The organism is Mangrovitalea sediminis (assembly GCF_002514725.1).
GTDB lineage: Bacteria > Pseudomonadota > Gammaproteobacteria > Pseudomonadales > Oleiphilaceae > Mangrovitalea > Mangrovitalea sediminis.
Map to the genome: position 1 here is coordinate 283,256 of NZ_NTLB01000003.1, position 369,903 is coordinate 653,158.

Genomic DNA, 369,903 nt, shown 5'->3' on the forward strand with positions numbered 1-369,903 from the left:
TCGTCGTTGCTCCCCATTTAGTCGAATTGGTGAATGCTCTCGCGCCCGTATGCGATGTAGAGGTGCTAGATCTGATCGATCGCCGATTGCCAGCACTTTTTGATCTCAAAAAGCGTGGTTTGTTTGCAGGTGCGCGCAGCGCTCTGTCGCTCCGGCGATCCTTGGCCAAAGCTGCCCCACAGGCTACCTTCGTTATGCCAAGTGCTCGATTACGTGAACACTTTATAGTTGGCCGGCGCTCGTCTCTGATCCTTCCCAAGGCATCGAATGTTTATGTTGCTCATGAGCAGTTTATCAATCAGCAATTTGGTGCTATTGGATGTTTACCTAAACACCACAAAACCATACAGTCATCGCGTATTGCATTGTGCCCCTTCAGTCGGGTCTCGGCGAAAAATATTCCTTGGGATCTCGTCGTAGAACTGGCTGATGCGTGCAGCAGGAAAGGTTTTGAAGTCGAACTTTTATTGCTTGAAGGGGAGGACGTTGCCAACCCTGAAGGCCTTCGGGCGCGGGTCATTCCTCGCCGTTTTGACGCTTTGGCGGCGGCACTATCAACATATTCAGGGGTGGTTTCTGCCGATAGTCTACCTGCCCACTTGGGTGAGTATTGCAATATACCTTCATTCGTAGTGTCGCCTGTGCCGAATTGCTATTGGCTCCCTGCACATGCTTTCAAAAGTGAGCACTGGGGGGTGTTCAATCGGCGAGTAGAACTACATGAGCGCCTTATAGAGTTCCTTTGTGCCGCCAAACGATGAGCTCTTTAAGGCTCTTCTTTTTTTTCTTTTTAGATCAGAGAATGAGTGAAGTCGTTCCTGGTCATTTATTTTTTGCACTAGTTAAATCTAATTGACCAGATGTGACTCCAATAGAAGGAATAGGGGGCGAAAAATATTCAGTTGATTTTAATTTTTCGATTTTGACGATAATCATGAGACTGGGATTTACGAAGAAAAATGTCGTTTTCTGGATCTTATTATAGATAATAAGCAAGTGCTACAGTTTTTGCTTGAAAACAACGAAGTTAGCCCGCATTAGTCTATAGTTATATTGGTGTCGTTTGGAAGTCTAGGAATATAAAATGCCTTCTTGTTGTTGAGCTTAAGAATTAAGAATAGACCTTAAAATTCGGGCTTTTTCTGAGTCTCAATTTATGCGATTGTGGTAAAGATATGAGTTTAAATAAAACTGTAGCTATATTATTTGTTTATTTTAGCTTTTTCCCGTGGGTTGGATTTGGTATTTTGAATATGGATATTCAGCCGTACTATATTATTTTCGGAATAATGTTTCTTTTTCTGAATATTAATTTTGGTATTCCGAAGTGGTTATATGTTTTGGCTATTCCTGGGGTGCTATCAATTATTGTTGCTGTAGCCTACGGAAAGTTCGATTTTATTACCGCAAGAGCAGTTGCTAGTTACCTTTCTGTTTTTGTGGCGGCAGCATCTTTCTTTATATGTAAAAAGAAGTATTTTGGCGAGAGCTTAAAGACTCATCTTTACTTGATAAATTGCGTTTGGATTTTCGCGGGCGTATTGCAAATGGCGTTGGGTCCATATGTTCTTGATTTTCTGGTTCACGTAAGAACCACTCAAGGGCGCGGAGTTACGGGCTTGGCGCCAGAGCCAACTTATTATGGGTTGTTTTTAATATTTATATCTATTTTGATAGCAAAAGAATATGGTTATAGAGTTTTGAGATTGAAGCCGTTATTCTTCATCGTGATTAATATATTTTTTGTGGTTTTGGTTGCCAAGTCTTCGATGTCAATAATGTTGATTGTAGCAATGGCTATCCTTTATGCTGTGTCAAATTTTTTCAAAATCAAAAAAAATGTCAGCATGCTCGTGATTTCTGTTCTGGTTTTAGGTGTTTTGTCACCATTCCTTCAAAATTTGAGAGATTCCCGCGTTGGAAAGATCGAAAAGCTGTTTTTGAAAGGACCGATTACTTTAATTCATGCTGATGCTAGTGCTAATCAACGGTTAAGAAATGTAGTTTATCCGTTTTACGGAGCTGCAGAAGATGGATTTATTCCGCATGGATATCACCGGTTTTCTGATACTACGAAAAAACTAGATCAAAAGTTTGATAATTTTTTCTGGTGGGGAGAGGCAGAGAATAAGATAATGTCAGGTTTAGGTGCAGCAATCTATGAGCTAGGTTTTATCGGATTTTTCTACTTCTTGGCAATATTCAGTTCGACGAGAAAAATCAAGCCTTTTCGGCTGGCTTTTTTTGAAGCTTCAACTCTCATAATGCTAATGACAACGGCGATACCGCTGTCGTTTCCTTTGTTCCCATTTATACTGGCAGCAAACGAATAATGCTTAAGGAAGCTCCTGCTAAATCCACCATTAGACTTGGCTAGGTAAATTGTGCAACGGCTCATTACGCTCAGGAGGGGTAGAATGAAGCAGTGGTGCTTTCCCCTCGCTAAATCAGTCGGCAATATGTAGAGCTTGGTTATGCTGGTATTAGCGATGGGTAATTTCATTGCTGAAAAAGAGTTGTTTGAGCAATCTGTTAAAGATGCTGAGGTTCTGGCTCAGCAAGACAGGCTAGGTACTTTTTTGCATTGCGCCTACTTGTGACGAAACGGATTACGGCTATATCCAGAGGGGTATGAAGTTGCCGTGCAACGGTTATGCTTTGGTGCTTTTTGTGGAGAAACCCAACTTTGAAACCGCAGAGGAATATTTTTAATCTGGTGATTATTACTGAAACTGCGGAATGTTTATGCCCAAGGTCAGCGTGTAACTGGGCGCCTTGTGTGAACACGGTGCCAATATGCTGAATACCTGCCTGATGCCTTCGAAACTGATACAAGGCTTCGGCGTTATTTAAGTGGAGGCATTGGCTTTAGGTGACTGCCCGAAAGGTTTCATTTACTATGCCGCGTTGGAAGAAACTGCGATTCCGGAAGATGCCAGCGAGAATGATTCGCAGGGTGATGACTGTAGCGAGGATGTGCAGGTAATGAACTCTCATTACAGTTTGATTTGCGCTGAACATGGGTTTATGACTACGTTGCGTGCGGATGATCTAGTGGTGGTGGAAACCAAGGATGCGGTGTTGATCGCACGCAGTAATAGGTTGCCGTATGTTAAAAGAGTGGTGGAAGCCATCTGGAGCAGTGGCCGTCATGAGCTTTAAATCATAGTGAAGCGTATAGAGCTTGGGCGAGAATATGACACCTCCAAGAACGAACCTGCAAAATGCATGACTGTCAAACTGGGTGACAAGCTTTCGTTACAGATACACTACGACCGAGTTGAGTACGGGGTGGTGATCATCCTACGGTTAGGATCACCAATGGTGTCAAGGCCTTCCTGGTGACCTAAAGCGAACCGACCTTCATACCCACTGGTGAAGCCCATTCCCTAGAAAGATTCCTCTGGAATTGATTGAAGTTCAGCCCGGCAGTTATCAGGGCAAAGATGACGTTTTGCGCTTTGGCAATCAGTGTGGCCGAGCCCGAGGATAGAACTTGAAGATCTCATTGATTACTGTGTCCTACAATAGTGAAGCGACGATCAGAACAACTTTGGATTCCGTGGTTGCCCAGCATTACCCGGACCTGGAATATATCATTATTGATGGCGGCTCGAACGACGGAACGCTGCGAGTCATTCGGGACTATCCTGAGCTGGTAACGGAATGCATTTCTGAGCCGGACCAGGGGATTTACGATGCCATGAACAAGGGCGTGGAAAGTGCAACGGGTGAGGTTATCGGCATTCTGAACTCGGATGATTTTTACTTGAATGGGGATGTGCTCAGAGAGGTGGCGTCCATCTTTGCGGCGAACCCCGCAACGGAGGTAGTGCTGGGTGATGTCGATTTTGTTCGCGAGGATAACCTGAACCGGCCGATACGTGCCTACAGGGCAGGAAAGTTTAAACCCTGGATGTTTCGCTTTGGCTTGATGCCGCCTCACCCAGCTGTTTTTGTGCGTAAATCGGCGTATGCGCGTGTCGGACTTTACAAGCTTGGCTATAAAATTGCGGCTGACTTTGATTTTCTCGTCCGCTTGTTGTTGGTGGATGGCGCCCAATATCATCTAGCCCATAAGACCTGGGTCAGAATGCGTACCGGAGGTGCGAGTACTGCGGGCTGGAGAAGTAACCAGGTAATCACGGCTGAGATGAAACGCTCATTAAGCGAGAATGGAGTTCATGCCAGCTCTATTTTGCTGATGTGCCGTCTGCCTTATAAGCTCGTTACTCAGGTGCTGGCTATCAAAAGAGGCGGCTGATTTCTATTGAATATATAAGCTGGTTGATTATTCACCTCTATTTATCGCTCACCTCCGATTGGCAGTCTTTATCATGCGTGTTTTGCTGACAGGTGCTTCTGGTTTTTTGGGTCGAAGACTGTCTCTGTATCTGTGCGAGCAGAAAAGGTTTGAATTAACCAGTGCTGTAAGGTTTGAGGCAGTCAAAGCACATGGTCGTAAGGTGGCGGTTGCAGGGATTGACGCTGCGACTGATTGGTTCGATGCTTTGGCTGGGCAGCACGTTGTGATTCACGCCGCAGCCCGCGCTCACGTCATGAAAGATAAAGTCGCCGACCCTCTGGTTGAATACCGAAAGGTCAATGTTGATGGCACTCTCAACCTTGCTCGTCAGGCCGCCGAAGCCGGTGTCAAGCGCTTTATCTTCATCAGTTCCATTAAGGTCAACGGTGAGCAGACGCCTTTGGGTAAGCCGTTCACGGCAGCCGATACGCCAGCCCCTGAAGACTCCTACGGCATTTCCAAGTGGGAAGCCGAGCAAGGGCTTCAGGAACTGGCGGCTGAAAGCGGAATGGAGGTGGTAATTATTCGCCCCCCGCTCGTGTATGGGCCGGAGGTGAAGGGTAACTTTGCCAGCATGATCCGGCTGCTTGAATACGGCCTGCCCCTGCCACTTGGCGCCATCCACAACCGGCGTTCCCTGGTGGCGCTGGATAATCTGGTTGATCTGATTATGACTTGTATTGATCATCCGGCGGCCGCCAATCAGGTGTTTCTGGCCGGAGATGGGCAGGATCTTTCCACCACGGAGCTGCTGCGCGCGGTGGCTAAAGCCAGGGGAAAGGCGCTCTGTCTCGTGCCTGTGCCCGCCGTGCTGTTGATGCTGGGTGCAACGGTGCTTGGTAAAAGGGCGGTTGCACAGCGGCTGCTCGGCTCTTTACAGGTGGATATCACCAAGGCCTGTAACGTGTTGGGCTGGCAGCCGCCTGTATCGGTGGAAGAGGGGTTGAGGCGATGTTTTCCAAAGTAATCGCACTAGCCCGCAAGCAGGGCGTCAATAGGAGTATCTGAGTTGATCCGCGTGTTTGATATTGTTTTTTCACTCCTGGGATTGGTGTTCGGCTTTCCGGTATTGTTGCTGCTGATGATTATCGGTTTCTTTGATACCGGTTCGCCTCTCTTCTGGCAGGAGCGGGTAGGGCGTCACAAAAAACCGTTCACGCTGGTGAAGTTCCGCACCATGAGAAGGGATACCGCCTCAGTAGCCAGCCATCTGGCCAGCGCCGACGCCATTACGCCGTTTGGCAGTTTCCTGCGTCGCACGAAACTGGATGAGCTGCCCCAGTTGTGGAATGTGCTGAAGGGTGAGATGAGCCTGGTCGGCCCTCGTCCCAGCCTGTTCAATCAGAAGGAGTTGATTGACGAGCGCGATCAGCGCGGCGTGCTCGCCGCCCGTCCAGGCATTACCGGGCTAGCGCAGGTGAATGATATTGATATGTCTGAGCCAAAACGGCTGGCCGAAACCGACCAGCAGATGTTGCAAGGTCTGACAGTGGGGGCGTACTTCAGGTACATCTTAATGACTGTCGCCGGTAAGGGGGCTGGCGATCGAGTGGCTCGCCCCAAATGATCGGCTTTTCGGGGGTTGTCTCTGCGATAACTGGTTGCTCAAGCGACTATGCCAAAAAGTTGATTGAACGCAAAATGAGCAGCCTGAAGATCAAGTCAGTTATTGTGGCGTTTCCTCGCTGAAGTGGGTGGTTTGAAAAATAACCACTGCGACTAGAACTCCCTTCCTGGCGGGAAGGCAATATCCATTGTCCATTATGCTTACCAGCAACTAAAATAAGGCACACATTTTTTACCAAGGATTTGGTCCACCATGGGTTCGGTATTCAGTCGATTCTTGGATCTGCCAAGATTCCATAAGCGCGTCATTTCGGTGTTTGCTGACACTTTTCTGCTCTCCTTGGCACTCTGGTTGGCATTTTCTTTGCGATTGGATCAGTTATATGTCCCCCAGGGATGGCAGTCGTATTTTGTGTTTGGTACAACGGTTGCGATTACGATTTTTGCCTTTATCAGGTTGGGGCTTTACAGGGCCATCATTCGATATCTGAGTAATCAGGCGGTTATGAGTGTGATAGCCGCTGTCGGTTTTTCGACCCTGTCTTTGATGGCCCTTGGGTTCTTGCTGCACGTCTTTGTCCCCCGATCTGTACCTATTATCTATTTTGCCATCGCGCTGATCTTTACCGGGGGCTCCAGGATTCTTGTAAGATCGTGGGTATTTCTGATTAATCAGAAACCTAAGGGTAAAATTCTTATTTACGGCGCTGGAGAAACCGGCAGGCAATTGGCCTCCGCCCTTGCAAATGGCGGGGAGTTTCAGGCTGTAGGCTTCGTTGATGATGATGACGCCAAGCACGGCAGTATTATCAATGGTTTGAAAGTCTACGCACCTTCCCAAATAGCCAGATTGATTGAGAAGAAAGGTATCCACCGGGTGTTGCTCGCGCTGGGCAATGCTCCACATGCCCAGCGCAGTCAGATACTGCACTTTCTTGAACCTTTGGGTATTGCGGTGCAGACAGTGCCCGACTTCGCAGAGATCTTGGCTGGGAAGGCCCGCATCAGCGAAGTGCGGGACCTGGACGTTGAGGATCTGCTTGGGCGCGATCCGGTGGTGCCGGATACTGATCTATTACAATCCTCTATCGCTGGCAAAACGGTAATGGTGACCGGTGCAGGAGGCTCTATTGGTTCTGAACTTTGTCGCCAGATCGTGCGCCAGCGGCCCAAGGTTCTGGTTCTTCTGGAACTGTCCGAGTATGGGCTCTATGCGCTAGAGAGAGAGATGCTGGCGCTTTTGGCTGCAGAGTCATTGGATGTGGAAATCCGCCCTATCCTGGGTTCTGTGCAGAAGGAACACCGTCTTGAAGTGATTATGCGAACTTTTAAGATCGATACCGTCTATCATGCGGCAGCCTACAAGCATGTGCCCATGGTAGAGCACAACGTCGTTGAAGGAGTTCGTAACAATGTGTTCGGTACCTGGTATGCGGCCGAGGCGGCGATTCGGGCCGGCGTTAAGACTTTTGTATTGATCTCGACAGATAAAGCCGTACGTCCGACCAATGTGATGGGTGCCAGCAAAAGGATGGCGGAACTGGTCCTTCAGGGGCTTGCGTTACGTCAGGATAAAACCCGTTTCTGTATGGTGCGTTTTGGCAATGTGCTGGGTTCCTCAGGATCGGTTGTTCCTCTTTTTCGTGAGCAGATTCGGCAGGGTGGACCGGTTACGGTGACCCATCCCGATATCTACCGGTTCTTTATGACCATTCCGGAAGCGGCGCAACTGGTGATTCAGGCCAGTAGTATTGCTAAAGGGGGCGAAGTCTTTGTGTTGGATATGGGGCAGCATGTGCGTATTTCCGAATTGGCCCAGAAAATGATTCGCTTAATGGGTTATGAAGTAAAGGACTCGGAACATCCTGATGGCGATATTGAGATCGTCTATACCGGATTGCGCCCCGGAGAAAAGCTTTATGAAGAGCTGCTGATTGGCAATGATCCCCAGGGGACGGAGCATCCTCGCATTATGAAGGCCAGGGAGCGCTATATGGAATGGGATGATATTGCCGGGTTGCTCAAAGAGCTGGATGGGGCCTGTCATGTTTTCGATTGCGAACAGGTTAGAGCGTTACTCCTTGCGGCCCCTACTGACTTTTCACCTTCCTCGGAAATGGAAGATCTGGTCTGGAAGCAGACGACGGCTTCGGCCGGTTTCGTCGAAGGGCAGTTCAGTGAGACTGCCAGTAAAGTGACGCCCATCCCGGGGCTATCGCGCCACCACTAACACTCTTGTTTACCTGGAGCGGTTTTTGCTCCAGGGGTATTGAGGATCTTCATGCACGCTATCATCCTTTCTGGTGGTTCAGGGACTCGCCTGTGGCCGCTTTCACGAGAAGCTTATCCCAAACAATTCCTGTCTTTGGTTTCAGCGGAGTCTCTTTTGGCAGAGACTATTGAGCGGGCTAAGGCGATTGATGCTTGTGATCATGTTATCGGCGTCACTAATGAGGAGCATCGCTTTATCGTTGCTGCGCATTTGCAGAAACAATGTGCAGAAATCAACCACGAGATTATTTTGGAACCCGTGGGTCGGAATACTGCGCCGGCCATTGCTCTCGCTGCTTTGATGGCGATGGAATCGAATCCAGACGCGACGTTGCTGGTTATGCCATCCGATCATGTCATCGCCAATACCGAGGCCTTTCACCTAGCGGTGTCTGTTGCTGAGAAGGCTGCCCAGTCAGGCCATCTGGTGACTTTTGGCATCGTTCCTCAAAGTGCTCATACGGGATATGGATACATTCAATCTGAACGGCGCAGTGGTAACTGGTCGCCCGTATCCCAGTTTGTAGAAAAGCCCGATTTGGAAACCGCAGAAAGTTACTTGAACGCGGGTAACTATTACTGGAACAGCGGCATATTCCTCTTTCGGGCAGACCGTTATCTGGAAGAACTCGGGAAATTTCGCCCCGATATCCTGGAATCCTGCCGCCAGGCTTACGCGAATCGTCAGAAGGACCTCGACTTTACTCGGGTCGATGCGGATGCTTTTGCCAGTTGCCCTGAAGAATCCATCGACTATGCCGTCATGGAAAAGACCAGTGACGCTGTTGTCGTACCGCTAGATGCGGGTTGGAGCGATATTGGTTCCTGGACGGCGCTTTGGGAAATTCAAGCGCAAGATGAGCAGGGTAATGTGTTTAAAGGGGATGTGATCGTAGAAGATGTTTATAACTCCTACATTCATTCCGAAGGTCGGCTTATTGCTGCGATTGGACTTCAGGACCATGTGATCGTTGAAACGGACGATGTTGTTCTTGTTGCCGATAAGAACCGGGTGCAGGATGTCAAAAAGCTTGTCGCGCAGGTTAAGGCTCAGGATCGTCTGGAGCACCGGTTTCACAAGCGAGTCCACCGTCCGTGGGGGACCTATGAAGGGATCTCCATGAGTGACCGGTTTCAGGTTAAGCGAATAACGGTGAATCCGGGAGCGAAGCTTTCGTTACAGAAGCATCATCATCGGTCCGAGCACTGGGTTGTCGTTCGTGGTACGGCGCTTGTGACCCGCGGCGATGAGGAAACCTTGCTTACCGAGGATCAGTCCACTTATATTCCGGTCGGTGTTGTTCATCGTCTCTCGAATCCGGGAGTCATTCCTTTGGAGTTGATTGAAGTCCAAACCGGCAGTTATCTTGGTGAAGACGACATCGTGCGCTTCGAGGATACGTATAACCGCTGTTAAATTACGTCCCTTCGGACCGTTTCATTCAAGGAAGAGATCAAGGAGTTGATCATGGAAGACTGGCAAGGATGCCTGGACCCCGTTTGTCAGAATGCCCTTATTCAGGCCAAAACTGAAGTCGATCGCCGAGGTGGTGCCGCAATCTCGGTGGAAGACTTCCTGCTGGAATTGTTGCAGGTCGATAAGGCCCTGGTGCCCTTCCTTTCGCGGTGTGCGGTGGATCAGGACGAATTGGTGCGCACGATCCAGTGCGAGCAGCCACTGACCACTCCGCCCAGCGAGAGCGGCGGGCTGTGCTCTCAACTGGTCTACTGGCTATCCCTCGCGCGAGACCTGTGTGACAGTCCCTGGCTGTCCGTGGCCGATCTACTGAAAGTGATGGTTTACGACGCCGATAGACTGTCGCACAAAGCCTACGTGGCGGTGTTAGAAAAGGTCGGAGAGGTTAACTTTCGTCGCTATCGGGATGGGATGGCTGAGGTAAAGTCTTCCCGTGAGGTAATGACTCGCCCTCTATGCCTGCGTCCCCTTTCGCTTGAGCGCCCTTTCCTGGTGGCCGTGCAAACCGACTGGATCGAGTCTGCGAGGGATTTGTTGGTCAGTATAGGACGACAGAGTTCTGGTTCTATACACTGCCTGTGGGGCGAAGCCGGCAGTGGCTGCTCAAGTCTTATCCGTTATGCGGCAACCTTGGCTGACGCCGTCCCCGATGGCCGTTTAGGACGGGTGGCGTTTCTGGCCCTGGATGTTGAGGTGCTGTCCCGCAGCAATGATCTGGAAGGGCTTTTGGAGGCTGCGGCGGATTATCTCGGTCATGGGGGAATTTCCACCTGCCTGGTGATGGATCCGGGGTGTTCGGCTCTTTGAGCGAAGCAGCCTGGATTGCCGTGGGCCCGACTGTTGAAGGCAGCAGCGCATGGCGCCTTGATCACTGCGACACGGCCACTTCTTGAAGACGTCACTGAACACCGCTGGATTGCTGCTCTCGGTCTGAGGGTGACTCAGCAAGCCGTGCCGGTTACCACCGTCGCTCAGGTGCTGGCTGTGTTGCGCTTACATCAGCCGCGACTGGAAAGGGAGCTGGGTGTTGTCATTCGAGATGCGGCGTTAAGGGCGGCGGCCTGCCTGTCGGTCTCTTTGGATGAGAATATGACTGAAGAGACCGAAAATGCGAACTTGCCGGCACATCCTGGGCGAGCACTGGCGCTGATTGAAGGCGCCGCCACCCGTCTTCAGCTTTGGCGAGGGGCCGGGTGCGCCCAGTTATTGGCGTTGCGCGATCAACTGGAAGACCGGCGCCGTTTTTGCCTGGTGCAGGGCGCTCGGGAACAGGTGCGGGAAGCCGATCAGCATCTGAGACAGTTGGGTGTGGAGTTCGCCGCCTACGAAGCGGATTGGATGGAGCGCCGGGCGAGTGCCGATGAGATGGTCATCGACCGGTCTGCGGTGATTGAGGAGCGTCTTCGTCAGGAGGGCTTGCCTCTTTCTAGTTCGGTTCGACGAGGTAAGATCCGCCTTGTTGAGTACTGACCGGGATGCGGGCGGAAAAGCTTTGCGAAAGCGTGGTTCGATGCGGGGATTGGGGTGAAATGTGCTCGCATTTTCCGTATCTTGAGGAGCTTGATGACTCTATAAATAAGGCCACCATGCACTCGTCTGATATCGAAATCTATATTCGTGACGTCGACATCGAAACCGTTTCCCGCTGGCTGTCAGCACGCTTTGATCGCGTGGATCTGAACATCCGATCGCCCAAGTCTGTGGCAAAGGGGGGGGTCTACCTCGATGATCTCCGCATTCCGGTGACGCTTTTCCCTGAAGCGCACGGGAAGCACTATCTCTGCGTTCTTTTTGAATCGCCTGATGCCCCCTGGGAGGATGATCTTTCCTGCGCGCGGGAGTTGTTCCAGATGCTCGGTAAAGAAGTGCGTTGCAGTACTGGGGGGTGGCAGGAAGGTGAAGACCCGGAAGACGAGTTCTGGTGGCGGATCGATGAGAGCGGCGAAGAGCAGGTTCGCTGGCGTTGAAGAGCCGGCGGACGGGTGAGGTCTGCCGGCATCCGTAGTAAGGTACCGGCTGATGCCGGTACCTTTACTCATTCGCCAATTATGGACACGTTACTGGCTTGCAGGCCCTTGTCCGCTTCAACGACGTCGAAGCGAACCTGTTGGCCCTGTCGCAGAACCCGGCGTCCGTGACCTTGAATGGCGCGGAAGTGGACGAAAATTTCCTCGCCGTTATCCCGCAGAATAAATCCAAACCCTTTTTTAACATTAAACCACTTCACCGTGCCTTCTTCGGTGCCGTCGCCGCTGTTGTCACTGCTTGGCGTGTTGTACGACGTCGCTGCACGACTACGATGGGTACGCGTGCGGTTGGAAGATGCCTTTCGGATCAGCACACTGTTGATCAGCCCTACCAGGAAGAACAGGATGAAGCTCCAAAAGTAGGCAAGGAAACCGGGACCGGATCCCAGTAGGGTGGCGGTATCGGTCCAAATGGAATCAACGTTACCGGCCGTACGGAAGTTGAATAACTCGGGACTGAAACACAACAACAGCGCCGCCAGGATGAAGGGGGCAGGAATGGCGATCAACAGGGCCGCTAAACCGGCTCTAACCATGTTTTGCATGAACAGCTCTCGCTCCGTCTTTTTTATGTCGATGATGAACACAGCTCTAACAAATAGCATCGGCCAATGTCCGTAATCCCCGGGCCTTCGATGGGTATCGAAAGTCTAGGGTTCCAGCCCGCCGTCGACGGATGAAACGTCGAATAAGGGGTCATCGGCTCGATGTAAAGTTACAATAATAACAGAACAGTTCAATGACTGACGAAGGGCTTGAGCAATGAGTGAGAAAGATATCGAAAATAGGCTGATTGAACTGGAGAGTCGGATGGCTTTTCAGGACGATATCATTGCTGTTTTGAATGACCAGGTGGCAGACCAGCAGTTGGAAATCCAAAAACTCTGGGAAGCGAACCGTCTGATGCGTGATCATGTGGAGTCACTGAAATCTTCAGACATCCGCAGTCTGGATGAGGAGGTTCCGCCACCGCACTATTGACGATGAAATAAAACGGCGGCGGGACCGGGAGATTGTTTGCCGGTTAAAGCAGGTTTTCCAGAATGCGCTCGTAAATGGATGACAGTCTATCCAGATCCTCAACCCGGACACATTCGTCGATTTTATGAATAGTGGCGTTGACCGGGCCAAGCTCGACGACTTGGGCGCCGGTCGGTGCAATAAAGCGACCATCGGATGTGCCGCCTGACGTCGACAGTTGGGTTTCCTGGCCTGTGATTTCCCGAATACTGGACACGGCGGCTTCCACCAGTGCTCCTCTGGCGGTCAGGAAGGGCTCGCCGCTCAATTGCCATTGGAGTTCGTAGCGCAATTCGAAACGGTCGAGTATGGCGCTCACCCGTTGTTCCAATTGCTCCGCGGTCACTTCCGTACAGTAACGGAAGTTAAAGTTCACCGACAGCTCGCCGGGAATGACATTGCTGGCGCCGGTGCCCGCGTGGATTTGCGTTACCTGAAACGTCGTTGCCGGAAAGAATTCGTTGCCCTCGTCCCAGACCTCGTCTGTCAGCGCCGCCAGGGCTGGTGCCGCACGATGAATGGGGTTGTCGGCAAGGTGCGGGTAGGCCACATGACCCTGGATACCCTTAATCCGCAGGTGGCCGTGTAGGGAACCCCGCCGGCCGTTTTTAATAACGTCTCCCACCTGATCGCTACTGGAGGGTTCGCCGATCAGGCACCAGTCGATCTTTTCGTTGCGGGCTTCAAGGGTTTCTACCACTTTGACGGTGCCATTGTGGGCCGGGCCCTCTTCATCGCTGGTAAGCAGTAATGCAATGCTGCCGTTAGGTCGTCGGTGAGCGAGAAAACGTTCGCAAGCTGTCACGAAGGCTGCAAGGCTGCCTTTCATATCCGCCGCGCCGCGACCATAGAGGTGACCATCTGCCACTGTAGGCTCGAAAGGTGGGAACGACCACTGGCCCTCAGGTCCCGAGGGTACGACATCGGTATGTCCGGCAAAGGCCAGGACCGGACCGCTATCACCCAAGCGGGCCCATAGATTGTCGACTTCTGCAAAACGCAGGCGCTCAATACGGAAGCCAAGCTTTTCCAGGCGCTGTGCAAGCAGGTCCTGACAGGTGGCATCATCCGGAGTGATGGAAGGGCGGCGAATCAGTTCGCAGGTCAGATCGAAGGTATCCGAGGCGCTGCTCATGGTTTGGGCTTCCTGAAATCGTGGGCAGAGTGCCAAATAGGCATTCCGCCCTTGAAACGGTGCCGCCGGCTATTGCCGATCGGCGCCGTGTTTTAATGGAGGTTCTGCGAATCAGTTGTGACTGTGCAGGATGTCGTTCAGCTCGATGGCCGTCTTGTTGGTTTTGCATTCCACCGCGCCGTTCTGTGAATTACGGCGGAACAGCAGGTCAGGCTTGCCGGCCAGGTCTCGCGCCTTGACGACCTCGACCAGTGCGTTCTTGTCGTCCAACAATGCCACTTTGGTGCCGGCAGTGATATACAGGCCTGCCTCGACAGTACAGCGATCCCCGATAGGAATTCCTATGCCGGCGTTGGCGCCAATAAGGCAGTTCTCGCCGACGGAGATGACAATGTTACCGCCGCCGGACAATGTACCCATGGTCGAACAGCCGCCACCCAGATCGGAGCCGAGACCGATCATCACGCCGGCGGAGACCCGGCCTTCAATCATCGATTTGCCTTCGGTTCCGGCATTAAAGTTGACGAAACCTTCGTGCATGATGGTCGTGCCTTCGCCGATATAGGCGCCGAGGCGTACGCGGGCGGTATCAGCGATACGAACGCCTCCCGGAACCACGTAATCTGTCATCTGGGGGAATTTATCGACGGACTTCACCTCAAGAATACGGTCATTCAGGCGAGCTTGTAGCTGGCGTTGAGGAAGTTCAGCCAGATCGATAGCACCTTCGTTGGTCCAGGCTACATTCGGCAACTGGGCAAAAATGCCATCCAACGCCACACCGTGGGGCTTGACCAGGCGGTGCGAGAGCAGATGTAGCTTCAAATAGACTTCCGGTGTATTGGCGGCCTTTTCGTCGTGTTCAAGCAGTGTAATGACGACAGGGCGCTGGCTTTCCGAAGCCATATCGGCGAGTTTCGCCTGGTCGTCGATCCCGGCATTGCGAAGGCCATCTGCCAGTGCCTTTAACTGCTCGGACGAGACTTCAATGGCTTCGTTGCCGCCACGATAGGGCAGCAGGTTACGAACCACTTCCATCAGGGTGGGATCGGGCAGGTACAGCGGTTTCTGGTAATAAACCTCCAGCCATTCCCGTTTCTGGTTCTGGGTACCGATACCGATGCCGAATGCAAAGCTCATGATGGGTTCTGACTCCCTGTATTGCGTTGGGCGGCCTTGGCGGCCGGTGGTTCGTAATGTGTGTTGCGATGACTTGCCTGCAGGTTCGCTCTTCAGCTCGCCAGCTTTTTACTCCATAGCTCCGCGTCGAAGCCGAGTAGGCGCTGCGCGCCCGCGTCGACGAGAGGTCGCTTAATGATGGCTGGAGTCTCCAGCATCACCTCGATGGCTTGGTGGGCGTCCATATTATCACGAACCGTTTCCGGAAGTTTTCGCCAGGTAGTGCCCCGGCGGTTGAGCAGGTTTTCCCAGCCCAGCTCTTCGGTCCAGGCTTCCAGTTGCTCTCGGTTCAGGCCATCTTTGCGAAAGTCGTGAAAACGGTAGATGACGGCATGCTCATCCAGCCAACGGCGGGCCTTTTTTACGGTGTCGCAGTTACTGATGCCGTAAACGGTCAGCATGATATCTCCAGTTTCGGGCGTTAAAGTTGTTGAATAAAGCGACTGATGCGCTCGGCGGCTTCCACGCACTCTTCAAGAGGGGCAACGAGGGCCATGCGGATGCGGTTGGCTCCGGGGTTGATGCCGTCGATCTCGCGTGAAAGATAGCTTCCGGGCAGAACAGTGACGTTCTGTTGGGCAAACAACTCCCGCGCGAACAGGGTGTCGTCGATGGGGGTCTCCGGCCAGAGGTAGAAACCAGCGTCGGACTGACGGACATTCATCAGCGGCATCAGGCGTGTCAGCATAGCGTCGAACTTGGCGCGATAGGCGTCGCGGTTAACCTTGACGTGCTCCTCGTCCTGCCAGGCCGCGATACTGGCCCACTGGTGTTGAATCGGCATCGCGCTGCCATGGTAGGTGCGATAACTCAGATAATCTTTCAGCAACGCGGCATCACCAGCAACAAAGCCGGAGCGCATGCCTGGGAGGTTACTGCGCTTCGACAGGCTGTGGAAGACCACGCAGCGACGGTAGTCGTCCCGGCCCATTGCTGCGCAAGCTTCGAGAAGACCTGGAGGCGGTGCCAGTTCGTCCGGATAGATCTCCGAATAGCATTCGTCAGAGGCGATGATGAAGTCATGCCGGTCGGCCAGGGCAATAAGCGTTTTGAGTGTTTCCAGCGGAATCACGGCGCCAGTCGGGTTGCCCGGAGAGCAGAGGAACAGGATCTGGCATTGCTTCCAGATCGTCTCTGGTACCGCACCGAAGTCGGGGATGAGCCCGTTGCTTTCCTCGCATGGCAGAAAGTGGGGCTGGGCACCGGCGAGAAAGGCAGCTCCCTCATAAATCTGATAGAACGGATTGGGGCTGAGCACCAATGCGGGCTTGGCGGGATCGATCACCGCCTGGGTCAGCGAAAAAATCGCTTCCCGTGTGCCGTTCACAGGTAAGACGTGGTGTGCGCCGGTCAGCGAGCCGGGCTTAAGCTTGAAGCGGTTGCTGGCCCATTGGGCGATAGCCTCCCGCAGCTCGTCCAGCCCTTTGGTGCTGGGATAGACGGCCAACTGATCGAGGCGGTCGATCAGCACCTGTTTGACGAAGGCTGGGGCCGGATGCTTTGGCTCACCGATCGAAAGTGCTATCGGCCGAAGGTCTGCAGGCGGCGTGATGCCGGCCTTTAAGTTAGCCAGTTTTTCGAACGGATAGGGTTGCAGTCGCTTCAGGTTCGGGTTCATCGGTTGACCGGGCGTCCTTGTGTCTGTGGATCAGCTTTTCAGGCGATCGCGTGTCGGGAGCGGCTTGTTTTTCTCCACGCCGGCGACTTCATCAAGCTGTTGGCAGAGACTGTTTTGTAGTCGCAGGCACACATCTGCATCGCTGAGGGGTTCTCCATCCTCGTCAGTAACGAAGAACACGTCTTCTACGCGTTCGCCGAGGGTGGCGATCTTGGCGCTGACGAGTCGAACCCGGTGCTCCAGGAGGATTTGGCCGATCCGGGCCAGCAGGCCGGGGCGATCCGGGGTGATCACTTCCATCAGTGTGCGCTGGTTGACCGTATCGTTGGAAAAGGTCACTTCCGTGGGGAAGGCGAAATGTTTGAGCTGTCGGGACGTGCGGCGCTGGATGATGTCCGGGTAGTCTTCCGGATCGTCCAGTTCTTCCACGAGCTTTTTCTGCGCCCGTTCGCGGCGGGCGGGGTCCTTGCCCAGGGGTTGTCCCTGTTCATCGAGCACGACATAGCTGCTGAGACTGAATGGCCCGAGACTGCTGCTGATACGGGCCGCCACGATATTCAGGTTTAGCTGCTCCAGCACGGCCGTTGTGGCAGCAAAAAGGTCGATGCGTTCGGGCACCCATATTACGATCTGGGTAAAACCGTCGCTGGGACCGCCTTTTGTATCGCGGATCAGTACGAGCGGCGCCGTATTGTCGCCGTGGCGGATAATCGCAGAGGTTTGCCAGGCGATATCCACCGTCGAATCCTGCAGGAAATAATCCTCGTCCAGCATGTTCCAGATTCGGTCGATCTGATCGTCGGTAAAGTGCTGGGCATACAGCAGTTCCCGGACCTCTGTCTGGGTGGCTTTGATCCACTCGTTGCGGTCCACCGGTTTTTCCACGCCGCGGCGCAGGGCTCGCTTGGTTTCGATGAACAGCTGGCGCAGCAGGGAGGCGCGCCAGGTATTCCAGAGTTTCGGATTCGTCGCACTGATATCGCAGACCGTCAGTACGTACAGGTAGTCGAGGTGCACCTGGCTCGGCACTTCGCGGGCAAAGGCGTGAATGATATCCGGGTCGGAGATATCCTTGCGCTGTGCCGTCATCGACATGAGCAGGTGATTCTCGACCAGCCAGGCAACCAGCTTGGTATCGCGCGCGCTCAAATGGTGTCGCGCACAGAATGCCTCGGCATCGGTCGCGCCCAGCTCCGAATGGTCGCCGCCCCGTCCTTTGGCAATGTCATGGTAAAGGCCGGCAATATACAGCAGCTCCATTTTTGGAAGTCGATGGATAAGGCGGGAGGCCAGCGGATAGTTGGTACGACCTTCAGGCTCGCGCAGTTTTACCATGTTGCGGATAACGCGGAGAGTGTGCGCGTCGACCGTATAAATGTGGAAAAGGTCGTGCTGCATCTGGCCGACAATCTGGCCGAATTCCGGCAGGTAGCGCCCGAGCACGTTATAGCGCTTCATGTAGGACAGGGTGCGGTGCAACGGGTGAGGCGTGCGCAGCAGTTCCATGAACAATGTCGTGACCGCGAGGTCATGACGGAAGGCGTCGTCGATCAGGTGACGGTGCGCACGAATAGAGCGAATGGTTGTGGCTCGAATGCCGCGCACTTCGGGGTGCTGCGCCATGAGCACGAAAATTTCCATCAGTGCGTAAGGCGCATAGGCGAAGACCTGGTTGTTGATCGCCTCGATATAATGGTTGCGGATCTGGAAACGTTTGTTGAGGGGGATAAGGGCTTCATTGGAGGGATCGTTGAGGATCGCTTCGTCGAAGTGCTGGAGGATAACGTCTGTCAGCTCCGCCAGTGCGAGAACGGTGCGGTAATATTCCTGCATCATCCGTTCTACACCGAGTTTTTCCTCATCGTCCAGATAGCCCAGCATGTCCGCCAGGGCCCGCTGGTAGTCGAACAGCATCCTGTTCTCGTTGCGGTCGGCAATCATCTGCAGACCGAAGCGCAAACGCCAGAGGAAGGTCTCGCCATCCTGCAGGACCTGATATTCCTCGTCCGTCAGAATGCTGAAGCGGGTCAGGTCTGCGGTGCTTTGCAAGCCAAAGTGCCGCTTGGTAATCCAGCCTATGGTCTGGATGTCGCGAAGGGCGCCTGGCGATGACTTCAGGTTGGGTTCGAGGTTGTATTCGGTGTCGCCATATTTCTCGTGACGCTGACGCTGCTCTTCGCGTTTGGCCAGGAAATAGGCTCGATCCGATGTGACCTCATCGGAATACACGCGCAGGCTGAGGCTTTCACGTAAGGCATCCACACCGGCAATCGTGCGGGTTTCCAGCAGGTTGGTCAGAATGGTGACGTCTTCGCGTGCGGCGCCGATGCATTCCTCGATACTGCGAACGCTGTGCCCGATATCCAGCTTCATATCCCATAGCAGGGTAATGAAAGCCGAGAGCTCTTCCTGCCAGGAATCTTCCACGCCGAGGCGGGTCAGGATCAGCAGGTCGATATCGGAATGGGGATGCAGTTCGCCGCGGCCATATCCGCCGACGGCAATCAGGGCGATATCGTGGCTGGCCGAGAAATGGTATTGGGACCAGAGCACCCGCAGGATCGCGTCGATGACTGCCGCCCGGGCGGCCACCAACTGGCGGACGTCGTCACCGGCGAGAAAGGCTTCTCCCTGGGCTGCCTGAAATGCTTTGAGTGTTTCCCGGATCGGTGTGACCGGCGAAGGCGCGGCATCAATTCGCGCCTGTAAGGCTGCCTCGTCGACGAAATGCGCAAGCGCATGGCCGGTCTGCGACGTGGCCTCCATCGACTGATCAATCGACTGGCCTTCGCCAGTGACGCGAGTCCCCATAGTCATGCTCGTGGCCCGTGCCGTTTACGGCTCAGAAGGTTTCTTCACTGCGACGCGTCAACACTTCATACCCGTCGGCGGTCACCAGTACCGTATGTTCCCATTGCGCCGACAGTTTATGGTCCTTGGTGACAACGGTCCATCCGTCAGGTAGCAGTTTGCACTGGAATTTGCCCTGGTTGATCATGGGCTCGATGGTAATGGTCATGCCTTCCTTCAACTCGAACCCTGTGCCGGGCTTGCCGTAGTGCATGACCTGCGGCTCTTCGTGGAATACGCGACCGATCCCGTGGCCGCAATAATCCCTTACGACCGAGTAGTGATGCGCTTCCGCGTGGGTCTGGATAGCGTGTCCGATATCGCCCAGTCTCACGCCGGGGCGTACCAGCTCGATACCTTTATACATGCACTCTTGGGTTACCCGAACCAGGCGCTCGGCGGCAATTTTACGTTCGCCGACGAAAAACATCTTACTGGTGTCGCCGTGATACTCGTCCTTTATGACGGTGATATCGATGTTCAGGATGTCGCCGTTCTTCAGTAGCTTGCTGTCAGAAGGGATGCCGTGGCAAATGACGTGGTTAACCGAGGTACAGATGGATTTCGGAAAGCCGCGATAATTCAGGGGTGCCGGAATAGCCTTCTGTTCATTGACGATGTAATCGTGGCAGATGCGATCCAGTTCTCCCGTGGTGACGCCGGGCTTGATGTAGGGCTCGATCATCTCCAGGACTTCGGCGGCAAGTCTGCCTGCCACTCGCATCTTCTCGATTTCCTCGGGGGTCTTAATCGTAGCAGTCATAGTGTTCCCACCGAAATTGATAACCAAAACCGCTATTCTAGCGACTGGAGGGGCGGAAAGAAACGCGCAGGCGCTTGAGTTGGCTGCTACCGCAGGGCGAAATGCGCAGGCTTTAAGTGTAAAATTCTGGCCTTGATGGGGGTGTTTGTGCTATAAACGCGCCCGCCGGAGCTGCATGCTCTGAGAATGTGTTCTCAGGGACGGTTTCGGTCAATGACACACATGTGTCGACACGTTGCCCGGGTGCCGGCTTGCCGGTTGGGTAATGGGACACATGGAGGACAAACCCAATCATTACAGGTGAAATCATGGCACAAGTCAGTATGCGCGATCTGCTGAAGGCAGGCGCTCACTTCGGTCACCAGACCCGTTACTGGAATCCGAAAATGTCCAAGTACATTTTCGGCGCACGTAACAAGATTCATATCATCAACCTTGAACACACCGTTCCGGCAATGAACAACGCGCTGAAGTTCGTTCAGCAGTTGGCCGAGAACAAGAACAAGGTCCTGTTTGTCGGCACCAAGCGTGCGGCCAGCAAGATCATCAAAGAAGAAGCCGAACGCTCCAACATGCCTTTCGTCAACCATCGTTGGTTGGGTGGCATGCTGACCAACTATAAGACGATTCGTCAGTCGATTCGTCGTTATCGTGAGCTGGAAGCCCAGAGCAAAGACGGCACCTTCGACAAGCTGACCAAGAAAGAAGCGCTGATGCGCACGCGTGAGATGGAAAAACTCGAGCGCAGCATCGGTGGTATCAAGGATATGGGCGGCCTGCCTGACGCGTTGTTCGTTGTCGATGTCGACCACGAGCGCATCGCGATCAAGGAAGCCAACAAGCTGGGTATCCCGGTAATCGGTGTCGTGGATACCAACAGTGACCCCGATGGCGTGGATTACGTCATTCCGGGTAACGATGACGCTATCCGTGCCGTGCAGATCTATGTTCAGGCTATCGCAGATGCCTGCATGGAAGGTGCTCAGGCTGGTGGTGCAAGCCCTGACGAGTTCGTCGAAGTCAGCGAAGAGCTGCCGGCAGCCGAGTAAGGGCGTCCACAGGTCTCGACAGATAGAAAAAAGGGGGCTTTGTTCCCCCTTTTTTTAAAGGTTCCGGGTATTGGCCCAGCCTGTCGCGATCGCGTGATGGATGTCATGCAATTCTGGTTTAACGGGGAGGCCGCGAAGGCCCCGGGTATCGGAACAGTGCTCCGGTGATCCTGGTGGGGAGTGTCTGTTTGCCCCGGATTCGCGTGTTTGACAGGCGCCTGGCGTGGCGCCGACCGTCCGGTTAACCGTCTGGGCCCAGAGGCCCGGCGCATTGAATTAAAGAGGAACGATCATGGCTGCAATTTCTGCCGCACAAGTTAAAGAACTCCGTGAGCGCACCGGCCTGGGCATGATGGAATGCAAAAAGGCGCTGGTAGAGGCTGAGGGTGATATCGAAAAAGCGATTGACGATCTGCGTAAGTCTTCCGGCCTGAAAGCCGCCAAGAAAGCAGGCCGTACTGCCGCTGAAGGTGTTGTGCTGGTTAAGGTTTCTGACGACAACACGCGGGCACTGGTCCTGGAAGTCAACTCCGAAACTGACTTCGTCGCTCGTGACGATAACTTCATGGCGTTTGCCAGCGAGGTTCTGGCCAATGCCTTCGAGCGTCGCGAAACCGACATCGCCAAATTGATGGAAGGTGAGCTGGAAGAGAAGCGTCAGGCGCTGGTCCAGAAAATCGGCGAAAACATTTCCGTGCGTCGTGCCCTTGAAGTGGAAGGCGCGGTTGTCGGCGGCTATGTTCACTCCAACAGCAAAATCGCAGCGGTCGTTGCCCTGAGCGCGGGCGATACCGAGTTGGCTCGTGACGTAGCCATGCATGTGACGGCTGTTAATCCCCGTGTCGTGAAGTCTGACGACATGCCGGCGGAGCTGATCGAAAAAGAGCGCGAAATCATCAAGGCGCAGCCGGATATGGCGGGCAAGCCGGAAGAGATCGTCGAGAAAATGGTTTCCGGCCGTATCAGCAAATTCCTCAAGGAAAACAGCCTGGTCGACCAGCCGTTCGTTAAGAACCCCGATCAGAAAGTGGGTGCCTTGGTGAAGGCTGCCGGCGGTGAAGTGCTGGCCTTCGTGCGAATGGAAGTCGGTGAAGGTATCGAAAAGGAAGAAGTGGACTTTGCTGCCGAAGTGGCTGCTGCTGCGGGTATCAATAAGTCCTGATCCTCCTGGGGTTGGGGTGCTGTCGCCGGCAGCCGGTCGTCGTGAGCTGTACCGACGCCACCCCGCCCACCGCAGGATGAAGTAAAAGGTGCGCCGCACGTCTGATCTGGAGTGATTCGGGTCGGTGCGGCCCACTTGTATATATCTCCACCGTTTCGGCGCGCGAGCTGTTGCGGTGGTCCCGGTGTTGCGATCAGGCTGATTCTTCAGTCGGAACCGCTCAGTTTTGCCGTCGAGCCGGATCTTTCACTTGAATCGTCAAAGACAGGAGCCCTCTATGCCAGCGCCCACCCAATCCCAGCCCCGATACAAGCGTGTGCTGCTCAAACTCAGCGGCGAAGCCTTGATGGGTGAGATCGATTTTGGTATCGACCCTCGGGTCCTGGATCGCATGGCCCTGGAAATTGGCGCGCTAATCGGCATCGGTGTTCAGGTCGGGCTGGTTATCGGCGGGGGCAACCTTTTCCGCGGTGCAGCGTTGCATGCCGCGGGGATGGATCGGGTGACCGGCGACCACATGGGTATGCTGGCAACGGTCATGAACGGTTTGGCGATGCGCGACGCGCTCGAGCGCTCCAATATCCGGACGCGTGTGATGTCCGCCATTCCCATGAGCGGCATCGTGGAGCATTATGATCGTCGCCGTGCAATTCGTGACCTGAAGGACGGTGATGTCGTGATATTCTGTGCGGGTACCGGAAATCCGTTTTTTACGACAGACTCTGCGGCCTGTCTACGCGGCATTGAGATCGAAGCGGATATTGTCTTAAAGGCGACAAAGGTGGATGGTGTCTACTCGGCAGATCCAATGAAAGACCCGACCGCGGAAAAATTCGATCGCCTGACTTATGATGCTGTGCTTGATCGTAAGCTTGGTGTGATGGATCTCACAGCGATCTGCCTCTGTCGGGATCACGATATGCCTGTTCGTGTTTTTAACATGAATAAGGCCGGCGCCTTGACCCGTATTATGGTCGGCGAGAATGAAGGCACGTTGATCGAAAAGGATTGACGGCTGTTGAGCTATGCAGAAGGTCGGTTTCGAGCCGGCCGGTTTCATCGAGTAAGTAAGGGGATGAAGGCAAGTGATTACGGAAATCCGAAAAGACACTGAAAACCGGATGAAGAAGTCCATCGAATCGCTGCACGTGGCGTTCAACAAGATCCGCACCGGCCGCGCGCATCCCAGTATCCTGGACAGCGTCATGGTGAATTACTATGGACAGGAAACGCCCCTGAAGCAGATTGCCAGTGTGACGGCGGAAGATTCCCGCACCTTGGCGGTGTCGCCTTGGGAGAAAAACCTGGTTCCCGTCATCGAGAAGGCGATCATGTCCTCGGATTTGGGGCTCAACCCGTCTTCGACGGGCGACCTTATCCGGGTGCCGATGCCAGCGCTGACCGAAGAAACCCGTAAAGAGATGGTCAAGCATGCGCGTAACGAAGCTGAGCATGCCCGGGTGGCTGTTCGCAACGTGCGTCGCGATGCGAATAACGATATCAAGGAACTCCTCAAAGAGAAGGAAATCTCTGAAGATGAGGAGCGTAAGGCGATGGACGATATTCAGAAACTGACCGATCGTTACGTGGCTGAGGTGGATCGCTTCCTGAAAGAAAAAGAAGCGGATTTGATGGAAATTTGATGCCCTCCTTTCGGGTGCCGGAGCGGCGGTGCCCGGAGTCTGTACCAGCATAACAATGCCGGTGTTTGTGCCCCATGAGGGGCGAGGGATGTAACTGATAGGGGAGATCATGACGGAGCGGATATCGGCGGCAATCCCGACCGAAGCTGCAAAATGTCCCCGCCACGTAGCCATCATCATGGATGGCAACAACCGTTGGGCCAAAGTTCGTGGCCTGCTCGGGGTGGCGGGACACAAGGCCGGAGTAGAGGCCGTTCGCGCCGTAGTGGAAACCTGCGCCAGAGAAGGGGTCGAGGTGCTGACGCTGTTTGCGTTCAGTAGCGAGAACTGGCGTCGTCCGGCCGATGAGGTTGGTGCCCTCATGCGTCTGTTCCTGTTCGCTTTGCGCCGGGAAGTACGCAAGCTGCAGCGGAATAACATCCGTCTGCGTATCATCGGCGACCGCAGCAAATTCTCGCCGATACTGCAGGAGCACATGGCAAAGGCCGAAGAAATGACGGCCGGCAACACCGGATTGACCCTGGCGATTGCGGCCAACTACGGTGGTCATTGGGATATCCTGCAGGCCACTCGGCAGCTGGCGCAAGAGGTAGCTGCCGGCCGGTTGTCTCCTGATGAAATCACCGAGGACGTGTTCCAGGCCCGACTGATGCTGGGCGACCTCCCTATGCCGGATCTGTTGATTCGTACGGCTGGTGAGGAGCGAGTCAGCAATTTCATGTTGTGGCACCTGGCCTATACAGAATTCTACTTTTCCAGTGTCTATTGGCCGGATTTCAAGCAGGCCGAAATGTTGAAGGCATTGGAGGCCTACTCGCACCGTAAACGGCGCTTTGGGCAGACAGACGACCAACTCTCCGTAGCCGAAGAATCGGCCGAGCTGCCGACCGCTGCAGTACGCGGCTCTTCCTGAAGCCTGCCAGAAGGGCGATTTCCTGTCGTGTTGATGCAACGAGTACTGACTGCGCTGATCATGGCGCCGATTGCGGTCGGCGGCCTGTTTTTTCTTCCGCCCCATGGTTTTGCCCTGTTTACAGGCGCCATCATCACGATCGGTGCCTGGGAGTGGGCGCGGATGTCCGGTTGGCAGGGCCAGGCTGCACGTATCGGTTATGCGCTGGCCATGGCGCTGCTGATGTTCTTGTTACGTCATGCGCCTGCACTGCCGATTTTATGGCTGGCTGCGGCATGGTGGATTATCGCTCTGGTCATGATTGCCCGTTACCCGGCTGCCGTTGACGCTTGGCGGGCGGTTCCCGTCCGCAGTCTGATGGGCGTGGTGGTGCTGATCCCAGCCTGGATTGGCTTGAATCATCTGCGCAATGGCGACTTCGCTCTTGGTAGCGTGCACAATAATCTGGTGTTGATTCTCTATACCCTGTGCATCGTCTGGGCCGCGGATATTGGCGCCTTCTTTGCTGGCAGACGCTGGGGCCATCGCAAGCTGGCTCCACGGGTCAGTCCAGGTAAGTCGTGGGCGGGCGTCTACGGTGGCCTGGCATCTGTCGGCTTGCTGGCCATTGTGGTATCCCTGCTGACAGGCTGCAGTGGCGTACAGGCAACCGGATTGTTGCTGGTTAGCCTTTTTGTCGCGCTGGTGTCGGTGGTCGGTGACCTTTTTGAGAGTATGCTGAAGCGTTATTGTGGCCTGAAGGATAGCAGCCAGTTGCTGCCCGGTCATGGCGGCTTCATGGACCGAATCGATAGTCTGACGGCTGCCATCCCGGTCTTTTCGTTGTGTATGACGCTGCTAATGCGAGTGACGGGGTGAGTTCCCGAATGCAAACAGTTTCTGCCGAAGCCGGAACGGCCGACTCCTCCCTGCGCCAGGTTACGATCCTGGGTGCGACCGGTTCGATTGGTTTGAGCACCCTGGATGTGATCGAACGTCATCCCGAACGTTTTCGTGTTTTTGCGTTGACTGCGGCCTGCCGTGTAGAGGAGATGGCAGCGTTGTGTCGCCGATTCCGGCCCAGGATGGCTGTGATGGCCAGTACGGAGGCCGCGGATCGGCTTCGGGATCTGCTGTCGAATACGTCAACGGAAGTGCTCAGTGGCGAGGAGGGGCTCTGTCTCGCCGCCTCCCATGCCGAAGTACACACCGTGATGGCGGCCATCGTCGGTGCGGCGGGCCTGGTGCCGACGTTGGCGGCGGTGCGCGCCGGAAAGCGGGTGTTGCTGGCCAATAAAGAGGCCCTGGTGATGTCCGGGGCGCTCTTCATGCAGGCCGTGGTCGATGCGGGTGCCGAGCTGCTTCCTATCGATAGTGAGCACAATGCCATCTTCCAGTGCCTGCCCGCCGAACATCTCCGTGATCCGGCTAAGGCTGGGGTCCGGCGCATACTGTTGACCGCCTCCGGAGGTCCTTTTCGCCAAACGTCTGCGGCGGATCTGCATAGCGTGACGCCGGAGCAGGCCTGTGCGCATCCGAATTGGACGATGGGGCGCAAGATTTCGGTCGACTCGGCCACATTGATGAATAAGGGGCTCGAACTCATCGAAGCCTGCTGGCTGTTCAATACGTCGCCGGATAAGGTGGAAGTCCATGTTCATCCGGAGAGTATCATCCACTCGATGGTGGAATATGTGGACGGCTCGGTCCTGGCTCAATTGGGGAGCCCGGATATGCGCACGCCCATTGCGAACGGTTTGGCCTGGCCGGAACGGATCGATGCGGGTGTTGGTTCGCTGGATCTCTTTGCCTTACAGAAATTTCACTTCGAAAGACCGGATTTTGACCGCTTCCCCTGTCTAAACTTGGCCGCAGAGGCGTTTAAAATGGGAGGCTCGGCACCAGCGGTGCTCAATGCCGCCAACGAAGTCGCGGTGGCAGCCTTCCTGGAAGGGCGCCTGCGGTTCACCGATATCCCTGTCGTTATAGAAGGGACGCTGGCGGCTTTGGCTGGGGTCGATGCTGACAGTTTTGAGGTGATCTTCGAACAGGACCGTCTGGCCCGGCATCATGCCGAAGGTCTAGTGCGGAACCGATGCTAAATCCCGGTGGATCAGCGTCAGATATCAGTTGCCGGTAATCGTTAACCGAGAGTGCGTGACGATCTCGGGCGGCGGGTAGGAGTTGCATGCACATTATTGAAACTATTCTCTCGTTACTGGTGACCCTTGGCATTCTGGTCACTATTCACGAGTACGGTCATTTTTGGGTTGCGCGTCGTTGCGGCGTTCGGGTGCTACGTTTTTCTGTTGGCTTCGGTAAGCCCCTGTGGTCCCGTTTCGATCGCCACGGAACCGAGTTTGCGGTGGCGGCTATTCCGCTGGGCGGCTATGTGAAGATGCTGGACGAGCGCGAAGGGCCTGTGCCGGCGGACCAGCTTCATCTTGCGTTCAATCGCCAGACGCCGATCAAGCGCATTGCGATTGCCTCCGCAGGGCCGATAGCGAATTTCCTGTTCGCCATTTTTGCGTATTGGATATTGAGCGTTGTGGGCTTTACCACCGTTGCACCTGTCGTGGGGACCGTAAAACCTCAATCGCTGGCTGCACAGGCAGGGCTGCAGAACGGTGATGAAATTACGTATATCGATGGGCAGACGACGCCTTCTTGGCGTCAGGTCAGCATAGCTTTGCTCGAACGGGCAGGCGAGCATGGCACTCTGACCCTGGAAACCTCCCGTGACGGCCAGACGGCGCATCATAAGGTAGCGCTAAATGGGTGGTCACTGACCGGTGGAGAGCCGGATCCGATTGCGTTGTTTGGTATTCAGCCCTGGCAGCCGGACATCGCGCCGGTCATTGGCGAAGTGCTCAAGGGGCAGGCTGCTGCGTCGGCTGGCTTGATGGCTGGGGATCGGGTGCTTAGCGTCGATGGACACAAGATCGATAACTGGGCGGGTTTTGTCGGTTGGATAAAAAAGTCGGCGGGGCAAACGCTGGATGTTGTCGTGTCGAGAAGTGGTCGTGATGTGACGTTACGGATGACGCCGCGCGAATTCACTGCGACCGACGGCAAGAAAATTGGCCATATCGGCGCGGCACCGAAAACGGTGAAATGGCCAGAGAAGTACCTGCGAAAAACCCGTTATAACCCGCTGACTGCGATTCCCAACGCGGTTGCGCAGACATGGGATGATACCCATGTCACGCTGGTTGCGATCGGCAAGATGTTGACCGGCATGCTGTCTATTCACAATATCAGTGGACCGATCACCATCGCCCGGGTGGCAGAAGCCAGTGTCAGTTCCGGGTTCGAGGATTTTATTGGGTTCCTGGCTTACGTCAGTATCAGTCTGGGAGTCTTGAACCTGCTCCCGGTGCCCGTCTTGGATGGTGGGCATATTCTCTATTACGGCATTGAGGCCATCCGCGGTAAGCCCCTTTCAGAGAGCGCCCAGGAAGTGGGGATGCGTATCGGGATTGCGCTTATCTTCACTTTAATGGTTATTGCCCTTTACAACGACCTGATGCGGTTGTGAAAATTGCGCCTTTCCATTTCACATGGATGGACCCGTTATGGGGTTTTCTATGTGTAAAGGCGACCGTAACAGGTCCGCGTCTACCAATAATTAACGCATTGCTGACAATAAGGTGACAACGCATGCGGGGCGAGGGCCGTACCCAACAGGCGTATGACTGCATGAGACATTTTTGGCTCAGAGCTTTACTGATTTTGGTCTGTGCGATGACTTTGGCACAACAGGCCCAGGCTTATGAATTCAAGGTTTCGGATATCGAAGTGGAGGGGCTTCAACGGGTTTCCGCCGGAACTGTATTCAGTGCGTTTCCGATCGACGTAGGTGACAAGGTTGACGAAGTCAGCTTGGCGCAGGCGATTCGTACACTCTTTAAAACCGGTCTTTTCACGGATATCAGTGTGGATCGGGATAAGGATGTGTTGATTCTGCATGTTTCTGAACGTCCCTCGATTGCGAAAATCAACATCAAGGGCAACAAATCCATCAAAACGGACAAGCTGAAGGAAGGCCTTAAAAACGCCGGGCTGGAAGAAGGGCAGGTGTTCCGACGGGCGACATTGGATCGTATCCAGTTGGAAATCCTGCGCTCCTACGTCTCCCAAGGGCGCTATAACGCCAGGGTCAAGGCGACAGCCAAGGAGCTGCCCCGCAACCGTGTCGACATCAACCTCAAGATCAGTGAAGGCGATACCGCTTCCATCCAGCACATCAACATCATCGGGAACAAGGCGTTTCCCGACAGTCGGCTGAAAGAACTGTTCGAGCTGAAAACCTCGGATTGGTGGACGTCTTTGTTCAATGACGACAAGTATTCCCGGGAAAAGCTCAGTGGCGACCTCGAGAAGCTGCGCTCCTTCTACCTGGACCGCGGCTATATCAAGTTCAGCATCGAGTCTGCCCAGGTCTCCATTTCTCCGGACAAGAAGCAGGTATTCATTACCATTGCGGTGAACGAGGGGCCCCGCTATACCATTCGGGATATCTCTTTGAAGGGCAAACTGATTCTGCCCGAAAAAGAGCTGCGTAAATTTATCCTGGCCAAGCCGGGAGAAGTCTTTTCGCGGGAGAAATTGACGGCCAGCTCCGATCTCATCTCGAAGCGCCTGGGTACCGAAGGCTATACCTTTGCCAACGTCAATGCGGTTCCGGTGACCCATGACGATAATACGGCATCGATTACCTTCTACGTCGATCCTGGCCACAGGGTCTATGTGCGTCGAATCAACTTCCGCGGCAATACGGCGACGCGCGATGATGTCTTGCGTCAGGAAATGTTGCAGATGGAAGGTGCTGTTGCATCGACGGACCTGATTGACAAATCCAAGGATCGCCTGAATCGTCTGGGCTTTTTCAAGGACGTGAATGTTGAAACACCAGGCGTGCCCGGCAAGGATGACCAGATCGACGTCAATTACAGTGTCGAGGAGCAGCCGACTGGTAGCTTGTCGGCGTCCTTGGGTTTCTCTCAGACCAATGGTTTCCTGGTCGGCGCCAACGTTGCTGAAAATAACTTCTTTGGTACCGGTCGTCGGGTGTCCTTTGGTGTCAATGTCAGTAAATCCGTCAAGAGCGCGAATTTCTCCTTCCTGGATCCCTATTACACGGTGGATGGGGTCAGCCGGGGCTTCACGCTGTTTGCGACAAAAACGGACTATGCCCAGGAGAATATTTCTTCCTATGTCCTGAACAACTACGGCGGTACCCTGACGTTCGGTTATCCGATAGACAACGTCACGCGCATGAGCTTTGGGGTCGGCGTCCAGCACCCCAGTCTGAGTGTGGGGACCCTGCCTGCCCAGGAAATTACCAACTTTATTAGCGCGCAGGGTGATGCCTTCAATATCTTCACGTTGAACGGCGGCTGGTCACGCGACACACTGAATCGAGGTATCCTGCCCACGGCCGGTTATAAGCACTCGATTTCGCTGGAGCTTGCGGTACCCTTCAGTGACCTGGAGTACTATAAGGCGACGGATAACTTTAATTATTACTGGCCGATCAATAGGGATCAGACATGGGTCACGCGCTTGAGAACGGCGTTGGGCTACGGTGGCGGCTACGGTAAGACTGGTTCGCTGCCCTTCTTCCAGAACTACTACTCCGGGGGTATTGGATCGGTGCGCGGCTATGCAACCAATTCGTTGGGTGCTCTGTCGACGCCTGCCGTGGGTGATTACTCTTCACCCCAGCCATTTGGTGGCAACGTTCTCACTGAGGCCAGTGCCGAGTTGATTTTCCCGACGCCGTTCGCTAAAGGTTCCCAGTCGATGCGTACCTCGTTGTTCCTGGATGCGGGTAACGTCTTTGATACCCATCGGGGGTTCAATCCGAGTCTTGGCCAGATCAGGGCGTCCGTGGGGGTCAGTTTTCAGTGGATAACGGCAGTTGGGCCTTTGGGCTTCAGTCTGGCGAAACCGTTGAATAGCCGTAATGGTGACCAAACGCAGATCTTCCAGTTCACGCTGGGACAGCAGTTCTAAGCGGGGAGGGGCCCCTCCCCGTGGATCGGAAATGAAAAGGGTGCCCTTGTGGCAGCCCTTTGACATAAACAACGTTAAGGAGCAATCAGCATGAAGTGGCTAAAGGTCCTCGCGGCCGTCATGATCATGAGTGTGGCGGTGCCGGCGGCAGCCCAGTTGAAGATTGGGGTGGTCGACCTGCGTCAGGCCCTGTTTACCTCGAATGCCGCCAAGAGCTTCAGCGAGAAGCTTAAGAGCGAGTTCCAAGGCCAGGAAGCCAAGGTTCGCAAGGTTCATGATGAGGCGCAGAAGCTCAAGGACCGTCTGGATAAGGACGGCGCCATGATGAGCGATGCTGAGCGCAATAAGGTTGCCAGCGATTTCCAGGATAAGGTAAAGGAATTCCAATACCTGAAGAACAAGTTGGACACTGCTGTCGACAATCGCAAACAGTCGTTCCTGGACGGTGCAAAGCCTCTGGTTGATCAGTCGCTGCAGGAAATCGTCAAGGAACGGCACCTGGATATGATCCTGCCCCGCGAGGCGGTTGTTTATGCGCTGCCGAGTATGGATGTGACCGCAGAGTTAATCGACAAGCTGAACCATAAACAAAAAGGCAAATAATCTTCCCCGACCCGTCCCGGCGGCCTCGCCGTTAGGGCGGGCCGGGCGGGTAGCGGAGGGTTGGTGACGATGACACAGACGCCTCGAACGCTCGGCGCGATCGCCGAAGCACTGGGTGCACAACTAAAAGGTGATGCCGATGTCGTCATCACCGGGATAGGAACGCTTCAGTCTTCCGATGCTGGCCAGATCTCGTTCCTGGCCAATGCCACATACGCGCGCTATCTGCCTGAGACCAGGGCGTCTGCGGTTATTCTTAGCGAGGCCTTTGCGGATCAGTGTCCGACCAATGTCCTGGTTATGGAGAATCCGTATCTCGGCTATGCTCGCCTGAGCCACTGGTTCGACCCCGCGGGCCGGCCTGCGACGGGTATTCACCCCTCTGCAACGGTTGATCCGTCTGCTTCCGTCGCCGCCTCCGCATCCGTTGGGGCGGGAGCCGTGATTGAGGCAGGTGCGGTGGTCGGTGAAGGTGTGATTGTGGGGGCTGGCTCAGTGGTTGGTGCCCGCTGCCATATCGGTGAAGATTCGCGGCTGTGGCCGAATGTCACGTTGTATCACGATGTTTACATCGGGAAGCGTTGCATCCTGCATAGCGGCGCGATTCTCGGCGCAGATGGTTTCGGTTTTGCCAACGAGCGCGGTGTCTGGCACAAGATTGCCCAGATCGGCGGTGTGCGTGTAGGCGACGATGTAGAAATCGGTGCCAACACCACGATCGATCGTGGTGCCTTGGAGGACACGGTCATTGGTGACGGCGTGAAGCTGGATAACCAGATCCAGATCGCCCATAACGTGCAGATCGGCGCGCATACGGCGATTGCGGCCTGCGTTGGCATCGCTGGCAGCACCACGATTGGCGAATACTGTATTTTCGGGGGCGGCTCGGGTGTGGGCGGTCATCTGGAGATTACCGATCGCGTCCATTTGACCGGCATGACGATGGTCACCCGTAGCCTCAATGAACCAGGGGTATACTCTTCCGGCACAGGTGTCGAGTCCAATAAACAGTGGCGCAAAAGCGTGGTTCGCTTTCGCCAGCTGGATGATATGGCTCGCCGCCTGAAAGCGCTGGAGAAGAAATTGAGTGATTGATGAGGTCGAGGCGTTTTCCTGATGATGCGTATTGAAGAGATTATGGAGTATCTGCCCCACCGGTACCCCTTCCTGCTGGTGGATCGGGTGACCGAGGTCGAGAAAGGGAAGTCGATTGCCGGATACAAGAATATCTCCATCAACGAGGCCTTTTTCAACGGCCATTTTCCGGGTAAGCCGGTTATGCCGGGGGTCCTGATTCTTGAGGCCATGGCGCAGCTATCGGGTATTTTGGGTTTTGTGACCAACGACAGTAAACCGGAGAACGGTTTGATTCATTATTTCGCCGGTGCTGATCGCGTGCGTTTCAAGCGGCCAGTGGTGCCAGGGGATCAACTGCGTCTGGAGTCGGTATTGTTGGCGGACAAGCATAGTATCTGGAAGTTTGAGTGCCGTGCGCTGGTGGATGGCCAGGTGGCTTGTGTGGCGGAGATCATGACGGCGGAGAGAGAAGTTTGATGGCAGGGTCTCCATTTTCTGGAGTGCACCCCCAGGCGATCGTCGATCCGGCCGCGCGTATCGCGGACGACGTGACGATTGGTCCCTGGTCTTACATCGGGCCCGATGTCGAGATCGGAGAGGGGACTGAGATTATGTCTCACGTCGTGGTCAAGGGCCCCACCACGATTGGTCGGCACAACCGGATTTTTCAGTTTTCCAGTGTTGGCGAGGAATGCCAGGACAAGAAATACCAGGGTGAGCCAACGCGTCTGGTTATCGGCGACCATAACGTCATTCGTGAAAGTTGCACGATTCATCGGGGCACCATTCAGGATAAGGGCGAGACGCGAATCGGCAGTCACAACTTGTTGATGGCCTATGTTCACGTTGCCCATGATTGTGTTGTCGGTGACAATACGATCCTTGCGAACTGTTCCACGCTTGCCGGTCACGTGCATGTCGGCGACTGGGCAATTCTCGGCGGCGGCACCATGGTGCACCAGTTCTGCCATATCGGCGCCCACAGTATGTGTGCCGGTGGCAGTATCGTGCTGAAGGATGTGCCGGCGTACGTCATGGCCAGTGGACAGTCGGCATCTGCGCACGGCATTAATGTCGAAGGTCTTAAACGAAGGGGCTTCGCAAGGGAAGATATCGATGCGCTGCGGCGGGCCTACAAAGTGATCTATCGCCAGGGATTGACGCTTAAGCAGGCTATCGAGATGCTGGAGCAGGATAGCGTTGAGATTGCCGTGGTCAAGTTGCTGGTGGATTCGCTGAAAATCGCCACACGCGGCATCGTTCGCTAGGATAATCGGGTATCCCGAAACCCGGTGTCGACCGAATGCTATTCGGCAGGCTCCGGGTTTCTTGGTTTTTGGAGCTTCATCTCATGAATCGGGACGTGACTGCGTCCACCAGCGAACGGCGCGTCACGATTGGTATCGTCGTCGGTGAGGACTCCGGCGACATTCTGGGGGCCGGTCTGATCCGCGCTCTCCGTCAGCATTACCCTCAGGCCCGGTTTGTCGGTCTGGGCGGTCCTCTCATGCTGGCAGAAGGATTCCACTCCATCATTCCTCTGGAACGTATGTCGGTCATGGGTCTGGTTGAGATCCTAGCCCGGTTACCGGAATTCTTTTCGATTCGCCGTCGCTTGATTGAGTACTTCACGCATGTCTGTGCGCCTGATGTCGTTGTCGGTATCGATGCGCCGGACTTCAACCTCGGACTTGAGGAAAAGCTGCGTCAGGCGGGTGTGCGGACAGCGCATTATGTCAGTCCCTCGGTCTGGGCATGGCGCCAGAAGCGGGTGCACAAGGTTGCGCGGGCGGTGGACATGATGCTGACGCTGTTTCCCTTCGAGGCGCGCTTCTACGAAGAGCACCAAGTGCCGGTGACCTATGTAGGGCACCCGCTGGCGGACCAGATCCCATTGAGCATCGACCAGGCTGCTGCGCGCGCAGCGCTGGATATCGACGGTGATGCCCCGGTCGTTGCGATGCTACCTGGAAGTCGGGGCGGAGAGGTTCAGCAGTTGGGGCCCTTGTTTCTGGATGCTGCCCGCTGGCTCCATGAACGGCGGCCGGATCTCCGGTTTGTGGTGCCCTGCATTAATGGCGCCCGGCTGGCCCAGATGAAGCTCCTTTTGGAAGCGAAAGGCGCCGATCTGCCGGTTAGTCTGGTGCTGGGGCAGTCGCGGGAGGTGATGGCTGCCGCTGATGTGGTCCTGCTGGCATCGGGTACGGCAACCCTCGAGGCGACGCTGCTCAAGCGTCCCATGGTGGTGGCTTATCGCATGGCGCCGCTGACGTTCAGCATCGTTTCCCGGTTGGTGAAAATTCGCAATGTCGCGTTGCCGAACCTGCTGGCGGAAGAGCCGCTAGTGCCGGAACTGCTTCAGGACGAGGCGACGCCGGAGCGCCTGGGCGCTGAAATTATGGAGCGTCTGGAGAACAGCAGCGAAATCGCGCATGAGCAGCAGGCCTTCCTTCGTATTCACGAAATGTTGCGCTGCGGGGCCGATGGGCGTGCGGCAGAGGCCATTGCGGCGCTCATAGAGCAAAAAGCTCCCCTTAAAGGAGCTGCATTGGCATGACCCCCTTTGAGTGTTGTTATGACGGCGTCTTGCTGGCCGGTGTCGATGAGGTGGGGCGGGGGCCGCTCGCCGGTCCCGTGGTGACCGCTGCCGTGATTCTCGATCCGGAACGCCCCATTGAAGGGCTGATGGATTCCAAGCAGCTCTCGGAGCGAAAGCGCGATCGGCTGTTCGACCTTATCAGGGAGCGTTCGCTTGCCTGGAGTCTTGGCCGCTGCGAAGTTGCTGAAATAGATCGGCTCAACATCTTCCATGCAACCCTGTTGGCGATGGAGCGCGCTGTGGCAGGGCTGTCGATTGCCCCAGAATATGTCCTGGTGGACGGCAATCGTTGTCCGAAATGGCACTGGCGCAGTGAAGCGGTGGTCAAGGGCGATGGCCGGGTTCCCTGCATCAGTGCGGCATCTATACTGGCCAAGGTCGCCCGGGACCGGGAAATGGTTGAACTGGACAGCCGTTTCCCAGGCTACGGCTTGGCCCGTCACAAGGGATACCCCACGCCTGACCACCTACAGGCTCTGAGGGAGCAGGGGGCGACCTCTATCCATCGGCGCTCGTTCCGCCCCGTTCAGGAAGCGCTGAGTTCAACAAAATCCGGTAGTCAGAGCGATCTATTTGGCGCCGAATAGGGGCCGTTTCTTCACCTGTGTCATGTCGTTCTCATAGTCTTCTGAAAGATTATGGTCTATCTTATTAAATTACATCGGAATATACTTGCGCTATCAGTCAGGTCGTCTATTTTTTAGGCAGAGCCTCGTTGTAGAAATGCAGGATTTGAATCATGGGCCCTTTTGATCACGACGAAGTCAGGAGACGCTTTCTCAAGCGCCTATTCGAAGCTTCCGGCGCGGTCACCGTTGCCAGTCTCTTTCCCAGTCGCGTGCTGGCTGCGGAGGCGACGGCGGTCGTTCACGGTATGCATGTCTCTAAGGTCGGGGATGATGCCACGCTGACGCTGGATCTCAGCGGCGTTGCGGATCACCACATCTTTGCGCTGCCGAATCCTAATCGTCTGGTTATCGACCTTTCCCGTACGGGCATCCGTCAGGGCGTGACGCCGTCCATGGTGCAGGGCGGGGTGGTTAAGGATGTGCGCTATGCGCGCCGGCACGGCAATGATTTGCGTGTTGTCCTCGATCTGGATCGCTCGGTTCATGCGAGCGCGGTCATGTTGCAGCCGGGTGGGGGTTTTCCCTACTACCGCCTCGTGGTGGACCTCAACGCTTCCGGCAGGGCCGTTCCCGTTGCTCCCACGCAGCCTGCGCAACCGGTGATGACGGCGCAGGACCATAGCGGTCACCTGCGCGATGTGGTTGTCGTTATCGATCCGGGACACGGCGGCAAGGACCCGGGGGCTATCGGTAAGCACGGGACCTTCGAGAAAGACGTCGTTTTGGCCATGGGACATCGGCTGCATAAGCTGTTGAATGCGGAAAAAGGCGTCCGTGCCGTAATGACCCGGGACAGCGACTTCTTCATTCCGTTGTATCACCGCGTGCAGATTGCCCATCATCATAAGGCAGACCTGTTCGTTTCCATTCACGCTGATGCTTCGACGGATCGGCGTGTGACCGGTTCCTCGGTATACATCCTGTCCGAGCATGGGGCGTCCAGTGTCATGGCGCGCCGTCTGGCGGAGCGGGAGAACCGTTCCGACCTGATCGGTGGGGTGAAGCTCAATGGTAAGAGCGATACCCTGGCTTCGGTGCTGTTGGATCTCTCCCAGACAGGCACCCTGGAGGCCAGTGCGAACCTGGCGAGCGATATGCTGAAGAGGCTGGATCCGGTGGCGGGTGTTTTGTCCGACCGGGTGGAGCGTGCTGCCTTTGCTGTCCTCAAGTCGCCGGATATCCCTTCGGCGCTGGTGGAGACTGCATTTATCTCCAACCCCCAGGAAGAGCGTCGGCTGCGTTCGCCTGCCTTCCAGCATGAAATTGCTACGGCCCTGCACAAAGGCATCCGGGCCTACTTCGACGAATACGCGCCACCCGGCACCTTGCTGGCGGAAATGAATCAGAAGCGTAGCGTCATTGGTTAAGATGGGGTTTTTCGCCCTTTCACGAACAGGTTTCAGCGAGTCTGAAAGGGCGCAATAACCGGTCCGAGTTGTCCCGAACGACAGTGATTCGGGGAAGGGAAGCTTGGTCGAACCGTGCGTCAGAAACGAAGAAAGCCGGCTAATAGCCGGCTTTCTTGTGTTGGTAGCGGGGGCTGGATTTGAACCAACGACCTTCGGGTTATGAGCCCGACGAGCTACCAGACTGCTCCACCCCGCATCATCGTAAAACGAAGAAGGCCGACTAAACGCCGGCCTTCCAAAATTTGGTAGCGGGGGCTGGATTTGAACCAACGACCTTCGGGTTATGAGCCCGACGAGCTACCAGACTGCTCCACCCCGCATCAACGTGGGGCGTATACTACTGCCCGTTTGGCAGGTCGTCAAGTGAATCGGCATAAAAAATTCAATACCTTGCGAATTAGAAGGCAACAGGCTAGAAAGAGAAGATTGTCAGAGAACGGTTTTCCGATGTCGAACCCATCTTACCCCCGCCTTGAAGAATTAATCGAGCATGCGCGGCGCAACGAGGCGATTGCGCGCAAGTTGTTCGATATCGAAATTGAGGTAATGAATCTTCAGGAAACGGGCGCTTATCTAGAGCGTTTGACGGATATGGTTCGTCAGCGTTTCACTTTGGACGAAGTCTGGCTTGTTCTGACCGATATCGAGTCCAATCAGCGATTGAGCGAAGTTGTGCGAGAGCAGGGGGCTCTGGTCACGATCGTATCCATGCCGACCGTCGATTACATGCGGCAAACGCAAAACGCGCGTACCCCGATTCTCCTGGACCAGCCCAGTGTGCTGAAACGTCTGGTTCCGGAGCACCTGCGTAAGAAACTCGGTTCCATGGCGGTGTTGCCCTTGTTGATGGAAAACCGGGTCATCGGTGCAATGGTGCTGGGGACCCGCGACAAGGCGCGCTATCAGCCGGGTATGGACAGCTTCTTTCTCCATCAGTTGGCCATCAAGGCGTCGGTGGGGCTCGACGGCGTCTGGGCCAGGGAGCAGCTTCGCCGACTTGCGACCCGTGATCCCCTGACCGGCCTGCGTAATCGCCGCGAGATGGAAGAGTTGCTGAAGCAGGAAATGAGCCGCGCCCGCCGCTATGGCCAGCCCTTATCGCTCGTGTTCATCGACTGCGACGATTTCAAGGCGGTCAACGATCGCTGGGGCCATGATTGCGGGGATGCCTATCTCTGTCACTTGGCGCGGCATTTGGGAGATCTGCTGCGAAAGGATGACACCATCTTCCGCTTCGCCGGTGACGAGTTCATCGTATTGCTCCCCAACCAGCCGCAGTCGCGCGCCCTGTCCATCGCCGAGCGTATGTTGGATTATTTCGAGGAGACGCCGTTTCAGTATGGCGATAATCCGGTTTTTGTCCGTTTCAGTTACGGGGTGGCTTCTTTGGAGGACAACACCTTGCTGGAACCGGAGCGTCTCCTACGCCAGGCCGACCAGCGGCTTTACGAAATGAAGCGTGAACGCAAACTGATGGGTGCCGCACCACTACCATCTGAATAAGCCCCTAGCGCTCGCCTTCCCGGTAAGCGCCTGGTGTAACGCCGGTCCATTTCTTGAATGCCCGGTGAAAGGTGGAGGGTTCAGTAAAACCGACCAGGTGGGCAATCTCGTTGATTGCATAGTCGTGTCGGCTGAGATGATAGATGGCCTGGTCTCTCCGCAAGTTGTCCTTGATCTCCTGGAAGGACGTATTCTCCTCACGCAAGCGACGCCGCAGGGTTTGCGGACTCATACTCAGTTGCGCGGCAATGGTTTCAAAGTCCGGAAGGCTCTCCGAAAAGTCTTTCCCGATAATCGCCCTGATACGGGCGGTAAAGCTGTTGCTGCCGTCCGGTCGCGCCAGCAGGTCTGCCGGGGACTTCTCCAGAAAGTGTTTCATTTCGCGTTCGTCACGAATCACCGGTGCGCTCAGGTAGCGGGAAAAAAATCGAAAGCCGGTGCGGGGTTGCTCGAAGCGGAGCGGGCAGTGGAAAAGGTGACGGTATTCATCCACATGCGAGGGGCTGGGATAGGCGAAAAAGGCTTCCTCGAGATCGATGCGTTGTCCGATGAGCCAGCAGGACAGGCGATGCCAGATAACCAGTAGGCTTTCCTGCAGAAAATGGTCGGGGTCGTGCAGGCCTTCTTCCGACTCGATCTCCAGCCTGGCCAGGTTTCCTTCCTGGTACAGCACCACGTTGACGGGGTTTTCGAACAGGCCATAGAAGCTCTGCGCGCGCTTGTAGACACTCTCCAGTGTGTGACTGTGAATGGCAAGATGGCACATCGTCGCGAAGGTGCCGGGCTTGCTGCGCAAGGGGGCGAATCCCATGAATTCGTCCTGCATGGTGGCCCACAGGACCTGCATCAGGCGCGTAAACTGTGTTCCAGTGACACGTATACGTTTGCCTTGTAACAGGTCTGGCGGGATGCCGGCGGAGCGTAGCATCTGCACGGTGTTGAAGCCCTTTTTCTCGGCGCCTCTGAGCGCGGCGCGGACAAAGTGCTCGGAAACCGTCAGTTCATCCATAGAGTGCCTATCGGGGTATCGGGGAAAAGCGAATTCATCATAAGCACGTGATCGTTGATTGCAACTCCTGGCAGTGTGGTTCTGGTGGCCGAAAATGCCAATCGGTTTGATGCCTGTGGTCGTTGGTTCTATCGGCATTATGCGGTGTAGTAGCAGCTATCGTCATAAATGACGGAATAGATATAGCAACCGCAGATGCACCACAATGCCTGTCTACAGTAACTTTCCAGATGCGAGTGAGTTTATGCCTGGGCCATTATCGACACTGAAAATCCTCGATTTCACCACCCTCCTGCCAGGACCCTATGCCACCATGATGCTGGCCGATATGGGGGCGGATGTCTTGCGGGTGGAATCGCCGACGCGCGTGGACCTGACCCGGGTTATGCCGCCCCATGACCAGGGCGTCGCTACGGCTCACAGTTATTTGAACCGCGGTAAACGATCCCTGGCCTTGGATCTCAAGCAGCCGGATAACGTTGAGGCGGTGAAAGCGCTGGTGCCGAAATTCGATATTGTCATCGAACAGTTCCGGCCGGGTGTGATGGATCGGTTGGGGCTTGGCTATGAAACCCTCAGGGCGATCAATCCCCGGCTCATCTATTGTTCGATCACCGGCTACGGCCAGACGGGCCCCTATCGGAACCGGGCCGGCCATGACATCAACTATCTTTCTCTGGCAGGGGTGTCCGGTCATGGCGGTCGCCAGGATAGCGGCCCTCCACCGCTGGGGATTCAGGTGGCGGATGTTGCAGGAGGCTCACATCATGCCGTTATGGGTATCCTGGCCGCCGTCATTCACCGACAGCAGACAGGAGAAGGGCAGTTTATCGACATCAGCATGACCGATGCCGCATTTGCCCTGAATGCGATGGCCGGAGCTGCCTGCCTGGCGGGTCACCGCGATCCCGCTGCTGAAACCGAGATGCTCAATGGCGGCAGCTTTTACGACTATTACCGGACGGCAGACGATCGCTGGCTTTCCATCGGTAGTCTCGAGCCTCCCTTCATGAAACAGTTGTGTGAGATTATCGGCCAGCCTGAGCTCGTCAGTTACGGTTTGAGTCAGAATCCTGAACATCAACGTAAGCTCAAACAGGCGTTGCGTGACCGGATCGGTCAACGGACCCTGTCGGAGTGGCAATCGATCTTTGCGGAAGTCGATGCCTGCGTCGAACCGGTTTTGAGCATTCGTGAAGCGTCGGAGCATCCTCAATTGCAGGCCCGTCACATGGTTATCGAGGTGCCCCGGGAACGCGGAGAACCGCAGCGCCAGATCGGTTTTCCGATCAAGTTCGAAAAGACGGCCTGTCAGGCTGCTTATGCCGGTAAGGCAGTGGGGGCCGATAATGAAGCGGTGCTGGGGAGTTTGCCGGCGAAGTAGCTTTGCTACGGTCGCGCCCTGTCAACGCCCCCGGAACTCCCCGGGAGTCAGGCCACTCCAGCCCTTGAAGCTGCGGTGAAAGGAGCGAACTTCGCTGAATCCCAGGCGCAGGGCGATGTCGGGAATCGGCAGGGAGCTTTCGCGCAGGTAGTACTCGGCCAGTTCCCGTCGCTCCTCATCCAGCAGGCGTTGGTAGGACAACCCCTCCTGACTCAGCCGCCGCTGCAATGTCCGCGCGTTCATCCGTAAGTGTTCTGCGACCATATCCTGCCGGGTGATTCCTTGCTGGAGCTGGTGCCGGATGGCTTGTCGGACACGGTTGATTAGCGTGCTGTCGTCGTCCAGCGCCGCAATCTGGGTCATGGCGTGGGCTTCCAGGGTCTTACGAAGCAGGGGGTCTGGCTGGCGTAGAGGAATATCCAGCAAGCTACGGGGAAGGACGATACTGCTACTGGGGGCGCCGAAGGTGACGGGACAGCGCCAGCGCCGCTGATACTCCTGCTCCAGCTCAGGGCCTGGCGACGGCCTCTCCAGTGCGATTGCTGTGGCTGCCGCCTCGGGATAATCCCCCAGCCAGCGGGCGTAGTTGATCCAGGAGGCAAAAACGTTGTCGATCATCTGGGGACGCACCATGGGGTCTGGGTAGGCGCAATGCCAGCTCAGCTTTAGCTGATCCCCTTCCTGGTGCATGCGAGTCACGCCCATATCTCCCACCAGTTTCTCGTAAGGCCCTATACGTGCGACGGCCTCGCCCAATGTCGAGCAACTCATGGTGATGTAGCCAAGCACGTTGTAGGAGCCGGGCTGCACATAATCCCCGCTGCGCAACCCCAGTAAAGGGTCTCCACTCATCAGCGTCAGTTCACGGATAAGTCGTTGAAACTGGCTGCCGTCAATGCGCTCACTGCCTTCATCCAATACGTCGGCCGACAGGCCGGCGGCGGCGAGCGCACCAAGCCAATCCAGCCCTTCGGCCTGCGCCAGACGCAAATACTGTCGCACGGCAGCGATGGAAGCGGTACCCAATGAGTCTGTCGTCATGGCGTGTCGGACTGTGTGACGGAATTTGCCACCCGCAGTGTCGTGATCCGACAGTGCGAATAGATATCAGTTCTTTAGTATAACCGGCAATGATGGCTGCGTTTTGAGACGAATTCAGGAGAAATACCCACATGCGACGCTGGAATGGTTGGGGCGACGATCAGTTTCATATGGATTTGCCGGAAAATGGCCAGTCTTTTCTTGCTGAACGTATCGGTGACGGCCGTGCGTTGCCTGACGTCACGTTGTCGGAAGTTTGCCAGCAGGTGCCCGCGTCCCGTTTGCCCGCACATCCACTGGTCGTGACCAAGGCTGAAGATCGAGTCCGGCACGCGAGGGGGCAGAGTCTGCCCGATTGGCTGGCCGTGCGCAGCGGCGATATCGGTGTTTTCCCGGACGGGGTCGCTTATCCCGAAGACAGTGATCAGGTGTCTGAGTTACTGCGTTACGCGGCCGAACAGGATGTGACGCTCATTCCCTATGGTGGCGGTACCAGTGTCGCGGGGCACATCAATCCGAGCCCGTCGCTGCGACCGGTGTTGACGGTTGACCTGGGGCGGATGAACCGGTTGCTGGACTTTGACAGCGATAGCCAGATCGCCACCTTTGGGGCCGGTACGCCTGGACCGCTGGTCGAATCCCAGTTACGCGCTCGCGGATACACCCTTGGGCATTTCCCGCAGTCCTTCGAGTTATCGACGGTTGGCGGCTGGGTGGCCAGCCGTTCCAGCGGTCAACAATCCCTGCGCTATGGTCGGATCGAACAGCTGTTCGCGGGCGGGCGCATGGAAACGCTCAGTGGCACGTTGACCCTGCCAGCCATTCCTGCCTCATCGGCAGGGCCCGACGTGCGGGAGATGGTGCTGGGCTCCGAGGGTCGGCTCGGTATTCTGACCGAGGTGAAAGTCCGGGTAACGCCGCTGGCCGAGCGTGAGCGCTTCCATGTCGTCTTTTTCCCCGACTGGGATCGAGCCCGTACGGCCTCCCGTCGCCTGGTCCAGGCGCGTATCCCGCTCTCGATGATCCGTGTCAGTAATGCCATCGAAACCGAAACCCAACTGGCGCTGGCGGGCCATCCGGGGCAGGTCGGTCTGCTTGAGCGTTACCTGCGCTGGCGGGGGGCGGGGCAAGGCAAGTGCATGATGATGATCGGAACCACCGGTACACGGCGCCAGTGCCAAGCCGCGCTCAAGGATGCCCTGGCTGTTTCGCGCTCCTGTCGCGGGATTCATACCGGGACCTATCTGGGACGCAAGTGGGCCGAGAAGCGTTTCAATATGCCTTATCTGCGCGAAGCTCTGTGGAGACTGGGGTATGCGGTCGACACGCTGGAAACCGCCACCAACTGGGAGAACGTCGATAACCTGCTCCACCGCATCGAACACAACCTGCAACATGGGTTGGAAGAGGCGGGCGAAAAAGTTCACGTCTTTACGCACCTTTCCCACTTCTATCCCCAGGGGTGCAGCATCTACACCACCTATGTCTACCGTGTGGCTGAAAGCTATGGGCAGACACTGGAACACTGGGACCGCCTCAAACGCACGACCTCGGATCTTATCGTTCGGCACAAGGGCACCATCAGCCATCAACATGGGGTGGGTAAGGACCATGCGCCCTATCTGCCGATTGAAAAGGGGGCTCTCGCTATCACGGCGATCCGTTCGCTCTGTGACACCTTCGATCCCGACAAGCGCCTGAATCCGGGTACCTTGTTGCTGGACCCCTGAGCCGGGCGAGGACATGACGATGAACGGATTAACGATACCTGAAATCGGTTGGCAGGCGGGTTCGCGAAAAGCGGCGCTCGAAGCGTTGCATCAGATTCCGGATTGGGACCTGATTGTTATCGGGGGTGGTATCACCGGTGCGGGTATCCTCCGCGAAGCCAGTCGGCGCCGGCTACGGGTGTTACTCGTCGAACAGCGGGATTTTGCCTGGGGGACATCCAGCCGTTCATCGAAGATGGTTCACGGTGGACTGCGGTATCTGGGGAGTGGTCAGTATCGATTGACCCGGGACTCGGTACATGAGCGCGAACGTCTGCTGCGTGAGGCGCCGGGTCTGGTCGATCCGCTGCCGTTCGTGATGCCTCATTATCGGGGACAGTTCCCGGGGCCGCGGGTCTTCGGCGGAGTTCTTGGCGTCTACGACTGGATTGCCGGGCGTAAAGATCATGACTTCCTGTCGAAGAGCGAAACTGCCTATTGGTTCTATGGGCTGCTTCAGGAAGGTCTCCTGGGGGCGACCCGTTTTTCGGATGCCGTCACCGACGATGCGCGCCTGGTACTGCGGGTGCTGCAGACGGCGGTCGATGAAGGTGCCGTGGCCCTCAATAATCTGGAGGCGACCCGCGTGCTGCGGGATGATCAGGGCGTTTGTGGCTTGCAGGTACGCGATGCCGAAACCGCCGAGGAAATAACGCTGCGCAGCCGTGCTGTCATCAATGCGACGGGGGCCTGGACCGATAACCTTCGCGCTCAGTTGGGTGCCGGACGCAGCATTCGCCCACTGCGAGGCAGTCACCTGGTGTTCCCGTTCTGGCGGCTGCCGATTGCCAATACCCTGTCGTTTTTCCATCCGGATGATAAACGGCCGGTATTCCTCTTCCCGTGGGAAGGGGTCACGGTTGTCGGGACCACCGACCTGGACCATGCCGAGCCGCTGAAGGCCGAAGCGGCCATCACAACAGGGGAGATCGATTATTTGCTGAAGGCTGCGAATCGCCTGCTGCCTTCAGCTCGCCTCGGTGTCTCCGATATCCAGTGTACCTGGGCCGGCGTTCGCCCGGTGATTGGCGGCAGCGCCAAAGACCCCTCCAAGGAAAAGCGCGAGCATGCCGTTTGGGATGATCAGGGCCTGATCAGCGTGGCGGGTGGCAAGCTGACCACCTTCCGCTTGATCGCATTGGATGTGTTGTCCCGCGTTGCCCCGTATTTGCCGAAGACGGCTTCGGTTGATGTCCAGTTGTCCGATGAAACGGTTTTTGCGCCGCCGGATGCGACGATGGCGCGCCCCGAAAATCTGTCGCTCCAGCGCTGGCGTCGGATCGTGGGCCACTATGGACCGCGTGTGATGGAGGTGCTGACGGCAGGTCCGGTCGAACCGGTCGCGGGGACTGAGACCCTGTGGTGTGAGCTGATATGGGCCTCTGGGCGTGAGGCGGTCCGGCACCTGGATGATCTGTTGCTGCGCCGCACTCGCCTGGGGCTGCTGTTGCCTCAGGGGGGGGAGGCGATACTGGCGCGTTTGCGGGAGTGTTGCCAGCCGGTGCTGCGCTGGGACGATGCCCGATGGACGCAGGAGGTTTCCCGCTATCGCGATCTTTGGTCACGCTGCTATAGCGTGCCGGGAGGTGAGGCATGACAACCCCCCTGATTTTTGCGATCGATAATGGCACCCAGAGTGTACGGGCCCTGCTGTTCGATCTGGAGGGCAACCTGATCGGCAAGGGGAAGACGGAAATCGACCCCTATTTTTCCGAGCAGCCGGGCTGGGCCGAGCAGCACCCCGATTACTATTGGGAGAGTCTCGGAAAGGCCTGCGAGAGCCTTTGGCAAAGCGTCGATGTATCGCCCGCCCAGGTGAAAGGCATCGCGGTGACGACCCAGCGGGGTACCGTGGTCAACCTGGATACGGAGGGGCGTGTCCTGCGCCCCGCCATTACCTGGTTGGATCAGCGTCATGCGGCGGTCGACGGACCCGTCTCAGGCCGCTGGGGATGGGCATTCAAGGCCCTGGGGTTGGAAGACACCATTACCCGGTTCCGAGAGAAGGCCCAGGCTAACTGGATCAGTCAGCAGCAGCCTGCCATCTGGGAAAATACCGGGAAGTTCCTGTTATTGTCCGGATATCTGAATTGGCGTCTGACCGGGCGCTATGTCGACTCCACCGGCAGCCAGGTGGGCTATATCCCCTTCGATTACAAGCGCCAGCGCTGGGCTGCGCCCCGGGACTTCAAATGGCAGGTGCTTCCCGTGACCCGCGCGCAATTGCCTGAGCTGGTACCGCCTGGTGCCACAATCGGCGACCTTCAACCGGAAGCGGCTGAGCATCTTGGATTACCTGCAGGCCTGCCCGTGATTGCAGCGGCATCGGACAAGGCATGCGAAGTCTTGGGATCGGGCGGCATCAGTCCGGATACGGGCTGCATGAGTTACGGCACGACGGCCACGATCAATACCACCAGTGCCCGCTACATCGAACCGATCCGCTTCATGCCGCCCTATCCTGCGGCGGTTCCCAGGCATTACTGCACAGAAGTCATGATTTACCGCGGTTTCTGGATGGTCAGCTGGTTCAAGCACGAATTCGGTCTGCGGGAACGGCATCTGGCCGAAGAGCGCGGGATACAACCGGAGCAACTCTTCGACGAGCTGGTACAAGCAGTGCCTCCCGGGTCCATGGGCCTGATGCTGCAGCCCTATTGGTCGCCGGGTGTCCGGGAGCCGGGGCCGGAAGCCAAGGGGGCGATTATCGGATTTGGCGATGTTCACACCCGCGCGCATATCTATCGGGCCATTCTGGAAGGTCTGGCGTACGCCCTCCGCGAAGGGCGGGAGCGTATCGAGAAACGCAGCGGGGTGAAGATGCGCCGCTTGCGCGTTGCGGGTGGGGGCTCCCAAAGCGACGTGGCCATGCAGCTGACGGCCGATATTTTCAATTTGCCCGCCGAGAGGCCGCATACCTACGAGACTTCAGGGCTCGGCGCGGCCATGGATGCTGCCGTGGGTTTGGGGTTGATCGCGGATTTTCCGACGGCGGTGCGGCAGATGACGCGGGTGGGGCGGCGTTTCGAACCGAATCCAGAGCACGTCAGGCTATATGACCGTCTGTATCGCGAGGTGTATACCCAGATGTATCGCCGCCTGAAGCCGCTCTATCACAGTATTCGCGACATAACAGGATATCCCCGGTAACGACAGGTAGGTCGTAAGCCTGTCACTTGAAAATGGAAACTGTCGTGTGTCCACCGGCCGGGCGGTGGGCACAGGGCCGGTGCATTGGCGCTGTCTGAAATAACAATAATCTTCATATGCAAGGAGAGATCCCATGTCGCTAACACGTCGTCGTTTTCTGAAGACCGTTGTGGTGTCTGCAGGTGCAGTGGCTTTAACCCAGGTGACCGGTTGTCTGCCCATAAGCAACAAGCAAGCCGAGGAATTACGCGCCAAGCTGTTTCCCCAGTCGTTGGCCTCCGGCGATCCGCGGCCGTCCAGTGTCGTGCTTTGGACCCGGCTCGAGCTTGACCGCCCGGACCTCCCTCCGCAGGAACTGGTTTTACAGGTGGCCACGGATAAACACTTCAAGCGGGTTATCGTCGACCAGAAGGTGACGGTCGCCTCCGAACATGATTTCTGTGCAAAGGTGCGGGTCACGCAGCTGTCCCCGGATACCCGTTACTATTACCGTTTCATCTACCTGGGGCTTGCCTCCAACGTCGGGCGCACGCGCACCGCTCCGGCCCTCGACAGCCAGCGAAAGGTCAAGTTCGCCTATGTCAGTTGCCAGGATTACAACGGGCGTTACTACAACCTGTACCTGCGCCTGCTGGAGCAGGACATGGATGACCTGGATTTCGTCGTGCATCTGGGGGATTACATCTACGAGACGGACCGTAACCCCTCATTCCAGACGACCAGCGCCGATCGCCAGGTACTTTTCACCGATACCGCCGGTGCTATCGCCATGTCGTCCAATGGGCAGACCTACTATGCAGCCCGCAGCCTGGACAACTACCGTCAGCTCTACAAGACCTACCGTGGCGACAGCGTGCTGCAGCAGATTCACGAAAAATTCCCCATGATTGCCATCTGGGACGACCATGAATTCTCCGATGACTGCTGGCAGTGCAATGGCACCTACTACGATGGCGTGAAGGGTGAAGGCGATATCGAGCGTCGCCGGAACTGCGAGCAGGCCTACTTCGAATACATGCCGATCGACCAGGAGAGTGTGGCCGGTGCTGTGGCGAATACCACTGCGGCGATCGACACCCTTGCAGGGGAGCTGTCCCAGGGGAGTGTCGACAGTGCAACCGGCGTGGGCACCATCTCCAATCCCGCCACGATTTACCGCAGTATGCGCTTCGGTCAGCATGTGGAGTTGTTCCTGACCGACTATCGAACCATCCGGCCGGATCACGTGATTCCCGAAGATGCATTCCCGGGCTCTGTGATTTTCAATGCGGGCGTGAACGACCCGTCGGGCGCCTTGGATTATGTGGAACTCGGCACATTAACTCCCACGACACAGGGCACATTGCAGGCTGTTTTCCTCCAGATGTATCAGTGCGAGTATGCCGGCGCCGGGTTTACCGCGGCAGAGGCCGGTGCCAAAGCGACCGCTAAGGTGGCAGAGGTTCTGACCGGCAAGCTGTCTGCTGCCTATCTGTTGACGGTGATTTCTGCGGTGGTGGCTCAAGGCGGCCTGACTTCGACGCAGGGTTCTGCATTGCAAGCCGACATTGGCGGCAACATCGCCGGCCATGACGGTATTTCCTATTATTCGCTGGGCAAGGGTGGCTTGTTCTCCCACCTCGGCTCGCGGTATCTGACCGTCAAGCCAACCTTCGACGCGCTGGCGGCATATGTCTACCAGACGAATAAATCGGCCTTGAATGCTTATGGGGATACCCAGTTCCAGTGGCTGACCCAGGGCTTCAGCGAATCGAATGCCACCTGGCGGGTCCTGGCATCGTCGGTTTCGATGACCAAGATGGTGATGGGCTTGAAGAGCACGCTGCCGGCTTCGCAACTGAGTCAGTTGCCGGTTCAGCTGCAAAACGATTTCTACCTGGATCTGGACCAGTGGGATGGCTTTGCCCCGTTCCGCGATAACGATCTGTTCCCCGCGATGATGGCGACCGACAACAGCCCCAACGGTGTTGTGACTATCGCCGGCGACATTCACTCGTCCTGGGTATCCGATCACGGCGAAGGACGGGTGGTGTTTACCGGTTCCTCGATCACGTCTGAGACCCTTCACGGGCTACTGTCGCATCAGGTGAGTGGGCTTGCGGATATGTTGGCGGGCGGTGACGCCACGAAAAAGGCAGAACTGATTCAACTGGTTGGCGCGCTGTTGAGCAATGGTGATCAGATCCTGACCCAGTCGAACAGCGATGTGAAGTTGGCTCGCATCGATCAGCACGGCCTGAATGTGGTCGAGGCCGATGCAGACGGTTTCAACGTGACGTTCTATCAGTTGGAGTCGACGGTAGGGGGGCTGGATATGATTGGCGTGTCGTATTACGACAGCCCGAGCACCGTGCTCGATAACATCTTCACGTATCGGTTCCAGGTTGCGAATAACTATCTTTCGCAGCTTTGACAGAGTGTTCCAGGGAGAGGGGTAAGAGGCGCGTAGCGGGAAGGATGGGTATAAAAAAAGGCGGACAACTCAGCTCGCCTCAAAGCTCAGAGAAACCTGAAATCTCGTAACCCCCGTGGAAATCCCAAAAAAGGTGGTGGAGGTACTACGCGGCTCCTCCACCCGTTGGGATACTACTCAATTCCACATTGTCAGATTAGCGCTGCAGCATCCGGAAATCTGTGGTTAAACGGTGAGCAAATGTCATTTTGCGTAACCCTGTACGGCAAAAATGTTGCGTGTAGGTCTTGCGCGAGGCTTCTGCTGAGGTCTTGGTTGTGACGCGGTAAAGCGATAGCCAAAAAAAAAGCGGATCCATTGGATCCGCTGTAATAAGGGAAGATTGAAGAAGATGAAAAGCCTGATAAATCTGTTACCCCCGGTGGGATTGAGATCCCCAAAAAAGGGTGGAGTTACAACTCAGCTCCTCCACCCATGGGGGATACTACTCAAATCCACGATTACAACTATAGGTAGGCGCGGGAAGAATGTCTGTCGTGATCAGGTGAGTATCTGTTGGTGACTGATGTCGCTTTGTAATTTTTAGGTTGCCCTTTGTAATGATGTGTTTCAGTGGCAGGCTTTATGGCGCCTGATAAGCCAGAGCGGCGTGTCTCCAGGCAGCCGGGCAGGGAAGTGGGTGCAGAGGTTGACGCTCGTCTCCGGGTGCGGCCTGGTCGAGGTCAGGCGCAAGGCGCCGTCCCGCATCGCCAACTCGGCATCCCCACTGTAATAACCGTCGATGATGCCGTAACCCGGCAATTGTTGACGTAACAAGTCCGGAGCGTGATGGGATACCAGTTGTGCAGGGGGGGAAGAATGGTGTCCGAGCCAGCGAATGGCCTGCTGAATGGGTGGCAGGGTAGACCCTTTCAGGCTGACTGACGCGTAGTGGATACCTTGTATCGTGACGAGGAGGGTGAGGATTGCACGCCGTTCTCGTTGTCGTATCGATTGAAAGCCGGCCGAGATGAATAGTCCCCAACCTAGTGCAATCACCGGTATCAGGTGCCGGAGGTGCCTGGGGTTTTGTGCCAACGCGCACCAGAGCACCGCCACGACTGTCAGCAGCAACCAGGGGCGCATCGCCGGCCGGCGTCGATACAGGCTGGGCGTGGCAATAAGGCCGCTGATCAGCATCAAGCCCCAAAGCGGGCCCGAAACGCCCGCCCTGGAAAATGCACTGAACCAGGATACCCCTTGGCCCCGCTCTCCTACGGCATCGCCCCAGATGGTGAAATGTCCGATAAAGAAACGCCAACCTTCCAGGAAGTAGGCGACGCCATTGGCTGACCACACGAAGAGCAAGGCGACTAGGCCGACCAATGCTGCCGGGATAACAAAACGTCTGGCGCTGGCTCGGTGGAGAATCGCTCCTGCCAATACCAGCGCCAGAACCCCGTAAGAAGGGCGCACGCATAACGCCAGCCCCCACAGGGCGCCAGCCAGCGCCGGACGTCGATACAGTGCAGCCAGCCAGGCCGCGAGCAGGAGGCAAAGCCCCGGGCCGTCGCTGAGGCCAGACAGGGCCACCTCAGACCATAATGGGTCCAGTAAGAGGAGCAACGAAAGGAAAAAAGCGCCCTCTTCATCTCCCGTCAGTCGCCGATAGATGGCTCCGGCCAGTATTGCCGACGTCAACGTTAACACCAGGGAGACAGCCATTAGCGCCTGAAAGGGCGTTTGCGACCAGGGTGCGAAAAAGCGAGCCAGCCAGATCAGGCCAGGATAGCCAGGGAAGTTCGGCGCAAAGCTCAGCACATCGAAGTGTGTGACGCCTCTGGCCAAATAGAGCGCGTCATCCGAGCCAGGCAGGGCCGGATAGCGCCAGAGCAGCCAGCAGCCCACCATGACGGCGACGGCAACGACGGTGGCCCGGAATGGGTATCGTGTTGTCACGGATCAGGGTTGCGGCAAGCTCTGGAGAAGGGTTTTCATGGCGCGGTCATAGGCCTTGGGGTCAGCTGGCTGGCGACCGACGCCGAACACGCCGGGGTTGCCGATGGCTTTTACGCAGGCTCGAATGGCGGTTTCTGCCTGTTGCCGATTGGCGGCTGAGAGCCGGGGCTCGATCAGCTCCAGAAAGCGGTTGGCCTTGAAAACCAGCACCTTGGCAACCTGATAGTCGTCGAAATGCTGCGTGGCACCGACCAGGCGGCGGTGGATTTCTGCCGCAAAGGCCCGGTCCAGTAGTGCTTGCGCCTGATCAGCATCGCCCTTGTCCACAGCCAGTTGCAGTAGCTTGGCGTAATCGACATGGTAATCGTGCTGCAAGTATCCCAGCTCCTTCTGCATGCCATCCAGGGCCTGTTGGGCCTTCGCCTTTGCACCGGCCTGCAGGGCCGTCAGCAGTGCCTGCCGCCCCTCGATAAGGGGCTCCTTACCGGCTGCCGCGTAGGAATAGGCCCAAGCCTGTGTGGTGCCCAGCAATCCCCCCAGGAAGCTGAGACACAGGAGCAGGTTGCGCCATCCCATCACTTGGCGGTTAGGCGACGCTTTGTACCTCGATGACGGTTTTCTCGTTGCGGTGATTGTAGATGTCATGCCGGTAGTCCTTGTCTTCGAGTAAGGAGCGGGCGGCGAGCAGGCCCATCTCCATGGCTGTATCGGTAAAGATATAGCGAAAGGTGCCCTGGCGTCCGCACATCTGCAAATTGCGAAACTGCCCGAGAAAATCGAGGTTCGCCTGCCGTTCCCGGTGATAGCCCAGCGCCATCAGCGGGTAGGCATGGGCGGCGTAGGATGAAAAGTATTCGCCCGTGGCCCGTCCAGCGGCGACGCCCAAGCGCTCGAGATCGGCGTGAACCCTGGGTTGCAGCTCCGTTTCGGACATCCTCCAAAGGTTGTCCTTCTCCTGGCAGGGAATTTCCAGCATGGCGGAGGTATGGCCCTCGGGTGTCATAAACGGCGAGCGACGCCTCGGCTCCTGCAGGCGGGTGGCCAGGATGTCCGGGTCGGACAGGTATTGCCAGGTGTGCGGCGAAATATCCGGTCCGGCCAGCGGCATATTGAAGAAGCGTAAGGCCCTGAAGCCCAGGCTGGATTGGCCGCCCAGCATTTTTACCATGTCCGGCAGCGGCAGGCTGCTGATAACGGCATCCACCGCCATGTCCCGCGCCTGTCCATCCTGATCGAAACGGACGGCGCGGACCTGCCCGTCTTCCGCTCGGAGGCCGGTCACCGATGCCCGGGTCAGCACCTCGCCCCCGAGTTCGCCGATCAGCGCGGCCAGCCGGTCGAAAATCATACCGAAGCCGTGCTTTGGATAACGGTAGTGACGGGCATAGGTCCGGGGCGTGTTATCGGCGCGACGCAATAGGCGCTGGGCGACGTCGCGCAGATCGATCAGGCTGATGCGCTGGGCTGCCCAGTCACCGGAGAGCTGGCGGGGATCGATGCCCCACAGTTTGCCGGTATAGCCTTCGAAAAAGTGGCGGTAGAGCGTGGTGCCGAAACGCGCCTCTATCCAGTCCGCAAAACTGATGTCGTCGTCGCTCTCACGCAGGCGGGGCGGGTTGATCAGCTTGCCCAGAAGATCGATGCCGGCTCCCAGCAGCAGGCCTGGCGGGGCGTTGCGCAGGAGGTTGCCGAGCGCCAGGGGGTAGTCGTAGGTGCGGCCGCGATAGCGGATCACGCTGGAGCGCTCGGCGTGCATCAGGTCGTCGCCCATCAGGCTTTCGACGAACGTGAGCAGTTCCGGGTTCTTGGTAAGGAAGCGGTGCCCGCCGAAGTCGAAGCGGTAGGTTCCGGCCTTGCCCTCGAAACTGTGGGTGGCTGCCAGGCCTCCCAGATAGTCGTTGGCTTCCAGAACGGTGACGCGATAGCCGTTGTCGGCCAGTTTCCAGGCGGCGGACAGTCCGGCAGGACCGCCACCAAGGATAGCAATATGACGAAGATCAGGCATGACGATAGCTACGCTTCCAGATCGAGAGAAAGACCGCAAGGTAGAGCAGCCAGATACCGAACTGCGCCACCGAAGGTTCGGCGTTATAGCCGAACAGGCCGCGGAGGAACATGCCGAACGAACCCTGATCGTTCAGGATGCCGGACAGGTTGAACGCCGTAGCGGTCAGGAAAGGCAGCAGGTCCGCTGACTGGAGGATGTTGACGGAGGATGCCAGCAAGCCGGCGGCGATCAGGATCAGCAACAGGCTGGAATAGCGGAACAGGGGCCTGATCGGGAGTTTGCGGGTTGACCGGAACAATACCCAGACAGCCGCAACGGCAACCACCAGCCCCAATATGGCGCCGATGGCGTTGTCCTCGATGCCGCCGGTGCTCGTGGTTGAATAGGCCAGCGCCGAGAAAAAGAGGACCGTTTCCAAGCCTTCCCGGGCAATGGAAATAAAGGTGAGCATGACCAATCCGATCAAGTTGCCGGTAGAGACCAGTTGCGACAGGTCCTCGTGCACATTGGCGACCTTCTTGCCGGATTTCTTCTGCATCCACAATACCATATAGGTCAGGACGGCCGCGGCGAACAGCATGATGGATGCCATGAAGATCTGACGATAGAGCGCCTGGTTGAACTCGTCGACGACGACCTGGAACAGTACGGCTGCGGCGAAGGACAACAGCAGGCCCAGCACGACACCCAGGTAGATATAGCGGAAGTAGCGCCGGGCGCCGAGTTTGGAGAGGTGGGTCAGGATGATCCCGACCAGCAGGAAGGCTTCCAACCCTTCACGGAAGGTAATCAGGAAACTAGTCAGCATGAGGGGCTCCAAACGTCTGTTCAATGGTATTGAGCGTCTTGATGCCGGGCGTCGGCAACGTCGGGTTCTGCTGTTGCACCAACCGGGTGACCCAGGCCGGGAAAATGCGGAAGTCCAGTTTCGCCGTCACATGGATCGGCCAACGGACCTGGTCCGGAAGCGGGTAATGTTCGTCACGGTAACTGTCGGCGGGGATGCGGGTGTCTTCCAGCATCCTGGCGTACCGCCAGAATTCGAGGCCGACCGGTTTGCCGTCCTTGTCACCGAATACCTTGCGGAACTGACGGGCATCGTCGGGTACCTTGCCGTCGGCGTCCGGTTGCCCATTCGCTAGAATGACCTTGCCCTCGGCATCGGTTACGGTCACTTCGAGCCAGAACTGCCGGAAGTCGGCGACCCCCGTGGGGAACTTGTGGCCGGCGCCAACGTTGGTCACACGTACCACGACACCATTCCTGTCCAGGCTGAGACCCAGCTTCGCGGCGGTTCGCAGCAGAGCCAGGCTCATTTCTGCCTGATGGGGATTGCGGAGTCCGGGCAGGAAGTAATTGGCGCCGGTGAATTGGTGCGTGACCACATTCTTTTTCAGCTTGCCGCCATCGGTCGCGTAGCCGGGGACAGGTTGGCCGATACGCGAAATGTCCGCATGCATATGACAGTCGATACAGGTCCGATTGCGTGCAGGATCGGTGGGCGCGTTAAAGGACGACTTGGCCCACTCCTCGTAGGTGCCGACAATGCGGGCACCGGGACCGGGTGAAAACTCGGTGTGGCAGGAGCCGCAGAACTGCGAGCTGCTGTAGAACGGCTGACTGTACGAGTCGATGTGCGCCTGAGGCTTGGCCTGGATCAGTCGTTTTCCGAACCAACGGAACAGTGCATTGTTGCTGTCCTCGCCAGGATAGGTAGCGCGGTCCTTGAGGTTGACGGTGAAGTTGGCGTTGCCGCCAGCGTCATCCAGGCGGGTGATGCGATGACAGAACAGGCAGGACGCGCCTTCGTCGTTCAGGGTCGTCGGATGCAATCCGGCACGCTGAAGGAACTGGCCGCCCTTGTCGAACATATGGTTGGCCTGTCCATGCTGTTTTTCGCCGACGCTCAGGCGCTCGGGGTCGTGGCAGCCCAGGCACCAGGCCCTGAAACCTTCGCCTTCCGTTTTACCGGCCAAGTCTTCCAGCAGGCGGTAGTAGGGGTCTGATCCCGCCATATAGTGGTGATTGGAGTCGACCCACTGTTTGAAAATGTCGCTGTGGCAACTGGCACAGGTCGCGGAGTTGAGCCAGGACTGCGGGTGCAGGAACTGACCTTGACCATCGACGCCATCGACTCGCAGCCAGGTTGAGACAAACGGCAGGTTGAAGGGGCGTGTGACATAGGCATGCAGGGCTTCCATGTCGCGGCGGACATTGTCCGGCGGCTGATCCGGATCGACCGGCTTTGCCTGGTCGCGGGTATCATGTCCCAGTCCGCCCTGAGTATTCTGGATCATGCGGATATAGTCGCCGACAAAGTCGCCGCCCACCATGTGTTTGAGACTGGCATGGCCAGTAATGGCGTTTTCGTGGATATTGCGTGGCGCTGCGGCCATCAGGTAACGGTTGGTAAAGTTGAAGCCGTCCGTATGGCAACTGTCGCAGCTCATCCAGGAATCGCCCGCCATGGGGTAGGAGGGATGCTTGCTGGTGTCGGCGTCATTGAATATGCGTTCGCCTTCACGGATTTTCGCCGGCAAGGGATCCTTATCCACCAGTTTGACCCACTGGGCGACGGTGACCCTCGCCCGGGCAAACGGCGAGTTGCCGCCACGGGTCAGTTTGGTCAGGTCGAGGCTCATGGCGTTCTGCACGTAGATGTCATCCCCCTGGATGACCAGCCCTCGAGGGTTGGAGCCCGGCAGCGTTCGTACCAACTGCACTGCCTTGGCACCGGGATCGTCACTGTTCGGGCCGACCTTGCCGGGGTCATGGATGCTGCGTGAGCGGTCGAACACCAGGACGTCTTCACTGCCGGCCATCGTCACATAGACCTTTTTGCCATCCGGCGAGAAGGCGGCTTCGGCCGGGTTGGAGACGATCAACGTACGGTTGCGGGTGTTGGTCAGGTTGATCTGTTTGAACAGCTGCTTGCGCCAGGAGGGGATTTCCCGTTCCTCACCCGCTTTCAGGGACAGCACGGAGATGGCCGGGAAAACGGTCGACTGGAATTGAAAAGGGTGGTCGAAATTCCACAGGACGTGGGGTAACCAGGCCACTCGTTCGTCGGGCGATACGGCGATATTGTCGAGTCGGCGTGGGAGTCCCTGGGATACCGTCTGATCCGGATTCTGGGTGGTTTTCAGGGTAATACGCTTTTCCAGCGTCGGGGGCAGGCTGCGCGTGTTGTAGATCGAGACCTGGCCGGTCATGGAATGGGTCATCAGCAAGCGGCCGTCACTGAGCAGTGCCAGTCCCCGGGGCGTATCGGCCGTGTGCTGGCTGTAGAGCACTTTTCCGGATTCGCTGATGCCGACCAGCTTGGCCGACTGAAACAGGGTCACCCAGAACAACCGGTTACGGGCATCATAGACCACACCGAAAGGCCGTTTGGGCAGGTGCAGGCGGTGTTTCACCTTAAGGTTCCTGGCGTCGAGAAGGAGGACGTCTTCAGCCCGATAGTCGGTGGCGGCCAGCAATTGGTGCGTACTGTCCAGCGCCAGGCGACGGATATCCTTGCCGACCTGTCTTTCGAGCCGCGATTTGGGATTGGCCGTCTCGATACGGGAGACATAGCCGCTGTCGAAATCCGCGGAATAGAGGAATTTCCCGTCAGGGGAGGCGATAAGCGAGTGGCTGCTGACAGCAGCGCTGGCGAGATGAGCGACGGCGAGCAATGCCAGCCCAAGCAGTAAACGCGACATGCTTAGCGGGCTCCCAATCCGAGACGTTTCCAGAGCGGCTGAAGCACCGACCAGCGCCAGGCGTGTCGCATGACAACCAGCGTCAGGCCCAACGATGCAATCAAGTGGGCTTGGTGAACGAGATTACCCAAGGGGCCGCCACGATTTCCCCAAAGGATCAGGTAGTAACCGGAGGCACCGGTCACCAGCAACAGGACTTCGGTGATGCGCCCCGTCATGCGGAGAAAGCTTTTCCGGGACCTCAGCAGCAGGCGGCGGTGAGAAGACCAGAAAGGCAAGATCAGCGTGATAAAACCAAAGGTTCCCAGCAGCGCATGACCGACCAGATCCCAGCGTTGCCATTGCCAGTCGGCGGAAAAGGCGGCGATCAATGGCAGGCCGCTGAACGCCAATGCGTAGAGGGTCCATTCCGCTGTACGGTTGCGATAGGCAAGCGCCTGCCAACGGGCTTTGCAGCGTTGCGCCAAATCGAGGGATTCATGGCCGACGGACATCGCAGTCATGGAGACACCGCTGGTTGTTCGAAAATGAGAGGGGGATGACGAGCTGAACCGCAGGAACGTCACCGACCCGAACATAATGAGAATAAGATAACCTGACGTTTTATCATTAATCTCATTTGTAACTGGTTCTCATTTTAATGGAAGTGATGGTGGCTGCCAAGCCGGGCCATCCTTATGGGTGACCCGGCTCACGGAAGTGACTTATTTTTCAGAAACCTCAGCGCTACCGGCCATGACCATGGCAGTGCCATGAGGCCCGCCAGCGGCGGTGATCTGGGGTACGTGGTCGTGATCGGTATCCCCACCTTCGCCGGAAATCATATTTTCACCGGTATCTTCCAGCCACTCCGCCTGCTGCATGCCTTCGCCCAGACGAGGGCCGTTGATCACGGTGCGGAACCAACTGACATAGCGCTGCGCCAGCTGAGCCAACTCCAGTTCGGGGCTGCTTTCCGGGCCTTCATTGCGCAACTGCTGCATCGCGGTGCGAAGACCGCCACTGATGGCTGCTTCGGTCCAGGCTGTGTGCAGCGTGGGCTGGCCGGGCTTATCAGCCCAGGTACCGATGCTGGGATCAAACATCCGTTTTTCGATGGTCAGGTAGAGCTGGCGTCCCGCTTGTCGGTAGCGGCTGTCTCCGGTAGCGGCAAAGGCCGCGCCCAGGCCGCGAAGCAGGGCGAACTGGGTGCCGAGGGACTGCTTTTTGTCGGCAGGGCTTGCGGCTGTCGCCTTGCCCTGGGGGTCCAGCGTCAGGCCATCGTGGGCCAGGCCGTTTGCGCCCAGTGCCTGCTTGAGCAGGAAATCTGCCTGCCGGCGAATCATGGCCTTGGCCGCTTCGCCTTCTGGGGTTTTGAGGACGGTGCTGGCAACCGCCGCGCTGGCATAGCCGACCGGCTCGGCATTTTGTGCGCGCTGGTAGATGTCCAGGGCGACCAGGGCGTAGGCCGCGTCGTAGATAGTGATGTGGTTGCCGGGCTTGCCGTTCCAGCGATCCACCAGGGTGCCGGCTGCCTTATTGAAATGCAGTGCCTGCAGATTGCGGAATACCAAGTGGGAGAGATTGCTGGCGAGCGAGAAGGCATCCTCTCCGGCAATGTCGTTGTGGGGATTCCTGTCGATATTGACCTTCGGTGCCGCTGCAAAGGGGCTGCCGTCGAAAACCGCCTGGAAGGCGGCCTTCTTGTGCGTGTTGGCTGCCCGCTGATCGCTGAAGCCGTAATATTCGGCGAGCGGCCACAGCAACATCCATTCGTCCCGCAGGGTAGAGCTGCGGTCGTCGACGGTCAGTTTGCCCAGGGCGTTCAAACCGTGCTTCTGCACCAGCTCCACGCGGGTGCTGTGGGGGAACCAGATGGGACCCTTGGCCGGGTCGTAGTCAGGGCTGATCTTGGCGCCCAGCGTTTTGCCGTTGAAAGCCAGGCGGTTCTGCATCAGCGTCATCTTGTCCAGGGAAAGTTCGGTCAGTACGACGCCGTTGAAGCCGTCCACGGCGGAGTCGCCCAGAGCGTACTGGTCGCCCTGATCCATGGTGGCGCTGGTCGCTTCGACTTCCTGGTCGTCCTTGCGCGAATGCATGGTGCCGAGGAAATCCTGGGACCACATGACTTCTTTCAACAGCATGCCGCCGATGGCCGCAGGCTCGAGACTCATGGTCATACCCTTGGGGTCCCACGCCAGGGTCTTGAAGTCGCGGTAGTAGGCCGGGATATCTGTCGTCAGGGTTTTCTTCTGGCCATTGGCTTCCTCAACAGTGACTTCCCCGTGATTCACGATGCGGGTATCGACCGGCTGTCCGAACTGGGGAATACCGGCGCTCAGTGGCAATGAAATCGGGTACATATTGAGCGGGATTTCATCGGGCGAGAAGCCCACCGCCTGGCTCAGGTCGATAAAGCGCTTGCCGAGGTCGGCCAAGGTACCGCCCCGATGGGCATTGCGCGGGCCGTTGGCCAGGTGAGGGCCGAGGTGGGACTGGTAATCCAGTGCGTACATGGCCTCTTCGGAATACTCATAGCTCTCGATGCCGGCGGCGTAATCGAAGGGGTAGGGTTTATCGATGGCCGACGGCGATAGTACGTCCAGATCCAGGCCCAGTGATTCTGCCAGGGGTTCACCGGACAGCTCGAATTCGGTGTAGGCGAGCATGCCGGGAGCGACGTGGAAGGTATTGTCCTTGACCCGGACGTGAACGTCCGCCTGTACGTTGGCCGTGCCAGCGAGAATGCATGGGGCTATCAGCCAGGGCCCAAAGAGGCGAATGGAGTGGCGCATAATGATCCTCGTACTTGAGTGGGTTGCCGCAAACAGTCACCGGTGGCGGCCGCCGCGATGGCAGAATCGAGAGGATCATAACAGGATTTATTGTTAATGATAATACTTCTCATTTTAGTTGAAGGGTTTCGCGTGAGAAGTGCATCACCGGCTTTGGTAAACGCGGTCTGTTATCGCGGCAAAGGGGAAAAAGGTCTGCAGTTGTACGGCGGGGAGAGGAATATGCTCGAACGTGACCAGGGAAGTTGCGCCCCCAGAGCATTCCGTTGCGGGGCGCTCTGGGGAGGAGGGGGGCTTCAGGCTTCCCGCGTTGTCACCCGGGCGGGGCGGGTTTCCGTCAGCACGCGGGTTTCGTAAGAACGCATGAGCGCCGTAATGGCTCCTTTTTCGACGTCCTGAACCGTTGGCGTTCCATCTTCGGAACTGGCCGCGCAAAGGGCGGTTCCGGCTTCCACGGAGATATAGCCGGCGGTCGTCTTGAACGCCTTGTGGTTAATGCCGTCGTGGATACGTTTGAACACGCTGGGCGAGCAGTGATCGGCGCTGGCAAAATGGGCAACGATGGCATATTGATTGTCGCCGACACGACACAGGGCGTCCAGGGGCCGGATCAGGTGGCTGAGACGGTGACCGATCCCGGAGGCGAGTTCGCTGATGATGCTTGGCGAATACTGCTTACGCAGCCCCTGCCAGTTGCGGATACCGATCAGGACATAGGCAGTTGCGCCACCCCGGGATTCCGTATGCCGCAGGTTCTTCTGGAGGCGTTCGCGGGCATAGGTTGCGTTGGCCAGACCGGTTTCCAGGTCAATGATATTGCGCGCTTCCAGCTCCCTGTTGTTTTCCACCAGCAGGCGATTGGCAACCAGCAACGTATTGTGGCGGTCGGCCAGGCGGTCTGCGGCAAAGACCCGGGGCAGGAGCTGTTTGCTCATATCCGACTTGTAGATGAAGTCGTCGACGCCCCGGTCGAAGGCTTCCGCCAGGGCGTCGACGCTCTCCTTGGCGGTGAGCAGGATGATATAGGTGTAATGGTTGTGCTGTTCATCCAACTGGCGGACGCGATCGGTGAGTTCCAGTCCGTCCATGTCAGGCATCAGCCAGTCGGCAATCAGGACGCTGACGAGTCGCTCTTCGATCAGTTGGAGGCCCGCCGGTGCGTTGTTGGCGATGCGTACGTCGCGGTAGCCTGCGTTTCGAAGCGCCCGGCTAACGACAGTACTGCTGAATTTGGCGTCGTCGACGACAAGAATCGGGAGATCCAGGTTCGGCATGGGTGTGCTCTGAGCTATGTGTATTTATGGGGGCTGCGTATATTTTTAAGTGTTATAGCGACCCTCCAGAAGCGTGGGCATGGCGTAATGCTCACGCATCTGTAAAAATTCGGGCCGACGCAGCCGCAGTATAGCGCATGCGCTTGTCTGTTCAGCGGCAATTTGCAAAAGTTTGAACTGGGTTATGCTTGGTGCCCTGTTCTGCAATTCCGGAGTTTCTCAATGCCTTCTTTCGATATTGTTTCTGAAATCAATATGCACGAAGTCCAGAACGCGGTGGATCAGGCTCAACGCGAGTTAGGGAACCGGTGGGATTTCAAGAATGTCGAAGCGTCCTTTGAGCTGGCTGACAAGCAGGTCACGGTCGGTGCCGAGCAGGAATTTCAGGTCGAGCAGATGATCGATATGCTCCGTATGGCGTTTGCCAAGCGTCAACTGGACTTGCGGGCGTTGAAAGAAGAAAAGGAAAGCCGGTCCGGCAAGTTGGTACGGCGTCATTTTTCGTTGCGCGAAGGAATCGATCAGCCGACAGCCAAGGACCTGGTCAAGCGCATCAAGGAATCGAAAATCAAGGTGCAGGCAAGTATCCAGGGCGACAAGTTGCGGGTCACCGGTAAGAAACGGGACGAGCTGCAGGAAACCATCGCGTTGTTGCGGGCGGCAGAACTGGATATTCCCCTGCAGTTCGACAACTTCCGGGACTGAGTGTGGCGTCCTCTCCCGAGACTGCCACGAACTGGCGGGAAGCGCTGCAGGTCTATCTGCATTGGCCGGTTCTGGCGCTGCTTTTTCTGGGATTTTCGTCAGGCCTGCCGTATCTGCTGGTCTTCTCGACCCTGACGGCCCGGTTGGCCGATGTTGGTATCAACACGACAACCATTGGTTTCTTTAGCTGGTTGGGAATCACCTATTCGATCAAGGTGCTATGGGCGCCGGTCGTCGACCAGTTACGGTTGCCGATACTCTACCGCCTTTTCGGTCAGCGGCGGAGCTGGCTGCTGTTGGCGCAGGCCGGAATTGCCACAGGGCTTTGGGCTATGGCCCATGTCAGTGCCCATACCGACACCAGTATGCTGGCGCTTTGGGGCTTGTTGGTGGCCTTTTCCTCCGCCACTCAGGATGTGGTGATCGATGCGCTGCGCATTGAAAGCGCCGAAGCCAGGTTGCAGGCGGCCATGTCTGCGGCCTATGTGTTTGGCTATCGGGTAGCCTTGCTGGTCGCTGGTGCAGGGGCGCTCTATCTGGCGCAGTTCTGGTCCTGGACTTTTGCCTATCAGTGTATGGCGGCGCTGGTCGGTGTCGGTGTGATCACAGCCTTGCTGATTCCAGAACCGGCGATCAATCACCGGCGCCTGACAGAGGACCTGGAAAAAGCGCTTGAAGTACGCATGGCCGGGCGGGGCCGAGTGCCGAAGCGTTGGGTCAGGATACAGGCCTGGGTCTCCACCGTGGTCATGGGGCCCTTTATCGATTTCGTGACCCGCTATCGCCGGTTTGCGGTGACGCTCCTGGCCCTGGTGGCCCTCTATCGGGTGTGCGATATCAGCATGGGCGTCATGGCCAATCCCTTCTACTTGAAATTCCTTGGTTTCTCCAAGGCCGAGGTGGCCAGTGTCACCAAGATATTCGGCTTCTTCATGACCATTCTCGGCTCGCTGGTGGGCGGCAGTCTGGTGATGAAATTTGGGGTCCGTAAGATTCTCCTGCTGGGGGCGATATTGGCGGCGGCGAACCACCTGCTATTTGTGGTGGTGGCGATGCTACCGCCTAATCTGGTGACCCTGGCATTTGCCGTCAGCGTGGAGAACCTGAGCTCTGGTATCGCCATTGTGGCCTTCATTGCGTGGCTGTCGAGCATGACCAATGCCGCTTTCACCGCGACGCAATATGCGCTGTTCAGTTCATTGATGACATTGCCGGGCAAGTTCATCGGCGGCTTTTCGGGGTGGCTGGTTGCGGAGTACGGCTATGCGGGCTTTTTCTTTATTTCGTCCCTGTTAGGGATTCCTGCCATTTTGCTGGCCTGGCGTGTGCTTTATATCGGACCTTCGCTGGACCGTCTTGTCGCCTCTCATGGCGAAATGTCGCCGGCCGAGCAACTGCCTAGGGCTCCCAGCCGAAACGGCGCAGGCTGATTTTCCCGTCGCGCACTTCAACACCTTCCATTCGCAGGCGCTGGGCCTGCTCCATGGCTTCTGGCGTTCCCTGGGGAAAAGAGATTCGTCCCTGGCTGTTGATCACACGATACCAGGGGATTTCATGTCCTGCGGGCAGTTGTCCAAGCGCATAACCGACATAGCGGGCCTGGCCGAAGAGTCCGGCCAACTGGGCGACCTGGCCGTAGGTGGCGACCTGTCCGGGCGGGATCGTACTGACCACCTGCCAGACAAGTTGCTTGCGTGACACCTGTGTCATAATTGAGCGTCCTCAGGCTGTTCTGTCGGCACGGTTAGCGGTTGGCGGTACAGTACAAAGATCCATAACAATACCAACGATGATTCTGGGAAGGGAGAGTTTCCGCATGCGAATGGACGAATATCTGGTGCTCGATGGAGTCGGTATGGCGGAAGCGGTGCGTCGAGGCGACGTGACGGCCGAAGCCTTGCTGGAATTGGCCATCGGTCGGGCGGAAGCCGTCAACCCCCGGATCAATGCGATTATCACACCCCTCTACGAACGTGCGCGATCACAGCTTCGGCAGGGCCTACCGGATGGCGATTTCACCGGTGTGCCCTTCATGCTCAAGGATCTTCTCGGCGCCCTTGCCGGTGAGACCTTGACGGACGGTTCGGCGGCCTACGCTGATAGACGCGTCGATTACAGCAGCCATCTGGTGAACGCCTTTCAGGAGACGGGCGTCAATATCATGGCCAAGACCAATACGCCGGAGTTCGGCCTGCTGGCGACTACGGAACCGAAGGCTTTTGGCAAAACCTCAAACCCCTGGGCCAGTGATCGCTCTGCAGGCGGCTCCAGTGGCGGGTCTGCTGCGGCGGTTGCGGCAGGTATCGTTCCGATGGCGTCGGCCAGCGACGGTGGTGGCTCGATTCGTATTCCGGCCGCCTGCTGTGGCCTCTTCGGTCTCAAGCCGTCGCGGGGCCTGGTGCCCACCGGCCCCGTCTATCCGGAGGTTTGGGATGGTGCGTCTGCGGAGCATATCCTCAGCCGTTCAGTGAGAGACTCTGCTGTCATGCTGGATTGCGTGGTTCGTCAGGACCCGACGGCGCAGGTCCCCTTTTCGCCGCCTCCGGGCCACTATCGCGAGCGTATCAAGGTGCCGCCCGAGAAATTGCGCATTGGGTATTTTTGCGATTCGCCCCTGGGGAATATCGTCGATCCGGCATGCCGGACTGCCGTGGAGGCGACTGCGGAGCAGTTGGCTTCGCTGGGGCACGCTGTTGAACCTACTGCGATACCCTATGAGGGGCTCGAAGTCGCCCGCTGTTATATGGCGCTCTACTTGGCCCATGTGACGGCCGAAGTGCTGGCCATCGAGGAAAATTTTGGTGTGGCCTATGCCCGTTCGCATATCGAGCCTGCAACCCGGATGCTGGCGGCCGTCGGTCGGCACTATCCCGCCGGGGCCTACGTGCGTTCACGGATGGGCTGGGGCCGTCTCCGCCGGCAGATGCTGTCGGCGTTCGAGCGTTTCGATATGATCCTCTGCCCCGTGCTCAGCGAGCCTGCGCCTAAGCTGGGGCAACTGCGCCCCAAGGCGGCGGAAGAGTTGGGGATGACGATTGTCGACCGACTGCACCTGGGCGGATGGATACCGGCACCGTCGCTGGAAAAGCTGTTTCTGGATACGCTCAAGGCAACACCCTTCACGGCGATTGCCAATCTGGCGGGCCTGCCGGCCATGTCCGTGCCGACCTATTGGACGGATGAAGGGCTGCCCGTGGGGGTGCAGGTTATCGGTCCCTATGGCGCCGATGGAGACCTGCTGGCGCTGGCGGCGGAGCTTGAGAGGGTGGCAGGGGGTTTCAATCGGGTCGCAATGACCGATCGTTGAATCTGACGTAAAGACAAGGGATAGTCTGGCGGGATGCCTGTTTGCCGGCACCCCGCTTGCCGCGGTCAGAGTCGCAGTGCGCCGTCGACTTCGATTACCCGACCGGAGAGGTAGTCGTTCTCCAGAATGAAGGCAACCGTCGATGCGATTTCTTCCGGTTTGCCCATGCGTTTTGCGGGGATACCGGCGGTCATCTTCTCCAGCGCTTCCGGCTTCATGGAGGCCGTCATTTCCGTTTCGATGAATCCCGGTGCGATGGCCATGGCGCGGATCTTGTAGCGGGCCAGCTCACGGGCCCAGGCACTGGCCATGGCAACGACTCCGGCTTTGGCGGCCGAGTAATTGGTCTGTCCCACATTGCCCGCTCGGGAAATGCTGGAGATATTGACGATGCAGCCCGCATTTTCACCCTGAATCATATGGGTGGCTGCTGCCCGCCCGCAGAGAAAGACGCCGGTGAGGTTGACGTCGATGACGGCCTGCCACTGCTCCAGCGTCATGCGCTTCTCAATCGCGCCGTCTTTAACCTTGACCAGCATGGCGTCGCGCAGAATGCCTGCGTTGTTGACCAGGGCATCCAGGCGCCCGAAATCACTGACGATCTGTGCAAAGGTGTTGTCGACATCCGCTTCCCTGGACACATTGCACAGGTAGGCGCGAGCTTCCGTCCCGGCGGCCTGGCAGGCGGCAACCGCCTCATCGAGACGTTGCTGGTTGAGGTCGATCAAGGCCAGTTTGGCGCCGCGAGCCGCCAGGAATTCGGCCATGGCGCGGCCCAGACCCTGGCCGCCGCCGGTGATTGCAACGACTGCGTCTTGAAGTTTCATTGCGAGCCCTAATATCTGTGGATGGATGAGTGTCGGCGATTATAGCCCAAGTGACATCTGGGCGGCGGACCGGCTCATTCCGGACTGCCGGTCGTTTTCCATGATCCCGGCAGCGGTTCACTGAACGACGGAATTCGTCATGCGTTTGCTTTTCCTCGCCTTTGTGGTCCTGCCGATCGTCGAAATGACGATTCTTATCAAGGTGGGATCGATTATCGGAGCCCTCAACACCATCGGTTTGGTGCTGCTGACGGCCGTGGTCGGTGCCGCCATGCTGAGACAGCAGGGGTTGGCGACCTTGATGCGTGCCAATGAGCGCCTGAATAGCGGCGAGCTGCCGGCACGCGAAGTGGCCGAAGGCATTTTGCTCGCTGTTGGCGGCGCCTTGCTGATTACGCCCGGCTTCGTCACGGACTTCGCTGGCTTGCTGTGCCTGATGCCGTTCACCCGCCGCTGGCTGGCGACCCGGGTGTTGCGTCGGATTGTGGTCATCAACACCCGGCAGGGGTTTGGTGCTTCGTCGGGACACAGCCCGTTTAGCGAGGTTCATGAGGAAATCATCATCGAAGGCGAATTTCGACGTGATGAGGATACCGATGCGAGCCGGCATGAACGGCTTGATGGAAAACGCTAGAAATCCGACCCTAAGGGCAAAAAAAATTGCTTGAGGGTGTTGAAAAAGACTTAGTCGGCCCCACATACAGGGTCACAAGATTGCCGGTGCAGCCGAAGCGCTTGCAAAACAGGTGGTTACGGTGCCCGGTGCTTACCCACAACGTCATTGCTAACAGACAACCTGACATTGGAGAACGCGTGCAATGAAAATCCGTCCGTTACACGATCGTGTTGTCGTGCGCCGCAAGGAAGAAGAGGAAAAAACCGCAGGCGGTATAGTACTGCCCGGTAACGCCAAGGAAAAGCCGTCTCAAGGTGAAGTGGTGGCCGTCGGCAACGGTCGCGTTCTGGAGAACGGCGAAGTCCGTCCCATGGCTGTAAAAGCCGGCGACATCGTTGTGTTCGGTCAGTACGCCGGTAACACCGTTAAAGTTGACGGTGAAGAGCTCCTGATCATGAACGAGAACGAAATCTACGGTGTGCTGGACAAGTAAGTTCCTTCCAGCCGTCACGAAAACGTTTGGTTGATCGAATACGCAAACAGGATACGAAACTATGGCAGCTAAAGACGTTAAATTCGGTGATGCCGCCCGCAAACGCATGGTCGCGGGTGTAAACATTCTGGCTGACGCCGTCAAGGTAACCTTGGGCCCGAAAGGCCGTAATGTGGTTCTCGACAAATCCTTCGGCGCGCCGACCGTCACTAAAGACGGTGTTTCCGTGGCCAAGGAAATCGAACTGAAAGACAAGTTCGAGAACATGGGCGCTCAAATGGTCAAGGAAGTCGCTTCCCAGACCAACGATGCGGCCGGTGACGGTACCACTACTGCAACCGTTCTGGCGCAGTCCATCCTGAACGAGGGTATGAAGGCCGTTGCTGCCGGCATGAACCCGATGGACCTGAAGCGCGGTATCGACAAGGCTGTTCAAGTCGCGGTTAAGCATGTGCGTGACCTGTCCCGTCCCTGCGATGACTCCAAGAACATCGCCCAGGTAGGTACCATCTCTGCCAACAGTGACGAAAATATCGGCCAGATCATCGCCAAGGCGATGGAGCGCGTCGGTAAAGAAGGCGTTATCACCGTTGAGGAAGGCCGTGGCCTGGAAGACGAGCTGGACGTGGTCGAAGGTATGCAGTTCGACCGTGGCTACCTGTCTCCTTACTTCATCAACAACCAGGACAACATGGCGGCTGAGCTGGATAGCCCCTACATCCTGCTGGTTGACAAGAAGATCTCCAACATCCGCGAACTGTTGCCGGTTCTGGAAGCTGTCGCTAAAGCCGGCAAGCCGCTGCTGATCATCTCCGAAGACGTTGAAGGCGAAGCCCTGGCAACGTTGGTGGTGAACAACATGCGCGGTATCGTCAAAGTCGCTGCCGTCAAGGCGCCGGGCTTTGGTGATCGTCGCAAGGAAATGCTGCAGGATATCGCTATCCTGACTGGCGGCACCGTGATTTCCGAAGAAGTTGGCCTGTCCCTGGAAAACGCTACCCTGGACGACCTGGGTACCGCCAAGCGCGTCAACATCACCAAGGAAAACACCACTGTCATCGACGGCGCTGGTGCGCAAGCCGACATCCAGGCTCGCGTTGAGCAGATCCGCAAGCAGATCGAAGACAGCACCTCTGACTACGACAAAGAGAAGCTGCAAGAGCGCGTTGCCAAGCTGGCAGGCGGTGTTGCTGTGATCAAGGTCGGTGCTGGCTCCGAAGTGGAAATGAAAGAGAAGAAAGCCCGCGTCGAAGACGCGCTGCACTCCACCCGTGCTGCGGTGGAAGAAGGCGTGGTACCTGGCGGCGGTGTTGCGCTGATCCGCGCTCTGCAAGCCATTGCAGACCTGAAAGGCGACAACGAAGATCAGAACGTAGGTATCAACATCCTGCGTCGTGCGATGGAATCTCCGCTGCGTCAGATCGTCACCAACTCCGGCGGTGAAGCCTCCGTGGTTGTTGACAAGGTCAAGCAGGGTGAAGGTAGCTTCGGTTACAATGCTTCCAACGGCGAATACGGTGACATGATCGAGCTGGGCATCCTGGATCCAGCGAAAGTTACCCGTTCCGCGCTGCAGGCAGCATCTTCTGTCGCTGGTCTGATGATCACTACCGAGTGTATGGTGACCGAGCATCCGGAAGACGATAAAGCCGGTGGCGGTATGCCTGACATGGGCGGTATGGGCGGTATGGGTGGTATGGGCGGCATGATGTAAGCCTGCCTGACCCCTTGCTCTCGAAAAACCCCGCGCTTTGCGCGGGGTTTTTTTGTGGGTTTTCATAAACAGGGTAGGCGCTGGTGGGCATGCCGCTGTTGTTATGTACCTGTCACAAACCGCCGTTATCTTCCTTCTGCTATCGCTATTTTCCCTCAGTGAGTTGTGATGGGAGCCCAAAATCAGAAATCCCTTCATGTATTTGCTGCATCGCTTTGCTAGACTTGCCGTTTTCCGATTTTATCCTGTGCCATACTATGGGCAGGATGTGCGGCGGTCGTCCGGGGCCGCGAGGAGTCCTCGAGACACGCTATGAGAACAAAAGCCCCCCAATTTCGCCTGGGGCCTGGAAAGTGGATCGGTCTGCTATTACTGGCGCTGTGTGCCTATCTGGTTGCGTTGCTGGTTCAGCTCCCGGCGGGATGGGCTTGGCGATGGCTTGCGCCGCAAGTTGGTCTTCCGCCAGGCATGTCCGTTACGCAGGTGGGCGGTACGATCTGGCAGGGCGCGGCCCGGATTCGCTTGGACAATATCCCTACGCGCTTGACCTGGTCGTTCCAGATGAGATCGCTGCTGCATGGTCAGCTGCCGGTGAACTGGACACTGGAGTCGGCACAATCCCGATTGCAGGGTGACGTGCTGGTGCTCGGACAAAAGCATGTCGTGGTCAATGTGCGTGGCAAGCTCTACATGCCGGAGTTCAGTCGCTTGGTTCAGGCTCAGGGTGGTGCCAATCTGGCCGGCAGCGTCACGATCCGTAACCTCTCCCTGGGTTGGGAGGGGCAAGGGTGGTCGGTCGCCAACGGGGAGGCAAATTGGCCGGGCGGGCTGGTGACCTGGCCTATGGGACAGACGATGCAACAGGCCACGATGCCGCCAATGCAAGCGCTTTTGCGGCGCCAGGGTCAGGTCCTGACGGTTTCCGTGAGTAGAACCGGTGATCATCAGGCTGCGGCACAGCTCAACCTTTCGCCGGACGGCGTGGTCGAGCTGCTGATTTATCGCCACCTCCTGGATCTGGCGGGTCAGAGCTGGCCGGCCTCGGTCGGGCCGGGTGCGATTGTGTTCAGAATGCGGCAGAAAGTCCTGCCGGCTTTCGGCTAGCAGGCGGTGAGAGGCATTGGCGTGGCGACGGCAGTCCAACAGTCAGGTCGGGTGAACGGGGCGGGCGGTTTTCCGGCCAGGTTGGCGATTATTTTAGCCAATCTGTTCCTGATCCTGATGTTTGTGGAAGGTGGCTGGCTGTTGGGCAAGTTCACATGGACGCTGGCCTGGTCTGCTGGGCCTGTTGCGTCGCCCTATGTGGGTGGCGTGTCAAACGGAACGGTATCGGCATTGCCCGAGGTGCGACTGGATGAGCTGAACCTGTTTGGTTTGGGGCAGTCGTCGCAAGGCGTACCACAGGTAATCAGTGCGACAGCCCCGCAGACACAGCTGCAACTGGTGCTTGAAGGTGTGCTGGTTGGACAGCGGGGTGAAGAGTCCGGTGCTATAGTTGCACAGAACGGCGGAGACACCGAGTACTACAAGGTCGGCGACATGCTGCCCGGTAACGCCAAGTTGATCGAGGTGCAGTCGGACAAGATTTTGCTGCGTCGCGCCGGCCGGGTGGAAGCCCTTTCCTTTGCCGATGCGGAGAAAGAGCGTCAGGCCATTGAGGCGGCTAGAACGGCGTCGCCGGGTTCGGTGCTGGCGGAAGCGTCGTCCCAGTTGGCGAACAACCCGCAGGCGGCCTTGGCATCCGCCGGTTTGCAGGCGGTTAAGCCGGGGCTGCCGGCAGGTTATGTCTTTAACGGGAATAACCCGATGTTGTCCGCGTTGGACCTGAAAAAGGGTGATGTCATCCGGTCTGTGAATGGTCACAACCTGGGTGACATCCAGCAGGATCGACAGATGCTGCAGCAATGGTATGAACAGGGACAGCTACAAATCGAGGTCCAGCGGGGCGATACCCAATTTACTCTGACGTATCCGCTGCACCCCTGAAAATAATATTCGGCAATTGGACGGGATTCGAACGTCGCATGATGCAAGCTACAGTGTCTTCTCCGCGTATAAGTTCGTCGCAGGCTCGATGGCTCTCTACCGCGACCGTCGGTCCGGCTCTCGCTCTGCTGCTGATGGTTTTTCTGTTGCCGCTTCATGCGATTGCGGCGACCTCGATGTCTGGCCCGGCAACAGTTTCGTCGAGGCAGGAGCAGACCTGGAAGGTTAACCTGAAGGATGCCGATATCCGCGCGTTCATAACGCAGGTTGCCGATATCACCGGCTACAGCTTCGTGGTGGACCCGCGTGTCAAAGGCAAGGTGACGGTGCTTTCCAGTGCGCCAATGAACAAAAGTGAGATCTACGACCTTTTCCTGTCGGTCCTTCAGGTGCATGGGTTCGCTGCGATTCCCGGCGAAGAGGCGATCAAGGTCGTGCCGGAAATCGATGCCAAGCAGTCGGCAGAAAACCTCAAGCGTTTCAAGAGAATACCGGGTGAACAGCTGATCACCAAGGTCATCCAGGTCAACAATGCCAATGCGCTTGAATTGGTGCCGATTTTGCGGCCAATGGTGGCAAAATATGGACATCTTGCCGGGGTTGCGGCGGCCAACGCGCTCATCATCAGTGACCATGCATCCAACATCGCTCGCATAGAACGTATCGTCAAAGAGTTGGATAGCCCCTCCAAATACGATGTCGACGTGATCCAGCTGAAACAGGCCTGGGTGGATGACATGGTCAAGCTGCTCAAGCAATTGGCTCCGGAAGAGTTGGGGGCAAGCAAAAACAGCGGTGTTGCCGGCAAGTACAGTGTGGTTGCGGATGAGCGAAGCAATCGCCTGATCATTCGCGGCGACGAGAATTTCCGGGAAAAGATGCGCCAATTGGTCGAGAAACTGGATCAGCCGGCTGTCGGTGGGGGAACGACCAAGGTATTTCGCCTCCAGCACGCAGACGCCAAGGACATGGCGAAAATCCTGAAAGGTGTCATGGGGGAAGTGGCCAAGGAAATGAAGGGCAGCTCCAATCCAGGGGGTGGAGGCTCCGCCGGCCAGGGTTTTGCCATCCTGCCGGATGAAGGCCTGAATGCTTTGGTGGTCAGGGCCGATCCTTCGATCATGCGCGAAGTCGACAAGGTCGTTGCCCAATTGGATGTGCGGCGGGCTCAGGTGTTGATCGAAGCGGCCATCGTGGAAATCAGTGACGATACCAATCGCGATCTGGGTGTTCAGTTCGGTATCGGGGACCAGTCCGGTGGCACCGTACCGGTGATGGGGACCAATTTCAGCAACGTGGGTAACAGCCTGAGCGATATCATTTCGGCGATTGCGTCCAGCCAGGTGATCGGTCCGGCAGCGGGCGGTTTGACCTTGGGGGCAGGCCAGCGAGACAAGAGTGGAGTCACCTGGGGCGCCCTGATTCAGGCCTTGCAGACATCGAATGAGGCGAACCTGTTGTCGACGCCGAGTATCATCACGCTGGACAATCAGGAGTCTGAGATTCAGGTTGGCCAGAACGTTCCGTTCAAGACCGGTGAAACCACCACCACCAGCGGCGGTACGACCAATCCGTTTACCACGATTGAACGCAAGGACATCGGTTTGACCCTTAAGGTGACGCCGAGTATCAGCTCGGGCAATCTGGTGCGGCTGAAGGTGGAACAAACGACCGAAGACGTCACCAACAGTGTCCAGAACGCCGCTGATATCGTGACCAACAAGCGCTCAATCAAGACCACGGTTTTGGCGGACAATGGGCAGACCATCGTCTTGGGCGGCTTGATTCAGGAGAATTACAAGACAGTGGAGAGCAAGGTGCCTCTGCTGGGCGATATTCCCTATCTGGGTAGACTGTTCTCTTCCCAATCGCGGGAGAAGGTGAAGGAGAACCTGCTGGTCTTCCTGCGCCCGACGATTATCCGCACCAAGGATCAAGGTGCTGTCGCCACCCAGCGTAAGTTCGACACCCTCTGGCGTGTGAATCTGGATCTTCACAGAAAGCACGATAAGGGTGTCGATACGTCGATGGCGAAGCCGGATGTGGACTCAGTGTTTGAGGCGAACGATTTCGTCCAGCACAGCAAGTAATCGATCAGGCCGGGTTTGCGGGTAGTGGCGGCATGGGGCAGTCGAGTTGATCGGCAACCAGTCGCAGCAACTCGTACTCCCGGCTGCGTACTTTCCCGTCGGCCAGCACGCAATCTCCGCAGGCATCGAGCACTGCCGGTTTAAGCATCGGTGACAGTGCCGCCAGTCGTTGCAGTGCCCGCTGCAATGCTTCAGCCCCCACACCTTTATCGTCAGGAATTTCAGGGTCATTCACAAAGGTCACTGCTGTGCGCTTGAAAAGGGTCTCGGCGGCCGTTGCGTCGTCGCTCGCGGCCCGGGACATGAGCCAGAGCAGGGTCAGGATATCCCCCTTTACCGCGCTGTAGCTGCGAAAGCGGATACGACGGGCTCGGCCTGCGCTGGGGCTCAGGTGCTTGCTGACGAAGTTGAGTACGGCGAATTCGAAAAGGTTTATTCGTCCGTCGCAAACGACGATTTCCCGCAATAAGCCGGTCAGTTCTACCCGCTCCGGTGCAGGTAGGCGCTTCAGTGCAGGCAGGGCCAGCTCCAGAGACGGCAGGCGATAGTTGCTGCCCAGCTGTTTCAGTGTCTGCAACTGATAATCCAGTATCCCGTCATCTCTGGCCAAGGAGCCTTCCTGCGGAAGCCCCTCGCGGATTCCGGGTCGGAGGTTCGATGGGACTTCCGCCAGTGTCAGCGCGTAGCACAGTTGAACGGCACCGCTCGGCGTGTGGAGGTGTCCGTGGAAGCGGGGAGGGAGTTGGCTCAGCAGATAGCGCGCATAGTCCTCCGCTTCACGGGTGACAGTACCCACGCGTGCGGACAGCTTTGCTGAGGGAGGCTGCTCCGCAAATGAAGCTCCATTTCCGGCAAAGCCAAGGCTGTCCTCCGGCAGTGTGTCCCCGTGCCCCGTCCTGGGCGCGCCGGCCTTGCCGTACCTCACGCGCATTCGGGTCAGAAGGCTGGGGTCGATGGCCTTGATTCGGTCTTCGATGGGCGGGTGCGACGCGAGGAGGGAACTCCACATCATGGTGATCGTCTCGCCAAAGCACAGATGGTTCATCTCTTCGGCATGGGAGGTGTGCTGCAGGAGCGAGGTATTGCCGTGGATGCCGATCTTATAGAGGGCCCCGGTAAGGCCTTCCGGATTACGGGTGAACTGCACCGAGGATGCGTCCGCCAAGCGCTCGCGCTGACGCGATATCGCCGCCTTGATGAGGCGGCCGAAGAAAACACCGATAAAGCCGATCAGCGTTAACGCCAGGCCAACTACGGCTATCGCTGCCGCATTGTTGCGATCTCCCCGGGAGCGACCGCTGCGTAGACCTCCCGAGCGCACCAGGAAGAGTCCTACCTGCCCGATCAGGAGAATGCCGGCCAGAATCGCGATCAAGCGTACGTTAATGCGCATATCGCCGTTCAGGATGTGACTGAACTCATGCCCGATGACGCCCTGAAGTTCATCGCGGGTCAACTCACTGAGGGCGCCGTGGGTAACGACCAGTACAGCCTGGTTAGGCTCGTAACCTGCGACAAAGGCATTAATGCTGGTTTCCTGGTCCATGATGTACAGACGAGGCATGGGCACACCGCTGGCGATGGCCATTTCCTCGACGATGTTGCGCAATCGCTGTTCCGAGGGTTCTCGTGTTGACGGATCCACCGGCCGGGCACCCACCATATTTGCCACACTTTCGCCGCCATCAGCGAGGGCGGCAAAGCGTGCAATGGAGCCGATTGCGATGAGGCCGATGCTGGCAGCAGAAGTCGCCAGGCCCTGTTTGGTGGCAAGCCAGTGAGGGAAGTCGATCCCCGCCTGTTCCGTGCGCACCACCAGGTAGCCTACAAAGTCCACCGCTAACGTGATCAGTGCGACGGCACTGAGAAACAGCAGAAACAGGACAAGCGTATTACGGCGCGCCTTGTCCTGATTGTCGAAGAAGCTCATGGTTCAGTTCCCGATCAGAAACTCACCTTGGGTGCCTGACGGGCTTCGGGGTTTTCAAGCTCCAGCGGTTGTGACGGCTTGAAGGCGAACATGCCGGCGAGGATGTTGCTGGGAAACTGTTCGCGATAGGTGTTGTACGTCATCACCGAGTCGTTGTAGGCCTGACGGGCAAAGGCTACCTTGTTTTCGGTGCTGGACAACTCCTCCATCAACTGTTGTATGGTCTGGTTGGCCTTGAGGTCCGGGTAATTCTCGGAAACCGCATAGAAGCCCGCCAGTGCCCGTGTCAGCATATTCTCCGCACTGGACAGCTTGCCGATGCGTTGGCCGTCAGCAGGGTTCTCCGCTGCACTTTTCTTGGCGACCACCGCCTGATTGCGGGCTTCAATCACCCGGGTCAGTGTTTCCTGCTCGTGTGTCAGATAGGCTTTGGCGGCTTCGACCAGATTGGGGATCAGGTCATGGCGTCGCTGCAACTGCACGTCGATCTGGGCAAAACCGTTCTTGAAACGATTCCGTAACGTCACCAAGCGGTTGTACATGGTTGCGGTATAGATGATTGCGACCAGAATGACGGCCAGACCGATCAGGGTGGTTGTAGACATGCGGGATCCTCAGTTGTCTTTACATCGACACGATACTTCCCCGGCCCTGCAATAGCATCATGCAGGGCCGGGCGCGTGGCGTTCGTAAAAGCATAGCATTCGCGGGCTGAATTGTTGGGGCGATAAGCGTCTTGTTGGGGAGGAAAGGCCGGAGCAGCTATGGCTTAGCCCGGTAATTCGGTTTTGTCGAAGCTTCTGTGAAATTCGCTGACGAAGGTTTCGAAGACGTCCGGAGTCAGGGGTTTGCTGAACAGGTAACCCTGCGCAAGCATACAACCGCGGGTTCGCAGGTAGACTTCCTGCTCTTCTGTCTCCACCCCTTCAGCAACAACATCGAGATTAAGGCTCTTGCCGAGGTCGATAATGGTGTTGGCGATGCGGGTGTCATCGTCGTTAACCAGGAGGTCGTGGATAAACTGTTTGTCGATTTTCAGGTGCTGGACCGGCAGGCGCTTAAGGTAGGTAAGTGACGAGTAGCCGGTGCCGAAATCGTCCACAGCGATCTGTATACCTTCATTGCGCAGTTTGGTCAGCTTATCTACGGCTTCGTCCAGGCTTTCCATGAAGCTGGTTTCGGTGACTTCCAGTTCGAGGCGGTTGGGTGGCAGCGAGTGACGCTTGAGGACTTCAAGCACCCGCTCGACAATATCATCCTGACGTAATTGAACGGCAGACAGGTTGACGGCGATACGGATGGGCATCCCTTTCTCGCACCAGGCTGCAGCTTGCTGGCAGGCCTGATCCAGTACCCAATTGCCAATCTCGATAATCGAATGGTTAAGTTCTGCCAGAGGAATAAACTGGTCGGGGGGTATCAGGCCTCGTTCGGGGTGCTGCCAGCGGATCAAGGCCTCGGCGCCAATCACGCGGCGCATTTCCAGATTGATCTGCGGCTGATAGACCAGATGGAACTGGTTGCCGCTGAGGGCTTTGGAAAGGTCCCGTTCAAGCTGTTTACGTTCGCGGATTTCCCGGTCGATACTGGCGACGTAAAACTGGAACCGGTTGCGCCCGCCGGCCTTGGCCAGCGTCATGGTCTGTTCGGCCTGCTGAAGTAGCTTGTCTGCCTGATGGGCGTCGCCGGGGAATAGTGAAATACCGATGGTTGCCGTCGTTGAAACTTCCCGATCGCCGATCAGGGTGGCGCGGCTGATCTCGCGCAGCAACCACTCCGCGGTTGCTGCCGCCTGATAGCCGTCCTTCAGTCGCTGCTCAACGATAACGAATTGATCGCCACTCAAGCGGGCCGCCACCAGGGCAACATCGTTATGTTCGATCGCAAGCCTGTCGGCAATGGATTGCAGCAGGCGGTCTCCCGCCCGGTAACCGTATTGGTCATTGATGCCTTTGAAGTCGTCCAGCCCGCAACAGTAGATCGCCACGACATGCTCGCGGCGCCTTGAGTCGTCCAGCGCAGAGGTAAGCAGTGATAAGAGCATGGCCCGATTGGGCAGGCCGGTGAGATGATCGTAGCGGGACAGGCGGGTGATCCGGGCCTCGGCGGCCCACTGTTTTTTCTGGCTGTCGGCAATGGAGCGCAAGAGGTTGTTGGTCCCCTTGACCCAGATGTCCAACTCGTCCCCCTGATGACCTTCGGGGGTTTTTAGCAGGTGTTCGCCTGGATTTTCCGGGTCCACTGCGGCGACGGACTCGATGATGCGCATCAGTGGGCGGTTGAGCAGCCAGTGATAAACGAGGTAGAGCGCAAGTCCCAGGATCAGGGCCCGGGCAATGCCGGATAATAGGGTCAGGGTTGCCCGTTCCAGCCAGAGGCGGGCGGTATGCACCGTATCCAGTCGAATTTCCAGGGTGCCGTAGGTCACCGGCTGGGGGTCATTTTTGATCAGTGGTACGGAGTAGGTGCGTTCTGGTTTGAAGATGACATCGGTAATGCTGCGGTAGGAGGCTGTCTCAAGGGGGCGTGTGCGCTCGGCGAGAATGGTGCCGTCCGGATGTCGGATGCTGGCAAAACGCACTGCCGCCTGCTTGAACAGGCCATCGACCACCTGCCGCGCAAGATCCTCGTCGATACTGTATACCGCCTGTGTGGCTGCATCACGAACGAGGGCCAGGGTCTGTCTCGCATTCTGGTTCAGCTCTTCGGACACGCGTTGGGCGTCGAAGATAACCTGCATGGCGCTCAGCATGATGCCCGCCACCAGCGCTGTCAGTAGTACCCAGCGCAGGATACGGTAACCAAGACGATTTTCGACAAGGAATGATTCTGTCATGGATGTCGTATTGAGCCCAGAGACAATTCGGCTGGCTAATGCGGTAACCCGCTCGCCAGCCGGAAGACGTCACAGATCGTTGAGCTTCTTGCCTGCGAAGTCTCAACCTTGCATAAGAGCATATATCTTTTAATAGACCCTTAATAACTCGCAGTCCAGAATAAAAACAATCTTTTGCTGTGGTCCGGGGGTGACATTTGCCTGTCCGATTATTGCAATTGCCGGTGCAAAATGCACCGGGGCTTTGTCATTTCGCCTGATGTTCGATGCCTTAATAAACAAAAAACCCCGGCCAAGCCGGGGTTTTTTGTCATGAAGTCTGCCCGCTTCAGGCGGACCACTTCGGGGCAGGTCGTCAAGACTCGAGGGCGTTAGCCCGCCAGATTCTCGTTGACGAAATCCCAGTTCACCAGTTTCCAGAATGCTTCGATGTAGTTCGGGCGGGCATTCCGGTAGTCGATATAGTAAGCGTGTTCCCAGACATCGATGGTCAGGATCGGCTTGTCTTGTGTCGTCAGCGGGGTTTCTGCATTGCTGGTGCTGACGATGGCAACGGAGCCATCAGGCTTCTTGACCAGCCAGGTCCAGCCGGAACCGAAGTTACCTGCAGCCTTCTCGCTGAATTCCTTCTTGAATGCATCGAAGGAACCGAAGGCCTGCTTGATCGCTTCAGCCGCCGCGCCGGTCGGCTCGCCGCCGCCGTTAGGGCTCATGCAGTGCCAGTAGAAAGTATGGTTCCAAACTTGTGCCGCCTGGTTGAAGAGGCCGCCGCTAGAGCTGCGAATGATTTCTTCGAGCGACTTGCTGGCGTCGTCGGTGCCTTCGGTCAGCGCGTTCAGCTTCACCACGTAGGCGTTATGGTGCTTGCCATGATGGTATTCGAGGGTCTCGGCGGAGATGTGCGGTTCCAGTGCATTTTTCTCGTAGGGCAACGGAGGAAGTTCAAATGCCATGAGATTACTCTCCCTTTGTTCTGCTGTCGGAATGGAAGCGCCGTTCGATGACCGTTCCATGATGAGCTGCCGGTAAAGGCTGGCTTGCAGGAAGTTGCTCCGGTCGTCGTGAGGATTGATTGTCCCTGGCGCCTGTTTGAAGCGATTGTCTGGGCCGAAATCTCGACCCATCAATAAGGTGCGTCGATAATAGCATTCCCCTGCAGGGTAGGCTATGGCGCTGCTTTACCGCCGGAATGGCCTCGCCGGGCGACTCTGCAGGGCTATTCATCGTTGGTAAGAAGGACAGTTTGGGGCGACCAGGCGGATTTCAAGGGCGTTACCGGGCCTGCAGTTCAGGCCCGGTAACGCTCCGATAAGTGCTCGGTGTTATAGCTGGTCTGACGATGCCAGCAGAGAGCAGGACAGTTCCGGAGTGCCGGGTAGGTAACTGGCAACATTCATCGCGCGCCAGACGAGTTCCCGGTAGCTGTCGGCCTGGACGTTGACGTGGCCCAGCTTGCGTCCTGCCCGTTCCGATTTGTCGTAGAGGTGCAGGTGGGTATAGGGCAGTCGCAGCAGATCCTTCGCTTCGCCATGCCGGCCGATAATGTTCACCATGCAGGTGAGCCCGCGGGCGCTGACATCGCCGAGGGGCATGCCGGTGATCGCGCGAATATGGTTCTCGAACTGGCTGGTATTGGCGCCGTCCTGAGTCCAATGGCCGGAATTGTGTACCCTTGGTGCCATCTCGTTGGCCAGCAGGCCGTCGTCTGTTTCGAACAGTTCCAGCGCCAGGACGCCGACGTGATCCATTTCTTTCAGCAGGGCGCGAATATAGGTTTCAGCTTCGACCTGAATCGTTGATGACAGGCTCGGGGCGGGTGCTATTGAGTAGCGCAGAATCCCGTCGACATGGACGTTTTCGGCCATGGGATAGACAGCGATTTCGTCATCCTGTCCGCGGACGGCGATGACGGAGAGTTCGCGGGCAAACTGGACGAAGGATTCGACAATCAGGCGATGGTGCCCAATGCGTTCCCAGGCGTCTGCGGCGTCTTCCGGTGCTCGCAGCAATGCCTGTCCCTTGCCGTCATAGCCTTCCGTAATCGACTTGGCCACTACGGGGCAGCCCAATTCGCGGGCGGCCGCCTCCAGGCTCTCGACACTGTCGGCAACGCGCCAGCGGGCAGTGGGGATGCCCAGTTGTCCGAAAAGCCGTTTCTCGGACTCACGGTTCTGGCAGACCTGCAGCGACGTTACGCCTGGGTAAAGGGGCCTGCGCTCGGCAATGGCGGCAACCATATCCGCCGGCAGGTTCTCGAATTCATAGGTCACAACATCGACCTGACTCAAAAATTCGTCTAGTTTTTCCTGGGCGGGATCGGCCATCAGGTCGCCGATAACGGCGCCGGGGCTGCCGGAAATGTCATAGCTGACGAATTGGTTGCCGAGCGGGTAGCCGGACAGCGCCAGCATACGGCCGAGTTGCCCAGCACCGAGAATGCCTATTCGCATGGTCACCTCGAGAGGACGTTGGCTTAGGGAGCGGCCGGGTCAGGGTTATCCAGCACGCTCTGGGTTTGTTCTGCCCGGAACGCCTGTACCGCGGTGCGTACAGCCGGATTCGACAGGGCGACGATCTCTGCGGCCAAAAGGCCTGCATTGGTTGCACCAGCGCGGCCGATTGCCAGGGTACCGACGGGTACGCCGCCCGGCATCTGGACAATAGAAAGCAGGGAGTCGAGACCGTTCAACGTTTTGGACTGGACGGGAACCCCGAGCACCGGCAATGAGGTTTGTGACGCCACCATGCCAGGCAGGTGCGCCGCGCCGCCAGCGCCTGCGATGATCACTTGCAAGCCCCGGGCTTCGGCTGACTTGGCATAATCGAACAGCAGATCGGGTGTTCGGTGTGCCGATACCACACGGGTTTCGTAGGGAACGTTAAGCCGCTCCAGCATCGTTGCTGCATGCTCCATGGTCGGCCAGTCCGACTTGGAACCCATGATAAGGCCAACAAGTGCCTGCATTGATTTGGTCTCGTACGATGGCTGGTGAAAAGATGAACAATTTGAAAGCCGCACATTGTATTGGCAGTCGCCAGGGCATGCAAATGCCTGTGCAGGTTCTGTAGCCAGCAGGTATTATGCCGCGACAGCTTATAGATGTTGCGACTATGCCGCTCCGGGCGTCGAACCCCAAGGGGGGAAGGCTGTCAGAGGGTGGTAATTGGGTCCGCAGGTGTAAAACAGGTTTCTCTGAGGGTGTACATGGAAACGATTCGACCGGATAAAGACGATCTGCATGCTCATCGTCCCCGTAGCGCGGCTCCCTTGCGCACGGAGGCTGCCAAACCCGCGGCGCCGGCCAGCGTGCGTTCCGGGTCTTCGCATGGCGGATTGATCCCCTGGTTGCTGGTGTTGGCGTTGCTACTGTTGGGGGGCGGCTTTTACTGGTGGGGCCAGGACGAGCTTAAAACCCTGAACAGCCAACTGGCGGAAACTCAGGATACGCTGCGCCAAAGCAAACTGGCGTTGGCCCGCTTTGAAGGGAAGTTGACAGAAACCGGTCAGGAACTGCAGCAAAGCGGCAGTAGTGTATCCAAAACCCTGCAAAGCCACGGTACTGCCATACAAAAACTGGATAAGACCGCCGACCGCCAACACAAGGATATTACGCTGAATGCGGAGTCTATCCGTCGCATCAGCCGCCAGTTGGATGCACTGGACCAACAGTTGCAGGATCTGTCGAACCACATCGGCGACCTGAACACGTCGGTCGCAGACCTGAAAAAGTCGGGTATTTCGGCGGCAGCGGCACTGCAGCAGGTGCAACAGAAGCTGGATAGTACCAGTCAGCAATTCTCCCAGACGCAGGCGGATCTCAAGAAACAGATCGACCAGCGTCAGCAGGAGCGGGTTCTGGCTGATCAGGAGGTACAGGCACGGCTGAACAAACTGGACCAGGAAGTGGCGGGCGCTTCGTCCGACAAGGCACTGCAGGCAATGACGAAAAAACTGAAGAACCTGCAGGATACGGTTTCAGCCATTGATGCCTCCCGGGCTCAGCTGAACGCGCGATTGATCCAGTTGAACAAACGGGTGGATGCACTTGCGAGCCAGTCGGGCAAGAAGTGACCTGAGGTGCCGGGACGGCCTTTCTGTAGGAATGCCGGTTTGATGCGGCTTCCAACAGGCGTGTAACATTTTGTATCCGGGGCTTGCGGTATCTCTCAAATCCCGAAAACCAAAGCTGTTAATATGCGCCCACCGATAACCGGATAGAGAAAGGCGGCGATGATTGGAAGACTCCTGCACCGGCTGGTGTTTGTGTTGGCACTTCTCTCCCTGGGTGGCTGTACGCTTTATCAGTCCATGGGGCAAAGTACCGGCGCCTATCTGGACCCGGTCGCTGGCGAAAACTTCGTACATATCCCCAATACATCCTGGGACAGTTCCGCCGACGCGCTGTTCTACTTTTACCGCCCCCATTCCGAATGGGCGGCGGACGAACTGGAATCCCCCAGCGTCTATATCGACGGCAAGCATTACTTCAATCTGCGCGATGACAGCTATACCTGGATCGAGGTGTATCCCGGCGAGCGCCATGTTGTCATGCGCCGCCCGCTTATGGGCTTCGAGGGCCTGGGGAGTTTCAATCTGGACAAGATCGTTGACGCCAAAGTCAATGTGAAGGCCGGCCACATCTACTACTTCCGTTATTCCGAGGTCAGTCCTCCAAAGCAAACCAATCCGGATTTGGATCAGAGCTCGCCGCTGGCGACCGGTTCGCTACAGCTCGTCACGCGGGATTATGCGATGACCGAAATCGTCAAGACTCATTTCCTCACCAGCGACAGCCTGGCTTCCAATGATGCAGCGCGCTCCATCGTGGCGCACAATCGTGATTACGATTACGAGCATGAGAAGGCGCGACTGAAAAAGGAACTCAAGAAGGAGCTTGAACAGATGAAGGAGCAGGGTTTCTGGCATCCGGCTCCATGGTACTGGCCTTTTGGCGGCGGCCCTACCCGGGAGCCTGCGGCGCAGCAAAAGCTTGATGCCCTGGAAAAAGCGCATGACGCCTGGATTGAATCGCAGAAGAAGCCGTCATCGGGTTTCTTTGGTTGGTGGCCGTTTTAAGGCGTTGTATCCGGAGGCCTGAATTTTGCGTCCTGGTGCAGGAGCGCCAGTGCATCAGGCAGATTCCTTTTTCGGATGTGCCTGCGTCCCAATAATAGAGATAACTATCGCAAGTAATCGGCAGGTTCTGGACGCCTTTCGAATCGATAAAAGGGAGTGGAGGACTACGTTCATGTCTTTGAAAGAGACCGTCAGCGGCCAGGTCGACAGGGCCAAGGTGTTCGTTGATCGGCTTCGTGCGCGCTATATCGATGCCTACGCGCGAGCGTTGGAGCTAAGCGGTGATCGTTTGGATGATCTGGCTCGATTGAGTGAAACGCTGGGCCCAAGTGTACGGGACGCTGTGGATGCCCGTATCGAGGGCTTGCGGCAGCATCTGGACGAACTGAATCGTTCGCTGGCCGACAAGGCCGTCCCGTTGGACCGCAAGGCTAAAGTGGACCGGATGGCATTGAACGAAAAGGCGCGAAAGGCCGGGCAGGGGCTGCGTTTGGTGAAAGGTGCTGTGGGGGCTGAGGCGTCGAAACCTGACGTACCTGCGAAAGCGGTTGTCGCCGCCGAAGCGAAGCCGTCGACAAAGACTGCTCGTGCTAAGCCGGCAGCCACCCGGGCGAGTTCTGCCAAAACGGCAAAAGGCGCAGCCTCTAAGCCGAAGAAAGCCGCCGCAAAGACGTCTGCTGCGGCGAAAGGCCCTGAAGGCGCGGCCAAGGCCCCATCCCGGCCCCGTAGCGGGCGTCAGGCAGGCAGCAAGGGTTCCGGGTCCGCAGCGAAGGGGACGGCAGTGCCCCCTCGCAAAAAAGCGCCCAAGGCACCTCGTAAGCCTGCAGACAACACATAGGGAGATTGGGTGAAGTCGGCTTGACGGCGGGAGGCTCAAAGCGTCAGAGTATCGAACCGGTAGCGTGGCGTGCGCGTTGTCATACTGCCGGAAAAAACATTTGACAGTGCAGATCAAATGCTTAAAATGCGCAACTCACTTGGACAGCATGGGTGGTTAGCTCAGCTGGGAGAGCATCGCCCTTACAAGGCGAGGGTCGCAGGTTCGAACCCTGCACCACCCACCATCAACACCAAGTGCGATTGGCAATTTTCGCCGATCAACTCGGAGCGGTAGTTCAGCTGGTTAGAATACCGGCCTGTCACGCCGGGGGTCGCGGGTTCGAGTCCCGTCCGCTCCGCCATCTTCGGGTGGTTAGCTCAGCTGGGAGAGCATCGCCCTTACAAGGCGAGGGTCGCAGGTTCGAACCCTGCACCACCCACCATTTTGATTTCCCTTTATGACGTGCTGGTGACAATGGGTGAAACATCTGCCCAGGCACCGTCATGCCTGTCATTTCCCTATGGCAGGATAAGCGTACTGACCGGTCTTGGGATGGGGGTGCCTGTCGGGGCATGCACCCCGTGCGATACCACTATCGGTGTCGCACCGGGATGCCGGTTGCTCCTGAGTACAATGCGCCAGCGACTTACTTACCGATCAGGCTCTGGCCGCAGACGCGGATGATGTTGCCGTTGACGCCACCGGACAACGGGTTGCAGTAGTAGGCGATGGTTTCCGCCACATCCACCGGTAATCCTCCCTGTGACAGGCTATTCATGCGACGACCGGCTTCCCGGATCGTGATCGGCATGGCCGCAGTCATCTGGGTTTCAATAAAGCCCGGTGCCACAGCGTTGATCGTGATCCCGTCCTTGAGCTGCTTGGCCATGGCTTCGACATAGCCGATAACGCCGCACTTGGAGGTCGCGTAGTTGGTCTGGCCAAAATTACCGGCAATACCGCTGATGGAGGATACGCAGACGATGCGGCCGTTCGAGCGCAGCAGTTTGCGTTTCATCAGCTCGTCGTTGATCAGTTCCTCGGCGGTAAGGTTGACCGCAATGGTCAGGTCCCAGAAATGATCGGGCATGCGGCCGAGGGTTTTGTCGCGGGTAATGCCCGCATTGTGAACGACCAGGTCGACGCCCTTGAAATGTTCTTCGAGGTAGTCGGCGATGGCCTTCGGACCGTTCGGTTCAGTGATATCCGCCGCCAGCGCCTTGCCGTTGATGCTGTTGGCGACGCCTTCGAGTGCCGCCATGGCCGCCGGGACATCCAGGCAGACGACCGTTGCGCCGTCCCGGGCCAGTACACGCGCCACGGACTCTCCAATGCCCCTTGAGGCGCCTGTGACCAGCGCCACCTTGCCGGTTAACGGTGCGATGTTGTTGGTCGCCGTTCTGCCTTTGCCGTCCCTCTTGCTGATCCGCACGACCTGACCCGAGACGAAGGCGGCTTTGGGCGACAGGAAAAAGCGTACGGTTGACTCCAGTTGGGTTTCTGCACCCGGCGCCATCCAGATCAGTTGCGCTGTGGCGCCTTTCTTGCCGATTTCCTTGCCGACGCTGCGGACAAAACCCTCCAGGGCCTTCTGCGTAGCCGCTTGCGCTGCCGTGGTGCAATCGGCCGGGTCGGTGCCGATCACCACGATGCGGCCGCAGCGGCCGATGTTGCGGATCGTCGGATGGAAGAAGTCGTAGACGCAGCGCAGTTGGGTCGTATCGGTCAGGCCGCTGGCGTCGAAGACCAGCGCCTTGAAACGACGTTGCTCGCCGATGTTATCCATTTCCAGGCTGTTCGCCTTGTGGCTTTGCGCAAGATCGGCGGAGGCTCTCAGGGATTCGACATGGTCCGGATAGTACAGCGTGGCAGCGCTATTGCTGATCAGGTCCGCCAGTACCTTCATGGCCTTGGGTTCAGGGCCTGCGCCCAACAGTACGTGTCCTTCGACAAAGGGCTGATCGGCCCGTTGCCAGCGTTCCAGGTTAACCGGAGACGGCAGGCTCAGCGATTGCACCACCGATTTCCCGATAGGCGTGTTGACGAACTTGAGGTAAAGATCGGACATGTTAGCTTCCTTTAACGTACAAGGCTGTTATCGTCGTGGCGATGTCATGCGAACAACGCTTCCGGATGTGGATGCGCTTCATATTAGGGATTCGCTTGCGATTTGGATTGACTAAATGCGAGGGGCCTCTCGTCAACGGAGCCAATGAGGCTACGGGCCTGCGCGTTAGACTGCCAGGTATCGCGACCTCGATGTCGCAATCCACAGTAATCGCTGCAATAGCAACAGGATACGCTTATGGCTCAGGGTGGCAATCAACGTCGGGCGAAAAACGCCGACCAGGTCAACTCCACAGGAATTCGTCGCGTCGCCGTGATCGGCGGCAACCGGATTCCCTTTGCGCGTTCCAATACCGCATACAGCAAACTCAGTAACCAGGACATGCTCACCGTCGCCGTCCGCGGCCTGATCGACCGCTACCATCTTCAGGGCGAGCGGTTGGGAGAGGTCGTTGCCGGAGCGGTCATCAAGCACTCGCGGGATTTCAACCTGACCCGTGAGACGGTGCTAAGCAGCGGCCTTGCCCCGGAAACGCCGGCGTACGACGTGCAGCAAGCCTGCGGCACCGGGCTCGAAGCGGCTATCCTGGTGGCGAACAAGATTGCTCTCGGCCAGATCGACTGCGGCATTGCCGGCGGGACCGATACCACTTCCGATGCACCTATCGGGATCGGGGAAGGGCTGCGCGAAATCCTGCTGGACCTTAATCGTGCCAAGACAGTGGGCGAGCGCCTGAAGATCATCGGACGTTTTCGTCCGAACCACCTGATGCCGCTGATTCCGGAGAACCGGGAGCCGCGTACCGGGTTGTCCATGGGCGAGCATTGCCAACTGACGGCGCACGAGTGGAAGATACCCCGCGAGGCGCAGGATCAACTGGCACTGGAAAGCCACCAGAAGCTTGCAGCCGCTTATGACGAAGGCTTCTTCGACGATCTCATTACGCCGCTTGCCGGGCTGAATAAGGACAATATCCTGCGGCCGGATTCCAGTCTGGAAAAACTGGCCAGCCTGAAGCCCGTTTTTGACCGGGAGAAGGGCACCATGACGGCGGCCAACAGCACCGCGTTGACCGATGGGGCTTCCGCCGTGTTATTGGCGAGCGAGGCCTGGGCCCAGGAGCGCGGTCTGCCGGTTCGTGCCTACCTGACCTTTTGCGAAACCGCGGCCGTGGACTTCGTCGACAAGGGCGAAGGGCTGCTGATGGCGCCGGCTTACGCTGTGCCTCGTATGCTGGAGCGGGCAGGCCTCACGCTGCAGGACTTCGATTTCTATGAAATCCACGAAGCCTTTGCCGCGCAGGTCCTGTCGACCCTGAAGGCGTGGGAGGACGAGACTTACTGCCGCGAACGGTTGGGGTTGTCGAAACCGCTGGGGAGCATCGATCGCAGCAAACTCAATGTTAAAGGCAGCAGTCTCGCTACCGGGCACCCGTTCGCCGCCACGGGCGGTCGAATCCTGGCAACGCTGGCCAAATTGCTGGAGCAGAAAGGCAGTGGGCGCGGCCTGATTTCCATCTGTGCGGCCGGTGGGCAGGGGGTGACGGCGATCCTGGAGCGGTGATGTTGGCGGCGAAGGCTGTATTGGTGGGCTGTGACTGTCTTCGGGCTTTGTTCGGGGAGTTTTCCCCCTCTCCCCCGGCCCCTCTCCCGCCAGGGAGAGGGGAGCAAAAAAACAGGTGACGGGGTCAGACGCCCGACTCGGAGTAGCGCGCCACCCCGGGAAGCCCCTCGCCCCTGGCGGGAGAGGGGTTGGGGAGAGGGGGGGCCTCTAAACTCTCAAAACCCCTCCGGCCGCTCAAACCCGCTAAGCCCCGCCTCTTCCAGCAACTGCGCCACCCGGATCGTCGTCAGATCCATACCGGGTGCGCCTATAATCTGCACGCCGAACGGCAGACCGTTCTCATCCTTGCCCACCGGGGCCGTGGTGGCAGGCAGGCCGAGCAGGGTGGCGAGGCCGATCCAGCAGAACTGGTCCATATAGGAGCGCTTTTCGCCGTTGACGCTGATCTTGCGATTGAAGATGGGCATGCTGTGATCGTGGTGGATGGCGACGGTCGGTGTGATGGGGGTCAGCAGCACGTCCACTTCGGCAAACAGCGTTTCGATTTGGGCGCGCATCTGCTCCCGCGTTTCATGATGTACGACCCACTCGTGGAAGCGCTGATTGACGCCGCGCCCGTACTGGCCGATGCCGAGCGTCATCTGAATAAACAGTCGCAGCCATTTTTCGAGGCGTGCAATCCAGGCCATCTGGCGGCGCTGGGCGGGGGTGAGCCCGGTACCCATCAGGCTGCCCAGCAGGTTGAAGTAGGTTGGCAGGATCTGCTCGAGTCGCAACAGCTCATGCCGGGCTTCCTGCACCCGTGCGCCTTCCCGCGCCAGCGCATCGCTCAGGGCCTGATAGCCCTGTTGCAGGGGGTTGTCGATGGGGCAGGCCGGGTCCTCGAACCAGACGGCGACCTTGAGGTCTTTCAGTGAATCGAGGCGGGCCGGTGTCAGGTCCAGCTTCCAGGCGCGGGCGTCGGCGGTCCTGGGGCCGGCGATAATCCCCAGAATAAAGGACAGGTCGTCTGCGGTGCGGGCGATTGGACCGGCTTCGACCAGATCCGGCTGGAGGACGAGACCGGGGGGGCCGGGAATATGGCCGCGCATGGAAACGAGGTCCCGCGTGGGCTTGTGGCCAAAGACACCGTTGAAGTGCGTCGGGGTTCGGATAGAGCCACCGACGTCGCTGCCGACTTCGAAACTGGTCAGGCCAGCGGCCACGGCCGCCGCCGCTCCGCCAGAGGAACCGCCTGGCGTTCGCTCCAGGTCACGCGGATTCCGTGTGACACCGTATACCTTGTTATAGGACTGCAGATCGGATGCGTATAGCGGCACGTTGGTCTTGCCGATAATAATGGCGCCGGCGTCCACCAGCTTTTGGGCGATATCCGCATGTTTCTCCGGCCGGTGCTGGGCGAGTGCGGGCGCGCCGGCGGTGGTCGGCATGCCGACGACTTCCCAGGTGTCCTTGAGGGTCAACGGTACGCCGTGGAGCGGGCCGCAGGGTTCCCCGTTCGCCCGTTTTTCATCTGCCACCCGCGCCCGTTCCCGTGCAGCGGTTTCGTCGAGGGCAACGACAGCATTGATCGGGCCATTCAGCCGTTGAATCCTTTCAAGATAGGCATTGACGGCGTCGGTGCTGGATATCTCGCCAGCGCGGATCTTCTCCGCCAGTGCTCGGGTGGGCATGAAGGCCAGATCGGTCATGCGGAATCCTCATCAGAGTGAATTTGGCATTAAATCCCAACCGCGGCATCCTGTAAATCACTTGCTTTAATTGCTGTGAGGCAATCTACAGGGACGATTGGCTTCCCTTTCATTGCTACAGCGACGCCCTCCAGCGCTTGATGCGCATCTGCGCCTTGACCAGATCGAGTATCTCATTGACTACCCGGATCAACTGGTGATTGGCATCTTCTTCCTCAGCTTCGCTTTCGTAGATCAGGCCAGCGACCAGATCCTCGACGAAGGGATGATTCTGAGGGGTGGCCAGGTCGTCGAGAATCTGGTGGATCACGTGGGACACGATATCGCCGACGGCCGCATCCAGTGCGCTGGAAACCGTCTGTCCGAGCATCGGAATCTGGCGGATGCGGCGAATCTCCTGGTTCTGTTGGAGAGCCTCGTCGACACAGCCTTCCAGATAGCGGCGCAAGGTGGCGCGATGGGGGATGTAACCGTTCTGCACGGTTTCCGCAAGACGTCGCGACAGCCAGTCCTGGATCTGGTCTCGCCGAGGGAGCAGGACATCGTTGCGGATACGGGTGATCAAAGTGGAGCCGTGGCGGATTTCCTCCTGGGCGCCGGACAGGATCTTGATCACGATGCGGTCGGACAGTTCCTCCATAAAGGCTTCGTAATAGAAATTCAGGAAACGATAGAGGCGAGTCCGTTTGAAATCGATGATCTCATATTGGTCCAGCCGGTAGATGATGGAGGCAATCCGCAGGATACGCAGAAACCGGTAGGTGCCGGAGGGAATACAGCCGACCAGGTCGTACCAGTGGATAAACGGGTAAAAGTACCAGCGGTAGTACGTCTTGTTCACCATGGCACGGATCCAGCGGACGCCGAATTCGATCAAAAAGACCGTCACGAACATGATGTCGTAGAGGATGAAATGCTTGTGGATCGGTGCGTAGAAGGCGGCGAAGGCGGGAATTTCCCGCTGGGCGAGTTCCTGCACCAGCGCCAGGCCGTAAATCGTATCGAAGATAATCCAGGCCATGTTGACCAGAAGCAGGGCCAACATCAGGAAGTCGATCAGAAACCAGAAGGCCTCGTGGCTCGAGAAGAGTTTTTCCCGGTTGATGGTCAGCACGAATCGCTCCCTACGTTGCCGTGATGGAATGGCTTCATAACCATAGCGTATAGAAAGACCTCACCCTAATGCGAATATGACACCGTGGCTGGGTGGACAGATATGGGGGGAATCTGGAAACTTGCAGAACGCCCGCTACCGCATGGTGACGACCGGGGACACGACGGAGCGTTGCCGCTATTGGGTACAAGCCTGTCCTCACGGGACGCGCTGACTGAACAAGGGATGCGGTGGAAGGAGGTCGACCATGGAAACGCAAATGCCGGACCTCGATAATCCGGCAGCTATCCACCGCATGGTGCAGATTTTCTATGCCCGCTTGCTGGATGATCCGGTGATGCGCCCTGTCTTTATGGAGGTGGCCGGTGTTCATCTTGCCGAGCATTTGCCTCGCATTGAAGCCTACTGGTGCAAGATGTTGCTCGGGCATGCTACCTATGGCCGCAATATGATTCGCCAACATGAGGCCGTCGACGACCAGTTGGCGCTCAGCGACGAACACTTCCACCTTTGGCAGCGCCACTTCGAGCAGACTCTGGATGTGCACTTCGAGGGCCCCTACACGGACAAGGCCCGCAAGATCGCATGCGCAGTGTTGCGCAACCTCTCGTACTGGCTGGCGGAACGTAACCGGGACTGGGGGTAAGTCCGGCAGCCATAAAAAAGGTTCATCGCACTTTACCGGGAAAAGCGGCTTTGATTTCAAAAAGAAGTCGCTGCCCCGATACCCCTTTGTCATACCTGGAGGTTAGCGCTTGCTCCATCGGCTTTTCACGCTAATCCGCGACGATCCATAAAAAAGCCCAGCACCACAGGCCTGGGCAGAAAAACAAGGATCACGGAAAGGCCTGACGTCCGGAGTTCCCACACGCCAGCGGTTCACCCTTGGGCCGAACCTGTCACCATTTTCCCGCCTACACCATCACACCGCATTGGCATCGCCGCCGTTGGCTGAGGGGCTGTCCAGTCAAGGCGACGAAACACGCCTATTTCAACTGGGCCGACGTCTTGTTGAGCAAGCGTCGGGCGATGATCAGGAGCTGAATCTGCTGCGTCCCCTCGAAGATATCGAGGATTTTGGAATCCCGGGCCCACTTTTCGAGCAATTCGGTTTCGGCATAACCGAGGTTTCCGCACAGTTCGACGCATCGCAGTGTGATTTGGTTGGCGACACGACCCGCCTTGGCCTTGGCCATGGAGGCTTCCTTGGAGTTAGGCAGGCCGTTGTCCGCCATCCAGGCGGCACGGATCGTGAGCAGACGGGCGGCTTCCAGCTCCGCTTCCATCATGTTCAGCTCGCGGGCGGCGGCGGGCTGCAGCCAGGACTGCTGAACATATTCCTGATTCAGTCCGGCCAGCTCCAGTAGGCGGCGGGTCCGCTCCAGGGCGGCCCGCGCGACCCCGACGGCCATGGCGGCAACCACCGGTCGGGTATTGTCGAAGGTCTGCATGGCGCCGGCGAAACCCTTGTCGACGCTGATTTCCGGATCGCCCAGCAGGTTTTCCTTCGGCACGCGGCAGTTGTCGAAGCGGATAGCGGCCGTGTCGGAGGCTCTGATGCCTAACTTCTTTTCCAGGCGCTCCACCGTCATGCCCGGTGTGCCCTTGGTGACCACAAATGACTTGATGGCCGCGCGGCCCTGTTGGCGATCGAGCGTTGCCCAGACCACCACGGCATTCGCCCGCTCACCGGCAGTGACATAGATTTTTTCGCCGTTGATGATGTAGTCGTCGCCATCACGTCTGGCGGTGGTTCGGATGGCCGCAGAATCGGAACCGGCACCGGGCTCGGTAATGGCCATCGCGGCCCAGGTGTCGCCGAAACGCCGGAGCTGTTCGTCGTTCGCCACCGCCGCGATAGCCGAGTTGCCGAGCCCCTGGCGGGGGATGGACAGCGCCAGCCCGACATCGCCCCAGCACAGCTCGGTCAATCCTAGGACGGTTCGCATGTTGACGCCGTTGCGGATGCCATCGCCGCTGTTACCCTTTGCGCGGGCTAATCGTCCGGCGCCAGCACCTTCGTCTCCCACGCCGGCATTCATCCCGTCCATGATGGAGGCCAGCATATCCAGCTCTTTGGGATAGTCGTGTTCGGCCCTGTCGTACTTGCGGGATATGGGACGGAACACCTGTTCGGCGACTTGGTGAGCCTGATTGACCAATGCCTTGAAACGTGCGGGAATTTCCAGTTGCATGGTGGTTGTCTCCTGGACTGGCGACCAAGGCCCTAAGCCTGTAGGCCGCCGTTGAGAACGGCGATGGAGCGCAAATCGCGGTACCAGCGTTCGACCGGGTGTTCCTTGACGAATCCATGCCCCCCAAGGAGCTGGACGCCCTGGCTGCCGATCTCCATCGCCTTTTCATTGCAGAAGAGGCGGGCCAGGGCCGTTTCCCGGCTGAAGGGCAGTCCTTGTTCCGCGCGGCTGGCGGCGCGCCATGTCAGTAAGCGCATGGCGTCGAGTTCGATAGCGATGTTGCTGATCATGAATGCCACCGATTGCCGATGGGAAATCGGTTCACCAAAGGCTTCACGTTCGTTGCAGTAGGGGATGACATAGTCCAGAACGGCTTGCGCGCAGCCGATGGCCAACGCGCAACGCATCAGCGAGGAACGGTCGAGGAATTCGCGATAATCGAAGTCGTCGTTTTCGCCCAGAAGGGCGCCTTCAGGCAGCGCAACGTCGCTGAGGGCCACTTGTTCTGTACTGGCGGCTCTTACGCCCATGGCCGGATCGGGCTTGCAGGCCAGACCGGCAGCCCCCGGCTCGACCAGGAACAGGCGTGGTCCCTCGTTTTCGAGATCGGCGGAGACCAGCAGCAGCCGGGCTTCGCTGGCCCTGACCACGCTGCTTTTGAGGCCGTTGAGAACGAAGCCGTGTTCTGTCCGGTGGGCACGGGTATGCAGGTGATAGGGGTCGAACAGCGGATGCGGTTCGTCCACCGCAATGGTTGCGACCGGCGCTTCAGCGTCCGACTCGCAGAACTCCGGCAGATAGCGGGATTGCTGATGGCCCGAGCCCCAGCGGGTGAGAGCCTGTGCCACACTCAATGTCGACAGGGCTGCGAGTGCGATCCCCATGTCGCCCCAGGCCAGTTGTTCGCCGATCAACACACTGGTAACCGGCGACTGATGTTCGGCCGTGCCGCCGAAAGCCGCCGGCACGGCATAGTGGATCAGGCCTAGCTCGTTGATAGCGGCTTCCAGGTCCGGAGTGAGTTTCCCGGCTTCGTCCGCGATGGCGGCGGCAGGCCGGATGGCCTCCTGTGCCAGTCGCTGCAGGCTATCGACGATCATCTGTTGTTCGTCGCTCAGTGACAGGTCGAAAAGGTCCTGGCGGGATGGCCCGGGTAATCGCTGGGTGGGCAGCAACTGGCGGGCGCGCTTGAAACCCTTGCTGGAGGCCGCCAGGGCATGGAAACCTGCACGGGTACCTTGAAAGGCAAGCCGTTCGGCGCGTTTGCGCAGTCCAAAACGGTCGAGCCAGGGGGCGCCGGCCAGGCGATTGATGGTGGCCAGGGCCAGGCCGATGGGGTCACGGGCCATGGGCTGTTGCTCCTCTCTGATAGGGCCGCGCCGATCGATCTTATGGTGGTAGCGTTATTGCCCGGTGCGGCATTGAATCCATGGTGTGAAAAGGCGCGCGCAATGCCATTGGCAACGGGGACAGCGGTGTCAGGCAACTGGGTCAAATCGCGGGTCCCAGGCGTGAAGAACCACTCGGACGCTTGGAAAGTCGCGCCGGTGTCCCCAACCTATGTACTGAAAGTTAAAAGGAATCTGATGGAGTTGATTCCTGTCATGATCCCCGCGTGCTGTCGGTGTACGATGTTATAAGTTAGGGCGCTGGGAAGCCCTATCTTGCCGGCCCGGAGCGTCGGCGTGAGTTCAACGGTTGTCGGAAGCCGGGTTTTGACATCCGAGGTTGTTGCGTTTCTGTAGGAGATGGTATTTCCGTGACACATCAGGAAGAGGCCCCGCAAGGGGTAGCCCCAAGCTATACGGTTCTTGAGGAATGGTTGAATAGTCTGACACATGGTGTCGGTGCGGGTTTGAGCATCGCGGGCATGGTGGTGTTGATCGTCTTTGCCTCCATGGCGGCAGACGCCTGGAAAATCGTCAGTTTCAGCATTTACGGCGCAAGCCTGATCACGCTGTTCCTGGCCTCCACGCTCTACCATGCGGTGCGGAATCCCAGGCTCAAGCGTGGTTTTAAGATGCTTGATCACTGTGCGATATTTCTTCTGATTGCCGGGACCTACACACCCTTTCTGCTGGTGAACCTGCGAGGGTCGCTGGGCTGGACGTTGTTTGGCGTGGTGTGGGGACTGGCGATTGCCGGTATTGCGTTGAAGCTGGTTTTCGGTCACCGCTTCAAGGCACTACAGGTCATCATCTATCTGCTGATGGGGTGGATGGTTGTCTTTGCGTCATCGGAACTGGCGGCACATCTCAACGGCACCGGCCTGGACCTGGTCGTGGCCGGCGGTATCACCTACACCGTGGGGGTGATTTTCTATCTGGTTCGGCGCATTCCCTATAATCACGCCATCTGGCACCTGTTCGTGATCGGCGGCAGCGTGTGCCATTTCTTTGCCATTTACTATGGCGTGCTGAACGGGCAGGTCAGTTAAAACGATCTTCCGGGGCCGCGAGGGTCCCGGAAGTCGTCCTCTTGCCGATGATCTCCCGGCATAAGGTGGCAGGGGCGCATTAACGCAGTTTGAAGGTCGCTCTCACGTTGACCTTCAGGCTCTGCTCGCCAACCGTGACGGATGGTTGGGCATTGCTGATGGCAGACATCTTCATCATGAGCGGCCTGGGCCCCTGGTTATTGACGTCCAGTGTGTCGACGGAGCCGCATTGACGGCCCAACTGGTGGGCGATGAACTTGCATTGCTCCTGCGCATCCTTGATCGCGGCGGCCAGTGCCCGCTTCTGCAGGCCGGATGCATCGGCCGCGAAGAAATCGGCCGGCGTCAGCTGGTAGCGGAATCCAGCGGTGTTCGCCGCACCCAAGAGCGTATCGAGGAGCTTGAGATCGTGTAGGGTAAAGGTGACCGTTTGTGTTGCCACCACTATGGTCTTGCCCGTGTCGTGTCCCTGGTCGTCGGTCTGGCGACGGGTGTAAACCCCCAACTGTGCCGTTGAATAGTCGCTGAGCTTTTGGCGCTCCGGTTTGATCTGGGCTTCCCAGGTCTGGATTTCCCGGGAGGTTTCAGCCTGCGCTGCCGATACCGTTGCGGCTTCCGCACTGGCGGTGAAGGACAGGTGAACGCTGTCCGGCGCGTATTTCACGGAGCCTTCCCCAGTCAGGCTTACGGTGCCTGCCCAGACAGCGGGAGATAATGCCAAACAACCGATCAGGGCCCAACGCTTTCCGTGTGCATTCATTACTCACTTTCTCCTTTGTCTATACACCTGGCATTGGCGGAACTGCCGATCATCTGCAATCATACCGATGAGGCCACAAGGAATCCTGTGCATCCCGCAAGCTTCTCTGCCAATCGGGAATGACGTCTCAGCAGCAAGTCGCTTTCCCGTCAGGACAGGGAACTCCGCCGGTTCAACCTCACAGGGAGACGAGGATAGATGCTGATCCATGGCGAACAGATTCGGCTGACGCCACGAGAGCGCAAGGTGCTTTTCAGGCTCACCGGCATCGACCCCCGCTTTATTAAAACCCGAGCGGGCCTGCAACGCTTTGTCGATCAACACCTCTCCACGCACAAAACCGACTCGCCGGAAATCCAGCTGATCAAGCTATTGCTGCAGAAGTATCTGCCGCCGGGGGCAATAGAGCGCGGGCCGAAAGTTTGATGCCATGTTAGGTGCTGCGGCGGCTGTTCGAAGCATTAAGCGAACCTTCCTAATGTCACGCGGCAATTTTCGCGCCGGTCATGAAAATACCCCTGTGAAAGCAGACTTTGACCTGACTCACTTTCCAATTTCGTCAGATATGTCTTTAATGATGGCTGGTTGTGTTATTTCAGGCTCCATGTCACCGAAGTGATCTTTTCGCCAACACCACCTGATCCGGCAGAACGGACACCTCAATCGCCTCACAAGGATTCAGTGAGTTCATGAACCGTACCGAACGCTTTTACAAAATCCATCAGCAGCTCAGTTCGGGTCGCCCGATTTCGATGAAACGCCTGCAGGAGACGGTGGGGGTTAGTCGAACCACCGTCATGGACGATTTCGCCTACCTGCGCGATTTCCTGGGAGCACCGATCATCTATAGCCGGGAAAGTGGCGGTTATTTCTATGATCCGGAACAGACTCGCTTTGAGTTGCCTGGGTTTTGGCTTAATGCGGATGAGTTGCAGGCTTTGCTGATCACGGAACAGTGGTTGGATGGCATCCAGCCCGGACTTTTGTCCGATATGATCGGGCCGCTACGACAGCGCGTGCAATCCCTGCTCGATAAGAGCGGCCATGACAGCACCGAAGTCAATCGTCGTATTCGGACAAAAGCTGTCCACACGCGCCAGGTCGACAATCAGGATTTCCAGCGGCTATGCGGAGCGTTGTTGCAACGACTTACTATTGATGCGGAATACCATGGACGTGCATCCGACTCCCTCCAGGAGCGCCGCCTCCACCCACAGAGGCTCCTCCAATATCGCGACAACTGGTACCTCCTCGCCTGGTGCGAACTGAAACAGGCGATGCGGCTGTTCGCTACCGAGCGGCTGAGGTTTCGGGTGTTGGACACGCCCTGTATAGACAGGCCGGACTCTGAACTCGACCACATCATTCAGTCCGGGTTCGGCATCTTCGCCGGCGCCGCCCAAAACGTCGCCCAGCTACGCTTCCTTCAGCCGAACGCCCGCTGGGTTGCCGATGAGCATTGGCATCCGGATCAGCGGGGCGAGTGGGATGGAGACACCTATCTGTTGAATATCCCCTACAACGAGAGCACTGAGCTGGAAATGGAGATTTTGCGGCATTGTCCGTTTGTGGAGGTGATGGGGCCGGTTGAACTGAAACAGAAGATCAAGGAACGACTGCAGTTGGCGCTTGGGAAATTCGAGTAGGGGTGTCCTGATTTGGCGGACAGTGGGTGTGGTAGAACAAGCTAAGTTGTTTGGCTGCGTTATTAGCGGAATGCCTCTTTTACGGATGGAGTTGCCTTGATGTTGAGACGTTCAAACAGGTCAAATGACGTTGATCCGAAGGTCATTCCTTTTGGTACCTGTCCGGCAAAAACCTATCTGAGGCCCAACGGCGATATTGTCCAAGGGCGTTCAGTGCTTAATCACTGTCAAATCGTGGGCGAGGTTGCCAAGGAAATCATTGCTCGCTATCCCTCAGAAATTGGGCGTGAGCTTTTCCCCCCGGGAGCGGCTATGGCTGCGGGGGCGCATGATATCGGCAAGGTCAGTCCCTGTTTCGCTGAAAAGATCCGGCAGGCATGTAAGCCCGGAGCGGCCAGCTTTGAACCCTTGCCTAACGTAAATCCGTCGCTTGAATCAGCGTGGGGCGGTCATGCGGGAGTCAGTCAAGTCACGGCGAAAGCGATTGGCGCGCCGGAGTTTGTGCCGGAGATTCTGGGGCAACACCATGGATTCGCTCCCCCTGTTCAAGGTAGACGAGCCGGAGACGAGGTCTTTGGTGGGCCGGGATGGCAGCGAGAAAGAGCGTCTCTCGTTTCTGAACTGAAATCACGATTGGACGCTGACTGGCCTATCTTGAAATCGATGCCGCAAGCACGCCTCGTGGCAGGATTGACCTCCGTCGCCGACTGGATTGGTTCCGGGGAGTTTTTTGAAGACCCCGAATCACCCTGGCAAGAGAATATAGGCCGCTCAGTCGATGCAGCAGGGCTTATACCACCTACGTACCGCCAGGGCCTGAGCTTTGATCAGGTTTTTCCATTTCCACCCAATGACGTCCAGCAGCAGTTAATCGATCAGGTAACCCTCCCCGGTGTTTATGTGCTGGAGGCCCCGATGGGGCTGGGAAAAACCGAAGCTGCCTTATATGCCGCCTATCGCATGCTGGAACAATGCCGTGCCACGGGAATTTACTTCGCCCTGCCGACGCAACTGACATCGAACAAGATTTTCGACCGCTTCAATGCGTTTCTCTGCGAGGTTTTGGCTGAGGACTGTTCCCATCGTTCGTTGTTGTTGCATGGAAATGCCTGGTTGCTGGATACGGATATGGGGGAAGAGGGGCGCCCTGGCGGCGCATGGTTCAACCATGCCAAGCGAGGTCTCTTGGCGCCTTTTGCCGTGGGCACTATTGATCAGGCGTTGATGGCGGCAATGAATGTAAAGCACGGATTTGTTCGCGCATTTGGACTGGCAGGGAAGGTTGTGATTCTCGACGAAGTTCATTCCTATGATGCCTTCACAGGGACGTTACTGGATGCGTTGGTCGAACTCCTGCGGGCACTGCACTGTACGGTCATCATACTCAGCGCGACGCTCAGCCGAGAGCGCCGCCAGCAGCTTCTGGCTTGTAAACTTTGTTGTGACAGCTACCCGCTGATTACTGCACTGCCAGCGTCAGAGGCGGCCAGTGAACTGCCAGTGCCAGTGGATGCCAGCAGGCAAGTTTCTATCCGTCTATTGGATGACGAACCGCGCGCGCTTCAAGAAGCACTGGAGAGAGCCGAAACCGGTCAACAGGTATTGTGGCTAGAAAATACCGTTACAGAGGCGCAGCAGCGTTACCTTGATTTGGCCGCGAGGGCGGCAGAGATGGGGGTCGCTTGCGGTCTTTTGCACTCGCGATTCATCCCGGATGATCGGCAGTCTATTGAGAATCAGTGGGTGAGCCTGTTTGGTAAAGGCGGTTGGAGCAAGCGACAGAATCAGGGGCGTATTCTGGTCGGCACTCAGGTGTTGGAGCAGTCACTGGATATTGATGCGGACTTTATGGTTAGCCGCTTCGCTCCAACCGATATGCTTTTTCAGCGCTTGGGCCGCTTATGGCGTCACGACAAAACACCCAGGAAGGATTCCGCCGTTTGCGAAGCATGGCTACTGGTCCCTTCGTTGAGACAGGCCATTGTGTCTCCTGAGAAGGCCTTTGGTTCCAGCGCCTTCGTCTACAGCGCCTACGTGTTATGTCGAAGCCTGGAAGTGTGGCAGCCCCTAAGCGCACTGACTCTTCCGAAGGACATTCGTCCACTGATCGAACAAACCTATATCGCTCGTGAAGAACAGGGTCAGATGGCCCGTTGGCTGGCGGATCTGGATAACGGCACGCGTTGGCGTACTGGCCGGAATGCGATGCGGCAGCTCGCCAGGGTCACCCTGGCAGACGTCGGAAATACGCTGCCGGAAAGCAAAGCACAGACTCGCTATAGCGAATCCGAAACTTGCGAGGTGCTGTTGTTAAGACAGATGACTCGGATCCCCAGCGAGAAGCGGACTCTGCTGACGCTCATGAATGGGAAGCAGTGTTCGTTGCCTTGGCAAAGAAACATGCTGGGTCGCAAAGAGTGGCGTGCGTTAAGCGCCACGTTGATGCGCCAGGTTGTTACCGTGCGGGTGCATGATGCACCGCAGAAGTTATCGCTTAGGACCCTGGAGAATTTTGCGTTGCAGCTCTGTTTCTACCTAGGCAACCAGGCGCAAGAGGAATCAATTCTGCGGGTGGCATTGGTTGATGAAGCGGGGGGGCTCAAGGGTGTTGAGGGTGCCCCCTTGCACGAAAAATATGGGTTGGATTATCGCAATGACCTCGGCTATCGGGTCATTAAGAACTAAGGGTCGATGTTTATGGAAAACCATTTCAACTTGGTGGATGAACCCTGGATCCCCGTTGCCGACCATGGTTTGGTCAGCTTGAGGGATATTTTCGTCCATCCTGAATACCGCAGCCTGGGCGGCAATCCGGTGCAGAAGATTGCACTCATGAAGCTGCTGCTGGCGATCGCCCAAGCGGCGGCTACGCCCGAGAACGAGCAGGATTGGAAATCGCTTGGTGCGGCAGGGCTCGCAGAGCGATGCCTTGAATATTTGGAACGCTGGCGCGACCGGTTTTATTTGTATGGGGAACAGCCATTCTTGCAGATGCCAGCCATTGCAGCGGCCAAGGTTCAGGATTTTGGTGCTGTGCTACCGCAAATATCCACCGGTAACACGACCGTACTGAGCCAAATTCAAGTTCAGAGACCACTTGATGAGGCGGAGAAGGCGCTGACGCTCCTTTCTCTGATGGGATTCGCGTTGGCAGGGAAGAAAACGGATAACAGCGTGGTGTTATCGGAAGGCTACCAAGGCAAGTGCAATGAGAAGGGAAGGCCATCCTCAAGCAAGCCCGGTCCTTCTGTCGCTTATATGGGACTGCTGCACAATTTTCTGGTTGGACAAAACCTGTTGGAGAGTTTGTGGCTCAATCTTTTGACCAAAAACCAGGTTGAGCAAATGCAAATGTTTCCCGCGGGTGTGGGTGTGCCGCCGTGGGAAAAAATGCCCGAGGGTGAGGATTGTCCAACCGCTCAGACGCTGAAGCGTTCATTGATGGGAAGGTTGATTCCCTTATGCAGGTTCTGCTTGCTGACGGACATGGGCATTCACTATTCCGAAGGCATTGCCCATGACGGATATAAAGAAGGTATGACAGACCCAACGACCGCGGTGAACTTCGCTGGAAAGCAGCCGAAAGCGCTATGGGTCGATCCGGAAAAACGGCCTTGGCGGGAACTAACCGCTTTGTTGGGGTTCCTGGGGCAAGATGGTTCTCAAGGCTTTCAAAGTTGGCAGATTCGTTTCGGCTTGGACAGGGCTCGCGAAGTTACGCGCGAATTTGCGCTTTGGTTCGGAGGTCTAAGGGTAAGCAGTAATGCAGGTGAACAGTACGTGTCGGGAAGTGATGATTTTGTCGAGTCAGCGGTTTGGTTGGATTCCGGCATGTTGGGGGAAGCGTGGTTCGCTCAGCTCAAACTAGAAATGGACGAGCTGGATCGACTGGCCAAGGGACTGTATGGGCGAGTCATGGGTTTTTTTAAAGAACAAAAGGTCGATGGAAGCACCATTGCGGCACAAGCCAGTCACCAATTTTGGCAGCGCTGTGAACGTAATTTCCAGCAACTCGTCGATAACTGCGATCAGAGCGACCATGGGCGAATTGAACGGCGGAACCTGCGCCGTCAGTTTGCGGGCTACGTCTTACAGATCTACGACCAGTTCTGCCCCAAAGAAACCGCACGGCAGCTCGATGCCTGGGCCAAATGCCGACCCAATAACAGCAAATACCTGAAGCAGGAGGCCTGAAATGATGGCGCAGACACAGGCTAGTTCACAACCTAGGTGGGAAGAGCGTTTCGTCAGCAGCGTTATTCAGCGGTGCCAAGTGGATAACGGGCTCGCAGCGCGGCTCCGGCGGGCGGATAACCCCGCCACCGAATATCAGAGCTGGGAATTGCTCGCTTCGTTGGGCGTTGATTTGGAAAAGGACTACCAGCGCTTGCCGTTTGTGACCATTGCGGCAGCGATCGCTAAATCCAAGAGTGATCGCAACGGTGTACTGACGTTGGGTCGTGCGGTGGCCGCTTGTTATGAAGACGGCCGGGAAAGCAGTCAGGCCAAGGCAAGGCTACGGCGGCTGCTGGCCTGCAACGACCTACCGGAAGCGTGCCGTATATTGCGTTCGCTGTTTTCCCTCATAGACAGCAAAGTGGGACAGCCTCTGGATTTTGTCCGGTTGTTGAAGCAACTGAGACGCTTTTCCTTTGAGGATGCGCGCAACAGGATCAAGGCCCAGTGGGCCCAGGAGTTTTATGGCCAGCCGGCAGAGGCAATGGCAGAAGGAGGTGGCTCATGAACATGATTGCGAGTGTGCTGCGTCTCGATCGCAAGGCGGTTAAGGAACTGCGTATAACCGATGCGTACTCTCTCCACCGGGTTGTTTACAGCCTGTATGACGACATACGGGATGAGGCTAAAAAGGGGGCCAGCCAGGGCAGTGGCATCCTGTTTGCCGATCAGGGGGGAGACTTTCATGGCCGCCGGATTCTGATGCTTTCAGATCGACAACCCGCAGCCTGCATAGAAAGCCAGTACGGCCAAGTTCAAAGCAAGCTTATCCCGGACGATTTTTTGCGTCACCGGCATTATCGTTTCAGGGTCATCGTCAACCCCACCCGCCGCGACAGCGCCAGTCGTAAATTGATTCCGGTGAAGGGGCGTGAGGCGATTGCTGAATGGTTTACTGAGCGGGCATCCAAAAGCTGGGGTTTCAGCGTCTCGCCCGAACATTTGCAGGTGGACAAGGTCGAAGTGCTGCGTTTTAACGATAAGCACCAGCACCCTGTCACCCTTTGTCAGGCCCATATTCAGGGTCAGCTACAGATTTCTGATAGTACCCAATTTGCTCGTAGTTTTAGCCAGGGCATCGGCAGAGCGCGCGCCTTTGGCTGCGGTCTGCTGCAGATTGTTCCCCTCATCGATAACCCTTTCGCCTGAATAAGGATACTTGTGATGACCAATGCATTCACGAATACCCGTGTCGAGTTCCATATCCTGCAATCCTTCCCGGTCACTTGCCTAAACCGTGACGATGTTGGCGCGCCGAAAACTGCCATTGTCGGCGGTGTAACTCGTGCTCGGGTAAGTTCGCAGTGCTGGAAACGCCAAGTCCGTCTGGCTATGCAGGACTTTGGTGTGAAATTGGCCGTGCGTACGAAGCATGCCGAAGCCCTATTCACCAAAGCCTGCCTGGAGGCGGGGGCGGATGAGGCAAGCGCAACGGCTTGTGGCAAGAAAATCGCCGACCAGTTGATTGATGACACATTGTTGTTTATCAGCGATACGGAGGCTAAAGCCTTTGCGGCCTATGCGAAAGATCAGGCTTTTGATGAAACCAAGTTGAAGGATAAGGAACTCGCCAAAGTTGCAAAAAAGGCGATTAACCCCGCTGTGGATGCTCTGGATATCGCCTTGTTTGGACGTATGGTCGCCAAAGCGGCCGACATGAATGTCGAGGCGGCGGCATCGTTTGCTCACGCCATCTCCACCCATAGAGTGAGCAATGAAGTTGAATTCTTTACCGCGCTTGATGACCGCCCAGTGGAAGCCGGCTCTGCCCACATGGGCAGTCTCGAATTCAATTCGGCAACCTACTATCGCTATGTCAGTTTGGATTTGGGGCAGTTGGCGCAGAACATGGCTGCAGATGACCTAAAAAAGGCGATTGCCGCGTTTACTCAGGCCTTGTTTGTGGCGGTGCCCCAAGCTCGACAGGCTACGCAGTCCGGTGCAAGCCCTTGGGAATTCGCCCGAGTCCAGGTGCGCAAAGGGCAACGTTTACAAGTCCCATTTGAAACCGCCGTCAAGGCCAAAGAGGGCGGCTATTTGCAGTCGAGTATCGAATCATTGAAAGGCTATTTGGATAAGAAAGAGAAACTATCCGGCTCCTTGTTTGGCAAGGTCGCCAGCTACGACTGGGGCGAAAATGACGACTTCAGCATCGATGACCTGGTTTCCGCGCTGCAAAGCCATGTGCACTGAGGTGGTCCATGAGTAACCCGTATTTGCTGCTTTGGCTGGAGGCCCCTTTGCAGTCCTGGGGGCACGACTCCAAATTTGGTCGGCGAGATAGCCTGGATTTTCCAACCAAATCGGGTGTGCTGGGGCTATTGTGCAGTGCCCGTGGCGCAGGGGGGGAAGAGTCCGAGTGGCTCAGTGAATGGGCCGACCAGGACATGGAGGTGTTGGCCTATGTTCCCAGAGACAAACAGGGTAAACCGATGGCTCGCCAGCCTCTCATGCGGGATTTCCACATGGTGGGCAGTGGCTATGATGATCAGGACCCTTGGATGTCGCTGATGATTCCAAAAACCAGTGAGGGGAAAAAGGCGGTGGGCGGGGGAGCCAAAATGACTTACCGCTATTACCTTCAGGATATGGCGTTTGCCGTCGCTGTTCAGGCACCGGATTCGTTGATTCAGGATGCGGCCGAAGCGCTGGTCAGTCCCGTATGGGATCTCTACCTGGGGCGGAAGAACTGTGTGCCCACGGAGTTTATCGCCCAAGGGATTTTTCCCTCGCTTGAAAAGACCGAGAGAGCTGCCGAGCAGTTGGCGATAAACAAGAACAGGGCTCTCGCGTTTCGGGTAAGGCAGGGCGAGCATGAAGGCGAAGTGCTTACCCTGAACGACGTCCCTCTGCAGTTCGGTGCGCATAAGAAATACCGGGACAGACGTGTCACTGTACAAAAAATGGAGTAACGCGCAATGGCTACGGGACAGCGATTGTTCGTTAAGGTCACCCGCGACTCTCTTCCTCAGGTCAAAGACAAATATCCGTTCATCTATCTGGAGCGAGGTCGCCTGGAGATTGACGACAGCAGCATCAAATGGATTGATTCGGAATGCAATGTGGTGCCGCTGCCAGTGGCCACGTTGAATACTCTGTTGCTGGGACCGGGCACCACCGTCACGCATGACGCAATTAAAACAGCGGTAGCGGCAAACTGCTCCGTATGTTGGGTGGGCGAGGACACGCTGCTATTTTATGCGGCGGGCTTCTTGCCTACGGCGGATACGCGAAACCTGAAACGTCAGATTGTGCTGTCAGCAAATCCCGACAAGTCAGTCGAGGTGGCATGCCGTATGTTCGCCAGGCGCTTTCCCGATGCTGACTTGGTGGGTAAGACGCTTAAGGAAATGATGGGCATGGAAGGTCATCGGGTGCGCGCTCTTTACCAGACAAAGGCTGAGGAGTATCAGGTTGGTTGGAAAGGGCGCAACTTCACGCCGGGGAAGTTCGCCCTCAGCGACCTGACCAATCAGGTTTTGACCGCGGCGAATGCAGCTCTATATGGCATTCTCTGTTCGGCAGTCCATAGCTTGGGCTATTCGCCACATATCGGATTTATCCACTCAGGAAGTCCTCTGCCGTTCGTCTACGACCTTGCGGATCTTTACAAGGAAAACCTGTGTATTGATCTTGCTTTTTCGCTGACGCGGGATATGGCAGGACGTTATGACAAACATAAGGTGTCTGCCGCATTTCGTCAGCGAGTGATCGACATGGATTTACTGGCTCTGATCGCGGATGACATCGCTGAAATGCTGGGGACAAGCCATGCTCGTCGTCGTCGCAAATGATTTGCCGCCAGCCGTTCGAGGGCGAATGAAACTCTGGTTTGTCGAGCCAAAGCCCAACGTTTTTGTGTCCGGGGTTAAAGATTCAGTTGCCGTCTACGTGGTTGATTACCTTTACAAACATTGCCCGCCGGAGTCGGGCATTGTCATATTCCGTTCCTTGCCAAGCCCACCTGGTTATGAAATCAGAACCATCGGACCAACAAAAAAGACGTTGACGACAATCAGCGGACTGCAGTTGGTTATCGAAACCCTTAACCACCATTAATCCCAATATGTTGCATGTTAGGGGGTGATCTTTAACAATTTGTTGGTGTCTTCCCCACGGGCGTGGGGGTGTTTCTGCCGTTGATTTCTTCCAGATCGATGAAAGAGGGTCTTCCCCACGGGCGTGGGGGTGTTTCCCGAGGTCCCGCGCTTCGCAGCAAGCGCCTGGAGTCTTCCCCACGGGCGTGGGGGTGTTTCTGACCCGCTGGCTACGGATTATTACCGCCCAACGTCTTCCCCACGGGCGTGGGGGTGTTTCTTTGTCCGCAAGTATGTACGGATTACATTTCGAGTCTTCCCCACGGGCGTGGGGGTGTTTCCGCTTTATCTGATCGATATGTTGGTCTGATTGGGTCTTCCCCACGGGCGTGGGGGTGTTTCCCAGGCGTATATTGGCTGAAATCGTTTGAAATTGTCTTCCCCACGGGCGTGGGGGTGTTTCCGTCGGTGTTGTAGTTGTCCACCAGCTGGATCTGTCTTCCCCACGGGCGTGGGGGTGTTTCTCCCACATGCACCTCGCGGGATTTCTCGGCATTGTCTTCCCCACGGGCGTGGGGGTGTTTCTTTCACGAAGGCACTTGAACCAGGCAGTAGATTGTCTTCCCCACGGGCGTGGGGGTGTTTCGTGGGAAAGACGCTGACTATTGATTCTGCGGATGTCTTCCCCACGGGCGTGGGGGTGTTTCTGCCGCTCATGCACTGGCGGTCCATATAACTGCGTCTTCCCCACGGGCGTGGGGGTGTTTCTCTGGCTGCGCAAGGCGTCATACTCGACGGCATGTCTTCCCCACGGGCGTGGGGGTGTTTCTCTTGGATTTAGCGGATCGGCGAACCTGATTGCGTCTTCCCCACGGGCGTGGGGGTGTTTCCGAGTTGAGGATTGAAACGATGTTTAGATTCTGGTCTTCCCCACGGGCGTGGGGGTGTTTCCTCGCGGAGAGATTGCATAGCGTTATACCTTGTGTCTTCCCCACGGGCGTGGGGGTGTTTCTATGTCCCTCCCTTTCTCAGTGGATCATCATCGGTCTTCCCCACGGGCGTGGGGGTGTTTCCGCCTCACAGCGGCCCCCACGGCGCGAGACGCGGTCTTCCCCACGGGCGTGGGGGTGTTTCTGGGGCACGCCTTGATCGCTAACGTAACGATGAGTCTTCCCCACGGGCGTGGGGGTGTTTCCGGATGAAGCGCTATGACTAGCTTCGTCGTCGTGTCTTCCCCACGGGCGTGGGGGTGTTTCCCATCAGACTGGCGCTCGCTCTGCTCTTCTTCGGTCTTCCCCACGGGCGTGGGGGTGTTTCCCTGTTTACGCGGCGCATCGACGAAAAGACCCAGTCTTCCCCACGGGCGTGGGGGTGTTTCTATAGATTATTAGGAATCAAAAAGCCTTCAACTGTCTTCCCCACGGGCGTGGGGGTGTTTCTACACTCCCTGCATTTAGAGTCGATACAGGCCCGTCTTCCCCACGGGCGTGGGGGTGTTTCTACACTCCCTGCATTTAGAGTCGATACAGGCCCGTCTTCCCCACGGGCGTGGGGGTGTTTCTCTCCGACGCCATCGCTAAGGCGCATGCGCAGGGTCTTCCCCACGGGCGTGGGGGTGTTTCTAGTTCGGTGTAAATGGTGTCGGTCATGTTTTTGTCTTCCCCACGGGCGTGGGGGTGTTTCTACCCTGGCTCTGTCCATGTGGAATTTTGCAGCGTCTTCCCCACGGGCGTGGGGGTGTTTCTCCCCTTGGCCTTGGTCAGATCCTGCTGGAGTCGTCTTCCCCACGGGCGTGGGGGTGTTTCCTGCATGGAGTTGTCGACATAGAGGGTCAGCATGTCTTCCCCACGGGCGTGGGGGTGTTTCCCCCCAGCAGCCAGTGAGCGGGAGGAGTGATGAGTCTTCCCCACGGGCGTGGGGGTGTTTCCCGCTCCACCTCTGCCTCAAGCTCGGCTATGTGGTCTTCCCCACGGGCGTGGGGGTGTTTCTCGATGCAGAGCGGACGGCGCCTGCCGTGGCAGGTCTTCCCCACGGGCGTGGGGGTGTTTCTGTATCTAAACAGCGCAGAGGCCTGGATCGATGGTCTTCCCCACGGGCGTGGGGGTGTTTCCGATTGTTCGATGCAGTCAGATGGCGGGTATTGGTCTTCCCCACGGGCGTGGGGGTGTTTCCTCGATATGCGGATTCCGGAAATCAGGCCATCGGTCTTCCCCACGGGCGTGGGGGTGTTTCCGCCTGTACGGCCTACCAGGGCGCCCAGCAAATGTCTTCCCCACGGGCGTGGGGGTGTTTCCTTCGAGTAGATGGAGCCTGGAGTGGATTCAAAGTCTTCCCCACGGGCGTGGGGGTGTTTCCAAAGCAATGGGCGGTAAACGTCCTAATCTCGGGTCTTCCCCACGGGCGTGGGGGTGTTTCTGATGAGCCGTTGGTAATCGCCGCCGAGAACGCGTCTTCCCCACGGGCGTGGGGGTGTTTCCATAGTCCCACAAAAATCCCATATTGAGAGTCCGTCTTCCCCACGGGCGTGGGGGTGTTTCCGCTTTTCTGATCGTCTTCGGTGCAGGCGTCGAGTCTTCCCCACGGGCGTGGGGGTGTTTCTGCAGACTGGCCATTGATAGCGCTGTCCGTCTCGTCTTCCCCACGGGCGTGGGGGTGTTTCCGACCATTGGTGCGCTCACTGTGATTGAAGGAGGTCTTCCCCACGGGCGTGGGGGTGTTTCTGGGGTTGTTAAATCTTGCGAGTTACCTCTTGAGTCTTCCCCACGGGCGTGGGGGTGTTTCTGTACAACCTACTTTCAACTGATCAAAACAAACGTCTTCCCCACGGGCGTGGGGGTGTTTCCGATTACACCGATGGATTGTGCAAGGATGGATAGTCTTCCCCACGGGCGTGGGGGTGTTTCTGTTTTACGTAACAAAGGATCAGGAAGTATTGTGTCTTCCCCACGGGCGTGGGGGTGTTTCTGGTACTACTCCAGCGGGTGCGAAATGGAACCCGTCTTCCCCACGGGCGTGGGGGTGTTTCTCTGCGTCCCATTCAGGGTCGCATAAAGGATCGGTCTTCCCCACGGGCGTGGGGGTGTTTCTAAAGCCCGATATTGTCCGAAGTGATCTAGTGTGTCTTCCCCACGGGCGTGGGGGTGTTTCCATGTTTGAGCAAATACAGAAGCCGTTGATGTTGTCTTCCCCACGGGCGTGGGGGTGTTTCTCTCGGCATGTCAGACGTGCCGGTTTTCCAGTGGTCTTCCCCACGAGTGTGGGGGTGTTTCCCAGTAACCGCAAGGCAAAAATAAGTCCATCGCAGATGAGCTTGAAAGCCATCAATTTACAATAGGCTTACTGGCAAATCGCGCACGGAGAACGTGGGGTGCCTGCCTCTTCCCCCTCTCCCCAACCCCTCTCCCGCCAGGGGCGAGGGGATTTTAACCCCAACGCCGACACTTGGCGCCAAGTGGTCTTTCTCCCCTTGCCTATGGCCGGAGAGGGGGCTCGGAAACGGTGTGCGGTCGACCGGTCTGCAATACATCATTCCAATAAGCACTTCACGGTTAGCTGGAAAAGCGGGCGGCCCCTTGCAGAGACTGAATCCGGCCTTCCCGTTTAAATGGGATAAGCCTCTTTTATTGAGCGTCCCTCAATGCACCGCATACGCCTTAGCCTTCCGAATCACCGACTTGCCATAGGTCGGTGCCGCAATGGTCCTTAGCAGGGCGTGGTTCACCAGGTTGGGGAGCACGGGCAGTGGCCGGTAGATGTCGACGATCAGCACGACGCGGGGCTCGCTGCTGTGGTTGATCACTTCGTGCGGCCAGAAATCGTCGAACAGCACGCCTTCACCTTCCTTCCAGACATAGGGCTGATCGGCCACCACGATACTGGGTGGGTTTTCCCGCGGTACCTTGATGCCAAGGTGGTAACGAAGATAGCCCAGGTAGGGGCCTTCGTGGCGGGGTACCGATTTGCCGGGTTCGAGGATCGAAAAGAAGGCCTGTACCTTGCCGGGTATCCGCTCCAGGACCCTGGCGGTTTCCGGGCAGCGGGCCAGGTTGTCTTCCAGCTTGTAGCCGAGCAGCTCGAGCATAAAGACATTCCAGCGACCAGCTGTCGTGCTGGAAATCTCTTTCGCGGGCGGATTGACGACATGGTACTCGGGCATATCGAGGTGTTCGCTCAGGAGGGTTTCCACTTCGGTGCGGATGGCGGGGTAAGCCGCTTCGAGATGGTGAAGGGCAGGGCAGTACTGATCGATATCGTAGTAGACGGGACGGCTGTCGCCGCCGATGTGGCGCGCCAGGTAACGGTTTACGGCCGATTTGAAACGATGATAGTCCATTATGCTCCTCCCAAATTGACGTCCGTCAGGAATTACTTTTCCACATCTTTGTCGTCGAGGGAACGTCAATCGCGAAATCGTGAACAACGTTATCGGTCAAGTTGTCGCCAAGTTGGCCGGCGTTAGCACTGTTTGGAATCAAGAGCCGAAATGCTAGTCCTCTCGGGTCTTGTGCGGCGATACGTAAAACTAACTAGGTGGCTATTAAAGAGTTGGCAATTAATGCGTCTGTAAATGGGTTGCCTTTTCAAGGAGTTTTCGCGCTGGCGGGCGGTTGCTGGCGTGCTCTTTGTGCAGAGCAATGACCCATGTCATGACGGGTAGGGGGGGCTTGGAACTTCAGTCCCAACTGCTTATCGAACCGGCTCGGTTCACGCCCGAAATCAGGACGAGGAGACCGGACCCAAAATGATTAAAGTGGAACAGCTTAGTCGGTATTACGGGAGCTTTGCGGCCGTCAAGGACGTGTCGTTCTCAATTCAGTCAGGGGAAATTGTGGGCCTGTTGGGTCACAACGGCGCCGGTAAGACCACCATCATGAAGATGCTGATGGGGTATCTGGAGCCTTCTGCTGGCGAAATATTCATTCAGGGGCAGGATCTGCAGGAGCATTCGCTCGACCTGCGGCGGGAGATGGGCTATCTCCCGGAATTGCCGCCCACCTATCCGGAAATGATTCTCTGCGATTACCTCGAATACGCCGCCCAACTGCATGGCGTACCGAAGGACAAGCGCACCGAAGCCGTACGTGTCGCGATGGAAAAGACGGCGTTGCTGGGCAAGGCCCTGCAGCCGATCGATACCCTGTCCCGAGGCTACCGCCAGCGCGTCGGGGTGGCGCAGGCCATTGTGCATAATCCCGCCATGCTCATCCTGGACGAGCCGACCAACGGCCTCGACCCCGCCCAAATCCAGCATATGCGTGAGCTGATTCGCGGTTTGCGGCGGGATGCGACGGTGATCCTGTCGACGCACATCATGCAGGAAGTGAACGCGGTCTGTGATCGGGTGCTGATCATCCGGAATGGCGAACTGGCGCTGGATGCCACCATGGAGGAGTTGAACAGGAGCAAGGTATTGCGCCTGGTCAGCGACGTGCCGGACGCCGAGCTGGGCCTGATCGTGCGGTCGCTGGGCATTGCCCGCGTGCGCCTTGAACAACGTCGGGGTACGCGTCACGAGTACCTGTTGTTCGTCGAGGAAGGGAAGGACGCGGAACAGGTGGCGGCAGAGGTGGCTGATCACCTTGTGGAACGTCGCCAGCGTATCTACGCGCTCACCCCGGAAACCCGCGATCTGGAAACCGTTTTCCGCGAGATCAATGAGCATGCGACGGAGGGTTCTCATGCCGCGTGAACAGAGTATTCGGAGAATCGCCCGCAAGGAGATCGGGCTCTTCTTCTCATCCCCAATAGCCTTTGTCTTCCTGGCCACCTTCCTGGCGGTGGTGCTGTTTGTCTTTTTTTGGGTGGATACCTTCTTTGCCCGCAATATTGCGGACGTTCACCCTCTGTTTCAGTGGATGCCGCTGTTGCTGATTTTCCTCGTTGCGGCGATCACCATGCGGATGTGGAGCGAGGAGCGTCGTAGCGGCACTATCGAGTTCCTGATGACGCTGCCGGTGACGCCGCTGGAATTTGTCCTGGGCAAGTTCCTGGCCTGTTTCAGCCTGCTCGGTATAGCGTTGCTGTTGACGCTGCCCCTGCCGATTACGGTATCCATGATCGGCAATCTCGACTGGGGTCCTGTTATTGGCGCCTACGTCGCCACCCTGTTCCTGGGGGCGGCGTATATTTCGATCGGCCTCTATGTCAGCGCCCGCAACGATAGTCAGATCGTCAGCCTGATTTTGACGGTTCTGATCTGTTTGGCGTTCTACCTGATCGGCTCCTCGACACTCACCGACCTGGTGGGCTATAAGGTCGGCGATTTCCTCAAGCTGCTGGGGACGGGGTCGCGCTTCGATTCGATTACCCGCGGCGTGATCGATATCCGTGACCTGTATTACTACCTGAGCATCATGGGTGTCTTCCTGACGCTGAATATCCTGGCACTGGAGCGTCAGCGTTGGACCACGGATCGCCGTAAGCCGCGCCATCGCCTGTGGTTCGCCGCGTCGACGCTGCTGATCCTCAACTTTATCGCGGCCAATGTCTGGCTCAGTCATGTCAACGGTTTGCGTATCGATATGACGCGGCATCACCTGTACTCGCTCAGCCCGACCACCAAACGTTATCTGAGCGAATTACAGGAGCCCCTGCTGATCCATGCCTATTTCAGTTCCAAAACCCATCCACTGCTGGAGCCGTTGATTCCGGAACTGGAAAACCTGCTCAAGGAGTACCAGGTGGCGGGTAACGGCAAGGTGCGGCTGCAGATTGTCGATCCGCAGAGCAACCCGGATGCCGAGGAGGCAGCGCGCAAGAAGTTCGGTATCCACCCGGTGCCGTTCGAGGTGTCCAACAAGTATCAGTCGTCGGTGGTGAACTCCTATTTCAACATCGTGGTGCAGTATGGCGATCAATATCAGGTGCTGGGTTTCCGCGACCTGATCGATGTGAAAGAGAGCGGTCCTGATCATCTGGATGTCCGTCTGCGCAATCCGGAGTACGACATCACCCGGGCGATCAAGAAGGTGCTCTACGGCTTCCAGAGTTCCGGTGACCTGTTCGCCAGCCTGCATCAGCCGGTCAACTTCACGGGCTATATCTCCTCCGACAAGGTATTGCCGGACAAGCTGGCCACGCTGAAGTCCGATCTTACCGACGTCCTGAACGAGCTGAAGAAGCAGGGCGGGGACAAGTTCTCCTTCGACTTCAAGGATCCGGATGCCGGTGACGGCTCTCTCGCCAAGCAGTTGCAGAAGCAGTATGGCATGCAGCCCATGGCGACCAGCCTGCTGAGCCAGAATACGTTCTATTTCTATATGATGCTGAACAACGGCAAGCAGCATGTGCAGGTGGCGATTCCGGACGCACTCGATAAGGCTGGCCTCAAGCACAATATCGAAGCGGGCCTGAAGCGTTTTGCCTCCGGCTTCACCAAGACGGTGGCTCTCTACACGCCGCCGCCGGTGGGCAATCCGTACATGCAACAGCAGGGGCCCAGTTTCCGGCTGCTCCGCAAGAAGCTGTCTGAGGATATGACTGTCGAGTCGACCACTCTGGAGTCCGGTCAGGTGCCTTCCGATGCGGATTTGCTGATGGTCGTCGATCCGTCCTCGTTGAACAAAAAGCAGCTGTTTGCCATCGACCAGTTCCTGATGCAGGGCGGTACGGTCGTGCTGGGGACTTCGCCTTACTCGGCGCATTTGACGCGCACGGCCCTCGATGCCCAGCCGCAGACGTCCGGTCTTGGCGACTGGCTGAAGCATAACGGCCTGAGCATTGACCACACGTTGGCGCTGGATCCCCATAATGCGCGGTTCCCCATCCCGATTGAACGCAAGGTGGGCAATTTCAGCTTCCGTGAAATCCGTCTGCTGGACTACCCGTACTTCCCGGATATCCGTGGCTCGGGACTCAACCAGCAAAACCCGATTACCTCGGGCTTGCCTCAGGTCACCATGAGTTGGGTATCGCCCATCGAGGTGAACGCCAAGGCCAACGCCAAGCGCAAGGTGACGGACCTGCTGAAAACCTCGCCACAGTCCTGGGTGTCCGGCTCGCTGGATGTCACACCCTCGGTCGATCAGGGTGGCGGCAGCGGATTCCAGCCCCAAGGCAAGCGGGCGTCGCGCCTGGTGGGTGTCATGGTGCAGGGACAGTTCAGTTCCTACTTCAAGGGTAAGGAATCTCCGCTGCTGGCGGCGGCAGAGAAGGCCGACCAGAAGAGCAAAGGCAAAAACGGCAAATCCGACGCGGATCAGAAGGATGTGGTTTCCAGTGTGATCGACAAGTCGCCGGATTCGGCACGGATCATCCTGTTCCCGTCCAACGAGTTCCTCTCGGATCAGACGTTGAACATCCTCAGTTCCGTGAATCGTTCGGTCTACCTGAACTCGCTGCAACTGGTGCAGAACGCTGTGGACTGGTCGCTGGAAGACCGCGGACTGCTGGCCATTCGCAGTCGGGGGCATTTCGCCAATACCTTGCCGCCCATGTCACAGGGGGATCAGGAATTCTGGGAATACCTCAACTACGGCCTGATCGTGCTGGGACTCCTGATCGTCTGGGGTGTCTCGCGGGCGGTGCGTCGACAACGCCTGCATCACTATGCGACGACCATGCAACTGGGGAGGGTGTGAACCGTGACCAAGCGATTGATTACGTGGCTTTCCGTCATTCTGGTCTGTCAGGTTGCCGTGGCCTTCGGTCTCACGCTGGAGCAGTGGGACCACAGCGATAGCGGCGCGACCAATGGCCCCTTGCTGGCTGTGGATTTTCCCGCGGTCGACAAGATCCTGATCAATCAGGATAAGGATCACCAGGTTGTCCTGGCCAGGAAGAATGGCCATTGGGTCATGCCGAACGACGACAACCTGCCGGTTAATGAGGACAAGCTGAAAACGCTGATCGGTAAACTGAAAGGCCTGCGGCATAGTTGGGCGGTGGCGGACACCGCCGGCTCTGCCAAGCGCTTCAAGGTGACCGAGAGCGATCATCAGCGCAAGATCGTGCTCAGCCATAACGGGACCGATCTGGCGACTGTCTATCTGGGCACCTCGCCGGGATTCCGCCGTACCCACGTGCGGATTGGCGGCAAACCGGCAATCTACGAGGAGGCTATCGCCACCTACCAGGCCCCGACAGCCTCCGCTCAATGGTTGGATAAGCAGCTGTTGAAGGTGAGCGGTAAGGACCTGAAGGTGATCAAGGGCAATGATTACACCCTCGACCATGACAAGCAGGGTTGGACGCTGGCTCAACTCGACGCCAAGCACGATACCAACAGTGCCCAGGTGTCCGCGTTACTGGATGACCTGAAGTCGCTCCGTATCGAGTCGGTCTTGGGTAAGGAAGACAAACCCGCTTACCACATGGACAAGCCGACCCTCACACTGGCGTTTACCCAGGATGACGGCAAGACGCTGACGTATCGTTTTGGCATCGAAGAGACGCCGGCGCCGAACCCGGGCAAGGCGACCAAAGATGCCAAGAAGGCTCCGCCGCTAAAGACCTATATCGTGAAGTCTTCTGCGCGTCCGGAGTACTTCAAGTTGGCGCAATGGCAGTACCAGCGTCTGCTGGATATCAACCGGGGGGCGCTGAGTGTGCCGAAGCCGGCGAAAAAGACCGCTGCGACGTCGGATAAATCCACCAAGAGCACATCCACTGCTGCAGCGACACCTGTTGAAAAGGCAGCGGAGAAAAAATCCTCCTGATAGTGGCCTCCGCCCTGCAAAGGGCTTGCACCACCACGGCCGGCATTTGCCGGCCGTGGTGGCGTTTCCTCACCCCGATACCCGCCCAGTCTTTCAAGTCTTCCTCAGACTCAGTAGATCTGCAGCTTGCCGTCGATGCTGATGGCGCTTTCCGTAACGATGCGGCGTGTGGGTGCGGTCAGCAGGGGGTTGTTCAAGCGGATAACGGTTCGCTGCGACAGGTTCAGCTTTTGCAGTGACGGCGCAATGTAGTTTTCGAAGTAAGCCTTGTAGCGGCCGTTGAGCATGGCCCGGCGCAGGCCCAGCTCGATACGGGCAGCCAGGGCTTTGTTCTCCTTGTTAACGAAGAAGAACGACGGCATGGGATAGGTGAACAGGAGTGACGGTTCTATGGAAATCCCTTCTGTGGGATGCGTCTGCAGGTCGTAGTAGATCTCGGTAACGCTGCGGGGAAAGCAGTCGAAGCGCTTGTAAGCCAGCATATGGAAAAGGTTGCCGAAGCGGACCTGAGTCAGGACGTTCAAGCCGTTGGCTTTGAGCACCTCGGTGTCAGGCCAGTCCACGCCCTGGCCGAAAGTCAGGTTGCGTTTTCGGATGTCGGTGAAGCTCTTGATGCCCTTGAAGCGTCCCTCTGTCCCGGTGGCGATCAGGCAGACCCGGTAGCCGAGCAGGCCGTCCGCGGTGGGGACTCGAATGGGGAGCAGGCGCTGTTCGCGCCGGGGATTGGTGGCGACATCGATAGCGTTGATGCGTTTATGGCGACCCTTCTCGATTTCAGCGATCCCGCGTGCCTGACTCATCTGCGGAGAGGACTCGATGCGGTAGTCGCCGTAGAGGTCGCGGGTTTCGTCCAGGGCCAATTTGAGGAGTGCGAGCGTGGCAGGTTGGTCGAAGTTGCGATACCACAAGTGGACAACCTCGGTAGCCTGTGTGGGAGCAGCAACAAACACCGCGCTGAGCAACAGGGCGGGGAGCAGGCGTCGTAGGGTTAGGGCTTGTACCACAGCGAATCATCTCTCAACAGGGCCCGTGATTGGGGCGACAGGTCTGGATTGTTCAGGTGAAACAGGATCCGGCTACCCAGCTTAAGGGAGCCCAGTCGATGACTGAAGCGGGTCCGGAACAGCTTTTCGTAACGACCGTCGTCGATAGCGCGTAACAGACCGAGCTCGATACGCGCGGCGAGTTTGGGATTGTCCGGGCGGACGAAGAAATAGGCCGGTTCGGGATAGAGAAAGAGGATAGAGGGTTCGATAGCGAGGTCGGGATGTGCGGCGGCTTCCGGGCCGACTTCTCCCACGCTGCGCAGGAAGCAATCGCAGTCACCGTTCGAGACAGCACTGAACAGGGCCCCATAAGTCTCGGTCGTTTCCACGGTAAAGCCATTTCTGCGCAGTATACGGGTGTCGGGCCAGCCCTTGGCCTGACAGATTTTCAGGTGCTGGTTCTGCCAGTCGAAGGTGGTTTGGAGGGTGGAGAACTGACCGACTTTGGCTTTGCGCGTCAGGCATACGCGATAACCCAACAGACCTTTCATGACCGGAATGCGGATGGCCAGCAGATGCTCTTCCCGCCAGGGCGTCGTTGCGCCGCTGGCAACGTCGAGGATCCGGGGCTGTCGTTTTCCGGCGAGGTCCTCAAAGGCGGCTTTCTGTTCCAGTGGGGAGCTTTTAACCAGCGTGTAAGGGCCGAAGAGGTCCCTGGTCTCATCCAGGGCCAGGTCAAGGACTTCGTTGACTGGGGCCGTATCGTAGTTTCGGTTCCAAAGCACGACCTGTGTGGCCGGGACCTCCTCGGCAGCTTGGGTGAGCGTCGGTGGGAGCCAGAACAGGGTACAGATTACAAGCATGAGGCGCTGCCAACGCAAGCCGGGCGCCATTTCTCTGCAACGTGTTGTCATTGTGAATTCTTATTGTGGAGTCGCAACTGGAATTCGTGCGCAAAAAATAGGGGGTATCAGGAATGCCCCATCAATTCCATCAGTTGGCCAATAATGTCACGTAATACACCGGACTGGTTATTGACCGAGCGCAATAATGTTTGCAATGCATCGTACTGGTACCAGACCGCTGCACCCAACCCGATAATCAGCAGTAGCATCAAACCGTTCAGCCACCGCATGCGCCGTTGACGTCTGGCGAGTTCGACCTGCTCGTCAGCCCTCGACTGGGCAAGCTCAAGGCGCAATTGATGGAGTTCGTCAGCAACCTCCTCGTAAGCAATTTCCAGCGTGGAGAGGCGCCCTGTCAGCCGCTTCAACATGACGCTATCGCTGGAAATGTTGCTCTCTGCCGGGGCTGGGGTGGGTGTTGACGGCGAGGCTTCGGGCAATGCCGTCGTATCCTGCTGCATCGGTAAGGGTATGGCGGTGGTTTCGGTTGGCTGGATACCGCTGCTGATGGCTTCCAGAGCCTGTTGCAACTGGTCGCGATCGAGCTGTTTGCCGATGACGCCGGCTGCGCCGAGCTGGGCGGCTTCGGTCCGGTATGGCGCTGTATTTTGGGAGGTGTACATGAAGACGGGGATATCCTGCATTTTTGGCGACGTCTTCAGGATTTGAAGTGCCTCGAAGCCGTTCATCCCCGGCAGCAGGTGATCCAGGAAAATGTAATCGACCTGATGATCATCCAGAAAGTCGAACGCGTCTTCTGCGGAAACGACACCTTCGCTGGAAATATCCAGACGATCAAGCATGCGCGCCAACATCAGGCGCGCCGTGGATGAGTCATCCACGATCAGTGCGTGACCACGCGACATTCTGATCTCCCGTCCTGTGGTGAACCCGTCGCCAGTCCCTGTGGCACCCCACCCAAGGCGGGGCGACGGCGCAGGGATAGTACCATCTCTTCAAGAAGGTGCACATGGCGTTGCTCCCTCTCGGCGAAGCGGCTGGCAGGGGTGGCAGAAGCCCCTGTCAGTGCACACCTGTTGAGAGCGTAGCGGTGAAAAACCGGAATCGCCAGTTGCCGGCGTCAGGGAAGCCAGATTTCGAAAATACCGCCGCCGAGCTCACCACCGTTGCGTAATTTGATGAAGCCCGTGCGTTGGCCTTCCTTGTGTAGCCTTGCAACGCAGGAGGCGAAATAGAGGCCGAGGTTGGTGCTGCCGGTGCTGAAGCTGATGCCCTGGTCACTGGCATCCGGTGCTTCCAGCATACGGGCGGGATAACCATCGCCGTCATCCTCCACCGCCAGTACGACGAAGTCGTCTTCCTCTCTGGCGGAAATGCGGATGCGCGAGTGGGTATAACGGACGGCGTTGTTGATGATGTTACTGAGTACGCCGGGAATCAGTTCCAGATCGAAATAGGCATTGATGGGCGGGCATTCGATTTCGCCGCGAATGCCCCGGCCTTCCAGCGACGGTTGGTGGCGGGCCATTTGCTCGCCGAGAACGTCCGGCAGGTAGTGTTCGTCCAGGTGTGCCGACAGCGTTCGTTGCTGTACCCGGTAGAGACCCAGCAACTGAACCAGGTCGCTATGCACGCGTTCGGCTTCGTACTGCAGTGTATTGAAGCGGGGCGCCCGCGCAACATCGTCGGGGAGGTCGCTCCGCAGTTCGTCCAGGGAGTGAAGCAGCATGCCCAGCGAATTTTTCATGTCGTGGACCGCGGAGGCAATCACCATGGAAAAGTCGATGCTCGGATCCTGGTCGCTCACAAGGACCTCCTCCTGAAAATCGTTTTCTGACGTAAGTACGTGGCCAGCAGTCGTCCTTGATCGGCGATGAAGGTGCTCATGATGCACCGCCAGGACGATTCATCTGTTCGATCTTGTTCTTGAGGAACTGCAGCCGTTTGTATTGACGATGCTGGGAAGGAATATGTTCCGCCTGTTCCAGGCAGTTCTTGCAACGGCGCAGGCTGGCGAGATCCTGCCCCGCAGTTTCCATGCGTTTGAGAAGCACCTGAACCAGGTTGAGATTAAGCGCCGGATGGCGGGGAACCAGCGACAGCGCCTCCTCGAAGGCCGTAGCGGCTTCGTCGAGCCGGCCGGCCTCGAAGGCCTTGATCGCATCGCGGTTGAGTCCCCTGGCGCGGATGCGCTTCTGAAAACTCACCGGTTCGTCCATCAGGTTTTCGATACGCTGGATGATGGCTGGCTGGTCCTCGAAGCGCTGGGCCAGGGTGTTCAGCAGCTTTTCGGCCGCCTGGGTATCGCCGAGCACGTAGAGGGATCGGGCCATCTCCAGACCGACATCGGCGTCCAGGGTGTCGGGGTCGACGCTCGCCTGGACCTGTTCCAGTATCCGGCGGCTGTCCTGCGCACGGCCCTGGCCGGCATGGACTCGGGATTCCACCAACATGCCGGTCAGTTTCGCCTTTTCGTCGTCCTTGTACTTCCGGTTCATGCGATGGAGGGTGCTCATCGCCTCTTCGGCGAGATTGCGTCCGGTTTCGCTGGTATCTCCGTCGCTGAGTTCGGCCAGCGTCCGGCCCAGGTTGAGGTAGTTCTCGGCGCTGTCGTGAACCGAATGATTTCCCAGTTTGACGGCACTGCGCCAAGCCTTGGCGGCCGTATCCAGATCCTGGTTGCTGGTGGCCAGTGTGGCCAGTGACTGTTGGCGAACAATGGCGTTGGGTGAAATCCGCAGCGCTTCTTCGAGCGACTGTTGTGCCTGGCGGTCCTTACCCTGGGCCTGTAGTACCTTGGCGAGCAGATCGTAGGCTTCCATCGATTCGGGATGACTTTCGATCAGCGCCTTGAGCAGGTCGCTGGCCGCGTCCAGTTGCTGCTCTGCCAGCAGCACGCGCCCCAGTCCGAGGCGTGCCCAGGGCAGGTCACGGGAATTCAGGACATCCTCATACAGCTTGCGGGCGTGGCTATAGTCGCCGGTCTGATAGTAGAGGTCTGCCAGGGTGCGCAGCAGCCAGGTCCGGTGGCGAGGCAGGCGGGGTATCGCCTCCAGGCACTGGGAAATCGCCTTGGGGTAGTTGTCGACGTCGAGCTCCCGGTTGATATCGTACAGTACGTTGCGCTGTTCGATCAGGGCATCCAGCCGCTTCTGCAGCACGGCGCGGGTGATCGGCTTGGTGATATAGGCATCGGGCTGGTATTCGCGGGCGCCCATGACCATGTCACGCGAGGTTTCCGCAGTCACCAGTATAAAAATGGAGGTATGTTTCAGCAGTTTCTTGTGGCGCAACTCTTCAAGGATCTGTTGGCCGTTCTTGCCATCGCCCAGATTGTAGTCGCACAGGACGATATCGAAGCGTTCGTAAGTGCACTTGGAAACGGCGTCATTACCGTTGGAGGCGACTTCAATGTGATCTGCGCCGAATGCGCGCAGCATCTGTTTCATCGAGAGCCGGAAGTTCTCGAAATCGTCGACCACCAGGAAACGCAGTTTACGGTACAGCTTGGCCAGTTCCGTAGGGTTGTCGGAAGCAGTTGTCATGGGCGCAAGGCGTCTCTATTCGATTCGAAGCCGTTAATGGTTTATGCCGGTACCGTCCCTGAACTCGTTGGCTGTTCTACCTGTTTTTTTAAAGCTAGATCAAAAACCTGCGACCAACAACCCAAAGCTCATCCGGTTTGGCGGATAGGTCGCGTCAGCTGACCTTTCTCTAGCGTCGAAGGCATCATCAGCCGGCTTGGCGTCGACGCAGCATCTTGTTCACCAGCGCCCGTAACGCCGCGGGTTTGACAGGCTTGAACAGGACCTGATAACCCCGCTCCATGGCTTCCGCCCGCACTTCGGCGCTCACCAGGCCTGTGACAAGAATACCCGGAACCTTGACGTGCCAGTTGCTGCGCAGGGCATCCATTGCGTCCAGACCGTTTTCGTCATTGTCCAGTTGATAGTCCGCCAGGATGATATTGGGAACGCGTTCGCCCAGAACCCTGCGTGCGCTCTCCAGACTGTCGGCGGCAAGGACTTCGCACTGCCAGTTGCCCAGCAAGGCGACCATGCCGTCGAGAATGCTCTGGTCGTTGTCGATACAGAGCACTGTCAGCCCGCGCAATGTGCTGACGCTGCGGCTGGCCGCTGACGGCTCGACGGGCGTTTCGGCCACCGCTTCGGCCGGTGCCAGCGGTACTGTGATACAGAATACGCTGCCCCGGCCCTGCCAGGAGCGTACGCCGACGGGATGGTCGAGGACATGACTGATGCGGTCGACGATCGCAAGCCCCAGGCCCAGCCCCTTGTGGTCACGGCCCTGTTGGAGCCGCCGGAATTCCTCGAAGATCTGTTCCAGCTTGTCCTGGGGTATGCCGGGGCCGGTATCCCAGACTTCGATGCGCAGATAGCCCTTGAGGCGACGGCAGCCGACGAGGATTCGGCCGCGGGTGGTATAGCGCATGGCATTGGACAGGAAGTTCTGGACAACGCGACGCAGCAACTGGCTGTCGGAGCGCACCCAGGCAGAGCAGGGCACGGCATCCAGTGTGAGGCCCTGTTCCCGCGCGATGGCGTCGAACTCGGTAGTCAGGTGACGCAGCAAGTCGTTAACGGGGAATATGTTCCATTGCGGCTCAAGGGCGCCCGCATCGAGTTTGGAAATGTCCAGCAGGGTGCTGATGATCTCTTCCGCCGAGCCAAGGGAACTGTCGATATGGGTGACCAGCTCACGGATCTCTCCATCCAGCGGCTTTCCGGCCAGTGCCGAGGTGAACAGCCGCGCGGCATTGAGGGGCTGCAGCAGATCATGGCTGGCGGCGGCAAGGAAGCGGGTTTTACTCTGGTTTGCCTGTTCAGCCGTCGATTTTGCCTTCAGCAACTGATCGTTGAGGACCTGCAGTTCCTGCGTCCGTTCCTTCACCCGTTGTTCCAGGTAAGTATTGGTTTCCTTCAGCGCCTGTTCGGTTCGGCGCATGGTCGTGATGTCCTGGAAGGTGGTGACGTAACCGCCTCCGGGCACCGGGTTGCCCTGCACCAGCAAAATAGTGCCGTCCGAGCGCTGACGTTCGTAACTGTTCGGCAACCCTTCCCGCATGTAGCCAAGGCGGGTGCGGATGATTTCGTCGACACGGCGGGCCGGCAGGTTGGCCGTGATCAGGTTGTAGCGAATCAGGTCGGTAATCGGGCGTCCTGTGCGGACGAAGCCTTTGGGAAACATGAACAGGTCGAGGTAGCGCTGGTTCCAGGAAACGACCCGGTGCTGGGCATCGACCACGACGACTGCCAGTGTGATGTTTTCGATAGCCGACTGCAGCAGCTCGCGGCTGAAGGTCATGGCTTGGGAGGCTTCGTCGACGATACTGACGACGTCCTCGATCTGCATGTCGCGTCCGGTCAGTGTCGATTCCAGTACGACACGGGCCGTCGAGGCGCCAATGACGGCGGCGAGCTGCCGCTCGACGTGCTTCATCAGGTACGGCGTGGCGATACGCTGGGCCGAGAGGCGCAATGCGTGCCGTTGCTCGAACTGTTGAAAGATGGCCTTGGCCCGCTCCGTGCCGAGGAACCGCTCAGCCAGTGCCCGCAGGTCGGCGACCGTGACATCGCCCTCACGTACGATCTCCTCGGGATGGTCGGACCGGGGTTGCGGCTCCTGGAAAAAAGCCGCGATCTGGATACGTTCCCGGATGCGTTGCCGGGTCAGCAGTGACAGGGTCACAAACAGGAACAGGTTGGTGCCCAGGCTGAGGATGGTGCCAAAGGTTACTGGGTCGAGACTGATGCCAAAGAGGTCTCGAGTCTGGAGACTGTCCACGCCGCCCAGGCCAAGACCCTCGATGAGGGCGGGTGTCTTCATCCAACCGACGCTGATCAGCGTCGGTAACAGCAGGGTGAAGACCCAGGCGGTAAAACCGCCCACCAGTCCCCAGAAGGCGCCGGTATGGTTGCTGCGGCGCCAGAGCACGGCGCCGAGCAGCGCCGGTCCGAATTGGGCCGCGGCAACAAACGACAACAGCCCGAACGCGGTCAGGGAATAGTCCGCGGCGGCGATGCGATAAAAGCCATAAGAGGCCAGCAGGAGCAGCAGGATAATGACGCGCCGCACGCCCAGCAGGAAGGGTCTCAGGCTGCTGCGCCGGTTCAGTCGGTTCAGCAGTCGCAACAGGATGGGCATGATGAGTTCGTTGCTGAACATGGTCGCGTTGGCCACCGAGGATACGATGACCATCGCAGCGGCTGCGGAGGCGCCACCGAGGAAAGCCAGAACGGCCAGCCAGTGATAGCCGGTAATCATCGGCAGATTCAGGACCAGGATATCTGCGTTGGTGGACTTGGGGCCGTAGGCGAAGAGGCCGGCCGCCGCAATCGGCAGCACAAAGAGGCTGGCCAGGACCAGGAAAACCGGCATGATCCAGCGTGCCAGGTTGAAGTCCTGATATTCGGTATTCTCCACCACCGTAACGTGGAACTGGCGAGGTAGGCAGATGATCGCCAGCATCGATACCAGGGTTTCGCTGATAAAGGTGGAAGGGCGGATTGAGGCCGGGCTCAGCACGTGCGCCAGCCCGGCATTCTTCAGGTGGGCGAACAATTGCAGCGGGCTGCCGAAAAGGACGAAGGCCGCAAAGAGACCGACCAGGATAAAGGCAAACATCTTGATGAGTGATTCAAAGGCAATGGCCTGGATCATGCCCCTGTGGTGTTCCGTGGCGTCCAGGTGACGGGTACCGAACAGGATGGTGAATGCCGCCAGGATCAGGGTGATGTACCAACCGGTATCCTGTAGCCAGTGGGGGGCCGGCAGGCCGCTGCTGGCGGTTTGATCGGTCAGCACGCTGAAACCCATGGCGATGGCTTTCAACTGCAACGCGATATAGGGAATGCTGCCAATCATCGCGATAAAGGCGATCAATGCGGCCAGCTGCGGAGATTTACCATAGCGGGAAGCGATGAAATCGGCGATCGAGGTCGTGTTGTTACGTTTGCTGATAAAGATGATCCGTTTCAGGATCGGCGCACCGAACAGGTACAGGAGGAGTGGTCCGAGATAGATCGGCAGGAACTCCAGCCCGTCCCGGGTGGCGCGCCCTACGGCACCGAAAAAGGTCCAGGACGAAAAATACACGGCAAGCGAAAAGCCATAGACCATCCGCCTCATCAGCGGGTGCCGGTAATACTGGTTCGCCTTGCGATCGCCATGCCAGGCGACCAGGAACAGCAAGGAAATATAGAGCAGGGATATGCCGATGAGCAGCCAGCCGTTGATCATGATCCGGAACGTTACCACCGCAAGTTGAATGGAATGCCGAGAGTATAGGACAAAGGAGCGTTGCGACAGTCGACCAAGCTACAGTTGGCCAAACGGCAGTTAGTCAAACGACGGTCAGTCAAACCTCAGTCGGCCAAGTCGTCGGAGAAACGAAAGCGAAAGAAACGACAGTCGACGAAATGGTTGACAGCTTTTGTCATAAACCGCTGAGATAGTCGGGCCTGTCGTCGAACTTTCGACGGCATCGCGGCGAAATGACAAAGAAGGAATCTTGCATGAGCGATAACCCATACCAATCACCGGAAGCGGCCATGCCGCCGCCCGAGGCGCCCGGCGCCCCTTGGCACGAGCCTTCGGCATGTCCGGCCGGACGTGGCAGCAACTGGTTCTTCGATGGCTGGAAGCTGTTCCTTAAATCTCCCGGAATGCTGGTGGTGCTGGTACTGTTAACCGCTGTCTGCGCCCTGGTGGTGGTATGGATTCCGTTCCTGGGAGGTCTGCTGATTACGCTGTTTACGCCCCACTTCAGGGCCGGCTTCTACTTGGCTTTGCAGCATGCCGCCAATGACGAAGAGGTTTCGATCAGCGATCTGTTTGCGCCATTGCAGAAACCCGTTCCGCTGCTTGTGGTGGGCGCGCTCTATCTGGCGTCTTTGTTGGTGCTGGGGCTGATTGTCGGTGTTTTCGCCCTGGGTGGGATGGGGCTGGGCGGGATGCATGCGATGATGAGCATGCAGCCGGGTATGGCCGCTGGCGACTTCCATCCGGCAACGGCGGGCCTGACCATGTTGCTGGGAATGTTGATCGCCCTGGCTTTGTGGATTCCGGTCCTGATGGCTTTCCTTTTCGCGCCAATCCTGGTGTTTTTGCACGATGTGGAACCGGTTGCGGCGCTGAAACTGAGTTTCAAGGCCTGTATGCGTAATGTTACGCCCTTCCTGATCTGGGGGCTGGTCTGGCTGGTGGCCCTGATCGTGGTCGGGCTGATCTCGGCCTTTATCCCGATTGTGGGCTGGCTGTTGGGCATCGCCTTCGCGTTGGTGGCGCTGCCGTTCTATGCGGCCACCATCTATCAGGCGTGGCTCGATATCTTTATCCGCTAACCCCGTCGTTTCCCGGCTCGCGGGCTCCGCGGGCCCGTGCTTCCTTCCTGCGATCGCCAGCGCATGAATTGCCGACAGTTTCCGGGAGTGTGTCGGCGATGGTAAAGTCTGAACTTGGCGTCATCTCGGCCTTTCAGCCTGGTCTGCGCCTGTATTAGCGGCAACGGTTGTATTGCCGTGGCGTCACGGTAATAGGCATTGCCTCTGGTCGCCTTCGTAATTTGACAGGGTTCCATCATGACGACCAAACATGAGCGAATGCAGTTTTTGGAGGAAATGCAGGACGTCCGCCCGATTCGCCGGACCAACCGTGCTGACGTCAGCGCTTCCCGCGAACTTACTCCCGGTCATCTCGAGCGACAGCGGGCTGCTGTTTCTGAGGGGGCGAGGGACGATAATCACCTGACGGCAAACGACGTTGACCTGCTCTCCAGCCACGACGTACTCAGCTTCATGCGTCCTGGCGTTCAACATGGTGTCTTTCGTAAGTTGCGTCTGGGGCAGTATGGCATCGAGGCCCGACTGGACCTGCACCGGATGACGGTAGAAGTGGCGCGAAGGGAAGTGTTCGGTTTTGTGCAGGACTGCCTGCGCTATGGCTTGAGGTCCGTATTGATACTGCATGGCAAGGGTGAGCGTAATCCGGATAATATCGCTCTGCTGAAAAGCTATGTGGCGAAGTGGCTGACGGAGCTCGATGCGGTCATGGCATTTCATTCGGCGCAGCGCCATCATGGCGGCACCGGTGCGGTGTACGTCATGTTGCGCAAGAACGAGCAGCAAAAGCAGCATAATCGTGAAATTCACGGATCCCGATGATTAAGGATGGCGCGGAGGCGCTTGCGGGGTCCCTTTTAGAGGAAGAATGATGCGTCAGGCGAGTCTGATTGTGCTTGTGGCACTGGTCCTGACCGGTTGTGCCGGTCGTACTATCTGGAACAGCAATGGGCAAATGGAAAAAGACCGCAAGGTCTGGGACACCAACAACAAGGTCAAGCCGCCTGAGAAGCGTGTTTTCTGGGACACCAACGGTAAGCTGAACCAGAACGATCGTAAGATCTGGGATAACGCCGAAGGTCAGCCCGTCATCAAATAAGGCCTGGATAGCTCTGGTAAACGGGTTCCGGAACGGCTCCGGAACCAATGCCGGCCATCCGGGTCATTGCAATATCCGGCCGGAAACAACAAGAAAAAAGCTAAGGAGTGGGGGAATGTCGATCTCGTTCAAGGTCAACGGGCAGGTGCGCTCGCTCGACGTCGATGCGGATACGCCGCTGTTGTGGGCGCTACGTGATGAGTTGGGTTTGAAAGGCACCAAATTCGGTTGTGGTGCGGGCCTCTGCGGCGCCTGTACCGTGCTCTTCGATGGTTCACCGATTCGTTCGTGCAGCACGTCCCTGAGTCAGGTCGAAGGCCACGATATCACGACCATCGAAGGCATCACGCCTGCGGAGGGGCTGCATCCATTGCAGGCAGCCTGGAGCGAGCACAACGTTCCCCAGTGCGGCTATTGCCAGTCCGGGCAGATCATGTCCGCCCTGGCGTTGCTGCGTGAAAATCCCTCACCGTCCGATGACGATATCGATGCCGCGATGACCGGCAACATCTGCCGATGCGGAACCTATCCCCGAATCCGGGAGGCAATCAAAGCCGCTGCCGAAGCGCGCAAAACGAGCGATGCCTCGGTCTCGGGTGGTGACGGGAGGGCTGTGTCATGAAGCCGATATCCCGCCGTGGTTTTCTTAAAGTCACCATGACGTCTGGCGGTGCGCTTGCGGTCGGTTTCACGTTGCCCGGCTGCAGTACGTTCAAAACCGGTTTTGACGAGAAGGAACAGTCCTGGACACCCAATGCCTGGCTGCAGGTCGATCGTCAGGGGGCGGTGCAGTTTACCCTGGACCGGGTGGAAATGGGGCAGGGTACCTACACCGGTTTGACCACGCTGGCGGCGGAAGAGTTGGATGTCGATCCGGAAACGATCGATGTCGTTTTTGCGCCCGTCGCAGACCCCTATAAAAATCCGCTCTACAAGCTGCAAATTACCGGCGGCAGTACCAGCATGCGTTCGAGCTGGCTGCAGATACGTGAGGCCGGTGCCGGTGCGCGGGCCTTGTTGGTGGCTGCTGCCGCACGTGTCTGGCAGGTAGACCCGTCGAATTGTATGACCCGGGACGGTATTGTTTCGGACAGCAATGGCCAGCGTTCCCTGAGCTATGGACAACTGGTCGAGCTGGCAGCGAAGGAAAAACTGCCCGACCCGCTGCCCCTCAAAGACCCGGCGGATTTCCGCTATATCGGTCATTTCAAGCATCGCCTGGATGCCCATGCCAAAGTGACGGGCACAGCCGTTTACGGCATCGACAGTGAATTGCCGGACCTGACTTATGCCTCGCTGCTGCGGCCGCCGATGGTGGGAGGCAAGATTGGCTCGGTGGATGATTCGGCCGCGCGCGCTATGTCTGGCGTAATCGATATCGTCCAAACACGGCATGGTGTTGCCGTGGTCGCCGAAAAATACTGGCAGGCCTACAAGGCCCGGCAGGCGCTCAAGGTCAGCTGGAACCAGGAAGACGCGGTGCTCAAGTCCACGGCGGATGTCTTTGCGGAATACGCCAAGGCGGCCGATAAGGATGCCGGCAGCACCAAGCGGGACGATGGTGATTACGACGAGGCGCGCCAGGATGCGGATCGTCAGCTGGAAGTGACCTACGAGCAGCCGTTTCTCGCTCACGCGACAATGGAGCCGATGAACTGTACGGCGCGGCTGACCGAAGGCGGCATGGAAATCTGGGCGCCGACCCAGGCGCCGGATCTGGGGCGCATCGCGGCTGCTCGAGATACCGGGCTGTCGCCGGACGATGTGACCGTCCACACAACCTTCATCGGCGGGGGCTTTGGTCGTCGGCTCTCGCAGGATTATATCGGTGAAGCCGCCGCGATCTGTTGGCAGGTCAAACGACCGGTCAAGCTGGTCTGGTCCCGGGAAGACGACATGCAACACGACGTCTATCGTCCTGCCATGCTCCACCGGCTGCGGGCGACCCTCAAAAAAGGCGAATTGACCGGCTGGGATCACCAGATCACGGGCCCCGACCTGATGGATTGGTATGCCCGGGATGCGGCCCCGGCCCAATACCCCTGGACGCCCAAGTTCATGTGGGGGGCATTGGCCCGTATCGGGATACTGGGGGAGGGGCTGATTGCGCCGGTGGATACCTCCGCCTACGAAGGCGCGGTGGAATATCCCTACGCCGTGCCCAACGTGGTCGTGCGTCACACCAAGGCTGACGCCGGCATCCCTGTCAGTTACTGGCGCTCTGTGGGCCACTCGCACAACGCCTTTGCGGTGGAAACCTTTATGGACGAGGTTGCCCATGCGCTGGAGAAGGACCCCTACGAATTCCGGGCGCACCTGTTACGTAAAGATCCACGCCGCCTGGCCGTTTTGCAGAAAGCCGCCGACATGGCCGGCTGGGGAAAACCGTTGCCGAAGGGCCATGCTCAAGGGATCGCCGTTCATCGCAGTTTCGAGACCTATGTCGCCGAGGTGGTGGAAGCCAGCATCGAATTCGGCGAGGTCAAGCTGCACAAGGTGTTCTGTGCGGTGGATTGCGGTCGCGCGGTGAACCCGGACATCGTGCGCATGCAGATGGAAAGCGGCATCATCTTCGGTCTGACTGCAGCACTGTACGGCGAGATCGATTTCAAGGACGGCGTCGTCCAGCAGAGCAATTTCCAGAATTACCGCATGTTGCGGATGGACACCGCGCCGCGTATCGAGGTTGCCATCATCGAAAGCGAGGCCGACCCTACCGGCGTGGGCGAGCCGGGCGTTCCACCGTCACTACCGGCGTTGGGTAATGCGCTATTCCAGCTGACCGGCAAGCGCCAGCGCCGGCTTCCCTTCAAGCTGGAGGTCTGATTTCGCGTGCGATCACTGGATGTTCAGGTACTGGCGCGGGTCGTCGACTGGTTACAGTCGGGGACCCGGGTTTGGTTATGCACGATTGTCGACACCTGGGGCTCGTCGCCCCGGCCCATTGGGTCGATGCTGGCGGTGAATGCTGCCGGCCAGTGGGCCGGGTCGGTCTCGGGCGGCTGTCTGGAAGAAGATCTGATCCGGCGTTTTACGGAAGAGGCGCCTGAAACGGCGGCTCCCTCCTTCGTGGATTATGGCGTGACCGACGCCGATAAATCACACTTTCAGCTGCCCTGCGGCGGTCAGATACGCCTGTTGATCGAGCCTCTGTCCGGTGATGTCGCCACGGCACACATGGTTGAATTGGTTGAACGCCTGGAGCGTCGGGAGCCGGTGACCCGGGTTCTCAGCCTGTCTGGCGCAGCACCGGTGTTACAGGCAGCGACCTTGGCGCCGGGTGTCCTGCAGGAAGGTTCTTCGATTTATCATACGCTGGGGCCGCGCACCCGTATGTTGCTGATCGGCGCTGGCGAGGTGTCCCGCTTTATTGCCCGCTTTGCGGCCGCGGCGGATTTCGATGTGACGGTTTGCGAACCGAGGGAAACCTTCCTGAACGGCTGGGACGAGCCGGGTATCGAAACCCTGCAGGTGCTGCCCGACGACCTGATTCGCAAAAGTTTCCATGACCGCTATTGTGCGATTCTCGCCCTGGCGCATGATCCCCGGGTGGACGATATGGCCCTGCTGGAAGCCTTTCGTTCATCGGCCTTCTATATCGGGGCAATGGGGTCTCAGCGAACGTCCGCCGCCCGGCGTGAGCGTCTGTTTCAACTGGGAGTCGACCGCAACGCCATGACCCGTCTGCACGCGCCGATTGGTTTTAATATCGGCAGCAAGACGCCGGCGGAAATTGCGATTTCGGCGATGGCGCAGGTTGTGGCAGAGCGTTATCGTTTGCTGGTCCGAAACGTGCCCCGCCCGACCTGATCCGGGTATCATTCTCCGTTTGTCGCCCTGTTTCAAAGTCCGCATAATGCGTAGTCGTGTCGTTTATCGTCAGGATGTAATGGCGCCGTAGAATCGTTTGTTTGATGACATCAGTGAGGATGCCGCGTGTTCGATGTGACCCGTTATGCCGCTGCTGCCCAGAGCATTATCGAGGCAGGCCGCTTTCTTTATGCCCGAGGCTGGTCGCCGGCCACCAGCAGCAACTATTCGGCGCGGGTGGATGCGGCCCATATTGCGATTACCGTGTCCGGCAAACACAAGGGCGAGCTGGGCGCGGGTGACGTGATGGTCGTCGACCTGTCTGGTGAACCGGTGCAGAGCGATTGCCGTTCTTCGGCGGAAACGTTGTTGCATACCGTCCTTTACGATCTGTTTCCCCATGTCGACGCGGTGCTGCATACGCACTCCGTCAATGCCACCGTTATCAGCCGCGTCTTGGCCGGGCAGGACCGGTTGGTGTTGCAGGATTACGAGCTGCAGAAGGCGTTCAACGGTGTGACCACCCATGAAGGGGCGCTGGTTATCCCGATTTTCGAGAATACCCAGGATATTGCAGCGCTGGCGGAAGCGACACGCGCCCATTTCCAGGATCACCCGGAGCAGCCCGCTTACCTGATCCGGGGGCATGGTCTTTACACCTGGGGCCGCAGCATGGCGGAATGCCTGCGCCATGTGGAAGCCCTGGAGTTTTTGTTGAATTGCGAGCTTGAAACGATGAGGTTGGGAAGCTAATGACAACGCTGAGTATCTTTGCAGAGAACAGTGCGGAGCCGGTTCTGGTCACCCGCGATGGCGATGAAATTGCCCGTCTGCTGGGTGAAAAACAGATTCGTTTCGAACGCTGGCCGACCCGTGATCTGTCGTCCGGTGCGACCAACGAGCAGATTCTTGAAGCCTATGCAGATGAGGTGGCGCGTCTTAAGTCTGAGCGCGGTTTCCAGACCGCCGATGTCGTCAGCCTTACCGCGTCGCATCCCCAGAAGGAGGAATTCCGCAAGAAATTCCTCGACGAGCATACGCACAGCGAGGACGAAGTCCGTTTCTTCGTGCGCGGTCAGGGCATCTTCTATCTGCACCTGGAGGATAAGGTCTATGCCGTCATGTGTGAGAAAAACGATCTGATCAGCGTTCCCGACGGCACCCGTCACTGGTTCGATATGGGCCCTGAGCCGGAATTTACCTGTATCCGGCTGTTCACCAATCCGGAAGGTTGGGTGGCCCAGTTCACCGGTGACGATATCGCCAGTCAGCTGCCGCGTTATGAAGGTCTGGCGCAGGACGCCGCATGATTCGGGTTATCGTGACCGATATCGAGGGGACGACCAGTTCGATCTCCTTTGTTCATGAAGTGTTGTTTCCCTATGCCGCTGAACACATGGCGGCATTTGTGCGAGAGCATGCCGGGGAAGCGGCAGTGAAGTCTGCGCTGGAAGCGGTATCCGCGGAGGCGGGTCTGGGGCCGGACGATCTCGACGGTCAGATCGATACCCTGCTGGGCTGGATCGCGGAGGACCGCAAGGCGACCCCGCTAAAGGCGTTGCAGGGGATGATCTGGGCGGAAGGCTATCGCAGCGGCGCCTATCAGGGCCATGTCTATGACGATGCGGCGGAGCACTTGCGCCGCTGGCATGATCGAGGCCTTCGCCTTTACGTCTATTCTTCCGGTTCGGAGCAGGCTCAGAGGCTGCTGTTCGGGTATAGCCTCGATGGCGACCTGACCCCCCTGTTTAGCGGTTACTTCGATACACGGATCGGCGGTAAGAAAGAGACGGCATCCTACCAGGCGATCGTCGATGCGTTGGGTATGGCGCCCGGTGAAATCCTGTTTCTCTCCGATATCGAGGCCGAGCTGATCGCGGCCGAATCTGCGGGCCTGCATACCTGCTGGTTGGTGCGGGACGGTGAGCTGCCTGAAACCTCAAGGGCGGTGGCGCGCGATTTTGCCGACGTCGAACGCTATTTGCAGACCGCGTCACGCTGATTTTCCACAAGGCCGGTCATTCGGGTACTCCGGATGACCGGCTGTCTTTCCTGAGCTACCCGCGGTTTTCGTCTTGCGGGTAATTGGAAGGAAACAGCGCGCGTCTCGCCGCTTCGTCCATCTCCTTCTTGAACGTATGCTCCTGACCGAGCGCACGGGCTCGCGCTGCGGCAGGACGACTGTCGATCCGGTTGAACCAGCGCTGAATGTGGGCGTAGGGACCGAGAGGGTCTTCCGAGCCGGGCATGACGCGAGCGGCCCGATCGACCCAGCCCCAGGCGGACATGTCGGCAATACTGTAGTCGTCACCGACGATGTAGTCGCGGTCGGCGAGATGCTGGTTCAGTACGTCGTAATGTCGCTCTGCTTCCCGTCGATACCGGTTGATGGCATACGGCAGCTTTTCCGGCGCAGCCCACTGGAAGTGTACGGCCTGACCGGAAAAGGGACCCAGTCCCGAGCCAATGAAAAAGAGCCACGACAGCAGTTCGCCACGCTGCTCCGGCGTACCGGCAAAACGGCCTGTCTTGTCGGCAAGATAAAGCAGTATGGCGCTGGAATCGAAAACGCGTACGGGTGTTGCGGCGCTGCTGTCGACAATGGCCGGTACCTTGCCGTTGGGATTGATGGTGCGAAATTCCGGGGTGTGTTGCTCGCCTTTGCTGGTGTCGACCGGGACTGCCTCGTAGTCGAGTCCGGACTCTTCCAGAAAGAGCGCAACCTTTGCAGGGTTCGGGGTAGGGTGGAAGTAGAAGTGGATCATCCAGGCTTGCTCCTCTCGGTTGACCGGTGTCATCGATTACGGGAATCGCTGATTTGAGTTTTAGATCGAGCGATCTAAAATAAACATAAATTTCCCGCTGAACAAGTTGCAACCATTGAACGAGGATTTGTGCGCATGGCGCGTCCACGGGGATTTGACGAGACAGCCGTACTCGAGAAAGCGGTCCAATGTTTTTGGTCGCGTGGCTACGAAGCCGTGTCAGTGCGGGATCTGGCGGCGGAAATGGGTATCAAGGGGGCCAGTCTTTATAACGCCTTCGGCGACAAGCGCAGCTTGTACCGGCGGGCACTCGACCACTATGTGGCACAGACCGTGGGAGATCGCCTTCAGCGTCTTGCGGGAGTTCCGCCGCGGGAAGCGCTCGAACGTTTTTATGCTGAAATCATCGAGCGCTCCTTGAATGATGCGGAGCGTAAAGGCTGCCTGTTAGTGAACTCCGCTCTGGAGGTCGCACCCCATGATGACGAGTTTCGCGAGGTGGTAGCCGGTGTCCTGAAGGATATCGAGGCGTTCTTTCTGCGCTGTGTGACTGCAGGGCAGGCGGACGGCTCGATAACCACGCGTCAGCCGGCAGCGGACCTGGCTCGGTTGCTACTGGGTGTCTTGATGGGTATTCGGGTCCTGGCGCGAACGCGTCCGGATAGAGAGTTGTTGGAGGGTATTGTAAAACCGGTGTTTTTCCTGCTGGACAACCTGTAACCGCGGAGGAAGGATTTGTCATGATCGATCTTTATTATTGGCCCACACCAAACGGCCATAAGGTCACGCTGTTCCTGGAAGAGGCGGGGCTCGACTACGATATCCACCCGGTGGATATCAGTGCCGGCGACCAGTTCAAACCCGCGTTCCTGGTGTTCTCGCCCAATAATCGCATGCCCGCGATCATTGATCGCGACCCGGCGGACGGGGGTGAGCCGATTACCGTCTTCGAATCCGGCGCCATACTGCTTTATCTTGCGGAGAAAACCGGGCAATTCCTGCCGTCGGATCTGCGTGGCCGCAAGACCGTGAACGAATGGCTGTTCTGGCAGGTCGGTGGTCTGGGCCCCATGGCTGGGCAGAATCACCATTTCGGTGTCTATGCACCGGAGAAAATCCCTTACGCCATTGAGCGCTACGTGAAGGAAACCAACCGTCTTTACGGTGTGTTGGATCGTCGCCTTGCCGAGGCTGAGTTTATCGCCGGCGATGACTATACGATTGCGGATATGGCGGCCTACCCATGGATCGTGCCCTGGGAGCGTCAGCAGCAGAATCTGGATGAGTTCCCGCACTTGAGACGCTGGTTCGACAGTATTGCCCAGCGGCCCGGCACGGTTAGTGCGTACGCCAAGGCTGAGCCCTACTCGAATCGGCCGACAGTGACGGAAGAGGGCAAGAAGCTCCTGTTCGGACAGACGGCTTCGTCAATCCAGGGGCAGACATGATCGGTGGGGAGCGGTACAGGCGCTCCTGTAGGCGTACCTCTTCCCGGCGTTTCGGTTAGCGCTCGCTTTCAGGCGTGACGCGGAGAACCTCTTCCAGTGTTGTGAGTCCGGCTCCGACTTTTTGAGCGCCGTTCAGGCGTAACGAACGCATCCCGTCCTTGTAGGCATCCCGCCGCAGGGTATCAAGCTCTGTCTGATCGGTGATTTGTGCCCGCAGACGGGGTGTCAGGGTCAGAATCTCATAGATACCGACGCGGCCCAGGTAGCCGGTGTTGCGGCATTCGAGACAACCGACCGGTGCAAAACCCGTTTCCGGCACGTTGGCCTTCCAGGGGCGGGTCAGGTTGTCCCAGGCACCCTTGTCGATCGGGGCCGGAGCCTTACAGTGCGGGCATAATGTGCGGGCCAGGCGCTGTGCCATGACGCCGTTGACGGTTGCCCGGATCAGGTAGGGCGGGACTCCCAGCTCCATGAGGCGGGTAATGGCGCTGGGCGCGTCGTTGGTATGCAGCGTCGATAGCACCAGGTGGCCGGTCAGGGCTGCCTGGATGGCCATTTCGGCGGTTTCCAGGTCGCGGATCTCACCGATCATGATAATGTCCGGATCCTGCCGCAGGAGTGCCCGGATGCCCGATGCGAAGGTCAGGTCGATGCCCGCCTGGACCTGCATCTGATTGAACGAAGGTTCCACCATCTCGATCGGGTCTTCGATCGTGCAGATGTTCACTTCGGGTGTCGCCATCTGTTTCAGGCTGGAATAGAGCGTTGTCGTTTTGCCCGATCCGGTCGGCCCGGTGACCAACACGATGCCGTGCGGCTGTTGGGTCATATCCTGCCAGTGCTTTTGTTCGTCCCTTGAGAAACCCAGTTGCTCGAAAGACTTAACCACAACCTCCGGGTCGAAGATCCGCATGACCAGCTTTTCGCCAAAGGCGGTCGGCAGGGTCGATAACCGCAGTTCGACTTCGCTGTTGTCCGGCTTACGGGTCTTGATCCGGCCATCCTGGGGTTTGCGCTTTTCCGCGATGTTCAAGCGACCGAGAATCTTCAGGCGGCTGGTCACTGCGAGCCCCACCTGACCTGGAAATTCGTAGACATTGTGGAGCACGCCATCGATCCGGAAGCGGACCTGGGTGATATCCCGGCGGGGTTCGATATGGATATCGCTGGCCCGCTGTTCGTAGGCGTATTGCAGCAGCCAATCGACGATGTTGACGACATGCTGGTCGTTGGCATCCGGATTGGCACTGTCGCTGCCGAGGTCCAGCAGTTGTTCGAAGTTCTGCGTCTGGCCACCGCTGCTGCCGCCACCGGCTTTACTGACGGAATTTGCCAGGCGGTAGAACTCCACCGTATAGCGGCGAATGTCCTGAGGGTTGGTGACGACCCGGCGTATGTTGCGCCGCAATACGTGCCGCAGGTTGTCTTCCCAATCGCGCTTGAAGGGCTCCGTGCTGGCAATCCAGGCCTCATCCTCGTGGATTTCCACGGCGAGGATGCCGTGGCGCTGGGCAAAGGCGTAAGACATGGCACGGGCGATGGCTGGCGCGTCGATCTTCAGGGGGTCGATGTGATAGTAGGACTGTCCCGACCAGTCGGCGAGCCAGTGGGTCAGCGTTTCCAGGTCGAGCGTGCGGCCTGTGCGCTGACTGGTGACCTGGGACTGCGCGACCAGTTCAAGGGGATGCCGCTTCTGCGCATCCTGACCGATGTGGGCATGCAGGATCTTTTCGGCGTCGTCCTGACTCAGCTCGCCCTGTTCGACCAGTGCACTGCAGAGGTCACGTAGGCTCAGGATGTAGTGGGCGGGTCTCAGTTCGGTAGCAACAGCCATGACGATTCCGGTGTGGGGGACAGTTGGCGTCGTATTTCCATTATTGGCGGTTGAGGCGAATGTGGCAAAGCGAAAGCACAAACAGAAGCGCACTCATCGCCGCCACCATCGAATCCCGCCAGTGACCATGGTGTACCCAGGCGCTCATGAATCCCGCCAGAAAGTAAAAGAGCAGGACGAAACTCATCCAGATCAGCGTCCGGTTCTGTCCGCGCCAGACACCGGGAAGGAAGATCAACAGGGGAATGAGCTTGACGGCCAGCAGCGATCCGGCGGATGCCCCGGCGACCGGCGCAGGCCAAAAGGTCGTCAATACCAGCCAGGCCAAAAGCAGGGCATAAACCAGCACTGTCAGCACACGGGTCACACGGGCCTTTGCCGTATGCAACATCAGGCGGACTCCCTTTGGCGCAGGGCGATCCCGGCGATTCGCTGACCTAATCGTTGACAGAGTCGGCGTTCGTCGTCGGACAGAGACCGGTCATGGTCGGAGCCGGCCCAGTGGCTGGCGCCGTAAGGCGTTCCACCGGCTTCGGTTCGGCCCAACTCCTCGTACGTATAAGGCAGGCCGAGTATCAGCATGCCGTGGTGCATCAACGGCAGCGTCATGCTCAGGAGGGTCGACTCCTGGCCGCCGTGCAGGCTTCCCGTCGAGGTGAATACGCAGGCCGGTTTGTCCACGAGGGCGCCGGACAGCCAAAGATCGCCGGTGTTATCGAGAAAGTACTTCAACGGCGCGGCCATGTTGCCGAAGCGCGTCGGGCTGCCCAGCGCCAGTCCGGCACAGTGGCGCAGGTCGTCCGCCGTGCAATAAACGGCACCTTCGGCAGGAATCGCGGGTGTGACGGCTTCGCATTCGGCGGAGACGGGCGGCACGGTACGGACCCGTGCCTCGATACCCCCGGCACGTTCCACGCCGCGGGCAATCTGCAGGGCCATCTCCGCGGTATGACCGCCGCGGCTGTAATACAGCACTAGAATATATGGCTGATCTGCCACGGCAATTCCTTAGAGTAAGGTCAGGACGGATTCGGGCGGGCGTCCCAGGACGGCCTTGTCACCGCGAACGACGATCGGCCTCTCGATCAGTTTGGGATGTGCGACCATGGCTTCGATCAGTTGATCTTCGCTCAGCGCAGTGTCGTTCAGGCCAAGTTCGCGGTATTCGTCTTCCTTGGTGCGCATGAGCTCACGGGCTGACAGGCCAAGCTTGGCGAGCAGGTCACGCAGTTGCAAGGCGTCCGGCGGGGTCTCCAGGTAACGGACCACGTCGGGCTCGATACCTTTCTCTTCCAGGAGTGCCAGGGTTTGTCGGGATTTGGAGCAGCGCGGATTATGGAAAATCGTAATCTGATCTGTCATGGTTCTGAGAATTTCCTTCCAGCCACAGAAAGCATGGGTGAGCCGTTGCCCGTGGCAGCGGCATCGAGTTCGTGGGGCATCAGTCTAGCAGGAGGTTATCGCTTGAAGCACCCCGAAAAATGGGTTGGGTTTCTGCTATTGGCTTTTTTCCTGAGCGGTTGCAGCCGCTCGGTCTCGTTGACGGATGCGGATGGCCGAACCATCGACTGGCAAAGCCTGCGGGGACAGTGGGTGGTGGTCAATTATTGGGCCCAGTGGTGTGGGCCCTGCCACCGGGAAGTGCCTGAGTTGAATCGACTTGACGAAGATCCGCAGGTCACTGTGCTCGGTGTGAACTACGATAATAAGCAAGGCGCTGCGTTGAAGAGAGCGATCGAGGATATGGGCATCCACTACCGGGTTTTGGCAGTCAATCCCGGAGAACAGCTGGGATGGAAGATCCCCCTTTCCCTCCCGGCGACCTACCTGATCGATCCGCAGGGCAAACTGGAAGAAGCCCGGTTTGGGGTTCAGACCCGGCAGGGATTGCTGAAGCGTATCCGTCAGCATGCGTCAATCGAATGATAACGATAAAGCTCCTGACCCGAGTTTCAGCGGGTATCCCCGGAGCCTGGTTGGAATGTTTGGAAAACATCTATGAGTCAGAACGGCAGCAAACAGGCGCTAAAAGCGTTGGCACCGCATTGGTTGGAGCAGATGCGGGATGGGCTGATGGTCGTCGATGCACAATGGCAGGTGGTTTTTATCAATGGGGCAATGCGCACGCTCAGTGGTAACCGTCTAAACCGGGGAGACAGGCTGTCAGAGGTGGACGGCTTCGAATACAGTCAGTTGCTATGGGCGAAATGGCGCGACGAGGTCGCGTCTTCGGACCAACCGCTCTGTGTTGCCTGGCGTCAGGCCGGGGAGGTGATTCGACGCCTTTTCTCACCGTCCTCTGCGGTATTTGTCGAGTTTACCCTGTATGCGCTGCCCTATGAGGGTGAGCAGGCGTTGGGCGTTCAGGTGACCGACGTCAGTGAGCGCCTGGGGCAGACGATCCGTGAGCGGGAGGCTCGCCTGGAACTGTTGCAGCACAAGCGGATCGATAGTGAGTCTGCGATGGACAACAGGACCTTCTGGGAGACCCGGTTTGCGACGGAGTTTCGCCGCAGTGTCCGTTACGACGAGCCTCTTAGCCTTCTCCTGATCGACGTCGGCGCAACGCCGATGCCTGAGGAAGCAGAGTCCACGGTGATGCGTGAAGTGGCGACGGTGGTGCGTCAGGCACTGCGTGAATCGGATATCGCCGGTCGCTTTGATCGCAGCCTGCTGGCAGTGGTGCTTCCGCACACGGATTCGGAAGGGGCTGCCGACGTTGCGCAACGACTGTGTGAGCGTGTCGGCCATTTGCTGATAGAATGGCGCGACGGTTCGATTCACGGGCGTACGGCGATCGGTGTCATTCAGCGTCGTGGCAACGCAGGCACTTACACGGAAATGCTGCAACGTGCCGACGACGCGCTGTACGAGGCGCGCAACGGTGCACCTAACAGCTATGTCGTTATTGAATAGTATGTTGTTATTGAATCGTTAACGAGCTGTTGCCGAACAGTCGTCGAGTGATGCCGTGATCGGGCAAGAGTCCCGTTGGCGAACCGCTATCTTCAGGGCCTGTTTCCGGCCGATATCCTGTTTCATTCAAGGCGCTTCGATCGAGGCGCCTCTCGAAAGGTTAGTGATCCGATCCCATGTCACAGACGTTTGTCCATCTCCGTGTTCACTCCGAGTATTCCCTGGTCGACGGGATCGTCCGTATCAAGCCCCTGATTGGCCGTGTGGCCGAGTTTGGTATGCCGGCGGTGGCGCTTACCGAGCAGTCGAACATGTGTTCGCTGGTCAAATTCTATAAGGCGGCGCTGGGCTCCGGCGTCAAACCGGTCATCGGTGCCGATGTCTGGGTGGAAAACCCGGACGAACCGGAAACGCCTTTTCGTCTCACGTTGCTGGCCCGCAACCTGACCGGCTACCGGAACCTGACGGAGCTGATATCACTGGGCTTCACCGAAGGCCAGCATTTGGGCCGCCCGATACTCCAAAAGACCTGGATCGAGGGCCGCAGCGAAGGGTTGATCGCCCTGTGTGGCGCCCGTATGGGTGAGGTGGGCCGAGCATTGCTGAGCGGCAAGCCGGAGCTGGCTGAGCAGCGCGCGTCTTACTGGATGAGTCTGTTTCCGGATGCGTTCTACATCGAGCTGCAACGCACCGGCCGGGTCAACGACGAAGAGTGCCTGCATCTTAGTGTCGAATTGGCGGCGCGCCTTGGCTGCCCGGTGGTGGCGACAAACGATGTCCACTTCATCAACCGGGACGACTTCGACGCCCATGAGGCACGGGTCTGCATCGGTGAAAGCCGGGCCCTGGACGATCCCCGGCGCGAGCGTCGTTTCAGCGAAGAGCAGTACCTCAAGTCGCCGGAGGAAATGATCGAGCTGTTCCGGGACATTCCGGAAGCTATCGAGAATACCGTGGAAATCGCGCGACGCTGCAGCGTCAAGGTGCGTATGGGCGAGTACTTCCTGCCCAATTACCCGGTTCCCGAAGGCATGACCATGGACGACTATTTCCGTCATGTCTCCGAAGAGGGCTTGGAAAAGCGGCTGAAAACCATTCTGGACCCCGAAGACCCGAACTACGCAGAGAAACGGCAGGCCTACTTCGACCGGCTCAAGTTCGAGCTGGACATCATTATCCAGATGGGGTTCCCCGGCTACTTCCTCATCGTGATGGACTTTATCAAGTGGGCCAAGAACAACGGCGTACCGGTCGGCCCGGGCCGGGGTTCCGGTGCCGGCTCGCTGGTGGCCTATTCCCAGGAAATCACTGACCTCGATCCGCTGGGCTACGATCTCCTGTTCGAACGATTCCTCAACCCGGAACGGGTCTCCATGCCCGACTTCGACGTCGACTTCTGTATGGAAGGCCGCGACCGGGTCATTGCCTATGTGGCGGAGAAGTACGGCCGTGAGGCCGTTTCGCAGATCATCACTTTCGGTACCATGGCTGCCAAGGCTGTGGTTCGCGATGTGGCGCGGGTGCAGGGCAAGTCCTACGGCCTGGCTGACAAACTGTCCAAGCTGATCCCGTTCGAAGTGGGCATGACCCTGAAAAAGGCCGTCGAGCAGGAAGAGGCGCTGCGGGAATTCCTGGCGGTGGATGAAGAAGCCCAGGAAATCTGGGAGATGGCCCTCAAGCTCGAAGGTGTGGCGCGGAATGCCGGCAAACACGCCGGGGGCGTCGTAATCGCACCGACCAAGCTGACCGATTTCGCGCCGCTCTATTGTGACGAGGAAGGCGAGGGGTTGGTCACCCAGTTCGATAAGAACGACGTCGAGGACGTCGGGCTGGTTAAGTTCGACTTCCTGGGATTGCGGACCCTGACGATCATCAACTGGGCGCTTGAGATGGTCAACAGTCGCCGCGCGGAAACCGGTGACGCACCGCTCGATATCAGCGCTATTCCCCTGGACGACGCGCCATCGTTCGACATGCTCAAGCGCGCCGAGACCACCGCGGTATTCCAGCTCGAATCCCGTGGTATGAAGGACCTGATCCGTCGTTTGCAGCCGGACTGCCTGGAGGACATGATCGCCCTGGTGGCCCTGTTCCGTCCGGGCCCCCTGCAATCGGGCATGGTGGACGATTTTATCGACCGGAAGCACGGCAAGGCCCCTATTTCCTATCCGCACCCTGACTTCCAGTACCCCGGGCTGAAACCGGTCCTCGAGCCGACCTATGGGGTCATCCTGTACCAGGAACAGGTCATGCAGATCGCCCAGGTTATGGCCGGCTATACGCTCGGCGGTGCAGACTTGTTGCGCCGGGCCATGGGTAAGAAGAAGCCGGAGGAGATGGCCAAGCAGAAGGCTTTCTTTATCGAGGGCTGTGAGAAGAACAACATCGATCGCAAGCTGGCGGAAAACATTTTCGACCTGGTGGAGAAGTTCGCCGGCTACGGCTTCAACAAATCGCACTCCGCGGCTTACGCACTGGTGTCCTATCAGACGCTCTGGCTCAAGGCGCATTATCCGGCGGAGTTCATGGCCGCGGTTCTGACCGCGGATATGCAGAACACCGACAAGGTGGTGACGCTGATCGAGGATTGTCGCCAGCAGAATCTCGATCTGGTGCTGCCCGACGTCAATATGTCCGAATATACCTTTACCGTGAACCGGGAAGGCCAGATTGTCTACGGTCTCGGCGCCATCAAGGGATTGGGGGAGGGGCCGGTGCACAGCCTTGTGGAGGCGCGCAAGGCGGGCGGACCCTTTACCGATCTTTTCGACTTCTGTAATCGCGTGGACCTTCGCAAGGTCAATAAGCGCGCCATCGAGGCGCTGATTCGTGGTGGCGCGCTGGACAAGTTGGGGCCTCGCCGATCCTGGCTGATGGCCAGCATCGAAAAGGCGGTGCATCAGGCTGACCAGAACTCCCGCAACGAAAATGCCGGCATCATCGATATGTTCGGCGATGTTGTCGAAACCACTGAAAACGGCGATCCCTATGCCGACGTGTCCCATCTGCGGGAATGGAGCGAGAGGGAGCGTCTTCAGGGGGAAAAGGATACGCTCGGGCTCTACCTGACGGGGCATCCCTTCGACGAATACGAGAAGGAAGTCCGTAAGTTTGCGTCCAATGCCATCGCCAACCTGAAGCCAGGCAAGGGATCGCAGCGGGTCGTTGGTCTGGTGGTTGCGATTCGGGTGCTGAAGAACAAGCGCGGCCAGACGATGGCGATTGCCACCCTGGATGATCGTAGCGCGCGGATCGAAGTGACGCTGTTCAGTGAAGCTTATATGGAGAGTCGCGAGGTTCTGCGCAAGGATGCCGTTGTAGTGATAGAAGGTGAGGTGAGCCACGACGATTACTCCGGCTCTCTCAAGGTGCGCGCCAATGCCGTGTATGCGGTGGCCGAGGCCCGTCAGCGCTTCAGTCGGGGGTTGCGGGTCTCGGTGGATGCGAGCCAGTTCGGTAACGGATTCCTGGGCGAGCTGGTTGAAGTGCTCAAGCCGTATCGTGCGGAGGCCTGTCCGGTCAGCGTCGAATACCGTTGCGACAAGGCCAGGACCCTGATCCAGTTGGGTAGCGATTGGCGGGTGCAGCCTGAGGATGACCTTTTGACAGGCTTGCGTCACTTGCTGGGCGACGAGCGGGTGACGCTGGTGTATGACTAGCGTGATGGAGCTAGATGAGTGTTTTGGTATTAAATGGCTGAGAATTTGGACTGAAAATCAGCGAAAACTAGGTTAATGTGCTGTTTTGGCGCTTTGTGACGCGCCGATCGGGATCGTACGATGTTACAGTTCGCCTTCTTGCGACTATTGTCCGCTTTTGCCGGATCAGCAAGGCTGATACATTCTCATTCCAAGTGAGATGAAACAGGTTGGTAGCGCCACTGGCGGACCACAGAAGCTGCCAAGCATAACGGAGAGTCATGAATCCTTATTACCTGGATTTCGAGCAGCCCATTGCCGAGCTTGAGGCCAAAATCGAAGAGCTTCGCTTGGTGGGCAACGACACGGATATCAATATCAACGATGAGATCAATCGGCTGAAAAGCAAGAGTGTCAGCCTGACGGAGACGATTTTCTCCGATCTCACGCCCTGGGATATCACGCGCCTTGCCCGGCACCCAAAGCGGCCGTATACCCTGGACTACGTTGATTTGATCTTTGATGATTTTGACGAGTTGCACGGTGATCGGCGTTTTGCTGACGATCACGCTATCGTTGGAGGGATTGCGCGTCTCGAGGGCGAACCGGTCATGATTATCGGTCACCAGAAGGGGCGTGAAGTTAAGGAAAAGGTCAAACGCAACTTCGGTATGCCTCGTCCGGAAGGTTATCGGAAGGCCTGTCGACTGATGGAGATGGCGGAGCGCTTTAACATGCCGATCCTGACCTTCATCGATACGCCGGGTGCTTATCCGGGTATTGGTGCGGAGGAGCGTGGACAGAGTGAGGCTATCGCCTGGAATCTGGCCCTGATGTCGCGTCTCAAGGTGCCGGTCCTGTCGACGGTGATCGGTGAGGGCGGCTCCGGTGGGGCCTTGGCTATCGGCGTCTGCGACCGGCTGTATATGTTGCAGTACTCTATCTACTCCGTCATTTCGCCGGAGGGCTGTGCCTCCATTCTCTGGAAGAGCGCAGAGTATGCCTCGCAAGCCGCGGAAGCTATGGGTGTTGCGGCAGAGCGCCTCAAGGCCCTGGGTGTTGCGGACCGGGTGATCGGTGAGCCGCTGGGCGGCGCGCATCGCAATCCCGAGCTGATGGCAACGCACCTGAAGGCCGCCTTGGTCGAAGGGCTGGCCGAGCTCAAGGGCATTCCTTCCGATGAATTGGTGCAGCGCCGCTACGAGCGTTTGACTGCCTATGACAGCGGGCGCTGACTGGCAACAGCCTGCGTCCTGGCCGGACATCCTGCGGGATGCCATGCAAAGCCTGCCCACCGCTACGCGCTGGTGGGTCGGGCTGAGCGGAGGCCTTGATTCCATTTTTCTGCTGCACGTTGCAAGGGCCTGGATTCGTTATCAGGGGTTGCCTGTTGCCTTGCATGCGGTGCATGTCAATCACCAGCTCAGTGCCCGTTCGCCGGTATGGCAAGCCTTCTGCGAGAAGACTTGTGCGGGGCTGGATGTTCCGCTCGTCAGTGAAGCCGTTCTGATCGCGCCGGAAGGCGTGGGGGTTGAGGCCGAAGCCCGGCGGATGCGTTACCAGGTTTTCCAGCGCCTCTTGGAGGCGGGAGACCTTCTTTTGCTGGCGCATCACGCGGACGATCAGGCGGAAACGCTTCTGTATCGTCTGATGCGGGGTTCCGGTGTGCGCGGCCTGGCGGCGATGCCGGCGCAGCGGCGCTTGGGCGAAGGGCGTCTGATGCGCCCGTTGCTGACATTGTCCCGTGCCTTTATCGAAACCCAGGCGAAGGCCTGGGGATTGGACTGGCATGACGATGAGTCCAACCTGGATGTCGGTTTCGACCGGAACTTTCTGCGTCACCGTGTGCTGCCGGTGCTCGGTGAGCGCTGGCCTCATGTTGTCGATAGCCTGTCGCAAGTCGCCGAGGCTTGTGGCGAGGCGGATGCCCTATTGGGCGAACTGGCTGAAATCGATGCTGACAGCGCTTGTCATGCGGATGGCCAGTTGTTGTGTGCGCCGTTGGCGTCCCTGTCGACGCGTCGCCAAATGAACCTCATGCGCTACTGGCTTCGGAAGCAGGGCGTGCAACCGCCGGGGCGGCAACGCCTTCTGGCGGGTGTGGCGATGTTGTTGCAGGCTGGCGAAGATCGGCAGCCTGCGTTGGAATGGCCGGGCTGGTCGGTGCGCCGTTACCGGGGTGCCTTGTACCTGGTTCGCCGCATCGCCGAGTCGCCTGAGGCCCGCGAATGGGATCTTCGGCAAGCTCTGTCGTGGGCGGGTGGCCGTCTATTCGTTAAGGGTGTTGACGGCGAAGGGTTGCGCTCCGAAGTCGATCGCGTCAGGGTGTCGTTACGTCAGGGTGGCGAGCATCTCGATGTTGACGGACGGGGTTCTCGTCGTCCGTTGAAGAAGTGGTTGCAGGATCAGGGTGTTCCGCCCTGGTTGCGCACACGTCTACCGCTGCTGTGGTGGCGGGATGAGCTGGTGGCGGTCGGCGATCTTTGGGTGCACCCGGGGTATCGCGCCGCAGCCGGTGAGGCTGGTCTCAAGGTGATCTGGCAACCCTAACCAGTTGCGGATAACCGTCATTGAGGCGTTTTTGAATTGAGGGAAGGTGGGGGTTCTGGTATTCTGGCGTCCCATCTTGAGATGAAAATCTCCCACCTCCACTGACCAGTAAAATCGCACGGAAACTGCATGACGCGCTATATATTCGTCACAGGCGGTGTCGTGTCTTCTTTGGGTAAAGGTATTGCCTCCGCTTCATTGGCAGCCATTCTCGAAGCACGCGGCCTTAAGGTGACTATCCTCAAGCTGGACCCGTACATCAACGTGGACCCCGGCACTATGAGCCCGTTTCAGCACGGTGAAGTTTTCGTGACGAAAGACGGCGCGGAAACCGATCTGGATCTGGGCCACTACGAACGCTTTATTCGTACGCCGATGACCCGGCGTAACAATTTCACCAGTGGCCGGGTCTACGAAGAGGTCATCCGCAAGGAGCGTCGCGGAGACTATCTCGGCGGCACCGTGCAGGTGATTCCCCACATTACGGATGAAATCAAGCGCCGTATCGTGGAAGGCGCCGGCGAAGCCGATGTGGCCTTGGTGGAGATCGGTGGCACCGTGGGTGACATCGAGTCCCAGCCCTTCCTGGAGGCCACCCGTCAGTTGAAGGTGGAAGTCGGCTCCCAGCGCGCACTGTTCATGCACCTGACGCTGGTGCCTTACATTGCGACGGCCGGCGAAGTTAAAACCAAGCCAACCCAGCACTCCGTCAAGGAAATGCGTTCCATCGGTCTTCAGCCGGATATCCTTTTGTGCCGTTCCGAGCACGAAATCGATGCCAGCTCCCGCCGCAAGATAGCGCTATTCACCAACGTGGAAGAACGCGCTGTCATTCCGTTGCAGGATGCCAAGACCATCTACCAGATTCCGATGATGCTGCACCAGTTCGGTCTGGACGACATTATTGTCGAACGCTTCCACCTGGAGTGCGGTAAGGCCGATCTGTCCGAGTGGGAAAATGTCGTCGAGGCGCAGCTCAATCCCGAGCGGGAAGTGACTATCGCCATGGTCGGTAAGTACATGGACCTGCTCGATGCCTATAAATCATTGATTGAGGCGCTGACTCACGCCGGCATCCGGAATCGGACCAAGATCAAGACGCTGTACATCGATTCTGAAGATATCGAGCGCGATGGTACCGCAGTGCTGGAGCAGGCGGATGCCATTCTGGTACCCGGCGGTTTCGGCGAGCGTGGTGTGGAAGGCAAGATTCGGACCGTACAGTATGCCCGCGAGAACAAGATCCCGTACCTGGGTATCTGTCTCGGCATGCAGGTTGCCGTGATCGAATATGCCCGTAACGTCGCTGGTCTGACTGGGGCTCACAGCACTGAGTTCCGGGCCGATGCCAGTTATCCGGTGGTGGGGCTGATCACCGAATGGATCGATGCCGACGGTTCGGTGGAAAGGCGTGACGATGCGTCGGACCTGGGTGGCACTATGCGCCTTGGCGAGCAGAAGTGCCGGTTGGTTGAGGGCTCGACCATCGAGCAATGCTACGGCAAGCCGGTTATCGAGGAACGTCACCGTCACCGTTATGAGGTGAACAACCGTTTCGTGCCGCAACTGGAAGAGGCTGGCCTGCGTATTGCCGGGCGTTCCGAGGACGGGGCGCTGGTCGAGGTGATCGAAGTGCCGGGCCACCCCTGGTTTGTCGCGTGTCAGTTCCATCCGGAATTCACGTCGACACCGCGTGACGGTCATCCCCTGTTTGAAGGCTTTATCCGTGCGGCCAACGAGCATCACGGCAACTGATTCCGCAATCGGTATCAGGTAAAATGCGCCTTTGAACAAAGTAGCACCGGGGTTGCCGCTGACGGCGGCCCCGGGCGGAAGGACGATGGTTTATGAGTCAGAAGATTATCCGGGTCGGCGAAAATATTTCGGTTTCCAATGAGCTGCCGTTCGTGCTGTTTGGCGGCATGAATGTCCTGGAGTCCCGGGATTTGGCCATGCAGGTGGCCGAAGCCTATGTCGAGGTTACGAGTAAGCTGCGTATTCCGTATGTGTTCAAGGCCTCCTTCGACAAGGCCAATCGTTCTTCCATGTATTCCTTCCGCGGTCCGGGTCTCGATGCCGGCCTGAAGATCCTCGAAGAGATCAAGCGTACCTTCAATGTGCCGATCCTGACGGACGTGCATGAGCCGGAGCAGGCTGCTCCGGCTGCGGAGGTCTGCGACGTTATTCAGTTGCCGGCGTTCTTGTCCCGGCAGACGGATCTGGTTGTCGCCATGGCGCAGACCAAGGCCGTTATCAACATCAAAAAGGCTCAGTTCCTCGCGCCGCAGGAAATGCAGCACATCATCACCAAGTGTGCGGAGGCGGGTAACGAGCGCGTGATCCTGTGCGAACGCGGCACCAGCTTCGGCTACAACAATCTGGTGGTCGATATGTTGGGATTCGGTATCATGAAGAAGTTCGGGTATCCGGTCTTTTTCGATGTCACCCACGCGTTGCAGATGCCGGGCGGTCGTTCCGACTCTGCGGGCGGGCGTCGTGAGCAGGTGACGGAGTTGGCGCGGGCCGGTATGTCGCAGTCCCTGGCGGGGCTCTTCCTTGAGGCGCATCCTGAGCCGGAGAAAGCAAAATGCGATGGCCCCTGCGCCCTGCGGTTGAGTCAGCTGGAGCCGTTCCTGGCGCAGATCAAGGCGCTCGACGATTTGGTGAAGCAGTTTACGCCTGTCGACACGGCCTGATTTACCATCGAATACCAGGGGCTCGGCGCGATGAACGTCGGGCCTTTATTTTCTGTCCGGGCCGTTCGTTGGGCTGTCGGCACGAATAAGATTGATCAGCATCAAACTGTGGAGAACCTCAAGCATGGCAACGATTGCGGATATCAAGGCGCGCGAGATCCTGGACTCGCGTGGCAACCCCACTGTCGAAGCGGACGTGATTCTGGCGTCTGGTGTGATTGGCCGGGCCTGTGCCCCGTCCGGTGCTTCTACCGGCTCGCGCGAAGCGCTTGAGCTGCGTGACAAGGATCCCGCCCGTTATCTTGGCAAAGGTGTGCTGAAAGCCGTGCAGGCCGTCACGGGCCCCATCCGTGAGGCGCTGTTGGGCAAGGACGCGTCGCAACAACGCGTTATCGATCAGGTCATGCTCGATCTCGACGGCACTGAGAACAAGTCCAATCTCGGTGCCAACGCCATTCTGGCTGTGTCCCTGGCTGCCGCCAAGGCAGCGGCCCTGGATAAAGGTGTTCCTCTTTATGAACACCTGGCTGAAATCAATGGTACGCCGGGGCAGTTCTCCATGCCGGTTCCGATGATGAATATCCTCAATGGCGGTGAGCATGCCGACAACAACGTCGACATTCAGGAATTCATGGTACAGCCGGTAGGGGCGAAGAGCTTTGCGGAAGCCCTGCGAATGGGTGCCGAGATCTTTCACAGCCTGAAGTCGGTCCTGAAAGCGAAAGGCCTGAGCACGTCGGTTGGCGATGAAGGTGGGTTTGCGCCGGATCTGCCGTCCAACGAAGGGGCGCTGCAGGTCATTCGTGAAGCCGTCGAGCGTGCGGGCTATACGCTGGGTCAGGATGTCACTCTGGCACTGGACTGCGCGTCGTCGGAATTCTACAAAGATGGAAAATATGATCTTGCCGGCGAAGGAAAGGTCTATACTGCTGAAGAGTTTGCCGATTACCTGGACGGCCTGACCCAGCGCTTCCCGATTATTTCCATCGAAGATGGCATGGATGAGAGCGACTGGGACGGCTGGGCGGCCCTGACGAAGAAAGTCGGAGACCGTATCCAGTTGGTGGGCGACGACCTGTTTGTGACGAACACGCGAATTCTGAAAGAAGGTATCGAAAAGGGCATTGCTAACTCCATTCTGATTAAGTTCAATCAGATTGGTAGTCTGTCCGAGACGCTGGACGCCATTAAAATGGCTCGGGATGCAGGCTACACGGCCGTGATTTCCCACCGCTCGGGCGAGACCGAGGATACCACCATTGCCGATCTGGCCGTTGCGACATGCGCCGGTCAGATCAAGACGGGGTCTCTCTGCCGTTCGGATCGCGTTGCGAAATATAACCAGTTGCTCCGTATCGAGGAGGCCTTGGGAGCGAAAGCTCCTTATCGTGGTCTCAGCGAAATCAAAGGGCAGCACTAGAAGATCGGGTGGGATGCCGGGGTTGAAGATCCTGGCATCCTGCTGATGGCTTCCGGGCTAGGGTATTGTCCGGTTTGGGGATCGACGATGAAGTGGCTGTGGACGGTGTTGGTACTGTTGATCGTGCTGCTGCAGGTGCGCCTGTGGGTAGGCGAAGGCAGTTTTGCGCAGGTCTGGCAGTTGCATCATCAGATCGCCGAACAGCAGGTTGAGAACAACCAGTTGTCCGAACGCAATGCCCGCCTGCTGGCTGAGGTTGATAACCTGCGCCAGGGCAAGGGCGCCATTGAAGAACGTGCCCGTATGAATCTGGGTATGATTCGTCGGGGAGAGACCTTCTTCTGGGTCGTTAATCCCTGATGCCCCTTTCTGTAACGCGATAACCTTTCTGCATGGCTCGTCTCTGGCTGATCGTTCCCGCCGCTGGCATTGGTTCACGTATGCAGGCGGATCGCCCCAAGCAATATCTGACGATGGGCGGCCGTCTCCTGCTCGATATCACCTTACAACGCTTACTCGGTTTCCCGGCTTTCGACAGCCTATGGCTGGCGCTGCATCCAGAGGATGCGTGGTGGCATGGATCCGAGAGTGCCTCCCGTGCTGAGATCAATGTGTATACCGGCGGCGTTGAGCGGGTCGATTCAGTTTGTCGTGGGTTGGATGCCATCCGTGATAACGCTGCGCCCGATGATTGGGTCATTGTGCATGATGTTGCTCGTCCCTGTATCCGTTATGACGATCTGTCACGTTTGCTGTCTGCGCTGGAGGACGAGCCCGTGGGGGCTTTGTTGGGCGCGCCGGTGAGCGACACCGTCAAGCGTGTGGGTGATTCTGAACGGATCATGGAAACGGTTCCTCGAGAAGGGCTTTGGCGGGCATTCACGCCTCAGGTATTCCGGTTCGCCTTGCTGGATGAGGCATTGCGCGAAGCGCCTCGCAAAGGTGTTCTGGTCACCGACGAGGCGTCGGCGGTTGAGGCATTGGGTCACCGGCCGCGGATGGTCGAGGGGCATACCGACAATATCAAGGTAACGGTTCCTGCGGATCTGGCCATGGCTGCCTGGACGCTGGAGCAGATAACGAAAGGAGAATAGGGATGTGGCGAATCGGCCAAGGGGTCGACGTTCACGCTTTTGGTGACGGGGATCAGGTCACGCTGGGTGGCGTTACAATATCCCACAACCGCGGGCTGGTGGCGCACTCTGACGGCGATGTGCTGCTGCATGCTCTGGCGGATGCGCTGCTGGGTGCAGCTGCTCTCGGTGACATTGGACACTTCTTTCCTGACAGCGACCCTCGTTGGGCTGGCGCCGATAGCCGGGTCCTTTTGCGTGAAGTCGTGCGCCAGGTGCAGGCCCGAGGCTATTGTGTCGGTAACGTCGATGCCACTATCGTGGCTCAGGCGCCCCGCATGGCGCCTCATATCGATCTCATGCGGGCCAATATTGCAGAAGACCTGCACGTTGCGTTGGATGCTGTCGGGGTGAAGGCGACCACGACAGAACATCTGGGGTTTACCGGTCGTAAAGAGGGTATAGCCTGCTTTGCCGTATGCCTGCTGGCCCGCGACGGAGTGCCCTTAGCGTGAGCGCGTGGAGGCTTTCCTGGCCCGCTGCCTGGGGTGAACCTGTCGGCCGGGCAAGTATGCGGGCTCACCCGGAAGACTTCGACGTTGAGGAAGTCCTCGGTTTTCTGCCGGAAGGGCAGGGCGAGCACCTGTACATTTTCCTCGAAAAAGTGGGTGACAACACGGACTACGTGGCTCGCCAATTGGCAGAGCTGTCGGGTTGCCGTCCGATGGATGTCGGGCTGAGCGGCTTGAAAGACCGGCATGCGGTGACCCGGCAATGGTTCAGTCTCTACCGTCCCGGGATGGATGACACGGCGTTTCTGGATGGCGTCTCAGCCCGATGGAAACTGTTGTCCCATGGACGTCATCCGGTAAAGTTGCGACGGGGAACCCATTCGGCAAACCGTTTTCGTCTGGTCCTACGGGATCTGCATGCGGATGCCGTCCAGTTGCAGGCTCGATTGCAACGTATCGCTGCAGAGGGTTGCCCGAATTACTTCGGTCCTCAGCGGTTTGGCCGTGATGCCGGGAATCTGGACGCGGCGGCAAAACTTAATGCGCGGAAGTTGCGTGGAAAGGACCCCCGACGCGGGCTCTACCTTTCCGCAGCCCGCTCCTGGCTTTTCAATGAGGTCCTGGCTCAGCGCATTGCAGAGAACGACTGGCAAACTCTGAGAGCCGGGGATCCGGGAGACGGCTGTCCTACCGGTCCGCTCTTCGGCGATGGGGGTTCTTCTGCCGGCGAACCGCTGTTGTCATGGGAAAATGCGATCCTTGGCCCTCATGCGGTCTTTCGCGCGTTATTCGATGGTGCACGGATACGCCCGGAGCGCCGGCCCTTGGTGCTGCACCCCCAGGATTTCGAGTTTGAGTTGACCGAAGACCGCCTGCAGCTGCAATTTGCCTTGCCCAGCGGCAGCTTCGCCACTGCAGTGGTTGGCGAGCTGCTTGAGGTCGAAGATAAGTCGGTCAGGGTGGCTCAATAGCGCCATTCTGATTTAACACGGATGGCAACCCTGATGTTGTCGTCCCGGTCCGATAAAGGGTTCGGACCCATAATAATGAGCGTCATGCCGGTTGCGCTGCCGGCAAGTATGGCGCGGCTAGCGGAGAACGACCGTGAGATTATTGTTGTCCAACGACGACGGCGTAACGGCGCCGGGACTCCAGATACTCTATGAGACGCTCAAAGATCTGGGTGAGGTTGTCGTGGTTGCACCGGACCGTGACCATAGCGGTGCCAGCAACGCGTTGACGCTCAGTCGTCCGCTGTATCCCCAAACGCTGGCCAATGGTTTCCACAGTGTTGATGGCACCCCAACAGATTGTGTGCACCTTGCAGTAAACGGGCTTTTCGGCGAAGAGTTCGACCGGATTGTTTCCGGTATCAATACACACGCCAACCTGGGTGACGATGTCCTCTATTCCGGCACGGTGGCAGCGGCGGTAGAAGGGCGCTTCCTGGCTGGGACGGCGATTGCCGTCTCTCTCGTCAACGAGGGGCGGGAACATTACGACACTGCCGCGCGGGTCGTTCGTTGGCTGCTGGAGCAGCGTCAGGCAGATACGTTGCCTCCCCGGACGATTCTCAACATCAATGTGCCGGACCGCCCCTGGTCCGATCTCCAGGGGGTACGTGTTACGCGACTGGGGCATCGGAGCCGCAGTGGCTTGCCGCAGAAAGTGATTTGTCCCCGGGGTAAAGAACGTTACTGGATCGGTGCCGCTGGTGCTGGCGACGATGCCGGCCCGGGCACGGATTTTCATGCCGTTGAGGAAGGTTGTGTTTCAATAACGCCGATTCAGGTCGATATGACCCGTTACGATGCGTTCTCGGCCGCGACTGACTGGAGTGAGGGACTGTTGAAATGAACGCCTCTCTCGAAGGTATCGGTATGACGTCGCGTCGAACGCGACAGCGGCTGATACAGCGACTGCAGGAATCGGGGATTCGCGATCAGCGAGTCCTGGACGTGATCATGCAGACCCCGCGACACATTTTCCTTGATGAGGCCTTGTCCCACCGGGCCTACGAAGATACGGCCCTGCCCATCGGCTATAACCAGACGCTATCGCAACCTTACATCGTTGCCCGAATGACAGAATTGATGATGGCACACCAGCCCCGGCGGGTGCTTGAAATCGGGACGGGCTCGGGTTATCAGACTGCCGTGCTGGCTCAGCTCGCAACGCATGTTTACAGCCTTGAGCGGATCAAGCCGTTACAGGACCGGGCACGTGACCGGTTGGCGCAGCTGCGATTGTCGAATGTGTCACTGCGACATGCCGATGGGGGTGTCGGTTGGCCGGAAGCCGCGCCTTTCGAAGGTATCCTGATCACGGCCGCACCGACCGAGTTGCCGCGGGGCTTGATGAGCCAACTGGCTGACGGCGGGGTCATGATATTGCCGTTGGGAGACCAGCAGCAGACACTGACGCGGGTGACACGCCGTGGTGACGATTTCAGTGTCGATGCGGTAGAGCCTGTGCGGTTCGTACCTTTGTTGGGTGGCGTCATTCGGTGACGGCAGGCAAAATCCCGTTGCTTGGTCTATTCTTCTGCTGCACGTCGGTAACCTTCCTGATCTGTCGCTTTTTCGGGTCGTGCAGGGAATGCTCCAGCCGCTGACCTTTGATGGGATGGTTTCCTCGCGGATCGTGAACTTACCCGCGGTCTGGCTTCTTGGGTGTTTGGTGTCGCAGGTTACGCACCAAGTGTTACCACGAGTGTTCCGCTAGGTAACACTGTCCGAAATGACGTAACTTTAATTTGACTAAAAAATGCGCAGAGAATTAGATAGTTAAGCCATAAAGCTGAGAAAGCACCCCATTTTTTATAATATTTAACCATAAAAGAGGATTTTTAATTCCTTGCGATGTGTGAGCGCCGGATGACTCTGTGGTGTAGTAAGACCCGGCTGCAATCATGGCATTTCCTGTCGTGGTGGCCCCGTTTGACGGGCGGTGTTTGTCTATGTGCGCTGATCCTTTTCCTCTCCGGTTGTAATACCTCTGCGATCTATCAGGATAATCTCTACAATCCGCCGGTCTATTGGGGCCGACACGTTGTGCAGCAAGGCGATACGATGTATTCCGTCGCCTGGCGATACGGTCGGAACTACAAGGAATTGGCGGCCGCCAACCATATCCCTCCACCGTATAATATCTATCCAGGGGAGGTTATAAGACTCGATGTCAGAGCCTCTTCGTCACAGATCGCATCCAACGATTCCGATCGTTCGAATCCCGCCGGTTCACGCTCTCAATCTGCCGAAAAAAGCCCTCGGCCCCAGGAAAAAACCTCCAGTCGCAACATAACGTTACAAACAAAACATTACACGGCGGCTCACATTCGGTGGCAGTGGCCGCACGTTGGCCCGATTATTGCCCAATATTCCTTGAGCGGCCATGTTAACAAGGGTATCGACATTGCCGGTCAGCTAGGTGATCCGGTCCATGCAGCCGCCGACGGTGAAGTGGTCTACGCCGGCAGCGGGTTACTAGGCTACGGGGAGCTGGTCATTATCAACCATAATGAGCATTACCTGAGCGCCTATGCCCATAACAGCAAAATCCTGGTCAAGGAAGGTGAAAGGATTCGTGCTGGACAGGTGATTGCCAGGATGGGAGCAACGGGCGCCAAACGGGTCGAACTGCATTTCGAGATCCGTAGGGACGGCCAACCGGTTAACCCGGAACGCTACCTTCCGCCAAGAAAATAAACGACGACAGGCTCCCACCCATAATCAATTACAAGTCAGGTGGGGAAACCGGGGCAGTAGAAAAGGCAGGGCTAGTCATGTCAGCAGAGAGAGCAGAGAGAGAAGATTACATCGACGATGTCACCCTCGATGAGGCCGAAGAGTCCGTGATGACACTGGACGACGACAGCAGCGAAGATGACGCCACTACGTCTATCGACAAAGCGAAGCAGGGCGGTCGCTACTACAGCAACAACAACCGCCAACTGGATGCCACTCAGCTTTATCTCAATGAAATCGGTTTTTCACCGCTCCTGACTCCTGAAGAAGAAGTTTACTATGCGCGCCTGGCCCAGAAGGGTGAGGAAAGCGGTCGTAAACGCATGATCGAAAGCAACCTTCGTCTGGTGGTCAAGATTGCACGGCGTTACGTGAATCGTGGGCTGACGCTGTTGGACCTGATCGAAGAAGGTAACCTGGGCCTGATCCGCGCTGTCGAGAAATTCGACCCTGAGCGTGGGTTCCGCTTCTCTACCTATGCGACCTGGTGGATTCGCCAGACGATTGAACGGGCTATCATGAATCAGACCCGTACGATTCGCCTGCCCATCCATGTGGTCAAGGAACTGAATCTTTACCTGCGTGCTGCGCGTGAACTGACCCAAAAACTGGATCATGAGCCGAGTGCGGAGGAAATTGCCCAACTGGTCGATAAGCCGGTTGAGGATGTTAAGCGGATGTTGGGGCTCAACGAGCGCGTTACCTCGGTCGATACACCGATTGGCGTGAACGGTGACAAGTCCCTGCTGGACACGGTTGCCGACGAAGGTGCTTCCGACCCGGCGGATCTGCTGCAGGAAAATAACATGCGCGGCTGTATCGAGCGTTGGCTCGATCAACTGAGCGACAAGCAACAGGAAGTGCTGGCCCGTCGTTTCGGTCTGCGTGGTTACCAGATCAGTACGCTGGAAGAAGTTGGCCAGGAAATCGGTCTGACTCGCGAGCGGGTGCGTCAGATCCAGGTGGAAGCGCTGCGTCGTCTGCGTGAAATCCTGGAGAAGGAAGGTCTGAACGGCGCGACCTTGTTCGAGTAAATCGCTGTAGTTGTGAACGTCGTCGTCAACGTCGTTGTCAAAAAAGCCGAGCACAGGTTTATGTGCTCGGCTTTTTTTTGTGGGCGTCAGTCGGTCAGTGGCGTGCTACGCTGGACGCTGCCGAATAATTCATGTCAGATGAGAACTACATGGCAAAATCACCCCCAACAGGCTGGTAAACTGCCGTGGCCTGGCTTGTCTGCAAGGGCCTGAGTCTTCGGGTGGGTTAGCGTGAGATGTGCAACCTTTCGGGCTTGGGGGGGCAGATGCCGGTCACCGACGGGTGTGGTGTCGGTGTGTCTACCGGGGTAGTCCGGTGGCTACTCATTCCATTGGTCGGGAGGCCTCCGCGCTGTCGGTTGGACTCTTCGGTCATACCCAATAAAAAAGAGTTTAGGGACGAAGCAAAGATGAAGAAGCTTGTGCTCGCTATCGTAATGTTGTTTTCATTCGTGTCCTATGCGCAGGCGCGCATGGTCGACGATGTCAACGTTCCCGATACGTACCTGGCAGGCAACAGCCAGTTGATCCTCAACGGTGCCGGTGTCCGTTCCAAGTGGTTTATCGATCTGTACGTGGGTGGTCTCTACCTGACCAAGGCCAACCAGGATGCCCAGGCCATCATTGATGCCGATGAGCCGATGGCTATCTCCATGCACATCATCACCAGCCTGATTTCCGACAGCAAGATGCAGTCGGCCACGATGGAAGGTTTCGAGAACTCGACCAACAACAATATCAAGCCGATCAAGGCTGAAGTCGATAAGTTCATCTCGCTGTTCAAGGGCGATATCAACAAGGGCGATATCTTCACTATCGTTTATGAGCCCCAGAAAGGCATTGAACTGTATCGCAACAACAAGTTGCTGGGCACTGTGGGTGGTGGCCTGGCCTTCAAGAAAGCGGTTTTTGGTATCTGGCTGTGCGACAAGCCAGCTCAGAAAGACCTGAAGCAGGAAATGCTGGGTAAGAAAGACAGCTAAGTTTTCCGGTTGTCGAGAAAAGCCCTGGCGATGCCAGGGCTTTTTGCGTTTCAGGCGAGAGCGATGCGGCCGGGGCTGCGTCCTCATGCCGTCGAAAGTGGCAGAGTCATACCCTACAGATACTCCCGTTTATCCTTGAACTCACAAAGGTCTTCTATCAGGCAGGCCCCGCAGCGTGGTTTCCGTGCCGTGCAGGTATAGCGTCCATGCAGGATCAGCCAGTGGTGCGCGTCGTGCAGAAACTCCTTGGGGACCAGTCTGACCAGCCGCTTCTCCACTTCCAGGACGTTTTTGCCCGGTGCGATACCCGTGCGGTTGGACACGCGAAAAATATGCGTATCAACGGCCATGGTTGGCTGGCCGAAAGCGGTATTGAGAACGACGTTGGCCGTTTTGCGGCCTACGCCGGGCAAGGCTTCCAGGGCTTCCCGGTTGTCCGGGACTTCGCCGTCGAAACGTTCCAGCAGCAGACGGCAGGTCTCGATAATGTTTTTCGCCTTGCTGTTGAACAGACCGATGGTCTTCACGTACTCCTTCAATCCGTCTTCACCAAGGTCGAGGATTGCCTGCGGGGTATTGGCCACGGGGAAGAGCTTTTCTGTGGCCTTGTTAACGCCTTTGTCGGTCGCCTGCGCCGAAAGAATCACCGCAACCAGTAATTCGAAAGGCGTGCTGTACTGGAGTTCGGTGGTCGGTTTGGGGTTGGCCGCCTGGAGGCGCCGGAAAATGTCGGTGCGTTTTTCGCGATTCATGGGGCCGCTTAGAGATTTTGGGTGGGAATCAGCGCGTCCTGTCCCTCACGGGCCTGGGTCGATTGGCCTGTGACCCGGATGCGCACGCGTTGTACCGAAGGCTCCACAGCCACCTGCCGGGCACGGGCTTGACGAATACGGTTGTCGATGACGTTCTTGAGTGCCATCAGCAGTCCCATGGCGATGAAGGCGCCTGGGGGCAGAACGGCGAACAATACCTTGGCGTAGTCGTGGAAAACGACGATTTCCCAGTGCTGGGCAGCCGGTCCGAACAACAGCTGCATATTGGCGAAAAGGGTGCCTTGGCCGATCAGTTCACGTATGCCTCCAAGAACAACCAAAACGGCGCTGAAACCGACCCCCATCATTAGCCCGTCGATCAGGGCCGGCAGGACCGGCTGGCGAGAGGCGAAAGCGTCGGCACGCCCGAGGATCATGCAATTGGTGACGATGAGCGGAATGAAAATACCCAGTATCTGGTACAGCGGATAGGCATATGCCTGCATCAGGAGTTCGGCGCAGGTGACAAAGGCGGCGATAATCATGACGAAGGCCGGCAGCCGTACGGCCGCGGGTACGTAGTGCCGCAGGATGGATACCGCCAGATTGGAGCCGGTGAGCACGAGGGTGGTGGCTATTCCGAGCCCGAGCGCGTTGACCACGGTACCGGTCACCGCCAGCGCGGGGCACAGTCCCAACACTTGGACCAGCGCGGGGTTGTTGTGCCAGAGGCCGTCTTTGGCAATCTTCAGGAGCGAGGGCGTTTCCATGGTTGTGTGCTGTCCGGCGTCTGGGTTTTCCAATTCCTGAGAGTGTGTCTGCGTGTTCTCTAACTATTGGGATGGCAACTGCTGCATATTCCCTGTCAGCAAGGCATCCCGGTGTTGTCGAAAATACCGCAAAGCCCCGTAAACCGCACCTACGACCGCTCTGGGGGTGATGGTGGCGCCGGTAAACTGGTCGAAGTCGCCGCCATCCTTCCTGACTTTCCAGTCGCTTGGGCCGGGATTGTCCAGGGATTTGCCGTCGAAGGACAGAACCCAGTTCGATTTCTTTAACTCGATTCGATCCCCAAGGCCCGGCGTTTCGTGGTTTTCGATCACACGAACGCCGAGGATCTTGCCGTCCCTTTCGATGCCGACCAGCAGGCGGATGGCACCGGAATAGCCATCGGGTGCGATGACAGGCAGGATAATGGCCGTGGGATGTCCCTTGAGGCGTGCGATATACGCATCGGCAGGTTTGTCCAGGCCCAGAGCCTCAATGGCCGGAAGTCGCAGGGTGGAGGCCAGGATGTCATTGTCATGCAGGCGTCTTGGTACTATGGCAAGCAGCGCACCTGCCTGAGCCCGGCGTGCCTGCTGCTCGATGCGACTGGCCGTCAGGTGGTGAACCAATGCAATAGCGCCCGCCGTAAAGAGCGCGAACAAGGCCAGACCGATGGCGTTGTGGAGGATGGAACGTTGCAGTGTCGGCATCTTAGTTTCCGGGTCCCATTCCGCGTTTGGGGGCCTTGTGGCCATAGGCACGCGGACGGGTATAGTAGTCGATCAACGGTGCAGCGAAATTCATGAGCAGGACTGCAAACGCAACGGCATCCGGATAGGTGCCATAGGCGCGGATGACGTACAGCAGAATACCGATGCCGGCACCGTAGACCAGCTTGCCGGTATGGCTGGAGGCCGCCGTGACCGGATCCGTCGCGATAAAGAAAGCGCCCAGCATGGTTCCCCCGGCCAGCAGGTGCAGACTCAGGGGGATGGAGCGGTCCGGGTCCCAGCCGATAGCCGCGCCCAGCAGGATCAGTGCCCCCAGCAAGCCTGCCGGAATATGCCAACTGATAATGCGGCGATACAGCAGGAATAAACCTCCCAGCAGGAATCCGCCGTTAACCCATTCCCAGCCATAGGCCACGAAGTGACCGAAAACCGGATTTTCCAGAATGGTCTGGGACAGGTGGCGGCCGATCTGGTGCTTATAGACGTCCAGGGGTGTGGCCATGGTGATAGCATCCACCCCCGCACCGGTGGCGCTCTGCCGGTTGCCGAAGATCTGGTGAAGCGTCTGGGGCAAGGATAGCGGGTGTTGCAGGAAGCTGTCCGGCGTCGGCCAGTTGGTGGTCATGGCGACGGGGAAGGAGACCAACACCAGGGCATAGCCGACCATGGCCGGGTTGAAGGGATTGAAGCCCAGGCCGCCGTAGAGCTGTTTGGCGAGAACTATGGCGGCGATGACGGCCACCAGCGATGTCCACCAGGGCACCAGGGGCGGCAGTGACAGTCCGAGTAGCCAACCGGTGACCACCGCACTCCAGTCGCCCAGATAGAAGGCCAGGGGGCGTTTGCGCAACCATAGGACCGCCGCTTCGGCGACCACTGCCAGGGTGGCACACCAAAAGACATTGATCAGGTTGCCCCAGCCAAAAAAGACCGTCTGCGCGGCGAGGCCAGGCAGTGTGGCAAGGATGAGCCACTGCATGACGCGGTCTGTACGCTGTGGACCATGCATAAAGGGCGAGGAGCGAAGCCGGTCAGTCATGTCTCTCGGCATCCGTGGACGGGGATTCTACGGCAGCTCGCAAGCTGGCAATGCGGGCTTCCTGCCGGGCGATGGAATCGAGCAGGCGGGTGTGGCGTCGCGGATCGCTGTCCGCATCCACTTCAGCCAGCGTGGACTTCAGTTCCTTCAGGCGTTCTTCTGCGTTGGCCAACTGTTTGCGTTTGACGGTTGCCTCGTCGGTTGCCGTGCGTTTTTGTTGGCGCTCGACGGCGGCGCGCACCGCGGCCGCCTTGGCGGCTTTGTCGTCCGTTGCGATTTGGGCTGCCGTCGATCGCTGAGCCAAGGCTTCGGCCCGCGCGCGGCGACGAGCTTCCTGTTCTTCCTGTTCCCGCTGCATTCGTTCCTGGTGAGCCTCAAAGCGTTGACGGGCCTGATCGGCTTTGGTTTTCTCCTGACGTAGAGCCCTGATTTCCCCTTTGGCGTGGCGATAGTGCTGCACCAGGGGTATATGGCTGGGGCAAACATAGGCGCAGGCACCACATTCGATGCAGTCGAACAGATTGAAGGCTTCGGCCTTGTCCCATTCCCCGGCGTTTGCAAACCAGAAAAGCTGTTGAGGAAGCAAGCTGGCTGGGCAGGCATCGGCGCAGTACCCGCAACGGATGCAGGCCCGTGCGGGTGGCGGTGTCGGCAGTTCCGCTTCGGAGGCGGCGATCAGACAGGCGCTGGTCTTGATCACGGGAATGTCTGTCGATGGGAGTGTGAATCCCATCAAGGGCCCGCCGCAGATCAGTCGGTCCGCTTGTCCGGAGAGTCCCGTGTGCTTCAGCAGGTGACTGAACGGGGTGCCCAACAGGACTTCCACATTGCCCGGATTGGCCACCCGATCACCGGTGATGGTAACAATGCGCGAGATCAGGGGTTCGCCATGGCGGATTGCCCGTTCTACGGCCGCGGCGGTTGCCACATTCTGACAGATCACGCCGATATCCGCCGGTCGGCCCCCACTGGGCACCTCGCGGCCAGTCAGTAGTTGGATGAGCTGGCGCTCTCCGCCTGACGGATAGCGGGCCGGCAGCGTCACGACCTGTATGTCGCGTTCGCTGCAGACGGCGTGCATGGCCGCAATGGCCTCAGGTTTGTCATCTTCGATGGCAATAAGCACCCTCTGCGGGCGGGTGATAAAGGCCAGTATGTCTGCGCCGTCGGCAACCGCTTTGGCCCGTTCGCGCATAAGCATGTCATCGGCGCTGATGTAGGGTTCGCACTCGGCGCCGTTGAGGATTAGCGTATGTATCGTCGATTCCACGCCGGTGCGGAGTTTGTTCGCGGTTGGGAAACCGGCTCCGCCCAGACCGGCAATGCCAGCGTCATGAAGGCGCTCCAGCAGTTGGAAGGTCGTCAGGGACCGGTAATCCTCGAAACCCTGGCAATCGGTCCAGCAATCCCTGCCATCGGGAACCAGGCGGATACAGGGTTCGCTGAGTCCGGAGGGATGGGGCACCGGGTGGTCGAACAGGGCATCGATGCGACCGGAGGTTGGTGCATGGATGGGAACCCCTGAACGCCCATTGACGGTGGCGATGCACTGGCCTTTCAGAACATGGTCGCCGACAGCGACGCAGGGGACCGCCAGTGAGCCGATATGCTGGCGCAGGGGCAGGATCAATGCCTCGGGCAGCGGTAGCTGGCGAATAGGTTGTTGGGTGGAGCGCTCTTTATGGGCAGGCGGATGTATGCCGCCGGGAAAACGGCCGGGCAGTTGCATCAGGCAGCTTCTCCCCGATCCTTGTCACTGGCGATCAGGACCTCCGGGGCTGTCCAGTGCCAGCTGTCCAGGGTCGGCTCCAGGGTCACCATATCGATGCAGTCGACGGGGCAGGGTTCGACGCATAGGTCGCAGCCGGTGCATTCACTTTCGATCACGGTATGCATGAATTTCGCCGCGCCGAGAATGGCGTCGACCGGGCAGGCCTGGATACATTTGGTGCAGCCGATGCATTCGTCCTCGCGAATACGCGCAACGCGCACCGATCCGGCGATGCCGGCGGGGTCGTCGAGCGGTTGGGGGGCCTGGCCCAGCAGGTCGGCAAGGGCCTGGACGGTCGCCGCGCCGCCAGGAGGGCATCGATTGAAGGCTTCGCCGGCAGCAATGGCTTCGGCGTAGGGATGGCAGCCGGGATGGCCGCATTGCCCGCATTGGGTCTGTGGCAGCAGGGCATCGATGCGCTCGACCAGCGGATCGCCTTCGACGTGGAACCGAACGGCAGCATAGCCCAACAGCGCGCCGAAGATCAGCGCCAGCAGCAGGACTGTGAGTGTGGCTGTGAGGATGCCCGTCATCGCGATGCCCAGGTCAAAGACTGACCAAGCCGGTAAAGCCAAGGAAAGCCAGCGACATCAGGCCGGCTGTAATCATGCCGATGGCGGAGCCTTTGAAGGGTAAGGGCACGTCAGCGACCTGGATACGCTCACGCATGGCGGCAAACAGCACCAATACCAGAGAGAAACCCATCGCGGCACCGAAACCGTACAACGCCGAATCGAGAAAGTCGTTGCCTTTGTTGAGGTTGAGCAGCGCCACGCCCAGAACGGCACAGTTGGTGGTGATCAACGGCAGGAAAATGCCCAGTACCCGGTAAAGTACCGGGCTGGTCTTATGCACCACCATCTCGGTGAATTGCACCACGACGGCGATGACCAGGATAAAGGTCAGCGTCTTCAGGTAGCCGAGGCCCAGGGGCGCCAGCAGGTCGTGGTAGACCAGATAGCTGCAGACCGACGACAGCGTCAGCACGAAGGTGGTGGCCAGGGACATGCCGATGGCGGTCTCCAGCTTGCCGGAGACCCCCATGAAGGGACAGAGCCCGAGAAACTGCACCAGCACGAAGTTGTTGACCAGTATCGCGCTGACCAGAATCAGCAGATAGTGGCTCATAGGCTCACCTGACCTTCGTTCACAGGTTCTGTCTAGCGGATGCGCATGCCTGGCTGGGCGCCGTCATGCGGCTCCAGCAGCCAGATATCCTTGCCGCCGGGACCGGCTGCCAGCACCATGCCTTCCGACAGTCCAAACTTCATCTTACGGGGCTTCAGGTTGGCGATCATTACCGTCAGTTTGCCCTCGAGGGCCTCCGGCTGATAAGCCGATTTGATGCCGGCAAAGACGTTGCGGGTACCGCTGCCGATATCCAGCGTCAGGCGCAACAGCTTGTCCGCGCCTTCTACATGCTCGGCCTTGAGGATGCGGGCCACCCGCAGGTCGAGACGGGCAAAATCGTCGTACTCGATCTCGTCGGCAACCGGCTCGATATCTGCGGCTGGCTTGGCCGCAGGTTCGCCCATGGCGGCGGACATTTCTTCCCGGGAGGCTTCCGTCATCGCCTCGATCTGTTTCATGTCCACCCGGGCCATCATCGGCTCGAAGCGATTGATGCTGTGGTCGACCAGCATGGTGGCGCGCCCGTTCCAGTCCAGCGGTTGTGCCAGGAACGCTTCGGTTTTCTCGGCCGTTGTCGGCAGGACCGGTGCCAGATAGGTCATCAGCAGTCGGAACATGTTGAGCGCATTGGTGCAGACCAGCTGCACGTTCTCTGACTGCTCCGGCTGTTTAGCCAGGACCCAGGGTTGCTGATCGTTGACATATTGATTGGCCGCATCCGCCAGTTCCATGATCAGGCGCATCGCGCGACCGAACTCACGCTTTTCGTAGCAGTCTGCGATTTCGTCGCCTTGATCGACGAAGCGTTGCAGCAGCGCCTCCTCGGTGCAGCGATTCGCCAGGCGGCCATCGAATTTCTTGCTAATGAAGCCGGCGGTACGGCTGGCGATATTGACCACTTTGCCGACCAGGTCAGAATTCACCCGCAGGGCAAAGTCTTCCAGGTTCAGGTCGAGATCGTCGACGTGGGAAGTCAGCTTGGCTGCAAAGTAGTAACGCAGGTATTCCGGATCCAGGTGATCCAGGTAAGTGCGGGCCATGATGAAGGTGCCCCGCGACTTGGACATTTTCTTGCCGTTGACCGTGACGAAACCATGGGCATAGACGGCGGTCGGCGTGCGGAATCCAGCACTGTGCAGCATGGCCGGCCAGAACAGGGCGTGGAAGTTGATGATGTCCTTACCGATGAAGTGGTAGACCTCGGCCTTGGAATCCGGCTTCCAGAACTGGTCGAAATCCAGGTCTTCGCGCCGTTCGCACAGGTTGCGGAAGCTGGCGAGGTAGCCGATTGGGGCATCCAGCCAGACATAGAAGTATTTGCCCGGAGCATCCGGGATCTCAAAGCCAAAGTAGGGCGCGTCGCGGGAGATATCCCACTCCTGCAGCCCGGCATCCAGCCACTCGGCCAGTTTGTTGGCGACCTGAGGTTGCAGGGTACCGCTGCGCGTCCATTCGCGGAGAAATTCGTCGAACTCGGGCAGCTTGAAGAAATAGTGCTCGGAATCCTTCTCGACCGGTGTCGCGCCGGAGATGGCCGAACGGGGATTGATCAGCTCCATCGGCGTATAGGTGGCGCCGCAGACTTCACAGTTGTCGCCGTACTGATCTTCCGACTTGCACTTCGGGCAGGTGCCTTTGATGAAGCGATCGGCCAGGAACAGGTTCTTTTCCGGATCGTAGGCCTGGGTGATCATCCTTGTCGCAATATGACCGTTCTTCCGCAACTGGCGATAGATGTACTCCGAGTACTTGCGGTTCTCTTCCGAGTGGGTGGAGTAGTAGTTGTCGAAGTTGACCAGGAAGCCGGCGAAGTCCTGGCGATGTTCGGCATTGACGCGGTCGATCAGTTGCTCGGACGTGATGCCTTCGCGTTGGGCGCGCAGCATGATGGCGGTGCCGTGGGCATCGTCGGCGCAGACGTAGACACAGTGCTCGCCGCGCATCTTCTGGTAGCGCACCCAAATGTCCGTCTGGATGTATTCCAGCAAATGGCCCAGGTGAATGGGGCCGTTGGCGTAGGGAAGTGCGCTGGTGACCAGAATGTCGCGGGGTGACTGAAGGGCGTGCTGCGTCATGTTGGGATTCGCTTTATCCTGTCGGGTATCATAGCTGGCCCGTCCACACGGGATCCGCGTCTGCGGTACGTGCGAACGGAGGAGAGTGGCGCAAATGATACCGTCAGGGCCATGATTTTTCATCTTTTCGGCCTGCAAAAGACGTTGACCGGCCACTCGCGTGCCAGCACTATAGTAGACTAAATTACTCAAGTATTCAGTTTGGGAGCCTGCCTCAATGAGCACCGTTGATCGTGCCGCCGTCGAAAATGCCATACGGGAGTATCGTGATCCCTATCTTGAACAGGATCTGTTGAGCCTGGACGCGATCCGGCAGTTGGATATCGAGGGAGGCGTGGTTTCGGTTAAGGTCGAACTGCCCTATGCCGCCAAGGGGATTGCCGGTGCCTTGCGTCAACTGGTGGCTCACGCTATCGAACAGGTCACCGGCGTGGAGCGGGCTGACATCGACGTGCAACAGCGCATCCGGGCACATCAGGCGCAGCGTGGCATGCAGTCAATGGCAAACGTGAAGAACATTATTGCCGTGGCCTCCGGCAAGGGTGGGGTCGGCAAGTCCACCACGGCGGTCAATCTGGCCCTGGCGCTGTCCCAGGAGGGCGCCCGCGTCGGTATTCTCGACGCCGATATATATGGACCCAGTGTCGGCATGATGCTGGGGTTGCCGGAAGGCACCCGGCCGGGCAACAAGGACAACAAGTTTTTCATTCCCGTGGAAGCCCATGGTATCCAGGCCATGTCCATGGCGTTTCTGGTCACCGACAGTACGCCGATGGTCTGGCGTGGGCCCATGGTCAGCGGTGCGCTTCAACAGTTGCTGACGCAGAGCCTGTGGGATGACCTGGACTATCTGGTGATCGACATGCCGCCGGGTACCGGCGATATCCAGTTGACCCTGGCCCAGAAGGTGCCGGTGACCGGGGCGGTGATTGTGACGACGCCCCAGGATATTGCCTTACTGGACTGCAAAAAAGGGATAGAGATGTTCCGTAAGGTGGAGATCCCGGTGCTGGGGGTGGTCGAGAATATGAGCATCCATATCTGCAGCAACTGTGGTCACCAGGAGCCCTTATTCGGCAGTGGCGGTGGCGCCAAGGTGGCGGACCAGTATGAGACGGAATTGCTCGGCCAGTTGCCGTTGCACCTGACCATTCGGGAGCAGACCGACTCGGGTAATCCTAGCGTCATGGCGGAGCCGGACTCCGAGGTCGCCATGATTTATCGCGACATTGCCCGTAAGGTCGGGGCCAAGCTTTCTCAGCGTGCGCGTAACCTGAGCTCGCCGATCCCGAGCTTCTCCGTCAGCGAAGATTGATCCTGCCTCGGGATTGGAGTGCAACGGCCGCCTATTGCTCGCAAGTTGGCTTTGTTTTGAGCGCCTCAACAGGTAAGATTGCGGGTTTCATCGGCGGGCGGCCTGGTGTCGTTCCCGTTTAACCCGTAGCCAGCATGAGTACCCGTTCCATGAGTATCAAATCCGATAAGTGGATCCGCCGGATGGCCGAACAGCACGGTATGATCGAGCCGTTCGAGGCCGGGCAGGTGCGTCAGGGAGAACAGGGGCGCATTATTTCCTACGGCACTTCCAGCTACGGCTATGACGTCCGTTGCAGCAACGAATTCAAGATTTTCACCAACGTCCATTCCGCGACGGTCGATCCGAAGAATTTCGACAACAGCAGCCTCGTGGACTTTACCGGTGAGGTTTGCATTATTCCGCCGAATTCCTTTGCCCTGGCGCGAACGGTGGAATATTTCCGTATCCCGCGCAATGTGCTGACGATCTGCCTGGGCAAGTCGACCTACGCCCGTTGCGGTATCATCGTGAACGTGACGCCGCTGGAGCCGGAATGGGAAGGTCAGGTGACGCTGGAGTTTTCCAACACCACCAATCTGCCGGCAAAGATCTACGCCAATGAAGGTGTGGCCCAGATGCTGTTCTTCGAATCCGATGAGGAATGCGAGACCAGCTATGCGGACCGCGGTGGCAAATATATGGGGCAAACCGGAGTCACCTTGCCCCGTACCTGAGGAACAGGAGTCGTTATGAACTCGGCCCAGTTCCAGAAAGCGCTCGAGCAATTGCGTGGATGGCGTCAATACGCCTTCCTGTTGGCGCTTGCCGAGCGCGCCTTTCCCAACTTTGTCCTCTTCGCCGAATCGCAGGGCCTGAAATCGCCGGCGGTAATGCGGGTCTTGCTCGATCAGGCCTGGCAGATGCTGGTGGAGCGGGACCACGACATCGATCCCTATCGTCTGCTGACTCGCCTGGAAAGCCTGGTACCCAATCCCGAAAAGCATGAAAGCTATGGAGCTTTCCCGGCGGCGGATATGGGCTTCCTTCTTGAAAGCGCCCTGTTGTGCCGGGTCAATACCGACAAGCCGCGAGGTGCGGAAGGTTCGGCGCGGGCTTTGGGCACCGTTATGAGTTTTCTGGAGGTCAGCGAAGGCGAAGGCATGGATGACGATGACCTGGTTCGCCTGTTCGATCGTCATGAATTGATGCGGGTCGAGCGCAGCTTCCAGCGTGAAGTGGTGGTGATGCTGCGCCGCCAGCGGGCGCCGACGGAAGATTTTATACAGGAATTGCGTGAGATGGCGGCGAACGGCGGCGTGAGCAATCTGGGTATTGCCTTGGACGATGATGATCAGGAGGCGGCGCCATGAAGTTGTCGGCGTTCGGTCGCAAGTTCACTCAGGGGGCGGGTATTGCCTCCTTGATGGATGACTTGGGCAAGGCCCTGGCGTCCGACCAGGACTACATCATGATGGGTGGGGGCAACCCAGGCCATGTTCCGGAAATTCAGGCCCTGCTACGTCAGCGACTGCATGACCTGGCGGAGGATGAGGATGCGTTCCGCCATCTCGTCGGTGTGTACGATTCCCCGCAGGGGGAGAAGCAGTTCATTGCCAGCCTGGCAGACCTGTTTAATCGGGAGTATGGCTGGGGGCTGACGCCGGACCATATTGCCCTGACCAATGGCAGTCAGTCGGCATTCTTCATGTTGTTCAACATGTTTGCCGGCGACTACGGCGATGGCTCGCGCAAACAGATCCTGTTTCCGCTGGCGCCGGAATATATCGGATACGCGGATGCCGGGCTGTCGCCGGAACTGTTCCGCGCGGTGCGTCCGTCGATCAGTTACACGGGCGACCACGAATTCAAATATCATATTGATTTCGATGCCTTACAGGTCACGCCGGATACTGGCGCCATCTGTGTGTCACGTCCCACCAATCCGACAGGGAATGTGTTGACCGATGAGGAAATGCAGCGGCTGGAGGCGTTGGCGCGGGAGCACGATGTACCGCTGATCGTCGACGGCGCCTACGGTATGCCTTTCCCGCATCTCCTGTTTACCGAGGCCACTCCCCATTGGAATGAGCACCTTATTCTTTGTCTGAGCTTGTCGAAGTTCGGTTTACCGGCAGCTCGTACCGGCATCGTCATTGCGGAACCGGAAGTGATCAAGGCGCTTGCGGGAATCAATGCCATCATGAATCTGGCGACAGGGAGTTTCGGCGCTATGCTGGTGGAGCCGCTCGTGCGCAGCGGCGACATTATCCGGCTCAGTCGCGATGTGGTGATGCCTTTCTATCGTGATCGTATGAGACGCGCCGTGAATACCTTGCACGAAGCGCTGGGCGATCGCTGCGAATGGTTTATTCACCGCCCCGAGGGCGCTATGTTCCTGTGGGTCTGGTTTCCGGGGCTGCCAATCGACAGTCTCGAGCTGTATAACAGGCTTAAGGCGAGAGGCGTCCTGGTGGTCTCCGGGCATTATTTCTTTCCTGGCCTGCCTGAAGACGATTGGCGGCATCGGCACGAATGCCTGCGGGTCACCTATTCGCAAGACCCTGAGCAGGTGGAAAAGGGCCTGCGAATCATCGCCGAAGAGGTCCTTGCCGCACACCAGGCTGGCGGCTGAGGGTTGCGTCGCTCAAGGACCCTGTAGCCGTCGCTCGTTGGTCGTCTTCGGCGCTGTGTCGATAGGGTTGATCGTCTTATTGGGAAGCTGGGCGCTATCGAGATAGATCTCGTATTTGGTGCCATTCTCGATCTGAATCATGCGGACCAGCAGGTAATCCCATTTCGGTGCGAACCAGAGATGGGTCTCACGCTTGTGATTATGCGGGTCGCGGATCTGGTCGACCTGAATCGTCTCGATGGTGCCATGTTTGGTCTTGAGTGGCCCTTTCTTGACGACCGCAAACTCGAAGTCCTTCAACTTGCCACCATCGGCAATATCGTAGGTCATGTGATCCTTGCCGGCCTTGAGGTCCTGCCTCAGCTGCAGTTGAAAGCCGAGACGGTCAAGTACGCCGGCATGGATCGGCATGTTCCAGGGTTTATTGCGGACGTCGTTGCGGACACGCTGTTTGTCCCAGTCAAAATCCAGCTTGGCGTCACGGTCGGGAACTGCCCAGCCACTCAGGGAGTAACGATAGTGAAGCGGTACGACCTGTCGGCCGTTCCAACGGAAAATCACCGATTCGTGGATGTCCGCGATAAAGGACGTGACATCAAAATGAAACTCCCAGAGTCCATCCTTGCGCTGAGTGATGCGGCGGGTGGCTTGTCCGTTAAACGAAATGCCGTGATCGAGGGTGGCCTTGTAAACCGACGATTGGGGATTCAGCGGAATCGGCGTCTTGTCAGAAGAAGCGGCGCTCTTACCTTGAGCGAGCACTGGCAGCGCCACGGCGGCAAGTACTGCGCAGGTCCAGCATCGAAGGTTTCGGATTCTGTCGTTTCGTTTCTGCATGGCCGGTATCTGTGCGTGGCAGTCCGCGCTGGCGTCTCCCACGCACGTTGCTGTCTCTCCAGGAAAAATAACGGTTCTCATACCTGACAGCATAACATTGCTGTCAGGACCGGGCATGCGCGATTCCCGAAGTGAGCGACGCGGGTACTAATGCTCGCCGACGGCTCGTTGTAACGGTTGAGCGAGTGGTTGCCCATCGAAAACGACGGCGTTTTCGCCGAGCACCAGGCGCCCTTCGCAGAACCAGCGAACTACGTCCGGGTATATGCGGTGTTCCTCTGCCAGGACTCGGGCGGCAAGGCTGGTTTCGGTGTCGTTCGGCAGGATAGGCACGCGTGTCTGGAGAATGCCGGGGCCTCCATCCAGCTCCTCGGTGACAAAATGCACTGTCGCGCCATGTTCGGCGTCACCGGCGGCGAGGGCCTGGCGGTGGGTGTGTAAGCCCGGATAGTGGGGCAGCAGCGAGGGGTGAATGTTCACCAGTCGCCCATGATAATGGCGGACAAAGTCGCTGGTAAGAATACGCATAAAACCGGCGAGCACTACCAGGTCGGGCTGATGAGCGTCGATTCGGGCCTTTAGGGCTTGATCGAAGCTGGTGCGATCCGGGTATTGCCGGTGGTCGAGGGTTTCTGTCGGAATGCCGGCGTGCCGGGCCCGGGCCAAACCTCCGGCCTCGGGCTTGTTGCTGATGACGGCGACGATACTGCCCGGGAATTCGTCATCCCGGGTAGCATCGATAAGCGCCTGGAGATTGGTGCCGCCGCCGGAAATCAGGACCAGTATCCGACGTTTTTCCGAGTGACCGCCCGGCCTCATGCGACCTCGCCGGTTTGGGTGTATCGGACTTGCGGTTCACCTTCTGCTGCTTCCATATGGCCGATGACCCAGGCGTTCAGGCCCAGATCCGCCAATAACTCGACTGCACGCTCGGCGTCTGGACCGGGCACGCAGCAGATCATGCCCACGCCGCAGTTGAAGGTACGGTACATCTCGGGTTCGGCGACGCCGCCATTTTCCTGGAGCCAGCGGAACACGGCCGGCCATTCCCAGGAACTCTTGTCAATAACGGCCGAGGTGCCGTTGGGCAGGACGCGCGGGAGGTTCTCGGTGATACCGCCGCCGGTGATGTGGGCCATGGCCCGGACATCGAGCAGACGGATCAGTTCCAGCAGGGGTTTCACGTAGATCTGTGTCGGGGCCAGCAGGGCGTCGCGCAGCGGGCGGCCGTCCAGGTCGGCATCCAGGTCTGCGTTGCTGACTTCGACGATTTTGCGGATCAGCGAGTAGCCGTTGGAATGTGGGCCTGAAGACGCCAGGCCGATCAGGGCGTCGCCTGGCCGCACGCGACTACCGTCGATGATGCTTTCCCGTTCGACCACGCCGACACAGAAGCCCGCAAGGTCATAGTCATCGCCTTCGTACATGCCAGGCATTTCGGCCGTTTCACCACCGACCAGGGCGCAGCCGGCCTGTTCGCAACCGTCGCCGATACCCGCGATAACGTCGGCGGCGATATCGACATTCAGTTTGCCGGTGGCGTAATAATCCAGAAAGAAGAGCGGTTCGGCACCTGCGACCACAAGGTCATTAACGCACATGGCGACGAGGTCGATACCAATGGTATCGTGCTTTTCCAGCTGCATGGCGAGCTTCAGCTTGGTGCCGACACCGTCGGTACCAGAGATCAGCACTGGCTCACGGTAACCTTTGGGAATCGATACCAGCGCACCGAAGCCCCCCAGTCCACCCATGACTTCCGGGCGACGGGTCCGTGCCGCTGTCGTTTTGATACGTTCTACCAGTGCATTTCCGGCATCGATATCTACGCCGGCGTCACGGTAACTGAGGGAGCGGGTCTGGTCGGTCATGGCAGGGGCCTCATTCTTCGCAAGGCGGCAATTCTAGCAGGTACATGAAGGTGCACCAAGGCAAGTATTCAGCGGACACGAGGGCGGCCTCCCGAGAGGTGTACACGTGGCTGCGTCCCTGTTGTATCCTATGCGCCAATCCTTTAGGACAGGACGGATCATGACGTTGATTAGACGGGCACTGTTGCTTTTATTCTGCCTGGTGCCCACGGCAAATGTCTGGGCGGTTTCGGTAAACGGGCTTTATGACGCGACCGTGCCGGTTCCCAGTACGTCCTCCTCGGATCGTCCGGCTGCATTTTCGGCGGCATTGAGCTTGGTGATGCAGCGTGTGGCCGGCTCTGCCGATATCCTGCAGCAGCCCGGTATTGTCGCCGAGCTCAAGGATGCCGGCCAACTGGTTCAATCCTACCGCTACGAGACCGTCCCGGCACCCCAGGTGACCACCGGCGACGGCTCCACCACGGCCTCGCCGCCGGCTGCCGCTCCGTCTGCGACACCCGCAGCGGCCATGCCGGCAAACGGCACCACATCGGGGGCGCCTGCCCAGACACCCGCGCCCCAGGCTCTGCAAATGGTGGTTTCTTTCGGTCCGGTGGGCGTCAATAAGGCGCTGGCATCCGCCGGCGCGTCCGTTTGGGGGGCCAATCGACCGCAGATCGTCGTTTGGGCGGCCTTGGACAGTGATAGCGGGCGCATGCTGATTACCCCGTCGACGGCCGACTGGGCGAGCGCCTTCCAGCAAGCTGCCGATACCTGGGGATTGCCTCTGGTTCTGCCTCGCTATGACGCCCAGGATCAGCAGGCCGTCAATCTGTCGGAAGTCTGGGGGCAGTTCATGGACTCCATACAGCAGGCGTCGAAACCTTATCATGCCGATGAAGTCGTGGCGGTCCGTCTTTCCGGGTCGCCAGGAAGTTGGCAGGCCAACTGGCGTATGCAGGGAGCTGACCTGTCAAGCCAGGGGAGCGGTACCGCGGATACGCCGGCCGACCTGGTTTCCCAACTGGCGCAGGCGTGGGCTTCGCAGTTGGCGCAACGCTTCGCGGTGGCTCCGTCGGCAGTGGGGAAGGACCAGTCTGTGGAGCTCGCCATTCGTAATGTGAACGATCTGGATGGCTATGCCGCTGTACGCCGTGCGCTTCGTAATATGACACCTATCGAGTCGGTGGAGCCAGTGTCGATTACGCCGGGAGAACTGGTATTACGCGTCCAATTCCTGGGAGAATTGAACGTACTGCAGCAATATGTGGCGTTGGATCACCGGTTTAAGGCTCTCGACGATGCAACGCCGACCGGCCAGCCTGCGTTGTCGGTATCCGAGTCTCCGTCGGCGGAGGCGAACCAGATGTCGCCTCAGGGTTCGCCCCAGCCGGAGGCCGCTCAAGGTTCTGACGCCGGCGCCACCAATGCCGCTCGAACCCTGCCGGGAGCTGGCAATGGGGCCGCTCAGGCCGGTCCAGGCGATGAAGCCAGCCCGGCGACCGACTCGGCGGCCTTCTCCACGCTTTATCCGCGCCTTCATTACATTTGGCAGGGAGCGGCTCCTGCCGCATCACCTGGCAGTGCGACTCCTCCGCCGGCTGCCGGTGCGGCTCAGGCCCCTGGTGCTGTCGCGACGCCCGCTTCTGGTAACGTTGGGACCGGGAGTGGTTCACCCTGACGGTTAATCGGTGTCTGCGCCAGTGAGCTATCTTCGTTCGCTCATATCAGGTCCCTGCCTGATGATACCCCCTCTCTGGGAGTGGGAGGTGCTGGCATGAAGATAGGCTGGCACCTGATTCCCAATGTGTTGACGTTCCTGCGTATCCTGCTGATCATTCCGTTTGCCCTGGCCCTGTTGCACGGGCACGACGTGATCGCGCTGATCCTGTTCTTTATCGCGGGTCTGTCGGACGGCGTGGATGGCTTCCTGGCCCGGCGTTTCAACTGGCGTTCGCGCTTCGGTGCCATCGCCGATCCGTTGGCGGACAAGGCGCTGCTGGTCACCACTTATCTGGTGCTGACCATCATCGGACAATTCCCCTGGTGGCTCTTTGCCGTTGTTGTGGGACGAGACATTGTCATCGTCAGTGGTGCAACAGCGTACCACTTCATGTTGGGACGCTACGAAATGCAGCCGAGCCTGCTGGGGAAGCTGAATACGCTGGTGCAAATCGTCGTAGCGTTGGCCGTCGTGATTTCGTTGGCACAATGGCCGATGCCGGATGCCGTGCACAGGGTTGGAATCTGGCTGGTGGCGGCGATGGCGGTGTTCAGCGGGCTGCATTATGTCTTGTTGTGGGGACTCCGGGCTTGGCGAGCCAAGTGATGAGTCGTAAAGAGGGGTGGTACGGTTTGATGAACAGAGAAATAACAGGATGAAAGAGGCTCCTCAGCAGCAGATGACGCTGGGTGTTCATCTTCGTGACGACGCCACCTTTGCCAACTACCTCGGCGACCACAACCGCGAGATCGCCATGCGTTTGCGCCAAGCCATTGGCGCGCCCCAACTCGGACTGCTTTTTCTCTGTGGCGATGCTGGAACCGGAAAGAGTCACCTTCTTCAAGCGGCCTGTCTTGAACAGGAGCAACGCGGTGGCAGCAGCCTTTGCCTCAGCTTGGAGGAACTGGTGCTTTTGGAGCCGGAAGCCTTGCAGGGCCTGGAGGTGGACGACCTGATCTGTCTCGACGGCCTGGAACATCTGCGAGGAAAGGAGGCTTGGCAGGAGGCGTTCTTCCACCTGTTCAACCGAATTCAGGATGCTGGACGCCAGTTGTTTGTCGGTTCACGTTTTCCTCCGGGTGAGTTGGCGCTCGAGTTGGCGGATATCCAGTCCCGGTTAGCGTCGGGTCTGGTGCTGCAGCTGGCACGGCCCCGAGATGAGGATTTTCTGGAAATCCTGGGTGCTCGAGCCGCCAGACGTGGCTTGTCCATGCCGGATGAAGTGGCGCAATATATCCTGCGCCGGGCGCCACGGGACGCCGGTGCGCTGTTGGAGCTGTTGGATCGCTTGGATAGCTTGTCCCTGCAGCACCAGCGCCGACTGACGGTCCCGTTCGTGAAGCAGGCAATGAGTTGGTAAGCATTACGTTGGTAAATGGTGGAGTGCTGACGTCGGAACAAGAAAACCCCTGAACGCGCCCGGAGAATGGCGCCCAGATGTAGTCAGGGGCTCGCATGGATTGCCATATAACAGCATCAACTTAGGGGGAGAGAAATGCGCAGAGTGGTGTTCAACCAGAAAGGCGGGGTTGGCAAGTCGAGTATTGCCTGTAACCTGGCGGCGGTCAGTGCTGCTGAAGGATTGCGAACGCTGGTGGTCGATCTCGATATCCAGGGCAATTCGACGCATTACCTGCTAGGCAGGGCGGCCGACAGTCTGAAGGATACCGTGGCCGACCTCTACGAGCAGACACTGGCATTCAACATTTTTACGCGTAAGCCGGAAGATTTCGTACATGCCTCGCCGTTTGAGAACCTGTTCGTGTTGCCGTCCAGCCCCGAGCTGGAGTTCCTGGAAAGGAAGCTCGAGGCGAAACACAAGATTTATAAGTTGCGGGAAGCGTTGAAAAAGCTGGGTGAGACATTCGACGCCATCTACATCGACACGGCGCCAGCGCTGAATTTCTACACGAGATCGGCACTGATCGCGGCACAGCGCTGCCTGATCCCTTTCGATTGTGACGATTTTTCGCGGAAAGCCCTGTATAACCTGCTAGGTGAAATTCAGGAGCTGCAAAGCGACCATAACCCAGACCTGGTGGTTGAGGGTATCGTCGCCAATCAGTTTCAGCCACAGGCGTCTCTGCCACGCCAATTGCTGAAGGAACTCGGAGAGGAAGGGCTGCCGGTGTTGCCGGTCAGACTCGCCAGCTCTGTGAAGATGAAGGAGTCCCACCAGGCAGGCAAGCCTTTGATCCATTTCGCGCCCAAGCACAAGCTGACGCAGCAGTATGTCGATCTGCATCGGCTGCTGAGTGGCGAAACCGTTGAAATTGAACCGTTGGAGTAATCGTGCCGGATTTCGAGGACACATACATCCAAGTTGCCGATCTTATGCTGAGGCTTGAGGCGGAGATGCGCCGGCTGTCCCTGTGGGAAGCCGAGCGCCCGTCTCCCGAGGCGCTGGCGAGCACCGAACCCTTTTGTATCGATACGCTGACGTTTCCCCAATGGTTGCAGTTCATCTTCCTTGAGCGCCTAAAAGACATTGTCGAGGCAGGGGCGCCTTTGCCTCAGCGTTCCGAAATTCATCCCCTGGCAGTGGAATACTTCAAGCAGGAGCCTGTAAGTTCCGGCGGCATCGTCAAGCTGGTGTGGGAGTTCGATCAGTTGATCTTGGAGGGATCTTCTCGCTGAGTTGGCATCCGTCAAACCCTGGTCGACGTTACGTCGAACTACCAGCACCACTCCTTCAGCGCCTGGTAATGGGAGCCTGTGGGGGTAAGTGTACTTATCAGCAATTGCAACTGTTGAATGGGAAGCCTGCAATCGATACCGACCTCGTTGACGGGCTCGCCTCGCTCCAGTCCCTTCTGCCGAGCCAGCGACACATGAGGGCGCCAACGCCTCGTGTCCGGTTGGATGCCATGCTGAATCAATAGCTCTCCGAGTTTTTGCTGCCAACAGGAAAGGCTGTCTGGCGATTTTCCCTCTGCGACCCAAAATCGAGGATGTGCCTCGTCGGGAAATGCTCCCAGGCGAGTCAGGCTGATGGATTCGCCAGGTGGTTGGTGACGAATCAGTTCGTCGATGGGCGTATACAGACTTTCCACAAGGGCGCGCGATTGCTGGTCGAGGAAATGCACGGTCAAGTGCCAGTTTACGGTTGGGATTTGTCGATAGTGCCTGGCCAATCCTTTCCAGGATCGTCTTAGCTCAGTCTCTAATTCCTGTTGTACGGTCTGCGGCACAGGGAATGCCAGAAAACAGCGAACCGTATCTTCCGAGGCTGGGTCGCTCTTGGTCATGCCTCTCACTCAGCGATTGTCGACCAGCGGCAGGTTGAATTGATTGCCGTGCAGTAATCGTTTCCCGCCACGAATGCGATGGAAAATGTCGCCCAGTTCATTGCTGGGAATAGCTTCGCAGAAGCGGTGCCCTTGGGCCAGATGGCAACCGGCCGTTCGCAGGAAACGTTCCTGTTCCTGCGACTCAACCCCGGCAGCCGCAACCGTGAGCGACAATTGGCGCCCGAGATTGATCAATGTGTGCACAATCGCTGCGGTGTTGGCGTCCTCCGGCAAGCCCTGCAGTAGCTCGCGGTCGATCTTGACCTGATTGAACGGGAATTCCCGAAGCAGGCGTAGGGAGGAAAGCCCACTGCCGAAACGGTCCAGCACCAGTTGTATGCCAAGTTCGCGTAGCCGCAACAGAATGGCCAGTGATTCCTCGGGACGTTCTGTCAGCAGGTGTTCGTCGATTTCAATACACAGCAAGTGGGGTATGACGTTGGTTTCCTGAATGACCTTTTCCAGTACCTGTGCCAGCTGCGGATGGTTGTATTGGCGCGGTGAGATATTGATGCTGACCTGTATCGGTTGATGGCTCATGGTCTGAATGGCGCGGGCCTGCAGGCAGGCGTTGTAGCAAACCCATTCTCCCAGTTGCAGCAGTAAGCCGGTCTGTTCCGCCGTGTTGAGGAATTGCTCGGGACTGAGCAGTCCCTTTTCCGGGTGCCGCCAGCGCAGTAACGCTTCCATTGCAACGACATCGCCCGTCTGGAGGTCTACAACGGGCTGGTAGTACAGGTCGAGTTCATTGTTCTGAATGGCATGGCGCAGCTCCTGCTCGAGCGTCATCTGGCGTTGCATCTCATCGTTCATTTCGCGACTGAAGAACTGGATGTTGTTGCGGCCAGCCTTCTTGGCGCGGTACATGGCCATGTCGGCGTTCTTGAGCAACTCCTCGTATTCGGTGCCATCCTCGGGTGCCAGGGTAATACCAATGCTTGACGTGATGACCAGCTCGCCGCTGGGGATTCGAACCGGTTGAGTGATTGCGTCCAATATATTTCTGGCGGCTCTTTCGCAGCCCTCGATACCTGTCACCTTATTCAAAAGGACCGCAAATTCGTCGCCACCGAGCCGGGCAATGGTGTCTTCTCGCCGAACGCTGTCTCGCAAACGTTGTGCGATCTCCTTGAGAAGTTCGTCGCCGGCGTCGTGTCCGAGGGTATCGTTGATACGCTTGAAGTGGTCGACGTCGAGACTGATGAGCGCTGTCTGGTGCCCGTAGCGCAAGGCGCCTTCGATAGCCTGGCGACAACGGTCGTCGAAGAGACGCCGGTTCGCGGTGCCCGTTAGGGCATCGTAGTGGGCCAGGTAATGCAGCTTGTCCTGGGTCTCGCGGATTTCGGTAATATCCTGGCCAATCAGGATGATCTGAGGGGACTCGTCCTCTTCCTCGCCGTGCAACCGGTTGATGTTCCAGAGCATGATGTGGCGAGACCCATCAAACCCATAAGCCTCGGTTTCGATGCTTTCTTTAAGGACGCCGCTGGTCAGTACCTTGGTAATTTTCCAGGCCATTTCGTCCTGATGCGGCTTTGGGGTGAAGGCATCGATCAGGTTGAGGCCCCGAGCATCGTCCCTACTGTATCCGAACAGGCTTTCGGCCGCGCCGTTCCATTGGCGAATCACACATTGGTCGTCGACAACAATGATGGGGTTGCTGGCGGTTTCGACCAGGGCCCGGTAATGCCGGGATGAGCGCCGGAAAGATTTTTCGGCCTGCTGGCGGACGAAGATTTCGTCCCGCAACTCGAAGTTCATCAGTTGCAATTCCCGGGTCCGCTCCTCGACGGTGTGTTCCAGGCTGGTTGCGACCTGTCGGCGATCTTCCAAAAGCGAGCGGATATAGCAGGAGGTTCCCACCATGACCAGAACCAGGGTTTCTTCGAGCAGTATGTCGTTGACCGACAACTGGAGTTCGGCCCCATGGATCAGAATCTCCGCGATGGTGACCAGCGCCGCGAGTCCAATGGCCAGCATGCTGCCCGACAGCGAAAAGCGGGTTGCGGCCCAGGCCATCAGGGGTAGCATCAGGTAGATAGCTTCGAACTGGGAATAGCGCGCCAATGTCGCGATGAAAATCAGGCCACCCAGCCAGGCCATCCATTCGAGAGGCCGTCTCATCAGTGAGGACAGTCTGGGACGCGGCCAATGGGCAATGATGAGCGGAGCTATGAGTAGCATGCCGAGAAAACCCGAAAGCCAGAGCATCAGGATGGTCTGAATGGGTCCCAGGTTTCCCCTCAAGTGCAAATAATCAATCAGGAGTGTCAGTGGCAGGGTGCCGATAAAGCAGGATAGGGTCATGGCACCGAGAAACCACAGGAACCCGCTGTAGTCCTTAAGTGGGTGGCGGTCGTGAGCGGTGCGCCGATATATCCAGACGGCCAGAAACGGTTCTATAAGGTCGGTGAAGGAAAGGCCGAATATCAGCTTTAGCTCTCCAACGCCGGGCGGAAGCAGCTTCCAACTAAGAACGATTGCACTCACAAGGATGCCGATGATAATGCCCGGCCAGGCACGCCGACCGGCGACCATCAGGGCAGCCAGTGTCAATCCGTTGGGCAGCCAGGCCGCGGACAATAGGCCGCCCGGGAACAGCAGCCTGCGGCTCCAAAGTGAGAGAAGTAGATAGCTCACCGCTATCAGCAGGGTGGGTATTGCCCCCCTGGCGACGAGTCTGCGCTTGCCTGGCATTGCTTCCATGGTTCCTTCCGTGGCGCGAGTCATGGTGTTTCACATGCCGCGTGCAGAGCTTTCCTGCTTTGCTTCTCCTCTCCCGCCTTCATGGCCGCAAGGCAGGCAGATCATTCCTTAGATCCAGGTTACCCTGGCAGGGTACCTGAAGGAATCCGCGGTCTCTCAGACACTATTGCAGAATCTAATCGGATTCCCGTCAACAATCGGTTGCTTGATGTAACGTTATGTTACATTTTGTAAGTCGTTTCTCTTGTCGGTTGTAAGTCGTTCCCCGTGTCGGGCGAAACTATCGAGAAAGTGTCCTGAGAGCGATTAGAGCAATCGCATGGATAGATCGGTGGCCCTCACGTGTTTGGTCAGGCTCCCGATTGAGATGTAGTCGACGCCGGTTTCCGCAGCGGGTACCAGTGTCTGTTCATTGATATTGCCCGAGGCTTCCAGCGCGGCCCGGCCCCGGCAGCGCGATACGGCGTCGGCCATATCCGCCATCGAAAATTCGTCGAGCATGATAATGTCTGCACCGGCTTCCAGGGCTTGCTCAAACTCTGTCAGGTTTTCGGTCTCGACTTCGACCGGACGACCGGGAGCTATCTGGTGGGCACGTTCGACGGCTGCCGCTATAGAGCCGCAAGCCGCAATATGGTTTTCCTTGATCAGGAAGGCGTCGTAGAGACCGAGGCGGTGGTTGAAGCAGCCACCGACCGTCACTGCATATTTTTGCGCGATCCTCAGTCCCGGCACTGTTTTTCGGGTATCCAGTAATTTGACCCGGGTATGTGAGACGCGCTCGGCATAGCTCCGGCAGCATGTAGCAACGCCGGAGAGGGTCTGCAGCCAGTTGAGCGCGGACCGTTCTCCTGTCAGCAGGGCGCGGGCCGGACCCTGCAAGCGAAACAGGGGGGTGTTGGATCCTGCGTGAGCTCCCTCGGCAACCAACCAGGTGACGGAAACGCGAGAATCGATCTGGCGAAAGACTTCCTCTACCCAGGCCTGGCCGGCAAGTGTCATGGGCTCCCGGGTAATGACCTGGGCTTCGGCGCTGCGGTCTGCGGGGATTAGCTCTGCAGTGATATCTCCGCTGCCCACATCCTCACGTAGACTGTTCGCAACGCCTTCGATGATTGACTGGCGCAGAATGGAAGTAGGAATAACGTTCATCGTCCAGGTCCGGTTGTCGCCAGGGGCGGCGGTGGATTTCGCCAACTGCCGTATCGTGTCACAGGGCGGGGCGTGGAAGTTTACTGCGAATGTGGCATGCTTCCAAGTCAGTGGGAAAGCCGGGGCAGGCTGCCCGATGCCGCGGGTTGATGGTTGCTTGGTTCTCGGCTGTTCATCATCGGTGTGGGAATGTCAAAATGTGTGAGCCCGTTCTCTGAATGACAAATAGTGACAAAACCTGACACAAGATGACAGCCTTGGGGCCTATGATCTGAAATAGGCAACATGGCTTTTAGTGACAGCCATTCCGAACAGGCTTTAAATCAACACAGTCCACACCGCCCGGAGACGCAGTAGTCATGACAAATGATGCCAAGGTCATCAACCTTCGCGACAGCGGGAACGGAACGGCATCACGCCTTCCGGCACCACTGATCCGGTTGCGGGACCTGTCTGCCAACGCATTGCGTCAACTGCTCGGAGAATCCTTCGACGGTGCGGACGACGCTCTGTTTAATATGGCCGATAAGGCTGGCTCGAATGCGGAGCAGTCGGCATATTTCGATGCCATGCGGGAGCTGCGCCTGCGTCGCAAGCAAGTGACCCTCTCCATGCTGCAGTGGGTGGCCCGTGCATTCAACGAAGTGGGCCGCTTTTCACCGCGCCCTCATCGTGGCGGTATGGATCAGGTGGATCGGGATGAGTTGAGCCTGGTGGACAACAGCCAGTTGGAGGAGCAGGTTGCCCTCGACGGCATGATCAACAAAACGCGTGCCCATAACGACGAACTCCTGCGTATGCTGGATGCGCGCCTTGCGCAAATGTTGCCCGGTGTGAGCCTTGGTACTGCACAGAATCCGTTGAGTCCGGAAGTCCTGTGTTCGGGGCTGGGCGAAGCCTGTACGGAGTTGAACATCGATATCCGGGCCAAGCTGATTGTCTTCAAACTGTTTGACAAGCTGCTGATTGCCCGCCTTGAGCAACTTTACCGTGAAGCGAACGACTTCCTGGCCCGAGAAGGTGTGATGCCGGAGATGCGGCGTGCGCCTGTGCCGGGATCGAAGCGATCGGCTTCTGCGGCGAGAATATCCCAGCCTTCGCCGCAATCCTATGAAGCTGGCGACGAAGATAGCAATCACAGTTTCAATGAGCTGACGGCCCTGCTGCGCGATGGGCGGGGCAGCAGAGAAGGGGCTCAGAGTGGCCCCGTCCTGGCAACGGCAGAACTGTTGAGTGCGCTGTCGCAGATGCAGTATCAGGTATTGCCCAGCGCCGAGGCGCTCCCTGGTGTCGCTGGGGGCAACCTCCAAAGCTGCATCGGCAGCATCGCATCCTCTTCCGGCCAGAGCCGGGGGCAACCAGGGCAGGTGGACGCGGATGTCATTAACCTGGTCTCCATGCTGTTCGATTTCATCCTTGAGGATCGCCAACTGCCGGAGGCCATGAAAGCGTTACTTGCCCGCCTGCAGATCCCGGTCCTTAAGGTCGCGCTGCTGGATCGCAGTTTCTTCAATCGGGGAGGGCACCCGGCCCGCAAGCTGCTGAATGAGCTGGCGATGGCGGCGATTGGTTGGAATGAACGGCCAGAGGGACAGCGGGACCCGTTGAGAGAAAAGATTGAATCGGTTGTTGAACGTCTGCTTAACGAGTTTACCGACAACATCGAGCTCTTTGCGGAGCTGCTTGAGGATTTCACGCGGTTCATGGGGCTCGAACAACGCCGGCGTGAGCTGGTGGAGCAGCGCCTGCGGGATGTTGAGGAAGGGCGTGCGCGTCAGGAACAGGCTAAAGAGCGTGTCGAGCAACTGCTCGTTGCGCATACCGAAGGCCGGGACATCCCGGAAAATGTACAGCAACTGCTGAATGACGCCTGGACTCGGTTCCTGCAGTGGACCTATTTGCGCCAGGGTCCGGAAAGCGAAGATTGGTCGAAGGCCGAACGGCTGACCGAGCAGTTGGTCTGGAGCGTGAGTCCTCAGCCGATTGCTGCTGATACCCGTCGCCAGTTGCTTAAGGCTATTCCTGGTATCGTCGATGGGGTTCGTTCCGGCTTGCAGACGATTTCGTGGGATCCTTTTGCCACGGACAGGCTGGTGCGCGACCTGGAGTTGACCCACGTCGACACCTTACAGAATCTGGTGACTTTCCGTGAGGCTCCGGCGGTGAAACCGTTGGAAGAGGTGGCGCCGGATCCGGCGCCACGTCAGCCTGTTGAACCCGAGGTCCCGGTTGAGGCTCGTCAGGCTGAGCCGGCAGTACCCGTTGTCGAATCGTCCGCTCCCGCAGTTGACATGCCGGTTTCGACGCCTGCCGAGGTGGAGGTTGCCGCGTCGTCGACAGTACCTGATGCCGAGGTCGTCGCGCCGGAGTTGTCGGTTTGGGAAGAAAAAGCCCAGCTGCTGCGAGTCGGGTCCTGGTTTGAACTGGTGCCGCCGGGCGAAAACAAATTGCGCTGCAAGCTGGCAGCGGTTATCAAGGCCACCGGCAAGTATATTTTCGTGAACCGCAGTGGCGCCAAGGTGGCGGAGCAGACGCTTAAGGATGTTGCTCAGGCCATGGCCGAGGAGCGGCTGGTGATGCTGGATGACGGCCTGATCTTCGATCGGGCGCTCGAGTCCATTATTGATAACCTGCGTAGCAATCGTCGGGATTGATAAGGCGTGCGCGGTGCCAGCGAAATGTCTTGGTTTTACATTCGCGGGAACTGTGCTTCAATCCTGAGGGCAGGGGTAGCGAGAGGCGTTACCCGAAACGACGGATGTGGCTGCAGAGCTCGTGGTGAACATTCAGGATGAAAAGACAAGCGCCCTGCCAGTCGATGGCTGGATGGGCGCTGCCCGCAAGGTCCCGTCACCCAACTTCAACGATAGGCCGGCAGGGGTCCCTGTTTCCCTGTTGGTGCTGCACAATATCAGCCTGCCACCTGCGCAGTTCGAGGGAAACGCGATTGAACGTTTTTTCCTTAATGAATTGGAGCCAGACGAACATCCGTACTTCCAGCAGATACACTCGCTGAAAGTGTCTGCTCACTTCCTCATTCGTCGTCAAGGCGAGCTGATACAGTTCGTGTCGGTGTTTGATCGAGCCTGGCATGCGGGCCGTTCGTCCTTCGAGGGGCGGTCGGAGTGCAATGACTTTTCCGTGGGTATCGAACTCGAAGGTACGGACGACCTGCCGTATTCAGACGCGCAATACGCATGCCTTGTCAGTGTTACGCAGGAATTGATGGCGGTTTTCCCTGCCATTACACCGGAACGGATCGTCGGGCATGAACATGTCGCGCCCGGTCGCAAGACGGATCCCGGTCCGGCATTCGACTGGAGCCGTTTCCTCAATCAGTTAAGTATTCTCAAGCCGAAAGGCGATCAGGAGGATGTCTCTCCGTGCGTTTCCTGATCATCCTGCTGGCCTGCCTGATACGCCGGCAGCTCGATGCCCGCCGTAAACTGGACTGCCACTCGGCACTACGTAAGCTGTTTGCCCGACTGGGCGCCAATCACCCATCTCCGGGCTGGGGGTGGGGCATTATGGCGATTATTCTCGCGCTGGGCGCCCTGGTTTGGGTAGGCGACTATGTTATCTCCCATAATGCCTTGTTCTTCCTCTGGGCACCGGTTGAACTGTTGGTCCTGGTCGCCCTGATGGGGAATCCCGGCTGGCATGGAACCCTGCGTGCGTATGCCGAATCCTGGCTGCGAGGGGATGCGCAGGCTGCTTGGCATCATGTTCGCCACTTATTGCCGCCGGAGCGGCAGGGGGAGGCGATCTCGCCGGAGAAGTTGCACGTCATTTTGGCCAGCCGCCTATTGGTTACGGCGTTTGAGGGTTATTTTCTGATGATCTTCTGGTATGCCCTGCTGGGGCCTGCCGGAGCCTTGGTGGTCCGCCTCGCTATGGGCGTTCGTGATCATTGGCCGGCAGCGACGGTCAGGGCGACCTTTGCCGGTTTTTGCGAGGTTCTGGCCTGGATCCCCGTGCGGTTGTTATCGACGACCTTTGGATTGGCCGGCGATTTCAGTGGCTGGTTGCACTATCGCCGCTCTCAGGGGGCGATGGCGCGGGAAGCGCCGGAAACGGTACTTTTCGGGGCGGCTAACGGGGCGCTGTCCAGCTTCTCTCTGGAACCGAAGCGCTTCGCCGAACGGCATCCGGAGGAGTGGCCTGAATTCGGGCGGCGTAGCATGCTCGCTGTGAGAGACCTTCTCAATCGCAGTATGATGGTCTGGATCGCTCTGTTTGCGTTGCTTGCCATCGGTGGTTGGCTCTGACCGCTGTCCCGATTGCCAATCCTGCGTCTGCTGTCACCGCCAGAGCCAGGCAGCACCCCTAACGCCACTGCTATCGCCATGTTGGTGGCGGACAATCGCGGTGTTCACCTTGTCAGAGAACAGGTAGCGGGCAAGTAAATTGCCGACGCTGTCTGTAATGCCCGGTAAATTGGATAAGCCTCCGCCCAGTACAATCGCGTGCGGGTCCAGGATGTTCGCCACTGAGGCCAAACCCCTCGCCAATTGATCTGCATAGTGTGCAAGTATGGCGCTGGCCTCGCCGTCACCCTTCGCTGCCCGTGCGGAGAGAGCTTCGCCGGAACGCTGTTTGCCACTGAGGTAACGATCGGTAAGGGTCAGGCCGGGGCCGGAAAGAAAGGTTTCCAGGCAGTCCTGCTTGCCGCAATAGCACTTCCTCACCGGTCCGTCTTCCGTTCGTCTCCAGGGCAGTGGATTGTGGCCCCATTCGCCGGCAATGGCATTGGGACCGGCCAGAAGTGTGCCGTTGACAAGGATGCCGCCACCGCAGCCAGTGCCGATAATCACGCCGAAAACGGTTGGGTAACCGGCGCCTGCGCCATCGGTTCCTTCCGATAAGGCAAAGCAGTCTGCATCGTTGGCAACCCTGACGGGACGATGCAGGCAGGTTTCCAGATCAGTTTTCAGATCCTGTCCGATCAGGTACACCGAATTCGCGTTTTTTACCCGTCCGTGGTCGGGGGATATGGTACCTGGAATACCGATGCCGACCGATGCCTGTTCCCCGCATAAATCGTCGGCCTCAGCCACCAACGCCATGATGCATCGAAGTGTGGCCGCGTAGTCGTTCGAGGGGGTTGCGGTTCGTCGCCGCCAAAGGGTATTGCCTGCATCAAGGAGGATCGCCTCGGTCTTTGTTCCGCCGAGGTCGACGCCTATCCGGAATTTGCGGGGCTCTGACATGCGTTCGGGTTTTCCTCTCTCAGAAGCTGATATACCGCGGAGTCGATTCGCGTCCGGTGCTGGCCGAGTGGCAAAAACGGCAAAGGTTTGGTGATAACTTGAACAATTTTGCCGCATAACTCGTTAAAGATCATGAATAATGCGGAGGTTTGCGAGCGTATATCAAGCTCCCCTGCTAGACTTTCGTATTAGCAGTCACAGTTACTTCCTGACAGATAAGAATAATCCTGTACACCCTGAGGGTGTCTTGTGTGGAGGCATGCGGTGAAGCGTGTTTTGTATCCGGCTATTTTGCTGATGAATCGACTGAAAATGGTTTACAAATTCAGTCTTATCAGTGTCCTTTTCCTATTGCCGATTGCCGGTCTGAGCTATTTACTCGTCAGTCAGCTTAACCATTCCATAGCGTTGACGCAGGGCGAGGTAGACGGACTGTCCGTCATGCGTCAGGTCAGCGAACTGACCCGCGCTTCCATTGACTACCGAGACTACCGATCGGTTCTCAAACAGCGTAGTGAACAGACCGATATCGCCAAGCGGAGTACCGAGGCGAGTGACAAGATCGACGGTCTGTTTAAATCGCTGGGTGCGGTGAATGTAACCTTTGATGAAGGTGGTGACTGGGCCAAGCAGTTAAAACAGCTGGAAGTTGCCTGGCAAAAGCTGAAAAAGGAAGACGCCTATCAATCCTCACTGGATCCGCAGTTCAAGTATTTCGAGGAGTTCGTCCAGAAAGTCAGGGCCTTTATGAATTCCACGGTCCAGATATCCGGTCTCGCCCAGGATTCGTCCAGGGAAGTGCAACTACTGCTCCAGTTGACGACATCGACGCTGGTAAACGATGCCAGTGTGATTGGCCAGGCCCGGGCTTTTGCCGATTTTGGCCTGATCCAGGGGCAATTGGGATCGGATATGGCCGATTCGATGAACGCCATTTACGATCGTCTGACGAATCAGGATACAACGCAGCAGGCGGCCTTGAACGTTGCGGTTAACAGTATTCCTGCGCTGAGTAGTGATAGCGGTGACCTGCTGACGACGGTGAAGAAATCGCTGATCAAAACCCGCACGGCGCTCGACACCAATGTTATTACGCCCTATCACCTGTCCATGCCCTGGGCGCAAATGGATACGTTGACGTCTTCACAGATTGCCGCCGTCTTTCAACTGAATCACAAGATCCTCGATATCATCGGTAAGGATCTCAGTAGCCGGCTGCATGATCAGGTGACCCAGCGTTTCCTCATCTTCGCCGCCCTGATCCTGGTGCTGGCGGTTGTGGTTTACCTCTACATCGGGTTTTTCCTGTCGGTGCGTGGCGCCATCAACCGGTTTGGTCAAGCTGCGCGTAAGGTCGCAGCGGGCGATATGACCGTTCGTATCCAGTTGAAGAACCGGGATGAGCTGGGGCAACTGACCAGTGAATTCAACAACATGACTGAAAAGATGCATCAGCTGATCCAGGTCGTCAGCGGGACGACCAGCGACGTGGATCTCCAGGCCCAGCGTGTGACGGATACCGCCAAAGCCAACAGCGATGCTGTCTATAAGCAGATGGCGGAGACGAAGCAGATCTCTGAAGCCATGCACCAGATGGTGGAAACGGTGCAGGAAGTGGCGGAGAGTTCTCAAAAGGTATCGGATGCCGCTAATTTTGCCGACGCCGAAGCGGAGCAGGGCAGAGATGTAGTGAATGAATCTGTGGCAACCATCAACCGGTTGGCGGAGGAGATTCGTGCGGCGGCGGAGGTCATTAATCGCGTCAGCCAGGATAGCACCAGCATCAGCCAGGTGCTGGTAGAGATCAAGGCCATCGCCGAGCAGACCAACCTGCTGGCGTTGAACGCTGCGATCGAGGCGGCGCGGGCCGGTGAGCAGGGGCGGGGCTTTGCAGTCGTGGCGGATGAGGTCCGCTCGCTGTCACAACGGACGCACAAGTCCACCGAAGAAATCGAGGAAATGATCGTTCGTTTGCAGAGTGGTGTTAAAGATGCGGTCAAGGCGATGACGAACAGTCATGAGGTGACGAATGCGACAGTGGAGCAATCCGGCAAGGTCTCTGATGCATTGGGTCAGATTGTCGCCAGCATCTCCACCATCGTCGATATGAGTCACCATATCGCCCAGGCGGCAGAAGAGCAGGCGGCAGTGGCACGTAATATCAACGTCAATGTTGAGCAGATCGGTGGACTGGGTCAGGAGACGGCAGACAACGCCCAGGAAACCCTGTCTGCCAGTAACGAAATGTCCGGTCTTACCGGTTCCCTGCAAAAACTGATCGCCACCTTCCGCGTTTGAGGTGGTAGCAAGACCGCGGCCGGGCGAGAAGCCCCGCCGCGGTTTTTTTATGTCTGGTGATTACTGATGGGGCTGCCAAAGTACTTCTTCGCTGCCATTTCTCCGGGAGAGCACGCGGGCGGCGACAAAGAGCAGATCGGATAGACGGTTAAGGTAGTGGCGTGCCTCCGAATTGATGGAGTCTTCGTGGCTCAGGGCTACCAGAACCCGCTCGGCACGTCGACAGATTCCCCTGGCCAGATGGCAATGAGCCCCGGCGAGATTGCCGCCTGGCAGTATAAAGTTCTTGAGTGGCGGTAAGTCGCTGTTCCACTCATCGAGCACCTCTTCGAGCCAGGACACCTGCTCCGCGGTAATGGCTTGGCTGCCCGGAATCGCCAGTTCGCCGCCGAGATCGAAAAGCTGGTGCTGTATGCGTTGCAATGGCGCAAGCAACGCATCGTCGGGTTCCAGGTACTGGAGTAATACACCCAACTGGCAGTTGAGTTCGTCGATTGATCCCATGGCTTCGACGCGCTGCGCATTTTTTGCGATACGCTTGCCGTCTGCCAGACCGGTGGAACCGTCGTCACCGGTGCGCGTGTAAATTTTGGAAAGCCGGTATCCCATGCTGTCGGGGTCCTTTTTGTCGGAAGTGCTCTAGGGCCGGCTCAGTAAGCTGAACCTTGTGCCTTCAATACGGCGTCGACCAGTGTCTGGTTCATCGGCGTCTTAAGTCCAAGCCGCTGGCCCTGTCGCACCAGATAGCCGTTTATGTAATCGATTTCTGTCGGCCGTCCGCTTCGTAGATCCTGAAGCATCGACGACACATTGTCCCGCGTTGCCAGTGCGACGTCACGAATACGTGCTTCCAGCACGCCTGCGTCCGTGGGATAGCCACTGGCTGTGGCAATGGCCGCAATTTCTGCACTGAGCTGAGCGATGTTCTGCGCGAAAAAAGGCTGTTCAAGAATGTGGCCGTTCGTACAGCCGAGAATGGCTGTAAAGGCATTGATGCCGGCATTGATCGCAAGCTTCTGCCAGAGGCGTTCTTCGATATTGTTGCTGACGCTTGCCTTGAGGCCTGCGCGGTTCAATAGTCGTGCAAAGGGGGCGCAGGCGGTTTCTCCAGAAGGGGTCAGGCTTCCAATCCAGGTTTCCCCTTGCCCGGCATGGCACAGGGTCGATTGATCCGGACGGTTAGCGCCCTCAGTGGTCGACGCGCAGAGGATTGGGCGCTCCGGGTGGCGGGAGGCAATCGCCTGCTGCGAGCCCATGCCATTCTGAAACAGCAGGATTGCCGTTTCCATCGGCAATGTGGGGATGAGCGTTTCTACGGCGGCTTCGACATCGTTCGCCTTGGTGGTCACCAGAGCCCAGCGTATGCCGGAGTGCTTCGACCCGGCGACGGAAACCGGTAATGTCAGTGTCTTGCGGCTGCCGTCGAAGGCGATCAGGTCGTATGTCAGCGTGGGGACGGTTGCAGGTGTTCGCTGGAGAACTGTCACCGGGACGAACGACGCCAGGTAGCCGCCGAACAGGCGCCCCAGAGAGCCCGCACCCAGAATCAGGGTCCGGTCATTTTGCGTGTCGGTGGGGGACATTTACGGCCGCCTCCACAAACCTGTGAGGTGGCGGCGTGTAGGATCAGGCGCCGAGGCGAACCACGTCGTTGGCCTGGGGTCCTTTCTGGCCCTGAACCACTTCGAATTCGACCTTTTCTCCTTCCTGCAGCGAACGGTGACCATCACCGCGGATGGAGGAATAGTGAACAAACACATCTGCGCCGTTATCAGGCTTGATAAAACCGAAACCCTTGGAGTCATTGAACCACTTAACGACACCTTGAATACGTGCGGACATTGCTTTGTCTCTCCAATGATGCGAAATCCCTATTCGGTCTCCCTGCACCCTGTTGGGTACGCCCAAGGCGCACCGGGTAATCGTACGATCGCAGGAAGACAGGTCGAAAATCACCCCGACCTGTCGCCATCATAGATGAAAAGCCTTATGTCGCAAAGATGAGCTAATTTACATCGCCCGAATTTTTTCAACCTGAATATTCAGGCGTTCGGCGTTATTTTTTGCGTCATTGAGTTTTTCACGTTCTTTGTCGACCACGTCAGCCGGTGCCCGGCTGACGAAGTTCTCATTGGCCAGTTTGGATTCGACGCGCTGGATTTCCTTGGTCAGCTTTTCGATTTCCCGGTTCAGTCGGCCGATCTCTTCGTCCTTGTCGATAAGTCCGGCCATCGGTACCAACACTTCCATGCTGCCAACCAGTTGGGTGGCGGACATGGGCGGCTCGTCTCCGTCGAACCAGGTGGCGGATTCCAGTCGGGCCAGGGATTCGAGGAACTGGCGGTTCGCCTCGAGTCTTGCCCGGTCGCTGTCCGTGCCTTTGTGGAAAAGGACGGGGATGCGCTGGCCGGGGGCGATATTCATTTCGCCGCGGATATTACGAATCGCGAGGATAACGCCTTTCAACCACTCGATATCGGCCGTTGCCTCCGGGTCAATCCGGCTTTCATCGGCAACAGGGTATGCCTGCAGCATAATGGTTTCACCGTGTTGCCCGGCCAGCGGCGCAACACGTTGCCAGATCTCTTCCGAGATGAAGGGGGCAATGGGGTGAATCAGGCGCAATACAGCTTCCAGGACCCTGACCAGTGTGCGCCGAGTGCCGCGTTTGGCTTCTGCACTGGCGTTTTCGTCGTTGAGCACGGGTTTGGATAGCTCCAGATACCAATCGCAATACTCGTTCCAGATGAAGTCGTAAAGTGCATGGGCGGCCAGGTCGAAGCGATACTGCTCGAAGTGGCGGGTGACTTCCTTCTCGCAGAGCTGTAGCTGACTGATGATCCAGCGGTCCGCCAGAGAGAGGCTGACATCGCTGCCATCGGCGCCGCAGTCCTGGTCTTCGGTGTTCATCAAGACATAACGTGCCGCGTTCCACAGCTTGTTGCAGAAGTTGCGGTAGCCTTCCAGGCGTTTCATATCCCAGTTGATATCGCGACCGGTGGACGCCAGGGCCGCCAGGGTAAAGCGCAGGGCGTCGGTACCGTGGGCGGCGATGCCTTCTGGAAATTCCACTTGGGTGCGCTTGCCGATCTTCTCCGCGAGTTGCGGCTGCATCAGGTTGCTGGTGCGCTTTTCCAGCAGGGTGGCGAGGTCGATGCCGTCGATCATATCGAGCGGGTCGAGCACGTTGCCCTTGGACTTGGACATCTTGTGACCATGTTCGTCACGAATCAGGCCGGTGACGTACACGGTGCGGAAAGGCACTTGCGGCTCGCCGTTTTCATCCTTCATGAAATGCATGGTCATCATGATCATGCGGGCAACCCAGAAGAAAATGATATCGAAGCCGGTAACCAGCACGTCCGTCGGATGGAACGTCTGCAGACGTTCGGTGTTTTCGGGCCAGCCGAGTGTGCCGAAGGTCCAGAGGGCGGAGCTGAACCAGGTGTCGAGGACATCGTTGTCCTGGGTCAGCGCCAGGTCGGCGGCCAGGCTGTATTTTTCGCGGACCGACTGTTCGTCGCGGCCCACATAGATATTGCCGTCGGCATCGTACCAGGCCGGGATGCGGTGACCCCACCAGAGCTGGCGGGAAATACACCAATCCTGGATGTCGCGCATCCAGGAGAAGTACATGTTCTCATACTGTTTGGGGACGAACTGGATGCGGCCGTCCTCGACCGCTTCGATGGCTGGTTTGGCCAGCGTCTTGGCGTCAGCGAACCACTGGTCGGTCAGCATGGGCTCGATGATCAGGCCGGAGCGGTCACCGCGCGGCGCCTGCAGGATATGGTCCTTGACCTCATCCAGCAGTCCTTGCGCCTCCATCTCTGCAACGATGGCTTTACGTGCGGCGGTTCTGTCGAGCCCCTGATACGCTGCGGGCAGCTCCGCGCTGTAGGCATCGCTGGGGTTGCCCTGACTGTCGAACACCTCGGCTTCGGCGCGGATAGCCGCATCGATAGTCAGGATGTTGATCATCGGCAACTGGTGGCGCTTGCCAACCTGATAGTCGTTGAAGTCGTGGGCCGGCGTAATCTTCACGCAACCCGTGCCTTTTTCCATGTTGGCGTGTTCGTCAGCCACGATGGGAATGCGGCGGTTGACCAGCGGCAGCAGGATGTAAGCGCCGATCAGGTCGCTATAGCGCTCATCCTGAGGGTTAACCGCGACCGCCGTGTCACCCAGCATGGTTTCCGGGCGAGTGGTGGCAACGACGAGGTAATCTTTGCCGTCTTGGGTTTTCCTGCCATCGGCCAACGGATAGCGGAAGTGCCAGAGATAGCCTTTTTCTTCCCTGTTCTCGACTTCCAGGTCGGAGATTGCCGTGTGCAGTTTCGGATCCCAGTTGACCAGGCGCTTGCCGCGGTAGATCAGGCCTTCGTCATAAAGACGGATAAAGACTTCCTGAACGGCACGGTAGAAACCGTCGTCCATAGTGAAGCGCTCGTGGTCCCAATCGACTGAGTTGCCCAGGCGACGCATTTGGCCGGTGATGGTGCCGCCGGATTCTGCTTTCCACTCCCAGATTTTTTCGATGAAGGCGTCACGCCCCAGATCGTGACGGGTCTTTCCCTCTTCGACTGCCAGTTTGCGCTCGACCACCATCTGCGTGGCGATGCCTGCATGGTCGGTGCCCACCTGCCACAGGGTGTTGCGGCCCTGCATACGACGGTAGCGGGTCAGCGTGTCCATAATGGTGTGTTGGAACGCGTGCCCCATGTGCAGGCTGCCGGTCACATTGGGCGGCGGAATCATGATGCAGTACGGATCGCCTTTGCCGACAGGCTTGAAGTAGCCGTTGCGTTCCCAGGTCTGGTACCACTGACGTTCAAGGTTTTCGGGCTGGTAGGTCTTTTCCATATCGGCGTCTGTCGATCTTCTTTTGCGAAAAGTGAACGGAACCCGGGCGACGCTGGCGTCAGCCCATAAGGGGCGAATTATACATGTAGGCCGTCAGCGCGGCGAACCCGGGCGGCCACGGGAACGGCTCCGGGTATCGTGAACCCGGGGTTCGCAGCCGAGCTCGCGCAACTGGCGGTAGAGATCCCGGGCTCGCGCCAGTGTGGCCTGCTCATTATGTGCGACCAGTGCCAGGCGTTGGAAACGGTCGGCCATCGACGGTAGGCGTGAGCCGAGAATGATCAGGGTATCCCAGTCCTGTGGTGACGGATCGCAACAGAGCACGCCGATCGGGTCTGGGCAGTTCACGCTATTGTCCGCCACGATACGGTGCGGTAGAAACGATTCCGGTGTGAACTGCCAGAGAACCCGGTCGACCGCCTCGGCCTGGGCGGTGCCATCCACCTGAAGACCGACCCGGTGCCCTTCCTGCCACGCCTTTTCCGTCAGGCGCGCCGCGAAACTGTAGCGGGCTCCATCGTCGGTCTGTGGCAGGATGTAGAACCAGCGCCTTGCGACGCTTGCGTCGTCAGCCGGCATGGGACAGAAGGTAGTCCATCAGCAGGGGGACGGGGCGTCCGGTTGCACCTTTTTCCTTGCCGGATAGCCAGGCGACACCGGCAATGTCCAAATGAGCCCAGGTATAGTCCTTGGTGAAACGGGACAGGTAGCAGGCCGCAGTAATGGTGCCGGCAGGGCGCCCGCCGATGTTCTGGATGTCGGCGAAATTGCTGTCCAGCTGACTCTGGTATTCATCCCACAGGGGCAATTGCCAGGCGCGGTCACCTGTACGCTCGCCCGCTTCCAGCAGCGCCTTGGCAAGGTTGTCGTCATTGGACAGCAAGCCTGCGGCGTGGTGGCCGAGCGCGATGATGCAGGCGCCGGTCAGGGTTGCGATATCGACGACGGTGGCGGGCTTGAATCGCTCCACATAGGTCAGTGCGTCGCACAGCACCAGACGGCCTTCTGCGTCGGTGTTGAGGATTTCCACCGTCTGGCCGGACATGGTTTTGATAATGTCGCCCGGACGTGTGGCCGCGCTGCCGGGCATGTTCTCTGCGCTGGCGATGACACCGACGACGTTGATCTTGGGTTTGAGCTCGGCAATCGCGCGCATCGCGCCGAGTACACTGGCGGCGCCACACATGTCGAACTTCATTTCATCCATGGCTTCACCGGGCTTCAGGCTGATGCCGCCGGTGTCGAAGGTGATGCCCTTGCCAACCAGGACATGGGGTTTGTCCTTGGCCTTGCCGCCCTTGTACTGCATGACGATCAGCCGAGCGGGCTCGGCACTGCCGGCGGACACGGACAGCAGGGTGTTCATGCCCAACGCTTTCATCTGTTTCTCGTCGAGGATTTCCGTCTCGACGCAGTCGAACTCTTTGGCCAGGTCCTTGGCGTGTTTCGCCAGCCAGCGAGGGGTGCAAACGTTGCCTGGGGTGTTGCCCAGGTCTCTCGCCAAATTCATGCCGTGTCCAACGGACTGGCCGGTCTGCAAGGCTTGCTCCAGCGAGGCGTCCGCCGCGGAGACATCCAGCGTGATTTGCTTGAGTGCACGAGCCGGCGTTTTTTCACTCTTGAATTCGGTGAAGCGGTAAAGGCTTTCTTCACAGGCGCGGGCGAGAAAGGCAACGCGCCAGGCTTCGTCGCGATCCTTGACGGGCAATTCTGCCAGGGTCAGGAGGGCGTGTTTGCTGCCGGCGTCCTTCAGGCGTCCGAGAGCAGCGATGGCTATCTTGCGGAACTGCTGAACAGTGATGCTGTCCAGCTTGCCGGCACCGACCATCAGGATGCGCGACCAGGGCTTACCGTTCAGTGGCAGCAGCATGGTGCTGCCGAGCTTGCCGGAAAAATCGCCTTGTTTGACAACGCGACGGAGCAGGCCGTCTTCCTGCTTGTCAGCGGTGTCCGCGCTGGCGGGCCAAGTGCCGGACTCGGGAATAGCAACGACGAGACAGTCGGCGGAACAGTCGATCAAACCCTTGGTATTCAGCGCGTATTTCATGATCTCTCCTGATAATGACAATGGCGCACCGGGCCTCGCGCAACAGTGCGTTCGACAGCAGGCTGCTGGCGGTTCCCGGTCTAGCGATATAGTTGAAGGCAAGTGTACGTCAAACCTGGCAGCGTTGCATGACCGGCCGCTGTCATTCGGCAGCAAGGTTCTCTAGAATAGCGGGCTTTCGGATGGTCAGCTTCAGTAGCGTCAACGCCGAGGGGACGTAACCGGTTTGTTCATTATTTTCCGATATCTGACGCGCCAGATCCTGGTCAGCATGCTGGCAGTGACCGGTGTACTGCTTATGGTCTTCATGAGCGGTCGTTTCATCAAGTATCTGGCGCAGGCGGCAGAGGGCAGCATTTCGCCTGATGTGCTGTTTGCGATCATGGGCTATCGCCTGCCGGACTTCCTGGAGTTGATCCTGCCGCTGGGCCTGTTTATCGGCATTCTCCTTGCCTATGGGCGGATGTACCTGGAAAGCGAAATGGTCGTGCTGTACGCCTGCGGGGTGAGTGAGCGGCAGATCATTATGCAGACCATGGGGGCCAGCCTGCTGGTGACCCTCATCGTCGGCGCCTGCACCATCTATCTTTCGCCCTGGGGGCTGCAGCAGGTCGACAATATCCTCAAGGAACAGTCTCAGACCACCGAGTTTGCCATGTTGGTACCCGGTCGCTTCCAGAAGCTTAAGGAAGGTAACCGGGTGGCCTATTCGGAATCGCTGAGTGGCGACAAGCGTGAGATGCACAACGTATTCATTGCTCAGCACGATAAGGCGAACCAGCCTTTGATCCTGATTTCAGCCGAGACCGGCAATCAGTATGTCGACCCCAAAACCGGCAGCCGTTATCTGGTGTTGCACAACGGCGCCCGTTTCGAAGGCAACCCCGGTAAACTGGACTACAAGGTGACCACGTTCGATAGCTACGGTATGCGTCTGGCCAAACCGACAAATTCGTCGTTTTCGGGCTATGCGGATGCTGTCAGCACGGAGAAGTTGTGGGGTAGCTCCGATCCTAAAATGCAGGCGATGCTGCAGTGGCGGTTGGCGCTGCCGTTTATTGTGCCTGTCGTGACGTTGCTGGCCATTCGGCTGAGTCGCGTGAATCCTCGGCAGGGGCGGTTTTTCCACCTGTTGCCGGCCATGCTGATCTATATCACCTATCTTGGCTCGATGATCGCCGGGCAGAGTGCGCTGGCCAAGGGGCGTTTGCCGCTCTGGGCCGGGCTATGGTGGATCCATATCTTGTTTTTGCTGCTGATCGCCGGGCTCTACTGGTTGCCGGCGTGGCGCCGTAAGCGGGGGGCGCGTCATGCGGCAGCTTGATCGTTACATTAACCGTACTGTTTTCATGGCGTCACTGCTGGTCTTGCTGGTGGTGCTGTCGCTGGATTTCATCTTCGGATTCATTAATGAGCTGAAGTCGTTGCAAAACGGCTATCAGGTGTCTCAGGCATTGATGTACATGGTGCTGAGCTTTCCTGACCGGCTATACCAGTACTTACCGCTGGGCGCCTTTATGGGCTGTCTCATCGGCCTGGGAACCCTGGCCAACACCTCGGAACTGACGGTTATCCGTGCTGCCGGGGTATCGATTCGCCGAATAGTCTGGGCGGCCATGAAGCCTGCTCTGGTGATCGTGATCATCGGCTTGCTGTTGGGGCAGTTCGTGGCGCCTTACTTCCAGCGGATTGCGGAGAGCGATCGCCAGGTCGAGCGGGGCGACAGCAATAACCTGGCGTCGTCCGGCGGCCTGTGGCACCGGGAAGGGCAAACCTTCATGCACTTCAATGCGGTGCAGCCGAACGGGGTTCTCCATGGCGTATCCCTGTTCAAGTTTGGTGATAAGCACTGGCTTGAATCGGCCACTTTTGCGGAACGGGCCATCTACCAGAGCGATCACTGGCTGCTCGAAAACGTGGTGACCACGACGTTGACGCCTAACGGCACGCATATGCAACGCTATGCCACCGAAGTGTGGAAGACGTCTTTGTCGCCGCGACTGTTGAATGTGTTGTCCGTCTATCCGGACAACCTGTCGATTTCGGGGCTTTATACCTACGCCCGTTACCTCGGCAAGCAGGACCTGAATGCCAAGACCTACTGGCTGGCGTTCTGGAAGAAAGTCTTGAGGCCGCTCGCCACCGGTGTCCTGGTGTTGGTGGCTATCTCGTTCGTGTTCGGGCCTTTACGTTCGGTCACGATGGGGTTCCGGGTGTTTACCGGGATTATCGTCGGCCTCGTTTTCAAGTATGTCCAGGATCTTCTGGGCCCGACCAGCATGGTGTTCGGCTTCAGTCCAATCCTGGCGACCTTGGTGCCGATTGTTATCTGCGCGGTGATCGGATTGGTGTTGATCCGGCGGGTAGGGTAGTCCACCGCCGTTATTCCGTCGTGGTTTCGCCCTTGGTCTCGGTTTTGTCCTTGTTCCCGTAGGGGCGGGGCAGCCTGACGACAATGCTTTCGGAGAAGCGGTCGGTCCAGGTTTGGTGCTTGCGATCGACCAACTGCCAGAGATAACCCAGCCCCACCGCTCCCCAGCTGACGAATCCCATCATGAAGCGCAGGAGCGCCTGTAACCAGGAAATGCTGGATCCGTCAGGGTTCTGCGTCCGGATCAACCAGACCTGCATACCCAGCGTTTGCCCGGTGCGTGTCCAGAAATAGGCGAAGAACAGGTACAGGCTGATGAACAGGACTGACGTCAGTAGCGGGTCATGCGTCGTCGCACCGCTTTCGAAGAGAACCTTGTAGCGGTCGGCGCCGACACTCAACTGATAGATCGTGTTGTAGATCTCGGTGACGACCATGAGCAGTGCGATACAGATCAGCCCGTCATAGACCATGGCTAAAAAGCGACGGAGCAGGCCCGCGGCGGGGAGTGAATCTGGGGCTTCCGGAAAGCGCCGTGGCATTGTTGGATTCTCCTTGTGCTTGATCCTGGGCCTTGATTGCCAGGCAGTATACTCCGGCTGACGACCGAATGCGGTGAGGATTGGACATCAGGCGGTGGTTCGATAAATGGCGTTTAAAGTTTTTGACGAAGCTGCCGCTAAATGCTCCATCAGGGGGCGGCAAGGCCAAGTCTGCTCCAGCGATGAAGGGGGTTCGTCATGACTATCGCGCTGTCTCCGCTGTTCCAGGGTCTGCTGGGACACTCGTCGGGACTTCATTTGCAGCCGCGTGTCAACGGTCAATCCGCTGACAGTGATTCTGCATTGAGTGCCGGCTCAGCCAAAACCGAGAGTGTTGCCAGCGGTACGGGTGCCAATGAAGACCAGGATACACGGGCGATCAAGCTGCTCCAATCCAGCTTACGCTACCATCTGGGGTCCTTCAGTCGCCAAGCGGGCGCGAGCAGCTCCGGAACCACTTCTGGTGCAACCGCACCACAGTCGTCAGAAGCGCCATCTGCGGATAAAACCGCCAAGAATATTCTCGGATTCATTACCCAGCGTCTGAATCAGGCCGCTGCCAATGGCGCGGACCAATCGCAGCTGGATGGCCTGCTCAATCAGGCTCGTGATGGTGTGCAGAAGGGCTTCCAGGAAGCCCGTGACCAGTTGAAGTCGTTGGGTTTGCTCAGCCCGGAGCTGGACAAGTCCATCGGGAAAAGTCTGTCCAGTGTCACACAGGGGCTCGACAAGCTTCAGCAGCAGGTTGACGGTGCCACGGCGAGCAGCGGGTCAGCCGGCGCCACAGGTTCCGGTTCGGCCGACGTTGTGTCCAGTCAGGCTGCCGCGATCGAGTCGACCAGTCGTGAGAGCCTGTCGCTGAAGATCACAACGAAAGACGGCGACCGGGTTACGATCCAGCTGGATCAGCGTCAATACGACGGAGCATCGATCAGTAGCTCCCAGAATGCCAGCGGACAAACTCTGCAGGCGCAGACCGGCCACCTGTTTTCTGGGCACTATCGGATCAGCGTCAAGGGGCATCTGGATGCCAGTGAGCAGAAGTCGATCACTGACCTGCTGGACAAGGTGCAGTCGCTCTCCAACACCTTTTTTAATGGCAATGTGCAGGACGCCTTCAAGCAGGCTCAGTCGCTGGGTATCGATGGCACTTCGCTGGCCAAGTTCAGTCTCTCACTGAGTTACAGTAAGAGCGTTCGGGCGGCGGCTTACAGCCAAACGGCGCCGGCCGCCCAGTCTTTGGCATCGCTGCAGCCTATCGGGCAGCTGGCGTCGGGTGTTCAGGGCGCATCGCAACAGGCTGCGCAGTCCGGTGTAAGCGCCAATGATTTTGCCTCGTTGTTCCAGCAACTGCTGGGGGCTGGTCACCAACAGGCGACGCAGCTGGGGCAGTCTGTCGCACCCAAAGACTTTCTTTCCCAGTTCCTGCAAACATTACTGTCACCTGCCGACAGCAAGGCTTCATCGTCTGCCGCAGGGCATACCTCCAAAACCGCTGCTTCGCAGCCGGCGACATCCGCCCAATCGGTGGCATAAAAACGTCTTACCGGAGCTCAAGGGGAACCTTGGGCCCGGGTGTCATTCCTATCTGTGCGCCTCATCGACTTTTTCGCTCTGCGGGCGCGTTTTGACGCTGGCCAAGCTGTGTTACAGTAACGCTCTTTCGCGCGTCCACGCCGCCACAGCGCCGGGTTTCGCCCCGTCCGATGGCAAACATATACCGAATCCGCATCTGTACCGGCCCTTAGCAACCCGTACAGCGTGATCGGCTGCCGGCCGGCGCTGGACGTGAGATGAATCTCTTTGGGACAAGGTGATCGGGAATCGGGTATGAAGACCGCAGAAATACGTAAGGCCTTTTTGGAATTCTTCCAGCAGCAGGGACATACCATCGTGCCCAGCAGTTCGCTGGTGCCCGCGAACGATCCCACCCTGCTGTTCACCAATGCCGGGATGAATCAGTTCAAGGATGTCTTCCTGGGGCGTGAGCAGCGTAATTACTCCCGCGCGACCAGTTCCCAGCGCTGCGTGCGTGCCGGCGGCAAACACAACGACCTCGAGAACGTCGGCTATACCGCCCGTCACCATACCTTCTTTGAGATGCTGGGTAACTTCAGCTTCGGTGACTACTTCAAACGCGAAGCCATTAACTTCGCCTGGACCTTCCTGACGTCGCCGGACTGGCTGGGCATCGATCGCGACCGCCTGTGGGTGACCGTCTACGGGTCCGATGACGAAGCTTTCAATATCTGGGCCGATGAGATCGGTGTGCCGCGCGAGCGGATTGTGCGCATCGGTGACAACAAGGGTGCGCCCTATGCCTCCGACAACTTCTGGCAGATGGGCGATACCGGCCCCTGTGGCCCCTGTACCGAAATCTTCTTCGATCACGGTCCTGACGTGGCCGGAGGTCCTCCTGGCAGTCCTGAGGAGGACGGTGACCGCTATATCGAGATCTGGAACGTGGTCTTCATGCAATTCAATCGTACTGCAGACGGTGAAATGCAGCCGTTGCCGCGTCCCTCGGTGGATACCGGTATGGGGCTGGAGCGCATTTCGGCCGTCATGCAGAAGGTCCATAGCAACTATGAGATAGACCTGTTCGAAGACCTTCTCAAGGCCGCGTCCGATGTCCTGGGCGGTATCGATCATCGGGAAGCGTCCCTGCGGGTCATTGCCGATCACATCCGCTCCTGTGCGTTCCTGATCACTGACGGCGTCATGCCATCCAATGAAGGACGCGGCTTTGTGTTGCGCCGGATCATTCGCCGTGCGGTACGTCATGGCAACAAGCTCGGCGCGAAAGAACCCTTTTTCTACAAATTGGTTGGCGCTCTGGCGGCGATCATGGGCGATGCCTACCCCGAGCTGAAACAACAGCGTGAGCAGATCGAGCGCATTCTCCTGCAGGAGGAAGAGCAGTTCGCCCGCACTCTGGACAAGGGGCTGCGCCTGCTTGAGCAGGACATCGAAGCGCTTAGCGGAACCGAGATTCCGGGTACCACCATCTTTACGCTTTACGACACCTATGGTTTTCCTGTCGACCTGACCAACGATATCGCCCGCGAGCGTGGCCTGACGTTGGACTACGAAGGTTATGAGCGGGAGATGGAGGCGCAGCGCGAGCGGGCCAGGGCGGCCAGTAAGTTCGGCGTCGATTATAACGCCGGCGTGCGGCTTGAAGGGCGTACCGAGTTTACCGGTTACGAACTGGTCGATGACCGGGATGTGGTGCGTGCCGTTTATGTCGACGGCAAGGTTGGTACCGCGGCTGCCGGTGACGAGGCGGTGGTGGTTCTGGAGAAAACACCTTTTTATGCGGAGTCCGGCGGTCAGGTCGGTGATACCGGTGTACTGCTGTGGAATGGTGGTCGCTTCGAGGTGACCGATACCCGCAAAGACGGTGATCATCACCTGCACGTTGGCCGTGTGGTCAGCGGCGAGCTGACCAGCGGCCAGCAGGTGGAAGCCCGTGTCGATCAGCAGCGGCGTCAGGCGACAGCCCTGAATCACTCTGCAACGCATTTGCTGCACGCGGCTCTGCGGCAGGTTCTGGGGGACCATGTCACCCAGAAAGGCTCGCTGGTGGATCCCGACCGCCTGCGCTTTGACTTCTCTCACTTTGAAGCCGTCTCTGCCGATCAGTTGAAGACCATCGAGCGGATGGTCAATGCACAGATCCGCGCCAATACCCCGGTTCACACAGAGCTGATGGATATGGACCGCGCGCGTGAAAAGGGCGCAATGGCGCTGTTCGGGGAAAAATACGGCGATACGGTCCGGGTGTTGTCGATGGGAACCGAGGGCTTTTCCGTGGAGCTTTGCGGTGGTATCCATGCCGCCCGTACCGGTGATATCGGCGTGCTGCGGATTACCGGTGAAAGTGGCATTTCGGCAGGTGTTCGGCGGATCGAGGCGGTTACCGGCCAAGGGGCGCTGGACTGGTTCGATGCGACGGAGTCGACGCTCCGGGAAGTGGCGTCATTGGTCAAGGCCAACCGGGATGCCGTTATCGAGAAGGTGCAGGTTGCTGTTGAGCGCAGCCGACAGCTGGAAAAAGAGCTGGCGCAACTGAAAGGCAAGCTGGCCAGCGCTGCCGGATCGGATTTGGCGTCCAGTGCCAAAGAGGTCGGCGGGGTTAAAGTCGTGGCTGCCGAGATGGCGGGCGCCGACCGTAAAGGTCTGATGGAAACGGTCGATCAGCTCAAGAACAAGCTGGGCTCCGGTATCGTCGTATTGGCGAGTGTCGAGGACGGCAAGGTATCCCTTGTTGCAGGCGTCACCAAGGATCTCACTGCCCGGGTGCGCGCTGGCGACCTGGTTCGGGATCTTGCCGCTGAGGTCGGCGGTAAGGGCGGCGGTCGTCCCGATATGGCGCAGGGGGGTGGTACCGATGCCGATAAGCTGCCGGCGGCGCTGGCGTCCGTCGAGGCCCGCGTTGCGGCCCTGCTGGGCTGAGGGCGGCGCGCCAGTGCACAAGAGACTGTTGCGGACGGCGGGGCACTGTTTATAATCGCGGCCCCGGCATTGTCCGCAAATTGATCAACGGCTTTCTTCAGGACCTTAGTGAAAGGACAAAGACGTCACATGGCATTACTGGTTCAGAAATTTGGCGGTACCTCCGTCGGTACCGTGGATCGCATTGAGGCGGTGGCCGATAAGGTCAAGGCGTTCCGGGAAGCCGGTCACGATTTGGTGATTGTAGTGTCGGCGATGAGCGGGGAAACCAACCGACTGATTTCCCTGGCCAAGGAAATCATGGAGGAGCCCACGCCGAGAGAGTTCGACGTACTGCTCTCCACGGGTGAACAGGTCACTATCGCGTTGTTATGCATGGCACTGATCAAACGTGGCGTGGAAGCCCGTTCCTATACCGGAGCCCAGGTGCGTATCGTCACTGACAGTGTCTTCAACAAGGCACGCATCCAGTCAATTGACGACTGCAATATGCGCGCCGACCTGCAGGCCGGTCGAGTCGTTGTGGTTGCGGGTTTCCAGGGGGTCGATGAGCAGGGGAACATCACCACGCTGGGACGGGGTGGCTCCGACACCACCGCTGTGGCCTTGGCGGCCGCGCTCAAGGCGGACGAATGCCAGATCTATACGGATGTGGACGGTGTCTATACCACGGACCCGCGGGTGGTCGATACCGCGCGCCGTCTGGACAAGATCACATTCGAGGAAATGATCGAGATGGCGAGCCTGGGCTCCAAGGTCCTGCAGATCCGCTCGGTCGAATTTGCCGGCAAATACAATGTACCGTTACGGGTGCTTTCCAGTTTCCAGGAAGGGCCCGGCACGCTGATTACCCTTGAGGATGAGAACGTGATGGAGCAACCCGTTGTTTCCGGTATCGCCTTCAACCGTGATGAAGCGAAATTGACGATAGCCGGTGTACCAGATACCCCCGGCGTTGCGCTGCGCATCCTGCAACCGATCAGTGAAGCCAATATCGAGGTCGACATGATCGTGCAGAACGTCAGTGCCGATAATCGCACTGATTTCACGTTCACCGTGCACCGCAACGATTACCGCCGGGCGCTCGACGTCCTGCAAAATGTTGCAAAAGACGTGGCGGCACTTGAGGTCAAGAGTGATAACAAAATTGCAAAAGTGTCTATAGTGGGCGTAGGGATGCGGTCTCACGCGGGAGTTGCCACCAAGATGTTCAAGGCACTTTCCCAGGAAGGGATCAATATCCAGATGATCTCGACGTCTGAGATCAAGATTTCCGTCGTCATCGACGAGAAATATCTGGAGTTGGCGGTTCGTGCGCTGCATAGCGCATTTGAGCTGCACAAGCCCGAGGACAATCACTGAGGTGCGATTTGGTCGCCGCACTTTCAGGGTTGTACCGGCACTGCAGGTGCGAACGGAGATCCTTAAAGGACACTCATTCGTATGATATGGCAGGGCCGGGTTACTATAACGAATATATTCGGAACAGGTCGCTCTGAATAAGGAGTAAGGATATGTTGATTCTAACCCGCCGTGTAGGCGAGACCCTGATGGTCGGTGACGATGTTACCGTTACTGTTCTGGGGGTTAAGGGAAATCAGGTACGTATTGGGGTGAATGCTCCGAAAGACGTGGCGGTTCACCGTGAAGAGATCTACCAGCGCATTCAGCGTGAGAAGAGTGACGGTGAGGATCAGGGGCACGATTAGTTCGCCCCTGAGCTGAGTGACGGGCTTGCGCCGATGTCGTCAACAGCCTTAAGCCTACACCGTATGAAAGGGAGCCGGACTGATTCTGGTTCCAAAGAAGGGAGCCCTGATTGAGGTGTCGAAAGGCACTTGGTTGGCGGCTCCTTTTTTGTGGCATCAGGTTTCGTGGGATGGGGAAGGCGGTTTTCTCCGGGATCGGTTTTTGTCGATATCTCAAGGAGTTTGGTGTCGTTTCGGTGATTTTGGATGTCATTGGAAAAAAGCCGGATCAACCCTATGAATCCGGAAAATTTATGGTATGATACGCCGCGTCTTTGGAGAGGTGGCCGAGTGGCTGAAGGCGCTCCCCTGCTAAGGGAGTATAGGGCTTATACCCCTATCGAGGGTTCGAATCCCTCCCTCTCCGCCATTGACGCTTTGCGCGGCTGTAGCTCAGCTGGATAGAGTACCTGGCTACGAACCAGGCGGTCGGAGGTTCGAATCCTCCCAGCCGCGCCACTTAACGTTGATCGGTGACGTAAACCATCGATATGCGGCTGTAGCTCAGCTGGATAGAGTACCTGGCTACGAACCAGGCGGTCGGAGGTTCGAATCCTCCCAGCCGCGCCATATCAAACAAAAGTGCCCGCTTAATGCGGGCATTTTTGTGTCTGGACTTTGGCATCCTGGGTTTAAATGCTCTGTGCCAGCTCTTCCCGTACGGCCTTTGTGGCCGCCACCATGGCAGAGAGAGACGCTTTCACTTCCTGCCAGCCGCGCGTTTTAAGGCCGCAATCCGGATTGATCCACAGGCGCTCGGCAGGTAAGACGGTCAGAAGCTGCCGGATACGCGCCGCGATCTGGGGTTCGCTGGGAGCCAGCGGGCTGTGGATATCATAGACTCCGGGGCCCAGGTTCTGGCGGTAGCCGGCGTCCCGCAGGCGAGGAACCACGGCCAGGTCCGTGCGCGCTGCCTCGATAGTGGCAACATCGGCATCCAGTGCACCGATAGCTTCGATAATATCCTCGAAGCGTGAGTAACACATGTGGGTGTGGATCTGGGTTTCCGGCGCGACGCCGGCAGTCGCCAGGCGAAACGCATCGGTGGCCCAGTTGAGATATTCCTCCTGGCGCTGCTTCCTCAGCGGCAACTTTTCCCGGAGTGCCGGTTCATCGACCTGGATGATCCTGATGCCCGCCTGCTCGAGACTGGCGAGTTCGTCGCTCAGGGCCAGCGCAATCTGGTCGGCAATCGTCGAGTTGGCAATGTCGTCCCTGGGAAACGACCAGGCGAGCATCGTTACAGGGCCCGTAAGCATGCCTTTGACGGGCTTGGTCGTCGAAGTGGCCGCAAGCTTGATCCACTGGCCAGAGAGCGACGCCTTGCGACTGACGTCCCCGTAGATAATGGGCGGTTTGACGCATCGAGTGCCGTAGCTCTGCACCCAGCCATTTTGGGTGGTGGCAAAGCCAGTCAGGAAGTCGGCGAAATATTCGACCATATCGTTTCTTTCGGGCTCGCCGTGCACCAATACGTCCAGGCCGAGCGATTCCTGGATGGCGATGTTGTCGGTGATTGAGCGTTCGATAGCGGCATCGTAGGCGAGTTTATCGATCTTTCCCTGGCGCAATTCGCGGCGGGCTCGGCGTAGGTCTTCCGTTTGCGGGAAGGAGCCAATGGTTGTCGTTGGCAGGGGCGGCAGCTTCAGGCTGTTTTGCTGCAGAGGATAACGTTCGGCAAACGGGAGGCTGCGGCGTCGATGATCGGGGCCGGTATGGTCCAGTCGATCCTGTACCTCCTTTAGATGCCGCTCGGGCAGCCGGGCCCAGGCATCGCGGGCCTGGTTGCTATGGGTGAACGCGTTAAGCCATTCGGAGGCCGGCGCGTCGGCAAGGCGAGCGGCCAGGACTTTGAGTTCGAACTGCTTCTGCTCGGCAAAGGCAAGGTTTTCCTGCAAGGCGGCTGGCAGCTGTGTTTCCTGCGCGCTGTCGTAAGGTACGTGTAGCAGAGAGCAACTGGTAGACAGCCAGAGGCGTTGACCAAGTCGCTCCCGGGCCGGGATCAGTCGCTGATAGATGGCCTCAAGATCCGCGCGCCAGATATTGCGTCCACTGATAACGCCACAGGACAGGATCTTGTTGGGGCCCAGTCGATCAAGAAGTACGCCGAGTTGCTCCGGTGCGCTGACAAGGTCAACGTGAAGACCGTCGACCGGGAGGCTCAATGCCAGTGAGAGATTGTCTTCCAGTCCACCGAAATAGCTGCTGACGAACACCTTGACAGTGCGTCCGAGCATCAGCTGATGGTAGGAGCGCTCGAACGCGTGGCGCCAGTCGGCAGGCAGGTCCAGGGCCAGCACGGGTTCATCCAGTTGAACCCATTCAACGCCTCGTTCCTGCAAAGCGTTCAGGACGTCCCGGTATACGGGTAGGAGGCGTTCGAGAGCCTCAAACGGATCAATGCTGTCGAAATGGCTTAGCCAGACGAATGTCAGTGGGCCCGTTAGTGCCACCTTTAGGTGGTCAGAGTATTGTGCGGCTTCGTCCACCCAATCGAGCAAGTCGCCACCCAGCCATTGGGGCCGGGTTTCCGGATCCCACTCTGGCGCCAGATAGTGGTAGTTGGTGTCGAACCATTTGCGCATCGGACTGGCCGCACGCTCTTCGCCATGCTCATCGCGATGTCCTCGGGCGACGGCATAGACCTGATCCTGTCGATCCAGCTTAAGGCCCTGGCGAAACCGGGCGGGGACGATGTTGAACGACAGCGCCTGCTCGAGTACCTGGTCGTACCACGCGAAGTCACCAACCGTCAGGTGACCCGCGCCAGCCTCGAGTTGTTGCTGCCAATGCTGGCGGCGTAGTTCGGCGCCAGTTTCGCGAAGGGCCTGCAGGGGCTGTTCACCTCGCCAATAGGCTTCCGTTGCCCACTTAAGTTGTCGTTGGGGCCCTATCCTGGGGAATCCCAGGAAATGCAAATGTGCCATCTTTTTGGCTCTCCTTTGGGTGAGTTGTTGGATGGGGCCATTGTGTCGCGTCGTGTAAATGAGACAAAATCAATGTCCTCAGAATTAAAATGAAAAAAATTCATGATTGATGTGAAGCACCTGAAAACGCTGCAGGCCTTATCGGAAGCCGGCAGCCTGACATTGGCCGCGGATCGCCTGCACGTGACGCAGTCGGCGTTGTCGCACCAGCTCCTGGATCTGGAACGTTATTTCGGGGTATCACTGTTCCTGCGGAAGTCGCGTCCATTGCGCCTGACGCCGGCGGGAGAGCTGTTGTTGTCGCTGGCGGAGCGGGTGGTGCCCGAGATCCGCGAAGCGGAGCAGCGGTTATTCCAGCTGGGCAACGGTAAGCGTGGTCGGCTGCATATGGCCATCGAATGCCATAGTTGTTATCTGTGGCTGATACCGGCCATCAACGCATATCGCGGGGCCTGGCCGGATGTCGAGCTGGATTTTGTGGGACACTGGCACCTGGATGCCTTGCCCGCATTGCGTGAAGAGCAGCTCGATCTGGTGGTGACTTCAGATCCGTTACCCCTGGAAGGCATTCACTACGAGCCTCTGTTTCGCTATGAAATGCTGTTGGGGGTTGCACCGGAGCACCCCCTTGCCAGGGAGGCGGTGATTACGCCGGAGGCGTTGGCGCGGGAAACCCTTATCACCTATCCGGTGGCTCCCGAAAGATTGGATGTGATGCGTCATTTCTTGACGCCGTTAGGGCTGCAGCCGGTTGAGGTGCGAACTGCTGACATGACGCTGATGATCGCTCAGTTGGTCGCCAGCCAGCGTGGTGTTGCAGCGCTCCCCAGTTGGGCCTTGCGAGAGTTCACCGAGTCCCAGCTCCTGTGCGCACGCCCCTTTGCCGGCGGCGGGCTTTGGTCGGATCTGTATGCGGCAGTGCGATTGGATGAACGGAACGCGCCATTTATGCGGGCTTTTCTGCAGACATTGGTCGAGGTGTCGTTCCGAACGCTGCGGAATATTTTCCCTTTGACGGGCGGTAAGGAGAGTTTTGCTGGCAAAGGGCGCAGCGTGCCACAATAGCGACAGCTCCATTCCTTGTTATTTTTTCTCACGAAGGTCCCAACATGGACAATGTGCTCAAGGCGCTGGATGAACTGGCAGAGACTTTAGCGGCAGCGGTCGAGCGGGGTGACTGGGACACGGTGACAGCTCTCGACGAGAACCTGCAGGCTTCGGTGGAAGCGGCAATGGCGGAGGCGCGTGCAGGCGATATTTCCGCCGAAGCATTGCGGGCGCGACTCGATACCTTGCAGGAGCTCTACATGAAGGCCCGTGAAATCGCTGTTAAATCACGTGATAAAGCGGCTCTGGCATTGCGTCAGATGGGGAAGACCCATGAGGCGGCAAATGCCTACTTGGATGTCTCGAAACCCCGTCGCGACTAATTTTTGCGTTACGAATTCGACGCGAATTTGATTTTGTCAAAGGCCTACCATCTCCGGCGTCATAAAATTGACTCTTAGGGCATAACATACTTAAATACCCAACGGGTTAATTCACGTTAATGTGTTGCTGCTGTTTTCAGCGCTGTCGCTGGTCATCCGGTCACAGAAATAACGACAAACCGGGGTGTTTCGTCTGCATGACAAAAGAAAGCAAGGTATTGGTGCTGCTCGATGATGTGGAGCGGCGTCGCGATTTGAGTGTCATTCTGGACTTTGTGGGAGAAGAGTTTCTGGCGCCGGCACTGGACGGTTGGCAACAGGTGCTGGATGGGGAACAGCATTCTCCTCAGGATCTTGCTGTGGCTATTCTCGACAGCCATGCCGGGGATGCTGTGCAGCGGGTCACCGAAGTCGCCGAGTTGGATCAGGCGTTGCCGATTCTACTGATCGGCGACCGTGAGCTTGACGGCCTTGATGACGAGATTGAAACCCGGGTGATTGCTCGTCTCAACTGGGTGCCCAATTACACCAAGTTTGTCGATTCGCTTTACCGTGCCCAGGTCTATCGTCAGCAGTTCGCTCGCAACCGGGAGCGGGGGCAGCAGCGCGATGTCCAGTTATTCCGGAGTCTGGTGGGCACCAGTCGGGCCGTCCAGCATGTTCGGCAGCTGATGACTCAGGTGGCGGATAAGGACGTGAGCGTCCTGATCACCGGCGAGTCCGGTACCGGAAAGGAAGTCGTTGCCCGCAACCTGCATTATCATTCTCCCCGCCGGGATAAGCCTTTTGTTCCCGTCAATTGCGGTGCTATTCCTGCAGAGTTGCTCGAAAGTGAGCTGTTTGGGCACGAGAAAGGGGCCTTTACCGGGGCTATTACCTCCCGCGTCGGCCGTTTTGAGATGGCGGAAGGGGGCACGCTGTTTCTGGACGAGATTGGCGATATGCCGCTCAATATGCAGGTCAAGATCCTGCGGGTGTTGCAGGAGCGTACCTATGAGCGGGTGGGGAGCAACCGGACGATCCAGGCCAATGTGCGGGTCATCGCCGCGACACACAAGAACCTGGAAGACATGATCGAGAACGGCCTGTTCCGGGAAGATCTCTATTATCGCCTTAATGTATTCCCTATCGAGATGCCGGCGCTTCGTGAGCGCGTTGAAGACATTCCGCTGCTGATCAATGAATTGATTGCACGGATGGAAAAGGAAAAACGCGGCTCTATCCGCCTCAATTCGGCCAGCATCATGAGCCTGTGCCGACACGATTGGCCTGGCAACGTGCGCGAGCTCGCCAACCTGATCGAGCGCTTGGCGATTATGCACCCCTACGGCGTTATCGGTGTTCAGGAGCTACCGAAGAAGTTTCGTTATATCGATGACATCGATGAGAATCGCCCCGTCGAGGACACGGGTATGCCGATCAATATCCCCGGTTTGGTCGGACTGGACGCGCCGGCGCTGCTGCCCGTAAACGGGGTCGACCTCAAGGAGTATCTGGGCAACCTCGAGCGTAGCCTGATTCAGCAGGCTTTGGATGAGTCGGGTGGCGTGGTGGCTCGCGCTGCGGAAAAACTGCGTATCCGCCGGACAACCCTGGTGGAAAAGGTTCGCAAGTACGGCCTGCGCGAAGAGGCTGAGGAAGAGTAGTTCCATCAACTGATTTTGCGCTCTACAAGCCCACTTCCTGACGATATCGGTAACGACACTCCCTGACTGCCCGGTCGCCCCTGTAATGGGGGACCGGCGCGTCAATAATCTGTAGATGCTTCGGATTACCCCAATCCAGAACGACGAAAACCCGTCTTTCTCGCCCCCTTCGATGTGAATCTTTTATTCTAGTTGTCTGTATTTAAAAAAGAAAATTCACTTGGCACGGCTCGTGCTATTTGTTGTTGGCAAGTCAATCCGCCACGCTTCGCCACGGTGTGTCGAACGAGGAAAGAGCATGAGCCAACAACAGACAATCCGGTTTGAAGGGCTGTCCGCCGACCAGTATTCGAATGCGGCGGCTGACGTCAACGAAAAGGTAACGGCACTGTTTCCTGCAGGTCGTGACGAACCTGCCGTGGATCAGGCATTGGAACTTTTCAACCGGATGTCCCGGCAGATCACTGACTCTTATCGGACACTGGAATCCCGTGTTAACCAGTTGTCCGGGGAGCTCTCGGCGGAAGCGCAGCAGCGGCGCCAGGAGCTTGAAGAGAAGGAATGTCTTGCCGACCGTTTGTCGACACTGCTTGCAGCACTGCCGGCTGGCGTGGTCGTACTGGATAGCCAGGGTGTTATCACTCAGTGCAACCCGGCGGCGATCGATCTGCTTGGTGAACCTCTGGAAGGTGAGCGTTGGCTGGACATTATCCAGCGCTGCTTTGCGCCGCGTCGGGATGATGGTCACGAGGTATCCCTTAAGGATGGCCGTCGTGTCAGCATCGAAATCCGGACGATGAATAACGAGCCTGGTCAGTTGATCCTTCTGACCGACCTGACGGAAACCCGTCGTCTGCAATCGGATCTTGCCCGTGCCGAGCGGCTATCGTCCATGGGGAGAATGGTGGCGTCCCTGGCGCATCAGGTGCGTACGCCGCTTTCCGCTGCGATGCTCTATGCCGGTCATCTTTGTCAGCCGGATCTGACGGACGACCTGCGTTTACGTTGTGCTGAGAAGTTGATGTCCCGCCTGAGTCATCTTGAACATCAGGTTCGGGACATGCTGATTTTTGCGCGTGGCGAAACCCGTCTGGCAGAACAAATGAGCCTGGCTGACTTTGTGAAAGCGCTCGGTCAGGCGACCGAAGCTCCGGTCACGGCACGCGGGGCCGCGTTGGCGTGGCACAGTGCTGTCGGGGACGGTCGACTGTTGTGTAACCGGGATGCTTTGATCGGCGCCTGTATGAACCTGATCAATAACAGTCTGGAAGCGGGTGCGACAGCGATTCGCATCGAGGCTGTCGAGGAGAAAGCGGTTTTCGTCCTGAAAATCTGCGACAACGGGCCTGGATTCGATAAGGCGCTGCGAGACCGTTTGCTGGAAGCCTTCTATACCACGAAATCCCAAGGTACCGGGCTGGGGCTGGCCGTCGTTCAGGCGGTGGTGCATGCCCACAAGGGTGAGTTTTCGCTTGATGCGGCTGAAGAGGGGGCAGTTGCCACCCTGCGGCTGCCTTTATACATGAAGTCCTGAGGAGTGCGCGGAGGCAATTATGGCCAAGGCAACCCTACTGATCGTTGAAGACGATGCTGACCTGCGCGACGCGCTGGTGACCACGCTCGAAATGGCCCGCTTTGGTGTTGAGCAGGCGGACTGTGCCGAACAGGCGCTGGAGAAAATGGCCCGGCGACCCTTTGATATGGTGGTCAGCGACGTCAATATGCCGGGCATGTCCGGGCATGAGTTGTTGGACGAAGTCCAACGGCGCTATCCGGGTACGCCCATGATGCTGATTACGGCATACGGGCAGATCAATCACGCCGTGTCTGCGATTCAGGCGGGCGCCGTCGATTATCTGGTGAAGCCGTTCGAACCGGAAGTCCTCATCGAGGCCGTCACCAAAGTTGTCGGTGGGCCTGTTGCGAGTGCCGACGAGCCGGTGGCGGAAGATCCTGTCAGTCAGCGGCTGTTCCAGCTGGCGAAGCGGGTTGCCGGGTGCGACTCCACCGTGATGATCTCCGGGGAGAGCGGAACGGGTAAAGAGGTGCTGGCACGCTACATCCACCAGCACTCGTCCCGTGCTGAGGCGCCTTTCGTTGCGATCAACTGCGCGGCGATTCCCGAGAATATGCTGGAGGCGATTCTGTTTGGGCATGAGAAGGGCGCTTTTACCGGTGCCTATGCGTCGTCTCCGGGCAAATTCGAACAGGCCAATGGCGGCACCATCCTGCTGGATGAGGTGTCGGAAATGGACCTTGGTCTGCAGGCCAAGTTACTCAGGGTTTTGCAGGAGCGTGAGGTCGAGCGCGTCGGTGGTCGTCGCACAATTGCCCTGGATGTCCGGGTGCTTGCAACTACCAACCGCGATTTGCGTGACTATGTGCGGGCCGGGCGGTTCCGCGAGGATCTCTATTATCGCTTGAGCGTGTTCCCTTTACAGTGGCAGCCGCTGCGTGAACGTCGACGCGACATTCTGCCTTTGGCGGAATACTTGCTGCGTAAACATTCACGCAAGATGAAACTTAGCGGCATTACTTTCGACGTGGATGCCAGAGAGGCACTTTTGATGCATCCCTGGCCGGGCAATGTCCGCGAACTCGATAATGCGATTCAACGGGCCCTGGTCTTGCATCAGGGGCAACGTATCTCTGCTGATGACCTGTGTCTGGATGTTGCCATGGCATCGGGGCTGGCGGCCCCGGTCACAGAATCCTCGTTATCGGCTGTCGTGGCCGTGCCGGCAGAGAGTGCGCCGCTCGCTACCGAGGTGCCGGACCCGGCTGACCACACGTTGGGGCGCGACCTTCAGCAGCGGGAATTCCAGATTATTCTCGATACGTTACGCATGGAGCGTGGGCGTCGTAAGCAGGCAGCCGAGCGGCTGGGTATCAGCCCGAGGACCTTGCGATATAAGTTGGCTCAAATGCGGGATCAGGGAATAGATCTCGAATCAGAATTGGTCTACGCCTAAACGGTAATCCTCTTTTCATTCTCTCGTTTCTACTAGCCCCTTGGGTGACCTTTGGTCACCCGTTTTTTTTGTGTCGAGATCTACCTTTCCAGTCCCTGTCGAAAACTTGACAACCCGTTAATGTGAGCACGAAAACTTTATAAATAATCCTTTTTAAACAATGGATTGTTGTGTTTGGCGCGAAGCTTGCTAAACCCTCTCAAACTGACGGTATTCGTGAACGGAGTCCCGTCAACGCTTTGGGCAGGGGAGGTAAACGTCATGGTTGAACGCGCCGATATCAATAATGTTCTGTCACAGATTCGTACCATGCGTGCGGAAATGATGCAGAAGCAGCGTATCCAACAGGACATTCAGGCCGATCGCATTGGTGCCGGAACACAGATTGGGCAAATCGGCAAGGCGCAGGACGCGATGCCGAGCTTTGGCCAGACCCTCGAAAATGCCATTAATACCGTCAACGATCTTCAGCAGAATTCGAGTCAGCTATCCACCGCCTATGAAAAGGGTGATCCCAAGGTGGATATCACGCGCGTGATGATTGCCTCCCAAAAGGCATCGCTGTCGTTCCAGGCGTTGACCCAGGTGCGAAACAAGGTGATCGAGGCGTATCAGGACATTATGAAAATGCCTATGTGAGTGTGCGTCTGCGGTTGACTACCGTAACCCCCGTTTTTTAAACGACAAGATCCTGTTATTGATGCGCCGGTTTTGGCGCGCGTTAAGGCGAAGGCCAGGGCCTCTTGGCTTAGTGGAGCATTCAAATGGCAAGCGTACCGGCAACAGCTTCCAACCCCAACAATCCTGCTGTTGATAGTCCTGTGGAACGTGATATCGGTGACGAGAGCCGGAGCGATCTGCTGTTTGGTTTCAACAAACTCAGTCTGTTGCGCCAAATTGGCTTGATGATTGGTCTGGCGGCCAGCGTTGCGCTGGGCGTGGCTATCGTGTTGTGGGCGCAGACGCCGAACTATCAGCCGGTTATCGGCAACATGGGGCAATACGATCCCCAGGATGTTACGAAAATCCTCGATCAGGCCGGTATTTCCTACAAGGTTTCACCCGCCAGTGGTGCGTTGCTGGTCAAGAGCGATGACGTCTACAAGGCCCGGATGCGATTGGCCGCGGCCGGCGTGACCGACAATAAGACCTATACCTGGGACATGCTCGACAAGAGTCAGGGTCTGGGTACCTCCCAGTTTATGGAAATGGCCCGTTACCGTCGTGCGCTCGAAGGCGAGCTGGCGCGCACGATCTCCAGCCTGAACTCGGTGCACAGCGCCCGCGTGCACTTGGCTATCCCCAAGCAATCGGTGTTCGTCAATGACAACCGAAAGCCGACGGCGTCAGTGTTTGTCGACGTCTTTGCCGGTCAGCGGCTTAGCGACGAGCAAGTGTCTTCCATCGTCAACCTGGTTGCCAGCAGTGTGCCTGAGATGAAGGGGAGCGATGTCACAGTCGTCGATCAACGGGGCAACCTGTTAACGCATAACGGGGAAGACAGCGAATCCAAGCTGGCAGATGAACAGCTGAGCTATACCCAGCGCTATGAAGACAACCTCAATCAGCAGATTGCCAACCTGTTACGGCCGATTGTCGGTAGCGGACATTTCCGTGCCGAGGTGACGGCGGATCTCGATTTCTCCAGCGTCCAGCAGGCCCAGGAGTTGTATAACCCTGACCAGAAGGCGATTCGCAGTGAGCAGACGCTGGATGAGCAGAAGGTTGGCGGTTCGGAAGGCGGGGTGCCGGGAGCGCTCTCCAACCAGCCGCCGGGTAATGCCACGGCGCCGGAAATGGCGAAGAACGTTCAACAGCAGAATCAACAGGGCGGTCAGAGTTCGTCGTCCTCCCAGACCCAGAGTTCCCAGCAGCCAATGGACGTGCGCAAGCAGGCCACCCGCAACTTCGAGGTGGATCGCACGCTCAACTATCGCCAGCAGGCGCCGGGGCAGGTGCGTCGATTGACGGTGGCCGTGGCGGTGGATGACATAAAGTCGGTTGATCCCAAAACCGGTCAGGTATCCTATAAGCCCTGGCCCAAGGATGAGTTACAGCGCCTGACGATGCTGGTGCGCGATGCGGTGGGCTACTCGGCGGCGCGTGGCGACAGCGTGACCGTCGTCAACACGCCCTTTGCCCCGGAAGAGCCGATCGAATTCAAGCAGCCACACTTCTGGGAGCAGCCCTGGTTCCCGGACCTGATCAAGCAGGTACTGATGGTGCTGGTGATCCTGGCCTTGATCCTCTTCCTGTTGCGCCCGACGCTGAAAAACCTGGCCAGTGGCGGTCGTTCGGCCCGCGACCAGATGCTGGGTGGCGACGGTAGCGGACTCGACGACCTGGACGGCCTGGAAGGTGGCTCCGCCATTCGGGAGGCGTTGGAGAAAAGCGATGAGTTGCTTTTGCCTGGCGCCACCGGCGGCTATGATAGACAGATAAATGCGCTGAAAGGGCTGATCGCTGACGATCCCGCCCGTGTTGCGCAGGTCGTGCGTCAATGGGTCAATGCGGATGAGTGACGAGGATAACAAACCAGCTCCGGCGAAACAGGACTCTGGTGCCCGGAAGCTGCGTCGGAAGGTGTCGCGGCTGGAGTCGGCGGCCATCCTGCTGATGTCGCTGGGAGAGGGTGACGCAGCCCAGATTCTCAAACACATGGGCCCGAAGGAGGTGCAGCGGGTTGGTGTGACGATGGCGCAGCTGCGTGACGTCAGCAAGGAAGAAGTCGAATACGTTGTTGATGAGTTTATGAATGCCGTCGGCGGCCAGACCGGTCTGGGAATCGGAGCCGACGACTATATCCGCACCATGCTGACGCAGGCGTTGGGTGAGGAAAAGGCCTCCAGCCTGATCGACCGTATCCTGATCGGCGGTAATACCACGGGCCTCGATACGCTCAAATGGATGGAGCCGCGCGCGGTTGCGGACATGATTCGCTACGAGCATCCGCAGATCCAGGCGATAGTGGTCTCCTATCTGGACCCTGACCAGGCCGCGGAAATTCTGTCCAACCTGGATGATAAGGTCCGGCTCGATATCGTGATGCGGGTGGCCTCCCTGGAAACGATCCAGCCGCAGGCGTTGCAGGAACTCAATAATATCCTTGAGAAGCAGTTCTCCGGCGGCTCCGGTGCCCAGACCAGCAAGATCGGGGGCGTGAAGCGGGCCGCCGACATCATGAACTACATGGATCGAGGCGTCGAAGGCATGCTGATGGATTCCATCAAGGAGATGGATCCTGACCTCGGCAGCACTATCGAGGATCTCATGTTCGTCTTCGACAACCTGCGCGAGGTGGATGACCGGGGTATTCAGGCACTGTTGCGCGAAGTTTCGTCCGAGGTGCTGGTCGTGGCGCTGAAAGGGTCCGACGAGGAGGTCAAGGAGAAGATTTTCCGCAATATGTCCAAGCGTGCCGCCGAATTGCTACGCGATGACCTTGAGGCGAAGGGCCCCGTGCGCGTCAGCGAAGTCGAAACGGCCCAGAAGGATATCATTACAATTGCACGCCGTATGGCTGAGGCTGGCGAAATCTCGCTGGGCGGCTCCGGCGAAGAAATGGTCTGATGAGCGACAAGTCGTATCGAGATCGAATCCCTTCCGCAGATCTCACTGCTTACGAGCGGTGGGAGCTCCCCTTGCTAGACGACCAGGGCAACGAAGTTGCTCCCTCTTCCCGGGAAGAGGAGATGGATGTCAAACCTTTGACGGCAGCCGACCTCGAACGTATCCATAAGGAAGCCTGGGACGAGGGACATCGGGATGGGCAGACCGAGGGCTATAACAAGGGATACAAGGACGGTCACGAGGCGGGTCACAAGGATGGTTTCGCCAAAGGGGAGGCCGAAGGGTTGGAGGCCGGTAAGGCCCGCGCCCTCGAAGAGACCCGGCAGCAGGTTGAGGCCGGTCTCGATCGCCTGGATATGGTCATGGGTGAGCTGCTCGATCCGATAGAACGCCAGAGAGATGAGGTTGAGTCGGCCCTGGTTAACCTCGCCACCGCATTAACCCGCGTCATTCTCTACCGTGAACTGAAAACCGACAGCAGCCAGATTCGTCAGGTGGTAGCAAAGGCCCTGGACACCTTGCCGTCGCCAGCGGACAACGTCCGTATTCGGGTGCATCCGAGCGACCGGCAGTGGGTCGAGGAAGTCGCCGAACGTTTTGAGGCGCAGAGCCGGATAACGGAAGACGACAGTCTCATGCCTGGTGGCTGTCTGGTGGAGACGCACCACAGTCTGGTCGACTTCACGGTCGAGAAGCGATTCCAGAAAACCCTGCAGACCATGCTCGATCGCCAGCTTTCCCAGTCGGAATCCCTTGAGGGGAGCGAGCTGGATGCGCTGATGGGCGAGCTCACCGACATGCACCGGGAACTGCTCGACGATCCGTCTCCAGCGTCGGATCCAGAGAACGGTGAGCACGATGGCGAGCGCTGAACGAGCTCTGGCTGAACGCCTGCTGAATTTTGCTGAGGCCGTGCAAGACGGCGTTGCCCCGGAATTGTCCGGCCGCCTGACGCGCATGGTCGGCCTCACTCTCGAATGCGTGGGTTGCCCGATGGTTGTCGGGGACCGCTGTCATATCACTGCCGAAGGTCTTGCGCCGGTCGAAGCCGAAGTCGTTGGTTTCGACGGCGACCGTGTCTACCTGATGCCTCTCTCGGCGATTGAGGGGTTGCGTCCCGGTGCGCGCGTTGTTCCCATCGCCGCAGCAAGTCGTGTGCCGGTTGGGCCCCAGCTTCTGGGGCGGGTCGTCGATGGCGCGGGTGAACCCCTCGACGGGAAAGGTCCGCTCCTTGTCGAGGCTCACGTACCGCTGATGGCGGGCATTATCAATCCGTTGCACCGCGCACCCGTTCGCCAGCCAATGGATGTCGGCATTCGTGCCATCAACGCGTTATTGACGGTGGGGCAGGGGCAGCGACTGGGGCTGTTTGCCGGTAGTGGCGTCGGTAAGAGTATGCTGCTGGGGATGATGACCCGGTTTACCGATGCCGATATCACCGTTGTGGGGTTGATCGGCGAGCGGGGCCGGGAGGTCAAGGAATTTATCGAAGACATTCTGGGCGATGAAGGGCTGGCGAGATCCATTGTGGTGGCGTCACCAGCGGATGACTCTCCGCTGATGCGCCTGCGGGCCGCCATGCTGACCACGCGTATCGCTGAATTTTTTCGTGATCGCGGGCAGAAAGTGCTGCTGCTGATGGATTCGCTGACCCGCTATTGCCAGGCGCAGCGCGAAATCGCGTTGGCCGTTGGCGAGCCGCCTGCGACCAAGGGGTATCCGCCATCCGTTTTCGCCAAGTTACCGCAATTGGTGGAGCGTGCGGGTAACGGTAAGCCTGGAGGCGGTTCCATAACGGCTTTTTACACCGTGCTGACGGAAGGTGACGACCAGCAGGATCCGATTGCCGATGCGGCGCGGGCGATCCTGGATGGCCACATTGTGCTGTCGCGTCGCCTGGCTGAGGAAGGCCATTATCCGGCCATTGATGTGGAAGCCTCGGTCAGCCGTGTCATGCCACAGGTGGTGAGCGAAGAACATTTCCGTCTGTCGCAACGGTTCAAGCAGGTATATGCCCGCTACCAGCAGACGCGGGACCTGATCAGCGTCGGCGCCTATGTCAAGGGCAGCGACCCGGAGGTTGATTTCGCGATCGAGCGTATCCCGGCTATGCGCCAGTTCCTGCAGCAAGGACTGAAAGAGAGCTCGCCGTCGGCAGACAGTATCGAGCGCTTGAAAACCGTTCTGGATTCCAGCCAGAATCGAGAACAGGCTGCGCAACCCGGCCACTGATCTGAGCGTTGGCAGGAGAGGTATCGACGGCAATGGTTAAGCGCTCTGAAAGATTGGATATCGTCCTGCAACTGGCCCAGCGTAAGGAAGATGAAGCGCTGGAACGGATGAGTGGTGCGCAGCGGGTGTGGCAGGCTGAAACCCTACGACTGGGCGAGTTGACACAGTATCATGTGGATTACCAGAACCAGATTCGCTCCGCCAGCCGCGGTCAGGTCTCAGCGTCCCAGCTGCAATCCTGGCAACATTTTGTCAGTCGTCTGGCTGATGCAATCGCTCAGCAGCAGCAGCGGGTGGCAGTGGCGCTCGATCACTTCGAGCAGTTGCGAGCGGTCTGGCGGGAGACCTACGAACGCCGGCGTGGCATGGAGCGGCATATTGAGGCGTGTCGGCAACAGGAGCAATATGAGGAGGGGCGTCGCGAGCAGCGTCAACTCGATGAGGCCGCCAACAACCGCTATGCCCGGCGTCGCTGAGATTTCTGGCCGATTTAGGAAGGATGCCGGCACGGAACGGTTTGACGAATATGAAGGGGACTTGTGCTCGGGGAATGCAAAACCGTCAGGGTTGTCTATGCTCTTTTGAGGTAAGCTGTGAACAATGCCTGTGTGTCGCCAAGAGCTGCGGTTCTTGTGTGGTCTACAGGGTACGTGTCGGAAGGATTGGCAGAATCATACAGGGATGAGAGGATAGGGGGCGCTATGGCAATAACCACCCAGCGTTCGACAGACGGACGAACATTGACCATCAACATCGATGGCCGCTTCGACTTCAGCTCGCATCAAGCGTTTCGGGAAGCCTACGAAACCGGCGAGAATGCTGTAGCTGAGTATTTGGTGGACATGCGGGACACTACATACCTGGATAGCTCCGCATTGGGCATGTTGCTGTTGCTGCGGGACTACGCCGGTGGAGACAGTGCCCGTATCCGTATTCTGAATTGCAATGGCGATGTCCGTCGGATACTGGCCATCTCGAATTTCGAACAGCTTTTCGATATCCACTGAACGGCGTCTGAGGCGCCGTTTGGCATGTTATCCGCAATTCCTCCCGGTTCCGCAGTAGCGAGCGGTTCCGATACCCTTAAGATTCTGATTGCTGACGATAGCGACAGTGATCGGCTGATCCTTCAGGCCATGCTGCGCAAGCAGGGGCATGAGGTGGTTACTGCTGTAGATGGCATGGATGCCGTTGAACGCTTTCGTGCCGAGCGGCCCCAGATCGTGCTTCTGGATGCGTTGATGCCCCGCATGGATGGCCGGGAGGCTGCCCGACGTATCAAGGCACTGGCCGGTGAGGCGCTGGTGCCGATTATCTTCCTCACGTCCCTGTCCGATGCGGAGGAGTTGGCCGACTGTCTTGCTGCAGGCGGCGACGACTTTCTTTCGAAGCCCTACAACCGCATCATCATCGAAGCAAAAATCAATGCTTTCAACCGAATGCGGATGATGCATGCAACGGTGCAGGCGCAGCGTGACCATATTCGCGAGCGTAATGAGCAGCTATTGCTCGAACAAAAGACGGCACGCCGGGTGTTTGAGAACGTCGCCCACAGGGGCTGTCTGGAGGCCGGGAACATCCGCTACCTGATGTCGCCGTTGTCTATCTTTAACGGTGATGTCTTGTTTGCCTGCCCAAAGCCCTCTGGCGGCATGCACATTTTCCTGGGGGACTTTACCGGTCACGGGCTGCCAGCGGCCATCGGGGCTATGCCGCTGGCCGAGATCTTTTATGGGATGACCAGTAAAGGGTTTCCCATCGCGGATGTGCTCCGGGAGATCAATCAGAAGCTCAAACGGATACTGCCTACCGGCATGTTCTGTTGCGGGGCCATGATAGACATGAATCTCCAGTTGCAGGAGGTGGAGGTCTGGAATGGTGGCTTACCGGCCGGTTACCTGATTCGGACAGACGGCTCCCGCGTCAGGCTGGTATCCGATCACCTTCCCTTGGGCGTCTTGCCCGCAGAGCGTTTTTCGCCGGAGTGTGTTCGTTATACGTTGCTCCGAGACGAGCGTGTCCTGTTCTGTTCCGACGGCATTTTGGAGGCGACCAACGGGAACGAGGAGATGTTTGGGGAGGCGCGGTTGCTGGAAGTCCTCGACAACTGCGACTCGCCGGACAAGGTTTTCGATGAATTGACCTTGGCCGTAAGGCGCTTCACGGGCAGCGTTGAAAGCCGGGATGACATCAGCCTGGTGGAAGTGGCGATGGTTCCGGAAAAGATGCTCGATGTGCATCAAAGTGTGATTTCGACCGGTCTTACGGGGCCCTCGGACTGGCGATGTGCTTACGAGTTGCGTGACGAGACGCTCTCTACGTTCAATCCATTACCGTTACTTTTGCATATCTGCATGGAGGCTCCTGGGTTACGGCTGTGCAGTGGACAGATCTACACTATCCTGGCGGAAATGTTTTCCAACGCGCTTGAGCACGGAATCCTGCGTTTGTCGTCGACGCTTAAAGGGAGTGCGAGTGGTTTTAGTCGCTATTACGAGGAACGGGAACGGCGTTTGAAGCAGGTGGGTAACCATTTTATACGCTTTGAACTGGAGCATATTTCACAGGAAAATGGGGGGCGACTGCTCATCGCCTGTGAAGATAGCGGCCCAGGCTTTGACTACACTCATCAAGAGGAATGTCCTCAGGCATCAGCTCCGTATGGTGGCCGGGGGATAATGCTATTGCGGCAATTGTGCGATAGCGTGGTCTACTGCGGCAGCGGCAATCGAATAGAAGCGGCATTTGAATGGTCGTTCCAGCAGCGCAGTATGGGGAAGCATTGAGCGCTGGTATCGCTGAGCGGTCAGGTAAGTGCCGGTAGCGTAGTGGGGAAGTCCGACTGGGAATCATGATGAACGAACACACACATTTGGACGATGAAGCCTTGGCGGAACTCCGCGAGGTGATGGATGATGATTTTTCCATTCTGATCTCGACGTTTATCGACGATTCGGCTGAGCGAGTATCCACCTTAAAGAAAAGGTTCGATGCCGCAGACGCGGAAGCCTTTTCCAAGGCCGCGCATAGCTTTAAGGGGAGTTGCATCAACATCGGCGCGCCACGATTGGGCGACTTATGTCTGGAGGCCGAGCAGATGGGGCGTTCCGGCGACCTCACGGGTGCTGAGGATCTGCTTGCGAGCATCGAGCAGGAATTCGAGACCGTCAAGACGCTGTTGCAACCCTATTTAGCCTCCGCCTGAGCCGCTTTCACACAATTTGGCACTGAATTTGCTATCTCTGGTTAGACCCTTTTTTCTTCTGACCAGCGGCAAGAGGTTGCCATGCCAGGACTGACTTTTACGCCGGTATCGTCCACCAGTCTCAGTGATGCCGTTCCGGCGGCGCCTCAGCAGGATGCTGCCAGTGCTTACGGCAGTTTTCAGCAAGTCCATCAGCAGGAAAGTTCACGGATGAACGACTATGCCGCCTTCAGTTCCGGCAATGATGCCGCGTCGGGGGTGACGAACAGCGATAGCGCTCCTTCGCGAAGTACCGCCGATGCCTCTCAGTCTTCCTCTCCGGATGCATCGTCCACGACTCAAACTGCGTCATCCACCACACCCAATTCGTCGGATAATCAGGGCGATAAGGCTCCTGCCTCGTCTGATGACACCCAGTCCACGGCCTCTGCAAACAAGCCCAACCAGGCCGGGCAGAGTGATAAGGCGGATAAGGGCAGGTCGCAAAAGGCGACCCAAAACAAGGATGACAAGAAACACGACAAGAAAGACGACAACAGCAAGGACGCGCAACCCACGAATGTCGCGGCGGCAGACCAACCCTCCAAGTCGTCGTCTGCTGCAGTTTTGAATATCGCCCTCTCCGCTCAATCCGGTAAGTCCCAGGCATCCGGAAAATCGGATCTGCCAGTTGGAAAGGGGAAGGGGGGGAAAGAGGGGCAAGTGGTTGCCGCCGACCTCAAGTTGGGTGATGGCGATGGCAACAAATCGAATAAAGCCTCCGGTATTACCGATCTTCTGAAATCGACTGCTGCCGGGAAAAATGCCCGGCCCAGTCATTCCGATGCTAAGACCAGTACTTTCTTTCAGCAGTTGCAGGCCAGTCACGGGCAGGCAGGGCAGAGCGGGCTGGATGGGAGTACGTCGGGTACCGCGGCCCAAGGAACGCAACAGGCGACGGCCACAGCTTCGGCTTCCCACCAGGGGGCCGCTCAGGCGAAGGCAGCGGCCGGCACCTTGAATCAATATACGACGAGCGTCAATGTGCCCGTGGGGCAAGCGTCCTGGGGGGATCAGATTGCGGGCAAGATCGCCTGGCTGACTCATCAGGGGATGCAAACGGCCGACATTCACCTGAATCCACCCGAGTTGGGGCCGGTTCAGGTTCAGGTTCAGATGCACAACGATCAGGCGAATATCGTTATGCATTCGCATCATGCCGGGATTCGCGACCTTCTTGAGTCCAATGGTTCCAAGCTGCGTGACATGCTGCAGAACAATGGTGTTGGGCTCGGCAGCTTCAATGTCTCCACGCAATCTGGTCAACAGCAGGGTGGCCAGCAGTCTGGCACATCGGGGTCAGGTTCAGGCGGCAGTTCGCGAGGAGGTTCATTATCCGGAGTGACCTCTGTCAGCGATGGTGGTGATGCCGTCAGTAGTGGTCAGATCTCTCTGGCGTGGCGCGGCGAGGTCGATCTTTACGCTTGAGTCCTGTTTTTCCTTTCCCTGTCCCGGCGGGCGCGCATGACTTTGATGTCGCAATTGCGCGCGCCGCCGCAGCATCTTGCCTATAATTGCGATTGCTGATGGCGATACCTATCGTCTTTTGCGCTAAACTTCTGTTTTATAAAGTGTCGACTGGTAGCCTGGTCACCGTCGGGCACAGATTCAAATCGGTATAACCAATCACATGGCATGACTATTGCCTTATCTCTATACAGAACCCGGAGTTGACGACTTTTCGCCATGGCAGAAGCAGATGCGGAGGCCCCAGCCAAAAAGAAGGGCAATTGGAAACTGATTGTCATCGTGATTGTTGCAATCCTGTTGACGGTCGGACTCTCGGTCGGAGCGACTTTGTTTTTTATGCATGGTTCTTCGTCTGCCTCGACGGCAGAGGAGTCGCACGCCGCAGGTAAAGACGGTGAAGGGGAGAAGGCAAAGCCGAACCCCGCGGAATATTATGAAGCGCAGAAGCCGTTCATCGTCACACTGAACGACAGCGGTCAGAGCCGTTACTTTCAGGTGTTTGTGGCATTTATGGCGCATGACAAGGCAGCGCTGGATGGGGTTCAAAGCCTGTTGCCGGATGTGCGCAACCAGCTGTTGATCCTGTTTGGCTCCCAGGATTTCATGGCGCTTCAAACGGACAAGGGTAAGCGCGACTTGCAGAAGGCGGCGCTCGATACGGTGAATGGCATTCTGAAGAAGAATAAAGCGCCACCCATCGAGCAGGTACTGTTTACCAATTTCGTATTGCAGTAGGCCGATACGGGCATACGCTGGAACAGCCTCGATGCAGGGGCTCGGTAGTCGTCTATCCCGTTCGGCGGATTCGTTTCTGCAAGGCTTGACGGGTATCATGAACGAACCACAGGAACCCCTTTCGGGATAACGGGATCTCGCATGCAGGACTTGCTGTCACAAGACGAAATCGACGCGCTTCTGCACGGTATCGACGACGGTGATATCGACACCGAAGACGATTCCGACGAAGCGGGTGTCCGATCCTACGATCTCGCCAGTCAGGATCGGATTGTTCGTGGGCGTATGCCCACGCTCGAGATGATCAATGAGCGTTTTGCGCGCTATACCCGGATCAGTCTGTTCAATCTGATGCGGCGTAACGCCGATGTCGCGACTGGCGGCGTCCAGATCATGAAATTCGGCGAGTACATTCATACCCTGTATGTGCCAACCAGCCTTAATCTCGTTAAGGTACGTCCTTTGCGGGGGACGGGGTTGTTTATTCTCGACGCCAAACTGGTTTTCAAGCTTGTCGACAACTTCTTTGGTGGCGAAGGCCGGCACGCAAAGATTGAGGGGCGCGAATTTACGCCGACCGAGACCCGTATCGTACAGATGGTCCTGGAACAGGTGTTCCATGATATGAAGGAGGCTTGGGCCGCGGTCCTGAAGGTGGACTTCGAGTATTTGAGTTCGGAAGTCAATCCCGCGATGGCCAATATCGTCAGCCCGAGCGAAGTGGTGGTTGTCAGCACCTTCCACATCGAACTTGATGGCGGCGGTGGCGAGATGCACGTGGCCATGCCGTATTCAATGATAGAACCCATTCGCGATGTGCTCGATGCGGGGGTGCAGAGTGATGTCGATGATGTCGACGAGCGCTGGATCACCGCGTTGCAGGAAGACATCATGGATGTCTCGGTACCGCTGAATTCACTGGTGGTGAAGCGTCAGATTTCGCTGCGTGAAGTTTCCCGCTTCAGTCCAGGCGATGTCATTCCTGTGGAGATGCCGGGGGCGGTGACGTTGACGGCCAATGGTATACCGGTTTTTCGCGCCAAGCTGGGTACTCGCAACGGGAAATTGGCGCTAAAGATCACCAGTCGTATTGAACGTCCGAAAGTCGCCAAGTCGCTGAAGGTGGAGAATTATGGCTGAAGACGACAAGCAAAATGATGCTTCCGATATGAGCGAGGATGAAAAACTCGCGGCGGAATGGGAAGCGGCCATGACAGAGGCCGAGACCGGTGCCGATGCAGAGTCGGACGCCAGTGGTGATGTGGAAGACGAATGGGCCGCCGCTATGGCGGAAGCCGAGGCAGGAGAGCATGTTCAACAGAGTTCTGGGGCGGGTGCGCCGGTGGCCAATGTAATGGCTGCACCGATGGAAGAGTTCGATGAGGCCGGGGTTAGCGGCGACGGTAGATCCCCAGACCTGGAAGTCATCCTGGATATCCCGGTGACCATCTCCATGGAGGTAGGCAACACGCAGATTCCCATTCGCAATTTGCTGCAATTGAACCAGGGGTCGGTTATCGAGTTGGACCGGTTGGCCGGCGAGCCGCTGGATGTACTGGTAAACGGCACCCTGATTGCCCATGGCGAGGTGGTCATGGTCAACGAAAAATTCGGCATCCGCCTGACCGATGTCATGAGTCCTGGCGAACGTATTCGCAAACTGACCAAGTGAGCCCCATGCGTAAGCTCGTCTTTGTCCCGTTGCTTTGGCTACCGTCCCTGATGGCGATGGCAGCGGGCTCGGCCGGGACCATCGCCCCGCCGAACACCACCAAGACAATGCTCAGCATGGTGCTGGGATTACTGGCGGTGCTGGCCGTTATTTTTGTCTGCGCCTGGCTCGTAAAGCGCATGAATGGCCTGCAGGGCGTGAACAACGGTGCGATGCGTGTGGTCAGTGTGATTGCTGTCGGCCCCCGGGAGCGCGTGGCTTTGTTGGATGTGGCCGGTACCCAGGTGTTGATCGGCATTACGCCGCAGAACATTCGGCAGTTGCATGTTTTTGACGAGCCCGTGGTGGCGTCCGGCCGCAAGACCGAGGGGGAGTTTGCCTCCCGCCTGCAGGCGATGCTTGCGCGGGGCTTGGGGGGGCAGGATCGCGGGCTTTCCGGCGAAGCCCCTTCGAAATTCGGTCGCAAGGGTTCCGGCCGGCCTGATGGAGGGCAGGACGAAAGAGGGGATTCGGACTCATGAGTTTTGCCCGTTCAGGTCATGTTGTCTGGCGGACACTGATTCTTCTGTTGCCGTTACTCGTCTTGGCCGTGCCTGCCCATGCAGCGCCCATTGGAATTCCTGCCTTAACCGTCACGCCGGGGCCTAACGGCACGCAGGAATACAGCGTTACGATACAAATCCTGGCGCTGATGACGGCGCTGACCTTCCTGCCGGCATTCCTGATGATGATGACGTCGTTTACGCGCATCATTATCGTCTTTTCGATCCTGCGTCAGGCTCTGGGGTTACAGCAGGCGCCGTCCAATCAGATCCTGATCGGCCTGGCCCTGTTCCTTACGATTTTTATCATGGCACCGGTTTTTCAGCGGGTGAATACGGAAGCCTTGCAGCCTTACCTGAATAACCAGATGCCGGCCCAGGAGGCGGTGATCAAGGCTAGTCAGCCGTTTCGCAAGTTCATGATGGCGCAGACCCGGAAGGAAGACCTGAACCTTTTCGTCAAACTGTCCGGGAAGACCTACAAGTCACCACAGGATGTCTCCTTCTGGGTGCTGATGCCGGCGTTTGTCACCAGCGAGCTGAAAACGGCTTTCCAGATAGGCTTTATCCTTTTTATTCCGTTCCTGATCATCGATATGGTGGTGGCGTCGGTGTTGATGGCAATGGGCATGATGATGTTGTCGCCCATTATTATCTCGCTACCCTTCAAGATAATGTTGTTCGTGCTGGTCGACGGCTGGACCCTGATTATGGGCACCCTGGCGGCTAGCTTCGGCATGTAACGGAGGCGATGATGACACCAGATACCATTATCGATGCCATGCGTCAGGCGCTGTGGATGATTGTTGTGTTGTCCTGTCTCATTATTGGCCCCAGCCTTGTGGTTGGTTTGATCGTCAGCGTATTTCAGGCGGCCACCCAGATAAACGAGCAGACCCTGAGCTTTCTGCCCCGTCTTATCGTGACGCTGATTGTCGTGATCGTATTCGGACCCTGGATCATGACCCAGCTGGTCGATGAGACCCGGACCCTGTTTATGAACATTCCCTATATGATCGGCTGATCGCCTGTGCAACCGCTCGTCGTCAATGCGCCGGAAATCGGGCAGTGGGTAGGGCGCTATCTTTGGCCGCTGTTTCGTATCGGCAGTTTCCTGATGGTGGTCCCGGTGATCGGTACGGCGTTGGTGCCCATGAGGGTGCGGGTCGGTCTCGCGCTACTGATCACCATTCTGATCCAGCCGATGATCGGTGCGGTTCCCAAGGTTGATGCGCTAAGTCTTGCGGCCACGGTGATAACTTTGCAGCAGATTCTCATCGGCACCGCCATGGGGTTTGCGGTATTGATGCTGTTCCAGCTTTTCGTCATTGCCGGGCAGATGATGGCCATGCAGATGGGGCTGGGATTCGCGTCGATGGTGGACCCGACGAACGGTATTTCAGTGCCCGCGGTTTCCCAGTTCTACCTGATTTCGATCACGCTGTTGTATCTGGCCATGAATGGTCATCTGGTGGTGTTCGATGTCTTTCTGGAGAGTTTCCGTACCATGCCGATTTCCGAATCCGGCCTGGGAACCAATCATCTCTGGGAACTGGTGCACCACATTACCTGGATGTTTTCGGCGGCCCTGCTGCTGGCGCTTCCCGCGATAACGGCCGTGATGATCGTCAATATCTCATTCGGGGTCATGACCAAAGCGGCTCCGCAAATGAACCTGTTTTCCCTCGGCTTTCCCATTGCACTGCTCTTCGGCCTATTTTCCATCTGGGTGCTGGAAGGGGATTTCCTGCCGCATTTTCAGCGCCTGAGTGAAGATACTTTTGCTTTCATGCGCCACCTGCAGGGGCTGCCCTGACGGAGTATGTAAATGGCTGAGAACGAAGACGGTCAGGAAAAGTCGGAGGACCCTACCGGGCGACGCATCCAAAAGGCCCGGGAGGAGGGGAATATCGCGCGCTCCAAGGAACTGTCGACGATGGCAGTTCTGGTGGGCGGCGCGGCCGCGCTTCTGATATTTGGCTCCATTCTGGGCAAGGCGCTGCTTGAGGTCATGCACATGGCCTTGCAGCTTGACCGGCAGACCATCTTCGATCCGCACCAGATGGGGCTGAAACTGCTCGCCGCTGCGTCGGATGCGGGGCTGGCGACGACGCCGATCCTGGTTTTGCTGTTCGTTGCGGCCGTTGCCGGCACCGTGGCCATCGGCGGCGCGGTGTTCAGCAGCCAGGCGCTGGTTCCCAAATTCAGCCGCCTGAACCCCTTGCAGGGCATCAAGAAGATGTTCTCGCTGAACTCGATTGTCGAGTTGGTAAAGGGGTTCCTCAAGGCTGGCGTGGTGATGGCGATCGCACTGCTGATCCTGCACCACGAAACCGGTGATTTGCTGTCTCTGGCCAACGAGTCTGTCCGGCCGGCGATGGCACATGTTCTGAAGATTCTGAGCTGGAGCTTTTTGTGGCTTTCCTGCTCGATGATCCTGATTGCCCTAATCGACGTGCCGTTCCAGCTGTTCGACTATCGCAAGAAATTGCGCATGACCAAGCAGGAAATCAAAGACGAATACAAGGATACCGAAGGTAAGCCGGAGGTTAAGAGCCGTATTCGTCGTCTGCAAATGGAAGCGGCGCAACGTCGGATGATGCAGGATGTGCCGAAAGCCGACGTTATTATCACCAACCCTACACATTTTGCGGTTGCCTTGCAGTACGACCAGAACACCATGGTTGCGCCTGTCGTGGTCGCCAAGGGTGTCGATCAGACGGCAATGAAGATCCAGGAAATCGCGCGTGAGCATCGTATCGATATTCTGCGTACGCCATCGCTGACCCGGGCGGTCTACCACAATACCGATATCGGTGATGCCATTCCTGCCGGTCTTTACGTTGCCGTAGCACAGGTCTTGGCCTACCTGTTCCAGTTGCGTCGATTCCGGCGCGGCCAGGGGCCCAAGCCGGGTATGCCTGACTTCCCGATCCCCTCAGATATGCGTCACGACTAGCCAAACGGATACCGTGGCGCCCGTTTTGCTGCCGCCGAGACTTTCCTGGCACGGCTTTTGAAACAGTCCCCCCAATATTTCCCGGTTCGTCAAAATCGCGGCGGCCATTTCGCGGGATCTCGTGTTTCAAAAGGTGTCCTGATCCATGGAACGAGCTGTTCTTCTCAATAATGTCAAAATTCTGACTCGCGGTAACCTGGGGATACCGATCCTCCTGGTTGCGGTTCTCGGGATGATGACGTTGCCGGTGCCGCCGTTCCTGCTCGACGTTCTGTTTACCTTCAATATTGCCCTGTCTCTGGTAGTGCTGCTGGTCTGTGTCTATGCGATGCGCCCCATGGACTTTGCTGCCTTCCCAACGGTATTGCTGGTGGCCACCTTGCTGCGACTGGCTCTCAACGTGGCTTCGACGCGCGTTGTGCTCCTGCATGGCTATCAGGGTGGTGCCGCGGCCGGTAAGGTCATTCAGTCGTTCGGTGAGGTGCTGATCGGAGGCAACTACGCCGTCGGCCTGGTGGTGTTTGCCATCCTGATGATTATCAACTTCGTGGTCGTGACGAAGGGTGCCGGCCGGGTGTCGGAAGTGAGCGCTCGTTTTACCCTCGATGCCATGCCCGGTAAGCAGATGGCAATCGATGCTGATCTTAATGCCGGCCTGATCGATCAGGATGAAGCTAAGGCGCGTCGGACTGAAATTGCTGATGAAGCCGATTTCTACGGTTCCATGGACGGTGCCAGTAAGTTTGTGCGTGGCGATGCCATGGCGGGCCTGTTGATCCTGGCAATCAACCTGTTGGGTGGCGTCGGCATCGGGATGGTTCAGCATGATCTGACCTTTGCCCAGGCCATGCAGAACTACGCGCTGCTGACGATAGGTGACGGCCTGGTTGCCCAGATTCCTTCGCTGATGCTGTCGACGGCCGCTGCGATCATGGTCACCCGGGTGGCGACCACACAGGATATGTCTGGCCAGATCATGAGCCAGATGTTCACGGCGCCGAGGGCACTGGGTATTGCCGCCGGTATTATGGTCCTGCTGGGGCTGGTACCCGGTATGCCGCATGTGGCGTTTTTGGGGTTGGGTGGCGTTGCAGGTGGGCTGGCCTATTGGATCTGGAAACAGCAGCAGCAGGTTGACGCCGAAGAGGGGAGTTTTCCGGTGCGTCCGGCAGGGCAGGCGGCAGCGGCCGGCTTGCCTGCGCAACCCTCTGCCGGCGGCGCGGCCCAGGCTTTGCCGGCGCCGGGCGATAACCGCGAGCTGGGATGGGAAGATGTGGCCACGGTGGACATGATCGGCCTGGAGGTCGGGTATCGTCTGATCCCCTTGGTCGACAAGTCCCAGGGCGGACAGATGCTGACCCGGATCAAGGGGGTCCGCAAGAAACTGTCGCAGGAACTGGGTTTCCTGATGCCCTCGGTCCATATTCGCGACAACCTTGACCTCATGCCCAACGCCTACCGCGTCACGCTTATGGGTGTCACCATTGCCGAGGCAGAGATCTATCCTGACCGTGAGCTGGCCATCGATCCGGGGCAGGTGTTCGGGCGCATCGAGGGGATTGACGGTAAGGACCCGGCTTTCGGTCTGGATGCCATCTGGATTGAAGTCTCCCAGCGGGATCAGGCGCAGACCCTGGGTTACACCGTTGTGGATGCGAGCACGGTGGTTGCCACACACCTTAACCAGATTCTGCAGCGTCATGCGCATGAACTGATCGGTCACGAAGAGGTTCAGAAGTGGCTGGAACAGTTGGAGAAGGTCTCACCGAAACTGGCAGAGGAATTGGTACCGACGACCGTTACGATCAGTTTGCTGCTGAAAGTGCTGCAAAGCCTGCTGATCGAAGAGGTTCCGATTCGGGATATGCGGAGCATCGCCGAGGCGATGGTCAACGTGCAGCCGAAGAGCCAGGATCCCCAGGTGCTCACCACGGCTGCCCGGCATTCCTTGCGTCGAATGATTGTCCAGTCGATTTGCGGTAATGACCCAGAGATTCCGGTGATTACGCTGGATCCTGAATTGGAACAGATGTTGCTTAAGTCGTTACAGCAGAGTCAACAATCCGGCGCCGGAGATGAAGTGGGCTTGATTCTTGAGCCTGGCCTGGTGGAGAAGTTGCAGCGTTCGCTGGCGGAAGCCGCTCAGCGACAGGAGATGATGGGTAAGCCTGCCGTGCTCTTGGTTTCGGCGCCATTGCGGCCAGTCCTGGCGCGGTTTGCCCGGTATGGTGTTGAGCGAATCCATGTGCTCTCGTACCAGGAAGTGCCGGACAACAAGCAGATCACCATCGTGTCTTCAATCGGTCAGTAAGGCGTGTGTCGTCGCTTGATAGGCGATATGCAGGAGGTCAGTTACGATGAAAGTCAAACGGTTTATCGCGCCCAGCATGCAGCAGGCCCTGCGCATGGTGCGGGAGGAGATGGGGGACGATGCCGTCATTCTCTCCAATCGCAAGGTCGATGGTGGTGTCGAGATCGTAACGGCCCTCAATTATGACGAAGGCGAGGCCCGCGACCGCTTGGGCAAAGAAGGCGTTGGCGCCACGAATGCTGCACGATTGGCTGAGCTACAGGCGGAACAGCATCGCCGTCTGCAGGCAGAGCTTGACCGCTCACGCCATCGCATTCGTGAAGTACGGGAACGCCGGACTCCGGCAGGGCCTTTCGATGATTTCGATGTCAGCCTCCCGGAGCCTGTTCAGGCGCCCCGGAAGAGTCTGCCGGATAATGACGCGCTGGCGGAAATGCGTGCCGAAATTTTGTCGCTTAAGGATATGATCAGCCGCCAGGGCAATATGAATGAGCCCCAGGTGGCACCGGCGGGAAGAACTGTCGCTAAACGGTTGGAAGAACGACTGACTGAATTTGGTTTGTCGCCGACATTGGCGGCGACCCTGGCGCGTGACCATGGCCGGGGGCGGCTCGATGCCGGCTGGAAATCCGCGCTGAAAACACTGGCGGCCGGTATTCATTGCGAACAGCGAGAGCTGGCCGAGCGTGGTGGTATTTACGCGTTGGTTGGACCCACTGGTTCAGGCAAGACGACCACCATCGGAAAACTGGCGGCCCGTTACGTGCTGCGCTATGGTCCTGAGTCTATTGCCCTGGTGACGACCGACCGTTACCGGGTCGCGGCGCATGAGCAATTGTTTGTTTTCGGCCGAATCCTGAATATTCCCGTGCGCGTCGTGGATGAATCAAACTCGCTCGATGACATTCTCGACGAGTTGACCGACCGTCGTCTCGTGCTCATCGATACGGCGGGACTCACGGCCTCAGACAAGGGATGGGATGAGCAACTGCATGAACTGGCTGCCAGCCGGCATGCTATCAAGCCCTATCTGGTGCTGGCAGCGACCAGTCAGCCGCGTATCATGAAATCGACGTATCATTGTTATAAGATGGTGAATCTCGCGGGTTGCTTCATGACCAAGCTGGATGAAGCGTTAACGCTGGGAGAAGTACTGGGTTTCGCAATGGAAACCCGGTTGCCGGTCGCCTATTACACGGATGGTCAGAAAATTCCGCAGGATTTGCATCAGGCGCGGTCGGTGCCGTTGGTGCGTTTGGCGATAGAGCGCCTGCGCGCGCAGCACGAACAGGCCGCCGTCGCAAATACAGGTGCCTGATCTCTCCGGGGGGTTATACTATCCCGTTAATGTTCCCCGGTTTCCCGAAAGCGTTGTTCTCGTCATATGGCCAGGGAGTGGCGGAGTGTCGGTGCGAAGTCTGGGCATGCGACATGTTTTCGCGGGCTTCCGGGCCCCCTTGCGCTTAACTGCATGAGACGCCCGGGAAAGACCCATAACTACGAATAACGAGAGAAAGTCTTCCGGTATGAGTAAGGCACATCCGGTACAGGTTATTGCCGTCACGGGCGGCAAGGGTGGGGTTGGCAAGAGTAACGTCTCTGTCAATCTTGCTATTGCCCTTTCCGAGCTTGGGCGCCGCGTTGTTGTAATGGACGCGGATCTCGGGCTTGCTAACATCGACGTCCTTCTGGGAATAACCGCCAATCGCAACCTGGCGGATGTTCTCGCCGGCGACAGCAGTTTGCGTGAGGTCCTGGTTGAGGGACCAGGTGGCATTCAGATTGTTCCCGCTTCGTCGGGCACACAGCGCATGACGCAGTTGTCTCCCATGGAACACGCGGGATTGATCAATGCGTTCAGTGAGCTGGGCGACGATATCGATGTGTTGATCGTTGACACGGCAGCGGGCATTTCCGAAGGGGTGGTCAGCTTTTTACGGGCTTCCCAGGAGATCATGCTGGTCGTCTGCGATGAACCCACTTCCATTACTGACTGCTATGCTCTAATCAAGTTGCTGAACCGCGATTACGGGCTTTACCGTTTTCGGGTACTGGCCAACCAGGTGCGGAGTCAGCAGGAAGGTAAACACCTCTACAACAAGTTATCCCGAGTCACCGAGCGCTTTCTGGATGTTGCGCTACAATATGTCGGCAGCATCCCTTATGACGAAGCCATAAAAAAGGCTGTCCAGCGTCAGCGGGCGGTTGTCGAGGCTTATCCGCGGGCCAAGGCTTCTCTGGCTTTCAAGGCGCTGGCGCAGAAGGTCGATGCATGGCCTTTACCGGCGAATCCGCGTGGTCATCTGGAGTTTTTCGTGGAGCGGCTGGTACAGGCGTGATGGGTGTTGTACTGGACGTTTTTGCGAACGACCGGGTTTTCAGGGCTGACAAGCGGTACCACGATCAATGACACTGGCGAAGGGCCTGGGGATCTATCATCAAGCGAGCGAGCGGGCTGCGGAGGCATTGGTGCGAAGCCATGCGCCGCTGGTCAAAAAGATCGCTTTGCATATGATGGCCCGGCTTCCTGATTCTGTGCTGCTGGAAGATTTGATGCAGGCCGGTATGATCGGGCTGCTTGAAGCTGCGCATAAGTACGAGCCTTCGCGGGGAGCTTCCTTCGAGACTTATGCGGGCATCCGTATTCGTGGAGCGATTGTCGACGAGATCCGTAAGGGTGACTGGGTCCCGCGCTCCGTGCACCGGAATGCGCGTCGTATTTCGGAAGCGATACGGGTGGTCGAGAGCCGCGAGCATCGAGATGCGCGTGACAATGAGATCGCGGCCGAAATGGGGCTGTCGATTTCCGATTACCACTCTTGTCTTGCTGATGCTGTCTGCGGCCGGCTGTTTAGCCTGGAAGCGTTGAGTGAGACCGGGGAAGCGCCACTGGATGAAGATGTGATGCACGGCGAGAACCCTCTCGACGGGCTTCAGCAGGAGGCCTTTCAGGCCAGCCTCGCCGACGCGATCGAAATGCTTCCTGAGCGGGAAAAATTAGTGCTCGCCCTGTATTACCAGGAAGAGCTGAATTTGAAGGAAATTGGTGCTGTACTTGGGGTCAGCGAGTCCCGGGTCAGCCAGATTCACAGCCAGGCGGCCATGCGTTTGCGTGCCCGTTTGCAGGATTGGCAGCAGGTTTGACTGGCTAGCCACGAACAACCAGCTAGACTTAGCGATAGGGCCATGAATTCTCGGGAATTCCAGGCTTGATTAACTCTGGAGGTCGCATTGGACAAGAATATGAAGATTCTCATCGTGGACGACTTCTCCACGATGCGGCGAATCATCAAGAATCTGTTGCGCGATCTAGGCTTCACCAATGTGGATGAAGCGGACGACGGCAATTCGGCTCTGCCCATGTTACAGACGGGCAAATATGACTTTCTGGTCACGGACTGGAACATGCCTGGAATGACAGGCATCGATCTGCTCAAGGCGGTTCGCGCCGACAATGGTTTGAAGAGTTTGCCGGTATTGATGGTCACCGCTGAAGCCAAGCGTGACCAGATCGTCGCAGCTGCTCAGGCCGGTGTGAACGGCTACGTAGTGAAGCCGTTTACTGCGGCGGTTCTTAAGGAGAAGATCGAGAAGATTTTCGAACGCATCCAGTCCTGATGAGAGGCTCGCAGGAACGGGCATGACCGATTCTAAAGAAAAAAGTAGGTCGAAGTTAGATCCCGAGTTCGAGGAGCAACTTCGCGAAAAAAGTGCGACGCTCAAGGACTTGGTAGATGCCGGAGATTTTCCGGCGGCCATGCGACAGATCAATGACCTTTGTGAGGTTCGGGATCAGAGCCTGTACCGTGAAGTCGGTCGGTTGACTCGCACCTTGCATGAATCGATTCGTAATTTTCATATCGACGCCCATAATTTGGAACAGCAGGCAGAGCTGTCCAAGATGGCGGATGCGTCGGATCGCTTGAAGTACGTTATCGACATGACCGGTCGTTCGGCCAACCGGACGATGGATCTGGTCGAAGCGACAATGCCTCTTGCCACCGCGTTGCGGGAAGAAGCGGCAGCCATCAGTGAAGACTGGCAGCGTCTTCGTCGGCGGGAAATGGAGCCGGCGGAGTTTCGCGAGTTGTATAAGCGGGTGGACGGCTTCCTTGGGCAGCTGACGACCGATGCCGACACCGTCTATGGAAACCTTTCGGAAATACTCCTGGCACAGGACTACCAGGATCTAACGGGGCAGGTTATTCAACGGGTGACCACCCTGGTCAGGGAGGTTGAGGATAACCTGGTTCAGCTCGTCGTCATGGCCAGTAACGTGGATAACATCACGGGTACGGTTCATGACATTGATAATGACAATAAAGACGAAGACGGCATCCGTGCCGAAGGGCCGCAACTTCATGTTGAAGGGCGAACGGACGTGGTGTCTGGTCAGGACGAAGTGGATGACCTGTTGTCCAGTCTTGGCTTTTGAGGAGCCGCTGCATGGCGTTTGATGCCGATGAAGAGATTTTACAGGACTTCCTAGTCGAGGCTGGAGAGATCCTGGAACAGCTATCGGAACAATTGGTGGACCTGGAGCAGAATCCGGACGACAGGGATTTGCTCAATGCCATCTTCCGTGGTTTTCACACCGTAAAAGGCGGGGCTGGCTTCCTGCAACTGGATGCTCTGGTCCATTGCTGCCATGCGGCCGAGAATGTATTCGACACCTTGCGGAATGGCAAGCGTCGGGTAACTTCCGACCTTATGGATATCGTCCTGCAGGCTTTGGACTCCGTCAACGCCATGTTCGACCAAGTGCGGAACATGGAAGAGCCAACTCCGGCCGATCCCGCGATGATCGAACAGCTCAATCAACTGGCTGAGCCGGAAGATGAAACCGCTGTGTCGGAGCCTGTCGAAGAGACGGTCGATGAGGTGGCGGAAGGGACGAGTGACGCCGATGAGCATGGCGACATCACCGATGACGAGTTCGAGCAATTGCTTGATGCGCTCGATGAAGAAAAGGCGCCGGCTGCCACCTCTGTCGCCGAAGCCGGTGGCGACAATATCACCGACGATGAATTCGAAGCGCTGCTCGACGAATTGCATGGTTCGGGCCAGCACCAAGGGGTGCCTGATTCGTCCGGGGACGCTGACGCTGCCTCGGCGAAAACGTCATCCGTCTCTGCAAATAGCGATGAAATCACTGACGATGAATTCGAAGCTTTGCTGGATCAATTGCATGGCAAAGGGAGTTTCAGTGGCGAAGTTGCGCAGAATGCCGAGCCTCCCAAGACCGCAGCAAAAGCCGATTCCTCCGCGAAGACGGATGAAAACGGCGAGCTGATTACGGACGATGAGTTCGAGCAGCTCCTCGACCAATTGCATGGCGAGGGTAAAGGGCCTTCCGTGGAGCCTTCGAATAAGGCCGGGCCGAAAGCCGCAGCCAAGTCCGATAAGCCTGCCAAGGGTGCCTCTGGCGCTGCGACGCCCAAAGCCAAGAACGAAAAACCTGCCGCATCGGCGAAGCCCGCTGCTGCCAAGGCGGCTGCGCCTGCCCGTGCCGCTGAAGACGAGCGATCCGCTGCCCCCCGTGAAACCGCTAATGCGGCGGACACCACGGTGCGAGTCGATACCAAGCGCCTCGACGATATCATGAACATGGTTGGCGAATTGGTGCTGGTGCGCAATCGGATGCAGCGTTTGAGCAACGAAATCGCGCATGAACATATGCAGAAGGCGGTTTCTAATCTGGATGTCGTGACCAGCGACCTGCAGTCTGCGGTCATGCAGACCCGGATGCAGCCGATCAAGAAAGTCTTCGGTCGCTTCCCGCGCGTCGTGCGGGATCTGGCGCGCAATCTCAAGAAAGAAATCAACCTGGTGCTCAAGGGTGAAGAAACCGATCTCGACAAGAACCTGGTCGAGGCGCTTTCCGATCCACTGGTCCACCTTGTTCGCAATGCTGTCGATCACGGTATCGAAATGCCGGATGAGCGTGAAGCCGCCGGTAAGTCCCGTACAGGCCGGATCATTCTTTCGGCAGAGCAGGAAGGTGATCATATCCTGCTCTCGATCGAAGACGACGGCGCCGGTATGGACCCTGACAAATTGCGCCAGAAGGCGGTCGACAAGGGGCTTTTCGATCCGGATGCTGCCGAGCGGCTGACGGTCACCGAGTGTTACAACATTATTTTCATGCCGGGCTTCTCGACCCGAGATCAGATTTCCGATGTCTCCGGGCGCGGTGTCGGCATGGACGTGGTCAAAACCAAGATCAGTCAGCTCAACGGTTCCATCAACATCCAGTCGGAGCTGGGCAAGGGCTCCCGGATCATGATCAAGGTGCCGTTGACCCTGGCGATTATGCCCACACTCATGGTTATGTTGGGGGATCAGTCCTTCGCTTTACCGTTGGTGAATGTCGTTGAAATTTTCCACCTTGATCTGACCAAGAAGAATATCGTTGACGGTCGCGAGTGTATTGTTGTCCGTGACCGGGTCTATCCCTTGTTCCACATCAAACGCTGGCTGGTGAAAGGGGCTCTCGGTGAAGTCGAGCCCGAGAACGGTCATGTGGTCATTGTTGCGATGGGCACTAAACGGGTGGGGTTCGTTGTTGATCAATTGATCGGTCAGGAAGAGGTGGTGATCAAGCCGCTGGGACGTATGTTGCACGGTACGCCAGGTATGGCTGGCGCGACGATTACCGGTGATGGACGTATTGCGCTGATTATCGACGTTCCGTCCCTTCTGCAGCGATACGCCTGAGTCATGGCGGTGGTATGTGACCGCCATGCTGCCCGGCACGGTCGGCAGGTGGGCTGCTATGGAGCGAATACATCCCGGGAGAGGATTGCATGACGGTTTCCGTCCTCGTTGTCGACGATTCTGGATTTTTCCGTAAGCGATTGACTGAAATTCTCAATGGCGCCGGCAGTATCAAGGTGGTCGGCACGGCCACCAATGGGCGAGAGGCCGTTGAGCTGGCTGAGAAGTTGCGGCCGGATGTTATTACCATGGATTATGAAATGCCGGTGATGGACGGCATCAGTGCTGTGAAGCAAATCATGGCGAACCGTCCAACACCGGTGTTGATGTTTTCCTCACTGACCTATGAAGGTGCGCGTGTCACGCTGGATGCGTTGGAGGCGGGCGCCGTCGATTATCTCCCCAAGAATTTCGAAGATATCGCGCAGAACGCCAGCCAACTCCAGAACGTTCTGAAGCAGCGGATTCTGGAAATTTCCCGTAGTCGTCCCGGTGTTCGCAGTGCCCGGCCAACTGCACCGGCACCCGCACCTGCGGCACCGACACCGACACCTTCGGCGTCAGCCGCGCGGCAGCCTTTGACGTCCGCTGCACCCAGCAGCCGAACGCGCCCGATTCAGCCCGAGCGAACTCCCCGTCAGGAACCTTCTGCGCCGGAGCGGCCCGTCCGTTCTGGCAGAAGGCCTGTGCCGCGTCACTACAATGTGGTGGCGATAGGGACTTCAACCGGTGGCCCCATTGCATTACAGCGTATTCTGACCAAGTTGCCGGCGCGTTTTCCGGCACCGATTGTGCTGGTTCAGCATATGCCTGCCAGCTTTACTCCGGCCTTTGCGGATCGTCTGAACAAACTCTGTCAGATAGAGGTGCGTCAGGCCGAAGATGGCGATGAACTCAAGCCGGGGCTGGCCCTGTTAGCTCCAGGCGGTAAGCAGATGCTGGTGGAGGGTAAGGGGAGTCACGGCAAGGTCCGTATTCTGCCGGGCGACGACCGTCTCAATTACAAACCCTGTGTCGACGTCACGTTCGGCTCCCTGGCGCGGACTTATCCGGGCAAGACGTTAGGCATCATCCTTACCGGCATGGGGGCGGACGGCAAGGACGGTTGTCGGTTGATGAAGGACTCCGGTTCGGTTGTCTGGTCCCAGGATGAGAAGAGTTGCGTCATCTATGGAATGCCCATGGCCGTGGCTCGTGCCGGCCTTTCAGATGAGGTTCTTTCACTGGAGGATTTTGCGCCGCGCCTGATTGAGGACGTCATCTAATGGATGTCCTGAGCCTGATCGGCGTCATCCTTGGATTTGCCGCCCTGTTGGGCGGCAATTTTCTGGAGGGCGGCAGTCTTGGCTCGTTGTATAACGGTCCTGCCATCCTGATCGTCGTCGGCGGTACCGTCGCGGCGACGATGCTGCAAACCTCCCGCCCTCTGTTGATACGCGCCCTGACGATGTTGCGTTGGGTGATCACGCCGCCCTATGTCGGCCTGGAAGACGGCATCGACAAGGTCATCGGATGGAGCATGAAGGCTCGCAAGGAAGGGTTGCTGGGGTTGGAGTCCCTGGCGGAAAAGGAGCCTGAGCGCTTTGCCCGTAAAGGATTGCAACTGCTGGTCGACGGTTCTGAAGCCGAAGCCATTCGCAGTATCCTGGAAGTGGAGCTGGAGTACCGCGAACAACGGGATTTCGATGCCTCCCGCGTCTATGAATCGATGGGCGGTTACTCGCCGACGATCGGTATTATCGGGGCGGTGATGGGCCTGATCCAGGTTATGACGAATCTTGAGGATCCCAGCACGTTGGGGCGGGGGATCGCGACGGCCTTCGTCGCCACCATCTACGGCGTCGCTTTTGCCAACCTGCTGCTTTTCCCTATCGCCAACAAGCTCCGGGGGGTGGTGAAGGAACGGTCTCGCTACGAAGAAATGATGATCGATGGGATCATTGCCATCGCGGAAGGTGAAAACCCGCGCTCGATCGAGTTGCGTCTGCGAGGCTTTTTGCAATGAAGCACGGGGTTCGCAGGAGAAGACGCTCTCCCGACGACCTGCACAACCGCGAGCGCTGGCTGGTTTCCTACGCGGATTTCATCACGCTGCTCTTTGCCTTCTTTGTGGTGATGTATTCCGTTTCGTCGGTCAATGAGGGCAAGTACAAGGTCCTCTCAGATACACTGGAAGGCATATTCAACGCCCCTCGAAAAGCTCCCCAGCCGGTTCCTGTTCCCAGCAAGGATACGACGCAGTCGGGACAGGTGCCTGAAGACCAGATTGTGACCCCTATCGCGGAAGCGCCGAAGAATGCCGAGGGGATCGAAGAGCGCCGCTCGGCGGAACTGAAGACTATCGCCAATAAGTTTGCCTCCCAGTTCGGTGCCCTGATGTCCCAGGGGCTGGTGACTGTCAGCGTCAACGACAAATGGATAAAGGTGTCGCTGCGCGACAGTCTGCTGTTTGCCAGTGGCGATGCTGAACCGCACTATGACGCCTTTCCCGTTGTCGAAAAAATCGCATCGATACTTCGCAATCATGACAACGGCATATTGGTGGAGGGGTTTACCGACAACCTGCCGATCAAAACCGGCCAGTACCCTTCCAACTGGGAGCTCTCAGCGGCGCGCGCCGCTACCATCGTTCGCCTGTTGGCGGCCTCTGGCATGGATGCCGAGCGGATGGCTGCGGTCGGTTTTGGCCAGTACCAGCCGGTGGCGCGCAACGACACGGCGGAAGGACGTCGCCGCAATCGACGTGTCGTCATCCTCATTTCACGTGATCCAAACGTCAGGGGCGCCTTGCAATAGGCGTTTGCGGTAAACTGGCATAGATCCTGAATTACTGTCCACAGGAAGGTCAGTGTCGGCAATGGCTTGCCGTACGGACTCATGTCCGTTCATCGTCGGCCGATAAGCTAAAAGCTGCGATGTTGGTTTCGGGTGCTGCGCGCAATAGCCAGGGCCCGTGTCGCGTCATTGACAAGTAGTGTGCACATCAAGACAGGAGAGCAGGCGTGCGTATCTGGGCGGTGGCCAATCAAAAAGGTGGGGTCGGCAAGACCACCACTGTGACGACTCTGGCGGGTTTGCTGGGCGAATCGGGCAAGCGTGTGTTGATGCTGGACCTGGATCCCCATGGCTCCCTGACCAGTTGGTTCGGGCACGATCCGGATACCATGGCGCACAGTGCTTTCGATCTGTTTCAGCATAATGGCAAGGTGCCGCAGGACCTGCCGGCGCAACTCCTCCAGGAAACACCGCTGAGTAATGTCTTCCTCATGCCGGCGTCGACGGCGCTGGCCACGCTGGAGCGACGGCTGATCGGTGTCGAAGGCATGGGTTTGATCATTTCCCGAGCCCTGGCGCAGCTCTGGGAGGACTTTGACTATGTGTTGATCGACAATTCGCCGTCCTTGGGTGTACTGATGATCAACGCTCTGGCGGCTGCCCAGCAGTTGCTGATTCCCGTGCAGACCGAATTCCTCGCCCTCAAGGGACTTGAGCGCATGCTGCATACCCTTGAAATGGTGATGCGCTCGCAAAAGAACAACCTCAAGTACGTCATTGTCCCGACGCTGTTCGATCGTCGTACCCAGGCATCAGTGCAGAGCCTTCGGGCCTTGCAGCAGCAATACGATGCCGATCATTTATGGCGCTTTGCCATTCCTGTCGATACCCGTTTCCGTGACGCCAGCCGGATGGGGACCTTCCCGTCGGTGTTCGACGCGGAGACGCATGGCGTAAGAGCCTACAAGCGCCTGCTGTTGGATCTGCAAGCCAATTACGAAGTGCCGGCACAGCCGCAGACCCGTTCCGCCTAGTTTGCCGCTGACAATATTTTGACAGTGTAAATAGAAAGCCTTGTTCCTCCTAACGTGATTTCGGGAGCCGGAGTGAGTTCAAACGACGCCAACGATTCCAGTACGCCGAATGGTGCATTAGCCAGCTATCTGGATGAGCTGTTGCACAGTGCCACCACGCGCACTATGGACGACGAGCCTGCAGAAGCTTCTGAGACCTCGGCTGCGCGGCACGTTCAGGGCAGTGGTCGCGTGTCTTCCTCTGAAGAGTCGACGCGGACGACCGTTCGTCAGGTGGCAGGGCAACGGGTACCGGCGCCGGTCGCGGTGATGCCCAAAATTGCGCCGCCTCCGTTAAAGGTTGCTCCGGCACCGCCGAAAACGGCACCGCAAACCCGAACCGAAACGCCAACGAAAGTGGCTCCTGAAACAACGGTTCCGCAAGCGCGCACGAAAACTGAACAGCCTGCTCCTTTAGCAACACCCAAGGTCAAGGCTCGGGCGGCGGAAACCGTTCAAGCCCAGCGTACGGAAACCGAGGCACCCACCGATGGCGGCAGGCCACAGGGGCCGACTGAGCGACCGGAGTGGTCCCGTCACCCTTTCGAATGCCTGCTGTTCAAGGTTGCTGGGCTACAATTGGCCGTACCATTGGTTTTGCTCGGGGCCATTCACCGTATCGACCGGGAGCTGACCGAATTGCCGGGCCGTCCGCGCTGGTTCCTGGGAATGCTGCCGCTGGGCGAACGTAATATCCGGGTTGTAGATACTGCCGCCTGGGTTATGCCGGGTCGTTATCCCGAAGGTTGTGCCGAAAACTACAAGTTGGTGATCAGTCTTGATGACAGCGATTGGGGGCTGGCTTGTGATGAAGTGGCGCAATCGTTCACGCTTAACCCTGATGACGTCAAGTGGCGACAGGGCGCCGGCAAGCGTCCCTGGCTGGCCGGAACGGTGATTAAACACATGTGTGCCTTGATTGATGTGGGGGCAATGGCTACCTTGCTGGCACGGGCTGAGCAGGAGCGGCGCCTGGATCTGAATTGAAAATGCCGGTTACGACGCTGTCGGGACTGGCACAGTTTGTGCCCTGTTCTATAGTAAAGGGCACTGGCGATGAAAATTTGACGCGCGCGAGCAGCCCTGAAACATCGAACGATGCGAATGGGTCACAGGTTGTTCGCCCGCATAGCGCACCGGAGAGTTTCAGGTATGGCTGCCCAAAGCGGAAATAATAGTCAGGCGTCCCAAGATACGATGTTGCAGTACGTGACCTTCAGGCTGGATGACGAGACCTATGGCATTAATGTCATGCGTATCCAGGAAGTGTTGCGGTATACGGAGATAGCGCCGGTCCCCGGTGCCCCGGACTACGTCTTGGGAATCATTAACCTGCGCGGCAACGTGGTGACGGTTATCGACACCCGCCGCCGTTTCGGGTTGATGGATGCCGAGGTGACGGATGCCACCCGCATAGTGGTGATCGAGGCGGAAAACCAGGTGATCGGTATCCTGGTCGATTCGGTGGCCGAGGTGGTCTATCTCCGTCAGAGTGAGATTGAAACCACGCCCAACGTGGGGAACGAGGAAAGTGCCAAGTTCATCCAGGGCGTTTGCAACAAGAACGGTGAACTCATCATTCTGGTTGAGTTCGACAAGATGCTTTCGGACGAGGAGTGGGCAGACGTCGCCTCCCTCTGATCCGGCTCACTGATCGGGAGGTGACACGTGACTGACTGGCTGACTTTATTGCCCTGGGCCATTACTGCGGTTGCAGTGGTTTTGCTGGGAATCCAGACGGTACTGCTACGCAGGCGACTCGATCGCCAGGACGAACGCCTGAAGGGCGGGCTTGAAATCCAGGGGCGCGAACTTCACGCGCTGACCAGCGGCAGTATTGGTGTTGGCCGTCGCGTGCAGGAGTGTGAAAAGCAGTTGCATCAGCTGCAAAGCACGATTGAGGAAATGCGTCAGAACGATCCGTTGCGTATTTCCTACGATGAGGCGTCACGGCTTGTGGAGTTGGGCGCTGACATCGAAGACCTGATGAACTCCTGCGGCATATCCCGCCCTGAAGCCGAGTTGGTTTCTGCTCTCCACAAGCGGCGTAGTGCGGCCTGAGCCCATAGGTTAAACCCCACTTCCCGAGATCCCATCCAAGGGGCGGACATTCTCCGTCCCTTGATTATCCGTGCCTTTCCCCTCTTGCTGTGTTATTGTCGCGCGCCCCGATAAGGAAACGGTTAACTCTGTGATGTTTGTTGTATCCAGCCTGACGCCACCCTAGTTCTCATTCATCTATTCCATCGTTCATTGTCCCTGTAACCGCGGCTAATACCGTGACGGGATGCTTTTGACTTTCCGAATTGAGTGAGACGGCATGTTCGACCTGAAAAACTATTCTACCGCTAATGCAAAGAACGACGTCCTTTCCGGTTCTGTCGTTGCGTTAGCGCTGATTCCTGAAGCTGTGGCTTTTTCGCTGGTTGTCGGGTTTTCGCCGACAGTGGGCCTCTATACCGCCTTTATGCTGGGACTGATTACCGCCCTGATCGGTGGTAAACCGGGCATGATCAGCGGCGCTACCGGCTCCATGGTGGTGGTGATGGCGTCACTGGCGGAGGCGCACGGCCTGCAATATGTGCTCTGGACCACGGTGTTGACCGGCCTGATCCAGATCGGTATCGGTGTAGCCCGCCTCGGTAAGCTGATTCGCCTGGTGCCGCAGCCAGCGATTTTCGGATTCGTCAATGGGCTGGCGATTGTGATCATGTTGGCGCAGTTACCCATGTTTAAGGGCGAAACCTGGGTGATGGGGGCGTTGGTCGCGCTGACGATGGCCATTGTGGCAATCCTGCCGCGTTTTACCAAAGTTGTTCCGGCTTCCCTGGTGGCTATCGCCATTGTCACTACGCTGGTGATCGGGTTGGGATTGCATACCAAGAGAGTGGGGGATCTGGCGGATATCAGCGGTCATTTCCCCGTTTTCCATATCCCAATGGCGCCTCTGAACTTCGAGACCTTTAAGATCATCGTGCCCTACGCGGTTATCCTGGCACTGGTTGGATTGATCGAGTCTTTGCTGACGCTGAGTGTGCTGGATGAAATCGGCGGCAAGCGGGGCAGCGGCAATAAGGAATGCGTAGCGCAAGGGGTTGGGAATCTGACCTGTGGTTTCTTTGGCGGCATGGCAGGTTGTGCCATGATCGGCCAGTCCATGATCAACTTTACCTCCGGCGGTTTGACGCGCCTGTCCAGCTTCACTGCGGCTGTGCTCCTGATTACATTCGTTGTCGTCCTGGCACCGCATATCGCCCTGTTACCGGTTGCGGCCCTGGTCGGGATCATGTTTATGGTCTGCATCGAAACCTTCGAGTGGGCCAGCTTTCAACGTCTCGCCCGGATGCCGCGAGCCGATGCCTTTGTGCTTGTCACGGTGACGGTGGTCACGGTCTTCTCGGATCTGGCTGTTGCGGTGATTGTGGGCGTGATCATCTCGGCACTGGTTTTCGCCTGGCAGCATGCACGCATCACCATCGAAAATAAGCGGGACCTCGACGATACCCGTATCTATGAACTTGAAGGGCCCTTGTTCTTTGGGTCGGCCACGGCTTTCGTCCAGTTGTTCGATCCGGAAAACGATCCGGAAAACGTGGTTATCGACTTCAATCACACGCGAGTAATGGATTCCAGCGGTGTGGAAGCGATTGATAAGCTGACAAAGCAGTATATCGAGATAGGGAAGCGGGTATCGCTCCGCCACTTGTCAGAGGACTGTATCGCATTGCTCAAACAGGCCGGGCCTTTCTGCTCCCATGAGCTCGATAGCCCCACCTACAAAGTGGCTGCTGACGTTTGATCGCTCGTCAGCAGCGACCTGCAGTGCCGTTATTCCCGTGCATCACAGGCGTACCACAGGTCGCAGGCGTCTGCGTTGCAACCGTCTGCGGCATGCATGAGGTCGGTGCAGTCTATGGGCGGGGCAACTGCGGTGCGCTGAGCGCGAGCTGTAGTGGCGCTCGGCAGCTCCCCGAAGAGGTTCCGATACTGGGTGGCAAACCGGCCCAGGTGGAAAAATCCCTCATTGGTGGCGTGCCAGGCGACGGGGTTTTGCTGGGGGACGTCGCAGAGCAATGCCAGCCGGACCCTGGCCAGTTTACAGTTGCGATGAAAGCGGTAGGGCGTGGTGCCAAACGTGCGCTCGAAGCCGTAATACAGGGCCCTCAAGCTCATCCCCGCCAACTCACAGAGCTGTTCCGGCTCGTATTCCCAACGTTGTTGTTGCTCTATAAAATCCGCGACCCGTTGTAAGCGCGGGTCGATCCGCTGTGTCGATGGCGGCGGAATAGGCGAGCCCGACGCGTGTAGCGAAAGGGCGTTGATCAGCCGAGCGCGAAGCCTGCCCATTTTTTGCCGGATATCGTGGATTCCCTGCGCAAACTTTATCGTTTGCATCTGTTCGCAGATCAGTTGGCTCAGTATCCGCCGAAGTCTGCGGGTCGGGCGGCGGCGAGCAGCATCGAACAATGCCTGGAGGTCACCGGGCGTCTCCTCTGCCAATTCGTGGACATGCACCAGATAATGGGCCGATGGCAGCGGCAGTAGCCCTTCGAGCACCTGTCTTGCGTCTGGGAAAACGACGTCGAAGGCTTCGACATCCCGGACCCGGTTATTGAATTTGATCAGGGTTCTCTGCGTGAATACCGCGAGGTATTCAGAGGCCGGTAGTTGGCCGGATATGCGTACGGGCTGATCGAAGTCGATATAGCTCACCTCGATGCCGACGTGTCCGGCCACAGCCCAGAAAGCATCGCGCGTTCGCCGTACGGGGGTTTTGCAAGGGCAGAGCCTCAGCGGACTTGTATTGTTCTGTTGAAAGGCTTCCACCAGATTCTGCAGTCGAGATCCTGCATGTTGGGCAATGACCTGGAGACTGATATCCCGGGCTAGGCAGCGCATAGTGATTTACAACGCGGTGTTATAGGGAGAAAGGGTCGGGGAATAACCATGACCAAGCTAAGGTTTTTAGGAAGGAACGTATACCCGTTTTTTGCATATGGGCTCCATTATTTGACGAACTGTTCATCATTGTTGACGGTTGGATTGCCAATTGGCTGCGCCAGGTGAGGGGCGGTTAGGAGATCGGCGAACGGGAGGGGGTGGGACAGCCAGAAACCCTGACCCACGTCGCATCCGTCGGTGCTGAGTTGCCGGCACTGCTGGGCGTTTTCGATTCCCTCCGCCACCACTCTCAGGTCGAGCCCCCGGGCCATGGCGACGATGGCTTTGATGATGGCCGCATCCTGAACGTTTCGGTCCAGTTCGCGGATAAAGCAGCGATCGATTTTCAGCGTATCTACCGGTAGCCGTCGCAGGTAACCCAGCGCAGAATAGCCGGTTCCGAAGTCGTCGATAGCAATGCTGTATCCGGCTTGCCGAAGGTCGCGAAGACCTTGTGGAAACTTTTCCGATTGCCGCATCAGCTGGGTCTCTGTGATTTCGAGTTCTATGTCCATGCCCAGGGCTACGCAACGCTGCTGGAGCGGTTCCAGGACGGGCAACAGGATGGCATTGGGAATCTGCAGTGCCGAAACGTTCAGGCACAGGCGGTGGCGGCTGAAAATGTCAGTTGGCGCACCGGCTATGTCTCTCATGACGGCTTCGACCAGCCGTAGCGTAAGGGGCTGAATCAGGCTGTGATTTTCCGCAATCGGGATGAATTCGGCTGGAGATACTATTCCCAGTACAGGGCTGTGCCAACGGAGCAGTACCTCCATTCCGATTCGCTGTTGAGAGGCAAGGTCGAACTGCGGTTGATAGACCGCGGAGAAAGCTTTGGGCGTTCGTTCCAGTTCCTGACGAAGCGTCGTGGCGACCAGGTTGGCTCGCAGAATCGGTGCAAAAAGGTCCGGGCTGAAATAACGGGCCTGCCCACGTCCGCTTTCCTTGGCGGCATAGAGGGCAATGTCCGCGTTGCGTATCAGGGTTTCGACATCGCTGCCATCTTCCGGGTGGCGGGCAGCGCCGATGGTCACGGAGATATAACGCGGCTCTCCTTCAATCATCAGTGGGGTTTCAAAGGCCTGTGTCATCCGTTTGCAGAGGTCGCCGAGACTGCTGCTCTCCGCGCAGTCATCCAGCAGCACGACGAACTCATCTCCGGCGAAGCGGGCCACCACGTCGCTGTCCCGGAGGGTGCTGCTCAGTCGTTGGGCGACCGCCCGGATCACATTGTCGCCGTATGGGTGTCCGTAGACGTCATTGAACTGCTTGAAGTGATCGATATCGACGAACAGGAGGGCACAAGGCCGGTTTTGGCGCACGCTCTGGCGGAGTCGTGCCCGAACGAGATCTTCGAACAGGGCGCGATTGGGTAGCTCCGTAAGGTGGTCATAGCAGGCGAAGCGGCGCAAATCGCTTCGAATGTTTTCAAAGGCGCTAAGGTCGGAAAATTGTCCGGCGTAATAGGTCGCCTGTCCTTCCTGCACTCTGATGATATTGAGCCATTCCGGGTAGACCTGTCCGTCCTTGCGTCGATTCCACACCAAACCCTGCCAGCGGCCACGTTGCTCGATAGTTTTCCACATACGCTGGTAGAACTCCGGCCCATGGTAGCCGGAACTGAGCAGTGACGGGCGTTGTCCCTGGACTTCTTTGGAGTGATAGCCCGTTGTCGCCTCAAAGGCCGCATTGACGTAGACAATGCTCAGGTCCTCCTGAGTCACCATCAATGCTTCCGCTGAAAGCTCGCAAATATGGTGGAACAGCTGCGGTTGTTCACTTATCGACACCATGCCGTTACTCCTTGTGCATGCTTACACGATAGGTGTCTGAAAATTGGGTTGCCTAGCCAATTTTTGCAGGCTTCTTGTTGTTAGTGAGAATCTTTCAACTTGCAAAAAATGGCTTTTTATCGCGAGGCTGAACTGCCTAACTGAATCGGAAGGACGCGTAGTGAGACGTTCTGACAATCAGGAATTACCCATAGGAGGGGTCTTTGAGCTATGCGACGCAATCATCCGGTTACCCAGCGGGAGGTTATTGTCCCTTCCGGCCAGCAGTTGATTACAACAACCAATTTGAAAGGGGTCATCACTGACGTTAACGACGATTTTGTCGCGGTGTCCGGTTTTTCTCGCGATGAGTTGATCGGTCAGGCTCATAACATCATCCGGCACCCGGATATGCCGCAGGAGGCGTTTGCCGACCTCTGGCTTTGTCTCAAGATGGGGCGTTCATGGAAGGGCGTCGTTAAGAACCGTTGCAAGAATGGCGATCATTATTGGGTGGATGCCTATGTGACGCCGATTCGCCGTCATGGCGCTATCGTAGAATACCAGTCGGTGCGGGTTACCCCTGAACGGGAGCAGGTCCGGCGGGCTGAATCCCTATATGCGGTCTGGCGGCAGGGAAAGCTTCCGCTGGCCCTTCGCTTGCCACGCATGGGCCTCTGGAGACGGGTTTGCGCAGGAGGTTTGCTGCCGGCCATCGGATTTGCGTCAGTCGGCTATGCCATCAACCTGTCTGCCGCCCTATTGGTGGCGGCAACCTATGTTTCGGGGCTTGCGGTTTTGGGGCTTGCGATGGGGCCGCTGTTTCGGTTGGAGCGCGAAGCCGGTGGCGGCTCCGCAGCGCGCATAATGAGTTATATCTATACCGGACGGCAGGATGAAGTGGGGTTGGTGCGATTTGCGATAGAGCGTCGATGCTCGGAGTTACTTGCCGTGGCCGCGCGCATATTTTACAGCAGTGGCTTTTTGCGTGATGCCACCGAGCGGTCACAGCAACTGACGATAGAGTCGGCCGCCAGCGTCGAGCAGCAACAACGGGATGTCGCGGAAATCTGTCGTGCCGCGGAGCATCTGGCCCAGAGTGTCCATGAAGTGGCGACGCGAGCGGCGCAGTCGAGTGAAACCGCGGGCCAATCCGTGGCTCGTACCGAGGAAGGGCAGGGGCTGGTGAGCCAGGTCAGTGCAGCGGTGGAGAGTCTGGCGCAAAACCTGGAAGGTGCCCGGCAGCGTATTGCCCAGTTGGAGGCGCGTAGCGAGGAGATCGGGACCGTGGTCGATGTCATTCGCGATGTTGCTGAACAAACGAACCTGTTGGCGTTGAACGCGGCTATTGAAGCGGCTCGCGCGGGTGAGCAGGGGCGGGGCTTCGCGGTGGTGGCGGATGAAGTCCGTGCGCTGGCCCGGCGTACGCATGAGTCGACCCGAAAGATCGGTTCCATCGTGGAGGGGTTGCAGGCCGATACCGCGTCGGCGGTGATTGCTATCGATGAAAGCGTGATCACCGTCGGTGAAACCGTTCAATTGGGATACGGTGTCAGGGATTCGTTGCAGGAGACGCTTCAGGACGTCGAGCGTATCGCGCATTATATGCAGGATATCGCTGCTGCGAATGAGGAGCAGGCCACCTTGGGCGATCAGATGAAGCGTCAGGTGGAGCACCTGAATGATCTGTCGGAACAGTCGCTGGGTTGCAGTCATGCCGCCAGTCAGGAGGCTGATCAGCTCGGGCAGCGTATTGCCGACATCCATCTGCTGGCCAACCACTTCCTCGAAGAGTTGGCAACGGGCGCTTTCAAGCAGGAACCTGCACCGGCGATTACGCCCCAAAAGGATCGTCGGCCCATGGGAGAGCAGCCGCTTACGGCATCGTGATTTGCGGTTAGAGGAATGGAATCCTCGTCCTGTTGAATGTGTCGCTGTCGTATAACAAGTGGACAACGACTTTCTCTGCTCCGATCAAAAAATAGTGGTGGTACGAAAGTAAGAACTCGCCTATAGTTGCTCGAGTACAGTTATTGGTTATTTGAGTAGTTCCTCGCAGATACTTCCCGAATGCCCTTCCCATTACCTGTACTGTGAACATGATCCAATAGTCTGATTATTGAAGGTAAAAGGTAGATAAATAATGGCTACAGGTACCGTAAAGTGGTTTAACGAATCCAAAGGTTTTGGTTTCATCTCTCAGGCTGATGGCGGTCCGGACGTATTCGTCCACTTCAGCGCTATCCAGGGGTCCGGCTTCAAAACCCTGGCGGAAGGGCAGAAAGTGACCTTTACCGTGGAACAGGGTCCAAAAGGCCCTCAGGCGAGCAACGTCGTCCCCGAGTAAGGCTTGTAATACCGTATTAGCTGAAGTGCGCCTTCGGGCGCGTTTCCGGCAGACAGGAACGGGTTTTCATCTAACCATATCCTTGTGGGTATGAGTTGGATGCCCGTTCCTTTTTCGTTTTAAAATCCCTTTTCTGAAGACGGTAGCGGTTGTGCGTTGCCAGTCTTTTAGCACTGCATCCTCAATTTCCGCGGTTTTCCTGCAGTGTTCCCGCGATTCGCCTGGCCGTAAACATTCCCCTCGTAGTTGCGAGTGACTATGATGTCGGCCTATAGAGAAAACACAAGGTTGCATCCATGCTCACATTCTTGCCCGCCCCGGTCCGTGGGGTGATTGCCTCTTTATTACTCGCTATCAACACCGTCTTCTGGTGTGTGCTTCTTTATATTCCTGCGCTGCTGAAACTGATCCCGATTCACGGTTGGCGTGTTCTCTGTACCCGCGTCATTATCGTCATTTCCGAATGTTGGGTGGCTTGCAACAGCGGCTGGATGCGGCTGACACAGCGCACGCAATGGGATGTCGAAGGGCTTGATGATCTGAAGCGTGAAGGCTGGTATCTGGTGCTGAGCAACCATCAGAGCTGGGTCGATATCTTTGCGATGCAGCATGTCCTGAATCGGCGCATCCCGTTTCTCAAGTTTTTCCTGAAGAAAGAGCTGATCTGGGTTCCCGTTATTGGCCTGGCCTGGTGGGGGCTCGACTTTCCTTTTATGAAGCGTTACTCACCGGAGTATCTCGCCCGCCATCCTGAAAAGCGCGGTAAGGATATGGAAACCACGCGGCGAGCGTGCGCCAAATTCCGGACAACACCGGTCAGTGTGATGAATTTTATTGAAGGGACGCGCTATAGCCGTGCCAAGCACGACCGCCAGAAATCACCCTATCGTCACCTGTTGAGACCTAAGGCCGGCGGAGTGGCCTTTGTGCTGGATGCAATGGGGGATGCCCTGAATGAAACCCTGGATGTCACCATCGCTTACCCGGACGGCAGACCAACGCTGTGGGAGTTCCTCTGCGGCAAGGTGACTCGTATCACCATGCGGGTGGAACGTCGTCCGATTCCCGAGCCCTTACGCCGGCCAGACGATCTGGAAAGCAGTCATCGGGGGCAGGTCAAACTGTGGCTCGACGAACTGTGGCGCGCGAAGGACGACCAGTTGGATGGACTGCTGGGCGTGGATGTTCAAGACTGAACCGACTCGTTTTGTTTGCCTTCTGCTGACGCTGTAGTCAGGCCCCAAAAAGTGGCGTTGCGCCTTGGTTCGGTGCACGCCACTCCTCGCGAAATCCCTCCTTTTGCTCTCATTTTAATGTCATCTACCTGTTTTAGTTAGTCTTTCCAAGAGTGGCCCCGCCATTGCTTTTGCGGGTATTACCGATCCGACAAATCGTAATACTCACAAAGAGGAAATGGCAGATGACAGCCAAAGCCGTGTTACGTTACCTGAAGACAGGCCTGGCCGGCCTGGTGTTTGCGTTGACGATGGGACACTCCCTGTCGGCGCTGTCCGCCCCGTTGAAAATCGGTTACAGCGACTGGCCGGGATGGGTCGCCTGGCAGGTTGCTATCGAAAAGGGCTGGTTTAAGGAAGCCGGGGTCGATGTCGAATTCGATTGGTTCGACTATGTGCCCTCGATGGACGCCTTTGCGGCAGGCAAGCTGGACGCGGTTTGCATGACCAACGGCGATGCCTTGGTCACTGGGGCTACCGGTGGCAAGAGTGTGATGATCCTGGTGAACGATTACTCGGCGGGTAACGACATGATCGTCGGTCAGCCGGGTATCAATAGCCTCAAGGACCTCAAAGGCAAGAAGGTTGGTGTCGAGCTGGGCTTCGTCGACCATCTGCTGTTGCTCAAGGGTCTCGAAAAATACGGTATGACCGAGAACGACGTTCAGCTCGTCAACGTGCCGACCAATGAAACCCCGCAGGTTCTGGCATCCGGTCAGGTGAGTGCCATTGGCGCCTGGCAGCCTAACTCCGGTAAGGCCCTGGAAATGGTGCCGGGTGCCAAGCCTATCTTCACCTCCGCCCAGGAACCCGGTCTGATTTACGACACCCTGGCGGTCAGTCCTTCCAGCCTTGCGGCTCACCCGGAAGAGTGGAAGAAGGTGATGAAGGTCTGGTACCGCGTCGTCAACTACATCAAAGATCCCAAGACCCGTCCTGAAGCCATCAAGATCATGGCTGCCCGAGTGGGTATCTCGCCAGCGGAGTATGCGCCGCTGCTCAAAGGAACACACATCCTGACGCTGCCTGAGGCGAAGAAGGTCTTCAAGATAGGGGATGGCTTCTCCTCGATGTATGGCTCTACGGAGATCGTCAACAAGTTCAACCTGAAGTACGACGTGTACAAGAAGTCGCAGGACGTGAGCAGCTATATCGATCCGTCCATGACCGAAGCGATGCACTAACGATCTGAGTCCCAACCGGCAGCAGAGAAGGAGAATTTTGCATGGGTAGTCGCCAATGGTTCGCGGTGCGCCAGTCAGTTACCCCTCGCAACCGCAGGATGTTGACCATCGGTTCCTTTCTGCTGCCGTTGCTGTTGTGGTGCCTGGTGAGTTATGTCCCTTTCGTCTGGCACCCTCAGGTCAAAATCACGGACCCTGGCGGCGTGGGATTCCTGCAACCCGGTATGCAGGTCTCCCGCGCAGTCTTCCAGGCGCAGGTTGGCGCCATGGACAAGGCGGGCAAGAAGCCGCCTGAGGGGGTAAGGGCAAACCCGATCTATCTGCCGGCGCCGGACCAGGTGGCTAAAGCCTTCTACACGGCCTTTACCACACCACCGCAGATGCGTAGTGAAAAATGGTTGTATCAGAGCCTCTGGCACAGCATTCAGATCATTTTCTGGGGCTTTTTCCTGTCGTCGCTGATCGGCGTACCGCTGGGAATCCTCTGCGGGACCTTCACACCGATAGCCCGGCTGACAGAACCCTTTATCGAATTCTTCCGTTACCTGCCAGCGCCCGCGTTCGGCGCCCTGGCGGTGGCGGTGCTGGGGATCTTCGATGGTCCCAAGATTGCGATCATCTTTATCGGCACCTTTTTCCAACAGGTACTGGTGATAGCCAACACCACGCGCAAGCTCGATCTGTCCCTGCTTGAAGCGGCGCTGACGTTAGGCTCCAGTCGTTGGCAACTACTGAAGCGCGTGGTACTGCCGGGCATCCTGCCGGATATCCACCGAGACCAGCGGATTCTCCTGGGCTGGGCCTGGACTTACCTGATTGTGGCGGAGTTGGTGGGTACCAGCTCCGGTATCACCTGGTTCATTACCCAGCAGGCCCGCTACAAGAACTTCGAAAACGTCTATGCCGCCATCATGATCATCGGCTTTATCGGTGTGGCAACGGACCTCTTTCTCGCCTGGCTCGGCAGACGGCTCTTCCCCTGGGAACAGTCGCAGACCAAAGCCTGAGGAGACGCGTCATGAACAAGACTGAAAGCATGCCCAAGTATCTGGAACAGTCGCCGGCGGTGCGGGAGCGCTTCGAGCGCCTCAAGCAGCGCCCGGTAATCCTGGATGTGAAGAACCTCTACAAGACCTTCGATTCCGCGCAGGGTGAAGTGACGGCGCTCAAGGATGTCAGCTTCCAGACGCACCGTCGCGAGTTCCTCTGTGTCATCGGCCCCTCAGGTTGTGGCAAGTCGACGCTGGTCCGAATCCTCTCGGGCCTGGAAACCTACAGTGGCGGTCAGGTGTTGCTGGACGGCAACCCCGTTACCCGGCCGGGGGCGGACCGGGGCATGGTCTTCCAGGGATATACCCTGTTCCCCTGGCTGACCGTGAAGAAGAACGTCATGTTCGGCCTGGAGGTCAACGGAAACGGCAAGTCCATCGCCGAGCGCGAAGCCCTGCAATGGATAGATCTGGTGGGGCTGAGCAAATTCGCCGATCACTATCCGCACCAGCTTTCCGGGGGGATGAAACAGCGGGTGGCTATTGCCCGTGCGCTGGCCAACAAGCCCAGAATCCTGCTGATGGACGAACCTTTCGGTGCGCTGGATGCCCAGACCCGCGCCCGCATGCAGTCCTATTTGCTGGAGATCTGGAAGAACATCGATATCACCGTGGTGTTCATCACCCACGACCTGGACGAAGCCGTCTATCTGGCAGACCGCATTCTCGTCCTGAAAGCGCATCCCGGCGAGGTTCAGGAGTTGATTGAAGTGCCGGTGCCGCACCCGCGTACACCGGAGCAGCGTTTCTCCGAAGAGTTCATCGCCACCAAGGCCCGTCTCGAAAGCCTGATCCATCCGCCCAAGGAAGAGGAGGCGGAAATGGTGATTCCCCATGTGGCGCGTTTGACGCATGTCGGCGACGAGGTGGATTGACGATGGAATGGTCGAAGCTCACCTGGAAAGAGGTACCGGTGCAACTGGCGTCCGTGGCCGGGGCGGCGATCCTGCCCGTGGGCGCCACCGAACAGCACGGTCCTCATATGGGATGCGGTATGGACGCGGTGATGGCCGATACGCTGTGTCGTGCCGTGGCGGAGGAAACCGGGGTCCCTATGCTGCCGACGCTGCCTTACGGCTGCTCTCTGGGGCATAGCCGACGTTGGCCCGGCACTCTGGCTGTGCAACCCATTACGTTGATTGAACTGGTCAAGCAGATTGGCGACTGGGCTTATCACAGCGGGGTCCGTCGACTGTTTATGGTCAATACCCATGTCACCAACGCCGCGCCGCTGCGCTGTGCGCTGGAAATGCTTCGGGCCGAACACGATGACCTGATGGTCGCGCTGTTCAACTCGGCAACCCTGAGCCCGCGTGTCCGCGAATTCCATTTCGCCGATGGCGACGACTGGCATGCGAACGATGCCGAAACCTCACTGATGATGGCTGTCGTGCCGGACATGGTCCGGATGGACCGTCTCACAGAGGCCGACGATCCGGATCGTACCGACGGCCTTGTCTTCGCCCACCCCGTGAACCGCACCAGCCGTAACGGGGTGACCGGTCTGCCCAGCGGCGCCAGCGCCGGAAAGGGCCAGCAGTGGTTCGACTGGATGGTGGAAGACCTGGGTTCATTGATACGACGCGGTCTGCAGGAGCAACCCCCGCTCGACTATTCCTACTTCGACCCGATACGGGAGGAGCCAGTATGAAATCCAAAGAAGAGATTCAGGCGATTCAGGCGCGTTTACGAGAGCAGGGCGTTAAGTACTGCATCGGTGCCTTTGTCGATATCCATGGCGTGCCCAAGGGCAAAGTCGTGCCCATCGACCACCTGGAGCACATGGCCGAAGGGTCGGAACTGTATACCGGCTATGCGCTGGATGGGCTGGGCCAGGCGCCCAACGACGACGAGATCGCGTCGGTACCGGACCTGGATGGTGTCATCCAGCTCCCCTGGGAACCCCGGATGGCCTGGATGCCGGCGGACAACACCTTTAAGGGACAGCCGTATCCGCTGAATACACGGGTGGCCCTGAAGCGGGTACTTGCCCAGGCGGCGGAAATGGGATTCGGATTCAATCTGGGGATCGAGTGTGAGATTTTCCTGCTCAAGCAGCACGAGGACGGCACGCTCTCTGTGCCGAATCCGGATGATCGCCTGAACAAGCCCTGCTACGACGTGCGCGGTTTTGTCGATAGCCTGCCCTGGCTCGATAAGGTTGCTACCTGCATGAACGACCTGGGCTGGGACCTGTATTCCCTCGACCACGAAGACGCCAACGGCCAGTACGAATTCGACTTCAAGTATGCCGACGCGTTGACCATGTGCGATCGCTTCACCTTCTTCCGCTTTATGGCCAAGCACTACGCCAAGGAAGAGGGGCTGTTGGCCACCTGCATGCCCAAACCCTTCGCTGACCGCACCGGCAACGGTGCCCACTTCAACATGTCACTGTTCGACCTGGAAACGGGCGTCAACCTGTTCGCCTGTGAGCCGTCCGATGACCCCCGTGGACTGGGCCTGACGGAGCTGGGGTATTACTTCATTGGGGGTATCCTCAAGCACGGCCGGGCTCTCTGTGCGGCCTTCGCACCGACCGTCAACAGCTACAAGCGACTGGTACGGCAGGGCGCGATGAACTATTTCTCCTGGGCGCCGGTGTTCAACTCCTACGGCTCCAACAACAGAACCAATTCGGTTCGGGTGCCGATGAACGGCGGTCGTTGTGAGTCGCGTAATGCCGATGGCGCCGTGAATCCCTATCTGGCAGCGACCCTGGCGCTGGCGGCCGGACTTGAAGGAATCCGAGAGCGCATTGATCCCGGCAATCCGCAGGAGGACAACCTCTATGCAATCTCGGAAGCCGAGCGTAACGACAGGGGAATCGAGTTCCTGCCGCAGACCCTGCAGGAGGCGGTAGCGGCCTTTGCGGCGGATCCCCTGGTGGAAAAGACCTTGGGCAAGGCGTTGCGCGACGAGTTCATCCGTTACAAGAGCCAGGAGTGGGAGGCCTATCACCAGACCGTTAGCGCCTGGGAAGTCGACCGTTACGCATACATGTTCTGAGGTGCCTTGGGCGAGGTGGTGGTCTGTTATCGATCACCGCCGGCCTCTTGCACCACCGGGGAAAAGGCTATGACTGCTGGATTACCGATACGCCCGCGGCCTGTGAGCCGGATCAGTGTTTCACTACCGGAGGATCTGGTGATCGATCTCGACCGGATGGTGGCTAGCCGGGGGTTCGAAAGCCGTTCGCAGGCCATCGCGGAAATGATCAATCAGCAACTGGCAAATCATCATCGGCAGTTAGGGCAGGAAGTGATGGCCGGCACGGTGACCCTGTTTTACGACCATTCAACGCGGGGGTTGCAGAACCAGTTGGCGGACTTGCAGCACCGCTATATCGACGAGGTGATCAGCTCACTGCACGTACACCTGGAACGGAGCCAGACCATGGAAGTCATTCTGGTCCAGGGACCAGCCTGCAAGCTGCAATCGATTGCCGACGAAATGATAACCCTGCGCGGTGTTATCACGGGTCGTCTGCAACTGATGGCGTCGGTGATTCCGCCGCTGCATTCCCCGAATCAGCTGGCCGATACGGCAGAGACACTGGACTGAGACGGTTGCGGGATGATGCGCATGGCACCATCCCGCGATCGGATCTTCAGGAATCAGTCCTGATCGTTCCAACGCTGGTCATCATCCTGTCCCCAACCCCACCCATGGTGATGGAAGTTGAAGAGGGACATCAGGTCATCAATCGCCGGCCGGTTGACCGGCACATAGGGATCGTGACGGGTGACCGGGTTCGGCAGGTTGTCACGGCTGCGATCAGACAACGGCGGCAGCCCCCAGTTGCGCTCGATGAACTTCAGGATCGAAGCATGGTCGGCATAGCTGTGGTCGACATAGCCACGCTTGGCGTAGGGTGAAATGGCGATCAGGGGAATCCGGGTGCCATCGCCGAAGAAGTCGATTGGCTGGATATAGCCGGAATCGTAATAACCGCCACCTTCGTCCACCGTCACCAGGATCGCCGTATGGCGCCATACCTCTGGATTGGCCTGGACACGCTGAACGACATTCTGCACGAACTTCTCGAAATCCGGCACCGTCGCGTCGGCGGGATGGCCCGCGTCGCTTTCGAAGGGACGGATATAGGAGACGGCCGGCAGCGTATTCGGGTTCTTCACATCCTGATAGAACTGCTCCATGCCCTGCAGGTTGTTCTTCTGCGAGGTCGTCATGATCGACGTGAAGCCGGTCAACGGATCACAGATGCCGCAGTATTCATTGGTCGGTGCGCCATTCGGTTGGCGGCCGCCAATATAGTACTTCCAGGAGATGTTGCGGGCGGACAGGGCGTCTGCAATCGTCGGAATCGTCTGCGGCGGAAGCACGAACTTATCGGACCCCAGTTTGCGGGGATCGCCTTTGTAGTCATACCCCAGGTTGTAGTTGTTAACCAGGTAGTAGGTGTTGTCGGCGCAGTTGCCCTTGTTGAAGGGCTTATAGGGCAGTGAGCGCAGGTACTGATCGATGGCTGCGACACCGGGCTGCGATGAGTCCGAGCAGTTGACGTAGGAGCCACCGCCGTAGCCGTCCTGGGTATAGAAATTATTCGTACCCTGTTGCGGATCCGGGTTTTCGATCTGGTTGGCCGGTGGCATGGTCGGGCCGTTGCCGTCGGTGTAGTACCCCACATCGCCGGTGACCAGGGCGAGGAAGTTGGCGCCGGTGCCGCCCATAACGGCCTGGTGATAGTTATCGCTGATGGCGTACTGGTGCGCAAAGTTGTTGAAGATCGAGGCGTCGCCTTCCTGCATGTTGTAGAAGCCTAACGCTTCGCCACCCTGATAGGTGTTACCGGGTGTCGGTGCGGGCGGGCTGTTCTGACCGCCGACGCCGATGGTCACACCGACCCAGGCAAACAGGTCCATCTTGCCGCCATCGTACTGTTGCCACATCTGGAAGAACCGGTGTGCGGGGTCCCCGGTGTGTGCGTCGTAGTTCACGTAATCGGTGATCTGGAACGGACCGTCCGGTAAATCCGCAGGGAAACGGTCATCAGGCACGCCCGGGGGAACGCCGAGAGCGTAAGTCGTGGCCGGTTGCGGAAGATAGCTGTAGGCGCCGCTCTGTTCCGGTGTCGGCGAATAGCGATCAGTCACAGAGGCGGTCTGTTGCATGGCCTGCTTGAAGTTCGGACCCGGGGACCCGTCAGCCTTGATGATACCCTCGGACAGCAGGTTGGTCACAAACTGGCCATGGCGTGGCTTGAAGGTGGCGAACAGGTTATCGAAGGTATGGTTCTCGCCCACGATGACGATCAGGTGCTTGATGGGAGTGGCTGTCTGGGCATGATCCCGGGCCATGACAGCACTGGTACTGCCGGCAATCAGCGCGCCGAGAACGAGCCTGGATAATAGGCTGCGTCGAAACATGATTATCTCCTTATGGTGTGTTTGACGAAATGCCTGAGTGCGAGCGTCAGCCTCTCCCGGTTCCGGAACCGACAGCGCAGAGGGGTGAAGGGACTCCGGTTTCTGACTCGACCGCAAGGAGAGTGTGGGGAACAGAGATGACTGGTGCGTGTCCGGATGATGACGGATAGATCGCAATGAGATGACAGCATCTCGTTGATTTGGGTGAGAATTATTTGCGATATAAAAGCTGTTTGCGTTTGCGGCTGAAGGTCATGTTTCCGCGGATTCACCCGTTTGGCGGGAATACCATTCTTTTCTAGTGCAGGCGTCGCTTGTTGTTTCTGCGAAAAGCCTAAGCGCTTCCCCAAACAACGTCCTTGCCTAAGTGCCGGACCTCTATCCTTAGTCTGCAAATCGGCCAAAGCAGACGTTTACCTGTCTTGCGATTCATGTCCGGTTCCCATCAATACCGGACCTTGGCAAACGACATCCGTACAAAACTGGAAAGTGGCTAGATAAATGTTGGCGATTCAGGCATGGCCACGAACTTTGTAACTAAAACAGTATGTGAGCGGATGCTGGCTAAATTTTCAAGCTACTTAGCGGAGCTGGTTGCAGGCCGAACAACGGCAAAACGAAGCCGGGCAAGCCCGGCTAGTTACCTCAACTTCCTTAAGAGCCTGAGGGCGCCCCGGGCTCTTATTGCGGGTACTGATCGTCCAGCTCGCGCTTTTTCTGTATGAATTGCTGGTTTGTCAGCGTCCCGGCGGCCAAACTATCTTCCAGTTTGTTTTCCGCTAGCTTGCGCTGATAGTCCACCTTACCTTTAGTTGCATAATAGTTCGCCGTCTCGGCCCCATTATGTCCACTAACCGGGTCCCAAAGCACCGAGGCTGGCCACAACAGCAAGTTAAGAATTCCCAATCCAATATGCCCGGTGTAGAAAGATCCGCCGCCTGGCAAGATTCCAAGGCCGGCCGCCAAGGTTGGGTTTTTCTTTTCCACCACTAAATTGCGCGCCTGGTACTGATCCATGAATTGCGTTTGCTGAGGACTCAATCCGGTCGCACACCCGGACAGCATAAGAAGGGCTCCTACCAGAGACGCCAAAATCACACCTTTCATTTTTTCTCCTTGTTTATGCCATAAAAAGGGGCGACCGCAGCAGCCCTCCTTCATCTTAGCGTATTTTAATGTGGCCTGTTTGTAGACGTATCATTTTCGAGGGCGAGAGCTCTAGCCAGAACAGCATCGAGTGAATCGCCACCAGTTCGCTAGCCACTTTTCATCCTTTCTCGGGTCCCGCCTGCCAGCGGCAGTTAAAGTGCTTGAAACGGACACTCATCGCAGGACAAACAAACGTCCGCTTTGGCCGATTACCCGAAGTCTTCTTTAAAATGGTTCAGGAAATAACCTTATCCCCTGTTTACATCGCCCATATGCTCCGTAACGAAATCGACGAAGGAGCGTAATTTGGCAGAGTTGCGCATATGCGGGGGCCAGACGATGAGTGTGGGGCGGGCCCTTAGCTGCCAGCCGGGCAGAACCTGTTGCAACTGTCCGTTGGCGATGGGCTCGGCGACGAGGGTTTCTGCCTGCACGGTCACACCTTGGCCGTTGATGGCCGCACGGCGCAATGCCAGCACACTGTCTGAGCGGAAGCCGCCGGAGACGGGGACGGTCCGGATGTCATTGCCTTGCTGAAAGCGCCAGACGGGGTGGCGCCCCCATTGTGCGAATGCCAGGCATTGATGCCCTTCAAGGTCCTGCGGTTTCTCAATGGGAGGATGCGATGCCAGATAGGCGGGGCTGGCGCAGGCGAGCATCCGGTAGGGGGAAAGTGGCCGGGCAATCAGGTCCTGATGGATCTCGTCGCCGGTACGAATCGCGACATGAAACCCTTCGTCCACCAGGTCAACGACGCGGTCCGTAATGCTCAGCTCGACATCCACTTCCGGATAGTGCTCACGATAGTCGGCGATGACGTCCACCAGCCGCTCCACGCCCAGCGCTGTCGGTGCGCTGGGCGTAAAGTCCCTCGGGGTTGCTGCCGGATTTCATCCGCCAGGGCATCGGCCGTTTCAATATCCGCGAGGATGGCGCGGGCGCGCTCCAGGAAGAGGGCGCCAAGGTCCGTCAGGCTTTGTCGCCGTGTCGAGCGGGCAATGAGCTTCCCTCCCAGTCGTCTTTCCAGGGCCTGAATATGTTTGCCGATCATGGTTCCGGACACGTCGAACTCTTGCGCCACGGCAGAGAAATTTCCGAGTTCTGCAACCCGAATGAAGACAGCGAGGCTTTTCAGGTAATCCATTACTAACCTTTTGGTTGTTAATGAGGGAACCTAAACTTCGATGATCAATTCCTTGGTTAAGAATAGAGTGCCCCTATCCTTTCCAGGGAGCAACCTTCATGTCCAGACTTTTCAAAACCATGGCGCTTCTCGCCGTCATCAACCTCTTGTGGGCCTGCAGCTGGCTACCGCCGTCGCCGATAAGGGATTTTTCCCTGCCGAAGGATTTCTATCCTGAAAGTATCGCGGTCAGCCCTGACGGGACTTTCTACATCGGCAGTTGGCGGGAAGGTGCCATTGCCCGTCTTGCGCCAGGGCAGCACCGGGCCGGGCTGTTTGTCGCACCAGGCAGCAATGGCCTGAGTAATACCCAGGGTGTGCTGGTTGACCAGAAGCGTGGCCGGCTGTGGGCCTGTTCCGGCAGCCTCGGCTATACGACGGTGCCGCGGACGCCGAGTGCGCTGAAATCCTTTGATCTCGCGACCGGTGCGGCCTTGCACAGCTATGCATTACCGGGTGGGGGCTATTGCAATGATCTGGCCCTGGCGCCGGACGGCCGTCTCTATGTGACCGATTCGAAGCATGCGAGGATACTGGTGCTGGACCGTTCCTCGGGGCACCTGCGAACCTGGGTTTCGGATCCGGCCTTTTGCCCCGGAAGCAACGGCTTTTGCCTCAACGGTATCGCGATCGATCCGGGACAGGCGATCTATGTGAGCGCGGTTAACGCGACGGACCGACTGTTCAGGGTTCCCTTCGTGAGGCAAGGCAGGGCCGGTCGGGTGGGGGAGGTCGTCTTTCCCAGGGTGTTGAAGAATGCTGACGGTATTCGGTATTTGCAGGGTGGGCGTTTGCTGATCTTCGAAAGTAATGCCTTCGCCAGGAACGATCCGCTGGACGGTAGCGTCAGTCTGGCGTCACTGCATACGGACGGGACAGCTTCGTTAAAGACGTTGGTGAACGGTCTGGCCAGCCCTTCATCGGGTGTGGCCTACAACGGCCGGGTGTATTTCATTCAATCCAAGTACGCCATCCTGCTGCGGCATCCGGCAAACGATACTGCCGAGGTGCCGAGGGGCGTTCCTTTCATGGTGCAATCGGTGCCGTTGCCGCGCCCCTGATGGCCAGCGACCGGGATTCCCGGTCGCGACGGCCATCAGGACTGTTGTCCTGGTCCGCTTTAGTGGTGATGTCCACCCGGACCATGCACATGCCGGTGGGCTTTTTCTTCATCGCTGGCGTCGCGCAGATCCACCACTTCCAGCTCGAAACGCAGGGTTTTGCCTGCCAGGGGATGGTTGATATCGACATCGACGGTCTTCAGGCCGACTTTGACGATAGTAACGATGTGATCGCCTTCCTTCGTTTGCAGCGGTACCTGCATGCCGGGCTTCAGTTTGCCGGCGTGCTTGAAGTACTTGATCGGCATGCGCTGGGTGGCATCTTCCCTGCGCTCACCGTAGGCCTGGTCCGGCGGCAGGGTAACGGTGACAGTGTCGCCCTTGCTTTTGCCTGCCACGGCATTTTCAAGGCCGGCGATGATGTTGCTGTAGCCGTGCAGGTACGTCAGTGCCTCGTCCTCGTAAGAGGATTCGACCAAGTCATTGCTGTCGGCGTCATAGAGTTTGTAGTGCAAGGTGACGACCTTGCCGGATTCGATAGTATTGGCGGATTCGATTGTCATGAGGTTCGCGTCGTCCGAGATAAGCTGATGCTGGCGAAGTCTCCAACAACGGTCGGGTTTAGGCAAGTGGTATTGATGGGATTCGTGACTCGGGATCGAGCCCCGTGGAGACTCCTGCGGGATCGGCCGGGACCTTCCCCGGGCGAGCGGATGCCGAAGCTCGGTAACGCCGGGGAACTCTGCGGCTGATCCCCGTGACCAGGGTATAGGGGATGGTGTTGCAATAGTCGGCCACTTCATTGAGTGACAAATTTTTCCCCCAGAATTCCACCGTATCGCCGACCTGTGCGTCGGGCAGTTCCGTCACATCGATGCTCAGCATATCCATGGAGACACGCCCGACCAAACCGGTGCGTCGCCCCTTTACCATGACGGGCGTGCCGCTCTTCGCCTGGCGCGGGTAGCCATCGCCGTAACCCATGGCAACGGTGGCCACGCGGCTGGGATGTTTGCACACGTAGTCTGCGCCGTAGCCGATGCTGTCGCCCGCTTGCAGATCGCGGATGGCGATGATGCGGGAGTGGAGCGTCATGGCCGGTTGCAAATGATCGGCATGGTCCTGCGGGTGCGTAAAAGGACTGGCGCCGTAGAGCATCATGCCGGGTCTTAGCCAGTTCCGGTGGGCTTGGGGCCAGGCAAGTGTCGCCGCTGAATTGGCGAGGCTGGCGGGTGCTTCGAGACCGGCACTTGCCGCATCGAAACAGGCGATTTGTGCGTCGGTGTTGGGGCTGTTGAGTTCATCGGCGCAGGCCAGGTGGGTCATCAGGACGACATCGCCGACATTCTGCAGCCCTCGCAGTGTGTTGTAGGTGGTCTGGTAGTCCGGCGGGCTGATGCCGACCCGGTGCATGCCGGAGTCCAGCTTCAACCAGACATGAATTGGTTGCGGCAGTCGCGTCCGCTTCAACGCCTCGATTTGATGAGGGCTATGGATCGTGCACCACAGCTGTTCGCGGGCGATGGTTTCCAGCTCGTCTTCCTCGAAAAACCCCTCAAGCAGCAGAATCGGAAGCGTGATGCCGGCCTCGCGCAGTTCGAGAGCTTCCTCGATACAGGCAACGGCAAAGGCGTCGGCGTCCCCGTGGAGTGCCCGGGCAACGGCTACGGCGCCATGACCGTAGGCATCGGCCTTGATGACGGCCACCGCGCAGGATGCCGGAGCGAGGCGCTTCGCCAGCCGGTAGTTGTGGAGGATGGCGTTCAGGTCGATATCAGCGCTGGCGGCCCGGCTCATGGCTCTCTCCCGTTCAGTCGTTCACTTCTCAGGTTGCTATCGGATTATTCGCAGGCCGTTCTCAGGTCACCATGATGGCTTCCACTTCGATATCGACGCCCTTGGGCAGCGCCTTAACGGCGTAGGCGGCGCGTGCCGGGTAGGGGGCCTTGAAGTAGCGGGTCATGATCTCGTTGACGGTGGCGAAGTTGTCGAGGTCCGTCAGCAACACCGTCAGTTTGACGATATCCGCCAGGGAGCCGCCGGCCGCTTCGGCCACTGCGGTGAGGTTATCGAAGACGCGCACCGCCTGGGCTTCGAAGGCGTAATTTACGACCTCCATCGTTTGCGGGTCGAGCGGGATCTGGCCGGACAGGTAAACGGTGTCGCCAGCGCGAACGGCCTGGGAGTAAGGGCCGATAGCGGCAGGGGCCTTGTCGGTACTGATGATGCTTTTGTTGGTCATACGAAGTCCTCGTTATCGATGTGGGCTTACCGGTAAGGCATACCCATAACCTCAATGTTTCAGGCATAGGCCCGCGGGTAGCGACTGATATCCAGCCCGGCTGGATCGATATCCGGCTGACGGCTGCTGATGACGTCGGCGATAAAGCGGCCGGAGCCAAGGGACATGGTCCAGCCCAGGGTGCCATGACCGGTGTTCAGGTAGAGACTCGGGTACTTGGTACCGCCGAGGATCGGTGTGCCGTCAGGCGTCATCGGGCGCAGCCCGGTCCAGAATTCGGCGTTCTCCAGATCGCCTCCACCGCCGAACAGGTCTTCGACCACAAAGCGCACGTTGGCCTTGCGGCTTTCGGGGGTGCTCAGGTCGTAGCCGGTCAGCTCGGCGGTGCCGCCGACGCGGATGCGGTTGTTCAGCCGGCTGACGGCAACCTTGTAGGTTTCATCCATCACGGTGGACACCGGGGCGCGGGATTCGTCGGTGATATCCAGGGTCAGCGAATAGCCCTTTACCGGGTAGACCGGGATGCGGATGCCGATGCGTGACAGTAGCAGGGGGCTGTAGCTGCCCATGGCGACCAGATAGCGGTCGGCCTTGAAAAGGCCGGCATCGGTCTGGACGCCCTGGATATCGCCATTTTCAACCGCAATATCCTTGATGTCGGTATTGAAACGGAACTGTACGCCGAGTTCTTCGCAGGCGGTTGCCAGTGCCTGGGTGAACTTGAAGCAGTCGCCGGTCTCGTCATTGGGCAGACGCAGGCCGCCGAGGATTTTTCCCTGAACGTGGGCCAGCGCGGGTTCATAACGAACGCAGTCGGCGCGGCTGAGTTCCTCGTAGGCCACGCCACACTCTTGGAGTATGGCAATGTCGGCTGCCGCGCCGTCGACCTGTTTCTGACTGCGGAACAGCTGGATCAGCCCGCCGGCGCCGTCGTCGTAACGAATCCCTGTTTCGCGGCGCAGCTCACGGAAACAATCGCGGCTGTATTCGGCAATGCGCAGCATGCGCGCTTTGTTTACCTGATAGGCAGCCTGGGAGCAGTTGCGCAGCATCTGCGCCATCCATCCAATCAAGGCCGGGTCCGGCTGAAAGCGGATTCTTAACGGCGCGAGATCCTGCATCATCCACTTGATCGCTTTCAGTGGAATGCCCGGTGCCGCCCACGGGGCGGAGTAGCCCGGGGATATCTGGCCGGCGTTGGCAAAACTGGTCTCCAGGGCCGGCGCAGGTTGGCGGTCGATGACCGTAACTTCGTGCCCTGCCTTGGCGAGATACCAGGCACTGGTGACCCCGATGACCCCACTTCCCAGAATAAGAATCCGCATAAACTCACCTGTCCGGTTGGATGCGCGTAATGCCGCGATATTCGCCAGTATATGATGGCTATTGCGTTTTATTTTTTTGTTGTTTTTGAAAAATCAGGATAAATTTCTGTCAATTGACTCATTGGCAGATAAAGTTATGGTCGCGAAATCTTCAGGTGAGAAACCCCGGACGCTGGACAGGATCGACCTCAATATCCTGCGCGTCCTGCAGCGTAACGGTCGTATTTCCTACACGGATCTGGCCGACCAGGTCGGCCTATCGACAACGCCCTGTATGGAACGCGTCAAGCGGCTTGAAAAGCAGGGTGTCATCGAAGGGTATTACGCCCGTCTGAGTCCATCGCACCTGGGCTACAGCATGCTTGTCTTTGTGGAAATTGCGCTGTCCTACCAGTCACCCGATGCCTTCGAACGCTTCAACGAGGCGGTGGCGGACTTGCCCTATGTGTTGGAGTGTCATCTGGTTTCCGGTGACGCCGATTACCTGTTGAAGGCCAGGATTGCGGATATGTCCGAATACCGGGAACTGCTCGGGGAAATGCTGCTGACCCTGCCGGGGGTAAAGAATTCGAAGAGTTATATCGTCATGGAAGAGGTGAAAGAGTCGCTGTCGCTGCCGGTCAATCCGGGGCGATCGCGGCGGTAACCGGATGACAACAAAAAATCGGTACGCAGGACATTCGTTCGGCGGCTATGGTTATCTCTGGTCTTGTGTTCGCTCCACACATTGGCTCCAAAACAGGACGATTCGCCGAATTCTCGAGGGACTGTTTCATGCTCCGGTTGGTTTGCCCACTGCTCCTGCTGCTTCTGTCAGTTGCTTTCAGCGTCGACGCCTTCGCTGCGGGGCCGGCTCGGCCTGACGCAATCCTCCCGAGCGGCGCCAAATACTATGGCGCGTTGAAAGATGGCGTGCTCGAGGGGAAGGGAACGCTCGTCTGGCCTAATGGTGACCGTTATCAGGGCGGATTCCATGCCGGGCTGATGTCGGGTAAGGGCGTCTGGGTGCGCGGCGACGGTGACCGCTATGAGGGCGAAATGGCCGATGGGCTGCCCAATGGCCAGGGGACGCTGGCCTATGCCAATGGTTCGCACTACGAAGGTCATTTCAGCAACGGTTATCCGGACGGTAAGGGGCGGTTGACCTGGATCAGCGGCAGCACCTATCAAGGCGATTTCAAACTGGGCGAGCCGGATGGGCAGGGGCGTCTGACCCGGTTCAACGGCAATGTCTACACCGGTGGAATGAAGGCGGGTCTCTTCAGTGGGCAAGGTGAGCTACGGGAGCCCGGCGGCGCCCTGTTCAAAGGGACCTTCGCAAAAGGCGATATCGTCAAGGGCGTATGGATTGGGGCCGGGCATCGCCACTATCAAGGCGGCTTTAAGCACTGGCGCTTCGATGGCGAGGGTACCTATACCAATGACAGCGGCGAGACGTTCAGCGGCACTTTCGCTGAGGGCTCTCTCGTCAAAGGGCGTTGGCGTGACGGCCAGGGCGATCATTACGAAGGCGGCTTCAAGAAACTGTATTTTGACGGCCAGGGCACCTATACGACCGCCAAGGGCGATGTCTTCAGCGGGTCCTTCAAAGACGGCGAAATGACAGGGATTGGCCGGTATGACGGAACCGATGGGGAGCACTACGAAGGTAGCTTCGAACACTGGCGTTACAGTGGCTTGGGGCACCTGACAACGCCGGATGGCGATGTCTACATCGGGCAGTTCAAGCACGGTGAATACAACGGCTGGGGGATACTGACCGAAGCCTCGGCGGCGCCGGGTGGCAAGCCGAAGGTGGAAACCGGGAAATGGATTGATGGTGAGCTGGAGGGACATACCTGGTGGGACGAGTCGGTGAAAGTCGCCGCTCAGGCACTTTACAGTCAGCAGCGCCTGCTCAGCCGCGCCTTGGCAAATCTCAAACCCGCGACACCCCATGCGATCAATCTTTATCTGGTTTCTGTGGCGGGCGATGGGTCCGAGGAAGTGTTCCGCCGTGAGGCCGAGTATGTCGACCGGGAATTTGCCGATCGTTTCAGTACCGAAGGCCATTCCGTGGTGTTGGCCAACAGCCGAACCAGTGCCACACGCCTGCCGATGGCGACGGTGGAAAGCCTGCGTCGCACACTGGCGGCGACGGCTCGTCAGATGGACCCCAAGCGGGACATCCTGTTCCTGTTCCTCACCAGTCACGGCGGCCGTGACCATGAACTCTCCCTGCGCGAGTACGGCATCGATCTCGCCAATCTCAAGGCTGAGACGCTGGGCAAGATGCTGAAGGCGTCACCTTTCCGGTATAAAGTGGTGGTTATTTCTGCCTGCTATTCCGGAGGTTTTATCAATGATCTCAAGGACGGTCATACGCTGATTATTACGGCGGCGCGTTTTGACCGTACGTCGTTTGGTTGTGCGGACGAAAACCAGTTCACCTACTTTGGCAGGGCTTTCTTCAAGGAAAGTGTGCCCAAGACCCACTCCTTCGTCGATGCTTTCAATATGGCGAGCAGCCTTGTACTGAAGTGGGAGAACAAGGATAAGGCCACACATCATTCACATCCGCAGATTTACCGCGAGCCTGGTGTCGAGTCGCAGTTGAAGCGCTGGCGGGCACAATTCGACAACTCTCCAGCCGGTAACACCATTGCCGCCGTAAGATCGTAACGGGTTTCTTTCACTTCCCGGATCAGGGGGCCGCTGGGCATCGCACGATTCCGCACTCAGGCCCTCAACGCGATATCCCCTCAGCCAGCCGCTTTTCTTGACCGTCGTCATGGTCCATTCAGGGTGTTTTTGCCCAATTATCGGGCACAGATGCAGGAATCAACTAAAATTTCCGTAGTTGGATCCGTAGTGAGGGCTTTTTCATGGCAGTGGCACCGGCAAAGCGTGGTTATGCGACATGGTTGCTGGCTTTAGGCTCGGCAATCATCGTCACCCTTTTCGTTGCTTTTGCCGAAGGGAATGAGGGCTCTGTTTGGTGGCTGTTTTCGACCGCTTTGATACCTGCGATCATCGTTGCCGCCTGGAGTGGAATCCGCTATCAACACCCGCTGGCGCGGCTCGATGACACTGTGGATGCCCTCGTCGGCGGCGATGAGTCAGTGCTCAAGGCGACAACCCACGAGCCCGCCCCTCTCGTCTTGAAAGCCTTGGGTGACTACGGTCTCCAGACATTGGAGCGCAACGATACTCTGGCAACCTTTTGCGATCGTTTGGCTATCGGTGCCGCCGAGGTCTCATTCTTTCTGGATAAGTTGCGCGCCGACATAACCAACGACCGAGCGGGTAATGAAGCGGTGAGCGGTGCGGTCTCGGAGATTCGGGACGGCACCGAGATGATTACCCGGTCAGCGGGCGAGGCTGCCAAGGTGGCCAATGACACCAGTAGCGCCGCCAGGGAGGGGTTGGACATTATCCAGAGTGCCATCGACAAGATCCGCAAAGTGGCGGATCAGGTCGAGAACACCAGCGCGTCGATGTCCCGCCTGGAGGAGGCTTCCACCCGTATTCAAGGCATAACTACCGTCATCAACGAAGTGGCGGACCAAACCAATCTTCTGGCGCTCAATGCCGCTATCGAAGCGGCGCGGGCTGGGGAGCATGGACGTGGATTCGCGGTCGTAGCCGATGAAGTGAGGGAACTGGCCAAGAAAACAAGCCAGGCGACGGACGAAATTGCGGGTGTGTTGCAAACGATCGAGCAGGAAAGCCAACTGTCATCCAGTGTGATGGGGGAATTACGCTCGCGGGTCAACGAGACGGTCGATGTCTCGGCAACCGTCGCCGACATGCTACGGGCCATTGCCGAGCAGGCGCAGGCCTCCGATCAGGGGATTCAAAGCATTGCCGCCAGCATGACCCAGCAGTTGGCGGCATCGGACAGAATCAACGACGCGGTTTCCAGCCTGAATGCGCGACTGCATCAGACGGAGGCGGAATCGGAAAGTACCTCCGGGCGCGCGTTGCACCTGTCGGAAATCGCCGAGAATATGAGCCTTGAGCTGGCGAAGGTAAAACTGGCGGAGCACCATCAACAGGTTCGCGCCGCTGCGGTCCGGGCTGCGGCCGCCGTCGGTGCGCAATTCGAGCAGGCGATTGCTTCCGGCCGCCTGAGCGAAGCGGATGTCTTCGACACGCAATACAAGCCGTTGCCCAATACCAATCCCGTCAAATTCAAAACCCGCTACGACGATTTTACCGATCAGGCACTGCCGGCCATTCAGGAACCCATCCTCGACAGCAATTCGGCGATCCTCTATGCCGGTGCGGTTGACGTCAAAGGCTATTTTCCCACGCACAACAAACGCTACAGCAAGCCGCTCACCGGCGTTTACGAGACCGACCTGGTCGGTAACCGCACCAAGCGCATTTTCAATGACCGTACCGGGTCCCGTTGTGGCAGCCATACACAGGCTTTCCTGCTACAGACCTATAAACGGGATACCGGCGAAATCCTCCATGACCTGTCGGTGCCGATCTATGTCAACGGACGCCACTGGGGGGGATTCCGTATCGGCTACAGGGCGCAGGTCTCCGAGGATTAACGCGGGTTAAAGCGCCGCTGGCCCGAGTCAGGTCCTGTGGCCATCAACGGCCTTCGGTTCAGACCAAGGTCAGACCGCAGGTGATTATCCAGGCGTTCGAGCTGCGCTAATGTCGCCTGCTGTCTCCGCCGTACCTGCACCCTTCCGAATCCCTGTTTCACCGCAGCCAGGAATTTCGCTATGCCTGAACATGGTGGTGTGGCGCTGATGGTCCGTGTTCGCATGATTTTGGCCTCCCAAGTCTCCGGCACTGAGCCAGTGCCCCTTTGAAGCCTCAGGATGAAACTGATAGATTGATCAATCAAACGAAATAAAGTGCATCTTGAGTTCAATAATATTGAAATCTGGCTTGTCTCCGGGAGGGGTTGTCATGAAGGGCATGAAGGATGAGTCGCTCAGATCTCAGGCCCTGTTGGAAACAGACTTGCTGAAGACCTTTCTCACCATTGCCGAGACCGGCAGTTTCAGCCGAACGGCCACGCTGGTATTCCGGACGCCCTCTGCAGTGAGCATGCAGATCAAGCGGCTGGAAACCTTGTTGGACAGGGCGCTGTTTCGGCGCGAGGGGCGGAACGTCGAGTTGACGGCTGACGGCGAAATGCTGGTCGGCTATGCGCGGCGACTGATCAAGCTGAATGAGGAAACCGTCGCCCGGTTTCTCGCCCCTCCGGTAGAAGGGCGCGTCCGTTTTGGGGCGCCTGACGACTTCGGTACCCGCTTTCTGCCCCAGATTTTGAGCCGCTTCGCCAGCACACATCCCCAGGTGGAAGTGGACGTCGACCTTGCGCCGAGCCGGCAGTTGATCAAGCGTCAGGACCAAGGCAAGGTCGACCTGATCCTGATGACCGCGGATCAGGATATCCCGCATACCGATTTCACTGAGCCGGTCTATTCCGAGCCCCTGGTGTGGGTCGGCCGTCAAGGTGGGCAGGCGCACGAACGCGATCCGGTGCCTCTGGCGCTTTCAAGCCTCGGCTGTGCATGGCGAGCCGTCGCAACCCGCGCTCTGGATGCGGTCGGCAAGCGCTATCGCATTGCCTATAACAGCGAGCATAGCCAGGGGCAGGTTGCAGCGATTGTCGCTGATCTGGCCGTTGCTCCATTGCCCGTCAGCCGAGTTGCTCCGCCGCTGACCCGGCTGGGGCCACAGAACGGCTTTCCCAAGCTGGCGGACTACACCATTCTTCTCCGGCGCCGCCCCGACCTGGGGGCGGCAGCGACGGCGCTGGCGGGCCATGTGGTGGACAGCTTTGCGGCCGAGCGGTCGAAGGATATTGCAGGAATATCCGGGCCTGAGACATCAGGCTGAAGCCCACCAACAGTTTGCGAATTTCGGGAAAAGAATCGTCATCGGTCTTAATGTAGGGCGCAATAACCGAAGGGCATTGCGCCTTGAGTGCGCCGTTTTAATTAAGTGAGATACTTTGTTGCAAGTGACTTGAGAATTGATTCTATATGGAGATCGTTTTAATGGATTTTTCTGACGGAGCAGATGTTATAAAGTTTATTCCATCAGGGTTGGATGTGTCGGAGGTGCATGATGGAATAAAGTTGTCATCGTCCTTTTGCCAAAAGAAGTTTATCTGCATCCGAGGGCTCTTATATCTTAGCGGGAATCCCTGCGAGAGTGCAGTATCTCTTCGCAGGCGAAATTGTTTGTCATGATGATTCCGCTGATATTGCGGCTTTCGGGAGGGCTATATGTCTACAGTGCGCTCATTCTACATAGGAGATTTTTTCCTTTGGAGCGCTTCATTCTATATTCCTAAGGAGTATATTTTCGTTCTTCAGAGATATAGTTTTCCATGCCGGCTTCTCTAATAGCATCACGCTGTGCCCAACCAGAATGTCCCCCACTCACAGAGATTTTCGAGTTCGGAAGAAAAAAGTCAGGCGGGGTTGGGTAGATAGGCTCTTGGATTGCAACTTCTTCCGGCGATAGCCACACAGAGTCACACTCGTCGCACATGATCACGACTTTTTCCCCGTCGCTGCATGTTAAGAGTCCTAATATGCCTTCTTGGCATACAGGACAGTTTTTCTCTAAGTAATACATAAAGTGTCCTAAGGGATTACAGGGAATGAGCTGACTATTTTGCTTTTTTCTTCGATCACAAGTTTTATGTGGCTGGCTTCGGGGTAGCCATTAGCGTTACCCCACTGTCCTCCGATAAAGCCTGTTCGTTTGTTCATCGGAACAATATAAACATCTCTCGCCATCACTTTCCCTCTGGCTGGGTAGACAGTATGTACGATACCTGCTCCGCCTTTCAAAACTTTGCTCCAGGCTTCATCTGTGAGCGTTAGAGCTTCCTTGCGACTGTTGAAAACGCCATGCTTTCCAGGTCTATTCGGCAGATCTTCCGCGTGGTTGAGAACATGCTGAACTCGATTGCTGAAGTTTGGAGCGGGGTCCGGGCCATATTTGAGTCCTGCTTGGGATTCCCATGTCTTAATACCATGGGAATTATCGAAGAGTAGCGGGAATCGTGATGTGTTATGCCGGCGTTGGTTGAGCTTCGCTCCATCAGATGCGTTGCCCACATAGGGTACCTCTGGCGCAGGCGTGTTCAGGGAGAATGGCGAGGGTGTTAATGAAGATAACTCAACATGCTCACCAAGCGCGGGTAGTGATCCGGTAATATCCTCCTCATGAGCAATCATCGCTCCGGTTGCTGAGGTCACGACCGCTGGCCCTTCGTTACACAGTCCTAGCGGGTCACTGTGTTGAATGGGATTCCAGCTATATTGGTATAGGTTGAGACCGCCCTTTAACCCCAAAGGATCCGGCTGGATATAGTGGCCCAGCAGGGGTGAGTAGTAGCGATGCCGGTTGTAGTACAAACCAGTTTCCGGGTCATGATATTGCCCCGGAAAGCGTATGGGGTTGTCGGTGCCGTTGGGGGTTTCTAGAACAAGGCCGCCATAGGCCAGGTACTCACCACTCCAGACGATATTGCCATGGTCGTCGGTCAGGCGTTGCGGCGTGCCAAGGTGGTCGTTGTGGTAGTAGCAGCAACGTTTTGCATCGATCTTGAGCAGTGGCCGGAAACTGCCGGGTTCAAACACATAGTGCGTTTGCCGATCTGTGTGGATCTCCTGCCAAAGCACGTCGCCACACCAGACGAATTCAACGGTTCCTCGGGGCGATTGTTTGCGCCAGCGGCGACCGAGCGCATCGTAGTCATAATGTACTGTGCCATTATGGCCTTCAGCCTGAGCCAGTTGATGATCCGCTTGGTAACGGAGGCGAAGAGATGTTTCACTGGTCTTTAGCCGTTCAAGGCACCCACTATCGTTGTAATGCTCTTTGGGGCCGTCGGTATCCGCTGGCGGGGAGGCTTTGCCTGTGCCGATTGCCAGCGTCTGAGCGCCGTACCCCTGTGACAGTAGTTTCGCCATCTCAAACGGTTGGCCGGCGCGACTGACCTGCATGTGAGTGACAGTACCATCCGTCGCCCGTTCGATGTTTTCCTGCCAGTCGCCGACGGCGGCTTTGAGTCGGCCGACCGGGTCGTAGTCGAAGTGACGGCTTCCCTGGCTGGGACTGGAAATTCCCACAAGGCGACCGCCCTGATCGTAGCGGTAATCATCGCTTGAATCGCTACCTGAGGTATTGCGCCAAAGGCGCTGCGCCAGCAGACCCTGTTGGTCATAGCGGGATTCTATCTGGTGACCGTTGGCATACTGCCGGGACATTTCTCGACCGAGGGCATCATGGGTGAACCGGGCCCTTTCCACACCGTTGACTCGAACGCTGTCCAAATGGCCCACAGCGCCGTACTGATACTCGATCTGCAACTGGCCGTCCGAGGATTGAATACGACGTCCCCGGACATCGTAGCGGTGACAAATCGTCCGCCCGTTTTGCCACTCTTCGAGGAGTTGATTGTGACTGTTGTAGCGGAATCGCAGGGTGTGGCCCGGTGATATGGCCTCGATCAGGCGTCCGAGACCGTCGTACCGGTAGCGCACGCTGCGGCTATCACCGGTGCGGGTATCGACGCTGGTGCGTTGAACCAGGCGTCCTGCGCTGTCCCGCTCGAATGTATGACGATGATGGCGCTCTTGGCGTGCAATCAAGTGGCCATCATCGTTGTAACTGAAGCGCTGGGTGCGCGCCGTAAAATCCCGGTGTGCAATGACATTGCCGTTGCCATCGTAATCCCATGTAGCCTTCTTTCCTCGCGAATCGATGAGCGCGGTCAGGCGGCGTTCGTGGTCGTATTCGAATTGTAAGCGTTGACCGGCGGCATCGATGCGTTCGACCGGTTGGGATAGGCCACCATAGCGGTATTGCGTCGTACGACCCGCCGCATCCGTATAGTGGGTGAGGCGTCCTGCGGCGTCGTAGGTGAAATGTTCAAGGCGTGCGCCGGGCAGATGTGCAAGTTCCGCCCAGGCGGTTTTCAACTGATCGCTGACAAGGGCAGTGGCAAGCGTGATTAACTGCCCCGCCGTGTTGTATTGGAAACGGGTGAGGTGGCCTTCGGCATCGAGTTTGGCGGTTATATGCCCTTCGGCATCATACAGCCACTCTGTGAGCGCACCCCCGGGTGAACGTTCGGCAATAAGGTCGCCGTAGGCGTTGTAGGCATAGCGATATTCATCGCCGTCCGGCCCGGCGACGGCCTGTAGCTGGCCTTGTTCATTGTAGTGATATGTCCAGGTATCGCCTTCCGGCTGCGTAAGAGTCCGCAATCGGCCTAGCGGGTCGTAGGTTCTTTGCCACAACTGCCCTGCGCCGTCGAGATGCTGCAGAGGATGGTTGAGATCGTTGTAGGTGAAGCGTTCGATACTGCCGTCAATGTGCTGGCGTTGTATCAGGCGGCCTTTGGCGTCGTATGACCATCGAGCCTTTGCGCCGGACGGATGACATTCTTCGATCAGGCGGCCTGCGGCATCGTATTTCCGTTGGATCTCATGGTCGAGGCTGTCCTGATAGGCCACGCAGTGGCCTCGTGCGTCAAAGCGATAACATCGCGTCCCACCCAGGGCGTCGATAACGCGGGTTTCTCGGGGGGCATACTCAAATCGGTAGTCGTAGTGGCCGTCATCGCCAAAATGGTGCAGGCAGCGCCCTTGCGCGTCCCATTCGAAGTGATAGCTGAAACCGCTGCGAAGTGTCCGGCGTACGAGGAGGTGAGCCTTGTAATGGTAGGTCTCGGCCCGACCCGATGCATCGTCAGCCCGAATCAGGTCGCTCTGGCTGTCATAGACGTATTGGGCAACCTGGCGCCTATGCGCTGTACCTGGATAGATCCGTAGCAACCGGATCAACAGTCCCTTGCTGTCATACTCGCAGCGAAATCCTCGCCCCTGGTCATTCATCACTTCCGCGAGTCGGTGCTGTTCATCGTACCGGCAATGCAGTGCGGAGCCGGACGGAATAGAGCTGTGATCGAGACGCCAGCCTTCGGGGGCGGCGTGAAAGACCCAGTGCTGGCTATCCCGACCGAAAATCGTAAGACGGTCCTCTCGCTCCACGAGGCACAGTCCCTCGGCTGTCTGGTAGCTGCGCCCGCCGACCTGAGGGCGGCTGAACCGAACCTGACGACCCTCGGGATCAAACCACTCCCAGTGATCAGCCTCGGCGCGAACTCGAGTATGAAAGGGGGTGAACCAACCGGCGCCCATCCCCAGGTCCTGACCGCGATGTGATGAGCGGTAATGGCGAATCCAAGCTAGCGGTAGGGGCCCAGGGATTTCGGCGTCTGTCACATGCAGCCACTCTTCGCCTGTGAGCAGAATAATCGGGTCGCCGACGTGGGGCAGTTGGCTGCCTGGCGGTGTGGACGCTGGTTCATGGCGGCTGACGGTCGAGCTTGAAACTGCGGAGGGACGTTCTGGTGGTGGCGTAGTCTGCCGCTGACGCCGTTGTGCCACCGGGCTTTGTTCCGGCCCTTGTGTCGTTGCAGTTGCGTCGACGGTCCCGGCAATGAGGGGTAACCCTTCGCGTTTGACCGACAGCTTGTTGCTGGCTAACAGGGCCAATAGATAATGACGGGCAAAGGTCTGCGGATTGGCGATTCCGGTTTGTTTTTGTACTGCGGCCCTGTTGTCGTCGTTAAGCCAATGGTACAGGTCGTTCAAGGTGTGGCCCGGTACCTTGGGCAGCTCGCGAGACAGGAAATCGATCGATCGTTTGTCGACATCCTGACTCCCATCGGCCGCCTGCAGCGTGATGCGATATTGGGATAGGTTGAAGGCGAAGGGTTTCCTCATGACGTCGTACGATCCTTGTTCGACTGTGTCGGGGCGCGAGTACCTTGCGCTAACGGTGCCATCGTCAATGGAAGCGGTGTGACATCGGGGGCACAGGTTTCCAGCAGGGCCGCACTGCGGTAAAGCCAGTCGCTGCCAGCGGTCAACAGTATGGGACCTGGAGGCTGTTCCTGTTGGGCGAGGGCATGGCATTGCGCAATGTGGATCAGCGCGGCAACAGCGCCGGTATCGCCGAGCTGAGGTCCTGTCGACAGCAGTTGGAAATCCGGGCGAATGTGAGCGCGGTTGCGTTGTTGCGCAGCACTCCAGTCGTTCAGCCAACGCGGGTCACCCGCTGAGGCCGGCATCAACGTTTCGATCGTTGTCGGCCGTTGTTCGAGAATGCGATGGAGGGCGCGTCCCAACCCACTGGGCTGGGTACTGCCATCGGTCGTCGCCTCCAGCTCGGTCGCGGCGGCGGATAGGACCAGTGATCCGACAGGCGGGTTTTGCATAGCGCGCAGCAACAGGAACGCAGAAGCTTGGCTATAAGCAGTGGTTTTCGAGGTCGAATCGTTCCGTTTCCCCTGCACCGGCGCGAACATCGCGCCGACAAGAACATCGTCGCCGGTCTGTCTGCACCGCAGGAATCCGGCTTCCAATGCCATGATGCCCGCCGCGCGACCGAAGGGAAAAAGGGCAGACCTTTCAGGGTCGATCATGCCCTCGGGAATTTGGCGGTACAGGTGGTCGAATAGGGCTTTTGCACATCGATGGTCCGGATCTGCTGCAGAAGATGCCAGCCCGAGCATCAACGGCGTTTTCCCGGCTTCGTTCTGAGCGGTGACCAACTGCAGCAAGGGCTCTAACAACGCTTCGTCATACGCTGGATCTGAAGCAGGTGGAAGCGTGCGAGTACCGGGTAACGACAGCACCGACTCACCCAGGCTTAGTGCAAGCAGGCTGTCGTCGGTGCCGCCGAAAGCGGTGTGAAGAGCGGTATCAGCGATGACGACCTTCAAACGCACGTCCTCCGCAGGTGGGGCGTGAAGCGGCGTGGATCGTCGAAATGCTGTGTCTGCCCATGCCAGTATTGATACCAGGCCCATTGATACCGGTTGTGTTGGCTGAGGTCTTCGGGAGTGGCGAGCTGCCCGGCGATCAGAGGCTGGCCGCCCAATAAGCGTGCATCACCCGAGCATTCATCGAGTTGGTCCGACAGGTCGTTGCTTGCCGTCTCCGGCACCCAGCCGGTAAGCAGGTGTAAGGCATCTCCGTGGTAGGGCATGTTGGCTTCAGTTGACGCGACCTCTGTCAGCCAATGGATATAGCGGCCCCGGCCCGAGAGCCCCATGGCCAGCATGGCCAGTTCCTTGTCTTTGCGGCTGAACTGGTTGATCCAGAGCGAAAGCTGACGATCGGTGCCGCTCAGAAAAAGCACCCGCAGCGCGTCATAAGGTGCGTTTTTAAGCCATGCAATATCGGCTGAGACCAGCAGCGACTGGGCCAGGGTGTAACTTTCCTGTGTGGAGGGCGACGATGTCTCCACGATAGGACCGTTGAGGGCGAGCCATGCCGCGGCAGCGTGCCTGTCGCCTGTGGAGAGGCGGGATGTCAGCCAGTCCTGTGCCCAGTTTTGACGCAGGTGGACGATGTAATCCAATACGGCGGGGTAGAGTGCCGGGGGTATTCGGTCATTGCATAGCGGAGCCAGCTCGAGGTTGATGGGTTCTTCGCCATGTCTTGCCAGGACCCGCAATACCAGCGCTTGTCGTTCCGGTTCATGGCTGTGCCAGAGTTGCTTCAGGGTTGAGAAGCAGCACCTGATCGGCCGCCAGGCCAGCCAGTCCAGCGTCTTATCGGGGTTGGCCATGTAGTAGTCGAACAATATGTCTGCGGATGGCGCCTGCCAAAGGTCATGCACCAAGGCGAGCCAATCGGAGGATGCGTCCGGCTGGGGGCGTGTTCTCAGCGCGAGGGAGAGCTTTTGGTCGAGTTGGGCCAGCGTCTCCCGGTTGCAATAGCGGGACAGTGCAGCCTGCTGGCGGCGCAACCAAAGTGCTTCCAAGTCCTGAGTGAGCCTTGCCTGATCGATCATGCGTCCTTTCTATCCTATGGGGCAAAACGGTGTCAGTTGAGCTTGAGTAATGCGCCCTTGAGACTGACGGTCGTTCCATTGACCTGTACGTTGGCACCACTGATCTTGATAGAGCCGTCGCTGCCCATCACAATCTCGGCGCCACCGGTCTTCAGTGTGATCTGACTGCCGGCCTCCAGTGTCAAGGCATTGCCAGCCTTGATCCTCGTGTCCTTGCCGGACGTTAACTGGTCGTTCTGCTTGATATCGACAGTCCGGTTTTCTCCGACCTCGATTGCCTCATTCTTGCCGACCTTGGTGGTGCGGTTCTCATCGATCCGGTTGGTCTCGTTATGCTTGATCCAGGTATTGAAATCCTTCTGTGCCTGTAGGAAGACCTCTTCCTTGTCTTTACGGTCATCAAAACGCAATTCGTTGAATTGGTCGGCGGCGCCGTTGGGCGTCGAACGGGTTCTTATGCCGCTGATGGTTTTGTCATCCGGCAGGCTGTACGGATGGCGGTGCTTGTCGTTATAGAGTTGACCAGTCACGACAGGCCGATCGGGGTCGCCCTGAATGAAGCTGACGATCACCTCCTGACCGATACGGGGCGTAAAGACGCTGCCGAACTTTTGGCCTGCCCAATCCTGCGCGACGCGTAACCAGCAAGTGTTCTGTTTGTCTGGCTTGCCTTGGCGGTCCCAGTGGAACAGCACGCAGATGCGGCCGTATTCGTCGCAATGGATTTCCTTGTCGGCCGGCCCGGTGACGCTGGCCGTCTGGATGCCGTGAACCTGAGGGCGGGGGAAGTGTCCCTGCAAGCGATAGGGAACGTCGACCGGAATGCAGCGAATTTCCAGTGAAAGACCCTGGTGAGCCTGACCGGCATTACGGTAGGTGTCCTCTTCGGCATAAAGTCGGGTGCCGGTAACGATGTATTCCCGGTTTTTCTCTGCAGGGTTTGAATGCTCGACGAATGCAAAGCGGCTTAGCGATGCCAACGAAAACACATTGGTCGTTCCGCGATAGGTATCGTATTCGGCCTGATCGGCCTCGATATCCAGGCGGGAGTAGCGGGCGCCCTCGGTGGGCTTGTCGAAACGTTCGTTGTAGCGGTAACGTTCGTGCGGGTGACGTTTTGCGCCCTTGAGCTTACCGGAGGCTTTGCCCGACACGGGTTTGCTCGAGGTCAGGAAGTTGTAAGCGCGTTGTTCTGAACGATCGCTGGTGACGTGGCTGATGCGAACCCAATCGCGCACATAGGGGCCAGCCCGGTCGCCGGAGTATTGATGGAGTCTAAGCGCTTTGGGCGGGTAATTGTCGGTGTTGTCGCACAACACCATCACATGGTTGTTTTCACTGTGCTGGAAGTAATAGAAAATGCCTTCTTCCTGCATCAGTCGCTGGGTGAAATTAAAGTCACTTTCGTTGAACTGAACGCAGTAATCCCGCTCCTGATACTGGCCGTGCAATCCGGCACGTGGTGCCGTACTGTTGCCGCCGCCAGTCGCTTTCACGACGAAGTCCTCGAAGCCTGCATGGCGAAACACCTCTGCGAGGATGTCGGGAACAGACTTTTTCTGGAAGATTCGACAGTTGAGATTCTTGCGTAAGAGGTCGTTCCAGGCGGTAATTTCCGCCTCATATTCCCGTCGCCCTTCTGCACCGATGCCCTTGGCCTGGAACCGGCAGACGCGGCCATGAATCCAGCGCTCCTGGTTATCGTCGTACCGCAGCTTTACGTTGATGGATTGACCGAGCAATTGGGTCGGGTCGATGGCAAGATTGTCCGACAGCATGTACAGGCGGTAGAGGAAGGGTTTTCCCACCTCTTCGACGCCATCCACCTGTGTCAGTATCAGCGTATCGGTGCCCAACGGTGTGTTCACCGAAATCAGGCGATTCTTCTGCGAAAGTTCAGACATAGCGGTCGCTCAGCCTCCCTGCGACAAACCGGGATACCAGCCGGGAATGGTCCGGCGGTATCCCGAGGCAGCGGAATTACACCATTGCAGCTTGGGTAACGTCGTAACCAGCGGAAATCGATGCGGTTTTCTTGTGCTTATCGTCGTAGGGGGTGTATTTCATCTCGACCTTGGTGAAGCTCAATGTCATGGTCTCGATAGGTCGTTCGCCGTCGGTGTGCATGGAGTAGCCGCTGATCATGACGTCGGTCAGCGTGTATTCCATGTAGTTTTCGAGATTGTCACCGGTTTTGGTCAGATGGATTTCAACCTTCTTGCCTTTGCCTACACAGGACTCGGTGAACAGCAGCGGCGTGGTTTCGTCCATCAGTTTGGTAATGGTGACGTTGCTGACATTGGTGGAGGTGGCTTCACGGTCCTTGTTGGTACCGGTGGCGGCGGAGATGTTGCGGTTGACGCCCCAGTCCATAGTCATGATGTCAATCCATTGCTCATGACCCTTCGCTGTGACTTCGCCTTTGATTCCTTCATAGTTCATGAAGATGGACATCGATGTTTCTCCTTGTCTCATTGGATGGTGCTGTCGTGTCGAACAACAGCGCAGAAAAAGAACCGGGGTTCTTTGGTATCCCTGACGGTCGATCCTTACCGTCCTAGGATTCGTTGCACGGCGTTGCCCGGACAAGGCGATACGCCGCATATTCCTGATTACAGGCTGCGCGTGACGGACTACTGCATGAAAACGGTAGTGCTCTCGCTGGCAGCGACGGATGCCACGGTGCCTGCAAGGTATGCAGTGATCGGTGTATCAGAGGGAGCGTAGTGGGCGGGCGGGTCTATGCCCTGACAGGAAATAAGCGGAGATTCCATTCGAAACATGGCGCGTCCGACCATTGTCGGAACATCCTTGCGACTTCCCATAACTGCGTACATCCCTGTTAAATACACATGACTTCCCTGTTCGAAAAACCGTCTCGGGACACCCTTGTTCCAATCGGTTTTCTGTCTGATTTCTGCGAGGCACGAAGGGCCATCGGCGCACGAAATCAGCATATTTTGAACGCGGTGACTATAGCGAATATGGCAAGGCCCCGCAATTGGATCTGATCACTTTCCTTGCCTCTGATAGCCCGCATTTGCTTGATTGTAAACCGGATATTTCTTATCGCCGCGAAAGTGTACCGAGCGCTGGGCTGTCCGTTCAGAGTGGGCGCTCAGCCAGCTGCTCCTCCCTATACGGGCTGATGGCCGACCGAGAGCCACGGTGTCCGCATTCCGGGATTCGATCGAGACCCTCAGACTGAAACTGATCGGTTCTCCGAGGTAGTGCCGGATGACGTTCTGGAGTTTCGGCAGACGAGAGCCGCCGGGGCAGAGCCCGTCTGCGTCTTCTCGGGTTCGCGGTTCGATGTGAATGCAGATATGGCTTTGTGTATTCCAGGTGCGGCCACCGAGTATCAGGTCGTCGCCGAGCCGGTTGAACTGATGGTGGCGACTGGCCCGTGTCTGGTCGCGGCCAGGGATATCCAGCCAACGTCCGACGAATTGTTCCAGGCGGACGGGGCAGCCGAGCATGTCGCTCAAGATTCGCTCCAGGTTGCCTGCGTTTCTCGGTGTTCGCTGTATAAGGGCGCAGTAGTAGGCGAGAGTGGGATCAAAGCTCTCGGCGTGCTGACCCGACAGGGCTTGAACCATGCCATGAACGGTGTTGCTGTCGTCGTACCGAAAACGGACCGGTAGACGGTGCTTTTGCCAGGCACGATAAAACAGTGAGACCAGTCGATGATTGAAGAGATCGAGGAAGTCGGCCAATGCCCGATCCCTATGACGGAGTCGCTCGGATATCAACTCGCTATAGTGTCGGGGCAGGATACCGTTGAAGCCGGTTAGCGCCATGAATGAAACGAAGACCTCCGCAGGTTTCCCGGGCTCTTCGGGCAGGTCCACGGCGGTGATATTCGCGCCGGGATAACTCACTCCCGGGGTGGCCTTGAATCGCAGGGTCTCGCGATCCGGCAACTGAAGGCTGCCTACGCCGTTTTTCGGCAGCCCGGCCCGTGAGGCTCTCGTCAGCAGGTGCTGTTCAAGCATCTGAATGGCCTGGAACACATCCTCTTCCTGTGCGGTTTCCAGATAGTCGGGCAAGCTCATAAGATCACCTGACGACCGTTACGGGCGGGCCACCGGGCAAGCGGGTGTGCTTGGTCGTGTACGCGAGTGACGAGCCGGGTAAAGCGGTTGACGGTGCAGAATTCCGCAAAAAAACGTTCGAGGACACAACTGAACGGATAGAGGCTATGTCCTGAAACATGCGCCTGCTCGAAGAGCAGCTCGATGTCTGCTCCCTGGCAAATGACCGTGCGCTTCTCGACACGGACGCGGGCGACCCCAGGTCTGACGGCGAGTCCGACGATATTGTCGATCAGCGCGAGATGATCGGGTGACTGGGTGATATTGAACAGTCGCAGGACCTTTTTCAGGACAGACAAACCGTTTTCGTTTGAGAAGCTGTTGAGTGTCAGGTGGGTGAGAAGCTGCCAAACCCGGCGATGATCCAACGGCGCCCTCCGTGTCGGCGTTGGTGCTGTCAGGCAGGTGGCCTTGTCCAGAGCGCTATGGGGCGTAATAAAGTCCAGTTGCGGGGCGCCGGACCCGAATGGCAGCAGGCTTGGTAAATCCCTGTTGAGGCAGTAAAGGGTCGGAGTCAAAACCAGTCGCTCATCATCATCCGGCTTCTCCATCATTCGGTTGAGGATGGTTAGGTAGGTTTCCGTGCCCGACTCGACCTCGCTGGTCGACGAGAAGGCCGCCTGGCGCCGACTGTTCCAGAAGAGTCCGGGGGCCGCCTGATCCTGTTCGGGGGTGGGGCGATACAGCGGCTGGACGATAATATCGTCGCCCTGCATATTGGTCGCCGTGACGGACTCGACATGATGGATTTCCAGATATGGCTCGTGGCGCTGGTCGGGAACGATACGGAACTCGTTCTGCCCGGGTTCGAGGCGATGCGGTTCACCCCCCTGGCGGAAGTAGTTTCGCAATGGTACGACATTGATGGCCAAGTGTTGCTCGGTCAGTCGGTTCTCCAATTGCGGGCAAGGCGTGCGCAGGTAAAAGTACAAGGTTACTTCGTTGCCAATGCCCTGAAGTGTGTTTGCCAGGCCTTGCAGCTCGATAAACTGGAATTTCTGGGGGAAGAGAAAATATTCGGCCAGCAGGCGGGTGCCGGTGAAATGTCTCGGGCCATAGGGAATCACGGCCTCTTCCGAGTCCAGGCCAACCGGCCTTAGTGATTCTGGCTGCAGGTAACGGACCTGGCTTCCGTCAGGCGTCGCGATGACGACACCTTGGCAATCGGTCAATAAACGTTCGTGTAGGAGGTACGCCTGCTGCGGCCCACCTCGCAGAAAGAAGCACAGCCGGTCAATATCCAGCGCGCCAATCTCAAGCTGTGGACTGAGTCCTCGCAGTGTGACCTTGAGCAGTGCTTTGCAGCCGCGGGTTGCAGCCATCACCGGCGCTTCGAACGGCAGGCCCTCCAGCGACACATTCTGTATCGACAGCGGCAGCAGCGTAGATGGGTAGGCGGGCTCGTAGGTGACGGCATGGGGGAGGCCCTCCTCGGTGGTCAGCGCTTCATCCGGAGTAATCTTTATGGGGCTTTCCTGATCACGGGCCAGAGTGATTTGCGCCATTGTCATGGATGGGACGGGTGCAAGGTAATCAGGTGCGACAATGCCCAGCAGGGAGCCTGCGATTTCCGGAAACTCCTCATCCAGTTTGTGACTGATACGTGCTGTCAGAAAAGCCACTCCCTCCAGCAGGCGGGAGACGTGGGGGTCCTCGATGGTGTCTTCACTCATCTTGAGGCGACCGGCTATCTTGGGGTGCCGTTCAGCGAACTCGACCCCGAGACGGCGCAGATAGGTGAGTTCGTCGTTGTAGTACTTCAGCAGCGCATCATCCACGGGAGCTCTCCTGGAGATTCATGGTGCGGTGTACCGGTTCGACGATGGAATCGAATGAAATCGGTTCCGGTTCTGGCTCAACACGTAGCAGGGCTTCGATACGGAAGTTCAGGGTGCGGTCGAGCGTTTCCCCTTCGTCGAGCAACACCACGCGCACGTGTCCGAACCGGGGTTCGTAGCGGCGAATGATGTCCTCGATGACCTGCCTGTAGCGCTCGCGGTTTTCATCGGAGCTGAGATTTGTCCCGGTGAAATCGGGTAGGCCGTAGTTCGCCAGCGACAACTGCAGCTCACTCCAGCGGTCGCTCGGCAGGTGCCAGGGTGGGCGGGTGTTGAGCAGGTTTTCCAGGTCCCGGCGCACACAGTCCTTCAGTTCTCGGACAATGTGCGTCCGCGAACGGTAAGGCTCATGCGTCACGTCCGGCTCATCATCGATCAGGCGATCGAGGATGGAAGGACTGAGTGGCTGAAGTACGTCGGGCTTGGCCATTAATCTATCCTCCATGCCTCGGTGGGGCAATTTCCGTCACCAACCGGAGCGACGAGTTCAACTGGTCCAACTGAAAATGCGGTTTCAGGTGAGCCTGACAGAGGTAGTGTCCGGGTTGTCCCGGCATCTCTTTGACGTCGATCCGCGCTTCCCGCAGAGGACGCTTGGCTTTCATTTCCTGGTCGGCGCTATCGTTGGCTGTGGCGTATTCGAGAATCCAGTTCTGGAGAAAGCGTTCGCACTCCTGCGCACTGATGAAAGCGCCGACCTTATCGCGGCCGATCACCTTCAGGTAGTGGGCAAAGCGGGACACACAGAGGGTGTATTGCAACATGCTGGACAGGTTGGCATTGGCCGTTGCTTCCTGGTGGTTGTAACGCGACGGCCGGTGCAACGAAGGGTTGCCATAAAACACCAGGTGACGGCTGTCCTGAGTCGAGCACAATGCGAGCAGGCCGAGCTCTGCCAGCTCCTTTTCGAGACGTTCGCTGATGAGGGTTTCCACCGGAGCCTGGCTGATCAGGCCTCGCTGATCCCCGGGTAGTGACTGGGCCGGAAGGTCGGTGACCAGCCCGCCGCAGATGAGATTACGCTGAGATCCGCGAATGTTGGCAAACCAGCCATGTTGGGCATAGGCGCGCAACACGGTGGCGCCGAAGGCGTAAACGGCGTTCCCCCAAAGTGCGAAATCGGGATTGCCGCCCCACTTTTCACGGAACCTCAGTCGATGATGTCGCGTCTGGGCTTCCGTGTAAGGTCGGCGCATCAGCACCCGCGGCAACGTGAGGCCGACGAACCGCAGGTCCTCCTGATTGCGTAGACGATTGAAGCCCAGGTACTCCGGTGTCTTGAACACCTCGGCCAGATTCAACCTGGACGAGAGCTCCCGATAACTGTCCAGCCCGAATAGCGACGGATGGGCGGACGTAATAAACGGGGCGAAGGCCGCGGCCGCAATTTGGGACAGGTTTTGCAGGTTGTCCATATCCCGTGTTCGCTGCTCTGGCCGGGGGCGGTGGCTGAGCTGGTAGTCGCCGAGCAGGATGCCGAAGGGCTCTCCTCCGGGCGTGTCGAACTCGTCGCTGTAAATTTTACGAAAGAGAACGCTCTGGTCGAACTCTATGGCCTTCTCGAGGTCTTTGCAGACTGACGACCAACTGACATTGAGCACCCGAATTTTCAGACGGCGGCGTGTATCGGCGCCATCCATCTGTTCGGCCAGATAATGCAGCCCCCGCCAGGAGGCTTCCAGCGCCTGAAGTTGGGGGTGGTGCAGGATCTCGTTGAGTTGGCGTTCGATCCGCTCGTCGATGTCCGCGATGCACTGTGCCAGCAACGCTCGGATGCGGGAAGTGCGATAGTCCGTCATCGCTGGAGCTGCGTTTGCCAGCCAACCGAGCAATGTCTCCCAGGGAGCCTCACTGGTAAGGAAGCGATCCAGGGCAGCGTCGTGCATTGGCAACCGTAATGGCGACGGCACAGTCTCTTCTTCCAGGCGACGCAATGTCGCTGGGGCGTGTAGTCGCAGTCGCGCTTCGGGTTGGGCTGTTACGGCAAAAGTCATCGACACCGGACTTCCTGTCTGGCGGTACGGTTGAACAGGCATCGTTTTCAGCGAATTTGTCGGCCACACAGGGATTCCCGGTTCGGCATTGAGTGATCGGCCAGGACTGAAGCGGAGACAAATGCGCGCTCCTGAACCCTTTGAGGCAGGCTCAGGAGAGCTCGGATCCCTGTCTTATTCTGTGGTTGGAATACGGGCGACCATGCGTAATGACGTGGTCAGCTCCTCCAACTGCAACCAGGGTTGTAACCAGGCGATAGCGTTGTAGGCGCCGGGCTTGCCCGGTATCTCCTTGACCACTACACGGGCATCGGCCAACGGATATTTTGCACGTGACTCCTGACTGGCAATTGGGTTGGCATTGACGTAGTTGGCGATCCAGCGGTCCAGCCAGGTTTCCATTTCCTGCTGGGAGGCAAAGCTGCCAATCTTGTCGCGTGCCATGACCTTGAGGTAGTGGGCGAAGCGTGAGGTGGCCATGATGTAAGGCAGGCGCGTGGCGATCATGGCGTTGGCCTGGGCTTCCGGCTTGTCGTACGCCTTACACTTCTGCGCAGTCTGTGCACCGAAGAACACCGCATGGTCTGTGTTCTTGTAGTGACTCAGGGGAAGGAAACCCTGCTTGCTCAGCTCTGCTTCGCGACGGTCGGTGATACCGATTTCGGTCGGGCATTTGATGTCCGGGTCGCCGTCGTCGCTGGTAAAGACGTGCGTGGGCAGGCCTTCGACCTTGCCCCCGCCTTCCATTCCACGGATTGCCGTGCACCAACCGTGTTCGGCAAAGGCTCTGGTCAATTTGCCGCCGAGGACGTAGGCCGCGTTCATCCAGCAGTACTGATTATGATCGACCTTGTTGGCACGTTTGGTTTCAGGATTGACGTCCACTTCCTCGTACTGGAACTCGTCGATGGGCTTGGTTGCTTCACCGTAGGGAAGGCGGGCCAGAACCCTGGGCATTGCCAGTGAGACGAACCGGGAATCCTCGGATTCGCGGAACGCACGCCACTGCAGGTACTCGGCCGAGTCGAATATCTTTTCCAGATCGCGGGGCTTACTCAGCTCCTGCCAGCTTTCAAAGCCGAACAGGTTTGCGGCAGGTGCGGTGATAAAGGGGGCGAAAGCCGCTGCGGAGACGCTGGACATGTTGCGCAGCAGCTCGATGTCCTCCGGGTGATTGCTGAATTCGTAGTCGCCGATCAGTGCAGCATAGGGTTCGCCGCCCGGACTGCCGAATTCGTTTTCATAGATTTTCTTGAAGACCTGGCTCTGGTCGAACTCCACCGCTCGTGACAGGTCCTTATGCAGGTCTTTCTTGGAGACATTCAACACCCGCAATTTCAGTGAATTGCTGGTTTCGGCGTTCATGACCAGATGATGCAGTCCGCGCCAGGACCCCTCCAGTTTTTGGAAGTCCTGCTGCTGCATGATTTCCGACAGCTGACCGGAAAGAACCGCGTCGATACGATCAATCGCCGCTTTGAGGGTTTTGGTCAGGTTCTTGTCCCAGGTGACGGTCCCTTCCAGCGCCTGCTCGGTCAGGACGCGCAGAAGCTCTTCCGCGCGCGACGGTTCTGTTTGTTTGGTGGCCAGAACGGCCTGATCGAGCAGGCTTAGCGGCGCGTCGGTTCCAGTGAGGCCTTCGTTCTCCCTTTCGGCTTGTGCTAGGTCAGTCATCCTGCTTCTCCTTGCCAGTCTGCACTTCCTGATTTAACGCGGTGGCCATCGCGGCCAGATCGTCCGTGTTCTGCAGCACCTTCTCCAAAATACCTTCCAGCTCCTCGCTGCGGTCGATCTTGGTCATCAGGTCACGAAGTTTGTTGCGGGTGTCGAGCAGTTTTTTCAGCGGATCGACCTGCTCGATGATGGCGCCGGGTTCAAAGTCTTCGATCCGGTCGAATTTCAACTGGACCCCCATCTCGCTACCGTCATCCTGCAAACGATTGGAGACGCGAAGATTCAGCCCCGGGGTCATTCGTGCCATGACGTCATTGAAGTTGTCGCGATCGATCTGAATGAAACGACGGTCCTTGAGAGGCTTGAGCGGTTCTGTTGAATGTCCCGAAAAATCGCCCATGACGCCCATCACGAACGGCAGTTCCTTCTGCACGGTGCCGCCCTCGGTCTCCACGTCGTAGGTGATATGAACGCGAGGTTTGCGAACCCGGTTAAGTTTGTCGTGCACACTAGCCATGTGTCGTTTGCTCCTTGAATGTGACGGTCCTTATCAATGCCATGCCCGTGGGCGGATGTAGCGTTCTATTCCTCTTTGACGGGCTTTATTCCGGCAAGCTTGCAGTAGTTCTTGCGTGCTTCCTGGTCCTCGATCAGCTCCTGTAACAGCTCGGGCAGGGAAAGGGTGCTCCAGCGAATAGCCTGGTCGAGAAGGTAGGAAATCGGCGAGTGGGGCTCAGCCCCCCGGAAATAGGTGGCGGCCTGATCCAGCAGTTTGAGTGCCTGGCGTCGGTTAGCGGCGTTCGCCGCCGGAGAGGGTTCAGGGGCGACGGTGGTCCCGGATCCTTCCGACAACACTTCTTCTGTTTCCGCTCCCATGAGGCTCGCCTCGATAAGCGCATCGCCGGCGATAAAACGCAAGGTTTCGGCGCATTGATCCAGTGCGTTTCGAATCCGGCTCGTGGGTTGCGACTCGTCGCCGCAAGCCTGATCGATGGTTGCTTGAAGCTGCTGATATTCACCGATACAGGCAGTCAGGGCTGCGTGCTGGCGGCGGAAAAAGGGGGCATCGGTGCCCCTGATTGCGGCTTGCAGTTCTTCCATGCTGAGTGCGCCGTCTTCGAGGCGCTGGCGTTTCTGTTCCGGGTCACTGATACGGTCCACTTCGAAGGCCTGCCGACATTGCCAGGTGGCGAATGGACCGGCTTCGCGGTCGTCAGTCAGCGGAATATGGAGAATGGGTGCAATCAGGGTACCTTCGCCCTCGACACCGTTGAGTCCAACCAAGGGGGCAATGCGCGTAGCGAGGCCGTCCTCGTCGGGCTGAGGATACAGGTGATCCCAGTAACGCTCGATCAGTTGACGGGTCAGTGCGAAACCGGCATGAAGGCCCGAAAAGCCGTACAGGCGGGGCAGGGCTTCAAGCAGCCAGGCAACGACTTCAAGGTCCTTGCTGCGGGCGCCGAGGATATGGACAGCGGTATCCAGAATCTGTTTCCAGTCGTCGCTGGGCGTTACCGGTGTATCGTCGTCCACCAGGGCTTGACGCTCAAGGGAGCGGGCCTGTGCCCGAGTGCTTTTCAGGGTGTAATAGAGCGAATTGGAACTGGCGTCATCCCGCAGATCCGAACCGGCGGGTTGTGAGACATCGATAGGCGAGAGGAGCGCCTCGATATCAAAAGGCATATTGAAACTGGATGACATCATGGCCACTGGTTTTGGTAACTATCCCTGTCCAACGCAAAAACACAGTTCTGCAGGCGAGCGCTGTTTCATGTGGACTTGTCCGGTAACCGGGAGGTCGACCCTGACCTCGGCGGAACCCTACCATGAACTAGCGGCCGCATTTTCACATAACCCCCAGCGCCCTGTACAGACGCGGTGCGTAAAAACGTGCATTTTCGCAGTGGACGAAAACGCCGGCACGTCCAGTAATCCTGGATAGGTTTGCTAGCCATGGACGCTGACCAGTACGGAGGTGACGTTGTCCCGTGCTTCCCGGATCAGGCTCTCGTGCAGCATTGCCCGGTTGGCATCGACCAGACTGCTCTGGCCGAGGAAATAGGCAATGTCGTCGTCGCGGAGCGTATCGTTGAGTCCGTCGCTACAGAGGAGGAACAGGTCTCCCGGCCGGAGAGTGCCGCAATAGGTCTCTAGCTCCAAGTCGTCCATCGCGCCGACCGCTCGCGTGATGCGGTTGGAGAGAGGATGTCCGCGCACCTGATCGGGGCGAATCCGCCCCTGCGTTAACAGCTCCTCAACTTCGCTGTGATCCCGGCTGATCTGGTCGAGGTGCTGTTGGCGGAACCGGTAGCAGCGACTGTCGCCAGCCCAGAGAAGGCCGTAACGACGTTCCCTGGCAAGCAGGCAAACCAATGTGCTGCCTATGATTCCGCCATTGAAGTGCTCATGGGAGAGGCGTCGCAAACGGCCGTTCAGCGCGAGAATGGCCCTTTCCAGCTCGCGCATGCAGTTGTCAAGTGAACCGGCGTGAACGGCCTGTTCCAAAGTTTCCACAACCATGGCACTGGCGACTTCGCCAGCCTCGTGGCCACCCATGCCGTCGGCAACGGCCCAGAGCCCAAGGTCGGGGCGAACCAGCAGACTGTCCTGGTTGATCGAACGTACAGCGCCGGGGTGGGTCTGACCATCCGAGCTCCAGGAAAGGCGCGTCTGTGTATTCATGCTTCGGCTCCGGCAGGCTCAGGGTGTGGGATGATGGCCAGGAAATTATGGATTTCCCAGCCCCATTGCTGCCACTGCCCGTCCAACATGGCGGCATAACCGCTGATGGGGGGCAGTCCTGAGCATACGAGGCAGGTCGGGTCGACGCTGGCCGAGCCCTCGGTCCACCAGAGTGAGTAGGCCGGGACCGCTTTCGACAGCACGTGGTGGAGGAATGCCAGGCTGGTCTCACCCAGATTGCCGGTAGCGCCCGTTGGGATATGCCAGGGGTAGTGGGGTTGTGACGGTTGTTGCCGGAAGGATTGTTGCCCCTGAAAGGGCGACGCTATGACCTGTTCTGCCAGGACTGGCGGTAACTCACGGATGGTCGTGGCCAGGGGCGCGAGGTCGAGGTTGGGCTCCAGTGCCGAGAGTGCCAGCGCCGCAAGGTTGTCATACCAGGCTGCGCCATGCATATGCAGTTCAATCGGCGCGGCTCCATGAGTTTTCAGCAACACCAGGGGGAAGTAGCGTCCTACACGATCGACACTGGGAATCATCACCCCCGCGCAGCCATAGGGCCCGAAAGCACCGGCTGGCGTTGCAAAGCGCCACACGGGGCTGGTGAGGTAGAGGTCCAGCCAATGTTGCTGCAACTGATCCCGGCTAACGCCGATCAGGGCCTGCAGCCATTCTGTGAGGGGCTGCTGCAGATCCCAGGGTAGCCCGCTATCGACGAAATCGCCCCGGCTTGGGATTTTACCGCATAGCCCGCCGGGCTCCATTACAGGTTCCTGGGGCATCGGAAATTCTCGAGTTCTGGCAATTGGAATGGGTTGTCGACGCTCTGTGCGATCAGTTCGTATTTGGCCGTGTGGCCCTTGTAGCTAAAGCTGACGTGATAGTGATCCGCCGAGGTTTTGCTCAGGTGACTGCGGTCCAGCAGGCGAAACCAGGCCCAGGGGCCTTCCAGTGCCTGACTGAGAGGACGTAAGCCGCCTGGCGGGGTGAATGCGATAACCGCCTCGCCGAGATTTTCGCCGCCCGGCCACTGAATCGGCGTGGCGATGGGCGGCCCATGGCGATAGGTGATCTGCTGGCCGTTGATGCTTAGCAGGAACTGGTTGATGTGGGTGTCAAGTGTCAGGGGTTTTAGTGAAAAGCGGATGTCCGGCAGCTTGCTGCCCGGCTGGAACATGACCTGACGGACCTTATCGGCATTTTCGAAGACCTGTAGGGCGCGGTTGCTCAGGCCCAGGTCCGTTGTCCAGCGCCAGTGGTGGCCGGAGGTATTGACGAACGGTTTGAGGTAGTTGTCGAAGTAGGTCTGCACCAAGCCTTGGGGGCCAAAGAATGTGGCGAAATCTTTGAGTGTGGTGGCTTGGTGGCGTTTCTTGTCGACGGGATAATGGTCGGCGATGGCACGTTCATAGAATCGATACACCTGATCCCGCCAAATCTGGTTGAGGTAGGACTGGGCACCTTGCACCAGCACCTCATTACTATTCTCTGCCACCTGACTGAGCCAGCCGCCGACCGGAGCCGGCAGGTTTTGGGATGTCATCGCCAGTTTGCGGCTGGGTCGGTCACCTGCAATCAGGCTGTGGTAGCTGTCGGCCTGACGGCTGGGACTCAGTGCGATGTTGTCCAGGCTCTGCTGAATCTGACCCATGAGGGTGAATGCCCGGGAAATCGATGAGTGGGTGTCGTCCAGCTCTCTGGCCAGCTGGATTTCGTTCTTGAAGGCGGCTTCCACTTCCTTGCCGGGAAGAGCTGCGGAGATGTCCGGTGCGCCTTCCTGAGGCATGAAACGGCGCATCCGTGCCTTGAGGCTCGATAGTTTCTGGTCGACTGCTGCAGGCGCGGCCTTTCCGGTATCGGAGACCGATGGCAGGTGGGTTAACTCAACATTCTTGCGAACGATCCGGAGCAACTGTTGTAACGGCTCGCTGGGTCCGCCCAGCGAGCCCAGCAACTGTCGACCATTGTTGAGGTCGTGGAAGGGTATGGGCTGGATGTCGTCGAGCAGCTGCCGCCACCGGTAGATATATTCGGCGAAATACCGCTTACGAACTTCGTCTCGCAGGTGCTTGCGATCTTCATCGCTGAGTTGGGGCATGTCGGTCTGTCCATACACCCAGGATTCCCTGGACAGCTTGTCGGTGAGCTTACGGCTTTCCATCTGGAAGATGGTGTGGAAGCCGTTGTAGGTGAAAAGGCCGGGAATGGTGAGATCCAGCGGTTTACCGCTTTTGCGCTCCAGGAAAGCCAGCGTCTGGCTGTCGAGGACGTCGCTCAAATGGAAGGCCGGCAATTGCTTGTCGGTGCCGTATTCCTGTTTCAACTCCCGATAAGCCCGTTCGGACAGCGGCATACGGTTAAGCTGCTGGCGGGCTTGGGCGACCACCGCCGAATCGGCTCCTCCGAGGGTCATTTTATGGCTGACCACCTCAGTCAGGTGGTTCTCCAGGGAATCGCGTAGCTGACGGTTTAGTGATCCTGGCCAGGTCTCCTCCCAATCCAGTTGGAACCACGCCTGAACCTGGTCCGGGTCGAAGTGGGACTTGTCGTGCAGCATGAGATAGGTCTTGAGGGTTTCGTACTCGTACTCAAACGAATTTCCGGGCTCGGACAGGCGACTGGCCAGGCGTCGATTGAGGTAGGGCAGGAATTTTTGCCTGAGGGCATGCTCATAGGCGACGGTTCCCGCCTGACCAAGCTTCTCACCCTGATAGAGACCGAAACCTTCGCTCCAGGTCTTAGGCGCAGTGCCCTGAGCGAAGCCGTAGGGCAGGTCCCTGAGGAGATTGAGTGCCTGGGCCAATTGTACAACGTCGTAATGATCGGCGTTCCCGGGTAAATCGTTCTGCAACTGCTTTATCTGATCGATGTGGTTGTCGACCTGATGGATTGTTTGCAGGTTACGGCTATAACTCTGCGTCCAGGCGGCCACTCCGGTGCATAACAGCAAGCCCATCGCTGTGTAGGTGGCGATGGTGAGATGACGTAATCGCTTGGACGCAGTGTGGCTGATGGTGGCCACGTTACTTTCCGGGAAGATGACGCCGTCGAAGACCTTCTTGAGGAAGTAGCCCTTTGCCGCATCGTGAACGGCGGGCTCGACGTCACTGGTGCGCAGTCCCAGTTCGGCTTTGAGATTCTTGAGAATGCGGTTGACCGGGTGTCCGCTCTGCGAGGCACTGACGATATAGATTCCCCGCAGTAACGGCGGTTCTTCATATTGATTGGGGGCGAATATTGCCCTGGCCAGTTCGTCGATGGGGCCTTGCAGTAATCGCATCTGGCGGGGGAAGCCCTGGATCAGCGCTCGGGTATCAATATCCCTCTCGTGGTCGATCCGCTTCAGGGTGCCGAGTTCGAGGCGCCGCACCAGCGTCAGGTAAGCATTGTTGAAGTCGTCGATATTGATCAGGTTGTCGTTGTTGTCGAAGGGTAAGGTGACCCCCAGGATCTGCTCGCGTTCTTCCTGGGAAAGATCCTTGAAGTACTCGCGAAAACCGGAAATGAGGTCGGCCTTGGTAAGCAGCAGATACACCGGCGTCCGAAGGCCTAGCTGATTGTTGAGCTCCTGGATGCGCTGTTTGATGGCGCGGGCGTTGAGGCCGCGTTCAGTGGGTGTTTGGTTGGCGATATCCTCGAGGCTGACTGTCACGATGACACCGTTGACCGGTCGTTTGGGCCGGTGTTTGCGCAGCAGCGAGAGGAAACCGTTCCAGGCTTTGCGGTCCTGTTCCCGATCGCTGTCCTGGGACGTATATCGGCCGGCGGTATCCAGCATCACGGCCTTGTCGGTGAACCACCAGTCGCAGTTACGAGTGCCACCGATGCCCTCTAATGCATCGATTCCCATGGATTCGCGCAGGGGGAAGCGCAGGCCTGAGTTGAGCAATGCCGTGCTTTTGCCGGAACCGGGGGCGCCGATCAGCATGTACCAGGGCAATTGATAGATGGTTTTGCGGCCGCCGAGATGCATATTTTTCAGGGTTTGCAGTGCTTCCTGCAGCCGCGTTTGCAACTGTGCGATTTCCCGGTTGGCCGGTTCGTCTCCCTGGCTATCTTCATCGCCGTCGACGATACGGGCCATCATCTCCTGATGGGAGCGTTTCTCCCTGTGCCGCAACCGGGCGTTGTTTGCCCCCCAGAGCAACAGGATGGCAATAAGGGTTAGCAGTCGTGCGCTGGTGCCGGCCAGGGGGGTATGACCCGCGAAGGCGATCAGTGGCCCGCCAAACCATACCAGGATTGCAATGGCGATCAGGCCGAGCGCGATCAGTGCGGTGCGGGAGAACAAAAAGGTCTTGAGCGATTGAAAGACAGTTTTCATGACTATGGCGATAACATCCTGTTAGGGGAGCCCGTTATCCATTACGGGTATACGTTGATATCAACTCTGCGATTGCGGGCCCTATCTGCAGGACTGTCGTTGGCGACGAGGGGTTGGGAAGCGCCTTCCCCCTCTGCGATCAGGCGGCCGGCCAGGCTGCCCGCCTGACCAAGGATGCCGACGACCGCATTGGCTCTGGCCAGTGAAAGGTGCCAGTTTGAGGGGTAGCGGGTGGTAAAGATCGGCTGGTTGTCCGTATGCCCGTCCACCTCAATGTGACCTTTCACCGTTTCCAGGCTCTGCGCGACTTTCTGCAGTATCGGTACATAGGACTCATTGAGCGAAGCGCTGCCGGAACCGAACAGGTTATCGGCCTGTAGGCGGATGGTGGTGTGATCTGGGTAGCTGACGACGCTGAGCAGTTTCCGATTGATCTCGACACTGAGCAATTGGCGAAGATGGTTCGCAGTGCCGGTCAGTAGCTGTGGAGTTGCCGAAGAAGCAGTTTGAGGCGGATCGATTTGGTTGAGTGCAGCAAAGGCGGGTTCGGCGCGCCGGTTGATGGCATAGCTGAAGCCCAGGTAGATGGCGAGCATGAGTGCCAGTATCAAGGCACAGCCTACCCAAAGGGGCAGCTTTTCTCCCAAAGAGGGCTCGCGGATAACATTCTTTTCCGCATCCGGGGTCAAGCGTGCACTGTCGACATCCCGCTGGCGCTGAATGCTGTGATATAGCTCACTGCGAAGGGTGTCGAGTCGCTCCCGTCCACGTTCCGCCAGGCGCAGTTTCCCTTCAAAACCCAGGGCCAGGCATAAGTAGAACAGTTCCAGGAGGTGGAGGTGCTTCACCGGGGTTTCCTGGCACTTTGCCAGTAGCTCGAAAAAGCGTTCGCCGCCCACCGTTTCCTTGTGTAGGGTCGCCACCAGGGTGTGCGTGCCCCAACTGCTTTCATTGCCCCAGACGGTGTGCAGTACGGTCTCGTCGATCAGGGCGCAGAGTGCGTAACGGGCGGCATGAAGATCGTCGAGATCGACGTCCTGTTTGCGCAGTTGACGTTCGAACTCCTTTACCATTTGCAGGCACTGCTGGTGCAGTCGTGTTACATCCTGGTATTGATCCAGGTGCCTTAGCTGGCCGGCCAGACTGAGCAGTGTGGCCGCCCCGTCGAGAATTGGATTGATGCCAATCTCCGGACACAGCGGTTGTGCGTGTGTACGCGGTGCGATCGGATTGAGCAGTGTCGGGTCCGAACCTGTGGCGGCTGTGCCCGGTGGGCGGGGCTCGCCTTTTGCAGAGCGGGCACCGGGACGCGGAATCAGAAGCGTCGCGTCCTCGCTATTGCTGTAGGCTGTCACGTTGCATCACTCCTTGATGGCCCAAAATTCCAACTCCAGTCCTGGATAGTTGCCGGCGAGGTGGAAGGCAAAGCCTCCCGAATTCTGCATGGATTCCCAGTAGGCACTGTGTTTGTCCAGCTGGAAGTAAACGAAACCTGCAATGACTGGCACCTGCCGGGGCGCGACGGCCAATGTGGTCAGGCCGATACCGGGCAGTTGGTTGTTGACGAGTTGCCTGATCATTTCCACAGGACCAATTTTCATGTGTCCCGGCAGCAGGGTTACCAGCTCGTTGCGGGGGGTATCGGCCTTCACGGCCAGAATGAACTGATCGAACTTGAGCCAGCTACGGTCGGTCACCGGTGCTACGCTAACGCCGTAGGATTGCTCCTTGATCGGTATCCGCGTCGCCGTTTGTTCCAGCACCGAACTCAGTTGCAGGTACAGCTGCTCGAGCAGCGGCGTCATGCTGTGGCGTAGGTCGTCGTGATTGTAATGGACCTTTAGTTGCGGCCGCTTTTGCGCCTGCACGAAGGTCGAAAGTTCTGCATAGAGCTGTATCGTGGCTTCGAAAAGCTGCAGGGGATGCAGGTGCGGCAGTTCGGCATAGTGCTCGAACAATGCCTGATAGCGGTTCAGCATCTGCAGCATGATAAAGTCAGCTACCGCTGAGGCGCCGCCTTGGCCTGCCTGAGCAAAACGGGTTGCCAGACTTTCCGCACGCTGATTCAACAGACCGACGACTTCTGTGATCTGGTGATGCAAGACCGGTAGGTTATTGACCGATACCGTGGCGGGAATGAAACTTTCGTCCAACTGGATGGAGCTGTTCTGGCGAACCTCCGAAACACGGGTTACCGCCAATCGCGTAAAGCCGTCCAGCTCCTCATTGTCGCGTAGCAAGCAGCATTTCAGGCGTCCCACTTCAAGGACTTCGGCTTCGTCGCCGGCTTCAGTTAGATCGTAGACATCGGTATCCATGCGTAACAGGCCGCAGGTGCGGTCGTTCTCGTCTGTGGTGACGTAGGGCGTGCCGGCACGGTAAACGGGGATGGCCAAGTAGAGAAGGGTGTCGCGGGTGCCGCTAGACAGCTCCAGTACCGGCGGCGGTTGATCCTGGTCGGGAATCCGGAAGGGAGTGCCGTCAGGAAACACGCCGCAGGCCCGTCGGATGGCGACTTTTCCCATTCGTAGCAGGTTATGATCCAGCTCCAGCTCGTCGAAGCCATAGGAATAGGAGCCCAGCACGCGGCAGCGGGATTCGATCCGCTGTTCGATAAAGCGGTCATGTTGTTGCAAATGGTGGGGCTTGAGCAGCATGCCTTCTGACCATACCACCCGATTGTGGAGACTCATGGGCGACTACCTCGATGGCGGTTAGTGGTCCCGGCCGATGGCCAGGGAAAGACGGTTGACGTCGACGGAAAAGGTATCGTGGCCATCCGGATCGACAGGAATGACGGCACGCCAGTTGGCGTTGCCGATATCCCGATAGGCGACGACGATGCCGAGGTAGCGAGTCGCCGGGTTCAGCTCGCGGTGGATAACTTTGGTTTCGGTCGGGCGTAGCTCGAATTCGGACTTCTTCAGCAGGTCGGGGCCCAGTACGCTTTTGTCCTGGCTGAACAGGGGGAAGAAACCCGAGTTTTGGAAAACGTCCTTGGCGCCGAGTTCGTAGACGCGCACGACCACGGGCGACGCCTGCCCCTGGATATTCGGATTGGTGTCGGCCGATGCCTTGATATCGAGCTCGGTATAGGGGGGATAGACTTCCCGGACGGTACTGCAGCCGCCAAGTCCCGCTGCTGCGAGAATGGCCGACAACGCCAGCCATCGAAAAAGCCTGCGTGGTGCTGAAAGCATGGTGATGGTTACTCCCTGTGCGCTTCTTGCGTCCTTGTCTGTTCGTAAGCGGTGACGAATTCGTCGGAAAAATGATGGAGCAGGCCGTCGCCATGCTGGTCTGCCAGCAGTGAGTAAAGCGCCTGATAGCGGTCCCAGGCCTCTGCTTTGCGTCCGCTGGCGCTTAGCCTTGCCATCAGTGACTCAGGTCTTTCCTTTTGCCCGATTTGCTCCGGATCGAAATGCGCCATTAGCGCGGCAAACACCGACTGCATGCCATTCAGCAGGCCAGCTTGATGGCTTGCAATGTCCTCAAAGGATTTCCGTACCGCTTCCACGGGTTCCAGATAGCTTGACCGGCTTTGCAGCAGCAGGTTGAACACCGCGTCATCTGCGGTGGCGGAGAACTTCAGTGGGTTATTGTCGCCAACACGAATGCGCGTCTGGATCGCACGGAATTCGCTCTTTGTGGTTTCCCGCATTCGCATCAGCTGCAGCAATCCTTCGAGCAGTTCGCGGGTAAGTTGGCCGGCTTTGCGTCCCAGCTCGGCGGGGGCCAGATTGGTGAGGCCTTGTTCGTCGGCGATGCCCAACGCTTCGGTATAGGACCGGAAGAAGGCTTCATTGCCTTCGGGGGCTGGCACTGCCGGCAGGGGCTGATCCGTTCTGAACCCGGTAATACTTTTGGATTCGGATACTGTCACCAGGCCGTCAATGGGTGTTTTGGTGTTCGGTTCTGGACGGATCTCTTGTGACAGCGGTGGTGCGGCTGGTGCCTCTATCTTTTCAGGTGACTGTTCGTGCGGCCGGGCAAAGGCGGATAGATGATTCTCGAACTGCTCGGGGATAAAGGGCTGCTGTGATGTCTGCCCCTCTGTTTGAGGCCCGCCTTTTGGCGTTATTGGTGTTACGGCGGGGATACTGAACGCATCGCTGCTCAACCCGAGATTATCCGGCCGCTTGTTTAATGCGTTGGCGCCGGAAGTTGCTGTAGCGTTGGGAATGGCGAGGTTCGGCTGATCCGTGTCTGCGGCCTTAACGGAATTTTGCGCGTTTCCGATGGCTACGACTTCCACCTCGTACTCACCCAGAAACAGCACATCGCCGACATTGAGTACAGCCGTTTTGTCTTTGCCAAGAGGGTCGGAAGCGTTGTTGATGAAAAGACCGTTGGTGGATTCGTCACGAACGACAAAGCAGTCGTCTCGATAGAAAATCGAAGCGTGGATGCCGGAAATAACGCGCGAAGGATCGGGAAGCACCCAGTCGCAGTCGACGTTTCGCCCCAGGGTCTTGCCGCCCTGAATGTCGAAGTGCCTTTCCGCTTCCTGCGTTCTAGACAAACGGTGATAGCTGATAATCCGCAAACGGATTGTGCGGGAGTCCACCATACTGCAGTCCATTAACTCGTTTCAGTCCCTTTTGTTCCCTTTATGATGGCCATCCTTTCCCGTTTCCGGGGGAGCGGCCAACGGCTCCTGTGCCAGCTTCGGCACTGTGCCATTGCAGTCATGACACCTCCGTGTCACTTCTCGGCCCGCATTCAAATGCCGGGGCGAGCAATGGCCTCATCGACACCAATCCCACCATGGTTCGGTGACGACGAGGCCTTGGATTATAGGGAGCGTCTGGGGTAGACTCAAGCCGCTTTTCCGGACCGGGTATCATGAAAGGGAAGGCGGCCGCCCTCTCCGGTGATGCGGGAGGGTGGGTTCGATGAAGTGCCGGCCATGCCGCCGTACAGAGGGAGAGGGCTTTCCCCGGGGCATGGAGCGCAAAGGGTTAACAACGGATTGAGACCTCGGGCATGGCTGTAGAGACCCCCAAGCAGGCACCCACCACAGGTGCTATTCAGACTCCTCGTCACGATAATGACGACATCCCGGAAAGCGTCAATACGCGCCGAAGCGATAGCGTTAAAACGCGAAGTCGTGAGCGGGAACGCCCCCAAACGTCGACAAAGTCCCAACCAAATACTGCTTCAACATCAAGAAGGCCGGCTCTTCAGCCAGGTGCTGTTCTTAGTAATCGATATGAGATCCTCGCGCTGCTAGGCAGCGGCGGCACCAGCCGAGTCTTCAAGGCGCGGGACCGGCATTTGGAACAGGCTGGAGAGCATGCCTGCGAAGTTGCGCTCAAAGTGCTCAACGAAAGCTATGCCGACGACGATGATGCGGTGCGGATGCTGCAGCAGGAAGTCTATAAGAGCCGCCTGCTCTGTCACCCCAATCTGGTTCGAATCTACGATTGCGACAAGTCCGATGGCCTGTTCTTTGTGGTCATGGAGTTACTTGACGGGGAGACCCTGGATGCGGTGATCAAGCGAGCCAGGCCGCGAGGGCTATCGCCGAAAGCCGCGATCAGCATCCTGCGGGATCTCTGCAGTGCTCTGGAGGTAGCTCATGGTGCAGGCTTGATTCATGCAGACCTCAAACCGTCGAACATCATGGTGACCCATGACGGGCAAGTGAAATTGCTGGATTTCGGCGTGGCGCGCCGGGTTCATAGTCCGCTGTTACCCGGTATGGAGAGTAAAGGCGATGCTGACGAAGTGTTGGGCCTGACACCGGCTTATGCCAGTTGTGCGTTGCTGGAGGGGAAGGAACCGACGCCGTCTGACGATGTGTTTGCACTGGCCTGTATCGGGTACGAAATGCTCACCACGCAACACCCGTTCAGTCGAAAACCCGCCAATGAAGCACGTTTGGCAGGTTTGCTACCAAAGCGTTGCAATGGGCTGAGCAGGGCACAATGGCGTACGTTACATCGAGCCCTGGCGTTTGATCGCGAGGCGGGATTTCAGACGGTGTCGACCTTTATGAAAGCCCTCGCCGGACATCGGTATGGCAAGCGCTATGCTGTCGCCGCAGTGGTTCTTGCCGCAATTGCTGCGAGTACGGGTTGGGGGTACCTGCAGCACCGGCAACTGACCTCTCTGGCCAGCCAGGATAACGCGCATCGGGCATTGGTTGAAAAACTGACTGCAGCTTTCGCCCAGGCGCCGCAGAACGATAGTCAGTGGATTTCCAGCGATGCGGTGCAGCAGCTTTCAGCGGTGGAGAAGGCGGGACTGTTGCGCCTGCAACGCAATGCTTTCGTTAACAACCTCAAGCAGGAGGTGGCAAAGGGTCTGAGTAAACCGGACGGCCAATATGTCGACTTTGTCGGCCTGCAGTCGCTACTGACCCAGGCCAGGAAACTGTACCCCGACTCGCAGGCCTTGACGGAGACCCAGAGGGATCTGGACCAGCGGCGCTCTGGACTGCTGAGTGCGTTGACGTTCCAGGCCAACGGCCTGCTGGAACAACAGCGCTATGGTCACGCCAAGGGGGATGACGACGATCTCTACAAAATTGCCAGTCGGCTGAAGGCTATTCGTCCGGGTTATAGCGTCACAACCAGCGATCGTGCTGTGGCTGCCTACAAGACGTCGGTAGCAAAGGCCATTGACGCCTGGGACCCCTCGTCATTGCGGAAACTGCTCGATATTGGGCGTCTCTATTTCCCCCAGCTACCGACCTATTTGAAGCTTTTGCAACGGGGAGATGGTTTTATTGCCGCCACCCATGCGATGGCGGCCTATGAGCAGGAGGTTGCGACTAACAGCAAGGCGACATTACCGCAAAAGGCCGCTCAGACGTTTTATGGCGGCTACCTGGCTCATCTGTCTACGGTGCTGGAAACCGCGGACGATGAGCAGAGCCTGAATGAGGTCGAGATGGGGTTGCGTCGAGTGGCCAATCAACTCCCGGCCACCTTCAAGCCGCTGCTTGATACGCGGCGAAAGCTGGCTAACGCCTATATCCGCGACGCCAACCAACTACTTGAGAAAGGGCAGTACCAGCGCGGAAAGGCATTGATTTCAAAAGCGAATCGCATTCTGTCGATGCTGGGTAGCTAGGGGCTTCACGACGCGGGACATTTCCTGCCGTCACTGCATATCCGATTCGACAACAGAAAGGAGTGATAACGATGGGCAAGCCAGCGGCGGTATTGGGCAGCTTTCACGTCTGCCCCAAGGTGAATCCAGGACCCACGCCTCATGTTGGAGGGCCAGTGGCGGAAGGTTCGCCAAATGTCCTGATCGGCGGGCGACCTGCGGCCCGTGTTGGCGACAAGCTGATTTGTGTCGGCCCACCGGATACGATTGCAGAAGGCTCTGCGGCGGTGTTGATCAACGGCAAGCCTGCTGCACGGATGGGGGATGGCACCGAGCATGGCGGCCGCATTGCCGTTGGGGACATGACCGTCGTTATCGGTTGAGTGGCCTGTTACCGGTGAAGCACGGCCTGTATCAGTTCCGGCCCCGTCATCTTGGGTGATCCTTTCCCTTGGCTTTCGGCTGCTTTGATCAGGGAAACAATACGTTCGTTGACCGGAGCCCGCAGATGATGGCTGGCCGCTAAGCGAACAATCTCGCCATTCAGGAAATCGATTTCGGTGGTGCGGCGGTTATGCAGGTCGTCGGCCATTGAAGATCGGGCATCCGGGTCGATTTTCAGCATGGCGCTGGCAATCCTTCGAAACAGCGGCGTTGGTAGCGATAGCACCGTCGGCACCAACGCGGGCAACACTTTCCCCGTTCTGGCTGGCTTGATATGCGCCTGATGCAAGATCTGCAGTGCTTCGCGGATGCTGGCGGCCAAAACCCGCCGATAGTTCCTGTCTGCCAGTTCTTCCGCCAATGGGATTCCGGCGAGCGCATTGACGGCATTGTTCAGGTTCATCAACAGCTTGCCCCATAACACAGGGGTGATGTCCGGATAGAGCAGCGGGGGAAGTTTGGCGGCTGACAGCCTTTCGATCAGCTTTGCTGCACCGGCACTTTCTTCCAGTGCGAGGTGCCCCTCGGTGGCACAATGGAAGCGTCCTTGCCCCTGGGCGATGACGTTGAAGGGGACCATGCCCTGCAGGACTTCGTGGCCAGGAAGGTGTTCACGCAGGAGTGCACTGTTACCGATGCCGTTTTGAAAACTGACCACCAGCGCATCGGTGTCGGCATGGGCCGCTATGGCGTTTGCGGCGTCTACGGTGTTGCCGCTCTTGACGGTAACGAGAATGACATTCTGACCGGCCAAGGCCTCAGGTTCCAAAGCGATGGTGAGTGCCTGTGCATCGACGTGCTGGTTCCGCCCCTGCCAATCGGTCAGTGTCAGGCCGGACGCCTGTATTTGATCATGGATGCGGGGACGGGCGATCAGCGTGACCGGTGCACCGGCCGCTGCGAGACAGCCGCCGATGTAGCAACCGATCACTCCGGCGCCGAAGATGGCAATGCGTGGTGCCTGCTCTGACATTGTTGTTCCTTAATCCTGATTCCCTGGCGTCAAAAGCGTAGCGGATAAAACGGATCGGTACACTGTTTACGCTGCACGGTATTTGACGGCGGAATCTGAGACAATTTCGTTTTACGCACTAAAATGATTCATAAGGAATTTCTGTACCCTCATCCAAAACCTGTCTGATGCCTTTTGCTGGGAGTCGTCAAGGCTGGAGATAGGTTGTCGGAAAATGGCGTGAAGTGTCGATCATGGGGCGTGCCCGGTATCGATCTCGTCAGAAGTTCTTTCTCCTTTAATGTCTTCCTGAACAGGTTAGAGTATGGGTTCCATCCGCATAATGGCCTGGATCTTTTGCGCGATATTCGTGTCGTGCCAAGCCATTGCGGAACCGCTGCATGTTGTTTACCCGCGGGTTATGTCCAATGGTAAGGATGCGTTTGGTTATCGGGTGCTCAAGCTGGCTTTGGATGAGTCAGGTGTCGATTATCGTCTGTCGCTGACCGAAGCTGTCATGAACCATGATCGGGCGCGGGAGATGGTCAAGAGTGGTCGCGCCAGTGTCTTCGACTTCGGTACCAGTCCGGCATACGAGAAGGAGCTTCTGCCGATCTACTTCCCGATTGACCGGGGCTTGAACGGGTGGCGGTTGTTTGTCATCAAGAGGGAGCGACAGAAAGACTTCGACAAGATAAAGACGCTTGCGGATCTTCGGAAGATGACGGCCGGGCAGGGCCCCTGGGCAGACCGGGCGGTGCTCAAGGCTTCGGGCATTGGTGTGATCACGGCACCGTTCTCCAGCCTGTTTAAAATGGTGCAGGCGGGGCGTTTCGATTTTTTCCCGCTAGGCGTAAACGAGGTCTACAGCCTGCTGGATCTGCATCTCGCGGAGTCTCCTGATCTGATGGTGGAGAAGCATATCGTCCTGATCTATCCCTTCGGTCGCCTTTTCTTTGTGGAGAAGGGTAATCAGCGCCTCCACGATATTATCCAAAGAGGACTGGAAAGAGCCTGGACCGACGGCTCCTTCCTGAGACTTTTCAACAACGATCCCGCCTTCCGCCAAGCGCTGCAGGATGCCAATTTACGTGACCGTATACAGATACGCATTCCCAATCCCTACTTGACCGACCGCTTCCGCCAAATTCCAAAGGAATATTTCTTTTCGGAGTAGGGGCTCCTGGTTTTGGTTATATAGCCGTGTGCAAACAATGGATGATGTTTGGCGGCCAGTTTTCATTCTGAGCCGCCTCCAGGGGAAGACCCCATTCGGGCCTTATACCTGACATTTTTCCGGTATTGAGGCAATAGCGTTGCTCTGTGCAGAAGTTCGCGTTTGCCACATAAGTTTGCGCATTCTTTGCGGGTCCGTATATCGCGCCCTTGGTTTTGCTGTATTGTTAGCTAGTAGATTGAACAAATAGAAAAAATACTGAAGGCAGGACAAGATGGGAACGCAATAACACGGACCGTCGGGTCCGGTTTATTGCTCTGATATGTATCTGAGGAGAGTAAATGAGAATCGGAAAATTAATAATTATATCGTGTTCGCTTTTTTTGTTTGGTTGCTCCGCTGCATTGGTTCCTTACACAAATGACCCAGAGACAAAAATTGATGATGCCTATCGACTTATTCAGGACGGTCGTGCGCTTCCAGCAGAGAAACTGGCAAGGGAAGCAGTAGCGGCTTTCCAGCAGAAGGGTGATTACGAGGGAATGGGTCATGCCTATACCGTTCTGGGTGTTCTGTACAGTAGTTCAGCGTACCGGGCAGCCAAGAAATTTTATCAAGATAATGGCACATATGATCCAACGTATGAAAAATCAATTAGCTTTCATAAAAAGGCAATGGATTCATTGCGTAAAGCCGGTGACTATTGGGGAGTAGCAAATTCTTGGGTTGGCGTTGGCGACGGCTACACCAATGAAGGAAAGCCCCAAAAGGCCTGTGATGCCTATAGCGAGGCTTTAAAAACATTTGAAGATCCTAACGCAAAGAACGTGGGTTATATGTACAGTTGGAATCAAAAATACCCTTCCTACAAGGCTATGCTAGAGGCACTTGTTAAAAAGTCTTGTGGTTAGGGAAATGGCGCACCGAACGAAAAATAGCATTACAAATTGATGCAGTTCGTTCTGGGCCTATGGCCCTTCACCGGACGCACTAAAGTGCACCGCTGATCAATGCGTTATGTTTAAGGCAGGTGAGCCCATGCCCCAGACAAGGCAATCCATCCCTTCCAGCAAAGACTGGCACGATGAAGTGCTCGCTCAGGTCCGCGCCTTGATCGCAGAGGCCGACCCTCAGGCTGTCGAGGAGCGGAAATGGAAAAAGCCGTCGAACCCCGCGGGTGTCCCCGTCTGGTCAGACCACGGCATTATCTGCACCGGTGAGACCTACAAGGACAAGATCAAGCTGACCTTTGCCAAGGGCGCTGCACTGAAAGATCCGCAACGGCTTTTCAATGCCAGCCTGGATGGGAATGTTCGCCGTGCGATCGACCTGAAGCGGGGTGATGATCTAGATCCGCAGGCGTTTAAGGATCTCGTGCGCGCAGCAGCAGCCCTGAACCGGAAGACTATCGAGGGCTAAAAAGGAATATACGGACCGCAGGGTCCGCTCTATTGCACTTTTAAATGCGGTCGAGCACGCGACATGGAAGACTACGAAATTTGGGCTGAAGATGAGGCCTGTTACCTTTGGCGCTATACGTCGCTAAACCCATGCACCTTGGAATCATGGTCATGACTGAAGACAGAACACTGCGCACCTCAAGAACATTGCCGTTCTCTCCCAAAGAAATTTTTGGCGCTTTTGCGTCGCCTGACATGCTGGCAGCGTGGTGGGGACCCGAAGGATTTACCAATACCTTCGACGTTTTTGAGTTTTCTGTGGGTGGTCGCTGGAAGTTCGTGATGCACGGCCCTGACGGAAAGAGCTATCTCAATGAGAGCTTCTTCGAGGAACTGGTGCCTGATGCCAAAATAGTCATCCACCATGATTGTCCTCCCAACTTTAAACTTACCGTACAACTCTCTCCCGTCAGCGAAGGTACACTCCTGGCGTGGGAGCAGGTTTTTGAAGACTCTGGAACAGCGCAAGCCGTCAAGCAGCGGGCTGGCTCCGCAAACGAGCAGAACATTGACCGTCTTACACGTGTGCTCAGAGAAGCTGCGAGTGTCGCATAACCGTGCTTTGCTAAGGACAAATTCATGCTGCACTTCGGTTTGTGTCAGCATGTGTGGCTACATTTCGGGAGGTGACTTTGCAGGGAGCGAGGAAATTTGAAGATTGCGTAACGGCGCGGCCAAAACCCAAAGGCATTGATGTCCTGTGCGGCTTAAAGCACTTTGCAATAATTACGTATGCTGTTCCCGTCGACAGATTCAGCGGAATTTTCCCAGATAGGTTCCAGTTAGATACTCTTCAAATTAACGGACAAACGCTGGGGCTGATCTCGGTTGTGCCATTTATCGATGTCGATTTTACTTCGGCAGTTTTTCCGTTCCCAAAGTTCACGATGGGCCAAACCAACTATCGCATATACATCATCGATAAGAAGACAGGAGAGCGATGTGTGTGGTTTCTTGGTACCACACTCGATTCCTGGACGCTGATGGTTCCTAGATACTTGTGGAATCTTCCCTGGCATGCTGGAAAGGTAAGGTTCGACTGCAGTCTTAACCCGTCCTCCGGTTTGTATGAAAAGTATGAGATGACCACCGAGTCAAACTGGGCAGAAGCCGCGGTTGAACTGTGTCAGTCAGAAGAAGACACTTTTTATTTTCCGGGATTTCCTGATGCAGAGTCAGCTCTTGTTTATCTGACTCACCCTCTTGCGGGCTATTATTATCGTAGAGATGGCAAGCTCGGTACCTACAGGGTTTGGCACAAGGAATTACAGGTAAAGCCGGCAACGCTCAAGTCAGCAAGGTTTCGACTTTTATCCCAACTTGGAATCGTTTCAGGCCCGGAACAACTCCGCCCGTATAGTGTGCTTATCGAGCCTTTGAATGAATTTACGATTTATTTGCCGCCAACCGTGATCGGCTGAATATTAAACAAGTCGCGTCACGGGGATGGCCATAAAATGGCTACTTTTTGTGGATAAGACCAGCGAAGAAATGACCACTCGCTATCTCCGAACCAGTTTGGCAACGGAGTTCAAAGAAGGTAGAACGCTGGTTGAGCGTGTTATTGGCTCAATGTGCTTCTTTGTACCCAAGGCCAATCCCGGATATGAAGATAGGCTGCACTTGGTGAGCGAGTGGGTCGTGGAGTTCGATAAGAATGGCTTGCCCGGCCGAGAAATCGGGTTAGATCAACATGGCGGAGTAGTTCTTGCCGGACCCAATCAGGAAGATTACGGGTTCTGGTTAGATACCAACATGACGTATCAAGACTTCACTGGTGAATCGGTGTCGGCTGAAACATTTGAGGCTTTGTGGGTCAAGAGTGAGGCATACCGTAATGCTTGCGGTCGCGCCTAAAAAACAATAGAGCGGATCCTGCGGTCCGTATATTACAGGGCTAACCTTTGAATGATATGACCAGTGGTAATCTCCGTGCATATGCTCCAACGAAGGCCGCACAAATAGCTGCGATTTGTTTTACCGTTCCGGGAATACTGCTTTTTGGCTGGATGGGAATAAAAATTCTCAGTCAGGGAATGTGGTGGGGAGCAATCTTCATCGTAGGGAGCGTATTTTTGGCTATCTGGACAATTTTCATTGCGACTATTCGGGTGACGTTAAACGATCGACAACTGATCCGTACATGGGCGTTTGGGTCCTGCGTTATCCCAGTTGCAGAAATTACAAAACTTACTTTAAGTGGCGGTCGTACGTTATTTCTCGTAATAAGGGCAAGAGAAAAGCGAATGATGCTCTCTACGCAATCGTTTAAGAAATTGGCACTACACGAGATTTCAAACGCTATTCTTGCGGCCCGTGGTTTAGAGGGCCAGCCTCCTTTGCCGCCAAAGGCTAACTACATCGATGTTGAGGAAATGACGCTCAGGTATTTAGGGCGAAATGGCGATCAGGGATAGCGCTTAAATACAGATGCTCTGGAATAGATTTGCTTCGGTGGCGTACAGGCGGTCAGTAGCGCAGTTCGTTCTGGCTTTTCTTAGCACTCAAAAACAGCCTTAAAGACAGTGTTAGGTGATGGAAATGAATAAGACCGCGATGAAACATCAGGCGATAAATTTCAAGAACAAGCTCGGCCTTTTCAATGAGCAGTGGTCACCGAAAGTGATCGCTGAAATGAATGACTATCAGTTCAAGGTGGTCAAACTTCAGGGCGAGTTCGTGTGGCATGATCACAAAGACACGGATGAAACCTTCGTCGTGCTAGAAGGGACTCTTCGAATCGATTTCAGAGATGGGCATGTGGATCTCTCTGAGGGCGAAATGTACGTTGTTCCCAAGGGCGTCGAACACAAGCCATATGCGGAGAACGAGGCAAAGGTTCTGCTAATCGAGCCACGGGGCGTCGTGAACACTGGTGATGAGGTCGGCAGCCAGACGGCGGAAAATGACGTTTGGATCTGAATCAGTCAACAGGGCGCTCGCTCGGGCGCAAACTACTCGGCGCTTGATTTGCGCTGTCTCTTTTAGACGTTAGGAGCATCAATGAGTTCGATTCCTCCTGAGTTCTCGAACATCAAAATTGGCCGCCGTAATGGCTATGAAGAAATTGTTATGCCCTCAGGAAACGGCGGCTTCATGCGCTTCGTTATCGGCATTTTTATTATTTGTTGGCTCGGTGGTTGGGTTGTGGGATTTCATCATGCAGTGGCTCAGCTACTTTCTGGCAAGGGTGGTGCATTTCTCATTTTCTGGCTCGGTGGTTGGACTGTTGGCGGCGCATTTGCGGTAGCTATCGTTGTTAGGATTTTTCGAAAGCCGGTTCCGGAGAGGCTGTTGCTGAACAAGCCAAATTTAGCATTTGACTCTGGTGTGCCGCCTTTCAAGCTAAAAACAGGCTCCAATTCGCCAAAAGATCAATGGCAGGCTCTCTTTCCAAAAAGAAAAAAGCTGCAATTTACTCCGGATCAGATCAATACGCTGTCTCTTCGCGAAACCTATTCGGGCAACCGGTTAACCGTCGATGTCGGAAACATGAGAATAGATCTTGCCGGTGCGGTTACTGAAGTTGAGAGGGAATGGCTATACCAGTACCTCAAATCGAACTACTCCTAACCGTTTGATTCGGAAAATTTTGTGCCTTCACCGGATGCACTATGTGTGTTGCTGATCAAAGCGTCTTATTTCAAGACGGTCTCAACGATGAGCTTGAAAGGTGGTGTGGCTCAGATTGCATCGCTATGAATCGCCACCCCTTCGTTAGACTCATGTCCGTCACCACTGATTCGATCGCTCTGGATCGTAGGTGACGACGGCTGCTGGCTGGAAGACCTCTCGCCTGAGCGAGATATTTCCCTTACGACGTCAGGTTGGAAGCGCTGCGTGTTGCCATACTTCTCTGAACCCGCCAGTTATCGGCTGTGTACAGCGCCAAGCCAAACCAGATGCAGGTGAAGGTGATGGCGTCGGCGCGGGTGAAGATTTCACCAAACAGGAAGATACCTGTCAGCAGGTGAGCTGTCGGGGTGATGTATTGGAAAAGGCCCAGTGTCCCCAGCCGTAGTCGTCTCGCGGCCGCAGCGAACAGGACCAGAGGAACGACGGTGACGGCACCGGCGCCGACCAGCAGGAGATTCGTTTTCAGGTTGCTGTTCAGAAAGGCTGCTGTGCCGTGTTGGTAGAGCATGGCGAGCCAAATCAAGGCAAAGGGTGACAGTATCAGGGTTTCGACCAGTAGCCCCGTGGCGCCGTCCACATTGACCTGTTTACGGATCAGTCCGTAGATCGCAAAGGCACTCGCCAGCACCAGCGAGATCCAGGGTACCTGACCAAAAGCCAGGATCATGACCATCACGCCGCCCGCGGCAATCGCCACTGCCAGGCTCTGTAACGGGCGCAGTCGCTCGCCGAGGAAAAAGAAGCCCAGCAGGACGTTGAGTAACGGGTTGATGTAATAGCCGAGGCTGCTTTCCAGCACATGATTGTGCGTGACGGCCCAGATAAAGACCCCCCAGTTCACCGCAATCAGCATGGCGCTCAACGTTAGCGCCGCCATGGTGCGCGGTTGGCGGAAGACGTTACGCAACCGTTCGCCGCGCCCGAGTACCAGGGTGAAGACGAAGAGCAGGGCAGCGGCCCAAATGACCCGGTGAATCAGCATTTCCCAGGTCGACACACGAGGGCCGATCAGGTGGAAGTAGAGCGGTAGAAAGCCCCACAACATAAATGCCGATGTCGCCGAGATCATTCCCTGGCGCGTTTCGCGGCCGTCAGTCACATTGCCTCCAATACATTAGGGAGCTACGTATGAACATGGACGAAGCCGCGATGATCTCAGGGGCTTCGTTCCAGGGTTAGTAAGTGTCGCTTACGATCGAGTCCACCGGCATAACCGGTAAGCGAACCGTTGGCTCCTACAGCCCGGTGGCAGGGGACGATCACCGATAACGGGTTGCGTCCCACCGCAGACCCCACCGCGCGTGAGGCTGTCGGTTGCCCCAACTGCTGGGCCAGGGCCCCGTAGGTTGTGGTGTCACCATAAGGAATAGTCTGCAGCACCTGCCAGACTCGCTGCTGGAAGAGAGTTCCCTTGGGGGCTAGCGGCAAGTCGAAACGGTCCCGCTGACCGGCGAAGTAGTCTGCCAGTTGTTCGCGTGCGGCGTCCAGTAGCGGGTGCTGATTTACCGTCTGCCAATCGTCGGCGATATGGGGATAGTATCGCTGACCCTCAAACCAGGTCCCCATAAGACCATTGTCGGTTGCCGCGAGAAGGATGGCGCCCAATGGGCTGTCGATAGTGGTGTAGACGATCATGGGACTGTGCCTCCAGTCGCGTCAGGGGGATTCGGGTTGAAAGGTGCCGCCGTGCCACAGATGCATTGCGGCGTAAGCGCGCCAGGGGCGCCAGCGTTCGGCGATGGCCAGAATGCGCTTTGGTGAGCGTTCATCCAGCGCTTTCATGAGGCCTGCGTCAGCCGCCGGGAAGGCGTCCGGCCAGGAAAGGGCGCGCATGATGACGTATTGCGCTGTCCAGTCGCCAATGCCGGGCAGGGCCTTCAGGGAAGCGAGTGTCTGCTCGACCGGCGTGCCTGGGGACAGAATCAGCTCCCGGGTCGCACAAGCGGCAGCCAGCGCCTGTATCGCCGTGCTGCGCATGCGGATAATCCCCATCTGGCCAAGCGTATCCGGGCTGGTTCCGGCCATTCGGGCCGCAGAAGGAAAAGTGCGATTCAATTCTGGGAAGGGCGTTTCGAGCGGTTCGCCCAGATCTGTTGCGATGCGCCCGGCCAGGGTGCGGGCGGCCTTTACCGTGATTTGTTGTCCCAAGACGGCTCGCACGGTCATCTCGAATCCGTCGAAGGCACCGGGTACCCTTAAGCCAGGACTGGTCCGGCTGAGTTCTCCCAGATGTGCATTGATCTCGTCGGGACGGCAGTCCAGGTCGAACAGTCGCTTGACCCGTCCCAGCACTTCAGGCGCTACCGCGGCCAGAGACCCCGACAGTATCACTTCCAGTGTATGGCGTTGTGGCAGGTGGGCCACGCTGAGCCAGCCCCGGTACACCCGTTCGCCGCGGTCGATGGTCACGGTACGAAGGTAGCGGTCATCGGCGACCCATTCGACATTGGCGATGGCGCGGTAGGCGAGGAAGCCCAGCTGCGTCTCCCACGCATAGGGTGGACGATAGGCCAGTTCGAACCGGAGTTCGCTTCGCGGGGCGGCTTCGGGCGTTTTGCGTAGATCCCGTGGTTGTAACCGGTACCGTTCCCGAAACAGGGTGTTGAAGCGTCGAACGCTGCCGAAGCCGGCCGCCATGGCAATATCCGTCACCGGCAGGTCAGTGTCGGTCAGCAGGCGCTTGGCGAGTAGCAGGCGTTGTGTCTGGGCATAGGCCACGGGCGTGACGCCGAATTCACCCGTGAAGACGCGGCGGAGGTGGCGGTCGCTGGTTTCCAGCCGGGCTGCCAGGGTACTGAGATCGCTGTCCGTCAGCACTCCGTCGTCGATCAGGCTGGCCGCTGCATGGGCGATCTGGCGTCCTGCGTCCACCCGGGCGTGCCCTGGCGCAAGTTCCGGCCGGCAGCGCAGGCAGGGCCGGAAACCAGCCGCCTCGGCGGCTGCGGCACTGGGGTAGAAGTGGCAGTTCTCCGGACGGGGTGTGCGTACGCGGCAAACCGGCCGGCAGTAGATGCCGGTGGAGGATACGCCGACGTAAAAGCGTCCGTCGAAGCGGGCGTCCCGTGCCAGGAGCGCCTTGTAACAAATCTCGGTCTCTATCCACATGACGCTATCATAACGGGCTTGCATGTCCTGGACTCGCCATTTTCGGACATTATGTTGGTTTGATGCGGCGCAAGGTTTCCTGCCTGCCATCCGTGCAGCATAGGCAGCAGGTAGCGGATGAAAGGGGAACCGTCATGGAACGAAAGATTTTGGTTATTCAGGGGCATCCCGATGCGTCGACGCAGCACCTTTGCCACCAGATTGGAGCGGCTTATTCCGACGGCGCCCGGGACGCCGGTCATGACGTGCGGGAACTGGATATCGGCCGACTCGAATTTTCAATTCTGCGAAGTACCGCCGACTGGCAGGACGGGACGCCGTCACCCGCGATTAGAGAAGCGCAGGATGCCATTCGCCGGGCGCAGCACCTGGTGTTGATCTACCCGCTCTGGCTGGGAGCTCCTCCGGCTTTGCTCAAAGGTTTTCTGGAGCAGGTCTTTCGACCGGGATTTGCCTCTCCCGATAGCCCCAAAAAGGGCAAGTCGCGTTTTCCCCATCCATTGCGGGGGAAGAGCGTCCGGATTGTGATCACGATGGGAATGCCGAGCTGGTTTTATCGCCTGCACTTCGGCGCCCATAGCCTGCGAAGCCTCAAGCGCAACATCCTGGGTTTTCTCGGCGCCGGGCCGATCCGAACCTCGTTGGTCGGTATGGTGGAAGCCATGCCTGAACAACGGCGTGAACGGCTGCTAACGCAGATGCGGCATCTGGGCGAACGGGCGCGTTAGGCTATCCGGTCCAGCCAGACATCCAACCCCTGGGCGTTCAGTTTGGCGTCTGTGCGTAGAATCTCTTCCACAACCCGGTCGGGAAGCCGGCAACCATGCTGGCGGACCTGGTTGCGCAAGTAGTGCCACAGGTCTTCGGCGATCCGCTCAAGCCGGCTATCGCCAGCGTGGCGATGTTCCTCCGCGATACGCACATATTCGTCGATCCGCTGATGCAGCTGACGGGCCAGCTCCGGCAGCCCCGTGACCTCGCCGAAGTGGGTGAGGTAGGCGGCGCGGGTATTCAGGCCGACGATGTGGTTTACCGAGTCGTGTAAGGCGGCGGGGTCGAATTGGGTTGGCGTTGTGGTGGGGAAAATAAAGGCGCCATTGGCGGTGTCGAATTCCCGGTACGAGATCCCGAAGGTGTCGCCGGTAAACACCGCGGAGGCGTCGACATCGTGAATGCAGTAATGATGGAGCGCATGCCCCGGCGTATGCAGGAATCGGAATTCTGATGAGCCCAGTCTGAGGCTGTCGCCATCCGCCACCTCGATAACGCGTTCCGCCGGGACCGGAAGGATGGTGCCGTAAAGACGGTTGAAGGTTTCGTCGCCATACACGCCGCGCGTACTGGCTATCAGCTTTTCCGGGTCGATCATGTGCCGGCTGCCGCGGGGGTGGATTACCATGCGGGCATCGGGTAATGCGGCCATAAGGGTCCCTGCGCCGCCGGCATGATCCAGGTGAACGTGAGTGACCATGACATAATCTACCTGCTCGGGCGCGATATTCCGCTCACGCAGGGCTTCGAGCACCAACGGCGTGCCAGGGGCTGTTCCCGTATCGACCAACGCCGCGCGGCCATCGCGCACGATCAGGTGGCAGGCGTCGAGCAGGGGCCGTATGTAATCGGTATCGATGGCGGTGATCCCGTTGTCGTATTCAATGCAATTGATCTTTGACATGCGCAGGCCCCTTGGCAAGACATCGTAATCCAGGTTTATCGCAGTCGCTGGCGTCGAGGTACCGCCAAGGACATGTCGAGACTGTCCCCGATCGCGCTGGTGGGGTCAAGGCTGTGGAAGGTTCCAAGTTTTTCACAACAGACCGGTTTCTTCCCGCCCCCTTTGCCGTTAGAATACTGGCCCTTCGGAGAGGTGGCTGAGCGGTTGAAAGCGCACGACTCGAAATCGTGTTTACGGGCGACCGTAACGAGGGTTCGAATCCCTCCCTCTCCGCCAGTTAATAAAGAACCCGGCCTTGTGCCGGGTTTTTTATTGACCGGAGACTGGGCAGGGTGAGAAGCCTCGCGGGTTCGACCGTAGCCAGCAACGCTGGCGAAGGAACGTCGGAGCAAAGCGACGACGGCCCCGAAGGGGTGAGCCGCGTAGCGGCGAATAATCCCTCCCTCTCCGCCAGTTAATAAAGAACCCGGCCTTGTGCCGGGTTTTTTATTGACCGGAGACTGGGCAGGGTGAGAAGCCTCGCGGGTTCGACCGTAGCCGGTAAAGGGCCCGTCAGCCAGCTAAAGAGGCCGATCGTTTTTCCTGAACACAAACACAATTGCGGCCCTGGTGCTTGGCTTGATACATCAACTGGTCGGCGTCGTTCAATAACGTCTCGAAGTTGATGCGACCGGATGCGGAGGCAATGCCGAAGCTGGCTGTCACCTTAATGTTGCGTTCTGGCAAAACCACAGGTGTGGTTGCGATCTTTTGCCGTATGCGTTCGGCAATCATGAGAGTGGTCTCTGCGCTGAGGCCGGGCAGCAATATCACAAACTCTTCTCCACCGATGCGGGCAACCAGATCGGACGCTCGGGAGAAATGCTCCAGTTGTCTGGCGACCTCGGCCAGCACCAAATCCCCAACCTGGTGGCCATGCGTATCATTGATCCGTTTGAAATGATCAATGTCCACGACAATGACGTTGAGTGCTGAGTTTCTCGCTTTCAGGATCGGTAACAGGGTGGTCAGCGCGTTCGATAAGCCCCGGCGATTCAATACGCCTGTCAGAGGGTCGTTGAGTGCCTGATTGAGCAGTTGGCGATGTTTGTGTATGAGGATGGCGGTCAGGAAACCGATGGAAACCAGGACGAAGCTGCTCGTTGTGGTAACAAAGGCGAGGGAATAGGCCGTAAGTAAGGCGTCGGCTTCGTAGCCTAGGTAAAACTGTACCGGTGCCGTCACAACCACTAATAAGGCGCCGAACGCAATCAGCCCATTGCCAACATTTTTCAATTTCAGGGCGCGTTGAAATGATGTGTAGAAAATACCCGAATAGGCGATGAACGCGTATGTAGAGACGATCATGAGGTGTTGCAAGGGTTGCGTGGCGCGCCAATTAAGGAAAAAGACAAAGCAGTGAAAGCCGATAGTGAGAATGAGTTTGTTTGAGACTTTTGAATACTGCTTGACGGCAATAAATAATAAAAATCCGCTGATAATATAGGCGGATCCTGCCGGAATTAATGGGTGCCTATGACCGTCGATATCTTTCAGCGCAAACAGAATCCAGCCGATGATGCTGAACACAAAGAAGGCTTTGAACAAACGAATGGAGGCAACTGGTAACGTTTTGCTTTGCAGAGAAAAAGTGACTAGAACAATGCCGCCCGTTAGCAGGATGAGTGCAAGGTGCAAGGCATAAATATAGGTGTGAAGGCTTATCTCGAGCATGACGTTCCAAGAGAATTTCGGGATGCGTTCATTCGATGCTCTGGGTCCGGTGATCCAGGCCTTTTGTCGTTAGAATTCAGCGATAATCCTCAGGGGGGACGGGCCGATTGCGCCCGCGGGATTTTGCACGGCAGTAGGTGCCTGAATATTCGGTCATGTTATGCCGTGAAATTTCGTTGTCGTTTCCGCGCCAATCTTCCGGCTTTTTCGGCGTTTCGGCAAGCGCTAAAAAGGCAATGCAGTGGCTGGCCTGCTGCGCGAACGTCGTTGCTTAAGGCACTGTTGTTTAGGGGCTATCCCTAACCGTTGAGGTTGCTTTTCCCATCGGGTCGAGCCGGCTCTGATGTGGCTTTTCCTGCTGAACCAAGGCGGTTTCCCTTGATGAAGCGTACAATCCGCTGAGCCAGATCAAGATAAATTTTCCCTTGTTGAGCATAATCCCAAACATTCCTGTATTTCCTAGCAAGAAGGAATATCACCATGAAAACGGCTCATGACTTGGTACAGGCTGCCAAGGCGCAAATTCAGGAAATTTCTGTCGATCAATCGGACGACGCGATCCGACAGGCGGATCTGCTGATCGACGTTCGCGAACCCGACGAATACCACGCAGGCCATATTCCGGGAGCGGTGAATATTCCGCGGGGGCTGCTGGAATTCAAACTCACCAACGACCAGGCCCTGGAAGACCGAAACCTGAATATCGTGCTCTACTGTAAGAACAGCGGTCGGGCGGCGCTTTCAGCGGTTGCCATGAAGGAAATGGGGTACCTTCACGTGCAGTCGATCACCGGTGGTATCGAGGCATGGCACGGAGCGGGTAAGCCGCTGATTACGCCCAGGCTGCCGGATTTCGAGTAGCAGAAGGAAGCGCTTCGGTTCGGTGCAGGTCCGGGATCGAAAAGGGGAAATGGCGGGTGTTTGCCTGAATCCATCGCCTCACTCTGACATGACGTTGGCGTGGGCCAGGTGCAGCTCGCGCAGCATGGCCCGCTTCTTCGCCTGGTGGGCCTGCATGCGCTTCATGATGTTATCCAGCGCCTGCATGGCTTCCACCACATGGGGCCCTTTGTTGAGCATCACGCACTCCGCCCGGTGGCCCATGGCGGCATCGGTAATCTCCGCCCGTGAGGGCATGCCTTTCTGTGCCAGCGTTTCCAGGACCTGAGTTGCCCAGATCACGGGAATATGGGCCGCTTCGCAAATCCAGAGAATTTCCTCCTGCACCTCGGCCAGTCGCTCGAAGCCGCACTCGATCGCCAGGTCTCCGCGCGCAATCATCACGCCGCAACCTGGCCACTTCATGGCCGCGAGAATCATGGCGGGCAGGTTGTCGAAAGCCCGTCGGGTTTCCACTTTCAGTACCAACCCAGAGGGACGGCTGCCAAGGTGCTGAAGCGCGTTTTCGAGTGCTTCGACGTCCCGGGCGGTATTGACGAAGGACATTTCAACCACGTCGGCGTGAGCGGCGATGAAGGGCAGGTTCTGGATGTCTTCGTCTGTGAGGGCGGGCAGGTCCAGGTGGCTGTCCGGCAGGTTGATGCCTTTGTCAGCGCGTAACTTTGATCCACCGGGGGCCGCATGGCGGATTCTGACAAGTAGTCTGTCCGGCGTCACGGTTTCAATCACGCCGCCAATCTTGCCGTCGTCGAACCAGATGGATTCGCCCGCCTGTACCTGCGCGAAAATACGGGGAATGGTGCAGCCGATAGCGGCCGATGTCGTGGGGCATCCCTGAGGGACGGTCCGGGCATTGTGGCCAGGTGTCAGGTCGGCTGTGAGCGTGAGCAGGTCGCCGGTGTTCAGTCGCAAAAAGCCCTCGCGTGCCGGTAGGGCGTCGAGTCGGGTAACGGCCTGATGGAGGGACAAGGGAGCCGCGTCGTATCGCAGCGCGGTACCGGGGACCAGATAGCAGGTCTTGAGGGATTCCGCCCAGCAACCTTCCGGGGTCACCGCAGAAACCGTCCAGCGGCGGCGGGCGCCACGGGCGTCGAGTAACCTGATGATACTGCCTTCGGTCAATCCTGCGAGCCAGTCGGCGGCGACGGCCAGTGCTGCGTCAGCGGCGGCGGGGGCGCTTTGAGGGGCTGTTGTCAGCCAGACTCGAGCCGGCGTTACCACCGCTCCAAATTCATCGCGTCTTGGGCGCACTCGTACCACCATCGGTCCGGGTTCCACGGGCCCTGTTCGCAGCTTGGGGCCTCCCAGATCCATCACCACCCGGCAGTGTTTACCCAGTTGTTGTTCCGCCTGCCGCAGATGCTCGATCATCGCTGCCCACTGATCCGGTCCATCGTGAGCGCAGTTGATACGCATGCAGTCCATACCTGCGTCCAGTAGACGGCGCAGCAGACCCGCGTCGGTTGCCGCCTCGCTGGGCATTGTCACCATGATTCGGGTGCTGCGTTCATCGGGGGCGGGGCCGAGTAACATTTCCGTATGGTCTCTCAGCAGTGATTGCCCCCTGGAAAAGTCGGCTGGGCAGGGCGAAGTCTTTTCATCGGAAGCATCGCCAGCCAGACCTTTCAGTGCCAGCAGCACCGCGTCCAGCGTTGCGAGTACCGAGGACTCCGCCCGGCCAAGGGAGGACAGCCCCAGCGTGGCAAGCCGCATCTGCAGGGATCGGATATCGTGCCGTCGCAGGGCCAGGTAGAGCAGAAGGTTATCGGCGCTGTCCCGGTAGTCCGGGTGAATGGCGTATCCCTGGCGGTGGGCGTGTGTGGCCTGCGCGATGACGTCGGACCTTAGTGCTTCCAGTTCGCGTCGCAGGGATGCGATCTCTGTAGCCCGTGTTGAGTGGTCAGCTGGCATTCTGAAGCCCTTCATTATGTGGGCAGTGTGACGGCTTGGGGCAGATGGCTCCGTCTGTCCTTTCAATGTGAGATTCTCGTGTGACGCTGTTGTGACAGTCAGGGGCTCGGCAAAAGCGAAAATGACTTCGGCAAGGTGCTGGGTCGGGAAAGGGAGCTGCATTATCTTGAAATAGGTAATAGCTATTTCTAGCTTAAAGTTAATCAATTAGAGTAATTGTTGGTGGGCCCGTAACCTTGAATCCGTAACCCACTATCAAGGAGCTTTTACGAATGTCTCTGATCAACACCGAAATCAAACCTTTCAAGGCGAACGCATTCAAGGCGGGCGAATTCATTCAGGTCAGCGACGAGGATCTGCGCGGCAAATGGTCTGTCGTCTTCTTCTACCCGGCTGACTTCACCTTTGTCTGCCCGACGGAACTGGAAGACCTGGCGGACAACTATGCCGAGTTCCAGAAGCTGGGTGTCGAAATCTACAGCGTTTCCACCGATACCCATTTCGCTCACAAGGCATGGCACGACACGTCCGACGCCATCGGCAAGATCAACTACACCATGGTCGGCGACCCGACCGGCACCCTCAGCCGCAATTTCGATGTCATGATCGAAGAGGACGGTGTGGCGGATCGCGGTACTTTCGTGATCGATCCCGAAGGCCGTATCCAGATAGTTGAAGTGAATGCCGGCGGTGTCGGTCGCGATGCCAGCGAGCTGTTGCGTAAGATCAAGGCGGCTCAGTACGTCGCAGCCCACCCTGGCGAAGTTTGCCCGGCCAAGTGGAAGGAAGGCGAGAAGACGCTTGCTCCTTCGCTGGATCTTGTCGGCAAGATCTAACGCCGCCCAGCGGGGCCAATCCGGCCCCGCCGCTACCGAAATGACAGGCTTCTCAGACCCGGCTGTGCCGGGTCCCTGGGAGCCTTTGACCCCAATTTTTGCCGAGGGAGGCATAAACGATGTTGGACGAGAATCTCAAGAGCCAGTTGAAGGCCTATCTCGAGAAAGTGACGCAGCCCGTCGAGCTGGTTGCCTCCCTCGATGATAGTGCCAAGTCCCGCGAGCTGAATGAACTGTTGCAGGAGATAGAGGCTCTGTCGCCGAAGATCAGCCTGCGACATGACGATGGCGCGGACGTGCGTAAGCCGTCATTTGCGATTCGCCGCGTGGGTACCGATATCGGCGTAAGCTTCGCCGGTATCCCGTTGGGCCACGAATTTACGTCACTGGTGCTGGCGCTGTTGCAGGTGGGGGGACATCCTTCCAAGGCGTCGCAGGATGTTATCGAGCAGGTGATGAGCCTGGAAGGCGACTTCCGCTTCGAAACCTATTTTTCGCTGTCCTGCCAGAATTGCCCGGACGTGGTCCAGGCTCTCAACCTGATGAGCGTGCTCAATCCCCACATCCAGCACGTGGCTATCGACGGCGCCCTGTTTCAGGACGAGGTGGAGCGTCGCGAAGTCATGGCGGTTCCCAGTGTCTTCCTCAACGGGCAGCCTTTTGAGCAGGGCCGCATGAGTCTTGAGCAGATCGTTGCCAGGCTGGATACCGGTGCAGAAGCCCGCGAAGCCGAGAAGATCAGGGCCAAGGACATCTTCGAGGTGCTGGTGGTCGGTGGTGGCCCTGCAGGTGCTGCTGCCGCCATCTATACGGCGCGTAAGGGAATCCGTACCGGTGTTGCGGCAGAGCGCTTCGGCGGTCAGGTCCTGGACACTATGGGCATCGAGAATTTTATTTCGGTTCCCTATACGGAAGGCCCGAAGCTGGGGGCGGCGCTTGAGCAGCACGTGTTGGAGTATGGAGTGGACATCATGAACCTGCAGCGCGCCGAAAAGCTGGTACCGGCTGCCGCACCAGGCCTGCTGCATGAAGTTCAACTGGCGAATGGAGCCTCCCTGAAAGCCCGCACGCTGATACTCGCGACGGGTGCACGCTGGAGACAGATGGGCGTTCCGGGGGAAGCAGAATACCGCAATAAAGGTGTGGCCTACTGCCCCCATTGTGATGGCCCACTTTTCAAGGGCAAGCGGGTTGCGGTGATTGGCGGTGGTAACTCCGGTGTCGAGGCCGCCATTGATCTGGCCGGCATTGTGGCTCACGTGACGCTGGTTGAGTTCGACAGCAAGTTGCGGGCTGATGAGGTATTGCAGAAGAAGCTGCGCAGCCTGCCGAACGTCGACGTCGTCGTGTCAGCCCAAACCACTGAGATCCACGGCGACAACGGCAAGGTTAACGGTATGAGCTATAAGGACCGTAACAGTGCCGAAGTACACCGGATCCCACTCGAAGGGGTCTTCGTACAGATCGGCTTGGTACCGAATACCGAATGGCTGAAAGGGGATGTCGCGTTGAGTCCCCGAGGCGAGATCGAAGTGGATGCGCGTGGTGAGACCTCCGTGCCGGGCGTATTTGCCGCCGGGGATGCCACGACGGTGCCCTACAAGCAGATCGTCATCTCCATGGGTGATGGTGCCAAGGCCGGGCTGAGTGCCTTTGACTTCCTCATCCGCCATTCGGTGCCGGATGAGCAGGAGGCGGCGGCCTGAGGCTCAACGCAACTGTAAGCAGAAAGTCCCGGCGACGTACGCGTTCCCGGGACTTTTTGTTTGCCGTCTCTTTTCCGTCAGGCGCTGATCAGATGGAAAAATCCTCGATGACCATGGCCTGAAGGCAGGTGCGGGCTTCATCGGGAATGACCAGGGCGCGGCGGGCATCCAGATCCAGTATGACCGCGACAGCTTCCGTCGTAGCGATGGCCTGGCCGGTTTCGGCATCGAACAACCAATGTCCGAGGCGATATGCCTTGTTGCCAATACTGATGATGGCGCTGCGCATGGCAACCAGGTCGCCGGCCCGGGGACGCTGGTGGTAGATCCAGCGATACTCCAATGCGGCGCCGCCGAGTCGCTGGTCCGGGATGATACTGTCGCGTATGCGGGACAGCATGTGAGGGATCCCTTCCGAGACTATGCCCATGTAACTGCGCACCGCCAGGCCGCCATCCGCTTCACACATCGTCTGCGGAACGATGCCCAGATAGGTGTGCAGCATACCCATTTCGTTGGCTTCCGCCAGCGTCGGCGCCGGACGCGGAGTCCCTCGGGCGACACCATGGGGGGCATGCTCCTGGGGAACCTCGACCACCCGGCGCTGAGCCTGCTCCCGGACGCTGTCAGGCAACGGCAGCGGATCGTCAGAGACATGATGCAGTTCGGCCGTCGTGATGATGCTGGCAGCGACCTCCTTCCTGGCGGGATTCACCAGTTCAAGATAAACCTCAAGTTGCTCCCCATTTACGGCGATGATGCCGGCACGCAGGGTCAGTGGGGCGCCGGCATGTTGCTCCCTGATGAAGCGGACATGGTGCTCGCAAGTGTGCACCCGCGCCTGTTGCTCGCTCAGGGTCTGCCTGTCCAGTCCCAACTGACGGCACAGGATGTTTAGACCGATATCCGCCTTGTCCAGATAGAACTGCACGTTGAGATGTCCCATCTGGTCGCATTCCCAGGTGCTGACGCTACTGCGGTATACATCGACAAGCTGACTCATGCTGCCTTCCTGCTATTCGGTAATGAAGCATCAAAGTGAGTTGGCTGCTAACTGTTTCGCCTTGCAAAATAGCATTCCAAAAAGTTGACCTCAAGCATTCTCCGTGCGAGATTGCGGGCGTACTGCGTTGTTTTAAACGCGTCGATACGGGGTGCGAATCCAGTCTGACGCAATGCGCCAGCTGCCATTTGTGTGCCTCGTCGCATCAAAAATAAGAACGGGAGAACCACATGCTTGGACTGATGATGAATCGGCCGCTGCTGATTTCGCAAATCATTGAGTATGCTGCCATTAATTTCCCGGAGCAGGAAGTCGTCTCCCGTTCCACGGAAGGCGAGATCCATCGCTATCGGTTTGTCGACCTTCATGCCCGCACCTGCCAGTTGGCACATGCCCTGGAAAAGCTCGGTGTGAAGAAGGACGACCGTATTGCCACCGTTGCCTGGAACAATTACCGGCATCTCGAAATCTATTATGCCGTTTCCGGTATCGGTGCCATCTGTCACACCATCAATCCCCGCCTGAGCGCGGACCAATTCCATTTCATCGTCGATCACGCCGACGACCAGTATCTTTTCGTGGACCTGACCTTTGTGCCCATTCTGGAGAAGCTGCAGGGGCAGCTCAAAAAGGTTAAGGGCTATATCGTGATGACCGACAGGGCACATATGCCTGAGACGTCCCTGCCCAATGCCCACTGCTACGAGACATTGCTGGAAGGGGAGCCGGAGCGTTTCGACTGGCCGGAATTCGACGAGAACCAGGCCTCTTCGCTGTGCTACACCTCGGGGACTACCGGCAATCCCAAGGGTGTGTTGTATTCACACCGTTCGACGTTGTTGCATGCCCTCTCGGTGGTGGCGTTCCCCGGTGTTGATTTCGGCGAGGACAGTGCGTTGTTGCCTGTCGTGCCGATGTTTCACGTCAATGCCTGGGGTATGCCTTACTTTGCCTTGTTCACCGGGTCCAAGCTGGTCTTTCCCGGGCCTCGGCTCGACGGTGCGTCACTGGCAGCGCTGATCAACGACGAAGGTGTTACCGATACCTGGGGCGTGCCGACGGTCTGGCTGGGACTGCTCCGTCACATGCGGGAGTCGGGGGAGCGCTTCACCACCCTGAAACATGTTCAGATCGGGGGTTCTGCGGCCCCTAAAGCCATGATTCGCGAATTCCAGGAAGATTATGGTGTGGAAGCCATTCAGGGCTGGGGGATGACGGAAATGAGCCCTGTCGGAACCGTTTCCCGGCCAACACCGTCCATGCAGCGGCGGATGAGTGCCGAAGAGCTGTTGAACGTGCGTGGCAAGCAGGGACGTGCGCTGTTGGGCGTCGAACTGAAGATTGTCGATGCCGACGGAAAACGCCTGCCCCGGGACGGCGTGGCGCGGGGAGAACTGCTGGTACGCGGACCGGCGATCACCAGCGGCTATTACGAGAATGCGGCGGCCAACGCCAAGGCGTTCGATGAGGAAGGCTGGTTTCGAACCGGCGACGTGGCGACGATCGATGCGGACGGCTATATGGAAATCGTCGACCGGGTCAAGGATGTGATCAAGTCGGGCGGCGAGTGGATCAGCTCCATCGATCTCGAAAACGAGGCGGTTGGGCATCCTGAGGTTGCCGAAGCTGCAGTGATCGGCTTGCCCCATAGCAAGTGGGCCGAGCGGCCATTGCTGGTGGTCGTGCGTAATCCAGACAGCACCCTCGATGCGAAAGGCATGATCGACTATCTCCGTGGCCGGGTTGTCGACTGGTGGCTGCCGAACGATGTGGTGTTTGTCGACGAGCTGCCGCATAGCGCCACGGGCAAGCTGCAGAAGGTCCGGCTACGGGAAGACTTCCGGGATTTCCGCTTCAGTGACGACCGGGATAACGGGAGCACCTGAAGAATGCAGGGTGCGGGCAGGGAGCCTGCACCCTCTAACCCTCCGCAGAACCCATCGCAAAATCACCGTGAGGAAGGGGCTTATGCAGCTCAGCGACCCAAAATTCCTGGAAACCGAGAGGGGCCGCTTCAGCTGGCGTGAAGGTGGGGACAGCGGCGGCGCTCCTGTCGTCATGATCCATGGCTGGCCGGAAAGCAGCTATTGCTGGGAGCATGTGGCGGGGCATCTCAAACCAGGATTACGTATTATCGCACCCGATCTGCGGGGCTTGGGGGACAGTGAACGTAGCCCTGACCCCGATGGTTATCGCAAGCAGGCATTGGCGCAGGATGTCATCGGCATGCTCGACAGTCTCGGTGTCGAACGATTCCAACTGGTAGGACACGACTGGGGTGGGATCGTGGCCCAGGAGATCGCACTGGCCATCCCGGATCGGATCTCGCGTCTGGTGATCATGAATATTGCGATTATCAACAATCTGAAAGGCAACCAGGAGGTGATCGAGAAAGTGCGCTCCGGCAGTGGCCGTGCCTACTGGTATCAGCACTTCATGCAGACACCGGGATTGCCCGAAGCCATGATTCCCGGTGCCGAGGAGGCCTGGCTCGGTTACTTCCTGCGGACCTGGAATCGTGAACCCTTCCCGCCGGACGCGTTGGCGGAATATATCCGCACCTTCAGAATTCCGGGAACGCCGGGCTGCAGTGCCAATTTCTACCGGACCTTCGATATCGATGCCAAACGCTGGGCAACGACGGCTGGCCACCTCTGGCCGATGCCTGCGCTGTATATCTATGGCAACAAAGACCATGTCATCATCCCGGAATACCTGAACCATGCCGAGAGCTGCTTTGCCAGTCTCCGGATCGCACAGATTGAAGCCGGGCACTTTGTCCAGGAAGAACAACCGGAGGCGGTGGCTCAACAGTTGAATGCCTTTCTTGAAACCTGAGCCCGCGATGGGGCGGAGTCGTGGGGCCGTTGCAAACCCGGTGTTTTAAGACACTTTTCTTGCGACGGCCTGCACGACTGAAAACCGCCTTTCGCGTAGATTCCCAATCATATTCTCGAACTTCTCCCTGGCCGTCGGGCCCATCAATAACCCTATACCGAAGGGTGGAGCCGGGAGCGTCTTGAGCTTTTCCGTTGCCTTGGCGAACCACTCCAACGAGCGGTCGCTGGTGTCGTCCCACGCTTCAATGACGAGACCCAGGGATGTCAGGGTGTCCTGGATATCGCTGGGGGCGGCGAGATAACTGATGGCTGCACTTTCTGCCCAGGGGACGGGGTAGTGCAGGGCAAGGCCGTTGCCGGAAAAAACATCGTGAAACAACAAGATACCTCCGGGAATAAGGACCCGTGCTATCTCACTGTAAAAGCGGGTCTTATCGGCAATGTTCATCTGGACATGCTCGGTCCAGACCACATCGAAGCTGTTGTCGGGGAAGGGCAGGTCGAGCGCACTGGCCCGTTTAAACGAAACCCGTTCACTTAAGTTGACGCGGCGGGAAAGGTCGTTGGCGATATCGACATACTCTTGCGTCAGGTCGATGCCCGTGACGTGACAGTGATGTGCGTCCGCGAGGTAGCGTGCCGACCCTCCCAGGCCACAACCCACGTCGAGTACCCGGCAGGCAGGTTGAATGTCGGCACGACGTGCGAGTTCCAGCGTCGCCTCTCGTCCTCGGATGTGGAATTCATCCACAGGCGCCAGGTCTTGCAGGGACAACCGGTCCAGATCCTTACCTGATTCGCGGAGCCGGTTGAGAATGGCGTCCAGTAGTGCGCCATGTTCGTAGTGTTGCTCGACGGTATCTTTCGCGTCATGCATGGGCCTTTTCCTCGGCGTTATCTGGGATCGGGGATGACTCCTTTATTCGAAGGCGTGGGACGCATGCCTCTTCGCCAACGGTTCCTGTCGGGCCCTCTGGTGTACAGGTCCTTTATCCGCCTATCGGCCCCGTCCGGGGGCGTAGCCGAAGGAAGGATGGCGCTCTCGAACCTTGAGGGTACACTCGGTGGCATTCCTGGGAAAGGCATGATGACTTATGACGAGACCCTTGCTGATTATTGGCGGTACTTCGGTAGACACCATCGTTCATCTCGACGAATTACCCTCCGGCGTCCCTCAGACTATATGGCCCAATGAGGTGTATCGTTCGCTGGGCAGTACCGGCGCGGGAAAAGCCCTGAACCTGCGGGCCCTGGGTATGCCGGTCCTGTTGCATACGCTGTTGGGACGTGACGCCGAGGGTGACTATATCCGGCGCACCTTGCGTGATCGCGGCATAGAACTGATGGTTGAAGAGACACTGGAGCCGACTGAGCAGCACGTCAATCTGATGGATGCCGAGGGTCGCCGTATGTCGATCTTCGTCCGCCCCCCCGCGACGCCGGCTGATGTGAACTGGGCACCGGTGGAAGCGGCTATGGCGGCGAGCGAGGTGGTGATTGTCAACATCCTCGCCTACGCGCAACCGGCGCTGGCGATGGCTAAGGCCCTGGAAAAGCCGATCTGGACCGACCTGCACGACTACGATGGTACCAACGCCTATCATCAACCCTTTATCGACGCTGCGGACGTTATTCAACTGTCGAGCGACAATCTGCCAGACTACCGTGGCTTTATGGAGGCCCAGATTCGGGCGGGCAAGCGAATGGTCGTCTGCACGCACGGCCGGCATGGTGCGTCCCTCATCAATGCGAAAGGTGAGTGGTACGAACAACCCGCATTGCCGGTCGGTGAGATGCGGGACAGCAACGGTGCCGGTGATGCGTTTTTTAGCGGGCTCCTGTACGGCCATCTCATGGGCCGGTCCGAAACGGAGTGCTTACGTCTCGCCGCGGCCTGCGGTGCTCTCTGTGTGGCATCTTCGGCGCTGGCTTCGCCTGAACTGAATGCAGAAAACCTTCAGCGCATGGTGTAGATCATCGACTGCTACCTGTATCTCTTGTCTCACGGAAAGATCGCTGCGAGGATCGTTACTCCACCTTTGTTGGGGATGCAGGAGAGGAACCATGATCAAAGTGAGTGTGATGTATCCGAACACGCCCGGTGCGCGCTTCGATCACGACTACTATCGAGACAAGCATATGCCTCTGGTCAAGTCCCTGATGGGGGATTACTGCCGTTTCTATACCGTGGATAAAGGCCTCTCCGGCGGGGCACCGGGCGCACCGGCGACCTATGTCGGCATGTGCCATATCTTCTGTGAATCCCTGGAGGCTTTTCAGGCAGGTTTTGGCCCTCATGCCCGGGAAATACTGGCGGATGTCGCGAACTACACCGACTTGCAGCCAATGATGCAGATCAGTGAGGTCGTGGTGGGATTCCCGGGCGCGAATTGAGGTCTGGCGGCCCGGTGCCACGCCCGTGTTGAGTCGGGCATGGCACCGGTGTGACGGTTGCGCTCTAGCGCCTCCCTGTACCCGTCATCTGGATGATGTTGTTGGGAAACTCCAGGGATTCCACTTCTGCGGCGAAGCGTTTGGCGACATCCTGGATCGTCTTGCCGACATAGTCATACTGTTTTGAGAAGGGCGGCCAGTAATCTCCCAGTCCCAATGCGTCATTGATGACGAGCACCTGGCCATCGCAGTCGGGGCCGGCGCCGATACCGATGGTCGGAATGCGCAAGGCGCCCGTGATGTTCTGGGCGAGGGTGTAGGGGATATGCTCCAGTACGAGCATGAAGGCTCCCGCCTCCTGAATCGCGATGGCTTCGTCCATGATACGCTTGGCTTCCGCATCGGTCCTGCCCACCTTGGCAAAACTCTTGGCCGTCTGGGGCGTCAGGCCCGTGTGGCCGACGACGGGAATGCCGGCTTGTTTCAGGTGGGAGATAACGTCTGTTTTCGGACCTTCCAACTTGATGCTGTCGGCACCGGCTGCCATGAGGCGCCGTGCGCTGGTTAGCGCGGTCTCAGGGTCCTTGTCGGTCTCGTAAGGCAGATCCCCGATAATGTGGGTATTCGGCGCTCCCCGGCGGACAGCGCCGATATGGTATTCCATGTGCGCCAGTGTCACGTCCCGGGTGCTGTCGAAACCCATTTCCACCATGCCGACCGTATCTCCGACCAGAATGATGGGAATCCCAGCCGCTTCCAGCGCACGAGCTACCGGACAGGTATAGGCTGTCAGCATGGTAATCGGCTTGGTGCCCTTGAGATTCACGAATTCCTGCGCTTGCATCTTCATGAGTTCAGCACTCCTTTGGGGGAAGGGATGGCCTGATCCACCGATGAAACCTGATCATGCCGTGGCGCTAAAGTTTACCCGCGTTTACGGGCTGAATCCTAGACTTCCAGCCTTCGGCTAACCCTGCTCAGTCTCCTGACTCGACAAGCGCTGCGAGTTTACCGAGGGCCACTCGCCAGGCGACCTCGTTGTCTGTCAGCGACACCCCGGCAGGCAGGTTCTCATGGACGAGGACGAGTTCAGTGTCGCCGTCGATATCGCTAAGGGTGAAGGTGATCGCCATCTCGCCGCTGAAGGCCGGGTCATCCGTCTCGAATGCTGCGGTTTGGACAATCAGCTCGCCCGGGATCAGTGTCAGGAAACGACCGTGGTAGGTATGGGCGGCTGGCGGTGTTTTGCCGGGATGGGACGGGTCGTCTTCGGTCAGGACAATGCGGTAGGCCCCTCCCTCCCGCACATCGAAAATATCCACATGACAGCTCATCCCGGTGGGCGCCCTCCAGTTGGCGATGGCACGATGGTCCAGGAGCGCGCGATAAACGCGCGCGCGTGAGGCCATGATATGCAGTGTGATGTGGGTCGCTCTCATTCTGGCGTCCTGTCGGCTTGGATGCAGAGGTTTCTTCGCTCAGGGATGCATTAGCTGGCTGTCCTGCCAGAGGATCTTTGTATCGACATCCTGAATATCACGCAACCCGCACAGCGCGAGGGTCGTATCCAGTTCCTTATAAAGGGTGTTCAGGGCAATCGTTACGCCTTTCTCTCCCATTGCACCCAGGCCATAGATAAAGGCCCTGCCGATAAATACCGATTTGGCGCCCAGGGCGACCGCCTTGAGGATATCCTGGCCGCTGCGGATGCCGCCATCCAGGTAGACCTCGGTACGCTCGCCCACCGCAGATACGATGGCCGGCAACGCGCGGATCGAAGACGGTGCTCCGTCCAGTTGCCGTCCGCCGTGGTTGGAGACGATGATGCCGTCAGCCCCGGCGTTGACGGCGGCTTCTGCGTCCTCCGGGTCAAGGATGCCCTTGATGATCAGCTTGCCGCCCCAGCGCTCCTTGATCCAGCGGACATCGTCCCAACTGAGGCTGGGATCGAACTGCGATGCGGTCCAGGCCGAAAGCGAACTCAGGTTGCTTGCATCTTTCACGTGGCCGGCGATGTTGCCGAAGGTTCGCCGCTGTGTGCGCAGCATCCCGAGAACCCACCGCCACTTCGTTGCGAGATTGATCAGGTTCCGTACCGTGGGGCGCGGCGGGACCGTCATGCCGTTGATGATGTCCTTGTGGCGTTGGCCGAGAATCTGTAAGTCCGCCGTCAGAACCAGGGCCGAGCAACCCGCCGCCCTGGCGCGATCGATCAGTCGTCCCACGTAGTCCCGGTCGCGCATGACATAGAGTTGGAACCAGAAGGGGCTGTTGGTGTGTTCTGCCACATCCTCGATGGAGCAGATACTCATCGTCGAGAGCGTGAAAGGAACGCCGAACTTCTCCGCCGCCCGGGCGGCATGAATCTCGCCGTCGGCATGCTGCATGCCGGTCAGTCCAACGGGTGCGAGTGCCACCGGCATGCTGCAGGGCTGGCCGAGCATTTCGCATTTCACACTGCGGCCGGCCATATCGACCATGACCCGCTGACGGAACTTGATGGTGTCGAAATCGGAATGATTGGCGCGATAGGTGCTCTCGGTCCAGGATCCTGAATCTGCATAGTCGTAGAACATCTTGGGTACACGGCGGCGCGCCAGGCGCTGTAAATCGTCGATACAGGTGATGGTCGTCATGATGGAGGAAGGTATCCTTGTCTTGATCGTGTTGACGCGGGCTTTCGGTCTGCCAGGTTTGCGGCGTCGACAGGAGCATCCGGTGTGCGAGGTATCAACCTATTATCAAACCTCTCTCGGCTCCATCCTGAACATTACTCGTATTGATCTGAATTAAGAAGTGGGTGCGGGTAACGAGATGTTCGCACAGAAAATATACCGATACGGACGTCCATACCTCGACAAACCCGGTGACCCTGTCTATTAGTTTCTAACCGCATCACAAAATCATCGCGCAAGGTCAGAAAGGCCGCCCGCGATGGGAATCTATCAGGGATGCCCGTCGTGACGGGTTGCGTGAGCGCCGGCGGGAGGAGTGGATCCGCGATGTTTCGTATTACCTTCAAACAAAAACTATCAGCCGTTGTCGTCCTGTCATTGATGGGCATCGGCTACCTTGCCTACGTCGCCTTTGCCAGCCTTTATGAACTCGACAGCACCAGTAAGCGCGTGGCAAGCCTGACCGCCCTGGGCGACACCCTGTCCAGCGCGCAGTTGGCATTGTTGACGGCAGAGAATCGTATTCCCCACCTCCAGGCCGGCGAGGTGACGTCCTACAAGCAGTCTCTGGGCAAGCTGCGGCAGCGTTACAGTGAGCGCTTTTCCGAAGCCGCCGGGCATATTGAGAATACCGACTTGAAAGATCGCCTCACGAACGTGAACCATCTGTTCGAGGCATACCAGGAAGCGCTGTTGAAGGCCCTGGCCGTGCGGCAGGCGCTTGGCTTCGACGACCAGTCCGGAGCCCTGAAGACCCTCAAGCAGAGCGAACAGGCAATAGAGAAACAGTTATCGCCGTTCAATATGCTCTGGCAGCCCTTTATCGTCGTCCAGCAACTGACGTCGAGGTTTTTGGTCGACCCCAGCGAGAGCGCGGCAAAAAACCTGAAAACTCAGCTGTCGACCGCCATCGCCAAGGTCAAGGATGCCGGCTTCTATGACTCATCCAAAAGCCAGATCGATGGCTACCAGTCTGCGGTCGATGGTGTCGTGGATGCGGCCCTTAAAGTGGGTCAGCAGGCGGTTGTGGTCAAGCAGGCAGATGCACAATTCATCGAACAGTCGCAGCAAACCGATCGCTTCCTGAAAGAAAACCTGCTGGTAAAGGCGAGGGTTGAGGCCGATCAGGCGACAACCCAAGCACGCTGGACCCTCGGCCTGGTCAGCGGCGGCGTCGCGTTGGGTATTGCCTTGATCCTGGCTGCGACCGGCTTGGGGGCTGCAGGGAGCCTGCGTCGGATCATGCAGCAAGTCAGCGCCGTTGCCGAAGGCGACCTAAGGAAACGGTTGGTGACGGAGCCGGCCCGTAAAGACGAATTCGATCAGGTGTCGAGCGCTGTCGACACCATGACGGACGATCTGCATAAGGTGATCAGTGAGGTGGTGGGTGACCAGGGCGCGCTCAATGACCAGGTGAGCGAGCTGACATCCGCTGTGCAGGTGATCGCTGACAACAACGGTTCGGTATCGGAGCAATCCACCAGCCTTGCCGGCGCAACGGAAGAGATCAGCGCGACCACCAGTGAGGTCGCCAACAGTATCCGTAGCTTGCGGGACGACACCGAAAGTGCGCACCATGCCGCGATAGAAGGCGAGAGAACGATCTCCGAGGCAATGCGTTCACTGACAGAAACCGCAGGGGTGATGGAGGCTTCGGCGCAGCAGTTGATGCAGCTTGAGCAATACTCCCAGGAGATCGATAAGGTCATGTCCATGATCAATGACCTTGCCGAACAGACTAATCTCCTGGCCCTGAATGCGGCCATTGAAGCGGCGCGCGCCGGCGAGCAGGGCAGAGGTTTTGCCGTCGTGGCCGATGAGGTGCGTACGCTGGCAGAGCGGACCGGGTCGGCGACGGGGGAGATCACGCGGGCGGTCAGGGCGATTCAGGAACAGACCCAGTCCGTCGTCAGCATCATGAATCAAAGCCGCTCGAGTATCGATGTCGTCCAGCAGCAGGGGAGGGAGGCACAAACCGCTGTAACGCGGATCCAGGCCCAGACAGAGAAGGCCTCCTCCACCTGCGCGGAGATCACCTCGGCCATCGAGGAAACGGCTCGCACGACGCGGGAGATGGCGGCCAACATGGACCATATTGCCCACAGCATCGAACGGAACAGCGATGCTATCAAAGCGATTGTCGATTCCAGCGACAGTCTGCAGAAACGCGCCGAAGCGATGGGCCGGATGACGGCGAAATTCAAGCTGCGTTAGCGTCCCGGTTTCAGCCGCGTGCAAAACCAGTCTGCTGCAAGACGAGCGACTTCTTCCAGCTTACCGGGTTCTTCGAACAGGTGGGTTGCCTCAGGGACGATGACGATTTGATGCTCGCACTCCAGGCGCCGGGCTGCCATTTGATTCAGGGTAATTACCTGGCCGTCCCAACCTCCGACGATCAGCAGGGTGGGCGCCCGTACCCGGCGAAGGTCATCACCGGCCAGATCCGGTCTACCGCCACGCGAGACGACGGCTGACACCTGCTGCGGTCGCTTGGCGGCTGCAATCAATGCTGCAGCGGCACCGGTACTGGCACCAAACAGGCCAATGGGCAGTTGCGCGGTCCGATGGTTCCTGCTTATCCAGTCGACGGCATCGGTCATGCGTAACGCCAGCAGGGGAATATTGAACCGGAATTCCGTGGTCAGCACGTCCTGCTCGTTTTCCTCGGCGCTGAGCAGGTCGAACAGCAGTGTCGCGAGCCCTGAGTCGTTAAGCGTATGGGCAACCTGCTGGTTGCGGCGACTGAAGCGACTGCTGCCGCTGCCATGTGCGAACGCAACGATGCCCCTGCAGTGTGGCGGCACCGTCAGCGCCCCCTCCAGCAGGGTGCCCCGGGAATCGATAACGATATCGGCGGTGTGGGTTTCGTCCATGAGGGCTCTCTCTTTTTCGGCGGTATCAGGTGGCCGTTTCACTGGCTTCTGGCCGGTGCCAGTGGTGTGGTTTGTCCAGCGGTTCCAGGGCACTGCTCTCATCGATGTGAAACACCGCATCGAACTGGTTGGCGACAGAGGCGTCAAAGTAGTGGCTGACCCTTTCGGTCTCCGGCAGGTAGATGACGCCAATGGCCCTTTCCAGCAAGGATTCCCGCAGCGGCGCGGCCGCTTCTTCGTTCAGGGGCAGGAAAAAGCGGTCGAGGCCGCTACGGTGGAAGAGGTGCTCAATGCTGTCCGCCAGGGCCGGTCTGACCCACTTGTGTTCAACGTCCGCATCCCACTGCGAGGCTGCGGAAACGTGGCCGGTGTACGTGGTGAAGCCGACCAGCAGGGCTTCATGACCGACTTGCTGGCGTAGCAACTGTCCCAGGTTCCATTCGCCTCGATGGTGCGCCTCGGTCGCGCGGGCATCGCCCAGATGGGAGTTGTGTGCCCAAACCACTACCCGGCCGCTTCCGCCACGTTCCTGCAGGTAATGCGAGAGTGCCAGCAGCGTATCCAGCATATGGGCGTCACGCAGGTTCCAGGTATTGACTCTTCGTCCGAACATGGCGCGATAGTAGGCCTCGGCGTTGACGACGACGGCTGCGTTACGTTCAGCAAAGAAATAGGCGTCCCGGGCATCGAGACCGTTGCTGGAGACATAGGCCTCAGCCCTGGCTCGTAGCTTGAGCAACTGCTCGAGAGCGGCGTCGCGCCCAGAAGGACGCAGCCCGAAAGCGGCTTGGTAACCATAGGTTTGGGGTTCGCGGACATGATCCAGGACTTCGTAGTACCGGCGAGCCTGCGTGGCCTTTTCAGGATCGATATGGTCGAGATAGCGTATGACCGCGTCTGCCGACCGGTACAGGCTATAGAGGTCCAGCCCGAAAATACCGGCACGTCGTATTGCCTCGACGGAGAAGTTGCGACTGCGGAGCCAATCAACGAAACCGAGGAATTCCCGGTTCCGCCACATCCAGGCAGGGAACCGCTCGAAATCGTCCAGGGCTGACTCGGCATCATCGTCGCCGCTGCCTTGCACGAAACGGTTGGTGCGCCAGGCATCAGGCCAGTCACCTTCTATGGCGACAGCATCGAAACCCTCTTCAGTAATCAGGCGGCGGGAGATGGCGGCGCGCATGCGATAGAACTCCTGGGTGCCATGAGTGGCTTCACCCAGCAGGACGAAGCGACGATCGCGGGCCATCGATAACAGGCGGTCGTAATCGCCATCGTTGCCATTCAGGCGTTGTCCAAGGTCGCGTACGGCCTGGAAAGGCGTCGTGGGTACCGTCATGACGACGCCTCCCCATGAAATCGGGTCAGCAGCTCACGCACTTCGTCATCGCTTGTTTGATCGAACCGGGTATAGAACTGCCCCACGGCATAAAAATCCTCGGGGCTCAGTACGCTGATAAAGGCATCTGCATCGTCGGCAAAACGACCGGCGGCTTCTGCCGGGGATACCGGTACGGCCACGACGATACGTGCGGGCCGGTTACTTCGCAGGGCCATGACGGCGGCATGCATGGATGCGCCGGTGGCAATGCCGTCATCCACCAGTATCACGGTTTTATCGTTGATCTCGGCGGGAGCTCGCGTGCCCCGGTACAGGGTTTCTCGACGTATCAGTTCTTCCCGCTCGGTGGCCATGACCTGATCGATCTGGGCCTGGCTGACACCGGCGTTACGGATGACAGAGGGATTCAGATAAAGCGCGCCGCCGGAGGCAATGGCCCCCATGGCAAGTTCCGGGTGATAAGGCACGCCGAGTTTGCGGACAATGAGAATATCGAAGTCGGCCCCCAAAGCGGTGGCGACTTCATAGCCTACCGGTACGCCACCGCGAGGTAGCGCAAGGACCAGAACATCGTTTCGGCCCCCGTAGGCGAGCAACGCTTTCGCCAACTGACGACCAGCGTCGTGACGGTCGAAGAAGTAGCTTTCCATAGCGACGCTCCCATTATGCGGTTGTTGGAAAGCATACAAGGGGGAGACACGGAGACTGTTTGATGTGCGTCAGGAAGCGGCGAAATGATAGGCGCCGCCGCTGGGGACTGGAAAGAAAAATGCCCGGCAAGAGCCGGGCATTTTCTGGTAGAGCGGGACGGGCTTAGAGCTTGTCCTGCGATACCGTCGGGAACGCGAACTTGGCAAAGCCTTGCTCGGCCACGTTAAACCAGGCGTACTCCATATCGCGGAATTTCTTCCACGGGGTGTAGACCTTGTTCCACGTCTTGTCTTTCGACGCCAGATCTTCGTAGATCGCGAAGGCGTTTTTCTGTGCCTCGGTCATGATGTCGTCGCTGAAGGTATGCAACTTGACACCTTTGGCCAACAGGCGAGCCAGTGCTGGCGGGTTAACGGCATCGTAGTGGGCGATCATACGCAGGTTGGCCTCAGCCGATGCCGTATGCAGTGCCTGTTGGTATTCCTTGGGCAGCTTGTCATAGGCTTTGCGGTTGAAGTAAACCGACAACTGGGCGTTGGGCTCCCACCAGCTCGGTGCGTAATAGTTCTTCGCAACCTGATAGAAACCAAGCTTCTCGTCGTCGTAAGGACCGACCCACTCGGTGGCGTCGATAACACCACGCTCCAGTGCCGGGTAGATTTCCGGCGCCGCCAGCGTCTGTACGTTAACGCCCATGGTGGCCATAACCTTACCGCCGAAGCCCGGGATACGCATCTTGATGCCTTTCAGGGCTGCAAGATTCGGGACTTCCTTGCGGAACCAGCCACCCATCTGACAGGTGGTGTTACCGCCGGGCAGGGAGATGATGCCGAAGTCTGAGAAAACTTCCTTGTTGACCAGCTCGTTACCGCCGCCATGATACATCCAGGCGTTTTGCTGACGGGTATTGAAACCGAACGGCAGCGTGGTATCGAAGGCCAGGGAAGGGTTTTTGCCGATGTAGTAGTAGGAAGCCGTATGGCCAGCTTCCACGGTGCCTTGCTGGACCGCGTCGAATACCTGCAGGCCGCCAACCAGTTCACCCGCCGCGTAGGTGCGGATCTGGAACTTGCCGCCAGTCAGTTCGCTAACACGATCAGCGATCAACTTGGCACCGCTGAAGATGGTGTCCAGGCTGGTCGGCCAGCTTGCTGCCATGCGCCAGCGAACCGTAGGGGTTGCTGCAGCAACGTAGGGAGCTGCAGTTACAGCAGCGCCTGCTGCCGCACCGACGGTGGCCTTGGTGATAAAGTCACGACGTTTCATCCAGGTTCTCCTTTCTTGTTGTAGTCGCCAGGTCTGGGACCTGGCGCCGATTACGTTTGGGAGTGCTCGTTTTTCTCTGTGTTTTCTAGCGGTTGTGACACTGTCTGAACGTTTACATTACCCTGAGTTTTACCCGCCCAGCAAATGCACCAGGCTCGGGAAGAATATCACCAGCCCCAAGCCGATGATCTGTATGCCGATAAAGGGCATAACTCCCCGATAAATCTGACCGGTTCTGACACTCGCCGGTGTGACCCCTCGTAAGTAGAACAGAGAGAAGCCGAACGGTGGCGTCAGGAAGGATGTCTGCAGGTTCATGCCGATCATGACGCCGAACCAGACCATATCGATTCCCAGGTGCACGGCGGCAGGCGCCAGCAGGGGCAGCACGATGAAGGCGATCTCGAAGAAGTCGATGAAGAACCCCAGAATAAAGATCACCAGGTTCGAGACGATCAGGAACCCGACTTCACCGCCGGGCAGGTTGGTCAGGAAGCTATCGACCCACAAATCGCCATTGAAGCCGCGGAACACAAGGCTGAAGGCCCGTGAACCGACCAGGATAAACATGACCATGGCGGTCAGTTTGGTGGTCGTATCCATGGTGCCGAGCATGGACTTCAGGTCCAGGCGGCGATTGACTGCGGCGAGGATAATGGCGCCGACGGCGCCAAAGGCACCCGCTTCCGTCGGTGTTGCAATCCCGGCAAAGATGGAACCCAGCACCAGCAGAATCAACACCAGCGGCGGGATCATTACGAGGCCAACGCGACGCAGCAGCTCACGCTTGTCGGCAATGCGGTCTTCGATCGGTAATGCCGGTGCTGCCATCGGTTTGAACTTGGCAACAGCCAGCGCGTAGATGGCATACATCGCCGCCAGTGCGACGCCCGGCAGCAGGGAACCCATGAACAGGTTGCCGACGGATACGCCCAACTGGTCACCCAGGACGATCAGCACCACGCTGGGTGGGATCACCTGCCCCAGGGTCCCCGAGGCGGCAATAATGCCGGTCGAGAGTTCCTTGGAGTAGCCATAGCGGAGCATGACCGGAAGGGAGATCATACCCATCGCAACGACGGTCGCACCGACAACGCCGGTAGCGGCAGCCAGCAGGGTACCGACGATTACAACGGAGAGGGCGAGGCCGCCCCGCAGCGGGCCGAAGAGCTGTCCCATGGTCTTGAGCAGGTCTTCGGCCAATCCGGATCGTTCAAGCATTGTCCCCATAAATATGAAATAGGGCACTGCCAACAGGGTGAAGTTGCCCATCACCGAGAAGATGCGTTGCGGCAGTGCCTGCATCAGGTTGATGTCGAACATATCCATGTGAATGCCGAGGGGCAGGAACAGCAATGACGTTCCAGCCAGGGCAAAAGCTACCGGGTAGCCGCTGAAAATCAGTACCAGCGCTACCAGGAACATCACGCCACCAATCCAGTCTCCGCTCATAACCCCTCCATACTGTCGGTCTTGTCGGGAGTCATGCTTTCGAGGTGGCCGGTGATCACGCCAACGGCTTTGATCAGCTGGGATATACCCTGAAGAATGAGCATTGCGAAGGCGACGGGGACAACCGTTTTAATGGGATAGCGTGCCAGCCCCGAAGGGTCGGATGACATCTCGTGGATCTTCCAGGAGAAGGCGACCCAGTCCCACGACAGCCAGAGCACGAGGATGCAGAACGGCAGCAGGAACAACAGTGTGCCCAGCAGATCGATCCAGGCTTTGCCTTTGGTGGAAAGACGGGAGTAGAGAATATCCACGCGAACGTGGGCATCGTGGCGAAGGGTGTAGGAGGCACCCAACATGAAGATGGCACCGAACAGGTACCACTGTAATTCCAGATAGGCATTGGAGCTGAGATTGCGTCCAATCAGATTGCCGAGGTATCGGGCTGAGGCGTTGTAGACGCCGATCAAAACCATCAGCAGGGCGAGCCACTGCATGAGCTGACCCAACTTTTGATTGAGCCAGTCGATACCACCAGCCAGTTTAAGCAGGTGGGGCATGCCGGTTCTCCGTCTTGTCTTATTGTATAAGCACGGTGTTTTATTGTGATGAAGCAATATTGCGTGTTAATCGAAGGAAAATAGCACAGATTGAGGCAAACGTGAGGGCAATTCGACCAAGATCGATACTGCTCGGATTATACGGCTCAAAGTATCGCCGTACTTTTCACCAAAGATGCCTGCTTTTTCACCGACTAAGCGGCTTCAGCGTTGAAGATTAAGGGTTTTGCCCCGATCTGGTGCACTAGGATGGCTGGAATTATTTTCGGGTCCGTTAACAAGATGTGACCGGTCGAACAGGAAAGGCCACCCGGGAACGGGTGGCCTCCTAACCGGATCAGGGACAGCGCTTAGCGCTGACCAAGGCATTCCTCCAGGCTAAGCGATAGCCAGGTCTGACGATTCACGAGGTCAGTCCTTGTGAAAATCTCGTTAAGGGGCCTGATCACTGGCCCCGAGTTTGTTAGCTGGCTTTCTGATTTTTCCTCGGTAATGTTTCACCGGCATTGCAGAGACGGTCAGCCGTGTCCGGCTCGATAGGGGTTACCGGGCTTGTAGCCGTCGGTCAGGGTTTTCAGGAAGGCGATGACGTCCTTGATTTCCTTGTCGGTCAGCGCTGGCGCCTCTCCGGGGTGGCGATCGAAAGGCGCGTCCTGGGTATCTACGTTCTTCCAGTATTGGTGCGGAATGTCATTGTATTTCAGTATGTTGCCCTTAGTATCTTTCGGATAGATATCTCCGGGATTGGTTTCCCGGTGGGCATAGAACTCCAGGACCTGGTGCAGGTTGTGATAGACGCCGTTATGGAAGAACGCCTTGCGGGTCGCCACATTGCGTAGGGAGGGGGTCAGGAACATGCCGCAATACTGAGGCTGGTCCTTCAGATCCTTCCGGATGGGCCCGCAGAGGCCGAGATCGTAATAGTCAGGGGCGGCATTGGCCCTGATCTCGGGGTTGCGGGGAACGGCCAGGGCTTCATATTCGTAGTCGGTAAACATCGGCGGCTTACCGCTGGCGGTTTTCTTGTCCAGGTGACAGGCCGCGCAGTTACCCTTGTTCTTGTCCTCGAACAGCTTGAGGCCAGCCTGTTCCTGGGGCGAAAGCGTCGCTTTCCCGTTGAGGTAGTAGTCGTATTTGCTGTTATAGGGGTGGAAGGCCCGCTCTTCCTGCTGATAGCGACCGACGGCGAACATGGCCTTGGCTACCAGCTCCCTGTCGTGTTTCAGGATATTGGGCCCGGCCAGTTCCACGAAGTAGTGGGCATACGGCGCCGTGCGCAGTTTCTCTGCGGCAACGGCGACATTCTTTACGGCCATCTCAAAGGGACTGAACAGGGGGCCGCTTGCCTGGCTTTGGAAGGTGTTGGCCCGACCATCCCAAAACAGGCCGCCATGGGGAACCGGTGGGAGTGTGGCGGGGGGTGCCTCCGCGATTTTATCGGTGTGCGGGTGGGATTTCGCCTGGTTCGCCATCTTCACGATGTTGACGCCGTCCATACCTTCCGGCTCGGGTCCGATGCTGAATCCCGGGCTGCGATACAGGTATTCCAGCGAGGGTACGGCGCGCAGGCCCTGGCGATTATGGTCGGGACCGCCGAGCTGAACGGAAAGGGCGTTGGCCGGACCGAAGTTGTGTGCCGGGCTGTGGCAACTGGCACAGGACATGGTGCCGGACGCCGATAATCTCGGGTCATAGAAAACCTGCTTGCCGAGCTGTGCCATCAGGCTCATCTGGGGTCTTTCGCTGGCGGCTGCGGGGGGGATCTGGTGCACCGCGATGCGGACGATGGCAACGGTTAGCAGCAGGGCGGCGCTTATGATCGGCAACAGGTATCGGCGACGTAGGGACATGTCGGAGAAACTCGGTATCGGTTTTGAGGCAGCGATAAGGGCTGCGGAAAAGGGTCGTTTGCCGGGGCGCGTGTTGCAGTCTCGGCTGGTTCGAAAGAGTGCAGGACCTATATGACGATTGTGAGACAGGAGCACCCTTGTTCACCTGAATTCCAAGGGCTGATCCGACCGCAAGGGGCGGCTATTCCCGTCTCCGCGACGGTGTTAAGGTGTTGTTCGACATTGTTGTCCTACATCGTGGTTCGATATCAAAGTGGTAGATGCATAGGGTGCTTTGAGTCATGAGTTTTCGAGTTCGAGAGGTGGGGGGGTGTCGCGGCATGGCGGTAAGGTTGTCCTCGGTCGGCCTGTCGTTGCTGTTGGCGGCGACCGCTGGTTGCGCCAGCCTCCAGGGAACGCCTTCGCCAGCGGTTGCCAAGCAGCACAATCAGCGGGCGATGGCCGCGTTCGATCAGTATATGGGGTGTATGCAGGCTGCGGCACAGCGTTATGCGCCCGCGCAGGCGACCGCCTTCGAGATTGCCGCCGCGGCCCAGGCCGACTGTCATGGGGCGTTTATCGCCTACAAGCATGGCTACGAGAAATATCTGCAGAGTCTCGTTTCGCCGGCGAGTGCCGATTTCGCCCGTAGCTCGGCCGACAAGCATGTTGAGGAATCCCGGCAGCAGGCGCGGGATCGCGTGGTGCAGATTGTTGTCGAAGCCCGATTACCCTCGCATAATTCCGCCCAGCCAAAGCCCTGAGCGCCGCCATGCACTCGGGATGGCTGGCCTGGCGTTTCAGCCTTACCTTTCAATGACTGCTACGACTTACGACTAAGGAAAAATTCGCATGCAACGTTATCTGGTGATGACTCTTCGGACACCCGATTTTCAAGCGTCGGCGATCGAACCGCATTACGCTTTCCTCGATCGGTTGCGTCAGGACGGGAAGCTTGAGTTGGCCGGTCCCTTCACCGATAAATCCGGCGGGGCCTACCTGATCCGTGCGAATGACATCAACGAGGCGAAGGCCATCGCGTTTTCAGATCCCGTGCATACCTCCGGCTCCTCCAAAGTCACGGTCTATGAGTGGGATGCCAAGGCCTGATTAAATGCGGAAGCGTCGCATCTCGGCGTTCAGCCGGTCGGACAGATCCTGCAACGCAGCGGCCGCTTCCGCACACTTGTTGACTTCGTGGGCGGTGGCCCGGGACAGTTCGGCGATTTCGGCAATATTACGGCTGATCTCTTCGGATGCCGTGGTTTGCTCTTCCGTTGCCGCTGCAACCTGATCGGTCACCTGATGGATGTTTTCTGAGGCGTTGGCGATGACCTGAAAGGCTTCGTTGACGCGGTTAGCAGATACCACACTGTTGTCGGTGATCGCTTTGCCCTGATTCATGGCCATCGTGGTACGTCGGGCACTTTCTTCCAGGTTGTCGATCTTCTCGCGGATGCTGGTCGTGGCCTCCTGCGCCTTGTGGGCCAGGTTGCGGACTTCATCGGCGACCACCGCGAACCCCCGACCTTGTTCCCCGGCTCGTGCCGCCTCAATGGAAGCATTGAGGGCGAGCAGGTTGGTTTGCTCGGAGATGTTGTGTATCTCGTCCAGCACGCTGCCGATTGAGGCGACATCATTGCCCAGGCCGGTGATGGCCGCAGAAGATTCCGCCATCGCCGCCGACATTTCGCTGATATGTGCCGTGGTTTCGCGCAGTAGAGTGCTGCCGTTTTCGGTAGCGTCACGGGTGCGCCGAGCGGCGTCGGCGGCGTCGCTGGCGTTGCGGGCAATTTCCTGTACGGTACTGCCCATTTGCTGGGCCGCGGTGGCGACCAGGTCGGCTTTGTGCTGTTGCTGGTGGGATTGGTCTGCGCTGACTCTGACGGCGGCGAGGACATCCTTGGTGCGGGAATCCAGGGCGTTTGCCACATCCAATATGTCCCGGGTCATGGACTGCAGTTGCGCAATGAAGGTGTTGAAGCCCTGGGCCAGCTTGCCCAGTTCATCCTCACTGATGACCTCGAGGCGCCGGGTCAGGTCGCCCCCATTTGAGCCGATCTCCGTCAGCGTGTCCGCCACCACGCGAATCGGTTTGACCATACGGTTGGCCACCAGAATCAGCATCATCACCACCACTACGGCGAGGGCGATGGCGATGGATGCCATTTCGACGCCGAAGCGGGAAACGGAGGAAAAGAGTTCCTTCTCTGGTATCTCTGCAATCAGGTGCCCATTGACTGTCGGTGCAGGCAAACTGGCGACCACCCATTTCTGGCCGTTGATCCGGGTGATCACACTGACGAAACCTGTGTTGCCCGTCAGCTTGTCGGCGATGTCGCTGAAGCCGCGCAGGCTGGCAATTGCCTTGCCCGTCATCTGGCTATGCGGGCTCAGCAGTACCTGGTTGTTGTGATTCAGCAGCATCACAAAACCGCTTTTGCCGATACGGTAGCCGGTAATTTTCGAGATGAGCGTGTTCAGCGAACGACCGATGCCCGCCACGGCCACGCGTTTGCCGTCGACAGATACAATATAGTTGCAGAACAGTGTCGCTTTACCGCTGTCTTCTGAAACATCCAGGTCGAGACTGAAGGCGCGTTGACTATCCATAAACTGGTAAAACCAGCCGTCCTGCGGTTTATCCTTCGACAGCGTACGTTTCAGCCCGCTGGGCTCGTAGTAATGACCACTGGCGTCTGCGACGAGAAAGGCGCTGTCTGCGTCGCCCATCGCCTGAACTTCCTGTAATTGCCTCTTGAGCGCTTCGATCCCGCTATCGGGCTCCCCTTGTTTCAGCCAGCTGTGAATATAGGCATTGTGGGCCAGCGATTGGGATAAGGTCAGCGTTTTGCTCAGGTCGAGCTGAATTTCGTCTCGCACATAGCTGAGCATCGAGGGCAGTTCCTGTTCTTCCACCCGGTGCTCAAGCAGGTTGCGCATAAACAGGTTGTTGAGAAAGGTCGACAAAAGGAGCGCGATAATGAGAAGGATGCCGACGGAGAGACTGATTTTGTGCGCGATCTTCAGGCGTTTTAGCATGACAGTAGCGACCAGCATGTCAGGGCTGTCTTTTAAACATAGCAGTAATAGCGCGAGGTGTTCAGGCCTTTAGCGCCTTCCACGTCAGCACCTCCAGGTGCACAATAGTCGGGCGTGTACTTCCTCCGTTAACGAGGTGCAGGACCATGGCGAGGAATCACTGGCTGTATCGGCTTGCCCTTTATCCGTTTCTCGGACTGATCTTTAGCGGCGCGGCGTGGGCGGCGAGCCCGCTGGATCGCTTGGTAATGCCTCCGGGATTTCATATTGCGGTCTATGCGGAAGTCCCGGGTGCTCGGTCCATGGCCCTCGATACAGCAACCGGCGTTGTCTATGTCGGAACCCGTCATCGCCGGCTCTACGCGGTCTTGCCCGGAGACTCATCGGCCAAGGCGGGTGCGGTCGTAACCCTCAGGGACGACCTGGATGTCCCCAATGGCGTCGCTGTGCATCAGGGATACCTCTACGTGGCGGAGCAGCCGCGTATCGTTCGTTTCCCCTTGCCGAAGACGCCACCAGACACCTACTGGTCGGCGACGCCCCAGGTCGTCTACGGGTCCTTGCCGGACAAGGCGCACCATGGGTGGCGGTATATGGCATTCGGACCCGACGGCAAGTTGTATGTGACGGTCGGCTCACCGTGCAATATCTGTAGCGATCACGGGGTGGAGGGAACCATTCTGCGAATGAACAGCGATGGCTCGGCCGTTGAGGTTTTCGCCAGCGGCATTCGGAATTCCGTCGGGATGGATTTTCAACCGGGTACGAATACCCTGTTCTTCACGGACAATGGGACCGACATGATGGGGGACGACGTACCTCCGGATGAACTGAACGCTGCGCCGGTCGCCGGACTCTTTTTCGGTTTTCCGTACTATGCCGGCGGTCATGCACGTTTCAAAGGATGGGATCAGCAGACACCCCCTCAGACGCCAACCTTCCCGGTGGTGGATTTTCATGCCCATACCGCCAGTCTGGGCATTCGCTTCTACACCGGCCGTCAGTTCCCGGAAGCATACCGTCACGATGCCTTTGTCGCCCAGCACGGCTCCTGGAACCGGTCGGTGCCGATAGGATACCGAATCATGCGGATACAGTTCGATGCGGACGGAAAGGTTGTCGGCAAGCGTGTGTTTGTGTCGGGATGGTTGCAGAAGGGACAGGCCTGGGGGCGCCCCGTCGACATACTGCAAATGCCGGATGGGGCGCTTCTGGTATCGGACGACTACGCAGGACGGATTTACCGTATTAGCTACGGCACCGGTGCGTCCGGCAATCAGTAGTGGATCCCGAAACGTTTATAGAGGGGCGCAAGCGTCCAGGCGGGACCGATCAGCAGGAACTGCAGGTCTTCGAAGAATGAGGGTTTCTTGCCTTCGATCTTGTGGCCCACGAACTGACCGATCCAGGCGACAACGAAAACGATGACGGAGAGGCTGAGGATGCTGATGCCGGCCTGCTCCAGAACCCCAAGCAGGGCCAGGAACGCAAGGCTCATGGTTGCCATGCCGAGACTCAGCGCCCAGGACAGGCGAACGTAATAGACCAGCCCCAGGATGAAGACCAGGCTTGCAATATTGGTGTAGCCGATGCCACCGATGCTCAGGCTGTGTCGCAGCGTATCCGGAAGCGGAATCGACCAGAGCAGGCCATAGACGGTGAAAACGATGGTCGGCACACAGATCTTGTGGATGCGGATGTTGGCTGGGTTTTGATGACTTTCCCCGTAGTGTTCGAGCAGCGCGTCGATCCGTTTCATGGTGATCTCCCGTTAGCGGTCTTGTTATTAGTGCTGACAGTTTACGTGCAGACCCGGGGTAGGCGCTTGAACAAATCTGCTATGGGTTCAGGTGTCCGGGGAAAGCCAAATGCGCATCCGGCCGAGCTCGGAGGGCGCCACGCCAAAGGTGCTGTGGAAACGGCGGCTCATGTGGGCGAGATCGGCAAAGCCGCTGCCGTGGGCTGCCTCGGTCACACTGGCCCCCTGGGCCAAAATCCTCACGGCGTTCAGGAGTTGCTGCCAGATACGGTACCGGCTGGGCGACAGGCCGGTTTGTTGACTGAACAGGTGCGTAAAGCGGCTGGATGACAGTCCGACGGAGCGCGCCAGATCTTCCGTGCGACGGCCTTCCGGCGCCTGGGCGAGATGGGATAGTGCCTGACGGATCCTGACATCGAAATGCGGTGCCCTCTCGAAACCCGGAAGCCAGGCTGCCTGCCATTGCTGTGCAATGGTCTCTGCCTGATGTATGTCTATCGGCGCAGCAGGGATATTACACAGTGCTTCCGTCAGTGAGGCGGGCAGGGGCTCGTGAGCCGGGTCGTTCGCTGCGCGCCAGAGGTCCAGGTGGCGTTGGCCGGGGTCGATAAACAGGTGCGCCAGCTGAGCTCCCCGGGCTTCGAGGCGATGTCTTTCGCCTGGCCAGAACAGGGCCTGACGCCGGGACTCGACGCCCGTGGCGGTTTCGACCGTAAAGGGCTGGTTCAGGGCCACTGTCATTTGCAGGGCGAAATGATCGTGCATCACGGAATCGATGGCGGGGCCGATGATAAGGGCATGCCCGTGCCAAAGGTAAAGGCATCCGAAGGGCGGGTGCGGGGCTGTCGGCATACCGTGTTGCCTCAATCGGCCGGGGAAGGGCCGTCAGTCTGTTGGGATTCCGCCCGTCATGCTGTCATCGCAATGCCGGATTATGGGCTTGCTGGATGACTGGCAGGACGTTCTTTACAAAAGAACCAGGGCCGTTTGTCGTTGTTTTGGTGCTGTTTTTCAAGCATGGACGTTACACGTTGAAACATAAAATGTGAGGGGGTTCAAAAAACTGTCAAAAAACCTTCTTACTCTGTCGCCACAACCTGAAGAAGTGGAGCCTCATGTTCGCAATCGACGCCATACACGGCATTATCGATGACGAAGCCGTCTCGACTTGGTTCCAGCCCATCGTCCACGCCCGCAACGGCGATATCATGGCCTACGAGGCCCTCTCCCGTGGTCCTTCGAATAGCCCGCTTCATGCGCCGTTGATCATGATCGAAGCCGCCGAACGTGTCGGCCGGCTGGGAGACCTGGAGCAGGCCTGCGTTCGTGCTGCGGTCTCCAATTTCTGCGCACAGGGGCTGCAGGGGCGCCTGTTTCTCAATGTCGGGCCGGAAAGCCTGCTCGATCCCCAGTTCCAGAACGGTCACACGCGAGCCTTGCTGGAGAAGTATGGCATGCGCAGTGAACAGATCGTCATCGAGCTGACCGAGCATCGTCCCCTGAGCGATATCGAGTTGGTGAAGGATGCGATCCGTCATTTCAAATCCCTGGGTTTTGCCATCGCGCTGGATGATCTTGGTGCGGGCTATGCTTCGTTGCAATTGTGGTCGGAGCTGCATCCGGATTTCGTCAAGATAGACCGCCACTTCATCACCCGGATCGACGAGGACCCCGTCAAGCGGGAGTTCGTTCGTTCCATTATCGAGATTGCTCGCACGCTGAATTGCCAGGTGATTGCCGAAGGTATTGAAACTGCCGGGGAATATGCCGCGTTACGCGGTCTCGGTGTCGATTTTCTGCAAGGCTACTTTATCGAGCGACCGCTACCGCAACCACCATTGCAGATTCCCGCCGAGCGCCTGGCCAAGGTGCTGAATCCCGAATACCGTCATGACCATTCCGTCGGTATCCTTTGTGTCGAGCGGGAACCGGTCGCCCTGGGAACGCCGGTACTCGACATCGCTGCCCGTTTTCGCGATGCACCGGTAATGAATGCCCTGGCGGTGGTGGAGGGCGATCGCCCGGTCGGTATCGTCTATCGGCACAAGTTGCTGGATGTGTTGAGCCGGCCCTATGCGCTGGACCTGTTCGCCAAGAAAACCGTTGAGCGGGTGATGGAGAAGGCGCCGTTGATCGTAGAGTCGGACTGGCGGCTGGACCAGGTAAGTCGTCTCGTGACGGCACGGGCGCGGCTTTACCGGGAGGATGATTTCCTGATTGTCGATCATGGCCGATACCGGGGTATGGGGCAGGTGATCGATCTACTCAAGCATATTACCGAGATGCAGATGCAGACGGCGCGCCATGCGAACCCGCTGACGTTGCTGCCGGGTACCATCCCCCTGCACGAAGTGCTGGATCAGCTGTTGGTCGGTACGGATCCCTTTGTCGTCTGTTACTTCGACCTGAATCATTTCAAACCCTATAACGACGTCTACGGTTATGCGCGGGGGGATGAGGTCCTGTTGCATATGGCGCGCATGCTACGCCAATCGCTGGTCGACGAATGCGAGTTCCTGGCGCATGTGGGTGGGGATGACTTTATCGGGGTTTATCGCCGGCAGGACTGGCGTGACAGGGTGGAATCCCTGGTCATGGATTTCGCCGATGCCGCCGCTTCCTTCTACAGCGAATCGCAGCGTCAGGCCGGCGGTTTCTGGGCCACTGATCGCTATGGTGAAAAACGTTTTCACCCGCTCCTCTCACTGGCGGCAGGGGGGTTGGAGGTGACGCCGGGCGATTATGACAAGGCGGCGGACTTGGCCGCCGTGCTCAGTGGAGTGAAGCGGGCCGCGAAACGCGTCGCGACCGGCAGTGTGGTGGTCTGGAATGCCTCTTCGCTAGATCAGGCGGCAACCGTCGAGACAGGTACCGCGCTGATCGAACCTTTGTCCTGAGGTCGGCGGGGCTAGTGCCAGCGTCCCGGAACCCATACCCAGCCATGGCGTTCATGTCGCCAGACGCCGGGAGCCCAGCGGCTATGTCCTTGTGGCGGGCGCGCCCAGTGACCGTCATGCCAGACCCAGTTGTTGTATTGGCGGGACCAGTAACCATCGATCCAGACGAACTCAATCGACGGTTGCGGCGGCCTGACGACAATCCGCGCAGGCGGCGGCGCCACGGTGACATAACCCGGGTAAGGGTAGGCGGGTCCGATGGTACAACCGGACAGTCCCGTCAGGCTCAACGCCAGGACTGCCCCGAGAATCGATGTCTTCAATGCGATGACTCCTGAAAGCCCACGGATGGGGGATCGTGCGTGCCCAATGGTTTCAGATTGGCACCCCCCGGGGGGAAATGCCTTGACCCTGATCAGGATATCGCTGCGGTTTTTTTGACAAGACTCCTGTCGCTGTATTTATTCTCAATATGACCCCTGATGTGAGACGCTTAGCGTTTCCCTTGCTTCGATAAGGCGCCAGAACCCTCATGCTGCATTTCCCTGCGGTGCCCCCGCTGTTGAGCGAGTTTGCGTTGACTTTGGCGCTCAGTTTTCTTGTGGGCCTTGAATACCACACCTATCGCAGAGCCAATAATCGGGATCTGGGGTTGGGCACGACGCGAACCTTCAGCCTGGTGGGTGTGGTAGGGCTGGCGCTGTTCAGTCTGGATCCCAGTCACCTCCTTTATGCCTTGGGCCTCGCCATTGTCGGACTGCTGACGGCCCTTTACTACTGGCAGCGTGCCAGGCAGGAGCAATACACGCTACTGGCTCCCCTGTTGCTCGTTTCCACCTACTTGATCGGCCCGGCGACCATTGCGTTGCCCATCTGGTTCGTTGTGGCGATGGTGGTTCTGATCCTGGTGTTATTGGGGGAGAAAATGTCGATCCGGCGTTTCTCCGACACTTTCCACAGTGCGGAAATGGTCACGCTGGCCAAGTTCCTGTTGCTGGCGGGCGTGATTCTGCCGCTACTGCCAAGCCGGCCGGTCGCTCCCATGGTGCAAGTGACCTACTACCAGGTGTGGATTGCGCTGTTGGTGGTGTCCGGCATTTCCTACCTGAGCTATCTCGCGCAGACCTACCTGTTCCCCCAGCGGGGCTATCAGCTCACCGGGTTATTGGGGGGGCTCTATTCCAGCACGGCGGCGTCCGTGGTGCTGGCCCGGCGGGCGCATGAAGTGCCGAAAGGCATGGGGGTCGTCGACGTCAATCAGGGACTGGTCCTGGCGACGGCCATGATGTATCTGCGCCTCCTGGTGATCGTCGCCATGCTGGGGCATTGGGATGCCGCCCGGGCGCTGGCGTTGCCGTTTGGGGTTTTCGTGCTGCTGTCTCTGCTGGTCGTTGCGGCACTGCCCCGGCTGCTCCCAGGGCGGAACGGCGAAGGAGTGGTGGCAGCTCATGCGCCGATCACCCATCCCCTGGAAATGTCGACGGCGGTACTCTTCGCGCTGCTGTTCGTGTTTTTTGCGGCGCTGTCACAGTTCGTTATTGCCCACTACGGCTCGGCGGGCCTGCATGTCCTTTCGGTGTTGGTGGGGTTGACCGATATCGATCCGTTTATCCTGTCGTTGCTGGCCGGGAAGTTCCAGGTGGCCACGAACGAGGTGGTCGCTGCCATTATTCTTGCGTCTGGCAGCAACAACCTGCTTAAGGCCTTGTACATCCTGAGCTTGGGGCGTCGCCGGGACCTCTGGCCGAGCATTGTCTGGCTATCGCTGCTTTTTGTCGGCTCCCTGTTGGTCTAGTTCGTCTCGACGCGGCCCCGGCTGTCGCTGAACCTTACGGAAGCTGAGGGGTCCAGAGAGAGCTGGTAGTGGTAAAACTGCTCGTCGCGTTGCCATCCCAGCTGTTCGTACAGGCGCTGAGCATTGTTGTTGGTGACCTGTGTCGACAGTGACAGCCTTATCGCCCCTTGCCGCGAGGCAAATCCCCGGGCGGCGGTCAGTAGTTTTTTTGCGATACCGCCACGACGTGCTTCCGGTGCAACGAACAGGTCGTTGAGGACATACACCGGCGCCAGGCTGATTGACGAGAAGCTGGGGTACAGTTGGGTAAATCCCACCGCCGCCGCATTCTCCTGCCGGGCCACGAGTATGATGGACTCCTGTCGGCGCAGCCGCTCGTTCAGGAAGTGACGAGCGCTGTCAGGCGCTGCCGGCATGCCGTAAAACTGACGGTAGGCATCGAATAGCCGCGTGATATCCCCAATGTCTTCGAGGGTGGCTCTGCTGATTTGGCAGGGCATGGTTATTCCTCGTCGGCAGATGTGTTGGCGGACACGGGTGGTATCAACTGAAAGGCCACGCCAAACCGGTTCCAGGCATTGATGTGCGCGATAGCCAGGGTGAGGTTGGTGAGCTCCTCCTCTGAGAACTGCGCGCGGGCATCCGCATAGAGGGTGTCGGCAACGCCGTCGCCCAGTGCCGTGAGGGCTTCGGTCCAGGCCAGTGCGGCCTTTTCCCTCGGTGTAAACGCATTGGTGTCGCGCCAGGCGGCGACCAGCATCAGGCGATCCACAGATTCCCCCAACTGGCGCGCGGCCTGGGCGTGCATATTCAGGCAGAAGGCGCAGCCGTTGATTTGGGAGGCGCGAATCTTGACCAGTTCCTGCAGACTTTTTTCCAGGCCGCACTGACTAACGGCCTCCGACATTGCCAGCATTGAAGCATAGGCCTTGGGTGATGAACGGTGAAGTTCCAGTCTGGGTTCCATAGAGATGTCCTTGTAATGAGTGCTCGTCGTGAGGGCTTGTCATGGGCGCTCGGTCGCCGGGTGGCCGTTACGCGAGGTTGACGTGAACCTCACTTTAGGGCTAATTGGTCTTATCAAATAGAACCAAAAATGGAGGTTTTGAGTGGACCAATCTGGAGTCCTCTCACCAGGCTGGACGATCGGCGGACTCGACCGTTCGGATGCACGGCCGCTGTCCCAACAGATGCAGGCCAGAATTCGCGACGCGATTGTCAAAGGAGTCCTGGTGCCGGGAGAACGTCTGCCGTCATCCCGGGCGCTGGCCAGCCAGTTGGGTGTGGCGCGGGGAACCGTGGAGTCCGTCTACAGTCAATTGGTGGGTGAGGGTTTCCTGGTTCGCTGGGGGGCTGCGGGGACCCGGGTCAATCCGCAGCTGCAGGCGGTGGATCTTGGACATCTTCAGCGGGAAAAAGTACCGGCCGAACAGGCTTCGCAACGGGCAACCGGAAGTGGCTTGGCTGAGGGTGTTCGGCCGCTATCGATTGGTGTGCCTGCCCTGGATATTTTCCCGCGAAAGCTCTGGTCGCGGTTGATGGCCCGGGAGGCCCGGCACCTGGCAAGTGGTGATATGGCCTATCCGGACGAACGTGGAGCACTGGAACTCCGTGAACAGCTGGCCAGCTATCTGGCAGTGGCGCGGGGCATTCTCTGCCGACCGGACCAGATTCTGATCACGGCGGGCTTCCTGGGTGCGATGGGCCTGATGTTGCGATCCCTGCTGCAGCCCGGCGACCCGGTCTGGATCGAAGATCCCGGTTACTTTCGTGTCGGGCAGGCGTTGGATCTTGTGGGCGCGAAGCCGGTCCCTGTGCCGGTCGACGAGGATGGCCTTTGCGTTGAAGCGGCCATCGATCGTTGTCCTGAAGCGCGCATGGCGATCATTACACCGGCAAACCAGGCGCCGTTAGGGGCTTCATTGTCGCTGGCGCGCCGGCTGGAATTGCTCGATTGGTCCCGTCAGACCGGTGCCTGGATCATCGAAGACGATTACGACAGCGAGTTCCGTTATGCCGGTAAGCCGCTGGCAGCGCTGAAAAGTCTCGATCGGGACGAACGGGTTTTCTATGTGGGAACCTTCAGCAAAGTGCTTTTCCCGCGTTTGCGGCTTGGATATCTGGTCGTGCCGGAGCCCTGGGTTGAGCGTCTCCGCTGGACGGCGCGCCTGACGGCGCCTGCCAGCGGTCTGGTGGAGCAGCGGTCGGTGGCAACCTTTATGGCAGAAGGCCATTTCGGACGTCATATCCGCCGTATGCGGCAGGCCTATGCGCATCGCCGGAGTGCGCTGATCGAGGCGCTACAACGCCATACCGCGGAGGAATTGAATGTGCAGGTGCCTGAGGGCGGTATGCAGATTGTCGGTTGGCTGAAGTCGCCGATAGACGAGTCAGCCCTTGGCGCCTGTTTGCGTGAGCAGGATCTGGGCGCGGAGTCGTTGCGCCGTTGGGTGCGAGGGAATCCCCGTTCCCAAGCCCTGTTACTTGGCTTTGTCACGGTTCCCGTGGAGGAGACAGAGGCTGTCGCCCAGCGTCTCGCGGTGGCACTGAAGCGGGCGCGGGCAGTGTCTTGAGCTCCTCCCGACTTGCCGAATCATCCGCGGGCCGTTAGTCTGCGCCGGGCTTTACGTCGATCGCTACGGGATATATTTCATGTCAATGTTGCGCGCTTTGTTCGCTATCGCTGCCATCGTTCTCCTGGCCGGTTGCAGTCAGCCGCCCAAAATCGTGGGTCTGCAGGGGCATGCGGAGGGCACCACCTACCATATCCGTTGGTGGAGCCAGAAGCCTGTCGATATGGCGCAGATCAAACAGCAGATGCAGGTCGCGCTGGACCGGGTGGATCGGGAGATTTCCAACTACCGTGACGATTCCGACATCGAGCATTTCAACCGCAATCGGACGACGGATTGGCAGACCTTGCCGGCCGATGTGATTCAGTTGCTGGATATTGCCAAAACCGTTTACCACGATTCGCACGGCTGCTATGACCCGACCATCAAGCCGCTGTTCGATCTCTGGGGATTCCGGGCCGATAAGCTGCATGTGCCCTCCGCGGCGGAGATCGCGGCCACCAAGGCTGAGGTCGGCTTCGATCATGTCACCATCGATACGGCACACAGCCGTATTCGCAAGAGCCTGCCACAACTGGCAATCGACATGTCTTCCATGGGCGAGGGATACACCATCTGGCATCTGTCCAAGGTGCTGGAGGATGCCGGTGTCCATAACTATCTGGTGGAGTTCGGCGGGGACATGCTGGTGAAAGGGCACAAGCCCGGCGGCAAGCGTTGGAAAATCGCGATCGAACGGCCTCTGCCGGGGGACATGCAGGTCGAGAAAGTGGTCGCCATTCTGGCTGATAACGGGGTTTCAATTAATACATCAGGAACTTATCGGCACTTTTTCGACGAGGATGGACATGTCTACTCGCACATCCTCAATCCCCGTACCGGCGCGCCAGTGACCCATAATCTGGTATCCGCCACTGTCTTCGGTACCGATCCCCGGGTCAGTGACGCCTGGGCGACGGCCATGCTCTGTATGGGGCGCGACGAAGGGGGGCAGGTGGCGCAGGCGCAATCGCTGCCGGTATTCTTTATCCAGCAGGAAGGTAAGAAGTTGATAACCTCGGAAAGCCCGGCGCTGGAAAAATCGACCGCTGTCATGATTCAACGATAACGGCACAGCCTTCACCCCGGCTGGTCGTCGATGGCAGGCTCATGTCCCGCTAATCTGAGAAAGTTGCGGATCTTCGGACTGAGCCCCTGCTTGGCGTAGGCCAGGAAAATGTCTGAATGGGCTCCCTGGGCCTCTAAAGGGATATAGCGCACATGCGGAATCCGGATTTGTGCCATGGAGGCGGTTACCAGGGAAATTCCCAGCCCGGCTGCGACCAGTCCCAATACCGTTGGCATTTCCTCGGCTTCCTGCACGATGTTGGGTGTAAAACCTGCGGCATGACAGAGGGCGATCACCTGTGTCGGCAATCCCACCCCGAGATAACTCGCATAGTTGATGAAAGGCTCGTTCCGCAGGTCCGCCATGGCGATGCGGGAGCTCCCGGCCATCGGGTGACTCTCGTTGAGTGCGACCACCAACGGCTCGGACAGTAACCGGAACAGTGCGACGCCGCTTGCTGGGCCGAGATTGCGGTCGCCGCGCAGAAACCCGATGTCCAGCCGGCCATCCTGTAACTGCTCTATCTGCTGGTTGGAGGGCTGTTCCCGCAGGGTCAGCTGAACGTCCGGGTAGGTGCGCCGGAAGCGGTAGATAATGTTGGGCATGACCTCGGTAAACGGCAGGGAACCGGTAAAGCCGATATGAATTTCGCCGACTTCACCCTGAGCGGCGCGCTGGGCCTGGCGGACGGCCCGTTCGGTGTCCTCAAGGATGCGTTTTGCGGCCGGAAGGAAGGCCCGGCCGGCTTCGGTCAGTTCCACTTTCCGCCGGGTCCGTTCCAGCAACGACACTCCGATCTCGTCTTCGAGAGCCTTGATTTGCTGACTGAGCGGCGGCTGGGAGATATGCAGGCGTTGCGCCGCCTGCCCAAAGTGAAGCGTTTCCGCCAAGGTGACGAAGTAGCGTAGATGGCGTAATTCCATTGATATGTTTTCCGTATCACTGGGACTCTAAAAATATATTTCCCATATTTAAGCGTGATCGTTAAGGTAATGACAAGGGCTGCCGGTGAGTGTGCAGCTGTCTCTTTTCTGCGGATAAGTATGTCGATCGATAAGCGTCAACTGGCGGTGGGCGCCGCTGGTTTCTGTGCCTTCACGAATCTATACCCTGTTCAGGCGCTCCTGCCGGATCTAATGTCTTCCTTCCATGCCTCAGCGGCTGAAGTCGGCCTGACGGTTTCCGCTGGCACGGCGGCTGTGGCATTGACCGCGCCGTTCGCGGGTGCGATCTCCGACGCCCTGGGGCGGAAGCCCATCATTCTGAGCTGTCTTGCGGCTGTGGCCCTGGTGACACTTTCCACCGCACTTGCCACGTCCATCGACAGCCTGATCGTCTGGCGTTTTATCGTTGGACTGTTTATTCCGGGTATCTTCGCCACCGTCGTGGCTTATATCGGTGAGGAGTGGGATGCCAAGGGGGCTATAGAAACCACGGGCATCTACGTGTCGGGCACTATCCTGGGCGGCTTCTCCGGCCGCTTCATTGCCGGCATCGCAACCTATTATGGCGGTTGGCATGCCGCCTTTGTCGCACTCGGTGTCATGGATCTGATATTGGTGCCGCTGGTATGGCGTTGGCTGCCGCCCTCCAAGCACTTCCATCCGGGCCGGGGGCTGCGACCCGTGCTGCGTGCGATGCGAGGCCATATGACCAATCACCTGCTATTGAAGACCTTCATGGTCAGCTTCGGGATGCTGTTCTCCCTGGTGGGAATCTTCACTTATGTCAGTCTGCGGTTGGCCGGGGCTCCTTTCAATCTGGGGCCGGGTGTCATCGGCGGTATCTTCGTGGTTTACCTGTTGGGGGTGGTGGTGACGCCCTTTGGCGGACGTTTCGTCAATCGTTGGGGGCGTGCGCCCGTAGCCGTCGGCGGTGTGGTGACGGCGATCCTGGGGCTGTGCCTGACGCTGTTTCCCTATCTCTCCACGATGATTGTGGGCCTGGCGCTATTCTCGGCCGGACTCTTTGTCCTGCAGAGCATCGCCACCGGCTATGTGCCGCAGGTGGCGGAGGGCAGTCGTTCAGCGGCCGTCGGGCTCTATGTGACGGCCTACTACATCGGCGGAACCCTGGGCGGTGTCGTGCCGGCGCCCATCTGGGCACGTTATGGCTGGGGCGGTTGCGTGCTGATGATCGGTGTTGTGCTGGCCCTGATCGGTATCCTGGCCTACCGCCTTTGGTTCCGGGATCCCCACAGTCAACATATGCTCGCCGAGCGGCTGGCAGGGTTTGCCGGTAAGTAACGCATCACTCGGACAGGTTTCTGACCTTGTAGAGCGGTGGGAACAGGCGTATCCATAGAACGACGACCGCCAGGGTACCGATCCCGCCCAGCAGGACAGCGGGCACGGTACCAAACCAGCTGGCGGTTACTCCCGATTCGAATTCCCCCAATTGATTCGATGTCCCGATAAACACGGAATTAACTGCGTTCACCCGTCCGCGCATGGCATCGGGTGTTCGCAGCTGTATCAGCGACGAACGGATCACCACGCTGATCATGTCCGCCGCCCCCATGATTCCCAGGACCAGAAGTGAGAGTGGGAAGGACGTCGATACGGCAAACACGATGGTCATCAGGCCGAAAATGGCGACCGCCAGGAACATGATTCTGCCAAGGTTTTTCTCAATCGGGTAACGAGCCAACCAGACCGACATCAGCAGAGCGCCAATCGCCGGGGACGAGCGTAACAGCCCCAATCCCCAGGGGCCGGTGGACAGGATATCGTGCGCATATACCGGAAGCAGCGCCGTGGCGCCGCCCAGCAGGACGGCAAAAAGGTCGAGGGAAATGGCGCCGAGAATGACCGGTCGCTGACGAATAAAGGCAATGCCTGCGACCAGCGATTGCACACTGATCGGGGTCTTTTGCGGTACCTTGCGTTCCATACGGATCAGGGTCACCAGCAGGCCGGCCAAGAGGAAAGCGAGCGCGCTGCTGGCGTAAGTGTAATCGGCACCGGCCACATAGATCAGCCCACCCAGTGCCGGTCCGATGATGATCGCGGTCTGTGCGGCGGAACTGGAAAGGGCCAGGGCGCGGGGCAGCCAGCTTTCGGGTACCAGGTTGGGTGTCAGTGATTGCAAGGCTGGCGCCTCGAAGGAGCGGGCCGCGCCCATGACGGCCGCGATACTGAAAATCAGTGGTGTTGTGATCCATCCGTCGAGACTCGCCAGGGCGAGAAGCGCGGAGGCTATGCCTTCGATCAGCTGACAAAGTCCGGCGACCCTGCGCCGGTCGTAATGGTCGGCGACGTGGCCGGTCGCCAACACCAGGAGGATTCTCGGCAGGAACTGCGCCAAACCGACCAGCCCCAGGTCCAGCGTGCTGTGGGTCAGGGCATACACCTGCCAACCAATCGCGACGGTCTGGATCTGGTAGGCGATGGTGGTGAGGACCCTTGCGCCCCAGTAAAAGCGGAATGGCGGAAGTCGCAGCGGTGATTGTGGTGCACTATCTAGCGATGTGGAGGGCATACTGCTCTGGCAGGTTCGGAAGGGCTGAGGAAGTGGCCCAGGGGCCATGCAATACCTAGCTTACTACAGGTCTGTCTCGGAAGCCTCCGCCCGAATGATCGTAAAGAGGCCTACCGTGCTGCTACTGCTTTTCTGTCGCCTTTCTACGGGCGTATTTTTGCCGGCAGCATGATATCCGGCATTCACTCTCCTTGACCCCCGTCAATGTTGACAGCTCCGCTCTCACATAAAGTGATGCCATCTTGGTTGTTTATCGGGTGAATTTTATGCGGATGGAACAATACATTAGGGCAATTGCCGGCACCTTCATTCTGATCTCGTTGTTGCTCGGCCATTTCGTCAATCCCTATTGGTACCTGTTCACGGCTTTTGTCGGACTGAATCTTCTGCAGTCCGCCTTTAGCGGCTGGTGCCTGATGGAAAAAATTCTGGCCCGTCTTGGCGTTCAACGCTGACGAATTCAGAGGCTTGTCTGTTCGACGGCTTCGGCGCATTGACGATAAAAAAGAGGAAACGCGCATGGCGACGATAATGGTTTTGGGTGCAGGACTGGGTGGCGTACCCATGGCGCTGGAGATGCGCGATCTGAAACGCTCGGAAGACAAGGTGGTGGTGGTCAGCGACCATGATTACTTCCATTTTGTGCCTTCCAACCCCTGGGTGGCGGTGGACTGGCGTACGCCGGACGCCATCAAGATACCGCTGGACGAAGCGTTGACGAAACGCGGCATTGAAGTCGTGATCGGCAAGGTCACGCAAGTGTCGCCTGAGCAATCTTCCGTCACGCTGGAGGATGGTCAGGTCCTGCCTTACGATCACCTGATTATTGCCACTGGTCCCAAGCTGGCCTTCGAAGAGATCGAGGGGCTTGGACCGGATGGGCATACGCAATCCATTTGTCATGTTGAACATGCGGTCCACGCCCGGGGCAAGTGGGCAGAGTTTGTCGAGGAACCGGGGCCGGTTATCATCGGTGCCGTTCAAGGGGCTTCCTGTTTCGGGCCGGCCTATGAATTTGCCTTTATCGTCGACAAGGACCTGCGCAATCGCCGTCTTCGCGACCGCGTACCGATGACCTTCGTCACGTCGGAGCCTTATATCGGACACCTGGGGCTCGGTGGGGTCGGTGACAGCAAGGGTATGCTGGAGTCGGAACTGCGTCAGCACCACATCAACTGGATCTGCAACGCCAAGGTGGAAAAGGTCGAGGCGGGCATGATGCATGTGGTGGAGGTCAACGAAGACGGTAGCGAGAAGAAACGTCACGAACTGCCGTTCTCCTATTCAATGATGTTGCCCGCGTTCCTGGGTATCGATGCGGTGCGTAATGTCGAAGGCTTGTCGAATCCCCGCGGATTCATCATCATCGACGATCATCAGCGCAACCTCACCTATCCGAATATCTGGGGGATCGGCGTCGCTGTCGCCATAGCGCCTCCCGGCAAGACACCGTTGCCGGTTGGTGTGCCCAAGACCGGATTTATGATCGAAAGTATGGTGACGGCCACGGCGCACAACATCCGGGCGGTGCTGGACGGCAAGGAGCCGGTCAGCGAAGCGACCTGGAATGCCGTCTGTCTGGCGGATATGGGTGACACCGGGATCGCGTTCGTCGCGATACCGCAGGTGCCGCCTCGTAATGTTAACTGGATGAAGAAAGGCAAGTGGGTACACGTCGGCAAGCTGGCCTTCGAAAAATACTTTATGCACAAGGTGCGTCGTGGTGTGAGCGAGCCGATATACGAGCGCTACATCATGAAGGCTTTGGGCATCAAGAAGCTGAAGTCCTGAGGCGGCGCGTCCGGGATCGGGGATTCAGCCGGGCATTGCCATGCTGAATCCCGCGACCTGGGCCATATTGGCTGACCTCTATTCGCCTTTCCTGGTCGTCGTTTCGCTCTATAACCTGGGGCGGATGCTGCTGCGGGACCGTCATCAGGCCCTGGAAAGCGGGCTGCGGCTGCTGGGCGCCTTGGCCTGGGTGTACGGGGTGATGGCCCTGGACCTTGCGTTGACAATTTGGGGGCGCTGGGGAGCGGACTACAGCACCCACACGGCGTTTGCCCTGGCATTTGTCCTCTTTCTCGCCCGCAACAGCCTTGGGGCTGTCCTTTGGGGCATCTCCCTGGTGCTCTACGCCATCCTGATGATCCTTCTCGGTTACCACACGCTGACCGACATCCTGTCGACCGCGTTGGTGCTTATTGTGCCGCTGACCGCCACGCTCTATATCGGACACCGCCGTGTCAGGCTCTCAGGACCCCGTTACCGGGGGCGCGAGTAGACCGGATCTGCCAGTTTCCTGTGTTTGGCGGTTGAGTTTTCCGCCCTCCATTGGGCAAACTGCGCTTCCTATCGTTTTGAATTCCGTCCCAGAGGATGTCGATGAAAGCACTTCAATTCGCGAAGACCGGTGATCTCAATGAGCTGCAATTGGTCGAAGTCGCACGACCTGCGCTGCGACCGGGAGAGGTTCTGGTGGAAATCCGTGCGGCGGGGCTTAATCCCAGCGACGTGAAAAACGTCCTGGGGCGATTCCCCTATACGACGTTGCCGCGGATTCCGGGGCGCGATTTTGCCGGTGTCGTCGTCGAGGGCACAACCTCATTGCTGGGGCGTGAAGTGTGGGGCACCGGGAAGGAGCTGGGCTTCACGCGGGACGGCAGTCATGCTGAGTATCTGGCGTTACCGGCCGAGGGGGTTGCGCTCAAGCCTCCCGGCGTGTCCTTTGCCCAGGCGGCGAGTTGCGGTGTGCCGTACACCACGGCCTGGGACGCCTTGGAACGTTGCCGGGTGGGCGCGGGCTCCCGTGTCGTTATTCTCGGCGCGAACGGGGCTGTCGGTAAAGCGGCTGTTGCGTTGGCGCGTTGGCGTGGTGCCCAGGTGATTGGTGCGGTGCGTCGTGCCGAGGAGCAGGATGTTCTGGAGCGTCAGGGAATCCCTGCCCTGAAACTGGACCGGGCCGACGATTTCGCCGGCCAGGTACGGGGACACTTTCCCGGGGGCGCCGACATGGTTTTCGACACCACGGGGTTTTGGGTCGCCGCATCCGTGGCGGCTCTGGCACCTTTTGGGCGCCTGGCGATCATTGCTGCACCGGCAGATGGCCTGGCCCAGGTTCCTGTGCTGGATCTCTACCGGCGAGGTGGTGAAATCGTGGGCGTCAATTCTCTGCTCTATGACAGTCGTGCCTGTGCCCGCATGCTGGAACGGATCGGTGGGGCGTTCGACGCAGGTCAGCTACCGTTGCCTGCAACGCCCGCGACCTGTCCCTTGGAAGAGGGGCTGGCGGCCTATCACCGGGTGAACGATGGCGACAGCCGGAAGCAGGTGTTGGTGCCGTGAGGCCGGCTCGCGCTTTTCCCGGGGCGACGGTACTATAGCCGGGCTTTTCATCGAAAGGGTCTGGATGCCTCATGCTGGGAAAATTGATCAGTCTGCTCGCCGGTTTTGTCATTGCGACGATTTCGCGGATGGAATACGTCGGAATTGCATTGTTGATGGGCATTGAAAGTGCCTGCATTCCGTTGCCTTCGGAAATCATTATGCCGTTCTCCGGCTATCTGGTGTTCCAGGGCAAGTTGACGCTCTGGGGTGTTGCCGTGGCCGGTGCCGTGGGCTGCGTAATAGGCTCCTGGATTGCGTATGCGATCGGTGCCTGGGGTGGGCGGCCGCTGATAGAGCGTTACGGCAAGTATGTGCTGATCTCTCACCATGACCTGGACCTGGCGGATCGCTGGTTCCAGCGTCACGGCGACATCACGATTTTCATCGGGCGACTTTTGCCGGTGATCCGGACCTTCATCGCATTCCCGGCGGGTGTTGCGCGGATGGCCGTCTGGCGCTTTACACTCTATACGTTCATCGGGTCGCTGATCTGGTGTTGGGGGTTGGCCTGGATCGGCCTCAAACTGGGGGAAAACTGGGACACCTTGGGGACCTATTTCCACCGGTTCGACGCGGTCATCGGCGCGGTGATCATTGCGGCTGTCGTCTGGTATGTCTGGCGGCATATCAAGCATATGCAGCGGACATAAATCGAGCTCCCACCATTGAACTGCAGTGCGGCCTGTCCCTGAGCTGGTCAGGCCGCTCTTTGCTTACCTTACCGGACGTCCAGCGCCCGTCGCAGCTCGGCGACCTGTGCTGCCAATGCTGTCAGTCCTTCCTGTGGTGTCGCCGCCGCTTCCAGCGTGTCGTGCAATGCCGAGCCGATGACGATCCAGTCCGCCTTGCCATTGAGTGCGCGAAAGTGCTCCGGTTTCCTCAATCCAAACCCCACTGCAAGGGGCTGGTCTGTAAGGCCGCGTGTCATGGCCAGCCGCTCCTCCAGCGCAACCTGTGCGACCTCGCCGCTGCCGGTCACGCCGTTTCGGGCAACCAGGTACAGAAATCCCGTGCTCTGTTCGGCGATGTGTCCCAGTCGCTGGCCGTCGGTGGCGGGTGCAACCATCCGGGGCCAGAGCATTCCGTTGGCATCGCAGGCATTTCGCAACGGTTGCCCCTGATCGGTGGGCAGGTCGACAAGCAGCAGACCGTCGACGCCGGCCTTTGACGCCGCCTGACAAAAGGCGTCGACGCCATACTGCCAGACCGGGTTGGCGTACCCCATCAACACCACCGGGGTGTCCTGGTCACTCTCCCGAAACCGTTGGACGCTGGCGAGCGTCCGTTGGACCGTTTCGCCTGCTGCGAGGGCGCGCAAGGCAGCCCGTTGCAGGGTAGGGCCGTCGGCCATGGGGTCAGAGAAGGGCATACCCAGCTCGATAAGGTCTGCACCGGCACGCGCCAGGGTGAGCAGCGCCTCCGACGTATTGCCTGTCTGTGGATCGCCGGCGGTCAGATAGGTGACCAGACCGCTACGGCCCTGATGGCGCAGTTGTTCAAGCCGTTGAGTGTAACGTGTCATTGTCGTCATTCTCCGGTTTCCAGAATCGTCGCCAGGTCCTTGTCGCCGCGACCGCTAAGGCAAACGACCAGGCTTTGCTCCGGGCTCATGGTGGGCGCGCGCTTGTAGGCCTCAGCCAGGGCATGGGCGCTTTCCAGAGCGGGAATAATGCCTTCTTCCTGCGCCAGCTGACGGAAGGCGGAGCGTGCCTCGTCGTCGGTGATACCGACATAGTCGACGCGGCCACTGTCGTGCAGCCACGCATGTTCGGGGCCGACGCCGGGATAATCGAGTCCGGCCGACAGGGAGTATCCTTCTTCGATCTGGCCGGCGGCGTCCTGCAGGAGATAGGTGAGGTTGCCATGCAGGATTCCGGGACGTCCGCCGTTCATCGATGCGGCGTGCAGGGCCGTGTCGAGGCCTTTGCCGGCGGCTTCTGTCCCGACCAGCGTAACGTCGGTGTCCAGGAATGGATGGAAGAAACCAATAGCGTTGGAGCCACCGCCGATGCAGGCAATCAGCATGTCCGGCAGTCCGCCGAGGCGCTCCTGGCACTGGTCGCGGGTTTCCTCGCCGATCACGCGTTGGAAATCCCGCACCATGGTGGGATAGGGATGCGGCCCGGCGGCGGTGCCGATCAGGTAGTAGGTATCGTCCACGTTTGTGACCCAATCCCGCAATGCTTCATTCATGGCATCCTTGAGTGTCCCCCGGCCCTGATCGACAGCGCGGACTTCGGCGCCGAGCAGGCGCATGCGATCGACATTCGGTTGCTGGCGCTGTATGTCGTGGCGCCCCATATAGACGACGCACTCGAGACCGAAGAGCGCGCAGACCGTGGCGGTCGCGACGCCATGCTGGCCTGCGCCGGTTTCGGCAATGATCCGGGTTTTGCCCATGGCGCGGGCCAGCAGGATCTGTCCCAGGCAGTTGTTGATCTTGTGCGCACCGGTGTGGTTGAGATCTTCCCGCTTCAAGAAGATACGCGCACCGCCAAGGCGCTGACTGGTCCGGGCGGCGAAGTAGAGGGGGCTGCTGCGTCCCACGTAGTCGCGGCGTAATGCGTTCAGTTGGGCGATAAAGTCGGGATCATTCTTCAGGCGCTCATAGGCGGCTTCGAGTGCGTTCAGGGGAGCAATCAGGGTCTCGGCCACGAAGCGTCCGCCGTAGGGGCCAAAAAATCCCGCTTGAGGTGAGGCGGTGCTGGTCTCGGGATTCATAGGAAATCTCAATATTAATGACTGTTCCGCTATGCTAATGTCCGGCTAATTAAAGTGTGTAACGATTCTTTCCCACAGTGCCTGTGAGAAAAACTCACGTCGGAGAGGTGATATTGCCTTCACTGAAAGCGTTGAAAGCCTTCGATACGGCCGCTGGCTGCGGCAGCTTCAGTCAGGCGGCCGAGCGGCTGTTCGTTACCCATGGCGCGGTCAGCCGGCTGATTCGCCAGCTTGAATCGGAGTTGGGCGTGACGCTGTTCGATAGGCATCAGGACGGCGTGACATTAACGGCAGCGGGGCAACGGCTGAGGGCGTCTAGCGAGATGGCCTTCCGGTTGCTGGACGAGGGTTGTGCTGCAGTGGCGCGGGCGACCGGGGACGATGTTGTCGTTCTGGCATGCCCGGGGAGCTTTATGATGCGCTGGCTCATTCCTCGTCTCGAAGCGTTGAAAACGGCATGCCCCGGGATCATGTTGCGCCTGCAGGCCTTGGACGGACCCTGGCAGGGGCGGCTGGACGGTATCGACCTCGCGATCGTCAACGGCGATGGGCAGAGCCCGCCGGGATGGCGATCCCGGCACCTGGCCGACGACGAACTGGGGCCGGTATGCACGCCGGGATTGGCGGCCCGTCTCAAGGTGCCGGAGGACCTTGCCGGCCAACGCCTCCTGCAGGTCGCGTCGCGCCCTGATGCCTGGCAGGACTGGGCCAGGGAGCAGGGGGTGGCGCTGCGGAATGAAGATGTGGGCACTGAGTTCGAGCAGTTGAGTTTTATGCTGGAGGCCGCTCTGACCGGGTTGGGCGTGGCGATAGCGCCGCGCTTTCTGGTTGCCGGGGATATTGCTGCCGGTCGCCTGTGCGCCCCTTTTGGGTTCGTGAGGGGCGATCAGGATTACCGGTTGCTGCAGTCCGGCAGTGGAGGGGCGCCGGTTCAGGCTGTTGCGGAGTGGCTGCTGCAACAGGCGCCGTAAAGGACCTGTGTTCAGCCCCCGGACAATAGCCCTGCGGGCTGTTTGCCGCTGACGGGCAGGAAAATGTACCGACTGTCTTTCCTCTGTCGCCGTTCTCAGCGAGACTAGGCAACTTTCGCTTTGGGGCTCCGGTGGTTAAAGGGAAGCTCCGTCAGAGTTTATCGCCGGTGCGGCCATGAGTCGCGTCGGCCGCTTTCGATTGAAGGAGATGTATCCAGGATGAATGCGATTCACGTTCTGCTGTTTGCCATCATGCAGGGCATTACTGAGTTGTTCCCGATCAGTAGTCTCGGGCATGGGGTTATCGCCCCGTCCTTACTGGGTTGGGACCTGAATCGGGATAACCCGAATTTCCTGCCGCTGCTGGTTGTCTTGCACTTGGGCACCGCGACAGCGTTGCTGCTGTATTTTCGCCGGGACTGGATTCGCTTGATCGGTGGTGTGCTGAGGCAGCATCGGGAACCGTCAAACCCCGAAGCCAAGGTTTTTTGGCTATTGGTCATGGCGACGGTGCCGGCAGGTCTGCTGGGTTTGTTGCTGGAGAAAAAATTGCGGCTCCTGTTCGGTAACGCCGAACTGGTCTCAGGAGTGCTCGCGATAAACGGTATCGTGTTGTGGATCGGTGACCGACTGAAGAATCGTTCCGCCCGGCATACGCTGGAGACGATGGGCTGGCAGAAGGCGGTAGGCATTGGCTTTGCCCAGGCGCTGGCCCTGATTCCGGGCATGTCCCGCTCCGGAGTGACCCTGGTCGCCGGTCTGGCCAGCGGGTTGGATTATGCCGCTTCGGCGCGTTTTTCATTCCTGATGGCGACGCCCATCATTCTGGCGGCCGGTGTACTTGAAGTGCCGAAGTTGCTGCATCATGGTCTCGGCACCGCGGGGCTGGGTGTGATTGCCGCGGCCGGTGTTCTGGCAGGTATTTTTGCCTGGCTGAGTACCTGGGTATTGATGCGCTGGTTCAGTTCCCATGAAGTGCAGGCACTGCGCCCCTTTGCCGTCTACTGCCTCCTGGCTGGACTGGGAGCCTTGACCTATCTACTCGCCGGCGGCTGAGCCGGCTCCTTTCCTGATTTTCTCACCGGGCGCCTGAGCGGTTTCTACGGCCAGTCAGGCGCCACGCACTTTTGTGTGACGGGTATAAAGTAAGTCCGTTCGTCGTAGTGTCCCTTGAACGCGGGTAGCCGTGGCCACCTTGCTTTTTGATGATTGTTTGGCCGGTTCTCGGTCATAACGGGCTCTTCGAAAACGCGGCTCCACCGACCGTTATTGGCGCACTAACCGGCCCGGAGAAACAGCCGCTGATTCGGCATTTCAATGTAGACATAAGCTCGACGAGCAAACTCTCTACAGGCATCTGCTGGTGTAGATATGCGACACCTGTCGCTGATTTCCAAAATATGACTGATAGCTTATGTGTATCTTTCTGAAAAAATTGAAATTGTGTTTTTCGGCACGAATGGATAAGTGACGAGTGGTAAGCTGGATATAGACGACAAGTGACGCAAGAGATTCAGGCAGGACGAGGTGTGATCTTCTATTCTTTTGATATTGAAGTGTTTTCCTGTTTTGCGATTTTGGGTTTGTGGAGATAAGCGACAGCGCGATATATGACATTTGTCGTTGAATTAACTGTTAAGTTTATATACGAGTGAGCATGGGAAAGAAGAATAAGGATAAATGGCACCTGCCCAAAGAAGAAGTAACTTGGCACGGAGGCGGCTGCACTTCTACTCATCGGAAGAAGCGTTCAGTCGCATCTCGTGCAGTAGATGACCGCAGCTGGCACTTCACTCTAGTTCATACTCCATCGGGTATTGAGGTTTCAGGTGAAGTACCCAAAGGCAATTACTCACAGAAACAGATGCAGCAAGAAAGAGATAAATTATTTACCCAATTATGGGCCCAACTAGAGCTTAAAGTGGCTCGTCATTTGAGGCTTCCAGGTTGGTAAACTTAACAAGGCCAGGCACAATCGCCCCTTCGGGGCTGGACCTCCGCACTGCGTGCTCCGGCCTGTGCTGGCGGCGTTAAAAGTCACAAGAGGTAGCCATGGAAGTAAAGCTCAGTGAAGAGTATGAGGAATTGGCCATTGAGTGGCAGTACCAAATAATCCTTTTGCTCAAGCAAACGCTAAAGAAAAAAGGCATTGATGATGCGATTGCAAAAGATGTGATTGGTGACTTTGTCTTTGACCTCTCCATGCTGCATGACCAGGGTGAAATTAAGCTCGATGGCAAGTCCTATAACCCTCGAATTTGCTTCGATGATTTCAGCGGCTCGTTGGTTGCAACAGACGAAGAGACTGGGCTTCATGAATATGCCTTCGGTAGCACCGGCGAAGCCTTCGGGGGATGAGCAACTTTTAACAAGTCATTCAAGTTCGTTCCGGCCCTGACGGGCCTCCACCGGACCGCCTTTACGCTGCGCTCCAAGGCGGCCGCTTAATATCGGCGTTAAAGGGCATGATCAAGTGAAGATATACGGGTACGAAAAATCCGAGAAGATTTCAGATGATGAAATTGTGCCCGCTGAGTTAGCTGAGATAACCCTGGTGGCTGATGCAGAAGAGCTACGAAAGATCGCCAGTTTTATTTATTCTGCCGCAGATGAAATTGAAAGGCTCGGCTCCAAGTGGGAACACGAACATTTGGCTGACTCTTACCCAGATTTTGAAGGTGCACCGCACTTTGTGGTGTTCAACCCGGATGCGGAGTAACACCCTTTAGCGCCCGTTAAATGGTTCAAGCAATGAGCGGAAGTATCAAAGTTGGAGATATGGTCAGGTTAAAGGAGGTGCCCGAGGGGACTTTTGATTACCTGCCAGACTCGGAGAAGCAATCTCTTTATGAAAGTTGCGGGCATCCGGTACGAGTTCAGCGATTAGACAACGATAAAACAGTAACGGTGCTGCTCTCCAGCGTCTGGAATGAGGAGTGTGACGCCTGGGAAGGGCATGAGTTAACGGTTTATCGTGAAGAAGTTGAGCCTGTGTAATTCTTTAACAATCCGCGTCAGTCGGACGTGCTAAAGCACGCCGCTGCGCTCCGCGTTAGGCGTGAGAAGGTCAGTGAATGCACAACTTCAATTTAGTTGAAAATGCAAAGGATTCGCTTAGCCATGCGATCGAGCACCTTGGGCCTGTTAATAGAAACACCACTGGCGATTGGAAGCGTATTATTGTTGATTTGGCACACGTAATTGAACTCTTGGTGAAAGAAAGGCTAAGAAGGATTCATCCTGCATTTGTATTTGGCAATATTGACAAGTATCCATCAAATACTGCTCATACTGTTGGTGCTGAGCAGGCTTTTATAAGGCTTCAAAAAATTGGAGAAATTCATTTTTCTGAATCTGAAATTAATGCAGTGAAAGTAGCTCGTGAAAAGAGAAATGAAATTGAGCATTTTGAATTTACAATAGAGAACCATGAGGCCAAAGTTCTTGTAGGTCAAGCATTGTCGTTTATCTTAAAGTTTGCCGAAGACGAGTTAGCCTTAGAGTGGAATGCCCTGTGTTTTAAAGGGGGTAAGTGGTGGGTGCTATTTGAGTACAAAGAATTCTACGTGGCATTACAGAAATCGGTGCAAGACAAGATAGATAGCAATGAAATACCGGTAATAGAATGTACGTCATGCCATAACGACTCCTTTGATCTTGATAATGAAGAATGCCTGTTGTGTGGCCACAGAGAAGAAGTACTAGATTGCAAATGGTGTGGTGAGCCCTATATATATTCATCATGCGAATACGGTGAAGAGGCAGAACTTTGTCCTAGCTGTGAGAGAAAAGATGGTTATGCTGCTGCCCACCATGAGAAATACTAAAATGCCTAACAAAGTGCTGCTAGGGACAAACCTACGCTGCGCTCCAGTTTGCCCCAGAGCACGGCGTTAACTGACAACGGACCGTCTATGCACGCTCGACTGAAAAGTATTATGAGCCCTGATTTGGACTACGGTGCATCACCGAATGATCCTGAAGACTGCTGCGTCTTCATTGAGGCAGA

Annotated in this window: 326 protein-coding genes, 9 tRNA genes, 1 other RNA gene, 1 pseudogene and 1 CRISPR repeat array (1 of these 338 running past the window's edge); of the genes and pseudogenes, 211 read left to right on the top strand and 126 right to left on the bottom strand. The window is 57.8% G+C overall.

Annotated elements, in window-relative coordinates; genetic code table 11:
* The 13 genes from CLR77_RS08260 to CLR77_RS08315 all read left to right on the top strand — a co-directional run.
* On the top strand, positions 1 to 761 hold the 3' portion of the coding sequence (locus tag CLR77_RS08260; protein WP_097460155.1) for a glycosyltransferase family 9 protein. 127 nt of this gene lie to the left of the window's left edge; the window shows 761 of its 888 coding nt (coding positions 128–888); its start codon lies beyond the left edge, outside the window; the stop codon is at positions 759 to 761.
* 414 nt (positions 762 to 1,175) lie between these two features.
* The gene (locus CLR77_RS08265) at positions 1,176 to 2,333 is read left to right on the top strand and encodes a hypothetical protein (protein ID WP_143269383.1); all 1,158 of its coding nucleotides are present in this window, start codon (positions 1,176 to 1,178) and stop codon (positions 2,331 to 2,333) included.
* Between the two features lie 141 nt (positions 2,334 to 2,474).
* Positions 2,475 to 2,600, top strand: coding sequence for a hypothetical protein (locus tag CLR77_RS20440; RefSeq protein WP_264754684.1), 126 nt, complete (start codon positions 2,475 to 2,477; stop codon positions 2,598 to 2,600).
* Between the two features lie 253 nt (positions 2,601 to 2,853).
* Positions 2,854 to 3,162, top strand: coding sequence for a hypothetical protein (locus CLR77_RS08270; RefSeq protein ID WP_097460157.1), 309 nt, complete (start codon positions 2,854 to 2,856; stop codon positions 3,160 to 3,162).
* Between the two features lie 235 nt (positions 3,163 to 3,397).
* Positions 3,398 to 3,493 (top strand): hypothetical protein, encoded by a 96-nt coding sequence (locus tag CLR77_RS20565; protein ID WP_097460158.1) that lies wholly within the window; start codon positions 3,398 to 3,400, stop codon positions 3,491 to 3,493.
* Between the two features lie 3 nt (positions 3,494 to 3,496).
* Positions 3,497 to 4,264: a glycosyltransferase family 2 protein gene (locus CLR77_RS08280; RefSeq protein WP_097460159.1), complete on the top strand. Its 768-nt coding sequence runs from the start codon at positions 3,497 to 3,499 to the stop codon at positions 4,262 to 4,264.
* 73 nt (positions 4,265 to 4,337) lie between these two features.
* The gene (locus CLR77_RS08285) at positions 4,338 to 5,273 is read left to right on the top strand and encodes a UDP-glucose 4-epimerase family protein (RefSeq protein WP_097460160.1); all 936 of its coding nucleotides are present in this window, start codon (positions 4,338 to 4,340) and stop codon (positions 5,271 to 5,273) included.
* Between the two features lie 42 nt (positions 5,274 to 5,315).
* Complete coding sequence (locus tag CLR77_RS08290; RefSeq protein ID WP_097460161.1) at positions 5,316 to 5,873, top strand: sugar transferase; 558 nt, start codon at positions 5,316 to 5,318, stop codon at positions 5,871 to 5,873.
* A gap of 252 nt (positions 5,874 to 6,125) precedes the next feature.
* Entirely contained in the window at positions 6,126 to 8,102 is a 1,977-nt protein-coding gene (locus tag CLR77_RS08295) for a polysaccharide biosynthesis protein (protein ID WP_097460162.1), read from the top strand.
* Positions 8,103 to 8,153: 51 nt separating this feature from the next.
* Entirely contained in the window at positions 8,154 to 9,560 is a 1,407-nt protein-coding gene (locus CLR77_RS08300; RefSeq protein ID WP_097460163.1) for a mannose-1-phosphate guanylyltransferase/mannose-6-phosphate isomerase, read from the top strand.
* A 51-nt stretch (positions 9,561 to 9,611) separates the two neighbouring features.
* Entirely contained in the window at positions 9,612 to 10,427 is an 816-nt protein-coding gene (locus CLR77_RS08305; protein WP_097460164.1) for a hypothetical protein, read from the top strand.
* Positions 10,428 to 10,442: 15 nt separating this feature from the next.
* Positions 10,443 to 11,090: a hypothetical protein gene (locus CLR77_RS08310; RefSeq protein ID WP_143269384.1), complete on the top strand. Its 648-nt coding sequence runs from the start codon at positions 10,443 to 10,445 to the stop codon at positions 11,088 to 11,090.
* 116 nt (positions 11,091 to 11,206) lie between these two features.
* Positions 11,207 to 11,587 carry a hypothetical protein gene (locus CLR77_RS08315; protein ID WP_097460166.1) on the top strand — a complete coding sequence of 127 codons (381 nt, stop codon included), beginning with the start codon at positions 11,207 to 11,209 and terminating at the stop codon, positions 11,585 to 11,587.
* A gap of 68 nt (positions 11,588 to 11,655) precedes the next feature.
* Here the strand turns inward: CLR77_RS08315 and CLR77_RS20505 are convergent, their stop codons facing one another.
* On the bottom strand, positions 11,656 to 12,192 hold the full coding sequence (locus CLR77_RS20505) for a cold-shock protein (protein ID WP_097460483.1): 537 nt from the start codon (positions 12,190 to 12,192) through the stop codon (positions 11,656 to 11,658).
* 217 nt (positions 12,193 to 12,409) lie between these two features.
* On the opposite strand from CLR77_RS20505, the gene CLR77_RS08325 reads away from it, so the two are divergent.
* A complete protein-coding gene (locus tag CLR77_RS08325; protein ID WP_097460167.1) occupies positions 12,410 to 12,628 on the top strand; it encodes a SlyX family protein in 219 nt (72 codons plus the stop codon).
* A 43-nt stretch (positions 12,629 to 12,671) separates the two neighbouring features.
* On the opposite strand, the gene dapE is transcribed toward CLR77_RS08325, so the two are convergent.
* The 6 genes from dapE to map all read right to left on the bottom strand — a co-directional run bounded on the left by dapE (position 12,672) and on the right by map (position 20,212).
* The gene (gene dapE / locus CLR77_RS08330) at positions 12,672 to 13,802 is read right to left on the bottom strand and encodes a succinyl-diaminopimelate desuccinylase (RefSeq protein ID WP_097460168.1); all 1,131 of its coding nucleotides are present in this window, start codon (positions 13,800 to 13,802) and stop codon (positions 12,672 to 12,674) included.
* A 111-nt stretch (positions 13,803 to 13,913) separates the two neighbouring features.
* Positions 13,914 to 14,942 carry a 2,3,4,5-tetrahydropyridine-2,6-dicarboxylate N-succinyltransferase gene (gene dapD / locus CLR77_RS08335; RefSeq protein WP_097460169.1) on the bottom strand — a complete coding sequence of 343 codons (1,029 nt, stop codon included), beginning with the start codon at positions 14,940 to 14,942 and terminating at the stop codon, positions 13,914 to 13,916.
* 92 nt (positions 14,943 to 15,034) lie between these two features.
* Positions 15,035 to 15,382 (bottom strand): ArsC family reductase, encoded by a 348-nt coding sequence (locus tag CLR77_RS08340; protein ID WP_097460170.1) that lies wholly within the window; start codon positions 15,380 to 15,382, stop codon positions 15,035 to 15,037.
* Positions 15,383 to 15,402: 20 nt separating this feature from the next.
* Positions 15,403 to 16,599 carry a succinyldiaminopimelate transaminase gene (gene dapC / locus CLR77_RS08345; protein ID WP_097460171.1) on the bottom strand — a complete coding sequence of 399 codons (1,197 nt, stop codon included), beginning with the start codon at positions 16,597 to 16,599 and terminating at the stop codon, positions 15,403 to 15,405.
* A 30-nt stretch (positions 16,600 to 16,629) separates the two neighbouring features.
* Positions 16,630 to 19,365: a [protein-PII] uridylyltransferase gene (locus CLR77_RS08350; RefSeq protein ID WP_097460484.1), complete on the bottom strand. Its 2,736-nt coding sequence runs from the start codon at positions 19,363 to 19,365 to the stop codon at positions 16,630 to 16,632.
* A gap of 76 nt (positions 19,366 to 19,441) precedes the next feature.
* Positions 19,442 to 20,212, bottom strand: a complete 771-nt coding sequence (gene map / locus CLR77_RS08355) for a type I methionyl aminopeptidase (protein WP_097460172.1) — start codon at positions 20,210 to 20,212, stop codon at positions 19,442 to 19,444.
* Positions 20,213 to 20,520: 308 nt separating this feature from the next.
* Between map and rpsB the strand changes: the two genes are divergently transcribed.
* From rpsB to CLR77_RS08435, 16 genes are all read left to right on the top strand, one after another.
* Complete coding sequence (gene rpsB / locus CLR77_RS08360; RefSeq protein WP_097460173.1) at positions 20,521 to 21,261, top strand: 30S ribosomal protein S2; 741 nt, start codon at positions 20,521 to 20,523, stop codon at positions 21,259 to 21,261.
* A gap of 292 nt (positions 21,262 to 21,553) precedes the next feature.
* Entirely contained in the window at positions 21,554 to 22,423 is an 870-nt protein-coding gene (tsf, locus tag CLR77_RS08365) for a translation elongation factor Ts (protein WP_097460174.1), read from the top strand.
* Positions 22,424 to 22,700: 277 nt separating this feature from the next.
* A complete protein-coding gene (pyrH, locus tag CLR77_RS08370) occupies positions 22,701 to 23,435 on the top strand; it encodes a UMP kinase (RefSeq protein ID WP_097460175.1) in 735 nt (244 codons plus the stop codon).
* A gap of 73 nt (positions 23,436 to 23,508) precedes the next feature.
* Entirely contained in the window at positions 23,509 to 24,066 is a 558-nt protein-coding gene (gene frr, locus CLR77_RS08375; RefSeq protein ID WP_097460176.1) for a ribosome recycling factor, read from the top strand.
* Between the two features lie 109 nt (positions 24,067 to 24,175).
* Entirely contained in the window at positions 24,176 to 24,979 is an 804-nt protein-coding gene (gene uppS, locus CLR77_RS08380; RefSeq protein WP_097460177.1) for a polyprenyl diphosphate synthase, read from the top strand.
* A 27-nt stretch (positions 24,980 to 25,006) separates the two neighbouring features.
* Positions 25,007 to 25,837 carry a phosphatidate cytidylyltransferase gene (locus CLR77_RS08385; protein ID WP_097460178.1) on the top strand — a complete coding sequence of 277 codons (831 nt, stop codon included), beginning with the start codon at positions 25,007 to 25,009 and terminating at the stop codon, positions 25,835 to 25,837.
* Between the two features lie 8 nt (positions 25,838 to 25,845).
* Positions 25,846 to 27,060, top strand: a complete 1,215-nt coding sequence (gene ispC / locus CLR77_RS08390) for a 1-deoxy-D-xylulose-5-phosphate reductoisomerase (protein ID WP_097460179.1) — start codon at positions 25,846 to 25,848, stop codon at positions 27,058 to 27,060.
* Between the two features lie 86 nt (positions 27,061 to 27,146).
* Positions 27,147 to 28,496, top strand: a complete 1,350-nt coding sequence (gene rseP, locus CLR77_RS08395; protein WP_097460180.1) for a sigma E protease regulator RseP — start codon at positions 27,147 to 27,149, stop codon at positions 28,494 to 28,496.
* Between the two features lie 161 nt (positions 28,497 to 28,657).
* Positions 28,658 to 30,976, top strand: coding sequence for an outer membrane protein assembly factor BamA (gene bamA / locus CLR77_RS08400; RefSeq protein WP_097460485.1), 2,319 nt, complete (start codon positions 28,658 to 28,660; stop codon positions 30,974 to 30,976).
* Between the two features lie 90 nt (positions 30,977 to 31,066).
* Complete coding sequence (locus tag CLR77_RS08405; protein WP_097460181.1) at positions 31,067 to 31,579, top strand: OmpH family outer membrane protein; 513 nt, start codon at positions 31,067 to 31,069, stop codon at positions 31,577 to 31,579.
* Between the two features lie 69 nt (positions 31,580 to 31,648).
* A complete protein-coding gene (lpxD, locus tag CLR77_RS08410) occupies positions 31,649 to 32,674 on the top strand; it encodes a UDP-3-O-(3-hydroxymyristoyl)glucosamine N-acyltransferase (protein WP_097460182.1) in 1,026 nt (341 codons plus the stop codon).
* A gap of 21 nt (positions 32,675 to 32,695) precedes the next feature.
* Positions 32,696 to 33,133, top strand: a complete 438-nt coding sequence (fabZ, locus tag CLR77_RS08415; RefSeq protein ID WP_097460183.1) for a 3-hydroxyacyl-ACP dehydratase FabZ — start codon at positions 32,696 to 32,698, stop codon at positions 33,131 to 33,133.
* Entirely contained in the window at positions 33,133 to 33,924 is a 792-nt protein-coding gene (gene lpxA, locus CLR77_RS08420; RefSeq protein WP_097460184.1) for an acyl-ACP--UDP-N-acetylglucosamine O-acyltransferase, read from the top strand. Before fabZ ends, lpxA begins: the two co-directional genes overlap by 1 nt.
* Before the next feature lie 83 nt (positions 33,925 to 34,007).
* A complete protein-coding gene (lpxB, locus tag CLR77_RS08425) occupies positions 34,008 to 35,213 on the top strand; it encodes a lipid-A-disaccharide synthase (protein ID WP_097460185.1) in 1,206 nt (401 codons plus the stop codon).
* On the top strand, positions 35,210 to 35,842 hold the full coding sequence (rnhB, locus tag CLR77_RS08430) for a ribonuclease HII (protein WP_097460186.1): 633 nt from the start codon (positions 35,210 to 35,212) through the stop codon (positions 35,840 to 35,842). The genes lpxB and rnhB overlap by 4 nt, the downstream gene beginning before the upstream one ends.
* Before the next feature lie 152 nt (positions 35,843 to 35,994).
* Positions 35,995 to 37,251, top strand: a complete 1,257-nt coding sequence (locus CLR77_RS08435) for an N-acetylmuramoyl-L-alanine amidase (protein WP_097460187.1) — start codon at positions 35,995 to 35,997, stop codon at positions 37,249 to 37,251.
* A 161-nt stretch (positions 37,252 to 37,412) separates the two neighbouring features.
* Here CLR77_RS08435 and CLR77_RS08440 read toward each other — a convergent pair.
* Positions 37,413 to 37,489 (bottom strand) — tRNA-Met (locus CLR77_RS08440).
* A 47-nt stretch (positions 37,490 to 37,536) separates the two neighbouring features.
* Positions 37,537 to 37,613: transfer RNA gene (locus CLR77_RS08445), tRNA-Met, on the bottom strand.
* 127 nt (positions 37,614 to 37,740) lie between these two features.
* Between CLR77_RS08445 and CLR77_RS08450 the strand changes: the two genes are divergently transcribed.
* On the top strand, positions 37,741 to 38,796 hold the full coding sequence (locus tag CLR77_RS08450; RefSeq protein ID WP_097460188.1) for a sensor domain-containing diguanylate cyclase: 1,056 nt from the start codon (positions 37,741 to 37,743) through the stop codon (positions 38,794 to 38,796).
* A 4-nt stretch (positions 38,797 to 38,800) separates the two neighbouring features.
* On the opposite strand, the gene CLR77_RS08455 is transcribed toward CLR77_RS08450, so the two are convergent.
* Positions 38,801 to 39,805 carry an AraC family transcriptional regulator gene (locus CLR77_RS08455; RefSeq protein ID WP_097460189.1) on the bottom strand — a complete coding sequence of 335 codons (1,005 nt, stop codon included), beginning with the start codon at positions 39,803 to 39,805 and terminating at the stop codon, positions 38,801 to 38,803.
* 244 nt (positions 39,806 to 40,049) lie between these two features.
* Between CLR77_RS08455 and CLR77_RS08460 the strand changes: the two genes are divergently transcribed.
* Complete coding sequence (locus CLR77_RS08460; protein ID WP_097460486.1) at positions 40,050 to 41,189, top strand: CaiB/BaiF CoA transferase family protein; 1,140 nt, start codon at positions 40,050 to 40,052, stop codon at positions 41,187 to 41,189.
* Between the two features lie 21 nt (positions 41,190 to 41,210).
* On the opposite strand, the gene CLR77_RS08465 is transcribed toward CLR77_RS08460, so the two are convergent.
* The gene (locus CLR77_RS08465) at positions 41,211 to 42,230 is read right to left on the bottom strand and encodes an AraC family transcriptional regulator (RefSeq protein ID WP_097460190.1); all 1,020 of its coding nucleotides are present in this window, start codon (positions 42,228 to 42,230) and stop codon (positions 41,211 to 41,213) included.
* Between the two features lie 131 nt (positions 42,231 to 42,361).
* Here CLR77_RS08465 and CLR77_RS08470 point away from each other — a divergent pair, with 131 nt between their 5' ends.
* The 4 genes from CLR77_RS08470 to CLR77_RS08485 all read left to right on the top strand — a co-directional run bounded on the left by CLR77_RS08470 (position 42,362) and on the right by CLR77_RS08485 (position 49,562).
* Positions 42,362 to 43,960 carry an FAD-binding oxidoreductase gene (locus CLR77_RS08470; RefSeq protein WP_097460191.1) on the top strand — a complete coding sequence of 533 codons (1,599 nt, stop codon included), beginning with the start codon at positions 42,362 to 42,364 and terminating at the stop codon, positions 43,958 to 43,960.
* Positions 43,961 to 43,979: 19 nt separating this feature from the next.
* Positions 43,980 to 45,596 (top strand): glycerol-3-phosphate dehydrogenase/oxidase, encoded by a 1,617-nt coding sequence (locus tag CLR77_RS08475; protein WP_097460192.1) that lies wholly within the window; start codon positions 43,980 to 43,982, stop codon positions 45,594 to 45,596.
* Entirely contained in the window at positions 45,593 to 47,149 is a 1,557-nt protein-coding gene (locus CLR77_RS08480; RefSeq protein WP_097460193.1) for an FGGY-family carbohydrate kinase, read from the top strand. Before CLR77_RS08475 ends, CLR77_RS08480 begins: the two co-directional genes overlap by 4 nt.
* A gap of 133 nt (positions 47,150 to 47,282) precedes the next feature.
* Positions 47,283 to 49,562, top strand: coding sequence for an alkaline phosphatase D family protein (locus CLR77_RS08485; RefSeq protein WP_097460194.1), 2,280 nt, complete (start codon positions 47,283 to 47,285; stop codon positions 49,560 to 49,562).
* 609 nt (positions 49,563 to 50,171) lie between these two features.
* On the opposite strand, the gene CLR77_RS08490 is transcribed toward CLR77_RS08485, so the two are convergent.
* The 8 genes from CLR77_RS08490 to CLR77_RS08525 form a co-directional block, all read right to left on the bottom strand.
* Positions 50,172 to 51,500, bottom strand: a complete 1,329-nt coding sequence (locus CLR77_RS08490) for a hypothetical protein (RefSeq protein WP_143269385.1) — start codon at positions 51,498 to 51,500, stop codon at positions 50,172 to 50,174.
* Positions 51,501 to 51,503: 3 nt separating this feature from the next.
* Complete coding sequence (locus tag CLR77_RS08495) at positions 51,504 to 52,145, bottom strand: hypothetical protein (protein ID WP_198962715.1); 642 nt, start codon at positions 52,143 to 52,145, stop codon at positions 51,504 to 51,506.
* The gene (locus CLR77_RS08500) at positions 52,087 to 53,505 is read right to left on the bottom strand and encodes an FAD-dependent oxidoreductase (protein ID WP_097460197.1); all 1,419 of its coding nucleotides are present in this window, start codon (positions 53,503 to 53,505) and stop codon (positions 52,087 to 52,089) included. Before CLR77_RS08500 ends, CLR77_RS08495 begins: the two co-directional genes overlap by 59 nt.
* Entirely contained in the window at positions 53,498 to 54,316 is an 819-nt protein-coding gene (locus CLR77_RS08505; protein WP_097460198.1) for an FTR1 family iron permease, read from the bottom strand. The genes CLR77_RS08500 and CLR77_RS08505 overlap by 8 nt, the downstream gene beginning before the upstream one ends.
* Positions 54,306 to 57,212, bottom strand: coding sequence for a hypothetical protein (locus CLR77_RS08510; RefSeq protein ID WP_097460199.1), 2,907 nt, complete (start codon positions 57,210 to 57,212; stop codon positions 54,306 to 54,308). The genes CLR77_RS08505 and CLR77_RS08510 overlap by 11 nt, the downstream gene beginning before the upstream one ends.
* Positions 57,213 to 57,214: 2 nt before the next feature.
* The gene (locus tag CLR77_RS08515) at positions 57,215 to 57,715 is read right to left on the bottom strand and encodes a hypothetical protein (protein ID WP_198962716.1); all 501 of its coding nucleotides are present in this window, start codon (positions 57,713 to 57,715) and stop codon (positions 57,215 to 57,217) included.
* Between the two features lie 201 nt (positions 57,716 to 57,916).
* Complete coding sequence (locus CLR77_RS08520) at positions 57,917 to 59,986, bottom strand: AGE family epimerase/isomerase (protein WP_097460200.1); 2,070 nt, start codon at positions 59,984 to 59,986, stop codon at positions 57,917 to 57,919.
* 296 nt (positions 59,987 to 60,282) lie between these two features.
* Entirely contained in the window at positions 60,283 to 61,260 is a 978-nt protein-coding gene (locus CLR77_RS08525) for a GGDEF domain-containing response regulator (protein WP_097460201.1), read from the bottom strand.
* A 222-nt stretch (positions 61,261 to 61,482) separates the two neighbouring features.
* Here CLR77_RS08525 and CLR77_RS08530 point away from each other — a divergent pair, with 222 nt between their 5' ends.
* Both CLR77_RS08530 and CLR77_RS08535 read left to right on the top strand, forming a co-directional pair.
* Positions 61,483 to 61,965 (top strand): YajQ family cyclic di-GMP-binding protein, encoded by a 483-nt coding sequence (locus tag CLR77_RS08530; RefSeq protein ID WP_097460202.1) that lies wholly within the window; start codon positions 61,483 to 61,485, stop codon positions 61,963 to 61,965.
* A 2-nt stretch (positions 61,966 to 61,967) separates the two neighbouring features.
* The gene (locus tag CLR77_RS08535; RefSeq protein ID WP_227519854.1) at positions 61,968 to 63,395 is read left to right on the top strand and encodes an AmpG family muropeptide MFS transporter; all 1,428 of its coding nucleotides are present in this window, start codon (positions 61,968 to 61,970) and stop codon (positions 63,393 to 63,395) included.
* On the opposite strand, the gene CLR77_RS08540 is transcribed toward CLR77_RS08535, so the two are convergent.
* A complete protein-coding gene (locus CLR77_RS08540; RefSeq protein WP_097460203.1) occupies positions 63,364 to 63,675 on the bottom strand; it encodes an MGMT family protein in 312 nt (103 codons plus the stop codon). The two genes, CLR77_RS08535 and CLR77_RS08540, sit on opposite strands and share 32 nt — an antisense overlap.
* A 106-nt stretch (positions 63,676 to 63,781) precedes the next feature.
* Here CLR77_RS08540 and CLR77_RS08545 point away from each other — a divergent pair, with 106 nt between their 5' ends.
* Positions 63,782 to 65,272, top strand: a complete 1,491-nt coding sequence (locus tag CLR77_RS08545) for an amidase (RefSeq protein ID WP_158227148.1) — start codon at positions 63,782 to 63,784, stop codon at positions 65,270 to 65,272.
* Positions 65,273 to 65,337: 65 nt separating this feature from the next.
* Here the strand turns inward: CLR77_RS08545 and CLR77_RS08550 are convergent, their stop codons facing one another.
* Positions 65,338 to 66,099 (bottom strand): SDR family oxidoreductase, encoded by a 762-nt coding sequence (locus CLR77_RS08550; protein ID WP_097460205.1) that lies wholly within the window; start codon positions 66,097 to 66,099, stop codon positions 65,338 to 65,340.
* Positions 66,100 to 66,238: 139 nt separating this feature from the next.
* Between CLR77_RS08550 and CLR77_RS08555 the strand changes: the two genes are divergently transcribed.
* The 6 genes from CLR77_RS08555 to gspD all read left to right on the top strand — a co-directional run bounded on the left by CLR77_RS08555 (position 66,239) and on the right by gspD (position 72,998).
* Positions 66,239 to 66,733, top strand: coding sequence for an FxsA family protein (locus tag CLR77_RS08555; protein WP_097460206.1), 495 nt, complete (start codon positions 66,239 to 66,241; stop codon positions 66,731 to 66,733).
* Positions 66,734 to 66,917: 184 nt separating this feature from the next.
* Positions 66,918 to 67,208: a co-chaperone GroES gene (gene groES / locus CLR77_RS08560; RefSeq protein WP_097460207.1), complete on the top strand. Its 291-nt coding sequence runs from the start codon at positions 66,918 to 66,920 to the stop codon at positions 67,206 to 67,208.
* 61 nt (positions 67,209 to 67,269) lie between these two features.
* A complete protein-coding gene (gene groL, locus CLR77_RS08565) occupies positions 67,270 to 68,922 on the top strand; it encodes a chaperonin GroEL (RefSeq protein ID WP_097460208.1) in 1,653 nt (550 codons plus the stop codon).
* 312 nt (positions 68,923 to 69,234) lie between these two features.
* Positions 69,235 to 70,026 carry a type II secretion system protein N gene (gspN, locus tag CLR77_RS08570; protein ID WP_097460209.1) on the top strand — a complete coding sequence of 264 codons (792 nt, stop codon included), beginning with the start codon at positions 69,235 to 69,237 and terminating at the stop codon, positions 70,024 to 70,026.
* Positions 70,027 to 70,047: 21 nt separating this feature from the next.
* Complete coding sequence (locus tag CLR77_RS08575; RefSeq protein WP_097460210.1) at positions 70,048 to 70,908, top strand: type II secretion system protein N; 861 nt, start codon at positions 70,048 to 70,050, stop codon at positions 70,906 to 70,908.
* Between the two features lie 134 nt (positions 70,909 to 71,042).
* Positions 71,043 to 72,998, top strand: coding sequence for a type II secretion system secretin GspD (gene gspD / locus CLR77_RS08580; protein ID WP_097460211.1), 1,956 nt, complete (start codon positions 71,043 to 71,045; stop codon positions 72,996 to 72,998).
* A 4-nt stretch (positions 72,999 to 73,002) separates the two neighbouring features.
* On the opposite strand, the gene CLR77_RS08585 is transcribed toward gspD, so the two are convergent.
* The 6 genes from CLR77_RS08585 to purE form a co-directional block, all read right to left on the bottom strand.
* Positions 73,003 to 74,928 carry a M48 family metallopeptidase gene (locus CLR77_RS08585; protein WP_097460212.1) on the bottom strand — a complete coding sequence of 642 codons (1,926 nt, stop codon included), beginning with the start codon at positions 74,926 to 74,928 and terminating at the stop codon, positions 73,003 to 73,005.
* Positions 74,929 to 74,942: 14 nt separating this feature from the next.
* Positions 74,943 to 75,533: a LemA family protein gene (locus CLR77_RS08590; RefSeq protein WP_097460213.1), complete on the bottom strand. Its 591-nt coding sequence runs from the start codon at positions 75,531 to 75,533 to the stop codon at positions 74,943 to 74,945.
* A gap of 164 nt (positions 75,534 to 75,697) precedes the next feature.
* The gene (locus tag CLR77_RS08595) at positions 75,698 to 77,764 is read right to left on the bottom strand and encodes a putative bifunctional diguanylate cyclase/phosphodiesterase (protein WP_097460214.1); all 2,067 of its coding nucleotides are present in this window, start codon (positions 77,762 to 77,764) and stop codon (positions 75,698 to 75,700) included.
* Between the two features lie 371 nt (positions 77,765 to 78,135).
* A complete protein-coding gene (gene sodB, locus CLR77_RS08600; protein WP_097460489.1) occupies positions 78,136 to 78,717 on the bottom strand; it encodes a superoxide dismutase [Fe] in 582 nt (193 codons plus the stop codon).
* A 369-nt stretch (positions 78,718 to 79,086) separates the two neighbouring features.
* Positions 79,087 to 80,214 (bottom strand): 5-(carboxyamino)imidazole ribonucleotide synthase, encoded by a 1,128-nt coding sequence (locus CLR77_RS08605; RefSeq protein ID WP_097460215.1) that lies wholly within the window; start codon positions 80,212 to 80,214, stop codon positions 79,087 to 79,089.
* A 23-nt stretch (positions 80,215 to 80,237) separates the two neighbouring features.
* Complete coding sequence (gene purE, locus CLR77_RS08610) at positions 80,238 to 80,729, bottom strand: 5-(carboxyamino)imidazole ribonucleotide mutase (RefSeq protein WP_097460216.1); 492 nt, start codon at positions 80,727 to 80,729, stop codon at positions 80,238 to 80,240.
* A gap of 240 nt (positions 80,730 to 80,969) precedes the next feature.
* On the opposite strand from purE, the gene CLR77_RS08615 reads away from it, so the two are divergent.
* The 6 genes from CLR77_RS08615 (at position 80,970) to CLR77_RS08640 (ending at position 84,103) form a co-directional block, all read left to right on the top strand.
* Positions 80,970 to 81,836: a coiled-coil domain-containing protein gene (locus tag CLR77_RS08615; RefSeq protein WP_097460217.1), complete on the top strand. Its 867-nt coding sequence runs from the start codon at positions 80,970 to 80,972 to the stop codon at positions 81,834 to 81,836.
* 159 nt (positions 81,837 to 81,995) lie between these two features.
* On the top strand, positions 81,996 to 82,841 hold the full coding sequence (locus CLR77_RS08620; RefSeq protein WP_097460218.1) for a DUF2846 domain-containing protein: 846 nt from the start codon (positions 81,996 to 81,998) through the stop codon (positions 82,839 to 82,841).
* A gap of 172 nt (positions 82,842 to 83,013) precedes the next feature.
* Positions 83,014 to 83,679 carry a hypothetical protein gene (locus CLR77_RS08625; protein WP_097460219.1) on the top strand — a complete coding sequence of 222 codons (666 nt, stop codon included), beginning with the start codon at positions 83,014 to 83,016 and terminating at the stop codon, positions 83,677 to 83,679.
* 150 nt (positions 83,680 to 83,829) lie between these two features.
* Positions 83,830 to 83,905 (top strand) — tRNA-Val (locus CLR77_RS08630).
* Positions 83,906 to 83,945: 40 nt separating this feature from the next.
* Positions 83,946 to 84,022 (top strand) — tRNA-Asp (locus CLR77_RS08635).
* Between the two features lie 5 nt (positions 84,023 to 84,027).
* Positions 84,028 to 84,103: transfer RNA gene (locus CLR77_RS08640), tRNA-Val, on the top strand.
* 204 nt (positions 84,104 to 84,307) lie between these two features.
* Here the strand turns inward: CLR77_RS08640 and CLR77_RS08645 are convergent.
* Positions 84,308 to 85,729, bottom strand: coding sequence for a 3-oxoacyl-ACP reductase (locus tag CLR77_RS08645; RefSeq protein WP_097460220.1), 1,422 nt, complete (start codon positions 85,727 to 85,729; stop codon positions 84,308 to 84,310).
* Between the two features lie 237 nt (positions 85,730 to 85,966).
* Between CLR77_RS08645 and CLR77_RS08650 the strand changes: the two genes are divergently transcribed.
* Complete coding sequence (locus CLR77_RS08650) at positions 85,967 to 87,292, top strand: acetyl-CoA C-acetyltransferase (RefSeq protein WP_097460221.1); 1,326 nt, start codon at positions 85,967 to 85,969, stop codon at positions 87,290 to 87,292.
* Positions 87,293 to 87,507: 215 nt separating this feature from the next.
* Here CLR77_RS08650 and CLR77_RS08655 read toward each other — a convergent pair whose 3' ends face one another.
* Together CLR77_RS08655 and CLR77_RS08660 are read right to left on the bottom strand one after the other, a co-directional pair.
* Positions 87,508 to 88,983 (bottom strand): amidase, encoded by a 1,476-nt coding sequence (locus tag CLR77_RS08655; RefSeq protein WP_097460222.1) that lies wholly within the window; start codon positions 88,981 to 88,983, stop codon positions 87,508 to 87,510.
* Positions 88,984 to 89,098: 115 nt separating this feature from the next.
* A complete protein-coding gene (locus CLR77_RS08660) occupies positions 89,099 to 90,097 on the bottom strand; it encodes a hypothetical protein (RefSeq protein ID WP_097460223.1) in 999 nt (332 codons plus the stop codon).
* A 247-nt stretch (positions 90,098 to 90,344) separates the two neighbouring features.
* On the opposite strand from CLR77_RS08660, the gene CLR77_RS08665 reads away from it, so the two are divergent.
* The gene (locus CLR77_RS08665; protein WP_097460224.1) at positions 90,345 to 90,743 is read left to right on the top strand and encodes a group III truncated hemoglobin; all 399 of its coding nucleotides are present in this window, start codon (positions 90,345 to 90,347) and stop codon (positions 90,741 to 90,743) included.
* 340 nt (positions 90,744 to 91,083) lie between these two features.
* Here CLR77_RS08665 and CLR77_RS08670 read toward each other — a convergent pair whose 3' ends face one another.
* On the bottom strand, positions 91,084 to 92,292 hold the full coding sequence (locus tag CLR77_RS08670; protein WP_097460225.1) for an acyl-CoA dehydrogenase family protein: 1,209 nt from the start codon (positions 92,290 to 92,292) through the stop codon (positions 91,084 to 91,086).
* Between the two features lie 32 nt (positions 92,293 to 92,324).
* The gene (locus tag CLR77_RS08675; RefSeq protein ID WP_097460226.1) at positions 92,325 to 93,641 is read right to left on the bottom strand and encodes an acyl-CoA dehydrogenase family protein; all 1,317 of its coding nucleotides are present in this window, start codon (positions 93,639 to 93,641) and stop codon (positions 92,325 to 92,327) included.
* Positions 93,642 to 94,051: 410 nt separating this feature from the next.
* On the opposite strand from CLR77_RS08675, the gene trhA reads away from it, so the two are divergent.
* A complete protein-coding gene (gene trhA / locus CLR77_RS08680; RefSeq protein WP_097460227.1) occupies positions 94,052 to 94,729 on the top strand; it encodes a PAQR family membrane homeostasis protein TrhA in 678 nt (225 codons plus the stop codon).
* Between the two features lie 79 nt (positions 94,730 to 94,808).
* Here the strand turns inward: trhA and CLR77_RS08685 are convergent, their stop codons facing one another.
* Positions 94,809 to 95,489, bottom strand: a complete 681-nt coding sequence (locus CLR77_RS08685) for an SIMPL domain-containing protein (protein ID WP_097460228.1) — start codon at positions 95,487 to 95,489, stop codon at positions 94,809 to 94,811.
* Between the two features lie 198 nt (positions 95,490 to 95,687).
* Here CLR77_RS08685 and CLR77_RS08690 point away from each other — a divergent pair, with 198 nt between their 5' ends.
* The 10 genes from CLR77_RS08690 to cas2e all read left to right on the top strand — a co-directional run bounded on the left by CLR77_RS08690 (position 95,688) and on the right by cas2e (position 105,430).
* On the top strand, positions 95,688 to 95,915 hold the full coding sequence (locus tag CLR77_RS08690) for a hypothetical protein (RefSeq protein ID WP_097460229.1): 228 nt from the start codon (positions 95,688 to 95,690) through the stop codon (positions 95,913 to 95,915).
* A gap of 263 nt (positions 95,916 to 96,178) precedes the next feature.
* Entirely contained in the window at positions 96,179 to 97,135 is a 957-nt protein-coding gene (locus CLR77_RS08695; protein WP_097460230.1) for a helix-turn-helix transcriptional regulator, read from the top strand.
* Positions 97,136 to 97,234: 99 nt separating this feature from the next.
* Positions 97,235 to 99,820 carry a CRISPR-associated helicase Cas3' gene (gene cas3, locus CLR77_RS08700; RefSeq protein ID WP_097460231.1) on the top strand — a complete coding sequence of 862 codons (2,586 nt, stop codon included), beginning with the start codon at positions 97,235 to 97,237 and terminating at the stop codon, positions 99,818 to 99,820.
* Positions 99,821 to 99,832: 12 nt separating this feature from the next.
* Positions 99,833 to 101,329, top strand: coding sequence for a type I-E CRISPR-associated protein Cse1/CasA (casA, locus tag CLR77_RS08705; RefSeq protein WP_097460490.1), 1,497 nt, complete (start codon positions 99,833 to 99,835; stop codon positions 101,327 to 101,329).
* Position 101,330: 1 nt separating this feature from the next.
* A complete protein-coding gene (casB, locus tag CLR77_RS08710) occupies positions 101,331 to 101,879 on the top strand; it encodes a type I-E CRISPR-associated protein Cse2/CasB (RefSeq protein WP_198962717.1) in 549 nt (182 codons plus the stop codon).
* Complete coding sequence (cas6e, locus tag CLR77_RS08715) at positions 101,876 to 102,520, top strand: type I-E CRISPR-associated protein Cas6/Cse3/CasE (protein ID WP_097460232.1); 645 nt, start codon at positions 101,876 to 101,878, stop codon at positions 102,518 to 102,520. The genes casB and cas6e overlap by 4 nt, the downstream gene beginning before the upstream one ends.
* Positions 102,521 to 102,535: 15 nt before the next feature.
* The gene (cas7e, locus tag CLR77_RS08720; protein WP_097460233.1) at positions 102,536 to 103,564 is read left to right on the top strand and encodes a type I-E CRISPR-associated protein Cas7/Cse4/CasC; all 1,029 of its coding nucleotides are present in this window, start codon (positions 102,536 to 102,538) and stop codon (positions 103,562 to 103,564) included.
* 8 nt (positions 103,565 to 103,572) lie between these two features.
* Positions 103,573 to 104,283: a type I-E CRISPR-associated protein Cas5/CasD gene (cas5e, locus tag CLR77_RS08725; RefSeq protein ID WP_097460234.1), complete on the top strand. Its 711-nt coding sequence runs from the start codon at positions 103,573 to 103,575 to the stop codon at positions 104,281 to 104,283.
* Between the two features lie 6 nt (positions 104,284 to 104,289).
* Positions 104,290 to 105,165: a type I-E CRISPR-associated endonuclease Cas1e gene (gene cas1e / locus CLR77_RS08730; RefSeq protein ID WP_097460235.1), complete on the top strand. Its 876-nt coding sequence runs from the start codon at positions 104,290 to 104,292 to the stop codon at positions 105,163 to 105,165.
* Positions 105,143 to 105,430: a type I-E CRISPR-associated endoribonuclease Cas2e gene (gene cas2e, locus CLR77_RS08735; RefSeq protein ID WP_097460236.1), complete on the top strand. Its 288-nt coding sequence runs from the start codon at positions 105,143 to 105,145 to the stop codon at positions 105,428 to 105,430. The genes cas1e and cas2e overlap by 23 nt, the downstream gene beginning before the upstream one ends.
* Before the next feature lie 47 nt (positions 105,431 to 105,477).
* Positions 105,478 to 108,677: direct repeats of the CRISPR family, unit length 28 nt; unit sequence GTCTTCCCCACGGGCGTGGGGGTGTTTC.
* A 365-nt stretch (positions 108,678 to 109,042) separates the two neighbouring features.
* On the opposite strand, the gene CLR77_RS08740 is transcribed toward cas2e, so the two are convergent.
* Positions 109,043 to 109,741: an aspartyl/asparaginyl beta-hydroxylase domain-containing protein gene (locus CLR77_RS08740; protein ID WP_198962718.1), complete on the bottom strand. Its 699-nt coding sequence runs from the start codon at positions 109,739 to 109,741 to the stop codon at positions 109,043 to 109,045.
* 408 nt (positions 109,742 to 110,149) lie between these two features.
* On the opposite strand from CLR77_RS08740, the gene CLR77_RS08745 reads away from it, so the two are divergent.
* Genes CLR77_RS08745 through CLR77_RS08755 form a run of 3 tightly spaced genes read left to right on the top strand, consistent with a single transcriptional unit; the run spans position 110,150 to position 115,064 of the window.
* On the top strand, positions 110,150 to 111,097 hold the full coding sequence (locus CLR77_RS08745; protein WP_097460237.1) for an ABC transporter ATP-binding protein: 948 nt from the start codon (positions 110,150 to 110,152) through the stop codon (positions 111,095 to 111,097).
* Positions 111,087 to 113,987 (top strand): Gldg family protein, encoded by a 2,901-nt coding sequence (locus tag CLR77_RS08750; protein WP_097460238.1) that lies wholly within the window; start codon positions 111,087 to 111,089, stop codon positions 113,985 to 113,987. Before CLR77_RS08745 ends, CLR77_RS08750 begins: the two co-directional genes overlap by 11 nt.
* A gap of 3 nt (positions 113,988 to 113,990) precedes the next feature.
* Complete coding sequence (locus CLR77_RS08755; RefSeq protein ID WP_097460239.1) at positions 113,991 to 115,064, top strand: DUF4340 domain-containing protein; 1,074 nt, start codon at positions 113,991 to 113,993, stop codon at positions 115,062 to 115,064.
* Positions 115,065 to 115,174: 110 nt separating this feature from the next.
* Here the strand turns inward: CLR77_RS08755 and CLR77_RS08760 are convergent, their stop codons facing one another.
* The 6 genes from CLR77_RS08760 to CLR77_RS08785 form a co-directional block, all read right to left on the bottom strand.
* The gene (locus CLR77_RS08760; protein WP_097460240.1) at positions 115,175 to 116,068 is read right to left on the bottom strand and encodes a type 2 periplasmic-binding domain-containing protein; all 894 of its coding nucleotides are present in this window, start codon (positions 116,066 to 116,068) and stop codon (positions 115,175 to 115,177) included.
* The gene (locus tag CLR77_RS08765) at positions 116,053 to 116,913 is read right to left on the bottom strand and encodes a substrate-binding periplasmic protein (protein WP_158227149.1); all 861 of its coding nucleotides are present in this window, start codon (positions 116,911 to 116,913) and stop codon (positions 116,053 to 116,055) included. Before CLR77_RS08765 ends, CLR77_RS08760 begins: the two co-directional genes overlap by 16 nt.
* A 107-nt stretch (positions 116,914 to 117,020) precedes the next feature.
* The gene (locus tag CLR77_RS08770; protein WP_097460242.1) at positions 117,021 to 117,821 is read right to left on the bottom strand and encodes a response regulator; all 801 of its coding nucleotides are present in this window, start codon (positions 117,819 to 117,821) and stop codon (positions 117,021 to 117,023) included.
* Between the two features lie 215 nt (positions 117,822 to 118,036).
* The gene (locus tag CLR77_RS08775) at positions 118,037 to 118,723 is read right to left on the bottom strand and encodes a sensor histidine kinase (RefSeq protein ID WP_227519856.1); all 687 of its coding nucleotides are present in this window, start codon (positions 118,721 to 118,723) and stop codon (positions 118,037 to 118,039) included.
* 76 nt (positions 118,724 to 118,799) lie between these two features.
* Positions 118,800 to 120,461 (bottom strand): tetratricopeptide repeat-containing response regulator, encoded by a 1,662-nt coding sequence (locus tag CLR77_RS08780; protein WP_097460243.1) that lies wholly within the window; start codon positions 120,459 to 120,461, stop codon positions 118,800 to 118,802.
* Between the two features lie 187 nt (positions 120,462 to 120,648).
* On the bottom strand, positions 120,649 to 124,176 hold the full coding sequence (locus CLR77_RS08785; protein ID WP_097460244.1) for a hybrid sensor histidine kinase/response regulator: 3,528 nt from the start codon (positions 124,174 to 124,176) through the stop codon (positions 120,649 to 120,651).
* Positions 124,177 to 124,451: 275 nt separating this feature from the next.
* Between CLR77_RS08785 and CLR77_RS08790 the strand changes: the two genes are divergently transcribed.
* The 9 genes from CLR77_RS08790 to mtnC all read left to right on the top strand — a co-directional run bounded on the left by CLR77_RS08790 (position 124,452) and on the right by mtnC (position 132,187).
* Positions 124,452 to 125,279, top strand: a complete 828-nt coding sequence (locus CLR77_RS08790) for a BPSS1780 family membrane protein (protein ID WP_097460245.1) — start codon at positions 124,452 to 124,454, stop codon at positions 125,277 to 125,279.
* Positions 125,280 to 125,516: 237 nt separating this feature from the next.
* On the top strand, positions 125,517 to 126,098 hold the full coding sequence (smrA, locus tag CLR77_RS08795) for a DNA endonuclease SmrA (protein WP_097460246.1): 582 nt from the start codon (positions 125,517 to 125,519) through the stop codon (positions 126,096 to 126,098).
* 46 nt (positions 126,099 to 126,144) lie between these two features.
* A complete protein-coding gene (locus CLR77_RS08800; RefSeq protein WP_227519857.1) occupies positions 126,145 to 126,375 on the top strand; it encodes a hypothetical protein in 231 nt (76 codons plus the stop codon).
* Positions 126,376 to 126,490: 115 nt separating this feature from the next.
* The gene (locus CLR77_RS08805) at positions 126,491 to 126,997 is read left to right on the top strand and encodes a (2Fe-2S)-binding protein (protein ID WP_097460248.1); all 507 of its coding nucleotides are present in this window, start codon (positions 126,491 to 126,493) and stop codon (positions 126,995 to 126,997) included.
* Complete coding sequence (locus CLR77_RS08810) at positions 126,994 to 129,201, top strand: xanthine dehydrogenase family protein molybdopterin-binding subunit (protein ID WP_097460249.1); 2,208 nt, start codon at positions 126,994 to 126,996, stop codon at positions 129,199 to 129,201. Before CLR77_RS08805 ends, CLR77_RS08810 begins: the two co-directional genes overlap by 4 nt.
* Positions 129,202 to 129,207: 6 nt before the next feature.
* A complete protein-coding gene (locus CLR77_RS08815) occupies positions 129,208 to 130,185 on the top strand; it encodes an XdhC family protein (RefSeq protein WP_097460250.1) in 978 nt (325 codons plus the stop codon).
* Positions 130,186 to 130,311: 126 nt separating this feature from the next.
* Positions 130,312 to 130,938 carry a methylthioribulose 1-phosphate dehydratase gene (locus CLR77_RS08820; RefSeq protein ID WP_097460251.1) on the top strand — a complete coding sequence of 209 codons (627 nt, stop codon included), beginning with the start codon at positions 130,312 to 130,314 and terminating at the stop codon, positions 130,936 to 130,938.
* Positions 130,938 to 131,495, top strand: a complete 558-nt coding sequence (locus tag CLR77_RS08825) for a 1,2-dihydroxy-3-keto-5-methylthiopentene dioxygenase (RefSeq protein WP_097460252.1) — start codon at positions 130,938 to 130,940, stop codon at positions 131,493 to 131,495. The genes CLR77_RS08820 and CLR77_RS08825 overlap by 1 nt, the downstream gene beginning before the upstream one ends.
* Positions 131,492 to 132,187 (top strand): acireductone synthase, encoded by a 696-nt coding sequence (mtnC, locus tag CLR77_RS08830; RefSeq protein WP_097460253.1) that lies wholly within the window; start codon positions 131,492 to 131,494, stop codon positions 132,185 to 132,187. Before CLR77_RS08825 ends, mtnC begins: the two co-directional genes overlap by 4 nt.
* 55 nt (positions 132,188 to 132,242) lie before the next feature.
* Here the strand turns inward: mtnC and CLR77_RS08835 are convergent, their stop codons facing one another.
* On the bottom strand, positions 132,243 to 132,950 hold the full coding sequence (locus CLR77_RS08835; protein ID WP_097460254.1) for a glutathione S-transferase family protein: 708 nt from the start codon (positions 132,948 to 132,950) through the stop codon (positions 132,243 to 132,245).
* Between the two features lie 135 nt (positions 132,951 to 133,085).
* Here CLR77_RS08835 and CLR77_RS08840 point away from each other — a divergent pair, with 135 nt between their 5' ends.
* Complete coding sequence (locus CLR77_RS08840) at positions 133,086 to 133,670, top strand: TetR/AcrR family transcriptional regulator (RefSeq protein ID WP_097460255.1); 585 nt, start codon at positions 133,086 to 133,088, stop codon at positions 133,668 to 133,670.
* A gap of 20 nt (positions 133,671 to 133,690) precedes the next feature.
* A complete protein-coding gene (locus CLR77_RS08845; RefSeq protein ID WP_097460256.1) occupies positions 133,691 to 134,398 on the top strand; it encodes a glutathione binding-like protein in 708 nt (235 codons plus the stop codon).
* Between the two features lie 55 nt (positions 134,399 to 134,453).
* Here CLR77_RS08845 and CLR77_RS08850 read toward each other — a convergent pair whose 3' ends face one another.
* Genes CLR77_RS08850 through arsC form a run of 4 tightly spaced genes read right to left on the bottom strand, consistent with a single transcriptional unit; the run spans position 134,454 to position 137,594 of the window.
* Positions 134,454 to 136,232 carry a GspE/PulE family protein gene (locus CLR77_RS08850; RefSeq protein WP_097460257.1) on the bottom strand — a complete coding sequence of 593 codons (1,779 nt, stop codon included), beginning with the start codon at positions 136,230 to 136,232 and terminating at the stop codon, positions 134,454 to 134,456.
* Between the two features lie 40 nt (positions 136,233 to 136,272).
* Complete coding sequence (locus tag CLR77_RS08855) at positions 136,273 to 136,623, bottom strand: DUF2069 domain-containing protein (protein WP_097460258.1); 351 nt, start codon at positions 136,621 to 136,623, stop codon at positions 136,273 to 136,275.
* Positions 136,623 to 137,231: an NAD(P)H:quinone oxidoreductase gene (gene wrbA / locus CLR77_RS08860; protein WP_097460259.1), complete on the bottom strand. Its 609-nt coding sequence runs from the start codon at positions 137,229 to 137,231 to the stop codon at positions 136,623 to 136,625. The genes CLR77_RS08855 and wrbA overlap by 1 nt, the downstream gene beginning before the upstream one ends.
* A 9-nt stretch (positions 137,232 to 137,240) precedes the next feature.
* Entirely contained in the window at positions 137,241 to 137,594 is a 354-nt protein-coding gene (gene arsC, locus CLR77_RS08865; protein WP_097460260.1) for an arsenate reductase (glutaredoxin), read from the bottom strand.
* A 102-nt stretch (positions 137,595 to 137,696) separates the two neighbouring features.
* Between arsC and CLR77_RS08870 the strand changes: the two genes are divergently transcribed.
* The 17 genes and pseudogenes from CLR77_RS08870 (at position 137,697) to CLR77_RS08950 (ending at position 156,800) form a co-directional block, all read left to right on the top strand.
* On the top strand, positions 137,697 to 138,158 hold the full coding sequence (locus CLR77_RS08870) for a TlpA family protein disulfide reductase (RefSeq protein WP_227519858.1): 462 nt from the start codon (positions 137,697 to 137,699) through the stop codon (positions 138,156 to 138,158).
* A gap of 72 nt (positions 138,159 to 138,230) precedes the next feature.
* Positions 138,231 to 139,148: a sensor domain-containing diguanylate cyclase gene (locus tag CLR77_RS08875; RefSeq protein WP_097460261.1), complete on the top strand. Its 918-nt coding sequence runs from the start codon at positions 138,231 to 138,233 to the stop codon at positions 139,146 to 139,148.
* Positions 139,149 to 139,324: 176 nt separating this feature from the next.
* A complete protein-coding gene (gene dnaE, locus CLR77_RS08880; protein ID WP_097460262.1) occupies positions 139,325 to 142,807 on the top strand; it encodes a DNA polymerase III subunit alpha in 3,483 nt (1,160 codons plus the stop codon).
* Between the two features lie 260 nt (positions 142,808 to 143,067).
* A complete protein-coding gene (gene accA, locus CLR77_RS08885) occupies positions 143,068 to 144,021 on the top strand; it encodes an acetyl-CoA carboxylase carboxyl transferase subunit alpha (protein ID WP_097460263.1) in 954 nt (317 codons plus the stop codon).
* A complete protein-coding gene (gene tilS, locus CLR77_RS08890; RefSeq protein WP_097460264.1) occupies positions 144,005 to 145,336 on the top strand; it encodes a tRNA lysidine(34) synthetase TilS in 1,332 nt (443 codons plus the stop codon). The genes accA and tilS overlap by 17 nt, the downstream gene beginning before the upstream one ends.
* 129 nt (positions 145,337 to 145,465) lie before the next feature.
* Positions 145,466 to 147,091 carry a CTP synthase gene (locus CLR77_RS08895; protein WP_097460265.1) on the top strand — a complete coding sequence of 542 codons (1,626 nt, stop codon included), beginning with the start codon at positions 145,466 to 145,468 and terminating at the stop codon, positions 147,089 to 147,091.
* 92 nt (positions 147,092 to 147,183) lie between these two features.
* Positions 147,184 to 148,032: a 3-deoxy-8-phosphooctulonate synthase gene (gene kdsA, locus CLR77_RS08900; protein WP_097460266.1), complete on the top strand. Its 849-nt coding sequence runs from the start codon at positions 147,184 to 147,186 to the stop codon at positions 148,030 to 148,032.
* A 124-nt stretch (positions 148,033 to 148,156) separates the two neighbouring features.
* Positions 148,157 to 149,452: a phosphopyruvate hydratase gene (gene eno / locus CLR77_RS08905; protein WP_097460267.1), complete on the top strand. Its 1,296-nt coding sequence runs from the start codon at positions 148,157 to 148,159 to the stop codon at positions 149,450 to 149,452.
* 87 nt (positions 149,453 to 149,539) lie between these two features.
* Positions 149,540 to 149,812, top strand: coding sequence for a cell division protein FtsB (gene ftsB / locus CLR77_RS08910; protein ID WP_097460268.1), 273 nt, complete (start codon positions 149,540 to 149,542; stop codon positions 149,810 to 149,812).
* A 32-nt stretch (positions 149,813 to 149,844) separates the two neighbouring features.
* Positions 149,845 to 150,546: a 2-C-methyl-D-erythritol 4-phosphate cytidylyltransferase gene (gene ispD, locus CLR77_RS08915; RefSeq protein ID WP_097460269.1), complete on the top strand. Its 702-nt coding sequence runs from the start codon at positions 149,845 to 149,847 to the stop codon at positions 150,544 to 150,546.
* A gap of 2 nt (positions 150,547 to 150,548) precedes the next feature.
* Positions 150,549 to 151,040, top strand: a complete 492-nt coding sequence (gene ispF / locus CLR77_RS08920; RefSeq protein WP_097460270.1) for a 2-C-methyl-D-erythritol 2,4-cyclodiphosphate synthase — start codon at positions 150,549 to 150,551, stop codon at positions 151,038 to 151,040.
* Positions 151,037 to 152,008, top strand: a complete 972-nt coding sequence (gene truD / locus CLR77_RS08925) for a tRNA pseudouridine(13) synthase TruD (protein ID WP_227519859.1) — start codon at positions 151,037 to 151,039, stop codon at positions 152,006 to 152,008. Before ispF ends, truD begins: the two co-directional genes overlap by 4 nt.
* A 133-nt stretch (positions 152,009 to 152,141) precedes the next feature.
* Complete coding sequence (gene surE, locus CLR77_RS08930; RefSeq protein WP_097460272.1) at positions 152,142 to 152,894, top strand: 5'/3'-nucleotidase SurE; 753 nt, start codon at positions 152,142 to 152,144, stop codon at positions 152,892 to 152,894.
* Positions 152,891 to 153,547, top strand: coding sequence for a protein-L-isoaspartate(D-aspartate) O-methyltransferase (locus CLR77_RS08935; RefSeq protein ID WP_097460273.1), 657 nt, complete (start codon positions 152,891 to 152,893; stop codon positions 153,545 to 153,547). The genes surE and CLR77_RS08935 overlap by 4 nt, the downstream gene beginning before the upstream one ends.
* 831 nt (positions 153,548 to 154,378) lie before the next feature.
* Positions 154,379 to 154,744 (top strand): annotated as a pseudogene (locus CLR77_RS20295) (peptidoglycan DD-metalloendopeptidase family protein); the annotation flags it as partial.
* Between the two features lie 77 nt (positions 154,745 to 154,821).
* Positions 154,822 to 155,817 (top strand): RNA polymerase sigma factor RpoS, encoded by a 996-nt coding sequence (gene rpoS / locus CLR77_RS08945; protein WP_097460275.1) that lies wholly within the window; start codon positions 154,822 to 154,824, stop codon positions 155,815 to 155,817.
* A gap of 410 nt (positions 155,818 to 156,227) precedes the next feature.
* Positions 156,228 to 156,800 (top strand): chalcone isomerase family protein, encoded by a 573-nt coding sequence (locus tag CLR77_RS08950; protein WP_097460276.1) that lies wholly within the window; start codon positions 156,228 to 156,230, stop codon positions 156,798 to 156,800.
* A 113-nt stretch (positions 156,801 to 156,913) separates the two neighbouring features.
* Here the strand turns inward: CLR77_RS08950 and nth are convergent, their stop codons facing one another.
* The 8 genes from nth to metG all read right to left on the bottom strand — a co-directional run bounded on the left by nth (position 156,914) and on the right by metG (position 165,067).
* A complete protein-coding gene (nth, locus tag CLR77_RS08955; protein WP_097460277.1) occupies positions 156,914 to 157,552 on the bottom strand; it encodes an endonuclease III in 639 nt (212 codons plus the stop codon).
* An 8-nt stretch (positions 157,553 to 157,560) separates the two neighbouring features.
* Positions 157,561 to 158,322: an electron transport complex subunit E gene (locus CLR77_RS08960; RefSeq protein WP_097460278.1), complete on the bottom strand. Its 762-nt coding sequence runs from the start codon at positions 158,320 to 158,322 to the stop codon at positions 157,561 to 157,563.
* A gap of 63 nt (positions 158,323 to 158,385) precedes the next feature.
* Positions 158,386 to 159,030, bottom strand: coding sequence for an electron transport complex subunit RsxG (gene rsxG, locus CLR77_RS08965; RefSeq protein WP_097460279.1), 645 nt, complete (start codon positions 159,028 to 159,030; stop codon positions 158,386 to 158,388).
* 1 nt (position 159,031) lies between these two features.
* Positions 159,032 to 160,090, bottom strand: coding sequence for an electron transport complex subunit RsxD (rsxD, locus tag CLR77_RS08970; RefSeq protein WP_097460280.1), 1,059 nt, complete (start codon positions 160,088 to 160,090; stop codon positions 159,032 to 159,034).
* On the bottom strand, positions 160,083 to 161,819 hold the full coding sequence (rsxC, locus tag CLR77_RS08975) for an electron transport complex subunit RsxC (RefSeq protein WP_097460281.1): 1,737 nt from the start codon (positions 161,817 to 161,819) through the stop codon (positions 160,083 to 160,085). Before rsxC ends, rsxD begins: the two co-directional genes overlap by 8 nt.
* Entirely contained in the window at positions 161,819 to 162,394 is a 576-nt protein-coding gene (rsxB, locus tag CLR77_RS08980; RefSeq protein ID WP_097460282.1) for an electron transport complex subunit RsxB, read from the bottom strand. The genes rsxC and rsxB overlap by 1 nt, the downstream gene beginning before the upstream one ends.
* A gap of 13 nt (positions 162,395 to 162,407) precedes the next feature.
* Positions 162,408 to 162,989 carry an electron transport complex subunit RsxA gene (rsxA, locus tag CLR77_RS08985; protein ID WP_097460283.1) on the bottom strand — a complete coding sequence of 194 codons (582 nt, stop codon included), beginning with the start codon at positions 162,987 to 162,989 and terminating at the stop codon, positions 162,408 to 162,410.
* 32 nt (positions 162,990 to 163,021) lie between these two features.
* Positions 163,022 to 165,067, bottom strand: coding sequence for a methionine--tRNA ligase (gene metG, locus CLR77_RS08990; RefSeq protein ID WP_097460284.1), 2,046 nt, complete (start codon positions 165,065 to 165,067; stop codon positions 163,022 to 163,024).
* A gap of 217 nt (positions 165,068 to 165,284) precedes the next feature.
* On the opposite strand from metG, the gene apbC reads away from it, so the two are divergent.
* The 4 genes from apbC (at position 165,285) to CLR77_RS09010 (ending at position 168,996) form a co-directional block, all read left to right on the top strand.
* The gene (apbC, locus tag CLR77_RS08995) at positions 165,285 to 166,382 is read left to right on the top strand and encodes an iron-sulfur cluster carrier protein ApbC (RefSeq protein ID WP_097460285.1); all 1,098 of its coding nucleotides are present in this window, start codon (positions 165,285 to 165,287) and stop codon (positions 166,380 to 166,382) included.
* A 149-nt stretch (positions 166,383 to 166,531) separates the two neighbouring features.
* Positions 166,532 to 167,098 carry a dCTP deaminase gene (gene dcd, locus CLR77_RS09000; protein ID WP_097460286.1) on the top strand — a complete coding sequence of 189 codons (567 nt, stop codon included), beginning with the start codon at positions 166,532 to 166,534 and terminating at the stop codon, positions 167,096 to 167,098.
* Between the two features lie 15 nt (positions 167,099 to 167,113).
* On the top strand, positions 167,114 to 167,734 hold the full coding sequence (locus tag CLR77_RS09005; RefSeq protein ID WP_097460287.1) for a YjaG family protein: 621 nt from the start codon (positions 167,114 to 167,116) through the stop codon (positions 167,732 to 167,734).
* Complete coding sequence (locus CLR77_RS09010) at positions 167,731 to 168,996, top strand: valine--pyruvate transaminase (protein ID WP_097460288.1); 1,266 nt, start codon at positions 167,731 to 167,733, stop codon at positions 168,994 to 168,996. The genes CLR77_RS09005 and CLR77_RS09010 overlap by 4 nt, the downstream gene beginning before the upstream one ends.
* Positions 168,997 to 169,008: 12 nt before the next feature.
* On the opposite strand, the gene CLR77_RS09015 is transcribed toward CLR77_RS09010, so the two are convergent.
* From CLR77_RS09015 to purM, 3 genes are all read right to left on the bottom strand, one after another.
* Positions 169,009 to 169,833 carry a DUF3108 domain-containing protein gene (locus CLR77_RS09015; RefSeq protein ID WP_158227150.1) on the bottom strand — a complete coding sequence of 275 codons (825 nt, stop codon included), beginning with the start codon at positions 169,831 to 169,833 and terminating at the stop codon, positions 169,009 to 169,011.
* A 147-nt stretch (positions 169,834 to 169,980) separates the two neighbouring features.
* A complete protein-coding gene (purN, locus tag CLR77_RS09020) occupies positions 169,981 to 170,652 on the bottom strand; it encodes a phosphoribosylglycinamide formyltransferase (protein ID WP_097460290.1) in 672 nt (223 codons plus the stop codon).
* Positions 170,649 to 171,704 (bottom strand): phosphoribosylformylglycinamidine cyclo-ligase, encoded by a 1,056-nt coding sequence (gene purM / locus CLR77_RS09025; protein WP_097460291.1) that lies wholly within the window; start codon positions 171,702 to 171,704, stop codon positions 170,649 to 170,651. The genes purN and purM overlap by 4 nt, the downstream gene beginning before the upstream one ends.
* 160 nt (positions 171,705 to 171,864) lie before the next feature.
* Between purM and CLR77_RS09030 the strand changes: the two genes are divergently transcribed.
* The 5 genes from CLR77_RS09030 (at position 171,865) to CLR77_RS09050 (ending at position 176,046) form a co-directional block, all read left to right on the top strand.
* Positions 171,865 to 173,367: a DUF2066 domain-containing protein gene (locus CLR77_RS09030; protein ID WP_158227151.1), complete on the top strand. Its 1,503-nt coding sequence runs from the start codon at positions 171,865 to 171,867 to the stop codon at positions 173,365 to 173,367.
* A gap of 96 nt (positions 173,368 to 173,463) precedes the next feature.
* Positions 173,464 to 174,015: a CDP-alcohol phosphatidyltransferase family protein gene (locus CLR77_RS09035; RefSeq protein ID WP_097460293.1), complete on the top strand. Its 552-nt coding sequence runs from the start codon at positions 173,464 to 173,466 to the stop codon at positions 174,013 to 174,015.
* A gap of 49 nt (positions 174,016 to 174,064) precedes the next feature.
* Positions 174,065 to 174,769 carry a DnaA regulatory inactivator Hda gene (gene hda, locus CLR77_RS09040; RefSeq protein ID WP_097460294.1) on the top strand — a complete coding sequence of 235 codons (705 nt, stop codon included), beginning with the start codon at positions 174,065 to 174,067 and terminating at the stop codon, positions 174,767 to 174,769.
* A 135-nt stretch (positions 174,770 to 174,904) separates the two neighbouring features.
* The gene (locus tag CLR77_RS09045; RefSeq protein ID WP_097460295.1) at positions 174,905 to 175,699 is read left to right on the top strand and encodes a ParA family protein; all 795 of its coding nucleotides are present in this window, start codon (positions 174,905 to 174,907) and stop codon (positions 175,697 to 175,699) included.
* Between the two features lie 2 nt (positions 175,700 to 175,701).
* Complete coding sequence (locus CLR77_RS09050; protein ID WP_227519860.1) at positions 175,702 to 176,046, top strand: YqcC family protein; 345 nt, start codon at positions 175,702 to 175,704, stop codon at positions 176,044 to 176,046.
* 38 nt (positions 176,047 to 176,084) lie between these two features.
* Here CLR77_RS09050 and thpR read toward each other — a convergent pair whose 3' ends face one another.
* From thpR to nadC, 3 genes are all read right to left on the bottom strand, one after another.
* Positions 176,085 to 176,657, bottom strand: a complete 573-nt coding sequence (thpR, locus tag CLR77_RS09055) for an RNA 2',3'-cyclic phosphodiesterase (protein ID WP_097460296.1) — start codon at positions 176,655 to 176,657, stop codon at positions 176,085 to 176,087.
* Between the two features lie 9 nt (positions 176,658 to 176,666).
* Complete coding sequence (locus tag CLR77_RS09060) at positions 176,667 to 179,405, bottom strand: bifunctional diguanylate cyclase/phosphodiesterase (protein WP_158227152.1); 2,739 nt, start codon at positions 179,403 to 179,405, stop codon at positions 176,667 to 176,669.
* 306 nt (positions 179,406 to 179,711) lie between these two features.
* Positions 179,712 to 180,557 carry a carboxylating nicotinate-nucleotide diphosphorylase gene (nadC, locus tag CLR77_RS09065; RefSeq protein WP_097460298.1) on the bottom strand — a complete coding sequence of 282 codons (846 nt, stop codon included), beginning with the start codon at positions 180,555 to 180,557 and terminating at the stop codon, positions 179,712 to 179,714.
* Between the two features lie 359 nt (positions 180,558 to 180,916).
* On the opposite strand from nadC, the gene CLR77_RS09070 reads away from it, so the two are divergent.
* The 3 genes from CLR77_RS09070 (at position 180,917) to CLR77_RS09080 (ending at position 184,825) form a co-directional block, all read left to right on the top strand.
* Entirely contained in the window at positions 180,917 to 183,211 is a 2,295-nt protein-coding gene (locus CLR77_RS09070; protein ID WP_097460299.1) for a DUF1631 domain-containing protein, read from the top strand.
* A 106-nt stretch (positions 183,212 to 183,317) separates the two neighbouring features.
* Positions 183,318 to 183,953, top strand: a complete 636-nt coding sequence (ampD, locus tag CLR77_RS09075) for a 1,6-anhydro-N-acetylmuramyl-L-alanine amidase AmpD (RefSeq protein WP_406564948.1) — start codon at positions 183,318 to 183,320, stop codon at positions 183,951 to 183,953.
* Positions 183,941 to 184,825 carry a CobD/CbiB family protein gene (locus tag CLR77_RS09080; protein ID WP_097460300.1) on the top strand — a complete coding sequence of 295 codons (885 nt, stop codon included), beginning with the start codon at positions 183,941 to 183,943 and terminating at the stop codon, positions 184,823 to 184,825. Before ampD ends, CLR77_RS09080 begins: the two co-directional genes overlap by 13 nt.
* A 33-nt stretch (positions 184,826 to 184,858) precedes the next feature.
* On the opposite strand, the gene CLR77_RS09085 is transcribed toward CLR77_RS09080, so the two are convergent.
* Positions 184,859 to 185,767 carry an ROK family protein gene (locus tag CLR77_RS09085; RefSeq protein WP_097460301.1) on the bottom strand — a complete coding sequence of 303 codons (909 nt, stop codon included), beginning with the start codon at positions 185,765 to 185,767 and terminating at the stop codon, positions 184,859 to 184,861.
* A 264-nt stretch (positions 185,768 to 186,031) separates the two neighbouring features.
* Between CLR77_RS09085 and CLR77_RS09090 the strand changes: the two genes are divergently transcribed.
* Complete coding sequence (locus CLR77_RS09090) at positions 186,032 to 188,065, top strand: methyl-accepting chemotaxis protein (protein WP_097460302.1); 2,034 nt, start codon at positions 186,032 to 186,034, stop codon at positions 188,063 to 188,065.
* A gap of 60 nt (positions 188,066 to 188,125) precedes the next feature.
* Here CLR77_RS09090 and CLR77_RS09095 read toward each other — a convergent pair whose 3' ends face one another.
* The 6 genes from CLR77_RS09095 to CLR77_RS09120 all read right to left on the bottom strand — a co-directional run bounded on the left by CLR77_RS09095 (position 188,126) and on the right by CLR77_RS09120 (position 194,975).
* Positions 188,126 to 188,674 carry a cob(I)yrinic acid a,c-diamide adenosyltransferase gene (locus tag CLR77_RS09095; protein ID WP_097460303.1) on the bottom strand — a complete coding sequence of 183 codons (549 nt, stop codon included), beginning with the start codon at positions 188,672 to 188,674 and terminating at the stop codon, positions 188,126 to 188,128.
* A 41-nt stretch (positions 188,675 to 188,715) separates the two neighbouring features.
* Positions 188,716 to 189,648, bottom strand: a complete 933-nt coding sequence (locus CLR77_RS09100; protein WP_097460304.1) for a ketopantoate reductase family protein — start codon at positions 189,646 to 189,648, stop codon at positions 188,716 to 188,718.
* A gap of 43 nt (positions 189,649 to 189,691) precedes the next feature.
* Complete coding sequence (locus CLR77_RS09105) at positions 189,692 to 189,907, bottom strand: cold-shock protein (RefSeq protein ID WP_097460305.1); 216 nt, start codon at positions 189,905 to 189,907, stop codon at positions 189,692 to 189,694.
* Positions 189,908 to 190,075: 168 nt separating this feature from the next.
* Entirely contained in the window at positions 190,076 to 192,928 is a 2,853-nt protein-coding gene (locus CLR77_RS09110; protein ID WP_097460306.1) for a valine--tRNA ligase, read from the bottom strand.
* 93 nt (positions 192,929 to 193,021) lie between these two features.
* Positions 193,022 to 193,507 (bottom strand): DNA polymerase III subunit chi, encoded by a 486-nt coding sequence (locus tag CLR77_RS09115; protein WP_097460307.1) that lies wholly within the window; start codon positions 193,505 to 193,507, stop codon positions 193,022 to 193,024.
* Positions 193,497 to 194,975, bottom strand: a complete 1,479-nt coding sequence (locus CLR77_RS09120; protein WP_097460308.1) for a leucyl aminopeptidase — start codon at positions 194,973 to 194,975, stop codon at positions 193,497 to 193,499. Before CLR77_RS09120 ends, CLR77_RS09115 begins: the two co-directional genes overlap by 11 nt.
* 226 nt (positions 194,976 to 195,201) lie before the next feature.
* Here CLR77_RS09120 and lptF point away from each other — a divergent pair, with 226 nt between their 5' ends.
* Together lptF and lptG are read left to right on the top strand one after the other, a co-directional pair.
* A complete protein-coding gene (lptF, locus tag CLR77_RS09125) occupies positions 195,202 to 196,299 on the top strand; it encodes an LPS export ABC transporter permease LptF (protein WP_097460309.1) in 1,098 nt (365 codons plus the stop codon).
* Positions 196,286 to 197,347, top strand: a complete 1,062-nt coding sequence (gene lptG, locus CLR77_RS09130) for an LPS export ABC transporter permease LptG (RefSeq protein WP_097460310.1) — start codon at positions 196,286 to 196,288, stop codon at positions 197,345 to 197,347. The genes lptF and lptG overlap by 14 nt, the downstream gene beginning before the upstream one ends.
* Positions 197,348 to 197,357: 10 nt before the next feature.
* Here the strand turns inward: lptG and CLR77_RS09135 are convergent, their stop codons facing one another.
* Positions 197,358 to 197,888, bottom strand: a complete 531-nt coding sequence (locus CLR77_RS09135) for an RDD family protein (RefSeq protein WP_097460311.1) — start codon at positions 197,886 to 197,888, stop codon at positions 197,358 to 197,360.
* A gap of 198 nt (positions 197,889 to 198,086) precedes the next feature.
* On the opposite strand from CLR77_RS09135, the gene CLR77_RS09140 reads away from it, so the two are divergent.
* From CLR77_RS09140 to CLR77_RS09170, 7 genes are all read left to right on the top strand, one after another.
* Positions 198,087 to 199,424 (top strand): DUF5610 domain-containing protein, encoded by a 1,338-nt coding sequence (locus CLR77_RS09140; protein ID WP_097460312.1) that lies wholly within the window; start codon positions 198,087 to 198,089, stop codon positions 199,422 to 199,424.
* 294 nt (positions 199,425 to 199,718) lie between these two features.
* On the top strand, positions 199,719 to 202,346 hold the full coding sequence (gene alaS / locus CLR77_RS09145) for an alanine--tRNA ligase (protein WP_097460313.1): 2,628 nt from the start codon (positions 199,719 to 199,721) through the stop codon (positions 202,344 to 202,346).
* Between the two features lie 129 nt (positions 202,347 to 202,475).
* On the top strand, positions 202,476 to 203,708 hold the full coding sequence (locus tag CLR77_RS09150) for an aspartate kinase (RefSeq protein WP_097460314.1): 1,233 nt from the start codon (positions 202,476 to 202,478) through the stop codon (positions 203,706 to 203,708).
* 152 nt (positions 203,709 to 203,860) lie between these two features.
* Complete coding sequence (gene csrA / locus CLR77_RS09155; RefSeq protein WP_097460315.1) at positions 203,861 to 204,055, top strand: carbon storage regulator CsrA; 195 nt, start codon at positions 203,861 to 203,863, stop codon at positions 204,053 to 204,055.
* Positions 204,056 to 204,371: 316 nt separating this feature from the next.
* Positions 204,372 to 204,464, top strand: a tRNA-Ser gene (locus CLR77_RS09160).
* Positions 204,465 to 204,476: 12 nt separating this feature from the next.
* Positions 204,477 to 204,553, top strand: a tRNA-Arg gene (locus CLR77_RS09165).
* A gap of 34 nt (positions 204,554 to 204,587) precedes the next feature.
* Positions 204,588 to 204,664: transfer RNA gene (locus tag CLR77_RS09170), tRNA-Arg, on the top strand.
* A gap of 62 nt (positions 204,665 to 204,726) precedes the next feature.
* Here CLR77_RS09170 and metE read toward each other — a convergent pair.
* Entirely contained in the window at positions 204,727 to 207,021 is a 2,295-nt protein-coding gene (metE, locus tag CLR77_RS09175) for a 5-methyltetrahydropteroyltriglutamate--homocysteine S-methyltransferase (protein ID WP_097460316.1), read from the bottom strand.
* A gap of 102 nt (positions 207,022 to 207,123) precedes the next feature.
* Here metE and CLR77_RS09180 point away from each other — a divergent pair, with 102 nt between their 5' ends.
* The 38 genes from CLR77_RS09180 (at position 207,124) to CLR77_RS09365 (ending at position 246,168) form a co-directional block, all read left to right on the top strand.
* Entirely contained in the window at positions 207,124 to 208,086 is a 963-nt protein-coding gene (locus tag CLR77_RS09180) for a LysR substrate-binding domain-containing protein (protein ID WP_097460317.1), read from the top strand.
* 44 nt (positions 208,087 to 208,130) lie between these two features.
* Positions 208,131 to 208,451 carry a flagellar protein FliT gene (gene fliT / locus CLR77_RS09185; RefSeq protein WP_097460318.1) on the top strand — a complete coding sequence of 107 codons (321 nt, stop codon included), beginning with the start codon at positions 208,131 to 208,133 and terminating at the stop codon, positions 208,449 to 208,451.
* A 197-nt stretch (positions 208,452 to 208,648) separates the two neighbouring features.
* On the top strand, positions 208,649 to 210,097 hold the full coding sequence (locus CLR77_RS09190; RefSeq protein ID WP_097460319.1) for a sigma-54 dependent transcriptional regulator: 1,449 nt from the start codon (positions 208,649 to 208,651) through the stop codon (positions 210,095 to 210,097).
* 298 nt (positions 210,098 to 210,395) lie between these two features.
* Entirely contained in the window at positions 210,396 to 211,631 is a 1,236-nt protein-coding gene (locus CLR77_RS09195) for a sensor histidine kinase (protein WP_097460320.1), read from the top strand.
* Between the two features lie 19 nt (positions 211,632 to 211,650).
* On the top strand, positions 211,651 to 213,069 hold the full coding sequence (locus tag CLR77_RS09200) for a sigma-54-dependent transcriptional regulator (RefSeq protein ID WP_097460321.1): 1,419 nt from the start codon (positions 211,651 to 211,653) through the stop codon (positions 213,067 to 213,069).
* 261 nt (positions 213,070 to 213,330) lie between these two features.
* The gene (fliE, locus tag CLR77_RS09205) at positions 213,331 to 213,708 is read left to right on the top strand and encodes a flagellar hook-basal body complex protein FliE (protein WP_097460322.1); all 378 of its coding nucleotides are present in this window, start codon (positions 213,331 to 213,333) and stop codon (positions 213,706 to 213,708) included.
* Between the two features lie 125 nt (positions 213,709 to 213,833).
* Positions 213,834 to 215,591, top strand: a complete 1,758-nt coding sequence (gene fliF, locus CLR77_RS09210) for a flagellar basal-body MS-ring/collar protein FliF (protein ID WP_097460323.1) — start codon at positions 213,834 to 213,836, stop codon at positions 215,589 to 215,591.
* Positions 215,584 to 216,639, top strand: coding sequence for a flagellar motor switch protein FliG (fliG, locus tag CLR77_RS09215; protein WP_097460324.1), 1,056 nt, complete (start codon positions 215,584 to 215,586; stop codon positions 216,637 to 216,639). The genes fliF and fliG overlap by 8 nt, the downstream gene beginning before the upstream one ends.
* A gap of 71 nt (positions 216,640 to 216,710) precedes the next feature.
* Entirely contained in the window at positions 216,711 to 217,511 is an 801-nt protein-coding gene (locus CLR77_RS09220) for a flagellar assembly protein FliH (RefSeq protein WP_227519861.1), read from the top strand.
* A complete protein-coding gene (gene fliI, locus CLR77_RS09225; protein WP_097460326.1) occupies positions 217,498 to 218,871 on the top strand; it encodes a flagellar protein export ATPase FliI in 1,374 nt (457 codons plus the stop codon). Before CLR77_RS09220 ends, fliI begins: the two co-directional genes overlap by 14 nt.
* A 32-nt stretch (positions 218,872 to 218,903) precedes the next feature.
* Entirely contained in the window at positions 218,904 to 219,347 is a 444-nt protein-coding gene (fliJ, locus tag CLR77_RS09230) for a flagellar export protein FliJ (protein WP_097460327.1), read from the top strand.
* Between the two features lie 225 nt (positions 219,348 to 219,572).
* Entirely contained in the window at positions 219,573 to 219,878 is a 306-nt protein-coding gene (locus CLR77_RS09235; protein WP_097460328.1) for an STAS domain-containing protein, read from the top strand.
* 24 nt (positions 219,879 to 219,902) lie between these two features.
* On the top strand, positions 219,903 to 221,657 hold the full coding sequence (locus CLR77_RS09240) for an ATP-binding SpoIIE family protein phosphatase (RefSeq protein WP_097460329.1): 1,755 nt from the start codon (positions 219,903 to 219,905) through the stop codon (positions 221,655 to 221,657).
* 86 nt (positions 221,658 to 221,743) lie between these two features.
* On the top strand, positions 221,744 to 222,076 hold the full coding sequence (locus tag CLR77_RS09245; protein WP_227519862.1) for an Hpt domain-containing protein: 333 nt from the start codon (positions 221,744 to 221,746) through the stop codon (positions 222,074 to 222,076).
* A gap of 81 nt (positions 222,077 to 222,157) precedes the next feature.
* Positions 222,158 to 223,543, top strand: a complete 1,386-nt coding sequence (locus CLR77_RS09250; protein ID WP_097460331.1) for a flagellar hook-length control protein FliK — start codon at positions 222,158 to 222,160, stop codon at positions 223,541 to 223,543.
* A 258-nt stretch (positions 223,544 to 223,801) separates the two neighbouring features.
* Positions 223,802 to 224,320: a flagellar basal body-associated FliL family protein gene (locus CLR77_RS09255; protein WP_097460332.1), complete on the top strand. Its 519-nt coding sequence runs from the start codon at positions 223,802 to 223,804 to the stop codon at positions 224,318 to 224,320.
* A gap of 141 nt (positions 224,321 to 224,461) precedes the next feature.
* A complete protein-coding gene (gene fliM / locus CLR77_RS09260; RefSeq protein WP_097460333.1) occupies positions 224,462 to 225,460 on the top strand; it encodes a flagellar motor switch protein FliM in 999 nt (332 codons plus the stop codon).
* A 70-nt stretch (positions 225,461 to 225,530) separates the two neighbouring features.
* Positions 225,531 to 225,992: a flagellar motor switch protein FliN gene (gene fliN / locus CLR77_RS09265; RefSeq protein WP_406564949.1), complete on the top strand. Its 462-nt coding sequence runs from the start codon at positions 225,531 to 225,533 to the stop codon at positions 225,990 to 225,992.
* A 5-nt stretch (positions 225,993 to 225,997) separates the two neighbouring features.
* Positions 225,998 to 226,513: a flagellar biosynthetic protein FliO gene (gene fliO, locus CLR77_RS09270; RefSeq protein ID WP_097460335.1), complete on the top strand. Its 516-nt coding sequence runs from the start codon at positions 225,998 to 226,000 to the stop codon at positions 226,511 to 226,513.
* Complete coding sequence (gene fliP / locus CLR77_RS09275) at positions 226,510 to 227,277, top strand: flagellar type III secretion system pore protein FliP (RefSeq protein WP_097460336.1); 768 nt, start codon at positions 226,510 to 226,512, stop codon at positions 227,275 to 227,277. Before fliO ends, fliP begins: the two co-directional genes overlap by 4 nt.
* 11 nt (positions 227,278 to 227,288) lie before the next feature.
* Positions 227,289 to 227,558: a flagellar biosynthesis protein FliQ gene (gene fliQ, locus CLR77_RS09280; RefSeq protein ID WP_097460337.1), complete on the top strand. Its 270-nt coding sequence runs from the start codon at positions 227,289 to 227,291 to the stop codon at positions 227,556 to 227,558.
* 6 nt (positions 227,559 to 227,564) lie between these two features.
* Entirely contained in the window at positions 227,565 to 228,350 is a 786-nt protein-coding gene (fliR, locus tag CLR77_RS09285) for a flagellar biosynthetic protein FliR (RefSeq protein ID WP_097460338.1), read from the top strand.
* A 12-nt stretch (positions 228,351 to 228,362) separates the two neighbouring features.
* The gene (gene flhB / locus CLR77_RS09290; RefSeq protein ID WP_097460339.1) at positions 228,363 to 229,493 is read left to right on the top strand and encodes a flagellar biosynthesis protein FlhB; all 1,131 of its coding nucleotides are present in this window, start codon (positions 228,363 to 228,365) and stop codon (positions 229,491 to 229,493) included.
* Between the two features lie 145 nt (positions 229,494 to 229,638).
* Positions 229,639 to 231,804 (top strand): flagellar biosynthesis protein FlhA, encoded by a 2,166-nt coding sequence (gene flhA / locus CLR77_RS09295; protein ID WP_097460340.1) that lies wholly within the window; start codon positions 229,639 to 229,641, stop codon positions 231,802 to 231,804.
* 46 nt (positions 231,805 to 231,850) lie between these two features.
* Positions 231,851 to 233,122 (top strand): flagellar biosynthesis protein FlhF, encoded by a 1,272-nt coding sequence (gene flhF / locus CLR77_RS09300; protein WP_097460341.1) that lies wholly within the window; start codon positions 231,851 to 231,853, stop codon positions 233,120 to 233,122.
* Between the two features lie 208 nt (positions 233,123 to 233,330).
* Positions 233,331 to 234,143 carry a MinD/ParA family protein gene (locus CLR77_RS09305; protein ID WP_097460342.1) on the top strand — a complete coding sequence of 271 codons (813 nt, stop codon included), beginning with the start codon at positions 233,331 to 233,333 and terminating at the stop codon, positions 234,141 to 234,143.
* Positions 234,144 to 234,210: 67 nt separating this feature from the next.
* Positions 234,211 to 234,948 carry an RNA polymerase sigma factor FliA gene (locus CLR77_RS09310; RefSeq protein ID WP_097460343.1) on the top strand — a complete coding sequence of 246 codons (738 nt, stop codon included), beginning with the start codon at positions 234,211 to 234,213 and terminating at the stop codon, positions 234,946 to 234,948.
* Between the two features lie 87 nt (positions 234,949 to 235,035).
* Positions 235,036 to 235,422, top strand: coding sequence for a chemotaxis response regulator CheY (cheY, locus tag CLR77_RS09315; protein WP_097460344.1), 387 nt, complete (start codon positions 235,036 to 235,038; stop codon positions 235,420 to 235,422).
* Between the two features lie 22 nt (positions 235,423 to 235,444).
* Complete coding sequence (locus CLR77_RS09320; protein WP_097460345.1) at positions 235,445 to 236,239, top strand: protein phosphatase CheZ; 795 nt, start codon at positions 235,445 to 235,447, stop codon at positions 236,237 to 236,239.
* 11 nt (positions 236,240 to 236,250) lie between these two features.
* Positions 236,251 to 238,521 carry a chemotaxis protein CheA gene (locus tag CLR77_RS09325; protein WP_097460346.1) on the top strand — a complete coding sequence of 757 codons (2,271 nt, stop codon included), beginning with the start codon at positions 236,251 to 236,253 and terminating at the stop codon, positions 238,519 to 238,521.
* A gap of 89 nt (positions 238,522 to 238,610) precedes the next feature.
* Complete coding sequence (locus CLR77_RS09330) at positions 238,611 to 239,786, top strand: protein-glutamate methylesterase/protein-glutamine glutaminase (protein ID WP_097460347.1); 1,176 nt, start codon at positions 238,611 to 238,613, stop codon at positions 239,784 to 239,786.
* Positions 239,786 to 240,526, top strand: a complete 741-nt coding sequence (locus CLR77_RS09335; protein WP_097460348.1) for a flagellar motor protein — start codon at positions 239,786 to 239,788, stop codon at positions 240,524 to 240,526. Before CLR77_RS09330 ends, CLR77_RS09335 begins: the two co-directional genes overlap by 1 nt.
* Positions 240,523 to 241,317 carry a flagellar motor protein MotD gene (gene motD / locus CLR77_RS09340; RefSeq protein WP_097460349.1) on the top strand — a complete coding sequence of 265 codons (795 nt, stop codon included), beginning with the start codon at positions 240,523 to 240,525 and terminating at the stop codon, positions 241,315 to 241,317. Before CLR77_RS09335 ends, motD begins: the two co-directional genes overlap by 4 nt.
* Positions 241,318 to 241,523: 206 nt before the next feature.
* Positions 241,524 to 242,330: a ParA family protein gene (locus CLR77_RS09345; protein WP_097460350.1), complete on the top strand. Its 807-nt coding sequence runs from the start codon at positions 241,524 to 241,526 to the stop codon at positions 242,328 to 242,330.
* A gap of 72 nt (positions 242,331 to 242,402) precedes the next feature.
* A complete protein-coding gene (locus CLR77_RS09350; RefSeq protein WP_227519863.1) occupies positions 242,403 to 243,356 on the top strand; it encodes a chemotaxis protein CheW in 954 nt (317 codons plus the stop codon).
* Positions 243,357 to 243,521: 165 nt separating this feature from the next.
* The gene (locus CLR77_RS09355) at positions 243,522 to 244,010 is read left to right on the top strand and encodes a chemotaxis protein CheW (protein ID WP_097460351.1); all 489 of its coding nucleotides are present in this window, start codon (positions 243,522 to 243,524) and stop codon (positions 244,008 to 244,010) included.
* A 27-nt stretch (positions 244,011 to 244,037) separates the two neighbouring features.
* Complete coding sequence (locus tag CLR77_RS09360; RefSeq protein ID WP_097460352.1) at positions 244,038 to 244,430, top strand: DUF2802 domain-containing protein; 393 nt, start codon at positions 244,038 to 244,040, stop codon at positions 244,428 to 244,430.
* 259 nt (positions 244,431 to 244,689) lie between these two features.
* Positions 244,690 to 246,168, top strand: coding sequence for a SulP family inorganic anion transporter (locus tag CLR77_RS09365; protein WP_097460353.1), 1,479 nt, complete (start codon positions 244,690 to 244,692; stop codon positions 246,166 to 246,168).
* Between the two features lie 29 nt (positions 246,169 to 246,197).
* On the opposite strand, the gene CLR77_RS09370 is transcribed toward CLR77_RS09365, so the two are convergent.
* Together CLR77_RS09370 and CLR77_RS09375 are read right to left on the bottom strand one after the other, a co-directional pair.
* Positions 246,198 to 247,106 (bottom strand): AraC family transcriptional regulator, encoded by a 909-nt coding sequence (locus tag CLR77_RS09370; protein ID WP_158227153.1) that lies wholly within the window; start codon positions 247,104 to 247,106, stop codon positions 246,198 to 246,200.
* A 269-nt stretch (positions 247,107 to 247,375) separates the two neighbouring features.
* On the bottom strand, positions 247,376 to 249,103 hold the full coding sequence (locus CLR77_RS09375) for a putative bifunctional diguanylate cyclase/phosphodiesterase (protein WP_097460355.1): 1,728 nt from the start codon (positions 249,101 to 249,103) through the stop codon (positions 247,376 to 247,378).
* A gap of 210 nt (positions 249,104 to 249,313) precedes the next feature.
* Between CLR77_RS09375 and CLR77_RS09380 the strand changes: the two genes are divergently transcribed.
* From CLR77_RS09380 to nikR, 9 genes are all read left to right on the top strand, one after another.
* The gene (locus tag CLR77_RS09380; protein WP_097460356.1) at positions 249,314 to 250,972 is read left to right on the top strand and encodes a methyl-accepting chemotaxis protein; all 1,659 of its coding nucleotides are present in this window, start codon (positions 249,314 to 249,316) and stop codon (positions 250,970 to 250,972) included.
* 253 nt (positions 250,973 to 251,225) lie between these two features.
* A complete protein-coding gene (gene cspE / locus CLR77_RS09385) occupies positions 251,226 to 251,429 on the top strand; it encodes a transcription antiterminator/RNA stability regulator CspE (protein ID WP_097460357.1) in 204 nt (67 codons plus the stop codon).
* 296 nt (positions 251,430 to 251,725) lie between these two features.
* Positions 251,726 to 252,625 carry an acyltransferase gene (locus tag CLR77_RS09390; RefSeq protein WP_097460358.1) on the top strand — a complete coding sequence of 300 codons (900 nt, stop codon included), beginning with the start codon at positions 251,726 to 251,728 and terminating at the stop codon, positions 252,623 to 252,625.
* 224 nt (positions 252,626 to 252,849) lie between these two features.
* Positions 252,850 to 253,848, top strand: a complete 999-nt coding sequence (locus CLR77_RS09395) for an ABC transporter substrate-binding protein (protein ID WP_097460359.1) — start codon at positions 252,850 to 252,852, stop codon at positions 253,846 to 253,848.
* Positions 253,849 to 253,889: 41 nt separating this feature from the next.
* Positions 253,890 to 254,855 carry an ABC transporter permease gene (locus CLR77_RS09400; protein ID WP_097460360.1) on the top strand — a complete coding sequence of 322 codons (966 nt, stop codon included), beginning with the start codon at positions 253,890 to 253,892 and terminating at the stop codon, positions 254,853 to 254,855.
* 11 nt (positions 254,856 to 254,866) lie between these two features.
* Positions 254,867 to 255,772, top strand: coding sequence for an ABC transporter ATP-binding protein (locus tag CLR77_RS09405; RefSeq protein WP_097460361.1), 906 nt, complete (start codon positions 254,867 to 254,869; stop codon positions 255,770 to 255,772).
* A 2-nt stretch (positions 255,773 to 255,774) separates the two neighbouring features.
* Positions 255,775 to 256,548, top strand: a complete 774-nt coding sequence (locus CLR77_RS09410; protein WP_097460362.1) for a creatininase family protein — start codon at positions 255,775 to 255,777, stop codon at positions 256,546 to 256,548.
* The gene (glnT, locus tag CLR77_RS09415; RefSeq protein ID WP_097460363.1) at positions 256,545 to 257,906 is read left to right on the top strand and encodes a type III glutamate--ammonia ligase; all 1,362 of its coding nucleotides are present in this window, start codon (positions 256,545 to 256,547) and stop codon (positions 257,904 to 257,906) included. Before CLR77_RS09410 ends, glnT begins: the two co-directional genes overlap by 4 nt.
* Before the next feature lie 69 nt (positions 257,907 to 257,975).
* The gene (gene nikR, locus CLR77_RS09420) at positions 257,976 to 258,461 is read left to right on the top strand and encodes a nickel-responsive transcriptional regulator NikR (RefSeq protein WP_097460364.1); all 486 of its coding nucleotides are present in this window, start codon (positions 257,976 to 257,978) and stop codon (positions 258,459 to 258,461) included.
* A gap of 53 nt (positions 258,462 to 258,514) precedes the next feature.
* On the opposite strand, the gene CLR77_RS09425 is transcribed toward nikR, so the two are convergent.
* The 4 genes from CLR77_RS09425 to CLR77_RS09440 all read right to left on the bottom strand — a co-directional run bounded on the left by CLR77_RS09425 (position 258,515) and on the right by CLR77_RS09440 (position 262,580).
* Entirely contained in the window at positions 258,515 to 260,287 is a 1,773-nt protein-coding gene (locus tag CLR77_RS09425) for an alkaline phosphatase family protein (protein WP_097460365.1), read from the bottom strand.
* Between the two features lie 681 nt (positions 260,288 to 260,968).
* Positions 260,969 to 261,394: a hypothetical protein gene (locus CLR77_RS09430; protein WP_097460366.1), complete on the bottom strand. Its 426-nt coding sequence runs from the start codon at positions 261,392 to 261,394 to the stop codon at positions 260,969 to 260,971.
* 290 nt (positions 261,395 to 261,684) lie between these two features.
* Positions 261,685 to 262,260, bottom strand: a complete 576-nt coding sequence (locus CLR77_RS09435) for a substrate binding domain-containing protein (protein ID WP_158227154.1) — start codon at positions 262,258 to 262,260, stop codon at positions 261,685 to 261,687.
* Positions 262,206 to 262,580, bottom strand: a complete 375-nt coding sequence (locus CLR77_RS09440; RefSeq protein ID WP_097460368.1) for a LysR family transcriptional regulator — start codon at positions 262,578 to 262,580, stop codon at positions 262,206 to 262,208. The genes CLR77_RS09435 and CLR77_RS09440 overlap by 55 nt, the downstream gene beginning before the upstream one ends.
* A gap of 98 nt (positions 262,581 to 262,678) precedes the next feature.
* Here CLR77_RS09440 and CLR77_RS09445 point away from each other — a divergent pair, with 98 nt between their 5' ends.
* A complete protein-coding gene (locus CLR77_RS09445; RefSeq protein ID WP_097460369.1) occupies positions 262,679 to 263,680 on the top strand; it encodes a Vgb family protein in 1,002 nt (333 codons plus the stop codon).
* Between the two features lie 59 nt (positions 263,681 to 263,739).
* Here CLR77_RS09445 and CLR77_RS09450 read toward each other — a convergent pair whose 3' ends face one another.
* The 4 genes from CLR77_RS09450 to CLR77_RS09465 form a co-directional block, all read right to left on the bottom strand.
* Positions 263,740 to 264,243, bottom strand: coding sequence for an FKBP-type peptidyl-prolyl cis-trans isomerase (locus tag CLR77_RS09450; RefSeq protein WP_097460370.1), 504 nt, complete (start codon positions 264,241 to 264,243; stop codon positions 263,740 to 263,742).
* Between the two features lie 58 nt (positions 264,244 to 264,301).
* Positions 264,302 to 265,477 (bottom strand): alanine racemase, encoded by a 1,176-nt coding sequence (gene alr / locus CLR77_RS09455; protein ID WP_097460371.1) that lies wholly within the window; start codon positions 265,475 to 265,477, stop codon positions 264,302 to 264,304.
* Between the two features lie 61 nt (positions 265,478 to 265,538).
* Entirely contained in the window at positions 265,539 to 265,922 is a 384-nt protein-coding gene (locus CLR77_RS09460) for a RidA family protein (RefSeq protein ID WP_097460372.1), read from the bottom strand.
* 59 nt (positions 265,923 to 265,981) lie between these two features.
* Positions 265,982 to 267,286, bottom strand: a complete 1,305-nt coding sequence (locus CLR77_RS09465; RefSeq protein WP_406564950.1) for a D-amino acid dehydrogenase — start codon at positions 267,284 to 267,286, stop codon at positions 265,982 to 265,984.
* 97 nt (positions 267,287 to 267,383) lie between these two features.
* Between CLR77_RS09465 and CLR77_RS09470 the strand changes: the two genes are divergently transcribed.
* The 4 genes from CLR77_RS09470 to CLR77_RS09485 all read left to right on the top strand — a co-directional run bounded on the left by CLR77_RS09470 (position 267,384) and on the right by CLR77_RS09485 (position 273,100).
* A complete protein-coding gene (locus CLR77_RS09470) occupies positions 267,384 to 267,893 on the top strand; it encodes an Lrp/AsnC ligand binding domain-containing protein (protein WP_097460498.1) in 510 nt (169 codons plus the stop codon).
* Positions 267,894 to 268,021: 128 nt separating this feature from the next.
* Positions 268,022 to 269,908 carry a C13 family peptidase gene (locus CLR77_RS09475; RefSeq protein ID WP_158227155.1) on the top strand — a complete coding sequence of 629 codons (1,887 nt, stop codon included), beginning with the start codon at positions 268,022 to 268,024 and terminating at the stop codon, positions 269,906 to 269,908.
* 203 nt (positions 269,909 to 270,111) lie between these two features.
* Entirely contained in the window at positions 270,112 to 271,791 is a 1,680-nt protein-coding gene (locus CLR77_RS09480; protein WP_097460375.1) for a methyl-accepting chemotaxis protein, read from the top strand.
* A 370-nt stretch (positions 271,792 to 272,161) separates the two neighbouring features.
* On the top strand, positions 272,162 to 273,100 hold the full coding sequence (locus CLR77_RS09485; RefSeq protein WP_227519864.1) for a LysR substrate-binding domain-containing protein: 939 nt from the start codon (positions 272,162 to 272,164) through the stop codon (positions 273,098 to 273,100).
* Between the two features lie 755 nt (positions 273,101 to 273,855).
* Here the strand turns inward: CLR77_RS09485 and CLR77_RS09490 are convergent.
* The 19 genes from CLR77_RS09490 to tagH form a co-directional block, all read right to left on the bottom strand.
* Positions 273,856 to 278,016, bottom strand: a complete 4,161-nt coding sequence (locus CLR77_RS09490; protein ID WP_158227156.1) for an RHS repeat-associated core domain-containing protein — start codon at positions 278,014 to 278,016, stop codon at positions 273,856 to 273,858.
* Positions 278,013 to 279,017: a hypothetical protein gene (locus CLR77_RS20120; RefSeq protein ID WP_158227157.1), complete on the bottom strand. Its 1,005-nt coding sequence runs from the start codon at positions 279,015 to 279,017 to the stop codon at positions 278,013 to 278,015. The genes CLR77_RS09490 and CLR77_RS20120 overlap by 4 nt, the downstream gene beginning before the upstream one ends.
* A complete protein-coding gene (locus CLR77_RS09495) occupies positions 279,014 to 280,093 on the bottom strand; it encodes a hypothetical protein (RefSeq protein WP_097460377.1) in 1,080 nt (359 codons plus the stop codon). Before CLR77_RS09495 ends, CLR77_RS20120 begins: the two co-directional genes overlap by 4 nt.
* Before the next feature lie 32 nt (positions 280,094 to 280,125).
* Positions 280,126 to 281,997, bottom strand: a complete 1,872-nt coding sequence (locus tag CLR77_RS09500) for a type VI secretion system Vgr family protein (RefSeq protein WP_097460378.1) — start codon at positions 281,995 to 281,997, stop codon at positions 280,126 to 280,128.
* 76 nt (positions 281,998 to 282,073) lie between these two features.
* Positions 282,074 to 282,547 carry an Hcp family type VI secretion system effector gene (locus tag CLR77_RS09505; protein ID WP_097460379.1) on the bottom strand — a complete coding sequence of 158 codons (474 nt, stop codon included), beginning with the start codon at positions 282,545 to 282,547 and terminating at the stop codon, positions 282,074 to 282,076.
* Between the two features lie 557 nt (positions 282,548 to 283,104).
* Positions 283,105 to 284,148, bottom strand: coding sequence for a type VI secretion system baseplate subunit TssG (gene tssG, locus CLR77_RS09510; RefSeq protein ID WP_097460380.1), 1,044 nt, complete (start codon positions 284,146 to 284,148; stop codon positions 283,105 to 283,107).
* Complete coding sequence (tssF, locus tag CLR77_RS09515) at positions 284,145 to 285,965, bottom strand: type VI secretion system baseplate subunit TssF (protein ID WP_158227158.1); 1,821 nt, start codon at positions 285,963 to 285,965, stop codon at positions 284,145 to 284,147. Before tssF ends, tssG begins: the two co-directional genes overlap by 4 nt.
* Positions 285,958 to 286,455, bottom strand: a complete 498-nt coding sequence (gene tssE, locus CLR77_RS09520) for a type VI secretion system baseplate subunit TssE (RefSeq protein WP_097460382.1) — start codon at positions 286,453 to 286,455, stop codon at positions 285,958 to 285,960. The genes tssF and tssE overlap by 8 nt, the downstream gene beginning before the upstream one ends.
* A gap of 4 nt (positions 286,456 to 286,459) precedes the next feature.
* On the bottom strand, positions 286,460 to 288,019 hold the full coding sequence (gene tssC / locus CLR77_RS09525) for a type VI secretion system contractile sheath large subunit (protein WP_158227159.1): 1,560 nt from the start codon (positions 288,017 to 288,019) through the stop codon (positions 286,460 to 286,462).
* 174 nt (positions 288,020 to 288,193) lie between these two features.
* A complete protein-coding gene (tssC, locus tag CLR77_RS09530) occupies positions 288,194 to 289,693 on the bottom strand; it encodes a type VI secretion system contractile sheath large subunit (protein ID WP_097460384.1) in 1,500 nt (499 codons plus the stop codon).
* Positions 289,686 to 290,210: a type VI secretion system contractile sheath small subunit gene (tssB, locus tag CLR77_RS09535; protein WP_097460385.1), complete on the bottom strand. Its 525-nt coding sequence runs from the start codon at positions 290,208 to 290,210 to the stop codon at positions 289,686 to 289,688. Before tssB ends, tssC (CLR77_RS09530) begins: the two co-directional genes overlap by 8 nt.
* A gap of 65 nt (positions 290,211 to 290,275) precedes the next feature.
* On the bottom strand, positions 290,276 to 291,397 hold the full coding sequence (gene tssA / locus CLR77_RS09540) for a type VI secretion system protein TssA (RefSeq protein ID WP_097460386.1): 1,122 nt from the start codon (positions 291,395 to 291,397) through the stop codon (positions 290,276 to 290,278).
* Between the two features lie 243 nt (positions 291,398 to 291,640).
* Positions 291,641 to 292,375 carry a PP2C family protein-serine/threonine phosphatase gene (locus CLR77_RS09545; protein WP_097460387.1) on the bottom strand — a complete coding sequence of 245 codons (735 nt, stop codon included), beginning with the start codon at positions 292,373 to 292,375 and terminating at the stop codon, positions 291,641 to 291,643.
* Complete coding sequence (gene tagF / locus CLR77_RS09550) at positions 292,372 to 293,157, bottom strand: type VI secretion system-associated protein TagF (RefSeq protein WP_097460388.1); 786 nt, start codon at positions 293,155 to 293,157, stop codon at positions 292,372 to 292,374. Before tagF ends, CLR77_RS09545 begins: the two co-directional genes overlap by 4 nt.
* Entirely contained in the window at positions 293,139 to 296,699 is a 3,561-nt protein-coding gene (tssM, locus tag CLR77_RS09555) for a type VI secretion system membrane subunit TssM (RefSeq protein WP_097460389.1), read from the bottom strand. The genes tagF and tssM overlap by 19 nt, the downstream gene beginning before the upstream one ends.
* Before the next feature lie 41 nt (positions 296,700 to 296,740).
* Positions 296,741 to 298,054 carry a type IVB secretion system protein IcmH/DotU gene (icmH, locus tag CLR77_RS09560; protein WP_097460390.1) on the bottom strand — a complete coding sequence of 438 codons (1,314 nt, stop codon included), beginning with the start codon at positions 298,052 to 298,054 and terminating at the stop codon, positions 296,741 to 296,743.
* Positions 298,055 to 298,060: 6 nt separating this feature from the next.
* Positions 298,061 to 299,392, bottom strand: a complete 1,332-nt coding sequence (gene tssK, locus CLR77_RS09565; RefSeq protein WP_097460391.1) for a type VI secretion system baseplate subunit TssK — start codon at positions 299,390 to 299,392, stop codon at positions 298,061 to 298,063.
* Positions 299,393 to 299,413: 21 nt separating this feature from the next.
* Positions 299,414 to 299,899 carry a type VI secretion system lipoprotein TssJ gene (gene tssJ, locus CLR77_RS09570; protein WP_097460392.1) on the bottom strand — a complete coding sequence of 162 codons (486 nt, stop codon included), beginning with the start codon at positions 299,897 to 299,899 and terminating at the stop codon, positions 299,414 to 299,416.
* Between the two features lie 8 nt (positions 299,900 to 299,907).
* Positions 299,908 to 301,269, bottom strand: a complete 1,362-nt coding sequence (gene tagH, locus CLR77_RS09575) for a type VI secretion system-associated FHA domain protein TagH (RefSeq protein WP_158227160.1) — start codon at positions 301,267 to 301,269, stop codon at positions 299,908 to 299,910.
* A gap of 416 nt (positions 301,270 to 301,685) precedes the next feature.
* Here tagH and CLR77_RS09580 point away from each other — a divergent pair, with 416 nt between their 5' ends.
* Together CLR77_RS09580 and CLR77_RS20445 are read left to right on the top strand one after the other, a co-directional pair.
* The gene (locus CLR77_RS09580) at positions 301,686 to 303,779 is read left to right on the top strand and encodes a serine/threonine-protein kinase (protein ID WP_097460394.1); all 2,094 of its coding nucleotides are present in this window, start codon (positions 301,686 to 301,688) and stop codon (positions 303,777 to 303,779) included.
* Positions 303,780 to 303,850: 71 nt separating this feature from the next.
* Positions 303,851 to 304,141, top strand: a complete 291-nt coding sequence (locus tag CLR77_RS20445) for a PAAR domain-containing protein (protein ID WP_097460395.1) — start codon at positions 303,851 to 303,853, stop codon at positions 304,139 to 304,141.
* Positions 304,142 to 304,149: 8 nt separating this feature from the next.
* Here the strand turns inward: CLR77_RS20445 and CLR77_RS09590 are convergent, their stop codons facing one another.
* Positions 304,150 to 305,175 (bottom strand): 2-dehydropantoate 2-reductase, encoded by a 1,026-nt coding sequence (locus tag CLR77_RS09590; protein WP_097460396.1) that lies wholly within the window; start codon positions 305,173 to 305,175, stop codon positions 304,150 to 304,152.
* Positions 305,176 to 305,479: 304 nt separating this feature from the next.
* On the opposite strand from CLR77_RS09590, the gene CLR77_RS09595 reads away from it, so the two are divergent.
* The 9 genes from CLR77_RS09595 (at position 305,480) to CLR77_RS09635 (ending at position 311,364) form a co-directional block, all read left to right on the top strand.
* Positions 305,480 to 306,331, top strand: a complete 852-nt coding sequence (locus CLR77_RS09595) for a type 2 periplasmic-binding domain-containing protein (RefSeq protein ID WP_097460397.1) — start codon at positions 305,480 to 305,482, stop codon at positions 306,329 to 306,331.
* A 341-nt stretch (positions 306,332 to 306,672) separates the two neighbouring features.
* Complete coding sequence (locus tag CLR77_RS09600) at positions 306,673 to 307,242, top strand: hypothetical protein (protein WP_097460398.1); 570 nt, start codon at positions 306,673 to 306,675, stop codon at positions 307,240 to 307,242.
* 127 nt (positions 307,243 to 307,369) lie between these two features.
* A complete protein-coding gene (locus tag CLR77_RS09605; protein WP_198962720.1) occupies positions 307,370 to 307,750 on the top strand; it encodes a DUF1801 domain-containing protein in 381 nt (126 codons plus the stop codon).
* Between the two features lie 152 nt (positions 307,751 to 307,902).
* Positions 307,903 to 308,346: an SRPBCC domain-containing protein gene (locus tag CLR77_RS09610; RefSeq protein ID WP_097460400.1), complete on the top strand. Its 444-nt coding sequence runs from the start codon at positions 307,903 to 307,905 to the stop codon at positions 308,344 to 308,346.
* A 77-nt stretch (positions 308,347 to 308,423) separates the two neighbouring features.
* Positions 308,424 to 309,212, top strand: coding sequence for a DUF2071 domain-containing protein (locus CLR77_RS09615; protein WP_097460401.1), 789 nt, complete (start codon positions 308,424 to 308,426; stop codon positions 309,210 to 309,212).
* Between the two features lie 49 nt (positions 309,213 to 309,261).
* Entirely contained in the window at positions 309,262 to 309,648 is a 387-nt protein-coding gene (locus CLR77_RS09620) for a hypothetical protein (RefSeq protein WP_143269388.1), read from the top strand.
* Positions 309,649 to 309,695: 47 nt separating this feature from the next.
* A complete protein-coding gene (locus CLR77_RS09625; RefSeq protein ID WP_143269389.1) occupies positions 309,696 to 310,208 on the top strand; it encodes a hypothetical protein in 513 nt (170 codons plus the stop codon).
* Positions 310,209 to 310,347: 139 nt separating this feature from the next.
* Positions 310,348 to 310,713: a cupin domain-containing protein gene (locus CLR77_RS09630; protein ID WP_097460500.1), complete on the top strand. Its 366-nt coding sequence runs from the start codon at positions 310,348 to 310,350 to the stop codon at positions 310,711 to 310,713.
* A gap of 81 nt (positions 310,714 to 310,794) precedes the next feature.
* The gene (locus tag CLR77_RS09635) at positions 310,795 to 311,364 is read left to right on the top strand and encodes a hypothetical protein (protein WP_097460404.1); all 570 of its coding nucleotides are present in this window, start codon (positions 310,795 to 310,797) and stop codon (positions 311,362 to 311,364) included.
* Between the two features lie 241 nt (positions 311,365 to 311,605).
* Here CLR77_RS09635 and rarD read toward each other — a convergent pair whose 3' ends face one another.
* The 3 genes from rarD to alkA are packed head-to-tail and all read right to left on the bottom strand — an operon-like array spanning position 311,606 to position 314,556.
* Positions 311,606 to 312,526, bottom strand: a complete 921-nt coding sequence (gene rarD / locus CLR77_RS09640) for an EamA family transporter RarD (protein ID WP_227519865.1) — start codon at positions 312,524 to 312,526, stop codon at positions 311,606 to 311,608.
* A 56-nt stretch (positions 312,527 to 312,582) separates the two neighbouring features.
* A complete protein-coding gene (locus CLR77_RS09645; RefSeq protein WP_454786173.1) occupies positions 312,583 to 313,059 on the bottom strand; it encodes a methylated-DNA--[protein]-cysteine S-methyltransferase in 477 nt (158 codons plus the stop codon).
* A 24-nt stretch (positions 313,060 to 313,083) separates the two neighbouring features.
* Positions 313,084 to 314,556 (bottom strand): DNA-3-methyladenine glycosylase 2, encoded by a 1,473-nt coding sequence (gene alkA, locus CLR77_RS09650; protein WP_198962721.1) that lies wholly within the window; start codon positions 314,554 to 314,556, stop codon positions 313,084 to 313,086.
* Positions 314,557 to 314,666: 110 nt separating this feature from the next.
* Between alkA and CLR77_RS09655 the strand changes: the two genes are divergently transcribed.
* Positions 314,667 to 315,260, top strand: coding sequence for an NAD(P)H-dependent oxidoreductase (locus tag CLR77_RS09655; protein ID WP_097460406.1), 594 nt, complete (start codon positions 314,667 to 314,669; stop codon positions 315,258 to 315,260).
* On the opposite strand, the gene CLR77_RS09660 is transcribed toward CLR77_RS09655, so the two are convergent.
* Positions 315,257 to 316,207 carry an MBL fold metallo-hydrolase gene (locus CLR77_RS09660; protein ID WP_097460407.1) on the bottom strand — a complete coding sequence of 317 codons (951 nt, stop codon included), beginning with the start codon at positions 316,205 to 316,207 and terminating at the stop codon, positions 315,257 to 315,259. The two genes, CLR77_RS09655 and CLR77_RS09660, sit on opposite strands and share 4 nt — an antisense overlap.
* Positions 316,208 to 316,393: 186 nt before the next feature.
* Here CLR77_RS09660 and CLR77_RS09665 point away from each other — a divergent pair.
* Positions 316,394 to 316,483, top strand: a tRNA-Ser gene (locus CLR77_RS09665).
* 35 nt (positions 316,484 to 316,518) lie between these two features.
* A non-coding RNA gene (locus CLR77_RS09670) (RtT sRNA) lies at positions 316,519 to 316,660 on the top strand.
* A gap of 99 nt (positions 316,661 to 316,759) precedes the next feature.
* Here CLR77_RS09670 and CLR77_RS09675 read toward each other — a convergent pair.
* Positions 316,760 to 317,920, bottom strand: a complete 1,161-nt coding sequence (locus CLR77_RS09675; RefSeq protein ID WP_097460408.1) for a GGDEF domain-containing protein — start codon at positions 317,918 to 317,920, stop codon at positions 316,760 to 316,762.
* Between the two features lie 480 nt (positions 317,921 to 318,400).
* On the opposite strand from CLR77_RS09675, the gene CLR77_RS09680 reads away from it, so the two are divergent.
* Positions 318,401 to 318,781, top strand: coding sequence for a rhodanese-like domain-containing protein (locus tag CLR77_RS09680; protein ID WP_097460409.1), 381 nt, complete (start codon positions 318,401 to 318,403; stop codon positions 318,779 to 318,781).
* 78 nt (positions 318,782 to 318,859) lie between these two features.
* On the opposite strand, the gene CLR77_RS09685 is transcribed toward CLR77_RS09680, so the two are convergent.
* Positions 318,860 to 320,731, bottom strand: coding sequence for a pyruvate kinase (locus tag CLR77_RS09685; protein ID WP_097460503.1), 1,872 nt, complete (start codon positions 320,729 to 320,731; stop codon positions 318,860 to 318,862).
* Positions 320,732 to 321,003: 272 nt separating this feature from the next.
* Between CLR77_RS09685 and ahpC the strand changes: the two genes are divergently transcribed.
* Together ahpC and ahpF are read left to right on the top strand one after the other, a co-directional pair.
* Positions 321,004 to 321,567, top strand: a complete 564-nt coding sequence (ahpC, locus tag CLR77_RS09690; RefSeq protein ID WP_097460410.1) for an alkyl hydroperoxide reductase subunit C — start codon at positions 321,004 to 321,006, stop codon at positions 321,565 to 321,567.
* A 119-nt stretch (positions 321,568 to 321,686) separates the two neighbouring features.
* Positions 321,687 to 323,273, top strand: coding sequence for an alkyl hydroperoxide reductase subunit F (ahpF, locus tag CLR77_RS09695; RefSeq protein ID WP_097460411.1), 1,587 nt, complete (start codon positions 321,687 to 321,689; stop codon positions 323,271 to 323,273).
* 88 nt (positions 323,274 to 323,361) lie between these two features.
* Here the strand turns inward: ahpF and CLR77_RS09700 are convergent, their stop codons facing one another.
* Positions 323,362 to 324,276: an acyl-CoA thioesterase gene (locus tag CLR77_RS09700; RefSeq protein ID WP_097460412.1), complete on the bottom strand. Its 915-nt coding sequence runs from the start codon at positions 324,274 to 324,276 to the stop codon at positions 323,362 to 323,364.
* A gap of 230 nt (positions 324,277 to 324,506) precedes the next feature.
* On the opposite strand from CLR77_RS09700, the gene CLR77_RS09705 reads away from it, so the two are divergent.
* The gene (locus tag CLR77_RS09705; protein ID WP_097460413.1) at positions 324,507 to 326,162 is read left to right on the top strand and encodes a long-chain-fatty-acid--CoA ligase; all 1,656 of its coding nucleotides are present in this window, start codon (positions 324,507 to 324,509) and stop codon (positions 326,160 to 326,162) included.
* A gap of 82 nt (positions 326,163 to 326,244) precedes the next feature.
* Positions 326,245 to 327,114, top strand: a complete 870-nt coding sequence (locus tag CLR77_RS09710) for an alpha/beta fold hydrolase (RefSeq protein ID WP_097460414.1) — start codon at positions 326,245 to 326,247, stop codon at positions 327,112 to 327,114.
* 45 nt (positions 327,115 to 327,159) lie between these two features.
* On the opposite strand, the gene CLR77_RS09715 is transcribed toward CLR77_RS09710, so the two are convergent.
* Positions 327,160 to 327,993 (bottom strand): class I SAM-dependent methyltransferase, encoded by an 834-nt coding sequence (locus tag CLR77_RS09715; protein ID WP_097460415.1) that lies wholly within the window; start codon positions 327,991 to 327,993, stop codon positions 327,160 to 327,162.
* Positions 327,994 to 328,210: 217 nt separating this feature from the next.
* On the opposite strand from CLR77_RS09715, the gene CLR77_RS09720 reads away from it, so the two are divergent.
* On the top strand, positions 328,211 to 329,089 hold the full coding sequence (locus CLR77_RS09720; RefSeq protein ID WP_097460416.1) for a carbohydrate kinase family protein: 879 nt from the start codon (positions 328,211 to 328,213) through the stop codon (positions 329,087 to 329,089).
* Between the two features lie 91 nt (positions 329,090 to 329,180).
* Positions 329,181 to 329,510, top strand: a complete 330-nt coding sequence (locus CLR77_RS09725) for an EthD family reductase (protein WP_097460417.1) — start codon at positions 329,181 to 329,183, stop codon at positions 329,508 to 329,510.
* A gap of 64 nt (positions 329,511 to 329,574) precedes the next feature.
* Here CLR77_RS09725 and panB read toward each other — a convergent pair whose 3' ends face one another.
* The 3 genes from panB to CLR77_RS09740 all read right to left on the bottom strand — a co-directional run bounded on the left by panB (position 329,575) and on the right by CLR77_RS09740 (position 332,146).
* Positions 329,575 to 330,360, bottom strand: a complete 786-nt coding sequence (gene panB / locus CLR77_RS09730) for a 3-methyl-2-oxobutanoate hydroxymethyltransferase (protein ID WP_097460418.1) — start codon at positions 330,358 to 330,360, stop codon at positions 329,575 to 329,577.
* Between the two features lie 127 nt (positions 330,361 to 330,487).
* Positions 330,488 to 330,949 carry an SRPBCC domain-containing protein gene (locus CLR77_RS09735; RefSeq protein ID WP_097460419.1) on the bottom strand — a complete coding sequence of 154 codons (462 nt, stop codon included), beginning with the start codon at positions 330,947 to 330,949 and terminating at the stop codon, positions 330,488 to 330,490.
* 39 nt (positions 330,950 to 330,988) lie between these two features.
* Positions 330,989 to 332,146 carry an alpha-hydroxy acid oxidase gene (locus CLR77_RS09740; RefSeq protein ID WP_097460420.1) on the bottom strand — a complete coding sequence of 386 codons (1,158 nt, stop codon included), beginning with the start codon at positions 332,144 to 332,146 and terminating at the stop codon, positions 330,989 to 330,991.
* 366 nt (positions 332,147 to 332,512) lie between these two features.
* On the opposite strand from CLR77_RS09740, the gene CLR77_RS09745 reads away from it, so the two are divergent.
* Complete coding sequence (locus tag CLR77_RS09745; RefSeq protein WP_158227161.1) at positions 332,513 to 334,399, top strand: methyl-accepting chemotaxis protein; 1,887 nt, start codon at positions 332,513 to 332,515, stop codon at positions 334,397 to 334,399.
* Here the strand turns inward: CLR77_RS09745 and CLR77_RS09750 are convergent.
* From CLR77_RS09750 to CLR77_RS09780, 7 genes are all read right to left on the bottom strand, one after another.
* Positions 334,396 to 335,058 (bottom strand): dienelactone hydrolase family protein, encoded by a 663-nt coding sequence (locus CLR77_RS09750; protein WP_097460422.1) that lies wholly within the window; start codon positions 335,056 to 335,058, stop codon positions 334,396 to 334,398. The genes CLR77_RS09745 and CLR77_RS09750 overlap by 4 nt on opposite strands.
* Before the next feature lie 25 nt (positions 335,059 to 335,083).
* Positions 335,084 to 336,400, bottom strand: coding sequence for an erythromycin esterase family protein (locus CLR77_RS09755; protein ID WP_097460423.1), 1,317 nt, complete (start codon positions 336,398 to 336,400; stop codon positions 335,084 to 335,086).
* A complete protein-coding gene (locus CLR77_RS09760) occupies positions 336,397 to 337,053 on the bottom strand; it encodes a phosphoribosyltransferase (protein ID WP_097460424.1) in 657 nt (218 codons plus the stop codon). The genes CLR77_RS09755 and CLR77_RS09760 overlap by 4 nt, the downstream gene beginning before the upstream one ends.
* A 163-nt stretch (positions 337,054 to 337,216) precedes the next feature.
* Positions 337,217 to 338,320: a TRAP transporter substrate-binding protein gene (locus CLR77_RS09765; RefSeq protein WP_097460425.1), complete on the bottom strand. Its 1,104-nt coding sequence runs from the start codon at positions 338,318 to 338,320 to the stop codon at positions 337,217 to 337,219.
* 129 nt (positions 338,321 to 338,449) lie between these two features.
* On the bottom strand, positions 338,450 to 339,772 hold the full coding sequence (locus CLR77_RS09770; RefSeq protein WP_097460426.1) for a TRAP transporter large permease: 1,323 nt from the start codon (positions 339,770 to 339,772) through the stop codon (positions 338,450 to 338,452).
* Positions 339,769 to 340,332 (bottom strand): TRAP transporter small permease subunit, encoded by a 564-nt coding sequence (locus tag CLR77_RS09775; RefSeq protein ID WP_097460427.1) that lies wholly within the window; start codon positions 340,330 to 340,332, stop codon positions 339,769 to 339,771. The genes CLR77_RS09770 and CLR77_RS09775 overlap by 4 nt, the downstream gene beginning before the upstream one ends.
* 518 nt (positions 340,333 to 340,850) lie before the next feature.
* Positions 340,851 to 342,182 carry a cytochrome-c peroxidase gene (locus CLR77_RS09780; protein WP_097460428.1) on the bottom strand — a complete coding sequence of 444 codons (1,332 nt, stop codon included), beginning with the start codon at positions 342,180 to 342,182 and terminating at the stop codon, positions 340,851 to 340,853.
* A 281-nt stretch (positions 342,183 to 342,463) separates the two neighbouring features.
* Between CLR77_RS09780 and CLR77_RS09785 the strand changes: the two genes are divergently transcribed.
* Positions 342,464 to 342,925: a hypothetical protein gene (locus CLR77_RS09785; protein ID WP_143269390.1), complete on the top strand. Its 462-nt coding sequence runs from the start codon at positions 342,464 to 342,466 to the stop codon at positions 342,923 to 342,925.
* Between the two features lie 88 nt (positions 342,926 to 343,013).
* On the top strand, positions 343,014 to 343,271 hold the full coding sequence (locus CLR77_RS09790) for a YciI family protein (protein WP_097460430.1): 258 nt from the start codon (positions 343,014 to 343,016) through the stop codon (positions 343,269 to 343,271).
* Here the strand turns inward: CLR77_RS09790 and CLR77_RS09795 are convergent, their stop codons facing one another.
* Positions 343,272 to 345,221, bottom strand: a complete 1,950-nt coding sequence (locus CLR77_RS09795) for a methyl-accepting chemotaxis protein (protein WP_097460431.1) — start codon at positions 345,219 to 345,221, stop codon at positions 343,272 to 343,274.
* A 128-nt stretch (positions 345,222 to 345,349) separates the two neighbouring features.
* Here CLR77_RS09795 and CLR77_RS09800 point away from each other — a divergent pair, with 128 nt between their 5' ends.
* On the top strand, positions 345,350 to 346,486 hold the full coding sequence (locus CLR77_RS09800) for a PQQ-dependent sugar dehydrogenase (protein WP_097460432.1): 1,137 nt from the start codon (positions 345,350 to 345,352) through the stop codon (positions 346,484 to 346,486).
* Here CLR77_RS09800 and CLR77_RS09805 read toward each other — a convergent pair.
* Positions 346,480 to 346,962 (bottom strand): Mpo1 family 2-hydroxy fatty acid dioxygenase, encoded by a 483-nt coding sequence (locus tag CLR77_RS09805; protein WP_097460433.1) that lies wholly within the window; start codon positions 346,960 to 346,962, stop codon positions 346,480 to 346,482. The two genes, CLR77_RS09800 and CLR77_RS09805, sit on opposite strands and share 7 nt — an antisense overlap.
* Before the next feature lie 87 nt (positions 346,963 to 347,049).
* Positions 347,050 to 347,814 (bottom strand): AraC family transcriptional regulator, encoded by a 765-nt coding sequence (locus tag CLR77_RS09810; RefSeq protein WP_097460434.1) that lies wholly within the window; start codon positions 347,812 to 347,814, stop codon positions 347,050 to 347,052.
* Positions 347,815 to 348,077: 263 nt separating this feature from the next.
* Here CLR77_RS09810 and CLR77_RS09815 point away from each other — a divergent pair, with 263 nt between their 5' ends.
* Positions 348,078 to 349,859, top strand: coding sequence for a GGDEF domain-containing protein (locus tag CLR77_RS09815; RefSeq protein ID WP_097460435.1), 1,782 nt, complete (start codon positions 348,078 to 348,080; stop codon positions 349,857 to 349,859).
* A gap of 11 nt (positions 349,860 to 349,870) precedes the next feature.
* On the opposite strand, the gene CLR77_RS09820 is transcribed toward CLR77_RS09815, so the two are convergent.
* A complete protein-coding gene (locus CLR77_RS09820) occupies positions 349,871 to 350,182 on the bottom strand; it encodes a YXWGXW repeat-containing protein (protein WP_097460436.1) in 312 nt (103 codons plus the stop codon).
* A 209-nt stretch (positions 350,183 to 350,391) separates the two neighbouring features.
* On the opposite strand from CLR77_RS09820, the gene CLR77_RS09825 reads away from it, so the two are divergent.
* Complete coding sequence (locus CLR77_RS09825) at positions 350,392 to 351,654, top strand: MgtC/SapB family protein (protein ID WP_097460437.1); 1,263 nt, start codon at positions 350,392 to 350,394, stop codon at positions 351,652 to 351,654.
* Here the strand turns inward: CLR77_RS09825 and CLR77_RS09830 are convergent.
* Positions 351,651 to 352,154 (bottom strand): GNAT family N-acetyltransferase, encoded by a 504-nt coding sequence (locus CLR77_RS09830; protein ID WP_097460438.1) that lies wholly within the window; start codon positions 352,152 to 352,154, stop codon positions 351,651 to 351,653. The two genes, CLR77_RS09825 and CLR77_RS09830, sit on opposite strands and share 4 nt — an antisense overlap.
* Before the next feature lie 2 nt (positions 352,155 to 352,156).
* Positions 352,157 to 352,621 (bottom strand): carboxymuconolactone decarboxylase family protein, encoded by a 465-nt coding sequence (locus CLR77_RS09835; protein WP_097460439.1) that lies wholly within the window; start codon positions 352,619 to 352,621, stop codon positions 352,157 to 352,159.
* A 142-nt stretch (positions 352,622 to 352,763) separates the two neighbouring features.
* Between CLR77_RS09835 and pdxR the strand changes: the two genes are divergently transcribed.
* Complete coding sequence (pdxR, locus tag CLR77_RS09840) at positions 352,764 to 354,227, top strand: MocR-like pyridoxine biosynthesis transcription factor PdxR (protein ID WP_198962722.1); 1,464 nt, start codon at positions 352,764 to 352,766, stop codon at positions 354,225 to 354,227.
* A gap of 79 nt (positions 354,228 to 354,306) precedes the next feature.
* Positions 354,307 to 355,335, top strand: a complete 1,029-nt coding sequence (locus tag CLR77_RS09845) for an FAD:protein FMN transferase (RefSeq protein WP_097460440.1) — start codon at positions 354,307 to 354,309, stop codon at positions 355,333 to 355,335.
* Between the two features lie 11 nt (positions 355,336 to 355,346).
* Here the strand turns inward: CLR77_RS09845 and CLR77_RS09850 are convergent, their stop codons facing one another.
* Positions 355,347 to 356,258 (bottom strand): LysR substrate-binding domain-containing protein, encoded by a 912-nt coding sequence (locus CLR77_RS09850; protein ID WP_097460441.1) that lies wholly within the window; start codon positions 356,256 to 356,258, stop codon positions 355,347 to 355,349.
* Positions 356,259 to 356,378: 120 nt separating this feature from the next.
* Between CLR77_RS09850 and CLR77_RS09855 the strand changes: the two genes are divergently transcribed.
* Positions 356,379 to 357,581: an MFS transporter gene (locus tag CLR77_RS09855; protein ID WP_158227162.1), complete on the top strand. Its 1,203-nt coding sequence runs from the start codon at positions 356,379 to 356,381 to the stop codon at positions 357,579 to 357,581.
* A 4-nt stretch (positions 357,582 to 357,585) separates the two neighbouring features.
* Here CLR77_RS09855 and CLR77_RS09860 read toward each other — a convergent pair whose 3' ends face one another.
* Complete coding sequence (locus tag CLR77_RS09860; RefSeq protein ID WP_097460443.1) at positions 357,586 to 358,815, bottom strand: MFS transporter; 1,230 nt, start codon at positions 358,813 to 358,815, stop codon at positions 357,586 to 357,588.
* A 272-nt stretch (positions 358,816 to 359,087) separates the two neighbouring features.
* Here CLR77_RS09860 and CLR77_RS09865 point away from each other — a divergent pair, with 272 nt between their 5' ends.
* The 5 genes from CLR77_RS09865 to CLR77_RS09885 all read left to right on the top strand — a co-directional run bounded on the left by CLR77_RS09865 (position 359,088) and on the right by CLR77_RS09885 (position 362,852).
* Positions 359,088 to 359,270 carry a YgaP family membrane protein gene (locus tag CLR77_RS09865; protein ID WP_227519866.1) on the top strand — a complete coding sequence of 61 codons (183 nt, stop codon included), beginning with the start codon at positions 359,088 to 359,090 and terminating at the stop codon, positions 359,268 to 359,270.
* A gap of 64 nt (positions 359,271 to 359,334) precedes the next feature.
* Entirely contained in the window at positions 359,335 to 360,606 is a 1,272-nt protein-coding gene (locus CLR77_RS09870) for an NAD(P)/FAD-dependent oxidoreductase (RefSeq protein WP_097460445.1), read from the top strand.
* A 40-nt stretch (positions 360,607 to 360,646) separates the two neighbouring features.
* Entirely contained in the window at positions 360,647 to 361,099 is a 453-nt protein-coding gene (locus tag CLR77_RS09875) for a hypothetical protein (protein ID WP_097460446.1), read from the top strand.
* 101 nt (positions 361,100 to 361,200) lie between these two features.
* Complete coding sequence (locus tag CLR77_RS09880; protein WP_097460447.1) at positions 361,201 to 362,160, top strand: quinone oxidoreductase family protein; 960 nt, start codon at positions 361,201 to 361,203, stop codon at positions 362,158 to 362,160.
* Between the two features lie 71 nt (positions 362,161 to 362,231).
* Positions 362,232 to 362,852: a DedA family protein gene (locus CLR77_RS09885; protein ID WP_097460448.1), complete on the top strand. Its 621-nt coding sequence runs from the start codon at positions 362,232 to 362,234 to the stop codon at positions 362,850 to 362,852.
* Positions 362,853 to 362,920: 68 nt separating this feature from the next.
* Here CLR77_RS09885 and trpA read toward each other — a convergent pair whose 3' ends face one another.
* Complete coding sequence (gene trpA, locus CLR77_RS09890) at positions 362,921 to 363,724, bottom strand: tryptophan synthase subunit alpha (protein ID WP_158227163.1); 804 nt, start codon at positions 363,722 to 363,724, stop codon at positions 362,921 to 362,923.
* A gap of 5 nt (positions 363,725 to 363,729) precedes the next feature.
* Positions 363,730 to 364,923: a tryptophan synthase subunit beta gene (gene trpB, locus CLR77_RS09895; RefSeq protein ID WP_097460450.1), complete on the bottom strand. Its 1,194-nt coding sequence runs from the start codon at positions 364,921 to 364,923 to the stop codon at positions 363,730 to 363,732.
* Positions 364,924 to 365,036: 113 nt separating this feature from the next.
* On the opposite strand from trpB, the gene CLR77_RS09900 reads away from it, so the two are divergent.
* The 7 genes from CLR77_RS09900 (at position 365,037) to CLR77_RS09925 (ending at position 369,721) form a co-directional block, all read left to right on the top strand.
* Positions 365,037 to 365,894, top strand: a complete 858-nt coding sequence (locus CLR77_RS09900) for a LysR substrate-binding domain-containing protein (RefSeq protein WP_158227164.1) — start codon at positions 365,037 to 365,039, stop codon at positions 365,892 to 365,894.
* Between the two features lie 219 nt (positions 365,895 to 366,113).
* Positions 366,114 to 366,950: an undecaprenyl-diphosphate phosphatase gene (locus tag CLR77_RS09905; RefSeq protein WP_097460452.1), complete on the top strand. Its 837-nt coding sequence runs from the start codon at positions 366,114 to 366,116 to the stop codon at positions 366,948 to 366,950.
* A gap of 601 nt (positions 366,951 to 367,551) precedes the next feature.
* Entirely contained in the window at positions 367,552 to 367,848 is a 297-nt protein-coding gene (locus CLR77_RS20005; RefSeq protein WP_143269392.1) for a hypothetical protein, read from the top strand.
* 98 nt (positions 367,849 to 367,946) lie between these two features.
* Positions 367,947 to 368,252 carry a hypothetical protein gene (locus CLR77_RS09910; RefSeq protein ID WP_097460453.1) on the top strand — a complete coding sequence of 102 codons (306 nt, stop codon included), beginning with the start codon at positions 367,947 to 367,949 and terminating at the stop codon, positions 368,250 to 368,252.
* A gap of 115 nt (positions 368,253 to 368,367) precedes the next feature.
* A complete protein-coding gene (locus CLR77_RS09915; protein ID WP_097460454.1) occupies positions 368,368 to 368,613 on the top strand; it encodes an Imm32 family immunity protein in 246 nt (81 codons plus the stop codon).
* A 32-nt stretch (positions 368,614 to 368,645) separates the two neighbouring features.
* The gene (locus tag CLR77_RS09920) at positions 368,646 to 368,891 is read left to right on the top strand and encodes a hypothetical protein (protein WP_143269393.1); all 246 of its coding nucleotides are present in this window, start codon (positions 368,646 to 368,648) and stop codon (positions 368,889 to 368,891) included.
* Between the two features lie 77 nt (positions 368,892 to 368,968).
* Positions 368,969 to 369,721, top strand: coding sequence for a hypothetical protein (locus CLR77_RS09925; protein WP_097460456.1), 753 nt, complete (start codon positions 368,969 to 368,971; stop codon positions 369,719 to 369,721).
* The last annotated feature ends 182 nt before the right edge of the window (positions 369,722 to 369,903 follow it).

Coding starts and splice junctions, on each gene's coding strand:
- CLR77_RS08265 (WP_143269383.1), top strand. CDS start 1,176: ATGAGTTTAAATAAAACTGTAGCTATATTATTTGTTTATTTTAGCTTT.
- CLR77_RS20440 (WP_264754684.1), top strand. CDS start 2,475: ATGCTGGTATTAGCGATGGGTAATTTCATTGCTGAAAAAGAGTTGTTT.
- CLR77_RS08285 (WP_097460160.1), top strand. CDS start 4,338: ATGCGTGTTTTGCTGACAGGTGCTTCTGGTTTTTTGGGTCGAAGACTG.
- CLR77_RS08295 (WP_097460162.1), top strand. CDS start 6,126: ATGGGTTCGGTATTCAGTCGATTCTTGGATCTGCCAAGATTCCATAAG.
- CLR77_RS08300 (WP_097460163.1), top strand. CDS start 8,154: ATGCACGCTATCATCCTTTCTGGTGGTTCAGGGACTCGCCTGTGGCCG.
- CLR77_RS08305 (WP_097460164.1), top strand. CDS start 9,612: ATGGAAGACTGGCAAGGATGCCTGGACCCCGTTTGTCAGAATGCCCTT.
- CLR77_RS08315 (WP_097460166.1), top strand. CDS start 11,207: ATGCACTCGTCTGATATCGAAATCTATATTCGTGACGTCGACATCGAA.
- CLR77_RS20505 (WP_097460483.1), bottom strand. CDS start 12,192: ATGCAAAACATGGTTAGAGCCGGTTTAGCGGCCCTGTTGATCGCCATT.
- CLR77_RS08325 (WP_097460167.1), top strand. CDS start 12,410: ATGAGTGAGAAAGATATCGAAAATAGGCTGATTGAACTGGAGAGTCGG.
- dapE (WP_097460168.1), bottom strand. CDS start 13,802: ATGAGCAGCGCCTCGGATACCTTCGATCTGACCTGCGAACTGATTCGC.
- dapD (WP_097460169.1), bottom strand. CDS start 14,942: ATGAGCTTTGCATTCGGCATCGGTATCGGTACCCAGAACCAGAAACGG.
- CLR77_RS08340 (WP_097460170.1), bottom strand. CDS start 15,382: ATGCTGACCGTTTACGGCATCAGTAACTGCGACACCGTAAAAAAGGCC.
- dapC (WP_097460171.1), bottom strand. CDS start 16,599: ATGAACCCGAACCTGAAGCGACTGCAACCCTATCCGTTCGAAAAACTG.
- CLR77_RS08350 (WP_097460484.1), bottom strand. CDS start 19,365: ATGGAGGCCACGTCGCAGACCGGCCATGCGCTTGCGCATTTCGTCGAC.
- map (WP_097460172.1), bottom strand. CDS start 20,212: ATGACTGCTACGATTAAGACCCCCGAGGAAATCGAGAAGATGCGAGTG.
- rpsB (WP_097460173.1), top strand. CDS start 20,521: ATGGCACAAGTCAGTATGCGCGATCTGCTGAAGGCAGGCGCTCACTTC.
- tsf (WP_097460174.1), top strand. CDS start 21,554: ATGGCTGCAATTTCTGCCGCACAAGTTAAAGAACTCCGTGAGCGCACC.
- pyrH (WP_097460175.1), top strand. CDS start 22,701: ATGCCAGCGCCCACCCAATCCCAGCCCCGATACAAGCGTGTGCTGCTC.
- uppS (WP_097460177.1), top strand. CDS start 24,176: ATGACGGAGCGGATATCGGCGGCAATCCCGACCGAAGCTGCAAAATGT.
- ispC (WP_097460179.1), top strand. CDS start 25,846: ATGCAAACAGTTTCTGCCGAAGCCGGAACGGCCGACTCCTCCCTGCGC.
- rseP (WP_097460180.1), top strand. CDS start 27,147: ATGCACATTATTGAAACTATTCTCTCGTTACTGGTGACCCTTGGCATT.
- bamA (WP_097460485.1), top strand. CDS start 28,658: ATGAGACATTTTTGGCTCAGAGCTTTACTGATTTTGGTCTGTGCGATG.
- CLR77_RS08405 (WP_097460181.1), top strand. CDS start 31,067: ATGAAGTGGCTAAAGGTCCTCGCGGCCGTCATGATCATGAGTGTGGCG.
- lpxD (WP_097460182.1), top strand. CDS start 31,649: ATGACACAGACGCCTCGAACGCTCGGCGCGATCGCCGAAGCACTGGGT.
- fabZ (WP_097460183.1), top strand. CDS start 32,696: ATGATGCGTATTGAAGAGATTATGGAGTATCTGCCCCACCGGTACCCC.
- lpxA (WP_097460184.1), top strand. CDS start 33,133: ATGGCAGGGTCTCCATTTTCTGGAGTGCACCCCCAGGCGATCGTCGAT.
- lpxB (WP_097460185.1), top strand. CDS start 34,008: ATGAATCGGGACGTGACTGCGTCCACCAGCGAACGGCGCGTCACGATT.
- rnhB (WP_097460186.1), top strand. CDS start 35,210: ATGACCCCCTTTGAGTGTTGTTATGACGGCGTCTTGCTGGCCGGTGTC.
- CLR77_RS08435 (WP_097460187.1), top strand. CDS start 35,995: ATGGGCCCTTTTGATCACGACGAAGTCAGGAGACGCTTTCTCAAGCGC.
- CLR77_RS08450 (WP_097460188.1), top strand. CDS start 37,741: ATGTCGAACCCATCTTACCCCCGCCTTGAAGAATTAATCGAGCATGCG.
- CLR77_RS08455 (WP_097460189.1), bottom strand. CDS start 39,805: ATGGATGAACTGACGGTTTCCGAGCACTTTGTCCGCGCCGCGCTCAGA.
- CLR77_RS08460 (WP_097460486.1), top strand. CDS start 40,050: ATGCCTGGGCCATTATCGACACTGAAAATCCTCGATTTCACCACCCTC.
- CLR77_RS08465 (WP_097460190.1), bottom strand. CDS start 42,230: ATGACGACAGACTCATTGGGTACCGCTTCCATCGCTGCCGTGCGACAG.
- CLR77_RS08470 (WP_097460191.1), top strand. CDS start 42,362: ATGCGACGCTGGAATGGTTGGGGCGACGATCAGTTTCATATGGATTTG.
- CLR77_RS08475 (WP_097460192.1), top strand. CDS start 43,980: ATGAACGGATTAACGATACCTGAAATCGGTTGGCAGGCGGGTTCGCGA.
- CLR77_RS08480 (WP_097460193.1), top strand. CDS start 45,593: ATGACAACCCCCCTGATTTTTGCGATCGATAATGGCACCCAGAGTGTA.
- CLR77_RS08485 (WP_097460194.1), top strand. CDS start 47,283: ATGTCGCTAACACGTCGTCGTTTTCTGAAGACCGTTGTGGTGTCTGCA.
- CLR77_RS08495 (WP_198962715.1), bottom strand. CDS start 52,145: ATGACATCTACAATCACCGCAACGAGAAAACCGTCATCGAGGTACAAA.
- CLR77_RS08500 (WP_097460197.1), bottom strand. CDS start 53,505: ATGCCTGATCTTCGTCATATTGCTATCCTTGGTGGCGGTCCTGCCGGA.
- CLR77_RS08505 (WP_097460198.1), bottom strand. CDS start 54,316: ATGCTGACTAGTTTCCTGATTACCTTCCGTGAAGGGTTGGAAGCCTTC.
- CLR77_RS08510 (WP_097460199.1), bottom strand. CDS start 57,212: ATGTCGCGTTTACTGCTTGGGCTGGCATTGCTCGCCGTCGCTCATCTC.
- CLR77_RS08515 (WP_198962716.1), bottom strand. CDS start 57,715: ATGACTGCGATGTCCGTCGGCCATGAATCCCTCGATTTGGCGCAACGC.
- CLR77_RS08520 (WP_097460200.1), bottom strand. CDS start 59,986: ATGCGCCACTCCATTCGCCTCTTTGGGCCCTGGCTGATAGCCCCATGC.
- CLR77_RS08525 (WP_097460201.1), bottom strand. CDS start 61,260: ATGCCGAACCTGGATCTCCCGATTCTTGTCGTCGACGACGCCAAATTC.
- CLR77_RS08530 (WP_097460202.1), top strand. CDS start 61,483: ATGCCTTCTTTCGATATTGTTTCTGAAATCAATATGCACGAAGTCCAG.
- CLR77_RS08540 (WP_097460203.1), bottom strand. CDS start 63,675: ATGACACAGGTGTCACGCAAGCAACTTGTCTGGCAGGTGGTCAGTACG.
- CLR77_RS08545 (WP_158227148.1), top strand. CDS start 63,782: ATGCGAATGGACGAATATCTGGTGCTCGATGGAGTCGGTATGGCGGAA.
- CLR77_RS08550 (WP_097460205.1), bottom strand. CDS start 66,099: ATGAAACTTCAAGACGCAGTCGTTGCAATCACCGGCGGCGGCCAGGGT.
- CLR77_RS08555 (WP_097460206.1), top strand. CDS start 66,239: ATGCGTTTGCTTTTCCTCGCCTTTGTGGTCCTGCCGATCGTCGAAATG.
- groES (WP_097460207.1), top strand. CDS start 66,918: ATGAAAATCCGTCCGTTACACGATCGTGTTGTCGTGCGCCGCAAGGAA.
- groL (WP_097460208.1), top strand. CDS start 67,270: ATGGCAGCTAAAGACGTTAAATTCGGTGATGCCGCCCGCAAACGCATG.
- gspN (WP_097460209.1), top strand. CDS start 69,235: ATGAGAACAAAAGCCCCCCAATTTCGCCTGGGGCCTGGAAAGTGGATC.
- gspD (WP_097460211.1), top strand. CDS start 71,043: ATGGTTTTTCTGTTGCCGCTTCATGCGATTGCGGCGACCTCGATGTCT.
- CLR77_RS08585 (WP_097460212.1), bottom strand. CDS start 74,928: ATGAGCTTCTTCGACAATCAGGACAAGGCGCGCCGTAATACGCTTGTC.
- CLR77_RS08590 (WP_097460213.1), bottom strand. CDS start 75,533: ATGTCTACAACCACCCTGATCGGTCTGGCCGTCATTCTGGTCGCAATC.
- CLR77_RS08595 (WP_097460214.1), bottom strand. CDS start 77,764: ATGACAGAATCATTCCTTGTCGAAAATCGTCTTGGTTACCGTATCCTG.
- sodB (WP_097460489.1), bottom strand. CDS start 78,717: ATGGCATTTGAACTTCCTCCGTTGCCCTACGAGAAAAATGCACTGGAA.
- CLR77_RS08605 (WP_097460215.1), bottom strand. CDS start 80,214: ATGCGAATAGGCATTCTCGGTGCTGGGCAACTCGGCCGTATGCTGGCG.
- purE (WP_097460216.1), bottom strand. CDS start 80,729: ATGCAGGCACTTGTTGGCCTTATCATGGGTTCCAAGTCGGACTGGCCG.
- CLR77_RS08615 (WP_097460217.1), top strand. CDS start 80,970: ATGGAAACGATTCGACCGGATAAAGACGATCTGCATGCTCATCGTCCC.
- CLR77_RS08620 (WP_097460218.1), top strand. CDS start 81,996: ATGATTGGAAGACTCCTGCACCGGCTGGTGTTTGTGTTGGCACTTCTC.
- CLR77_RS08625 (WP_097460219.1), top strand. CDS start 83,014: ATGTCTTTGAAAGAGACCGTCAGCGGCCAGGTCGACAGGGCCAAGGTG.
- CLR77_RS08645 (WP_097460220.1), bottom strand. CDS start 85,729: ATGTCCGATCTTTACCTCAAGTTCGTCAACACGCCTATCGGGAAATCG.
- CLR77_RS08650 (WP_097460221.1), top strand. CDS start 85,967: ATGGCTCAGGGTGGCAATCAACGTCGGGCGAAAAACGCCGACCAGGTC.
- CLR77_RS08655 (WP_097460222.1), bottom strand. CDS start 88,983: ATGACCGATCTGGCCTTCATGCCCACCCGAGCACTGGCGGAGAAGATC.
- CLR77_RS08665 (WP_097460224.1), top strand. CDS start 90,345: ATGGAAACGCAAATGCCGGACCTCGATAATCCGGCAGCTATCCACCGC.
- CLR77_RS08670 (WP_097460225.1), bottom strand. CDS start 92,292: ATGCAACTGGAAATTCCCGCACGTTTCAAGGCATTGGTCAATCAGGCT.
- CLR77_RS08675 (WP_097460226.1), bottom strand. CDS start 93,641: ATGGCCCGTGACCCCATCGGCCTGGCCCTGGCCACCATCAATCGCCTG.
- CLR77_RS08685 (WP_097460228.1), bottom strand. CDS start 95,489: ATGAATGCACACGGAAAGCGTTGGGCCCTGATCGGTTGTTTGGCATTA.
- CLR77_RS08690 (WP_097460229.1), top strand. CDS start 95,688: ATGCTGATCCATGGCGAACAGATTCGGCTGACGCCACGAGAGCGCAAG.
- CLR77_RS08695 (WP_097460230.1), top strand. CDS start 96,179: ATGAACCGTACCGAACGCTTTTACAAAATCCATCAGCAGCTCAGTTCG.
- cas3 (WP_097460231.1), top strand. CDS start 97,235: ATGTTGAGACGTTCAAACAGGTCAAATGACGTTGATCCGAAGGTCATT.
- casA (WP_097460490.1), top strand. CDS start 99,833: ATGGAAAACCATTTCAACTTGGTGGATGAACCCTGGATCCCCGTTGCC.
- casB (WP_198962717.1), top strand. CDS start 101,331: ATGATGGCGCAGACACAGGCTAGTTCACAACCTAGGTGGGAAGAGCGT.
- cas6e (WP_097460232.1), top strand. CDS start 101,876: ATGAACATGATTGCGAGTGTGCTGCGTCTCGATCGCAAGGCGGTTAAG.
- cas7e (WP_097460233.1), top strand. CDS start 102,536: ATGACCAATGCATTCACGAATACCCGTGTCGAGTTCCATATCCTGCAA.
- cas5e (WP_097460234.1), top strand. CDS start 103,573: ATGAGTAACCCGTATTTGCTGCTTTGGCTGGAGGCCCCTTTGCAGTCC.
- cas1e (WP_097460235.1), top strand. CDS start 104,290: ATGGCTACGGGACAGCGATTGTTCGTTAAGGTCACCCGCGACTCTCTT.
- cas2e (WP_097460236.1), top strand. CDS start 105,143: ATGCTCGTCGTCGTCGCAAATGATTTGCCGCCAGCCGTTCGAGGGCGA.
- CLR77_RS08740 (WP_198962718.1), bottom strand. CDS start 109,741: ATGGACTATCATCGTTTCAAATCGGCCGTAAACCGTTACCTGGCGCGC.
- CLR77_RS08745 (WP_097460237.1), top strand. CDS start 110,150: ATGATTAAAGTGGAACAGCTTAGTCGGTATTACGGGAGCTTTGCGGCC.
- CLR77_RS08750 (WP_097460238.1), top strand. CDS start 111,087: ATGCCGCGTGAACAGAGTATTCGGAGAATCGCCCGCAAGGAGATCGGG.
- CLR77_RS08765 (WP_158227149.1), bottom strand. CDS start 116,913: ATGCTTGTAATCTGTACCCTGTTCTGGCTCCCACCGACGCTCACCCAA.
- CLR77_RS08770 (WP_097460242.1), bottom strand. CDS start 117,821: ATGTCGCGTGGTCACGCACTGATCGTGGATGACTCATCCACGGCGCGC.
- CLR77_RS08780 (WP_097460243.1), bottom strand. CDS start 120,461: ATGACAACTGCTTCCGACAACCCTACGGAACTGGCCAAGCTGTACCGT.
- CLR77_RS08785 (WP_097460244.1), bottom strand. CDS start 124,176: ATGATCAACGGCTGGCTGCTCATCGGCATATCCCTGCTCTATATTTCC.
- CLR77_RS08790 (WP_097460245.1), top strand. CDS start 124,452: ATGAGCGATAACCCATACCAATCACCGGAAGCGGCCATGCCGCCGCCC.
- smrA (WP_097460246.1), top strand. CDS start 125,517: ATGACGACCAAACATGAGCGAATGCAGTTTTTGGAGGAAATGCAGGAC.
- CLR77_RS08800 (WP_227519857.1), top strand. CDS start 126,145: ATGATGCGTCAGGCGAGTCTGATTGTGCTTGTGGCACTGGTCCTGACC.
- CLR77_RS08805 (WP_097460248.1), top strand. CDS start 126,491: ATGTCGATCTCGTTCAAGGTCAACGGGCAGGTGCGCTCGCTCGACGTC.
- CLR77_RS08810 (WP_097460249.1), top strand. CDS start 126,994: ATGAAGCCGATATCCCGCCGTGGTTTTCTTAAAGTCACCATGACGTCT.
- CLR77_RS08825 (WP_097460252.1), top strand. CDS start 130,938: ATGACAACGCTGAGTATCTTTGCAGAGAACAGTGCGGAGCCGGTTCTG.
- mtnC (WP_097460253.1), top strand. CDS start 131,492: ATGATTCGGGTTATCGTGACCGATATCGAGGGGACGACCAGTTCGATC.
- CLR77_RS08835 (WP_097460254.1), bottom strand. CDS start 132,950: ATGATCCACTTCTACTTCCACCCTACCCCGAACCCTGCAAAGGTTGCG.
- CLR77_RS08840 (WP_097460255.1), top strand. CDS start 133,086: ATGGCGCGTCCACGGGGATTTGACGAGACAGCCGTACTCGAGAAAGCG.
- CLR77_RS08845 (WP_097460256.1), top strand. CDS start 133,691: ATGATCGATCTTTATTATTGGCCCACACCAAACGGCCATAAGGTCACG.
- CLR77_RS08850 (WP_097460257.1), bottom strand. CDS start 136,232: ATGGCTGTTGCTACCGAACTGAGACCCGCCCACTACATCCTGAGCCTA.
- CLR77_RS08855 (WP_097460258.1), bottom strand. CDS start 136,623: ATGTTGCATACGGCAAAGGCCCGTGTGACCCGTGTGCTGACAGTGCTG.
- arsC (WP_097460260.1), bottom strand. CDS start 137,594: ATGACAGATCAGATTACGATTTTCCATAATCCGCGCTGCTCCAAATCC.
- CLR77_RS08875 (WP_097460261.1), top strand. CDS start 138,231: ATGAGTCAGAACGGCAGCAAACAGGCGCTAAAAGCGTTGGCACCGCAT.
- dnaE (WP_097460262.1), top strand. CDS start 139,325: ATGTCACAGACGTTTGTCCATCTCCGTGTTCACTCCGAGTATTCCCTG.
- accA (WP_097460263.1), top strand. CDS start 143,068: ATGAATCCTTATTACCTGGATTTCGAGCAGCCCATTGCCGAGCTTGAG.
- tilS (WP_097460264.1), top strand. CDS start 144,005: ATGACAGCGGGCGCTGACTGGCAACAGCCTGCGTCCTGGCCGGACATC.
- CLR77_RS08895 (WP_097460265.1), top strand. CDS start 145,466: ATGACGCGCTATATATTCGTCACAGGCGGTGTCGTGTCTTCTTTGGGT.
- kdsA (WP_097460266.1), top strand. CDS start 147,184: ATGAGTCAGAAGATTATCCGGGTCGGCGAAAATATTTCGGTTTCCAAT.
- eno (WP_097460267.1), top strand. CDS start 148,157: ATGGCAACGATTGCGGATATCAAGGCGCGCGAGATCCTGGACTCGCGT.
- ftsB (WP_097460268.1), top strand. CDS start 149,540: ATGAAGTGGCTGTGGACGGTGTTGGTACTGTTGATCGTGCTGCTGCAG.
- ispD (WP_097460269.1), top strand. CDS start 149,845: ATGGCTCGTCTCTGGCTGATCGTTCCCGCCGCTGGCATTGGTTCACGT.
- ispF (WP_097460270.1), top strand. CDS start 150,549: ATGTGGCGAATCGGCCAAGGGGTCGACGTTCACGCTTTTGGTGACGGG.
- CLR77_RS08935 (WP_097460273.1), top strand. CDS start 152,891: ATGAACGCCTCTCTCGAAGGTATCGGTATGACGTCGCGTCGAACGCGA.
- rpoS (WP_097460275.1), top strand. CDS start 154,822: ATGTCAGCAGAGAGAGCAGAGAGAGAAGATTACATCGACGATGTCACC.
- CLR77_RS08950 (WP_097460276.1), top strand. CDS start 156,228: ATGAAGAAGCTTGTGCTCGCTATCGTAATGTTGTTTTCATTCGTGTCC.
- nth (WP_097460277.1), bottom strand. CDS start 157,552: ATGAATCGCGAAAAACGCACCGACATTTTCCGGCGCCTCCAGGCGGCC.
- CLR77_RS08960 (WP_097460278.1), bottom strand. CDS start 158,322: ATGGAAACGCCCTCGCTCCTGAAGATTGCCAAAGACGGCCTCTGGCAC.
- rsxG (WP_097460279.1), bottom strand. CDS start 159,030: ATGCCGACACTGCAACGTTCCATCCTCCACAACGCCATCGGTCTGGCC.
- rsxD (WP_097460280.1), bottom strand. CDS start 160,090: ATGACTGACCGGCTTCGCTCCTCGCCCTTTATGCATGGTCCACAGCGT.
- rsxC (WP_097460281.1), bottom strand. CDS start 161,819: ATGCAACTGCCCGGCCGTTTTCCCGGCGGCATACATCCGCCTGCCCAT.
- rsxB (WP_097460282.1), bottom strand. CDS start 162,394: ATGACGGGCATCCTCACAGCCACACTCACAGTCCTGCTGCTGGCGCTG.
- rsxA (WP_097460283.1), bottom strand. CDS start 162,989: ATGAGCCACTATCTGCTGATTCTGGTCAGCGCGATACTGGTCAACAAC.
- metG (WP_097460284.1), bottom strand. CDS start 165,067: ATGACGCAGCACGCCCTTCAGTCACCCCGCGACATTCTGGTCACCAGC.
- apbC (WP_097460285.1), top strand. CDS start 165,285: ATGAGCACCGTTGATCGTGCCGCCGTCGAAAATGCCATACGGGAGTAT.
- dcd (WP_097460286.1), top strand. CDS start 166,532: ATGAGTATCAAATCCGATAAGTGGATCCGCCGGATGGCCGAACAGCAC.
- CLR77_RS09005 (WP_097460287.1), top strand. CDS start 167,114: ATGAACTCGGCCCAGTTCCAGAAAGCGCTCGAGCAATTGCGTGGATGG.
- CLR77_RS09010 (WP_097460288.1), top strand. CDS start 167,731: ATGAAGTTGTCGGCGTTCGGTCGCAAGTTCACTCAGGGGGCGGGTATT.
- CLR77_RS09015 (WP_158227150.1), bottom strand. CDS start 169,833: ATGCAGAAACGAAACGACAGAATCCGAAACCTTCGATGCTGGACCTGC.
- purN (WP_097460290.1), bottom strand. CDS start 170,652: ATGAGGCCGGGCGGTCACTCGGAAAAACGTCGGATACTGGTCCTGATT.
- purM (WP_097460291.1), bottom strand. CDS start 171,704: ATGACCGACCAGACCCGCTCCCTCAGTTACCGTGACGCCGGCGTAGAT.
- CLR77_RS09030 (WP_158227151.1), top strand. CDS start 171,865: ATGACGTTGATTAGACGGGCACTGTTGCTTTTATTCTGCCTGGTGCCC.
- CLR77_RS09035 (WP_097460293.1), top strand. CDS start 173,464: ATGAAGATAGGCTGGCACCTGATTCCCAATGTGTTGACGTTCCTGCGT.
- hda (WP_097460294.1), top strand. CDS start 174,065: ATGAAAGAGGCTCCTCAGCAGCAGATGACGCTGGGTGTTCATCTTCGT.
- CLR77_RS09045 (WP_097460295.1), top strand. CDS start 174,905: ATGCGCAGAGTGGTGTTCAACCAGAAAGGCGGGGTTGGCAAGTCGAGT.
- thpR (WP_097460296.1), bottom strand. CDS start 176,657: ATGACCAAGAGCGACCCAGCCTCGGAAGATACGGTTCGCTGTTTTCTG.
- CLR77_RS09060 (WP_158227152.1), bottom strand. CDS start 179,405: ATGGAAGCAATGCCAGGCAAGCGCAGACTCGTCGCCAGGGGGGCAATA.
- nadC (WP_097460298.1), bottom strand. CDS start 180,557: ATGAACGTTATTCCTACTTCCATTCTGCGCCAGTCAATCATCGAAGGC.
- CLR77_RS09070 (WP_097460299.1), top strand. CDS start 180,917: ATGACAAATGATGCCAAGGTCATCAACCTTCGCGACAGCGGGAACGGA.
- CLR77_RS09085 (WP_097460301.1), bottom strand. CDS start 185,767: ATGTCAGAGCCCCGCAAATTCCGGATAGGCGTCGACCTCGGCGGAACA.
- CLR77_RS09095 (WP_097460303.1), bottom strand. CDS start 188,674: ATGGGATACCGGCTTTCCAAAATTTACACGCGCACCGGTGACGACGGT.
- CLR77_RS09100 (WP_097460304.1), bottom strand. CDS start 189,648: ATGTCCCCCACCGACACGCAAAATGACCGGACCCTGATTCTGGGTGCG.
- CLR77_RS09105 (WP_097460305.1), bottom strand. CDS start 189,907: ATGTCCGCACGTATTCAAGGTGTCGTTAAGTGGTTCAATGACTCCAAG.
- CLR77_RS09110 (WP_097460306.1), bottom strand. CDS start 192,928: ATGGAAAAGACCTACCAGCCCGAAAACCTTGAACGTCAGTGGTACCAG.
- CLR77_RS09115 (WP_097460307.1), bottom strand. CDS start 193,507: ATGCCGGCTGACGACGCAAGCGTCGCAAGGCGCTGGTTCTACATCCTG.
- CLR77_RS09120 (WP_097460308.1), bottom strand. CDS start 194,975: ATGAAATACGCGCTGAATACCAAGGGTTTGATCGACTGTTCCGCCGAC.
- lptG (WP_097460310.1), top strand. CDS start 196,286: ATGCGGCAGCTTGATCGTTACATTAACCGTACTGTTTTCATGGCGTCA.
- CLR77_RS09135 (WP_097460311.1), bottom strand. CDS start 197,888: ATGCCACGGCGCTTTCCGGAAGCCCCAGATTCACTCCCCGCCGCGGGC.
- CLR77_RS09140 (WP_097460312.1), top strand. CDS start 198,087: ATGACTATCGCGCTGTCTCCGCTGTTCCAGGGTCTGCTGGGACACTCG.
- alaS (WP_097460313.1), top strand. CDS start 199,719: ATGAAGACCGCAGAAATACGTAAGGCCTTTTTGGAATTCTTCCAGCAG.
- CLR77_RS09150 (WP_097460314.1), top strand. CDS start 202,476: ATGGCATTACTGGTTCAGAAATTTGGCGGTACCTCCGTCGGTACCGTG.
- csrA (WP_097460315.1), top strand. CDS start 203,861: ATGTTGATTCTAACCCGCCGTGTAGGCGAGACCCTGATGGTCGGTGAC.
- metE (WP_097460316.1), bottom strand. CDS start 207,021: ATGGCACATTTGCATTTCCTGGGATTCCCCAGGATAGGGCCCCAACGA.
- CLR77_RS09180 (WP_097460317.1), top strand. CDS start 207,124: ATGATTGATGTGAAGCACCTGAAAACGCTGCAGGCCTTATCGGAAGCC.
- fliT (WP_097460318.1), top strand. CDS start 208,131: ATGGACAATGTGCTCAAGGCGCTGGATGAACTGGCAGAGACTTTAGCG.
- CLR77_RS09190 (WP_097460319.1), top strand. CDS start 208,649: ATGACAAAAGAAAGCAAGGTATTGGTGCTGCTCGATGATGTGGAGCGG.
- CLR77_RS09195 (WP_097460320.1), top strand. CDS start 210,396: ATGAGCCAACAACAGACAATCCGGTTTGAAGGGCTGTCCGCCGACCAG.
- CLR77_RS09200 (WP_097460321.1), top strand. CDS start 211,651: ATGGCCAAGGCAACCCTACTGATCGTTGAAGACGATGCTGACCTGCGC.
- fliE (WP_097460322.1), top strand. CDS start 213,331: ATGGTTGAACGCGCCGATATCAATAATGTTCTGTCACAGATTCGTACC.
- fliF (WP_097460323.1), top strand. CDS start 213,834: ATGGCAAGCGTACCGGCAACAGCTTCCAACCCCAACAATCCTGCTGTT.
- fliG (WP_097460324.1), top strand. CDS start 215,584: ATGAGTGACGAGGATAACAAACCAGCTCCGGCGAAACAGGACTCTGGT.
- fliI (WP_097460326.1), top strand. CDS start 217,498: ATGGCGAGCGCTGAACGAGCTCTGGCTGAACGCCTGCTGAATTTTGCT.
- fliJ (WP_097460327.1), top strand. CDS start 218,904: ATGGTTAAGCGCTCTGAAAGATTGGATATCGTCCTGCAACTGGCCCAG.
- CLR77_RS09235 (WP_097460328.1), top strand. CDS start 219,573: ATGGCAATAACCACCCAGCGTTCGACAGACGGACGAACATTGACCATC.
- CLR77_RS09240 (WP_097460329.1), top strand. CDS start 219,903: ATGTTATCCGCAATTCCTCCCGGTTCCGCAGTAGCGAGCGGTTCCGAT.
- CLR77_RS09250 (WP_097460331.1), top strand. CDS start 222,158: ATGCCAGGACTGACTTTTACGCCGGTATCGTCCACCAGTCTCAGTGAT.
- CLR77_RS09255 (WP_097460332.1), top strand. CDS start 223,802: ATGGCAGAAGCAGATGCGGAGGCCCCAGCCAAAAAGAAGGGCAATTGG.
- fliM (WP_097460333.1), top strand. CDS start 224,462: ATGCAGGACTTGCTGTCACAAGACGAAATCGACGCGCTTCTGCACGGT.
- fliN (WP_406564949.1), top strand. CDS start 225,531: ATGACAGAGGCCGAGACCGGTGCCGATGCAGAGTCGGACGCCAGTGGT.
- fliO (WP_097460335.1), top strand. CDS start 225,998: ATGCGTAAGCTCGTCTTTGTCCCGTTGCTTTGGCTACCGTCCCTGATG.
- fliP (WP_097460336.1), top strand. CDS start 226,510: ATGAGTTTTGCCCGTTCAGGTCATGTTGTCTGGCGGACACTGATTCTT.
- fliQ (WP_097460337.1), top strand. CDS start 227,289: ATGACACCAGATACCATTATCGATGCCATGCGTCAGGCGCTGTGGATG.
- flhB (WP_097460339.1), top strand. CDS start 228,363: ATGGCTGAGAACGAAGACGGTCAGGAAAAGTCGGAGGACCCTACCGGG.
- flhA (WP_097460340.1), top strand. CDS start 229,639: ATGGAACGAGCTGTTCTTCTCAATAATGTCAAAATTCTGACTCGCGGT.
- flhF (WP_097460341.1), top strand. CDS start 231,851: ATGAAAGTCAAACGGTTTATCGCGCCCAGCATGCAGCAGGCCCTGCGC.
- CLR77_RS09305 (WP_097460342.1), top strand. CDS start 233,331: ATGAGTAAGGCACATCCGGTACAGGTTATTGCCGTCACGGGCGGCAAG.
- CLR77_RS09310 (WP_097460343.1), top strand. CDS start 234,211: ATGACACTGGCGAAGGGCCTGGGGATCTATCATCAAGCGAGCGAGCGG.
- CLR77_RS09320 (WP_097460345.1), top strand. CDS start 235,445: ATGACCGATTCTAAAGAAAAAAGTAGGTCGAAGTTAGATCCCGAGTTC.
- CLR77_RS09325 (WP_097460346.1), top strand. CDS start 236,251: ATGGCGTTTGATGCCGATGAAGAGATTTTACAGGACTTCCTAGTCGAG.
- CLR77_RS09330 (WP_097460347.1), top strand. CDS start 238,611: ATGACGGTTTCCGTCCTCGTTGTCGACGATTCTGGATTTTTCCGTAAG.
- CLR77_RS09335 (WP_097460348.1), top strand. CDS start 239,786: ATGGATGTCCTGAGCCTGATCGGCGTCATCCTTGGATTTGCCGCCCTG.
- motD (WP_097460349.1), top strand. CDS start 240,523: ATGAAGCACGGGGTTCGCAGGAGAAGACGCTCTCCCGACGACCTGCAC.
- CLR77_RS09355 (WP_097460351.1), top strand. CDS start 243,522: ATGGCTGCCCAAAGCGGAAATAATAGTCAGGCGTCCCAAGATACGATG.
- CLR77_RS09365 (WP_097460353.1), top strand. CDS start 244,690: ATGTTCGACCTGAAAAACTATTCTACCGCTAATGCAAAGAACGACGTC.
- CLR77_RS09375 (WP_097460355.1), bottom strand. CDS start 249,103: ATGGTGTCGATAAGTGAACAACCGCAGCTGTTCCACCATATTTGCGAG.
- CLR77_RS09380 (WP_097460356.1), top strand. CDS start 249,314: ATGCGACGCAATCATCCGGTTACCCAGCGGGAGGTTATTGTCCCTTCC.
- cspE (WP_097460357.1), top strand. CDS start 251,226: ATGGCTACAGGTACCGTAAAGTGGTTTAACGAATCCAAAGGTTTTGGT.
- CLR77_RS09390 (WP_097460358.1), top strand. CDS start 251,726: ATGCTCACATTCTTGCCCGCCCCGGTCCGTGGGGTGATTGCCTCTTTA.
- CLR77_RS09395 (WP_097460359.1), top strand. CDS start 252,850: ATGACAGCCAAAGCCGTGTTACGTTACCTGAAGACAGGCCTGGCCGGC.
- CLR77_RS09400 (WP_097460360.1), top strand. CDS start 253,890: ATGGGTAGTCGCCAATGGTTCGCGGTGCGCCAGTCAGTTACCCCTCGC.
- CLR77_RS09405 (WP_097460361.1), top strand. CDS start 254,867: ATGAACAAGACTGAAAGCATGCCCAAGTATCTGGAACAGTCGCCGGCG.
- CLR77_RS09410 (WP_097460362.1), top strand. CDS start 255,775: ATGGAATGGTCGAAGCTCACCTGGAAAGAGGTACCGGTGCAACTGGCG.
- glnT (WP_097460363.1), top strand. CDS start 256,545: ATGAAATCCAAAGAAGAGATTCAGGCGATTCAGGCGCGTTTACGAGAG.
- nikR (WP_097460364.1), top strand. CDS start 257,976: ATGACTGCTGGATTACCGATACGCCCGCGGCCTGTGAGCCGGATCAGT.
- CLR77_RS09425 (WP_097460365.1), bottom strand. CDS start 260,287: ATGTTTCGACGCAGCCTATTATCCAGGCTCGTTCTCGGCGCGCTGATT.
- CLR77_RS09430 (WP_097460366.1), bottom strand. CDS start 261,394: ATGAAAGGTGTGATTTTGGCGTCTCTGGTAGGAGCCCTTCTTATGCTG.
- CLR77_RS09440 (WP_097460368.1), bottom strand. CDS start 262,580: ATGGATTACCTGAAAAGCCTCGCTGTCTTCATTCGGGTTGCAGAACTC.
- CLR77_RS09445 (WP_097460369.1), top strand. CDS start 262,679: ATGTCCAGACTTTTCAAAACCATGGCGCTTCTCGCCGTCATCAACCTC.
- CLR77_RS09450 (WP_097460370.1), bottom strand. CDS start 264,243: ATGACAATCGAATCCGCCAATACTATCGAATCCGGCAAGGTCGTCACC.
- alr (WP_097460371.1), bottom strand. CDS start 265,477: ATGAGCCGGGCCGCCAGCGCTGATATCGACCTGAACGCCATCCTCCAC.
- CLR77_RS09460 (WP_097460372.1), bottom strand. CDS start 265,922: ATGACCAACAAAAGCATCATCAGTACCGACAAGGCCCCTGCCGCTATC.
- CLR77_RS09470 (WP_097460498.1), top strand. CDS start 267,384: ATGGTCGCGAAATCTTCAGGTGAGAAACCCCGGACGCTGGACAGGATC.
- CLR77_RS09475 (WP_158227155.1), top strand. CDS start 268,022: ATGCTCCGGTTGGTTTGCCCACTGCTCCTGCTGCTTCTGTCAGTTGCT.
- CLR77_RS09480 (WP_097460375.1), top strand. CDS start 270,112: ATGGCAGTGGCACCGGCAAAGCGTGGTTATGCGACATGGTTGCTGGCT.
- CLR77_RS09485 (WP_227519864.1), top strand. CDS start 272,162: ATGAAGGGCATGAAGGATGAGTCGCTCAGATCTCAGGCCCTGTTGGAA.
- CLR77_RS09490 (WP_158227156.1), bottom strand. CDS start 278,016: ATGAGGAAACCCTTCGCCTTCAACCTATCCCAATATCGCATCACGCTG.
- CLR77_RS09495 (WP_097460377.1), bottom strand. CDS start 280,093: ATGATCGATCAGGCAAGGCTCACTCAGGACTTGGAAGCACTTTGGTTG.
- CLR77_RS09500 (WP_097460378.1), bottom strand. CDS start 281,997: ATGTCTGAACTTTCGCAGAAGAATCGCCTGATTTCGGTGAACACACCG.
- CLR77_RS09505 (WP_097460379.1), bottom strand. CDS start 282,547: ATGTCCATCTTCATGAACTATGAAGGAATCAAAGGCGAAGTCACAGCG.
- tssG (WP_097460380.1), bottom strand. CDS start 284,148: ATGAGCTTGCCCGACTATCTGGAAACCGCACAGGAAGAGGATGTGTTC.
- tssE (WP_097460382.1), bottom strand. CDS start 286,455: ATGGCCAAGCCCGACGTACTTCAGCCACTCAGTCCTTCCATCCTCGAT.
- tssC (WP_158227159.1), bottom strand. CDS start 288,019: ATGACTTTTGCCGTAACAGCCCAACCCGAAGCGCGACTGCGACTACAC.
- tssC (WP_097460384.1), bottom strand. CDS start 289,693: ATGACTGACCTAGCACAAGCCGAAAGGGAGAACGAAGGCCTCACTGGA.
- tssB (WP_097460385.1), bottom strand. CDS start 290,210: ATGGCTAGTGTGCACGACAAACTTAACCGGGTTCGCAAACCTCGCGTT.
- tssA (WP_097460386.1), bottom strand. CDS start 291,397: ATGATGTCATCCAGTTTCAATATGCCTTTTGATATCGAGGCGCTCCTC.
- CLR77_RS09545 (WP_097460387.1), bottom strand. CDS start 292,375: ATGAATACACAGACGCGCCTTTCCTGGAGCTCGGATGGTCAGACCCAC.
- tagF (WP_097460388.1), bottom strand. CDS start 293,157: ATGCCCCAGGAACCTGTAATGGAGCCCGGCGGGCTATGCGGTAAAATC.
- tssM (WP_097460389.1), bottom strand. CDS start 296,699: ATGAAAACTGTCTTTCAATCGCTCAAGACCTTTTTGTTCTCCCGCACC.
- tssK (WP_097460391.1), bottom strand. CDS start 299,392: ATGAGTCTCCACAATCGGGTGGTATGGTCAGAAGGCATGCTGCTCAAG.
- tssJ (WP_097460392.1), bottom strand. CDS start 299,899: ATGCTTTCAGCACCACGCAGGCTTTTTCGATGGCTGGCGTTGTCGGCC.
- tagH (WP_158227160.1), bottom strand. CDS start 301,269: ATGGTGGACTCCCGCACAATCCGTTTGCGGATTATCAGCTATCACCGT.
- CLR77_RS09580 (WP_097460394.1), top strand. CDS start 301,686: ATGGCTGTAGAGACCCCCAAGCAGGCACCCACCACAGGTGCTATTCAG.
- CLR77_RS20445 (WP_097460395.1), top strand. CDS start 303,851: ATGGGCAAGCCAGCGGCGGTATTGGGCAGCTTTCACGTCTGCCCCAAG.
- CLR77_RS09590 (WP_097460396.1), bottom strand. CDS start 305,175: ATGTCAGAGCAGGCACCACGCATTGCCATCTTCGGCGCCGGAGTGATC.
- CLR77_RS09595 (WP_097460397.1), top strand. CDS start 305,480: ATGGGTTCCATCCGCATAATGGCCTGGATCTTTTGCGCGATATTCGTG.
- CLR77_RS09600 (WP_097460398.1), top strand. CDS start 306,673: ATGAGAATCGGAAAATTAATAATTATATCGTGTTCGCTTTTTTTGTTT.
- CLR77_RS09605 (WP_198962720.1), top strand. CDS start 307,370: ATGCCCCAGACAAGGCAATCCATCCCTTCCAGCAAAGACTGGCACGAT.
- CLR77_RS09610 (WP_097460400.1), top strand. CDS start 307,903: ATGACTGAAGACAGAACACTGCGCACCTCAAGAACATTGCCGTTCTCT.
- CLR77_RS09630 (WP_097460500.1), top strand. CDS start 310,348: ATGAAACATCAGGCGATAAATTTCAAGAACAAGCTCGGCCTTTTCAAT.
- CLR77_RS09635 (WP_097460404.1), top strand. CDS start 310,795: ATGAGTTCGATTCCTCCTGAGTTCTCGAACATCAAAATTGGCCGCCGT.
- alkA (WP_198962721.1), bottom strand. CDS start 314,556: ATGCAAGCCCGTTATGATAGCGTCATGTGGATAGAGACCGAGATTTGT.
- CLR77_RS09655 (WP_097460406.1), top strand. CDS start 314,667: ATGGAACGAAAGATTTTGGTTATTCAGGGGCATCCCGATGCGTCGACG.
- CLR77_RS09660 (WP_097460407.1), bottom strand. CDS start 316,207: ATGTCAAAGATCAATTGCATTGAATACGACAACGGGATCACCGCCATC.
- CLR77_RS09675 (WP_097460408.1), bottom strand. CDS start 317,920: ATGCTCGAGATAAGCCTTCACACCTATATTTATGCCTTGCACCTTGCA.
- CLR77_RS09680 (WP_097460409.1), top strand. CDS start 318,401: ATGAAAACGGCTCATGACTTGGTACAGGCTGCCAAGGCGCAAATTCAG.
- CLR77_RS09685 (WP_097460503.1), bottom strand. CDS start 320,731: ATGCCAGCTGACCACTCAACACGGGCTACAGAGATCGCATCCCTGCGA.
- ahpC (WP_097460410.1), top strand. CDS start 321,004: ATGTCTCTGATCAACACCGAAATCAAACCTTTCAAGGCGAACGCATTC.
- ahpF (WP_097460411.1), top strand. CDS start 321,687: ATGTTGGACGAGAATCTCAAGAGCCAGTTGAAGGCCTATCTCGAGAAA.
- CLR77_RS09700 (WP_097460412.1), bottom strand. CDS start 324,276: ATGAGTCAGCTTGTCGATGTATACCGCAGTAGCGTCAGCACCTGGGAA.
- CLR77_RS09705 (WP_097460413.1), top strand. CDS start 324,507: ATGCTTGGACTGATGATGAATCGGCCGCTGCTGATTTCGCAAATCATT.
- CLR77_RS09710 (WP_097460414.1), top strand. CDS start 326,245: ATGCAGCTCAGCGACCCAAAATTCCTGGAAACCGAGAGGGGCCGCTTC.
- CLR77_RS09715 (WP_097460415.1), bottom strand. CDS start 327,993: ATGCATGACGCGAAAGATACCGTCGAGCAACACTACGAACATGGCGCA.
- CLR77_RS09720 (WP_097460416.1), top strand. CDS start 328,211: ATGACGAGACCCTTGCTGATTATTGGCGGTACTTCGGTAGACACCATC.
- CLR77_RS09725 (WP_097460417.1), top strand. CDS start 329,181: ATGATCAAAGTGAGTGTGATGTATCCGAACACGCCCGGTGCGCGCTTC.
- panB (WP_097460418.1), bottom strand. CDS start 330,360: ATGAAGATGCAAGCGCAGGAATTCGTGAATCTCAAGGGCACCAAGCCG.
- CLR77_RS09735 (WP_097460419.1), bottom strand. CDS start 330,949: ATGAGAGCGACCCACATCACACTGCATATCATGGCCTCACGCGCGCGC.
- CLR77_RS09740 (WP_097460420.1), bottom strand. CDS start 332,146: ATGACGACCATCACCTGTATCGACGATTTACAGCGCCTGGCGCGCCGC.
- CLR77_RS09745 (WP_158227161.1), top strand. CDS start 332,513: ATGTTTCGTATTACCTTCAAACAAAAACTATCAGCCGTTGTCGTCCTG.
- CLR77_RS09750 (WP_097460422.1), bottom strand. CDS start 335,058: ATGGACGAAACCCACACCGCCGATATCGTTATCGATTCCCGGGGCACC.
- CLR77_RS09755 (WP_097460423.1), bottom strand. CDS start 336,400: ATGACGGTACCCACGACGCCTTTCCAGGCCGTACGCGACCTTGGACAA.
- CLR77_RS09760 (WP_097460424.1), bottom strand. CDS start 337,053: ATGGAAAGCTACTTCTTCGACCGTCACGACGCTGGTCGTCAGTTGGCG.
- CLR77_RS09765 (WP_097460425.1), bottom strand. CDS start 338,320: ATGAAACGTCGTGACTTTATCACCAAGGCCACCGTCGGTGCGGCAGCA.
- CLR77_RS09770 (WP_097460426.1), bottom strand. CDS start 339,772: ATGAGCGGAGACTGGATTGGTGGCGTGATGTTCCTGGTAGCGCTGGTA.
- CLR77_RS09775 (WP_097460427.1), bottom strand. CDS start 340,332: ATGCCCCACCTGCTTAAACTGGCTGGTGGTATCGACTGGCTCAATCAA.
- CLR77_RS09780 (WP_097460428.1), bottom strand. CDS start 342,182: ATGTCCCTACGTCGCCGATACCTGTTGCCGATCATAAGCGCCGCCCTG.
- CLR77_RS09785 (WP_143269390.1), top strand. CDS start 342,464: ATGAGTTTTCGAGTTCGAGAGGTGGGGGGGTGTCGCGGCATGGCGGTA.
- CLR77_RS09790 (WP_097460430.1), top strand. CDS start 343,014: ATGCAACGTTATCTGGTGATGACTCTTCGGACACCCGATTTTCAAGCG.
- CLR77_RS09795 (WP_097460431.1), bottom strand. CDS start 345,221: ATGCTGGTCGCTACTGTCATGCTAAAACGCCTGAAGATCGCGCACAAA.
- CLR77_RS09800 (WP_097460432.1), top strand. CDS start 345,350: ATGGCGAGGAATCACTGGCTGTATCGGCTTGCCCTTTATCCGTTTCTC.
- CLR77_RS09805 (WP_097460433.1), bottom strand. CDS start 346,962: ATGAAACGGATCGACGCGCTGCTCGAACACTACGGGGAAAGTCATCAA.
- CLR77_RS09810 (WP_097460434.1), bottom strand. CDS start 347,814: ATGCCGACAGCCCCGCACCCGCCCTTCGGATGCCTTTACCTTTGGCAC.
- CLR77_RS09815 (WP_097460435.1), top strand. CDS start 348,078: ATGTTCGCAATCGACGCCATACACGGCATTATCGATGACGAAGCCGTC.
- CLR77_RS09825 (WP_097460437.1), top strand. CDS start 350,392: ATGCTGCATTTCCCTGCGGTGCCCCCGCTGTTGAGCGAGTTTGCGTTG.
- CLR77_RS09830 (WP_097460438.1), bottom strand. CDS start 352,154: ATGCCCTGCCAAATCAGCAGAGCCACCCTCGAAGACATTGGGGATATC.
- CLR77_RS09835 (WP_097460439.1), bottom strand. CDS start 352,621: ATGGAACCCAGACTGGAACTTCACCGTTCATCACCCAAGGCCTATGCT.
- CLR77_RS09845 (WP_097460440.1), top strand. CDS start 354,307: ATGTCAATGTTGCGCGCTTTGTTCGCTATCGCTGCCATCGTTCTCCTG.
- CLR77_RS09850 (WP_097460441.1), bottom strand. CDS start 356,258: ATGGAATTACGCCATCTACGCTACTTCGTCACCTTGGCGGAAACGCTT.
- CLR77_RS09855 (WP_158227162.1), top strand. CDS start 356,379: ATGTCGATCGATAAGCGTCAACTGGCGGTGGGCGCCGCTGGTTTCTGT.
- CLR77_RS09860 (WP_097460443.1), bottom strand. CDS start 358,815: ATGCCCTCCACATCGCTAGATAGTGCACCACAATCACCGCTGCGACTT.
- CLR77_RS09865 (WP_227519866.1), top strand. CDS start 359,088: ATGGAACAATACATTAGGGCAATTGCCGGCACCTTCATTCTGATCTCG.
- CLR77_RS09870 (WP_097460445.1), top strand. CDS start 359,335: ATGGCGACGATAATGGTTTTGGGTGCAGGACTGGGTGGCGTACCCATG.
- CLR77_RS09875 (WP_097460446.1), top strand. CDS start 360,647: ATGCTGAATCCCGCGACCTGGGCCATATTGGCTGACCTCTATTCGCCT.
- CLR77_RS09880 (WP_097460447.1), top strand. CDS start 361,201: ATGAAAGCACTTCAATTCGCGAAGACCGGTGATCTCAATGAGCTGCAA.
- CLR77_RS09885 (WP_097460448.1), top strand. CDS start 362,232: ATGCTGGGAAAATTGATCAGTCTGCTCGCCGGTTTTGTCATTGCGACG.
- trpA (WP_158227163.1), bottom strand. CDS start 363,724: ATGACACGTTACACTCAACGGCTTGAACAACTGCGCCATCAGGGCCGT.
- trpB (WP_097460450.1), bottom strand. CDS start 364,923: ATGAATCCCGAGACCAGCACCGCCTCACCTCAAGCGGGATTTTTTGGC.
- CLR77_RS09905 (WP_097460452.1), top strand. CDS start 366,114: ATGAATGCGATTCACGTTCTGCTGTTTGCCATCATGCAGGGCATTACT.
- CLR77_RS20005 (WP_143269392.1), top strand. CDS start 367,552: ATGGGAAAGAAGAATAAGGATAAATGGCACCTGCCCAAAGAAGAAGTA.
- CLR77_RS09910 (WP_097460453.1), top strand. CDS start 367,947: ATGGAAGTAAAGCTCAGTGAAGAGTATGAGGAATTGGCCATTGAGTGG.
- CLR77_RS09920 (WP_143269393.1), top strand. CDS start 368,646: ATGAGCGGAAGTATCAAAGTTGGAGATATGGTCAGGTTAAAGGAGGTG.
- CLR77_RS09925 (WP_097460456.1), top strand. CDS start 368,969: ATGCACAACTTCAATTTAGTTGAAAATGCAAAGGATTCGCTTAGCCAT.